The following is a 329381-nucleotide window of genomic DNA, read 5'->3' on the forward strand; positions in this document are numbered from 1 at the left end:
CTGATAATAAGCATTTAAGCACAAAGGTATTCGGGTTAAATAAGGGATGACGATATTTCTTTGGCTGATGGGACGCCGGTTCATAGGAGGTCGAGTCAGAATGCTTTTCTTCCTCTGTCAGCATAACCCATGGCGGGATATCTTCTTTTTTCTTGAAAGCCGTCTTCTTAGGAGGAGCAGCTGGCTGCATCGTTTTGCGGCGCTGCGCGATTTTCTTTCGGTACTCGTCCACTCTTTTCATGAGATCACCCTTTACATACAAACAGTTTGTACATTTTATGTGACAACCTCATCTGATATGCAACAAAAAGACCGATTCTAAATCGAATCGGTCTCAGCGTGTAGACAAACCCTAGCATTCGTTGTCAGGTCTGCGCTCCAGTGCTCGTCCTTACTAGGCTGCAAAGGTTTTCTATCACGATTATGCTCTTACACCAAAAAATGCTTTCAGCTTTGCAAACATTCCCTTGTTTTCTTCTTCAAAGGATTGAAGCGGAACAGATTCGCCTAGTACGCGGCGGGCAATATTGCGATATGCAATCGATACTTTGTTTTTAGCATCCATAACAATCGGTTCACCATTGTTTGAAGCCTTAATCACATCATCATCATCTGCTACGATGCCAAGTAGATCAATCGACAAGTGATGTACCACTTCATCTACATCCATTGAATCGCCATTTTTCGCCATGTGTGTACGAATACGGTTGACAATCAAACGAGGCGGTTCGATATCTTCTTGTTCTAACAAACCGATGATTCGGTCCGCATCTCTCACAGCTGAGATTTCAGGTGTCGTCACGACAATGGCCTTGTCTGCACCTGATACAGCATTTTTAAAGCCTTGCTCAATTCCAGCAGGGCAGTCAATGACAACATAATCAAAGTCTTGTTTCAATGATTGAATTAATTCTTTGATCTGTTCCGGCTCCACAGCCGTTTTATCACTTGTTTGAGCAGCAGGTAAAAGATACAAAAGATCCTCGAAACGCTTATCTTTTACAAGCGCTTGGTGAATTTTGCATCTTCCTTCTACTACATCAACTAGATCATAAATAATGCGGTTTTCAAGCCCCATCACGACATCCAGATTCCGAAGGCCGATGTCGGTATCAACTAGACACACTTTTTTCCCTTGAATTGCTAGTGCTGTGCCTAAGTTTGCAGATGTTGTTGTTTTGCCAACGCCGCCTTTTCCTGAGGTAATCACAATAGCCTCGCCCAATTTCACATTCCTCCCTCAAGCCTTGTCAGATTAGGTCTTATATGAGCCAATTGCTGCAGGCGTTCAATGATCATATTGCCATCTATATCTAAATAAGCACATTCCATTTCATTTCCATCTTCTTTTTGGTCTGGTGCACGGTTAAAAACTTGTGCGATGCGAAGCTGTGTTGGAATCATATGAGATGCCGCAATAACAGCCTGCTTGTTGCCATTACATCCAGCATGCGCCACACCCTTTAATGCGCCAAGCACAAAAATATTTCCTCCTGCGCGAATCGTTCCGCCAGGATTGACATCTCCTATTAATAAAAGATCTCCTTCGACATACAGCACCTGTCCAGAGCGTACAATTTTTGCTACAGAAGTAATTTCAGCCTCTGCTTTTAATCGTCTCGCCTCTTCAGTTGACATGACGTCACTTTCAATGGAGTGGATCACGAGATGTTCATTTTCAGACACCGCTTCAGTCAAACGCGTCTCCTGATCCTCCGTTAAATAACGAAAACCAAGCTTAATATGCACATTGACCTTATGTCCTTCTCTTCCATCTGTATATTGCTCAAGTAAAAGAACCTCTCGCAAGCCAGAAAGAAGATCATCAAACGAACAGTCATCATTTAACTGTAATGTTAATCCGTTTTTTGTACCTTTTATCGTCACATATTGCTGTTTTTGAGTTTTCAAGATGCTCACCTCAACAACATACTCATTTCGCCGTAATTGGACAAACTCCTGCTTTTATTCGTCGATCAGTCCTTGTTTCACATTGATGAAAAAGAGCCTAAGCGGCACAACAAGTATGAGAGACGCAGCAGTATTTAAAAGAATCGTTGGAATAAAGCGTTCGATGACATACGTATTAAACGGCATAATCCCTGGTTGAATTGTCGCTTGAACGCCGTATACATAAAACTCCATGACGGAAACAGCAATAATCGACAGAAAGACGACGACTAACATATTCGTTTGCAGAACTTTAAAGGCTTTTGCTAGCAAATAGCAAAGCGCCCCAAAGCCAAACATATGAACACCAAGTATGCCTGTATATGAAATATCATATAAAAGTCCAAAGATAAATCCGTAAATCACACCATATTTTTGATTCACAAAAGCAGTCATAAATACAAGTGCAAGTAAAATGAAATGAGGAGCTAAAATTTGATTCTCTGAAACAAATGGGAGCTTCACTAAATCGACAAAAATACTGTCAAATACGAAGATAAACAACATGACGAAAGCTAGAAGGACACGTTTCACGAGCCTTCCTCCTTCGTCAATTCAGATGCATCTGCTGTACTTGTGCTGCGATTCACCACAATCACACGGTCTAAATTGTTGAGTTCAGCCGCTGGTTCTACGTAAATGATCTTTGTCAGGCCGTAATGGTCTGGCTCGATTTCACTCACCTTACCAATCGTCAAGCCTTGCGGGAATACGCCCCCTGCTCCAGATGTTTCAACAAGATCTCCTTTTTTGACATCCCCATCTGCATCGGATTTTAGAATATTCATAGTCAGCATTTTTTTCTTGCTGTCATAACCGTTAATGATTCCATTGAGTTCTTCTTTGCCCTTTTTCGCAAAAATTTTCGTTGAAATTCTATTATTTTGGTCAGTAGAGCTTAGCAACCTTACAGTTGAAGTAAAATTGTTGAGCTTATCACTTTCAATCTTCCCAATTAATGCGCCACTCTCATTTGTGACCGCCATATCTTTGTCAACGCCTTGTTTTTTCCCTTTATCAATCATCACAAAGCTATCCCAAAGAGATGGGTTTCTTGCGATAACAGTTGATAGAATTGGCGTGTAATCACGAACAGAGTTCACATAGCCAAGCTGTTTGCGAAGCTTTTTGTTCTCATCTTCTAGTTCTTGAAGTTTCGCCTCATATTGGGTTTGTCCATCAAGTTTTTTTCGAAGACGCTCGTTTTCATCATATGTGTTCTTTAAATCTTGTACGTTCCCATAAATACCGGCAATAAATTGTGATGGTTTATGAAAGACACCTTGAAAAAAGCCTGTCGTATCCCCCACTAATTTTTCCGGCCATGAAGCACCTCTGCCGCTTTTCACTGAAAAACCAATCATGGCCACCAGTACGATGACACAGACAAGGAGCAACATTAATCTTTTATTCATAAAAAACTGCGGCATGTCTTACACCTCTTTAATTACGCCCGATTATCGATTATCTTTTGATTTTCCTTTGAACAAATGAATATGTTCTAGTGCTTTCCCTGTTCCGATCGCCACACAGTCAAGCGGATCTTCAGCAATAATGACTGGCATTTTCGTTTCATCGCTAATGACTTTGTCAAGATTACGCAGTAATGCACCGCCTCCTGTTAAAACAATTCCGCGGTCCATAATATCTGCTGCCAGCTCAGGCGGGGTTTTTTCAAGCGTCATTTTTACTGCATCGACAATTGTTTCCACCGTATCGCGAAGCGCTTTTGCAATCTCTTCTGCCGTAATAGAGATTGTTTTTGGCAGACCTGTTAAAAGGTCACGTCCGCGAATGTCCATCTCATCATGTACATCAGGCTGCGCAGAACCGATTTCCATTTTAATCGCTTCTGACGTACGATCACCAATCATCAGGTTATACGTTTTACGGATATAGCTGCTGATCGCATCATCCATTTCATCACCTGCAACACGGATTGATTGTGATGTCACAATGCCGCCAAGAGAAATAATCGCTACTTCTGTTGTACCGCCGCCAATATCCACAACCATACTTCCTGTTGGCTCCCATACAGGCAGGTTAGCACCGATTGCCGCAGCAAATGGTTCTTCAATCGGGTATGCGTCACGTGCACCAGCTTGTCTTGTTGCATCAATAACTGCACGCTCTTCTACAGCTGTAATGCCAGATGGCACACATACCATGACGTAAGGTTTACGAGCAAAAAGCCCTTTGCCTTTTAATGCTTGATTAATGTAATATTTCATCATTGTTGCTGTCGTCTCGTAATCTGCAATGACTCCGTCTTTCATTGGGCGTAGTGCCACAACATTACCAGGTGTACGCCCAATCATATTTCTAGCATCATTTCCGACCGCCACTATAGACTTCGTATCAGTTTCCAAAGCTACGACCGAAGGTTCTCTCACAACTATGCCTTTTCCTTTAATAAAAACAAGCGTATTCGCTGTTCCAAGATCTATTCCAAGGTCTTTTGTACCAATTCCAAACATATGTATGTATCTTCCTTTCTTAAACCAAAATTCCCTTAGGGAAAAACTCATAAACTCTATTATATCGTAAAACATTGAAAAAAAAAGTGTTACAAATACCCTTTTTCCTTCAAACTCACAAATTTTTGATCACCTATGACAAGATGATCAAGCAGCTGTATTCCAATCAGCTTTCCACATTCAAATAGTCTCTGTGTGACTTCAATATCTTCCCTGCTGGGCGTCGGATCTCCAGATGGATGGTTGTGCACACAAATAAATGAAGCAGCGGACCGTTTAAAGGCCTCTTTGAAAATTTCACGCGGGTGAACGATGGATGAGTTCAGACTTCCAATAAACACGGTATGTTTATGAAGAACTTGATTTTTTGTGTTGAGATAAAGACAAACGAAATTTTCCTGTTGTAAAAACCTCATATCTTCCATCACAAAGTTTGCCCCATCCTCTGGTGTGCGGATTACATAGCGGTTGTCCGTCGTTTGATGGTGTAATCTAGTGCCGAGTTCTAAAGCAGCTAAAAGAGAGACCGCCTTCGCCTTTCCAACTCCTCGAATCTTCGACATTTCTTCAATTGAGGCTTCTCTTATAGTGCGAAGACCGCCAAATGTTTGCAGAAGTCTTGCGGAAATTTGAAGAACTGATTCCTTTTTTGTGCCTGTCCTTAAAAGAATCGCAACAAGTTCATGGTTTGACAGACTGCCGGGACCATATTTGATCAATCGTTCTCTCGGCTTTTCATCTTGAGGAAAATGCTTTAGCAACATAGGGAAATCGTTCATGATGCCCACTCCTTTTAGATTCCTTCCTGTCATCAAAAAGGGGTGATTCCAAATGTTTCGAGCACTCTAACTGTTTTGGCAATAGGGAGACCTACAACGGAAAAATAATCACCATCTATTTTTTGAACAAACAGTGCGCCTTTTCCTTGAATGCCATAGCTTCCCGCTTTATCAAGCGGTTCTCCCGTTTCGATATAGCGGTCTATTTCATTTTGCGTAAGTGCCCAAAACGTCACTTCTGTCTGTTCATAAAATGTTTCTTTTCTATTCTCTGACTGAATCGTGACACCCGTCAAGACTTGATGTGTCTTTCCTGACAATAATTGAAGCATTGAGGCCGCTTCTTCCTTGTCTTTTGGTTTCCCAAGACATTTGCCGTCAATTGCAACAATCGTATCTGCACCAATAATCACAGCTTCGGGATATAATCTTTGAATATCACTTGCTTTTTGTTCTGCCAACCATTGGACGTTCTCTGCAGGAGAAAAGTTTCGATTTATTTCTTCTTTTAATTGACTTGCTTGAATGTCATAAGAAAACCCTGCTAGATCAAGCAATTCTTTTCTTCTAGGGGATTGAGATGCGAGAATCAATCGGTTCATGTTTGTTCATCCTTTCAGGGTTTAGCCTAAGAAGTAAGATACCCATTCATCCTATCAAATGTACATCTTACCGACAATTTACGAAAATTCATTTTTCATGTTCCTTCATCATTATGTTGGATGAAAAAGAAAAAAACTAGTCATTTTTTGACTAGTTTGGTTTCTTAAAATATGATTTTACGTATTTAATTGATCAAGCAGTGCCTGCTGAGATTTCCACCCGTTTTCAGCAGTAGGTTCATTTAACAGCTGCACCGCTTTCAGCAAACTGCTTTTAGCTGGTGCGTCCGTTGTTTTGGCACTTTCAAGCTCAGAGATCAGCTGCGTAACGTCCTTTTGATCCACATCGTCTCCTGCAATGACCTTAGAGGATAATACAGATGCCTTTTCTATTAAACTAGTCAGCTCATCCGGTACTTGAAATGAGAGCTCCTTGCCTCCCCATGCCTCAAAGTGCTGATCAATCAGCTTCTTCCCAACAGCACTTGTCATGCCCTGTTCTGTCGCAAGCCCAGCAATGACATAATAGCCATCATCCATTGAGATCTTTTTCCCCGCATACCCTGCTTCTTTTAAACTGCCAACTAATTCATCTGCTCCTTTTTCAGAGGAAAACTTTCCAGCCTGTACGACATAGGTTGAAAAATGGCCAGAGGCGCTTTTTTCATCTTTATTCTCTTTTGATTCATCAGCAGTATCTGCTGGCGGCGCATCACCGCCCGCTTTCATTGATGATTGATTTCCGGACGCTGAAACGCTGATATCTCCCCCTGATGGATTCTGAGTACCATCTTGACTTAAGCTAAGTGCAAACACACCAAGGCCTGTCCCAAGAACCACTGCAAACACAATCGTTGTCATCACTCTCTTAAACGGGCCGCGGTTTTTACCGAACTTCTGATCAAAGGAGCCTTTTTTCTTTTGATAAGGTGTGACGACCTTTGGATCAGAATGATAAATATGATCAGCTGCGTCATCCCACTGGAAGTCTTCTTCTTTCGGTTTAGCCGGTTCTTCCTCAGATGCAGCTGTCTCCTGTTCTGACTGCCTTTTTTCCTCCCAATTCGAAAACGTCACTTGATCATCCTCTTGCTGTTTTGGCGGCTGGTGGTCATCTTCATGAAGCATTTCTTCTTTGCCATTAATATTGACTTTTAACCCTTGTTTTTTTGCCTGCCTTTTTTTCACTGTCATTCCCCGCTTTCTGACATTGTTTGTAAGAAAGACCTTTTTGTCCAATGAATCAGCGCGAATGTACCCGTCCTTCTTTCTGTTTCACACTTTAACATAGCGGAAAAAAAAAAGAACAAGACTTTTGTCGGCAGGGAAAAAAAGTGTTCGCCAATTTTTTCAACCGGTCGACCCTGCGAATGGGAGCATGACATGAGCTCCATAGAGATACAGCCAAAAAGAAAAAGAGATCGCAGGAACAAAGGGAAATGGTTCATCTAATCGAAAAGAAAAAACCTTCGCATAGGCGATTCCAGAGATACACGAGAGGAAAAGAATGAGAAGGAATGGCTTGAAGCCAAAGCAAAACGCAAGAACACCGAACAGCTTCATATCAGCTCCGCCCATGCTATTTGGCTTGAAACGTTCTAAACTATAAAACATGAGAAAGCAAAAAAGAAGCGAAGACGCTCCTTCCCACCAAATTAGAAGAGGTTCAAGCGTGCGGTATATGACGAAAAGAGGGAAAAAGAAGAGAAACAGCTCGTTTGGCACCCTCATATAAAGGAGATCACTCACGACAGCAATCACAAATAAACTACAAAGAATCACAAGAAAAAGACCTTCAAACGAAATACCAGCGATTCTATACATGAGCAAAAAAAGACTGCCTGACAGCAGCTCAACCAGTGGATATAACAAAGACAGCCGAGTGCCGCAATGCTTACAAGTTCCCCTCAATAACGCATACGAAACGAGCGGGATCATCTCGTGCAGGGAAAGCGGCTGTTTACAGACTGTGCAGTGAGAACGAGGAAGAAGAATAGATCGCTTAAGCGGCAGCCTTTCACCAACTAGATGAAAGAACGACCCCATGGTGACGCCTGCAAGAAACACAAAAATGCCTATCATATATCGTGACCCCTTCCGAGAATAAGATAGACCGGATTTTATCACGATCGTATTCATTGAGCACATAGCGAAAATATGATTTTACTTTCCATCTGCATATCAAAAGAAAAAAACACAAATGGCGTTAAAGCCATTTGCGTTTTTGTGTTACCCGATCATACGATTTCGTATATCTGAAATAAAATAAAGAGAGCCTGTCACAATGATCACCGCTGACGGATCATCACTTTTTTTCTGAATGAACTCAAGCACTGTACGAGGGTCATCATCATACGACTTTACGTCTAACTGACTGCATACATAAAGCTTTTCAGCTGATTCGGCTCTTGGAAAATCAAATGAAACAAAATGGATAGAAGAACTGACAGCTTCAAGCTTTTGAATCATTTGCTTGTACGGCTTATCTTTTAAAGCACTAAAACATATATGCACCTGTTTACTAGAAAAATGAGCTTGTACACTTTCAATTAAACGGTCGATCCCTTCTTCATTATGAGCGCCGTCTAAATACACTGGAGGATGATCTTTGACTTTTTCAAATCTCCCAGCCCAAGCTGCCTGCCGAATGCCCTCATATATTTGCTCTTCTGTCACACTAATATAGCCTTCTTGCTCCAGCCATTCAATGAGTAAAACAGCAAGGGAAGCATTTTGCCTTTGATGCGTTCCGATTAATCCTGTTTCAAGCTGCGGATACTGCTTTTTTGATGTGCGTAACGTGAAACGTTCACCTGTTTCTGTCGGCTGCTGCTCATCAAAGCTACAAGTATCATGTAATGAAATACATTCAGCATTCTTTTCTTTTGCTGTGTTTTGAATGACAGCAAGAGCTTCAGGCTGGTGAACTGCCGTGATCATTGGAATACCCTCTTTGATAATACCCGCTTTTTCAGCTGCAATTTGTTCAAGTGTGTCACCTAAAATGGCCATATGATCATGACCAATCGACGTAATCGCTGTTAAAATAGGAACAGCAATATTTGTAGAATCAAGTCTTCCCCCAAGCCCTGTTTCCAAGAGGACAAAGTCTACTTGGTGCACATGAGCAAAATAAGCAAATGCACATGCTGTAATGATTTCAAATTCTGTAGTTGCGCCAAGCTCTGTTTGATCTAATTCGTCAACAAAAGGCTTGATTTCATTCACCAAACTCAACCATTCTTCATCTTCTATAGGCACTCCATTAACACTGATTCTTTCATTGAACGTTAGTATAAACGGAGAGGTGAAAGTTCCGACCGAATAGCCGGCTGCCTGCAACACAGAACGCGTAAACGCAATGGTTGATCCTTTACCATTTGTACCTGCAACATGTACTGTTTTTATACTTTGTTCCGGATTTCCTAGTCTGTTCATCAGCCATTTCATTCGTTCAAGACCCGGTTTTACGCCAAAGGCCAGTCTGCTGTGAATCCAATCAATGGCTTCATGATAGGTTGTAAACAATGTCATCTCTCATTTCATACGAAATTTTCAAAAAAGACGACTCCCTTTCATTAGGAGCCGTCTTTTCAACCTTATGCTTTCAGCTCTTCAATACGCTTTTGAACAGCTTCGCGTTTTGCGACATAATCACGTTCTTTCGCACGCTCTTCTTCTACGACACTTTCAGGCGCTTTTTTCATAAAGCCTTCGTTGCCAAGCTTTTTCTGTACTCGTTCCACTTCTTTTGTCAGCTTATCAAGCTCTTTTTGCAGACGAGCAATTTCTTCATCTAAGTTGATTAAGCCTTCAAGCGGCAGAATGAGTTCTGCTCCAGAAATAACAGCCGTCATCGCTTTATCACTAGCTGGGATATCTGTGCCAATTTCAAGAACACTTGGGTTCGTGAAGCGCTCAATATATGAACGGTTTTTCTCTAAGCGTTCCTGCACATCAGATGTAGAGGCTTTAATGTAAAGTTCAACTTGTTTGCTCATTGGCGTGTTCACTTCACTGCGAATGTTACGAACAGAGCGAATGAGTTCCACAAGCAGCTTCATATCAGCAGAAGCTTGTTCGTTGGAAAGCTCCGGCTTCACTTCAGGCCATGCCGCAACAGTAATGGACTCACCTTCATGCGGTAGATGCTGCCAGATTTCTTCTGTTAAGAACGGCATAAACGGATGTAAAAGTCTCATCGTTTGATCTAATACATACGCAAGGATCGAACGAGTCGTTTTCTTCGCTGCTTCGTCTTCTCCATAAAGCGGAAGTTTCGCCATTTCAATGTACCAATCACAGAAATCATCCCAAATGAAGTTGTATAAATGTCTGCCCACTTCACCGAATTCATACTTGTCAGCAAGCTGTGTGACACTTTCAATTGTTTCATTTAAGCGTGTTAAAATCCATTGGTCAGCAACTGATTTTTCTCCTGTTAAATCAAGCTCATCATACGTTAAACCATCCATATTCATTAAAGCAAAACGGGATGCGTTCCAAATTTTGTTCGCAAAGTTCCAAGTGGATTCAACCTTTTCAAAACTAAAACGAAGATCCTGACCTGGTGAGCTTCCAGTCGCTAAGAAATATCTTAATGAATCCGCACCGTACTTGTCGATGACCTCCATTGGATCAATTCCGTTGCCGAGCGACTTACTCATTTTACGCCCTTGTTCGTCGCGGATAAGCCCATGAATGAGGACATCTTTAAACGGTTTTTCTCCTGTGAATTCAAGACCTTGGAAGATCATGCGGGATACCCAGAAGAAAATAATGTCATAGCCAGTTACAAGCAGATTGGTTGGATAGTAGCGCTTGAAGTCTTCACTGTCTGCATCCGGCCAGCCCATTGTAGAAAACGGCCAAAGCGCTGAACTGAACCATGTATCAAGTACATCGTTATCCTGTTCCCAGTTCTCAATATCTTCTGGAGCTTCAAGTCCAACGTATACTTCTTTCGTTTCTTTATGATACCAAGCCGGAATACGGTGTCCCCACCATAGCTGACGAGAAATACACCAGTCACGGATATTTTCCATCCAATGTAAATATGTCTTTTCAAATCGGTCTGGAACAAATTGAACTTGGTCGTCACCTTTTTGCAGATGAATGGCTTCGTCTGCCAGCGGCTGCATTTTCACAAACCATTGTGTTGATAAATACGGTTCAACGACAGCTCCACTTCGCTCACTATGACCAACTGAATGCATGTGGTCCTCAATTTTGAACAAAATGCCTTCTTCTTGTAAATCCTTCACAAGCTGTTTGCGGCATTCAAAACGGTCCATTCCTTTATATTGCAGGGCATTCGCATTCATTGTGCCATCTTCATTCATGACAAGAATACGCTCTAGCCCGTGGCGGTTTCCAAGCTCAAAGTCATTCGGGTCATGAGCAGGTGTAATTTTCACAGCACCTGAACCAAACTCCATATCAACATAGTCATCACCGACGATTGGAATCTCACGGCCTGTAATTGGTAAAACCACTGTTTTTCCAATTAGATGCTGATAGCGCTCGTCATCAGGGTGTACGGCTACGGCTGTATCTCCCAGCATTGTTTCAGGTCTTGTTGTCGCAATTTCAATTGAACCCGTGCCATCTGAAAGCGGATATCTCAAGTGATAAAACGCACCTTGAACATCCTTATAAATCACTTCAATATCAGAAAGTGCCGTTTTCGTTGCTGGATCCCAGTTAATGATGTACTCTCCGCGATAAATAAGCCCTTTTTCGTACAATTGAACAAACACTTGGCGAACGGCTTTATTCAGACCTTCATCTAAAGTAAAACGTTCACGGGAGTAATCGAGACCAAGACCCATTTTCGCCCACTGGCTGCGAATAAAATCTGCATATTCTTCTTTCCACTTCCACGTTTCTTCCACAAATTTCTCTCGGCCAAGGTCATACCGGCTTACGCCTTCTTCGCGAAGCTTTGCCTCGACTTTTGCTTGAGTCGCAATACCGGCATGGTCCATACCTGGAAGCCAAAGAACGTCATAGCCCTGCATCCGTTTCATACGTGTCACGATGTCTTGGAGTGTAGAGTCCCATGCATGCCCAAGGTGCAGTTTTCCTGTCACGTTTGGTGGAGGAATGACGACTGTATATGGATCTTTCGTTTTGTCATTTTGTGCTTCGAAGAATTTCCCTTCAAGCCAGTACGTATAGCGGTCTTTTTCAATCGCATTAGGATCGTACTTTGTTGGCATTTCTTGATTATTTGTTCCCATTTGTGTAACCTCCACATTTTTTCTGCTGATGAAACATAAAAAAAGCCTTTCCATCCTTATAAAAGGACGAAAAAGCTTTTTCGCGGTACCACCTTTTTTCACGAGACACATACACGTGTCCCATACACTCTAAAGGATAACGGGGTTCTCCCGAATTTCTCTACTTGTTCATTCAAGAAATTAAGCTCACAGGCGACCTTCCAAACAAGTACATCCTAGGAAACCTCTCAGCTCTTGGCTTCCCTCTCTTTAGGGTCTTGCTCGTACTCTTCCTGATCTACGCTTACGATATATCACGTTCATCAGCACATACTCATCTTTTATTAATATTACTAAATGCCTTTTGTTTTCGTCAATCATCTTTTCCGCTTTTCTTCTTCTTTATACAAATTGGGCAGGCACCCTTCGCCCTTTTGCCCATATGATAATAACAAAATGAAGAAGGAGGGCGTTTGATTTGAAGAAGATCAATCCTTACACACTCCCCCCCTGGCTGAGACAAATTCGGGCAGTTGCCTCCCAAGTCGTTCTCCCGATTGCTATATTTCAAGGATTTCGTACGATCATTTTCCCTACAACATTTGACGTCCTCATTCTAGGTATTCTTATTTTTCTCGCCTGTGCCTTTCATCTTGATTGGTTTTAAAAAACTCATGCTTATGTACCTGTCCATATAAAGCCAACGCAGCATAACCTCGTCATTCCGCTGATGACGAGGCACTTTGTTCTTCTTCAAGCCGTCTAGCCTGCTCAATCTCATGAATCTTCATAACGGTCGGCTCAGAATTTTTCATCTGCCAATACGCTCTTAACAGCTGCTGACAGCTTTCCATTTCATCCTGTCCGCCTGCTTCATAAGCTTTTACTGTATCAAACAGCCCTTGCGGATAAGCAAGGTAGCTTAGGAACAAATGCAGTTCTTCCTCCCGAAGAGGGTTTCCTTTTTGATACGTATAAAACAAAGAAGTGCATTCAGGACAAGACGTGGGATAGGTTTTGAATGTCCGAAAGTAATAGGTCAGAAGATCATAGATGGGGGCGGCTTTTTTAGACCGCTCGAAATTGGTGAAATGTCCTGTTCCTACATCATTATACAAAAAATGATGGATCGATAGCTGTCCATGATTTAGCACAACACGCGTTGTCTCTTTGTCTTTCATTTCTTCATGCCAATCTTCTAAACGCTCAAGCGCAAATTCGCTGGCAGACATCGCCTCTGAAAAATACATAGCAGCGGCCAGCTCAAATGGCGACATATACCACGTTTGTTCTGCCCGCTCTATAAATCGTTCATACATGTCTTTCTCTGTTTCCCATCTGCTCTTGATTTGGGTGTAATGCGCTTCTATCTCTTGCTCTGTGATATCCATCATGACTTCAGTACGCTTATGAAGTCTTGCAATCTCTTGAAATAAATATTCGTGCTTATCGTCCTGCTCTTCTCTCTTTTCATTCGTCAGCCACGGCATCAGATAGTATGCATACTGGCTTTCCCGATGACTTGAGAAAAAGGAACCGCTCTTCGTCCGATAAATCGGCACAAAGGAGCGATATCCCTTTGATTCTAGTTCAAGCATTTGTTCAGTAAATTGCATATGCCGGTTGGCTTTTACTCGCTTCAAGGCAAATACACCCTGCTTTGTATATACCTTGATGACAACAGGACTGACAGGTTCAATATATTCAGCCTCAAGTCCGTATTCGTATAAGACAGATTGGATTTCATCCACGTTCACTCACCACATTTTCTCGGTCAGTCATCGCTTGCTATGCATTACTTTTTTGATATTCAGGAATATAAAGAATCTGCCCTTCCTCAAGCTCCGCATCAATCGATAATGAGTTTGTGCGAAGAAGCTGCTGCACATTCAATTGATATCTCTCACAAATACGATCGACCGTATCTTCTTGCTGAACTATACATATTTTCATGCGAGAAAAATCTTCCTCCTCCTGCTTAGCGAACAGCTTTGTTAAATAAAGAGAGTTCTCACTGCCAGACGTTTCTCTCACGTCTTCTTCAAGCTCCTCTTCTTCTTGAGCTGACTCATATATTTTAGGTGCTTCCCGTTCATATAACCGCCCGAGCTGATATTCGTCATCCTGCTCCTCTTGCTCAGGTTCCACTTGATAAGCAGGTGATTCAAATGCCGGATATGACTGTACCGTTTCTTCCTGCTCTTCGGCAGCTTCCGGATCTTTTCTCACTTCCACTTCAAAGAATGTTTCCTCCCGCTCCTCTTCTTCTAAAAGCTTAGGCGGTTCAAAAAATGGCGGTTCCTGCACGTGAGCTTCAGGGATAGATCGATAGCCAAGTGCCACAGCTTCTTCTTGGTTATTCGGCTGTTCCGCCTCTTCTTGTTCTTCTGATTCTTCCGGTTCTTCGGACACTTCCTCTACTTCCCTGTTCACCAGTTCTATCTCAATTTCTTCTTCCTCTTCTTCTTGATCTTCCTGTTCCTCTTGCTCGGCGCGCGTGTCATGTTGGAATACAGGCTGCTTCTCATCATCCTCACGTTCTTCGCCTTGCAGGTCTTCTTGCTCTTCTTGTTCCGGCTGCAACTGATAATCGTAAGCCATATCACCATAATCCTCTTCAGGACGATGGACAAATTCATACGGCTCCTCTACAGGCGCTTGAGGCGTTTCCTCGTCTAACAAGCCCTCGATGGCTAAATCAGCCTGAATGGTAAGCAAACGATTCTCTGTCAGCTGGTAATCAAACGCATCAATAAACACAAACACATCATTTAAATGACTAATTTTGTTCTTCGGAATGGTGATATCGACTGGAAATTGATGCAGAAGCTCCGCCGTTCCGTCTTCTCTTACCTTTACCTCATCTGCTTCCCTGTATGTTGGAAAGGAACTCAATTCACCCAATAGCTCCTCTTGATTTATGTTGTATTCTCCTGTTAGCTCGAGTGAACCTCTAATGGAAACATAATCATTCACTTCTTGAACGAGAATATCAGGGTCGAGAGAAATTGACAGCAGCTCACTGACTTCCTGTCCGCTTTTAAAATAAATGGATTCTTCTACCGAAAACTGTAATCGATTGTTTTGAGACAAGTCGGTGTCCTCCTTTCATCTAATCCTTAAAAAATAAAATTAGATGTCAATACAGTTGTATGTGGGAGGAAGTGAAAATATGATTCGTTTTCTCCAACGCAAAAAGCCGATATGTCTCCATATCGGCTCAGCGTGTAGACAAACCCTCGCATTCGTTGTCAGTCCTGCGCTCCGGTGCTCACGAATGTCAAATTCGCTCCGCTCCGCTGCTCGTCTTTCCTAGACTGCAAAGGTTTTCTATCACGCTGAAAAAAGACAAAGGGCTAAAATCAAGATCATTTTAGCCTTTGTCAACAATCTGAAGCCGATATGTCTCCATATCGGCTTTTGTTTTATCGACGTAGTTTTTGAAAAACCTTTTCCACTGTCTCAATCGTATATTCGATGTCTTCATCTGTATGAGCTGTTGACAGGAATAGTCCTTCAAATTGAGAAGGCGGGAGGAAAATGCCGTGATCGGCCATTTCCTTGTAAAATTCAGCAAATAAAGCGAGATCAGCTGTTTTCGCTTTGTCATAATTGATCACTTCTTCATTTGTAAAGAAGAATCCGATCATGGAACCTGCACGGTTAAACGTTAATGGAATTCCGTATGCTTTTGCTGCTTTCGAAATACCTTCTTCTAAACGGTCACCTTTTCGTTTAAACTCTTCATAAGACTCAGGTGTCAGCTGTTTTAGAGTTTCTAAGCCTGCTGTCATCGCAAGAGGGTTACCAGATAACGTTCCTGCTTGATAAATTGGACCACTTGGCGCAATTTGTCTCATAATATCCGCTCTTCCGCCATAAGCACCGACCGGAAGACCGCCTCCAATGACTTTACCAAGACACGTCAGATCAGGTGTGATGCCAAAATAACCTTGCGCGCAGTGATAATCCACACGGAAGCCTGTCATGACCTCATCAAAAATGAGTAATGATCCATATTGTTCCGTAATGTCTCTCAGCCCTTGCAAGAAACCTTCTTGCGGAGGGACAACCCCCATATTTCCTGCGACCGGCTCTACAATGACACCAGCGATATCGTCGCCAAATTCTTGAAAAGCAACTTGAATGCTTTCTAAATCATTGTACGGCACTGTGATCGTGTTGCTTGCAGTCCCTTCAGGAACACCAGGACTATCCGGGAGTCCAAGCGTTGCCACTCCAGAACCTGCTTTAATGAGCAAAGAATCACCGTGGCCATGATAGCAACCTTCAAATTTCACAATTTTATTTCTGCCTGTAAAACCGCGAGCTAGACGAAGTGCACTCATCGTCGCCTCTGTACCAGAGCTGACCATGCGAATAACTTCGATGGAAGGGACCCGCTCTGATACAAGTTTAGCTAATTCATTTTCAACTAACGTAGAAGCACCGAAGCTTGTCCCATTTTCCGCTACTCGCTGAATGCTTTCAACGACACGATCATTCGTATGTCCTAAAATCAGCGGTCCCCATGATAAGACATAATCGATATATTCATTTCCATCAATATCATAGATCTTGGCACCTTTGCCTCGTTCCATAAAAATCGGGTCTGTGTTGACTGATTTAAATGCACGCACAGGGCTGTTGACACCACCAGGCATTAAATGCTGTGCTTCTTCAAATGCTTGTTTTGATTTTTCATAGCTACGTCCCATTTCAATGTCCTCCTGTCTATCCGTTCTTTATTCTGAGAGCCATTTTGCTGCATCTTTTGCATGATACGTAATAATGAGTTCTGCTCCTGCACGTTTCATACTTGTCAGCATTTCCAGAACAAGCTCTTTTTCAGAAATCCAGCCATTTTGAGCAGCGGCTTTTACCATTGCATACTCTCCGCTCACATTGTAAGCAACAACAGGGAGTGTAAATTCATTTTTCACATCACGCATAATGTCTAAGTAAGAAAGAGATGGTTTGACAATCAAGAAGTCAGCTCCCTCTTCTACATCAGATTGCGCTTCTCTTAGAGCCTCTAAACGGTTTGCAGGGTCCATTTGATATGTTTTACGATCTCCAAACTGCGGTGTACTATGTGCTGCATCACGGAACGGACCGTAAAAAGCACTTGCATATTTCACGGCATAAGACATAACTGGTACATGAATAAAGCCTGCTTCATCAAGCGCCTCACGAATGGCGACAACAAAACCGTCCATCATATTTGAAGGCGCGATGATATCTGCACCTGCGCGCGCTTGGCTGACAGCCGTTTTCGCTAGTAGCTGAAGAGATTCATCATTTAAAATTTCTCCATCTTCAACAATTCCGCAATGTCCGTGATCTGTATATTGGCATAAGCAGGTGTCTGCAATGACCACGAGCTCTGGGAAATGCTTTTTGATCTCAAGCGTTGCTCTTTGAACAATGCCGTGATCGTGATACGCCTCACTGCCTACATGATCTTTATGATCTGGCACACCAAATACAATGATCGATTTGATGCCAAGATCAACAAGCTCTTGGACTTCTTCTTTCACAAGATCTACAGAAATATGATACACACCTGGCATTGAAGAGACTTCTTTTCGGACATTTTCTCCCTCTACAAAAAAGATCGGATAAATGAAATCAGATGGTCTTAAAAAAGTTTCTCTGACTAATTCTCTCATTCCTGCGCTTGTCCGCAATCTGCGGTGTCTGTTAAATTTCATCAATGGTTCAACTTCCTTTCAGATAAACGGCACATCAAATCAAGCATTCCGTCTATCGTATAAGTATCTGGGGTTTCAGAAGAAATCCCGTATTGAAGCAGTGCCTCTTTTGTCAGAGGACCGATCGTCACAAAACAGGTGTCAGATGCGGCCAGCTTCGCTGCATCTGCTTCCATCACATGCATAAAAGAATGAACAGTAGATGAGCTCGTAAATGTAATAAAATCAAATGATTGCTTCGTCATTGCCGTTTTAAGAGCAGCAATTCCTTCCTCATCCTTGACTGTTTCATATAAAATCCATTCTTTTACCTCTATGCCGAGCGGAACGAGGGTCTCTTTCACCACATCTCGTGATAGATGCCCTTTTGCTACAAACACACGATCTCCTGGGCGTACATGGTCAAGTAATGCATCTGCCAGTTCTTCCGCTATAAATCGTTCTGGCACAACATCCACCTTCAAGCCGTGCTGCTCAAGATAGGCAGAGGTTTTCTCTCCTACAGCAGCCACTTTTAAATGGGATAAGCTCTTTTGGAAATGATGGTCTTTTATGTAGTTCAGAAAAAAAGACGCACCATTCACACTCGTGAAAACAAGCCATTGGCTATTTTCTAAGTCCTTTAAAAAGTCCTGCGCTTTTTCTTTTGTGAGCGTAGGCTCAAACCGAATAAGAGAGGTTAAAACCGCATGGCCGTTCAGCGCTTCAATCTTTTGCTGAAACACGCCCGCTTGACGTTCATTTCGAGTGACAAGCACCGTCTGTCCGTGAAGCGATTTGCCTATGCTCATTGAGACAGATCCTTTTTCACCTTGTCGATCAAATCCTTTGCTCCCTTATCGGCCATCTGCTTCGCACACGCTGTCCCAATTGCTTCAGGGTCAGTGCCTGTGACGGTTTCTCGAATAATTGTGTGCCCATCAGCAGATGCAACAAGACCTGTTAGTTCAATTTCATTATGCTCATTCATCGTTGCATAGCCAGCGATCGGCACCTGACAGCTTCCATCCATTTGTTTGAGGAAGGCTCTTTCTGCGAGAACCGTTTTCTTCGTATATTCATTCGTAAATTGGGCGAGAAGCTGCAACAGCTCTTCATCATCCCCGCGGCACTCAATCGATAGCGCGCCTTGTCCAACGGCTGGAAGGCACGTCTCAGGAGATAAAAATTCCGACACAACCTCTTTGCTCCATCCCATTCTGGACAGACCGGCAGCCGCTAGAATAATGGCATCATACTCTTCATTTTTCAGCTTTTCCAATCTCGTATCAATGTTTCCTCGAATCCATTTAATCTCAAGATCTGGTCTTTCCTGAAGAAGCTGTGCGCTGCGCCGTAAGCTGCTCGTTCCCACAATTGCACCCTTAGGCAGTTCGCTGAGACTCAGATGATTCTTCGAAATAAGTGCATCCCGCACATCTTCACGCTCAGGAATACAGCCAATCACTAAACCTTCCGGAAGAGCTGCCGGCATATCCTTCATGCTGTGCACCGCCATATCGATGTCATGATTCAGCATCGCCTGCTCAATCTCTTTAACAAACAGTCCTTTTCCGCCAACCTTAGATAAAGTCACATCTAAAATTTGATCACCCTTTGTTACAATTTCTTTTATTTCAAAAGAATAAGAAGGGTTTAGTTCAGACAGCTTTTGAATGACCCATTTTGTTTGTGTAATTGCCAGCTTACTTCGTCTAGAACCTACTTTAATTGTACGCAATACGTCTTCCTCCCGACAATGCCTTTAAGACTCATCATTATTGAAACCAATGAAAGGTTGATAAGCTACCAAGCAGAAAATAATTGATCATCAGCACAAGGAATGAAGCGACATTCCAAAATGCCACGATTTTGCCCTGCATATTTCTCACCAATCTGATATATAAGTAAAAGCCATATAAAAACAGCATAATAAACGAACCAAGCACCTTTGCATCTGTCCAGTACAACGTATCATACGAGATATATGCCCAAATGATGCCAAGAATTAAACTAAGCAAAAGCATTGGCACACCAATAATGTTTAATACGTATGCCATATGATCCAGCTTTGATAAGTCTTCAATTCTCAAAAGCCATTTTCCCCATTTTTTCTTTTTCAGCAAACGATATTGAAAGAGATAAAGCAGTGAAAATGCAAAAGAAAGTGAAAAGGCACCGTAGGATAAAATCGCCATCGTAATATGAATCACGAGCAGTTCACTCGTCAGCTTCCCCGTTAGTTCTGCTGAATGGAGGTCAGATGGTGTAAAGGTATGAATCGCCATCATGGAAAAACCGATCACATTTGTAAAAAAGACAATAAATTCAACGCGCAATATTTTTGTGAGCACAAGAGAAAGTGTCACAAGCACCCACGTATAAAAATATAACCCCTCTGCTACATTCAACACAGGGAATCGGTCTGTTTCCATCATAATATAGAACATGTAGACTGTTTGCAGCAGCCAGACAATAGAAAGCAACCAGAAAGCCATTTTTCCAGCCTTCCGGTTGTGTTGAAGAAAATCTATGAAATAGAACAAGACACTTAGTGCATAGATTAAGATCGTTGCTTCATTGAGTCTCGCTACAATGGATTCCATCATCGCTTAATCACTCACTGGCAACTGTAGCAAAGCCTTGTGCCATATTTGGTTTGAACAGCTGAAATGCCCCTTGCTCCACCTGTACAGGTTCGACCTTTTTCTCTTCATCTTCAACCTGTAAATCAAAGATTTCTTTAAAGAGTAAAAGTTTCTCCTCTGCATTTGGCTCCGCGGCAATTTCTTTTGCCTTTAAGATAGGATCTTTCAGCATTTGGTTGATGATGCTTTTCGTATGTTTATTTAACAGCTTCATTTCACGGTTTGTGAGGTTTGGAAGCTTCCGCTCAATACTCTGCATCGTATCGGCTTGAATTGTGAGTGCCTTTTCTCTAAGTGCAGAAATGACTGGAACAACACCTAACGTATTCAGCCATTGCTTAAATTCTACAATTTCTGCTTCAATCAGGAGCTCAACCTGCTCAGCCACTGCACGGCGCTCTTTTAAGTTGGCAGCCACGATGCCTTCAAGGTCATCAATGTCATACAAAAAAGCACCTTCTACTTCAGAAATGGCTGGATCTAAATCACGGGGTACAGCAATATCTACCATAAATAGAGGTCTGCCCTTCCGCTTTTTATTCGCACTTTCGACCATTTCTTTTGTAATGACAAATTGTTTCGCACCCGTTGAGCTGATTAAAATGTCCGCTTCGGATAATGTTTTTTCTAATTGGTTTAAGCTCTTAGGCTCTCCTGAAAAACGACCGGCCAATTCCTTTGCCTTCTCAAATGTTCGGTTGATAACCGTTACTTGGCCAATTCCTTGCCCTTGAAGGTTTTGAGCCGCCAGTTCGCCCATTTTGCCCGCGCCAAGAATCAGGACATGCTTATCAGAAAGACGTCCAAAGATTTTTTTAGCAAGCTCAACCGCTGCATAGCTGACAGACACCGCATTAGACGCAATATCCGTTTCCGCATGAGAGCGTTTTGCAACAGTGACCGCCTGTTTAAATAAATAATTGAAAACGGTACCAATGGTCTTCTCCTCTTGAGCTACTTTAAAACTTGAGCGTACTTGACCGAGTATTTGCGTTTCACCAATGACCATGGAATCAAGTCCACAGGCCACACGGAATAAATGCTCAACCGCTCCATCGTTTTCATAGAACTTCAAATAAGGAGAGACATCTTCTTTTTCTAAACCGAACCAATCGGCTAAAAATCTTTTTATATAAAACCGTCCAGTATGAAGCTGATCTACTACTGCGTAGATCTCTGTTCGATTACATGTTGAGATGACGATATTCTCTAGAATGCTTTTTTCTTCTTTAAGCTTGGACATCGCTGTTCCGAGCTCACTCGGTTCAAAGCTCAGCTGTTCCCGTATCTCAACAGGGGCTGTTTTATAATCTAAACCCACAACAAGAATATGCATAACTTCAGCTTGCACCCCCAACGCCCTGTCTAATTTATAATAATTACAATATAGAATTTATTATTTATAATGATTATAACATATATTCATTTTTAACTGGATAAAAATTGTGAACAGATTTCAAAAATGTTGTGATATAGTAGAAAAATGTTCGACACCGTTTATGCCTTATCATCACTTCAAGCAATTTACCAGATTTGGCGCGTGCGGACAAATGATCTGCTTAAAAGAAGGTGACATCTTTGAAGAAGAAATCCATTTTGCTGCCGCTTACTTTACTGGCTGTAGCGCTATATGCCATTCTCTCAGGAGGTCAATTTGACATTTGGAAGGATCAAGAGAAATGGTATACACTTGTACTGCTTTTTGGACTCGCTTTTTTATATCAAGGAAAGAAGGAGCAAGAAAGCGCTCATGTGTTTATCGGTATGCTTATGACAGGCCTTTCGCTACACTTTATTCTTCAGCCTAAATTGGACCACTGGCCAGACACATTTACGATGATTGTATTCATCGTAGGACTTGCACTCTTTGTGAAATCATCTCAGAAAAAAGAATATCGTATTGAAAGTGTTGTGCTGATCGCACTCGGTCTGTTCCTTTATTTCTTTCAGCAAATTACAAAACAGCTAAGTTCCCTTTCGATTCCTACTTCTGGCTTTGAATTGTACTGGCCTTATGTACTGATTGCTGTCAGTCTCCTCTTATTATTTTTAAAAAGGAAATAACTTATACAATAAAAAAGCATCTGCTCATCGCAGATGCCTTCAGCGAGAAGACAAACCCTCGCATTCGGTGTCAGTCCTGCGTGCTGGTGCTCACGAATATCAAATTCGCTCCGCGCCAGTACTCGTCCTTTCTAGACTTCAAGGGTTTTCATCTCACGCTGAAAAGAAAACTAATGTAAAAAAGCATCTGCTCATCGCAGATGCTTTTTTTAGCCGTTTACTTTCGCAAGGATCGCATTCCAGGCTTCATCTTTCCCCTTTTTTGTTTCAGAAGAGAATAAGATGAGTTCATCTGATGGGTCAATGTCGAGCGTCTGTTTGACGACTTTCGCATGTTTTTCCCATTTGCCTTTTGGAATTTTATCCGCTTTTGTAGCGATGACGATCACGGGAACTCCGTAATATTTAAGGAATTCATACATGTTCACATCATCTACTGATGGCTTATGACGCAGGTCCACAATTTGGACAACTGCTTTTAATTCTTCACGCATTGTAATATACGTTTCGATCATTCTACCCCAGGCTTCGCGCTCTGTTTTTGATACTTTGGCAAAGCCGTAGCCCGGAACGTCCACAAAATGGAGCATATCATTAATAATGTAGAAATTAAGCGTCTGTGTCTTACCTGGTTTAGAAGACGTACGCGCTAAATTTTTACGATTAATCAATGAGTTGATGAACGAGGACTTTCCAACATTTGATCGTCCAGCAAGCGCGATTTCAGGCAGTCCGCCGCTCGGGTACTGCTCTGGTTTCACCGCACTAATGACGATATCTGATTTTGTTACTTTCATCTTCCCTCTCCTACCAACGCTTTCTCAAGCACCTCATCTAAATGTGAGACCGGAATAAAGGTTAGTCCTTCTCTCACACTTTCAGGAATATCATCAATATCCTTCTCATTGTCCTTTGGAAGAATAATGGTTTTCAATCCTGCACGATGTGCGCCTAATGCTTTTTCTTTTAGTCCGCCAATCGGAAGCACTCTTCCTCTTAACGTTATCTCTCCTGTCATACCAACCTCTTTTGACACAGGACGTCCTGTGAGTGCTGATACAAGAGCCGTCGCAATGGTGATACCAGCTGATGGCCCGTCCTTTGGAACCGCACCCTCTGGAACATGGATATGAATATCGTGCTTTTCATTAAAATTAGGATCAATGTTCAGTTCACCTGCTTTGGAACGAATATAACTGAATGCCGCCTGTGCAGATTCTCTCATGACATCACCAAGCTTACCTGTTAACAAGAGCTTGCCTTTACCAGGCGAGAGTGATACCTCAATTGATAGGGTGTCTCCGCCAACTGTCGTATACGCAAGTCCTGTAACAACCCCCACTTGGTCTGTTGTTTCAGCCTGACCATAACGGTAAAGTCTTTTTCCAAGGAATTCAGATAAGTTCTTTTCCGTCACTGTGATGCGTTTTCGGTCTTCAGCCACAATCGCTCTTGCCGCTTTTCGGCAAATGGCCGCAAGCTGACGCTCTAACCCGCGAACTCCTGCTTCTCTTGTGTAATAGCGGATCATATCATAAATCGCTGCTTCACGAAGCTGCAAGTTCCCTTTCTTTAATCCGTGCTCCTTTAGCTGCTTCGGCAGAAGGTGATCTTTCACAATCTCTGCTTTTTCAACCTCTGTATACCCTGCAATCGTGATAATCTCCATTCTATCACGAAGTGGGCCCGGAATGGTTGCTAAATTGTTGGCAGTGGCAATAAATAACACTTGTGATAAATCAAATGTCTCTTCAATATAGTGATCGCTAAAGTTGTGATTTTGCTCTGGATCCAGCACTTCAAGCATCGCAGAAGACGGATCACCTCTAAAATCAGAGGACATCTTATCAATTTCATCTAAAAGAAACACCGGATTCATTGTGCCTGCCTTGCTCATCCCGCGAATGATGCGGCCTGGCATCGCGCCTACATACGTTCTTCTATGTCCACGAATCTCAGATTCATCACGCACACCGCCAAGAGAGATACGGATAAACTTTCGGTCAAGTGATTTAGCAATCGATTTGGCAAGTGACGTTTTCCCTACCCCAGGAGGTCCTGCTAAGCAAAGAATCGGTCCTTTTAATGAATTGGTCAGCTTCTGTACAGCAAGATATTCAAGCACACGTTCTTTGACCTTTTCCAGCCCATGATGCTCATCATCTAAAATCTCACTTGCCAGCTTTAAATCTAGACGATCTTCTGTATAGATGCCCCATGGAAGATTGATCAGCCAATCAATATAATTTCGAATGACAGAGCTCTCCGCAGAGCTTGAAGGAATTTTTTCATAACGGTTCAATTCTTTTAGTGCCGTTTCACGAACAGAATCCGGCATGCTGGACTCTTCGATTTTAGACATTAATGAACTGACTTCGCCCGTTTTTCCTTCTTTGTCACCTAGCTCCTTTTGAATGGCTTTCATTTGTTCACGCAAATAATATTCTTTTTGCGTTCGTTCCATTGAACGTTTGACGCGCTGACCAATTTTCTTTTCAATCTCCAGCACTTCTTTTTCATTGTGGATTAAGCTGATGACACGGTTCAGACGTTTTTTAACATCCACTGTTTCCAGTACTTCTTGTTTGTCCTTTAATTTAAGCGGCAGGTGAGAAGCGACGATATCTGCCATTCTCCCCGGTTCCTCAATATCCGTCACCGTTGCATATGTTTCAGCTGAGATTTTTTTTGAAATTTTTATGTACTGATCAAAGTGATCTAACAAAGTGCGCATGAGTGCTTCTGCTTCTGCGTCCTTTAAATCTTCTTCTGCCAATTCTTTAATATCGACGGACGTATAGTCCTCAAGCTCCACATATGATTCGATCTGCGCTCGATTTAAGCCCTCTACGAGTACACGAATCGTTCCATTCGGCAGCTTCAGCATTTGTTTAATTTTTGTGTAGGTGCCGACTTTGAAAATTTCCTCTTCACCTGGTTCATCTATTGAAATTTCCCGCTGTGTTGCTAGAAAAATCATATGATCGTTCATCATCGCCTGTTCTAATGCTTGAACAGACTTCTCGCGTCCAACGTCCAAATGCAAGACCATTGTTGGATAAACAAGCAAGCCTCGCAATGGGAGGAGCGGAACATTCTTTTTGATTTCATCTGCCATGTTGATTGACACCTCCGTCACTAGTATGAATCATTATAATATACCTGTTTCAGTCTTGTACAATGTAAAAGACTTGAGAAATGATGATCTTACCGTAGTATACCCTTTCTTTTTATCTTGAAAAAGAAAAAAAGATCTATTTCACTAAAAAATCCCCATATGTGATGGGGATTAAACAGATTTTCTTTTCATTTCCTCTTCTAGTCCATCTTTCTTCTCGTCTGGCGGGTTGACCAAACACTGATCCAGCACCTCTTGGAAGTGCTTCACAGGCACAATGGTGACGCCTTCAATCTCTTTTAAGATCGACTGCTGGTTGTCATAAGGAATAATCACGGTTGTGGCACCAGCTTGTTTCGCCGCCTTAATCTTCGGTATCACACCGCCGATCGGCTTCACCTGACCCTGCAATCCGATTTCACCTGTCATTGCTGTCAGATGATCAATCGGGATTTGATGAATGGCAGAGAAAATCGCCGCCGCCATGGCAATCCCAGCAGACGGTCCATCAATCGGGGCACCGCCTGGGAAATTAATATGGATGTCATATTCATTTGTCCGTATGCCTAAGTTTCTCAGCACTGTTAATACATTTTCAACAGACCCTTTGGCCATACTTTTTCGTCTAATGGATTTAGACTGACTGCCAATGCTTTCTTCTTCTGCAATGCCTGTAATGTTGATACTGCCTTTTTCAAGCGCCTTACATATATTCACTTCAATCTCAAGCAGGGCACCGCTGTTTGGTCCGTAGACAGCCAGACCATTCACTACCCCGACTTTTGGCTTTTCCGGTACTTTTTGTTCATATCTTGGTGTCAGCTGACTTGAATGAATGACCCACTCGACATCTTCGATCGTGATGTCTTTTCGGTTTTCTGTGACGGCCATTCCAGCGGCGATCTGCACCATATTGACTGCTTCACGGCCATTTTTCACATAGGAGGTTAACAGGTTCAGCCCTTCATCACTTAATTCCTTTTGGATTTTTTGGACAGCCTTAGCAGCAACAATTTTCAGTTCATGCTGGTCAAGATCCTTAAAGAAAATTTCCAAACACCTTGAGCGAATGGCTGGTGGAATTTCTTCAGGTGTTCTTGTCGTAGCACCAATCAACCGGAAATCAGCCGGAAGCCCATTCTGAAAAATATCGTGGATGTGATTCGGAATTTGGGTGTTTTCCTCACTGTAGTAGGCACTGTCTAAAAATACTTTCCGATCTTCAAGGACTTTCAGCATTTTGTTCATTTGGATCGGATGCAGTTCGCCAATTTCATCAATAAACAGAACCCCGCCATGAGCATGCGTAACGGCTCCTTGTTTTGGCTGCGGAATGCCTGCCTGTCCCATCGCTCCCGCCCCTTGGTAAATCGGGTCATGCACGGAACCAATGAGTGGGTCTGCGATGCCCCGTTCATCGAATCTTGCGGTTGTGGCATCGAGCTCCACAAATACCGCATCTTTCTTAAACGGTGAATCAGCATGACGTTTCGCTTCATCCATGACAAGACGGGCAGCGGCTGTTTTTCCAACTCCCGGTGGGCCGTAGACAATGACATGCTGAGGATTTGGTCCGCAAAGCGCTGCTTTTAGAGCACGAATGCCGTCTTCCTGCCCTACAATATCTTGAAATCCCTTTGGCCGGACTCTCTCTGATAAAGGCTCACTCAGCTTGATTGAGCGCATCTTTCTGAGTGCTTCCATTTCTTTCTTTGATTCTTTGTCTATCGTCACCTTTTGTGTGCGCTGATTTCGCAGTAAGTTCCAAAAGTACAGCCCGATGACGATACCAAAGAACAGCTGTATAAATAATACGATTCCTGTCCAGCTCAATCGGTGCTCCCTCCTTCATCTATCGTATGTATTGGTTTCTGTCTGCTAGTATTTCCTAGAGCTGGACGGAATAAACACGTCTTCCACGATAAATAAAAAACTCCTGAATCAAAATGATTCAGGAGTGAGACTTCTCTTATGCAGATGTTTTTGTATCTTTGTTGACGACTGTGCCATCTTTTAACACAAGACGCGGCGGCTCACCATCAGCAACCGTTGCACCAGTGATGACACATTTTTCAATATCATCACGAGATGGAAGGTCAAACATCACATCAAGCATGATGCCTTCAATGATCGAGCGAAGACCACGAGCTCCTGTTTTACGCTCAATTGCTTTTTTCGCAATTTCGCTAAGAGCATCTTCTTCAAATTCAAGCTCTACATCGTCAAGCTCAAGCATTTTTGTATATTGCTTAACGAGCGCATTTTTAGGCTTCGTCAAGATTTCTACAAGTGCTTTTTCATCTAACGGCTCTAGGCTTGCAATAACCGGTAGACGACCGATGAATTCTGGAATTAAACCGAAGCGAAGCAAGTCTTCTGGCAGTACTTTTGATAGAAGGACTTCTTTTTCAAGATCTTCGACTTTATTTTCCGCACCGAATCCAATTACTTTTTGACCTAAGCGGCGTTTGATGATTTGCTCAATGCCGTCAAAGGCTCCACCACAAATAAAGAGGATATTTGTTGTATCGATTTGAATGAATTCTTGATGAGGATGCTTACGTCCACCTTGAGGCGGTACACTAGCAACTGTTCCTTCAAGAATTTTCAAAAGGGCTTGCTGGACACCTTCCCCAGATACATCTCGAGTGATAGAAGGGTTTTCTGATTTTCTTGCTACTTTATCGATCTCATCGATGTAGATAATGCCTTTTTCCGCTTTTTCTACATCATAATCCGCTGCCTGGATCAGCTTTAGTAAAATATTCTCTACGTCTTCACCAACATAACCTGCTTCTGTTAATGATGTTGCATCTGCGATCGCAAATGGAACATTTAAAATACGAGCAAGTGTTTGAGCAAGTAATGTTTTACCGCTTCCTGTTGGTCCAATCATAGAAATATTACTTTTCGAAAGCTCAACATCATCAATCTTGCTGTTGGAATTGATCCGTTTGTAATGGTTATAAACCGCTACAGCTAAGGATTTTTTCGCATTGTCTTGTCCGATGACATATTCATCAAGAATCTCCCGAATTTCATGAGGCTTCGGAACATCCTTGAATTCAACTTCTTCCTCTGTGCCGAGCTCTTCTTCAACTATTTCCGTGCAAAGCTCGATACATTCATCACATATATATACGCCAGGTCCTGCGACCAGTTTACGCACTTGATCTTGCGTTTTTCCGCAAAACGAGCATTTTAATTGACCTTTTTCCTCGTTGAATTTAAACATTCTTTCACCCCTTATTCTTCTTCACTTGCCTGTAGCTAACAGTCAGCTACCTTTCTGGGTCCAGTATGTATGCATTTTACCATACTTTCCTAAAAGACGGTAACGATGTGTTTCTAACACTGCACATTGAGATATGTATGACAGAAAGATGCGACTTACACTATCGTTTCCAAAAGAAGCGATGATAAGTCAAAAATTGTACAAAACAAGGCACGAGTCACTCGCGCCCTGTTTTATTATTATGCACCATATTAACGGTTTTCTACAAGAAAATCAATTGCTTTACGAACTTTTAGATCTTCTTTCATTGCTTCAGTAGATCCGATCGCTTGTTTGATATTTTCAATTGGCATGTTGTATGCTTCAGCCATTTTTGAAAGTTCTTCTTCCACTTCTTCGTCAGACACTTGTAAGTTTTCTGCAGCAGCAATTGCTTCAAGTGTTAGGTTAGATTTTACGCGTTTAGCAGCATCTTCTTTCATTTGCTCTTTAAGCGCATCTTCATCTTGTCCAGAGAATTGGAAGTAAAGCTCAAGGTTCATACCTTGCATTTGAAGACGTTGTTCGAATTCTTTCATCATGCGGTCTAGCTCTGTGTCAACCATCGCTTGTGGGATGTCAACTTCCGCATTTTCAGAAGCTTTCGCAACTAGCTCTTCACGAAATTTTCCTTCTGCTTCGTTTTCTTTTGCTTCTTCAAGACGTTTCTTCGTTTTTTCAGTTAACTCAGCAAGTGTTTCTACTTCTTCATCAACATCTTTAGCGAACTCATCGTCAAGTGCTGGAAGTTCTTTTGCTTTGATTTCATGAATTTTCACTTTGAATACAGCTGGTTTACCTGCAAGGTCTTCAGCATGGTATTCTTCTGGGAATGTAACTTCTACGTCTTTTTCAGCGCCAGCTTCAAGACCAACTAATTGCTCTTCGAACCCAGGGATGAATGAACCAGAACCTACTTCAAGAGAGTAGTTCTCAGCTTTTCCGCCTTCGAATGCTTCTCCATCAACGAATCCTTCGAAATCAAGAACAACTGTATCGCCGTTTTCGATTGCGCCTTCTTCTTTGACAACAAGCTCAGCTTGACGGTTTTGCATGCCTTTAAGCTCTTCTTGTACATCTTCATCAGTAACAGCTGTGTCGTCTTTTTCTACGTTAAGACCTTTGTAGTCACCAAGTTTTACTTCAGGTTTCACTGTTACTTTTGCAGTGAAGATTAAGCTTTCGCCTTTTTCGATTTTCTCAACATCGATTTCAGGGCGGTCAACTGGCTCGATACCAGCTTCGTCGATTGCTTTTGGATATTCAACTGGAAGAAGAATATCTAATGCATCTTGATAAAGAGATTCTACACCAAAACGCTGCTCGAAAAGACCACGTGGTACTTTCCCTTTACGGAATCCAGGGATTGATACTTGCTTAACCACTTTCTTAAATGCATCATCAAGTGCTTTGTTAAATGTTTCAGCGTCAACTTCTACAGTTAGAACGCCTTCGTTACCTTCTTGTTTTTCCCATTTTACTGACATGTGTGTTTCCCTCCAAAAATCTATTCAGATTGTGCGTTGCTCCATTCTAAAGCATCATAAAGACTTCGTCCAATCAAAAACCACGCACTCCGCTAAGAAGCTTGCATTATGTATACAACATTTGACTTGATTATACATATCGTCTTTCAACCGTTGGAATCTGACAACTGCACTATATATGCACAAATACAACCATTATATTATAACATAACAAGTCCGTCTTTCAACTAAATCGACAAATTACAAATAAGAAATTTCTTCAATATCTTTCAGCATTGTACAAGCTTCTCTCAGCTCTCGTTCGTTAAATTCATACAATAGATGCAATTCTTCGAGTTCAATCTCGATCCCATGCATTTCATAGCCGACTTTATGAAGTGCCGCTGCCCAAAGACTCGGATCTGTGTACTTAGGAAGAAATGGATACAGCACAAATAAGTGCCGGCGCCATAGCTCTTCCACGCCTTGGTAAAGGGTTGGGTTCTCATTGCCGAGCGTGTCATCGAGCATACGAAGGACTTGCTGAAGAAGCGGCATCTGCTCTGGCTTTACAGCCTCAGAAGGAATAAGTGTTAAAGAATCACCGAATTTTGTCACATGAACCGGCTTTGCCACATCATGATCTGCCAGAAGCTGCAGGATCATTGATTTGACCAAAGGGTTCCCATCAGGATTTTGTAAGATAGTATTTAATAGACCCATATGCGGTTTAATATTCCGGTCTTTCAATGAATGGATGAACTGAACCTGTTCTTCCGGCCGCTTCAGCATGTCATCTATGTTGACCTCACTTCCGGCGTCCTCATCTTCATCTAAAATCTCTTCAGGTGATTCAATCATTTTTCTACTAAATTCGAGCAGCTTGTAAAAATGCTCCGCGCTTTCTGCCGGAAGATGGTTTTCCTCGAGCACAGCCTCAATTGTCTGTTTAACTTCTTCATATTCTTTCAGCTGAATTAAGATCGTCATATACACTTGGAGCACAGTGAAATAGTGGCCATATCCTTCATGCAGCATTTTTTCACAAACACGCTTTGCATCCTGCAGCTCACCCAGCTCCAGAAAACAAATTGCCATTCCGAGGTGAATATCGGATTCTTCATCGTCATCATACGATTTTGCTTCTGAAAACAAGTGAAGCGCCTCTTGATACTGTTTATCTTTTAATGCTGCCATTCCTTTTTCAATCAGTCTTTCTTTCAGACCAGGAAACAAAATGACATTATCTTTCTTCTTGTCATGCTTCATGCTTACGTTCCTTTCGGGCGCATATTTTTTATCAGTTTACCAACGAAGATTAGTAAACACAAGTAACGAGAGGTTTTCATGCAAAAAAGAAGCCGTCACACCTCGGGCGGACAGCTTCTCGTTGCTTAGGCGCGCAGCCAGCTGCTGCGCTTTTCTTCAAATGCTTGAATGTCATCTTCTAGTAGTAATGTTAATGAAATCTCATCATAACCATTTATGAGCATTTCTCTCCAGTGAGGGTCGACTTGAAAAGGGGTGATATTCCCTTCGTGATCTTCTATTTGCTGTTTTTCAAGATCAACCGTCATCTCATACCCTTTGTTCTCATATGACGCTGCGAAGGTTTTCCACACATCATAATCAAGGCGAATCGGAAGCATCCCATTTTTAAAGCAGTTTTGATGAAATATATCTGCGAATGATGGTGCGATGACAATTTTAAAGCCATAATCATCAAGCGCCCAAGGAGCATGTTCCCTAGATGATCCGCAGCCAAAGTTTTCTCCTGCGATCAAAATCGATGCTCCTTCATAGATCGGCTGATTCAGTTCGAAATCTGGATTTGGGCTGCCATCGGCTAAATAACGCCAGTCGAAAAAGGCAAAGCGGCCATATCCTGTTCGTTCGATTCTTTTTAAAAATTGCTTCGGAATAATTTGGTCTGTATCTACATTGATCCGGTTAAGCACAGCGGCTTTCCCTTTATGAGTGACTAAAGGCTCCATCTATGACAACTCCTTACACGACTGTTTTCTCTTGATTAAACTTCCTGACATCGACAAAGCGGCCATGTATCGCAGCCATTGCAGCCATTGCCGGGCTGACAAGATGCGTTCTCGCACCCTTCCCTTGACGCCCTTCAAAGTTACGGTTTGATGTGGACGCGCAGCGTTCGCCCTCCGGTACCACATCGTTATTCATACTAAGGCACATACTGCAGCCTGATTCTCTCCATTCAAATCCTGCTTCAAGGAAGATTTCATGAAGACCTTCTTTTTCTGCTTGCAATTTGACACTTTGAGAGCCAGGCACCACAATCGCTCTGACATGATCTGCTACTTTTTGTCCTTCAATCATAGAAGCGGCTTGGCGTAAATCAGTCATTCTTGAGTTCGTACATGAGCCGATAAAGACATGCTCAATCGTAATATCTTCTATACGCTGATGCGGATGGACTCCCATGTATTCGTAAGCACGAATCGCTTCTTTTTGATCATCTTCTTGTGCAAAGTCCTCAGGTCCTGGAATTGATGCATCCACAGGCAGTACCATTCCTGGGTTAATTCCCCACGTAACCATTGGTGAAATCTTATTTCCATCTAACACAATGGTTTTATCGTAGGTTGCACCTGGATCTGTTCTAAGTTCTTCCCATTCTTTAATAGCTGCTTCGAAATCCTCGCCCTGCGGTGCATATTTCCGGCCGCGGCAATATTCGAAGGTGACTTCATCAGGTGCAATCAATCCTGCTCTCGCGCCTGCTTCAATCGACATATTACAAACAGTCATCCGCTCATCCATCGTCATGTTTCTGAATACTTCCCCAGTGTATTCAATGACATAACCTGAACCGAACTTCACGCCGTGTGCACCAATGACGGCTAAAATGACATCTTTGGCGGTTACCCCTTTTTGAAGCTTTCCGTCTACTCTAATTTCTAGCGTTTTCGGACGCTGCTGCCAAAGTGTTTGTGTAGAAAGTACATGTTCAACCTCACTTGTACCGATCCCAAAGGCAAGTGCGCCAAACGCGCCGTGAGTTGATGTATGACTATCTCCACAAACGATTGTTTTCCCCGGAAGTGTCAATCCAAGCTCCGGTCCAACGACATGGACGATTCCCTGGTCAACACTGTGGAGATCAGCAAGACGAACGCCAAATTCCGCACAGTTGCGCTCTAAGGCACTCACTTGCTTTTTAGCAATCTCATCTTTAATCACAAATCGATTCACAGTTGGGATGTTGTGATCCATCGTCGCAAACGTGTTTTGAGGTCTTCTCACCTTACGCCCTTTTTGTCTTAATCCTTCAAATGCTTGAGGTGATGTCACTTCATGCACCAAGTGCAGATCAATATATAAAAGGTCTGGTTTCCCCTCGCCGCTTTTGACTATATGCTGATCCCATATTTTTTCGATGATTGTTCGAGGCATAACCCTTTTCCTCCCTCTATCTAATTCCACAAGATTCTATTTATACAATCGTTTGCACGCGCTGCTTGAGTGCGTCTACAACCGCATTAGTGATTTCTTCAGTCGTTTGATATGTTCCCTCTTTTGCTGCTAAATCTTTTGTTCGTTTGCCAGAGGCAAGAACAGCTTCCACAGCGTCTTCTATTGCAGCCGCTTCTTCTTCTAATGCAAAGGATGTTCTAAGCAAGCTTGCTGCTGATAAAATGGTTGCCAGAGGGTTTGCAACGTTTTGCCCCGCAATATCGGGTGCTGAACCATGAATTGGCTCATACAAATGAAGGCCTGTGCTTGATAAACTAGCAGATGGCAGCATGCCGAGTGATCCAGTAATCATCGAAGCTTCATCACTTAAAATGTCACCGAACATATTCTCTGTCACAATGACATCAAATTGAGCGGGCTTGTAAATCAGCTGCATGGCGGCATTGTCAACGAGCATATGCTCAAATTCAACTTCTGGATATTGAGAAGCAACTTCTTCTACTGCATCCCGCCATAGTTTACTAGAAGCAAGAACATTCGCTTTATCCACAGACGTCACTTTTTTCCGTCTCGTTAAGGCCATATCGAACGCTTCTTTTAATACGCGGACAATTTCTTCCTTTGTATAAAGGAGCGTATCAACGGCAGCTTCTTTTCCTTCATCATCTGTATAGCGTTCGCTTGGTTCACCAAAATAGAGACCGCCTGTTAATTCACGAACGATGACGAAATCGACTCCGTTAATGTGATCCTGTTTTAACGGAGATGCCTCGCTTAAGCTATCAAACACCTTTACAGGGCGGATGTTAGCAAATAAGTCCAGCTGCTTACGAATGGCGAGCAAGCCTTTTTCTGGACGAAGCTCTGGCGGGTTTTGATCCCACTTTGGTCCGCCGACTGCTCCTAATAAAATCGCATCAGCGCTTTTGCATACATCTACTGTTTCCTTTGGAAGCGGGTTATTTTTTTCATCTATTGCGATACCGCCAATGAGCGCAGTTTCAAATTCGAATTCGTGCTGAAATTGAGCCGCTGTCTCTTGAAGGACAGCGACTGCAGATGTCACGACTTCCGGTCCGATTCCATCGCCGGGCAAAAGTGCAATTTTCTTTTTCATGAGAACCTTCCTCCTTTCCTAAGAGATCGCGTGATGTTTCTCAATTTCAATTAGATTTGATTTGAAGATTAAATGTCTGTTCACTGCATTGACGTAAGCTTTCGCCGATGCTTCAAGCACATCTTGCGCTACACCGCGTCCTGCTGTTTCTTTTCCTTCTATTGAAACAGTGACATATACTTCTGCTAGTGCATCTCTGCCTTTTCCATTTGATTGAATGCGGTAGTCCAGCAAATGAATTCTTTCTTCCATACAGCGCTCAAGCGTGTTGTACACAGCTTCTACACTGCCTGCACCTGTAGCTGCTTCTTGAATGACTGCCTGTGTTTCTTGGTTTTTCAGAGAAACTGTTGCTGTTGGCATTTGTTCTGTTCCATAATGCACTTGCAGACTTTCAAATTCGTAGCCAATTTTTCGATCTGCTACTTTTTCTTCTAATATAATAGAGATCAAATCATCATCTGTAATTTCTTTCTTCTTCTCTGTCAAGTTCTTGAAAGTCTCAAAGAATTTATTGATTTCGTCTTCCGTTAGTTTAAAGCCTAGTGTTTTCATGCGGTCTTTAAACGCGTGTCTTCCGGAGTGTTTTCCAAGGACAAGCACATCTGTTGTCACACCGACAAGCTCTGGAGAAATAATTTCATAGGTTGTTTTTTCTTTGAGGAAACCATCTTGGTGAATACCTGATTCATGTGCAAAAGCGTTGTTTCCAACGACTGCTTTATTACGCGGCACAATCATTCCTGAGTATTTGCTCACTACATCACTTGTACGCTTAATTTCATTCAATTGAATCGTTGATTCGACCTGGTAAAAGTCTTTTCGAATATGAAGAGCTACTGCAATTTCCTCTAACGCGGCATTTCCAGCGCGCTCGCCAATTCCGTTGACAGCCGTTTCGATTTGATCTGCTCCATTTTCAATGGCAGCAAGTGAGTTTGCCACAGCCATTCCTAGATCATCGTGACAGTGAGCGGACAAGTTAACGCGGTCGATATTCGGAACGTGTTCCTTCATATATTTAAAGATATTCCCGTACTCTTTTGGCGCTAGGTATCCAACTGTATCTGGCAAGTTAATGACACTCGCCCCAGCGTCAATGACCTTTTCTACAATTTCTGCCAAGAAAGCAAGATCTGTACGGCACGCATCTTCTGCTGACCATTGGACAACTGGAAAACGTTCTTTCGCATATTTCACCATTGCGACAGCCTGTTCTACGACTTCTTCACGTGTTTTCTTTAGTTTATGCTTCAGGTGAATGTCAGAAGTAGCAATAAAGACATGAAGCCTTGGCTCCACTCCATCTTTTAATGCTTCCCATGCAGCATCAATGTCACCTTTCACACATCGTGCAAGACCAGCAACAGAACAGTTTTTAATCGTTCTTGCTATTTCTTGTACGCCTAAGAAATCCCCTCGGGATGAAGCGGGAAAACCCGCTTCAATGATATTAACCCCAAGGCGCTCAAGCTGCTTTGCAATGATTAGCTTTTCTTGTGCATTTAAGTTCACTCCTGGTGATTGCTCTCCATCTCGAAGTGTTGTGTCAAAAAAATTAATTTTCCGCACCGACGCTCACCGCTTCCTTTTTCTTTCCTTGTTTAACGAAAGGCATCATTTCACGAAGCTTTCTACCAACGATTTCAATTTGGTGCTCATTTTCATTTGCATTGATTGCATTGAAACGTGGACGATTCACTTGGTTTTCAACGATCCATTCTTTTGCAAAAGTTCCGTTTTGGATATCAGTCAAAACAGCTTTCATCGATTCTTTTACTTTTGCATCTACAACGCGTGGTCCTGATACGAAGTCACCCCATTGTGCTGTATCAGAGATTGAATATCTCATGCCTTCTAATCCTTCTTCATACATAAGGTCAACGATTAATTTCAGTTCATGCAGACACTCGAAGTATGCAAGCTCTGGCTGATAACCAGCTTCTGTTAACGTTTCGAAACCTGCTTTCACTAGTGAAGTAAGACCTCCACAAAGAACTGCCTGCTCACCGAAAAGATCCGTTTCTGTTTCTTCTTTAAATGTTGTTTCAAGAACGCCAGCTCTTGCTCCGCCGATCGCTTTCGCATAAGCAAGTGCTTTGTCTTTCGCTTGGCCAGATACATCTTGATAGATAGCAAATAGGGCAGGTACACCAGCGCCTTGCTCATACGTTCTTCTCACAAGATGTCCTGGACCTTTTGGAGCTACTAGATACACGTCTACGTCACTTGGAGGAACAATTTGATGGAAGTGAACGTTGAATCCGTGTGCGAATACAAGTGAGTTTCCAGCTTCTAATTGATCTTTGATTTCTTCATCATATACTTTCTTTTGCTGCTCATCTGGAAGTAGTACCATGACGACGTCTGCTTGTGCTGCTGCTTCTTTTACTGTGAATACTTGATGACCGTCTTCTTGTGCTTTTGTATAAGATCCGCCTTTTCTCACGCCGACGATGACATCTACGCCGCTTTCTTTTAAGTTCAATGCATGTGCATGACCTTGTGATCCGTAACCAATGATCGCTACCTTTTGACCATTTAATACGTTTTCTTGAATATCACCGTTATAATATACTTTTACCATTTGACTCTCTCCTTTTGTTTAGACAATTGAAATTGTTTTATTTGTTTGCGGCTTTTGCTGATTATCTCTCGCAAAGGCCGTGGTGCCAGTTCTGGCGACTTCTTTAATGCCGTATGGCTTAAGTAATTCAATGAGCGCTTCAATTTTTGAAGACTCACCTGTCACCTGAATGACGACACTCTCTCTGCTCACATCTACAATAGAAGCTCTAAAAGGTTCAATGACCCCCGTGATCTCCATTCTAGATGCTGGTGCAGATACGACTTTTATCAAAGCCAGCTCTCGCTGAACGATTGATTGGTTTGTAATGTCTGTTACTTTCAGAACATCGATTTGTTTGTTCAGCTGTTTTGTCAGCTGTTCGATGTCTTTCTCTTGGTCTACATGGACGACGAACGTGATGCGTGATACATCTTGAATCTCAGAATGGCCGACCGTAATGCTTTCAATGTTGTAGTGTCTTTTGGTAAAGAGGCCTGTGATTCTGTTCAGTACGCCTGATCGATTTAATACAGTCAACACAATAATTCTTTTCAAGGTTTCACCCCCACCATCTCATGAAGTCCTTTCCCCGGTGCTACCATCGGGAATACTTTTTCATCTCTCGCTACATTGACATCGATGAAAACAGGCTCTCTAGAGGTTAAGGCTTCTTCGAGCTTTTCTTTCGCCTCTTCGTCTGATGAGATTCTGATTCCTTTAATGCCATAAGCTTCAGATAATTTCACGAAGTCTGGCTGCTCTGAAAATTTAGAATGTGAGTAGCGTTCTTCGTAGAAAATTTCTTGCCATTGTCTTACCATTCCAAGGCTGTGATTATTGAGTACAATCACTTTGACTGGAAGGTTCAGCTCACGGATAACGGCAAGTTCTTGCAGGGTCATTTGGAAACCTCCGTCTCCTAAAATCGCTACAACGGTTGCCTCTTGATCAGCAAGCTGGGCGCCGATGGCTGCTGGTAATCCGAAGCCCATTGTGCCAAGTCCTCCAGATGTGACCCACTTATCTGCATTTTCAAATGGATAGAACTGTGCCGCCCACATTTGATGCTGTCCGACATCAGTTGCGACAATGGCTTCACCTTTTGTGAATTGATGAATGTATTCAATCAGCTTTTGAGGTTTAAAACCTTCAGCTTCGTTTTCAACGTACCAGAGTGGATATTCTTCCTTCCACTGATCTAATTGATTTTTCCATTCGTCTGATTCCCCTTGCTTCCCGTCTTGTTTGATCAGCTCTTCAAGAACGAGCTTACTGTCTCCAACAACCGGGATATGGGTATGAATGTTCTTGCCAATTTCCGCTGGGTCGATGTCAATATGAGCGACCTTCGCATGTTTCGCAAAATGATTGAGGTTGCCTGTTACCCTGTCATCAAATCTTGCTCCGATTGAAATGAGCAGGTCACATTGATGAAGAGCCATGTTTGCTGCATATGTGCCATGCATACCAGCCATCCCTAGGAAAAGAGGATGCTTTGCCGGGAATCCGCCAAGTCCAAGCAATGTATGAGCGACTGGGATTTGCTGCTGCTCTACATACTGTCTTAATTCTTCAGATGCTTTGCCATGAAGAACGCCGGCTCCTGCTAGAATGACTGGTTTTTTCGCTCTGCTGACAGCTTCTACTAATTTGCGAATTTGCAAATAGTTCGGCTCTACTTTTGGCTGATAACCAGGTAAATCAATTGGCTGGTCATATTCAAACGTTCCTTCAATGCCTGCGACATCTTTTGGAATATCGATCAATACTGGACCAGGTCTGCCTGTTGTTGCAATATGGAATGCCTCTTTGATGACACCCGGTAATTCCTCTGGATTTCTCACCTGGTAGCTGTGCTTTGTAATTGGCATTGTGATGCCGAGTACATCTGCTTCTTGGAAAGCATCCGATCCAATGACTGACGTTGCCACCTGCCCTGTGAATACAACTAGGGGAAGTGAATCAATCATCGCATCTGCAATTCCTGTCACAAGGTTTGTCGCTCCAGGCCCTGATGTTGCAATGACAACACCTGGTTTACCAGATACTCTTGCGTATCCTTCTGCTGCGTGAATCGCTCCCTGCTCATGTCTTGGCAGAACATGAAATAAACCAGAATCGTAAATTTTATCGTAGATTGGTAAAACTGCTCCGCCTGGATAGCCGAAAATGACTTCTACTTTTTCTCTTTTGAGTGCTTCAATTAACATGAGTGCACCGTTCATCGTTTGTGGTGCTTTTGATTTTTCCGTCTCCATTTGTACATTTGTCCCCATTTGATTTCCTCCTCTTTGTCTTGCTTCAGTCAAGTCCTTTCACCCTTTTCCATTCAAGATAGAGATATGAGACCATATAAAAAAGCCTTCTCACCCCACAATGACACTACTTTTCACTAGGTCAAAGGGGCGAAAAAGCTTTGTTTTTCGCGGTACCACCCTTGTTCACGGCAAACCCTGTTGCCGTCTCATGGACATCTTTCGTCCATTTTGGTAACGAGTGAGCAATGTCACTCGGCCTGCCCTACTATCATTTCAAGCAGACACTCAGAGGTGAGTTCACTTTAGAAAGTAACACCGGTTTCCAGCTAGCACCGGCTCTCTGTAGATACTGACTCTAAAGCTACTAGTCCTCTTCAACGTTTATCGATATCTATTTAACTTGCATGAATGTTTTCATCTGTAAAAACAACTTTTTCTCCTTCTTCAACTACCCGCTTACGGAATTGTTCAAGAAGTTTGTTTGTGTGGAACCCAGGTTTCCCTTCACCGATTGTACGGCCGTCAACTTTTACAACGGCGATGACTTCGGCTGCGGTTCCTGTTAGAAATACTTCTTCTGCTGTATACACATCATGTCTTGTGAAAGGTTCTTCTTTCACTTCGTAGCCTAAGTCTTCTGCAATTTCCATGATGGCATTTCTTGTGATGCCTTCAAGTGCGCCGATATAACCTGGCGGTGTATAAAGCTTGCCTTTTTTATAAATAAACACGTTGTCTGCAGAACCTTCCGCCACGTACCCTTGATCGTTCAGCATCAGCGCTTCACTCACACCGGCCATATGGGCTTCGATTCGGACAAGAATGTTATTCAAATAGTTTAATGATTTCACTTTTGGGCTAAGAACATCTGGACGATTTCGTCTTGTTGGAACCGTCACAATGTCAATACCCGTTTCATATAGGTGCTTTGGAAAAATGGCCAGCGGCTCTACAATGATCACTGTGTTGGCTCTCCCGCAGTTGTTAGGATCTAATCCAAGATCACCCGCTCCTCTTGAGACAACAAGGCGGATATAGGCATCCTTTAGGCCGTTCCTTTCAACTGTATGAATCATTTTTTCCGTGAGTTCCTCAAGTGAATATGGAATGTTCAGCATAATGGATCTGGCGGAATCATACAGACGGTCTAAATGTTCTTTCATTCGAAAGATATTTCCGTTATACACGCGAATCCCTTCGAAAACACCGTCGCCATATAAAAAGCCATGATCGTAAACTGAAATTTTCGCATCCTCTTTTTTCACGAGTTCATCGTTTAAAAAGATCCACTGTTCCTTTTGGTCTTCCATTTTCAGTGAGCACCCTCTCTTTCAAACAAAAAGTAGTTGAATTTTCAGACACTTTATTTTGAAGTGTCAATCGCTTGCACTGCGTGTTTGTTTAGCTTTTGTTGAACCCATCTTACGCCGCTTTCCATACAGTGTCAACAGCATTTTTAAAATTATTAGACAATTTAGACTAATCAAAATTAAATGTATACGCTTACACCTTTGCTAGACAAGGAATGAAAAAACTTAAAATTTTTTGTATTTTTTCTTCAATTTATTTACTTTACATGAACGCTTTTCTTTTGAGAAAACTTTTGTGATATTTTTTCACATAATTTTTGATGAATATTGTGAGATTTCAATGACTTTGTTTTTTCTTTTGGCATGCCTTTCTAAAGCGTTTTCCTATGAATTTATGATAGAATGAGAGCATCTAATAGAAGGAGGGCAATACATGGCTAACATCAGAGGTTATATCGGTACGTATACAAAGGGAGACAGTAAAGGCGTTTATACGTTTACATTAAATACGGACAAGCAGCAGATTGAGCAAGTAGAAGTCGCTGCTGAGCTTGAAAATCCTACATATTTAACCGTGTCAGAGGATCAAAATTTTGTTTATGCTGTTGTGAAAAAAGGATCACAGGGCGGCCTTGCTGCGTATCAAATTGATTCAACAACAGGCAGACTTCACTTCATCAACCAAGAGCTTGCCGATGGAGCTTCTCCTTGTCACGTCAGCGTGGACAGTCAAACGAAAACAGCGTATACAGCAAACTATCATAAAGGGACAGCAGAGATGTATGAGATCGATGCTGAAAATGGCTCAGTGATCCGCACGCTCTCACAGGCGCAGCATGAAGGAACTGGCCCTAACGAAGATCGTCAGGAAAAGCCACACACCCACTTTATGGGTCTCACGCCAGATGAACAATTTGCTGTGGCTGTTGACCTTGGAACAGATGGAATTTATACGTATAAGAAAGAAGACGGCAAACTTCAGCTTGCTCATACATTTGAAACAAAGCCAGGCAGCGGACCTCGTCATATCACATTCCACCCAACGAAACCTGTGGCATATGTCATGACAGAGCTAAGCTCAGAGGTCATTGTGCTTCGTTACTTTGAAGATGGTCATTTTGAAGAGATTCAAACAATCGCGACCATTCCAAGCGATTTTACAGAGAACAATCAAGGAAGTGCCATTCATGTCTCTTCAGACGGCCAATTTGTTTATGCAGGAAATCGCGGTCATGACAGCATTGCGATTTTTAAAACAGACGCTGACGGCCGATTAAGCCTAGTCGAGATTGCTTCTTCTGAAGGAAACTGGCCTAGAGATTTTGTGCTTGATCCAACAGAAGAATTCCTCGTCGGTTCAAACCAAGAATCTAGCAATCTCGTGTTATACAAACGCGACAAAGAAACAGGACGACTCACTGTATTACAATCAGACATTACCGTCCCTCATCCAGTTTGCGTGAAATTTTTAGGATAAAAGAAAAAAGCCTCCAATAACGGAGGCTTCAGATTGTTGACAAAGGGCTAAAATGAAAATCATTTTAGCCCTTTGTCTTCTTTTCAGCGTGATAGAAAACCTTTGCAGTCTAGGAAGGACGAGCACCGGAGCGGAGCGAATTGAAACATTCGTGAGCACTGGAGCGCAGACCTGACAACGAATGCGAGGGTTTGTCTACACGCTAAAGCCTCCAATAACGGAGGCTTTTCTTTATGCAGACGGCATACCGCCATCCTCAAGCTTTTGATCAATCAAAGACGTATCGGTTTTTTCGCCGAACCATTTTGACAGCCTGTCTTTTGCTTTTCCTTTCACATCATCATCAATGTACATTGCTACTTGAAATAGAGCAAATGTAATGGCGCCTAAATCATCTGTATAGCCGACACCAATCAATGTATCAGGAATGAGGTCAAGCGGAAGGATAAAGTAGCCGAGTGCTCCAATAATCAAGGTCTTTGCTTTGACAGGCACTTCGGGTTTTTGCAATGTATAGTAAAGTAATAGCACAGCATAGACTAGAGAGACACCAGCTTTTTGTGCCGTCTTTTTTAGCTTTTCCCAAAAGGCATGATCATTAAAATGCTTCTTCGAACGCTTTAATAGTTCTTTTTTCTCAGAACGATTCATCATATCGCCTCCATCTACAGCATAGCCCTTTTCCCTCAGTTATACAAGATATCCGCTGATTCGACAAACAAAGAGCAGCAGAAAGCTGCTCTTTCTACTGCTCTTTGTAAAACTTTTCAATTGCTTTATCGATGTAAACCCATCCTTTATAAGACACATGAATCGTATCTTTAAAGAAATATGGATCGTACTCATGCTTAGTCAAATCTGCGACTTCATACCCATTATCTCGAATTTGACGATTGATTTTTTCATAATAACCTGTACGGCCTTCTTTCGGAAAACCAGTGTAATCATACCACTTTCCGTTGACAGGAATCGTTACAAACAAAGGCTTTGCCCCTGCTTGTTTTAAAATATCCAGCATGATTTGAAAATCTTTATATTCTGGTGATTCGGCATAAGAATGACCTTCACGGGAATCCTTCATTTTCTTCATGATCGGTTTCAGTTTGCGGTCAAACAGTTTTTGATTAATATAAAACGGGTTATCCCCTGCTCTTTTCGCACCAAAAATGCTCGCTTCTTTTTCAAGCTCTGCCCATGTTTTTCCTTTGACTGAAGGAGACGGTTGAAGCTTGCGCTCATGCCCCGATCCAATCGTATAGTACATGTCTTTCTTTTGAAGCATACCATAATACATTTTCGCAATAGGAGAAATCGCGCCATAAGCGAACTTGTTTCCAGATAGCTCTGCTTTAAAAAGCTCTGTAATCACCATGTCGTTTTTGACTGCTTTAAACTTCATGATTCTTTTGATCAGCTCTTTTTTCACAGTTGGATCAATTTCTTTATTATAGGCGAGATTCAGCGCTTGAAGCGCTGAATAGTTAGGTGCAAAGTGATTCTCGTCAGATCCCCATTTCACAAACCATTGTGGGGACACGATAAATACAAGCTTCTTCCCTTTTAATTCATCCATATGCGCTGCAAAGTTCATCGCATGAATTAATGATTGCGATCCACCTTTTCCAATAAGATAAGGTGTAAACCCTTGAGGATTCTCATGAAAGAAATTCGAAGGGTGATATGGATCAAAACGTGATAGTTCAGAAGATCCATAGATCGGCAAATAAGTTGGATCTTTTAGCATTTCATCTTGTAAATAAAGCCCTTGAAACATCCCTGGATCTAATTCTGTAGCTGACTTTTGTAATTTGTCTTTTGGGATCAGGTGTGAGAGCCATGCATTTGGTACAAGAAGAACACCAATGAATAGAACAGCCGCTAAAATAAGCGGCCCAAAAAAACGCTTTTTCATTACTTCATCTCTGCCAGCTGCTCAGCAATATGATTCGGCGTATCCCACACATCACGATCGAATTCTGTAATCGGAACAGTGATTCCGAGTTGACTTTCAATTGCCATAAGCAGTTCTACTGTACCAAATGAATCAAGAAGACCTTCTTCAAAAATCGCAATCTCTGGATTTTCTTTCACAACGTCATCCTGACAAACCTCTGCAATAATACCGTATACTTGATTTTTAAATTCCATAATTTTCTACTCCCTTAATCATTAATGATGAAATGGTTTTCCTGAAAAAATATAAAATCCGAAACAAATCACATGGAATGTAATAATGATAGACACAACCATTGTGACCTTATTATCCGGCCACCACTTGTGCTTTTTATTCCATTTCTCAAATAAATTGTAACCGGACATAACAACTGCATGATATAGTCCGTAAATAATATATTGAAGGGCAAGACCATGCCAAGCACCCATCAATAGAAAGAGGACAAAGTACCCGATATTTGATACAGCCATACGGTTCTTGATCCACTTCTTTTTGGTCATAAAGAACACAAATCTCATAAACACGTAGTCTCTGAACCAGAAGGACAGGGACATGTGCCAGCGATTCCAGAAGTCTTTAATATTGCGGCTGATAAACGGTTTATTAAAGTTCTCTGGCGATTTAATGCCCATAATATAACTCACACCTACAGCAAATGCTGTATATCCAGCAAAGTCAAAGAACAAATACATGCTGTAAGCATACATATACGTTAACTGCTGAACAAAGTGACTGCTGCTAATGTGATGAATATTCATCAGAATATACGTGTGAATCAGATAACCAATAATGAACTTATATAAGAAGCCAATGAAAATTTTATGAATACCGGAATACAGAAGATCACTGTATGCTTCCTTTTCAGGCGGTGTATCCATATCTTTTTCAAATCGGCGGTAACGGTCAATCGGACCTGATGAAATCGTCGGGAAAAAGACAATGAAATAGACCAAACGATGAATCGGAATTTTCTTCTTAATCAAGCCGTCTCTTGTCTCGATAATTAACTGAACACCTTTAAATGTTAAGTACGAGATCCCCAAAAAGCTCAGCCAGTTTATTGGCGGCGGCTGGTGCGGCTGATGAGTTAAAAAGAACGGTAATACCTTTGACAGCACAAGCGGCAAAATTGATGCCACCACTGCTGCATAGAAAACGGATGCCTGATTTGCCTTTAACCGGTATGCAAGGTACAGGCGAATGATTAAGACTTGCCACACCGTGAACAAGAAGAGCAGCAGTGCGCCATGTGCATCTTTTGAGAAAATAAGCGCGAGTGCCACAACCGTTGCAAACATGTTGTAGCCCTGCATTCTTTTGCCGCGAAGACCAAGAATGATTGTCGGCAAAAGAAGAATACCAATTAGAATGAAGAAAAAGAATGAACTAAACGGAATCATAGAAGAACCTCTTTCGCGATTCTCTTACGGTCAACCTTCCCGTTTGGCGTCATGTAAAGCTGCTCAAGATAGACAAACTTTCTTGGAATCATGTACGCTGGCAGTGAATCCGCCATTTCTTTCTTAATCGCACTTGTCAGCTGATACTCTTTTTCAAATGAATGAGCTGCTGGAACAATCGCTGCAATCAAGTACTCGACATGACCGTTTGGCTGGAATGGCACAATCACACAAGCATTGACATAGGTTGTCTCGCTTACATGATATTCAATTTCTTCAAGCTCCATCCGGTATCCATGAAGCTTAATTTGATAGTCGAGACGACCGTGGCACGTAATTAATCCATCCTGCGCCACACCTGCGTCACCTGTGCGGTAAGCAGGGCGTCCTTCGTATTCAAAGAACACTTTATCCGTTAAGGCTTGTTCACCTAAGTAGCCTCTCGTGACGCTTGGCCCCACGATGACAATTTCGCCTTTCTCACCATCAGAAAGTGTCTTGCCTTCTTCATCTAAAATGACGATATCTGTATCAGGTTTGGCATACCCGACTGGTAAAGAATCGTGCTGATCAAGAATCTCCTGCGTGACTTCAATCGATGTGATCGCAACAGTTGCTTCAGTTGGACCATACGTATTAAAGACCTGCGCCTTTGGAAAACGCTCCAGAAGTGCACTTGCTACAGCTACAGGAAGCGCCTCACCGCAGAACAAGAAAACGTTCAGCTCTGGTAAAAGCTCTCCTGTAAAGGAAGGGTCCATTAAGCACATTTGCACAAAGGATGGTGTGGATGTCCACACTTCAACGTCAGATTGACCAAGTGCTGCAAACATATCCTTTGGCTTATTGACGAGTTCTTTTACTAAACAGTATAGCGTGCCGCCTGATTGAAGCGCTGGATAGAGATCCATCACTGATAAGTCAAAAGAAAATGGTGCTTGATTTAAGAATGTGCGTCCCTCACCAATTGGGAAATCCCGGCACATCCACTCTGTAAAGCTTTCTAAATTATTGGCGGTTACCTGAACGCCCTTCGGTTTTCCGGTACTGCCAGACGTATAAATAATGTAGAAAACATCATCTTGTTGAACCCACTGCGTGGATGGCGGTGCTTCTTTTTCAAGTGCTAAAAGCGATGCCGCACTTTTCACTTCAATGTGCTCTTCTACATCTAATACATTCTGCTCATTTGCACATATCAATAGACTGGCTTTTGAGCTTTCAATGATTGAGACGATGCGCTCGACAGGTATCGAGATGTCGACCGGAATATAAGGTCTGCCTGATTTTACACTGCCTAAGAAAGAAATCAGCATCTCTGGCTCCATATGACCGTAGACAATGACAGGTTCACTGCCAGCTGCGACTGCATCGATCGCACCAGCCATTTGGTCTGATAAATGCCAAAGCTCATCATATGTGATCGACGCCTGTTGAGAAACAAATGCTGGCTGTGTTGGTTTCGTTTGCTGGTATTCATGAATCGTGTGTAATAGTTTCATAGTTTAATCTCCAATTAAAAATCGTTGTAAATGAATGATCCCGTATTTGCTGTGTGGAATCCGTAAATAAAGAACAATAATAGCAAAATAAGTAAGTAAAAGCTTGTATATCCTATCCATTTTACAGACTTATTTTCTGATAGCTTTTTGAATAGCATATTGATAACCTCTTTTCTTTTGACACTTATAGAGACGCATGGATCATCAAAAGAGTTTCATGTTAAAACATAAAATTTTTAAGAATTGCTAAAAAAATGTCGAACCTTGGAATGTCTCTTTTGAGCAAAGCTGTCTTATTGTAACAAAGATTTAATACATTTGAAATAAAATCCGAGCTTAAATTTGCCTTAAAATTGCTGAAAGCTGTCGAACTAACGCAAAAGCCACCTAGGCGACTAGATGGCTTTGATTTCAATTACTTCTTATATTTATTGACTTCGAACATGAGAATGTTTTTAAACACTACATAATCCTTTTTACTTTCAAATGGACCTTTGTTATTGTCATGCTCGTCAATTTCATAAAAACCTGGACCTTCTCCTGCATCACGCTTTTTGTACCATGATAGGAAAGCGTTGACTTCTTTCATGGAGAGGTCATACTCTTTTTGCAAGCCATTGACCATTGTGATGATGAGTAGTGCATCGCCGTCTTCATTTGTTGCATCGTCTTTAGGCGGTGTTGTTGGTTCTGGGTCTTTGTCTCCTGGATTAGTTTTTGGTGGTGTTGCTGGATCCGGGTCTTTCTCACCTGAAGGAGCTGTAGTATCACTGTTCTTAAGACTTTTTAGTGAAATAGATAAATTAGATTTGAAATTGTCCCTAGCGTGGGTAGGGGTATCATTACTTTGCGGAATACCTCCAATTACGTAAAGTGTATCATCAACAATGGCAGATACGTGCCCCATTCGATAAGGAGCTGAAGAATTAGGGATAGTTCTTGATGTCTTAGTTTTTTTATCATAGAGAGTGACTTTGGGAACTCCACCTGTTCTTATAATTAAATCTTCAAAGTTCAATGCATCATAATAACTCCCAATTCCCCCCAGTCCTAAACTTGTCCACTGATCTATTGATGGATCGTATTCAAACGTTGCTTGTCCAGATAAAACATAGAGTTTATTTTTTATAACTACAGAATCTCCAGCTGGAGCGTCATTTTCGAATTTTTTCTTCTTTGTCCATTCTTTTGTTTTTATATCGTAACTATACGTGTTACTGTCCACCAAATGCTTTAAGGTACTTCTATAACCCAAAATATAGATTTTATTATCTATAACACCTGCATATAAATCATATGGAGCTATCTTAAATTCAAATGGGAGATCTTCTACACCCTCCCATGTATCTGTTTTGATATTATAAACTTCTACACTATTTGTAAGTCCTTGTTCTGTTCTACCACCCATTACATATATATGATCACCTACAATAACACTGGCAGCACCCATACGGCCTGTTTTCATACTAGCTTTTTCTGACCACTTATCTTGCTTAGTATCGTATACATAAGTAGTATTAGTAAATTGCTTGCTCGGACCTGTTCCACCAATTACGTAAATTTTCCCCTCATACACTTCACTTACAGCACCTACTCTTGCATCCGGCAATTCTGCTCGTTTTTCCCATTCAAGCGTTTCTGCTTTTTCTGCTTTAATAGATTGTAATGGATAACTTAATGCAGAAAATAATAAAATGAAAATAAAAAGCCATTTTTTCAAGATAACCACACTCCTTCTATTTGTTTACATAACAAATATCGGATAGTTATTTATTTTTTTCATGTTTTTGTTACTTATATATATATTTATTACTTATTTACTTACTGTTTCCCCAATGCACCTATAAATTTTTAAAATCAAACTTTCACATTTGAATTATTTCATATTTATATTAATTAATTGCTGGCATTACTCATATTTTTCTATTTCCCCATTAAAAAATCCATGATGATTCATGGGTTTCTTCTCAGTCCATTATTAGAAAATCCGTCACAAGGCAAGCTGGTTCCCCGTTTTTATCTTGCCCCCAAAAGCTTGGGTACATCCCGTCACCGAAACCTGTCGTAAACATGGCAATGTCCACCTTGTCATGAAACGGGTGACGAGCCAGCCCCATGTGTGCTTGTAGTTTTGTTCAAGCGCTTCTGCAAATTCCTCATAAAGATAAAAATCATTGTCCTCTTTATATCGTTTATCCTCATAAGCTTGAAGATATAGTGCTGCCTCCGCATCAATGAAACAGCCCATTCCCGCATTTACACCGTAGCCGAAGAACTCGTCTTCTTTCAATTGTTTGATATCCTGTCCTGATCTTGTGGCAAGCTCCCATTCTATTGGTTGCTCGTTTGTAAACTTGATCATTGCATAGACGACGCGTTCGTCACCACTTTCTAATCGCTTTACTAAAAGTAGAATAGGATATTTTCCTAGAGTAACTTTCCTTGTAAACGATTGGTCCCTTCTGAAACAAAAGGATCACAGGCAGCGATATGACCGCTCGTGATCTCTATATGACCGATCTGTTTGGCGAATAATTGATTACCTTCTGAGTGGTTTGTTGTCTCTCCATTTTCATATAGTAGGTTTGTTGGATTGATATTTTACAAGTGATCATTCCTTTCAGCACTTTTCAAAGGCATGTTTGGAACATAGATCCCAATTGTGAAATTGATAATTTTAAAAACAGGTCTATTAAGATCAACTTCATTTTTTACTATTATATAAATAAAATTATTCTTTGGGAACAATAGTAATGTTTAAGTTAGAATCAAATCATGGAGCTTTTTAGTTATTTATGTTATGAAAGCTTACTAATTTTATGATTTTTCATAGATTCTTTAAGTTTTCATTAAGTGTGAATTTTTATTTTTAGAGGATAAATGTAACTATCTAGCGAAATATAGCCATAAGGAGGGGTAAAGTTGACTGCAGTTTTATCATATGTAAATAAAGAATTTTCAATTATTCTATCTGATAACAGAATAAACTTCGGGCGCTACCAAGAACATGGTTTTGAAGATGGTCATGTTAAACTTGTTAACTTGAGAAATATGGGATGGGCGAGTGGAGCAGGTCTGTCCGATTATCTATTTAAACTAAAAGAAACATTAGCATCACATGAAATTAAAGATACAAATAATATTGAAATTTTATTTAAAAGTGTACTAGATGCATGTAAATCTGAAAATCCAATATTTGAAGAAGATATAGATGCCAGCGTAGTAGTCGCTTCTTGGATAGGTGCTAATGAAACGAGTATTTTCCTTAGAGTTGGATTTCTCTCAAACAAACATTTTGGAACAAATCTCACAATTTTAGAAAATGGATCAATAAATATTGTATATCCAGGAGATTTCCTTGAATCTCCCAATAGGATTAAATTCACAGAAAAAAAATATGATTTAAATATTGGTGAGAAAGATTTTTGGGGTAGTTTAAGGATAATGCTTAATATTTTTAAAGATATTTCACTTAGCTCAAAACAAGTAAGTAGAACTTGTGATATAGGAGTGCACCTCATACAAGAAGATGGGATTTATAAGTTTAAAATTAGTGGAGAGATAGAAACATTATTGAGCGAACTCGATACAGGAAGCATTCAAGATCGAATTGAAATTATTAGTTCTATAAATAAAAATTAATTAAATACATCTTTTTACTGCTTTGTTTTATTAAATTTACTTGAACACATCACTTGATTTTAAAAGACTATTTCAAAGCCGGGAAATAAGCAATCAAAAAAACGTCCAAATATTAGGTTAGACGTTTTTTTTGTAATCATTCATTATTTAATTACGTCCCAGGAGAGATTCGAACTCCCGACCGACGGCTTAGAAGGCCGTTGCTCTATCCTGCTGAGCTACTGGGACATGTTGTTATGTAGTGTGCTGTGGTGTATTACCTCAGCGACAAGATTTATTATATTACTATTGTTCTTTAAAGTCAACGGTTTTTCGAAAGTTTTTTCATAAGGGGCAAATGCTGCACCCTTATGAAATACCTTCCAATGTGACAGTGTTTTCGAGGTCTTGTATGACCTGACCTTCGTCTGTGAAAAACTGTACGTTTGCTTCGCTTCCATCTAGTGTCAGTATAGCATAGCTGCGCTCTTTTCGCACTCTTGGCAGGTGCACGCTGCCTGGGTTAATGAGGAGTTTTCCTCTTAGCAGTTCACTGCCCGGGATGTGCGAGTGGCCAAAGCAGATAATGTCTGCGCCTAGCTCTTCTGCACGGTAGTAGACTTGAAGTAAGGATTGTTTGATGCCATGCAGATGTCCGTGAGTGAGAAATAGTTTTCCGCCTCCATCAAGTGGGAGCAGGAGCTCTTCTTCAAAATCGCCCATAAAGTCACAATTTCCTTTGACGACTTTGTATCCTTCGAGTGCTGGGTGGTTCGTTTCGAGTTCTGAATCTCCGCAGTGGATCATCATGTCGACTTCAGCCTCATGCCGTTTGGCAATGGTTTGAAGTTCGTCTGTGAGTCCATGACTGTCACTAATAATGAGTATCTTCATGGCTTCATTCCCCCTTATTCATTTGCGTCTAGCAGTGATGAAAGCTTTTGAAGCGCGACCGCTCGATGGCTGATCTTGTTTTTCTCCTCTGGTGATAATTCGGCCATCGTCTGGTCTTTGTCTTTGACGATGAAAATTGGGTCGTATCCGAAGCCATTTTCGCCGATTGGCTTTTCTGCGATGAAGCCTTCTACTGATCCTTCTACCGTCTTTGTTTCTTTTCCCGGTATGCTGACAGCAAGGGCACATCTGAATCTGGCTGTGCGGTCTTCTTTTTCAATACCTTGAAGTTCGCTCAGCACTTTTTCCACATTCTCCGCATCGTCTTTATGCTCACCTGCGTATCTCGCTGAATACACGCCAGGTTTCCCGCCTAGATAATCAATGGACAGACCGGAATCGTCTGCAATGACCATTTCACCTGCTTTGGCTTGAATGGCCTCCGCTTTGATGATGGCATTTTCTTCGAAGGTTTGTCCTGTTTCTTCAATCTCTTCAGTAAAGCCAATGTCTGCTAGTGTTTTGACCGTGAATCCTTTTGGCTCAAGAATGGCTTTGAATTCTTTCGCTTTGCCCGCATTGTGCGTTGCAATGATGGCTGTTTTCATCCTGATCAAACCCTTCTCTTTATTCGATGACTTCTCCTGTTACTGCTTTTTGCTTTTCGATTAATTCTTTGATGCCCTTTTCGGCTAAATCAAGCAGTCCGTTTAGCTGTTCTCTTGAGAATGTCGCTTCTTCACCTGTTCCTTGAAGTTCAACAAAGCGTCCAGCGCCTGTCATGATGACATTCATATCTACTTCAGCAGAAGAATCTTCTTCATAGTTTAAATCTAACAGAAGACCTTGCTGAGAATCAATTCCTACGGATATCGCCGCTAAATAATCAGTAATCGGGTTTTCTTTGATAACTCCTTCAGCTCGCAGCTTTTGAATCGCGAGTGTCATGGCAACAAAAGCACCTGTGATGGACGCTGTGCGTGTGCCGCCGTCTGCTTGAATGACATCACAATCAATCCAAATCGTGCGTTCGCCAAGCTTTTCTAAGTCAACGACTGCGCGGAGTGCTCGTCCAATTAAACGCTGGATCTCCATCGTACGTCCTGTGACTTTTCCTTTAGATGATTCTCTTATCGTTCTTTGTGCAGTTGCTCTTGGTAGCATGCTATATTCTGCTGTAATCCAGCCTTTTCCTTCTCCTCTTAAAAAAGGAGGTACGCGGTCTTCGATCGATGCGTTACAAATCACCTTCGTATTTCCCGCTGAGATTAAGACAGAGCCTTCTGGGTGCGTGATGTAGCCTGCCTCTATTTCAATTTTTCTCAATTCGTCATATTGTCTTTCATCTAATCTCATGTTTTACCTCCGTTACGATATACATTCCGCGCGTATGCCAGCGGGGTTCTCCTACTAACTTTGACAACCTCGGCTTGTTCTAACCGCTCGGAATAAAAAAGAGGCAGCGAATATGCATGCCTCTTTTTCTCCATTATATCAATGTGTGACGTTAAAAACTACCTGTATTCACTTGTTCTGGTCGTGAAACCGGCTTTGTGAGCTCTGCTCCTTTTTCGTTCACAAGCTCAGCCTTGCCGTTGACCTTAACAGATACGCTTTTGACGTCCGGCAGCTCGGTTAATGTGAGCACAATGCTATTAAGAACTTTTTGTGAAATCACCTTTTTCTTTTCATCTGCACTGCCAAAAATAGATTCGTTGAAATCAAGTGTCACATGTCCATCTTTTACTTTTGGTACATCATTCAGCTTCACATCTTGATCAAAGTCTGTAAGCAAATGGCTTTTTTTGCTTGGTCCAGAGACGAGCTCATCAATTGCTGCTGTAATCGGATCATCCTCGTCTTTTGGTGCTCTTGTGGTGACCGGAACGTAGTAGGTCTGTTCATCAGATTCAGCTAAATAGTAGACAGTAACAGGCTTTGTTGAAGTCATATCAGCGGTAGCCTCGTGCTGGATATTAATACCGTCTTCTCTGCTTAAATCATCTGAGATGGGTGTACCGTTCACAGGCATTTCTTTTAGTTCATGTCCATTCATCTTCAATTTAACTTTGGCTATGGAATCAAACTGTGTTAACGTCCAAGTAACAGATTGCAGGATTCGCTGTTCGTCTTCTTTTTTATAGTTTTTAAATTCATTTGAAAAATCCACAATCGCCGTTCCATCTTTAATATCGACAGATACGCTCGTGTCCGCAGGCAACACTGCTCTGAATCCATTCGGCATTAAGTTAGAAATAGGTCCCCCGTCCACGAGATATTCAAGGGTTTGTTTGGCACTTCCTTCATTTTTCGGCAGCGGAATGGATTGAGATACGACATACCCGTTTTTATCAATTAAATATAATTCTCTCATCACCGTATCTGCCTGCTTCTCTTCTTTTCCTTCTTTGGCTGTTTGTTTATCTTCTTTATTTTCTTTCACATATGTGACGTTTTGTGGTGGATCAATCTCTGTTTTCGCTTGGTCTGTTTGAAACAATCCGCATCCTGACAAAAGCATGGCTGACGCGATACACGTAACAGCTGCTGTAGATCCTTTTTTCAGCATACTTCACCCTCCTCTAGTAGTTTGTACTACTATGTATACGAGCTTCCCCCGAGGATTAGACCCTTTTCATAAAAAAATAACCCGCTTCAAGTAGAAGGGGTTATTGCTGATAGATGTGTTCAAGTGACACGGTTTCGACCTTTCCTGGCAGGTAGCCAAACCAGTCACGAGCGATGTTTTGGAAATTTTGCTGCTGTCCTGTTGTGTAAAATGTATGGACAGGTGCTTCTTTAGAGGTATTTAACAGCCCTTTATATGAGAGAATCGTACTCGCTTCTCTCGCTGTCTCATCCCCTGATGAAATGATGCTGACATCACTGCCCATAAAGCGCTGAATCGGCTCTTTTAAAATCGGATAGTGTGTGCAGCCCAGAATAAGTGTATCAATTCCTGTTTCTTTCATTGGTTCAAGGGAGTCTTTCACCACTGCCTCTGCTGTCTGATCTAAAAACGTACCGCTTTCCACAAATGGGACAAGGAGCGGACACGCCAGGCTTTGAACCGTTAGACCTGCTTTTAGTGACAGCAGCGCTTCTTTGTATGCCTCGCTTTTGATCGTATTGACTGTGCCAATAACGCCAATGTGCTGATTGTTTGTCACCTTGATCGCTGTACGGGCGCCGGGCTGAATGACACCAATGACCGGAATATCAAGCGTTGCTTTGATTTCGTCCAGTGCGATCGCTGTTGCTGTGTTGCACGCAATGACGAGCATTTTAATATGGTGGTGTTTTAATAAGTAGTGCGCCATTTCCCAAGTATATTGAAGAACTTCTTCTTCTTTACGAGGGCCATATGGACATCGTTTTGTATCGCCTACATAAATGATGTTTTCTTTTGGCAGTTGTCTCATGATTTCCTTTGCAACGGTTAAACCGCCGACGCCGGAATCAATGACGCCGATTGGTTGATCCAACAAAATCGCCTCATTTTCTTTTCATTTGCTGCTGTAGTTTCGTTAAGGATTGGTTGAAAACGATGGCTTCTTCTTCTGAGAAAGCCCCTAGAAGTTCACTGACGTATTCTTGGCGTTTAGCAATCACTTCTTGAATGATCCTCTCGCCTTCAGGCAATAAATGAATGCGAACCACGCGGCGGTCAGATGGATCTTTCACCCGTTCGACAAGTTCACTTTTTTCCATTCTATCAATTAAATCAGTGGTTGTGCTGCAAGCCAAATACATCTTTTGTGACAGCTCACCTATTGTCATATCTCCGAATTCATAGAGCCACTGAAGCCCGATGAATTGTGGAGGTGTAATTGTATATTGATTCAGGATTTCTCTGCCTTTTTGCTTAATAATTGCAGCAATGTGGCGCAATGATTTTTCAATCTCTGCAACATGGCCAGACTCATTCGTTTCCATTTTATTGATACCTCACTATAGCATCTCACTTTGATTAAAACGTACATGTCTATTTTCCTCGTTTTTCAAAGAAAATGCAAGAAGAGACTCATGGAAACCATATAGAAATAACCGGTTCCTTCCCGATATGGAAGGAAAACCGGCTGACTTTAGAGCTCTAGCTCACCCATACGCAGAAGCTCGACTACGGCCTGTGAACGGCCTTTGACTCCTAGCTTTTGCATGGCATTTGTTATGCATACCTTTTACAAATGAGTATAACTTACAGGATCATTTAAATCTATAATGAAAATTCATTTTCCCGTTTGGGTGGATCACAATATGATCAATGAGCTTATCAAACACATGCTTCAAATCGTTCTCTTTGTCTTCAAGCTCTCGAAGAACAGCTTGCATTTCCATCATTGAACTTTTCTCATCATGGACCTGCTGTAAGGAAAATAAACTCTGTTCAAGCTTAACAATTTTAGCTTGAATGTCATTTCGCTTCATTTGAAATTCTGTTTTGGTAATCATTTGATCTTCTAAATAAAGTTCAAGCAACCTTTTATTTTTCGCTTCTAGAGATTTTAACTCTGCTTTAATAGAATTTATTTGTTTTTCTTTTTGCTCAAATGCATTTTTTTTGTAATCGTGTGATATATCCCTAGAGAATTCGATGAGATTTTCAATCACTAAATCTCGGACCTCTTCATAAGTGATGGGAACATGGTTCACACAGCCTTCGGGACCAGATCTCCTGTAATTACTGCATTTAACATATTTCCAATAAGTTTTCTCTCCGTTTTTTTTGGCTCTGCTGGTTTGGATAATGACCATATTAGATCCGCATTTCCCGCAAATAAGCAGTTGTCTCAGCTCATTCCAAGGTGTGAATTTAGTTTTTTTATTAACTGTTGGTTTATTATTTGCTTTCTCCCACTCTTCCCTTGAGACAATCGGCGGGCAAAAGTCTTCATAAACGTTCCATTTTTCAGGTGGATTTCTTATAAATTTTTTTCTGCCATCAACTTTGATCGTGGTATGTCTATTAGCAATGTGCACACCACAATAAATTGGATTTTTTAATATGGTTTGAACTGTTGTAAGCTGCCAATTTCTTGTTGTTCTAGGAGGAGGTATTTCACCAATTTTGCATTTTTCTTGCAATGCATATGTAACTCTTTTCTGACCTAGCCCCTCGTTATTATAAAGGTGGAAAATCATCCTAATTACTTGAGCTTCACTTTCGTTAATTACAAGGTGTTTACCATCTTTCGTATAACCATATGGTACACGCCCAGAGTGCTCCCCACGGCGTGCTTTTGCTGCAAGTACACCACTTATATTGACTGACATAGACTTAGGTAACTGCTCCGCAAACAGAGCAGACATTTCAAATTTCATTGACGCTTTACTCTCGTAAAGGGAGTCGTAGTCTTCTTCGAGTGTAACGACACGAACCCCATTAGACACTAGAATCTCTCTGATGTATAACGCATCTTTTAAGTCACGGGCAAGACGTGTGATGGACTTAAAAATCACCATTTTTATTTCTTTCTTTTCTGCCAATGAAAAAATGTATTTCATTGCTGCCCTATCTTCAAGAACAGTACCACTAATACCATCATCTAACAAAACAGAACGGTCATCCCATTCGTAATTGTGTTGCTCAATCCAGTACCTGCAAACGTCGATCTGGTTTTCTTTAGAACTTATTTGCTCGTCGCGATCTGTCGAAACCCTTGTATAGACCTTATAAGGGTAATCGTCATATTTGATGATTTCGTCAACTGATTCTTTGCGGAAATGCATATAACACACCCCAATTATTAATTTCCCATATAAATTATAACATCCTGAACGATGAATTCGTTAAAAAGGCTTCATAAATTCCATCATTGTTATATAATGGTTATTGACTCAGAAGAGCGCCATTCTTAGGGGGGACAAAATGGGAATTTTCATTTCGATATTTGCCGGTATAATGGTTATAGGAATTTGTATAGGCCTTATTCTATTAATTTTCTCAAAGTCAAGGAAATTAGGTAAAGGCGTTTTTATTACTTGTCTTCTTATATTGTTATCAATATCATTTTTGAATTCATTTGTTTGGAAATACGAGAGTTACAAAATTTCATCTATAACTCCTCAAAAATATAAACAATTAAAAGAAGGAATGACCCCTGAAGAAGTAAAAAAAATTGTTGGTGGTTCCGCTATATCAGAAGAAAATGAGGGAGACAATGATTTCGTTTGGGAATACGAAGGAGAAAAAGGAATTGAGAATGACTCGACAGCTCGCTTATATTTTGAAGATGATAATTTGAGCTTTAAAACCGAAATTGGTTTACTCACAAAACTGAATGAAACAAATTCCGAAGAAACATACGAGTCAGATGCAGCAGATGAAGAAGATGAATTAGAATCTTTAAAAAGTGATGCTGAATATGAAATTGAATCTATTATAGAAGATAATTACACTACTGCTTCAATTGAAAAAATTGAAATAAATGAAGATATGGGATCGGGTGAGCCAAATAAATTAATTGCTCTTGTTCACTTATCATTTGATGCAAAAAATTCTGCTAAAACATCTTATAATATGACGGAAATGCTTAGTGAAGATATAGCCGCTAAGATTGGATCGGATAATGACTCGATTTCGCAGTTATCTGTATTTTGGAAAGTGCCATACATAAGTGATAAGAGCGCAGCCAAATTCTCCTACGAACGATCAGGAGATAACATGATCATTAAAAGTAAATCAACTATTTTGAAATAGCCCTTCGACTTGTAGGGCTATTTATTTACCTTTATAATCGAACGTATATTCTGTATTTATAGGAGGGTATGCCGTGACGGATCTTGAAAGGAAGCTTTACCGAATCATCTACAACATGAGCCGGTTCCGTAAGAATCCAACAATTGATGATCTGAAAAGAAAAACAGGTAAAGACGAAAAGACTGTTAGGCAAGCAGTCAAAAACCTTCTGGAAAAAGAAGAATTGAAATGGGATAAAGAGAAAAGAGAATGGCGGTTTTAATATCAGTTAACCAACCTTTCTGTATCCAAATGTCTGATACACAAAAAAAAAAGCAACTTCCAAGTCAGAAGTTGCTCTTATCTTAATCTTCAGGATCCTCAAAGATGCCGAGAATTTCATTCACATCGTATTGATAAAGTTCATACAGACTGTGATCTGTAATCTCTCCTCTTTTTATTCTTTGATTAAGAACAAACATCATATCGATTGGTTCTCTTTCATAAGATATCATGTCATCATCAGCATCATTAAAATATAATACTGGCTTATTTAAAAAGGGATGTGATTTAGGCTTAGTAAAGTATGTCCACTTCACTTGCGGATAGTTTTTCCTAACGGTTTCCCCATAATATATACCAATATCCATTGCTATCGCATAATCCACTTTTCCAATTTCAACTGGATTAGCTAGTAACCGTTCTTTTTCATCTTGATAAATAAAGTCAGGATATTGACTTAATCTTTCAAGTTTTATTCCTATTTCTTCTTCGGATAACTCATAAATTTCAATTTGAGATAAGTACCAACTATACACGTCAATTAAAGATTCCGGTGTATAATTAAAATCTACTTCACCATTCGTAAATTCTTCTAAAACAGATATCCTTTGAGGTATTTCATCAATAAACCAATCAAAAAGAATTTGCGCCTTTTTTTTAGAAAGTGATTCGTGTGATCCTACTTCAAATGGTGGTTCCATTAGAGGGTAATCCATTTAATAGCCTCCAAAACATTAGTCGTGGTATTGATAAGGAACTTTCTTTTTCTTTAAATATTCTCTTAAATTTTTAGTTGCTCCTATTTTACCAGTTTTAGCACTTTTAAAAAAGTGCCACTTCACACCATCCACTTGACCAGCCTTTCTTAAAGCTACATCTTTGTCAATCTGTTTTCTTACAAAATTTGATAGACTTGTGTAACCAACTTTTGATTCATGTGCCACTCTTGTACTTGGAACATAAGCGTCCACAATTCTTTTCTCTTTTACCCATTTACCTTTTTTATGATCATATACTCGAACATTTTTATATACCTTATGCCCAACTCCACCTACATAATCATTTAGGAATTTTTCACCTGCTGCACCAGATTTAAAACCTTTTGCAGGAAGCTTAGGTTTCGCTGTTGGTTTTGGTGTTGGTTTTGGCTTTGGTACAATGGAACCACCTCCACCGCCGCCTCCGATACGACCTCCGTTAAAACCACCTCTATCCCAAGATTGAGTAGTTATTTTAATACTTTTTAGTTCTTCTTCGCTTAGAGTACCTTCATCCGAGTTTTCTTCCACTCCTTGAATTTCTTCAAGTTCTTCTTCAGCATCAGCATCATTATCTTCTTCAATAATCACACTACTATCTTCTAAATAAACCTCATCTTCGTCTTGACCGACAGCTTTCACTTGTGGAATAAAACCCGTAACACCTACAAATAATGAAAATATTAATAGTAAACTTAAAACCTTGTTAGTGATTTTCACCTATTAATCCTCCTATTTATGTAATTTAAAGCTCCTTTAGTATAGTTTTACTTCAAATTTAAATAAAGACTTTAGAGGATATTTAAGGTAAATTTAAGATTTTATTGTAATATAATAGAATTATTTGTATTTAGAACTTTTTAATAGTAGTATTTTATCCATTGAGGAGACATCATGAAGTACTAAACGTAAAAAAGCCCCCTCCAATAAGGAAGGGCTTTTCATTTTACTTTTGTTTTACCTGAACATATTTAGATGCAGCCGTGATGTATAAACCTGATTTAAGTTTATACATTTTCGATCCGTTAACCGTCACAGTCTTATCAATCGTAAATGCTTCACCAGGTTTCACCTTTTTGTGCTTTGCTGACCAATTCGGCTTATCATAGACCCATAGCCACCCGTCCGCATTCGGCTTCACCACGGCCATTTTATTGCCTTTTGGCGCCGTTTCCTTTTTAGGCTTTGTTTTAGTTGAAGAGGATACCTTTTTTAAACCGACAGCCGCCGCGATCCCTTCCGCATGACCCTCGGCCAACAAATTCAGAAACGCATCTTGTTTCAGCAACGCAGCATCTTTTTCCCGATCAATGAAAAGGTTTTCTGTTAGGATTGCTGGCATTTTTGTCTCTCGCAATACTGCAAGATTTTTAGACTTTTTCCCGCGGTCTGATGTTTTAGCTTTGATCTTGTTATAAATAGAATCATGTACGATCTTTTGCTGCTTGCCAGTGCTGGATGCTGCTGATAATTTATCGAAACGATACGTCTCAAAGCCTGTGCCGCCAGCTGCATTGATATGGATAGAAGCAAAATAATCGGCGCCCCAATTATTTGCTAGTCTTGCCCTTTGAGACAGATCAACGTAAACGTCAGTAGATCGTGTGAGTTTGACCGTTGCCCCGTACACCTTTTCAAGAATCGCTTTTGTTTTCTTTGCGATAGTTAGTACAAGATCTTTTTCTTTTAATCCGTTTGCTGCTGCACCCGGATCGTGCCCGCCGTGTCCCGGATCAATCATAATTTTCTTTGTCATGTTCATCTACTCCTTAATTTGTTTTTATATAGAAAAAAGCCGCCGATTACTCAGCAGCTTTCTTTTCTGATTCTTCTTTTTGACTATCATTTTCAATCACGTGCAATCTGTCAGTGATTGCAGCCGGAATTTTAACGCCGATCTGTGCAAGGTTCTCTACTATAGAAAGACCTTCGTTTGCAATATAAAAAAGCACTGTCCCAAAGGTCAGCACTCCATTTAAACCCATAATCTGATCAATAATGTTGGCCACAATCACGACAACAAAACTAAGCATTTTTCGCACGTAACCGAACCATGCAGTTCGGCTGCGTAGCTTGCCGATCTTCCATGCTTTAATGATTCCTGTCAACACATCGATGACACTCAACAGCAAGAGCAAGTCCAAAAATTTCACTCCGCCAAATAAATAAGTCTTCGCTAAATCCAAAGTTTCAAAGTTAATAAACAATTTTATATCCCCCATTCGTTTGTCACCTCCTTTCGAAGGCAAAATAAAAAGCACCTGTTAAGATGCTGTAGAACCTAAATCTGCAGAAGCAGCTGGCTTGTCGAATGAAACGCCAGTGATCTGCTCAAATTCTTCTTTTGTGATTACCTTTAAAGAGACATACTCTCTCATTATTTCAAGAGTGTAAACGCCCCAATCCCAAAATACTTTAATGTCGGACGCCGTTGGATAAATCATGATACCCCGCCTCTCTGCAGCTGCGAAAGCTGCAATGTAAGTAGAGCGACTTGTTTTTTTAGCAGCGCTACATCATCTGGTGGCGGTGGATCAGGCTGCAAACTATCAATGTATTCTTGTGTTGCTGATTCAAACCACTCTTCTTTTTTGGGATCGTACTTTGCAATAAATAGCCCATCTGGCGGCTGTTTATCTGTATAGCCTTTGGGGATTTCCTCTCCGTTTTCTACATCTACTTCGATGTCTTTGTCTGCTTGCCAAATGTAGTTTTCATCATATTTATACACCCAGATCATATTCGCACCTCCCACATTTACTTTGCTTTAAAACGGACCCCAAACGTAATAAATTCATTTGGGTTTACCGTATTAGAACAAGATTGAACACAAACTCGACCGTCAGTACCTATATAGGTTCGGTGATATTGTGGTACACCCGGTGTCCCCAAACTGGATGCTACACCAATAAAGTGAAATGACTGCAAGGGAAAGAATCCTTCAAGTAATGTAAACGCCTCGACATCATTACCAATCACTCCACCAGTAATAGACCCGATGATCTCCACCACTCCCAAGGCATCTTTTGAGTAGCATAACGTGTGTGGAAATCCATCTGATGATACATATTGCTTCCATCCTTTGGACAATGAAGGTTTTTTCCAAGTGACTGCAGCGTCTCCGTCTGTTATGAGACGTTTCCACCCTCGAAAGCCCTGTGCATGGAACGTACCGATCCATGTTAAATTATCAAATGAGCGTGTGGCTATAATTCTTTTATAATATACATCCCCTTGAAGATATGCTGTTTCTAAAACTTCAATGTAATAGAAGCTGGAATCATTCTCTACAGGCAGATTTAACAGATTTGCTCCCATATAAAAACCCGTTGGCAGTAAAAAAATATCAGTACCGTTTGGCAACCTTGCAACTTTACCGTCGTTAGGTGTAAGCCTGTGCAGCTGGCCGTTATTCCAGTTACTTTTTTCTGATTCTGTTACGTGAATCTTTTTGTTTTCAAGGTGCGGATCGACGTATTCTTTTGCCGCTTCCAGTGCTGCCGATACTTTATCATTTGCACCTGCAGGTGTTTCTGCGTGAGCATCCGTGTATTTTTTAGCTGCCGCAAGTGCTGCATCTGCTTTAGACTGCGCGCCCTGTTTTGTTTCAATCTTTTCCAAGTCCTCAAATTTTGATCGTAACTCGTCAATTGTTTGAATTGTTTCCTCATACAGTTCGTTAATTTTCTCTCTTAATGCCTCAAACTCGTCTACATAATACTCGGTGATCGGTACAATATCTTGATCAATGAGTGACTTTGAAATGTTAAAAGAGAACTGATGCACAGACATAGATTGATCATTTGTATAGTACAAGTTTAATTCAGCTTGTACTAAGCCAAAGTGCTTAACTTCATTGTCTGACAAGATGTATTCAGCTTGACCTTCGACACGATCAATAATTGTTACGTCTCGAATGAATCGGCTGCCGTCAGCCATAACTAATACAAGTTTTCCTGTGACAGCTGCAAGAGGTAACGGCACACCATCTTTCGTGAGTTTAAATATCAACCGTGCTGTCTGACGGTCCTGCGTCCAAAAATTTATGCTGGTTGATACGCTTGAACTGGTATACGCGTTTACATCAAAATCAAGTGGACCATTTTTGCGAAACATGTTATCACCTCTCTCATGTTACATTTTCAAATGATTTAATAGGATCAACGCTGTTGTCTTTCAAAGAACCTTCTGCGCCGGCTCCTTTAAGTCGGTTGCCGAAATGCTGAATGCGTGAGCATTTACTGGTCAAATACATCGCGTATCTGCATTTCTTTCCTCTGACAGTCACAAATTTAACCGAAGAATCTTCTACACCATCCATAAAGATGACCCCATAATATGGATTTGAAGAGGAAGTGCGCTTTCCCGCATTGTTGATATTAGCTCCGTCAACATCAATGTTTTTTGAGTCTCCAGAAACTGATATTCCTGAATAACCTACTTCATCTAGTCGAGTTCGGTTGATGCTGACGTTTTCGCATCCAAACTCCACTCGTATACCGTTTCCTTCAATATTTTTACCAATGCTTAGATCAACTTGTCCATTCTTACAACGAGTCAATAAAACTCCATGATGTCCTACATTATTAAACTCATTGTCTGAAACAGTGAAGCCAACTACGTCAGATAGATGAATAGCATGCTTTACTTTAACTCCATCTATAAAGTTTCCATTAATTTTCACATCTTCGATTGTTTGATAACCTTTACGTCCATAAACTTGTACGGCGTGGCGGTCTTTTACGTTAATAAAAGTATTTTTTGAAACAATGTGCCTTCTCACTTTATTGATTCGATTTGTAGGATTCCCATTCTTATCTTGCGTATATTTTGATGTAACGGCCGGAAGTAGCAACCTTACACCAGATGCACAATTTAAAAATGTGTTCCCTTCAATCAAGACATCTTCCCACTTGTTTCCTGAAACAGCCCATTCAGTTGTATCTTCCACAACGTTGAATAAAAACTTGATATTTTTATACCAAAAACCATCTGTGCTAGTATGCGAGTCCATTGCTCGTGCATAGCCGCCTAGTTTATCTGATTTACTGAAATGGCACCTTTGAACAATTATATTTTCAGAAGGGGTATTGTCATAGCTACCAAACGCCCCAAAGTTTTCAGACGATCTCATAAGGTCCAATTGAATAGCTGCTGAAAACCACCTATCTCCCTTATAATCTGCATATCCTGAGAATTTGACATCATCAATTAACACATTTTTGTTACCAGCACAATCTAAACCGTGCCCTCCGCAAACATCACGTATGTGAATCCCTTTGATAACTATTCCATCTGCGTGAGCAAATCCTAAAACAGAAGACTGTTCCTTATATTCATCACCAGCGCTATCAAACATTCCCTGACCGTCAATCAGCAAATTCCCGTGTCCCTCATAGCCTTTGGTTTGATCGTCTTTGTCACCATTTACAAGCATTGATCCTACAAATCCGCGCCTAATAACGGCGCCAGCTTGTAAGGTCAAATGAGTATTTTTATATATGCGGGCTGTCTCCGTCAGCTTGTAATTACCGGGTGGCACAACAATATGCACAGGATATAATTTTGCAAGGCTTAGTGCAGCCTTAAAGCCTGCTGTGAAGCTCCCGTATTTCTTGATGAATTTTTTGAGATTGAGAGAAACTGCAGAATCTTCAATTTCTTGCTCAAGTATTTGGAAATCATAATCAAGACGATCTTTTGCGGTGGGATGAATGGATGCATCCCTAGCGACACGAATATCAACGACTTCTTTTACGTCTTTTCCATCGTGATTTAATACTAGATTGATTATTCTTGACCATATGTTGTCTATTCGATTCGCAACTGAATACAATCCGTGTTTGATTTGATTAGATGTATGAGCAATATCGCTTGTTTTATGTCGTTTCAAATCATCTTCATTCTGATTCAAATGATTTTCTATAGACTGCATATCTTCACTCAACTGATGAGCGTATCTTGAGTTTCGGGTTGTATCATATTGTTTTCTCAGCCTTACCATGTTCTCACTCCTTTTTTGGCAAAAATAAAAAGACCCTATCTAAGCGTCTTGAGCATGTCGTTTATATATCGTTGTAAATTTTTCATTTTCTTCACTTGATCTACATTGATACGCTGAATGTCCTTGCGGAAGTTCGCAAATGTTATCGTTGGGCTGCTATACGGATTGAGAGGGTTATGCTGAAATGATATGACCCTAAGATCATCCTCAAAGGTTATTCCATCTGCAGTATCCGCAATAACATGGATTGTGTCACCTAACCAAAAATCTTGTTCAATTTCAAGCAATTTCGGTTCATAGATTTTTTGGAATTCTACTTCTACAGTCATTTCTGGGTAAGGGTTAACATGCTTCTTTAACGCAGAAATAATGCTGCTAGATTTTTTGTACCTCTCGTCTTTAATTGGCTCCGCCCAACGTGGTTTACCTTCAATGAGAAATTTATCTTCATCGGGATGAATGTAAAGGACTGGCTCAAAAACATACTCAGGCTCTTTCTCTTCATCTTTTTTCACTTCTTTTTCATCTTCTGTTGTTTTGTCATCACCTTTTGATTCAGAATCGGAATCTGTTTCTTTTTGTGCGCCGTATCCCCACGCGCGAGTGGTACAATTTTGGGAATCTGTCGTTATAGTGATACCCGGCATGTTATAACGACTATCAAGCACAAAGTCTATTACTTGTCCCATCTTTTTGTAAACATGGATTTTGTAATTATCTACGTCTAACTCTATGTCATAATCTTCAATGATTTCATCCATAAGCTCTGTGGAATTTTTTTCACCGAAGTTTTCTTGTTCCGCAGAAGAAATTTCACCATCTTTTGCATGAATGACATATTTGAAATCAGTTCCTTTGAGGGCAATATCAAGGGCTTCTTTAATGCTTAACTTCTTAGAAACTGTATTTTCAATTCTGTTATTAATCAACAGGACAGAGAAGATATGCGCAGCTGTAACCGTTTTTGTCAGCATTCCATTCTCTTGATGAAGACTCACGTTGGTAATGTAGTATTTTTGATGATTATATTTCTTTTCATCGAGGTATAAAATGTTATCCACCACTAACAACTCAAACTCTGCAGCATTTTCCTGTGTACGAACTAACGAGAATGTAAACGACTTTTTCCCTGTTGTATCAACTGTGAAATCAACAGATGCACCTGTGATTTCTATGACTTCCTTTCCATCCTTGCTTGAAACATGCAGCTGCGGGAAATCCACATCAGACGGTAAATTTTGATTGAGTGGCATGTCTTTTCCATCGTATTCCTTGCTTGGGTAATCAGGACCCGTTGGTGTTTCTGGTTCACTCGGTTCTTCTAGTAGATCATCTAAATTATCATATTGTGTGAGCTTGTAAGTAAAAATGATGCTGTTTAATTTTGTAGCATAATTGATGTCAGTCGCATAACCACCCTTTGCAACAGCAGCTGTAGCTTTTTGGTAGTCTTTTTCACCGACCACCGCTTTATAGCGACTGAGCCTAGTGTAAAGACTCCCCAAATCCTCCAGACTCTCGGCAAAAGAAGGATACTTTCTAAAAGGGGCTTGTACTCTCGTTTCGTTTCCATGCTTATCCTGTTCTTTGGTCCACATTAGGACATACTTTCCTTTGTAGGTCCCCTTTACTCCAAAAAGATTATAAGCTTGTTTAGATAGATCACTTGCTCCAAAGCCACTTTCAAGGCAGCCTTGAGCGATGACAAGGCTCGCAAGCACATTATATTTCTTGTAAACCTTTTGCGCTCCCGGCGCCAGTTTCTTAATGAAATCAGCCGCAGCCATGCCATCCCTCCTTATGCATAATAGAATCTCGTGTCGAAAACAATTTCAATTTTGCTTGCGTTTTGTATTTCAAAGGCATTACGGCCAATATCAAGTGAAGGAAGCCTGCCAGATGTCTTAAGGCGCTTCTTGTTAGCGACGGTGTATTGTTTAATAAAAGAAACCTCTCTTGATTTGGATATTTCCTCTTCAATTTTCAAACGTTCACCTGTCGTATGATTGATGATTGTTACACCTTTTCCTTTTGCTCTCAACGTCACTTGATAATCATGCCTCAAAGGATTGATTCTGAAATCTCCGATGTTGTAGATGCTGAACGTTTTTTTGTTTTTAAATGAATACTCTAGATCGTCACGCATCTCGATATTCATTCCGGGACTCCATCGTTCACCCTCAAATGTTTGAGGATTAAGCGATGTACTTTTCGATTCAGCAGCACCCAAAACATCGGTGAATTCAACGCTAAAAACAACATGGTTCTTTTCTTTTTCCTTTGGAATTGTGAAATTCCCCTCACATGTTACTAAAAACCTTCTGTTTGGCAGTAGGTCACATGAAATGTAGTATGGGAACGGTTTAACTAATAAAGCATATAGTTCACTTCTATAGCTGTAGAAATTTTCAGCAATGATTGAATTCATATATATTTCAAGCTGAATCTGTCTTTCTTTGTACTTCACATCCCGTGGATGCTGTGGCAATACAATACCGTTAATTCGTGGTAATGACACCGTCTCAAATTCTACGATTGGTGAGGCAGGTGTCAGGCTTAACGGATGGAAATGAGGAAGCAAGTCATTTAGGCTTTGTTCACCCAATCCATTGTTAAAATCAATATATAATTCCATCTACCTCACCCCACTCATAAATGCTTCTTTTCTAAAACGTTCACCTGTCGTTTGATCTAGCTTTCGCCCATCCATGTAATTGTTGCTATCTTTTGAAATTAATTGTTCAAAGCCTTTTTGCATCATCATTAATCCTTGAGACAGCAGGTCTATTTGTTGAGCCATCAGACCAATTTGCTTGTTTTGGTTCTCGATCATCTGTCTCATATCGGATCCATCTTGCTGCCTGCTCTGAGGCTTGTCTCCTTTGTTACTAATACGATCAAGCATCTGTAAAGCTGTGGAGATCATACCATCCCCAAAACTAGGCACTCCAAGCTCTTTCCCAAGATTAGAATACAACTGCAAAGAACGCTTTCTGTATTTAGGTTCAGTCGTGATAGCATATTCTCGCCAGCCGTTTTCTCCCAGTTGTGCGATTTGGTGATTATCAATGACACCACCAGATGCATAACCAATGTAAGGGCCCCCGCGTGCCATAGATTTTAATCCCGGATGGTTATAGATGCCGCCATAACGCTTGTTTAGATAGTTAATCGCGGCAACGATTTGATGTACTGGATGTTTGATGTTTCCATATCCGGGCTTTTTGTATGCAGCAAATGTGCTTGGTATAAATTGCATAAGCCCTTGTGATGGATGTCCCGCCTTCCAGTTACTATCCCACCTGTTAACTAATGTCGGGTTTCCGCTTGATTCCTTCATGGCAATGGTTTCTAACGCTTTTGCATAGGATGGAGAAATTCCAGTGATGCTGATAGCTTGTGCAACCCACTTTTTGACTGCAGCACTACCCCCTACACCTTTGAATGATCCTCCGTCTCCTCCAAAATCACCTAACGATTTTGTTAAAAATCCTAAAGCACCTTTTTGAATTGTCTTTAAAATACCTGTTCCAAGACCATCTATTCCTTTACCAGTTTTAAAAGGAATTAGACCGCCAAATATATTGCTGATAATTTTCTTTGGGCCAGACATCACAAGGTCAAAGATATCTGATCCGAAATCTTTCACCTTGCCGACTACTTCACCAGCTTTTTTGGCGCCCTTTTTAAAGAAATCACCAACACCACCTGCATAACCCGGTAAGCCCTGTGAAGTGATTTTTTTGGTCTGATCATGAGGCAGTACCGATGTTCCGCGTGGTAAATCCCAAATTTGAGGACCACCAACGCCGACCATATATGTTCCAATACCAGGAGTATGTGCAAGCTCATATCCTTCCTCACCAACAAGTGCACGGCCTCCCGGATGGTAGTCAGTTCCTTTGGCGTAAGAATGCTTTGCTCCATCCTTTTTGTTCCCATATCCTTTAGGTTTCCAAGTTGGGATAGTTTTTAAGTTCATGAATTCAAGAACTTTATTTATACCACCAGTAATGGTATTTACTACACCTGCTAAATCCACAAGAAACGTATCCCAAGCGCCGAGAACTTCACCAGTCTCCCAATCAACTTGCTCGATATGTCCTGCAGCCTGTTTTTTCGCTTCTTTTACAACGCCCTTATGACTTTTTTCAGCTTCATTTATTGTTTTTTCTTTTTGTTTTTCCGCTGCTTTTACCGTAGCATCATGTTCTTTTTGGCTAATAGTGCCTTTGACGTAACGCTGGTCATCTGCAGCTTTTACAACAGCGTTGTATTGTTTTTCAGCATTACTAATAACTTTGTCTTTTGCTGATTTACTATTTTTAACTGTCGCGGCTGCTTGTTTGGCCGACAAAGTAGATGATTCTTCTTTTAACTTTTTAGAAATGAGTGTTTGCTCATCCTTGCTTTTTGTAAGAGCCGTTTCGACTTCTTTACTCATCTTTTGGGTGATACCCTTAACTTCATCCCATTCTTTTTGAGTGAGAGAGCGATGTTCTTTTGCTGCTTTGTCATATATTTTTTTGACTCGACTCTCGTACTTTTCTATTTGCTTCTGCTTCTTTTCATTCCCTGTTTTGATTTTATTGAGGATGTTTTCCTCATCTTTCTTCTTAAGTGAATTATTCTTTGAATAGAAATCTCCTAAAACGTCAAGAGACTTGTCAGCACTATCTTGATAGCCTTTTTTTATGGTGTCAGCCATTTTTGAAAATCGCTTATTCATGTTGTCAGCTAGTTTATCCGTTATCTTAGTTTGATTGAGATAAAGGCTATTTAATTTAGCATTGGCTTTTGTCTCCATATCCGAATAAGCATTTACAGCTTTAGAAGTGGATTCAGACACTTTATCGCCAAAATCTATTGTTGCTGGCAAGACACGTTTTTGCAGGTTGTCATAATATTTAAACCCTGCTTCGCCTAGAAGCGTGACTCCCGTTATTAAAAGACCTACTGGACCACCAAGCAACGATAAGCCGCCTCTAAGCAAACTTACAACACCTGCACCTTTTTTAAGGATGTTAAACAGGCCAAAACCACCCTTTGCAAGTTTTGCAAAACCTCCTGCGCCTTTTACTGCGTTTACCCCCGCCATGACTATACCTTTACCAAATTTGAGTATTTCAGGAAGAAAAGAGAGCGCAAGACCGCCAATCATACCCATTGGCCCACCAAACATCATTAAACCGCCGCCAGCAATTCGCGATGCGCCGCCAAGACCCCGCATTGTCCTTGATGTTCTTGTGGCCGTTTGATTTAGACGGCCCATGCGTGTAGTCGCTAAACCAGTGTTTTGTTGTAAACGTCCCATACGAGTGGACATAACGGCCGTTGATGCTGCAGCTGTGTTGATACCAGTTGCAGCAGTTCGCGAAGCAACACCAGCTGCAGTAACTTGTGTCGTGTATACTCCTAGACTTGCTGTTGATCCTCTGACAGTGCCTGTCAGATATGTGCCAGCAGTACGCAGTACTCTCCATCCTTCGGCCATTCTTGGGATGAGACTCAATAACAACAACGAAGCTCCACCTAAAAGACTGAAAGCTGTAACTGCTGCACCAGTAACGGCAATTGTTTGCATAACAGATGGAGGCAGGTGATCAAACCAGTTAACGATTTTTGTTAATCCATCAGTAGTGGCGCGGATCACTGGAATAAACTGATTACCCAATGAAATGACTGCGTTATTTGCCGCAGAACGCAGGTACTCCATCGACCCCGCAAGGTTGTCCATTTGACCTTTTGCAACTTTTTCAGCTACACCGCCACTGTTTTCAATTTGCTTAGTAAACTTGTCGATCTTATCACCGCCTGCATGAAGCAAAGTGATAAAACCAGATAAGGCATGTTGACCAGCCAATTGTTTTGCGATTCGGATTTTCTCGGTTTCTGTATAATTTTTCGTTTTATCATTGATCTGATCAATGATATTTGACAATGGTCGCATACGGCCACTGGCATCAGTAACACTAAGGCCAAGTTCATGTATCGCGTTACCTGCTGGCTTCGGAGGTGCCGCAAGCCTTGTTAATGTGGATCGTAATGCGGTACCTGCCATATCTGCCTTGATTCCACTGTTCGCCATGATACCCGTTGCGGCCGCTAATTCCTCCATGCTGACACCTGCAGTTTTTGCTGCTGGCCCCGCGTATTTCATTGTTTGTCCAATCTGTTGAAGCGTGGCATTTGAGTTGGTGAACGTGTAGGTCATGGCGTCCGCCACACGGTTTGTATCTTCTGCAGCAATATGGAATTCTGTGAGGATGTCAGATACAATATCCGCTGTTACACCTAAATCTGTTTGCCCTGCTGCCGCAGTAGCAAGCAAGCCCGGCATGGCACCGATAATGTTATTTGTCTTATAACCAGCCATTGCAAGGTATTGCATTCCTTCGGCAACCTGTCCGTCTGTAAATTGTGTCGTAGCCCCCAAATGACGCGCCGTTTCCGTGAGACGGCCCATCTCGTCATTCGATGCATTCGCCACAGCACCGACCCTACTCATAGCCTTTTCGAAGTCTGCGGCCACTTTGACAGCTCCACCTATTGCGACGGTGCCTGCTACACCGATACCTGTTAATGCCTTCCCTGCCATTCCCGCAGCAGAGTAGACAGATTGCAACTCTTCTGATACTTCCCCAGCGTTCTTCTTAAAAACAGAAAAAACACCAGCTGCTTTATTGCTGGTGCTTTGTAACTGCTCGAATTCTTTAGATACCTGCCGAAGCTCTTTTTCTAGCTTCTGGTGCACAGCGATGGAGTCATTCAGTTTCCGGGCATGTATTTGCGTTTCTCGTGCATCACGGCCCTTTTCCCTGACAAGCTGTTCATATCGTTTTCGATGTTCTTGAACAATTCGCCCTTGAAGACGATATTTGTTGTTAAGACCTTCTACTTGTGATTGTAATTGCTTTGATTTATCACCAGTATTTTTATAAATGGCTGCAGATGCCTTCATTTCAGAGTTGGTCAATCTCAATTGCCTTTGAAGCCCTGTTATACCTCTATTAAAACCCGAATCATCCAGATTGACCTTAGCGACCATATTGCCAATTGCTTGAGTCATTTATGTACCACCCCCCTTCCCTGACGTGGATTTCAAGACTTAGAATATTTGATCAATCGTTACTTCTTTTGTTTTGCTCGATTCAGCGTTCAATTCTAAGAAATGAAAAATATCCATTTGATCAATTTCATGCATCTTCCAACCTTGCTCAAGTAAAGTGGTATAGATTTTATTTAATTGATCTTTGCCGTTTTTTAATGGTTCATTTACGCCTTCATGTCGGGCAAAAAATCTTTTTCTTCCTGCGTTTCCGCTACTTTAAATCCCATAATTTCCATCATGATTTTTCTTACTGCATCCGCAATTTCAAAAGATTGAAAGCCTTCTAGAAACTGATCGTAAGTAAATTGATTCTGAAATACACGTACAATGAATTTGATTCGTTCATTCATGCTTTTAACAATCTCTTTTGCATTCTCCGCTGCTGCTGCTTTTTCATCTAACTCAAATGCTTCATAGAGTGTTTTTGCGTTTGTTCGTGGCGCAATAAACGTTTTGTGTTTTTTCTCTTCTTTGAACCAAATAGAGATAGAAATTTGTTTTTGAGTCATAGTGACTCCCCCTTATTTTTTATTTTCTAATTAAAAAAGAGAGCTTTTCAGCCCTCTTAAGCACCTTTTCCAATATCAACACTGCTGCTGTTTTCTGTTTTGTCATCTTTGTATGCATCACCAAAAACTGATTTGTAAAAAGCATCAAGATTAAAGTTTTCAGCATCTTCATCAGTAACCACCTTGAAAACGTCATCCTGCTCACGATCAACAAATTCAGCTGACAATTTAACCGTTTGGAAATCAGTCTTTTCTTCCTTCGTCTTCCACTCATCACCCGGTAAAGAAAAACGACCTTTTACTAAACCGACGTGACGAGATTTACCGTTTGCCTTTGGACCTTCAAACGTCATTGCGACCCACGGTGCAATGATATTCTTCTTATACAAGTACAAACCATTCTCATCCGGTTCAATACCCAGCAGTTTCGCAAGAATTTCCATAGGAAGATCACGCATTTCAATTTCTAGTTTTGTAGAACCTGTAGAAACAACCAAATCAACCAGTTTGTCATCTGCATACTGCTTTTCAGTTGATGTCTCAGTTTCCACTTTCATATTGATTGCATATTCGTATTTTAAAATCTCCGTAGGCACATATAATTTCCCTTGTTTCTTTAAGGGTGCAAACCGAGCGTTTTTTAAACCAGTTACTGAACTGTACTCCATAGTAATCCTCCTAGTATTATATTTTTTTCAAAACGATATCCTTTTCTGATTAATCTCTCTTTCTCTAAAAAATCAGAAATAGGTATGGTTGGGGCAAAATCTAAACGCTCCATCACATCACCAATTGCAGCCATGATGGGTTGCGGATCGGCATTGTGATAAACATCTATTTGATAGGTTGCACTATCTTGGATGGGCCTGTTATCAGCCCATTTGATCGGTTTGTAGTTGATTTCTTGCAGCACGACATACGGCGGATTGGACTTTGTACCCTCTGGCACTGCAAGCTCATAGATGTCACCTTTGTCTATTAAAGACAAAAGCGCTGGATCATTCTCCAACGCTTCAAAAATGGCATTCTTGCAAGTATCTGCACGCCTTATTAAGTTTTGATGAATCATAGTTTGCTCAGCGCCTGTCGGTATTCATCTGCTACTCTTCGAATAGCCTCGTCCCATTTCACATCGACAGTTCTCGTAAAGAATTTTTGCGCAGGCTGATGTAAGGTACCGAATTCAGGAAAGTGAATTCTCCATTGTGTATCCTTACGTGACTTCGATTTCGGCCAACCAACCGCGACGTACTTCATCCCGTCCCCATCAGTACGAAGCCGCGTAATATCAAGATCATCTTGCATGTGTTTCTGGGCTTTGTCGGACCTTGGTGTGTTTGGGTGAAGTTCATCTTTTATGACTGTTGCGCCAGCTGTAAGAGCTTCTTTATGCATCTTGTTGACCTTTCTTTGCATGTTGCCAATGGCGTTTTCTAATTCCTCTAAGCCATCGATTTGTAAATTAAACATCACTTCACCGCCTTTGCCCTAACTGTGAGAAAATGAAGCCTTGAATGATTCGGTAATATAGACTCAATTTCGTAGGTTTTCCCTTTGAATAAGATCCTCATATGTTCGTCAATGTCTTCCCGGTGGCGAATGGTGAACTTGATTGTATGTTCTTTTTGGATAGCAGCTGCCGCATAATATTCAGCACCTTTTAATCCCTCTGCTTTGGCCCAACACTCAACCACAGTTTCCCAGCCGTTGTCACCATCTACAGGCAAACGACTCTTTTCTTTTTTCTTTTGGAACTGAATGCGATGCCGCATATCATTCAACATCTTTTTCACCGTCCACAACCAAGTATTTAAGTTGATTGACCATTGTTGTGAGCACCCCGTCAAGATTTGATGTCGTGCCGGATATTTGCCTATTCTCATACCAGTGAGTTGTAAATGACATGACCGCCAACTCTGCTTGCGCTGAATTGTTAGGGAATTTTAAACCCGTTGCATTCGTGATGTACTCTTTTGCTGCAGCAATGAAATGTAAAATCAAATCATCCTCCGCATCACCATCAATGCGGAGGTATTTTTTCGCTTTTTCAAGCTCTTTTTGTTCTGCCTCAGTCATTTGGCATCACCTTTATTCAGATTTTGGGTTTTCTATTGCTTCGACTTTTTCTTGAAGGTCAGTGATCATTTTCTGTACTTCTGAATTGATATTGTCCCATTTGACACTACCTTTACCGATTGTCCGGGAATTTACTGAGCCATCACTTAGATGTTCATTTTTAACAGAGCCAGACTCTAATACTGCAGCGTCACCCTTATCACCTTTTGGCCCCTGCTCTCCCGGATCACCTTTTTCTCCTTTTGGACCTTGAGGGCCTTGTTCACCGGGATCACCTTTTAATCCCTTTACAATAAGAGGGTTTTCCTCGCTGTTGTCTCTGATAGAAACAGGCGTGATAGGTTTACCGTCAGGCCCAGCCTCTGCAGATGTGTACACTCCGTTACTTTCATTCAAAAAATCTTTAGCCATGATTAATCCATTCCTTTCAATTTTTATTTTCCAGCGTCTACAGCTTTGTCTTCATCAGTTTCAGGTGGCTTTTCATCAATAACTTCAATTCCAGTAAATTCAGCAAATACAACAGCTTCATCATCCCAAAGCACGACATCATCTCTTTGGATAACTCGTACATCTGTTGAGTTTCGATAGAACGCTTTGCCGCCCACATCGGTGGATCGGATGGAATACTGTTGACGATCAAATAGTTTTACAGCCTCAAACAAATCACCAATAATCAAAGGATATTTAGGTTTTGTTTTAGTACCACCATTTGGAAGGTATTTATTTGAAATTACATGTACTGTTTTTTCAAATAATTGTTTCTTTGTTTTGTTTGTTGGATCTGGCTGTAAAAGATATCTTCCTTGGTTGTCTTTTAACTTATCAAGATGATTAAATCCTGACTGGTTTGTGACAAATACTGAAGTTTCATTAATAGCTGGATCAAGCTGCACATTTGTGATGTCTTTAATGTCATCTGTGGTGGAAACAGCTTTTTTGTCTAATTTATTTAATACTTTCAAGATGTTCACGTTGCGTGTAACAGCCGATTTTTTTCCTAACCAATTGACTAAAAATTGCATGAGTGCTTCCCTTGTATCACTCAATAGATCATTTGAAAGAACTAAAATACCAGCTCGATTTTTAATGTCGTATTTAATTCTCTCAAACTTTGGATTTTCCAATTCTTCAATATCTTCTAATTCATCAATATCGATCAAAGGCTGCATATCAGCATTCTTTTCAAGCGTTCTTGCACCTTTATTTGTGCCAACTGGAATAACATCAACCAGATTAGCCAGCGTATCAAATTGACGTCGTCTTTCGTTGATCTTTGTGGTGATATCTTCTGGAACAATTAAGCCCCCATCTTCATCCACAGATTCTTTCATTGCTGCCAATGGTTTTGGTGCCCTACCTTTTATGATGGCATCAGCAAATAATTCTGTATGATTTAATACTTGTTTACCGCTGACATCGTTTGATACCACCTGTGATTTAACATCCTGATCATCCTGCTGATCATCATCACCGTAATCAACGTACATATTTCGCATTTCTTCATAGTTTTGAATTTGTTCTTTCAAAACCTGTGCCTCAGCAAGCATTGTTTTCGCTTCATCAACCTTGCCTTCATCATTTAGAGCCATGATCTTATCACGTTTTTCCGCTAAAGCTTGGCGGAGTTCTCTTTCTTTTACTGTCATACCTTCCTTAGCGAAAAATTGGATAGGCAGACGTAGCAATTTGTTGTGTGCTTTTGATTTCCCCAAAATGGTTTCCTCCTCAAATTTCCCATAAAAAAACACCCCTAAATTTCTAGGAGTGCTGCATGTATGGCATTCTGTTGTTGTTTCAAGCTTATGATTTTCTCTTGATTTTCAGGTTCTTTGGATAGTTTAGAAACGATCTTAGCAGGTACGTTTTTGAACTGAGAAACAATGGTCTCATCTATCTGAGCTGCAACATTCTTTTCCTCGGTAACTGCATCAGCTAAACCATATTGCAACGCCTCATCAGCTGTTAACCATGTTTCATTATCTAAAAGGTCACGCAAGGTCGATTCTTCTAGTTTCTCTCCTGCCTTTGCCAAATAGGTTGATACAATGCTATCAGTGATTTTGTCCAAGTCTTCTGCAGCTTTTCTAAATTCCGCAGCATTACCGATCATACCCATGTAAGGGTTATGGATCATCATCATTGAATTACTCGGCATCGTGATAGTGTCGCCAGCCATTGCTATGACAGAAGCTATGCTTCCTGCTAACGCATCGACATAAACGTTGATCTTCGCTTTATGCCGCTGCAGCATCGAGTGAATTGCTTGTCCCTCAAATACATCACCACCCGGTGAATTAATATAAAGGTCAATTTCGGCAACTTCGCCCAAATCTTTCAAATCTGCTTGAAATGCTTTAGAAGAGCTTTCACTAAACCAACCTTCTCCAGTAATGGAACCATACAAAGTTATTTCTGCAGAAACATCATTCAGTGGCTTCATGTTCCAATACTTCTTGTTTTTCTTCATCTCCGTCACCCCCTTTCAGATTCCTCTTACTCACCCTGCTTAACTGATATTCTTTCATGATTGAAAGGGGAACTAGATTCAAATTACCAAAATGCTCATCACCGATTTCACCAATACCTGTCATGTCCTCTTTTTCTAGAATTTTATTAATAGTGAATGCCCCGACACGCTGCATGACTTCGTAAAATTCAGCTCTTGTTTTACTGTCTCCACGTAGTTCTGTTTCTAAATTGAACTTAAAATAAAATCCTTCTTTTAATTGAGCAGGCGTAAGGATTTTATCATTCAATTCTTGTTCAATATTTGTCACGATAGGCTGCAGGGTTGTTTTCACGTAATCCAAAGACTGCTGCTCAATATTCGAAAAGGTCGCCCGGTCCAATTCTCCAATTTTATGAGGTGGCACTTTATAGATGGAGGCTATTTGCTGACGATTCCATTTCATAGATTCAATGAATTGAGCATCTTTCATAGGCATTGTTACTTGTGAATAATCAAGACCCGCATCAAGTACCGCAATGGATTGACCTGCGTTGACTTCTTCCCAATCATCTCTAAGAACCTTCTTACTCTCTCTATTCAACAAAGACGGTGTTTTGATTACACCAAACGGCGCCCCACCATTTTTGTAAAACTTAGCATTGAATTTTGTGGCAGCCCTATTTGATCCGATATTATCTCGAATAACAGATATAGGTGTTTGACCTACGATGCCATCTAAAGATAGGTTCTTGAAGTGCAGTACTTCATGATAGTGCAGTTCAACATATTTCCCATTGATAGTTGTTGAGTACCAAACTTTCCCTGTATCCGGATCAATATTTGTATTTGTTGATTCGGGATTTAGTGGGTAAATGGCTTCCACATCCCCATCACGATTATAGACAAGACGATTGTAACTGTTTCCCCACGTTGCCATTCTCAACATGACAAGAGCTTTCCACGTAAAACTGGTCATATACGGGTTTACCTTATGCAAAATCATCCTGCTAATGTCGTTTTGAATAGTCTTTACGCTTCCTTCTTTGCTCTGAAATAATTTTATAGGGAGTTTGGCTGCATCTTCAGCAAGCACTTTTACACAAGCGTACACATCTGGATGTAAGATCGCATTTTCAGAAGAGACATGCTCCCCTGATGACGTTTCAACACCTGCAAATATGTTCCGAAACCACTTAGCAGGACTCAATAGAGATCCGCTATCTTCTTCCGCTACACGATTTTCAATCTTTGGTCGTCCTCGTAATAACAAATTCATTCACCCCTGTCTATTTCATCTTCTTTATTTTGATTCAGGGTGATTCTGCTAATTAAAAAAGCAGTGGAAACGAAAAAAACACCTGAGACAAAAAGCCCGGTGTTTACTGAGATCCTAAAACATGCAATTGCAATCAAAACCATTCCAAATAAAAGGAAAACATCTTCTAAGTATTTTGACCATTCTTTCATTCAATAGCTCTCCTTCTAAAAACTAAATTGGCCAGACTGGATATATTCGTTCAAGTCAAATTGCTGATTTACTTGACTAGCCCTTACATGAGCGTTTATAAGTGCAGCTGCTGGGTCAATACGTTGTGTCGATTTTGATTTATCAAGCATGATGTTCTCCTGCGCATCAATCTTTGTCACAGCGTTCCCCATCGCCCATGTTAATAGATCATTGTTGTCATGAATTAATTTTCGAGCCTTAGCTTTCTCACGTAAATCCTTGGTTGGCTCGGATAATGTTTGAACCCCTTGCCTGATCTCTATCATGACATATCCATCAGCTTCCATCTGTTGCGCAAACTGCGTTGCGTTATATGGATCATATCCAATCTCTTTGATTTTCCAACCTTGATCCTTTTCCATTCGTTTAATGTACGCACGGATATAATCATAATCCACGACAGCTCCATCAGTAAGAGTTAGCCAACCTTTTTTGACCCATAGATCATATGGTACCTTGTCAGTTTTCATCCTCTCATGAAACGTATCTTCTGGCATGAAGCCGTGTGCTGTAACATAATACATCCCATTTTCGAGTGGAAATTCAAAACTGGCCGCTGTTAAATCAATTCGTTTTGATAGGTCAATCCCTGCATAACATTCCTTACCTTTTAAATCTGGTAGACCTTCATTCAACCCGCAATCAGACCATGCTTGCATATCCATATATCCGTTTGATCGCATGTTCACCCAAATATCCATATTTTTGGTGAGGAAATCACGCATTTTTTCTGGTACATTCAAAGCCATTTCCAAACGCCGTCTTAAATAATTTATGCCAAACTCGTGTTTTGCAAGTATCGGATTTGCTTTTTCCCATTTACTCTCGTCTTTAATATCATCATCTTCATCTAACTCATTAATCATTGCAAAGTAATGGTCATTTTTCTCTACCATATTTGGATCTAAAAGACGAGAAGCAAAATTGTACTCGACACGGTAAGCAGGATTATTCAATTCAGGTCCAGCAGTCGTGATAATTACCATTAAAGGTTGTGATCTTGCTCCCATACCCGATTCAATAACATCATATATTTCTGATGTTGGATGAGCATGATATTCATCAATAATTCCACATTGAGGGTTAAATCCATCTCCGGTTTTCCCGGCATCTTTTGCAAGTGGTGTGATAATTGATTTTGTTTTAATATGTTCAATTGTCCCATATGCTACCTTATATTTTTTTGATGGTTTATTGAGAAGGTCGCTACCCTCAATTTGAGCATTTATTTCTTTCCAGCAAATCTTAGCCTGCTCTTTTTTGGTTGCACCTATATAAACCTCCGACATACTTTCTCCAAGCGCCATTGCTTCATATGACCCAACAGTTGCTAAGCTTTGAGTCTTTGCATTTTTACGGCCAACTTGCCAATACACAGTTGTAAAACGGCGAATATCGGTATCTTTGTGGACCCATCCATAGACATTGCCAAAAATGAAAATCTGAATAGGATCAGGATCAATATTTTCACCTGCTAATGGTCCTTTGGTATGTTTAAATTGAGTCATCCAAAAAAGAAATCTGCGGGCCTTTTCTTCATCGAATACATATGGAAACTCTTCTTTTCCTTCTCGTTCAACATCATTCAAAAAACGCTGACAGGCCCAAATGTGTTTTTGACAAGCTACAATTTTCCCTTGTAGAACATCATTTGAGTAATCAATCATAAACTGCTTAATTGTCACACGTTATCAAACTCCTTTTCAGCAGCCGTCTTTTCCCGAATCTCCTGCGTTTTGGTGATCGCTAGTTTTGCACGTGCTGATGGAGTAAGACCAAAATCATTTGCAGCAGACTTCATTTGATCAAAGAAGTTCTTTTGTCTTTTCAATAATGGGTGTTCTTCTCCAATCAATTCAATTGGATTTCCGTCCTCATCAAATCCATCTTTATGAACCATGAGTCCGTCTTCCTCTATCACCTTGGTAATAGAAATATATTGAGAATAGGCATTACAATAGGCGGCCAACATGCTGATGTCTGCCTCCGTTATAATGTCCACTTCCTTTAATAGCTCGGCAATCCGTTTGAATTCCTTTTTAGCCACTTTATCCAACCAGGATGGAGGTTTAATGTTGCTTGATCGCATTTTCATTTTCTGTTCTTGTTCGGCACGCATCGCTAGTTCATCTGTGTTTTTCTTATTTGGATTGCCCTGTATTAATTGAAGGGTTGCGGATTTTGCAGGTCTCGGCATATTTTTCACCTCATTCCGTTTCGATTTTTTCAAATTTATGCTTGTTTTTGATCAAATTCGTGATATGATCGAATTAACAACAAAACCAGTCGTACCAAGCCCTCTCGGCATTTTCGCCGAGGGGGTTTTCTGTTTTTCGGAAACTTTGAAAAGCGGTGTTTGTTTGCAGACGACGGCTCACCGATCTTCACGAAGCCGTTTCCTAGGGATTTAATGCCGGGGGGTACTATGACCCTCGCTTGCCATGAACCTTGTTGTGACAGCTATTACACATGCTTTCGAGGTTATTTAAATCTAATCGTTTGTTCCAATCCTGCTTTAGCTCCACTATGTGATGAACCATCACAGCAGGAACGACACGATCTTGTTTTAAACAGCTTTGACAAAGGTAATTGTCTCGCAATAGAACAAGTTGTCTTGTCTGTTTCCATTCTCTTGATTTATAAAAACTTGTTGATTGTTTATCTCGAACATGTTTGTTGTAATACTTCGCTTCCTGCTGCTTACCATCAGCATGAGCAGGACAATAACCATCCCTTGTTAACTCCCTGCACCCTCGCAGCTTACACTCTCTCAATGGTTTAGGTGGCATCTGATTCACCAGCTTTTCTCTCATCTATCATTGCAAACAAAACAAAGGCATGAAGATGCCCCACTTTCTGTACAGCATAAAACTCCCTGTACTCCCTTTGATATGATGCTAGATAGGATCGTGCTGCTTCATATGGTAGCATCTGGCTGACATGCAGGAGGCTGTCTATAGCTTGCCTGTCCCTCACACCGTAAGAACCGAGCATGCCTAATCCCCTGATGATCTCCCCATCTGCCCATATGCATCCCCTTTTATTAAGGGCTTTAAGCCCGTTATACAATTGGTCTGTCCTTATTGCGTGTCCAATTGCTGTGTTAATGATTAATTCCCTGAGTGAGTTGTCCACGTTGTGTCCCTCCCCAAAATAAAAAGCACCCCGAAGGATGCTTAAAAAATCTTTATGTTACAATCTTATATTAGTCTTTATAATTCAACTGCTTAAATTCAATATAGTTTCGTGGACTCTAGCCTTTAATTGATCCATCTTAATATACATTTGCTGTTTTATAACGTCTTCTTTCACTAAATTCTCTTTGTATAAGAAACTCATAATTTTTTTTGCCGTGTAATCGTCAAACTCATTCTCAATAATTTCATAAATAGTACTGAATTTAATTTTTTTGAAAAATGATTTTGAAAACTTTTTATCAAACCAAAAGCAAAATGCAGCAAGAGTATCTTGATCTAAATAATCCGGTATAAATGGCTTTGAAAACCTTCTACCCATTCTCAGGTTTTCAGTTGATCTGTAATATTCGTCTAATTCCCTCACTTCAGAAACCGTATCGTCATTAATAACATCTCGATGTCTTTTCACGAAACCTAAAGAATTAAACATATGGAATTCCTTATTAGTTTCATTAGTAAATTCATTTAACAATTCCACTTTAGGACCTATTATTCTGCTTTTTAAATCGTACCACCAATCTTCTTTCTGTTCATCAGTCAGAAATATAACACTAGTGTTCTTATCTTTAGCATAACGCAATAATTGTTTCCAAAGTATTAAGTCACCATATTTATTTTGTATCATAACACCATTATGAAATTTATGACCTTTTTTCTTATTATAATCTTTATATCCTGGTGGTATCTCTTTTTTCAAACGGTCATCTGCTTCTTTTTCTAATGCTTCCATTTCATCTTTGGTATAGGGATCACCTACTTTGCCATTATAAAGTTTAGTGATTTCTAATTTAATTGAATCCTTATCTGTTAAATTATATTCAGTATTCTTTTCGTTTTTTGCATTTAATTCTTCTATGTGTTTATTGGTTGCAGCCTGGATAATTTCAATGAAATTCTCCACATCACCTTTGTGCCGTTTCTTATAATTACTCAAATCTTGATTCAGCATGTCCCTTATTTTTTCTGGAATTTCATTTAAAGCATTACATACTTTCTTATATGATCCACTCTGTTCTACTAATACTGATTTCCTATTATAATGATATTCCAATGCAACTTGATGAGGCATCCATAAGTTATCTCTATATTTATTTAATAACCCTATTATTTGATCCGATGTTTCTTTAGAATATCTATATAAGTTAAGTAAAACATTTGTATCTAAAACAATGATGGATTCTTCCCATATTTTTTTATCATCTCTGTCAAAATAAAACTCTCGAAACTTTTCTCTCATTGTAAATTCCCCCAATACACAAATTCATATTAGTATATCGGACTAAAACTGTTAATTTTAATCGAATGCAACTTTTGTCGAACGAAAAAGCGACCTCCACAATGGAAGCCGCTCTCAATTTATCACCTAATACCATAATAACCGCTCTGAGAGAGAATGCTTTGCCAAGATCGTGCCAAAAGTGTGCCATTTTTTTATTTTGACATTACAGTTGAACAAGATTCACACTTGCCTTTATATTTCGCAGCTTCGTTATCACTAATCATTTCATTACAAGAAGCACAATATTTCTGAGGGTCTTTGTCTACTACATCTCTATCTTCCAAGTATTGATTCTTAAAATATCCCATAATACCCCTCCTTTTTAAGACAATATCATTCTTGAAGTGTTCCATTTCGTTTTGTCACTGGATAAATTTAATATTTATTGAATCAGCTATAATTTCTCCATGTTGTTCAACAAGAACATCGAATACACCATGATAAGAATAGGCATCTACTTTTAAAATTTCAACTTCTCCTGAATCTTTAATTATTCTAACTTCATATTTAGTTAAAGCAGCATCCTTATCATTTATACTAATTCGCTTCTTTTTTAACATACTAATCTCCCCAAATTTATTTTCCTATTTCATCTTTGTCATTTGCTTCTCTAAGTTCCTCAATTAAAAAGTGTAAAACTAGGTTCAATCCATTGTTTTGCACTGAAAATTTACTCCAAGCTCTTCCTGAGTATGCAGTCGTCCAATTATTTATAGTTTCTTCTAAATAACTTGTTTGTTCCTCATCAATTTTATTCAAAACATAATAACTTGGATCGTTTTTAACTATTTTTTTCAACTCAACGAATAACTTGTTTTTAGAAGATAACTCCTCAACTCTTTCCACATCAATTTTCACGCCAGAATCGACTAAAGCTATTAGTTGAAGAGAAATTGATTTCAATAGAACTTTTTTTAACACTTCTGTCACCCACTTTTCCTAAAATTTCGTCACACTGGTTATTTCGGCATTTAAACTAGAATTTTATAGTGTTTATCCACATTATCCACCAATTCACCATATCTAATAGTCTGTCCAACTGGATAAATCGCTGTATCCTTTGCCCCTCTTGCTTTTCAGCAATTCCCTTAAAATGAGTTGGACATTTTCTCATTATGGTTAATTGAAGAAAAAGAACGCAAAAAAAGACCCACCTGCCATTTGAACAGATGAGTCTTATAAGCCGAAATCGTCCATTGCTTTGTCCATTGCGTCTTGTGTAATTCCAATGTATCTCAATGTAATGTCAGGACTAGAATGGTTAAATATTTCTTGTAATAAGGCAACGTCTTTATGTTTTTTATAATTCCAGTAGCCAAATGTTTTTCTGAGCGTATGAGTACCTATACTATCAAGCCCGACATAGTCCGCTGCCTCTCTCATAATGTTATATGCACTGCTGCGGCTGATTGGTTTGTTGAGCCCTTCTCTACTTTTAAAAAGGTATTCTTGATCATCTTTGTCTTTGATATATTGATCTATCGCTTTTCGAAGAGTTTTGTTTATTTTAATTCTTTTTTCTTTGCCTGTCTTTTGTTCTCTTAGCGATACATATTGCTTCCTTACATCCTTCACCCTCAATTCCAGCAGATCGGATATGCGCAAGCCTAAATTGATTCCAGCCACAAAAAGCAGCAAGTTCCTTTTGTTCCGCTCTCCAAGATATTTCTTTATATAATGGATCTGATCAAGATCCCTTATCGGCTGAACAAAATTCATGATTTATCCCCCTGCTTGTACACTTCTTCTCTCAAAGCAAAGGCCAGTCTATAATATGCTTTATTTTTAACACGATAATAATTCCTTTGGCTGAGACCCATTTCCGCGTAAATTTCGTAATCAAACATTTCTTCATCCTGCATATAGAGCATAACTAATATGCGCCGCTCTTTTTGCGTTAGACGATTAATGCCCCTCTCAATTCGCTTCATATATTTTTCCCGCTCAATCTCCCAATCCATTTTTTTAAGCGCTGCTTCTTCTGTGGAGGAGTGGAACTGATTTGAAAAACTCGGCGGCGTAATGGTGTATGTTGTTGTGATCTTTGGAAGAAAGTCTTCCGGCGTTTGCAACCTAAGCATTTTATATTTTCCCATCATCTTTTCCATTTTGAATCTTGTTTTTTCCTCGTCGATCTGCGGAATGTCTAAACTTGTTTGATTCATGATAATTCCCCCTTTATTTTCTACGCATTGCCCCGCCTTTGGCTCTTTTTAACCGCTGCATGTTTTGCCCCATCAACTCTCTTAAATCTCTGTCAGTGAGCTTCTGCGTGTTCTTTTTCGGCTTTTCCTTCTTCATGGCTGCTCCTTTCCGACAAAAAGAAAACGGACACCAACCAGCACCCTTAAAAGGTGTTGATCAGTGTCCGCAGGCTCTCCGTCTTGGACGTTCATTTAATTGAATTACTTTTTGAATGAAAATATCATTTTAGTGCAGTCAAAACATTAATTGTTTCAGCATTCTTAAGTATATCTCTATCATTACTCACCATTGATATTTCATATTTTTCACATAATAAAGTAAAAAACTGATCATTAAAATCAAACCCTTTATCAATTGTGAAAATATCATCTATATTTATATCATTGAATAAATCATCTAATCTATGAGAGTTTTTCAAGATTTTATTTTTAATTATCATTTGTATTTGTTCAGTCAATTCAATAAATTGTTCAGTATCTCTAAAATCTTTTTTATAATTATTATAACCTTTAGCCTCTTTAGTTATATTGTATTCCAACTTACAATAAGCATTAAAAAACTCTGATAATTGCAAAGCACATGTGTAGATTGAAGCTCCTGAGTCTAAAATTTTATAATATAACTCATTATACTTATCAACTATGTCCTCTTTGTAATTACCTATACTACAATACAAGTACATCCATACATTTGTATCTAAGAAGAATTTATCAGAATCTACCGGATTGTATTCATCAAGATTGAATTTACTCATCATCTATGACCTCGTTTATTGTTTCAGATAAATTACGATTGTTACTTATATCAATCTTCGCCCTTTCGATTACTTTGCTTAATAAGTATCTATCCATATCATCTATTTGACTTATTTTAAGATATTTATTTAACTCTTCAGACGTATAAAGTTTATATAAATTTCCTATTCCTCTATTTAAAAAGGCAGTGGTTAAATCTTCTATCCCTTCAAAACTTATTTCAATGAACTCTCTCTCTTTAAATTTTTTATTCAAAAAATTATATAAAGTCGTTCCTTTTTCGGGAGAAACAGCTATTTTAGATCCAATTACATCTTTCAATAGAATTTTACTCATATCTTTAAATTCCTCCTAGTAAATTAAAACAAAATTTCTTCTGTCATACTCAAGTTATTTTCTAAAGAAGTAATAATATTCACAACAGTCCCAGGAAAGAAATTACTCAGATACTGTTTATTGACTTGGCCTCCTACTCTCTCCCAAAAACCAAAGCCAGAGACAATTTGAAAATTTCCTGAGTTCATTTTCATAAATTCATCAATGATATGGAGGCCTATTCCACCAAGATCATCATAATTTTTAGTTGTATTTCCATATATAGTTGCCCATTCAATCGCATCATAGTCATGTATGTTTGAAAAATTATGTTTGTTTCGTACGTTATAAGCTATTGTATTACCCAAATCAGTAATTGTGAATGCTACCTTCTGATGAATATGATAGTATTGGCCACATGTATAAACCTTTTCACTTTTTGAATGAATTTTCGCATTTAAAAATACTTCATTCAAACTAGTCCTTAGGGTTTTAAGAACACTTTTAGTTATATTAATTCTAATCTTTGGTAGTACTTGTTCAGCAACATAAACTGAAAAATCGTCCTCTTGATTAGGATTAAAAACTTTATATTTAATTGTTGAATCATACACGTCGTCTCTTTCTTGTAAATTGTATTTTTTATAAAAACCATTTTTTTGGAATACATTCCTCAATGAATTGTTAACACTAACAAATTCTATATAACAATTCCTTTTAAGCATTTTTTCTATCCAAGCGCCTAAAACAGATACTAAATTTGCCTCAAACCAACGTGTTCTATTAAAAAACAATTTTATTCTTATATCATATAAAGTGTCAGTTGAATTGAACACATCGGCAAAGAAACAAAAACCCTCATAGTTATTTTCAACTTTATAAGGCACCATAATTTCTAAATTATTCATATTATCCTCACAAACAATTTATTTTTTAAGAGTTTTCATTTTCTTATTCTTATACGTTATTACATCTGCTTTTAAAAACAGACGTTCTCTATTTGTAATCTTAATTGGGGTTAGTGATTTATGATCAACTAACTGTTTTAGATTTTGTCGAGTGCAACCAAGTATTTTTATAGCTTCAGAACTATTCACAACTGCTTCGTCCATAAATGTTTTTAGTTCTGCAATATCTTTAAAGTGAAACTCATTCATCATAAATGTTCACCACCAGAATTAATTGATATAACTACTATATCACTTCTATTTACGCACGTAAATATTGGGCAACTCAAATGACAATGAACACTGACTTAAAATTTTATACCCACGCTTCGTCATGGTCCCATTTTCCCTCCTTTAAACTGTTTATAGGTGTTGCAACAGTTAAATTTGCACACCGTTATCAGTGAGCTTCCGCTTGTTCTTTTTGGGTTTCTCCTTCTTCATGTCTGCTCCTTTCTGATAAATAGAAAACGGACACCAACCAGCACCCATAAAAGGTGTTGATCAGTGTCCGCAGGCTCTCCGTCTTGGACTTGAATTATAAATTAATTTAACAAGGTTCTGCATCAATACCAAAATCCTCTTTATCTAAATAAAGATCTATACACTCCCCAGGGTTATTTATATCGATAACCTTTTTGCAACATCGATTATTTTTTAAATCAGTAATTACCATTTGATATTTCCCAGACAGCATCGGTCCAGTATTATAATAAGAGCCTTCCGCTCCAATAATAGCAAAGCCATAGATATTATAACCTTTTGACGAATTCTCTGGATGAGGTGTTTTCCCCCATAATTTAATATCCAATTCACGAGTTTCTGAAACTCTTTTTCCGTTTTCACAAATAAAACCATTAAGATATGGAGCGAAACCTTCGAGAGGAAGCGATACTAACCCAACTTCAGGAGAATAAAGTCCACCATGAGCTGCATGAGTAAACTCATCAGCTGAAAAATCAAATCTTACTCGACCAGCTCGTGGATTTGGTTTCCATTGTGAGTTTGAAACCTCTAATTTAGGATAAATTTCAACATCTATTCTAGTAGCAAGATTAGCCCAATTGTGTACACATCCCATATCCTGATTATTAATAAATAAACCGCGCTTATGTTCCATCGTTCCATCAGTATAGGCATAACAAGTCCTGTAATAACTACCTTTTGCATCGCAACAGGAATAACAAGGATCATTAGTATCTTTACAAGGCAATCTACCGTCAATATTAACATCGACACCGATCAATGCTGCACTTCCTCGTATTCCTTCTACTCTAACGTTTAAAAATTCTGTGTCTCTTAATGGCATCTAGATACCTCTCTTCAAGTTTAAAAACACATAATTATTATTACTGACTTTAAATATTCTATACTTTCCTTCCACTTATAATACATTTATATCCTCAGAAGAGCCGCTAATTCAAAGAATTCACAACCAACTCGTGCCAACACTAACGGTTAAATATGTTCACTCATACCGTTTCCTCCTAAGCCGCTATGCGTATAATCAAATAAGCTTAATTGTTTGATTTCATAGTTGAACAACAACATTTCTTCTGTGTATCTATCTTTTTCAGAACTGCCTACAACTTGTTTGTAAGCAGCAAATGTTTCTTGATGCCAATCACTATAAAGTTCTTCAATCAATGGATCCTGATAATACGAGAGAATCACTTTCCCCGATGAATTTTTCAGCAGATCAGCCAGGTCTCTGTGATCCTTCTCTGTAAAACCACCCGCATAAAATTTTTCACGGCCGACATACGGTGGATCAATATAAAATAACGTTTCTTTGCTATCGTATTTTTCGATGATTTCTCGGAAGTCTTTCTTTTCGATCATGACTCCCTGCATGCGTTTGGCGAAGTTGGCAATAGCTTCACATGCAGATAAATAGCCATTAGCAGGGTTTTGACCACTTTGTGTACTGTGCCGCCATCCGGTCTGAGGGACATTTTCTGCGTTGCCTTTGCTTATGCCAGAACGGTTCATATAAAACCACCGGACAGCACGTTCAAAGTCGTCCTTTGGATAATCTTCTGCTTTCCATTGTTCATATAGTTGTCGACTATATGGAATGGATTCACAAGCGCTTTGCATTGCCTTCGGATTCTTTCTCACTTGCATTAGAAAATTGACCACATTACCATCTATATCGTTGTATACCTCATGCCCGCCCTTTGGTTTATGGGCAATAACATGAGCAGCACCACCGAATGGCTCTACATACACTTTGTGACCTGGCATTTTGTTTATGATTAATTCAGCGTACTTTGCTTTGCCGCCGAACCATATTAAAGGTGATCTAGTCATTAACCAATCCTCCTTAATCTACTTAATTTGCTTTGCTATAATATTTGTTCATATGCTCAGGTACGCACATCTCAGGGAGGTTAGCCCTCACCAGCTGCTCTGCGAATTGCGGTGGAACACTATTCCCCACCCTGCGTATTTGGTCAGATTTATTACCGATGTTGAATGTGTATCCAGGTGGGAACCCCTGCCCTGCAAATAGTTCATTTGGTTGCAACATACGCAATCCGATGTCTGCGATCCTCTTACCATTTGTGCAAACTGTTGTTAATGCGAAACGGTCTTTGGTTGTAATGGTATGCAATGGCTCGTCTAGTCGCTGGCCTACTCCTTGACCGTAATACTTAGTCAAGAAGGCAACCGTAACTAATCCAAATCTATTGCCGCCAGCTGTGATTGTGTGTAATGGACGATCAAGCGAAAGACCTCTTACCTCTTTATCTGACTGTTCAGTGTAATAGCTGATTAAGAATGCCGCTTTGCTCTTATCCGGCACCAGTACAGGACATGAATTGTTCACAATGAATTTATCAATGCCTCGTTTGATTCGTTTCATCGTATTTTCAACTAGTGGCCGTTTCCTGTTGAATATACTAGGAACCCCTATGGACCAATCTATAATTTCGTAAGACGATCGCCACGGCTTGAGCTTTCCTGTTTGAACAAGAAGACTTTTGGGATCACCATGTGTTGGCTTCGGCCATACGATTTCTTTTCCGTCACATCTTGCAACCATGAAGAACCTTTTTCGTATTGTTGGCGCTCCATAGTCGCAGGCCGTTAACTCTCTGAACTGCACTTCATATCCAAGTGATTCAAGCGTTTTGACGAATGATTGAAATGTCTGTCCTTTTTGCTCTTTGATGGGTTTACCTTCTTTAGAGATAGGACCCCAGTCTTTAAATTCCTCAACGTTCTCAAGCATGATGACACGTGGCTTAACTGCTATCGCCCATCTGACAGCAATCCACGCAAGCCCTCTGATACTCTGTTTTACAGGCTTGCCGCCTTTTGCCTTTGAATGGTGGGTACAGTCAGGGGAAAACCATGCTAGACCAACTTTTCGCCCTTTAACTGCTTGTTTCGGATCAACATCCCACACAGATTCACAATAATGTTCCGTGTCAGGATGGTTCACCTCGTGCATTGCAATGGCAGCTGGATCGTGATTGATAGCTATATCTACTGATAAGCCTGTCGCAAGCTCGATGCCTGTGCTTGCTCCCCCGCCTCCTGCAAAGTTATCCACTATGATTTCTCTAAAAAGATCAATCTGTTTCATTGCATCAACCCAGCGACAGCAATAATCCCCATGAAAAACAGTAGAGTGAAAATGACAGGTCCGTTTGATTCCCTTTTCGCCATGACCACGTTCCCTTCGATGACTAGATCAGGACAAGATTCAGCAAGAGCTGCTACAAAAAACTTTGGTACACCTAGATGAGCAGCTGCATCATCAATCGTCATCGCTTTGTTTTTGCAGGCTTTGACCGCCTGTGAAAGCTCGATATGTTTAGGTAAATTCATGGTTTTTCCTCCCCCGCAGGGGATGAACCCCTGCTTATTTATTGAATTTGAATCCGTAGTCAAAACGTATTCGATCTAATTTGCCTTTAATGGTTTCGATTATCGTGTGTCCGTGCTCTGGTGCTTCTGTTATATGAGCCGTGTTGTTAATACCGTCTAGGACAATCACTTGAATTTTCCCCGGTTCAACATCAGCTGTAAAAAGGTCGTTTTTTTCTAATGTGATTCGTTGTGGTTCATTCACTTTGATCACTCCATGTGATATAATTAAGATTCATGGGCTTAATTACTCACATTTTGATGTGAATTCTACCGCTGAGACTCGACGGATTGATCTGTGCGCTGCCAACGCCAATCTTTACGTTTGAGTCTCTTTTTATATGGTTTTGGTGGGTGCTGCTGTCTATATGCTTCTAGTTCATCCTCTGACATAACCCACGCTTTCACTGGACCTGCTTTGTATGGATTCGCTACATTTTCCAATATGCTCACCTCCTTTTATTCGTCACGCTGAGGAACGTTGAGATTGTAGATTCTTTCGAGTTCTTCGTCTGATAAACTCTCGCAATATTCGTGACCAATGTTTTTCAGACTCAACCACTCGATCATTAAAGCTCTATCATCACTGGTCATCACTTGATGCCTCCTCTCTTTTTGAGGTGGCGCACGGCTGCTGTCTTAAACCGTTTCGGACAATCTTCATATCTCGCAATGACTTCCAGCTGGCGTGCTGTCGCTTTCTCAAATGGCAACAGGTTTTTTCTTTTCATGCTTGTACTCCTTTCCTAGTGCCCCGCCTTTACGTGGTTCGATCTTACCTAACTCTGCTTGATCTATAATTAACAGCATGACATCATCAACCTTGCGTGCTAAACGATTCGCAATATTTCTGATCGGCTCATGATCCTGCCACATCTTCCGAAAAGCTATGATGTCCCTTTCACACCATATAAAATCGTTTTGAGGGCAAGCATAGTAAACCGGTTGTTGTTCAAACAGCTTGCGTAAATCTCTTTTTTTGTAGCTCATTGTGCATTTTTTGATATACATAGGCTCGTTTGCGCCGACACCGTTCGGGCGCTCCTTGATCTTTCCACGCTTGCTAAAATCAATCATCAGTATTAACACTTCTTCTGATGGTCGGTTAAATAATTCCGCCATCTCTTCAATCGACCTGCCTTCGTACCAGTAATCCAAAAACCGTTTAAGACCTACGATCGTCCATTCAAAATTGACATGATCCAAAATGATTCTAGTGACACTCATTTCGCAATTTCCTTTCTGCGACCGACCTCTTTGTGTACAACATGCACAGATGTCGTCAGATTCTTTTCTACAAACCAATAAAGTGGATTCAATCCATTTACTAATAAAATCTTCCTTTCGGCTCTCGTGGGCTTTCTACCGCCTTTTTTCATGATGGTTCCTCCTTGTGTTTTTCAGTCACTCAGACTTACTGCCAGCTGATCTATTAAACTATCAACCTTCGCATTTACACTCCCTTAGAACGGCAATACTTCTTTACGCTTGTCCGATGTGTCTTTAAAAATGATGTACTGCTGCTTTTGGGTGATGCGTGATACTAGCTTGCTGTCATACATTTGATACAGCTTTTCGCTAGTAAGGTTTGTTGTATAAATCGTCACTTTATCCTGCCGAGCAGATGTTACTTTGTAGATGAGACGATGAATGAAATCACTGGCTTTACTATCCGAATGCTCTGACCCTGTTTCTGCGCCGATGTCATCTATCACGAGATAATCGGCCTCACCCATCAACTGAGTCACATACGCTTCTGTGTACTTGCTCTCTTTGTTGCTGAATGAATCTTTAATTGCCGTAGCAGCATCTTCCATATTGATAAACAAGCATGATCGACCTTTGTCTTTAGGGTTGTCGGGATCAGGAGGCACATTAAGTTCTCTAAGTGCTGCATATGCAAGGTGACTCTTCCCCACTCCCGGATGGCCCTGCAAAAATATGTTGAACACTTCACCTTGTTGCAAGTGTTTAACAAGATCCATCATTCGTTTTTTATTCTTGGTCTCTTCTGGCTCAGCAACATTGTAATTTTCAAATGTTGCTTGTGAGACAGTTCGATCCCTGAACATGCTGCGTTTTTCCAACGTGTTAAATTTTTTCTGTCGCTGGCTATATTCAATTTGACTTTCTAATTCTTTTTGCAATTTCTTTGACTCTTCTTCCAGTTCACATCGTGGGCAAATTACTTTCCCATTCATGACCATCATTCGGACAGGTTTTACAACATCTTCACTGCCACGAGTGTATGTGTGCTTATTACAGTAATCAGAATGGAAGGTCATTTTGTCGGTTACTTCGGCTGCCACCGCCTTTATGCTGTGCACGCTTTATCACCTCATCACTGTTGTTTAAGTAACCTTCGAATTTTGTTCCGAAAAGTGTTTCGGGACGAAGGAATTTACTCATGTCAGGGTTATCACGCCATTCATAGCATTTTGCTAAGATAACCTTTTTAAAATCATCGAATCTGAATCCCTCGTTCCATCTTGCTTTTATTAGTTGCTGTGTCTTTGGTGTGGTGTGACGGTAATTTTTCTCTGACATTTGATTGAGAAGATCCGTTATGAGTTTGAATGGGATTTCTGATTCATCCGCAGTCGGGTTTCCCGACAATATATCTTTTTTTTCTTTTTCTTTTTCTTTTTCTTTTTCTTTTTGTCCGCTTGTCGTCGACGTATCGTGCAACGTATCGTCGGCGTATCGTTCAAACACTTCTCTAATGCTGGTATTCTCGATTTTTGGATAAAGTACATTCATGAGAGATTTATCTTTAACCTCTCTCAATTCTTTAGTGACACAGTCTAATATTGGCTTTCCACCTTTATTCAAGTTGTATTTAGGCCAATTCTTTATTGCCATTTCCCTTGTGTCATTGTTGTAAAGTATCAGTTTGTGATGATTTACGAAGCGATCCATCAAGCTATTGACCGACTCAATCGAGTACCCTAAATCAAAAGCCATTTGTTTCTTGGTAATAGGGTATATTCCTATTTGAGTGGTGTTTGGGTTTGTAATAAGGTACAAATAAAAGTATCTATCTTCTGGTGTCAGTTCTTCTGTGACTTTTGGATCTTGCCAAAAAGTCGTGTGAACATGTCTATACTTAGCCATGTTTTAATCACCTCTTTTTGTGTTTAGCTTGTCCTTTAAAAAAAGGTGAAACAAAAGTTTCAAGCCTCTTTAATTTTTTTGTTCTTCTCTTTTTTTACTGGTGTGTAATAAGGTGCCACAGCCTCAGTAAAAAGCTTTTCTCTGTCTTCTGTTCCAAAGAAAATTTCCCCCACGAACAGGTTGCTTTTTTTCTTTTTCTTTCTTTGAGTCATAAGATCACCTCGAAACATAATATGCAATTTGGACAATGGGACTACCCTAAGAATTTTGATCACTATAGGAAGCACTCAGGTTAAAAAAAATAAGCCGGTGGCAAATTTAATTTTTCACTTAGTTGAACTAAAGAAGAGTGCGAAGGGTTTGCTTTTCCTTTTTCCAATTTACATATATAAGAGCTAGAAAACCCTGTAACTAAGCCAAATTGACGTTGAGTTTCGTTTCTATCTGACCTTAGTTTTTTAATCTTTTCTGCAAAAGAAGCAGTTTCTTGGCCCACCGTTTTCACCCCCTCATACGCTTCCTAAAGGAAGCACAAGTAAAATATACCATCCTTCTGCTTTCAGTGCAACCATAAATTTCATAAAAGTTTCTTATAGGAATCTTAAACATGGTATAATTAATATTGTTGTTACTAATCAGTGGCGTTAAATCGAGGTGACTTTATTTTATGGATAACAAGAAAAATGAGTTAATCGGAATAAACTTAAAAAGACTAAGACAAGAGCAAAAACCCAAACTATCTATTAGAAAGCTCGCTCAAGAAGTTGGTTTAAGTAACGGCTATTTATCAAAACTCGAAACGGGCAAAATCAAAAGTCCCTCTTTGGAGGCTTTGACCAAACTTGCAGATTTTTTCAATGTTGATCCCACTTACTTTGTGACTGATCCAAGTGACCTTGAAAAAATGGGTAAAGAAGCTGAGAAAGTAGTTTTCGCGAAAGAACTAACTCTTGAGAATATCAAAAATGCAAACATTATAGATGCAGATGGCAAACAAATAACAGATGATGAACGTAATTTCATGTTAGATGCCCTTAAAAATTACAGAGCTTCTAAGGCTAAATTTTTAGAAGACGATTCACCTGAAGAGGATTGATTTTGATCTTCTTTTTTTGTTGCTTCTAAGATTTCCATTAATTCTTCATATTTTATAGCCATTTCTCTTCCCTCCAAGGAACATTTGTTCTGTTTATATTTTAATCCATATTAGAAATATTTAAAAGAATTTCCTGTTTTCGTTTTTTTTGAAAACAGGAAACTTCCCCAGAAAACACGAAAGACGATACCTGATTATGGTAGCGTCTTTTTAACATCTTATATTTACATTCCCGGTCTTACATCTTTTGTTTCATATATTGTTTCTGGGTTAGTGATAAGTGAGTGAATTTCCGAAACAACTATTGTTGCTCCTAGTGTAACTGTTAAAACAATTACATTGAAACGTTTAGTCATGTATAGCACCCCCTAACTCTTAGAGTGTATACCTAAATCCAATTCTATTCAATTCATTTTTTGGGAAACTTGCCCTGAAATAATCTTTGCTTTTTGAAAAATAATGATGTGATAATAACAATTTTTCTGATGAAGATTCTTTTATTCCATCAAAAAGAAGCGCATATTTATGATATCTCTCATCTTTATAATATTTGCTTAAATCCCCATCTTGTTTTAATAACAAGGAGAATTCACTTACTGCGAATTCGTCATGAATACTTTTATTCCAGTACTTTTGAAGGAACGATATTTCTTCTTTATTTTCCAGAATTTCGGCCTGTCTATCAGGAAATTTCGAATAAAGTTCAATACATTTAAGATAATAAGAAATTGACTGTTCATAGGATTCTGGAAAATAGGAAAGACCTAAAATATGATAAGCAGTAATGTTGTGAGCTGTGCTGAAATTCCTATCCAAAATTCTGTTAGCGATTTTTCGTGATTGTATTAATTCTGTTTTTTGCTTCAAGTAAATATTGACTTGAATTTCATCTACCCTAGCACCGTATGCCATTTTTAGAAACGGATCATTAACCTGAAACAACAAGTCATTTATTTGATCAATCGTATAAATAGTTAAATCATAATGGCCGTTCAAATAATAGTAATAGACTTGTAAGACCTTCACCATAATTTCAGTTTCCAAAAAGGTGTTTTTAAAATTTCTCAGGTTATCTAAAAAAGTATTACTTTCGAATATAAATCTTGACTCTAACATTAACGAATATAAAGAACATAATTCCTGAGTTTTTAAATTTCTTTTATTTTTGTACTCCTGTGCAAGAACACTTGTATAATCGTACAATTGCTTGGAATAACAATATTCTAAAGCAGCAGGAATATTTTTAGAACTAATGCCTTCTTTAAAATAATTCAAAATAAGTTCGATTTCGTTCTCTTTGTCGATGTGATTAATGATCTTATGAACAATCCAGAACGAGACATCCTTGCCATTTAAAAATTTACTTAAATAACTACTGCTTATACCCAGCTTTGCTGCAACTTGTTTTTGACTTTCTTTAGACATTTCAATTGAGTTTCTTAAATGTGTCCGTAAGTCTTTCGCGATTGTACTTGTCATATATGATCACCTTACCATTGTTAAATTTATCATGAAGTACAAAAAAATGTTGTCGGAAATTGTCGCAGAAGTATGAATTTTTGCTCTAATACACAAGTAATTACTTCTTGTAATTCAATTATAATCCTTTTGTTCAACTTATTAACATATGACTTTCGGAGTTATTTTGTTTATTCGAGGAATTAATTTGTAAAAGGTATGCTTAGCATTCGAAATATGATTTCGAACAGTCTTTTCGCTAATAAAAAGCTCGCTTGCAATTTCTTTTGTTGTTTTATCTTGGACGAGCAATTCGAATACTTCTCTTTCTCTTTTGGTTAATAGCGGCTTGGATTGAAACTCTTTCTCCTTCAAGTATTGTAACCCTCCTTGCTAAGGTGAGAGCTCTAGTCTCTATAGAATGGGATTCTGTATAGTCGAGATATCATATGCCGGGTACCTGAGGTAGGTGACGTTAAAATCAAGAAATCCCGCATATCAGCGTCCAATTTACTGCGCTTTCAGCCACGCAAAAAAGGACGAGTCTCCTCACCGAGACATCGTCCTTTTTTACGTGGTATTTAAAAGATTGTAATGGCTCCTGTTAACAATGCAATAAGTGTTGTAAAAAGGGCAGTTAACACGGTCCATAGGAGTGCGTATTTTTGCAAATCACCAATATCTTTGTTCAGCATACCAACAAGCAGCAGCGTTGAAGCCACAAGTGGGCTCAGTAAGTGGACAGGCTGTCCTATGATAGAAGCACGTGCAATCTCCACCGGATCAATCCCGTAAGCTGCGCCGGCTTCAGCCAAGATCGGCAGCACCCCGAAATAGTAAGCATCATTTGAAAGAATAAATGTAAATGGCATACTCGTCAAAGCAACAATCAGCGGGAAAAATGAGCTGTAGGAATCTGGAATCATGTAAATGACCAAATGGGCAATGGCCTCAACCATCTTTGTTCCTGAGAAAATCCCTGTGAAAATTCCTGCTGCAAATACAAGTGTGATAACCGTTAATGCATTTCCTGCATGCGATAAAATTCGCTCGCGCTGATCTTCAACCTTTGGATAGTTAATCATGAGAGCGATGACAAATCCAATTAAGAAAAGTACAGGAATTGGGATAATATCCAGGACTAGTGTGACCATGACAGCAATTGTAAGGAAGAAGTTAATCCAAATCAGATTCGGCCTTTTGATATCGGCTACTCCATCCTCAATTGACGCAGCCAATTCAGGAGAAATGGACGGCTCTTCTTTGTACTGAATTTCTGCAATCCCAATTCGTTTTCTTTCTTTTTTTCCAAGTACGTAAGCAGTAAAAAGTATAAAAAGACCGCCTCCAACCATCGTTGGGAGTAATGGAATGAAAAATTCGCCTGCATCTAATCCAAGCGCCGCGATGGCACGAGTAGCTGGGCCGCCCCATGGCGTCATTCCGCTCATAATTCCTAATGATAATAATGAAATTGTTCCTAAAATTAATGGGTTCATCCCAATTCTTAAGAAAAGTGGCAGCATAGCTGATACGGTAATCATATACGTTGTTGTTCCGTCACCATCTAATGCAACAAGCATAGACAAAATCGCTACCCCAAAAGCAATTTTGACAGGATCACCTTTTACAATACGTAGAATGAGTTTAATCAGAGGATCAAACAATCCAGCATCCAGCATGACACCGAAGAATAAAATCGCAAATAACAATAAAGCAGCTGATGGTGCAACAGTTTTCAGTCCATCAAGCATCATGTCCCCTAATCCTTTGTTAAAGCCACCGATCAATGCAAATATGATAGGTACAACGGTTAGAGCCACCACCGGATGCATACGTTTAGTCATAATGAGAAATGTAAATGTCAAGACCATCAAGATCCCTAAAATAGCTAGCACTTTATATCCCTCCATCCTCTTCTTTACATGATCTGCAAGCGCCCCCTTGCACTTGCGATCTATATGTTAGCGCTTTCTATTTCAAGGATATAATAGCTTTTTTTATAATGAAAATATCGATTTTTTCGTATATTCAATAAATTCCTTTTATAATCAACCTTGCTGATTTCTTAAAAACTCAATGAACGCTTTCACAACAGACAAATGAAGTGAGTCTGGCTGGTACATGAGCCATGTATCTCTTAAAACAGGCTGTCCATCTTTATACGAAAGACCTTTTACAAATAACTCATCACTTGGTCTGAGGCAAATTTCTGGGACAATGGCATAGCCTAAACCATGCTTCACCATCTCTTTTGATGTATCCTGACGGTCTGTTTCCATCGTGACAAGCGGAGGCATTGTGAAAGTTTCCTGCCACCATCTGTTAATCAGCCGTTTCAATGAACTGTCTGTATGATAGTCAATGAGCGGCAGATTCGGGAGATCCTTTAGCTGAATTTCTGATTTTGAAATGATACAAAGACGCTCTTTATCGAGCAAAAAACGCTCACCATTCCAGTCATAATCGCCTCTTAAAATCCCTAAATGCACACTTGATGTTCCTAATAAATCCATTACCTTTGTGCTCCAGCCTGTGTTGACCATAAATTGAACATGTGGATACTGCTTAGAAAATTCTTTTAATATTTCTGGCAGTTTATACTGGGCAAAGTTACTTGAGACCCCTAACCGAATCGTTCCTTTGACCTTTTTTTGCATATTGAGCATGCCATCTTTTGTTTGCTGCAGCTGTTTGAGCATGTCATTTGCATATTTAGCCAAGTATTCGCCCTCTGATGTAAATTCAATTCCTCGTTTTCTTTTAAAGAAAAGCTTCATATCAAACTCCTCTTCAAGCTGTTTCAATCGATAGCTTAAGGCAGGCTGAGAGACAAATAATTTTTCTGCCGCTTTTGTGATGTTCTTTTCTTCATAAAGCACCTTTAAAAACCGCCAATCTTTTTCATCCATTGTTTGCCCTCCTTTTTTACTAATTATAAAATAATTTTATTGATTTCTCTTAAAATAATGTATTTAACTTATTTCTTATTATACTTTACCATTTTGGTTAGATAAACAGTTTATTAAAAATTGAGGGTGAGAGTAATGAGAAAAGTTCCAATCACAATCATGCGAGGCGGTACAAGCAAAGGGGTATTCATTCACGCTAACAATGCACCATATGAACACGATGAGCTCGAAGCATTTCTATTAGACATTATGGGCAGCCCTGACCGGCTGCAGGTCGATGGAATCGGCGGCGGTAATTCTTTAACAAGCAAAGTGGCGATTATCGATAAAGCCACACGCCCGGATGTGGATGTGAACTATACATTTGCACAAGTCAGCATTAATGAGAGATTTGTCGATTTTAAAGGAAACTGCGGGAACATCTCATCAGCCGTTGGGCCGTATGCGATCATTAAAGGACTTGTTCAAGCGGTTGAGCCCATTACGACTGTACGTATCCTCAATACCAATACAAATAAAGTCATTACGGCAGAGGTCGAGGTCGAAAATGGAGAAGTAAAATTTGAAGGACAGGCAGAAATTCCAGGCGTAAAAGGAACTGGTTCTCCCATTTATTTATCCTTTGAGAAACCTGAAGGCGCTGTCACAGGTAAAACCTTTCCGACTGGAAACAAAATTGATACGATTCAAACAAAGTTTGGGGAGATTCCAATCTCGATCGTTGACATTGCAAATCCAATTGCCTTTATTCGCGCGAAAGATATTCAATTAAAAGGAACTGAATTGCCTGAAGAGTTTACAGACGAATTACTGGATGATTTAGAAGAAATTCGTTCCCTTGCTGCTGAAATGTGTCATTTTGCACCAAAAGAAATGGCCACATTACAGTCTCCAGCTGTTCCAAAGCTTGCGCTCATTAGCGAGCCTACTGATTATGTAGATACAAATGGCATCTTGAGACGAGCAGAAGATATGGACATTATCGTTCGTATGCTATCGATGCAACGACCGCACCAAGCACTTGCCATTACCGGCTCTGTCTGCGTGACAGCCAGCTGTTTCTTAGATGAAACACTTCCTTCTCAGCTGTTTCAAGGAAAAGATGACACCCTTCGTATTGGGCATCCTGCTGGTATTATGCAAACTGAAATTGACATCTCTGAAAACAGAGTCAAAGTTATTCGAACCGCAAGAGAAATTCTAGACGGAGTTGTCTTCACAAAACAAGACTATGTGATTCAGCCTCAGATTAAAAGAGAAGCTTAAAGCAGACGAGAACATCGTCTGCTTAGATTGTTGACAAAGGGCTAAAATGATCTTGATTTTAGCCCTTTGTCTTCTTTTCAGCGTGATAGAAAACCTTTGAAGTCTAGGAAGGACGAGCACAGGAGCGGAGCGAATGTGACATTCGTGAGCACCGGAGCGCAGACCTGACAACGAATGCGAGGGTTTGTCTACACGCTGAGCAGGCGAGAATATCGTCTGCTTTTTTTAATGCTGTAGCGGTGCATCTATATCTCCGGCCGAATGAGCTTTTATCTGCCCTTTCTCATCTTTTAGCTGGAGATGACCGTTGTGGTTGACCCCGCAGCAAATACCCTCTTCCCATGTTTGTTTTTCACGGTCTAACGAAATCCGCAGCGGTTTATGAAGACGATATAACCGTTTGTTGTAGAGGGCAGTGAGTGCTTCAAACCCTTCATTCTTCCAGCGTGTATGATATTTTTCAAAAGCGGCTGCAAGTTCCTTCACAAGCTGATCGGCATTCACCTCTGTAAGCTCTGATAGGCAAATGGTTTTGTACGGAACATGCTCCGGCTTTGTCTTCACATTGATGCCAACACCAATATAAATGGCTGTACGGTCCGCTTCAATCAATGTGCCTGATACCTTTGCTTCATTGATGAGAATATCGTTTGGCCATTTGATCGCCAGGTGATCCTCAGCCCTTAGGAGAGGTTTGAGGACATCGTAGATCGCTAGTGCGGTCAGCGGAGCAATCGTTGACTGGGTGGAGAGTTCTTCTGGCGGCAAAACTGTCATGGTCACAGCGACATTTCCTGCAGGCGTTTCCCACGGCCTGCCTAGCCTGCCTCTTCCTGCTGTCTGCTGATGTGCATAGACAGCAAATGAAGGTTTTTCTCCTTGCTGAATGAGCCTTTTCGCTTCATTATTTGTACTATCGATGGTGTCATATTGAAAAATCTTCATGTGTTCTCCTTTTGTTTCTTCTTGATATGGTCTTTTTATTATAACAAAATGAAGCTTACACGTTGATGAGGCTGCATACTACCCATTTCGCTGAGCTTGAAATGTCTCTTTTTCTTCCTCTGTAAATGGAACAGGAGCACCTGTTTCTTTATTAATTTGGACCATGGTGACTGAGCCTGTAAAACATGGTTCCTGCTGCTCGTTTTCTCCTAAATAATGAAGAATAAGTGAGCTTGACCCAACTTTTTCCGGCTTTACATACACACGAAGCCGCTCCCCTATCTCCACCTGTTTGATGTAATCACATTGCAGGTTTGCCACGACTGTAATCGTCTCTTTCACACGTTTCATTCGTTTATCCACAATTCCTGTTTTTTGAAAAAAGGCAATCCGTGCTTCTTCAAAATACACAAACGGGGTGACATTGTTCATATGGCCAAACATATCCGTTTCTGAAAAACGGACAGTCGTTTCGACATAAAATCGAAAGGATGCCCTCCACTCTTCAAACGGTTCCTCAATATATGACGGAAGTCTCACTTTATCATCTCCTTATTCATCAATAAACGCCTCTCCCATATTGGAAGAGGCGTTTATTCTGTGTTCCACCCAGCCTCTTTGTAAACACTCATCATGATTGGCAAAGAGGACTGAATGTGATGTTATTCTGCGTGATCGCTTCCGAAGAAGTTACGGAAAGCTTGTAATGTTGTATCTCGGTTAAGTGCTGCAATTGACGTTGTCAGCGGGATTCCTTTCGGACAAGCCTGCACACAGTTTTGAGAGTTCCCGCAGTTCGCAAGACCGCCGTCACCCATAATTTCTTCTAGACGGTCAGACTTATTCATCGCACCTGTCGGGTGTGCGTTAAATAGACGTACTTGTGAAAGCGGTGCAGGGCCCATAAAGGAAGACTTATCATTCACGTTTGGACAAGCTTCAAGGCAGACACCACATGTCATACATTTAGAAAGCTCATACGCCCATTGACGTTTTTTCTCAGGCATTCTTGGTCCAGGTCCAAGATCATATGTGCCATCGATCGGCACCCATGCTTTTACTTTTTTCAAGGAGTTGAACATACGGCTTCTATCAACCTGCAAGTCTCTCACGACTGGGAATGTCTTCATCGGCTGAAGACGGATCGGCTGATCCAACTGATCAATTAGTGCTGTACATGACTGGCGCGGTTTTCCATTAATGACCATAGAGCAAGCTCCGCACACCTCTTCAAGACAGTTCATATCCCAGTTGATCGCCGTTGTTTTTTCACCTTGTTTATTAACCGGGTTACGTCTAATTTCCATGAGTGCAGAAATGACGTTCATATTCGGACGGTAAGGGATTTCGAATTCCTCATCATAAGACTTTCCATCTGCTGTATCTTGACGTGTGATTATGAAATGAATTGTGTTTTTTTCACTCATCTTATTTCTCCACCTTTTTCTTCGAGTAATCTCGTTTACGAGGTGCAATTAACGATACATCGACGTCCTCATAGTGGAATGCAGGCTTTTGATTTTTCCCTTTGAACGTAGCCATCGTTGTTTTAAGGAATTCTTCATCGTTTCTTTCTGGGAATTCCGGTTTATAGTGTGCGCCTCGGCTTTCATTCCGGTTATATGCCCCGATCGTAATGACTCTTGCCAGCTGAAGCATGTTGTCAAGCTGACGCGTGAAGGCAGCGCCTTGGTTGCTCCATGATGCGGTATCGTTGATGTTGATCTTCTTGTAGCGCTCCATTAGTTCTTCGATCTTCTGATCTGTTTTTAAGAGTTTGTCATTGTAACGAACCACTGTAACGTTATCCGTCATCCATTCTCCAAGCTCTTTATGAAGCACGTATGCATTTTCTGTTCCGTCCATGCTGAGGATGTTGTCCCATTTCTCCTGCTCTTTCTTCACAGCGCTGTCAAATGTTGCAGAAGATAGGTCTTCCGCAGATTTCTCAAGACCGCTAATATACTTCACTGCATTTGGTCCAGCGACCATTCCGCCGTAAATCGCAGAAAGAAGTGAGTTTGCACCAAGTCTGTTTCCGCCGTGCATCGAGTAATCACATTCTCCGGCAGCGAACAGACCTTTGATATTCGTCATTTGATCATAATCGACCCATAATCCGCCCATTGAGTAATGAACAGCAGGGAAGATTTTCATCGGAAGCTTACGCGGGTCATCACCCATGAATTTTTCATAAATTTCAATGATTCCACCAAGCTTAATATCAAGCTCTTTTGGATCTTTATGAGAAAGATCGAGATATACCATGTTCTCTCCGTTGATGCCAAGCTTTTGCTCGACACATACGTCAAAGATTTCACGCGTTGCGATGTCACGCGGTACAAGGTTCCCGTATGCTGGGTATTTTTCTTCAAGGAAGTACCAAGGCTTCCCGTCTTTATATGTCCAAACTCGTCCGCCCTCACCACGAGCTGATTCACTCATGAGACGAAGCTTGTCATCTCCTGGAATCGCTGTTGGGTGAATTTGAATGAATTCTCCATTTGCATAATGCGCACCTTGCTGATAAACGATAGATGCAGCAGATCCAGTGTTAATCATGGAGTTCGTTGATTTACCGAACACGATTCCAGGGCCGCCTGTTGCCATGATGACTGCATCTGAACGGAAGGATTCAATTTCCATTGTCGTCAAGTTCTGCGCGACAATCCCGCGGCACACTTCCTCGTCATCTAAAACAGCGCCAAGGAATTCCCAGCCTTCATATTTTGTGACAAGTCCTGCTACTTCATAGCGGCGAACCTGCTCATCCAGTGCGTATAATAGCTGCTGGCCTGTTGTAGCTCCAGCAAACGCTGTACGGTGGTGCTGTGTTCCCCCGAAGCGGCGGAAGTCCAATAATCCCTCTGGTGTTCTATTAAACATAACACCCATACGATCAAGTAAGTGGATAATGGACGGCGCTGCTTCACACATTGCCTTTACTGGCGGCTGGTTGGCTAAGAAATCTCCGCCGTATACCGTGTCATCAAAATGCTCATAAGGTGAATCCCCTTCACCTTTTGTATTGACCGCTCCGTTGATTCCGCCCTGTGCACATACAGAATGCGAACGTTTCACAGGTACGATTGAAAATAGTTGAACAGCTGTTCCCGCTTCTGCTGCTTTAATAGTTGCCATGAGACCAGCTAAGCCGCCTCCGACAACGATGATGCTAGAATTACTCATTGTAGCCCCTCTCCCTCTTCTACTAATCTATTTCCTCTTAAACAAAAGCGAAAATTGCTCTTAGCCCTACATATGAAAGCGCTATAAATATACCTAATGTCACAAATGTGGAGATTCTTTGTGAGCGTGGTGAAACCGTAATTCCCCAGCTGACAGCAAATGACCACAAGCCATTAGCAAAGTGGAAAATAGTAGATAAAACGCCGACAATATAGAAACCTAGCATAAATGGAGAGCTTAAAATATTCGCCATCATGTCGTAGTTGACTTCAGCTCCAAGCTGAGCTTGAATGCGTGTTTCCCATACGTGCCAAGTGATAAAAATCAATGTGATGATACCTGAAACCCTTTGCAGTCTGAACAACCAGTTTCTTAAGTAACTGAAGCGAGACGTGTTGTTTTGTGCCGTAAAGGCTATGTACACCCCATAAACAGCATGATAGATCAGTGGTAAGAAAATCACGAACAGCTCAAGTGCGTACCTGAATGGCAGCTGTTCCATAAAGTGTGCAGCTTTGTTAAACGCCTCTGGTCCATCCGTCGCAAAGTGGTTAATCACTAAGTGCTGTACTAAAAATAGACCGACCGGAATGACGCCAAGCAAAGAATGCAATCTCCGATAAAAAAATTCTTTGTTCCCCGACATTACTTTACCCCCTAGTAAAAAAAGTGCAATTGCTTGAAAATTGTCTTACCCCCGCTTCTTTCAATTGTAAGCACTTTATTCAAATTTATTGACAATTTCATTTTACTCCTATGTCAAAAAAGCGTCAAGAAACCGCGTACATAAATTAAAATTTTCCGAAATTTAAAAGTTTTAAATCAAAATTCGTTTTACTACAATAAGAATTTCTTAGACTTCAGGGAAAACTCTGTCATCATATGCCCACATAAGCTATAATAAATTGTTGAAAGAGGGGAGCCGTACAATGAATAAATTCGAATCTAACTTAGAACAGCTAAAAGAAATTGAAGTCAATGGATTTGCCTACGAGCTGATACGCGAAGTTCTGCTGCCTGATATTCTTGGTCAGGACCATTCATCTATGATGTATTTTGCGGGTAAACTGCTTGCTCGTAAATTTCCTCAAGAGTCATGGGAAAAGATCCCCGAATTTTTCCATGATGCCGGATGGGGGACTCTCACAATGGTCCATTCGAAAAAACAGGAAATTGAGTTTGAGCTCGAAGGTCCACTAGTATCCAATCGACTCACCTATCAAAAGGAGCCATGCTTTCAGATGGAAGCGGGTTTTATTGCTGAACAAATTCAGCTTCTAAATGAGCACGTGGCTGAATCCTATGAACAAGTGAAAAAGCGTGCTGAGAAAGTCATTTTAACCGTTAAATGGGATTTAAGAGACCCTAGTTAATCCTCTTGATAAAAGGCGCGGACTTCAGGTCACGCCTTTTTTATATGTCTACATCTATCATAGCATACTTAATGAATGGGTTTACGTCCGTTTCAGCCGATTCCATATAGAAAAAAGAGGCGATCCTCTTTCATGAGGTCACCTCTTTACCTTTTTAAGAGTGAGCAGCTGCGCTCACCTTTGATAAATCAAACGCATCATGCAGCGCTTCAACCGCTTTGACCATATCATCACGGCCGACCACTGTTGAGACTTTGATTTCAGACGTACTGACCATTTTCACTTGAATGTCTTTTTGCGCTAACACAGCGAACATTTCAGCAGCTACGCCTGGATTTGAGACCATTCCAGATCCCACAATGGATACTTTCGCTAATTTGCTTTCTGTCTCAATCTGCTCGTAGCCAAGCGCCCCTTTATATTCTTCTAATACTTCAACTGTTTTGGACAAATCATCCGTTTTCACAGAGAAAGAGATCGACGTCTGATTGGTGCTTGTGACAGACTGAATGATGATATCAACATTGATATTCTGTTTCGCAAGCGTTGTAAAAATGGTCGATAATGTTGTGAGACCGCTTGAAAGCCCGCATACTGTCACACGTGTAATCTGATCTTCAAACGCAATGCCTCTGACGACTAAATTTTGTTCCATGGATGATTCCTCCTCAATTAACGTACCCGATTCGTTTTCAATACTAGAACGGACTTCTAGCGGGACTTGATAATTTTTTGCAAATTCAACAGCTCTTGGATGAAGGACCCCAGCTCCTAAATTAGCCAGCTCAAGCATCTCATCGTATGAAATACCTGCAAGTTTCCGCGCGGAAGGTACATAACGCGGATCTGTCGTAAACACTCCTGGTACATCTGTGTAAATATCACATTTATCAGCTTTTAGTGCGGCAGCCAGTGCCACAGCAGTCGTATCTGATCCTCCGCGTCCAAGTGTTGTGATATGTAAGTCATCTGCAATTCCTTGGAAGCCTGCCACAACAACGACTTTCCCCGCACTTAATTCCTCTTTTATTCTTGCTTCATCAATGTCCACGATTCTTGCATTTCCGTGTACATGCTCTGTTTTCATACCAGCCTGCCAGCCTGTAAAGGAAATGGCATCATAGCCTCTTGCTTGGAGCGCCATCGTTAATAATGAAATAGTCACCTGTTCACCAGTTGCGAGCAGCATATCCATTTCTCTTTTGCTTGGATCGTCTGTAAGTTCTTTCGCTAGGTCTACTAGAACATCTGTTGATTTACCCATCGCTGATACAACCACAACCACATCATGTCCTGCCTCCCGTTCAGCGATCACTCTCTCTGCGGCATTGCGAATTTTTTCTGTTGACCCAACGGAAGTTCCGCCAAATTTTTGTACAATTAGTCCCATGTCTACCACCCTTTTTCAAAAGTTCACGTGTGAGAGAAGAGGCTGCTTTGGAGACTGTCCGCTCACTGCAAATAAAAAAGCAATGAGAGAACAAATCTCCCATTGCTTTAAAATCATCATTAAACGATGCAAACAATGAGATAGCCCTCCAAGAAATGAATTCTTGACAGCCCTACATTTCTTCAATGTACAGCCAGCGAATAAAATGAGTGGATTTTATTCACTTCGGCGACGCTCCCCTTTCAGCCCCCTTCTTAGATCCCATCGATCTCTGAAGGCCTACTCTTGAAGTTCGCACCTCTATCTTCAACAAACAACACGTTCATTTATTAAATTAGTCACATCTTAACAAACTTTTTAGAAAAGTACAATCTATTTTTTTAATGCCTCCATTAAAAGTTCGGCCGTTTGTTTCGGAATGCCCGCTTCCTGAAATTCTTGGATAGAGGCTTCTTTCATCTTTTTCACAGAGCCAAAATGTTTGAGGAGCTGCTTTTTACGCTTCTCTCCGATACCTGGTACATCGTCTAAAATAGACTGGAATGCATTTTTTCCGCGCAGCTGCCGGTGAAAGCTAATGGCGAACCGGTGCACTTCATCTTGAATGCGCTGCAACAAGTAAAAAGCCTGGCTATTTCGCTCCAGCGCAACAATTTCAAGTGTATCTCCCATCATGAGATTTGAAGTCCGGTGTTTTTCATCTTTTACAAGACCTGCGACTGGGACAGACAGATTCAATTCATTTTCAAGCACATCGATGGCTGCGTTGATCTGTCCTTTTCCTCCGTCAATTAAAATTAAATCTGGCAGCGGCAGTTCATCCTTTAACACGCGGGTATATCGTCTTCTAATGACTTCACGCATGGATGCATAATCATCTGGTCCTGAGACGGTTTTAATTTTGTATTTTCGGTATTCCTTTTTATATGGCTTCCCGTCCTGAAAGACAACCATGGCAGAAACCGGGTCTGCTCCTTGAATATTGGAGTTATCAAACGCCTCAATTCTGTACGGCATATAAATATTAAGCGCATCCCCAAGCTGCTTCACCGCACCAATTGTCCGCTCTTCATCACGCTCAATGAGCGAAAACTTTTCTTTTAAGGCGATTTTGGCATTTTGATGGGCAAGTAAAAGTAAATCCTTTTTCTTTCCTTTTTTCGGCTGGTGAACGTTTGTCTCAAGTAATTGCTCAATCATCTCTTGATCGACACTGTCCGGTACCAAAATTTCCTTCGGCAGAAAATGGTTGTTCTTTTCATAAAATTGCCCCATAAACGTAAGGAACTCTTCCTCAGGGTCCTGATACATAGGGAACAGGCTGACATCACGTTCAATCAATTTCCCCTGTCTGATAAAGAAAACTTGGACACACATCCAGCCTTTATCATAGGCATAGGCAAAGACATCTCGATCTGATAAATCACTCATCGTCATTTTCTGTTTTTCCATCGTTGAGTCGATATAAGCGATTTGGTCTCTCAGTTCTTTTGCCCGTTCAAACTCTAAATTTTCAGCAGCTTCCTGCATCTTTTCGGTCAGTTCTTTTTTGATTTGCTGATGTCCTCCGTTTAGAAACCTTGTGATTTCGTCCACGAGCTGCTTATTCGTTTCCTCGGAAATGTCATACACACATGGTGCAAGACATTGCCCAAGATGATAATAAAGGCAGACACGGTCAGGAAGAGTGGCGCATTTTCTCAGGGGATATAAGCGGTCGAGCAGCTTTTTCGTTTCTCGTGCTGCTTGTACGTTTGGGTATGGACCGAAATATTTCCCTTTGTCCTTTTTTACATTGCGGGTGACGATCAGCTTAGGGTGGCGTTCATTCGTAATTTTTATAAATGGATACGTCTTGTCATCCTTGAGCATGACATTGTATTTTGGGTCATATTTTTTGATTAAATTCAGCTCTAAAATGAGCGCCTCGATATTAGAAGAGGTGACAATGTATTCAAAGTCTTCAATTTCACTGACAAGCCGCTGCGTTTTGGCGTCATGTGATCCAGTGAAATAAGAGCGCACCCTGTTTTTTAAAACCTTTGCCTTTCCCACGTAAATGATCGTATTTTGTCTATCTTTCATTAAGTAACAGCCTGGTTGATCCGGCAGGACTGACAGTTTTTCTTTGATTAGTTTGTTCATATTTTCATCCGTCCTTGTTTTCCTCTTTCACTCCTTCTAGTGTATCACGAACATTTGTTTTATACCATGTTGAAAGAAAAGCGGCTCTCGTCTTTACGAGAACCGCTTCAATGATTATGCCGCTTGGACATAGATCGGTTTATAGATGTTTGTTGACAAGTTCAGCAAGTGCTTCTTTTGGTTTGAAACCAACAGAAGTTTCTACAACTTCACCGTCTTTTAAAACAAGAAGTGTTGGGATACTCATAACGCCGTATTTACCAGCAGTTTCTTGGTTATCGTCTACATCAATTTTTACAATTTTCATTTTGTCGCCCATTTCTTGATCAAGTTCTTCAAGAACTGGAGCAATCATTTTACAAGGTCCACACCATGGTGCCCAAAAGTCTGCAAGAACAACACCTTCTGCAGTTTCTTGTGAAAATGTTGCGTCAGTAGCTTTTACGATTGCCATTATTCATTCCTCCAATGTAAATTATGCTTTTTAGTATAGCATCTACCAATGTGACTTGCGAATGAAATGCTTACGAATCATTTTTTAGGAAATGAATTAAAAAACAAACCGTATAATCGCACCAATAACAACAATCGCACCGATGATCATTAGAATGGTTCTAAGCATATGACATGACACCCTTTCCGCTTCATTTACAATGTATGATGCCCCAACATTCTTCTCACCAAACATCGAAATATGCAATCAAGTGAGGTCGACAGTTATCATGACCACTGACATTGGCGGCAGCTCTACCGTTAATTCCCCGGGATTTACAGTCATTTGCTGAAAGTCTTTTGGCTGAACAGAATGAGGATCATCAAATGTATTATGCGCATTCATGCGATCAGCCGTCAGCACACGTCCAGTGACTTTCGTTTGTACATCAACCCCTTCAATGGCAAGGGATACCTCTTTTTGTTCATGCGGATTCAGGTGACAGTAGCTAATATGCATCTTACTTGATGAACGCGAGGCTGACACACTAACCTGAGGAATTTTTTCACCTCTCCGTTCATACGGCGGTGAAACGAACTCCACTTCAAGCGCTTCTTCCTCTTGATGCACTTGAAACATGTGAAACACATGATACGTAGGCGTCAGAAGCATCTTTTCGTCCTTTGTTAATACCATCGCTTGCAACACATTGACCGTCTGAGCAATATTTGCCATATGAATCCGCTCGCAATGGCGATGAAAAATATGAAAATGGAGGGCGGACACAAGGGCATCTCTTAGTGTGTTTTGCTGATATAAAAACCCAGGATTTGTCCCTGGCTCTGGGTCATACCATGTCCCCCATTCATCAATAATCATCCCAATTCGCTTGTCTGGGTCATAACGATCCATGATTTCTCCATGGTCCTCGACAAGCCGTTCCATCTCATAGGCTTTTTTCAGCGTGATAAACCATTCATCCTCATCAAATTCAGTCGCTGACCCTTTCTTCTCCCATGTACCAGGTACAGTGTAATAATGTAAACTGAGCCCATCCATCCACGGTGCAGCCCGCTCCATCAATACTTTCGTCCAATTCACGTCATTAGAGTTCGCGCCGCAGGCGATTTTATAAATACGCTGCCCGGCAAATTCTCTTACGTACGTTTGATAGCGTTTATATAAATCTGCATAGTATTCAGGCGTCATATTCCCGCCGCAGCCCCAGCTTTCATTGCCTACACCAACATAGGTCAGCTGCCAAGGTTCTTGTTTTCCATTTTGAATGCGCCAGTCGGACATAGGTGTCCCTTTTGGAAATGTCATGTATTCGACCCAATCGGCTAATTCTTGAACAGACCCGCTTCCCACATTGCCGCAAATGTATGGCTCACATTCAAGCAGCTCACACAATGCCATGAATTCATGCGTACCAAATGCATTGGATTCAACTGTACCACCCCAATGGGTATTGACCATCGGCTTTCGTTCACTGAGATCACCTACACCATTTGCCCAGTGATACTCGTCTGCGAAACAGCCCCCCGGCCACCTCAGCACCGGAATATGTAATGCTTGAAGCGCCTTCAGCACATCGGTACGAATCCCGTCAATATGGTCAATCTCTGAGTCTTTTCCTACCCAAATCCCGTCATAAATCCCTCTTCCTAAATGCTCTTGAAAGTGCCCATAAATGTGTTTAGAAATGCGTCCGATCACGTCATTGACTTTTACTGTCCCCTTCACTTGTCAACCGCTCCTTTTCTTCTTGATTACATACAAAAAAACCCAGAATACCTAAGCATTCTGAGTGTATGAGCGTTACGAGTGGATATTCATCTTTTTTAACTCTTCATTTAAAAGCGGTACCACTTCAAACAAGTCACCGACGATTCCGTAATCGGCGATTTTGAAGATTTCTGCTTCTGGGTCTTTGTTGATAGCTACAATGACTTTACTGTTAGACATTCCCGCTAAATGCTGAATCGCTCCTGATATCCCGCATGCAATATAAAGGTCGGGTGTGACGACTTTTCCCGTTTGACCAATTTGCAGGGCATAATCACAATAGTCAGCGTCACAAGCTCCGCGCGAGGCTCCGACTGCTGCCCCGAGCGTCTCAGCGAGTTCATTCAGCGGTTCAAAGCCTTCCTTGCTCTTAACCCCGCGCCCTCCGGCAACAATGACCTTTGCTTCCGATAAATCTACACCTTCTGACGTTTTTTTAATGACTTCCTTCACGATCGTCCGAAGGTTTTGAATATCGACTGAAACTGGTGTGACTTCTCCGCCTCGTGACGTATCCCGCTCAAATGGCGCCACGTTGTTTGGCCGGATGGTCGCTAGTAACAGGCGGTCTGTGGAAATGACTTTTTCGAAGGCTTTTCCAGAGTAAATCGGTCTAGTGAAAACAAGATGTTCGCCGGTAACGCTTACATCGATCGCATCTGAAATCAAGCCAGTCTGGAGACGTGCGGCTATTTTCGGTGACAAGTCTTTTCCAATAGACGTATGGCCAAAGAGCACAGCATCTGGATCGACCTGATCTAATATGGCTTGAAGCGCCTGCGCAAAACCATCTGACGTATAATATGAAAGGTGCGGATGCTCCACAATCATGACATGATCCGCTCCATAGTAAAGCAGTTCATCCGCTAGGCCTTTGACGTCATCCCCTATTAACACGCCAATGACCTCACCACCATCTGCCACTTTGTGAGCGGCAGCAATGGCTTCAAATGTCACATTTCTTAATTTACCGTCACGACTTTCTCCAAGTACAACAACTTTTTTACTCATCTTCAAGCTCCCCCTTGTTCTCGTGATATCGTAAAGTGGATGTTTAGATGACTTTTGCTTCATTTCTGAGTAGATCTGTCAGTTCTTTGACTTGATCCTGAAGCTCGCCGCTCAGCACCTTGCCACCCTCTTTTTTCTCCGGTAAGTAACGTTCAATTGTTTTGATTTTATATGGTACATCGTCTTCGTCCAGATCTAAATCATCAAGTTCCAATTCTTCTAAAGGCTTTTTCTTTGCCTTCATAATGCCTGGTAAGGATGGATAGCGAGGCTCATTGAGTCCTTGCTGAGCTGTGACGACTAGCGGGAGTTCGGTAGAAATGACTTCCACATCACCCTCTGCATCTCGTTCAATCGATGCAGAGCCGCCGTCAATTTGAATACTTGTTATCGTTGTCACATATGAAAAGCCGAGTAATTCAGCAAGACGCGGAGCTACCTGTCCAGAGCCGCCGTCAATTGCTACATTCCCTGCTAAGATCAAGGAAGCTTCTTTGTCTTTTAAATAGTGATAAAGAATGGTAGAAGCTGAATATTGGTCCCACTCTTCTAAATCATCTTCCACGTTTAATAAGACGGCCCTGTCACAGCCCATTGCAAGCGCTGTTCTAAGCTGTTTCTCCGCATCTTCACCGCCAACTGTCACAACGGTCACTTCTCCCCCGTGCTCATCACGAAGCTGAATGGCTTCTTCAATGGCATACTCGTCATAAGGATTAATAATGAACTCTGCTCCATCTTCTTGAATTGCACCAGACTGAATAGAAATTTTCTCTTCCGTGTCAAACGTACGCTTCATCAAAACAAATATATTCATTTATTTCTCCCCCTTGTGTCGTGCTTATCCCTTATTCCCCTTTAAAGTTCGGTTTGCGCTTTTCGATAAAGGCCTGGATGCCTTCTTTGGCGTCATTTGATTGGAAAACCTCACCAAACTTTTTGGCTTCCAGCTTCATTCCGCCGTCATACGAATACAGTTTTGTTGCGTTCAATAAATCAAGCACATATTCAAGTGATTTTGGGCTTTTCGCTGCAAATTTCCCCGCAAGTGTTTTGGCCGCTGTGAGCGCTTCTTCCTCTGTTTCTGCCAGCTTTGTAACAAGTCCGCAGGCAAATGCTTCTTCACCTGTAATCGGTTCAGCTGTTCCCATCATTTCAAGCGCTTTAGCAGAACCAACGTAGCGCGGGAGGCGCTGCGTGCCACCGAATCCTGGAATAATGCCGAGGTTTAGTTCTGGAAGTCCAAGCTTCGCATCTTTTGTTGCGATTCGGATATCACAAGACATGGCAAGCTCAAGGCCTCCGCCTAATGCTGCTCCGTGAATCGAGGCAATGACTGGTTTTGGACATTGTTCAATCCGTTCAAAAACTTGCTGTCCTCTATCTGCGAGGCTTGCATAATCAGACTCTTCCTGTAAAGTGGTAAATTCTTTAATATCAGCACCTGCTGAGAAGAATCTGCCTTCTCCGTGAATCACAATCGCTCTTACTTCTTCATTCTGTTCCAGCTCATCGAACATGTCATTAAGCTCAGTGAGCAGCTGAGAGGATAAGGCATTTGCAGGTGGGTTCTGAATCGTGATGAGCGCTGTCTGTCCTTCATGATGTAAGCTGAGTATCTTTTCCATGTCAATCATCCTTTTTCACATTGTCTTTAGGATTGATGTATTCCGCTTAACAGCAGATCATGTACATTTTCTGCGAGTGCAGGCAGATCATACTTTTGATCATTCATGACCCATGTTGTTGCGGTTTCATCAATCGTCCCAAATACCATTTGTCTCGCTAAGCGGACATCTAAATTTTGTCTGAATTCTCCTGTTTTCTTTCCTTCTGTTAAAATTGACTCGAGCATATTTAAATACCCTTTTAGCACTTCATTGATTTTTTGCCGCAGCTCAAGGTTTGACTGCCTGAGTTCAAGCTGTGTCACAAGAGCCAAATGATGATTTTGCGCCAGCATGCGAAAATGCTCCTCAATCAACAGTAGAAGCTTTTCTTTGGCAGACGGCTTCTTTTGAATATCTGTTTCCATCCGTTCGATGAATTGTCCCATTTTTTCTTTGAACAATGAGATGAGAATATCCTCTTTATTTTTGAAATAAAGATAAATGGTTCCGTCTGCGACCCCTGCTTGTTTCGCAATCTTTGAAACTTGTGATTGATGATAGCCATTCTCTGCAATCACCACAACTGCTGCATCAATAATTTGCATGTACTTCGGTCTTTTCTGCTTCAATGTGCTTCGTCCCTTTCTAAATTGAATGAGCATTCATTCATAACTTTATGTTAAAAAGAAACGGGTGATTTGTCAAGAGATCTTCTTCTTTCTTTTCAACCTTTATCATACCAGAGCAGGCTGTTATCATTCAAATCATCCGGCCGCTCGACCGGATGATAAAGGTCGTTATTTCTTTAACTGATCAACAGCTGTTTCAGATGATGAAGCGTGCTTTCTTTTTTCTTCTTCAATTAAAACTCTGCGCAAAATTTTTCCGACGGCCGTTTTAGGCAGTGACTCTTTAAATTCATACACGCGCGGTACTTTAAATGAAGCAATTCTCGTTCTCACAAAGCGATCGAGTTCATCCTCTGTTAAATAAGCATCCTTTTTCGGCACAACAAATGCTTTTACTGTTTCTCCTCTATAAGGGTCTGGTATACCTGCGACAACAACTTCTTGGACAAGCTCATGCTCATAAAGGGCTTCTTCGACCTCTCTTGGGTAAATATTATAACCGCTCGCAATAATGACATCCTTTTTCCGGTCAACGATATAGAAAAAACCGTCCTCATCCATATACCCAATATCTCCGGTGAAAAACCATCCATCCCTTAATACAGCTGCTGTCTCCTCTGGCTGATTCCAATATCCTTTCATAACCTGCGGTCCTTTGACGATAATTTCTCCGTGCTCATATGGCTCTTTGAGGCCACCCGTTTCCTCACAATAAATACCTGCGTCTGTACCAGGCCACGGACAGCCAATGCTGCCTGTTTTGTTCGCTCCCCATAAAAAGTTAGAATGGGTCACTGGTGAGGTTTCGGATAGACCATACCCCTCCACTAAACGCCCTCCTGTTAATTTCTCAAAGTTCTGTTTGACTTCAACAGGAAGAGCCGCCGAGCCGCTTAAACATGCAGTGATGGACGACAGGTCATACTTTTCAATGTTCGGATGATGCAGCAAGGCGATATACATGGTTGGTGCACCTGGAAAGAGTGTCGGTTTCTGTTTTTCAATCGTTTTGAGGGTATCAGCTGCGTCAAATCGAGGAAGGAGAATCATTGAATGCCCTTCTTTGACAGCAAGATTTAATACGGTCGTCATTCCGTATACATGAAAAAACGGAATAATGCCGAGGATTCGTTCTTTTCCTCTTGTCGTTTTATACATCCAAGAAGCGCACATTTCAGTATTCGCTAAAATGTTTTCATGCGTCAGCATGACCCCTTTTGGTAAACCGGTCGTTCCACCTGTATATTGCAAAACAGCGACATCCTCTTTCGGTTCAAAGGCAAGCTGCGGGATTTGTTCTCCTGATGATTCTTTTATGATTTGTGAGAAGTGATGAATGGTATCACTTTTCTCGACTTGGATGACTATTTTATTTTTTCTTTTTTGAACGATAGGAAACAGAATGTTTTTTGGAAATGGTAAATAATCCTGTAGTTTGGTGATGATCAAGTGTTCCATACTTGTCAGCGCTTTCATTTTATAGGCCTTTGGATACAATAAATCCAATGTAATCAGCACTTTGGAGCCGCTGTCCTCCATTTGATATGCCAATTCTTTCTCCGTATAAAGCGGGTTCGTTTGAACGACGATGCCGCCTGCAATTAAAACAGCATAATAAGAAATGACCGATTGAGGACAGTTTGGCAGCATAATCGCTACTCTGTCGCCTTTTTTCACGCCAATTTCCATCAGATGACCAGCTAGTTTCAATGCGTCTTCTTGGAGCTGCTCATAGGTGATGTTTTTTCCTAGAAAATGAATGGCTGTATGCTCAGGTGCAGCCTCTGCGGAGCTGAATAAGTAAGATTGTAACGTCTCATTTGGGATGGTGAGTTCGTGGGGAATTTGATTCGGGTAATGCAGAAGCCAACGTTTATCTGACTGCATAAAAACCCTCCTTCCTGAACTTTCGTACTATTTTATTATAGCAAACTTTTCCTTAAGGCAGTTTGCTTTTTTCAAATAGAGCTTGGTTCCATGACCTCTTTATTTCTTCGCTGGTGTTTCGATCGATGCTCTTTTTCCTTCATGATGCCACTGTTCATATAATCCACCGATTGCACGGAATGACTCATTTACTCTCTCCACGATCTGTTGATGGATACTCGGATCATTAGGTAAATGCGTCTGGATGTTGTCGACTTGATACTGCCTCATCATGTCGATGTAGACTGTGAGAAAAATCGTGTCTTCTAAAATCCAGTAAATGACTTCATCCGCCTCTTCTGTTCTTTTGTGCAGCATTTGGATTCCTCGTTCATATTGAATGAGAATATAGCCGCTCGGATCGATTTGAACATAAGGACTCAAATCATCAAAAAATCCAGTCGTTTGAAATGGGCGTGCAATATACGGTTCATATATGTCTCTTGGCAGGGATGTCATTTGGAGACATGTATCAATGCGCTTTATGATTTCGTCTTTTTGCAGAATTTGCTTCATGTGATTTCGCCGCCTTCGGGTGAGATAAAAGCTGCCAAGGGACCCCTGACAGCTTTCTCACTTTGTCTTCTTCATTTCACAGGAACATGTAAACGGCACCAATGACCGCAAAAGTGCAGGCAACTACGATTAATACTTTTGCTAGCTTTTCCATGTCGTCTCCTTAAATGCCGGCTGCTACTACGTAAGACAGCCCAACTGAAATAATGAGTGAAATAAACCCGACCGCTCTATTATCATTCTCAATCTCTTTGTCTACTTTAAATCGTGGTGTTAAAAATTCAAAAATGAAATAGCTGACAAGCAGCATCACAAAGCCGTATACGCCCCATCCAATCATTTGCAGAAGGGAATTGTGCTGTGCAATAGAATGCTGAAACACATTCGCAATCCCAAAGATCTTTCCACCTGTTGCCATGGCAACAGCTAAGTTCCCCCGCTGAATCTCTTCCCAGTTTTTATAGGAGGTGACGAGTTCAAAAATGGTTAGAAATAAGACAAGACATAGAACGGCCACGCTGTAATAGGCGGCAATTTCCACAAGTTCATTTTCCCAAAAGGCTTTCATGCGTTTTCTCCTTTTTACTTTAATTCGACGATGGTAACGCCTGATCCTCCCTCGCCTTGTTCCCCAAAACGAGCATTTTTCACATTTCGGTGCTGTTTCAGTAATTCCTGAACCCCTTTTCTAAGGGCGCCAGTTCCTTTTCCGTGAATGATCGACACACGCGGATAACCAGCTAAGACAGCATCATCTAAATATTTCTCGACTCTGCTTAAGGCATTTTCATAACGCTCTCCCCTTAAGTCGAGCTCAAGCGATACATGATAGTCTTTTCCTTTGACTGCCGTAATGGCTTTCTCCTGCTTAAATTCAGGTGCTGATTTGATAAATTCCATGTCTTTTTCTTTTACTTTCATTTTCAGAATGCCCATTTGGACACTCCATTCTTTGTCACCTGTTTGTTCAAGCAGCGTTCCTTTTTGCCCGAAGGTGAGCACTTTCACTTCGTCGCCTGATTTTAGCTGTCTTGCTGCTTTTTTCACCGGCTCTGGCTTTTTCTTCTGGTCAAACTCAGGCACTGCATCTTCAAGACGCTTTCTCGCATCGATGAGTTCATGCTCTTTGAATGAGCGATGCTCATTTTTTATCGAACGAAGCTCTTGAATGATGTCTTCTGCTTCTTTTGAGGCTTGTTCAATTTTTTCTGCCGCTTTTTGTTCAGCTTCTTCAAGCAGTTTGTCCTTTTGTTCATTCCATTCAAGAATTTGTCTCTGCAATTCTTTATGAAGCTTTTCTGCTTCTTTTCTATAGACTTCTGTCTCATGCAGCTCTTCTTCCGCTTGTTTCTTGCTGTCTTCTAATGAAGCAATCATTTGGTCTACTTCATTATGCTCAGCATGCATATCCGCTTTTGCCCGGTCAATGAGGTGATCTGGCAAACCAAGACGTTTAGAAATTTCAAATGCATTACTTCGTCCAGGTACACCGATGAGCAATCGGTACGTTGGTGATAAGGTTTCAATGTCAAACTCCACGCTCGCATTTGTGACACCTTCTCGGTTATATCCGTAAGCCTTCAGCTCAGGATAGTGAGTTGTTGCGATGACGCGTGCATTTGTTTGATGCACCTCGTCTAAGATACTCATGGCCAGCGCGGCACCTTCAGCAGGGTCTGTTCCTGCCCCTAATTCATCAAATAACACGAGTGAGTTAGATGTCAAATTCTTTAAGATATCCACAATATTGACCATATGAGATGAGAACGTACTCAAGCTTTGCTCAATGGACTGTTCATCTCCAATATCAGCAAAGACTTGGTCGAATACAGCTACTTCCGAGCCTTCTTCAACTGGAATATGAAGGCCTGCCTGCGTCATCAGCGTCAAAAGACCAAGCGTTTTTAAAGTAACGGTCTTACCCCCTGTATTTGGACCAGTAATGACGATGGTTGAAAAATCTTTACCGAGCTCAATGTCGTTTGCCACAACCTGATCACGAGGCAATAAAGGATGTCTTGCCCGTTTTAAATAAATCTCCCCTTGATCGTTCACAGCAGGCTTTGTGGCTTTTTCTGCCTTTGCATACTTGGCTTTAGCAAAAATAAAATCTAGCGTTTGAAGCTCCTTTACATTGTGAAGCAGTTCTTCAATGTGTTCTGACACGCTCGCTGTCAGCATTTGCAGGATCTTTTCGACCTCTTGTTTTTCTTTTAAACGGGTTTGCTGCAAAGTGTTATTTAAATCCACGACCACTTGCGGCTCGATAAAAAGGGTTGCCCCAGATGATGACTGATCGTGAACAATTCCGCCGTAATTCGAGCGGTACTCCTGCTTTACCGGAATCACAAACCGGTCATTACGAATGGTAACAATCGTGTCTGACAGCATTTTTGAAGCAGATTGTGAACGAATCATGGATTCTAATTTATCTCGAACTTTTGATTCTAATGAACGTAATTGCGTACGTATTGTTCGTAGCGCCGGAGTTGCATGATCAAGCACTTCTCCATTATCACCGATACAGCTTTCGATTTCTTTTCTGACTTCGGGCAGTAATATCAGCGTCTCTGCATATGTATGAAGGCGTGGTATATCTACACCATCTTCATACAGGGACGTGAGAAAGTGCTTCATATTTTTCGCAGTGTATAATAGCGCTGCAATTTCCATGAGCTCAGATGGGCTTAATGTACTGCCGATTTCTGCCCGTTTGACCCCGCGTCTAATATCCGTTAGCCCGCCAAATGGCGCAGATCCCTTTAAACGGATGACATCCTGTGCTTCTGCTACCTCTTCCAGCAAATGCTGAATGGTTTCGATATCCGTCAGCGGAGTTAAATCCTGCGCTCTTTCTTTTCCTAATGAGGATGCGGTATAGGACATGACTTTTTCTTTTACTTTATGAAATTCTAATGATGCTAACACTTTTTGTTGCAGCATGGTCCAGCCTCCTAACGACTACCTGTCACGCGTTAAAAACTTTTTGATCTCGTTTAGAGAAAAAGTATTCACGACATTTGCTTTTGGTGTCCAGCCTTTTCTTGCAGCTGTTACACCAACTTCCATATGATCCAGCATGGTGATATTGTGCGCATCTGTATTGATCATGATGTTCACACCTGCTTCGTTTGCTTTCATTAAATGCTCTGTTTTCAAATCAAGTCTTGACGGGTTGCTGTTGAGCTCTAGTGCAGTTCCCGTTTTCTTCGCAAGCTCTATGAGCTGATCTATATTTAAGGCATAGCCGTCTCGTCTGCCGATCAAACGGCCTGTTGGATGTGCAATTAAATCTACATGCTGATTCCGCAGGGCATTTTCAAGGCGCTCCATGATGACTTCCTCCGGCTGAGAAAAGCTAGAATGGATAGACGCAATCACAAAATCCATGTCTGCTAAAAAGTCATCATCATAATCTAATGATCCATCCGGGAGAATATCCATTTCGACCCCTTTGAAAATGTGAAAATGCTCGAATTCTTGATTGAGCTTGTCAATTTCTTTTGCTTGCAGACGTAAACGTTCTTTTGTTAAACCGTTTGCTACTTTTAAATATTGCGAGTGATCTGTAATCGCCATGTATTCATAGCCTTTTGCGATACATGCCTCTGCCATTTCACGAATAGAAAATGCGCCGTCACTCCAAGTTGAGTGCATATGAAGGTCGCCTTTAATATCTTTTAGCTCGACAAATTGCATACTTTCTTTATACGTATCAATCTCCGCTCCGGTTTCACGAATTTCTGGCGGAATGAGCGGAAGTTGAAAATGCGCATAAAAAGCGGCCTCGTCTTCGAACGTTTTTACTTCTCCAGTTTCAATTGTTTCCACACCATATTCACTAATACGCTCTCCGCGTTCCTTCGCCAGCTGACGCATTCGAATATTGTGGTCTTTTGAGCCAGTGAAATGATGCAGCGTTGTTGCAAATTGGTCTGTTGTCACAAGCCGGAAATCTACACTGATCTCAAAATCAAGGGCAAGAATGACAGATACCTTCGTATCACCGCTTGCGATGACGTCTTTGACATCTTGAAGTGCAACGAGCTGCTCTCTGACTTGTTCAGGATTGTCAGTCGCGATGATATAATCTAAATCTTTGACTGTTTCCCGTGCACGTCTTAAACTGCCAGCTCTTGAAAAACGAAGAATCCCCTTCATCTGTTCAAGCGCATGATCAATCCGCTCTGCCACATCTAATGCAAAGCCAATTGGCAGTCGTTCTGGCTGTTTTCCAGCCTCCTCAAGAGCGGCGAGTATCTTTTCTTCGGTTTTTTTACCGAAGCCTGCAAGCGCTTGTACTTTTTCCGCTTCGCATGCTTCTTTTAATGATTGTGCATCATGGACACCAAGCTCTTGGTAAAGCTTAGCAATCTTCTTCCCGCCAAGTCCTTGCAATTTTAAGAGCGGAACAAGTCCTTCAGGCACTTCCTTTTTTAATTGTTCGAGTGTTTCTGATTGTCCTTTTTCGATATACTCTGTGATCACAGCAAAGGTTCCTTTTCCAATGCCGGGTAATGCTAATAGATCATCTATTTGCGAAAGGCTGCGGTCGTCTTGTTCCAGTGCCGCCGCTGCTTTACGAAAGGCAGAAATTTTAAAAGGGTTATCTCCTTTTAGCTCCATATATACTGCAATTGTTTCAAGAAGTTTGATAATATCTTTTTTATTCATCTCTCATCCTCCAGCCGCTTTGGCATCTTCCTATATAAATATACAAACTTTCCCTTCATCCTACAACTTTCTGTCATGGAATGAGAAAAAACTTCTCCAGGAAAGGAGAAGTTTTTAAACTCCATACGTCGACCATAGGTCTTTGACAAGACCGGACAGGTAAGGGGTGTTGTTTACGATCACATCTGCTAACATTGATTTGCTCATCATTGTCTGCAGTGCATCTACTGGTAGTAATGCAGCGACAAACAATAGAATAAACACAAATAAATAGGTTTCAAGAAATCCTAAAACACCGCCAAGCAGTTTGTTCACCTGTTTAATCACAGGTATACTTGCAATGGTTGTGAGCAATCCGCCAATGATGGCGAGCAGGATTTTGGTCAAGATAAACAGAATGATAAACGCAATGGTATTATAATAAGCTGTTTCTAGATTTCCACTAAAGAAAGCAAGCTGCGGTTGACCGCCGCTAAAATTAGGTGCTGGAATCCACGTAAGCTGTGGTGCAAGTGACTGATAAAACATGGAAGCCACTAAGATAGAAACAACAAAGCTGATCAATTTAATAAATTGAAGAATAAACCCGCGTTTTAGACCGACAAGCGTTCCCATAAGAAGCAAAAACAAAATGATGATATCGATCACGGTAATTTCATTCCTTTTCTTTTAGCTGAATCTCTAATTTTTCGTATTGCTCTTTTAATTTCAAGTAGTCGTGGACGACATTGACTGCTGTCAGTACAGCTAATTTGTTTATATCAAGGTATGGATTTTTTTCGTTTATTTCTCTCATTTTATCATCAACAATTGACGCAACATGTCGCATATGCATCTTCGTTTCTTGTCCGATGATCGTATAGGACTGTCCGTAAATCTCAACTGTTGTTTTCGTTTTACCGCCGTCAGACAACGTTTCTCCTCCATTCCACGAGAATCCTAGTCTCTATCATAACATGTTTAGACATTGAATGGAAAGACGAGCCCTTCCCTGTTATGGTACACTTTAGAAATCAATGATATCAAGGTAAAAAGGAGTTATCCACTGTGCCCCAATCCGTTTTAAAAGCAACATCAGAAGACCTCAAAAAGATGAAGAGCGCGTATGCGCACCATTTAACAGACACTTTGCCGCCAGGTGCCCTCTTTCAAGCAAAAGTCCCTGGCTGTACGATTACAGCCTATCGATCTGGGAAAGTGCTCTTTCAAGGACAAAAGGCAGAAGCTGAAGCCAGTCAGTTCAGCCACTTGCAAGCAGCTGATACGAAAAGTCAAAAAGCACCTGCTGTTACAAAATACAGTCCGCCGCCCGGCATCGCTTCCATGTCGGTCATCGGTTCAGATGAAGTAGGTACAGGTGATTATTTTGGACCGATCACAGTCTGTGCGGCCTATGTTGATGCCAGCCAGCTTGCTTTAATGAAAGAGCTTGGCGTAAAAGACTCAAAAGGATTAAAGGACCCGCAAATTATCAACATTGCCAAGGATCTCATCAAAACCATTCCGTTCAGCCTTCTCGTCCTCCGAAATGAAAAGTACAATACGATGCAGGAAAAGGGCATGAGTCAAGGAAAAATGAAGGCACTGCTTCATAATCAAGTCATCACCTCTGTGCTAGAAAAACTGGGCGGACAGCAGCCTGAGGCTATTTTGATTGACCAGTTTGCAGAACCAGGCATTTATTTCAGGCATCTGGCTGGGAAAAAAATCATTCGGGAGCGGACGTATTTTAGTACAAAAGCAGAAGGCATCCATTTGTCAGTCGCTGCGGCTTCCATTATCGCAAGGTACGCCTTTTTAATTGAAATGGACAAATTATCAAAGGCTGCAGGCTTTGACATCCCAAAAGGAGCCGGCCCTCATGTAGACAAGGCCGCCGCCAAGCTCATCAAGCTGCATGGTGAAGATGCTTTACGTCAATTTACAAAGCTGCATTTTGCCAACACACAAAAAGCGAAAAAAATGCTATAAAAAAAGCTAGGGCCCATGAGGCCTTAGCTTTTTTTCTTTAACCGCGTAAGATGGCTTGATACGTATCTTCTAGTGCTTTCAATACTTTTGTATGAACAGCTGTGACTTCTTCCTCAGTCAACGTTTGTTCAGGGTTTAAATATTGAAGAGAGAATGCAACAGATTTTTTGCCTTCTTCCATATGTTCCCCTTCGTACACATCAAATACAGAGAGGTCTGTGAGTAGATGACCACCTGCTTCATAGATGACTCGCTCCAGCTGTCCGCTTGAGATATGCTGATCGACAACAAGTGCGATATCTCTTGTCACAGCAGGGAATCTCGGAATCGCTGTATATTTCATATCCTTCGTTTCAGATGTCATCACATCTGTTAAATCAAACTCGAACACATACGTTTCTTTTAAATCCAATTCTTTTTCAACAACTGGATGCAGTGCGGCAACAAAGCCAATGACTTTACCATTTAAGTGAACATCTGCTGTTCGACCTGGGTGAAGACCGTCACGCTCTGCTTGAACATATGTGATTTGGTCTGACACACCAAGCTTTTCGAACAATCCTTCAGCAATTCCTTTCGCTACATAAAAATCGACGGCTTTTTTCTCACCCTGCCAAAGATTTTTATGCCATAAGCCTGTCAGCGTACCAGCGACATGTTCTTTTTCCACTGGTTTTGCTCCTTCAGCTTCTGCTAAGAAAACAGATCCCGTTTCATAAAATCCAAATGAATCAGCTTGTCTTGCCAAGTTATATGCTACAGAATCAAGTAAGTTTGGCAAAAGACTTTGTCTCAGCACACTGCGTTCCTCACTCATTGGCAGAGAAAGCCTCGTTTCATAAGCTGGATGCAAGGCAAAAGCTGTGGACTTATGCTGATTCGTCAATGAATACGTAATCGCTTGAGAAAGTCCTGCGCCCTCTAAGAAACGTCTTACCTTTCTGCGCTTCACTTGGTATGGCGTGAGACCGCCAACCGTGCCAGCTGTCGCAGGCAGTGTAGATGGAATATTATCGTAGCCATATAATCTTGCGACTTCTTCAATGAGGTCTTCTTCAATCGTAATATCCATTCTGCGGGAAGGAACTGTTACGACAAGAACATCATTTGATTCGCCCACTGTGAAGCCTAGTTTGTTGAAAATCTGAATCATATCTTCTTTTGAAATGTTCATTCCAAGCACCTTGTTCACACGCTCAGTTGATACGTGGATGACATTCATACTTGCTTCAAGATGATTTTCCTCAACTGTACCGCTTAGCACTTCACCGCCTGCATACATGCTGATCAATTGAGCTGCTCTTTCTGCTGCCGGCTTCGTACGCTGCGGATCGAGTCCTTTTTCAAATCGTGTGCTTGATTCACTGCGAAGTCCTAAGTCTCTAGATGCTTGACGGACTGTTTGACCGTTGAAATATGCCGCTTCTAAAAGAATCGTCGTCGTCTCATCACGCACCTCTGATTCAAAGCCGCCCATGACGCCTGCTACCGCGTGCGCTTTCGTTCCATTCGTAATGACAAGATGCTTTGATGATAATGTACGCTCTTGTTCATCGAGTGTTTGAATGATTTCGCTATTAGTGGCTTTACGAACGACCACCTGTTTTGAACCAAAGCGGTCATAATCAAAGGCATGAAGCGGCTGGCCGTATTCAAGCAGTACAAAATTTGTAATATCCACGACGTTGTTAATTGGACGAATGCCTGCATTCATCAGTCTTGTTTGCATCCAAAGCGGTGCTGGTCCAACTTTTACATTTTTAATGATCTTTGCTGCATAAAGTGGATTCGCTTCTTGATCCTCAATTTTTACAGAAATATAGTCTGCTGCTTTTTCGGAAGAAGTGTCATGTGCTGTATCAGGAAGCTTGATGTCTCTTCCTAAAATGGCCGCAACCTCATAAGCGACACCTAGCATATTCAGGGCATCGGCACGGTTTGGTGTTAAGCCAAGCTCAAGTACTGCATCATCTAATTGAAGTGCTTGAAGGGCATCATCCCCTGGTTTCACGTCATTCGGGAAAACAAAGATGCCTTCTGCATATTCTTTTGGTACGAGCTTGCTCTCTACGCCTAATTCTTGCAGAGAACAAATCATGCCATGAGACTCTTCACCGCGCAGTTTTGCTTTTTTAATTTTGAAGTTGCCAGGAAGGACTGCCCCAACTGTTGCGACGGCCACATGCTGTCCTTTCTCCACATTCGGAGCCCCGCAAATAATTTGCACCGGTGCGTCTTCGCCGATATCAACAAGACATTTGTTTAATTTATCTGCATTCGGATGCTGTTCACGTTCAATGACGTGTCCAACGACAACCCCTTTGATGCCTTCACCTTTATATTCAACGGCTTCCACTTCAATTCCGCTTCTTGTGATTTTTTCTGCTAATTCATCTGGCTCGATGCCTTCTAAATCGACATAGTCTTCTAACCATTTATATGAAACAAACATGTTGATTTCCTCCTCTTAGTCCTGCTTGAATTGCTTTGTGAATCTAATGTCATTTGTGTAGAAATGGCGAATATCATCAATGCCGTATTTCAGCATCGCAATCCGTTCCACACCCATTCCAAAAGCAAAGCCTTGGTAAGTTTCTGGATCAAATCCACTCATTTTCAGGACATTCGGATGAACCATTCCTGCACCTAAAATCTCGATCCAGCCTGTTCCTTTACATACAGAGCAGCCCTTCCCGCCGCATTTAAAGCAAGACACATCAACTTCAACAGACGGTTCTGTGAATGGGAAAAAGCTTGGACGCAGTCTAATTTCACGATCTTCTCCAAACATTTTTCTTGCGACTGTCTCCAGCGTTCCTTTTAGATCACTCATGCTAATATTGTGATCGACGACAAGCCCTTCAATTTGCATAAATTGATGTGAATGAGTCGCGTCATCACTGTCACGTCTATATACTTTCCCAGGACAGATGATCTTCACAGGACCTTGTCCTTTATATTTCTCAAGTGTACGTGCTTGAACTGGTGATGTTTGTGTTCTCATCAGTGTATCTTCCGTAATATAGAAGCTGTCCTGCATATCACGTGCCGGATGCTCCTTTGGAAGATTCAATGCTTCAAAGTTATAGTAATCCGTTTCCACTTCAGGACCTTCCTCAACGGTATAGCCCATTCCGATAAATAAATCTTCAATGTCTTCGACAACTATCGTTAATGGATGTCTTGCCCCTATTTTGATTGGACTTGCCGGCAAAGTAACATCGATCGTTTGAGAAGCAAGTTTTTTCTTTACTTCTTCTGCTTCAAGCTGTTCATTTTTTTCAGCAATGGCACCAGCAATCTGCTCTCTTACTTCGTTTGCGAGTGCACCCATTTTTGGTCTTTCTTCCGCGGAGAGCTTGCCCATTCCGCGAAGTACTTCTGTAATCGGTCCTTTTTTCCCTAAATATTGAACCCGAATGTCATTGACCTCTTTGAGCGAGCTAGCTGCTTCAACCTTCGCTATCGCCTCTGTTTCAAGCTGTTTTAACGTTTCTTGCATGAGTGTAATCCTCCTTTTGATATACAAAACCGCTCGGATAAACGGCTGTTTGATCGTTTGAAGACAATAAAAAAACCCGTCCCTCCATAAAAGAAGGGACGAGTTGTGGTCGCGGTACCACCCTTGTTAAGCACAAATGCATGTGCGAATAAGCTTCATTGACATAACGGAATCAAACGAATCCGGTTCACCTTTACGCAAAGCAACGCCTGCGGTCCCGGTGACAACTCCAGAGGTGAATTCCTGTTTCAGCTTTCCTTAAATGCACTTTCAGTCTACGATGCATTCTCCCTATAAGGCCGCTTCTTGAAACAATCTTCCTCTATCATGGTTTTTAAAATATTAGTTTTATTATAGTGAAAATGAACGCATGTTGCAACATTATCCACGCAAATGATAGACAAGAACAGCTGCTGCAACAGCTACATTTAATGATTCTGCCTGCCCATACATTGGTACATATAAATTTTGGTCTGTCATTTGCAGAATCTCTGGATCAATACCAGCTCCTTCATTTCCAACAATTAAAGCAAATGGGCCTTCTGCCGTTACGCTTTTATACTCTTTCGCATCTTTTAAAGCACTGCCGTATACAGGTAAGCCTCGTTCTTTCAGTTCCATGATTGCCTGTTGAAGGGATTGCTTTAAGATAGGCAGGTGGAAATGAGACCCTTGTGCGGAACGGAGCGTTTTTCCGTTAAACGCATCAACGGTTCCTTCTCCTAAGATCACAGCATCAAGACCAGCGGCATCTGCTGTTCGAATGAGTGTGCCTAAATTCCCCGGATCCTGCACTGCGTCTAATAAAAGAAGCCGTTCAACCTTCTTTTCTTCAAAAACAGGAACTGTACAGACAGCGGCAATGTGCTGAGGCGTTTCTGTTTCTGTCATGGCAGAAAAGGCCTCTTCGCTCAGTTCATAAAGCTCAATGTCAGGCTGGATATGAGGAGGAAGCCTATCGGGCGAGGTGACCATTAATTCCTTCACGATCCCGCTCTTTAATGCTTCTTCGACTAAGTGTATTCCCTCAACGAGAAACAGCCCCGTTTTCGTTCTTTCTTTTTTCGTATGGAGCTTTTTCCACTGTTTAATGTTTGTGTTTTTAGCTGATTCTATATATTTCAAGCGACGTTAACTCCTTTAATTATCATGAATTTATTATATCTCATGCACACTACATAATAAACCTGTCTTTGAGACAGAATAGGGCTATTACCATCAAAAAAGGAGTGTGGGCAATGGATTTTAATTTAAGAGGCGCAGTCATTCAAAACATTACTGGCCATAATCAAGAGCAGCTTGAACATACGATTTTAGATGCTATTCAAAGCGGCGAGGAAAAAATGCTGCCAGGTCTTGGTGTGTTGTTTGAGGTGCTATGGCAAGAAGCATCAGAAAACGAAAAAAATGAGATCCTTGAAACATTAGAGCAAGGCTTAAAGCCTCAGCAGCAGCAATAAAAGAAGCCGGTTTGCTTATAAAAGCAAGCCGGCCTTTTTCATTTAGCCAGTGATAGGCGTTTCCATTCGAAGCGCTGGATCACGCCAGATTTCAACCCATTTTTTAATTGCAAACACAATAATCACAAACCCTAAGATCAGCATGATGATCGAAAGCACCGCATTCAGCACACTATAGCCGGATGCTTCAGGATTGAGATATACATTCGCTACCATCCAATAGCCTGCATAATTCACCGTCACATATAAGTAAGCAAGCGGAATTAAACAAGTCAGCATATAACGTCTTTTATCTGCAATTTTTAATACAACCGTTGCCCCGATGATCAATCCAACCGAAGCCATTAACTGGTTTGAAACCCCAAACAGCGCCCAAATAGACCCGATGTCACCTGAGTAAAGTAAGTATCCCCACATAAAACAAGCAAGCGCACTTGCAAACACCGAACCAGGTACCCAGTCAGTTCGTTTAAGCGGTTTATATGCTTCACCTAAGAAGTCTTGAATCAAATAGCGTGCCACACGTGTACCCGCATCAATAGCCGTTAAAATAAAAACAGCCTCAAACATAATGACGAACTGGAAGAAGTAAGAAGCCAAATGACTAAAGAACGGAATTCCCGTAAAAATATACGCCATCCCTACCGCTAATGTTACGGCACCACCCGTTCTTCCTTCTAAATCAAGGCCGATTTCCTTACTTAGCTGCGGAAGGTTTTCAACGCTCATACCAAGTGTCCGGAACACTTCTGGCGTACTGTTTATCGCAAAATAATCTCCTGGATGCAGGGCCGTAGCCGCAATTAAAGCCATAATCCCAACTAAGCATTCGACCAGCATTGCGCCAAACGCAACAGGCTTCATATCACTCCAGCGGTCCAGCATCTTAGGTGTTGTCCCTGAACCAACAAATGCGTGGAAACCAGAAATAGCACCGCAAGCAATGGTAATCGAAATAAATGGCCAGACAGGACCAGCTAATACAGGTCCTCCTCCGTTCACAAACTCTGTAAACGCCGGGAATTGAATGGACGGATTCACCACAAAGATGCCGGCAATCAGCGCAATGAATACACCAATTTTCATAAAACTACTTAAATAGTCCCTCGGTGCAAGCAGCAGCCAAACTGGCAGAGCCGCAGCAAAAAAGGCATAGATCGGCAGGGCAAGAGCAAGCGTTTTTGTATCAAGTGTTAAAAAATCACCTAGTGCCGTTCCTTGAATATTTGGACCAAGGAATACACCAAACATCAGCAAAATAAATCCCGCAGATGTCGCCAGCTTTAAATTGCCTGTTTTTTTATAATACAGACCAACCCCCATCGCAATCGGAATCGTAATTCCAACTGCAAATGTCCCCCAAGGGTTTCGTTCAAGAGCATGAAGCACAACCATAGACAAACCTGCCATTGTGATTGTAATAATAAACAGCATCGCAAGCCCTGTACAAAAACCAGCAACAGGTCCCAGCTCTTCCTTCGCTACCTCTGATAATGATTTCCCCTTTTTACGCATCGACGCAAATAAGACGACTAGATCATGTACAGCTCCACCTATGACGGCACCAATTAAAAGCCAAAGGAGACCAGGTAAATACCCAAATTGAGCGGCTAATATCGGACCCACTAACGGACCAGCAGCTGCAATCGCAGCAAAGTGATGCCCAAATGTGACCCATTTGTTTGTCGGCACATAATCTTTCCCGTCCTCTAGTAGGTGAGCCGGTGTAGGATGATCATCTGTCACCTTTAATACCTTGACCATCATAAATGTGCCATAAAGACGATAGGCAATCGCTAAAATACACATAGATCCTATTACAATTGTAACCGCATTCATTTAACCATCCCCTTTGTATAAACAATTTGTTACAAATATAACATAAATTGATTGATTTTTCTTTCTTTTAAAACCAAGTTGACAAATAAGAATAATGTGTTTATTCTTAAGGTAGCTTCACCTACTTCCATAAACTCTCTTTTGGCAGGGCATTCTATGGCTCTGTCCTTTTTATTGCTTTCATCTTACAAAAATAAACGCTTGATCACATGTGCCTTATTCACTAGGAAATGTTCTCTTCTTTTGCCAAAAACAGTTCTTTTGGTGCATCTTAAAAAAACACCGTTCATTTCCTGGGAAATTCAATAAAAAAAGCCTTTCCCCTGCTGAGGAAAGGCTTCCTTACTTATGAACCGTACGTAATTTGTTCGACGGTTTTTTGATCAAGTCTTTTGATCACTTCTGTTAAAAGCTTCACTGCATTTTCATAATCATCTCGGTGAATCATTGCAGCATGGGTATGAATATATCTGCTCGGAATCCCGATAGATAGTGATGGAACACCATGCCCCGTTAAATGAATACCGCCAGCATCTGTCCCGCCGCCAGGCATTGAGTCATATTGATAAGGAATGTTCAGCTCATCCGCTGTTTGGACAACAAAATCACGAAGTCCTTTATGAGAGACCATTGAAGCATCAAATACAACAATCGTTGGGCCTTTGCCAAGTTTGCTTGTTGCTTCTTTCTCAGTGATGCCTGGTGTATCTCCTGCCACACCTACATCAATGGCAAATCCAATATCAGGCTGAATCGTAGCCGCTGCTGTTTTAGCTCCGCGCAGGCCTACTTCCTCTTGGACAGTTGCGACGCTGTAAGCAATATTCTCATGCTCAGCATTGTGTAAGTTTTTCATAACATCAATGGCCACCGCACAGCCAATGCGGTTGTCCCATGCTTTTGCAAGGAGCATTTTTTCATCATTCATGACTGTAAACTCAAAGTAAGGAACGATTTGATCTCCAGGCAGTACGCCCCACTCCATTGCCTGTTCTTTGCTTGACGCCCCAATATCAATAAACATATCCGTAATCTCAATTGACTTTTTGCGAGCTTCAGGTGACAAGACGTGTGGTGGTTTAGAACCAATGACCCCTGTAATCTCTCCCTTTTTCGTTACAATGGTGACACGCTGAGCGAGCATGACCTGTGACCACCAGCCGCCGACTGTTTGAAAACGAATGTAGCCTTTGTCATCAATTTTTGTCACCATGAACCCTACTTCATCTAAGTGACCTGCGAGCATAATTTTAGGCCCGTTTGCGTTTCCTTCCTTTTTAGCAATCAAGCTGCCAAGGCGGTCTGTAGAGACTTCATCTGCATATGATTCTATGTATGTCTGCATGACTTTTTTGACATCACGTTCATTTCCTGGGATCCCTTTTGCATCCGTTAGGTCTTTCAGCATAGTTAATGTTTGATCTAGCTTTGTCATTCCATTTATCCTCCTTTATCTTCATGGTGCATTCTTATTATACAAAACCTCTTTCGTTCAATACGATCTTTTTATGAATATTTTTTCGTTTTACGAAATATTTTTTTAAAAAAAGTTGAAACCTTTTGGCGTTTTCATTCGTAGTACATCAGATAACGGTATTGGAGGTGCATCCTGTCATGTTTGTAATCCTCATGAGACTAGCTCTTGTTGCACTGCTTGTCTACATCTTCTACATGGCGGTAAAATTCTTCTCAAATCCGAGAAGAAAGCTGAAACAAGCACAATTAAAAGAAGGCTTTTATTTTATGGACGAACAGCAAAACGCGCGCAAAAACTTTAATTTCGTCTATAAAGGTGTCTTGTTTGAAGGGGAGAAGCATGTTCCTTCTAAGGATCATCCTCTGTTTGTCCACTCCATTTACGTTTGGACGGAGTCACCTGAGAAGCTGAGTGAATTTACATTAGAAGACTTTGAAAAACTAGAGGAAAACATTATCGAGCGTTATCCTCAAACCAAAATTGATTGGGATCAGCCCATTAAAAAAATCAAACAAAAAAAAGGAGCAGACACGCCGTCCTGATGGCGTCTGCTCCTTTTTCAAGTAACTTGGATATAGCCCAATAGAATCAACTGCAAAATCATTAATACAGGCATGCCGATTTGAAAGGCAGGATGCTTTGTTTTATGCCGGAAATACTGCATTCCCAGATACGATCCAGCGGCGCCAAAAAGCACCGCAGCACTCCATAAATGCGCCTCTGAAATTCTCCATTTATGTGCTTTGGCTCGGCGTTTGTCCTCACCCATGAGAAAAAAGCCGTAGCCATTCACTAAAATAAGCAGCAGGATCAAAGCCATATTCATTCATTTCACCTCACATGATGAGAAAAAAAGATCACCCCTCAAAGGAATGATCTTTTATAAAACTTACTTGTCTAGTTGTGCTTTTGCAGCATCAGCAAGCTGATTGAATGCATTTAGGTCATTCACAGCAAGGTCAGCAAGCATTTTGCGGTTTACTTCGATACCAGAAAGCTTTAAGCCATGCATTAAACGGCTGTAAGAAAGACCGTTCATACGAGCTGCAGCGTTGATACGAGTGATCCATAGTTTACGGAAGTCACGTTTTTTCTGACGACGGTCACGGAAAGCGTAGTTTCCAGATTTCATCACCTGTTGGTTTGCTACTTTGTATAATCTATGTTTTGAACCGAAATAACCTTTTGCTAATTTAAGAACCTTTTTACGACGCTGACGCGACACAGTTCCGCCTTTTACTCTTGGCATTGTAATTCCCTCCTATGATTCCTATTCCAAATTACTTGATGTTTGCAAGTTGTTGTTTGATACGTTTGAAATCTCCAGCACTTACGATTGCGCTCTTACGCAATTTACGTTTTTGCTTTGTAGATTTGTTAGCGAACAAGTGACTTGTGTACGCATGAGAACGTTTAAGTTTACCAGAACCTGTTTTTTTGAAACGTTTAGCAGATCCGCGGTGAGTTTTCATTTTTGGCATTGGATGTTTCCTCCCTCTGTTACTTTACTTTTCGACTTTTGGTGCAAGCATGAGGAACATGCTGCGTCCGTCCATCTTAGGTTTTGTTTCTACTGTTGCTACTTCAGCGCAAGCTTCAGAGAAACGGTCTAACACGCGCTGTCCGATTTCTTTATGCGTAATCGCACGGCCTTTAAAGCGGATAGAAGCTTTCACTTTATCTCCCTTTTCAAGGAATTTGATTGCATTACGGAGCTTCGTGTTAAAATCATGTTCATCGATTGTCGGGCTCAACCGAACTTCTTTTAAGCTAATGATTTTTTGATTCTTACGTGCCTCTTTTTCCTTCTTCTGCTGTTCGAATCGGAACTTACCATAGTCCATGATTCGGCAAACAGGTGGTTTTGCATTTGCAGCAACTAACACAAGGTCAAGATTAGCTTTAGCAGCAATTTCCAGAGCTTCCTGGCGGGTTTTAATCCCCAGCTGATCGCCATTTTGTCCGATCAAACGAACTTCACGCGCACGAATACCTTCATTAACTAATTGATCTTTGCTAATAGTGAGCCACCTCCATGAGATTTTGAATTGAGTTCACAATTCATTTTGACCATTTCGTTGTATGTTTTACAGGCAAACAAAAAGTGTGGGCATATAAAACACCCACACTGCGAACATTTGCATGAAAAAATAAATGTACGGTCAACCTGTCAACTACAAACATGTGTCAATCAGGTGAGAAGCGGGTGCTTCTGCTTGTGATATCTATTCAATTCGTTAACTATTCTACACAATTTTCATTTGTCCGTCAAGTAACCGAACTCTTGAAACAACTTTTTCAGTGTAACACGATGAAACGAATTGGGCAAGACTTTTTCACACAATGACGCTATCAAAGAATCAATTGCATAAAGATTGGGATGACGATAACGGTCACAACACCTACGACCACAACGGCGATACTTGCCATAGCTGCTTCTACTTCTCCCATCTCAATTCCAACAGAAACTCCAAGTGCATGTCCTGATGTACCAAGTGCAAGACCTTTTGCCACTGGGTTTTTAATGCGGAACAATTTTAAGAAGAAGGCACCTAGTGCATAGACAATGACGGCATTAAATATGACCGCAAAGGCTGTGATATCTGCAATTCCGCCAATATCTTTTGCAATCGGGAGAGCAATCGCTGTTGTCGCTGCTTGTGGAAGCATGCTTTTCATCACAGCCGCATCTAAATGAATTCCTTTTGCTACGAGATATACGATCGTAATGGAACAAAGTGAACCTACAAAAATAGCGGATAAAATTTGCCACCAATATTTTTTAAGCAAGGCTCTTTGCTTATAAAGCGGGATAGCGAAAGCAATCGTGGCAGGCTCTAAGAAAAATTTGATAATCTTGCCGCCCTCATTATAATCTGCGTAGGAAAAACCGCCAACTTTCAAAAATAAAATGCCCAGTACCATCGCCACAAACAGCGGGGTGAACAAGAAGAAACCTTTTGATTTTTTAAATAAGAATGTCCCTATTCCAAAAGCGACTAATGAGACGACAATGCCAAAATAAGGACTCATTGTACTTGTACCCATTTTGCATCTCTCCTTTAATGCGTACTTGAAGCTGGTTTATTTGAATGAGAAGGAGCAGATTTACTCTCCTTCGTCTCTTTACGTTTCTGTGGTCTTTCTGATAATTGCATGAGAAGCTGTGAAAACAGCCCTGTCGCTGCAAGTAACATAATGGTTGCAATGATAATGACGCCGACTACTTGCACACCTACTTCTTGCATGACACCTAGTGATTGAATAACTGATATCCCAGAGGGAACAAATAGAAAGCTAATGAGTCCTGTCAATGATGTACCTAATTGCTCCACCTGCTCCAGTTTGACGATTTTCGTTGTTAACAAAACAAATAATAGAACCAAACCAATCACGGATGCGGGCATCGGAATCGGTAAATACATTGAAATGAGATTAGAAACGAACATTACGGTTGCAAAAATAAATGCTTGAGATAAAAATCCATATACTTTCGTGGCACTCATGCCCCTTCACCTCTTTCTTCGACTGCCCTCAGTATAAGACATGAAATAAATGAATGAAGCGTTTACAATAAAACTCGCTGAATTCAATGACTGAAATGCAAAAAACGAGTATTGAAATACAAACAAAAAAAGCCCTCCTACTCTAGCAGGAGTGACTTCTTTAATTCTTTGGCATATGTGCGGCTGACAGGAATGATGGACCCGTCTGTCATATGCAGATTGTACGTCGAATTAAACCACGGCTGTACTTCTTTCATATGAGAGGTATTCACGATATAGCTGCGATGGACCCTCATAAAATAAGCCTCAGGGAGTTTCTTTTCAATGACCACCAGCGGTTCTGTGACCTCATACATGTGATCCTTTGTTTTCACAACCTTTTTCCCCTCGCTTAGTCCTACATACATGATCTCTTCAACTTGCAGGATCACAATAGAGTCATCAACTGATATCGCTAATTTTTGCTGATGGGGTATTTTCTCATCTAACAGCTGGTGCTCTTGCGTTTCAACAGATTTCCATTTTTTAAACTTTTGAATGGTCTGGAGCAAACGCTCTTCATCGAATGGTTTTGTTAAGTAATCAAGCGCACTTACCTCAAACGCCTTCAGCGCATATTGATCAAAGGCTGTCGCAAATACAACCGCTGGCGGATCAGACATCCGGTTGAGCCTTTTGGCAATATCAAATCCATTCTCACCAGATAAATCAATGTCTAAAAAGAGCAGATCCGGCTTCTGATCAACCATCCGATCAAAAGCAGATTCTATATTTTCTGCTTCCTCTATTTGAACTTCCTCTTTCGTTCTTCGTAATAAGTATTTTAATTCATCTCTTGCTAATACTTCATCATCTACAATTAATACCTTCATCAATGAGAATCATCCTTTTTTACATAATCCATTGGAATGCGAAATGAGATGTCAGTGCCTTGGTCACTATGAATCGATAAAGCAGCTTGTCTGCCAAAAATCCCTCTTAACCGCTGATCTAAATTAAAAAGGGCTGTCCCTGTTCCTTCTAGTGATTCGACAGGCGCTTTTAATAGTTGAGCCATCTTATCATCTTCAATTCCCTGCCCATTATCTGTTACTTTCATATAAACATGCCCATCTTTCATCAAAGCGGATACGATGACTTCACAATTTGTTTGATGTTTAGGAAAAGCATGTCTCACAGCGTTTTCAACAAGCACCTGAATCACAAAGGGCGGAATCATCACCTGCTCCAGCTCCTTTTCAATTTGAAAGGTCACATGGTACTTATTTGGAAATCTTGCTTGTTCAAGTGACAAATATGCCTCCACATGCTGAATCTCTTTATGCATCGGAATCAGCAGCTGGCGGGCACCTTGCATATTTGAGCGAAAATAAATACTTAGCTGCAACAGCAGCTTCCTTGCCATCTCCACATTGGTTCTGCACAAAACAGAGATGGTATTAATGGCGTTAAATAAAAAGTGCGGGTTCACTTGTGCTTGAAGGGCTTTGATCTCTGCATCTTTTAGCAGGCGGCTTTGAGTTTCCGCCTCTCCAAGCTCAAGCTGTGTGGAAAACAGCATCGCCAAACCTTCTGCAAGCTCCTCTTCCACCCTGCTTAATCCGACCGGAGAATTGAAATACATTTTTAACGTCCCGATCGTTTGACCGTTAGAAGTGAGCGGCAGCACGATTGCGGCTTCAAGAGGGCAATGAGCGACGGAACAATTGATTTCGCCCTTCGAATGTGCCTTCATAATCTTGCCGCTCATCAAGACTTGTTTCGACAGCCCCGTAATCAGGCTTTTAGATGGAATATGATGATCTGTTCCATCTCCGACATGCGCTAAAATCTTTTCTGTATCTGTTAAAGAGACCGCATCTGTTTCAGTCAACCGATGAATGATCTCCGCCACACTTTTACAAGACTGTTCATTTAACCCTTGGCGGAAAAAAGGCAGTGTTTGATCGGCGATCAAAAATACACGATGCGTCTGCATCGCCTTTGCCTGCTCTTCTTGCCGAATGACTGACTGTAAAATAGATAAAAAGATAAAGCTACCGATTCCATTCACAAAAATCATCGGCAGGGCAATGATACTGACTAGCCCCCATGCATCGGCGAATGGCCTTGCAAACAGAAGGATAATGATCATCTGTAATGATTCCATCGCCACACCAAAAAAAGCTGCTTGGCGAGGTGTCACCATTCGATTCCTCCGCTTAAACCTGCTGCCGACATAACCTGCAATGACACCGGCTAAAATGGAAGAAATCGCACAGCTGAGCGCGGTGCTTCCTCCAAGGGAATAGCGATGAATTCCAGCTAAAAGCCCTGCACCAATCCCTACAAACGGCCCCCCGATCAAACCGCCCATTTCGATCCCCATAATTCTCGTATTGGCGATAGAGCTTGACGAGCCGAGATGATAAGAAAACTCATGATTCATGACAATTTGCTGCTGGATTTCAATTCCTGTGTAATTGCTGATAATGCTAAAAGAAGCAAAAATGAAGACAAGGATTGCCTTTTTCCGAAATCCTTGATTATGTAGCAATAGATTGCGAAAGCCCTTCACATGAGCAAGCACAAATCCTAGAATAACGATGATCCCTACACGCTCGATCATCATGATAATTAAATGAAGCAAACCGGCCACCTCAATTGATGTATGTCTTCTCTACTGTCTTTCTATTCTATCATGTGCGGTCAATGATCAAAGATCTCTCAAATCTTTTCTTTATTGGCCTCTTCTTCTATTGTAAAATGAACATGAGCCTGTCACTTGCAATTGAAGGTAACACATACATAACAAGGGAGAAGATCATGAAAGCCGTATTTTTCGATTTAGATGATACTTTGCTTTGGGACGAAAAAAGCATTCACACAACTTTTCAGGAAACTTGCCGGGAAGCGGAAAAAAAATATGGACTCGATCCAGAATCGTTTGAACAGATTGTACGTGAAGAAGCAAGAAAGCTGTACTCTTCCTATGAAACATATGATTATACTGTCATGATCGGCATTAATCCTTTCGAAGGACTGTGGTCCAATTTTAGTGAACCGATTAGCGAAGGCTTTCAAAAGCTGAACGCCATTGCACCAGAATATCGCAAAAACGCTTGGACCAATGGCTTAAGGGCAGCGGGAATTGACGATGAGGCATTTGGACAATATTTGGCTGATTTCTTTGCAGCAGAGCGTAGGAAACGCCCATATGTCTATGAAGAAACATACCCTGTTTTAAACCGCCTGAAAGGCAGCTACGAATTGCTCCTTTTAACAAACGGAGATCCTAGCCTTCAAAAGGAAAAACTTGCGGGTGTTCCTGAGCTTGCTCCTTATTTTAACGAGATTGTGATTTCAGGGGATTATGGGAAAGGCAAGCCTGATCCAGGTATCTTTGAGCACTGCCTTCAGCTGTTAAACTTAACAAAAGACGAAGTGATTATGGTTGGGGATAATCCAAAAACAGATATTCTCGGCGCATCTCGCGTTGGCATCCAAACCGTTTGGATCAATCGCCATGGCAAGAAAAATGAAACAGATGTGACACCTGATTACGAAATCAAAGACTTACATGAATTGTTTGATATATTAAAATAAAACAAAAAAACACCCTTCTCCTGACGAGATTGGGTGTTTTTTATTCACAGAGCTAAATGATTGATGCTAGACTTTGCGCTTGCCGGTCTAAGCCGCGTGCTGCTTCTCCTACAATGATGAATTCTTCGCTTGCCAGCTTTACAAGATCCCGGTTTGTAAACACGGTTGTCTTTGCCCTGCTTGTTCCGCTGCTGACCTTCTCTACTTCTGCATGGATCGCCTTCACATATTGATCTACCTTGACGATCGCTTCTTTTGAATTTGTCGCAAGCTTTCGAATTTCTGCTGCCACTACACTAAAGCCATTTCCATAGGAACCCGCATGTGCCGCTTCTATTGCCGCATTTAAGGCGAGTAGCTGGGTTTGCGAGGATATGCTGTTAATGGTTGACGCAATGGAGCTGATGGACTCTACCTGCTCTGTTAATCCTTTTAGCAAGCTCATATTTTGATCGGTTTCGTTTGCTATATGATTAAAGGAGGCATTGACACTTTGACTATGCTGAATGCCAACTTCTGCTCGTTCCATTAATTTCGCAGACATCTCCTTTAAGTCTTCTACAACCTGTTTCATCGAGAGTTCTCTCTCCGTAATATCTGTCGCCACTTTCACAACACCCACTACAGTTCCTTCTTCATCTCGAACAGGTGAATATGTCGCTTCAAGCCATAAGCTGCTGCCGTCTTTTGTGACCCGCTGCACTTTTTCCTGAAAGACTTGACCTTCTCTCAAACGCTTCCAAAACATGTGATAGCTTGTGTGTTCTGTAATATGTGGAGGACAAAACTGTCTATGTTTAAGACCGATCATCTCTTCTTTAGAATATCCCATGGCTTTTGCAAAAATATCGTTCACCCATAGAACTTCACCTGCCACATTAAATTCAATCATTGCCAGCGAGTGCTCTAAAGCACGAAGAACAGCTGATTGCTCCAATACTTGTGACGATAAAGTGTTTGTTGTTTGCTTCATCGATTTCATTCCCCCAATTTGTCTCAAACCAATAGTACATACTTACCCTTACTTTTGTACTATCTAAACGTCTCTTTTTAGGAATTGGATCACTATTGGAGAAAGTTTTCCAAAAAGAAAAAAGCCAGTGATCTAAAAAGAATCACTGGCTGCTTCATTATTTTTTCGCTTCTGCTACTGCATGTTTCACAAAGGCTTCAAGATCCATTGTTTCTGAATCTTGTTCCCCATATTTTCTAACATTGACAGCGCCATTTTCTGCTTCTTGATCTCCGACAACAAGCATGTACGGAATCTTTTGCATTTGCGCTTCTCTAATTTTGTATCCGATCTTTTCATCACGGCTGTCAAGCTCTACACGAAGACCTTCAAGCTGTAAACGTTCTTGCACTTTTTTCGCATAGTCTAAATGAACAGACGGTGAAACCGGGATGACTTGGAATTGTACAGGTGCCAGCCATGTTGGCAGCGCTCCTTTGTATTCTTCAATTAAGAAGGCAACGAAGCGTTCCATTGTAGAAACAACGCCTCTATGAATGACGACTGGACGATGGTGCTTTCCATCTTCTCCGATATATGTGAGATCGAAGCGTTCTGGAAGTAAGAAATCAAGCTGTACAGTGGATAATGTCTCTTCTTTTCCAAGAGCTGTCTTCACTTGTACATCAAGCTTCGGACCATAAAATGCTGCTTCGCCTTCTGCTTCATAATAATCGTGGCCAAGCTCGTCCATTGCATCCTTCAGCATCGATTGTGCTTTATTCCACATCGCATCGTCATCGAAATACTTCTCAGTATCTTCTGGATCACGGTAAGATAAGCGGAATGTGTAGTCATTCAAGCCAAAGTCTTGATACACTTCTTCAATTAAGCGAACTGTACGGATGAACTCGTCTTTGATTTGATCTGGACGAACAAAGATGTGTGCATCGTTTAATGTCATACCGCGGACACGCTGAAGGCCGGATAAGGCACCTGACATTTCATAGCGGTGCATTGTACCAAGCTCTGCAATACGAATTGGCAATTCGCGATAGCTGTGCGGCTCGTTTTTGTAAATCATCATATGGTGCGGACAGTTCATCGGACGAAGAACAAGATCTTCGTTGTCCATTTCCATCACGGGGAACATGTCTTCTTGATAATGCGCCCAGTGTCCTGATGTTTTATACAACTCAACATTCGCAAGAACTGGTGTGTACACATGCTCATAGCCAAGACGCACTTCTTTATCGACAATGTAACGCTCGATGACGCGGCGGATCGTTGCGCCTTTTGGCAGCCAAAGCGGAAGTCCTTGACCAACTTTTTGGGAATTTGCAAACAGCTTCAGCTCTTTTCCAAGCTTACGGTGATCGCGTTCTTTCGCTTCTTCAAGCAGACGTAAATGCTCATTTAAATCTTCTTTGCTGAAGAAAGCTGTTCCGTAAATACGCTGAAGCATTTGGTTGTTACTGTCACCTCTCCAGTATGCACCTGCAAGGCTTAACAGTTTAAACTCTTTGATTTTCCCTGTAGACGGCAAGTGAATCCCGCGGCAGAGGTCAAAGAATTCACCCTGCTCATAAATCGTCACAGCTTCACCTTCTGGAATCGCCTCTAACAGCTCAAGCTTCAACTCATCACCAATCGCTTCAAAGCGCTTTTTCGCTTCTTCTCTTGATACTTCAATTCGCTCAATTGGCAGATTGCTGTTAATGATTTTCTTCATTTCTTTTTCAATCTTTGGTAAGTCTTCAGGTGTGATGGCTACATCGATGTCCACATCATAGTAGAAGCCATTTTCGATGACAGGACCTACGCCAAACTGAACGTGATGTTCTTTTCCATACAGGCGTTTGATCGCCTGCGCTAGCAAATGGGCTGTGCTGTGGCGCATAATGTCGAGTGCTTCTTCACTTTTATCTGTGATGATCTCGATTGTTCCACTTTCTAATAGCGGCGTACGCAGATCTATTTCTTTACCGTTCAATTTACCGGCAAGTGCTTTTTTCTTTAGGCCCGGGCTAATTGATGCCGCGATGTCTTCTGTTGTCGCTGTTTTGTCAAACTCCTTGACTGCTCCATCTGGAAATGTAAGTTGAATTTGTTCTGACATCTCTGGTCACTCCTTTTTTTGGCAATATAAAAACCCCGCCCCCTGGAAAGGGACGAGGTTGAATAAACGGAATCGTGGTTCCACCCTTTTTCCCGTACTTGCAGCTTGCTTTTCATAAGCAAATACGGCTTGCGGTTCGATAACGGGAATTCCCGTCAGCCATTACTAAAAAGTTCACAGCTGATGTTCAAAGGTGGTAAAGCAAATGGTCCTCTGCTAGGAAGCTTTCAGCCGCGGCTTCCCTCTCTTTAAGCGGGTGTTCATTTGTTCATGTCCTTATCAATACGGTCTCTGTATGAAGTTACACCGTATTATAAAACGTTTTTTCGTGAAAATCAAGAAAGCTTTTCACTTTTCTTGTCGAAATGGTCATGTACAAATTGAACATTGTGCTCTTGGAATGAATGAGATGGGAACACCTCGACCCTTTCTTGAAAAATATTTTGAATCGTTTGCACCATCGAGTGACCTGTATCATTTGTAAATAGGTCAATTTTTTGCGGTGCAATGGAGACAAGCGGTGCAATCAGCTGCGAATCAATATACATTGGATGCTCTCTTACAAACTGTCTGTCTATGTATTGTTTTTGATCACGCTCAGAAGCGTAGCGAAATTCCCAAATCACCAGGCGGTCCTGATGCACAACATGTACTTTTTCGAGCCTAGGCTCTCTTGCCATCACATAGTCTCGAAGCGATTGAATGAAGTTTTGATACTCTTGCTCCATTTTGTATTCTTCAATGGACACTTCAACATAGTTCTTCAGCCTTCGATCATACTCTGACAGCCTAAATGTCATAAATGAACCAATTGAAAAAACACCTTGCTGTAAAGAAATTGCCTCAAGCTCCTTTTTTAAAAGGGCTTCTCTTGACGGCTCTTGCTGAATGCCGGGAATATCATCTAAGTCCCCGTTCATGATACTGTGAGCGATGGAAAGAATTTGGTGCTGCTCTTCGGGATCTTTAAATAAATAGGTGTTTTCAAGGATGCTGCGCATGCGCTCATTTTCTTTGCATTCCAAAAAAAAGTGAACCAATAATGGCCGCACAATGTGCTCAAGTGCTTCTTCTGATTCCTTCGCCTCTATGAGAAGCCGGTCTTTCCCTTGTTGAATTGACATGTGATGCCGACTGTCCAAGTGTTCAGCAAGATGTAAAAAAGCGGCGGTATCATATTCATCTTCAAAGATTATTTCAAGCATGTTTGTCCCCCCTAACGACATCTGTTACATATATATGGGGGAAACATAAAAAATAGACGCCTAAAATAAATCAGGCATCTTTCTTTTTAAAATGAGTGGAACGGAGATAAAGATCAAATAAATCAAACAAACAACCACTAAGGCGGCATAATTGCCGCTGACAAAGCTTGAGCCGAGAACATTTAACGCAATTGTACCCGGTATTAAGCCTAAAAAGGTGGCTGCCACAAATGCACGATAATTTGCACGTGAAGCGGCTGCCGCATAGCTGACAAAATCAAAATGAATCGGTGCAATACGCAATAACAAAATATAAAGAAATCCATGCTCCTGAATGCGGGACGTCACCGCTTTCAGCTTCCGGCTGTTTGATTCCGTTTCCTTCTTTTTCGCACGAAAGGTTGACGCAATCATGAAGGAGCCTGTTGCCCCGGCTGTCGCCCCAATGAGGGCATAAATCGTCCCAAGGACACTGCCGAATGCCAAACCTGCTGCCAGCGAAAAGACTGTAATCGGGACGAGAACAAACGGGCGAAAAAGAGATAAGAAAAGAAAAACAAAGGGAGCCAGTATCCCAAATTGAAGCACCCAATTCTTCACATCTTTCGGCGCGAGCTGAAGATGCTGTTTATTCAGCCACCACAACGCAGCAGCAAGAATGCCAATCACAAGAAAAAGCAGCCATTTTCTTTTGTTCATTTCATTTGCTCCTCCTTCAGGTGACATACGTTTTTATAAATGACGGCGATTTTCTCCTTCGAGCAAGACCGGCTCTGCTAAATAGAGAATCCGTTCCATTAAACGAGCGGCTTTGACCTCTTCTTTTTCCCCGCGCTGTGAGTACGTAAAGTGATGCTTCAGCTCATTTGGTGAGAAATTAGAAGAGAAAAACGTCGGCAGCTGCTCTGCCATACGGTATTGTAAGATCGTACCGAGCAGCTCATCCCGCACCCAGCTTGTCATCGATTCTGCTCCAATATCATCAAGCATTAAAATCGGGGTGGATTTAACCATATTCAGCTTTTCTTCTAGCGTATGATCAGCTAACGAATTTTTTAACTCTCTCACAAATTCAGGCACGTAAACAAGGAGAGATGGGTATTCTTTCTCCGCTAGCTGCTGCGCAATGGCTGCCAGAATATACGTTTTTCCTACTCCAAATTTTCCGTGTAAATACAAGCCTTTTCCTTTTCCAGTCTCATCATAGCTTTGGAGGAATTGACCTACTTTTTGGATGACCTCTTGTCTTCCCACAACGTTCAGATCAGCGAACGTCGCTTGAAGGACATTTTGCGGAATATACATGCTTTTCATCAGCTCTTGCTGTTTTTTCTGTCTATCGAGCCGCAGCTTGACTGGACAAGGGGAATATTCAATATCAATACTCTGACCTTTGATTACAAGCTTCGGGTGATACCCATCTAAAATGGCATTGACGTTTTCGTCATCTAAGCAGTAAGAGCAACCCTTCGACTGCTGCACATATTCAAAGAGCCGGTTCAAGCTGCGATTGATCATGTCTTCATGTATTTCTTCTTGATGCTTCTGTAAAAAGGCCTTCACATCTTCATCAGATAACACACTTTCTTTAATCTGATTGTATCTCACGCGAAAATCTACTCGTCCTTTTAGCTGTTCAAATGAACGACCGATCGGTTTCATCCCATCTCACCTCACCTTAATGTGCATTGTACTTTTTCATATTTTTAAACTGATCTAACAGTTTTTCTTTTTCTCGTTCGAGGTCTTCTGTAGACAGATTGTCCGTTTGCTCTTTTGCCGGCTGTTCTTTCGTTTCGGTTTCTTTCATCCAGTCAGGCAGTTTCTCTTCCCTGACGACTTTTCCTGAACCATATGTGCTGCGCTGCTTTTTCTGCTGCGCCCACTCTGTCATTTGTCTGTTCTCTTCTTTGGCAATTTTCATCGCCGCAGCAACGGTTTTGATTTTCTTTCTTACCCAATGAGCGGCGATTTTTTGCATGTATGTTTTCGACAGCTTCATATCTGTTTTGAGTAAGGTATAGTAGATGAGAACATTCATGACACCTGGCTCTAGCTGCTGCTCGAGCATGATATCTTCGACAATTCTTAGGTCGGCATACGTCGGCTCAATGCCATCTGCCATGTCTTTTAGCAGCTCTCTAGGCGAAATATGATCCAGCTTTTCAATCAATTTTGCATCTGGAGTATCCGCTGCCGGCGTCTTTGAAGCATCTTGCCGCAAGTGTCTTGGCTGTTTTTGATCAATCAGCTTTGGCTGTTCGCCTCTGTATTCAATTTGGTACCAGTCTCTTGCTGCTTTTCTCAGCTCTTCTGTTGAGATCATTTGATCCGAACCGCATGCACCTGCTACAATATTTTGCATTTGAAGCGGGGTGATGCCGTATACAACAGCTAACTTCTTAATTGTTTCTTTTACCTGCTTAGTCAAAGCCTTTCTTGGAATCATCATGTCAGACATACCCGCTAACAATAGATCGAAATCGAAGGATTCGTCTGAGAGTGGTGCCGGCTGACTCGATCCAACGGTCACATATTCATAGCCTTGATCAAGCGATGTCGCCTGATGAATCTCTTCTGTCATCTTGCGTTCGCCTGGCTGCAACACGTGAAAGACTTCTTCAAACGACCGTGAAATGTTCTTTGCTTCTGCAGGAACACCTGGATAAGAGAAATAATCACGAAGCTGCATATATTTTGCTTTCTCTACACGATGGTACAGCAGGACATTCAGCATACCATCTTGGAAAAATTCATCCGGTCTTAGCGGCGGTACAAGCTCATATGTAAACAGTCTGCCTTCTTCCGTTTCCTGTTCATATGTGCGGAGTAAGCCGATTGCTTCAAGCTTTAAACGTTCCTCAAAAATATCATTTAAATTCGTCTGCAGCATGACCATGAGCTGCCGATGAGGTGCAGGTTTTCCCCACATACGATTTTGTTCCAGCTCTCCCCAAAGCGTCATGTATAAGCTGAAAGCGGACATGCCAATAAGCGGCTGATATAAAAGAGTGATGAGCTGTCTATCGATGTCACCGAGCAATGAAGCGCTTTTGACGACATACGGATCGACGGCTAGCACTTCCTTCCAATGCTCTGTCATTTGCTGATCCTCCCCATGAATTGCGATTGTTTCCATTGTACACTCTTTTTGCGTTTTACGCTTTACGCAGGAAAAAGAGCATGAAGAATCTCCAGCTCTTTTTAGCGTTCTTTCTTTAATAGATCTTTTAATTCATCAATAAAGACATTGATGTCTTTAAACTGCCGGTAAACCGAGGCAAACCTAACGTAAGACACTTCATCAATTTTCGCCAGCTCGTCCATCACCATTTCACCTACAAGCTCGCTTTTCACTTCTGACATGCCTTGATTGCGCAGTTCTTTTTCGATATTAAAGCAGACATCCTCCAGCTGCTTTAAAGCGACAGGACGCTTTTCACACGCTTTGATAAGTCCTCTCAGCATTTTTTCGCGGCTGAATTCTTCTCGAATTCCTTCTTTTTTCACCACAATCAGCGGTAATTCTTCTAATTTTTCAAACGTCGTAAAGCGATATTGGCAGCTTTCGCACTCTCTTCTACGACGGATGGATTTCCCTTCATCTACTGGTCTTGAATCAAGCACCCTTGTGCCAAGGTGCTGACATGTGGGACATTTCATATCATCAGCTCCGATCTATTCTTGGAAGTTGTTTGTCTAGTTCATCATAAAGGGACAGAACGGTCTTCTGACTATAGCCGAAATCTGTTGGCAGGGCCGTTTCTGTTGTCACATTAAAATCGACAGCTGTTTCAAAAGGACGAATTGAAATGACAGTCGCCACGAGAAAGGCTTTTTTCGGCAATCGTATGTTTGCGCTGATTTCACCTCGTTCTGCTGAAACAGATGTCACTTGATAGGAATCGTTTCGGGAAAGAATGGCTTCCACCGCTTGAAAAACTTGTGCATTCGTCGATTTGTAGTAATGGCTTTTCAGTTCTGACACTGGATGCTCGTCAGATGTTTCTGTATGGTTTGACATGAACCGTTTAAAATTTTGTCTTAAAATCATACACGTATCCCCTTTGCCATAATGCCTCTTTCTTTATTTTATAAAAAAAACCTTTGTTTTCCTAGAACAAAAGTATAGACAAGCTGGGGAATGTTGGATTTTTTCTCAAATAAATATAAAAAGGAGCATAACACAAAGGCATTTAATGCTTTTGGCCAGCTCCCATTGCAATCTTTTTTATGTTTACAGTGCTTTGGCTTGTGCCTGTTTTACTTGTACAGGTCCCATGCCTCGAGGAATTTCGATGTTTTCTCTTGTTTCAGCACCTAATTCATCTCCGATATGATCTGCTGCAATATTCGGATCTAGGTCGCCGCAAGTATAAACATCTATGCTCGCATAACCATGTTCAGGAAAGCTGTGAATTGTCAGATGAGATTCAGAAATAATGACAACTCCACTTACTCCTTGAGGTGCAAATTTGTGAAAAGCAACCTCTCTTACCTCAGCTCCTGATTTCAAAGCTGCATTTACAAACGTTTTTTCAATAAAATCCATGTCGTTCAGTTTATCACAGTCGCATCCCCATAGCTCGGAGATAACGTGACGTCCGATTGTTTCCATCATGGACCCCCCTTTAAACAAGAATGAAAGAGTGAAGTTCTAAGCAGCCGGACCGGACATATACCACGGGGGAAAGTTAGTCCTAAGAGGTCCTAACCCTTTAAGTATACCCGAATGAGTCTGCGAACAAGAAGTTCACGAAAAATAGTATACTTTGTTTAGACCCATTTTGCAAGCTGTGTTTTTAGTGGGATTTTCTCTCATTTCTTGAAAAGGGACGATCGTCTTCTTCATTTCAAACAGCAGAAAGCTCTTTCATCTGTGCGCCGACAAATTTCACAAGGTCAACCACTCGGCATGAATAACCCCATTCATTGTCATACCATGCAAGAACTTTTACTTTTCTCCCTTCCATTACCATCGTTGTCAATCCATCAACGACTGCTGAGTAAGGGTTCGTGTTAAAGTCCGTAGAGACAAGCGGCTCATCTGTGTAATCTAAAATACCAGCAAGAGATGTTTTAGATGCATTTGAGAAGGCTGCATTGACTTCTTCTGCTGTGACATCTTTTTTTAAGTCTACAACAAGGTCAACCATCGACACATTGGAAACTGGCACGCGGAGTGCAAGCCCATGCAATTTCCCTTTCATGTGCGGAAGCACTAAAGAAAGCGCTTTAGCGGCACCTGTCGTAGTTGGAATAATGGACTGAGCACATGCTCTTGCCCGGCGCAGATCCTTATGCGGGTTATCGATATTTTTTTGATCATTTGTATAAGCATGAACCGTTGTCATTAACCCGTTGTCGATGCCAAATTCATCATCTAACAGTTTCACAACTGGTGCTAAACAGTTTGTTGTACAAGATGCGTTTGAAATAATGACGTGCTTTTCAGGATCAAGATCATCCTCATTGACACCCATCACAATCGTAATGTCTTCATTTTTACCTGGAGCTGTTAGAACGACTTTTTTCGCTCCAGCATCTATATGGCCCATCGCTTGATCTTTTGAATTAAATTTACCTGTTGCTTCAATGACGATATCAATCCCAAGCTCTCCCCATGGAAGCTGCTTTGGATCTCTATTATTAAGCAAAAGCACTCTTTTGCCATTTACAATCAAGGCGTCATCTTCTGCTGTCACATCACATTCGTAACGTCCATGATTTGTGTCATATTTAATTAAATGTGCTAGCGTTTCGGCAGGATAGCTTGCGTTCACCGCTACAATTTGAATTTGATCATCAAGCATTGCTTTTCTGAAGACCATGCGTCCAATTCTGCCAAACCCATTGATCGCTGCTTTTACCTTCATGAACAGGTCACTCCTCTATTATGTGTTATACTCAATAAATTTATTTATGAAATTAGTATATCACATTAGAATGTAATTGCCAGTATATAAACGTATATTTTCTAAAAAGGGCTGTTCTTTTCAAAGGAAATCAGAATAAAGCATAAAAAAAGAAGAGTACGTGTATGTACTCTTACTTATCTGTATGTTCCCATTCATTTAATATGTTCTGCAATTGCTTTCTGATAAACGCGAGATCTTGTGTGTTCTCTATCACGCGGTCTGCTTTTTTACATTTCTCCTCAAGAGACTGCTGAGAGTGAATACGATTCAGCGCTTCTTCCTCACTGAGGTCATTTCGATTCATGAGCCGCGACAGCTGCAATTCAGGCGTTGTATACACCACAATGATGCGGTCGACAAGGCTTTCCAGCTGACTTTCAAATAAAAGCGGGATATCGAGGACAACGAAGGTTTCTTGCTGACTAACCCCTTCATCTCGCTGTTTGAGCATTTCCTTTCTCACTTCAGGATGAACAATCGCATTCAGCTGCTTTCTTTTCTCTTCATCAGAAAAAATGATGGCTCCAAGCTGCTGCCGGTTCAGCTCCCCATTTGGCAGGAGAACATCCTCGCCAAAGGTTTGAACGATTTGTTGAAGAGCTGGTGTACCTTTGGCAACCGCTTCTTTTGCAATGACATCTGCGTCCACGACCCGGATGCCCTGCTCTTTTATCATTTGCGAGACGGTGCTTTTTCCACTAGCAATCCCGCCTGTTAATCCAATGACAAGCGTCAATTGATTTCCTCCTTTACAGCTTCCACACCCCAATTAAAATGAGCAGAAGCCCTGGTAAGCATGCAAGTTTATCGATCCAGCGCCAATTTGCCAAGTAATGACCGGAACGAAGCCCGATACACACAAAGAGTGAGCTCATTACGGCCACAGTGATACTCATGACAATTGGTGAAAAGCCTAGAATCGCAGCGCCAATCCCTGCGCCAAATGCATCAATGGATAAAGCAATCCCAAGAAGCACTGCTTCTATTCCATTGATCGTCCCAGAACGGTCAATATCTGCACTTGTCGGCTTGCGCAAAATTTGAATGACAAGACCAAGTGACTGCACTTCCACATTAAGCAATGTCTTTTCATGAAGTAGCAAATCACGCTCTTTCGCTGGTTTGTAAAATTGATAAAGGACCCAAAGTCCAATGGCGATCAAAATGCCTCCACCAAGTTTATCTGTCACTGAGACAGGGAGGAATGTCGTCAGCAGGCTGCCAATCAGCATAGAAATGAGCAGCACAATCCCTGAACAGCATGCAATAATGACAATCGCTTTAAATGGAATCTTCATTTTACGAAGTCCATACGTAAAGCCTACAGAAAAGCTGTCAATGCTGACTGCAATAGCTAAAAACAGGAGCGAAATCGAAATCATACCTGAACTCTTCCTTTCTGTTCATGCAACGATGATCAAGAGTCTCTAGGCGTCCTTAGACTCTTCTTCACTATATGAAGAGCAGGTGGGCTGTGTGTCAGTCTACACCTTGCTGAAAAATGAATGTTTTTTATCGTATGCACAGCAAAAAGGAAGCATGCTGATGGCTGATTTTTATTGAGGACGTTTTTGGCAGGTTACACAAAAATGTGTGCCGCGCCCTCCGACTACTGTTTTCTCAATGATGCTTCCGCATGTTTGACAAGGCTCTCCCCGCCGGTCATACACAAGAAGCTGCAGCTGAAATGTTCCAATATCACCTTGTGAATTGATATATGAGCGAATCGTGCTTCCTCCTGCATCTACCGCTACTTGAAGTGTATCGATAATATGCCTGTGAAGCACTTTACACGATTCAAGGCTGAGCTGATTCGCTTTTGTTTCTGGATGAATGCCTGCTTTAAACAAAACCTCATCTACATAAATATTACCTAGTCCCACGACAATCTTTTGATCAAGCAGCGCTGTTTTGACCACACGGGATGTTTTTTTCAATTGCTCCCATAAATATTCCGGAGTGAATTGATCATCAAAAGGCTCATACCCCAGCTGTGAGAGCGGGAGTTCCTTTTCCTCTTCCCCCGGCTGAAATAAATGCATTGTGCCAAATTTACGCACATCATGATACCGAAGCTCAGTACCATCTGTAAAAGTAAAGACGACGTGTACATGTTTATCGTATGGCTCATGCGCTTCATGTACACGGTATTTCCCTTCCATCCTTAAATGGGAGACCATTACGTAGTGGTCTAAATGAAAGAGCAGGAACTTTCCTCTTCTTTCAATGGTTTGTATCGTTTCTCCTACCATCCTTCTTGCGAACTCTTCCGGCTCCCCAGGACGTTTGATGATATTTGGCCATTTGATATCGACCGTTTCAATCGTTTTTCCTTCGACTAACCGCTTGAGTGTGCGCCGGACGGTTTCAACTTCTGGTAATTCCGGCATGCTCCTCGCTCCTTTTTCTCTCTCTATTATTTTGCGTCGTACCAAGATGGGCCTGAAGCAAAATCAACTTTTAGCGGCACATCTAGCTGAAGTGCATTTTCCATGACTTCAGGGACAATTTTTTCGAGTATGGCAATTTCTTCTTTCGGCGCTTCGAAGATCAATTCATCGTGCACCTGTAATAAAAGATTTGCCTGCAAGTTTTCTTCTTTTAACTTACGCGCCATATCAATCATGGCTTTTTTAATAATATCAGCTGCACTGCCTTGGATCGGTGTGTTCATGGCTGTTCTTTCCGCAAAGCTTTTGATATTAAAATTGCGGCTGGTGATATCCGGGATATACCGTCTGCGTTTGAGAAGTGTCGTGACATATCCTTTTTGTTTCGCTTCCTGCACAATCTCTTCCATATAGGTTTTCACGCCTTTAAAGCTTGTTAAATAGCGTTCGATAAAGGCAGCTGCTTCTTTTCTAGTGATCCCAAGATTTTGAGATAATCCATAGTCACTGATTCCATATACAATTCCGAAGTTGACAGCCTTGGCTTGTCTTCTCATAGAGGAAGTCACTTCTTCTTCTGAGACATGGAACACGTCCATCGCTGTTTTCGTGTGAATATCCATATCTTGCGTAAACGCTTCGATCAAATTCTCATCCTGAGAAATATGAGCGAGAACACGCAGCTCAATTTGTGAATAGTCAGCAGCAAACATAAGCCAGCCTTCTTTTGATGGAACGAATGCTTGACGAATCTTCCGTCCTTCCTCTAAACGAATTGGGATGTTTTGCAGGTTTGGATCTGTTGAGCTTAGTCTTCCTGTTTGCGTGAGCGCTTGATTAAATCGTGTATGCACTTTATGTGTATCCTTGCGCGTTACCTTCATCAAGCCTTCCACATAGGTCGATTGGAGCTTTCCAATTTGGCGGTAATGCAGAATAGACCGAATGATTTCGTGCTTATCTTCAAGCTTTTCAAGAACATCCGCAGATGTCGAGTAGCCTGTTTTTGTCTTTTTAATAATCGGCAGACCTAATTTTTCAAAAAGAATCACGCCAAGCTGTTTAGGAGAATTGATGTTAAACGCTTCTCCTGCTAAGCGGTGAATGGTTTCCTCATATTCTTTCAGCTTTTTCGCTAACTCTTCACCCATCTTCTCTAGGCGCTCAATATCTACCTTTACGCCAAGTGATTCCATCTCACCTAAGATGAGGGCCAGCGGCAGCTCTAAGTCTTCATACAGTTCATGTTGATCATTTTTTTCTAGTGCTTCAAGTGTTAAGTCATGCAGAGCAGAGATCGCCGCTGCTTTTCGCCCAAGATGTTCCTTCAGTTCATCTTCAGGTGGGATCGCCTGCTTTGCTCCTTTTCCGTACACTTTTTCATCAGAAAATGCGATGTTCAGGCCGTATTCCTTCGCTACACTTGCGACGTCCTCATAGGATTTCTGAGGATTGACGACATAGGAAGCGAGCAGGACATCGTTATCGACACCTTTTAGATCGACATCGTGCCATCTGAGGGCGACAACTGCTCTTTTTGAATCGAAGACCCATTTCTTCTTCGTTTCATCCTGTACCCATTGTTTAAATGCATCTGATTGAAGTGCATCTTCTTTCGTGATAAAAAATGCACCGTTTTCATTATGGATCGCAAAACCGATCAAATCCGCTTCATGATAATTATCTCCAAGCTGTTCTACCACAAGGGCGGCGTGATCTGTCAGCATTTCATCCGTTACATCAGTCATTTTTTTCACTTCTAATGCTTCAACTTCGACCTGTTCACCTGTTTCTGGTGCTTCCCCTAGACGCTCTAGCAGCGTTTGAAAGCCTAGTTCTTTATAAAGAGAGATCACTTGATCCATATGAGGACCTTCATATGCGAGATCCTTGCTTGATACATTAATTGGCGCTTCTACAAGAATCGTTGCGAGTTGTTTACTCATCACCGCTTGCTCTTTATATTCTTCAAGCTTTTCTTTGAGTTTTTTACCACTGACTTCGTCAATATGTTCAAGCAGGTTTTCTACCGTTTCAAACTGCTTTAACAATTTTATCGCTGTTTTTTCCCCTACACCGGGCACCCCTGGGATATTATCTGAGGAATCTCCCATCAAGCCTTTCATATCGATGATTTGATCTGGGCGCAGACCATATTTTTCTTCAATATGAGCCGGTGTGTAATATTCTACTTCTGTAATGCCTTTTTTCGTAATTGCCACCGTCGTATGGTCTGTTGAGAGCTGCGTTAAGTCCTTGTCTCCTGAGAAAATTTTCACTTCAAAGCCGTCTTTTTCTGCCTCCACAGCCAATGTCCCGATAATATCGTCAGCCTCGTATTGAGGAAGCTCGTACCTTTTCACCTGATAGGCATCTAATAGTTCACGGATAAACGGCATTTGTTCTGATAGCTCTGGCGGCGTTTTTTGTCTTCCGCCTTTATATTCTTTAAATGTCTCGTGGCGGAACGTTGTTTTCCCCGCATCAAATGCGACGAGCATATGGGTTGGCTTCTCGTCCTCGAGCATCTTCATTAAAATCATTGCAAAGCCATAAATGGCATTTGTATGGACGCCTTTATCATTTGATAATAGCGGCAAAGCAAAAAAAGCTCGATAAGCGAGACTGTTTCCATCCACTAGTACTAATTTCTTTTTGTCTGTCATGTTTTAATCCTCCATCGGCTGAGCCATTTCAGCCGTCTCTTTCACACATTGTATCATCATTTTATCAAAGTTTATTTTGAAAAGAAAATAGTCGAACCTGCATAAAAAAAGGGACGAAAACAACAAGTGTTTTCGTCCTTACAAAATTGGCTCCTTGGATGAAGGGGTTCCTATTCATCCTACCAATGATTGTTTAACTTAACATGAATCCATTGTAAAGATCATGTAAATTTTAACGTGACTTTCCTTTTTTCCCTATTTTGATTTCAGGCTCACTGTAAAAGTCGTTCCTTTGCCTTGTTTGCTATGGACTGAAATCGTCCCTTCATGCGCCTCCACAAGGTGTTTGACAATCGCAAGACCAAGTCCTGTTCCGCCTGAATTTCTACTTCTATCTTTATCAATTCGATAAAATCTCTCAAATATTCTTGGAATCTCTCTTTTCTTCATGCCGATTCCTGTATCTGCTACATCAAATTCATAGGCGCCTTTCCGCGGTCTTGCCGAAATGGTGACACTCCCTCCCTCTGGTGTATAGGTAAGGGCATTGTTGACGAGATTGAGGAAGATTTGCTTTAATCTCAGCGGATCTGCCATCACATAGACAGGCTCTTTCGGGATGCGCACTTGTAATTGAATACCTTTTTCCGCAGCCTTTTGTTTTAAAAGGACTTCAATCTCTTGAATGATTTCTGACGCATTGGCGTCTTGAATATTTAGTTTGAAATGCTGCTGCTCGATTTTGGAAAGATCGAGTAAATCTTGAATGAGAGTTTCGAGTCGGACACTCTCTTTTAAAATGATGGAAAGGAATTGTGTCAGCGCTTCTTTGTCATCAATTGCTCCATCAAGAAGGGTTTCGGAGAATCCTTTAATCGACGTAATCGGTGTCTTTAATTCATGAGACACATTGGCGACAAAATCTTTTCGCATTTGCTCGAGCTGCTTTGTTTCTGTCACGTCATGAAACACAAGGACAATTCCTTTCCATTCATCGTCTGTACTTAAAATTGGGACACCATCCACTTGGAAGTAGCGCCGTTCAATGTCAACGGCTAGGCGCAAAAACTTCCGCACCTTCGTTTCTGTCATAAAAATTTCGTCAATCAGCTCAATAATTTCGTCATGTGTAAATGCTTCATGATACAGCTTGTGCATGTAAATGTGCTTTTGCACCTTAAACTGCTTGCGGAAGGTTCGATTGACTAGGTTGATATACCCCATCTTATCAATCAAAATAATTCCTGCACCGATGTTTTCAATGACTGTTTGCAGACGGTCCCGCTGCATTTCCCCAGTGCTTGTCATTTCTTGAAGGCTTTCTGCCAGACGTTTCATTGATGTATTAAGCTCACTAGTTTCAATGATGAGCTCTTCATAATGATTGGTATCATAGTTCCCACGTTCCAGCTGTTTGGCTACCTTTGTGGCATAATCTATCGGTTTTACATATTTCATCGACATGCGGTATCCAAAGAAAACGATGATAATAATCGCCGAGCCAAGACAAACGGCTAATGCGAGCCAAAGCTGGCCATCAATTTCATTTAAAGGCTGGAATGAAGCATGGAGAAATAAATAGCCTGCCGGTTCGTTTTGTTTCAGAATAGGGACTGCGTAATGAAACAGCGCATCCTTCTCATCCTCAATGACGACGCCTTTTGTTTGAAGCCGTTCATTGTTCAGTGTGTTTTGAATGATGCCCCTTTGCTCCGCTTGACCCGTTGTATGTATGATATTCCCCTTCAGATCCACAATTGACGCATTCATGTCGAGATGCTGCTTTGCCTGGTTGAGGATCTCCTTGTTTTGCTTCGCCTGCAGATCATCACCATCCATGGAAGAAAGAAGAAAGCTCGATTCATTTTCCATTCGTTCCGTTAATTTTGTTTCATAAAAAACATGGAACATGTGATCCAAGAAAAGGCCAAGTGCAACAAACACAATAAAAAGGAGAAAAATAAGTCCCGAAAACAGGCGGGTTCTTATTTTACTCATTTGGCTTTGGCTCCTCCAATTTGTAGCCTAAGCCGCGAATGGTTTTAATGTATGTTGGTTTTTTCGTATTCTTTTCAATTTTGTCCCGCAAGTGGCTGATGTGTACATCCACAATACGAGTGTCTCCTGCAAAGTCATAATTCCAAACGGCACTTAGCAGCAGATCACGTGTGAGGACACGTCCTTTATGCTTGGCCAAATAAAGCAGCAGTTCAAATTCCTTCGGCGTAAGCTCTAGACGTTCTTCTTGGAAGTAGACTTCGTAGTGTTCTGGTAAAATGCGCAGTTCACCAATTTTGATTTGGTCTGCAATGACCTCTTCCTTGTCCTCTTGCGTGGGGGCAGGCTGAGATTGCTGCGCTCTTCTTAAGATGGCTTTTACCCGAGCACCCACTTCTCTAGGACTGAATGGCTTTGTCATGTAATCATCGGCTCCAAGTTCAAGGCCGAGCACCTTATCAAATTCATCGTCCTTTGCTGTCAGCATTAAAATAGGGAACATCATTTTTTGAATTCTCAGTTGTTTGCACACTTCAATGCCGTCCATCTTCGGAAGCATTAAATCTAATACAATGAGATCAGGCTGTTCACTTGCTGCTTTTTCAAGCGCTTCTTCCCCATCTCTTGCTGTGACGACATCATAGCCCGCCCTTTCAAGGTTATAGCTTAGAAGTGTTACAATCGATTCTTCATCATCCACAACTAATATTTTTTTATTCATGTTGTGCCTCCAATTAGTGATTTCCCCTGCATCCTTTTTTTTGTATCTTATGTGAAAAGCGAGAAGTCATGCTTTCTCTTTCATTTTAACGAAAGCTTAACAAGAGGACAATTTAAAATTTCGACAAGATTTGTTTTGTAAACAAAAAGAAGGCCCCTCATAAGAGAAGCCTTCCTTTTTCATATTAAGACAATACTTTCATGACGTTCTTAACAGATTCAACAGAACGGTCAAGCTGACTTCTTTCTTCTTCTGTCAGCTCAAGCTCAATGATCTGCTCAAGGCCGTTTCCACCTACGATTGTTGGTACACCAAGGTAAATGCCTTCGTAGCCATATTCACCTTCAAGGTAAGCAATCGTTGGGATTACGCGGCGCTGATCTTTTAGAATCGCCTCAACCATTTCTACAAGTGAAGCAGCAGGTGCATAATAGGCACTACCGTTACCTAATAGGTTCACGATTTCGCCGCCGCCTTTTCTTGTTCTTTCAACAATCGCATCAATTCGATCTTTTGGAATCAATGTTTCAAGCGGGATACCGCCTGCATAAGAGTAACGAACAAGCGGAACCATGTCATCGCCATGTCCACCAAGGACAAAGCCCGTCACATCTTTGACAGATAGATTTAATTCTTGAGCAACAAACGTACGGAAACGTGCTGTATCAAGAATACCCGATTGTCCAATGACTTTTTCTTTTGGTAATCCTGATTCTTTATAAACTGCATATGTCATTGCATCAACAGGGTTTGTTAACACAACAATAATGGCTTCTGGAGAATATTTAACGATTTCGCGTGTCACGCTGCGCATGATTTTTTCATTTGTTGACACGAGATCGTCACGGCTCATTCCCGGCTTTCTTGCAATTCCTGCCGTAATGACCACGACATCAGAACCGGCTGTATCTTCGTAGTTAGAAGTGCCTGTAATGTTCGCATCGAAGCCTTGAACAGGGCTTGCTTCCAGCATATCAAGAGCTTTCCCTTTTGTTGGGTTCTCAAGCTGCGGGATATCAACTAAGACGACATCCGCTAATTCTTTTTGAGCTGTTAAAAATGCTGTAGTTGCTCCAGTAAAACCTGCTCCGATGACAGATACTTTTTTACGCTTGTTTGCCATTTCCTTTTTCCCCTTTAACTTTAAAGTTTAAGAATCAAGACAAGTTTTTGATGAGCTCGTCAGCAAACTCAGAACATTTTACTTCTGTTGCGCCATCCATTAATCTAGCAAAATCGTAAGTGACGACTTTAGATGCAATTGTTTTTTCAACAGATTGAATCACTAGATCAGCTGCTTCCTGCCAGCCAAGGTGCTCAAGTAACAGCACGCCTGATAGAAGAACAGAAGATGGATTCACTTTATCAAGACCAGCATATTTTGGTGCTGTTCCGTGAGTCGCTTCAAAAATAGCGTGTCCTGTTTCGTAGTTGATGTTCGCACCTGGTGCGATACCAATTCCACCAACTTGTGCTGCAAGTGCATCAGAGATGTAATCTCCATTTAAGTTCATTGTAGCCACAACATCGAACTCAGCTGGACGAGTTAGGATTTGTTGAAGGAAAATATCTGCAATGCTGTCTTTGACAATGATTTTGCCAGCAGCTTCTGCTTCACTTTGCGCTTTGTTTGCCGCATCTTTTCCATCTTGTTCTACAATACGATCATATTGTGCCCATGTAAAGACTTTGTCGCCAAACTCTTTTTCAGCCACTTCGTAACCCCAGTTTTTGAAGGCACCTTCTGTAAATTTCATGATGTTTCCTTTGTGAACAAGCGTCACAGATTTACGGCCTTGGTCAATTGCATATTGGATAGCCGCTCTGACAAGACGGGATGTTCCCTCTTCAGAAACTGGCTTGATTCCGATACCAGACGTTTCTGGGAAACGGATTTTGTTCACACCTAATTCGTTTTTCAAGAAGTCAATTAACTTCTTCACTTCGTCTGAACCTTTTGCATACTCGATACCAGCATAAATATCTTCTGTGTTCTCACGGAAGATCACCATGTCTGTGTCTTCTGGACGTTTAACAGGAGAAGGTACGCCTTTGAACCAGCGAACTGGACGTAAGCATGTGAATAAATCAAGCTCTTGTCTAAGTGCCACGTTTAATGAACGGATTCCTCCGCCAATTGGTGTTGTTAGTGGTCCTTTAATAGCAATTAAGTATTCACGAATGTCTTCAAGCGTTTGCTCAGGAAGCCACTCTCCAGTTTTATTGTAAGCTTTCTCACCTGCATATACTTCTTTCCAAGTGATTTGCTTTTCACCTTTATATGCTTTTTCTACAGCTGCTTCAAGTACTCTTGATGCTGCTTTCCAAATGTCAGGACCGATTCCGTCCCCTTCGATAAACGGGATGATTGGATTATTTGGTACATTCAATACGCCGCCAGTAACTGTAATTTTTTCGCCTTGTGACAATGATATTACCTCCCAGGTTATGTAGTGAATATTTGAAACTTCTTGGCTTGATGTCTGCAAGCAAAAAAGTTTTTCACGTGATTCGTTTTTTGTTGATGTTGATATGGAGGCTGATTGGCCTTTTGAAATCAGCCCCCGCTTATTCTATAAACATTAGTCTCTTTCACTGATCGGAACAAAGGTTTGAAGATCAGGTCCAATGTAATCAGCTCTTGGACGGATGAGTCGGTTGTTGTCATATTGCTCTAGAATATGAGCAATCCATCCAGAGAATCGGCTGATCACGAAAATTGGTGTAAACAAGTCATGATCAATACCAAGACTGTGATATACAGATGCAGAATAAAAATCAACATTTGGTGGAAGATTTTTCTCTGATGTCACGATTTCCTCTGCGCGAACAGACATTTCATACCATTTCGGCTCGCCAGTGAGGTTTGTTAAACGCTGGCTCATTTCTTTTAGATGCTTTGCACGCGGGTCACCTTGACGATATACGCGGTGGCCAAAGCCCATAATTTTTTCTTTCTTCTCTAGCTTACCATGAATATAGGAATCTACGTTTTCAACTTCGCCAATTTCTGAAAGCATCTTCATCACGCCTTCATTAGCGCCGCCATGAAGCGGTCCTTTCAGCGCACCGATAGCCGCTGTCACACCAGAGTAGATATCTGATAGTGTAGCAACACATACACGTGCTGTAAATGTCGATGCGTTTAATTCATGATCCGCATGTAGAATAAGCGCCTTATCAATGGCTTCAATTTCTACTGGTGACGGCTCTTCGCCATTTAGCATATACAAGAAGTTTGCAGCATAGCTGTATTCTTCTTTTGGCTGTACAGGCTCAAGTCCTTTGCGAATGCGAGAAAACGCAGCGACTAGTCCAGAAATTTTCGCCTGTAAGCGAATTGCCTTTCTGTAATTCGCTTCTTTGTCCATAATCTCTGATTCGTCATCTAGTAAACCTAGTAAGGATACTGCTGTACGAATCGCAGACATTGGATGAACCCCATCGAGCGAATAAGATTTAAAATGCTCAATGATTTCTTGCGGAATCTGAGCATTTTCATTGAGCTGTTGTTTTAATTCACTCAGCTCCTGCTCATTCGGCAGCTTTAAGTGCCATAACAGGTAGACAATTTCTTCGAATGTAGCTTTTTCAGTTAAATCATCGATATTGTACCCTACATAAGTAAGAGTATCATCAATAATTGAGCTTACGGATGAAGTTGTTGCCACGATACCTTCAAGACCTCTTGTTGCTGTCATGTTCAATCTCCCCTTTTTAAAAAGATTCCCCTTCGTTGCAGAATTCTCACTTTTTGAAAGCGCTATCCAATCCGAATAAGATGGCAGGTTCTGAAAAGAAAATGCTTACATTTACCTATACGGTTAGAGCGCTTTTAGCCTCATATCTCTTGTGTGATCAATGAGTTCAAAATTAAGCCTATTCCCATTATAAACAATAATCAGACATTTGTTAAATGTTTAACTATAATTTTTTTTGATATTTTTTTTTCCAGTCTCCCATATCAGGCATGGAATAAAGGGAATTTGCTTCTTTTAATATATTTAATTATGTTTTTTTGCAAAAGCTCACGCAAGAAAAAATTTAAAAAAGAAAGTGGCAGGAACCACTCTCTTTTCACCCGCTGAAAAATTTCACAGCCTGCATCGCCAAATAAGCAATTCCTGCCCCGATGAGCGGTCCAACAGCCACCCCTTTAAATAAGCTGACTGCCAAAATGGTACCGAACACAAGCGCTGCCGTAATATGCGGATCATTTTCGAGTAGCACAATCCCGTTTTTTGCAATTAATGCTACTAATATACCCGCTCCAAGAGCTATCCAAGCATAGGAAGATTTCATCGCTTCTCCAAGCTGCTTAAATCCAATGTCACCTGTTGCAATCGGGACCAGCACAGCAATGGTAATAACGGTCACTCCCCAATTAATGCCTTTAGATTGGAGAACCGGGAAAATTTTTTGATCCAGGCCAATCAGCTTAATTGCGATCAGTACAGAGACCGCTAAAATTAACGAATTGTTTTTTGCAATAAGTGCAATAACGAGTAAAAGTACCAAAAATAAATTTGCTTGAGTAAACATACGCCGCTCCTTTCTTTCTTTTTATTGCGACCTTTTCATATTACTAATCTTTTTGAATAAAATGAAGTATCGGACATGCTTGTTTTTTGGAGGGGATTGTGTGAATCACGCCTATGTGGCCATTTTTCTGCGAAGTTTGATGATAATCAGCATTGCTGTTTTTGCTGTTGTCTTTTTATATCAGTCTTTTCCGTTTTTATATCCTTTTTGGATCGCCCTTATTGTGTCTTGTTTGATTCACCCTGCCGTCTGCAAAATTGAAGAGCTTACCGGGATGCCAAGAGGACTTGTTGTGGTCATTGTACTGTTGCTCTTTTTAGTCACAGCCGCCGGCTTCATGACGCTTTTAGTGGCTGAAATCATTTCAGGAAGTGCTTATTTGGCAAAGGTGCTGCCTAGCCATCTTGATCAATTGATTGGTATTGTAGAGCAATTTTTCACAGATAAAATTCTGCCTTTATATCATGATGTCACAGCCCAATTTAATACGCTTCAAGCAGGTCAAAAGGAATCGATTTTGGGACAAATTCAAGCACTCGGTGATGAAGCTGCCGCAAAAATCGGGACTTTTCTTTCAAAAACACTTGAGCTTATTCCGGCTTTTTTAGGTCTTTTGCCTGATGCAGCAGCAACATTGTTATTTTCTGCTCTGGCAACTTTTTTTATCACGAAAGATTGGTTTACATTAAAAACATATGGCTCACGTATCTTTCCCGCAAAATGGATGCAGCATACACGCGCCATTTTATCTGAAATCAAAAAAGCCATTACCGGTTTTATGAAGGCTCAGCTTCTGCTTGTGGCCATGACGATTGGTATTGTATTGATTGGACTCATCGTTTTAAAAGTCGAGCATGCCCTTGTAATTGCTTTATGTATTGGATTTGTCGATTTACTTCCATATATCGGGAGCGGCACTGTTTTCCTACCGTGGATCATTTATTCTGCTATGACAGGAAATCTTTCACTCGCCATTGGACTGGGCATTTTGTATATTGTTGTCCTCATTCAAAGACAAATATCAGAGCCAAAAGTCTTAAGCAAATCCATCGGACTTAATCCTCTAGCAACGCTTGTGGCGCTATTTGTCGGGTTAAAATGGTTTGGCTTTCTTGGACTTGTGATTGGCCCTGCTTCCCTTGTCGTGTGGCAGGCATTCCGTAATGCAGGAGTTTTCAGAGATATTTTTGAGTACATTCGGTATGGCATGCAAAAATAAAAGAGACCTAGGCTGAAGGTCTCTTTAGCGAATGATTGTATAGCGGTTGCGATTAGACAAGTTTCTAAGCCAGCGTTCAAAGAGCGGCTTGATTCCCTTTCTCGTCACCGGAATGAGCAGCAAAGCCCCAATGAGATCTGATAAGAAGCCTGGAATGAGCAGCAACAGACCGCCAATCAGAATACAAAAACCATCGACAATCGCTCCCCCTGGCATCTTGCCATATTGTAAATCTCGCTGCACTTTTTGGAAGGCTTCTATTCCTTGTTTTCTTGCGAAATAAGCACCTAATGCACTTGTCAGCACGATGAGCAGCATCGTTGGCAAAATGCCAATGATTTTACTTGAGATTAAAAATAAACTAATTTCCACCGCAGGGAACAGAATTAATAATAGTAGAAAATATTTCTTCAACCATATCACCTCATGGGGTATCTTTCATCGAAAGCTGTTTACTTTTTTTAGTGTAACATAAAAAAAGAGAGGAGTCAGACAACTCCTCTCTTGGATGATTTAAAGGACGCTTGCACGGCCTTTGTAGATCGCTCCGCGTGCTGGATCTACTGTAATCTCTTCGCCTTCTTTTAATAGTGTTGTTGCGCCGTCAAGACCAACAATTACTGGAATGCCAAGGCTTAATCCAACAACAGCTGCATGGCTTGTTAAACCGCCTTCTTCTGTGATAAGGGCAGATGCTTTTTCTAAAGCTCCCATCATATCACGATCTGTGCAGTTTGCGACTAGGATCGCACCATCGTACATTTTTTCTTCTGCTTCTTTTCCGCTTTGTGCAATAACAACCGGTCCAAATGCAGATTTACGGCCAATACCTTGACCTTTCGCAATGATGTCACCGACAACATATACTTTCATTAAGTTCGTCGTACCTGTTTCACCAACTGGCACACCTGCTGTAATGACGATTAAATCGCCGTGTCTTACATAGCCTGTTTCAATTGACTTTTCTACTGCATTCTCAAGCATTTCATCAGTAGACGTCGTTTTTGATCCGCTCTTTGCAAATACACCGAATACGAGTGAAAGCTTTCTTGCCACTGATTCGTTTGCTGTAACTGCTACGATTGGTGCTTTTGGTCTATATTTTGAAATCATTCTTGCTGTATGTCCACTTTCCGTAGGCGTCACAATTGCTGCCACATCAAGCTTCATTGCTGTATGTGCAACAGATTGACCGATCGCATCTGTAATGCTGACTTCTACTTCTTCGCTTCTACGGGAAAGAATTGCTTTATAGTTTAGTGCTTCTTCTGAACGTGATGCAATGTTATGCATCGTTTGTACAGCTTCTACTGGATATGTTCCTGCTGCTGTTTCACCAGAAAGCATAATTGCATCTGTACCGTCAAAAATAGCATTGGCCACGTCACTTGCTTCCGCGCGGGTTGGACGAGGGTTACGCTGCATGCTGTCCAGCATTTGAGTCGCTGTGATGACAGGCTTGCCTAAACGATTGCATTTTTTGATCAGCATTTTTTGAACAAGCGGTACTTCTTCTGCCGGGATCTCTACACCAAGATCTCCACGCGCAACCATTAAACCGTCAGATACCTCAAGGATTTCGTCGATGTTATCAACACCCTCTTGGTTTTCAATCTTAGGAATGATTTGAATATCAGTCGCATTGTTCTTTTCAAGAAGCTCACGAATTTCAAGAACATCAGAAGCTCGTCTCACAAAAGAAGCTGCGATGAAATCGACGCCTTGTTCAATTCCAAACAGAATATCATTGGCATCCTTTTCTGTAATACCTGGCAGGTTCACACTGACGCCAGGTATGTTGACACCTTTTTTGTTTTTGAGTGTGCCTGTATTCATGACTTTAGTGACGATTTCTTTGCGGTCCATATTAATTTCTTTTACTTCTAAACCAATCAGACCATCATCTAATAGAATCGTTGAGCCCACTTCTACATCATGAATTAAATCTTCGTATGTCACACTAATTTTTTCCGTATTTCCAACAATGTCTTCCATACTCACGATAAGATCAGCACCAGCGACTAGCTCAATTGAGCCGTTTTCAACTGTACGTGTACGGATCTCTGGACCTTTTGTATCTAGAAGGATCGCAATGTCCTTGCCTAATGTTTTACCTGCTTTACGTATGTTTTCAATGCGTGCACCATGCTCTTCAAAATCTCCGTGGGAGAAGTTTAGTCTGGCTACATTCATTCCTGCTTCAATCAATTCAGTCAGCTTTTCAATGCTTTCACTTGCTGGACCGATTGTACAAACGATTTTTGTCTTTCTCATTACTGTTCCTCCTAAGGTCTTCTCGTTTTATATAGAGAGCTCTTGTGAAAGTCGGTACATATTTTTATCGACTGTATGTTTTTTATCTAAGATTTCTAAAATATCATGATGGACAAGTTCATTGCTTTGAATGCCTACACAGCGTCCGCCTTGTCCTTCAAGGAGAAGCTCGACTGCGTATGCTCCTAAACGGCTTGCCAGTACACGGTCAAATGCACTCGGAGAACCTCCGCGCTGAATATGTCCTAAGACAGATACACGTGTTTCAAGGCTTGTCTCCTCTTCAATCCGCTTACCAAATTCAACACCGCTGCCTACGCCTTCTGCAACGATAATAATACTATGCTTCTTGCCGCGCTCGTGACCTCTTCTTAACCTAGCAATAATTTCGTCCATGTCATAGTCTGCTTCAGGAATCAAAATAGATTCGGCTCCGCCCGCAAGACCTGACCAAAGGGCAATATCACCAGCATGTCTTCCCATTACTTCGACTACGTATGTACGTTCATGAGATGTGGCTGTATCACGAATTTTATCAATGGCATCAATGACAGTATTCAGTGCTGTATCAAAGCCAATAGTGAAATCAGTACCTGGAATATCGTTGTCAATCGTGCCAGGGACACCTACACATGGAAAACCGAGCTCTGTTAATTTCTTCGCTCCCATAAATGACCCGTCTCCACCAATGACTACAAGTCCTTCAATACCGAATTTTTTTAAGTTTTCAATTCCCTTTTCACGACCTTCAACTGTCTTGAATTCAGGACATCTTGCCGTGTAAAGTTTTGTTCCTCCACGATGAATGATATCGCCTACTGAACCTATTTCGAGTTTCTCAATTTTACCGTTAATTAGACCTGAGTATCCATTATAAATACCGTAAACTTCAACATTATGGTAAATTGCTTTCCTTACAACTGCGCGCACAGCTGCATTCATTCCTGGGGAATCCCCACCGCTTGTTAAAACTCCTATACGCTTCATCTTTTTCACCTCAGAGACCATATATGAATTAAACATACCATTTCCACTGCTTGAAAACAATCATGAGCAAATTTGGATGTTTTCAATACGAATTTCTAAAACCGTACTTATTATACAATTAAATAAACCGTTTTTAAACAAAAGTTAAGAACGTCATGAAAGCAAATCTCTCTGAAATCTGTAAAGGCAAGTGCTATAAACCTTGTCATATCAGGGTTTTCAGACGTTTCAAATTTTATGAAAACAAAAGAAAATTATTTTCAAATAGCGCTTACATGAGGTCGGTTTTCATGAAAAAAGATGAAAAAAATAAACGCCAGCCAAAAAGGCTGTACGTTTATTTAGTTTACCCCAATATATTGATTTTCAATCGATACTTTCCCGATTGCTTTGTATTTTTCATATCTTTGTTCGACTAGTTCTTCAGGTGTTAGTTTGAGCAAAGATGTAAGTGATTGTTTTAATACATTTTCCATGTAGGCTGCTTGTTGTTTCACGTCTCGATGTGCTCCACCTTGCACTTCTTTAATAACATCATCTATAATATCTAATTCTTTTAGGTCTGGAGCGGTAATTTTCATTGATTCTGCAGCTTTTTTCGCAAGTGATGAGTCCTTCCAGAGCAGTGCTGCTGCACCTTCAGGTGAAATCACTGAATACGTTGAGTTTTCTAGCATGAATAGGTGGTTTCCTACGCCTAGGCCTAGTGCGCCGCCGCTTCCGCCTTCTCCAATGACAATACAGACAACCGGTACACGAAGTCCTGCCATTTCGAATAGGTTTTTCGCAATTGCTTCACTTTGTCCGCGCTCTTCAGCTGCTTTACCAGGATAAGCTCCTTTTGTATCAATAAAGCAAATGATCGGGCGATTAAATTTATCTGCTTGTTTCATCAAACGCAGCGCTTTACGGTAGCCTTCTGGATGAGGCATTCCGAAATTACGGCGCAAGTTTTCTTTTGTATCTTTACCGCGCTGATGACCAATAACAGTGATAGGAAGCCCTTTAAACGTGGCAATTCCTCCAACGATCGCTTCATCATCACCATAAAAACGGTCACCGTGACATTCGAAAAAGTTGTCAAACAGCTCTTGAATGTAATCGAGAGTTGTTGGGCGCATCGCATGCCGAGCAATCTGCACTCTGTCCCACGGCTTTAAATTTGTATAAATGTCTGCTTCAAGCTTGCTCAGACGTGTTTCAAGGCGCTCAATTTCTGCACTTAAATCCATTTCTGAGTTTTGTGTGAACTTTTTCAGTTCATCAATTTTCGCTCGAAGTTCAATGACAGGTTTTTCAAATTCTAGTTCTCCAGCCACTCTCGTTCACCTCCTGTGCTGTGTAGCGCTAAGATTCGGCCTAGTGTTTCTTTCATTTCTGCACGATGGATGACAGCATCAAGCTGTCCATGCTTCATTAAAAATTCAGCCGTTTGGAAGTCCTCTGGCAGGTCTTCACGAATCGTTTGTTCAATGATTCTGCGGCCTGCAAAACCAATTAAAGCACCAGGTTCTGCAAAGTTGTAATCACCGAGAGACGCAAAACTAGCTGATACACCGCCAGTTGTTGGGTTCGTCATCACAGAGATAATCAACCCTTGATCTTCGCTGAACAGTTTTAATGCTGAACTTGTTTTTGCCATCTGCATCAGACTGAGAATTCCCTCTTGCATTCTCGCTCCACCAGATGCAGTAAAGATAATAAACGGAACCTTGTCCGCTTTTGCTTTCTCGATCGCCAGTGTGATCTTTTCACCAACAACCGATCCCATGCTGCCCATACGGAACGTGGCATCCATGACAGCAATGACAGCACTTTGGCCTTCAATCTCACCTTTACCTGTGACAATGGCTTCATTCAAAGATGTTTTTTCTCTGTCTTTCTCAAGCTTTTCTTCGTAGCCTGGGAAACCGAGCGGGTTTGCTGAAATGAGGTGCCCGTTAAATTCTTCAAATGTGCCTTCATCTACAAGGCTTTCGATACGCTGTTTTGCATTCATTTGCAAATGTCTGCCGCAATTCATGCAAACACGTAAATTTTTATCTAGTTCTTTGGTGAGCATTATTTTTTTACATTGCGGACATTTGGTCATGATGCCTTCAGGCACATCTTGGCTTGCCTGTTCAGAGGGTACAGATGCATATTTTTTCTTTTTACTGAAAATATTCTTGATTGACAAATGACTACCTCCCTTTTTGAAGGGTTTTTTCTTTACACGCACATCCACTATTATAGGACATGTCATAACTGTACCGAAACTATTGTACTTTTTTTGTCAAACGCTGTCATCCTTCATTCAATTTTTTCAGTGGGGAATTGATGAGAAATGAGTAGGTGTTTGGGGCGCTGAGCAGTTGATATGTTTGAATTGTGAACGTCTACAAAAAAATCTCATTCCGGATGAAAAATTTTTCGCGTAAGAGAGGAAATGTTGCACGTTTTTCCTCCAATTTCAGAAAAAACGTGCACACTTTTCCAGTTGATTATTCGCCGATAATCGTTAATTTTCTTGTTTTTTCAGCGACCGCTTCTGGGTCGACTTTGATTCTTGCAACGCCAGTTTCCATTGCTGCTTTTGCCACAGCTTTTGCTACCGCTGGTGCCACGCGTGCATCAAATGGTGCAGGGATGACATATTCAGCTGACAATTCCTCATCTGAAACAAGAGACGCTATCGCTTCAACAGCTGCGATTTTCATTTCTTCGTTAATGTGAGTTGCACGTACATCTAATGCTCCGCGGAAAATTCCTGGGAATGCCAGTACGTTGTTCACTTGGTTCGGGAAGTCAGAACGGCCAGTTCCTACAACACTTGCACCTGCTGCATGTGCATCTTCTGGCATAATCTCTGGATTTGGATTAGCCATAGCAAAGATGACAGGATCTTTTGCCATTTTTCCAACCATTTCTTTTGTTAAAGCGCCTGCTACAGAAACCCCGATAAAGACGTCTGCGCCTTCAATGACTTCTTCTAATGAACCTTCTTTGCGGTCTTGGTTCGTGAATTTAGCTACTTCGTTTTTCACTGCATTCATACCATTCGGGCGGCCTTCGTAAATGGCACCTTTCGTATCACACATAATGATATCACGTACACCGAAATGATAAAGAAGTTTGATAATCGCAATTCCTGCTGCCCCGGCGCCGTTTGCCACTACTTTGATTGAAGACATAGATTTTCCAGATAGCTTCAGTGCATTCACAAGTCCTGCTACTGTCACAATGGCTGTTCCGTGCTGATCATCGTGGAAAACTGGAATGTTTGTCTCTTTTTTCAAGCGCTCTTCGATGATAAAGCAGTTAGGAGCTGCAATATCTTCAAGGTTCACACCGCCAAAAGTCGGCTCAAGAAGCTTCACCGTTTCAACGATTTTGTCTACATCGTTCGTTGCAAGCGCGATTGGGAAGGCATCTACGCCTGCAAAGCTTTTGAATAATACGGCTTTCCCTTCCATTACTGGAAGAGATGCTTCTGCACCAATATTTCCAAGCCCTAAAACAGCGCTTCCGTCTGTGACAACAGCGACCATATTGCCTTTCATTGTATAATCATACACTTTGCTTGTGTCGTCATAAATATCTTTACATGGTTCTGCAACACCAGGTGAATAAGCCAAGCTCAAGTCTTTCGCATTTTTCACTTGTACTTTTGATTTTGATTCGAGTTTGCCTTGATTCTCTTTGTGCATATGTAATGCTTCTTCTCTTAATGACATGTGATGAACACTCCTTCAAGTGGAAAATGATTTAATGATTTGCTAAATTAATAAGCACATACTGGCAGTTTTAAATACACAGAATCTTTAAAATGATAACACAATAGGTGAATTTGTAAAACATATTCAGGCGATTTGTCATCATTTAATCACAACGTTTTGTTCACCGAGCAGCTCTTTTAACTGGAAAATCACAGCATGATCTGCATGAACTTTGTATGCATCTGGAAGTCTCATCGTCTTTTTTTGCTTCTCATAATACAAATAGACATCTGCTTCTCCGCTGTGCATCGAGAGGACTCGTTTTACTTGCTCTAGCAGCTCCTGCGTATGATTCTCTTCTTTCACCCGAATGTAGACAGACTCTTTTCTTTTTGCGTCCATCTCTTCCAGCAAAGCAGCTTCTTGCACGATGATTTGACTGCTGTCATTTCTGATCTCTACTCTGCCTTCCACATAAAGCATGGTGCCCTCCTCAAGTAAGGGGGACAGCTTCCTAAATTGCTCTGGAAAGACGACGCCTTCCATTTCTCCCGTTTCATCCCCAAATGTAACAAATGCCATCGATTGTCCATTTTTTGTCCGAATCGATTTCACTTTTGTCAAAAGACCACCCATTGAAATCTTCCGCTTAATATAGGAAGAAAGTCTGATGATTTCCACTGCACCATTCTCTCTTAAGCGGTCTCGGTATGCTTGTACTGGGTGATTTGATAAATATAACCCGAGTGCCTCTTTTTCAAATTGCAGGAGATCAACAAGCGGCATTTCTTCTATCTCCGCATATTTTGGCTTAATGGAGAAGGTTGTATCCCCAAGAAAGTCCAGCTGATCCTCTGGATTTAAAAATGACACGTGGTCTAACGCAATATCTATCGATGCTAATAACGAAGCACGATTGGGATAAAACTCATCCATCGCTCCTGAAAAAATGAGCGCTTCAATCGTTTTTCGGTTGACACTCTTTGGTGATACTCTTGCGCAAAAATCAAATAAATCTTCAAACGGCTTTTCCTGTCTTGCTCTGTATATATCCTTTACAGCTGACACTCCGACATTTTTAATCGCTCTTAAGCTGTAGCGGATCTCCCCTTTTTCAACCGTAAATGGAAACTCACTCTTATTAATAGAAGGCTTCAACACAGATATCCCTTTTTCCTTCGCCTCATAGAAATATTGAGCAATTTTGTCTTCATTTCCAATTACACTCGTTAAAAGACCGCACATAAAATATAACGGATAATGCGCTTTTAAATAAGCAAGCTGAAAGCCAATCATGCTATATGCAACAGCATGGCTTCTATTAAAACCATAGTTTGCAAATTTGACGATTAAGTCATAAACGTCATTTGCAATGTTAACAGGATACTCCTTTTTTAGGCATCCTTCAACAAAATGGCTTCGCTCTTCATCAAGGACCTTTTTATCCTTCTTCGAAACAGCTCTTCTTAATAGATCAGCCTCGCCCAGCTGAAAACCAGCCATCTTCGCTGCAATCAGCATGATTTGCTCCTGATAGACGATGACCCCATATGTATCCTTTAATATGTCATACAAATCAGGATGAGGGTAGGAGACCTTGACTCTGCCATGCTTTCGGTCGATAAAAAGCGGGATATTTTCCATTGGACCTGGACGATAGAGGGCATTGACCGCTACGATATCTTCTAAACTAGACGGCTTCAGGCGTCTCAGCACCTGACGCATTCCCTGTGATTCAAGCTGGAATATTCCAGTTGTATCGCCCGCAGATAACAATTCAAACGTTTTCTGATCCTCATATGATATGTCACTAAAGTTAATGTGGACGTTTTCCTGTCTTTCAATCTGGTTTTTAATGGATTCAATTAATGTTAAGTTTCTGAGCCCTAAGAAGTCCATCTTTAAAAGTCCGAGATCTTCTAAATAATTCATGGCATACTGCGTTAAATACACACCTTCATGGCCGTCTTGAATCGGAACGACCTCTGTCAGCGGCTCTTCGCTCAGCACAACGCCAGCTGCATGTGTCGAGGTGTGTCTCGGTAAGCCTTCTACCTTTAAAGCAGTTTGGAAGACCTTTCGAAGCTCTTCAGATTGCTGAAGCATCGTTTTTAATTCAGGAGATGCAGTCACCGCTTCTTTCAGCGTCGTTCCTGGCTTTGATGGGATCAGCTTGGCAAGACGATCCGCTGCCTTTGAATCAATTCCCATCACACGTCCAACATCCCTTAAAGCAGCCTTTGCTGCCAGTGTTCCAAACGTGACAATTTGCGCCACATGCATGTCTCCGTATTTGTCTTTTACATAAGAAATGATTTCGTCTCTTCTCGTGTCTGGGAAATCAATATCAATATCTGGCATGCTGATTCGCTCTGGATTTAAAAAGCGCTCAAATAAAAGACCATGACGGATCGGATCGACATCCGTAATAAACAGAACATATGCAACAAGTGAACCCGCTGCTGATCCCCGTCCAGGGCCTGTGACAATCCCTCTGTCATGCGCATACTTCATAAAATCCCACACAATGAGAAAATAATCACTGAAATTCATTTTTTGGATTATGCTCAGTTCATATTCAAGTCTTTTGACATACGTGTCATGTGAAGCAATCTTTCTTTGCTTCATCCCTTCTGCGCACACTCTGCGTAAAAACTGATCTGCTGTTGATTGATCAGGAGTTGGATAGGATGGAAGTTTTGTCTGTCCAAGATTTAAATCGACCTCGCAGCGGTCTGCAATCTCCACCGTTCTTGTCAGCAGCTCTCGATCATCTCTATACCATTCCAACATTTCTTCAAAGGATCTGAAATGCTTTTCTCCTCGGTCTTCCTCTATCTCTGAAAGCTGATCCCCTGCTTTAATAGCCTTTAAACACGTATAAGCCATTTTATCCTCTCGATTGATGTAGTGAACATCCCCCGTCGCAACAAGAGGTATGTCCACACTTTGTGAGACGTCCCGCAGTTTGCTGGTGAGCGATTCGTCCTGCTGAAATGGCTGAAGTGCGATGTACACGTGGCCCTCGCCGAATATATGCTTTAATTGTTTTGCGGCTTCACGCGCTTCTTCTATCTGATCATGCTGCAAAAGCGTTTCAATATACCCAGATGCACCTGGTGTGATCGCAATGAGCCCGCGATGATAGCTTTTTAGCCATTTTTCTTTCAGTCCGGCTTTTGATTTTGATTTCAGCACACTGCTGATTTTGATCAGGTTTTGATAGCCTTCGTTGTTTTTTGCAAGGAGTACCAAGGGATAAGCCTCTGTCTCTTGTTCATCTATGAAGACAGAAGCTGTTAAACCGATAACCGGCTTGATGCCATGTTTTTTACATTCCTTATAAAATTCAACCGTTCCATACATCACATGGTCATCGGTAAGAGCGAGCGCCTTGCAGCCAAGTTCTTTTGCTTTCAGTACAAGCTCCTTTACTTTAGCTGCACTGCTTAACAAGCTGTATCCACTGTGGACCTGAAGATGAACATAAGACATGCTAAATCCACTCCTTTCGTCTAAAGTCATTCTTTCATTATAAAACGCGATGCGATGAGAAACAAATGTTCTTTCTTTTCTGTCCGTTCATACTTGTCCAGCACACACCATATATTGAATAGAGTGAGGTGGACAAAATGGATGTGAAGGAAGCTTTTATTCCGAATTTTATCAGCTGTTATTTTATCGCCCTTGGGGTCATTTTGGGTGGTGCTATCATAGGCGGTGTTGGTGCGTATTTATCTGGTCAGCCGCCTTTATCCATTATTACTAGTCTTGCCAACCGTTTAAAGATTTGGGCGCTTGTCGCCGCTATCGGCGGAACATTTGATGCTGTTTATAGCTTTGAACGAGGCATTTTCGAAGGAAACACGCGTGATATTTTCAAGCAGATTTTATTAATTATCTCTGCCATGGGCGGCGCACAAACGGGGTATCTCATTATTACGTGGCTTACACAGGAGCATGTGTCATCATGAGGGTGCCGGAGCTGTATAAACGCCCAGGCTGGCAGCGTTTTTTTGCAGGAATGATGTTTGGTGCGATTGTAAGCTGGCTCATTTTTCTCTTTACATACGGAACCTTTCAGGAAAAGCAAGTTACACTGCTGAGAAGCCAGCAGCATCATATGGACAGTTTGAAGGAACAAATCACACTCTATCGGGAAGATTTGCATAAGTTAAATGAGGATAATAAGAAGCGGCTGCTGATCCAAAGCGTAGATGTTCATCTCGTGAATCGTGAGCAATATAAAATCCCAGAGCCAGATACGCTAAAGTTTGAAGATCAGGTCAAGGAGGATATCTCAGAAGTCATTACAAAGGATATTGAAAGTGTCTATAAAACAAAGGAATTACTAAAACGGACAGTGGAAAATAAAGAATATACGATTCGGGAAAAGGCATACCGAGCGAAAGTGACAGAGCTGACAATTTATACGAAGCTTTCACTTGAAGTACGTATTTCATTTGCTGAATAAACAGGTTGTGGAATTTTTATGAATTTCTGCCCTCAATGATCGCTTTTCACGCTTCATTTTTATACACTAAAAGTAGAACGAGATCTTAAATAGAAAGAGGTGAGGACAATGGAGGTTTACAGCTATCGTCAAATGGCACGAGACAAAGCAAGCCGGATCAAAGACGGCATGTGTGCTTATGCTGAGACAGAAATGATGGCTCATTTAATTAAAAAAGAATTAAAGCATCAAAATCTCCAAGCCTATGAAGATTCAACAGACATCGGCTGCTGGTTTATCCCTGTATGCAAGTAACCCTTTTCTCCATGACAAAAAAGAGAGAAGGGACTTCATATCCCTCCTCTCTTATGATGATGATTTACATACTTCTTCTAAATCACGCAAAATCTCATCTGCTACGGCCCAATCATAAATGGACGCACCGGCTGCAAGCGGGTGGCCGCCTCCATGATATTTTTTCGCAATGGTGTTAATGACGACACCTTTAGAGCGGAATCTGACACGAATCTGATCGTTTTCTTCCACAAAAAAGACCCATGCCTTAATGCCTGCAATATTTCCTAGTGTCCCAACAAGCTGTGAGGCCTGCTGCGCTGTTGTTTGGAACGATTCCAAAATTTCACGCTTAATGAACACAGATGCAACCCCGTTCTCTGACAAAGAAATATGTTGAAAAATATAACCATTTAATTTCACGACATTCAAATCTGTCTCATACAATTGATTGAAAAGATCTGAAGATGAAAACGGATATTCGATGAGTTCTCCTGCATATTTGAGTGTCTTTTTCGTTGTGTTTGGGAAAAGGAAGCGGCCTGTGTCTCCTACAATGCCGGCATAGATCAATTCAGCCGCCTTTGTATTCAGCTGATATCCTTCTTCTTTTCCCTCTAAGTACAATTCATAAATCATCTCGCTCACAGAGCTTGCCTCTGTATCTACCCAAAGCAAATCACCATAAGGATCTTCATTCGGGTGATGGTCGATTTTCATCAGCTTATCGCCCATTAAATAGCGCTGATCATCAATTCTTGCTTGATTGGCCGTATCACAGACAATGACAAGGGCCCCTTTATACACGTCGTCTGGTACCTCATCGAGTTCATATAAAAATGAAAGGGATGGCTCAGGGGTTCCTGTCGCATAAATATTTTTTTCTGGATAGGTGGCACGCAAGATTTCCGTAAGGCCGCACTGCGATCCATACGCATCAGGATCTGGTCTTACATGTCTATGAATGATGATGGTGTCATATAATGATATGGTTCTAATCAGTTCTTTTTTCATAAAAACTCCTTCTCATGCGATACTCTTTTTATTATTAAATCATAATCTATCGTGACGGAAAAGTGAGGAATAGACAATTTATTCTAGTAAGCAAGCCTATTTACGTTTAAAATAGGGTTGTAACCACTTACAATGGAGGCTTGGCACATGCTTGTTTTGATTGTGTTTATTATTTGTTCTGCCATGTTTTATTTATACTACAAAGCGAAAAATGTCCGTACGAACCGGCCAGTTGAGAAAAAATTCTGGTCGGCGAAATCCAGTATGGCCCTTGGCTGCTTTGTCCTGCTTTTCGGTGTGAATCAATTATTTTTAAACCGCTCGTCACTCGCATTTGTCATCGGATTTATTTTTGTTGCTGTCGGTATCGGCAGTACGTGGGCTGGGTATAAAGCCTACAAGCATTACCTTCCGCTCTTTTTAAAAGAAGGCGAAAAAGATCACGCGTAATAAGGAAAGGGGCGACATGGGTTCGCCCTTTTTATCATTATCCCCTCTCCATCAGCTGCACCATCAGCATCGCTTTACCTACGATATTCGATTGGTGATAAACCTCGACTTCCAGCTTTCCAAACTTGCGCCCTACTTCTAAAATATTCGGCTTGATCTGGATTGTGGATTCCATTTGGACTGGTTTTAAGAAGTAGACAGAAAGACTCTCAACGATCAGCTCGCCCTTTTTATGAGATTTTAAGAAGCGGTTGGCTGATTCGATTAAAATTTGTGTGAACACCCCATATGAAATGTTTCCAAGCTGGTTCGTCATTTGCGGGGTGACCTCATATTGATAAACCGCATCTGCTTTTGGTTTTTCTGTATCAGTTTCTTTAAACCCTCTTGAGACAACATCATCCAGCTTTTCTCCGACCTGCGGCTGCTTTTGAATCATTTGGAGCGCCTTGAGCACATCCTGACGGCTGATCATCCCGATCAGCTTCGCATGATCATCCACAACTGGCAGCACCTCAATGCCTTCCCACACCATCATTTGGGCAGCTGAGGCGACAGATGTTTTGCCAATGACCGTCAGCGGATTTTTCGTCATCACCTTTTCAATCGGTGTGGAGCGGTCATGCCCCGCAATATCCTTTGAGGTGAGGATGCCGTGAATCTTCATTTGATCATCTGCGACCGGGAAACGGCCGTGGCCAGTTTCATAATTCTTTTCATACCATTTTTCAAGCTTATCCTCTGGTGATAAATACACAGTGCGTTCAATCGGCGTTAAAATATCTTCTACAAGCACAATCTCTTTTTTAATTAATTGGTCATAAATGGCTCTGTTAATGAGAGCCGCTACGGTAAATGTATCGTAGCTTGTTGATAAAATTGGCAGCTCTAGCTCATCTGCGAGCTGAATGATTTCATCATCTGTTGAGAATCCGCCGGTGACCAGCACAGCCGCCCCTGCCTCTAATGCCTGCTTATGGGCATTGATCCGGTTTCCGACGATGAGAAGGTTGCCAGCTGCCGTATAGCGCATCATCGCATCCAGCTCCATCGCTCCGATGACAAATTTATTTAACGTTTTATGTAAGCCTGCTCGTCCTCCAAGCACCTGTCCATCAATGACATTAACCACTTCTGCATATGTCAGTTTTTCAATATTTTCTTTTTTCTTCTGTTCAATTCGAATGGTGCCGACTCGTTCAATGGTACTGACGAATCCTTTATTTTCAGCATCTTTGATGGCCCGGTAAGCGGTGCCTTCACTCACTTTCATTTCTTTCGCTATGCGCCGGACAGAGATTTTCTCCCCGACATCTAATGAATCAATATACGATAAAATTTGCTCATGCTTTGTCGCCAATCCCGTTCACCCTTTTTGTTTTCAGCGTTTTCATCTATGTTTCATTATAAGGGCAGGAGGCTTTTAATAGCAATTTGTCTTTTCTTTCAGCAGATGAAGGTAAACAAAAAAGCCGGCATTTGTGTGCCAGCTTTTTTCGTATGGGGATTAAATCTCGATTGATTCCCCGCTATTTAACACATGACCGACGCCCCCATGCAGGCTGTCTGCAAATGCATGCGGATCCTGTTCAATTGGCGGGAATGTGCTGTAGTGAATCGGAACGACCTGTTTTGCCCGCAGCCATTCTGCTGCAATTCTTGCATCCTCCGGCCCCATCGTGAAGTTATCACCAATTGGAAGGAATGCGAGCTCAATATGATTCAGCTCACCAATCAGTTTCATATCTGAAAAGAGTGCAGTGTCTCCAGCATGATAAATTGTTTTGCCCTCTGCGGTAAATAAAATACCTGATGGCATCCCTGTATACGTAATTGTCTGTGCCTCTTCATCAATGACAGCAGAACCATGGAACGCTTGCGTGAGCTTCACTTTACCAAATTCAAACTCACGGCTGCCTCCAATAGAAAGCGGGTGCGTTTTCACCCCTTGCCAGCTTAAATATGTGGCAAGCTCGAAAGGCGCGACAACAAGTGCATCATTGTTTTTAGCGATTTCAATGGTGTCACCGATGTGATCTCCATGTCCATGTGTCAGTAAAATGACATCTGCTTTCACATCTTGCGGATTGATATCCGTGTGCTTATTTCCATTTAAAAATGGATCAATCCAAATATGGTATCCGTTTGTTTCAATGTGTACGACTGAATGTCCATGATATGTAGCTTTCATGTAGTATATCCACCTTTCAATTTTGATCTCATATCATTTATTCCCTCTATAAAAAGCTGAAAAACTTAATGCCTGTGAATGACGTTAAGACCACCTGTTGCTTCAATAACGGTGCCTGTAATGAGGTCTGAACGGTCATCACATAGAAATGAGATGATACGTCCTATATCCTCTCCAGTACCAGACCTGCCTATTGGCGTTTCTTCGTCTTTGATTTGGCGGGCTTCCTCTATTGTCGATTCTTTCATGTCTCCAACGATTTTGCCTGGACAAACCATATTGGCGGTGATGCCGTTTTCGGCTTCTTCAATCGCAATGGTTTTCGTCAATGACGCAAGGCCCACTTTTGCCGCTCCAAAGGCTGATCTGTGCATCCAGCCTGGCGCATGGTCTGCACCTTGGAAGCCATAAGTGATAATGCGGCCAAAGCTTTGTTTTCTCATCATTGGGATGACCATGCGGAACAAATGGAATACTGCTGATAAGTTGCCTTCTATCATTTGATACCATTCATCTTCAGAGTAATCCGCCAGTTTTTTTCGTTCAAAAATATAAGGACCAGCATTGTTAATCAAGGCATCAATCCGCCCAAATCGCTCTATTGCCAGCTCTACCATGTTTTTTAGATCTTCTTTTTTTGTCACATCACCTTGGACAAATTGAAGCTTATCTTCGTACTGCTGTAATTCTTCTCTCATCTGCCGGACAGCTTCATCATCACTTCGATAATTCACTGTCACAGAATACCCCATATTCAGTAAAGACTCGGTGACTTTCCGGCCAAGTCCTTTAGAACCCGCTGTTATTAATGCGTGTCGCACACAATCTCCTCCTAAAGCAAAGGTTGCAAGTTCACGTGTTTCTTATCTTATCTTTTACTTTACTATAAACCGGCAGCTGGCGCACTTATGAACCCTTTATCAATAGGAGTAAAACAGTATAGGGTGATTCATCCACTTTTTCAGATCCCATGAGCCATGGATATCGAGAAGCAGCGAAACAAAACGATAGCATTCTCTCACCTCTTGAAGCTCGCGAGGAAGCGGACAAATCTCTTCATACCCCAATTGGACATCGCGGGCAGCTTCTTTCGTCAAAAGGTATTCCAATGCAATAAAATCAAACGCAGCTGGTCCATATACGACATATTCTGTATCAACTAAACTCGTTACTTGATCATCTTTTTCAATATATTGAGACGGATCTAAATCAATTAAAATAAGACTGGCTGAATCAGGAGGCTTCAGCTTTCCAATCTTTTGCAACACAATTTCTGTATAACAATGAAATTCAGGCTGATCTGCGTAATAACGCTCTATGAGTTTGGGTACAGCCTTTTTTAACACCGCATGAAATTCTCTCAAATGTTTCTTTTCAGCTCCGTATACTGCCCCAAAAAAGTCAGTTCGATATGAATGAAGATGTGCTAGTTTCCTCCCATAATCCTTATAAAAGTTTGATGAACGTCCATCGAAAGATGTGAAAGGTGTTCCTTCTACTTTCTCCATTACATAAAAATGTCTTCCTGCCTTCTTCACTTTACGAACAACTTCTGGAATCTGAAACGAATTCGTATGAGACAGTTTTTGATTAATTTGATCGATATACTTTTGTATAGTATGAGCATCTACTCCATAGATCATATTGATCCCAGTCACAAATTCACTTTCTTCTCTTGCAGTTTTAGGAGATTTGATCACATATTCCGTTTTATCTTGTAAGGAGATCAGCCACACATCATTGGCCCGTCCGTCATATTGTTCTCCTAACGTTTTCACTGATACGATCGGTTGATGAAACAAAGCCTCAAGCGTTTTCTTCATGATCTGCTGTCACTCCCTCTTCTGCTTGACGCTGGTATGCTTTCATTTTCTCCAATGGTCATCAATCTCCTTTTTTCCATGACAAAAAAACCATCCGTATAAACGAATGGTTTTGATCAGTTATGCCAGACAGGCTTTTGCTTTTTCTAAAGCGAGCTGGATTTGTTTGAATCCAGTTCCGCCTGCACTTGTTCTTTTTTCAACCGCCACATACGGATCAAGAACAGTGTAAATGTCTTGTTCAAAAAGCTCGCTTGCTTCTGTAAAAGTTTCAAAAGGAAGATCACTTAAGTAGATGCCTTTTTGAATACATGTATACACAAGCTTGCCAACGATTTCGTGTGCTTCACGGAATGGCATGCCTTTTTTCGCAAGGTAGTCTGCCACTTCTGTCGCATTTGAGAAATCTTCTTTTGTTGCCTTTTTCATGACATCTTCGTTGACTGTCATCGTTTGAATCATACCTGTGAAGATTTGCAGGCTGCCAGCGATGGTTTTCACTGTATCAAACATGCCTTCTTTATCTTCTTGCAGATCTTTGTTATACGTAAGTGGCAAGCCTTTCATAATCGTGAGAAGCCCCATCAGGTTGCCATACACACGGCCTGTTTTTCCGCGGATTAATTCAGCCATATCGGGGTTTTTCTTCTGCGGCATCATGCTGCTGCCTGTTGCATACGTATCATCGAGTTCAATGAATTTGAATTCTTGCGAGCACCATAAAATGATTTCCTCACAAAAACGTGAGAGGTGCATCATCACAAGACTGCTATTAGACAAAAACTCTAAAATGAAGTCCCGATCACTCACACCATCAAGGCTGTTTTCGTAAATGTGATCAAAGCCAAGCTGCTCTGCAGTATATTCACGATCAATCGGGAATGTCGTTCCTGCTAACGCTCCGCATCCAAGCGGAGATACGTTAATTCGCTTCAATGAATCTTGAAAGCGCGCTTTGTCACGCTCAAGCATCCAAAAATAGGCGAGCATATGATGGGCAAACGAAATAGGCTGTGCACGCTGCAGGTGCGTATATCCTGGGAAAATCGTTTCAACGTGCTGTTCTGCCTTCTCTACAAGCACCGTTTGAAAGGAAGAGATCAGTTCAATGATATGCTCGACTTGGTTATTCAAATATAGGTGCATATCGGTTGCGACCTGATCATTCCGGCTTCTCGCTGTGTGCAATTTGCCGCCAAGCGGACCAATCTCATCAATGAGCATTTTTTCAAGGTTTAAATGAATGTCCTCATAATCTACTGAGAATTCCAGTTCATCCTCCTCTGCCTTTTTCATGAGCGTATTTAGTCCGTCTTTGATGGCAGCGGCCTCCTCATCACCGAGGATACCGCATTTATTCAGCATACTTGCATGAGCAAGGGAGCCGGTCAGATCTTCTTTCACTAATTGTTTGTCGAAATGAATGGACGCGCCAAACTCATCGACCCATTTTTCTGGTGTTTTTTGAAATCGGCCTCCCCAAAGCTTTTTCATGCTTTAACCTGCTCCTTTTTATTCACGATGCTGTTTACTTTTGTCGGTAAGCCCCAAAGGTTAATAAATCCTACAGCTGCATCATGATCAAATTCATCTGCTTTTGTATAAGTTGCGAGATTTTCATCATAAAGTGAATATGGTGATTTACGTCCTTCTACAATGGCATGGCCTTTAAATAGTTTCACACGTACAACACCTGTTACGTTTTGCTGTGTTTCTTGTAAGAATGCATCTAGTGCTTCTTTAAGCGGTGAGAACCATAAGCCGTTGTATATTAATTCAGCCATTTTTTGTTCCACGATTGGTTTAAAGTGTGCGACTTCTTTAACAAGCGTTAAGTCTTCAAGCTCTTTATGTGCTTTAAGAAGTGTGACTGCACCTGGGCACTCGTACACTTCACGAGATTTGATCCCAACAAGACGGTTTTCAACGTGATCGATTCTGCCAACACCATGCTGACCAGCGACTTCATTTAAATGAAGGATAAGATCAGATAATGAATACTGGATACCGTCAATCGCTGTCGGTTTTCCTTTTTCAAACGTGATTTCAATGATTTCTGGTGTGTCAGGTGTTTTTTCAAGTGGATTTGTCAGATCATATGCACCTTCTGGCGGCGCAGCCCAAGGATCTTCTAAAATGCCACATTCGTTACTTCTGCCCCAAAGGTTTTGGTCGATTGAATATGGGCTGTCTAAGTTAATCGGAATTGGAATACCATGTTTTTGTGCATAATCGATTTCCTCATCACGAGACCATTTCCATTCACGCACTGGCGCAAGAACTTCTAGATCTGGATTCAATGCTTTAATGGATACTTCAAAACGAACTTGGTCGTTCCCTTTTCCAGTACATCCATGAGCAACAGCTACTGCATTTTCTTTTTCTGCTACTTCCACTAATTTTTTTGCAATAAGCGGACGGGATAGTGCAGATACTAGTGGGTATTTTCCTTCATACATTGTGTGTGCTTGTAATGCAGTGAGTGCAAACTCTTCAGCAAATTCTTCTTTTGCGTCAATCATGTATGATTGAACCGCTCCGACTTGAAGCGCTTTTTGTTGAACGAATGCCAAGTCTTTTCCTTCACCTACGTCAAGGCAGCAAGCAACAACTTCGTATCCTTGCTCTTGTAACCATTTAACTGCAACAGAGGTATCAAGACCTCCGGAATATGCTAATACAACTTTTTTATTTTGTGACATGATTGAAAAGCTCCTCTCGCTTGTTTTGATTCTGTGAATGTTTTTTGCATAAAAATAAGTTTTAATTTATAAACATGCATTTAGTATGTATACACTGTAACAAGGAAAAATTGTTTTTTCAACCCCTTTATGAAAAAAACTCTGCCAAATTTTCTTGGCAGAGTCATTTTGGGCTATTTTTGATCTTTTTCAAGCTCTCGTAAGACGTGAGGAAGCTCTGGAATCACGAGTTTTGTCATGGCTAAACGAACGGCTCCGGTAGATCCCGGCGTGGCAAAGACAGCCTTTTGATTGACGACCCCTGCCGCTGCCCGGGACAAGATAGCAGCTGAACCTATGTCTTCTGTATAGCTGAGCATGCGGAAGATTTCACCAAAGCCAGGCAGCTCCTTGGAAAAAAGAGGGGTAATCGCTTCAATGGTCACATCCCTTGCAGCAATTCCTGTTCCGCCATTTAACAAGACGGCATCTATTTTCGGTTCGCTTGTTCCTTCCAGCACAGCGTCTTGAATCGATCCAATATCATCTTTTACAATATCGTATGCAAGAACAAGATGTCCCTGTTCTTTGAGCAAATCAATCATCAGGCGCCCGCTTTTATCTGTTTCCTTCGTTCTTGTATCACTGACCGTAATGACCTTCACATAAAGCCTTTCTTTCGCCTCTCGTTTATGTTCTGTCACGCTCATTTTCCGCAACGCTCCCTTTTACTTCATTTTGGACAACATTATAGCATGCAGCTTTTAACAGAAAAAAGCTCTTTTCCTTATTGGAAAAGAGCTTTTCAAAGATGATTACGCTAAACGCATAACGTCTCTTGCAATCATTACTTCTTCGTTTGTTGGGATGACGATCACTTTTACAGGAGAGTGCGGGTAGCTGATGAATGCTTCTTCGCCTCTCATGTTGTTTAGGGAAGGATCCCAGTAAACGCCCATGAATTCTAGACCACGAAGTACACGTGCTCTTACTTCTGAACTGTTTTCACCGATTCCAGCTGTGAAGATGATCGCATCTACACCGTTCATTCTTGCTGCATAAGAACCGATGTATTTATGAATACGGCTCGCAAAAATATCAAGAGCAACTTCTGCACGGTCGTTTCCTTCTTCTGTTGCTTCTTCAATATCACGAAGGTCACTTGACAGACCAGACACACCTAAAAGACCACTCTTCTTATTTAAAGTAGAAAGCACTTCTTCAGCAGTATGTCCTGTTTTTTCCATAATGAATGGAATAAGAGCAGGGTCAATGTTACCTGAACGTGTCCCCATTGCAACACCAGCAAGTGGTGTAAAGCCCATAGATGTATCGATTGATTTTCCGCCTTCAACTGCTGCGATACTCGCACCATTTCCAAGGTGGCAAGAAATCAAACGAAGCTCTTCTAGTGGACGGCCTAATAGCTCTGCTGCACGCTCTGTAACGAACTTGTGGCTTGTCCCGTGGAATCCGTATTTACGAATACCAAAGTTTTTGTAGTAGTCGTACGGAAGGCTGTATAGGTAAGACTGCTCTGGCATAGTTTGGTGGAACGCTGTATCGAACACAGCAATCGCTGGTACGTCAGGCAGAATTTGTTTGAATGCTTTGATTCCTACAACGTTTGCAGGGTTGTGAAGTGGTGCAAGCTCTGAAAGCTGATCAATGTCGTTAATCACTTCATCAGTTAAAAGTACAGAATCGCTGAATTTCTCTCCGCCGTGAACAACACGGTGTCCTACGCCATCAATTTCATTAAAGTCTTTGATGATGTGAAATTCAGTTAGTTTTTCAAGCAGCATTTTGACCGCTACTGCGTGATCTGGAATATCTGTCACTTCTGTTTTCTTTTCTCCATCTACAGAAATCGTGAAGATACTGTTGTCCATTCCGATTCTTTCAACAAGCCCTTTTGTTAAAACGGTTTCTTCTGGCATGTCGAACAATTGGAATTTAAGAGATGAGCTTCCTGCGTTGATTGCAATAATTTTGGACATTACTGTCGCTCCTTTTACTCAGTTGTTATATAAGGTTTCACGTTTTTTCCGGTGCTATATTCAACCTGTTTGACGGGTCTTTTATAGTTTAACGATAAGTCCGAAAAATATCTGACTTTTTCATTTAAACATTGAAAACTTTGCATTTCAAGTGCACCTTCAAACTGTTATCGCTTACATCAATAAGTCATTATTTTCTGAATAGTAAAATAGCCAGAAATAACTCTGGCTATTCTTTCGTTTCTTTTTCTTCTATAAACCACTGGTCTAGTTTTCGCATCACACCGACCATTGCTTCCTTTTGTGAGAAAGATGGAAGATTGGCAAACAGCATTCGTTTTGGTGCTTCCAGCCCTTCTTTTTTCTTTTGCATCACAAATAAGCTTTTGGCGTGTTTTTTATCCTTAAACATGGACACTGGCAGCTGAATTAACGCATTCATATACGCATGGTCTTTAATGAAATCCTTTAATTGTACGCTCTCTTTTCCTTCAAACAAGTCGTTTGGAATGATGAAGAATAAGAAGCCGCCTTCTTTTGTATAGCGGAGGCTTTGTTCAATGAATAGATAATGGGCAAAGGCATGTCCTTCTTTTGCCTTTAATGTAAAGTCTGCTGCACGCTCATCATTTGGATAATAGCCGACTGGCAGGCTGCATACAGTGACATCTGCCGGTGAGATCAGAAGCGGTTCAAGACTATCCTGGTGGAAAAGCTCGACTTCTTTCTCCTCTAAATTCGCCTGGGCCCAAGCAATTTTAATGAGCACATCATCAATTTCAGACGCAAAGCCGCGCTTAGTTTCTGCCGTAAGATTGTTTAAGACCGCAAGCAGTAAGTTTCCTGTTCCCGCTGCTGGATCAAAGACAACAAGCTCTTTTTGACCTTCTAAAAATTTATTCACCAAATAGCTGACAAACAGTCCAATCGTATCTGGCGTCATCTGGCGATTTGGATGAGAAATATCCTTTTGACCTTTCAATACGGCGAGCTGAAACGCTTTACGAATCTGCTCATGATCATAAGAAGCAAAATCTGCTTTCTCTATTAAATCCTTTAATAAACCGTTTCGATCATTTGCTTGGAAAAAGGCTTCTCCTGCTTCTGCCAATGCCTCAATATAGGAAATGCTCTGTTCCTTTTTCAATCGAATAGAAGCTGTATCGAGCAGTTCAAAAATAGTACTTACTTGATCTTTCTGCAATGCTTTTCTCTCCTCGCTTTGTTAAAAGCTATATGTTCTCATTGAAAAGAGCCCCAGGTTGAAGCCGGAGCTCTTGTTGATGCTGCTTTTATAACAGTGATTTTGCAGCTTCAATGGCTTTTTCATAATTTGGGTGATTCGTTGCTTCACTTACGTATTCAGTGTAAACCACTTTTCCGTTAGGGTCTAATACGAAGACTGCGCGCGCCAATAAACGCAATTCTTTCATATACACTCCGAATGCTTCACCAAATGACATATCTCTGTGATCAGATAATGTTTCGACATTTTCAATTCCGTTTGCTCCGCACCAGCGTGCTTGTGCAAATGGAAGGTCTGCACTAATCGTATAAATATTGACAGGACCTAAACCCGCTGCCTCTTCATTGAAACGTCTTGTTTGTGCGTCACACACACCTGTATCAATAGAAGGAATCACTGAGATGATCGTCACTTTTCCTGCTAAATCAGAAAGTGAAACTTCTCCAAGTGAGTTCGTTAAAACCGTAAAATCAGGAGCCTGCTCGCCTACTTTTACTTCATTTCCTACAAGCGTGACAGGACTTCCTTTAAATGTGATCGATGCCAAAACAATTCCTCCCTTTTCAAATGTATGGTTCTATCATAGTAGAGAAAGCAAAAAACTGCAAAGCCTAATCGTCCATTTTGAAAAAAAAGTTAACTGCAGCGCAGCTAACTTTTTAAAGGTCTATGTCATCTAGTTTTCGTTCTTTATGACGGTGCTCCCGCTCATCCTTCTTAAACATGTGCTGAAGACGTTCAATTGCTTGAGGAGCAGAATCCAATATTTTATCGAGCAGATGTGTGTGTTCATCCAAATGAAGCATTCGAACTCCGTTTGTTCCGACAATTAAGAAGGCGATTGGTGTAATCGATACCCCGCCGCCGCTTCCGCCGCCAAATGGGAGTCTCGGTTCTTTTCGTTCTTGATCATCAGAACGCTTTTCCTTCTTTTGGTTCCCGTTAAATTCACTGCCGCCGGCTGCAAATCCAAAACCAACCTTTGACACAGTGAGAATGACACTGCCGTCAGGGGTTTCGACTGGATCGCCGATGATTGTATTCACATCTATCATTTCTTTTAAGTTTTCCATCGCTGTCTTCATGAGACCTTGGATTGGATGATCTGCCATTTTCGGGTTCCTCCTTAAACAGATGATTCATTCTTCGTTGCTTGAAGAGAGGCACTTTTTCTCGCCTTTCTCCCTTTTAACCAATGGACAAGTAAACGAATGGCTGCAAGCATAGCATGTCCAATACGAAAATAAGCTATACATGTAAACTGAGTCTGTGATACGTTGTGCTGAAAGGCCGGAATGACTTCATATACTGGTTTATGCTTAAAGGTGAGATGCTCCTGCATAAAGGCAAGCAGCGCTCCTTTAACTGACCACACACCGCCGGCTGCTACACCTGTTAAAGCGGCGTCATGAAAGCCGATCCATGTCGACCAGTGAAATGAGACAACCCTTATGTGAATGAAGAACTTGCGCATGATCCGGTTTAAATCGACAATCTCTTTTGTGATGCGTTCCATTTGATGAAGGATTTGCTTCATATCACGTTTTCCTACTTTTTTATGCATCGATTCTTTTTCGTGATCAGGGATTTTGGCGCTCTCCATTTTCTTTTCACGAATATCAATCGTTTGGTCTTCTGGATTGACTCTCACCATCGGAATCTCTTTTTTGAGTCTGACCAATCCATATAAGGTGATGACCTTCAGTGCAATATGGTCATTGTCGTTTGTATGCGAATAGTCCAGCGAAATGGTTACTTTCATGAAAATCAATAAGATCACAAGAAACAACAACGCGGCGATCCAAACGTAAAGCACTGTGCTCACTTCCTCCATAACAAATGATGCTTCCCCTACGATTATGGCTCTCATTCTGGATTTTATACCCAATCAACAAAAAAAGAGTTTGACCGGTACGCGGCCAAACTCCTCTGATTATACGTTTGATTCTGTTTTTTCATATAAATGTTCATGGACAACCACCGTATCAGCAAAGTAATCATGAACCCCTTGCTTTTTCGGTGAGAACCCAACGATAGCATAGAGAACAAAGATCGTATTAATGTAACGTCCCACAATCTCTCTAAAGAAAATAACATCCCATGCCAGCTTCTTCTCAGGCTGAAGTGAGACCACTTTAATTCCAAACACCATCTTGCCGAGTGTTTGTTGAAAGATTTTCGTCATGATGGCGAAATAAAGGAGGAATACAATCGTCGTTGTGACGGAAAATGGAGAAAACCATCCCCCTCCTTTGGACCAACCAAACAGACTAAAGATTGGAGAAACCGTCAAATGGTTGACACCCCAGACGACGAGCCAATCAAGAATAAACGCCCAAAATCTAATCCAAAAACCTGCAAACGCCTGTGCTTCAATTGAAGCGCGCTTCACAAAGGCCGGCTTCGATTCTTCCTCTTGGCTGCGGCTTTCGCTTACTTCATCGAATGTAGAATCCATCTATGATCCCTCCTTTATTTTGAATAGAGATACATCGGTTTAGACCCATTTGAGCCAGCCAGTGTTTCTTTTAAATTCAGAAAATCAATTTCGCTTTTAAAGAGCTTGCTTGCACTCATGTTGAAGAGAGAGTTCCAGCCAAAGCTTTGAGAATAGCTGACCACTGTTGCTCCTTTTAAGCCTTTTTCATTTTTCTTCATCGCTTTTAATGCATCTTCATAATACCCAAGCTCATCGACTAATCCGTTCGATTTTGCCTGTGTCCCGTCATATACTCGGCCGTCAGCAATTTTCTTGACTTCCTTTTTTGACATGCCTCGTCCTTCAGAGATCACTTTGACAAATCCTTCGTAAGAGTTATCGACCATGCTTTGCATGATATTACGCTCATCTTTTGTCATATCACGGTTAGGAGACATGATGTCTTTGAACTTCCCGCTCTTAATCGTTTCATATTTAATGCCCAAATTATCTGCCAGCTTTGAATAATTCAAGCTTTGCATAATAACACCAAGTGATCCTGTTAATGTTTCAGGTGAAGCAAAGATTTTCTTCGCTGGAGTTGACACGTAGTAGCCGCCAGAAGCTGCCATTGAGCCCATAGATACGTAAATCGGCTTCTTCGCTTTTTTCACTTCTTCTAATTTTTTATGTATTTCAGCACTTTCATAGACACCGCCACCAGGAGAGTTAACGCGCAGCAGTACGCCTTTTACCGAAGCATCCTCTTTCGCTTTATCTAGTTCCTTGAGGAATGCACGATGATCATACCCTTCTCCGCCTAGTAGGCTCGATGCGCCGCCATTATCTTGAATGGTTCCATTAATCTCAAGAACAGCAATCTTGCCTGCACCGCTGCCATTCTCTAGTACCTTCTCTTCTATTTCATCCCCGAATTGATAGCTCATTTTATTGTCATTGAAGCTATCGAACAAGGCCATCGTGACACTAATCACAATTGAAAATCCGAAAACACCAAGTGCAATAATTAGCGCTACCCATCTTTTCGCATTCATCTTTTTCTCCTCCTTTTTGTCTCACTTCATTCATACGAATGCCCACATGAAATGTTTCACAGGAATTGTGGTTTTTTTACATTTCATGTAGGCATATGATAGCACCTCTCTTAAATAACGATCAACTTTACGTCGTCTACGTAGACAAGCGCATGACGAAAAATTGGCTTTTTTATCCTCTCCCTGCACCTAATTGGCTAGATCTTCACCGCAACGAAACACCTAAACCATTCTTTCATGAGAAAACGGCTATTCAATTATGCTCAGGATTCAGCCATTTTGAATCACTCACATCGACTCATTTCTCATCATGCAAATCTGATCATTAGATGTTCTCTCTAATGTTTTTACTTTCATATGAAAAAAGTGTAAAATGTGAGCAAGGGTTTTCATGTAAGCCCTTTATCATTGGAAATTATTTTTGACAGCAAAGGGGAGAACGTCAATGACAGACAATCGACGCAATGTATTTTTCTTTTACAAAAAAGATCATGAATTGGATGGACACATTTCTTCTCTCGAGAAGCTCGCTACCGATCAAGGCTTTCACGTCGTCAAGCGTGCAGAGGATGCCCATATTATTGCTTCAATTGGTGGGGATGGCACATTTCTTCAAGCAGTCCGTAAAACGAACTTCCGGGATGACTGCTTGTATGTAGGGGTATCAAAATCAGAGAATACGCACCTATACTGCGATTTCTCGTTAGAGCATTTTGATAAAATGATTGATGCCATGAACACTGAACAGCTTGAAGTGAGAAAATATCCGATCATCGATGTAAGCGTTGACAGTACAAATCAGTTCCATTGCTTAAATGAACTGTCGATCCGCTCCAGCATTATTAAAACATTTGTGATCGATGTGTATATAGATGATTTCCACTTTGAAACTTTTAGAGGCGACGGCATGATTATTTCCACTCCGACTGGTTCAACGGCTTACAATAAATCGGTGAGCGGCGCCGTGGTTGATCCGATGCTTCCATGTATGCAAGTCACAGAGCTTGCATCTCTGAATAACAACTCGTACCGTACATTAGGCGCTCCTTTCATTTTAAGCAGTGACCGTAAGCTGACGCTGAAGGTGGTGCAGGATGGAAACGATCATCCAATTATCGGGCTTGATAACGAAGCGCTCGGCACAAAGCACGTCAAACAAATTGACATTGGCCTTTCAGGAAAAGTGATTAAAACGGTGAAATTAAAAGACAACTCTTACTGGGAAAAAGTAAAACGCAGATTCCTTTAATCTTTCAGATTATTGAGGGTTTAAAGCTCCTTTATGGGGCTTTTTTTTATGTCTTTTCATTCACGGTCATGGTTATGGTATGATGTCACAAGTATGAATGTACGAAAAGGAGAACACGATGACATTACAACATTTTGATCAATATCCATTAAGTGATGAATTGAAACAAGCGCTAGAAGCGCTTCACTTCCATACACCTACACCCGTTCAGCACGAGACATTATCTGTTGCTTTTTCAAAGCAGGATTTAATCGTCAAATCTCAGACTGGCAGCGGCAAGACTGCAGCATATGGTCTGCCGATTTGTGAAATGGTTGATTGGGCTGAAAATAAACCTCAAGCTCTTATTCTCGTTCCGACACGAGAACTCGCCATGCAGGTCAAACAAGACCTCACAAGCCTTGGTCGATTCAAACGAATCAAAGCAGCTGCCATTTTTGGAAAAGCCTCTTTTCAAGCGCAGAAAGTAGAGCTTTCACAGAAAAACCATATTGTGTGCGGGACACCAGGCCGCATTTTGGATCACCTTGAGAAAGGCACCCTTTCTTTAGAAAATCTCAAATTTTTCGTGTTAGATGAAGCGGATGAAATGCTGAACATGGGATTTATCGATCAGGTTTCTTCTATTATTCAGTATCTGCCGCCAAAGCGCATGTCGATGCTATTTTCAGCGACAATGTCTGAAGATATGAAGAAATTGAGCGAACAATTTTTACAATCACCGAAAATCATTGAGATCGCACGTGAAGAAACGTCTGTACAGCAAATCACCCATACCGTAATTGAAACAGAAGAGGAATCGAAATTCTCCCTTCTTCAGCGGACGATCGTCATTGAAAATCCAGATAGCTGCATTATTTTCTGTAATACACAGGACCGGGTGAATGAACTCACGATGAAGCTGGATGAATGGGATGTGCCTTGTGACAAAATTCATGGCGGCATGAGACAGGAAGACCGCTTTGATGTGATGGATGAATTTAAAAAAGGTGAATTCCGTTATCTGATCGCAACAGATATAGCAGCCCGGGGAATTGATGTCAGTGATATGACACATGTCATTCATTATGATCTTCCTTATGAAAAAGAGCGCTATATTCACCGAACTGGTAGAACAGGCAGAGCGGGAAAAAGCGGAAAAACGATTGCGTTTATGACAAAGAATGCTAAGCCGCTTATTGATGAATTAAAGCAGGATGCCGGCATAGATTTTCAAACTCAGCCTTATCCAACGAAGGAAGAAGCAGAAAAGCATGTAGAAAGCTTTGAAGAAAAGATTGAAACGCCTGTTCAAAAGGAAAATAAACAGGCAGGCGTTGAGAAGGATATTATGAAGCTTTATTTTAACGGCGGAAAGAAAAAGAAGCTGCGAGCTGTTGATTTCGTTGGGACTATTGCCAAAATAGAAGGCGTTGCATTCGATGACATTGGGATTATTACGATTCAAGACACGAAAACATATGTAGATATTTTAAACGGCAAAGGTCCTCTTGTGCTGAATGCCATGCGCCACACAACCATTAAAGGCAAGCAGTTAAAAGTACATGAAGCACGTTCATAAAAAGTAAAGGCCCAGCGCCTTTACTTTTTTATTGATGACGTAATAATCGCACAAACGTTGATCCCATCAGCCTTTTTGATGACAAACATGACAAATGTCATATTGAATACATGATGGGTGCTACTATGAGCATGACACCTTTCCTTCTATACTTTGAAGTAGAAAGAAACGGAAAGGACTTGAACGTTCATGACGACTTCAACAAACACACAGCAGCAAGCTACTTTAAGAAAACAAGTGGGTCAATTCTCTGGTGCTGATTCGAAAAAAAGTATCATTCAACTCTTTAATACATTCATTCCATTTTTAGGGCTTTGGTTTCTTGCCTATTATAGCCTGAATATCTCCTACCTTTTAACCCTCTTCTTTGCGGTTATTGCAGCTGGGTTTTTAGTACGTGTCTTTATTATTTTTCACGACTGCTGCCACCAATCCTTTTTTAAACAGAAGCCGCTAAATCACCTGTTCGGTTTTTTAACGGGCGTACTCACCCTTTTCCCTTATCTTCAATGGCAACGAGATCATTCAATTCACCATGCCACAAGCAGTAATTTAGACAAACGAGGTACTGGCGACATTTGGCTCCTAACAGTCAAAGAATATCAAGAAGCATCAGCATGGACGAAATTTCGCTACAGATTTTATCGTAACCCGTTTGTGATGTTTATTTTAGGACCGATCTTTGTCTTTCTCTTAAAAAACCGTTTCAACGTCAAAAATGCTCGTAAAAAAGAGCGTTGGAACACGTATTTCACAAACGTGAGCATCATTGCGTTAGCAGCCGTAACATGTCTTCTTTTTGGCTGGCAGGAATTCCTGCTTGTTCAAGGTCCGATCTTCCTAATCTCAGGATCTATCGGTGTATGGTTGTTTTATGTACAGCATACGTTTGAGGACTCTTACTTTGAAGCAGATGAACATTGGAACTATGTGCAGGCAGCTGTAGAAGGCAGTTCTTTTTACAAATTGCCAAAGCTTCTTCAATGGTTAACAGGTAATATCGGTTACCATCATGTTCATCATTTAAGCCCAAGAGTACCGAATTATCATTTAGAGCATGCTCATGAGCAAAGTGAACCGTTGCAAAATGTCCCAACTATTACATTGAAAACAAGTATTGAATCCATGAAATTTAGATTGTGGGATGAAGAAACGAAAGCATTTGTTACCTTCAAAGAGGCAAGGCAATCTAAGAAGATGAACGTCCCTGTTATCAAAGGAGACATTCTGAAGAAAAATGCATAATTGGTTCAAGCTCTTTCTTACACTAGAAGGAGCTTGTTATCATTTACAGGATGCAGCCGCATGTTGAATTTGATAAAGTAAGGAAAAAGAATGAAAAAGGTGGCACACGGATGAAAAAACAGTTTAAGATTCAAAAATTGCATGGGATTTCCCCTTATATATGGGCCATTTTTTTCATCCTGCCCTTCTATTTTATCTTTAAGACACCTTCGACTTTAGGCATTGTGATCGGCATTATTTTGAACGTCGTCTTTTTCGCTGTGTATCGTTTTGCCTTTGTCGCAAAAGGCTGGTCTTTATATGTCTTCGGTCTTTTATTGATCGGTATTTCAACTGGTTATGTGATGCTCTACAGCTATATTTATTTCGCTTTTTGCATCGCCTATTTTAACGGACATATCAAACGAAAAGTCCCCTTTTATATCTTGTACTATATCCATCTGGCGAGCGCCGCCGTGGCAGTGAACTTTAGTTTGATCTTAAAAAAGGGCTGGTTTCTCACACAAATTCCTTTTGTCGTCATTACCCTGATTAGTGCCATCCTTCTTCCCCTAAGCATTCGAAGCAGGAAGGAACGTGAACGGCTTGAGGAGAAATTAGAATATGCCAATGAACGGATTGCTGATCTTGTGAAACTTGAAGAAAGGCAGCGCATTGCTCGCGACCTGCATGACACCCTTGGACAAAAGCTTTCTTTGATCGGTTTAAAAAGTGATCTTGCCCGTAAACTCGTGTATAAAGACCCTGAACAGGCTCGTGCCGAACTCAAAAGCGTCCAGCAGACTGCCAGAACGTCTCTCAATGAGGTGCGAAAGATTGTTTCCTCTATGAAAGGCATTCGAATTAAAGATGAAATGTCGAACATCGAGCAAATTCTCGAAGCAGCCGGAATTGAATTGGTCTATGATGAAAAGGAAGCACCGAAACATATCTCACTTCTGAACGAAAACATTGTGAGCATGTGCATCAAAGAGGCGGTGACGAATGTCGTCAAACATAGTGACGCGACGGTTTGTAAAATCACCATTCACCAAAAATCAAAGGAAGCGATCATCACCGTTGAGGACGATGGAACATTTAAAGGCGACTATCCGCCCACTCAATCGAAGGGTCACGGCCTTTTAGGAATAAGAGAAAGATTGGAATTTGCAAATGGCCGCCTGCGTATTGAGACAAAGGATGGGACAAAGCTCATTATGATCATTCCAAATGATTCAGCTGCAAAAGAAAAGGAGGGGATGAAATGATCAACATCTTTATCGCAGAAGATCAGCAAATGCTGCTTGGTGCACTCGGTTCACTTCTCGATTTAGAAGACGATATGACGGTGGTTGGGAAAGGGACGAATGGTCAAGATGCCATCGATTTTGCCAAAAAACACCCTGTTGATATTTGCTTAATGGATATTGAAATGCCGGGAAAATCTGGACTTGATGCAGCGGAAGAGCTCAAAGGATCAGATGTGAAAATCATCATTTTGACGACCTTTGCCCGCTCTGGTTATTTCCAAAGAGCGTTAAAAGCTGGCGTCAGCGGCTATATGCTGAAAGACAGTCCAAGCGAGGAGCTGGCAAGTGCGATTCGCAGTGTGATGAAAGGGAAAAAGGTGTATGCCCCTGAATTGATGGAAGACTTATATAGTGATGAAAATCCTTTAACGGAGCGAGAGAAATCGGTCCTTGAACTCGTCGCAGACGGTAAAAACACAAAAGAAATTGCAAAAGAACTCAGCATTAAAAGTGGCACTGTCCGGAACTACATTTCCATTATTTTAGATAAGTTAGAAGTGAAGAACCGCATCGAGGCCATTACCCGCTCAAAAGAAAAAGGCTGGTTTAAATAAGAAAAAAGATCAGGACACACGCTGCCTTGATCTTTTTTTTGATAAAAAATCTCTTCTTTATTTTTTATCACCAGCTATCAAAATGTCATTGACAACAGCCCACAGTCCTATGATATGATATCCAAGTGATAATAATTATCATTATCACTAATTCAACCAAATATACGGCTATGTGCCGATTTCAAAGGAGTCTACATTCATGAAGAAAATATTGTTCCCTCTGATGCTCATCTTTGTACTTGCATTGAGCGCATGTGGCAATAGCAGCAGCTCTTCCTCAAATAAAGGAAATCAATCAACATCATCAGACAAAATTACATATCAATCTGAAAATGGCCCTGTGAAGCTACCAGCGCATCCAAAACGTGTTGTTGTTCTAGGTTCTTACGCAGGTAGTGTCATGTCACTTGGTGTGAACATCGTTGGCGTTGACTCTTGGTCAAAAAAGAATCCGCGCTTCCAAAAAGAATTAAAAAATGTGGAAGAAGTATCGGATGCTAATGTAGAGAAAATTATGAAGCTAAAGCCTGATGTCATCATTGGTTTAAGCAATACTAAAAATGTAGAAAAACTCAAAAAAATCGCACCAACCGTTTTGTTTACGTATAACAAAGTCGATTACCTTCAGCAGCACATTGAAATTGGAAAAGTGTTAAACAAAGAAAAAGAAGCCAAAGCTTGGGTAAAAGATTTCAAAAAACGTGCAGATGAAGCCGGAAAAGAAATCAAAGCAAAAATCGGTAAAGATGCAACAGTTTCTGTCTTTGAAAGTGGCACAAAAGAGCTATACGTCTTTGGAGATGCATGGGGCCGCGGAACAGAAATCCTCTACCAAGAAATGAAACTGAAAATGCCTGAGAAAGTGAAAGAAAAAGCATTAAAAGCCGGCTACTATGCAGTTTCACAGGAGGTCATTCCTGAATTTGCTGGAGATTATATGATCATTAGTAAAAACAGCGAAATGGACAATTCCTATCAAAATAGTAAAATTTACAAGTCCATCCCAGCTGTCAAAAAACATCGTGTGTATGAGGCCAATGCAGAAGAATTCTATTTTAATGACCCGATCACACTTGAATACCAACTCTCATTCTTTAAAAAGCACTTTTTAGGTAAATAAGCTGAAGCAAGGGATCTCTTCCCTTGCTTTTTTCTTGTCTACTTCTAGCGGCATGGTCCTTTTTCCGCTACAATGACAACAAGTGAATACAAAAAGTGTGGTGCTGATTTTGTTTAAGATTTTACTAATTGAAGATGATACAACCCTCTTCCAAGAAATCAAAGAACGTCTAGTCAACTGGTCCTATGATGTTTATGGGATTCAAGATTTTCATCAGGTGCTGCAGGAATTCACATCTGTCCAGCCTGATCTCGTCATTATTGATATACAGCTGCCAAAATACGATGGCTTTCACTGGTGCCGGATGATTCGGCATCATTCAAATGTTCCAATCATCTTCCTCTCCTCAAGAGACCACCCTGCTGATATGGTCATGTCGATGCAGCTCGGAGCCGATGATTTTGTGCAAAAGCCCTTCCACTTTGACGTGCTCATTGCCAAAATTAATGCTGTTCTTCGCCGCGTGCATGATTATAATGCAGAGCCGGCCAGCCTAAAGGTGTGGTGCGGCGCTGCCATTGACCTAGAAAAAAACACCGTTACAAATGATCACGGTGAGGTTGAATTAACAAAAAATGAGTTATTTATTCTCAAGGAATTGATTCAGCATAAAAATCATATCGTCAGCCGGGAATCACTCATTCAAGCATTGTGGGAGGATGAACGGTTTGTCAGTGACAATACACTGACTGTAAACGTCAACCGGCTCAGAAAAAAACTAGACGAGATCTCCCTTGGCGCCTTCATTGAGACAAAAGTGGGTCAAGGCTATCTTGCAAAAGAAAAGGATGATCAATGATGCTGCAGGCATTTCTAAAAGAACGAAGAAGCTGGATTCTTTTCTTTCTTAGTTTGCAGCTCCTCATTCTATTTGTTGCTTATTTGGATACGACCATTCCCATCGCTTCTCTTTTCTATATTGTGCTATTATCTACGTTTCTCATGATTGTCTTTCTCTTTTTTCGATACCGAAAAGAAACGGCTTATTATGAGAGGTTGAAAGAATGGGATGATGACATTGGACATCAAATGCGGCTAACCCCCTCTTCCCCATTTGAACAGCTCATCCATGATGCGACGTCAGAGCAAATTGCACGCTACCGGCGAATGGCAGCAGAGCAGAAAATCGCTCTTGAAGAAGAAAAAGATGAATTGCTCTCTTGGATACATGAGGTCAAAACCCCCCTTACAGCGATGCGCTTAATGATTGACCGCTTAACAGATCAGCAGCTGAAATCCAATATGACATACGAGTGGCTCAGAATACATTTATTACTTGATGCCCAGCTGCACCAAAGCAGAGTACGTCATATCGAAAATGATTTATTCATTGAAAAGCTGGACCTGCAAAGCATCATCGCAAAGGAAATCAAAGCGCTCCAATCATGGTGCATGCAAAAAGGAATCGGCTTTGAGCTGGCGCTGGGGGAACGGACCGTATTAAGTGATATAAAATGGTTATCCTTTATGATCAGACAGGTACTCACAAATGCAGTCAAATACAGCCATTCATCCGATATTGTCATTGAAAGCAAGCAAATTAATGACCAAGTCATGCTGACGATCACAGATCAAGGCAGAGGAATTGATTCAAGAGACATCTCTCGTATTTTTGAAAAAGGCTTTACCTCGACAAGACATCACAATGACACCGCCTCAACAGGAATGGGGCTCTATTTAACGAAAAAAGGAGCAGACGCTCTTCATATCACGATCGAGGTCAGCTCCACGATAGATCAAGGTACAACCTTCACCTTCACCTTTCCGAAAAAGAATGATTTTGTTCATATTGCGAGCATGTAAAAAGCAATCGCAATCTCTTCGCGGCTGTCAAAACTTGCGCGAAGAGATTGAGGTGGCTTACTTAGGAAATACTTCCCGCTTCTTTGCGAAAAACATCTCCTATCTGTCTCCGTCTATAAATACTTAAGATCAGCCCAACAGCCATCATTTCTAGAAGAATATGTGAACCTCCATAGCTCATGAAAGGTATAGACACTCCAGGTAATGGCAGCAAGCCAAAGTTTGTGAAAATGCTTAACAGATATTTTGCTGCAAACACAGCCGCTAAACCTGTCATGACCATTTTGCCATAAGCCATTTTCACTCGTTTTGCTGTACGAAATACTCTGTGAATAAAGATGACAAACAACAGGAGCGCAATGAGCCCTGCCAACCAGCCAAATGAATAAATGATATATGTAAACATCCAATCCGTGTGAACCTCAGACATGGCATAAGGTGTGATCTGAAGCCCGTTTGAGCTGAATTCATGAACTTTGAAAAAGGAACGGTGTCTATCTGCTTGAAAAAGAGAAAACACTTCAAACATTAGATATAACACGCCTGTTGCCGTCAGCAGAATGATTTGCTTATAATTTGCGCTAGACACATACATCACGGTTAAGCACATGACCAGACAGATAACGGTCGCAGGAAGAAAACCAATCGTACTGATTAAAATAATCGGTAAAGCCATCATCCCTACTCCAAGCCAAGCTCTGTACGCATTCTCCCAATTCCAATTGTGAAAGATACCTGCTAAAGAAATAGCTAGAAGAAAAGGCACAATCTCAGTCAAATTTATTGATACATCACGTATTCTTAAAAAAAGAATACCGTTCACTCTTGACCCGAACATCATCGAAAAAATCAGCATTCCGAGTGTCCCAATGTATAAATGCCAAGAGTATTTCAATAAGCGCCGATAATCGAAGGAAAACAAACCAAACATAAGCACTAAACCTACCAGATAAAAGGCAAGGCTTTTATAAAAAATGTTCATGTTTTGAAGATTTGTAAAATCTGAATGAAACTGTAAAAAGTACATCACAAGCAGCCCGCAAGAACAAGTGGCTAGCACTAGAAGAATCATCTTAAAATCGATTTGGACTTTATGTGTTTCGTGAAGCTGCGTTCCGAGAATTTCCGCATCACCAATTTGGTCCAACGCTTGCTCTACCGCCTCTTCTTCAGACATCCCAGCATTCATTGCTTCCTCTTTTAGCGTGTATAGATGATCCATCAGCTCAAGCTTTATATTCGAATGAACATCTTTATTTTTAATTCGTTTACATACACTTTTGACATACTTCTCGAACTTTTTATCTAATCCCATGCGATTTTCTCTCCGTTCAAAACGCCATCAACTGCTTGTTTGAATACGTTCCATTCTTCTTTCTTTTCCTGTACCAATGCTTTCCCTTGTTCATTTATTTTGTAATACTTTCTTTTCCGGTTGCCATTCCCTTCGCCCCAATAAGAGACAATGAATTCTTTCCCCTCCAAATTGTGCAAAATAGGATAGATTGTTCCTTCTTTAAAGCTGAAAATCCCTTCCGATTTCGTCTCTAATTCTTTAATCATTTCATATCCATACATCGGTCTTTCATTTAATAAGCTTAAAATAAGGGTAGCTGTACTTCCCTTTAGAAGCTCTTTACTCACTTTCATTCTTAGTTACCTCCAATACATAGATTTACTATGCATTTATTTAATATGCATATCATACATGAATAAAATGGCCATGTAAAGCTTCAAAACACCACCCTGACATGAAAAATCAGAGAAGATTGATCCATAAGAGTGAAAAACAGATAAAATAAATGGGGAAAGAAAACTCACCCTAATAAGAAACTTGTTTACATACAATTTGTTTAAAAAACAAGCATGTGACAACAATGTCACATGCTCGTCTGTTTTGTTCGCCAAATCGAAGGACGTCTGGCAGGCTTCTTTTTATACTAGAGTTATCAATTAAAAGAAAAAGGGGTTCAGCAAATGAACATTTTAGAAGCTCGTAAAATTTATAAAAGCTACGGAAATAAATTCAATAAACAAGAGGTGCTGAGTGGTATTGATTTAACCATTGAAGCCGGGGAATTTGTCAGTATCATGGGGCCATCAGGCTCGGGGAAAACAACCCTTCTGAACGTATTGTCGTCTATCGATCATGTGTCCAGCGGATCCATTCGTATTGCAGATGCTGAGATGACGCAAATGAAGGATCAGCAGCTTGCGGAATTTAGAAAAAAGCAGCTTGGCTTTGTTTTTCAGGATTATAATTTACTTGATACACTCACAGTCAAAGAAAACATCCTTTTGCCTTTATCCATCTCCAAAACGCCAAAAAAAGAAGCTTTTGAACGTTTTCAACAGCTCGCAGAAGACATGGGGATTTTTGAACTAAGAGACAAATACCCGAATGAACTCTCTGGCGGACAAAAGCAACGGACATCGGCGGTTCGTGCCTTCATTCATGAACCAAGTCTTATTTTCGCTGATGAACCTACCGGAGCACTTGATTCCAAATCTGCATCTGACTTGCTTAACAAGCTGCAAGATTTCAATCGTAAACGAAAAGCGACCATTGTGATGGTGACACATGATCCTGTCGCAGCCAGCTATTCAAGCCGCGTCATTTTTATCAAGGATGGACAGATTTATACACAGTTGAATAAAGGCGCTTTAGAAAGAAAAATGTTTTTCGAGGATATTATGAAAACGCAAGGTGTCTTAGGCGGTGTGAAGCATGAACATTAATCAGCTCATCTTCCGTAACTTGAAGAAAAATTTGAAGAATTACTATTTATATGTGTTTGCTCTCGTGTTTAGTGTCGCGCTCTATTTTTCCTTTGTCACCTTGCAGTACTCACCAGCACTTGATGATGTAAAAGGCTCCATTAAAGGCGGTGCTTCTATTAAAGCCGCTTCGGTTCTGCTTATAGCCATCGTCGGTATTTTCCTGCTATATGCGAATAGCATTTTTATTAAGCGCAGAGGAAAAGAAATAGGTCTCCTGCAGCTCATTGGTATGACGAAACAAAAAATTTCCAGACTGCTCAATGCGGAGAACTTTATTCTATACATGACAGCCATGACTATCGGCATCATTGCAGGCTTTATCGGTTCAAAGCTGATGCTGATGGTGTTATTTAAAGTGACTGGTGTTAATGCCATCGCCAATCTGCATTTTTCGGGCATGGCCCTTCTGCAAACACTCATTGTCTTTTTTATTATCTATGGATTGATTATGCTGAGAAATAGACGTTTTATTAATAAACAAACGATTTTATCTTTGTTTAGAACAACGTCTTCGACAGAACAGCGTGTGAAAAAGATCTCTGTGTTTGAAATCATCATTGGAGTGTTCGGTATTGTCTTGATCAGCTCAGGCTATTATATTTCTTCTAAGCTTTTTACCGGCTCATATACGTCCATGTTTGAGTTACTTTTAGCCATGATTTATATTCTAGCCTCTGTTATCATCGGTACCTTTCTTTTTTACAAAGGCTCTGTTTCTTTCATTGCCAATATTGTACGTAAAAGAAAAAATGGCTATCTCGCCATTCATGAAGTATTATCTCTGTCATCCATTATGTTCCGGCTAAAATCAAATGCACTGCTTTTAACGATTATTACAACCGTATCTGCACTTGCCATCGGTTTGCTGGCTCTTAGCTACATTTCCTATTACTCAGCAGAAAAAACCGCTGAGCAGATGATTCCAGCTCATTTCGCCATGGGCTCAGAAAAAGAAGCAGCAACCTTCACTCGTGCACTTTCTGACAAACATATTGCTTATGATCAAAGGCAGTTCAAAGTGATTCAAGCGAAATTTGATGCGAAAAAAATAGTGGATTCAGAGGTGAAAAATATGAAGAATGATCCAGGCGTATTGACACTGCCTGTGATCAGTGAGAAAAATGCACCAAATTTTCATGTGGAGAACAACGAAGTTATTTTAAGCGGCTACAGTGATCTATTAAAGAAAGTCATGCCGATTCAAAGCTCAGGCGATGTGAAGCTTCTCATTAAGAAACCGCTTGATTTGAAAGTCATAGATATGAAGAAAGATTATCTCATTTCTTACAACTTCACTTTTGGCGGTCTACCTGTTGCCGTCGTGAGTCAAGATGTTTTTGAGCAGCTCGATCAACAAAAAGATCCAAAGCTACAGCTTGAAAATAGCCAATATATCTCAGTCAATATAAAAGATGATAAAAATCTTGAACAAGCAAATAGCGTGTTTACATCTTTAAAACTAAGTGACAACAGCATGTCTCAATTAGCTTCAGCTCAGCAGCAAAAACAAACAATAGGACTGATGATGTTTGTGGTCGGGTTTTTAGGCCTTAGCTTCCTTGTCACATCTGGCTGTATTTTATACTTTAAACAAATGAATGAAAGTGAAGAGGAACAAAGCTCCTATACGATCTTGCGTAAGCTTGGTTTTACTGAGAAGGACCTATTAAAAGGCATCCGGCTTAAACAGCTGTTTAACTTTGGGATTCCGCTCATCGTCGGATTGCTGCACAGCTACTTTGCTGTACAATCAGGCTGGTTTTTATTCGGCGGAGAATTGTGGACTCCAATGCTCATCGTTATGTCGATTTACACTGTCCTCTATTCTATCTTCGGATTCCTATCTGTCCAATATTATAAAAAGGTCATTAAGGATTCCTTGTAATCAATTCCCCATAGGCAACGCCTATGGGGTTATTTTATTTATGAAGGTGTTGATTCAAACTTGTGTGATAAAATATGGTCTCTTGCCGCATAAGCTTTTCGTTTGACCTCTTCTAGGTTCACACCGACTAGCTTTCCGTTTTGTTTCACTGCTTTTCCAGCAACATAAACAGAATCAACATTTGAAGGATGTGCCGTTTGGACAACCGCTCCAGCCGGATCTGTCATCGGAAGAAGATTCATGCTTGTCCGATCGATCAAAATAAAATCCGCTTCTTTCCCAGGTGTAAGCGACCCAATTTTATGATCAAGCTGTAATGCACGAGCGCCATTGATCGTCGTAGCCTCAAGCATTTGATGAGCTGACAGCCCAAGTTCAGGTCCCGGCATGATCCCATCCATTAACAACGATTGATTTTGGATCGCGCGCTCTGCCTGAAGCCCGAATTTCATTTGAGCAAACAAATCTCCTCCTGTCGCTGTCACTACGTCTACACCGAGCGTTGGAAGAACGCCTTGTTCAATCGCAAGTCCTGTAACAGGATAACCGTGACCCATCATCATTTCAATTTCAGGGGTAATGGAGATGGAGCTTCCGCTGTCTGCCAGCATCTTCATTTGATCCGCATCGATTGCGTTAATATGCACCATGTTCAAATCCGGTCCAAGCAGCCCTGCTTTGTGAAGCCGCTCAATCGATCGATCCTCCGCTCCCCAATTTCCAAATCCGATGTGCATACTGCATAGAGCATCTAGAGACCGGGCTGTTTCAATTTCAAATACCGACGTCTCCCATGAAGAAAACTCTGGACCACGAATCGCAAGTCCCATTGTTAAAAGCTGATCTGATGATTGAAAATGCGCTTTTTTCACACGTGCTGCGTCCTCCATATTGGTGAGCGTACTCTCTCTATCCCAATATTCAGCATCTCCAGAGGAACCAAAAGCAAAAACAGCTCGTATACCCGCATCTTTTAATCCTCCAATGAGCTCTTCTGTATGCTCCATTGAATTGATCATCGTCCAATCTAAAAACGTGGTCACACCTGCATCTAAAGCCTCTAATGCCCCTAAATAATTGGCGATTCGATCGTCGGATGGGCGTCTCATTGCTCCATAGTTGCCATAATAGATTTTGCTTAAATATGTCTGCAAAGACCAATCTGTCCCTATGCCCCGGATGACAGACTGCCACACATGCCGATGTGTATCTACAAGACCAGGCATAATGACCATATTAGATGCATCAACAATGTCTGCATCACTTACTTCAATTGAAGGTCCAACTTCTAAAATGTGTTTCCCTTCAATTAATAAATCTCCCTTTTCAAGAAAACCTAAAGATGGATCAAGTGTTAAGAGTGCTGCATCTTTAAACAATGTTTTCTTCATCCATATCCCCCTTTTCAAATGACGAGAATAAGTGACCCCGCCTCAATGTCATTTTAAAACAGAACAGGATCAAATTAGAAGAAAAGTGACTTATCAAACTATATTAAGAGCTGATGTTTCTGAAATAGTTGTATGTGCGTTTTAATTTGATGTCATGCTTCCCTTTTGGACTTTCCATCATCCCAAACTCAAAGAACTTCACAGGTTTGATTCCGACATATTGCAGGAGAGCTCGTTTCATTAACATCTTGTGCGCATTTTGTAAAAAGAACAAAGGGTAGTTGGTTGGTCCTTGCATTGTCGATACACTAACGGCACTTTTCCCTTTTAATAATCCTTCTGGCAACAGACCGCTTGTTTGACGATAAGCGAAATTCGCAGCAAACATGCGGTCAATAAAGCCAAGCAGCATAGCTGGCGGCCGCCCCCACCAAATGGGATAAACGAACACGATTTTATCCGCCCACTTGATCTTATCCTGATACTCGCGAATGTCAGGATCTTTATGCATATCACGTCTCTTTTTCTCTTCATTAAAAACAAGTACAGGATCAAATTTTTCTTGATATAAATCGATGATTTTCACTTCTTGAACGATTGGATTTTCTTCGCTGCCTCTAACAATTTCTTTAAAAAAAGCACCATTTAAACTATTGTGATGAGGGTGAGTATAAATAATGAGTACATTCATCTTTTTCTCCTTTAGTTATCATTTGATAATAAAATGATATACCCCAATCGATTAGTTGTCAAATGATAATTGTTTTTTGATAATAAATTTGATATGTTACATAGGAGGTGATCATCATGCAACATCCACATTTCTTCAAGGAATTCGTCGCATTTGCTTCTACTTTTTCAGAGCTAAAACATGATCTGATGAGCAAAGTCAAACCACCAGAATTAACAGCCTTACAATATTTAATTTTAGAGCAGCTAGCGGTCAGCGAACCGCTTACCCCTAGTGACATCGCAGACTGTCAGCATATGTCTCTTCCAAATGTCAGCAGAGAACTGAAAAAACTGCACGAAAAACAATTCATTGATAGAGAAGAAGACCGTGTTGACAAACGAAAGCATATCATTATGCTTTCTGACAAAGGCCGTACCTGTATGAACGAGGCCTTTCAGCATATCGAAAGGATGCTAATAGACAGCCTATCTTCCTCAGATATAGAACAAATGGATGATATCGTACAAGCTCTCCGTCTATTAAATCAAACGATTTTTAAAAAATGACCCAATGAAAAAAGCATGAGCGCTACGCTCATGCTAAGGATTTTGTATCTTATTAATGAAGGGATGCTAAAAGATACGTTATGAAACCAACAATCGGAATGATCGGGATCATTAATTTCAATGTTGTATTCGTATTCTTATATAAATTCCATAGCAATACTGGTATACCAAATGTTAACGTATCTAAAACAGCAAGAACTACTCCTTTACGCTGTTCTTTATGAGCCATTTTAAAAACCCCCCTATTCACCAAACTTTTTTCACACAATAACCGGCCAATCCCGCTGATATACCTCCATTAATCACTGCGCATGCAATACAGCTAGCAGGTCCAGTAAAACAAATATAATAACACGCTCCTAGAACCATTGAACGTAACGGAAGAGATTCATTAGGGCCGCTTTTCTTTTTTAAGCAGTCCCAAAACTTGTTCCAATTAAAACTCGTTTGAATTTCCGAATCATCTATTTGAACAATTTTTCTATTTAATTCCATCATATCTTGCTTTACACCATTTTCACCATAGGTAAAAGATCCTTTTAAAAACTCCCCTTTTTGGTTGATATGAAACTTATTTTTCAATTTTCCATTTTGAAAAAAATATGAGTGCAAATTCCCTTTCCCATCGTATTCTGCAAGTTGAATATAGTGAGCTTTTATTTGACTCAGTGAAACTGAAATGAAGGAAACATTGTTAAGCAGCTGATTATCTGACTTCTTCTTTTTCAGATAAAAATAAACAACATCTGTTTTAGCAGCGTGTATATGAACCGCCGCACTTTCTCCATTTAATAGATAACCTTTCTTTTGGGCTAATTCTTTTGCCTGTAAAAATTGAGAGCTTTTTTTTGCTTTTTTTATGAGTTTTTCTGCTGTTTTATCATTTTGTATCTTTTCAAAAGGCTCGTCCTCTTTTATGGTAACAGCGTTACCTACAGGATATTGTCCGAATAAAAGTGATATGAACAAAAACATACAAAACATTTTTCTTATCTTCATCATACAGACTCCTTTAGTAAAGTTAGTAAAAATCATAACCTTTTAAAGGAAAAAATGTAATAGACTGTTTTTCCAATAAAATCCACTATTGATAATGTAGCATATAACCTATTCTTTATCATTTCCTCTAGGCAATTGAATCTGATCTTCCTCCCTGAATCATGATGACACTGGCTGAAAAGTCTTACCGATACACAAAAAAAGCGCTGGATCATTACGTCCAAACGCTTCTTTGTTTTATTCTCTATGTACCCTTATACAATCAATTGATATGCAATATATAACGCAACCAGCCAGATCATGACCGCGGAAGCTTTATTGATACGGTTCATCCATTTGCCGTTTGTATCTAACTTCCCTAACATCTTCCCTAAAAGGGCGAGACCAATAAACCATAACCAGGACACGATGATACAGGCAAGTGTGAATGCCAGCTTTTCTGCGCCGCTATATTGCAGCGAATTTGTCCCAATGACACCAATCGTATCGAGAATCGCGTGGGGATTTAAAAGAGAAACGGAACAAGCAAATACAATTTGTTTTCTTGCAGGCATTAATTTCTGCTTCTCTTGATCACCTGATGATGAGCTTGTGTTCCATACGGACCATCCCATATAAACTAAAAAACAAAAACCAATGATATAAAGACCAATTTGCAGTACTGGAATGGTAAACACCACAACAGAAACACCTATGACAGCTAAAGCAATTAAAAGTGTGTCACAAAGAGCAGCCGTGATGACGACAGGCATTGCTCGATATAATCGAGGCTGCAGCGCTCCTTGTTGAAATACAAATACATTTTGTGCGCCCAAAGGTAAAATGAGACCAAAGGCAAGTACAATTCCATGAATGATCGCAATCGACATCTACTAACATTCTCCTTTTTCAGAAATTCCTACATATTTTAACATAAAGCACCTTGCCTGCTTTCAACAAATTTCATTTTCCGTACAAAAAAAGCGCTGGATGCTTCCATCCAAACGCTTCTCATTTTTTCATTATTTACTTTTTCGTGCAAGCTCTCTTTCTCTCAGCTCTACACGGCGAATTTTCGCTGACGGTGTTTTTGGCAGTTCGTCAATGAATTCGATTTCTCTTGGGTATTTGTATGGTGCTGTTGTGTTTTTCACATGTGTTTGCAACTCTTTGATCAGTTCATCACTTTGCGCCACTCCATCACGAAGGACGACGTATGCTTTCACGATTGATCCTCTGATTTCATCTGGGCTCGCCACAACTGCACATTCCTTCACTGCTGAATGCTTGATCAGCGCATCTTCTACTTCAAACGGTCCAATCGTATAGCCTGAGCTGACAATGATGTCATCTCTGCGGCTTTCAAACCAGAAGTACCCATCTTCGTCTTTTTTCGCGCGGTCACCCGTAATGAAGTAATTTCCTCGGCGCTGCGCCTTTGTACGCTCTTCATCTTTGTAATATTCCTTAAATAGAGCCGGTGTTTCGAGATGGACCGCAATGTCACCAATTTCTCCAGGTGCGCAGACGTTTCCATCCTCATCAATGATATCTACTTCGTTGCCAGGGGTTGGTTTTCCCATACTTCCTGGCTTGATATCCATTCCTTTTAGCACCCCTACAAGCAGTGTGCTTTCAGTTTGGCCATAGCCGTCTCGTACTTCTATATCGAAATGCTTTTTGAATGTATCAATGACTTCACGGTTCAATGGCTCTCCCGCAGAAACAGCACTATGCAGCTTCGGCAGCGCGTACTGACTCAAATCATCTACTTTTGCCATAAAGCGATATTCTGTCGGTGTACAGCATAAGACATTGATTTCATTTTTTTGAAGCAGCTCTAAGTATGTATTTGGATTGAATTTCCCTCCATACACAAAGCCTTCTGCTCCACTTCCTAACACAGATAAGAGGGGGCTCCACACCCATTTTTGCCAGCCTGGTCCTGCTGTCGCCCATACTTTATCTCCTTCATTAATGGAGAGCCATGCTTTGGCAGCTGTGCGTAAATGTGCATACGCCCATCCGTGTGTATGAACAACCCCTTTTGGGTTCCCTGTTGTACCTGATGTATAGGATAAAAACGCCATGTCTGTGCGTTTTGTATCTGCCAATTCAAGTTCGTTTGATTGCTCTTCCTTTTGCGCTAGAATGTTTGTCCAGCCATGATCGTTTTCACCGATTGAGAATGTTTTAAAATCGTTCGGCTTTTTAGTTCCGTCGAACGATTGAATGAATGAAGAGTAAACGATCGCTCCCTTTGCTTCTGCGTGTTCAATTCGGTAATCTAAATCTTTCGCACGCAGCATTTCAGAACAAGGAATCACGACCATTCCTGTTTTCAAAATCGCTAAATAAATGCTGTATGCCTCGAGCATGCGCGGCACCATCACAATGATTTTATCGCCTTTTTTGAAGCCTGCATTTAATAAAACATGTCCAATTTTATTTGCCTCTTCTACTAATGCTGCATATGTTACATGCGCTTCGTGCCCATTACCGTCCTGCCAGTGCAGGGCCATTTTCTCCTTGTCATGACTGAACGCTTCAATCTCACTTACTAAGTTATATTGTTCTGGTGCAATTAAGTCTTCTCTTTTCATGGTACAGCTCCTTTTAGCCTCTTTCTTATGAAACGAAACATGTTTCAATTTACCTATTCTAACACTCATAACTGAAAAATGCTTGAATTAGGACCTACTCCTAGTATTATGCCATAATTTTTTAAATCCGTCTTCTTTTTTAAAAATATTCTAACTATTTATATGTACAAAAAGAAAAGAGCGGGAATCATCCCGCTCATAAGCCATAGCTTTTAAATTGTGTGTCTTAGAAAGATCCGCCACCCATATGTTGTTGAGCGTAAGATACAAGACGCTTAGTGATTTCTCCACCAACTGATCCGTTAGCGCGAGATGTAGTTTCTGCACCAAGGTTTACACCAAATTCAGAAGCGATTTCGTACTTCATTTGGTCGATAGCTTGTGCAGCGCCTGGTACTAGTAATTGGTTAGAACTGCTTTGTCTGTTTTGTTGAGCCATGTGTTCTCACCTCCTTGTGAATATAGAATGTGTAGAAACACATGACTTCATGCGATTGATTTTATGGTAATTATTATGAAATTTTCGTTTTAGAATAAATCAGCGAATTCATCTGCCGTTTTCTTTTCATTTGTCACAATAATCGTTTCAATTTGCTCTACTGCCTCGTCCAGCATCGGCTCGAAATCAGCAAAGCTTTCGTAGCGTTCTACCTTCTCAAGCTTTGGTTTTGTTTTAGGGGACGGCGGCGTAAAGATCGTACAGCAATCCTCGAAAGGCTGAATGCTTGTATCGTATGTGCCAATTCTTCTTGCTTCATCAATAATGTCATTTTTATCGACAGCTATGAGCGGGCGGATGATTGGTGTATTAGTCACATGATTAATGGCATACATGCTTTCAAGTGTCTGACTTGCCACTTGCCCAAGGCTTTCACCAGTAATAATCGCAAGGGCATCACGCTTTTCTCTTATTTTGTCAGCTATTTTCAGCATCATTCTTCTTGTTGATGTCATCGTATAGTTTTCAGGTACTTGTTTGTGGATCAGCTCTTGAATTTTTGTAAAAGGTACGATATGAAGCTTCACTTCGCCTCCATATGCTGCTAGGCATTCTGCAAGATCAATCACCTTTTGTTTCGCACGTTCACTTGTATACGGAGGGCTAAAGAAATGCACAGCTTCAATTTGAATTCCGCGTTTCATTGCTTGATAGCCGGCAACTGGGCTGTCAAAGCCGCCTGAAAGCATGAGCATCGCTCTTCCGCTAGAACCAACCGGCAGGCCGCCTGCACCTTTGACATCTTTAAATGTAATGTACGTGGCTTGCTCTCTGATTTCGATGCGTAAATGCACATCTGGCTGTTTCACATTGACTGTTAAGTTTTCCGTATTTCTTAGAACATGTCCGCCAATTTCGCGATTCATTTCATTTGAATCAAGTTCAAATTGTTTATAAGAACGTTTCGTTGACACTTTAAATGTATTCCCTTGTTCATACACTTCCTGTACCGCTGTTAGTGCCGCATCTTTAATCGCATCTAGATTTGTCTCACATTTAACCGCAAGACTAAAGCTCTGAATGCCAAATACACTTTTGAGCTGTTCTGAAATCGGTTCAGGGTCTTCTCCGTTCAGCATAATCGTGATACGGTCTCTATCAGAAGCATACTTCAATGCTTCAAAATCCTTTAAGACGAACCGAATGTGCTGTCTTAGTTTTTCAATGAATTTCTTTCTATTCTTCCCTTTTGTTGAGATCTCACCAAAACGGACTAAAATATGATCATATTTCATGCTGTTATCTCATTCCTTTTAATTTTTTCACACTTTGTGTGATCGATGTGATGATTTGCGATGCAAGCTCTGGTCCTTGTCCATACGTCAAGCTGATTCTCATACTGCTTTTGGCCACTTCCTCTGATTTTCCCATCGCCAGCAGTACACGGCTTGGCTCTTTTTTCTTGGCTGAGCAGGCAGAGGTTGTAGAAACATATATGCCTTCTTTTTCAAGCATATGGAGGAGGACTTCAATTTGAATACCCGGCACTGAAAAATTCACAATGTGCGGCGCACTTTGCGCCCTCGGTGTGTTCATCACAATACCTTCTATGTCTCCAAGCTGTTTTTGCAGCTGCGTTTTTAAGTTCAGCATCTCATCGTGATGCTTGTCAAGCTGTTCATATGATTGTTTCATGGCTTTTGCCAAGCTGACAGCTCCAGCAGGGTTTTCAGTACCTGAACGAAGCCCTAATTCCTGCTCTCCGCCTGTAATGAAAGGGGCGAGAATGACATCTTTCTTTAAAAAGAGTGCGCCTGTGCCTTTTAAGCCATGAATTTTATGACCTGACATCGTCAAAAGATCTACATCCAGCTGTTTATTAAGTGCTACTTTGCACATTCCCTGCACCCCGTCGACATGAAAAAGCGCGTTTTCGGCATGCTCACGAATGATGCCAGCAGCTTCTTCAATCGGCTGGATGGCACCCGTTTCGTTATTGACGTGCATCATGCTGACAAGCACTGTATCAGGGCGAAGCACTTCTTTTAAATGCGTCATATCTGCATGGCCTTGCTCATTTACTTGAATATAGGAGATGTCAAAGCCAAATAACGCCTTTAGCTGTTCAAACGATTCAATGACAGAAGGATGCTCAATTGCTGTCGTCACAATGTGCTTGCCCCGATTCATTTTGGCAAGTGCTGCACCTTTAATGGCGATGTTATTCGCTTCTGTAGCACCAGAAGTAAAAATAATCTCATATTGTTTTAAGCCCGTGTAGTGAAGCATTTGTTTTCTCGTTTCATTTAACAGCCGGCTTGCATCTATTCCGAGCTGATGAAGCGAAGATGGATTTCCAAAATAACGCTCACTCACTTGCTGATATACTTGTATAACTTCAGGGTACGGTTTTGTGGTTGCACTATTATCAAGATACATCATTGCGAAACTCCTTATCCTCTTGCGTTTAACTAATATGATCCGAATTCCTTTTATTTCAATATAAAGCGGTATATTGACAACCTCATCAATTCACTATATCATGCATAGTGCCATTGTCATATTTTTTCCTAAATTAACAGAATATTTAAACATGGCGGAAAAATAAAATAATAGGGGGATAACCTTATGAAAAATAAGTTAAGTCAAACAGACACATTAGCCATCGGCTTAATGTTGTTTGCACTCTTTTTTGGCGCAGGCAATATGATATTCCCTCCTGTACTTGGACAGTACGCAGGTGAAAACGTATGGCTTGCGATCGGTGGATTTTTACTGACAGGCGTGGGACTACCCCTGCTAGGCATCATTGCCGTTGCCTTGACAGGAACAGGTGCAAAAGGGCTTGCTGATAAAGCTCATCCTACATTCGGTACCATTTTCACCGTCATATTATATTTATCCATTGGACCTTTCTTTGCAATCCCTCGTACTGGGACGGTTTCTTATGAGATTGGGCTGGCGCCGTTTCTGTCTGAAGCGCAGTCTGAATCATGGATTCCATTATTCTTGTTTTCAATTGCTTTTTTCGGCATTACCTATGCTCTTGCTTTAAATCCATCGAAGCTTGTTGACCGAATCGGTAAAATTTTAACACCAATTTTACTCGCTGTCATTGCTTTAATTGTGATCAAAGCAATCGCAACACCAATGGGTGGAATTGGCAGTCCACATCCAACCTATGAAGGAAGCCCGCTGTTTACCGGCTTTTTAGAAGGCTACAAAACGATGGATGCTCTTGCTTCAATCGTTTTCGGAATTGTCGTTGTCACGGCTGTGAAAGAGCGTGGTATTACAGAACGTAAATCGATTGCAGCAGCCTGTATTAAAGCGGGGCTTGTCGCAGCTGCTGGACTAGCTCTTGTGTACATATCACTCGCTTATGTCGGAGCATCAAGTCCTGAGGCTACAGGTATGGTCGGAGCAAATGATGGGGGAAAACTCCTTTCGCTTGCGGCAAACTTTTTATTTGGTTCTGCTGGAAATATTGTGTTAGGGGCTGCGATTTTATTTGCTTGTTTGACCACAAGTATTGGACTTGTTTCATCCTGCGGAGAATATTTTTCTACGCTATTTCCACGCTTTTCTTATCGTACAGTTGTTTTAGTTGTATCTTTATTCAGTACATTTGTAGCAAACCTGGGACTGGCACAAATTATTTCGCTCTCTGTTCCAGTGCTTGTTGCGATTTATCCGTTAGCCATCGTGATCATTCTCTTATCTTTTATTGATCGATGGATCAATGGAAGACGAATCATTTATATCGCTTCACTCCTTTTCACAGGTGTCTTTGCTGTGATTGATGGGCTCGTGGCAGCGAAAATCCCTCTTGGCGGATTACCTGAATTTTTAGAAGCTGTTGTTCCTTTATATAAACTTGGGATCGGCTGGGCAATCCCTGCCGTTCTTGGAGCTATTATTGGACTTCTTATTTCTTTATTCACGAGTCCACCTAAACAGCTTGCTTAATCAAGCATCAAAACAAAAAACATCCCTTTCCATAGGAGAAGGGGATGTTTTTTTATGTTCTTCATATACTAAAATAGAAAAATTCATGACTTTTGTATGAAAACACATGTTGACATCAGGCGTACATCCTTTATAATTAGTGAATGTTAATGAAGAACGGTTTTAACAACTAATTAACAGAATATTTCAACATAATATTGGAGGCTTTATATTCAATGAAGGCAACATTGTCGACGAAAGATACGGTTATTATAGGTTTTATGTTATTTGCTTTATTCTTCGGCGCCGGAAATATGATTTATCCACCAGAGCTTGGGCAATATGCTGGAACAAATGTATGGAGAGCAATGGGCGGATTTTTATTAACAGGTGTCGGTTTACCTCTACTAGGTATTATTGCGATCGCTTTAACAGGACGTGATGCAAAAGGACTTGCGGATAAGGCTCATCCAGTGTTTGGAACAGCATTCACCGTCATTTTATATTTATCCATTGGGCCGCTTTTCGCTATTCCGCGTACAGGAACAGTTTCGTATGAGATTGGCGCATTACCATTTTTATCAAGTGTACCAGCTTGGCTGTCCCTTCTTTTATTTACACTCGTCTTTTTCGGTATTACGTATTACCTTGCTTTAAATCCAACGAAAATCGTGGATCGTGTAGGGAAAATATTAACACCGATTAAATTTACGATCATTTTTATTATCATTGTCAAAGCCATTTTGACGCCAATGGGCGTGATTGGTACACCAGATGTATCTTATAGCAACGGATCGTTTTTCAAAGGGTTTTTAGAGGGCTATAAAACGATGGATGCTCTTGCTTCTATTGTATTTGGAATTGTTGTCATCAACGCGATTAAAGGACGCGGTGTGACAAGTAAAAAGGCCCTGGCTTCTGCTTGTATCAAAGCAGGTTTGATTGCAGCTGCTGGATTAACCTTCGTTTACCTGTCACTTGCGTATCTAGGTGCTTCTAGTACACATGCCATTGGATTCGTTGGAGATGGAAGCAAAATCTTAGCTCAGTCTTCTCAGTTCCTTTTCGGAAGTCTAGGAAATATTGTGTTAGGAGCTGCCATTACAGTCGCTTGTTTAACAACAAGTATCGGTCTTGTCACATCATGCGGAGAGTATTTCTCAAAGTTACTTCCTAAACTTTCTTATAAAATGGTCGTGACACTTGTTACATTATTTAGTTTCATCATTTCTAACTTTGGACTTGCTCATATCGTTGCTTTCTCTGTTCCAGTCTTAACAGCGATTTATCCTCTGGCAATTGTGATCATCGTTCTATCACTTGCTGATAAATGGCTTGGACATAGAAGACCAGTATATGTCCTCTCGTTAATTTTAACAGGGTGCGTCAGCTTATTTGACGGATTAGCAGCAGCAAAGCTTCCAATCGGTCCAGTAAAAGACCTCTTCCAAACAGTATTGCCTTTTTATGACCTTGGCATTGGCTGGCTTGTCCCTGCGTTACTTGGAGTCGCCATTGGATTCCTGATCTCACTTTTCACTTCTTCTACTTCAGAAGAACGCCAAAAACAGGCGTCATAATACAAAAAAGCTGAAGTCCTATCAATGGACTTCAGCTTTTTTTATTGATGCTGATATTCTTTTTCCTGCTGAGCTAATAGCTTCTGAACGGCTCCAGGTGATGCTTTTTCAACAGCAGCTGCTGCTACATCAAATGAACCGTTATAATCGTATGCATAAAATCTTCGCTCTGCCTCTTTTAATTGTTCAGAAAGAATATGATTTTGGCTTCTAAAACGATTACCGTATTGAATGATTCGTTCAATTTGATCCACTTTAGTGAGCATTTCTTCCGTCTCATCCACAACATGTCTCACTGTGTCAGAGGCTTCTTTTAATTGCTCATTCACGGCTGGCATGTTGAGCGGCAGGTTCTCAAGCTGCTCGTGCACTTGCTGAATCATCTCCTGCGCTTTTTCAGCCTGCTCTTTCATGTCAGCAGGTACACCTGGAATATTGCTTTTTTGCAGCTGACGCACTGTATCTGTCAGCATCGTTTTGAGCTCAGCCAGTGTTTCTCTCGCTTGCAGCTCTTCTTTTCTTAATGATTGAAGGTGATCTTTAAACGTATCATGCAATGCTTTTGCATCATCGATAAAGGTTTCGAGCTGATTGATTTCATCCATTAATAATGAATATGCGACATGATCACGATCAAGCTTCTCTCGAATTTGTTTCATGAGCTTTTCAATTTCTTCTAAGCGTTTTTCGAACGCCTTCTGTTGATCAAGCTCTCCGGCTGTCAGTTTGTAGCTTTCTTTTACAAGAGCTGTTTCTGCCTTTGTTTGCGTGTGATCCTGCTCGAGTTTTTCAAATGCTTCCGTCAGCTCAGGCATTTTGCTTTTGATTTCCTGCCCTGCTTCTACTTCCGCTTCAAGCTGATCATACAGCGTCTGAATTGCATCATCAATCATTTGGAGAATGCTTGATGCTTCATCCAGATTGAGTTCATCAATCAGCAGTTTTTCCGCACGGGTCAGCTGTTTGTTTAAGTTCTCAAGCTCTTTAGTGATCTGGATGTGCTCGAGCTTGTAGCCTTTGTCTGTCATTTCTTTATATCCGTCTTTCAGCTTCGTCAGCTGGCCTGGTACGGTTTGTTTGCAGTCTGCAATGAGCTTCGGTACATCATTGATATACAGCTGAAGCTGATCGAGTCTGCGGTCTTGCTCAAGCAAAATCTTTCTTGCTTTCATATAGTTTCCGTTTTCTGTCTCTTCCTCATACTGCTTGATCCCTTCCCAGGCCTCATCTAAGTCCTGCTCCATTTTGTCATAAAGGGTGCCGTATAAATGGCTGTACGCAAGCAGATTTTTTCGAACTGTTTGATATTGTTCTTTGACCTTTTCAATGTCCTTGCGATTTTGCTCCTCGCTTGTGACAAGGTCTGCAATCTCTTTTAAAATGTCTTCAATGTTCGAATCAGCAGCACTCAGCAAGTCCTCAATGTGCGTAAGAACCTGCTTGGCTTTGGAGAATCGATATTTATCAGAATACTCTTCTGCATCATATAATAGCTCCTCTACCTTTGGAAGATGGGCTGTGACGATATCGTCCCACTCTGCACGCCATCTTTCAAAAAATTGCTCTGTTTCTCCGGTCATTTTTAAATGTTTGATTTTTGAAATTTCTTCTACAATTGATCTGTTTAAAATTTCAATTTTCCATGCTTCCAATCGGTCAATCTCTTTATATATATTTTTTCGCAGGAAATAACCGACTGAAAACAAAGCAAGCAAAATGACAATTAAACCGATGATTAACTCCATAATGAGCCCCCTTGTTGTGATCTAAGTGATGTCAGGGTAAAAGTGTCCCGAGTAGACCTGAGAACCCTTTCGTGTCCGCTTTGCATTTGTTTTTTATAAGCAGGATCGTATGTTTTCCAATACCATCCATTCACGGTTTTATGTATGTTTTTTCAAGAAAGTATTTGTGCGCTTTCTATCAATTGATCACACGTATCAATGTGACCTGCTTTTATGTATGCGGAAGCTGTCGTTTTCATTGTTATTATGATACCATGTAACCAGCATTTTTGGTCATGATTTTTCATTATTTTCGCTGATAAACATCACGTTTTTCAAAATATCGACAAGAGGTGACGACATGCTGAAACAAGATGCACATCTACATACACCGTTTTGCCCGCACGGTTCGCTTGATTCTTTTCATTCTTATATTGAAAAAGCCATCAAAAAGGGATTTGATTCCATAACCTTTACCGAGCATGCCCCGCTGCCTCCATCGTTTCAAGATCCAACACCTGAGCAGGATAGTGCCATGAAGCTCCAAGACCTTGAAGCGTATATCACGAAACTGGCTCAGCTGAAACAAGAATACAAAGGACAATTAATAGTAAAAACTGGGCTTGAGGTTGACTTTATCAAAGAGTATGAAGAGGAAACTAGAACCTTTTTAGACTGCTACGGTCCAGAGCTAGACGACGCCATTTTATCTGTACACTTTCTTCCTGCTGGCGATGATTATATTTGCCTTGATTTTGACGAGCATGCCTTCCAGCAGCTAATAAGCATCTATGGCAGCATCGAACAGGTCTACCAAAGCTACTATGACCAAATTCATTCTTCTATTCTATCATCTTTAGGCCAATATAAGCCAAAGAGAATCGGTCATATCACCCTTGTCCAGAAATTTAAACAGCTTTTTCCATATGAAATGTCATCTGAACTTTGTCAAAAGGTCACCCTTTGCCTTGAAGAAACGGCAAAAAAAGGCATGTCCTTAGATTTTAATACATCAGGTCTTCGTAAAACATATGCCAGAAGTATCTATTTAGATCCATGGATGATTGACCTTGCCAAAAAGAAAAAAATTCCGCTCATATTCGGCTCTGATGCCCATCAAGCGGAAGATCTCGGATATGCGTATGATCAATTCGAGGACATCATGAGGTTCAGATGAGAATCTAATGCCGGCTCTTTTGGTTCTAACAGATGATGAAGCGAGCGGCTCAGCTCTTTAAAGTACATTTGATAGAAATACGGCTCACTTGGGTTCAAATAAAGCACCTCTGTTAAATATTGCGGCTGTAAATATGGCATCATGAGAAGTGATTTCAGCTGAATCATAAAGGATGCGAGTGAAAGCTGCTCACAAATAACATGGGTGCTTTTTCCTTTTTCAATGATAAGCTGAAACAAATACTTTTCTTTTGTTAAATATGTCGACATGATTTCTCTGATGAGTGTCGAATCAATCGTCACCTCCCGATAAACGAAACGGGTTAATTGACGGTGCTTGTGCTGATAAGATAAAATATCAAAAACCACATGTAGTAAGCATTCTTTTGCGTGACGGGTTTCCATGTGATGAAGATGTGATTCAATCATATGAATGTAACCTTCATAAAAATCGGATACGAGCTGCTCAAGAAGCCCTCCTTTTCCTTGAAAGTAATAAGAAATGTGGGCAACGTTGACATTCGCTTCCTTCGCAATCTCACGGACAGAGGTTCCAGAAAATCCTTTTTGGTTAAAAAGTCTGATGGCAGCATCCATAATACGGTCTTTTGTTTGCACGGTTGTTGATGTTTTCATCCGCTCACCCCTCTTCATGTGTACATACTTCAAGATGAAGGCGGAAGTTCCTTTTACAATTGCTCGACAAATCCCACATGCGAAACGCAAGTTATGTATTTTTAAGATAGAAAGTAGGAGATTTTCATGTTTCATGTCGAAAAACAGTCTGGCGATCCTTCAAAAGACTATCAATTGCTTGTCAAACAGGTAGAAGCCATTACAGATGGTGAACCTGATCTGATTGCCAACTTGGCAAATGCAGCTGCGCTACTCTATCACTCACTTCCTGAAGTTAATTGGGCAGGGTTTTATTTAGCAAAGGACGGCGAGCTTGTGCTTGGTCCATTTAACGGACTGCCTGCATGTGTGCGCATCCCTTCTGGAAAAGGCGTTTGCGGTACAGCGTTTGCGACAGGTGAAGTGCAGCGTATCGCTGATGTCCATGCTTTCCCTGGACATATTGCGTGTGATGCCGCATCGCAATCTGAAATAGTCATTCCGCTCAAGGTCAATGGACAGATCATTGGGGTACTCGACATTGACAGTCCTGTGAAAGACCGCTTCAGTGAAGTAGATGAGACCTACCTTATTCAATTTACAGAGATTCTTCAACAGGCGTTATCCGTCTCTACGGATGCGTAATCATGCAGAAAAAGCAGGCACATTGTCTGCTTTTTTATGTTTCTTTATATAATGGGGAACGTCACCTTTGCCTCTAAATAGGTTGACTTCTCCTATCCAGCGTCATATAATAGAGTTTGTGTGAAATATGGCAGCCTTTTTGTTCGGCTTTTTTGTATCATTTTGTTCCTTCTATATGAAGGTGCATCTTGTAACTCCCTGCTGCTGGAGCGAGGATGCATGAAAACATAATGACGAAGAAGAGGAAGAACAGACGGTTTTTATTTTTCACAAATAAAAACAATAAGGAGGAGTCACATTATGGCTCGCTATACAGGTCCAAGTTGGAAGATTTCCCGCCGTTTAGGCATTTCATTAAGCGGAACAGGTAAGGAACTTGAAAAACGCCCTTACGCTCCAGGCCCACATGGTCCAGGACAACGCAAAAAACTATCTGAATACGGTTTACAATTACAAGAGAAGCAAAAGCTTCGTCACATGTACGGTGTCAACGAACGTCAATTCCGTACACTATATGACAGAGCTGCTAAACTTCCTGGTAAACAAGGTGAAAACTTCATGATCCTTCTTGAAACTCGCCTTGACAACCTAGTATACCGTCTTGGCCTTGCTCGTACTCGCCGCCAAGCTCGTCAGCTAGTAAACCATGGTCACATCCTTGTTGATGGAAGCCGTGTAGACATCCCATCTTTCTCTGTGAAACCAGGTCAAACGATTGCTCTTCGTGAGAAATCTCAAAACCTTGCAGTAGTGAAAGAATCAGTTGAAGTAAACAACTTCGTTCCTGAATACCTTTCTTTCGATGCTGAAAAGCTTGAAGGAACTTTCACTCGTCTTCCAGAGCGTTCTGAATTAGCGCCTGAAATCAGCGAACAACTAATCGTTGAGTTCTACTCTCGTTAATTTCATTACTTCTCTAAGAGAGAGCAAAAAAACCCTAGATCCCTTGATTGTTCAAGGATTTCTAGGGTTTTTTGTATGTTCTCAATTATACATGAAATCATTTGAAGTCATCTTCCATATTCAACACTTATTTTCCCCGGCTGCCTGCCCCATTCTTACTTCAATCATATATACAAATATAGGAAACATTTCATTGAAGTGCCTTTTTTCTATTGGTACAATAATGATAGATGACGTATCAGTCGTATTGTTCTCTATAGTACTTAGATGGAGGAGATCCATGTTTAGTATCATAATCATTCTATTCTTACTCTTAATCTTATCAGTGATTGCCTATTCTCTTTTAAGAAAAAAACAGATTATCGATGAACCGCCAAATAGATTTGCTGCAAGTCTGTTTATCTTCCTGCTCTTTTTTTCTATCTGCTTCGTGATCGCGATTCCTAGTGTATTGCTATACATCACCATTTTAGGTGTGAATTTTCTTTTTGGAGAAACCATCACGTATGATTCATTTTTTTCTTTAATCTCTTTCTCTTTGTTCGTGAGTGTTATCGTTGTTTTTTGGTCACCTCTCCTTCTATTCATAGGAAAAGGACTGGCTTATCTCCTTAAACTTCCTGTATGGCTCACTTATACTTTGGAATGGGTGAGTTCTTGGATCGTTTTACATCTCTCTATCAAGTATGTCCTTTACTTAAATTTAATGAATGTATCGATAGGGGATTCCGGCGTATTAATTTTATCATTCTTTGTCAGTTTTTTATTTATTGAGATTGATCTCTTTTACTCACGTAAGAAACAACGAAAACAATCACTGGACACATATCATTAGCATGATAAAAGCTCCTAGATCTCTTTCTAGGAGCTTTCAAACGTTCATTCTGGACTTGTCCATTTTGCGATGAGCTGCTCTGTTGTCATGACAGTCGCAAATTCATCATGCAGGGTTGCAAGTGAGAGCCGGTGGATCGTTTCTGGGTCAAAATATGTACCATTTTGATCCGTTAATCCAAAGGCAGCTGTTGCATCTGAGATCAGGTACGTATCAAAACCAAGATTTCCGCTCATTCTTGTCGTTGTTGATACGCAATGAGGAGTTGTTAATCCTGCGATGACGACCGTGTCAATCTGGTTTGATCTTAGTTGTTCTTCTAGGCTTGTACCTATAAAGCTGCTGTTGACTTTCTTTTGTATCACCGTTTCTTCCTCTAGCGGTTTAGCAATATCTTTAAAAAGGTGCCCTTCATTTGCTGGATGAAAGACAGATTCCGGATTGTCGGATGTATGCTGAATATGAATCACTTTCCAGCCTTTCTCTCTCCAAAACGTCAATAGCCGGCTAATATTTTCCTCTGCCTCTAGGTTATTGCGTTCTCCCCATTTTTCATGCTCGAACGCTTTTTGTACATCTACAATGATGAAAGCCTTTTGATTCGTTTTCACAAACGCCCACCTCCGAAGATTCTTATTCACTACATGTAGTGTACGGAATGGCGAACGTTTTGTACATGCTTTTATTCGGTTATGTACGATGCTTTATCTGTTTTGTGTCATCGTTATGCTTCCCTTTTCAATATCTCTTTCATCTAACAGCTGCCATATGCCAATTGACATTAAAAAAGACAGCATATACCGCTGTCTTTTTTCGTTTTTTAATTCGTATTCTGTCCTCCGCCGTTCAGTCCTTCTTTAATATAGCCTTTCACTTGGCTTGAGGTTAATAGACCGATATGGCCAACGCCGTGAATCAGGACGTTTCTTGCGCCAATTAAACGAGAGAGGCTGTTGACGACGATGAGATCGGCTGAACTATAAACGGATGTGTAAAGAATTTTCTGATTTGGATCTGTGCCAGGTAATGCTCTGTTTGAAACGAGTCCATTTGCTCCACCAATCGTGACAACGTTTTCAATTTTATCTCCGCCATCAAGATTCTTAATATAGTATAATGTGTTCGCCCCGCCCATACTATGAGCCACAATATCTACTTTTTTGGCACCCGTTTTGTCTAACACATCTTGGACGAATCTGGATAGACGCGGACCATTGTTGCGGTTATTTCCTGTTTTGTCTATGAAATCGATAGCATATAATTGATTTCGATCCCAGCCTTGTCCAACCAAGTAACTTTTAATAGAATAAAAGTTATAAGAGGCACCACCAATACCATGTACCATCACAACCGGATTATGCTCAGCCGCCTTCACCTCTTTCGGCTGGATAAAAGCCATTGAACCAATCACCAATGCAAGTGCAACGAGAATTTGCAAACTCCTTTTCTTAACAAAAATCACTTTCATTCCCCCTTATTCATCTTATACGACTCTATTTTATAAAAGAAAAATATGTCAGAAAAGTGAACAAGGTAATGTTTATGAGATGATTTTACAGAAATATAAATAATCAAAAAGCACCTTGGACTTTTTTAAATTCAAACAAAAAGACTACGAGACCTTCTTTCTTTCATATATAATATCAATAGAAAAAGGAGGTTCTACTAGATGCTATTTACGCAAACCCCTGCTCCACCCTACTATGCCGTGATTTTCACATCAAAACGAACAAATGTTGAGCAGAAAGAATACGCTGCTGCTGCTCAAAAAATGGAAGAATTAGCGAAAGATCTAGATGGGTTTCTTGGAATAGAAAGTGTACGAGATGAACATGGTGTTGGGATCACTGTTTCTTACTGGGATTCATTAACAGCCATCAAAGAATGGAAAGCACATACAGCACATCAGCGTGTTCAAAAAAAGGGGAAAAAGGATTGGTATGAATCCTATACTACCCGAATTTGTAAGGTAGAACATGCTTATACAAACAAAGATTCACTCCTTGAACAAGAAGCAGACGAATGAGCAACTTCTACATAAAAAAGAAAAGCACCTCAATGTACACGAACATTTGAGGTGCTTTTTCATGATGTTTACTGTTTCATAAAGATTTATTTATACGTCACAAGGAAGTATTTCTTTTTCCCTCTTCTTAAAACGGTAAATTGGTTTTCAATTCGGTCGTCAGCTGAGAGCACATAGTCTTTATCTGTTTGTCTCTCTCCGTTGATGGAGACAGCACCATTTGTGATATCTTCACGTGCTTGACGCTTTGATGGAGACAGCTTTGATTCCACAAGAATATCAACTAGTGTTAATTCTTCTGTGCTGCTTTTCTCCATTGATGGAACATCCTTAAAGCCTACTTTCACTTCTTCAGCTGTAAGAGAATTGATCTCGCCTTTAAATAGTGCATTTGAGATGTTGACTGCCTGTTCTAGTGATTCACGGCCATGTACAAGTGTTGTCACTTCCTCTGCTAGACGGCGCTGCGCTTCACGCTTTTCAGGTGCTGTTTGCACTTTTTCTTCATACGATGCGATCTCTTCTTTTGATAAGAACGTAAAGTATTTTAAGTATTTCACGACATCACGGTCATCTGTGTTGATCCAGAATTGGTAGAACTCATATGGAGACGTTTTTTCTTTATCTAACCAGATAGCGCCGCCTTCTGTTTTACCAAACTTTGTGCCGTCTGCTTTTGTGACAAGCGGCATCGTCAGACCGAATGCTTTTGCTCCTTCTGCTTCAGACTTACGGATCAACTCAAGTCCAGATGTGATATTTCCCCACTGGTCACTTCCGCCGATTTGCAGCTTACAATTTTCATTTCTGTAAAGGTTTAAGAAGTCTAAAGACTGCAGGATGACGTAGCTGAATTCTGTGTAAGAAATCCCTGTTTCGATACGTGAGCTCACGATATCTTTTGCCAGCATAAAGTTTACACCGAAGTTCTTTCCAATATCACGAAGGAACGTGATGACATTCATTTGGCTGATCCAGTCGTAGTTATTCACGATGACGGCTGGGTTCTCGCCTGCTTCAAAATCAAGAAATTGAGACAGCTGTCCTTTGATTTTATCTGACCACTGTTCGACGATTTCTGCTGGGTTGAGTGAACGTTCTGCTTTTTTGAAACTAGGATCGCCAATGAGTCCAGTCGCACCGCCAACAAGAGCAATCGGGTGATGACCTGCTTCTTGGAATCTGCGTAATGTTAAAATTGGCAATAGATGACCAATGTGTAAGCTGTCAGCTGTCGGATCAAAGCCGGAGTATAGCTTGATTTTCTCTTCTGCTAATAATTTTGTTAAACCTTCTTCATCTGTTTGCTGCTGAATTAATCCTCTAAACGATAGCTCTTCCATCAATTGACTCATATCCAAATCTCCTTTGTTTAAAATGAAACATAAAAAACGCCCCTTCGAATGAACGAAGGGACGATATATATCGCGGTACCACCCTGCTTAAAAGACAAAAAATCTTGTCTTTTCACTTACACTGATAACGGACAGATCCGTTCTTTCACTAATCAGGGCATGCTCCTTTTCGTAAAAGCGGTTCGTGAGGGTAATTCGAATATCTCTTTGTACTGACTTGCACCAGCCGTCAGCTCTCTTAAACAGGGAAAGATCATTCTACTGAATCTCAGTCAAAACCTTTTCATATTCAACTAATGTCATTTTTAACACACTTTTGATATCAAGTCAACTGATGAAAAAATTAATCTTCCATTGTCGAAAGGTCGCCAGCAGGTAAATTCAGCTCCCACGCCTTTAGCACACGTCTCATAATTTTTCCGCTTCTCGTTTTTGGCAGTTTGTCTTTAAACTCAATTTCTCGCGGTGCCGCATGTGCTGCGAGCCCTTTTTTCACAAACGTACGAATCTCTTCTTTCAGCTCATCTGTCGGCTCATATCCGCTTCTGAGCGCAATAAATGCTTTAATAATCTCACCGCGGACCGGATCTGGCTTTCCAATGACACCAGCCTCTGCAATGGCTGGATGTTCGACCAGTTTACTTTCTACCTCAAATGGACCGACCCGCTCTCCTGACGTCATGATGACGTCATCGACACGTCCCTGGAACCAAAAGTATCCGTCTTCGTCCATATAAGCTGAATCTCCTGAAACATACCAATCTCCCGGCATAAAGTAAGATTCATATTTTTCAGGATTGTTCCAGATCGTATGCATCATAGAAGGCCAGCCTTTTTTAATCGCAAGGTTGCCCATCCGGTATGGCGGAAGTTCATTTCCTGCATTATCAACAATCGCCGCTTCTACGCCTGGAATTGGTTTTCCCATCGAGCCCGGCTTGATGTCCATGCATGGATAATTACAAATCAGCTGTGCACCCGTTTCTGTCATCCACCAAGTGTCGTGAATTCGCTTGCCAAAAACAGCATCTCCCCAGCGGATGACTTCTGGATTAAGAGGCTCTCCCACACTTAGCACATGACGGAGCGAGCTGAGGTCATATTTTTGAATGAGGTCATCCCCTGCCCCCATGAGCATTCTAAAGGCTGTCGGGGCACTGTACCAAACGGTTACACCGAGTGATTCAATGGTTTCATACCACGTATCAGGATTAAACCGGCCGCCTAAAATCACATTCGTCGCCCCATTAAACCACGGTGAAAAAATACCGTACACTGTGCCTGTAACCCAGCCTGGATCAGCTGTACACCAGTAAACGTCATCTTCTTTCAAGTCAAGCACCCATTTACCAGTCTGGCCTTGCTGCACCATTGCACCATGGACATGAAGCACACCCTTTGGCGTACCGGTAGATCCTGATGTGTAATGAAGCAGGAAGCCGTCTTTTTCATCCATCCATTCAATTTCAAGCTCCTTTGCTGCCTCCTCAAACGCCTCTTCATAGTGAATTGTCCGAACGCCATCGACGTCTTCATTTTCACCGCCGACAATGATGACAGATTCAAGCTTTGGAAGCTCTGCAAATGGAATTCGTTCAAGTAGATCGGGTGTTGTCACGATCACCTTTGCTTCACTATTTTCTAAACGGTCTTTGACGGCACCTTCCATAAATGCCTCAAATAACGGGCCAACGATCGCCCCAATTTTCACTGCGCCTAGCAGAAGAAAATAGAGCTCAGGTGATCTTGGCATAAAGATAAACACGCGATCCCCTTTTTCCACATGTGCCTTTTCTTTGAATAGATTTCCCGCTTTGTTTGTGTTGATTTTCATATCCCTGAACGTATACTTTTCATCCCGCTCTGAATCTTTGTAGTGAAGCGCCACCTTGTTCTGACGAAACGAGTCCGCATGTCTGTCAATCGCTTCATAGGCTGCATTTATTTTTCCTGTTTCATACCAGGAGAAGTTTTTTCTAGCTTCCTCCCATGAAAAATCTTTGTATGCCTGCTCATAATCATTTAAATGATAATCCCCTTTTACTGATGGTAGCGTTTCCAATTTCATCAAACAGTCCCCCTTTGCATACGTTTACAATGACCATTATAGTATAGATGACTTTTTTTCTCAATTTTTAAAAAACTTCTGATGAAACCGTTTTAATTCTTACAAGATTTAAGATAGAATAGAGACGACTCACTAGAATTAGGGGCGGTGGATACGTGGAGCATCCTAAAACTTATTATTCAAAAACCATTGAGCGAGAAACAGGTTCCATCCTGATTGAAGGACCGGTACCTGCATCAGCGCTTGCGAACTATACGTTTCATGAAGGACTAACGGCATTTCGCACGCCTGAGGAACAGAAACAAGCACTTGTTGAAATAGCAGATCTTCCAGAAGGACGTATTATCATTGCAAGAGTGAATGAGCTTGTCGTAGGCTATGTCACGTATTTGTATCCTGATCCACTTGAGCGCTGGTCAGAGGGCAAAATGGACAATTTAATTGAGCTTGGCGCAATTGAGGTCGCTCCTCCATTTAGAGGATGCTCACTTGGCAAGCATTTGCTTGATGTGAGCATGATGGATGAGCAAATGGAGAATTACATCATCATTACAACTGAATATTACTGGCATTGGGATTTAAAGGGGACAAAGAAAAACGTTTGGGAGTACCGCAAAATGATGGAGAAAATGATGAACGCAGGCGGTCTTGTCTGGTTTGCAACAGACGAGCCAGAGATTAGCTCACATCCAGCCAATTGTTTAATGGCCAGAATTGGGAAACATGTGAGTCCTGATTCGATCGAGCGTTTCGATCGTCTTCGCTTCCATCAGCGCTTTATGTATTAACGTTCAATTCGTTTTTTTGGCAAAGGGGATTGGTAAACAATGATGATTGAACAAATTATGGAGCGTGATGTGATCACGCTGCGAAAAACCGATACGATTGAAGAAGCCATTCAAAAAATGAGTGCACACCACATCCGGCATATTCCGATCGTATCTGATCAAGGATCTGTCATTGGGATGGTGACAGATCGGGATATTAAAAATGCCAGTCCAAGTATTTTTGAGACAGAGAAAAGAAAGCTCTTTATTCAGCGGCCAGTCGAAGAGATCATGGTATTAGAGACGATCACTGCTCACCCGCTTGATTTCGTTGAGGAGATATCAAGTGTCTTTTTTGAGCACGGAATTGGCTGTCTTCCGGTGGTGAGACGTGGCAAACTTGTAGGCATTATCACAAAAACAGATCTGCTTCGTACGTTTGTAAGACTGACAGGTGCAGATCAGCCTGGATCGCACTTAGAGGTTGAAGTGGAGCAGATGACTGAAGGCCTCGCAGACATTACAGCCATTTTAAAGGAGCAGCATATTCAATTGCTGAGTGTGCTTGTGTATCCTCATGCCAATGAGGCTTCTAAAGTGCTCGTATTCCGCCTTCAAACCATTCATGCAGATCATGTGATGAAGCTGATTCGCGCAAAAGGCTATAAGGTGCTCTGGCCTATGGAGCAGACGATCAAATGAAGGAAGCGACCTTTGTTTTTTCACCATCTTTTCAAACGTACCAATTTAACCAAGATCATCCCTTCAATCAGCTTCGTGTCTACTTAACTTATGATCTTCTTCAAAAAATGAAGGCGTTAACAGAGGATGAAATTGTCGCACCGCGTATGGCTACTCTGGAGGAATTAAAGCTCGTCCATACAGCAGATTATATCCAGGCCGTGCAGCGGGCAAGTGAAGGAAAGCTGTCTACAGCAGAGGGGGAACGCTACGGTCTTGGCACAGAGGATACACCGATGTTCGCAGGCATGCATGAGGCGGCATCTCTCCTTGTTGGCGGAACGTTAACAGCAGTTGATCAAGTGATGCTCGGTCATTCCCAGCATGCACTCAATCTTGGCGGCGGGCTTCACCACGGGTTCAAAGGGCGTGCATCTGGCTTTTGTATTTATAATGACAGCTCTGTGGCGATTCAATATATTCAAAAGACATATGGCGCTAGAATTTTATATATTGATACGGATGCTCATCACGGCGATGGTGTCCAGTTCAGCTTCTATGACGACCCAGAGGTATGTACAGTCTCCATTCATGAAACAGGACGCTACTTGTTCCCTGGAACGGGACAAGTACAGGAAAGAGGCCACGATAAAGGCTATGGCTACGCCTATAATATTCCGCTAGATGCATTTACGGAAGATGAGTCGTTCCTCGAAGCATACCGAACAGCAGTGACTGAGATTGCTGCTTTTTTTAAACCAGATGTGATTTTGACGCAAAACGGAGCTGATGCACACTACTATGATCCGTTAACTCATTTATCTGCCACTATGAAAATATATGAGGAAATTCCTAGACTTGCCCATGAACTTGCGCATCAATATTGTGACGGCAAATGGATCGCTGTTGGCGGAGGGGGATATGATATTTGGCGCGTCGTCCCAAGAGCGTGGAGCCGTATTTGGCTTGAGATGAAAGGCATTACACCGCCAGATGAACTCCCTCGGGATTGGATTCAAGCCTGGAATAAGCAATCGCCTGTTACCCTTCCACCTACGTGGAGAGACCCTGACGATTTATATCCACCGATCCCAAGAAAAGCTGAAATCACAGAAAAGAATGCTCAAACAGTAGAAAAAGCACTCATGCCTGTTAGAAGAGAAAAGAAAAAGGCATAAGAAAAGCAGGCTTTCCCTCATAAGGTAAGCCTGCTTTTTTTGTTTTATTTCGTTGATTGTCTTTCTTCAATTCTGTGCGGAAGCTCAACAATTTGATCGTCCACTTGTTCTTTGTTCATCAGCTTTGTGAGCAGTCTCATGGCAACAGCACCAATATCATATGTCGGCTGAACGACTGTTGTCAGCTGAGGACGCACCATGAGAGAAAGTCTTGTGTTATCGAAGCCAATCACTTCTAAATCTTCAGGAATGGATACCCCTCTGTCTTGTGCTCCGTGAATGACACCTAGCGCCATTTCATCTGTAGCTGCGATAACAGCTGTCGGCTTGTCAGACTGCTCGAGCAGATGAGCGAGTGCTTCAATTCCAGAATCATAAGAGTAATCGCCTTCAGCGACGAGTGCATCGTCAAACGCGATGCCCGCTTCTTCAAGCGCACGCTTATAACCTGCAAGTTTTCTCACGGAATTAATTGGTTCTGACATTGGACCAGAAACAAACGCAATTCGTTTATGTCCTTTTTCAACTAACAGCTGAACGGAATCATAAATGGCCTGCTCATAGTTGATATTGACAGATGGTGTTTGAGCTTGCTCTTCAACAGATGCTGCAAGAACAATCGGTACAGGAGAGCGCTTAAATTCTTCCACATGCACGTCTGTGATGTTTCCGCCCATAAAGACAATTCCGTCTACTTGTTTACCGAGCATCGTATTTAACAAATGAAGCTCTTTATCAGTATTTTGATCTGAGTTGCTCAAAATGATGTTGTATTTATACATCGTGGCGATATCTTCAATACCGCGTGCTAATTCCGAATAGAAGATACTAGAAATATCAGGGATGATGACCCCAACTGTCGTTGTTTTTTTACTTGCTAGGCCTCGTGCCACTGCATTCGGACGATAGCCAAGGCGATCAATCGCTTCAAGCACCTTTTTTCTTGTTGTTGGTTTTACGTTTGGATTACCATTTACTACGCGTGATACCGTTGCCATACTTACATTTGCTTCTCTTGCTACATCATATATTGTAACATTATTCACATAAATCACTCCTTCAAATACACTTCATATCTATAGCATTCACCAATTGGATAGAGACATGTCAGATACGAGGAAAATAATATCCTATTTGTCATTAAAACGATGAAAAGAGACACATAATTTTTCAATCTACATCAAAATGACATTCTTTTATGAAATTATACACGTTTTTTTGTCATATGAAAACGTTCCCTTTCTTTTTATAACTAAATTAAACAAACTTTAAACAGCTTGTTACCTGTAATTTGAATCATATTTCATAAAAAACCATCGAGAACGCCAGCTATGACAATGATCTTAACAGATTCTATCGATTTTTAAAAATGAAAACATTGTGAACAGGCTCTTTTTGAACTTGCAATGTGCTTTCTTCCTTTCATTCCCAAACTTCATCGTATTTATTCCATAAAAAAACCGCCGGGCAGTTTCCGGCGGCTATTTCTATCTATGATTATGCGTGAATGTTGACAAGTGGTCTTAACGCATCTAACCATTTTTCGAATTGTGGAATGTCCATTTGCTGCGCTGAATCAGATAGAGCAACAGATGGATCTGGATGTACTTCTGCCATAACACCGTCTGCTCCAATCGCAAGAGCTGCTTTTGCTGTTGGAAGGAGAAGATCTCTACGTCCAGTTGAATGCGTCACATCAACGAAGACTGGTAAATGTGTCTCTTGTTTCAAGATTGGCACTGCTGAGATATCTAGCGTATTTCTTGTTGCTGTTTCGTATGTGCGGATACCGCGCTCGCAAAGGATGATTTGATCATTTCCTTGGGCGATGATGTATTCAGCTGCATTGATGAATTCTGAAATAGTCGCTGCAAGACCGCGTTTTAAAAGAACTGGTTTCTTCACGGAACCGGCTTCTTTTAACAGTTCGAAGTTTTGCATGTTACGTGCCCCAATTTGGATGACATCAATATGCTCAATCGCTTCTTCAATATGAGCAGGATTAACAATTTCACTAATGACAGCAAGACCGTATTCATCCGCTACACGCTTTAGAATCTTAAGACCATCTACACCAAGTCCTTGGAAATCGTATGGACTTGTACGAGGTTTAAATGCGCCTCCGCGTAGTAGTTTTAACCCTTGTTGTTTCGCTGCTGCAGCTACTTCTGCAACTTGCTCGTAGCTTTCAACAGCACATGGTCCAACGATGAAGCGCTGCTTTCCATCACCGATCGCTTCCCCATTGATGTTCACGATTGTGTTTTCTGGTTTTTTCTTACGAGAAACAAGAAGTGCTTTGCTATGGTCATCTTCTTGAAGCTCTAGACCTGCTTTGAAAATCTCTTTGAAAATATGCTGAATGGTTGAGTTTTCAAATGGTCCATCATTTTCTTCAAGAATTTGGTTCAGCATTGTGCGCTCTCTGACAGGATCATAACGGTTGACACCTTGCGCTTCTTTCGCTTTTCCAATTTCTTTTACAATGTTTCCTCTTTCATTGATCAGTTTTAAGATTTGAAGATTTAGTTCATCTGCTTGCTGCCTCAATTTTTCTAGTTCATTGTTGCTCATTTTTGTCATCCTTTCCTCTGCCTGTTCTCGCTTTTTATTTTTTCATTCTTGCATGATAGGGTTTATTATAAACAAAGATTTCGGAATTGTCACGAAAATTTTCTTTATTACCCAAACGCTTTTAAGCGGTAAAGTATTGTATGTAAGATTATAGCATACTTTTCGTTCAAGTAAACCTTTTTTTATAAAAAAAACGTCAGCCGCTGCTGACGTTTCTTTCTTTTACAGATTATGTTCAAGCGCTTCTTTTGTAATGCTTGAGTGGGATGCATGCCACTTCACTTTTCCACCACTAAAGACGAGTGCTTGAGGACTTTCGTGCTTTACACCCGATTTTTCAGCCACGTAGGATGAAAGCTCTCTCGTATTTTGAATTTGCAAGAAATACGTTGGCACGTCTTCGTGTGCAGACGCAAATGCTTCAAACTCATGAAAAGCCGCTTGGCTGATCGGACATGTCAAACTGTGTTTAAAAAAGACAAACGTCCCATCTTGATTCGTTAGTTGATCAAACTGTTCTTCTGTTTCAATGAGTTGTTTTGACATGATGTTCTCCTTCTTCACTTCGAGCTGTGAGGGTTAGCCTTTAGTAGATTGTTCTACTTTTTCTTTGATATCTTTGATGCCGTCTTCAATTTCTGATTTTGCTTCTTGTGCTCGTACTTTTGCTTCATCAGCTACATCTGATGCTTCGCTTGCTAAATCAGCTGCCGCATCTTCTGCTTCACTTTTCACATGATTAGCTTTACCAGCTGCACGGTCTTTTATGTCTTTCACTTTGTCTAAAATCTGATTTGACTGCTCTGCTACAAGCTGAGACAATTCAGACGTTTTATCTTTCGCAATCGTCACATATTCAGTGCCTCTTTCTTTTGCATCTGTTGCGAGTCGATCTGTTTTTTCTTTTAAAACATTCGCTTGGGTGTTCAAATCATCGCGAAGCTCTTTCCCTGACTTCGGTGCTAAAAATAATGCTGTTGTTGCACCAACAATTCCACCAATAAGTGTTCCGATCAAAAAGTCTTTGCTATTGATTCCGTCTTTGCTCATGATTATTCCTCCTATGCGAATATGGTTTATTTTTGGTGTTTACGCTGTTTCCATTTTTTATAAATTTCAAGTGCTGCGTTACTCCAGCTAACCACATCCGTCACTTTTTCTTGATTTCTTTCAACGGATGAAGAAACCGCACCAGCTGCCTGCTTTATGCTTGTATTAAATTGGTTGATCGAGCCACCAATTCCCTGCACCGCATCCACAACTGTGTTAAGTTTTGCCGATTTGTCTTGAATATCTTCAGCAAGCTTGTTTGTCTTATGTAGCAACTGTGCTGTCTCTGTGGTGATACCTTGCATCTGACCTTCAAGACCTTCTAAAGTTGATGCAACATTCTTTAATGTCAGCTGTAAGGATTTTAATGTTTTGGACAAATAGATGACAAGAATGAGGAAAGCAATTGCGATCAGTGCAACGCTTAGATATAGAATAATAATCATCTGATACCTCCTTTGCTGCGGGCATATTCAATTCATTACCCTCTCGTTGTATCATTCAAACATCGCCTAGAATGACCGATTGAATAATAATTCTACACTTATTCGCTAATTCCTGTCCACAGCGAACGAAAAAAAGCGGCACATGTTGACACATTTAGCTCTTTTGTCACATTTTATTCAAAATAAAAAAAGTGCCGCGTGAAACGGCACTTTTTTAAGCATTTATACAGCGACTTTTTCATAAGCGCGCAAATATTTTTGAATGTCTCCTGCTCCCATAAAGATCAGAATCGCATCTTCGTGCGCTTTCAGCACAGATGTATCTTCTTCCTCAATCAATTGGGCCTGCGGGATTTTTTCTCTTAAATCTTCAATGCTCAGCTTCCCAATGTTTTCGCGGGCTGAACCGAAAATATCACAAAGGTAGACATAGTCGGCTTTCTTTAGACTATCAGCAAATTCACTTAAGAATTGCTGTGTACGTGTGAAGGTATGCGGCTGAAAGACAGCCACAATATCACGGTCCGGATATTTTTGGCGAGCTGCTTCAATTGTGACTTCAATTTCAGTTGGATGATGTGCATAATCATCAATTAAGACCTGCTCACCGACCACTTTTTCATTAAAGCGTCGTTTCACACCGCCAAATGTCTTTAATGCGCCTTTGATAAGCTCTACATCAATGGACTCATAGTGACATAATGCGATAACAGCTAACGAGTTGAGGACATTATGATTTCCGTAGGCAGGAATGTAGAAGGTATCATAAAACGTATTGCGTACAAATACATCAAATGTAGTGCCTTCCGTATTTTTCACAACATTACGAGCTTGGAAATCATTTTCTTCGTTGAAACCGTAATACACAACGGGTACCTTCGCTTGAATCTTTGGCAAGTGCTCATCATCACCGCAAGCAATAATCGCTTTTTTCACTTGAAGCGCCATGTTTTGAAACGCGTCAAACACGTCATCAATATCTGAGAAATAATCAGGGTGATCAAAATCAATATTGGTCATGATCGCATAATCTGGATGATAGCTGAGGAAGTGTCTGCGGTATTCGCATGCTTCAAAGACAAAATACTCGCTGTTTTCTTTCCCCATTCCAGATCCATCACCGATTAAGTACGAAGTAGGTTTTGCTGCCTGCATGACGTGAGCAAGCAGTCCTGTTGTCGATGTTTTGCCATGAGCACCAGTAATCGCAACGTTTGTGAATGAATCCATGTATTCTCCAAGAAATTTATGGTAACGAATGACAGGAATCCCTTCAGAAAGGGCACGTTCAATCTCAGGGTGTGTATCGGGGAATGCATTTCCTGCGATGACCGTCATCCCTGGCTGAATATTATCTGGGTCAAATGGTAGAATTTTAATATTTCGTTCTTCTAATGCTTTTTGTGTAAAGATATGTTTTTCGATATCCGATCCTTGGACAGTATACCCAGTATCATGAAGAATTTGGGCCAGTGGACTCATACCTGTCCCTTTTATTCCAACAAAATGATAAACAGTCATAATTGTACCTCCAACAAACGTCTATCTGACTTACAGTATATGACGCTCATTTCAATTTGCAACTTGTGATTTTTGCCTCTAGCTGATCACAGATCGCAGCTCCAAATAAAGATTTTTTTCCGATCTTCCTATTCTAATCAATATTAACTATGATTAGTATCCGACAACTTTCCCATTTCTAACACCTGTTTCCGCTTATTTTACATAAAAAAGCGTTTTGGCAGACATGCGAAAAGCGTCCAATTTCAAAATTGCACCTATGTGCTATCATACCATGTTTATAAAAAAAATGAAGTGGTTTGTTTAGATCAACTGTTCTAAGTCACTCAGCGTCATGAGTACTTCTCTTGGCTTACTGCCTTTCGCACCAGAAATCATGCCCTCGCGCTCCATCATGTCAATCAGTCTAGCTGCACGATTGTAGCCAATTCTAAATCTTCGCTGCAAACTTGATGTACTAGCGCTATTCTGCTCGATGGCAAAACGGCAGGCATCCATAAACAATTCATCTTCGTCTGTAATCGCAGAGCCTTGAAGCATTAGTTCCTCCTGTTCAAAAAGGAACACTGGCTTGCGCTGCTTTCTCACATGTGCCACCACTTGATCAATCTCACGGTCTGATACAAAGTTCCCTTGCAGCCTTGTCGGCTTGCCGGAGCCATTTTCTAAGAAGAGCATGTCTCCTTTTCCAAGAAGCTTTTCAGCACCGGCCATGTCAATGATCGTTCTTGAATCAACCTGACTTGAAACAGAAAACGCAATTCTTGTTGGGATATTGGCTTTAATGAGACCTGTGATGACATCAACAGAAGGTCTTTGTGTCGCAATCAATAAGTGAATGCCACATGCTCTTGCTTTTTGAGCAATTCGGCAGATGCTTTCTTCGACTTCATTTGGTGCGACCATCATTAAATCAGCCAGCTCATCGATCACCACGACGAGATAAGGTAGTTTTTCACCCATTTGTTTTTCTTTTACAAGCTCATTGAATCGTTTAATTTCTCTCACGCCAGAGTGTGCAAATAGTTCATAGCGTCTTTCCATTTCATCCACTACCCATTTCAGAGCAGCTGTTGCTGTCTTGGCATCGGTAATGACAGGACTCACAAGATGCGGAATGTGATTATACGGCGCTAATTCAACCATTTTAGGGTCAATTAAGAGCATTTTCACTTCATCTGGTGATGCTTTAAACATTAAGCTCACTAAAATCGTATTGATGCAGACACTTTTTCCTGAACCAGTTGCTCCAGCAATTAAGCCGTGCGGCATTTTTTGCAGATCAACCACGACAGGCTGGCCTGAGATATCTAATCCAAGTGCTGCTGTTAAAGGAGATGGATTGTCTCTAAATGCACTGCTTCTGATCATTTCTCTTAAGAACACCATTTTACTGTGCAGGTTTGGCACTTCGATCCCGATCGTGTTCTTTCCTGGAATCGGTGCTTCAATTCGAATATCCTTTGCGGACAAACTAAGTTTAATATCATCTGACAGGTTCGTAATTTTGTTCACTTTGACACCTGGTTCTGGATGTACTTCAAACCTTGTCACAGAAGGGCCCTGTGTGACATGGACAACACTTGCTCTTACATTGAAATTTTTAAGCGTCGCATTAAGCAGCTCTGCCCGCTCTTTCACCCATGTCCCGTCCTCTTCTTTTTGAGCTGGCGGTACATCTAATAGGGCGAGACTTGGAAAAACATACCCTTGTGTGTCGGCTGCTTTCTTTTGCCCTTGCACGCGCTGATCGCTTTTTAACATCATGACATTAAACGGAACCGTAGAGGTTTGACCGCTTGTGCGTGGTGGCTGCGGAGATGTCTGTTTTGGTTCTTCTTTCTTTTCTTCGTGCGTTTGTTCTTGCTGCTCTGTCTGTTCTATGACCGTTTCTACCGGTTCAGATGCAGTTTGTTCTTCTGTTACTTGTTCTACTGGCATCACTTGTTCTTCTTCAATTTCAGCTTCTTGAACCAGCTGATCTTCCTGCAGGTCATGTTGGACTGGCTCAGCTTCTTCATATATTGCCGCGGGCGCTTCTTCTTGTTTGTCTTTTATTGGATCAGCTTCTACTTCTTCCACTGGTTCTGCTGACATATTTTCTGTTAACGCCGCTTCTTCTTCTGCTAGAATGTCTGCTTCCATTTCAATCGCTGGCTGCGAAGGTTCCGGTGTTTCGAAGGTCAACATGTCTATTTCCTCAGTATGATCTTCAAACTGCTCGTCTTTTATTTCTTCTTCATCGCTGGTGGCAGCCTGTTCCGGCTCGGACTGTACCGGTTGCTCCTGATAGACTTCGGCTTGCTGCTTATGTAAATCAGCTTCATGATGATCTTCTGGCTCGTTTTCTTCTAGCTGGAAAGGCTCGTCAGTTAAACGTTCCATCGTCGATTGAACATGATCTTGATAAGCGAGTTCCTCTTCCAATGTATGCGGGGTTACTTCTGGCTCCTTATCCGCTCTCTCTTTTGCTGATGCTGAAACCATTTCCTCGATACGTTTTTCTTTCTGAATAGATGGGATGTTCATTTGCTGCCTGACATTCCGTTCACGCTCTGCCTCTTCTGATAACAGTGTGACACGCTGCGCCGTTTCTTCTGCTGCTTTCCTTTGAACTGATCCTGCTTCTTCTTTTGCTTCTGCCTTTTTTGGACGCATATCCTGATGATAGCCATAGATCGGTGATGGAATTTGCTCTGGCTTGAATGGCTTTTTATTCATATCAGGCTGAAGCGTTTGTTTAGGCTGATAGGTTGTCTGTCTAGTCTTTGACTGTCTTGGTTTGGCGTGTTTTCTCTCCGGCTTCACTCCGTCACGCAGAGGTTCATCTGGAACGAGCGGAAACCGAAAGTTGCCTTTTGGATATTCATAATACACTTTCGTATCTTCGATTTTTTTATATTCTTTATGCTGTTCAAAAGCTGGCTGCTTTGGTGCAGCTAGATCTTCTTCAGGTCTTACAGCTTTTTCTTCTTTCTTTTCTTCTCCTAAAAATACACTAAAAAATTTATCTAACCAACTCATCATTTATCACTCACTTTAACTCCCCTTACGTTTTCTTGGGCGATTTTTAGTATACCATTGCTTTTTCATGCAGAAAAGCGAGAAAAGTGCCGGTTTATGCTGTTCATGCTGTCTGTAGATGAAAAAAAGTCACTAAGTACGTACTTAGTGACTTTTGGTATAACACATTCTTCGCTCCTATGTGCCCGTTTATGGGAGGTTATGCTTTAAAGGGTTCGCCAGCTTGATGGCTTCCATCTAAAACAAGAATCCCTTTTTCAGCAGGTGCGTCTGGAAGATCTAACTCTTTTGCTGAACAAATCATGCCGCTTGATGGAACCCCTCTTAGCTCAGCATCTTTGATGACCATACCGCTTGGCATCACTGCGCCGACTTTCGCCACCACGACATATTGGCCTTGGTCAACGTTTGGTGCACCGCACACGATTTGTAAGGTTTCATCGCCCACATCAACTTGGCAAATGTTTAATTTATCTGCATTCGGATGCTTTTCTTTTTCCTTTACATAGCCGACAACAAATTTTGGTGATAGATCCACAGTCAACGTTTCACTGACACCGTTGCGGTTTAAAATTTCATTGATATCTTGAACAATGGTTTCAGAAAGCGGGACAGATCCGTTTTCTTCAATTTTCATGTAAGTAGATGCATTGAAGATATTAAAGCCTGTTGTTTCTTTTGTTTCTTGATTGAAGATTCGTACAACATCTCCAAACGTCTCATGTCCTACTTCTTCTCTCGTCACATCTTTCAATGAAATAAGGAGTGTGTCGCCTACACCTTCTGCATTATAAAAAACATTCATTCTTCAAAATTCCCTTCTACTGCTGTTTTGGTCTGCTTTTTGCAAGTATAAAGATCGGTTCAAGCTTACCCTCATCATACAAAAATGACAATGCGGTAATCGGAACCGTGCCGCTGGCGAAGAAGCTCATCGACATCTGTCCTAAAATATCATAGCCTGAATCATTGCGAACATCTGCAATGATGAATACATCTTGATGAGGAACAGAAATCGCCATTTGTCCTTCTATTTTTTGCGCGTATTCTTGTAATAACGACTCATTTAAAAGTCTGCTGGCGTCATATCCGTCATTTGCGCGGAAGAAATAAAAAAGGTTGCCTGCCACTTCATCCATTTTCACTACAGTTTCTAGTGAACGGACGTTGAAGCTTGCAGTTTCTCTGATTCGCTCTTTTGTCCAGTTTTCCTTTTGAAGCATCTTTTCATCAATTAATCGGTAGGTGCTTCCAAGGTCAAGTGCATAGTAGATTCTCGTTTCAGCTGTATGCTCATCAAATACGAGCGGAATTCCATCACTTGATGCCTCAGGAAAGGAAGTGGAACGAATGACCGGATAGATCTGCTTTTCTTTTCCTGAAATGTGCTGCGCTTCGCCTTTCATGGCACTCAGCGCTTCTTTCACATAATAAACAATCTCATCAATTGTTTCATCAGGCTTTACTTCCCACTTTGCAATAATTGGCGGGAGCTCTAGTGTGATGCCTTTGCCTGTTTGTTTATCTTCAATACGAAGCGTATCTTTTTCCCGATCAAACTGGTGTGACCAGCTGTCGTTCGTTAGACGGCTTTTGAGTTCATTCGCAAGCTGTCTTGATGTCATTTTTGCCATCGTTTTAGACTCTCCTTTCGTTATTTAGAAAGAGAATCTGTTAAAAATGCTTCAATCTCTTCCTTTGTCTTACGATCTTTGCTGACAAAGCGGTTAATCTCTTGTCCGTTTTTAAAGACTAAAAAGCTTGGAATGCCGTAAATTTCCCACTCTGCACAAGTGTCAATGAACTTGTCTCTATCGACATAGAAGTACTCAAATTCTGGGTAGTTTGCTTCAAGCTCTGGCAAGAATGGCTCAATAAATGTGCAGTCTGGGCACCAGTCAGCTGAAAATAGCAATACCGTTAAGTCTTCTTGAATCACTTTTTGTAATTCTTCGTTAGATTCAATTTTTTTCATGTTTCATTCCTCCAGTTTGTATGGTTAAATCTCCGAATTGTATATAGCCTTTCTTTCTCATCCATTCTGATACTACCAAACTAATCACTGCCGGGCCAACGATATGCAAAAGAGCTATCGCCAGAAATACAGATGGATGAAACCCCATGACGGTGAGGGTCATGAGCTGTCCAACAAGCCCGCTCGTTCCCATTCCCGCTCCTGCCGCATTATTGACCATCCCAAAGCCAATAATACCAATTGGCGCGAGAATCAGGCCAGCAATCGTCGGCGGAATCAGGATGAGGGGGTTTTTCACAATGTTCGAAAGCTGCAACTTTGACGTCCCAATGCCGACAGCCGCAAGCCCGCCAAAGCGATTTTCTCTAAAACCTGCAGCAGCAAAGCCAACCATTTGGGCACAGCAGCCAATCGTTGCAGCACCAGCAGCTGTTCCGCTTAAGTCAAGCATGAGCGCAAGTGCAGCACTTGAAATCGGCGAACTGAGAGCAAGTCCAACAATGGTCGCTACTAGCATGCCCATGATGAGCGGACTTTGGTCTGTCCCCCACATGATAAGTCTGCCAAGCCCTGTCATCATCGCCTGAATGCCAGGACCGATGAAAGCAGCAGTGAAAAAGCCAGTAATAATGGTGACAAGCGGCGTTAAAATAATATCAATTCTTGTCTCACCACTAACCAGTTTGCCTATTTCCACCCCAATTAGAGCAGCCACGAAGCTTCCGGCTGGTCCCCCAAGCTCTGCTCCAGCGGCACCTGAGACAACACTTGCAAAAATGATTAATGGAGAAGCATTTAAGCGATAAGCAACTGCTACGCCAATTGCCGGTCCCATCAGACCCATAGCAAGCGTACCCATTTTCACAATGAGAGAAAGTGATAACAGACCGCCTGCTGTTTTTAAAATCAGACCTACCACTAATGTAGCAAATAGACCTAAAGCCATATAAGAAAGTGCATCAATGAAATACACCTTTGGCGAAAGGGAGATCCCCTTTCTTTTCAAATAAGTCATCAACGTCGTCTTCCTGCTTTCTCATAGGAAAGACGAAGAGGCCTGTCCTTCCCATTATATGTAGTATTCTTACGATGAAAAATTGTCTCTACCATGAATATCATAATCATATTTTTTTTGCTTTATCAAGCACTTCTTGTGTAACATGAAAAGAAACAGGACAAACCTTTACTAAGTTTGTACAAAAGGAGGAGTTCGTTATGCAATTAACTGTTTATTTAGCTGGAGAAATTCATAGCCAGTGGCGCGATGAAATCAAGGAAAAAAGCCAATCTTTGAAGCTTCCGGTGACATTTGTCGGTCCGATGGAGAATCATGACCGCTCAGATAACATCGGTGAGGATATTTTAGGTGAGCAGCCGAATGCCATTTTCAAAGATGATGCAGCTTCTGATTTGAACAATTTTCGTACTGAAATTTTATTAAACAAAGCAGATGTCGTCATTGCGCGCTTTGGTGAGAAATATAAACAGTGGAACACAGCCATGGATGCGTCTGCTGCAATTGCAAAAGGGAAACCTCTTATTTTAATCCGTCCAAAAGAGCTGCACCATCCATTAAAGGAACTTTCAAACAAAGCGAATATCACTGTGGAAACCGTGAATCAAGCGATCAAGGCATTATCTTACGTGTTTGAACAGCAATAGCTAAAAGCGTGTTAGACAACCTTTGCAGCACCGTCTCGCAATGAATGCGAGGGTTTGTCTACATACTAAAGGCTGCTCTCATTGAAGAGGCAGCCTTTTTCTATGACATTTATACCTGTTGATAAATAGAATCCACTGTGCTTCGATCACAATTTTTGACAAGGCGGACAATTAATTCTTTTGCCGCTGCGTAATCATCCACATGCAAAACAGAATGACTTGTATGAATGTAGCGTGCGCAAACACCAATGACAGCAGAAGGCACACCTTGGTTTGAAATATGAACACGTCCAGCGTCCGTACCACCCGGTGATACGAAATATTGATATGGGATGTTGTTTGTCTCAGCAGTATCGAGTACAAAGTCTCTCATTCCACGGTGCGTAATCATTGTCCGGTCAAAAATACGCAGAAGTGTACCTTTTCCAAGCTGGCCGAACTGTGTTTTGTCACCTGTCACATCGTTTGCAGGACTTGCATCTAAAGCGAAGAAAAGATCCGGCTGAATCATATTTGCAGCTACCTCAGCTCCTCTAAGCCCTACTTCCTCTTGAACAGTTGCTCCTGAATACAGCTGACATGAAAGTGATTCGTCTTTTAATTCTTTTAATAATTCAATCGCAAGGCCGCAGCCATAGCGGTTATCCCAAGCCTTCGCTAAAATCTTTTTTGGATTCGCCATTGGGGTAAATACCGTTGCAGGAACGATTTGCTGTCCTGGGCGAACGCCAAGCTCTTTTGCCTCTTCTTCACTGTCTGCACCAATATCAATAAGCATATCTGACGGTTTCACAGGTTTGCTTTTTTGTTCTGGTGTGAGAAGGTGAGGAGGTGTACTCGAGACGACACCAGGAATTGGACCCTGATCGGTATGTACGTCTACACGCTGCGCCAGCATGACTTGACTCCACCAGCCGCCAAGTGTTTGAAAACGAATCATTCCGTTTTTCGTGATCGATGAGACCATGAATCCGACTTCATCCATATGACCAGCTACCATAATTTTCGGTGCGTTTTCCGGCCCTTTGCGTACGCCAAACACTCCGCCAAGGCGGTCTTGAATGAGTTCATCAGAATATTTCTCAAGTTCTTTTTTCATAAAAGCACGCACATGGTGCTCATTTCCTGGAGTTCCCTGTAATTCTGTTAAATTTCGGAAAAGCGACAATGTTTCTTCGTTCATTCTACAGTTTACCTCGTTTCTATGTAATGACCATATATATTCCTATAAAAATAACACTCACTTTATACTATAAGAATTCTTTCGGTTTTCCAAGTATCTCTCTAAAAATTTTGAATATGCTTTCAAGTATTCGGATTCCTTAACATCAATGGACAAGTTTTGTATAATGGAAAAAACAGCAATACGGAGGTGCAGCACGTTGAAGTTAAAACATGTTTTGATTGGTGCGAGTATTGGAGTAGCCGCTGCAATTGTTGCAAAGAAAGTATTTTTCCCTACGTATATCTCATCTGAAAAAGCATTAAAAATTGTGAAATCTGCTTTTAAACAGCGCGGCCCGATTGATGGCTCTTGGATTTATACTGTACCAGAACCGTATACCGTAAATGGTGAAACGATTGATGTGTACAAATCTGGCATTACCCGCTCTGCCTTTGGCGAGCTTGAACAGTATGAAGTGATGATTGATGCCAAAACAGGCATGATCGTTGATGTAATTGATTCTGTTGCTTGATCAAGAAAGCTTCGCAAAGACATGTCCTTGCGAAGCTTTTTTTATATGGCTTTGATTTTTTTGTACACAGGATGCCACATCGCGTCCTGCACAGCCTGAATAAGATCATCAGGCGTTTCTTCTGCTATTCCTTCATCAATTGCTGCCTGCGCCACGCGGACGGCCACTGTTGCTGAAACGGTTCGAAGCTGATCGACACTTGGCAGCATCGCTGCACCCGGCTTCCCCACATTGACCATGCTTGCAATGGCTTCAGCACTCGCAACAAACATACTGTCTGTCATCAACCTGGCTTTTGACACAATCGTGCCTAGACCAAGACCTGGGAAGACAAGGGCATTATTCGCTTGTCCAATTTCATATGTGACACCGCCATATTCGACAGGATCAAATGGGCTTCCCGTTGTCACAAGTGCGCGTCCTTCAGTCCACTCGATCAGATCTTGCGGCTTTGCTTCTGAAAGAGGTGTCGGATTCGACATCGGTAAAATCGCAGGGCGCTCCACGTGAGACGCCATTTCTTTTACAATTTCCTCTGTAAATGCTCCTCCGACCGTCGAGGTGCCAATTAAGATTGTAGGTTTCGCCTGTTTGACGACCTCTAATAGATCAATCGAATGCTTTGGACCATTACGGGCATAATCCTTTACTTCGTCAGAACGTCTTGCATACGGCTTTTGAAATGGCTGAATGTCAGGTGAATCATCTGTGAGCAGCCCCGTTTTATCAATACACCAGAAATGATCATAGGACTCCTCTTCTTTGACTCCGTCTCTGACGATCGCATCACGGATTTGCTCGGCTATGCCAATACCTGCCGTACCCGCTCCAAAAATGACGATACGGTGATCTTTCAGCGGGACCTTCGAAGCTTTTGCACATGCCATAACTGCAGCAAGTGAAACGGCGCCAGTTCCTTGAATGTCATCGTTAAATGTACAAATGCGGTCCTTATATTTTTCCAATATCGCACGGGCATTCTTTGTACCAAAATCTTCCCAGTGAAGAAGTGCATTTGGGAAAGTAGCACGGGCAAGCTCGACATATTGATCAATGAACTGATCATAGCGCTCTCCTCGAACGCGGGAGTGCTGATTGCCAACATAAAGCGGATCATTTAAGAGACTTTCCTGGTTCGTCCCGGCATCAAGCACTACCGCCAGCACGCGGCTAGGATCAATGCCTGCTGCAGCTGTATAAACAGCAAGTTTCCCGACTGAAATGGCAATCCCGCCAACGCCCCAGTCTCCGATGCCTAAAATACCTTCTGCATCAGTTGCAACGATTAAATCAATTGATTCATCGACACCATAAGAAGCAAAAATCTCTTCCATGCCTTCCAGATCATCAATCGATAAATAAAGCCCTCTCGGCTTCCGATACTCATGGCTATAACGCTGAATAGCCGTTCCTACAGTCGGCGTGTAGACAATCGGAAGCATTTCCGCCAAGTGCTCATTAAGTAATTTGTAAAAAAGCACTTCGTTTCTATCATGAAGTGATGTTAAATACACATTTTTCCCTAGCTCATCCGGCTGTGCCTTGAACTGCTCATATGCACGCTTTGCTTGATCCTCTAAAGTTAAAACCTTAGGCGGAAGAAATCCCTTTAACCCGAGCTCCTTCCGCTCTTCCTTTGTAAATGCAACCCCTTTGTTTAAATAAGGGACTGACATGACTTCCATCCCTCTTAATGGTGTTTCGATCACATCACCATGTACACGATAAAATTGGTTCACCTGCACTCTTCCTTTCACAAGTTCATTTTGTCGTTATTTTGTGTGAAAGGCGAAAAAAACATACAGATGATCTTTTATCTTCCTGTTTCTCTTTTGATTTCGTGTGTAATCTGCCCGTCTTCGTCCCATTTTACAGCACGATAAATGGCATCATGATAAAACAAATACCACGCATTTTTTTCTTCTGCAAATGCCTGCCACTTTTGCTTGGCTGGAATCGACGTCATTGGGTAATCATCATATGCCAAAACCCAGAGTGGATTTTTATGAGCGTGTGTAGGCATGATATCAGCTAAATGAATCGCTGTTTCGCCCTCACTTGTGAGCGTTAAAATACTATGACCATTGCTATGGCCGCCTGTATGATGCAGCTCAATTCCTTCTGTCACTTCGATGCTTTCTTCAAATGTGACCACTTGATCTGCCACAGGCTCCCAGTTTTCTTTCCAATATGTATTTCTTGAGCGAATGTTCGGCGCTCTCATTTCATCCCATTCGATTTTCGATGTGATGATTTTTGCCTGCTGAAAAACAGACACAAGCTTATCGCCTTCACGTTTTGTTAATCCGCTGGCATGATCAAAGTGCAGGTGTGTCATTAATACGTAATCTATATCTGATGGGCGCAGGCCAAGGGCCGCTAGAGATTCTTCCAATTTGGTTTCCTCTGTCACGCCGTAATTGCGTTTTTGTTTATCTGTCAGCTTCCCTGATCCGATGCCGGAATCCACTAACAGATGCAGTCCCTTCCACCGAATGAGAATTGGATCACATCGTAATTCAATTTGATTGCGTTCATTAACCGGGTATTTTTTTGACCATAAAGGCTTTGGCACGACACCGAACATCGCACCGCCGTCCATGTGCGTATCTCCCCCGTTTAACCAAAACAGTTCCATTTCACCTATTTTCATTGTCTCCATTGCTGTCATCCCTCCTTTTTCTATCGTAGCAAATACAGCCAAAAATCGCATGCACCAATCTTTTCATAAAAAAAGCTGACTGCAATTTTTTTGCAGCCAGCTTGATGTCACTTGTTATTCTGGGAATTTGACTTCTGATCGATAGATGGGTTGTCCCATAGATGAGAATTTCTCTTCATATTCAGTCATCACATTTCCTTCTAAGCCGTCCTCATGTAAATCTAGGCTGACATACGTTAAAAGAAGGCCATAGGCAGAAAAACTTTTTAAGGAATATTCAAATAACCCGCGGTTATCAGTTTTGAAATGTAATTCACCGCCTGGACGAAGGATATGTTCATATCGCTCTAAAAAGGTTTTAAACGTCAATCTGCGCTTTTCGTGTCTTGCTTTTGGCCATGGATCAGAGAAATTCAAATACACCCGGTCAATCTCATTTTCCGCAAACACATCTGTCAGCGTCTCAGCATTGATGTTCAAAAGCTTTACATTTTCAACATCTGTCTCTTTGATTTTATCTACTGCCGTCACAATGACACTTTTAAATAATTCAATGCCAATATAGTTGATATCAGGATGAAGCTTGCCCATTCCAGCAATAAAGCTCCCTTTTCCTGTCCCAACTTCGATATGGATTGGATGATCATTTCCAAACAGCTCATGCCATTTCCCTTTATATTGCTCGGGACTTGCTAAAGCAATATGAGCATTCTCAGCTAAGTAATCATCAGCCCATGGTTTATGTCGCATTCTCAATTTGATACACCTCTATTTTCTTTACATTTTATCAAGATACCATGAAACATAAAGACCCGCAAGACAGCATCTTCTATGTCCATATAAAAAGACCAGCCCTTCGCTTGAGCTGGTCTGCCGCATGTATAAATTGGGCGCTGATTGCACAGTTTAACCTCATAAATGACACGCAGGAAAGGAGCATTTATATGGGTTTAAACCGTCAACATCAGCTTCAATTAATCAAAGATATTTTAACCGATCACCAGCTGGATTGCTGCGGGACTGTTGCAGAATATGAACAGGTGGGACGCGTAATTCAATTAATGCTGGCAAAAGAAGATCTGGATCCCGACATTCGTCAGCTGTTAACAGATATTTATGATTACAGCCTAAAGGGCACCTCTGTCAGTTCAATTGATGCACATATCGAGGAGCATCAATCACATCTGTCTGAGTGGGTCGAAAACATTCCACTGTCTTAATGGATGTTTAACCTTTTTAAGAGTGCATTTAGCTCCGCTTGCACTTCTTTTTGCGCCTTTTCATTCCCTTTTCTTTTATGCCAAACGACAAACGATACGGTTTCAGCGAGCACGTACCACGCCATGCGCTTTCGCAAGTTGTCCGTCAGCGGGGCGCCGTACATAGAGAGCCAGCTTTCCCAGTTCTCTTCCTCAACATAATGGTATAAAAGCGGTCCAAGATCAATCGCTGGGTCTGCAATCATCGCCCCATCCCAATCAATCAAATAGAGCTGGTTTTCATCTGTCAGCAGCCAATTATTATGATTGAGATCACAATGACAGACGACCTTGTCCTCAAAATGGACAGCCTCCACATGCTTCTCTAAATACTGGATGGCACGCGTGATGTCTTGTGAAACAATTTGCTCGTTTAATATGGACTGTTTTAGATGCATCAGAATGGATTCTGGATCTAGAGAGTGCTTCTCTAATCGTTTCAACATATCGAGCAATTCTTTTGATGTATGAATTTTTCTTAGCTGCTCTGCTACAGGACGATCATTCATGTCCTTTGGCTTCAGCTCTCTGCCGCTCAGCCAGTGCTGTGCAGTAATTACATCTCCATTTTCCATCCGTTTTGTCCAGACAAGCTTCGGCACAATGCCTTCAGCTGACAAAACCGCAAGAAACGGTGACGTATTGCGTTTTAAAAATAGCTTTTGGTCATTGTGTGTTGCAAAGTACGCATCTCCCGTAGCGCCTCCAGCCGGAGAGATGTGCCATTCGCTACCTAATATTTGTCCCAACCAGTTCATATCAATTTTCAACCCATCATTTCTTAAAATATTTTAAATCTTGCTTTTTTAGTCGACAAAATTCAGCCGATTGAGGATCAATTGGCTGTTTCTTTTTTTATTTATATGATCATAAAAACAAAAAGGACAGCTATTGAGAATGAGATGCTAAACAATAGCCGTCCTTTAGATTTTATCGTTACCTTCTTATACTCGTCAAGCAAAACTAAAAAATCAGGACAAGAACCTTACGAAAAAGAAGCCTTTTTTCATGGTTCTTTGACTGCGGACATACCGCAAGTTATTTAAGCACGTAATTTTAAGGATCGTTCACTTGCCTTCACAAAGACAGGCGTTGCACCGATCACTTCTCCATCTGCGTGAAATAAGATTTTTTCATCTGCTTCTAAGTACGCTTCCTCATGCTGAAACAGGGTAACCCCCTTCATCCCAAGGTGCTTTCGAAACACCATTGCACTTAGAAACAAGAGGACTTTGAATGGATTCAAATCTGTGACAACCATCGTTTGAAAACCTGGCTGCCTTGCACTCACTTCTGGTGCTGCTTCCAGCCCTCCTCCGTAATAAGGGTGATTGCATACGATCACAAACCACACTTGTCGAAAGACTTTCTTCTCATTTTCAATAAATAACGCAAGATCAAATGGGTTAAACGACCATAGAGAATGGAGAAATGACAGCGGGTAGATGATAAAGCCAAGCCCCAGCCGTTTCAGCCACTTTTTCCCTCTAAAATGCACCGTTTTCCTCAGCACATGTGCGTCAAAACCCACACCGATATGATTGAGAAAAAGAACAGATTGCGGACTTTCGGCATGATCTTGAAAGGAGCCGAGAGAAAATGTTTTGGTGAGCATTCTCTTTTGCTTTTTCACTTCTTTTAGGACATCATGACGATGGATACCGAGACCCTTCGCAGCATCATTCCAATGACCAGCAGGGACAAAACTAAGCTGCACATGATCGATTTCCTTTAAGCCATTCAGCACTTCATGAATCGTTCCGTCACCGCCAATAACAATCAATCGCTTCAGCCTGTCATCCTGCATGGCACTGATTTGTCTTGCCAAAACTTCTGCATGGCCTTCATGCTGGGTGAGAAACGATCGATAAGAGACCTCCACCTTTTGTAATTCTTTCTCTATGCTCCTCCATGTGCGGAGTCCTTTTCCATGTCCTGCTTCTGGATTAACGATAAAGTACCATTCATTCATATATTAGCTCCACTCGAGTCTCATTTTTCGTGACCTTCCATCATGCCTTTAATCGAGCCATTCTTGCCTTCTTTTGCTGTCTGTTTCACCATAAGCAAGCAGCGCCTTTGTCGCCTTAAATTGCTGATGTTTTGTCGGCGCCGTATTTTTCCGCTGCTTTTCAAACCACTCTTCTGCCTTCTTCTTATCGATAACCTCCATCCCATATGGAACTTCAGGTAAATCAATATAAGAGGTTCGGCTGATGAGGATTTTTTTCACAGGAAGGTCTACACCACTTTGCTGTAAGATCTTTGACACAACGGTGCCAGAACGCAGAAGGCTTGCACAAGGATTTAAGACGGACTGAACAGCTTTCCCAGTCGCCCGTTTTTCCCAAAAACGTTCCTTCGTTCCGATATAGACGCTGTCTGGCTCGGCCTCTAAGAAGAATAAACAGATTACTTCGAGCGGCGTTATGAGTATCGGACATAATTCCATCTCAGCTTTTTGAATGAGCAGAACCGGCTTGTACATCACAAAATAAGAATCTGGAAGCTGCCTCGCAAGCATTCGCAGCTTTTCATCATATCGAATATGATGGGAGACAGTTGAAATATGTGAAATCGTTGAGCTCGCCCATTTTAATTGCACTTCAAAGAGATGATCCTTAAAAAAGTGAATCAGCTTCGTTTCATCGGTAGGGACGTTTCTGAAAACCCCTTGCTCTATATCTGTCGGCTCGTTAAAAAGACTCAGGTCCCGTTCCTTTTTCATATCGGCTTCTTTTTGCTTTCTCTTTAAGGAGAATTTCTTTCTCTTTTCTTCCTCCTGTTCAGGCGCTTGTTGAGGAATTTGGTCAAATGGTTGCTGCGCCTCCTCTTTTGAAGCCTTTTTCAACTCGTCCCATCTTTGTTTTTTCAACCGATTGAATTGATTGATGTAGTGATGCGGGTCTTGTTCATATCGTGATATATAATCTTGAATTTTGATAATTTGCGCCATCTGCTGCTCACTCCAACTTCTAGAATCATTTATGTAATGTAAATTGTTTGATTGCGTGATAACGAGGGGTTTCCTTCGGACGTATTTCAAATAGAGTGATACGCGAAACCTCCATCACATATGGCTCTTTGCGTAAAGGCGCTTGTTCTTCATAAAGGTCATCCGCATTCCATTTGCGTGCAATCGTCATATGCGGATGAAACGGTCTCTTTTCAACAGGGTGTCCTGCTGACAAGACGGCCTCCTTTACCTTTTCTCTTAAATACATGAGCGGCTCACTTTCATGAGGCTTTGCAAAAAAGACTCTCGGGCGTTCCTTCGCACCAAACTGCCCTACCTCATTCAGCTCTAGTGGAAATGCAGATGCTTCATTTGAAAGGAGGTCAAGCAGCCGGATGATCTTTTTTAAACGCTCTTCTGGAATGGCGCCTAAAAAGACAAGGGTTACATGATAATCATGTGGTGCTGTCCATTTTTGAAAGAACAGTCCGCTCCTTTGATCAATGTCTTGTTTGATTTGATGCGCAAGTTGTTCAGGGATGTGAATCCCTATAAAATAATGACGGTTTTCTGACACAATATCACCTGTCCTTTTTTAACAAACTTTACGAATCCCCATTGATGATAGTATAACTAAAGAAATGCGGAATGAGAAGAAAGGGTGTCATCTGATGAAAGTTGCACAAAATATAGCTGAGCTGATTGGCGATACACCGCTTGTCAAATTACAGCGGCTCCAGCCAGAAAATGCGGCGGCTGTTTACTTAAAGCTGGAATCATTTAATCCTAGCGGAAGTGTCAAAGACCGCGCCGCTTACAATATGATCGTTGAGGCAGAAAAACAAGGGAAACTCACAAAAGGAGCAACCATTATTGAACCTACGAGCGGGAATACAGGGATTGGTTTAGCCATGAATGCTGCCGCAAGAGGCTACAAAGCTATCCTTGTCATGCCTGATACGATGACAAAGGAAAGAATCAATATTTTGAAGGCATACGGGGCGCAGGTCGTCTTAACCCCAGGAGAAGAAAAAATGCCAGGCTGCATCCGCAAGGCGGAAGAACTGGCTGCTCAAATTCCTCACAGCTTTATTCCGATGCAATTTGACAATAGAGCAAACCCAGATGCACATAGAGGAACAACAGCGGTCGAAATCATGGAAGCTGTGAAACAACTTGGACAGCCCCTTGGCGCCTTTATCGCAACAGCTGGAACTGGCGGTACTATTACAGGAACTGGAGAGGAATTAAAAAAGGCATTCCCTCATTTAACCATCCGTGTAGCAGAACCTGAGGGATCTCCAGTCTTATCTGGCGGGGAACCTGGCAAACATAAGCTCGTTGGCACAAGCCCAGGATTTATCCCCCACATCTTAAACGAGGATGTCTATGATGAGATCGTCCAAGTAAGCGACGAAGATGCGTACCACATCACACGGGAGCTCGCTATGCTTGAAGGCATTTTAGTAGGCCCATCCTCTGGGGCGGCTTGCTATGCAGCCATTGAAACAGCGAAGCAATTGCCGGCAGATCAAATCGTGATCTGTATGACAGCAGATACGGGTGAACGATACTTATCAAGTGATGTTTTTCAAGATTAAAAAAGGAACAGGGCGATGAATCCCTGTTCCTTTTTCTCTTTCACGGTTAAGATGCTTAGACAGATTTCACCTCAGCCTGCTCCCCTGTGACGAGTAAAGCCTGTTCATCAGTAAGCGGACATAAATCAAGTGTCTCCTGATACTTCTCTATGATTTGCTCCGCAGCCTCGCCTAAATAGGCATTGTGCATATGCGGTACTGGATAGCGGCTTATTTCATTGAAACCTTGAAATGATGAAAGCTCCGGCGCCTTCTCCTGCTCATCCATCATGGAGATATATTCAATGCTCGGCGCCATAATGATACTCCCCGCAGACTCTCCGATGTACAGCTTGCCTTTGTTGATTTCTTCTTTTAACACGTCATCGAGACGCTGCTTTCTTAACTCCTGCAATAAATAAAAAGTGTTGCCTCCTGAAACATAGATCACATCATTTTGTTTGATCATCTGTGTGATCTCTTCTACGGATTGTTCATCTACCTGCACAGTCTCAAGCTGCATGCCTAATTTCTGAAAGGCTTCCTTCGCTGCCTCCACATAGTGCGTGACTTCTTCTACAGCACTTGCCGTTGGAAAGAAAGTCACACGCTTACCTTTTAATGATTCACCTGCAAAGTCAGACAAGAGAGAATAACTGTCTTTGAATGAAGAGCATAAGAACATTTTTTTCACTATGAATCCCCTCTTCTCTTTTCCAATTTCTATTTTGCTAATTCATACATAGCTTGTGCATAAAGAGCTGCTGCTCTTAGTAAGTCATCAATTTCAATATATTCATCCTTTTGATGGGCGCAGTCTGGTCTGCCAGGAAATAGAGGTCCAAACGCAACGCCAGCTTCTAAAGATCTCGCATACGTTCCTCCCCCAATGGCAATAAGGGTTGCAGGATCTCCCGTTTGCTCCTCATATACCCGCTGCAAGGTTTTCACAAGCGGATGATCTTTTGAGACGTGATGCGGAGGGCTGTCTTCGAATTTTAGAAGGGACGCCCCTTTGATGCTTTCAATTCCTTTTTTGACGTCCTTGCCGTCTACAGTTACTGGATAGCGTACATTTAACCCTAGCTTTGCTTCCTCATTCTGTTTATAGCGGATTGTCCCAACATTCAATGTCAAATCTCCACTAATATCATCTTTGCAAGCAATTCCCAGATTTTTCCCTCTTGTATCCTGATCAAATAAAGCATTGATTTGGGAAGTAAAGGCAAGTCCCTGCTCATCTAATTCATGTCCGCATAAGAAATTCGCCATATGAATGCCCGCATTTGTCCCATGCGCCGGCTCCATGGCATGAACGGATACCCCTTTTAATGTAAAATGCAGTCCATCCGCTGTGCTTTTTACCTCACCAGTTAATTGATGATCAGCAAGATAGGCTTCGAAGGCCGTTTTTAATGATTCAGCATCGTGTGCCTGTGCAGCAGTCACAGCAGCAGCTGCCTCATCTGGCACCATATTGAGCCTCATACCCGATGTAAATTGCTTCAGCGTATAGCGCTGTTGATTCGATGGTTGTTGATATGTAAATGACAGGATGGCATCAATAATCCCTTTTTCCGCATGAATAATCGGAAAATCGGCGTCTGGTGCAAATCCAATTTGCGGCATTGCCTCATGCTTGAAATAATGGTCCACACAGCGCCAATCACTTTCTTCATCTGTCCCAATGATCATTCTGATTTTTTTCGACAGCTGCAGACCAGAATCTTTTAAGATCTTCAGCGCATAGAACGCTGCCATGGTTGGGCCTTTGTCATCAATAGCTCCGCGTGCAAAGATTTTATTTTCTCTGATATCCGCTGAAAATGGCGGGGTTGTCCAGCCGTCGCCAGCAGGCACAACGTCCACATGGCACAGCACACCCACGATGTCTTCGCCTTCCCCGTATTCAATATGACCTGCATAGCCGTCGACATTCTTGACTTTGAAGCCTTCGTCTTCCCCTTTTTTCAGCATATACTTGAGGGCATCATCAACTTTTTCACCAAATGGCTTTCCTTCTTTGCCGCCTTCTTCATCAAGGACACTTTCAATTTGTAAGAAAGATTGTGTGTCCTTGATCAAGTCATCTTTTTTTCGTATTACTTCAGCTTCCCAATTCATTTTTTCCATTCCTCCTTGAAAAAAGGTTGCAATCCACCCTTAAAACGAATATTATATAAATTGTTTTGTAATAATGTTCGTAAATGGAGGATTTTATGTTTCAGTTAAAAGAAAATCAAACCAACATAAAGAAAGAAATCATCGCTGGTATGACGACATTCTTTACCATGGTCTATATTGTTGCCGTCAACCCAGGAATTCTTTCAAAAGCAGGTATTCCTTTTGACCAAGTCTTTACTGCAACAATCATCGCTGCTGTCGTCGGTACCCTCTGGATGGCACTCTTTGCAAATTATCCGATTGCCATTGCACCAGGCATGGGGCTGAATGTCTATTTCACCTTTACCGTTGTCGGCGGTGGCGGCATCAGCTATCAAACAGCGTTTAGTGCGGTATTTGTTGCTGGTATACTCTTTATTATTTTATCGTTAACATCCCTTAGAAAACAACTCATTCAAGCCATTCCAGATAATTTAAAGTACGGCATTACAGCAGGAATCGGGCTTTTCATTGCGTTCATCGGCCTCCGTCAGTCTGGAATCATTGCTGCTGATCCAGAAAACCTTGTGAAGCTTGGCAATTTAAGCTCGCCTGTTGTCGTTTTAACGCTTGTCGGCTTAATGATTTCGGTTATATTAATGGTTCTGCAAATAAATGGTGCACTGTTTATCGGCATGTTAGCGACTACATTGATTGCGCTCGCAACAGGCCAGCTTCATTTCCCTAAAATGCTGATGGACGTCCCTGCACTGCCTGAAGGCATGCTGATTACCAATCCAATCGCTGCTTTTGGTGATGTGTTCTCTCATCATTTATATGCTGTCGTCTTCTCCTTCTTACTGGTGACGATTTTTGATACAACAGGCACTATGATCGGCGTTGCCGAACAAGCCGGATTAATGAAAAACGGCCAGCTTCCAAAAGTGCGCAGAGCCCTGCTCGCTGACTCTGCTGCAACAACGGTTGGTTCTATGTTTGGTACAAGTCCAACCACTGCTTATATTGAGTCATCATCAGGAGTTGCTGCTGGCGGAAGAACTGGGCTGACTTCTTTAACAGTCGCTGCACTGTTTATTGTGGCATTATTTTTTGGCCCGCTCGTTCAAGCGATTTCGTCTTTACCATCCATCACATCACCTGTTTTAATCATTGTTGGCTGCTTGATGATGAATTCGGTGTCACGCATTCACTGGAACGAACTAGACGAAGCATTCCCTGCTTTTCTTGTCATTCTTTCGATGCCGCTGACTTCTAGTATCTCTACAGGAATTTCACTTGGATTTATTTCATATCCGCTTGTGAAATTGGCGAAAGGGAAATGGAGAGAAGTACATGTGCTTGTTCTCATCTTTGCGGTCTTATTTTTCATTCAGCTCTTTTTCTTAGAAGGATAACAGAAACAAAAAAGGCACATCCTTACATGGAATGTGCCTTTTTTGGCCTTCACTGAATTTTTTATTTTGTAAATTTTCTGAGTTTATTTTTCGAACGTTTGAACGTGGCAGCTTCTATCATATCCCTTATCATTATTGGGTTGTAACCGGATTCAAATCATGATATATACCATATTTCATTTCATGAAGACAAGTTTAAAAACACGTAAAGTTGACTTTTTGGTGGAACTAGATGCATAATAACGTGTATAATAGAATAAAACATTAAGAAACACGAACATTTACCATTGTTGCATGTCCTTATTTCGCAGTTTTAGTGTAGTAAGTTGTGGTTAGTCAAGTCCATCCGATCTTATTGATAGGGAGTGGTTTTTTGAAACCTTCAACAAACCGTATGATGACTCGAATTAAATCAGTTTATATGTTCATTCAAGAGAAAGGTCTTGTGACGACACAAGAGCTGGTTGATGAATTCGGGATCACACCTAGAACCATTCAAAGAGACTTAAACGTGCTTGCCTATAACGATCTTGTTCATAGTCCAAGCAGAGGCAAATGGGAAACAACGAGAAAAAAAGTAAAAATATCATCTTAAGCGTATAATGAATTGTCCATATAACAAAAAGAACCGGCGATATGCCGGTTCTTTTCTTTTGCAGATTGTTGACAAAGGGCTAAAATGATTTTTATTTTAGCCCTTTGTCTTCTTTTCAGCGTGATAGAAAACCTTTGAAGTCTAGGAAGAACGAGCACTGGCGCGGAGCGAATTTAACATTCGTGAGCACCAGCGCGCAGGACTGACAAAGAATGCGAGGGTTTGTCTACACGCTGAAGAACCGGCGATATGCCGGTTCTTTTCTTTTGTTCTTATGTTATTCACGATTCATTAAGCTGTCTAATTCTTCATCCGTCAATTCACGGTACTCTCCAGGTGCTAGATCTTCATCTAATGAGACAGCCCCCATTGTGAGCCTTTTTAAAAAGATCACTTCATTTCCCACCGCTTGGGCCATCAGCTTCACTTGATGGTACTTCCCTTCAGTAATCGTCAATCGGATGCGTGTATCTTCCTCTTCATTCGCATCTACTTCGACCTTCGCCGGCTTCGTGTGATAATCATCTAAGATAACAACACCCTCTTCAAGACGCTTAATGTCTTGATCACCTAAAGGATATTTCAAATGAACTTCGTACGTTTTTGGCACATGCTTTTTTGGAGAAAGTAATTGATGAGCAAGCTGGCCATCATTTGTGAGGAGAAGGAGACCGACCGTATCCTTATCCAGTCTCCCCACAGGAAATGGCTCCCTTGCGATATCCTCCGGCTCGAGTAAATCCACAACCGTTTCATCCCGCAGATCTTCAGTGGCTGAAATCACCCCGTCCGGTTTGTTCATCATTAAGTAAATGAATTCTTTATATTCTACACGCTCTCCGTGTACGAGCACTTCATCATTTGATGGATCAACATGATCTTTCACCTGCTTCGCCACTTCCCCATTCACTGTGACCGCCCGGGCCTTGACAAGCTTTTTCACATCTTTTCTTGAACCAAAGCCGCTGTTAGCAAGTAATTTATCAAGCCTCATGAATATCTACCTCTTCTTAACTCTTTTTTCTTAAAAATTTCGGCATACGGCTGCCAAGTACACGCTCTAGTAATCCCACCTTATAAGATAAGAACATATACACACCGCCGCCAGTGATCATGGAAATCAAAATGACGATACCCGCTTGTACTATTCCGCCTTCATAAGAAATCACTTGGCTCACAAGCTGACATGTCACATAAGCCACCACAGCCATGATCGCCGTTAAAATACCAATCAGAATAAAACGTTTGAAAATTCTGCGGAACGAATAGCCAGCATGGCGTTTAATCATGATAAACATATACAAGATAGATGCACTGTAGCCTAATGCCGTTGCCAGTACAGAACCATTTCCTTGCAGCCAGCTGATCAGCGGGATGTTCAGAACCGTTTTAATAATGATCCCTAACAAAAGACTAACGATAGCAAATTTTTGTTTGTTAATCCCTTGCAGAATCGCTGCATTAATGGTGAATAAAGAAAACAATAATGCAACAGGTGCATACCAGAACAAAATGGAGATCCCAATCTCAGGGTGAACTGATGGATAGAAAAACCAATAAACCGGTCCAGCCAATGCTGAGATACCAAATGATGCAGGCAGTACGAAAAATAAAATGATCTGCATCGTCTGGTCAATTTGTCTATTGAGCAGCTTATAATTACGTGCTGTAAATGATTCTGTAATCGTCGGAATCAAGGTTAAGCCAAACGCTGTTGCAAGTGACACAGGAATCATTACAAGCTTCGGTAAATATAACGTCACAATGGACAATACCGCTGTACTTATATCCTGATGCCCTGATGCAATCATGGCTCTGTTAATTGTGTTTGTATCAATATAAGAGTAAATTGGAATCGCAAGTCCAACAAATACATAAGGCGCCGCATAGCTAAACAGCTCTGTAAACATTTGCTTATAAGATAAATCAGAGTGAGCGCCTGTATTCGGCTGCATAGATAAGAGCCGGTCCTTCCGCTTCAGCCAATATAAATAAAGCGTAAATAAACCGCCAAATGCACCGATCAGTGCGGCAAATGTTGCATACCCGACAGCAATGACAAGCCCGCCGTCAAGCACCTTTAAAATAATAAACGTCGCCGTTAATAGGAAGATGATTCTGACAAGTTGTTCAATCACTTGGGAAACAGCTGTTGGTCCCATCATGGAGTGCCCTTGGAAGAAACCCCGTACAAGACTCATGATCGGCACAACCAAAAGGCCTAAGCTGACCATCCGAATCACATATACCACTTGATCGACAGTCAAACCGCCTGTTTCATTTGATCCGCCAAGCTGAATCTTGGCAAAAATCGGTGCGGACAAATATAAAATAGAAAAGGCGATAATCCCGGTGACAAGCATGACCGACATACCCGCCCTGAACATTTTTCTTGTTGTCTCATAATCGCCGATCGCATTATATTTGGAAACAAATTTTGATACCGCTGTTGGAAAACCAAGCGTAGCAATACTTAAAAAGATCGTATACTGATTGTATCCATATTGAAATAGCGCACCACCAGTAGCTCCAACCATTGCGCTAAATGGAATTAAATAAATCATACCAAGAATACGAGAGAGATACGTCCCTATCGTTAAAACCAACGTACCACGAAGCAGTTTATTAGACATGCGCTTAACCACCATTTTTCTAATGAATATTCAACTTAACTATTTTACCACATCAACTCAACACACAGGTAACAAATCCAATACTGAAGTCACAAAACCAATCAATTCATATTTCAGCCTTCCCTAATCTTCGTTATAATAGAAAAATGACTGAAAGTAGAAAGAGGAATGTAACATGAAACATTATGATGTCATTGTCATTGGCGGCGGACCTTCTGGACTGATGGCCGCGATTGCATCAGCAGAGCATGGCGCTACTGTTCTGTTAATTGACAAAGGAAACAAACTTGGCAGAAAGCTGGCCATTTCTGGCGGCGGACGGTGTAACGTCACTAATCGCCTTCCAGTAGAAGAAATCATCAAGCATATTCCCGGAAACGGCCGTTTTCTATATAGTGCATTTTCTGAGTTCAACAACGAGGATATTATTTCATTTTTTGAAAACCTTGGCATTGAACTAAAAGAAGAAGACCATGGACGTATGTTCCCTGTATCAAACAAAGCACAATCTGTTGTGGATGCCCTTCTAGACAGGCTCCGCGCCCTCAATGTCACCATTCGAACGAACGAAAAGATTAAAACGGTTCTGTATCAAGACGGACAAGCAGCTGGAATTGTTACAAATAATGATGAAAAAATTTCAAGTAAGGCTGTCGTCATTGCTGTCGGCGGAAAAAGTGTACCGCATACCGGCTCTACTGGTGACGGCTATGCATGGGCAGAAGCAGCAGGTCATACCATTACAGAGCTTTTCCCAACAGAGGTACCGGTCACATCAGATGAACGATTTATTAAAGAAAAAGTGCTTCAAGGTCTTTCTTTAAGAAGTGTGGCTGTCAGTGTTCTAAATAAAAAAGGGAAACCCGTCGTCACACATGTCATGGATATGATCTTTACTCACTTTGGTTTATCGGGTCCAGCTGTTCTTAGATGCAGCGGATTTGTTGTGAAAGAATTGAAAAAGCAGCCGGCAGTCCGCCTGCAAATTGACTTATATCCGAAGCTGAATGACGAGGAGCTGTTCCAAAAGCTTCATCGTGACCTAAAAGATGAACCGAAGAAAGCCATTAAAAATGTCCTTAAATCTTGGATGCAAGAACGCTATTTATTGTTTCTATTAGAACGGAACGGTATTGATCCACAAGACACATTCTCTGGTCTAGCCAAGGATAAACTGCGTGCATTTGCCCATGATTGCAAACATTTTATTGTGCATGCAAATGGTACCCTATCCTTGGACAAAGCGTTTGTGACAGGAGGCGGCGTTTCTGTGAAGGAAATTGAACCGAAGAAAATGGCGTCTAAAAAAATGCCCGGTCTTTATTTCTGCGGAGAAATTCTAGATATCCATGGCTATACAGGCGGTTACAATATCACGTCAGCACTTGTGACAGGCAGGCTTGCCGGCATGAATGCTGCACTAGAAGCAAAGGAGAGAGTTCAATGATCAGACGTGCACTACCGATTGTTCTTGCGGTCGTTATTAGTTTGACAGCTGCTGTTTTCTTGAAGCTGTCGATTACCCCGTTAAAAGTCGCCATTGTTTTGGCGTTTACCATTTTCGCTGTATGTTTAAAAGAATACGTCTACCGTCTTCGCAAACGAATTGAGGAAAAATCGTCTTCCCATATCGATAGTTGATAAATGGAAGCAAAACATGTTACGGTAAAGTAGAGGTCGAGTGAGAAGCTCGCCTCTTTTTGTTTGAAATAAGTTGAGTTAGGGGATATTAAGCTAAGTCCTCTGCTTAAACGTGTAGAACAACAGGAGAGTGAGATGGTGTGAAAAACGTATCAAGTGTATTTTGGATTGTGATTGCGATCACATTTGTTGCCGTGATGTGGGGAGCGTTTTCTCCAGACACATTGCAAAATGTCACAGATCAAATTCAAACATACATTACAAATGACTTTGGCTGGTATTACTTGTTAGTGGTATCACTGCTTGTCGGCTTTTGTCTATTCTTTATCTTTAGCCCAATCGGTAAGATTACGCTAGGAAAACCGGGGGAAGAGCCTGAATTTGGTCTATTTTCTTGGTTTGCTATGCTATTTAGTGCCGGTATGGGAATTGGTCTTGTTTTTTACGGAGCAGCTGAACCGATCAGCCACTATGCTATTCAGTCACCAACAGGGGAGACTGAAACTGCACAGGCCTTCCGCGATTCCCTTCGCTATACATTTTTCCACTGGGGGCTTCATGCATGGGCGATTTATGCCATTGTTGCACTTTGCATTGCTTACTTTAAATTTAGAAAAGATGCACCTGGCTTAATCAGTGCAACGCTGCAGCCTGTTTTAGGAAATAAAACGAATGGATGGATCGGAAAAACCATCGATTGTATTGCGGTATTTGCAACTGTAGTTGGTGTTGCGACAAGCCTAGGATTAGGTGCAGCACAAATAAACGGTGGGTTGAATTATCTTTTTCATATTCCAATTGCCTTTAGCACACAATTGATCATTATTATCATTGTGACGGTGCTTTTCCTTGCATCTGCTTTGAGCGGAATTGGAAAAGGCATTAAATACTTAAGTAATATCAACATGGTATTAGCAGCTGTTCTGATGTTTTTCTTACTTTTGGTAGGTCCAACTGTTTTTATCTTAAATTCATTTACTGACTCGATTGGACAATACTTATCCAATATCGTTCAAATGAGCTTCCGTCTATCTCCAAATGATCCTGAAAAGAGAGAATGGATTAATGGATGGACAATCTTTTATTGGGCATGGTGGATTTCTTGGGCACCATTTGTCGGGATCTTTATCGCTAGAGTGTCACGCGGGCGAACGATTCGCGAATTTTTAGTGGGTGTCTTAGTCGCTCCTTCTATCCTAGTATTCCTATGGTTCTCGATTTTCGGTGTATCTGCAATGGACTTACAGCAAAAGAATATTGTCGATGTTGCAGGTCTATCAACTGAAACGATGCTCTTCGGTGTGCTTAATGAATATCCGCTGGCGATGATTACATCGATACTAGCACTCATATTAATCGCCGTATTCTTTATTACATCGGCTGATTCAGCTACATTTGTGCTTGGAATGCAGACAACCTACGGATCATTGAATCCTTCTGGCAGTGTCAAAGTCAGCTGGGGTATTATCCAATCTGCTGTTGCTGCTGTGCTTTTATTTTCAGGGGGACTCGAAGCCTTGCAAAATACAGCCAAGCTCGCAGCCTTGCCGTTCTCCGTTGTCATCATATTGATGATTGTCTCGCTGTATAAATCACTAAATGATGAACGAAGAATCATCAAACAAGCCAATCAAGTCAATAAACCAAGAAGTCCAAGAGTAAAAAAAGCATAATCGCAAGCAAGAAAAAGCCGTTCCTCATCCGAACGGCTTTTTTCTATATACACAATTTAAGATTGTCTGGAGCTTGAGGATTCCTTTAAAATAGTATTGAATTATCACTTTCTACATAATGGAGGTTTATATGACGTTACCTACGTTCAAGTACAACCCAGACCCAGTTTTGTTAAACGTGATTAAAAAAGAGCATACGACATGTCCTGTTTGTGAGAAAGAAAGAGATTATGTGTACCATGGCCCTTTTTATGCTGTTGAAGATGTGGAGGGAATTTGTCCTTGGTGCATTAAAGATGGATCAGCGGCTAAAAAATACAATGGAACCTTTCAAGACGATGCGAGCTGTGATGACGTCGATCAAGAGGAATATATCGATGAGCTGATCTTCAGAACGCCAGGCTATCGCGGATGGCAGCAGGAATATTGGTTAAGTCATTGCGGAGATTTTTGCGCAATCGTCCAGTATGTCGGCTGGAAAGAGATTGAACATCTAGAGGAAGAACTCGCCGAGGATATCGAAGACATTTGCAGCGGCGAAGGATTAACGAAAGAGAACCTAAAGCAATGGCTCGTCAACGGAGGAGACTTACAGGGCTACCTCTTCCAATGTGTTCACTGCAACAAGCACCGTTTATATATTGACGCCAGCTAACCAAAGAAAAAGGACCCTTCAAGCAGGTCCTTTTTTTGAAACCGTCTATTTTTTATATAAAATGAGTGCAGAAAAACAGTAGAGCTGTTCCCCTCCCTGCTCACAGATCACCGCTACATTGTACTTGATGTCAATGATTTGGTCGTCATCCATTCCTTTTAAAAAATGATTGATTTCACTCTGCAAATCTTTCTCATGCTCTTCATCAAATACAGCTACCTTTAGCACCTATGCCACTCTCCCTTCTCTCGCTACTCTATCTTTATGCACATAGAGAGAGGCATATGAACAAAAAAACCTTTCATCCTATCGATGAAAGGTCTTCAATTTATAACTTCGGTTTTGTTTCTCCTGTCCAAGCAAGCATCCCACCAACAACATTGGTCGCTTGGTAGCCTTGATCTTCTAGGTAATAGCAGACATTTTCACTACGTTTACCAGAGCGGCAAATAATATAATATTCCTGCGTTTGATCGAATGCATCCAGCTTCTCAGGGATATCGCCCATTCGAATGTGGATTGCTTCCGGGATCATCCCTTCTGCTACCTCTTCATCCTCACGTACATCGACAAGCTGAATGGCGTCTTCCTGCTCAAGCTTTTGTTTTAATTCTTCTATTGAAATTTCTTTCACTGACACGAGTCTCATCTCTCCTTTTCATCACGGTGACACCATTATAGCAGATGGTTCACTTCACTGCGTATTCACCCGCTTCGATTGAAGGAAAGACGGCAGCAGCTTCTTCACTTCGGCTGTCTCGTGCTCACTTTCAAACTCTACCTTTTTAAAGACTTGATAGGCCAGCCACATATGACCGTAGGCAAGTATGCTCACACTAAAAAATGGCACGATTCCCGGTAAATAAGCAAACAGAACAAACAGCACAGCCGAGAAAACAAGCATAGAGAGTGTATATTGCAAATATGACACACCAAGCAGCAGAGAGAATTTCAGATAGAGACGTTTTTTCCAATCGTAATGAGCAAGCAGCGGAAAAATATAAAATAAGCTCACAATAAACAGAAAACCAAAAATATATATAGCAAAGCGAAGTACATGTAAGGGCCAGCTCGTCGGATAGATATAAGCAAGGTCGACATAAATAATCGTTCCAATGATGAACAGCACCACTCCAATCATGTTAGAGCGGACAAACTCCTCCCGGTATACCTTCCAAAAGGTGCGGAATACATTGACCTGCTCATGCCCTTGTATCCACTTTCTCATCACGGAAAATAACGCAGTAGTCGCAGGCATCAAGCCAAAGATCCCAAGCCCTAGGATAGTGAACAAAAGCCATAACAAATTCGTATAGGCGAGTCTCATCACCCACTCACACATCCTCAGCATTCTGCTCATTGAACCATCATGATCCATCTCTTTCCCCTCCTCTCTTTCTCTTTACACCTTCTCTTTATGAAACAATTCATCAATTTCAATTGGGCGTTTTTCTGCGGCAGATCGCCACATGCCTTCTCCAAGAGCAATCGAATAAGCACCAGCCTCTGCACCTGCTAAAATGTCGTAGTGAATCAATGGATCTTTTCCTATAAATAAATCAGCCAAAAGCAGAGGATCTCCTCCGCCATGTCCGCCTGGCTGCTTGACGACTTCAATTGTCTCCTTTGATCCAAACATCGGGTAATAAGAAATTGTTTGTTCTGGGAATTGAAAAGGAATTCTTGATGGCACATGAAACTCATTTGTTTCAATACGCCCCTTCGTCCCATTAATAGCCAGACGATAGCCTTCATATGGGGCGGAGAATTGAATCGAATAGCTGAGCAGAGCCCCTTGATCATAAGCGACTGACGCCACATATGTATCCTCAATATCAATTTCCTGATCAAAAATGCACGCATCCGGGCGATAATTTGAGTACTGCTGCGTTTGCTCCTGACCGGATTCAATATGGTCGTCCTCCACCTTCGAGCGCTCAACCCGCGGATTCCACCTTGCTTCATAATGACAGATATCCTTCACATGACATGTTCCGCAAAATCTATTTTCCTCCCCGTGCAAGGGATTCCAAGGGCTTTCGCTGCCGTAATAGTTCAGCGCCCCGTAGGCAAATACTTGCTTCGGCTTTTGATCAATCCACCAGTTGACCAGATCAAAATGATGCGTCGACTTATGAATAGACAGTCCGCCAGAGAATTGACGTGTACGGTTCCACCTTTTGAAATAACTAGCACCATGATACGTATCAATCAGCCAGCTCAGTTCAACGGATGTGACCCTTCCAATTTTCCCGTCTAGAATCAGTTCTTTTATCTTTCGATGGAAGGGATTGTAGCGATAATTAAAGGTGACCGTGACCTTTCCTTTACTTTCCGCCTCTTTTTCCATCACTTTTTTGGCGTCTTTTGCTGTTGTCACCATCGGCTTTTCGGTGATGACATCTAGATCATGGTCAAGTGCCTGCATGATATACGTGACATGTGTATCATCCCTGCCTGCCACAATGACGATATCTGGTTTTGCTTTCTTGACCATCTGATCAAATGCATCTTCATGAAAAAACGAAACGCCCCGGAGTGATGGAAAACGCTCCTGACAAAGTGTATACCGCTGATGATCTATATCTAGGAGCCCTGTAATCTTATACTGCTCATTGAAATCCTCTGTAAGAGGTCGAATAAACATATTGAACGCACGATGACTCAGCCCGCAAATCACGACCCGTTTCACATTCCTCACCCCATTTTCTATTGGTTTTCACGAAGCTGTTTCATAAGAGATAGCGCCTCTTTCGTCTTGTCAGCATACACGGGAATAAAAGCGACCATATCTCGATGTAATTGAAAGGTATAACCGTTGAGTTTTTTCTTTCCTTTATTGATTTGTACCGCATAATCGACCGTTTTCCCTGTCTTTTTGTCCTCGACCGTATATGGTCCTGCTGCTTGATCGCCTATTTCCATCTCTTCCAGCAGCTGAAAGCTTTCAGGATCATCATACGTTCTAAACATTTCTTCTGGGACAAGCATCACGTCCCCCTCTTTTGAGGTAATTTCAACAAGAAGCTTTTCAGGAACCGCCGGAAAGATGTGGACGCTATAAGTCTCTTGTTCCGGCTGAAAAGCCTTCTCCACTAATTGATCCTTCATTCCCTTTGACATATCAGAAAAAATCAGGACATTGATACCGTTTGTTTTCCCCTGACAGGCAGATAAACAAAAGGCAGCGATGAAACTGATAAGCCATACGACGGCACTTTTTTGCCTTCTCATGCCTTTTGAAAAACAGACAGCTTTTCTAGCTCAGTTAACGCCATAATAAAAGCGCCTGCCCCGTGCAAGTCATTTGTGCTCCGCTCTCTTCCAACGTAATAATCATAAAATCCCGCAGATGTTCCAATACAAATATCGTTGATGGTAAAATCACCATTTTCTTTCTCAGCCGTCTTATGCTGAATCAAGCCTTGATATGCTTTGACCACATGATCAACATAACGGAGGCCCACATACCCTTCATTCATGGCCTTTGCCATGGCGTACATGAATAAACACGATCCCGAGCTTTCAAGCCAATTGTCACTGTGATTTCCTTTATCAATGATTTGATGCCAGAGACCTGTCGTTTGATCCTGGTACTTTGCCACACTTTCCAGCATGTCTGTCAGTGTTTCCTTCCACACTTTCCGCATTTCATGCTGCTCGGGCAGGTCCTCGATCATATCCGCTAATGCAAGGACATACCAGCCAAACGATCTCGCCCAAAACTCTGGGGAACAGCCGGTCTTTTGATCAGCCCATGGCATCGTTTTTCGTTCATCCCACGCGTGATAATATAGACCTGTTTGTTCATCTTTCGTATGCTTTCTCATGAGATGCTCTTGATGGATGACCATATCCACAAGTGACTCTTCACCTTTAAGCTGAGCATACTTTAAGGCAAAAGGACCGCCCATGTAGAGTCCATCGAGCCACATTTGATAAGCATAATTATCTTTATGCCAAAATCCGCCCTCAGACGTGCGGTTTAGCGTACGATAAAGTCCGCGCAGCTTCTCCGCTGCGAGCACATACCGCTCCTCTCTCGTTCGTTCGTAAAGAGGGAATAAAATGAGCCCTGCTTGTATGGCATCAAGCTCATCCCTGCGAAATAATAGATTTCCGTACTCATCAATAAGTGAGTCCGCATAGTTTTTCACATAATCGAAATAAGCCTCGTTCCCTGTTGCCTCATATAGCTTCATAACGCCGCAAAGGAAAACCCCTTGATGATAATGCCACCTTCCAGCTGGCGGCAGCTCAATCGGTGTATACGCTCTCATAATGGTTTGTGCTAATTTCTCTGCATGCTCAAGCGGTGATCCCTTTTCAATCGATAATGTCATTCTTCCTCATCTCCCTTTTTAATAAATACCTTCTTCCCCGAATTTCTTCGCTAAACGGTTTGCCAGCATGACCAAAATAAGTCCAACGGCTGCTTTAAATAAACCAACAGCGGTACTATAGCTGAATTGTCCTTGCTTAAGACCTGCTGTATAAACGTACGTATCAAAAATCTCCGCTACTTCCCGGTTCGTTGCGTTCAGTAATAGATAGACATGCTCAAAGCCAAGCTCAAGCGTATCACCAATTTTCAAAATAAGCAGAACGACAATGACACTTTTGATGGCAGGAAGTGTGATGTGCCACATTTGTCTCAATCTCCCCGCACCATCCATTTTTGCTGCTTCATATAGCTGCGGATCTACCGCTGTAATCGCCGCAAGGTAAATGATCGTCGACCAGCCTGCTTCCCGCCAAATCACCTGTAAAATGTACATTGGTCTAAACCATTCCTGACTAAGAAGGAAGTTAATCTTTTCCCCTCCAAAGAAAGCAATCAATTCATTAATTAACCCGCCATCTACTGTTAACAAAACAAAAGATAAGGACACGACAATGACCCATGACATGAAGTGAGGGATATAAATCATCGTCTGTACAAACTTCTTAAACAATGCCAATCTCACTTCGTTTAAAAGAAGGGCTAATAAAATCGGAATTGGAAAGAAAATCACAACATTCATGGCAAATAAAATCAGCGTATTTTTTAATAAGATGAAAAATGTTGGTTCTGTAAACAAGCGAATAAAGTGTTTGAAGCCAACCCACTCACTGCCAAGAATGCCGAGAAACGGCTGGTAATCTTGAAAGGCAATGATGAGCCCCCACATTGGCACATATTTAAAGACAAGAAAATAAATGAGCCCCGGCAAAATCATTAAATACAAAAACTTTTGACTAAGCAGTTGATTAAGTAAGCGCTTTCTTTTTTCGTTTTTCAAAGCTGCCGCAGGCACACCCTTGGCAGTGACATCCTCTGTTTTCATTGATAAAGCCTCCCCTCAAGCTGATGCATGTGTTAACTGTATCTTAAGGATGAAAAATCCGTCTACAATCATATCAACAGATCATATTTTCATAGGTGATGCTACTCAAAACGTTACATAAAACATAAGAAAATGATCCTAATCTCAGAAAATGATTATTGACAAACCTACCAGATTTTTGGATTAATAAATTAAGGGGAAAAGATTGTTTCGTTTGAAATGGGGGGTTTTATGAAAAGAAGGCAGTATAAATTTTATTACAAGCTTGTGACGTTTTTTTTCATACTTAGTACGATTCCTGTTATCATTGTCGGTATTTTTTCTTATCAGCATTCGCAAAAAACAGCACTTGAAAATATCTCAAATGAAAAGCTCGACAGCGTCAAACAAACGCAATCCAATATTGAGCATATTTTAAAAACGGTTGATCATTCTCTCACTCACTATGTCAGTTCGACACCTCTCCTTCAAACACTGGCAGAACCTTTAAATCCAGACCAATTCCAGCTTTATAATCAAGTACAGCAGGAACTGAACTACCTGCAAACCTTTGACACCGACCTTTCCAATATTACACTCGTCAGTAAAATGGAAGACTGGTACATGAACAATTCGGGGCTTTATCATGTCACAAGCGAAGACCAAGAAAAAGCGCTGACCTCTTACCTCAATATACCAAGTCACTCCAGCTGGGCACTTGAAGAGAATAATCCACTTGTTGCGACTAAAGAAGGTAAAGCATCCTTTTGCAAGTACAATGTGAATTTAATCAAACAACTGCCTATGAACAGCGTTCAAAAAAAGGGAATCGCTGTCGCCAGCATTCCAAGCTGCGTGATTGCTGATAACATGCCTGACTTCTCTCAATCAGATAGCATGTTTGTCATCGATACAAACGGAAAAGTGCTGCTACATAATCGCAAAGAACAAATTGGTGAATCGCTGAAATATCAAGATTTCGTCAAGCATGTGCTCTCACTTGAAAAACGATCAGGACAATTTGATATGAAGATCGACGAACTCAACTATCAAATCACATTTCAAAAATCAGATTATAATGAATGGACATACCTATCCTTTGTTTCTATTCCAGAACTTAAGCAGCAAACGAAATCAATCGGGTGGATTACCTTTATTATCTGCACTATTTTGTTAGCGCTTTCATTACTATTTTCATGGTTTGGTTCCAGACACTTTTATAAACCAATCCGCTTATTATACGAGTCATTTGCACGCAATGAATCATTTTTGCAAAAACAGCCTTTTCAAAATGAATTTGAGTTGATTGAATCAAGTATTAAACAAATGAAAGATCAAAACAATGATTTAGAGGAACGGATTGAGCAGCAAGTGACACACTTACAGCAATACTTTATGGTACGGCTGCTGCTTGGAAAGCTGACAGATGAAGAAGTAAACAACCGGTTCCAAAGCTTAGGCTTTCCCCAGGGCTGGTCTCATTTGTCCATGCTTGTGACTCAAATCGATACGTTAAAAGGAACACCTTATGAAAAAAAAGATGCTGATTTGCTTTTATTTGCGATCAATGGACTGATCGAGCAGATTATTCCGCAAGAGGAACACCTTCAGCCAACCGTTGTCAATGAACATCAAACAACGATTATCCTTAACCACTCAAAGTCAGACGAAGAGTTTACTGAATATTTAAACCAATTAGCAGAAACCATTCAGCAGCGTATCGAAGAAGAGCTTGGTTTATCGATCAGCATTGGGATCAGCCGCCAGTTTAAGGAGCTTACGATGGCAAAACACGCTTACATTGAAGGAAAAGAAGCCTTAAAATACAGACTCAAAGCAGAGAAAAAATCCATTATCTTATATGAGCATATCCAGCAAGGAAAGACGTTCAAAACCCATTTTCCAAAGCAGCTGCAGCATGATTTATTTGATGCGGTGAAAGCTGGCGATCAAGGCAAAGCGGATCACTATTTACATGTGCTCCTGCAATCCATTTTCTCTAAAAATGCAGGACCGCACGAATACCAGATCGCCCTCGCTCGTTTTTTAAACAATTTAATTGAGCTGATGCATTTGCTGGGTATTGAATTATTTGAGGTAGAAGACAACAAAATGCTCTATGATACGATTTTTGAATTTAAAACCTTTGAAGATACAGAAGCATGGCTGAAACATGAGATCATCCGGCCAATTATTGACCAGCTTGCTGCACGTGAAGACTCACAATACAAAAACATCTCAGAAAAAATCATTCATATTATTCATCAAGAATTCGACTCAGATCTCACCTTGGATGAAATCGCCACACGCCTGCACTACAATCCCAATTATTTAAGCAGTATTTTCAGAAAGGAAATGGATATCTCCTTTAGTGAATATCTCTCTTCCTACAGACACCATGTCGCTAAAAACTGGCTTGTAGAAACCGATATGTCCGTCAAAGAAATTTCGGAAAAACTGAAATATAAAAACCCGCAAAATTTCATCCGATCCTTTAAAAAGCTGGAAGGCACAACTCCTGGTAAATACCGCGACCAGAAAAAAGGCACGTAACACAAAGAGTCCCGCTCTCACACGAAAGCGGGGCTCTTTTATTTAAACTGTTCATTTAAGATGCTGTCTTCCAGCACTGAAAGCGGCTCTCCATACACACGTTCAATATGAGCTGCTCCCCAATCGCATAGCGCATTGAGAATTCTTTCGAGTGACTGTCCGTATTCACTTAATTCATATTCCACTTTAGGCGGCACCTGTTCATAGACAATCCGGTTAATGACGCCATCACTTTCAAGCTCTCTCAGCTGCTGCGTCAGCATTTTTTGTGTGATGTTTGGCATAAGCCGCTTCAATTCGCTCGTACGTTTTTTCCCGTGTGTCAAATGACATAAAATCACACACTTCCACTTCCCGCCTATGACATCAAGCGTTGCTTCCACAGAGATATTATATTTTTTCTTTTCCATCGAATATTCACTCCTCTTTGTACGAATAGGCACTTTTTAGTACCTATATTACAAAAAAGTACGTACTTTTTTTTTCGTCATCTATGTTAGATAATAACTCTTGCCGATCGGCTTCGTCTATCAAAATGTCATCACAGAAGGATGTGAACTTACTGATGAAGAACAAGCAAAACCATTTTGCTCTGCTCGCACTAGCGATTAGTGCTTTTGCTATAGGAACAACTGAGTTCATTAGTGTCGGTCTTTTGCCAATGATCTCAGAGGACTTTGGAGTGAGCGTCAGTCAGGCGGGCTGGACTGTCTCTTTATATGCACTTGGTGTGACATTTGGTGCGCCTATATTGACTTCCCTTACTTCCACGATGAAAAGAAAGACATTGCTTTTGCTCATTATGCTCGTCTTTTTGGTTGGTAATACACTTGCCACCATTGCCCCGACTTTTTCAGTGCTGTTAATCGGCCGGGTGATTTCAGCCTTGTCCCATGGAATCTTCATGTCCATTGGCTCTACGATTGCTGCAAGCCTTGTCGTGAAAGAAAAACGGGCAAGCGCCATTGCCTTTATGTTCACTGGTTTAACAGTAGCGACTGTGACAGGTGTGCCATTCGGGACATTTCTTGGTCACGAGTTCGGCTGGCGGACATCATTTGGTGTAATTGTGATCATTGGTCTGATCGCACTGATATCCAACTATTTTCTTGTTCCGTCTCAACTAAAGCAGGGTGTGAAAACATCCTTTAAAGATCAAGCTGTCCTATTAAAAACAAAAAGAATCTTACTTTTATTTGTCATTACAGCCACAGGGTATGGAGGAACCTTTGTCGTCTTCACATATTTATCTCCTCTCTTACAGCATGTCACAGGTCTTGCGCCTGGGGCTGTGGCGTTGATCCTGCTTTTATACGGAATCACGATCGCAGCCGGAAATGTCATTGGCGGAAAAGCTGCTAATGCACAGCCAATGAAAGCACTGATCTATATGTTTATTATCCAAAGCATCATCTTGTTTATCCTTAGCTTCACTGCAGGATTCACAGTGTTAGGCATTGGAACCGTCATGCTGATGGGTCTGTTTGCTTTCATGAATGTACCTGGACTGCAAGTAGCCGTCGTTGATTTTGCCGAAAGATACACCCCTGGAGCAGTCGACGTCGCATCTGCTATGAATATCGCTGCCTTTAATGCCGGTATTGCCATTGGCTCATTTTTAGGCGGCATCGTGACAGATTCACTTGGTCTTGTGCATACAGGCTGGGTCGGCGGCATCATGGTCCTCATCGCAGCCATTCTTACGATGATCAGTTATCAAATGGAACAAAAAGAACAAATACAAACCAACTAAAGGAGTTTTTATTATGGAACATTTACAAAGTACAAAAACATTAAACAATGGAGTCCGCATGCCAGGCTTTGGCCTTGGTGTATTCAAGGTGGAAGATGGAGCAGAATTAGTTGATGCTGTCAAAACAGCCATTCAATTAGGCTATCGCAGTATTGATACAGCAGCTATTTATGGAAATGAAGAAGGTGTTGGACGAGGCATACAGCTTGGTTTAGCAGAAACAGGACTGCGCCGCGAGGACATTTTTGTCACATCAAAAGTGTGGAATGCCGATTTAGGATATGAATCTACCCTTCATGCATACGAAGAAAGCTTGAAAAAACTTCAGCTTGACTACCTTGATCTGTATTTAATCCATTGGCCAGTTGAAGGAAAATACAAAGAAGCTTGGCGTGCACTGGAAACCTTGTATCGTGAAGGAAAGGTCAGAGCCATCGGAGTGAGCAACTTCCAGCCGCATCACTTAGACGAGCTATTAAAAGATGCAGAGATCAAACCAGCTATCAATCAAGTAGAATTTCATCCAAAGCTAACGCAGGAAACACTCTATACGTATTTGAACTCTCATGGCATTCAAATGGAAGCTTGGTCACCGCTGATGCAGGGTGAACTGCTGCATCACCCGCTGATCACAGAGCTGGCAGACACGTACAGTAAAACACCTGCTCAAATTATTTTGCGCTGGGATGTACAAAAAGGTGTCATCACCATCCCAAAATCAACGAAAGCACATCGTTTAAAAGAAAACGCTGATATATTTGATTTTGTCTTAACTGATGAGGATATGAAACGTCTTTCTGACTTAAATGAAAACAAACGTATCGGTCCAGATCCAGACAACTTCGACTTTTAATCAAAACACCCCCGCTTTTTTGCTTTGCGGGGGTGTTCCTATTGATCATTTTGATTTTTTAAAGGAAGCCTCATATTCTTCTATGATTTTATTCCCACCATTTGATTTCCATTTCTCTACATCTTTCTGAAATTGATCTTCACTGATGTCTCCAAGAATGAACTTATACGTCGCATCATCGATGATTTTCTTCAATTCGTTTCCACGCTCTGATGCTGTTTCTGAATACAGGCTTTCAGCAGGATTGGCAACGATGATGTTTTTATTGTCTTCTTCTAGCTCTTCATATTTAGAACGAACTGCATCCCCTTTATTTTTCAAGTAACGTTTATCAATTCCTACAAGACTGACAAGTGGCTGGACATCTGTCTGCCAGCCTTTCACTTGGCTTTCTTCCCTGACAAATGTATTTCCTTCTTCTTTCTTATAATGCTGGCCATCGATACCGTACGTCATGAGACCATACACATCTTCTTCAGCAATGCGGTCAAAGAAGGCCAAAATCCGCTTTAATTCTGCCTCTGATTTCACGCTTGTTTTAGGGAATGCGAAGATGCCATTATGACCACCTGATGCCCACACACGTTCTTTGCCATCTGGGCCTTTGATTCGGTTGATAATATCTACTTTCATGTTTTTATCTGTCGCATCATCTCGCAGGTTCACGGCATCTACCATATTTCCAACATAGATGCCTGCTTTTCCTTGTGAGAATAATTCCTGCTGCTGTGTTTTGCTTGTCACTGGGAAGTCTTTGTTGATATAGCCATTATCACGCAGCTTTTTCATGTATTTCATTGTATTCATATATTCATCTGTCATAAAGTCTGGCGTGAATTTCCCGTTTTCTTCTTTCCAGTCTGTAGGCATACCTTCATATGAACCAAGTGTTTTAAATGCTCCATAAATTAAATCGTTCCGATCCGTAAAGCCAATTGTATCCGCTTTTCCGTTTTGATTCGGGTCTTTTTCAGTAAAGGCTTTGGCTACTTCATATAGATCATCCAATGTTTTTGGTGTATCCAAATTTAAATTTTCAAGCCAATCCTTTCGAATGACAATCCCTTGTCTTGAAAGTGGTCTTTCTCTATAGATGCCATAAAGCTTGCCGTCTATAGAGGCGTTTTTATTAATCAGTTCGTTCATCTTACTTAAATTTGGATAATCCTTTAAATACGGACCGACTTCCCAGAACATGCCTGATCTGAACGCATTAATCGCAGACGAATTTTTAATGTCTTGAATCGTCACAATTTGCGGCAAATTCCCTGCTGCAAGTGCGGAATTTAACCGATCTTCCTTCACAGCATCAGGCACCCATGTAATATCAAGCTCTGTATTTGTGAGCTTCTCAATCTCTTTTAAAACGGAATCCTTCGGCGGCTGCTGATGATATAAAATTGCCATCCATGTCAGCTTTACCTTTTTGTCTAAATCAACCTTCTCATCTGATGAGTTTGCCCCTTTACTTGAACATGCTGACAAAATACCACTTGCTGCAAATAACAGGACAAACGCAATCAGCCATAATTTCTTTCTCCCCATAAGATCCCTCCGTTGTTCCATCATTTTAACCCTTTACAGAACCTAGTAATGCCCCTTTGTTGAAATGCTTTTGAATAAATGGATAGACAAGCAGAACCGGAATGGTCGCCACAACAATGACAGCCATTTTAATCGTTTGGTCTGGCGGTGGTGTGGATGAGCCCATATCCGACATATCTCCCTGCATTCCGCTTGAGACAATGACAATCTGTCTCAGCAGCACCTGAATCGGCCATTTCACTGAATCATTTAAATACAGAATGGCGGTCATATACGTATTCCAATACGTCACGGCATAAAAAAGTGAAATGGTTGCAATGGCTGGCAAAGAAAGTGGCAGCACAATTTTAAAGAAAATCCCTAAATCGTTACAGCCGTCCATCTTCGCTGATTCCTCAAGACTTGCCGGTATGTTTTGAAAAAAGTTTTTCAAAATGATTAAATTGAACGCATTGATTGCAACCGGTAGAATAAGTGACCAATACGTATCAAGCAGACCAAGTGTTTTCACCACAATAAACGTCGGAATCATACCTCCGCTAAACAGCATCGTGAAGACAACGAGAAACATCAGTGTTCTCCGGCCTTTTAGCTCCTGGCGAGACAGCCCGTATGCCATAAGCGAGGACAAAAACATGCTGACAGCTGTTCCAACGAGCGTCACAAGAATGGACACAATGAGGCTGCGATACACAATATCTGTAGAAAAAATGTATCGATATGCCTCTAAAGAAAACGTCGTTGGGAACAGGATAAACTTCTTCGTGATGACCTCTTCTACTGTTGCAAAAGAGGCGGCAATGACATGGATGAACGGAAGCACACATATTAATGCGAACATGAGTAGAAAAGAGTAATTAAATAAATTGAACAATCGGCCTTTAATAGAACGATCTATGTTCATCACGCCCTTTCTTTGAAAGCGTTATCATTTCAACTGAAAGTAAGCTGCAGCCTGTGACGATATCGTGATTAAAATGTAACAAACGAGGGAAGAAAGCGTCTATAATCATCTTGACAGTCCAACTGGAAAGATCATGTCAGCCGTGCTTTTATGCTCATGAAACAAAAGAATAGGATCATTAGCTCATGACATGATTATGCCCTATGTCTGATCATTTTCTCCAAGGAGTTCCGCCGTATTGACATCTGGTTTGTAGCCTAACTCCTGCTTCGTTTTCTCAGTAGACCACGGCTTTTCTTCATTCTCTGAGACAGCATAATAAGTTCCAAAGGGAATATCCGATTCAATCGCTGCCTTTGTCATACCTGCAAGATCCTCATGTGACAGCAGTGTTCTTTTTGTTCTTTGTTTTTTGTGTAATGCCTTCATTTCATCTGTTACAACTGTTCCAATCCGTAAATTGATGACAGACATTCCCGTTTGATCGTGGAACAAACGGCCCAGCTGTTCGGATGCAAATTTTAAAATGCCATATACATTTTTAGTCGCAGGCACATCGTCAGTTGTAATCTGCCATCCAAGTAAGGAGCGTCCATCCTCTTCATAACGATCCGTCACATGGTTGCTGCTTGCAAAAATGACTTTTCGTATGCCAAGCCGCGCGGCTGAACGAAACATATAATAGGTACTCCTCCAAAAAATATCAGTCATTTTTGCAAATTCTTCATGATCCATCACATCATGCGTCATGTCAATGTTTAGAAGATGCAAGATGACATCTGTATCCCGCGGAATTGCCTCATATACATTCTGTTCATTCGCTGCATCGGCTAAAATGACTCCTTCTACACAGCTCGTCAGATCAATAATCGTGACACTGTATTCAGTAGAGAGCGCTTTTGTTAAAAGGCGTCCAATTACACCGCACCCGCCAATGATGGTGATTTTTTTCATCTGTCTCCTCCTTTCTTTTGACGTAGTATGTCCAAGCGTTTTCTTGATTACAGCCACTTTTTCAAAAATCGTGTCGCCTCGTGACGCATAGCGGCTGTTTCAAAATGACCTGCATGAAGATGGGCAAGCTGATATCGTTCTTTCAATGAAGCAGCTTGATAGGTTTGACTCAATACCTTTTGAATCCTTCCAACGCCTTCAGCAGGCGTGAGCTGATCAAGTTTTCCAACTAAGCTTAAATGCGGTCTTGGAAAAATCATTTCTTGAATGTCCGCTGCTGTAAAATACTTTGCTAATCTCGGTACATAGTAATAAAAGCCATGCCTATCCAAATTGTTCGTTTCAATTAATGTATGATGATCCACCTGTGCGCAAAGATCAATACACACACTTACCCTCTCATCAAGTGCAGCCGTCCACCAGGAAAGGAGACCGCCCATTGACATCCCAAAGACAGCTAACCGGTCCGCCAGTACATCAGATCGAGATAGCAAATAATCAATCGCACACATGCTTTCATACAGCATCATGCCCCACATCACTTTTCCTGTTAAAAGCATTTCCTTAAAAATTTCACTTTCTGTTCTTCCCCTTCTCTCACCAAACCCTGCATGATCAATGGCCAGTACACTATATCCTTTTGACGTAAACTCTTTTGCATATGAAGGCGTTTGCAAATAATGAGCACCCTCTAACAGCTCTTCCTTCCCGTTCACGTAATTACCGCCATGAGAGTGTTGGAATAGTACTACGGGTCTTTTTTTCACCGTATCCTTCGGTTTCACGAAATAAGCAGGGACTTCCTCTACGCCATTTATGGAGAGAATGAGTGTTTCCACTACATATGATTCACGTTCCTCCATTTTTAACGTATAAGCCTCCACGCGATGACGCTCTGGCATTTCTCCTAACAGACTGAGCAGTTGTTCACGTTTGCTTTCCTTTTCCATTGACGTCACTCCTCATTTTCTTGATCACCTGTTAAAATACGAGACCGATGCAGGAATCACCTTGTTTTCGACAAAATTATGTCCCGGGAAATAAAGAACACCCACCGGTTCATACCGATGGGTGTCATCATTAGTTCGCAACAATATTGACAAGCTTCCCAGGAACCGCAATTACTTTGCGAATGGTTTTTCCTTCAAGCTGTTCTTTTACACGTGCATCATTTTTCGCAAGCTCTTCTAACTGCTCCCTTGTTGCATCAGCAGGAACGGTTAATTTTGCTTTCACTTTACCGTTAAGCTGTACGACAATTTCTACTTCATCGTCGACAAGCTTTGACTCATCATATTGAGGCCATGCTTCATAAGAAATAGACCCTTCATGACCAAGTTTATTCCAAAGCTCTTCTGCTAAATGCGGTGCAATTGGAGAAAGAAGCTTTACAAAGCCTTCTGCATATTCTTTCGGCAGTGTATCAGCCTTATAGGCATCGTTGATAAACACCATTAATTGTGAAATTCCTGTATTGAAACGCAAGCCTTCATAATGGTCTGTTACCTTCATGACGGTTTCATGATAGCTGCGTTCTAATGCGCCGCCAGATTGCTCTGTCACTTTATCACTGAGTGAGCCATCTTCATTTGTAAATAGACGCCATACACGATCAAGGAAACGACGAGCACCATCAAGTCCTGTTTCAGACCAAGCAATTGACGCATCTAAAGGTCCCATGAACATTTCATAAAGTCGTAATGTATCTGCACCATGAGATTCTACGATATCATCCGGGTTGACCACATTTCCTTTTGATTTACTCATTTTTTCATTGTTTTCCCCAAGAATCATGCCTTGGTTGAACAATTTCATGAAAGGTTCTTTTGTTGGAACAACACCGATATCATACAAGAATTTATGCCAGAAGCGTGCATATAGAAGATGTAGTACAGCGTGTTCTGCTCCGCCGATATACACATCAACTGGAAGCCATTTCTTCAGCTTCTCAGGAGATGCAAGCTCTTCTGAGTTATGAGGATCAATATAACGTAAGAAATACCAGCAGCTGCCTGCCCATTGCGGCATTGTATTCGTTTCACGGCGGCCTTTCTTACCTGTTACAGGATCTACAACCTCAACCCAGTCTTTAATATTGGCCAATGGTGATTCACCTGTACCACTTGGCTTAATCTCAGTCGTCTTAGGCAAGATCAGTGGAAGCTCTTCCTCTGAAACAGCTGAAGATGTTCCGTCTTCCCAATGAATGATTGGAATCGGTTCACCCCAGTAGCGTTGACGGCTGAATAGCCAGTCTCTTAAACGATATGTGACTTTCTTTTCACCCTTTTGATGTTCTTCAAGCCATGCAATCGCTTTTTCAATCGCCTCTTCTTTTCCTAAGCCATTTAGGAAATCAGAGTTAATGTGCTTTCCATCACCTGTGTAGGCTTCTTTTTCAACGTCTCCGCCTTCTACCACTTCTTTGATTGGAAGATCAAAGGTTTTGGCGAATTCATAATCACGTTCATCATGAGCAGGTACGGCCATAATCGCCCCTGTTCCATAAGTGGCTAACACGTAATCTGCAATCCAGATCGGCATTTTTTCACCATTTAACGGATTGATGGCATATGCCCCTGTGAAAATACCCGTTTTCGTTTTGGCAAGATCTGTCCGCTCTAAATCACTCTTCGATTGAATCTCTTTGATATATGCTTCGACTGCTTCTTTTTGAGCAGCTGATGTAATTTTTTCAACTAGTGCATGTTCTGGAGCAAGCACCGCATAAGTTGCACCAAATAGTGTATCAGGACGCGTTGTAAAAACCGTAAACTGTTCGTTATGCCCTTCTACTTCAAAATGAACGTGCGCACCTTCAGAGCGTCCGATCCAGTTACGCTGCATATCTTTGATGCTTTCAGGCCAATCAATGTCCTCTAAATCTTCTAACAGCCTGTCCGCATATGCTGTAATCTTTAGCATCCACTGCTTCATAGGACGTCTTTCAACAGGATGGCCTCCGCGTTCACTTTTTCCATCAATGACTTCTTCGTTTGCAAGCACTGTGCCAAGCGCTGGGCACCAGTTCACTGGTACTTCATCGATATAGGCCAATCCTTTTTCGTACAATTTTAAGAAAATCCATTGTGTCCATTTGTAGTAATTCGGATCTGTCGTGTTGATTTCTCGATCCCAATCATACGAGAACCCTAGTGATTGAATTTGGCGGCGGAAGTTATTGATGTTCTCTTCTGTAAAGGCCGCCGGGTCATTCCCTGTATCAAGTGCATACTGTTCTGCCGGGAGACCAAATGCGTCCCATCCCATCGGATGAAGAACATCATATCCCTGCATACGTTTCATGCGTGATAAAATATCCGTTGCTGTATAGCCCTCAGGGTGCCCGACATGAAGCCCTGCTCCTGATGGATATGGAAACATATCAAGCGCATAAAACTTCGGTTTATCTTCCGAGTCAGATGTGGCGAATGTTTTATGTGTCAGCCAATAATCCTGCCACTTCTTTTCAATTTCCCGATGCTGAAAACTCAATGTGAAAACCTCCTTTAATATGTACGGCTTTATCTGCTTAGATGACCACTGCAAGAATTCAGATTTTTCTAAAATCAACAAAAAACCCTCATCCCTGGAAAGGGACGAGAGATTTTTTGGTTCCCGCGGTACCACCCTTGTTAGCGTAACATGCTGTTCGTACGCTCACTTAATATCTTTAACGCAGACATGCGACAGAAGCTTTAACGCAACTGCAACTCTGAGGCGAGTTCAGAAGCAGATTTGATTGACTTTCACCAGCCGTCAATTCTCTAAAGACAAATACTGCTTTCCTACTACTCCTCTTCACTGTTCTTATCGTAACCGTCATCTAAGTAGTATTTTATAGAATTATGATCATAAGTGCAAGCAGGTTTGTATACAATGGGAATGTACCCTAGACTAGGGTAAAGTAGAGGATATTATTCGTGTGGAGATCGGTTATGACGGCTGGAGTCTGCATCCTGTGAACGCTGTTCTCTTACAAAATCAAAGCTTCGCAGAACTGCTTCTCCTCCGTAACCTGAAATAATTGATAAGATGATCAAGTGCAGACTAGAATCGGGATTTGAGGATAAGACAAGCAGTGTAGCAGCAATCATCCCAACGAGCCAATCTTCAATAAACCCTAAGTAAATAAACTTTTTTGTCATTCTGGGCTTCTCTAGCCTGCCTTTTTTCTTTACGTGACCGAGAATGCCCATGACCCCTCCAATGGCGCAAGCAATAATGACTTGTTGCAGCATTTTCATCACCTTCCTAAAGCCCTTAGAATAGTAAAGCGACTTCAGGCTGTCCAGCCCCCTGTAATGCCATTCTGCTGTTCCGTCATAATCCATGTAAAAGGTCTATTCTCTCTAACGAAGAAAAAAAGCTTGTTTCTTCCATTATATGTGAATGACCTAAAAACAATCTTGATGCATTGGAATCATTTTTACCTAATCCATATTAACTATTTTTGTCATTTTATGAATGTTGAGTAATTGATTCCTTCTTTTTCTAATGAAAAGTCTCCTTACTTACTCTATTCTAATGGAGGACAAACTATGATGACAAATTTAACAAAGCGTTTGCAATCGTTGAAACAGAACATATGTTATGTTACGTTTATAAGGATTCATTTGGTTGAAAAGACAACCATTTGATATGTCTTATAGCAGCAAAGGAGGGTAATATGGTCAGCTCGAACATTTTCGGCTTGCAAAAACAGCTTGAACTCATCAAAAAAGCGCTGGATCATGCGCGCATCGGTGTTGTCATTACAGACCCTTCCTTAGAGGATAACCCTATCGTTTATGTGAATCATGGCTTTACACAAATGACTGGATACAAACCAGATGAGATTCTTGGGCGTAATTGTCGATTCCTTCAAGGGAAAGACACGGATCAAAAGCAGCTTGCTTTAATTCGTCATGGAATTCAAAACAAAACACCTATTACCACACAGCTAAAAAATTATAAAAAAGACGGCACTTTTTTTTGGAATGAACTCAATATAGATCCTCTATACATTGAACAAGATGACAAAACATTTTTCATTGGTTTTCAAAAGGATATTACGAAACAGAAAGAATATGAACAGCTCCTAGAAGATTCCTTACAGGAAGTTACCTCTCTTTCGACGCCAATCGTCCCAATCAAAAATGGTGTATCTGCCCTTCCGCTTATCGGGAAATTATCTGAAGAGCGCTTTGATGCCATTGTCACTAAATTAACCTGTATATTAGATGATTCAAAGGATGATTATTTAATTGTCGACCTTTCTGGTTTAATAGAAGTCGATGATTCCGTTGCAGCACGCATTTTCAAACTGCATCATCTTCTCAATCTAACGGGAACCGAACTAATCATCACTGGAATCAAACCGCAGCTTGCGATGAAAATGAAAGACCTCGATACAGATTTCCAGAATACGATCACTTATTTGACAGTAAAAGAAGCCATAAAAGGATTACCATTAGCTGAAAACCCTGTGTAAACAGGGTTTTTTTAATTGAACCGCTCCCCAAAATGGAAAAATGAGGTATGATAGGTGTAAATAGCAATTTAGGGGGGCTGTTAGATATGTTGTTACTCATCATAGGTCTTTTATGTGTCTGTTTTGCCATCGGATATGCCGTCAATTTCTTCTTACTCAAACACCAGAACGAGCTGATTTTTTCAAAGAAACTTTTTTATCCTTTTTTGATCATTGGTCTCTTCTTTTCCATTATGTCATTACCGCTTGCTGCTGCAAATTCACCAAAAGCACAAGCCGATCCATCTTCCGAACAGCTTTTAAAGGAGCAAAAGGAGCTCTCAGCTGACATTTCGAGCTTAAAAGCTGATAAAGAGTCGCTTACCTCCTCTTTAGAAGACGCGGAGAAGGAAAAAGAAAAGCTGGAAAAAAAGCTAGAAACGATCACCTCAGAAAAAGAAACGGTCAAACAGCAAGAAAAGACCATTCAATCGCTTGAAGAGAAAATAGACAAGCTTACCTCCAGCAATGAAACACTTAAACAAGAAAACAAGAATAGTAGCAGCGATACGAAGTCTTCCACCGTCCAGCGATCTGCTCCTAAAGATGAAGGAAAAAGCACAGGCGGTCATGAATCACAAAAGGAAACAAAAAAAGAATCAGCTGCCTGTAACATTAAAGGGAGTGTCAACGGTATTTATCACACACCAAGCAGCAGATACTACTCTAGAACAAAGAATGTAACCAAAATGTTCTGCTCCGTAGAAGAGGCTGAGCGTGCCGGATACAGGGCACCTAAGCAATAGCGATGTTTAATTAAGATTAAAAAGAACCTCCTGAGCGCCCAATCGGGTTTTCAGGAGGTTCTTTTTTAAATTTCTCTTCTTAAAGCTGATAATACATTCGTTTTTGTTGCCTTACGTGCCGGGTTCAGCCCTGAGATGATCGCTACCCCTGCGCTGATCACTGTTGCTGTAAACACAAGGCTAAGCGGAATATAGGAAAAAGTAATCGAGAATTGATCGCTTGATCCTCCCTCAGACATGGACGACAAAATGGCTGGGATGATTAAATTAACGGCGAAACTAATCAAATATGAGATGATAATACCGATGATTGATCCGATGACTCCAATATAAGCACTTTCCATTAAGAACATTCGCTTGATAATGGATGGATTCGCGCCAATGGCTTTCATAATCCCAATCTCTTGTGTTCGCTCTGTTACCGCCATGGTCATCGTATTGAAAATACCGATGGCAGAAATAATGACTGCAATACATCCGACAAAAATAAGTCCAATTTTGAAGACTGTAAAGAACATAGCCATTCCTTCTAGCTGATTCGTCACAGAGATGACTTGGTAGCCTTCATCTGTTAGTTTATCCGTGAGTGCACCGACATTGTCGAATTTATCTGCATAAACAGAGGTCATTTTCTCGACATTTCCTGCTTCAGGAGACAGGTCGAGTATTTGGCCAAATTCTTTTTCATAAGCATTCGGAATCAGAATTTTATGATCCTCCTGCCACTCCAAATTCGGCTTTTTCAAAACACCTACTACACGGAAATCAAATGTTTTTTCTTTGACGACTTCATTTTCTTCATTTAGTTTTGGCACTTTGATTTGAATCACTTTATTTAAAATATCCTTCGTGTAGCCTTTAGGCTCCTTCGGTGTTTCTTCACCATTTGACGTCTGATTTAATTCTTTTTCATAGGCTTCGCGTTCTTTTTTTGTCCACAGTTGCTGCGCCATATGATACCCAACCACAATTTCGTTCGCTGACGTTGGGACTTTTCCTCGATCTAGTTCAAGCCCTGCTTCTTTTTCTTCTTTCATATCGGTCAAAGCAGCCTGCGTTTCACTTGAACGGTTATCGAGCTCGACGTTAACCGATGGAATGATCGATGTTCTTGAGACAACAGATTTTACATGATCATATTTCTTTAAATCATCAATCTTGACGTCTCCTTTTTCTTTTCCTAACACTTTAATTTCTGTGATGATTTGCTGCTTCATAATTTCATCTTGAGCTGATTTTTGCAAACCAAAACCGACAGACGCTAAAACGATTAAGAAAGAGCATGCCATTGTCGTCGCAAGAATGGTCATAAACACACGCAATCTATTTTTCTTCATGTTTCTTCTTATGAATTTGACCTGATCTCTAAATTTCAATGGATTGTTCCCCTTTCTTTAATACACCATCGTGAAGCTGGAACGTTGTGTCTGCGATTGAAGCGACTTCATCGTCATGTGTAATGATGACGAATGTAATTCCTTTTTCACGATTGAGCTGCTGGATAAAGGCTAGAATTTCTCCTTCAGTTTCTGAATCGAGACTCCCTGTTGGTTCATCCGCTAAAATAATAGATGGATTTAAAATCAAGGCTCTTGCAATACTCACACGCTGCTGCTGTCCGCCTGACAGCTCATTTGGGTAATGTCCTGCGTGATGTTCAAGACCTACTCGTTTCAGCATTTCTTTTACTTTCTCTTTTCGTTCAGACGGCTTCACACCTTTTAAAGTGAGCGGAAGTTCAACATTCTCATACGTTGTTAAGCTCCCAATCAACTGAAAGCTTTGAAAGATAAAGCCAAAGTGGTCTAAGCGAAAGTCTGCCCATTCTTTTTCATTAAAGCCAGTCACATTGGTGCCATCAATGGTAATTTGTCCACTCGTTGGCGTAATATAACCTGATATTAAGTTCAACAAAGTCGATTTCCCTGAACCACTTCGTCCAACAATACAAGCAATATCGCCTCTTTTAATGGACAGGTCAATCCCTTTTAGTACAGGAATTTCATTTTCCCTGCCTTTTTTACCAATTTTAAATACATGATCTAATGCTTGAATCTGAATCATCTCTACTCCCCTGCTCTCTGTTTATCTTTTTCGATAGATTAAGAAATAACTCGTTAGTGCGCCCACAGCTCCACCGATGAGCATGCCAGCAATATAACCAAATATGGAATTATCTGAAGCAAATCCAAACCACCCAAACCCTAGAACACCGAAGACAATGACCATAATCTGAATCGGTCTATCCATATTTGAGTAAAGGAAGAAGCGGCCATTTCTTTCAATTGGATGTTTTATAAAGCTAATTAAGCCAATTAGATAGAACAGAACCATCATGACAATAGGTATAATGAATTCTTCACCCGTGAACCAATAAGGATAATCGGGTTGGAAAGGGTGCGTTGTAATATAAGTAATTGGAGACATAGGCACTAACAAATACGTGAAGCTCTTATCTACCCAACTACCACTTGTCTTGATGATAATATCTAAATGAAGAAGCGGTAATCCGATCACTAAAAAGGGTAAAGTAGCTGTGCTGAACCCAACAATTGCTTGTGAAATGGAACTTCCAGTTAAAGTACCCGCTGCAAAAAATAAACTATAAAACATCAAGGAGGTGACAAGCGAAATGACATAACCGTTATGAAAACCAGATGTTTCCAACGGATTAAGTCCTAAAATAAGTAAATAGGTAAGAATAAAAGAAACGGCATGAACGACTGCAATGATTCCAACACCTAAGAAAAACTTTGTGTGATAAATTGCACTTCTGCTAAACGGTAAAGATAAGGTAAAGTCCATGTGCCCTTTATTTCTCTCAAATCCCAGCTGAATGACAGCAAAGAAGAGCCCCATTAACCAAGAAAGGGAGAGGAAAGCATCTGTATTAAAGAAATATGAAAAACGCGGTGAATCGACAATACACTCTGTATCGTTTAGACACGTTTGAAAAGAAGAATATTCCATTAAGAATGCGAAGGGTGTCGCAAGCGTAGCAACGAGCATCACTAAAATGAATGTCAGCTCAGACTGCTTCCACTCCTTATATAATAATTGCCGCTTTACCATCTGCGTTTCCCTCCAAACTTCGCAATGAATACTTCTTCTAAATTCACAGGCAGTTCATGCCATACTTTTGGCTTTAGTGACTTCAAGTACTCTTTAGCCTCCACGTCGGTTTTAAGAACAAGCGCTGTATAGAAAACGCCCGCTTGATCCAAAATCGCAACGCCATTTTTACGAATACTTAAGTTCATATCTTCTTCAAAGGCCATTTGGATTTTGACATAGTCATCCTTTAATTCATCTAAATCCATGACACTTGTGAGTTCATTTCCTTCTAAAAATCCGATTCGATTACACATACGCTCAATGTCTTCTAAACGGTGAGATGTAATGAGAATCGATGTTTCACGTTCTGCCACTTCGTCGATCATGAGCTGAAGCACATCATTTCTTGTCACAGCGTCGATTCCATCAGTCGGCTCATCCAATAAAATGACCGCTGGTTTGATCGCAAAGCTTAAAATGAGCGACAGCTGTTTCTTTAATCCTGTCGACAATTCACGATATTTCACTTTTTCCGGGATCTCATACCGGTTCACAAGCTCATTGGCATATGTCACGTCAAACTTTGGATACAGTTGTTTTAAAAGCTTTACAAGCTGTCCATAATTGTACCTGTCAAAGTAAGGATTTACGACCGGCATATATACAATATTTTGCTTGACTAGCGGGTGGTCTTTCACCAGCACGTCTTTGAAATAAATCTCTCCTTCATCCGGAAGAAGAATTTGCTGTATCAATCGGAGAAGCGTTGTTTTTCCAGAGCCATTCCGCCCTAACAGACCGAAGATCTCACCTTTTCCTATTTTGAAGGAAACGTCACTGAGGACTTGGCGTCCATTTAAAGTTTTTGATACATTTCTGACCTCAATCAACTTGTTTTCCTCCTTTAAGACTTGAGCCGATCTCTTCTAGCCATTCCTTCAGTTGATGAATATCAATACCGGCATAATGAGCTTCTATGATGAGTTGTCTTAACTGTTCTTTCATCTCGAGCACCTTCCCTTCATTCAGCTTTAACTGAGCACCTTCTGTTACATACGTACCACGGCCTCTTAGCGTTTCAATAATCCCTTCCCGTTCAAGTTCTTTATACGCTTTGCTGACGGTGTTTGGGTTGGCAATAATAATGGTGGCGAGCTCTCTGACAGAGGGCAGTTTGTCACCTGGCTTCATCACGCCTTTTAAACATAAAATTTTGAGCTGCTCAATGATTTGTTCATATATTGGCGCAGCGCTTCTTGGATCTATTTGGATCATGATGGCTCCCTCTTTCCTCATTCATGCTTTTGCAGTCCTATCGCTTGTTCATGTCCTTGCATTAAAGGGACCGAATTGGGTATCAAATCTTTTTGAACTTCAAAACCAATGAAAACGAGAACGAAAAAAAATGTACATGCTAACGCAACAGCCAGCACCATCCACTTCAAATTGATTGGCTTTTTTTCTTTTTTCATGGTTGAACACCTTTCTTCACTTTTTAAGTGTCTGTAGTGTATTAGTTGATGTAGTACACTTAATACAATATAGACACTTAATTGAAAAGTCAAGAGACTCTAGAAAAAAATAGGCTGTTTTCGTAAAGATTGTTGCTCTCTTGATTATACTGTTAAAAGGTTGTTACAGTGGGCATTCGGGAGGCGTTTAAGTATGTGGGAAAATGTTTATGAAGAGTTCAGCAATTTAACCAAATCAGAGCAATTAGCCTTGTTTAACGTAATGAAACAAGACTTGTTTCCAGACGAACCAGATAAAATGACAAAACTACTTAAAAGCATTCGTGAAGCCAGATTTGCTTCTGGTTTATGGTTGTACCCAAAATTGCTGAACGCCTTAAAATACACATTTCCGCCGCATTTTATTGGAGACATAAAATCTTGAACGCATCAGGCAGTTTCGGATTTAATCAACTTTAAGGTATCGTTGAAAGTGATGAAACTTTCTTTCGTGAGTCTATGAAGGGGCGAGAAATCACCCATAGAAAAGCCAAAAAGCGTGGAGAAAAGGACGAAAAGAGAGGTATTTCTAACCTTAAAATGCTGTTGTCGTAGCACAAGACCGTAATGGAAGTGTAATTGCTCGTAAGGCAGGAACAGATCGTGTTAAAGCAGAAGGGTGAGTATATTCACCCTTCTGCTTTGCTATGCACTGAAACAGCAACAAATTATAAAAAGTTCGCAAAGATAACAGGATTACAACATGAACAGTCAATGAGCGTCAAAAACAGCGTGTAAAGAAGTGGATTTACCACATTTAACACGTTAATAATTTTTCATAATCGCCTGTAAAAGTGGATGGAGCGTTCTCAAGGAGTTGCAACAAAATATTTGGACAACTACCTCTACTGGTTCCGATGGCTTGATAAGGAAAAGAATTTAGCATTTGAAAAACGAGTAGAGCAAAGGCTTGTTTTAGCGTGTCAAAAATCTAATTATAGTACAGTTGAGATGTTGAGAAGTGCAATAATAAAAGACCCCAATATTAAGGTCTCTACAAGGTTTTAATTAGATACTATTACTTGGTTTTTGGACTTGCTTTTGAACAGGATTAGCACCCACCATACTAATAAAAATATATAGCCTATAACTGTATAGATAGACCAAACTGCCCCCTGTTGCAATTGACTAAATAAGTGTTCAAATTCATTCATTCCTTCTACTCTACCAATGCTATTTATCAGGCTAATAATCGGAATTGTAACAGTAAATACAATGGTTAGAATGGACAATCCCCTATGTTTATTTTTCACAACACTGAATATTGCAGTTCCAAATGTTGCTAAGAAAAACAAGTAATATAATGCCCAAAACCAATTAGGAAGGGTCTCCAACATTTTTTCTACCCCCTTGATTAAAGATATTTGCAATTTCTTTATATAACATATTTTAACAGAATAAAAACCAATTACAAATATATATCCAAAAACAACAATCTTTGCGAAAACATCCAAAAAATAAAACAGACCCTTTAAGAAGGATCTGTTCATCAAACATTATCGTAAGAAATTCCTAATATCATTTGGTTTTGCAAGCTCTGAATTTGAACACGCGCCCTGTCTAACCGTTCTCTTTGCTGGTCATTGGCGACATCTTTTAATTTTTCTAATTCGTTGACCGTATTCTCAAGCATGAGCTGTGCTTTAGAAAATTCTTCCTCATTATAATGTTCCTGTCGTGAGCTCAAATCAAATTGCTCACTTGCAAACTCAAGGGTTTCAGTACTTTTTTGGATAAATTCATCGATCGACTGCCTTGTTGCCATCTTACATTCCCTCCATTTCATCATCGCTCCCGCCTATTTTGCCCATGTAAAGCTTTTTCACTAAAGAAAATGTTGGACAGATTCAATTGTCCTCCTTCGTGATTTTTGTTAAACTTTAAGGATGCCTATTATTACGCAAGGAGGTTACTGACTTGGATCAGCATAACCCTTTTTTATATTCAAACAGCGAAAAACGTTATCACACATGGAACTACCATTTGCGTGAACACTTTGGTCATAAAGTATTTAAAGTAGCCTTAGACGGCGGCTTTGACTGCCCAAACCGTGATGGTACCGTAGCCCACGGCGGCTGTACATTTTGCAGTGCCGCTGGTTCTGGTGATTTTGCAGGAAACCGGGCTGATGATCTCATCACTCAATTTAATGAGATCAAAGACCGGATGCATACAAAATGGAAAGACGGAAAATACATGGCGTATTTTCAGGCGTATACAAACACACACGCGCCGCTTCCTGTCCTAAAAGAAAAATATGAAACCGTCATGAACCTGGATGGTGTCGTAGGTCTATCCATTGCAACAAGACCTGACTGTCTGCCGGATGACGTAGTGGAGTATTTAGCCGAATTAAACGAACGCACTTACCTATGGGTAGAGCTCGGTCTTCAAACGGTACACGAACGGACAGCGATGCTCATTAACCGTGCTCATGATTATGAATGCTACGTTGAAGGTGTAGAAAAGCTGAGAAAACACGGAATTCGTGTCTGCTCGCATATTATCAACGGATTGCCTCTTGAAAACCGGGACATGATGATGGAAACAGCAAAAGCTGTTGCGGATTTAGATGTGCAAGGAATTAAAATTCATTTGCTTCACCTTTTAAAAGGGACCCCAATGGTCAAGCAATATGAAAAAGGAAAGCTTGAGTTTTTAAGCCAGGAGGAATATGTTCAGCTTGTTTGTGATCAGCTGGAGATTCTTCCGCCAGAAATGATTATTCATCGTATTACAGGAGACGGCCCAATTGAATTAATGGTTGGTCCAATGTGGAGTGTAAATAAGTGGGAAGTACTAAATGCCATTAATGCTGAGCTTGAAAGACGTAACAGCTACCAAGGGAAACGTTTCGTCAGATTGGAAGAAGCAGCAAAATGATTTTGAAACGCATGCTTCCTTTTAGTAAAGAGCTGTTAGAACGCGCGTGTCAAAAAGGCGACATCGTCATAGATGCAACAATGGGAAACGGCCACGATACACTCTATTTAGCTGACCTTGTAGGAACTGATGGTCAAGTGTTTGCATTCGACGTGCAAGAGGAAGCCTTGCAGCTGACAAGCAAAAGGCTTGGCGATCAATATCCTTACGTTCACCTGATCCATGATGGACATGAAAAACTGGCGGATCATCTGCCGAAGGATGTTTATGGACATATATCTGGTGCAGTGTTTAACCTTGGGTATCTGCCCGGAGGCGATAAAGCCGTTACCACTCAGGCGCATACAACCATTGAAGCGATTAAACAACTCCTCGAATGGCTCAAACCCGGAGGACTGATCGTCCTTGTGATCTACCATGGACATCCCGAAGGTAAAAGAGAAAAAGAAGTGCTTCTCGACTATTGCAGATCACTGTCTCATGAAGAAGTACAAGTTTTATCATATCAATACATGAATATTCAAAACGACCCGCCTTTTGTGGTCGCCATTGAAAAAAGCTAAAATGATGTGCATTTTAGCTTTTTTCTTTTCAACATGATAGAAAACCTTTGCAGACCTGACACCGAACGCGATGGTTTGTCTACACGCTGAAGCTCAAATCTAATGGATTTGAGCTTTTTTATGATGATTTCATCCAAGGCATTTTTTGATAGGTCCGATAGGCTCTTCCGTTAATATAGAAAAAGAACGATGTTTTCCCGCTTGATTTGATCAGCCGCTTTGCCAGCTTGTTCATCTCTTTTTGGGCTGTCACTTTTTCATCGGACAAATAGACCGCGAGTAACCCTCTGTTAATCAATTTGTGAAAGTTCTCATGCGGAATGCCTTTCAGCTGCTCATCCGCTTTTTCGATAAAATGCTGTAGTCTATCCATCATCTCATGATGAGAATCGTAGTATGAGCAAAAGTTCAGATCTCCCCCAAGCCGGTCCTCTTCTTGGTCAATTAAATAATCGAGTAAAATGTGCAGACCTTGAATATAAGGGAAATAGCTTTCGTAAATTTGCTTCGCCTGCTTTTCTGTAAAATCAGGCTGCAGCGCATACGCCACAAGACAGAATATCCCTAACGTCGATCCCGCACAAGCTGAAAACTCATACCATTCCATCTTCGGCAAATCCTTTTCATATTGGCGGAACCACGACTCTAGCCTTGGCACACGCTCATGAGGAACAACGTGCTTATGTACTTGCAGATCACTATAGTAATCACACAGCGTATGTAAATATGGCTGAATGATTGGATAATGCTCAACGCGCGCAAGCACGTCTTGACATGTGCGGACAAGCGCATGTAAGTATCCATGATCCTCTTGATCCTCACGGAATTGATAGTATGGCTTGAGCTCAGCATGAATATCAAGCGCATCTCTCATCGCTTGATGCAGCATATGAAAATCCTTTGGATCAAGCGACGTGCTGCGGTCACATAGGTTATCTAAGTAATCACTGATGGTTTGATATGCCACGATGAATTCAATACACGTTTCTTTTTCTTCACCTGCTAGAAGAGATAAAATACCTCCGCCTTCACAGTGAAACGTTTTACTAGATATGCTCGCTAGTGCCTGCGTTCTCAGTTCTTCATTTTCAATCATTTCTGCATGAGCCCGCCACTTTTTCAGCTCCTGATGAACAAGCGGAAAAATATCTTTATACACCTTTGTCATCAGTGCAAAAGGACGCTCTGGTACTGACAAATCACTCCACCCCCAACTTAAAGCTCGCAATCAAATATATTGATCTGTAAAGGCTCTTGCCGCCTTGAACACATCTTCTCTTTCCGGTTCATTAAAAATTTCGTGATACAGCTCTTCCCATTCACGGTATGATTTATTGGTTGATTCTATGCCATTGAACCATTTGATCACCCTTGTTTTATCGACGATCTTATCATCACCCGCCTGCATTAAAAGGAGCGGGATCGATTTAAAGACATTCGTCGGCTGCATCGCCGCATCGATATTTTTGATCAGCTCTCGATACCAGCGAACCGACACCTTTGTCACGTAAAGAGAATCATTTGAGTCTGCCTCAATGACCGCTTGATTTCGTGTCGCTAGTTCAATCGACAGCCCTGACTCCACTTTAAAAGACGGTGCCAGCACATTTAGACCTTTTGACGCAAAATCCATCAGCTTCTTCGGTTTAAATTGCAGACCTAAACAAGGTGATGATAAAATAAGGCCATTCAACTTCGTATGGGTATACTGCTTCATCCACTCAATTGAAATGAGTCCACCCATACTGTGTCCAAGTAAAAATGTAGGAAGCCTGAATGATTTCGCATGTTCGATCCATTCATCGACTGTATCAATGTATTCTTGAAATGAACGAATGTGGCCTCGCGCACGTGTCGATGTGCCTTGCCCAGGCAAGTCACCCATGACGACGTGATAGCCTGCATTCCGCCACATTTCAATCAGCCATTTATATCGGCCGTGATATTCACTCGCACCATGTACAATCACAATTGTACCAACTGGTCTTTCAGCATGCCAAGTCCACAAAGTAAACACCTCACAAATGTTGTATTAAGAAAGGAAGTCGAAAAAGTGATTTATCCATATCATCAGTTTACACCTGAGATTCATGAATCGGTCTTTGTCGCAGATAACGCCACCATTACCGGTGATGTCACAATTGGAGAATATTCGAGCGTGTGGTTCCAAACTGTCATCAGAGGCGATGTCGCACCTGTGAGAATTGGAAAGAACGTCAACATTCAAGATTTATCGTGCCTGCATCAAAGTCCTGGAAAAACACTTCTTATTGAAGATGGTGCTACCATTGGACACCAGGTCACATTACATAGCTCAATCATTCGAAAAAATGCCCTCATTGGCATGGGGTCCATCATTCTCGATGGTGCGGAGATTGGCGAAGGCGCCTTTATCGGTGCAGGAAGTCTTGTCCCTCAAGGCAAGGTCATCCCAAAAGGATCACTCGCTTTTGGCCGTCCAGCCAAAGTCGTTCGGCTGTTAACAGATGAAGATATTCAAGACATGGACCGAATCCGCAGAGAATATGTAGAAAAAGGACAATACTATCGTTCCCTTTTATCTCGTTAACATCATACGTGTATCTTCACTTTATCATGTTTTTTTCAGGATATTAAGCAATAACTATGAACCGCTTGTTATTTTACCCTTTTCCGCCACTTTCTATCATGACAAAAAAGGTTTTCAGCACAAAGCTGAAAACCTTTTTTCATTAACTGAAGATGACTTCTTTTGGTTGATGATTCAATTGCTCTGGATCAATACTGCGCTCCACATAAATGCTGTGCCAAATCATAAAGATCAGAACGGTCCAAATCTTACGGCTATGATCTGCCTTACCAGCACAATGTTCATTTAATAAATCAAGCACATACGCTTTGTTAATATATTCGTCCGTTTGACTGTTTTTAATGATGTCTTTCGCCCAAGCGTTCATCTCATTTTTCAGCCAATGACGAATTGGAACAGGGAAGCCCAGCTTCTTGCGGTTTAACACGTGATCAGGCACAATGCCTTCTGCTGCTTTACGCAATAAATATTTCGTTGTGCCATCTTTTGTTTTCAGCTCTTCTGGAATTTTAGAAGCCGCTTCAAATACGACCTTATCAAGGAATGGAACGCGAAGCTCAAGGGAATTCGCCATTGTCATCTTATCTGCTTTCAGTAAGATGTCACCGCGCATCCACGTATGAATATCAACATATTGCATTTTGTTAATATCACTATAGCCTGCACTTTCCTCGAAGTATGTCTTCGTCACATCACGATATGTAATGTTCGGATCATACTGCTTTAAGAGGTTTTTCTTTACTGGCTCTTCAAAGATTTTCGCATTACCGATATAACGCTCCTCTAATGGTGTACAGCCGCGGACGATAAAGCTTTTTCCTTTCATTCCTTCTGGCATTAAGCGCGCCAGACGAAGAAGAAGCTTTTTCAGCATAGATGGAACAGATTCAAATGGTTTAAGAGAAAGCGGCTCACGGTAAATATTATATCCACCAAACAGCTCGTCTGCTCCCTCACCAGAAAGAACAACCGTCACTTGTTTCTTCGCTTCCTTTGCCACGAAGTACAATGGAATCGCCGCCGGATCAGCTAAAGGATCATCTAAATGCCAAACAATTTTCGGAAGCTCATTCATATATTCCTCAGGAGAAATCACAGCGCTGAAGTTTTGTAAGCCCAGCTTATCAGCCGTTTCCTTCGCCACATCAACTTCACTAAAGCCATCCTGCTGGAAACCAACAGAAAACGTCTTCAGCTCAGGATGAAATTCCTTTGCGACAGATACGATGAAAGAAGAATCGATACCACCTGATAGGAATGAACCAACAGGAACATCACTTCTCATGTGAATTTTCACAGAATCATAGATTGCATCGCGGACTTCTTCAATCAGCTTTTGTTCTTGTGTTTGTTCAGGCTTGAATTGAACTTTCCAGTAAGTCTTAAATTCAATCTCCTGTCCTGGGCGTAAAGTAAACTGATGACCAGGCTCTACTTTGTGCACCTTTTGATCAAGTGTATTTGGCTCAGGTACGAACTGGAATGACATGTATTGCTGTAAGGATGTCTCATCAAATAAAATGTTCTCGTTCACTGCCATCAAGCTTTTGCGTTCAGACGCAAAGTACACTTGCTCATCCATTTGTGTAAAATAAAGCGGTTTGATGCCAAAAGGATCTCTTGCGCCATATAATAATTGCGCTTCTTTATCCCAAATTAAAAATGCAAACATGCCGCGAAGCTTTGAAGCCGCTTCTTCTTTATAATGACGGTATGTGGCAAGAAGTACTTCCGTATCTGAATCTGTGCTGAATGTATAGCCTTTTTTCACAAGCTCTTCCTTCAGCTCAACATAGTTATAAATTTCTCCGTTGAAAATAATCCAGTACTTTTCATCTTCATAAGAAAGCGGCTGCTTTCCGTGCTCAACATCTATAATACTTAAACGTCTAAATCCAAATCCTACATGCTCATCATGAAAGTAACCCTCATCATCCGGACCGCGATGAACGATGAGACGATTCATTTGTTTAATTAGCTCTTCCTGTTCAGTAGTTTCGGACAATGGACGGTGATTAAATACACCAACAAACCCACACATATTATTGCCTCCACGTTATGTTATTTCTTAAAAGTAGACCTATAATTAGACAGTATTTTGTCCGATTTTGTTTCACATTTTTTCGCTTTTTGTAGATTTTTTTTTAATCAAAAGGAAAACCGCTTAAAATAAGCGGTTTTCTATGTTGTTATTGTCCCAATGCTTCTTTACGAAGTGTTTCGGCTTTATCCGTTTTTTCCCACGGAAGATCTAAGTCGTGACGGCCGAAATGTCCGTATGCAGCTGTTTGTTTGTAGATCGGACGGCGCAGGTCAAGCATTTTAATAATGCCAGCTGGACGAAGATCAAAGTTTGCACGAACCACTTCAATTAATTTCTCTTCAGAAGCTTTTCCTGTTCCGAATGTATCAATTGAAATCGATACAGGCTGTGCAACACCAATTGCATAAGCAAGCTGTACTTCACAAGAATCTGCAAGGCCAGCAGCTACGATATTTTTCGCTACGTAACGAGCAGCATATGCCGCAGAACGGTCAACCTTCGTTGCGTCCTTACCTGAGAAAGCACCACCGCCATGACGAGCGTATCCGCCATACGTATCAACGATGATTTTACGTCCAGTTAAACCAGCATCCCCTTGAGGTCCACCGATCACGAAACGGCCAGTTGGGTTAATAAAGTATTTTGTCTGTTCATCAATCAGTTCACTTGGAACGACAGGGCTGATGACATGCTCTTTTAAGTCACTTTGGATTTGTTCAAGCGTCACTTCTGGTGCATGCTGCGTAGAAATAACCACTGTGTCAATACGAACTGGTTTGTTTTGCTCATCATATTCAACTGTGACTTGTGTTTTTCCGTCTGGACGAAGGTATGCAAGTGTCTCATTCTTACGTACTTCTGTTAAACGGCGAGATAATTTATGCGCTAGGGAAATCGGCAGCGGCATGAGCTCTTCGGTTTCGTTGTTGGCAAAACCAAACATCAATCCTTGGTCACCTGCACCAATCGCATCAATTTCTTCTTCAGTCATTGTTCCTTCACGTGCTTCAAGCGCTTTGTCTACACCTTGCGCAATATCAGCAGACTGTTCATCAATTGATGTAAGGACCGCACATGTTTCCGCATCAAAACCATATTTCGCACGTGTGTAGCCAATTTCCTTAATTGTGTCACGCACCGTCTTTGGAATATCGACATAAGTAGACGTTGTAATTTCACCGCTTACTAATACGAGACCGGTTGTAACAGAAGTTTCACAGGCAACACGTGCATTTGGATCTTTCTTTAAAATTTCATCCAAAATGCTGTCTGAAATTTGATCACAGATTTTATCCGGATGTCCTTCTGTCACTGATTCTGAAGTAAATAAACGACGATTTTGACTCATAATGGCTATTTCCTCCTGTACAAGACCACATCATCCCAAGATGAGGCCTCCAATATGATACGGAACTCGTTCCCTCTTATATTTAATAACGTTTATATTAGAGATGTTATTGGCAATTTGTTCATATGATATCCCAAAAATAAAAAAACCATTTCCTTCATTGCGAGGAAAGGGTCTGAGATCGCATGCCTTTCACTCTTATCGCTCAAGGTGTTCTTGTACCTTGCATCAGGTTAGCACCTTGGTTTCTCAGCATGTTCATGCCTTTTTCATAAGAAACCGGTTGCTGGGCTTCATCGGGCCTGTCCCTCCACCAACTCGGGATAAGAGTATCCGTTCAATAAGATATCTTATCTTAAACCCTTGCGTCATGTCAATGCTTCATAAGAATTATCTCCCTCTTTTTTCTCCTCACTATTAGCATCACCAAAAAGCATATTTTCATAGCAGAAATGAAAAAACACACACAAAAATTTTTAAATAGTATAGACTATTATTATTAATGTGTTATACTAATCGAAACAAACAAATTCAACGGTAAAGGAAGGGTTTTTTTATGAACTCAGTGGATTTAAAAGAAGATTTGCAGTCATTGCTCTCATTAGAAAATACGCACCAAAATTTATCTGTTCCGAAACTTGTTGAAAAGATTTTGGCACGTAATGAAGGCGTTTTAACATCAACAGGAGCTGTCCGCGCGACAACTGGAGCCTACACAGGACGTTCGCCTAAAGATAAATTTATCGTCAAAGAAGAAAGCTCTGAACATAAAATCGATTGGGGTCAAGTCAACCAGCCGATCTCCAAAGAAGCATTTGACCGTTTATATACAAAGGTTGTGTCATACTTAAAAGAACGTGATGAACTATTCGTCTTTGAAGGGTTTGCAGGCGCTGATGAAAGATATCGTATGCCGATTACAGTTGTAAACGAATTCGCATGGCACAATCTTTTTGCCAAGCAGCTATTTATCAGACCTGACGGGTCAACACCTTCTTCAAATGAAAAACCTTTCACCATCTTATCTGCACCGCACTTCAAAGCAGATCCTGCAACAGATGGCACAAACTCTGAAACGTTTATCATCGTTTCTTTTGAAAAACGCACGATTCTTATCGGTGGAACAGAATATGCAGGAGAAATGAAAAAGTCCATTTTCTCTGTGATGAACTACCTGCTTCCTGAGCAAGATATTTTATCCATGCACTGCTCAGCAAACGTAGGTCAAGAAGGCGATGTAGCCTTATTCTTTGGACTTTCAGGTACTGGGAAAACGACGCTTTCTGCAAGCGCAAGCCGCAAGCTGATCGGAGACGATGAACACGGCTGGTCTGGCACAGGGGTCTTCAATATCGAGGGCGGATGCTATGCGAAATGTGTGAACTTAAGTGAAGAAAAAGAACCACAGATCTACAAAGCGATCAGCTTCGGATCAGTTCTTGAGAACGTTGTGCTTGATGAAGAAACACGTGAAGCGGATTATGATGATACATTCTTTACTGAAAATACACGCGCTGCTTACCCAATCGAAATGATTGATAACATCGTGAAACCAAGTATCGCAGGACATCCATCTGCCATTGTTTTCTTAACAGCTGATGCGTTTGGCGTCTTACCTCCAATCAGCCGTTTAACAAAAGAACAGGCAATGTACCATTTCTTGAGTGGGTACACAAGTAAATTAGCGGGAACTGAGCGCGGTGTCACATCACCAGAAACGACTTTCTCTACGTGCTTCGGTTCACCATTCCTCCCGCTTCCAGCTCACGTCTATGCTGAAATGCTCGGCAAAAAGATTGATGAGCACGGTGCTAAAGTATTCCTTGTGAATACAGGCTGGACTGGCGGAGGCTATGGCACAGGCAAACGAATGAATCTCGCTCATACAAGAGCAATGGTTCAGGCAGCAATCGAAGGTGACCTTGATAATGCTGAAATGATTACTGATGACATCTTCGGATTACACATCCCGCTTCATATTCCTGGTGTACCAGACGAAGTGCTTCAACCTGCTAAAACATGGGATGACCAAAAGGCTTATCAAGAAAAAGCACACTTCCTTGCCAATGAATTTAAAAAGAACTTCCAAAAATTCAGTCACGCGGCAAGTGACATTGAAGCCAAAGGCGGACCACTCGTATAACCAAATGAAAAAAGCTGAGGAGATTCAATCCCTCAGCTTTTTTAGTTTGTTGAATGCAATGACACAAGACGGTACGTCACCTTCGTGACATTGTCTGTCAGCTCCAGCTTTTCAACATGTGCTGTCCCAGTTTTTTCTCCGTCTTTCGTTTTGCGCACCTCAAGTGGAATATTTAACGGATAAATGCGGTATCCATCCTTCATGAGTTCAAATACATTTTCTTCAATTCTTGTCTCTTTTCCCTTTGTGACAATCATTGTATTAAATTCAACAGGCATTCCCATAATGAAAATCCCCCTACTTTCTATATTTCGTTATACTGCTTATTTTAACACATTTCCGCTTTTTCGGCTGTGCATCCATGTGGTCAGCCTTCTCACAATTTCTCGATTATGCTGCGGCGGGAAATAGTGGTTGTATCCATGGAAATACCACGTCTCCACAGACTTCCCGTGCTGGCGCAGTGCATCTTCTAACAAATATGCATGCTCAATCGATACATTTTGGTCCTCTTCTCCGTGGATGATCAGGACAGGTGCTTCAATTTTATCCACATCATTTAAAGGGGTTCTGTTCTCATATGCCTCTGGCACCTTATGCGGCGGACCACCAATCACACGCTTCATCATCCGTCTCATATCCACACGCTCTTCATAAGTAAGTTTCATGTCACTGACGCCTCCCCATGTGACAAAGGAAGCCGCCTCCTGTTTCATTTCTACAGCGGTCCAGATGCCCATAATACCGCCTCGCGAAAAACCAAAGATATGAATGCGATCCTTCTTCACTTTTTTGTGCTGCTTTAACAGCTGAAAGGCAGCAAAAGCATCTTTTCGATCTTCTCCGGCAAAATCTTCGTTCCCTTCGCCTCCTTGGTTTCCCCGGTAAAAGGGAGCAAAGACGACAAAACCCTGCGCAGCAAATTGCACAATCCGGCCAGGTCTGACCATCCCCACATTTTTAATGCCGCCTCGTAAGTACAAAAAGCCGTCGTAGAGACCTTCTCCGGCCGGCTCAGCGAGCAGTCCTTTCATCCGAAGTCCATCTGCCTCATAGGTCACTGTATATAAGTGAATATGCGGATGGGGCGACGGAAACCTTCTTTTTTCCACAATCACTCGATTTCTCTCCTTTTCATCTCTGTTTACGTCCATTGCTTCAGCATCGCTTCTGCGACAAGCTGGCCTGATTTTGTCACCATTGGCGTGCCGCCGCCTGGATGACTTGTTCCTCCAACAAACCAAAGTCCTTCAATGTCCTTTGACTGATTATTGATGCGAAAGAACGCCTGTTTGAACGAGTTTGAAGACATGCCATAAATGGCCCCACGATATGCCCCCGTTTTCTGCTGCAGATCGAGCGGAGTTTGAACCCCTTCATATTCGATCAGCTCATCCAAATCAAAAAGGCCTTTTTCCATTAATTTGTTTTTTACATGCTGACGATATGTCTCCTTTAGCATGTCCCAATCTTGCTCTTTTGTCACATAAGGTGCATTGGCCAGTACAAACAGGTTGCTTCTTCCCAGTCCTCCGCTTAAAGCTGGTTCTGAATGACCTGAATAGCATATGTAGAGCGTCGGGTCTTGAGGCAGTTGTTTTTTCTGAAAAATATCTTTGAATTCTTGCTCATAATCCTCAGGGAAAAACACAGTGTGATGAGCGAGCTGTTCATAGACTTTAGGTACACCTAATAAGAGAACAAAGCCCGACAACGACGGTTCAATACCAGCCAGTTTTTGATTTAAAAAACGAGGACGGTCTTTTTCATCTATAAGATGACGGTATACAGTCAGCGCATCTGCTCCTGCAATGACTTGATCTGCCTCATACATCTGCTGATCCGTCTCCACTCCTTTGATCCGCCGATCCTTCACATGAATCTTGTTCACTTGTTCATTGAGGTGAATCTGAACGCCTAATTCTTTTGCCAGTGTCTCAAATGCCTCAACTAAACGATACGTACCGCCTTGTATTCCATAAATCCCTTTCTCTCCTTCTAAATATGCCATCATGTTAAAAATAGCCGGCGCTTCGTAGGGAGAAGAGCCGATATAAGTGGCATACCGTCCAAACATCGCCAATGTATGGGGATGACGGAAATATTGACGCAGCAGGCGCTGAACGGATGTGAATGGTTTGACAGCAAGAAGTGCTTTCATCAGCTTTAAATCCGCCTTATCCTTCCAGCTCAATAACAAACGATTTAAAAACTGCTCCTCTGCCTTTTGAAAAAGCGTCTTTGATTCCTGCAAAAATGCGCGGTATTGCTTCGCATCTTCAGGACTGAATGCAGCAATTTGTGATTCCATTTGCTCAATATTCGGCGTAAACTCGACCGTATGGCCATCTGAAAAAATATTTTTGGTCAGCGGAGAAATCGGATAAAAGGTCACATAATCCTCCATCCGTCTATGACAGGCTGTAAACACTTCTTCAAAATATGCCTTCATTGTAATGGTACTCGGTCCTAAATCAAAAGAGTAGCCTGCCTCGTGATGGCGCTGCAATTTCCCGCCTAAAACCGCTTCTTTTTCTAAAATGGTGACCTGAACCCCGCGTGACTGTAGACGGATCGCGGCTGATAATCCGCCAAGTCCGCCGCCGATGATGATCACTTTTTTCATTCGTACCTTCTCCCTTTCCATTCATACCCTTCTTTTTTCAGACCGATTTTCATAGAAGCAAAGCCAATGGCGAACAAGCTTAAAATACTGACCGGCAATAAAAAAGCCATCGCAGATGTCCGCCCATTTTCAGTATCTATTGCCGCTTTAATCGACACACCCAGCCCATAACAAAGGATCGCTAAGCATATGCTCAAAACATCCAGCTGAAACAATGCAATCATGAAACAAATGACAGGAACCAAATAAAGGAGGGTGTATAAACAAAAGACACTGCTTAACAAAGCAATGCTTCGATTCACACCTGGGAATAAATTTTTCTGGTAACCTTCCCAAACCTCTTGTCCACTCTCATACATTCTCATATACACAAATGGATGAATGCTTGCAAGTGTGAACGGAAAGCCTTTTTCCTTCACCCGTCTAGCCAAGGCCATATCATCAACTAGTGAATTCTTGATCGCTTCATGCCCACCAATGTCGTGATAACAATTCTTTTCAATGGCAATAAAACCGCCATGTGCTGCGGCAAAAGCGGGGTTCTTAGATTTTCTTACCCATTTCACTGGCAGATGACAGCCAATGGTAAACATCATCATAGGAACCACAAGATGCTCAAAAAATGTACCTGTTTTCTGTTCTGGAAAACCTGACAGCATGCCCGTTTTTTGCATGCATAACTGCTTGTACACTGATTCAACTGCCCCTTTTTTTAAACGGACATCCGCATCTAAAAATAGCAGCCAGTCAGAAGCAGCAGCTTCCGCGAGCTGAGAACAGGCATATGATTTACCAAGCCAGCCACGCTTTAATGGTTGACCTGACTGGACACGGATCCACGGATATGTTTCTGCAAAGCGTTCCACAATCGCTCTTGTCTGATCTGTCGAATGGTCATCAAGGACGATGAGCTCTTTCGGGTAAAGACGTTGATCAACGATCGACTGAAGACAGGCTTCGATCCGATTTTCCTCATTTCGCGCTGGAATCAGAATTGATAATGAAATCGGTTCACCCGGCGGAAAGGATGCTGGCTTTAAAACAGGAAGCTGCCTCATATTCCATATGGTGAAAATAAACTGACAGAGCAAGAGTACACTGATCACAGTTAGGAAGACCGCCATGTTTTCACCCACTTTTTAAAGGAATCAAACGCATCACTTGTTGACTGACTTGTCCTTGTCATCTGTCTAAATTCTTGATTGTTTGAAAAAGCAGGATCTGCGATGACCTGTGCTTGATGTGCGTTTAACTGCGTTTCAAGCAGATCTCTGAGCAGATGCGTCACGTCCTTGCTTCGAAGTGCCCCGCCAGATACTAAGGTATCTTCACCAAACAAAGCAGATACTGTCGGCTTTTGAAATTGATTAAATGTATAATGCAAGGTCACAGGCTTCACCACGACTTGCTCAAATTGTCTCACTAAAAATGAAGCCCCGCCCTCTAATTCAAGCGGCCGTATGTCCTGATGCATGATTTTCCCCTGTGGAAAAAGCCATACAGCCCCGCCAGCCTGCATGTTTTCTCTAGCCGTCATTAATGCTTGCTTCACACTTTTCAGATTCTCTTTCTGAACCGGAAAGGCACCTAGCTTACGAAAAAAGGCATATTGCTTCAGCTGCTTCTCTTCCATCATCATATAGTGATCGAGTTCGGACGCTTTTTCTGTTAAAAGAAAAAGGATGAGTCCATCCCACCATGAGCTATGATTGGCGAGATAAAGAACAGGCAGCTTCTCGTTTGGGTCCACAGCGCCTTTCATCATCACGCAGCGAAAATGTTTATGAAGTAAATACCGCTCAAGATAAAGAGAAAATATACGTCTAAACGATCGGCTTTTGTCGCTTTCTTTCAAATTGAACCCTTCCTTCACACAAAATAACAATGATCAGTGCTAAATAAAAAATAACCTCGAGCCCGCCCTTTAATGCCAGCACACCAAAAAAGAACACCATTGCCTGATAAATACGGCTCGTCCAGCTCAGAGCCTTTTGATCAATCTGAACAAGCGGGAAGAGAAAGGAAAGTCCTGCTCCAATCATACCCCAGCTCACAAAATTCTCAAAAGGAATACCATAAAAACCACCGCCGTCATACCACACCCAAAATTTCCGTTCAGCTGCTACTGGGTCTAATATGAGGTCAAGCAAGACAATCCATAACCCCGTTTCGATCGCTCGTTTCCACTTCGACTGCTGACTAGATAAAAAAAGACTGTTTAAAAATACTCCAACCCATGCAAAAGCAATGGTTAAAGGCACCCCTGCCACTAGAAAACCTAACGTTGGATAATAGTCATAAGCCCCGAAAGGAAACCCGGTTGTGATCCCAATCCATTCAACCGTAAATGTCAGCACGCCGACAATGGCTGCCCGTTTGATCACCATTCCCCATGATCCATAAATATTTCGCCCAATCTCTATCACACAGCAGGCATACAGCACAAGGAAAATGCCATTTGCAAATTGAAGCCATGCTGGCACCTCAAAAAAGACCATTAATATGAGCCCTATTAAATACCACCCAAGAAATACCCAACTCACTCTATACACGAAACCGCCCCTTTATTTCTTCCAAATTCAAGAAAGCATTCATGCTTCTAGTATAGAAAAAAAGACACGTTCTATAAATAAACAATGCGCTTCTTATTTTCATCTAGGCACTCACCAAAAATCCCTTTTGACATACTTTAATTAGTGATCTAGAACAAAGGAGGCGAATTACTCTTGAATCGTTCCATCAAAGTCAGACTGGCATTCATCGTCGTTGTCCTGCTCTTTATTCCATTTGTCGCCTGTAAAAAAGAACAAGAGCAGACCGTACAAGTAGCCGAGGTGACCCATTCGGTTTTTTATGCTCCGCTATATGTTGCCTTATCTGAGGACTTCTTCAAAGAAGAAGGGCTAGAGGTTGAATTAAAAACGACTTGGGGCGGCGATAAAACGATGACAGCTCTCTTATCCGGTGGTGCAGATATTGCCCTGACCGGTTCTGAATCCTCTATCTATGTAGAGGCTCAAGACTCAAAAGACTCTGTCATCAACTTTGCACAGCTGACACAAACAGACGGTACATTTCTTGTTTCAAGGGAGAAAGTGAGCGAATTCTCTTGGGATCAATTAAAAGGAAAAGACTTTCTTGGACAGCGGAAAGGCGGCATGCCGCAAATGGTCGGTGAATATGTCCTGAAAAAGGAAGGCATTGATGTAAAAAAGGATCTCCGTATGATTCAAAATATTGATTTTGCCAACATTTCAGGTGCTTTCTCCTCTGGAACTGGCGATTTTGTGCAGTTATTCGAACCGACAGCATCCTTAATTGAAAAAGAAGGCAAAGGGTACATCACCGCCTCCTTTGGAGAGGCTTCCGGAAAGGTGCCTTATACCACCTTCATGGCAAAGAAAAGTTACTTAGAGGAAAACAAAGAGACAGCTGAAGCCTTCACTCGTGCCATTTACAAAGCGCAGAAATGGGTGGAAGCCAAGCAGCCGGAGGAGATTGCCAAAACCATTCAATCTCATTTTCCTGACACAGAACTTGATGTCTTATCAACAGCCATTAAACGCTACAAACAGCAGGAATCCTATGCAACAGACCCCCTTCTGAATGAAGAGGAATGGAACAAATTGCAGGAAATTATGAAGGAGAGCGATGAATTGCCGAAATTTATCCCGTACAAACAACTTGTCGATTCATCCATTGCAAAGAAGGTCACAGAACATAAATAGAATAGGAGGTAGCACATGTCTTTCCTTCAAATTGACCATGTGACCCACACGTACTTCTCTTTAAAAGAAAAAACAACGGCCATACAGCACATCAATATGGAGATAGACCAAGGAGAATTTATCTCATTTATTGGTCCCAGCGGGTGCGGAAAAACCACCCTGCTGTCTATCATTGCAGGAATAACGCCGCCCTCTGAAGGCCGAATTTTAATCGAAGGAAAAGAACCGAATCAAAAGGAGCATCAAATCGGCTACATGCTCCAGCAGGATTATTTGTTCCCTTGGAAAACCATCAAGGAAAATATCATTCTCGGGTTGAAAATTACCAAACAAGATTCACATGAAGCCACCTCCGCCGCTCTTGGCTTACTGCCAAAGCTTGGCCTTCATGATGTAGAGGAAAAATACCCGAAGGAGCTGTCAGGCGGTATGAGGCAGCGTGCGGCTCTCGCCCGAACGCTTGCAGTGAATCCCGGTCTGCTTTTACTAGATGAACCCTTTTCAGCTCTAGACTACCAAACCAAACTAACATTAGAGGATCTCGTCTTTCATACACTCAAAGACTATCAAAAAACTGCGGTTCTTGTGACACATGACATCGGCGAAGCCATTGCGATGAGTGACCGCATTTTCTTATTCTCTAAGCATCCTGGCTCGATTCAGCGGATTTTTACCGTTCCAGATGATCTGAGGACTCTTTCTCCTTTCGAAGCAAGACAGACCCAGAGTTTCCAAGAGCTCTTTCAAACGATTTGGAAGGAGCTGAAAACCGTTGAAACACAGTGATCTTTTACATGAAGCCTATCGCAAGAAATACCGAATGGAAAAACGCATGACCAGAATCTATCAGTTCATTATTTTCGCCAGCTTCTTTTCGCTTTGGGAGCTTGCCAGTCATTTTCGTCTCATCGATCCACTGATATTTAGTTCACCATCTGCTGTCTGCCAATTGTTTGTACAAAAAATATCCGATGGGTCTTTAGTGAATCATATGAGTATTACATTATTTGAAACGGTACTCGGATTTCTACTTGGTACCTTTTGCGGCATTTTGCTTGCTGCCGCCTTATGGTGGTCCACCCGCCTGGCAAACGTTCTTGATCCTTATTTAGTCATTTTAAATGCCATGCCAAAAGTTGCCCTCGCCCCGATTTTAATTGTTGCCCTTGGGCCTGGCATGATCAGTATCGTTGCCATGGGCGCAATCATTAGTGTGATCATTACGACGATCGTCATTTATACAGCTTTTCAAGAGGTCGATGAGAATTATTTAAAGGTGATGAAAACCTTTGGTGCGAAAAAAAGCGTCGTCTTTCGCGAGGTCATTTTGCCAGCTAGTATTCCAACGATGATTTCTGCGATCAAAGTCAATGTCGGCCTTTCTTGGGTTGGAGTTATTGTAGGGGAATTTCTTGTTTCCTCAAAAGGGCTCGGCTACATGATCATTTACGGCTTTCAAGTCTTCAACTTTACACTCGTGTTCTTAAGTCTTTTCATTATTGCTGTGTTTGCGACTATCATGTACCAGCTTGTGGAATGGCTCGAACGCCGTTTTCTTCAAAAATAAAAAAGCACAGGGAATGTCTCCCTGCGCTTTTTTTAACGAATCAAACCGTTTTTTTCTAAATAAGCAAGACTTTGTCTTAACACATCATCTTTCATAATAAAACTGAAATTCTTATTTTTTGCGATGGATCTTGGCAAGTCTGCGAAAAGAACGGGTCCTTTCGTTTCAAAATACGTGTCTTGCTTCACTAGCTTTTCAATATCAGCGAAATAAATATTCTTGACAATGACCTTTTCTCTGCCCAGCACCTGATATTGACCAATATACGTTAATTCACGAACAACAGCACCCGTCTCTTCTTGAATCTCCCGTATAGCGGCTTGGTCTGCTTCTTCATCGGGCTCAACTTTCCCTCCTGGAAACTCATAGCCCCGATCCTCATGTTCAGTGAGCAGCCATTTCCCTTGGTAGCGGCAGATGGCCCAAACATGCTTAGGATGACTTGAAAAAGGCTTCTCCTCAAAAGAGAGCTTGACCGTATTATGATAATAGTCTTTAAATACATGCATGTGAAATCCCTCATATCCTGTCCTTGCTTCTTGTAAAACATCATACCACAGATCACATTTATCTGAAGAATTTTTATCAAAAGTGAAACAAACGAGTGGTTCCAACTCGTCTGTATCTAAAATGAGGTATTGTTGCTAAAACCTTTTTATCATCTCCAACTTCACCCAATTTTAATCATGAAACCTTTTATCCCTATATGACGTAAATGAATCAGTGTTTGTCCTATGACAACGAGGAGGAAATCAGCATGAGTATAAAAAATGGGTCAAAACAAGACGCTCCCCATGAGGTGATCAAGAAACACCTTCTGAAAGGGCAAAAGTTAGATTTAACAAAAGACAATCCAGCGGTCGACCAAATTCATATCGGGCTTGGCTGGGACCTGGCCGGTCAGCCAATTGATTTAGATACGCAAGTGTTTCTTTTAAATAAAGAGGACAAACTGTTGTCTCCTAAGCATCTGATCTATTATCACCAGCAGCAAAGCTTAGACGGAGCTGTTCGTCATCTTGGCGATCATCAAGTTGGCGGAGGGTATCGAGACAATGAAATGATTATTATGCAATTAAGCAGAGTCTCACCTGATATTCATAAAATTGTCGTCACAGCCACAATACATGATGCACACGAACGCCAGCATCATTTTGGACAAGTCACTAATGCCTATGTGTGCCTTACTGATCAAATCTCGCAGCAAGAGATTTGTACCTTTCAGTTAACAGAAGATTATTCGTATTGTACATCCATTATATGCGCAGAACTCACGAGAGATCAGGAGGAATGGAAGATCACTGCAACCGGGCAAGGAACTACTCTAGATTTACATGATTTATGCCGCATCTATGGATTCACATCTTGACGCAGGAAAGGAGCCAGCACCCATGGGATTTCATTTCATTACAATAGAAGAACTTACCTTACAAGCAGAAGGCAGCGGAATCTTTTTTGCCAAAAAGGGCGCAATGATTGCCGATCAAGGAAGTTTCCAATACCGCAAGCGATTACTTGGAACGAATAAAGGAAATATGGTCAGCCAAGTATTTAACCATATCAGCAGGAAATTCACAGGTGAAAACCTTGAGATGATGGAAGTGAGTGGACAAGGTACTTGCTATCTGGCTGATTCAAGCGAGCATGTAACAGTGATTAATCTTGAGCCAAGCGGTCCTTGGCAGCATGTAAGTGTAGAAAGTGAAGATTTACTTGCCTTTACTGAGGAATGCCATTACGGTGTCACACCAGTAGGCGTTGGTATTTTATCGCAGAAAGGACTGTTTACATCAAAACTCTCTTATCAAGGGCACGGAGCGCAGGTCGCCATCAAAACGAATGGAAATCCGCTCATTTTAAAAGCCCCCTGCCGCGTAGACCCTGACGCAATTGTCGCTTGGACGGGCAAAGCACCAAAGGTCAAATTAGATGTGAACTGGAAAACTTTCATCGGACAAACATCTGGTGAATCCTATTTATTTGAGTTCCAAGAACAAGACCAAATCGTCATTATCCAGCCATCTGAGCGCACATCTGGGTTAAGGGTTGGCTTAGATGATAATCGCTATAAGCCTCAGAGCCAGAGCTCTTCTCAGGAATTCACCAATTCACAGCAAGAAAATAGAGGCGGCGGGATCAGTGATTTGATAGGAGGCATTTTACAACCGCGAAAATAAAGCATGTAGAGATTCTCTACATGCTTTTTCAATTCATCAAACCATTTGTCTCAATAAAGCTCCTTGTCTCTTCATTGCCGAGCTCATAAATCATTGTGTAAATCTCTTTTCTTTTTCTATCCATTTCATCATTTGGACTATCATAATGATATTCAAGAAAAGGAACATGTGCCCGAAAGAAGCCTTTCCAATCTGTCATATACTGTTCATCGAAATAGTCTCTCAGCTGCAAAATTTGATCATCATCTGCTTCTATTTGAAATTGCCAAGCCGCTGCGTCTCTATGCTGCGATATCGATCCATCTTGTACGGATACATAGTATGTGTGTCTCGCCATCTGAATCATCCTTTTTCCTTTAGTATGACCAGATATGAGGAAATTACGGCTTTTTACGCAATTTATTTTTCAACATGTCCAATACATCAATAAACAACTGTGGAATGGGAACTCCAAGGGCTCTGGCTGTCGAGACGATTTGGTAAGATTCATAAATAATATAAAAGATGATCGCTAAATCCTTAATCGTCCCATTTGTCTTCAGCATGACATCAAAGAAATGCGCCATCGATATTAAGGAAACTGTCACGATCTTTCGGACAAACCTTGTAAAAAACCGCTTCATTGTGAGCTGTCCAGTCAAAGATTCTCTTAGGCTTGAACAAATTAATTCAATAGCCATCAACGTTACTAAAATCATCAATAAATATCCTGCTCCACCAAACAGAAAGCCCATCGCCGACAAACTCACTGTAACCAACGAAAAGATGCCTAAATCCTTGCTCACTTGGCATCAACATCCTTTCAAAGTGGAACTCCTTACCTCAATAGTATATGCAGGATTTTCGCAATAGCTTGGACGACAAAGAATAAAGGCGCTGTCTTTTGACAAGAAAAAGCCGCCTTGCGCGGCGGCTACTTCCTAGACCCTAACATCAATAAAGCTTGCATCTGAATCCTTTGGCTGAACAGCTTGAGGCTGCTGCTGCACTTGATCCAGCATCACCATAGCTTGTGCTGTATTCGTAGCAAGCTGTGAATTCAACAAACTAATATTGAGTGTCTTTTGAATGCTCGCTACTTGCTGACTCATCATTCCTGCAATAGAAGACATCTTCTCCCCTCCCTTCTCTTTTCTCTTCGGCTGAAAGCCCTATGATTTCAATGGGCTGTCTGTCCCGATTCCAATAAAAAAAGAATGTCGATCGAATTATGACCGACATTCTTTTCCTATACGTGTATTATCCTAAATATGCTTTAAGCATCCAGTTGTGTTTTTCAATGGATTGATGAATCGCAAGCAGCATATCACCTGTTGTTTCATCGCCAACCTCTGCAGCCAGCTCCATTCCTTTCTTTAATTCCTCAGCGATATTGGAGAAATCATCATATAGATTTTTCACCATTTGCTCCGCTGATTCTTTGCCTTCTGCTTCTTGAATGCTGGAAATTTCTAAGCACTCTTTCATTGTCGCAACAGGCTGTCCATTTAAAGCAAGCATACGCTCAGCCAAATCATCAATATATGTAGCTGTTTCTGTATATAGTTCCTCAAATTTCTCATGGAGTGTAAAGAAATCTTTCCCCTTTACATACCAATGATAGTTATGTAATTTCACGTAAAGCACAGTCCAATCAGCTACTTGTTTATTGACAACGTTTAATAAATTTTCAGACATGTTTATTCCTCCTTATGTAATTGCGTTTAGTATGAGAATACCCTTTTCTTATTATACTGAAACCTGCCGTCAATTTCTTCTATTTTGACTGCATGAAATATATGTTAATATGGAAATAAGGAGGGAGTTAGATGCTGTTACTTGGGATTATCAGCTTTATCATTATCTCAATCGTTGTCTTTTTATCATTATGGACGACATCGAAGGCTTATGAATATAAGCATAAAGTCGATTCACCACAAGATACTGAACCAAACCAACGTCCTAATCCAAAATGAAACCGCTTTTAATGATGTGAGGTTTCTTCATCTTCAGAAGATGAACTCTCTTTTTTCACCTCACCTACGTGGATGTTCGTTTTCGGCATATTATGCTGCTGTTTAGCTGTCACATGGACTTGTATGATATAAAGGCCATCTTTTTTGAAGGCTGTGTGCAATTCGTATACACCTTTGTTTTCTTTCTTTGGCTGAATCATCTTGCTGTTATCCTTGTCGCCATCTTTCCACACTTCAAATTGAACATCATCTGCATCATCAACAGGCGTATCACCGTATGTGACAGCTGCTTTTACTATAACGCTTTCATTTTTCTCCACTTGCTCAGGTCCTGTAAGCTTTACTTCTAATAACTCAGGCACTTCCCCTTTTCCGCTGTTTGCTGCAGAGTTTCCACATGCACTTAATAACGTGAGCATCAGAATTATTCCCAACATTTTTCGCATCGTGCGTTTCCCCCTTCTTTTACTGACATGTCCATTTTAACAAATATCCCCTATTTTGACATCACTGTTGGAATTCAAATAAAAAACCGGACATCTAAATGTCCGGTTCATCATTAACCAAATACTTTTAAAAGCTCTTCTTGATCCTGAGAAAGCCAGAAACGCATTAAACGTTTTGCTCCTTCAAGATCATGCAGCTTCGCTTGGCCGCATTGCTCTTCGTTTGCAGCAGGAATTTCTGTTACTTCAACTGCATCCTTGAATGTTGCATCAAGAAGTTCAACGATTTCTTTTGGAGTTGGTGCACCACTGACAACTAAATAGTAGCCTGTCTGGCAGCCCATTGGAGAAATATCGATGATATCAAAATGATCATATTTCTCTGAGTGTGTTCTAATATTAAACGCAAGCAAATGCTCTAATGTATGAATCGTATCAGGTTTCATCGCCTGCTTGTTGGGCTGACAAAAACGAATATCAAATTTATTTACTTCCCCATCTGATCCCACTTTATGAACGCCGCAATGACGAACGTATGGCGCTTTTACAGCATTATGATCAAGTTCAAAGCTTTCAACTGAAGGCATAATCACCACTCCTATAATTGCAATTTCCTATATTATAACATATTTCTCCGACCAGTTTAGTTTATAAAACTTTCCTTCCTTGTCCTTTTTTCTTATACTGTGGAAGACAGACAAGGAGGAACCTCTATGAAACAAATTTTTATCGGCATGATACGCTTTTATCAAAAATGTATTTCCCCTCTGACACCGCCAAGCTGCCGGTTTTATCCAACATGCTCAAACTATGGACTAGAGGCGATCAAAACGCATGGCGCGATCAAGGGCGGCTGGCTGACCATAAAGCGGATTTTGAAATGTCATCCGCTTCACCCTGGCGGCATCGATCCTGTTCCGCCTAAAAAGGAAAAGTAACTTACTTTTCTTCATATCCGTTGACAACTAAGTCAAGCTTCCCTGTTCCAGGGTCAATGACAAGCCCATGTACAGGTACATCTGATGGAAGAAGCGGGTGATTTTTTACTACGGACACACTGTCCTTCACGCTCTCTTCAACTGAACTAAAGCTTTTGAGCCACTGTTTAAAATCAATTCCTGAGTATTCCAGTACTTCAATACGCTTTTCTGGAATACCACGCTCAACAGCTTTATTTAAAAGTGTCTGGCTGTCAATTTTGCTCATCCCGCAATCATGATGCCCAATGACATATACCTCGTCAGCATTTAATTCATACACAGCAACTAAAATGCTTCGCATAATACTTCCAAATGGATGAGAAACAAGCGCTCCAGCACTTTTGACAATCTTAATATCGCCATTTTTCATGTTCATTGCACGCGGAAGCAGTTCAACAAGTCTTGTATCCATACACGATAGAATGACAGCTTTTTTCTGTGGAAACTTTGTTGTTGTAAATTCTTCGTATTTCTTTTCTTCAATAAATTGTTGATTATATTCGATGATTTCATCTAAAAGTTTCATACGTTTGTCCATTCCTTTATCTTTTTTTAAAAATAAATATAGCACAATGTAAGAAATTTCGTCACGTTTTGCAGCTTATTTTTTTAGAGGAAACATCTGCTGACGAAAATTTTTTATTTTCCTCTTTTCAAATCGTAATTATTACGATACAATAACTCAGGACATTAAATCGTAATCATTTCTATCTATTAGATTGAGAGGAGACATTTTCTACATGAAAAAAATCTTTTTTATTTTAACAGCTGCTTTATTCGCAATCGGCCTTGCCGCGTGCTCAAGCAGTGCGGGCACTAATGCTTCAAAAGGAAAGGCAGACGGGAAACTAATCATTTACACCACGATCTTTCCAATCCAAGATTTCACTGAAAAAATTGGCGGCTCTCACGTTCATACTCAGAGCGTGTATCCTGCCAATGCAGATGCACACAGCTTTGAACCAAGTTCGAAAACGATGGTTGAAATGGCTGAAGGTGATGCCTTTATCTACAGCGGCACAGGGGCTGAAGCATTCGCAGACAAAACTGCTGCCACATTAAAAGACCAAGGTGTGAAAACAGTCAAAGCAGCCGAAGGCATCAAATTGTTATCGACAAATGAAGAACATGCACATGAAGAACATGCACATGAAGAAGGCGAAGATCACGATCATGAAGGTGAAGACCATGACCATGATCATGACGGGCACGATCACGGAGATAAAGATCCCCATGCATGGTTAGACCCAGTTTATGCGCAGCAAATGGCGAAAAACATTAAAGACACACTCGTCTCATTAGATCCAGATCATAAAGAAGAATACACAAAAAACTATGAAAATCTAAAAAAAGATTTACAATCCCTAGATCAAGAATTCAAAACAACGTTATCTAAAGCCAAACATAAAGAAATTCTTGTTTCTCACGCAGCTTATGGCTATTGGGAAAAGCGCTATGGCATTGAACAAATCAGCGTTTTAGGATTATCTGCTTCCGAAGAGCCATCACAAAAACAGCTCGAAAACATTGTACAAAAAGCGGAAAAGCATCACATTCAATACGTTATTTTTGAAAACAACGTCAGCAGCAAAGTATCAGATACAATCCGCAGTGAAATCGGGGCAAAAAGCTTAACCCTTAAAAATCTAGAATCCATTACTGAAGATGATGCTAAAAATGGCGAAAGCTACGTCAGCTTAATGAAACAAAACTTAAAGACATTAAACACCGCTTTAAATGATTAATGTTTTGAACCCCGGGCTTTATCAGCCGGGGTTTTTTGTTGTAAAAAAGCACACCGTTATCAGGCGTGCTTTTTTGATTACATTTGATATTTTTTCTTAAACAGCTCGGCTCTTCCGCCTTTTTCTCCGAATTTTTGGCGTCCTGTATAAAAAGGATGCGTATCAGAGCTTGTTTCTACTTTAATGACAGGATACGTTTTCCCATCTTCCCACTCTACTGTCTCATTTGATGTCTTTGTTGATTTACTCAAGAAGCGGTAACCGCTGTTTACGTCCATAAATACAACTTCATGTGAGGTTGGATGAATATCTCTTTTCAATGTCAAAACTCCTTTCGTTATCAAAACGTAATGATTACGTTTTATAATTATATTCTACTCCCTCTTATACAACTTGTCAAAAAACAAGCTTTCTTAGTCAGGAAGAATAATCTAAAAATGGTGGAGAATAATAAGCATCATGAAAAAGAGAAGCGATAAGAAAGGCGGAGAAAAAATTGACTGATCTCGTTTTAGCTAGAAGCCTGTTCGGCACAACCATGGGCTTTCATATTATTTATGCCTCGCTTGGCGTTGGCATCCCGCTAATGATTTTGTTAGCTGAACTCATCTTTCAAAAAACGAAGGACCCGCATTATGCCATCATGGCCAAGCGATGGACAAAAGCACAGGCTGTTCTGTTAGGGGTCGCCATTCCAACAGGCACGATTGCTGGTACTCAGCTTGCCCTTTTGTGGCCAGGTTTTATGGAGGTCATTGGAAAGGTCATGTCACTGCCATTCCAGATTGAAATCTATGCATTCTTTATTGAAGCATTATTTATGTCTATTTATGTGTATGCAGCGGATCGCCTATCAAATGCAATGCGCATCATTACGGTTATTTTTATCGTCATTGGTGCAGCTGCATCAGCGATTCTGATTACAAACGTACATGCTTTTGAAGGGACACCTGCTGGCTTTCAGATGGTGAATGGAGAAATCACAAACATCGAGCCTTGGAAGGCCTTTTTCAATCCAAGCTTTGCTGTGACTGCTACACATGTTGTGCTGTCTGCTTTTACAACAGGTGCTTTTGTCATTGCTTCCGTTGCAGCTTTTAAAATGCTCAAAACTAAAAAAAATGAGAAGCTCTATACATTTCATCGAAAAGCCCTTTTTCTTGGACTCATTGTAGGAGGACTTTTCTCTTTTCTCACAGCCTTAAATGGCCACGAATCTGCTCAGCTTCTGTATGAATATCAGCCTGAAAAGCTGGCTGGAGCTGAAGGTTTATTTGAAACTCAATCACATGCGCCTCTTGCAATAGGTGGTTTTACGGATGCTGATGCGCAGGAAATTAAAGGTGCGATCGAAATTCCTTGGGCGCTTAGTTTTCTTGCAGGAAATAGCTTCGATACGGTGGTCAAAGGGTTAAATGATTTTCCCCGTGACGAGTGGCCACCTTTATTTATACACACATTATTTAACGGCATGGTCATTATTGGATCGGTGCTCATTCTATTTGCGGTATTGGCACTGCTTTACCGTAAAATTTTAAAACGTGAAAAATTTCCGAAGTGGCTTCTTTTTCTTTACTTATTCGGCGGGCCTCTTAGTCTTTTGGCTATTGAATTTGGCTGGATCTTTGCTTGTACAGGCCGTCAGCCATGGGTCATTTATCGAATGCTCAAAACCTCCGAGGTTGTCACATCATCTGGCTCGATCGGGACACTTTTTATCCTTTTTGCCATTGTCTATCTCATCTTAGGCATAGCAACCGTTATTGTGCTGACGTACTACTTTAGAAAACATACGATTGAAGAAGACCTACGGTTAACAGAATCTTAAAAAGGGAGCGATCTTGATGCAAATGGATGTTACAACTGATGCGCTCATTGCAATCACCATCTTATGGGGATTCGTTTTTATCTATGCAGTGATGGCATCAATGGATTTCGGTGCAGGATTTTGGTCGATGATTTATATGAATAGAGAACAAACAAAGGCAGCTAATATCGCGAATAAGTATCTTTCTCCAACATGGGAAGTGACAAACGTTTTTATTGTGGCCATCGTTGTCGCATTGTTCAGCCTGTTTCCAGGTGCGACTTTTGTACTTGGTACCGTTTTATTAATACCCGGCAGCATCATCTTATTGCTTCTTGCACTGCGAAGCGGGTTTCTCGTGTTTTCTCATTCACTGCCTAAGAAGTACCGAAAAGCAGTGACTTATATTTCAGGGATCAGCGGCTTTATCATTCCGTCCATCCTGATCATGGTTCTCCCAATTACCCATGGTGGATTTATTTTTCAGGAGAACAACGTCTACTCATTAGATCTTGGACTGGTCTTTACAAGTGCAAATGTTTATTCTTTTGTCGGCTTTGCCATCTTCAGCACCCTTTTTCTTTCGTCCTTGCTTTTAGCTGATTTCTCTAATGTAGCTAATGAAGATGAAGCTTACAGCATTTATAGAAGAGGGGCGCTCATTACAGGTCCACTTTCACTCATGATGGCCTTTTTTATCATGCTGACATTACGAAGCGAGGCGAATTGGCTGTTCACAAAAATGATGCAGAACATCCCTATTCTTCTTGTATCTCTCCTAATGTTCCTGCTAGCAGGACTAGCTCTATTTTTACCAAACAGCCGTTTTAAGCATCGGAAAGGGAGACCACGCCTTGCCGTCATTGCGATTACCATTCAATATTTCTTAGCAAGCTACGTGTACGGGCGTGCTCACTTGCCTTATATGGCCTATCCAGATATTACAATCATGTCTGGATTTACAGACCCTGTCACATTTAGGGCGTTATTTATCACCTATATTGTAGGTTTTATCATCTTATTTCCTGGGTTCTATTTCTTCTGGAAATTATTTATGAAGGATAAGCGCTATATTCGTCAGGAAGATTAACATGAATGGACGAGCTTCATTTCGGTTACATTATAGATGAAAGACATACTCAAAAGGAGGTCATCTGTATGAGTCAAAAAATCCTTTGTGAAGTCAATAACTGTTCCTATTGGAATACTGGAAACCGCTGTGGTGCAGATGCAATCTATGTCGTCAGCCACACAGGAAATACGGCTGAGAAAAGTGAAGAAACGGATTGTAAAACGTTTAAACCACAAGATCTTTAAGTCTCATTAAAGGAGGCGCTTCAATTTGAAACACGATCGGCTGCTTCAAACGTTTTTTGACGAAATTCATGACGCGGATGAAGCCGCATTCCATCAAGCCGCTCACTCCTTTTTAAACCTTTGGGATTATGAATATGGACATGCAGCAAACATGCCCAATGAAATGCATCAGTATATCGGACAGCTTGCTTATGACAGCGAGCTGGTAGAAGAGTAAGAAAGAGCGGTTCACCGCTCTTTCTTTTTGTTCAGACAGGAAGGAAAAACTTTCCCTCACTATACATCCATTCTATTGGATAAGCAAAAGGTGATTTCTTCGTTTTTATCTCACAAAATCATGTTTTGTAAACACGTCGATTTTATCTGAAAACGAACGGAGCGCTTGGTAATCAACTTCCACGCCCATTCCTGGCGAGCGAGGCACCTCAATAAATCCATTTTCAACCTTAATTTCAGGAAAAATGATATCCTGCTCCCAAAATTTTGACGAAGCTGAAATATCACCGGGAATTGTAAATTGAGGAAGTGAAGCAAGTGCCACGTTCTGCGCGCGGGAAATACCTGTTTCAATCATCCCCCCGCACCATAACGGAATTTGATGCTCCTTACTGAACGTATGAATTTTAAGCGCCTCTGTCAGTCCGCCAACTCGTGAAGGCTTCACATTAATAATTTGACAGCTGCCAAGCTCTACAGCTTTTCTGGCATCATCTAAAGAACAAATACTTTCATCTAAACAAATCGGCGTTTTTAAATGCTTTTGCAAATGGCGATGGTCCACAATATCATCTGCAGCTAAAGGCTGTTCAATCATTAATAAACGAATATCGTCGAGCTGCTTGAGCTTGCTAATATCTTTTAATTCATAAGCAGAGTTTGCATCTGCCATTAATGGCAGCTCAGGAAAAGACTCTCTGATCTTTTGAAGAAGTTCAATATCTTGTCCTGGTTTAATTTTCACCTTCACCCGCTGATAGCCTTGATCAACAAATTGCTGAATTTGCTCAAGCATATCGTCAATAGGGCCTAACCCCGCCACAACACCAGATGGTATTCTATCTTTTGTGCCGCCTAATACATCGCGTAAAGACTTATTCTCACGCTTCGCATAAATATCCCAAACAGCCGCTTCAATGCCTGCTTTGGCCATCCTATTGCCTTTAAATTGATACAGACTGTCAGGTATTTCTGAAGGATGTGTAAAGGTGCGCGTCAGCACGTTCGGGATAAAGAAAGCCCTCAGCATATGATAGCAAGTCTCAATTGTTTCTTCTGTATACCACGGAGAAGAAAAAGCAGATACCTCTCCCCATCCAGTTAATCCTGTTTGGTCTTTTACTTCAACAATAATAAACTCACGCTCTGAAATGGTTCCAAGACTTGTTGTAAATGGTTGTTTAAGCTTCATCGTGACATGATATAAAATTACTCGTTCAATTTGAATCATTTGAAAACCCCTTTGATCTGAGTCTGTGCCTTTGCAATTTATTCGATGCATTTCTTGGCAGCTCGTTCACAAAGTGAAAAGCGGCGGGCCATTTATATTTGGCTAAATGCGACTCACATAAAGCATAGAGCTCATTCTCCGGTATCTTATCATCTGTTACAAGGAAAGCAGCCGGTACCTCTCCCCATCTATCATCATACATACCCGTTACTCCGGCTTCCTTTACATGCGGATGTGTTAGCAGCACCGCTTCAATTTCCGCAGGATAAATATTTTCTCCGCCAGAAATAATCAAATCTGAACGGCGGTCAAGCACAAATAAGAACCCTTCCTCATCCACATAGCCAATATCACCCGTCTTCAGCCAGCCCTCATGAAAGGCAGCCGCGGTCGCTTCTTCACGGTAAAGGTATCCTTTCATCACATTTGCACCTTTCACCATAATTTCGCCATGCTCAAAAGGACGGCAAATGCGATCATCATCTTGAATTTTCAGCTCACACCCAAAAAGAGGTTTTCCCGCTGACCCAAGCTTCTCTACACTAAATTCAGGTGCAAGCGTCACAATTTGTGAACAGGTTTCCGTCATACCGTACGATTGAAAGACAGGAAAGCCCTTCTCTTTGCTTTCTTGGAGCATCGCATATGGCGCAGGTCCTCCGCCTAATAAAAGACAACGCAAAGAAGACGGACATTCTTCTAGTCTGCTTAATAACCGAGATAACATCGTCTGCACAACAGAAATCATCGTCACACGATGCCGTTCAATAGAATCCTTTACTTCATCAACGTCAAACTTCTGATGAAGCACGACTGTCATTCCATAGATTACAGACTTAAATAAGGCAGATAAACCGCTAATATGAAAAAGAGGCAGGGCAATGAGCCAGCGGTCATCCTCTCTGAGACCCAAATTCAATGCAGAGGAAACAGCACTATGAAAATGATTGCCAAACGTTTGCTCTACACCTTTTGGACGTCCTGTTGTCCCAGATGTATACATGATGGTTGCTGTTTCATTCAAATCAAATTCGCTCTCGATCTTTTTTTCATGGCCTTTCCCTGGTTGAGGTAAAGTTTCCATTGTATAAACGGGTAAATCACCCTTATGATCGCTTGCATAAATAGATTCCGTTAATAACGCCGCTGCTTTTGCATCTTCTAGCTGATAGCGCCTTTCAGCTTTTGTCAGCTTATTATTCAATAGCACAATTTTTAATCCTAATAAAAAACACGCATGTACAAGCATCACCATGTGAGGATGATTGTTCATCAAAAGCGCAACTGTTTCCCCTCTTTTCAATGATGCCTGTGCAAGTCTATTTGAAAGCTCGTCCGCTTCTTGAGCTAATTCGTGAAATGTCCACTCTTTCTCTTGATAAATAAGTGCGACTCGATCTGGTGTTAAATAGGCACGGTGCAGCAGCCAATTAGGTTGCTTCATCATGAGACACCTCCTTTTCGTAAAAGAAAACAGCTTAGTCTGATGCACTAAGCTGTTGTTCATTAATATCATTGAATCAAGGGAAACGCGGGAACTGACCGAAGTCCGGCTTGCGTTTTTCCTTAAAGGAATCGCGTCCTTCTTTTGCTTCATCTGTTGTGTAATAAAGAAGTGTCGCATCTCCTGCAAATTGCTGAATTCCAGCTAATCCATCCGTATCTGCGTTAAATGCAGCCTTCAAGAATCGTAAAGCAGTCGGGCTCTTTTCTAGCATTTCCTCACACCACTTTACTGTTTCCTCTTCAAGCTGATCTAATGGGACAACTGTGTTAACAAGTCCCATATCAAGCGCTTCTTGTGCATTGTATTGACGGCATAAGTACCAGATTTCTCTTGCTTTCTTATGACCTACAATACGTGCAAGGTAGCCTGAACCGTAACCGGCATCAAAGCTGCCTACTTTTGGACCTGTTTGTCCAAAAATCGCATTATCTGCTGCAATTGTCAGATCACATACTATGTGGAGAACGTGTCCGCCTCCGATTGCATAACCTGCAACCATCGCAACAACCGGTTTTGGAATCACACGAATCAAACGCTGTAAGTCTAATACATTTAGACGTGGAATTTGATCGTCTCCTACATAACCGCCATGGCCGCGGACTTTTTGGTCTCCACCAGAACAGAATGCTTTTCCGCCAGCACCTGCAAGTACGATCACACCAACTTCTGAATTATCACGAGCTCGTGAAAATGCATCAATTAATTCACTAACAGTCTTTGGGGTAAACGCGTTATGTACGTGTGGACGATTAATCGTAATCTTTGCGATCCCATTATACGTTTCATATAAAATTTCGTCATACTGACGCTCAGTTTGCCATTCAATAGCCATCAACATTTCCTCCTCTAATCTTGCGCTAAAATAAACTCACTTACTATTTTACCAAAAAAATGTGGTTGTTCCACATGAACTGTATGCCCAGCATGCTCAGCCAATATGAATTGACTTCCCTTCAGCTCCTGCTGCATACATTTGCCGATATGGCAGAACTTTTCATCAAGCGTTCCGCAAATGAGCAAAACAGGTAAATGAATATGCTTTAATGCCTTCCAAATAGACGGCTGTGAACCTGTTCCGATGCCTTCTAAGCTGCGAGCCAGCCCAAGTGGATTGGCTTTCAGTCTTCCTTCTCTCAGTTGAGCCTGCTTTTCCGCCGATAAAGCTTTCTGCGAAGCAAACAAAGGAATGCTCTCCCAAAAATCCACAAACTTCACTAAGCCTTCATGCCTGATTTTTTGGGCAAGCTGATGATCCTGCTTCAGTCTTGCCATCCGCTCTTTAAAAGTGCGAAGCCCTGGAGACGTACTCTCAAGGATCAGTTTGTTGACACGATCTGGATAACGAGCAGCAAATGATAAAGCAATACGCCCTCCCATAGAATATCCGAGAATATTCACTTTGTGAAGCTTTAATTGGTTTAAAATCTCTGCAAGATCTGCCAGCTGCTGAGACATCGCATATCTTCTCACACTTTCTGGTGAGTCCGTACGCCCATGTCCGAGCAAGCTGACCTGAATCAGTCTTGTGTTCTCCAAATAAGCATTCAAGAACGTCCAAGTCGCAGCACTTCCAGTGAAGCCGTGTAAGCATAATGTGGCATTTGCTGCCGAAGGGTTCTGATCCACCACTTCGTACGCTACCCCATCACGCATTCTTATGATGAGAGAAGGCATTCTTTTTTCACTTCTTCCAATATGTCATCCATCATTTGACGATGCTTGTCTACACGGGAATGACGATCTGTTTCAATTTCAATTAAATGAAGCCCAGGTTCATCGATATGCGCCATATACACATCATGCAACTCTTGTTTCGTTGCGGGTTTCGAATAGGTTCCCCCATATAACCTCGATGCATACTCAAAATTCAGTCCTGTCGGCGTTCCAAAGAGCTTTTCATAATACGGTTCATCAGACGCCTGTGGAAGGAAAGAAAAGATACCTCCCCCATCATTGTTTATTAAAACAACTGTCAGCGGAATGTCCATCAGCTTAGCTGCGAGCAGACCGTTCATATCATGATAAAATGATAAATCTCCAATGACTAAAGTGACAGGCTGCTTCAAAGCTGCATACGTGCCAAGTGCTGTAGACACAACGCCGTCAATGCCATTTGCTCCGCGATTCGCCATCATTCGAAAAGGCTTGGACTGAGTTTCAAAAAATGTATCTACATCACGAATCGGCATACTATTTCCGATAAAAAGGACACTCTCTTTTGGCAAGAGGTGCTGAAGCTGACGGTACACATTCCCTTCAAAGGACAAATCCTCATCTGAATAGTGGGCAGCATGCGTTCTGAATGAAGAATTAGCATTCTGCCATCGGTTTAAGAAACTTGTCTCTTTACGTTGGACTTCTTGATTTAATGCTGCATCTACAAAAGCAGCCACATGACTTTCTATAACGTACGAAGCACTTAACCCAGGATCACGGAAACCTCCGGCAGCATCTACAACAATCTGCTTCACTTCCGCATGTTTTTCCAGCCACTTGAATAAAGGCTTAGATACAGGCATCGGTCCAAAACGAATGACCATATCCGGTAAGAGATGCTGCTGTAATGCCTCATCTTTTAATAAAGAATCATACGCATCGATAATGAGATCTTCATTTTCATGCCCGTTGCGCAAAAGAGAAAGTGGGTCAGCTAAAATAGGTAAATGCAGGGCTTTCGAAAGACGTAAAACCGCCTCTTTTTCTTCCTGTGTATGAAGTTCACCAGCCACAATCAGTCCCTTTTTGGATTCGTTCATGACGGTCGCGATTTCAGACATCACCCGATCGTTAGGGAAAGCCTGACCTGATGCTAATACCTTTTTCGTATCCTCTTTTTCTCGCGCGAAAGGATCAATAGACAGATCAGGAAGCAATGGCTCTCTCAGAGGTACATTGACCTGAACAGGCCCCTTTGGCTCCTGCATCGACATGTGATTTGCTCTCGCAGCTGCCGCCTGAACATAACGCAACATCGTTTGACTGTCCTCCGGCAATGCTAAGTCTGTGAACCATTTAACAAACTTACCGAATAAGAATTGCTGATCAATCGCTTGAGGTGCCCCAACTTCCCTCAATTCGTGCGGCCGATCAGCAGTTAAAACAATAAGAGGTACACGAGAATAATGCGCCTCTACAACGGCTGGATAAAAGTTAGCAGCTGCCGTACCTGATGTACAAATAAGCAGCACTGGTGATTGACTTGCTTTTGCAAGACCAAGCGCATAAAAAGCAGCAGACCGTTCGTCCACTAAAACATGAACATGGATGTCTTGATGAGCAAGGGCCAGCATCGCAAGCGGAGTTGAACGAGAACCAGGACAGACAACTGCCTCTTTCACACCACCTTGGACGAATTCATCCATCAATCTGCCTATATATGTTGTCATGATGTGATTATTCAATAGGATGACCTCCAAGAGCAGACAGCATTGGTCTTAATTTCACTTGTGTTTCTTCATACTCCTGCTTTGCAAGGGAATCCTCTACAATTCCGCAGCCAGCGAACAAACGAACACGGTCTTCCTCAATAAGACCTGACCGAATGGCTACAGCAAATTCTCCATTATCCTGAGAATCAATCCAGCCTACGGGCGCTGCATACCAGCCGCGCTTGAGCGGTTCGATTTCACGAATCACCTCAACCGCCTTTTCCTTTGGATATCCGCCTAGTGCCGGCGTCGGATGGAGCTGCTCAATTAATGAAAAGAGGGAACAGCTGCTTTTAATTTCTCCCACAATCGGTGTAAACAAATGCTGAATGTTTTTTGTTTTATAAAGACTTGGTTGATTTGGTTTATGCACGTGAAGGCAATTCGCTTCAAATGCTTGCTCAATCATATTGACAACAATTTGATGTTCAATCAAATTCTTCTCATCATGCAGCAGTTCCTCGCCTAATGCGTGATCCTCCGCTTCATCTTTTCCGCGAACAATGGAACCTGCTAAACAGGAGGAAAAGACCTCTCCGCCGCTTTTTTTCACTAAGCGTTCCGGCGTGGCTCCGACAAATGCTTGTCTTCCCTGTTCAACCGCAAATACATAACTCGTTGTTTGATGCTTTAATAATTCCGCTAATAGTGGAGCGAGTTCAATTTGATTTTTATAGTGAAGCAAGACTTCTCTTGCTAAAACAACCTTTTCATATTCGTTTGCACGAATGTGGTCTGTCGCTTCTTCGATCGCCTTCATCCATTCCTTCACATCCAGCTCTTCCACATGAACAAGTTCAGCTTGTCCACCAGTCCGAACTGGCAATATCTCGAAACGAGAGGCTTTTTGTTCTAATTCCTGAATAAGCTGATGAACATTCCCATCCACCTGCTTCCACTCATTGATCGTAAGAAAACTGCCTTCTTTTGAGACAGTCAGCATGATCGATGGCACAAAAAAATGAGCCTCGCCAAATGCTTCCCAATGACGCGCCTTCTCTTCATACGGATCAAACGAGAATCCTCCAAATAAAAGCGGACCAACAGCCGCTTGCTTTAACTCCTTTTCATCATGAAAATGGAACATGTGCTGCTTGAGCTGTTCCCATTCTTGATGGACTATATCGAATCGTTCCTTGCCTTGCTCAGATGATTTAATGACGGCCGCTCTGCCAAGTCCAGAAAATATCATTTGGCTTTCTGGATCAGACCAAAAAAACCGCTCGCCTAAAAAATCCGCTTCGCCGCTTTGGAAAAAGGCAAGAGGATCCAGATCGTCAACTCTTCTGGAGTAGCTTATCAAAACAGCATGGTTGACGTTATTCGCTTCTTCTAATGTCGCAAGCGCTTCCTGCCGGAAAGTACTTTGCACTGTTGTCACCATGATACATTCCTCCAAAATCCATGAATTACATAAAAAATAAAAACATAATGAAAAAATACATGAACATTCGAATATGTCGAATGACCTGCTTTTCTATTATAAACCTTAATAGATGAACTTAGTAAAGAAAACAGCTTCTAAATCCTCGAATCCTTATTATATCACGCTTTCAAGATTTTTTCGCTCTTGCTTATTGAAACGAGAGCATCTAAAGCAAAATGGCAGGACCGTTCTAAAATCAAGCTTTCCTTCGATATGGCAACGATTAGCAAACATCTTTTTCCCGATTCATCGCATCAATATATTGACACCTTTTTGAACTTTGCTAAACTGGAATTTGGACGTGTACGTATTTTTTTATTTAAAGGAGTATATTTTATGCAGCATCAATCGATATCAGATCAGCTTTCACCAATAAAGCCTGATAAAAACTGGCGAATTTGGTGGAATTTACTACGACCGCATACACTAACAGCGGCATTTATTCCCGTTACTTTAGGAACTGTTTTAGCACTTCCAAGTGGTCAAATACATGTTGGGCTATTTTTAGCCATGCTGTTTGCATCTATGTTTATCCAAATCGCAACAAACATGTTTAATGAGTACTTTGATTATGTTCGCGGGCTGGACAACGAGAAATCTGTCGGCATCGGCGGAGCCATTGTAAGAAACGGTGTGAAGCCAAAGACAGTCCTCAGCCTCGCTTATGCACTATTTGCACTTTCTTTATTACTTGGGGTCTATATTTGCATGATGTCTAGCTGGTGGATTGCATTAATAGGACTTATTTGTATGGCAGCAGGCTATTTCTATACTGGCGGCCCTGTACCAATTGCATATACACCGTTTGGAGAACTTGTTTCAGGTGCTTTTATGGGATTAGGAATCATCCTGATTAGTTTCTATATCCAAACAGGCACACTGACGTCTAAAGCGGTTCTCATTTCACTACCAATTTCTATTTTAGTTGGTGCCATCTTACTGTCGAACAATATCCGTGATTTAGACGGGGATAAGGAAAATGGACGAAAAACACTTGCCATCCTTGCTGGACGTAAAGCTGCAGTGAACATTTTACTTTCCATGTTTTTGGTATCATATGTACTCATTTTTGTTTATATCTTCACAGATATCGTCGGTCTTTGGAGTCTTCTTGTTTTACTCAGTGTGCCAAAAGCCTATACAGCCATTAAAGAGTTTAAGCAAAAAGAAAAACCGATTGAATTAATGAATGCCATGAAATCTACAGCTCAAACCAATACATTTTTTGGTTTTCTGCTGACGATCGCTTTGATCTTACAATACTATATCGCGTAACAAAGAACGCCTGCAGCCGCAGGCGTTTTTTTAATTAGGAATTGCTTCAAATTGGAACTAGTCTTATATACAAAATTGCTCATACTAACAATATGTTTGATATGAAAGGATGATCGCTTTGTTGTCAAAAGACGAATTACATCATTTGAAGCAGCGCCTTCTCGATGAAAAGAAAGAACTTGAAGCCAAAAGCCATGACGATGAACAGAAAGTATCCTTTCCTTACGATTCAGTCGGAGAACTGTCTGCCTATGATAACCACCCGGGCGATCAAGGGACAGAGCTGTTCGAACGTGGGAAAGATATTGCTTTAAACAGCTTGGAACATGAACATATGTTAGATATCGATGAAGCACTTCAAGCCATTGCAGACGGCTCTTATGGACTATGCAAGGTCTGTAAGGCCCCTATTCCAAAGGAACGCTTAGAAGCCTTGCCTACTGCCGTCACATGCACAGAGCACTCAAAAGAACAGACCGTTTCACAAAACCGTCCGATTGAAGAGGATTTATTAAGTCCGCCAGCTGGACAATTTGAAAATGAAGAAAGTGCTGCGTACGACGGAGAGGATGCCTACCAAGACGTAGAACGCTACGGAAACTCTGATACCCCGTCTGATATGGAATTCCCACCTTTGACATACGATGATGTGTATACACAATCAGAAGATGAAGATTATGTGGAGGACTACGAAGGATTCGCAGCTGCTGATATTGAAGGAAAAGCAAGCAAGGTGTATCCGAACAAAGCACACGAGGCCTATGAAGAAGCATTAGACGAAGAAGGTGTCATGACGGTATTTGGTGACTTGAAACCGTACGAGGAAGAACCTTATACAGAAGAAAATCATTAGTCCCCTCATATTGGGGGCTTTATGTTTATATCATGTAATGATTGGGAAATCACTTTAAGAGTGAATTTGATTGGAGGAGATTCTTGATGTCTAGAAAAAGTATCATTTGGGCAATTGTCGTCTTCTTTATTACATACGCACTATTCTCTATTGCCGGATTTTTGTTCCCCATCGACAGAGAATGGTATGACGCATTAAATAAACCAGAATGGACGCCTGGTGGCGGTGTGATTGGTGCTGTGTGGGCTGTTTTATTTGCACTCATCTCATTGTCCGCAGCGATCATTTATGGAAAATATGGTTTCCAAAAAATCACTTTACCATTTTGGATTCTTTTCCTTTTAAATTATGTTTTCAATCAAGCCTTTAGCTTTTTTCAATTTACACAAAAGGATTTGTTTGTAGCTACAATCGACTGCCTGCTCGTCGCACTGACAGCACTTGCACTTGTCATCGTCTCACGTAAACTAAGCAAAATCGTTCCAATTTTACTGATTCCTTATGTCTTATGGGGCTTCTTTGCCACATACTTGTCTTATACGATCTATTCCATGAATATGTAAAAAAAGACCGCCATGATGCGGTCTTTCGTTTTGGAGAAAATAAAAAAGAGATCTTTGACAAGATCTCTTTTAAAAATGACCCGTACGGGATTCGAACCCGTGTTACCGCCGTGAAAGGGCGGTGTCTTAACCGCTTGACCAACGGGCCAGATCAATGGCGGAGAAGGAGGGATTTGAACCCTCGCGCCGCTTACGCGACCTACACCCTTAGCAGGGGCGCCTCTTCAGCCACTTGAGTACTTCTCCATTTGGCTCCGCAGGTAGGATTCGAACCTACGACCGATCGGTTAACAGCCGATAGCTCTACCACTGAGCTACTGCGGAAGATCATGGTGGGCCTGAGTGGACTCGAACCACCGACCTCACGCTTATCAGGCGTGCGCTCTAACCAGCTGAGCTACAGGCCCATGAACAGATATACAAATGGAGCGGGTGATGGGAATCGAACCCACGACATCAGCTTGGAAGGCTGAGGTTTTACCACTAAACTACACCCGCAAAAATATGTATGGGGCGATTGATGGGAATCGAACCCACGAGTGCCAGAGCCACAATCTGGTGCGTTAACCACTTCGCCACAACCGCCATACTATGAATATTTTTTTATAAAA

General features: G+C 41.3%; 339 protein-coding genes, 7 tRNA genes, 3 pseudogenes, 2 riboswitches and 6 other annotated features (1 of these 357 running past the window's edge). Of the genes and pseudogenes, 74 read left to right on the forward strand and 275 right to left on the reverse strand.

The window, feature by feature from the left end; translation table 11 throughout:
* The 12 genes from OIT90_RS08360 to OIT90_RS08415 all read right to left on the reverse strand — a co-directional run.
* Nucleotides 1-241, reverse strand: the beginning of a protein-coding gene (locus OIT90_RS08360; RefSeq protein ID WP_474892440.1) for a peptidoglycan DD-metalloendopeptidase family protein. The gene continues 551 nt to the left of window position 1, outside the view; 241 of the gene's 792 nt are visible here — the first part of the coding sequence; its start codon is at nucleotides 239-241; its stop codon lies off the left edge, out of view.
* 180 nt (nucleotides 242-421) lie between these two features.
* The gene (gene minD / locus OIT90_RS08365; protein WP_017358134.1) at nucleotides 422-1225 is read right to left on the reverse strand and encodes a septum site-determining protein MinD; all 804 of its coding nucleotides are present in this window, start codon (nucleotides 1223-1225) and stop codon (nucleotides 422-424) included.
* A gap of 2 nt (nucleotides 1226-1227) precedes the next feature.
* A complete protein-coding gene (gene minC, locus OIT90_RS08370) occupies nucleotides 1228-1911 on the reverse strand; it encodes a septum site-determining protein MinC (protein ID WP_039180377.1) in 684 nt (227 codons plus the stop codon).
* A gap of 54 nt (nucleotides 1912-1965) precedes the next feature.
* Complete coding sequence (mreD, locus tag OIT90_RS08375; protein ID WP_039180381.1) at nucleotides 1966-2484, reverse strand: rod shape-determining protein MreD; 519 nt, start codon at nucleotides 2482-2484, stop codon at nucleotides 1966-1968.
* Nucleotides 2481-3380, reverse strand: coding sequence for a rod shape-determining protein MreC (mreC, locus tag OIT90_RS08380; RefSeq protein WP_039180383.1), 900 nt, complete (start codon nucleotides 3378-3380; stop codon nucleotides 2481-2483). Before mreC ends, mreD begins: the two co-directional genes overlap by 4 nt.
* Before the next feature lie 27 nt (nucleotides 3381-3407).
* Entirely contained in the window at nucleotides 3408-4427 is a 1020-nt protein-coding gene (locus tag OIT90_RS08385; protein ID WP_007501538.1) for a rod shape-determining protein, read from the reverse strand.
* Between the two features lie 89 nt (nucleotides 4428-4516).
* Nucleotides 4517-5191 carry a RadC family protein gene (radC, locus tag OIT90_RS08390; protein ID WP_029706175.1) on the reverse strand — a complete coding sequence of 225 codons (675 nt, stop codon included), beginning with the start codon at nucleotides 5189-5191 and terminating at the stop codon, nucleotides 4517-4519.
* Between the two features lie 47 nt (nucleotides 5192-5238).
* A complete protein-coding gene (locus OIT90_RS08395; RefSeq protein WP_039180386.1) occupies nucleotides 5239-5808 on the reverse strand; it encodes a Maf family protein in 570 nt (189 codons plus the stop codon).
* A 177-nt stretch (nucleotides 5809-5985) separates the two neighbouring features.
* Entirely contained in the window at nucleotides 5986-7002 is a 1017-nt protein-coding gene (locus OIT90_RS08400; protein WP_039183241.1) for an SPOR domain-containing protein, read from the reverse strand.
* Nucleotides 7003-7158: 156 nt separating this feature from the next.
* A complete protein-coding gene (locus OIT90_RS08405; protein ID WP_268464271.1) occupies nucleotides 7159-7890 on the reverse strand; it encodes a prepilin peptidase in 732 nt (243 codons plus the stop codon).
* A 147-nt stretch (nucleotides 7891-8037) separates the two neighbouring features.
* Nucleotides 8038-9342 carry a bifunctional folylpolyglutamate synthase/dihydrofolate synthase gene (locus tag OIT90_RS08410; RefSeq protein ID WP_281733699.1) on the reverse strand — a complete coding sequence of 435 codons (1305 nt, stop codon included), beginning with the start codon at nucleotides 9340-9342 and terminating at the stop codon, nucleotides 8038-8040.
* 65 nt (nucleotides 9343-9407) lie between these two features.
* Entirely contained in the window at nucleotides 9408-12050 is a 2643-nt protein-coding gene (locus OIT90_RS08415; protein WP_041086475.1) for a valine--tRNA ligase, read from the reverse strand.
* 59 nt (nucleotides 12051-12109) lie between these two features.
* Nucleotides 12110-12339, reverse strand: a binding site (T-box leader).
* Nucleotides 12340-12507: 168 nt separating this feature from the next.
* On the opposite strand from OIT90_RS08415, the gene OIT90_RS08420 reads away from it, so the two are divergent.
* On the forward strand, nucleotides 12508-12696 hold the full coding sequence (locus tag OIT90_RS08420; RefSeq protein ID WP_003216497.1) for a hypothetical protein: 189 nt from the start codon (nucleotides 12508-12510) through the stop codon (nucleotides 12694-12696).
* A 52-nt stretch (nucleotides 12697-12748) separates the two neighbouring features.
* On the opposite strand, the gene ysxE is transcribed toward OIT90_RS08420, so the two are convergent.
* The 8 genes from ysxE to hemA form a co-directional block, all read right to left on the reverse strand.
* Nucleotides 12749-13780 carry a spore coat protein YsxE gene (gene ysxE, locus OIT90_RS08425; RefSeq protein WP_251180551.1) on the reverse strand — a complete coding sequence of 344 codons (1032 nt, stop codon included), beginning with the start codon at nucleotides 13778-13780 and terminating at the stop codon, nucleotides 12749-12751.
* A 37-nt stretch (nucleotides 13781-13817) separates the two neighbouring features.
* Nucleotides 13818-15122 (reverse strand): LysM peptidoglycan-binding domain-containing protein, encoded by a 1305-nt coding sequence (locus OIT90_RS08430; protein ID WP_247544457.1) that lies wholly within the window; start codon nucleotides 15120-15122, stop codon nucleotides 13818-13820.
* A 332-nt stretch (nucleotides 15123-15454) separates the two neighbouring features.
* The gene (hemL, locus tag OIT90_RS08435; protein WP_039180405.1) at nucleotides 15455-16747 is read right to left on the reverse strand and encodes a glutamate-1-semialdehyde 2,1-aminomutase; all 1293 of its coding nucleotides are present in this window, start codon (nucleotides 16745-16747) and stop codon (nucleotides 15455-15457) included.
* 27 nt (nucleotides 16748-16774) lie between these two features.
* Nucleotides 16775-17743 carry a porphobilinogen synthase gene (gene hemB / locus OIT90_RS08440; RefSeq protein WP_029706177.1) on the reverse strand — a complete coding sequence of 323 codons (969 nt, stop codon included), beginning with the start codon at nucleotides 17741-17743 and terminating at the stop codon, nucleotides 16775-16777.
* Nucleotides 17743-18534 (reverse strand): uroporphyrinogen-III synthase, encoded by a 792-nt coding sequence (locus OIT90_RS08445; protein WP_260774559.1) that lies wholly within the window; start codon nucleotides 18532-18534, stop codon nucleotides 17743-17745. The genes hemB and OIT90_RS08445 overlap by 1 nt, the downstream gene beginning before the upstream one ends.
* Entirely contained in the window at nucleotides 18531-19463 is a 933-nt protein-coding gene (gene hemC / locus OIT90_RS08450) for a hydroxymethylbilane synthase (RefSeq protein ID WP_151284496.1), read from the reverse strand. Before hemC ends, OIT90_RS08445 begins: the two co-directional genes overlap by 4 nt.
* 37 nt (nucleotides 19464-19500) lie before the next feature.
* Nucleotides 19501-20331, reverse strand: a complete 831-nt coding sequence (locus OIT90_RS08455; RefSeq protein WP_039180413.1) for a cytochrome c biogenesis protein — start codon at nucleotides 20329-20331, stop codon at nucleotides 19501-19503.
* A gap of 7 nt (nucleotides 20332-20338) precedes the next feature.
* Nucleotides 20339-21706 (reverse strand): glutamyl-tRNA reductase, encoded by a 1368-nt coding sequence (gene hemA, locus OIT90_RS08460; RefSeq protein ID WP_151284531.1) that lies wholly within the window; start codon nucleotides 21704-21706, stop codon nucleotides 20339-20341.
* Between the two features lie 242 nt (nucleotides 21707-21948).
* Between hemA and OIT90_RS08465 the strand changes: the two genes are divergently transcribed.
* A complete protein-coding gene (locus OIT90_RS08465; protein WP_034279808.1) occupies nucleotides 21949-22434 on the forward strand; it encodes a hypothetical protein in 486 nt (161 codons plus the stop codon).
* 209 nt (nucleotides 22435-22643) lie between these two features.
* Here OIT90_RS08465 and yihA read toward each other — a convergent pair whose 3' ends face one another.
* The 14 genes from yihA to ilvE all read right to left on the reverse strand — a co-directional run bounded on the left by yihA (nucleotide 22644) and on the right by ilvE (nucleotide 40990).
* Entirely contained in the window at nucleotides 22644-23231 is a 588-nt protein-coding gene (gene yihA, locus OIT90_RS08470) for a ribosome biogenesis GTP-binding protein YihA/YsxC (RefSeq protein ID WP_024423177.1), read from the reverse strand.
* Nucleotides 23228-25552 carry an endopeptidase La gene (gene lon, locus OIT90_RS08475; RefSeq protein WP_474892441.1) on the reverse strand — a complete coding sequence of 775 codons (2325 nt, stop codon included), beginning with the start codon at nucleotides 25550-25552 and terminating at the stop codon, nucleotides 23228-23230. Before lon ends, yihA begins: the two co-directional genes overlap by 4 nt.
* 171 nt (nucleotides 25553-25723) lie before the next feature.
* Nucleotides 25724-27385: an ATP-dependent protease LonB gene (gene lonB / locus OIT90_RS08480; RefSeq protein ID WP_474892442.1), complete on the reverse strand. Its 1662-nt coding sequence runs from the start codon at nucleotides 27383-27385 to the stop codon at nucleotides 25724-25726.
* A gap of 136 nt (nucleotides 27386-27521) precedes the next feature.
* Entirely contained in the window at nucleotides 27522-28787 is a 1266-nt protein-coding gene (clpX, locus tag OIT90_RS08485; RefSeq protein ID WP_024423180.1) for an ATP-dependent protease ATP-binding subunit ClpX, read from the reverse strand.
* Between the two features lie 251 nt (nucleotides 28788-29038).
* Nucleotides 29039-30313: a trigger factor gene (gene tig, locus OIT90_RS08490; protein ID WP_474892443.1), complete on the reverse strand. Its 1275-nt coding sequence runs from the start codon at nucleotides 30311-30313 to the stop codon at nucleotides 29039-29041.
* 240 nt (nucleotides 30314-30553) lie between these two features.
* Nucleotides 30554-31561 carry a DNA damage checkpoint antagonist DdcA gene (gene ddcA / locus OIT90_RS08495; protein ID WP_039180427.1) on the reverse strand — a complete coding sequence of 336 codons (1008 nt, stop codon included), beginning with the start codon at nucleotides 31559-31561 and terminating at the stop codon, nucleotides 30554-30556.
* 125 nt (nucleotides 31562-31686) lie between these two features.
* Nucleotides 31687-32286 (reverse strand): 3-isopropylmalate dehydratase small subunit, encoded by a 600-nt coding sequence (leuD, locus tag OIT90_RS08500; RefSeq protein ID WP_212044069.1) that lies wholly within the window; start codon nucleotides 32284-32286, stop codon nucleotides 31687-31689.
* Between the two features lie 13 nt (nucleotides 32287-32299).
* Nucleotides 32300-33715 carry a 3-isopropylmalate dehydratase large subunit gene (gene leuC, locus OIT90_RS08505; RefSeq protein WP_039180431.1) on the reverse strand — a complete coding sequence of 472 codons (1416 nt, stop codon included), beginning with the start codon at nucleotides 33713-33715 and terminating at the stop codon, nucleotides 32300-32302.
* A gap of 40 nt (nucleotides 33716-33755) precedes the next feature.
* Nucleotides 33756-34853 carry a 3-isopropylmalate dehydrogenase gene (gene leuB, locus OIT90_RS08510; protein ID WP_041086488.1) on the reverse strand — a complete coding sequence of 366 codons (1098 nt, stop codon included), beginning with the start codon at nucleotides 34851-34853 and terminating at the stop codon, nucleotides 33756-33758.
* 18 nt (nucleotides 34854-34871) lie between these two features.
* Nucleotides 34872-36425 carry a 2-isopropylmalate synthase gene (locus OIT90_RS08515; protein ID WP_039180437.1) on the reverse strand — a complete coding sequence of 518 codons (1554 nt, stop codon included), beginning with the start codon at nucleotides 36423-36425 and terminating at the stop codon, nucleotides 34872-34874.
* On the reverse strand, nucleotides 36412-37440 hold the full coding sequence (ilvC, locus tag OIT90_RS08520) for a ketol-acid reductoisomerase (RefSeq protein WP_024423187.1): 1029 nt from the start codon (nucleotides 37438-37440) through the stop codon (nucleotides 36412-36414). The genes OIT90_RS08515 and ilvC overlap by 14 nt, the downstream gene beginning before the upstream one ends.
* Before the next feature lie 18 nt (nucleotides 37441-37458).
* Nucleotides 37459-37977, reverse strand: coding sequence for an acetolactate synthase small subunit (ilvN, locus tag OIT90_RS08525; protein ID WP_007501584.1), 519 nt, complete (start codon nucleotides 37975-37977; stop codon nucleotides 37459-37461).
* On the reverse strand, nucleotides 37974-39698 hold the full coding sequence (gene ilvB / locus OIT90_RS08530) for an acetolactate synthase large subunit (protein WP_025092480.1): 1725 nt from the start codon (nucleotides 39696-39698) through the stop codon (nucleotides 37974-37976). The genes ilvN and ilvB overlap by 4 nt, the downstream gene beginning before the upstream one ends.
* A gap of 122 nt (nucleotides 39699-39820) precedes the next feature.
* Nucleotides 39821-40067 (reverse strand) — a binding site (T-box leader).
* Between the two features lie 8 nt (nucleotides 40068-40075).
* Entirely contained in the window at nucleotides 40076-40990 is a 915-nt protein-coding gene (gene ilvE, locus OIT90_RS08535; protein WP_039180440.1) for a branched-chain-amino-acid transaminase, read from the reverse strand.
* 433 nt (nucleotides 40991-41423) lie between these two features.
* On the opposite strand from ilvE, the gene OIT90_RS08540 reads away from it, so the two are divergent.
* The gene (locus OIT90_RS08540) at nucleotides 41424-42467 is read left to right on the forward strand and encodes a lactonase family protein (protein WP_058838321.1); all 1044 of its coding nucleotides are present in this window, start codon (nucleotides 41424-41426) and stop codon (nucleotides 42465-42467) included.
* 231 nt (nucleotides 42468-42698) lie between these two features.
* Here OIT90_RS08540 and OIT90_RS08545 read toward each other — a convergent pair whose 3' ends face one another.
* From OIT90_RS08545 to OIT90_RS08585, 9 genes and pseudogenes are all read right to left on the reverse strand, one after another.
* Complete coding sequence (locus tag OIT90_RS08545; protein WP_058838320.1) at nucleotides 42699-43118, reverse strand: YkvA family protein; 420 nt, start codon at nucleotides 43116-43118, stop codon at nucleotides 42699-42701.
* A gap of 94 nt (nucleotides 43119-43212) precedes the next feature.
* Nucleotides 43213-44379 (reverse strand): D-alanyl-lipoteichoic acid biosynthesis protein DltD, encoded by a 1167-nt coding sequence (dltD, locus tag OIT90_RS08550; RefSeq protein WP_106025794.1) that lies wholly within the window; start codon nucleotides 44377-44379, stop codon nucleotides 43213-43215.
* Nucleotides 44379-44615: a D-alanine--poly(phosphoribitol) ligase subunit 2 gene (gene dltC / locus OIT90_RS08555; protein WP_024423191.1), complete on the reverse strand. Its 237-nt coding sequence runs from the start codon at nucleotides 44613-44615 to the stop codon at nucleotides 44379-44381. The genes dltD and dltC overlap by 1 nt, the downstream gene beginning before the upstream one ends.
* A gap of 21 nt (nucleotides 44616-44636) precedes the next feature.
* The gene (gene dltB, locus OIT90_RS08560) at nucleotides 44637-45821 is read right to left on the reverse strand and encodes a D-alanyl-lipoteichoic acid biosynthesis protein DltB (protein ID WP_058838319.1); all 1185 of its coding nucleotides are present in this window, start codon (nucleotides 45819-45821) and stop codon (nucleotides 44637-44639) included.
* A complete protein-coding gene (dltA, locus tag OIT90_RS08565) occupies nucleotides 45818-47323 on the reverse strand; it encodes a D-alanine--poly(phosphoribitol) ligase subunit DltA (RefSeq protein ID WP_268464406.1) in 1506 nt (501 codons plus the stop codon). The genes dltB and dltA overlap by 4 nt, the downstream gene beginning before the upstream one ends.
* Before the next feature lie 14 nt (nucleotides 47324-47337).
* A complete protein-coding gene (locus OIT90_RS08570; RefSeq protein WP_024427820.1) occupies nucleotides 47338-47487 on the reverse strand; it encodes a teichoic acid D-Ala incorporation-associated protein DltX in 150 nt (49 codons plus the stop codon).
* Between the two features lie 251 nt (nucleotides 47488-47738).
* Nucleotides 47739-49043, reverse strand: coding sequence for a Kelch repeat-containing protein (locus tag OIT90_RS08575; protein ID WP_059375729.1), 1305 nt, complete (start codon nucleotides 49041-49043; stop codon nucleotides 47739-47741).
* Between the two features lie 247 nt (nucleotides 49044-49290).
* Nucleotides 49291-49440, reverse strand: coding sequence for a DUF4241 domain-containing protein (locus OIT90_RS08580; protein WP_394722197.1), 150 nt, complete (start codon nucleotides 49438-49440; stop codon nucleotides 49291-49293).
* Nucleotides 49441-49457: 17 nt separating this feature from the next.
* A pseudogene (locus OIT90_RS08585) lies at nucleotides 49458-49766 on the reverse strand (DUF4241 domain-containing protein); the annotation flags it as partial.
* Nucleotides 49767-50245: 479 nt separating this feature from the next.
* Here OIT90_RS08585 and OIT90_RS08590 point away from each other — a divergent pair.
* Nucleotides 50246-50965 (forward strand): hypothetical protein, encoded by a 720-nt coding sequence (locus tag OIT90_RS08590; protein ID WP_059375735.1) that lies wholly within the window; start codon nucleotides 50246-50248, stop codon nucleotides 50963-50965.
* 154 nt (nucleotides 50966-51119) lie between these two features.
* On the opposite strand, the gene OIT90_RS08595 is transcribed toward OIT90_RS08590, so the two are convergent.
* The 9 genes and pseudogenes from OIT90_RS08595 to OIT90_RS08635 all read right to left on the reverse strand — a co-directional run bounded on the left by OIT90_RS08595 (nucleotide 51120) and on the right by OIT90_RS08635 (nucleotide 57568).
* Nucleotides 51120-51193: transfer RNA gene (locus tag OIT90_RS08595), tRNA-Arg, on the reverse strand.
* Between the two features lie 120 nt (nucleotides 51194-51313).
* Nucleotides 51314-51838: a YfcE family phosphodiesterase gene (locus OIT90_RS08600; protein WP_039180464.1), complete on the reverse strand. Its 525-nt coding sequence runs from the start codon at nucleotides 51836-51838 to the stop codon at nucleotides 51314-51316.
* 14 nt (nucleotides 51839-51852) lie between these two features.
* The gene (locus tag OIT90_RS08605) at nucleotides 51853-52455 is read right to left on the reverse strand and encodes an XTP/dITP diphosphatase (protein ID WP_162860205.1); all 603 of its coding nucleotides are present in this window, start codon (nucleotides 52453-52455) and stop codon (nucleotides 51853-51855) included.
* A gap of 10 nt (nucleotides 52456-52465) precedes the next feature.
* Nucleotides 52466-53194 carry a ribonuclease PH gene (gene rph, locus OIT90_RS08610; protein WP_024427165.1) on the reverse strand — a complete coding sequence of 243 codons (729 nt, stop codon included), beginning with the start codon at nucleotides 53192-53194 and terminating at the stop codon, nucleotides 52466-52468.
* A 151-nt stretch (nucleotides 53195-53345) separates the two neighbouring features.
* Entirely contained in the window at nucleotides 53346-54407 is a 1062-nt protein-coding gene (locus tag OIT90_RS08615) for a GerMN domain-containing protein (protein ID WP_212051516.1), read from the reverse strand.
* Nucleotides 54408-54507: 100 nt separating this feature from the next.
* The gene (gene racE / locus OIT90_RS08620) at nucleotides 54508-55326 is read right to left on the reverse strand and encodes a glutamate racemase (protein WP_126681500.1); all 819 of its coding nucleotides are present in this window, start codon (nucleotides 55324-55326) and stop codon (nucleotides 54508-54510) included.
* Nucleotides 55327-55333: 7 nt separating this feature from the next.
* The gene (locus tag OIT90_RS08625) at nucleotides 55334-55774 is read right to left on the reverse strand and encodes a MarR family winged helix-turn-helix transcriptional regulator (RefSeq protein ID WP_024423206.1); all 441 of its coding nucleotides are present in this window, start codon (nucleotides 55772-55774) and stop codon (nucleotides 55334-55336) included.
* Between the two features lie 149 nt (nucleotides 55775-55923).
* Nucleotides 55924-56010 (reverse strand): annotated as a pseudogene (gene gerE / locus OIT90_RS08630) (spore germination transcription factor GerE); the annotation flags it as partial.
* A 34-nt stretch (nucleotides 56011-56044) separates the two neighbouring features.
* Nucleotides 56045-57568 (reverse strand): recombinase family protein, encoded by a 1524-nt coding sequence (locus OIT90_RS08635; protein WP_172881680.1) that lies wholly within the window; start codon nucleotides 57566-57568, stop codon nucleotides 56045-56047.
* Between the two features lie 139 nt (nucleotides 57569-57707).
* Between OIT90_RS08635 and OIT90_RS08640 the strand changes: the two genes are divergently transcribed.
* Nucleotides 57708-58538: a hypothetical protein gene (locus OIT90_RS08640; protein WP_111292887.1), complete on the forward strand. Its 831-nt coding sequence runs from the start codon at nucleotides 57708-57710 to the stop codon at nucleotides 58536-58538.
* A 73-nt stretch (nucleotides 58539-58611) separates the two neighbouring features.
* A complete protein-coding gene (locus OIT90_RS08645) occupies nucleotides 58612-58800 on the forward strand; it encodes a BlaI/MecI/CopY family transcriptional regulator (protein WP_474892444.1) in 189 nt (62 codons plus the stop codon).
* Between the two features lie 82 nt (nucleotides 58801-58882).
* Here the strand turns inward: OIT90_RS08645 and OIT90_RS08650 are convergent, their stop codons facing one another.
* From OIT90_RS08650 to OIT90_RS08895, 50 genes are all read right to left on the reverse strand, one after another.
* Nucleotides 58883-59515, reverse strand: coding sequence for a hypothetical protein (locus OIT90_RS08650; protein WP_172880045.1), 633 nt, complete (start codon nucleotides 59513-59515; stop codon nucleotides 58883-58885).
* Nucleotides 59516-59533: 18 nt separating this feature from the next.
* On the reverse strand, nucleotides 59534-60277 hold the full coding sequence (locus OIT90_RS08655) for a hypothetical protein (protein WP_172880043.1): 744 nt from the start codon (nucleotides 60275-60277) through the stop codon (nucleotides 59534-59536).
* 226 nt (nucleotides 60278-60503) lie between these two features.
* Entirely contained in the window at nucleotides 60504-61313 is an 810-nt protein-coding gene (locus tag OIT90_RS08660; RefSeq protein WP_474892445.1) for an N-acetylmuramoyl-L-alanine amidase, read from the reverse strand.
* A 46-nt stretch (nucleotides 61314-61359) separates the two neighbouring features.
* Complete coding sequence (locus OIT90_RS08665) at nucleotides 61360-61779, reverse strand: phage holin family protein (protein WP_172880038.1); 420 nt, start codon at nucleotides 61777-61779, stop codon at nucleotides 61360-61362.
* 42 nt (nucleotides 61780-61821) lie between these two features.
* The gene (locus tag OIT90_RS08670) at nucleotides 61822-62001 is read right to left on the reverse strand and encodes an XkdX family protein (protein WP_172880036.1); all 180 of its coding nucleotides are present in this window, start codon (nucleotides 61999-62001) and stop codon (nucleotides 61822-61824) included.
* Complete coding sequence (locus OIT90_RS08675; protein WP_087975764.1) at nucleotides 61998-62297, reverse strand: hypothetical protein; 300 nt, start codon at nucleotides 62295-62297, stop codon at nucleotides 61998-62000. The genes OIT90_RS08670 and OIT90_RS08675 overlap by 4 nt, the downstream gene beginning before the upstream one ends.
* A 17-nt stretch (nucleotides 62298-62314) precedes the next feature.
* Complete coding sequence (locus tag OIT90_RS08680) at nucleotides 62315-63673, reverse strand: phage baseplate upper protein (protein WP_474892446.1); 1359 nt, start codon at nucleotides 63671-63673, stop codon at nucleotides 62315-62317.
* 13 nt (nucleotides 63674-63686) lie between these two features.
* Complete coding sequence (locus OIT90_RS08685) at nucleotides 63687-65561, reverse strand: right-handed parallel beta-helix repeat-containing protein (protein WP_474892447.1); 1875 nt, start codon at nucleotides 65559-65561, stop codon at nucleotides 63687-63689.
* A 35-nt stretch (nucleotides 65562-65596) separates the two neighbouring features.
* Nucleotides 65597-67348, reverse strand: a complete 1752-nt coding sequence (locus OIT90_RS08690; RefSeq protein ID WP_474892448.1) for a phage tail protein — start codon at nucleotides 67346-67348, stop codon at nucleotides 65597-65599.
* A gap of 11 nt (nucleotides 67349-67359) precedes the next feature.
* A complete protein-coding gene (locus OIT90_RS08695; RefSeq protein ID WP_172880029.1) occupies nucleotides 67360-68196 on the reverse strand; it encodes a phage tail domain-containing protein in 837 nt (278 codons plus the stop codon).
* On the reverse strand, nucleotides 68197-72630 hold the full coding sequence (locus tag OIT90_RS08700; protein WP_474892449.1) for a phage tail tape measure protein: 4434 nt from the start codon (nucleotides 72628-72630) through the stop codon (nucleotides 68197-68199). It lies immediately after the preceding gene.
* A 206-nt stretch (nucleotides 72631-72836) separates the two neighbouring features.
* Nucleotides 72837-73181, reverse strand: coding sequence for a phage tail assembly chaperone G (gpG, locus tag OIT90_RS08705; protein WP_165379001.1), 345 nt, complete (start codon nucleotides 73179-73181; stop codon nucleotides 72837-72839).
* A gap of 56 nt (nucleotides 73182-73237) precedes the next feature.
* The gene (locus OIT90_RS08710; protein ID WP_017358184.1) at nucleotides 73238-73849 is read right to left on the reverse strand and encodes a major tail protein; all 612 of its coding nucleotides are present in this window, start codon (nucleotides 73847-73849) and stop codon (nucleotides 73238-73240) included.
* On the reverse strand, nucleotides 73831-74250 hold the full coding sequence (gp17, locus tag OIT90_RS08715) for a tail completion protein gp17 (RefSeq protein WP_073206765.1): 420 nt from the start codon (nucleotides 74248-74250) through the stop codon (nucleotides 73831-73833). The genes OIT90_RS08710 and gp17 overlap by 19 nt, the downstream gene beginning before the upstream one ends.
* Nucleotides 74247-74651: an HK97-gp10 family putative phage morphogenesis protein gene (locus OIT90_RS08720; RefSeq protein WP_474892503.1), complete on the reverse strand. Its 405-nt coding sequence runs from the start codon at nucleotides 74649-74651 to the stop codon at nucleotides 74247-74249. The genes gp17 and OIT90_RS08720 overlap by 4 nt, the downstream gene beginning before the upstream one ends.
* The gene (locus OIT90_RS08725) at nucleotides 74651-74965 is read right to left on the reverse strand and encodes a phage head closure protein (RefSeq protein WP_474892450.1); all 315 of its coding nucleotides are present in this window, start codon (nucleotides 74963-74965) and stop codon (nucleotides 74651-74653) included. The genes OIT90_RS08720 and OIT90_RS08725 overlap by 1 nt, the downstream gene beginning before the upstream one ends.
* Nucleotides 74955-75257 (reverse strand): head-tail connector protein, encoded by a 303-nt coding sequence (locus OIT90_RS08730; protein ID WP_474892451.1) that lies wholly within the window; start codon nucleotides 75255-75257, stop codon nucleotides 74955-74957. Before OIT90_RS08730 ends, OIT90_RS08725 begins: the two co-directional genes overlap by 11 nt.
* A gap of 12 nt (nucleotides 75258-75269) precedes the next feature.
* A complete protein-coding gene (locus OIT90_RS08735) occupies nucleotides 75270-75668 on the reverse strand; it encodes a collagen-like protein (RefSeq protein ID WP_017358189.1) in 399 nt (132 codons plus the stop codon).
* Nucleotides 75669-75691: 23 nt separating this feature from the next.
* Nucleotides 75692-76906, reverse strand: coding sequence for a phage major capsid protein (locus OIT90_RS08740; protein WP_474892504.1), 1215 nt, complete (start codon nucleotides 76904-76906; stop codon nucleotides 75692-75694).
* Between the two features lie 104 nt (nucleotides 76907-77010).
* Nucleotides 77011-77727 (reverse strand): head maturation protease, ClpP-related, encoded by a 717-nt coding sequence (locus tag OIT90_RS08745; RefSeq protein WP_254241407.1) that lies wholly within the window; start codon nucleotides 77725-77727, stop codon nucleotides 77011-77013.
* Entirely contained in the window at nucleotides 77684-78979 is a 1296-nt protein-coding gene (locus OIT90_RS08750) for a phage portal protein (RefSeq protein ID WP_226570005.1), read from the reverse strand. The genes OIT90_RS08745 and OIT90_RS08750 overlap by 44 nt, the downstream gene beginning before the upstream one ends.
* Before the next feature lie 2 nt (nucleotides 78980-78981).
* Entirely contained in the window at nucleotides 78982-79176 is a 195-nt protein-coding gene (locus OIT90_RS08755) for a hypothetical protein (RefSeq protein ID WP_474892452.1), read from the reverse strand.
* A 15-nt stretch (nucleotides 79177-79191) separates the two neighbouring features.
* On the reverse strand, nucleotides 79192-80883 hold the full coding sequence (locus OIT90_RS08760) for a terminase large subunit (protein WP_349926148.1): 1692 nt from the start codon (nucleotides 80881-80883) through the stop codon (nucleotides 79192-79194).
* A 14-nt stretch (nucleotides 80884-80897) separates the two neighbouring features.
* Nucleotides 80898-81413, reverse strand: a complete 516-nt coding sequence (locus tag OIT90_RS08765) for a phage terminase small subunit P27 family (protein WP_224558540.1) — start codon at nucleotides 81411-81413, stop codon at nucleotides 80898-80900.
* Between the two features lie 226 nt (nucleotides 81414-81639).
* Complete coding sequence (locus OIT90_RS08770) at nucleotides 81640-82005, reverse strand: HNH endonuclease (RefSeq protein ID WP_106035268.1); 366 nt, start codon at nucleotides 82003-82005, stop codon at nucleotides 81640-81642.
* Nucleotides 81995-82351: a hypothetical protein gene (locus OIT90_RS08775; RefSeq protein ID WP_474892453.1), complete on the reverse strand. Its 357-nt coding sequence runs from the start codon at nucleotides 82349-82351 to the stop codon at nucleotides 81995-81997. Before OIT90_RS08775 ends, OIT90_RS08770 begins: the two co-directional genes overlap by 11 nt.
* Nucleotides 82352-82435: 84 nt before the next feature.
* Nucleotides 82436-83650, reverse strand: coding sequence for a PIN-like domain-containing protein (locus OIT90_RS08780; RefSeq protein WP_423358217.1), 1215 nt, complete (start codon nucleotides 83648-83650; stop codon nucleotides 82436-82438).
* A gap of 194 nt (nucleotides 83651-83844) precedes the next feature.
* Complete coding sequence (locus OIT90_RS08785) at nucleotides 83845-84000, reverse strand: hypothetical protein (protein WP_423358215.1); 156 nt, start codon at nucleotides 83998-84000, stop codon at nucleotides 83845-83847.
* 54 nt (nucleotides 84001-84054) lie between these two features.
* Nucleotides 84055-84252, reverse strand: coding sequence for a hypothetical protein (locus OIT90_RS08790; RefSeq protein ID WP_423358213.1), 198 nt, complete (start codon nucleotides 84250-84252; stop codon nucleotides 84055-84057).
* Nucleotides 84253-84268: 16 nt separating this feature from the next.
* Nucleotides 84269-84622, reverse strand: coding sequence for a hypothetical protein (locus tag OIT90_RS08795; protein ID WP_423358211.1), 354 nt, complete (start codon nucleotides 84620-84622; stop codon nucleotides 84269-84271).
* Between the two features lie 246 nt (nucleotides 84623-84868).
* Complete coding sequence (locus OIT90_RS08800; RefSeq protein ID WP_111292423.1) at nucleotides 84869-85411, reverse strand: site-specific integrase; 543 nt, start codon at nucleotides 85409-85411, stop codon at nucleotides 84869-84871.
* Nucleotides 85408-85857, reverse strand: a complete 450-nt coding sequence (locus tag OIT90_RS08805) for an ArpU family phage packaging/lysis transcriptional regulator (protein ID WP_156060352.1) — start codon at nucleotides 85855-85857, stop codon at nucleotides 85408-85410. The genes OIT90_RS08800 and OIT90_RS08805 overlap by 4 nt, the downstream gene beginning before the upstream one ends.
* 13 nt (nucleotides 85858-85870) lie before the next feature.
* A complete protein-coding gene (locus OIT90_RS08810) occupies nucleotides 85871-85993 on the reverse strand; it encodes a hypothetical protein (RefSeq protein WP_260857579.1) in 123 nt (40 codons plus the stop codon).
* A 124-nt stretch (nucleotides 85994-86117) separates the two neighbouring features.
* A complete protein-coding gene (locus tag OIT90_RS08815; protein WP_265785218.1) occupies nucleotides 86118-86651 on the reverse strand; it encodes a type II toxin-antitoxin system VapC family toxin in 534 nt (177 codons plus the stop codon).
* Nucleotides 86644-86988 carry an STAS-like domain-containing protein gene (locus OIT90_RS08820; protein ID WP_087975740.1) on the reverse strand — a complete coding sequence of 115 codons (345 nt, stop codon included), beginning with the start codon at nucleotides 86986-86988 and terminating at the stop codon, nucleotides 86644-86646. The genes OIT90_RS08815 and OIT90_RS08820 overlap by 8 nt, the downstream gene beginning before the upstream one ends.
* A gap of 23 nt (nucleotides 86989-87011) precedes the next feature.
* Entirely contained in the window at nucleotides 87012-87875 is an 864-nt protein-coding gene (locus OIT90_RS08825) for a hypothetical protein (protein ID WP_087975739.1), read from the reverse strand.
* A gap of 18 nt (nucleotides 87876-87893) precedes the next feature.
* Nucleotides 87894-88127 carry a DNA-binding protein gene (locus OIT90_RS08830; protein ID WP_229137039.1) on the reverse strand — a complete coding sequence of 78 codons (234 nt, stop codon included), beginning with the start codon at nucleotides 88125-88127 and terminating at the stop codon, nucleotides 87894-87896.
* A gap of 337 nt (nucleotides 88128-88464) precedes the next feature.
* On the reverse strand, nucleotides 88465-89223 hold the full coding sequence (locus OIT90_RS08835; RefSeq protein WP_265785215.1) for a hypothetical protein: 759 nt from the start codon (nucleotides 89221-89223) through the stop codon (nucleotides 88465-88467).
* Between the two features lie 149 nt (nucleotides 89224-89372).
* A complete protein-coding gene (locus OIT90_RS08840; protein WP_474892454.1) occupies nucleotides 89373-90227 on the reverse strand; it encodes a DNA adenine methylase in 855 nt (284 codons plus the stop codon).
* Between the two features lie 22 nt (nucleotides 90228-90249).
* Nucleotides 90250-91509 (reverse strand): DNA cytosine methyltransferase, encoded by a 1260-nt coding sequence (locus OIT90_RS08845; protein ID WP_474892455.1) that lies wholly within the window; start codon nucleotides 91507-91509, stop codon nucleotides 90250-90252.
* A complete protein-coding gene (locus OIT90_RS08850; protein ID WP_269794407.1) occupies nucleotides 91506-91754 on the reverse strand; it encodes a hypothetical protein in 249 nt (82 codons plus the stop codon). The genes OIT90_RS08845 and OIT90_RS08850 overlap by 4 nt, the downstream gene beginning before the upstream one ends.
* Nucleotides 91755-91788: 34 nt before the next feature.
* Entirely contained in the window at nucleotides 91789-91998 is a 210-nt protein-coding gene (locus OIT90_RS08855) for an XtrA/YqaO family protein (RefSeq protein WP_017358222.1), read from the reverse strand.
* 65 nt (nucleotides 91999-92063) lie between these two features.
* On the reverse strand, nucleotides 92064-92237 hold the full coding sequence (locus tag OIT90_RS08860) for a hypothetical protein (RefSeq protein ID WP_474892456.1): 174 nt from the start codon (nucleotides 92235-92237) through the stop codon (nucleotides 92064-92066).
* Between the two features lie 15 nt (nucleotides 92238-92252).
* Nucleotides 92253-92387: a BH0509 family protein gene (locus OIT90_RS08865; protein WP_474892457.1), complete on the reverse strand. Its 135-nt coding sequence runs from the start codon at nucleotides 92385-92387 to the stop codon at nucleotides 92253-92255.
* On the reverse strand, nucleotides 92387-92524 hold the full coding sequence (locus OIT90_RS08870; protein ID WP_474892458.1) for a hypothetical protein: 138 nt from the start codon (nucleotides 92522-92524) through the stop codon (nucleotides 92387-92389). Before OIT90_RS08870 ends, OIT90_RS08865 begins: the two co-directional genes overlap by 1 nt.
* Complete coding sequence (locus OIT90_RS08875; RefSeq protein WP_474892459.1) at nucleotides 92496-93020, reverse strand: hypothetical protein; 525 nt, start codon at nucleotides 93018-93020, stop codon at nucleotides 92496-92498. The genes OIT90_RS08870 and OIT90_RS08875 overlap by 29 nt, the downstream gene beginning before the upstream one ends.
* Nucleotides 93017-93172, reverse strand: a complete 156-nt coding sequence (locus OIT90_RS08880) for a DUF6906 family protein (RefSeq protein WP_474892460.1) — start codon at nucleotides 93170-93172, stop codon at nucleotides 93017-93019. Before OIT90_RS08880 ends, OIT90_RS08875 begins: the two co-directional genes overlap by 4 nt.
* A gap of 84 nt (nucleotides 93173-93256) precedes the next feature.
* Nucleotides 93257-94120: an AAA family ATPase gene (locus OIT90_RS08885; RefSeq protein ID WP_342488963.1), complete on the reverse strand. Its 864-nt coding sequence runs from the start codon at nucleotides 94118-94120 to the stop codon at nucleotides 93257-93259.
* The gene (locus OIT90_RS08890) at nucleotides 94062-94907 is read right to left on the reverse strand and encodes a conserved phage C-terminal domain-containing protein (protein ID WP_073206855.1); all 846 of its coding nucleotides are present in this window, start codon (nucleotides 94905-94907) and stop codon (nucleotides 94062-94064) included. Before OIT90_RS08890 ends, OIT90_RS08885 begins: the two co-directional genes overlap by 59 nt.
* Before the next feature lie 292 nt (nucleotides 94908-95199).
* Nucleotides 95200-95403, reverse strand: a complete 204-nt coding sequence (locus tag OIT90_RS08895) for a helix-turn-helix domain-containing protein (protein ID WP_073206856.1) — start codon at nucleotides 95401-95403, stop codon at nucleotides 95200-95202.
* A gap of 171 nt (nucleotides 95404-95574) precedes the next feature.
* On the opposite strand from OIT90_RS08895, the gene OIT90_RS08900 reads away from it, so the two are divergent.
* Nucleotides 95575-96003: a helix-turn-helix domain-containing protein gene (locus tag OIT90_RS08900; protein ID WP_017358232.1), complete on the forward strand. Its 429-nt coding sequence runs from the start codon at nucleotides 95575-95577 to the stop codon at nucleotides 96001-96003.
* Between the two features lie 224 nt (nucleotides 96004-96227).
* Here the strand turns inward: OIT90_RS08900 and OIT90_RS08905 are convergent, their stop codons facing one another.
* From OIT90_RS08905 to OIT90_RS08925, 5 genes are all read right to left on the reverse strand, one after another.
* Nucleotides 96228-96359: a hypothetical protein gene (locus tag OIT90_RS08905; RefSeq protein ID WP_276205482.1), complete on the reverse strand. Its 132-nt coding sequence runs from the start codon at nucleotides 96357-96359 to the stop codon at nucleotides 96228-96230.
* A gap of 19 nt (nucleotides 96360-96378) precedes the next feature.
* Nucleotides 96379-97482, reverse strand: coding sequence for an AimR family lysis-lysogeny pheromone receptor (locus tag OIT90_RS08910; RefSeq protein ID WP_474892461.1), 1104 nt, complete (start codon nucleotides 97480-97482; stop codon nucleotides 96379-96381).
* A gap of 141 nt (nucleotides 97483-97623) precedes the next feature.
* A complete protein-coding gene (locus OIT90_RS08915; RefSeq protein WP_073206862.1) occupies nucleotides 97624-97836 on the reverse strand; it encodes a helix-turn-helix domain-containing protein in 213 nt (70 codons plus the stop codon).
* Between the two features lie 206 nt (nucleotides 97837-98042).
* Nucleotides 98043-99359, reverse strand: coding sequence for a CitMHS family transporter (locus tag OIT90_RS08920; protein ID WP_224929095.1), 1317 nt, complete (start codon nucleotides 99357-99359; stop codon nucleotides 98043-98045).
* Nucleotides 99360-99512: 153 nt separating this feature from the next.
* Nucleotides 99513-100373: a LysR family transcriptional regulator gene (locus tag OIT90_RS08925; RefSeq protein WP_024423208.1), complete on the reverse strand. Its 861-nt coding sequence runs from the start codon at nucleotides 100371-100373 to the stop codon at nucleotides 99513-99515.
* A gap of 135 nt (nucleotides 100374-100508) precedes the next feature.
* On the opposite strand from OIT90_RS08925, the gene OIT90_RS08930 reads away from it, so the two are divergent.
* Nucleotides 100509-101639, forward strand: coding sequence for a PrpF domain-containing protein (locus tag OIT90_RS08930; RefSeq protein WP_474892462.1), 1131 nt, complete (start codon nucleotides 100509-100511; stop codon nucleotides 101637-101639).
* A gap of 225 nt (nucleotides 101640-101864) precedes the next feature.
* On the opposite strand, the gene OIT90_RS08935 is transcribed toward OIT90_RS08930, so the two are convergent.
* From OIT90_RS08935 to OIT90_RS08955, 5 genes are all read right to left on the reverse strand, one after another.
* The gene (locus OIT90_RS08935; protein ID WP_474892463.1) at nucleotides 101865-102584 is read right to left on the reverse strand and encodes a biotin--[acetyl-CoA-carboxylase] ligase; all 720 of its coding nucleotides are present in this window, start codon (nucleotides 102582-102584) and stop codon (nucleotides 101865-101867) included.
* 78 nt (nucleotides 102585-102662) lie between these two features.
* Nucleotides 102663-103124 carry an acyl-CoA thioesterase gene (locus OIT90_RS08940; RefSeq protein WP_039180479.1) on the reverse strand — a complete coding sequence of 154 codons (462 nt, stop codon included), beginning with the start codon at nucleotides 103122-103124 and terminating at the stop codon, nucleotides 102663-102665.
* A 122-nt stretch (nucleotides 103125-103246) separates the two neighbouring features.
* Nucleotides 103247-104011, reverse strand: a complete 765-nt coding sequence (gene sdhB, locus OIT90_RS08945) for a succinate dehydrogenase iron-sulfur subunit (protein WP_024427169.1) — start codon at nucleotides 104009-104011, stop codon at nucleotides 103247-103249.
* 1 nt (nucleotide 104012) lies between these two features.
* Nucleotides 104013-105773 (reverse strand): succinate dehydrogenase flavoprotein subunit, encoded by a 1761-nt coding sequence (gene sdhA, locus OIT90_RS08950; RefSeq protein ID WP_048239041.1) that lies wholly within the window; start codon nucleotides 105771-105773, stop codon nucleotides 104013-104015.
* A 37-nt stretch (nucleotides 105774-105810) separates the two neighbouring features.
* Complete coding sequence (locus OIT90_RS08955) at nucleotides 105811-106419, reverse strand: succinate dehydrogenase cytochrome b558 subunit (protein ID WP_039180486.1); 609 nt, start codon at nucleotides 106417-106419, stop codon at nucleotides 105811-105813.
* A gap of 283 nt (nucleotides 106420-106702) precedes the next feature.
* On the opposite strand from OIT90_RS08955, the gene OIT90_RS08960 reads away from it, so the two are divergent.
* The gene (locus OIT90_RS08960; RefSeq protein WP_024423214.1) at nucleotides 106703-107146 is read left to right on the forward strand and encodes a YslB family protein; all 444 of its coding nucleotides are present in this window, start codon (nucleotides 106703-106705) and stop codon (nucleotides 107144-107146) included.
* 154 nt (nucleotides 107147-107300) lie between these two features.
* Here the strand turns inward: OIT90_RS08960 and OIT90_RS08965 are convergent, their stop codons facing one another.
* The 15 genes from OIT90_RS08965 to zapA form a co-directional block, all read right to left on the reverse strand.
* Nucleotides 107301-108536, reverse strand: coding sequence for an aspartate kinase (locus OIT90_RS08965; RefSeq protein WP_228280363.1), 1236 nt, complete (start codon nucleotides 108534-108536; stop codon nucleotides 107301-107303).
* Between the two features lie 133 nt (nucleotides 108537-108669).
* Nucleotides 108670-108847, reverse strand: a riboswitch (Lysine riboswitch).
* Nucleotides 108848-108908: 61 nt separating this feature from the next.
* On the reverse strand, nucleotides 108909-110681 hold the full coding sequence (gene uvrC, locus OIT90_RS08970; RefSeq protein ID WP_474253376.1) for an excinuclease ABC subunit UvrC: 1773 nt from the start codon (nucleotides 110679-110681) through the stop codon (nucleotides 108909-108911).
* 139 nt (nucleotides 110682-110820) lie between these two features.
* Nucleotides 110821-111135 carry a thioredoxin gene (gene trxA, locus OIT90_RS08975; protein WP_007501629.1) on the reverse strand — a complete coding sequence of 105 codons (315 nt, stop codon included), beginning with the start codon at nucleotides 111133-111135 and terminating at the stop codon, nucleotides 110821-110823.
* Nucleotides 111136-111381: 246 nt separating this feature from the next.
* Complete coding sequence (locus OIT90_RS08980; protein ID WP_268464408.1) at nucleotides 111382-112860, reverse strand: alpha-N-arabinofuranosidase; 1479 nt, start codon at nucleotides 112858-112860, stop codon at nucleotides 111382-111384.
* Nucleotides 112861-112935: 75 nt separating this feature from the next.
* Nucleotides 112936-113913: an electron transfer flavoprotein subunit alpha/FixB family protein gene (locus OIT90_RS08985; protein ID WP_144491333.1), complete on the reverse strand. Its 978-nt coding sequence runs from the start codon at nucleotides 113911-113913 to the stop codon at nucleotides 112936-112938.
* A 43-nt stretch (nucleotides 113914-113956) separates the two neighbouring features.
* The gene (locus tag OIT90_RS08990; RefSeq protein WP_064497843.1) at nucleotides 113957-114730 is read right to left on the reverse strand and encodes an electron transfer flavoprotein subunit beta/FixA family protein; all 774 of its coding nucleotides are present in this window, start codon (nucleotides 114728-114730) and stop codon (nucleotides 113957-113959) included.
* Between the two features lie 31 nt (nucleotides 114731-114761).
* Nucleotides 114762-115541, reverse strand: coding sequence for an enoyl-CoA hydratase (locus tag OIT90_RS08995; RefSeq protein ID WP_024423220.1), 780 nt, complete (start codon nucleotides 115539-115541; stop codon nucleotides 114762-114764).
* 26 nt (nucleotides 115542-115567) lie between these two features.
* Nucleotides 115568-116152, reverse strand: coding sequence for a TetR/AcrR family transcriptional regulator (locus OIT90_RS09000; protein ID WP_039180499.1), 585 nt, complete (start codon nucleotides 116150-116152; stop codon nucleotides 115568-115570).
* Between the two features lie 168 nt (nucleotides 116153-116320).
* Nucleotides 116321-118039, reverse strand: coding sequence for an AMP-binding protein (locus OIT90_RS09005; RefSeq protein ID WP_144491332.1), 1719 nt, complete (start codon nucleotides 118037-118039; stop codon nucleotides 116321-116323).
* A gap of 99 nt (nucleotides 118040-118138) precedes the next feature.
* The gene (locus OIT90_RS09010) at nucleotides 118139-118594 is read right to left on the reverse strand and encodes an Imm63 family immunity protein (RefSeq protein WP_144490390.1); all 456 of its coding nucleotides are present in this window, start codon (nucleotides 118592-118594) and stop codon (nucleotides 118139-118141) included.
* 163 nt (nucleotides 118595-118757) lie between these two features.
* A complete protein-coding gene (locus tag OIT90_RS09015) occupies nucleotides 118758-119162 on the reverse strand; it encodes a DUF350 domain-containing protein (RefSeq protein WP_008345990.1) in 405 nt (134 codons plus the stop codon).
* A gap of 14 nt (nucleotides 119163-119176) precedes the next feature.
* On the reverse strand, nucleotides 119177-121534 hold the full coding sequence (locus OIT90_RS09020) for an endonuclease MutS2 (RefSeq protein ID WP_474892505.1): 2358 nt from the start codon (nucleotides 121532-121534) through the stop codon (nucleotides 119177-119179).
* A 21-nt stretch (nucleotides 121535-121555) separates the two neighbouring features.
* The gene (gene polX / locus OIT90_RS09025) at nucleotides 121556-123268 is read right to left on the reverse strand and encodes a DNA polymerase/3'-5' exonuclease PolX (RefSeq protein ID WP_039180509.1); all 1713 of its coding nucleotides are present in this window, start codon (nucleotides 123266-123268) and stop codon (nucleotides 121556-121558) included.
* A gap of 114 nt (nucleotides 123269-123382) precedes the next feature.
* Nucleotides 123383-123916, reverse strand: a complete 534-nt coding sequence (locus OIT90_RS09030) for a CvpA family protein (protein ID WP_024423226.1) — start codon at nucleotides 123914-123916, stop codon at nucleotides 123383-123385.
* Nucleotides 123917-123923: 7 nt separating this feature from the next.
* Nucleotides 123924-124181, reverse strand: coding sequence for a cell division protein ZapA (gene zapA, locus OIT90_RS09035; RefSeq protein WP_012010831.1), 258 nt, complete (start codon nucleotides 124179-124181; stop codon nucleotides 123924-123926).
* Nucleotides 124182-124315: 134 nt separating this feature from the next.
* Here zapA and rnhC point away from each other — a divergent pair, with 134 nt between their 5' ends.
* On the forward strand, nucleotides 124316-125239 hold the full coding sequence (rnhC, locus tag OIT90_RS09040) for a ribonuclease HIII (protein ID WP_080967160.1): 924 nt from the start codon (nucleotides 124316-124318) through the stop codon (nucleotides 125237-125239).
* 37 nt (nucleotides 125240-125276) lie between these two features.
* On the opposite strand, the gene pheT is transcribed toward rnhC, so the two are convergent.
* The 3 genes from pheT to OIT90_RS09055 all read right to left on the reverse strand — a co-directional run bounded on the left by pheT (nucleotide 125277) and on the right by OIT90_RS09055 (nucleotide 129866).
* On the reverse strand, nucleotides 125277-127691 hold the full coding sequence (gene pheT / locus OIT90_RS09045; protein ID WP_474892464.1) for a phenylalanine--tRNA ligase subunit beta: 2415 nt from the start codon (nucleotides 127689-127691) through the stop codon (nucleotides 125277-125279).
* A gap of 15 nt (nucleotides 127692-127706) precedes the next feature.
* Nucleotides 127707-128741, reverse strand: a complete 1035-nt coding sequence (pheS, locus tag OIT90_RS09050; RefSeq protein ID WP_047202641.1) for a phenylalanine--tRNA ligase subunit alpha — start codon at nucleotides 128739-128741, stop codon at nucleotides 127707-127709.
* Between the two features lie 381 nt (nucleotides 128742-129122).
* Nucleotides 129123-129866, reverse strand: a complete 744-nt coding sequence (locus OIT90_RS09055; RefSeq protein WP_126681491.1) for a TrmH family RNA methyltransferase — start codon at nucleotides 129864-129866, stop codon at nucleotides 129123-129125.
* 113 nt (nucleotides 129867-129979) lie between these two features.
* Here OIT90_RS09055 and sspI point away from each other — a divergent pair, with 113 nt between their 5' ends.
* On the forward strand, nucleotides 129980-130201 hold the full coding sequence (gene sspI, locus OIT90_RS09060) for a small acid-soluble spore protein SspI (RefSeq protein WP_024425725.1): 222 nt from the start codon (nucleotides 129980-129982) through the stop codon (nucleotides 130199-130201).
* 42 nt (nucleotides 130202-130243) lie between these two features.
* Here the strand turns inward: sspI and cstA are convergent, their stop codons facing one another.
* On the reverse strand, nucleotides 130244-132040 hold the full coding sequence (gene cstA, locus OIT90_RS09065) for a carbon starvation protein CstA (protein ID WP_039180524.1): 1797 nt from the start codon (nucleotides 132038-132040) through the stop codon (nucleotides 130244-130246).
* Nucleotides 132041-132386: 346 nt separating this feature from the next.
* The gene (locus tag OIT90_RS09070) at nucleotides 132387-133475 is read right to left on the reverse strand and encodes a M42 family metallopeptidase (RefSeq protein ID WP_064497840.1); all 1089 of its coding nucleotides are present in this window, start codon (nucleotides 133473-133475) and stop codon (nucleotides 132387-132389) included.
* Between the two features lie 179 nt (nucleotides 133476-133654).
* On the opposite strand from OIT90_RS09070, the gene OIT90_RS09075 reads away from it, so the two are divergent.
* Entirely contained in the window at nucleotides 133655-134059 is a 405-nt protein-coding gene (locus OIT90_RS09075; protein ID WP_024426127.1) for a hypothetical protein, read from the forward strand.
* A gap of 17 nt (nucleotides 134060-134076) precedes the next feature.
* Here the strand turns inward: OIT90_RS09075 and OIT90_RS09080 are convergent, their stop codons facing one another.
* The 8 genes from OIT90_RS09080 to OIT90_RS09115 all read right to left on the reverse strand — a co-directional run bounded on the left by OIT90_RS09080 (nucleotide 134077) and on the right by OIT90_RS09115 (nucleotide 139652).
* Nucleotides 134077-134343 carry a DUF1294 domain-containing protein gene (locus tag OIT90_RS09080; RefSeq protein WP_039180532.1) on the reverse strand — a complete coding sequence of 89 codons (267 nt, stop codon included), beginning with the start codon at nucleotides 134341-134343 and terminating at the stop codon, nucleotides 134077-134079.
* Nucleotides 134344-134406: 63 nt separating this feature from the next.
* Nucleotides 134407-134766: a 50S ribosomal protein L20 gene (rplT, locus tag OIT90_RS09085; RefSeq protein WP_007501659.1), complete on the reverse strand. Its 360-nt coding sequence runs from the start codon at nucleotides 134764-134766 to the stop codon at nucleotides 134407-134409.
* Between the two features lie 31 nt (nucleotides 134767-134797).
* Entirely contained in the window at nucleotides 134798-134998 is a 201-nt protein-coding gene (gene rpmI / locus OIT90_RS09090; protein WP_003216324.1) for a 50S ribosomal protein L35, read from the reverse strand.
* Between the two features lie 24 nt (nucleotides 134999-135022).
* Nucleotides 135023-135538, reverse strand: coding sequence for a translation initiation factor IF-3 (gene infC, locus OIT90_RS09095; RefSeq protein ID WP_024425720.1), 516 nt, complete (start codon nucleotides 135536-135538; stop codon nucleotides 135023-135025).
* A 71-nt stretch (nucleotides 135539-135609) separates the two neighbouring features.
* Nucleotides 135610-135741: a sequence feature (ribosomal protein L20 leader region), on the reverse strand.
* Nucleotides 135742-135869: 128 nt separating this feature from the next.
* A complete protein-coding gene (gene lrgB, locus OIT90_RS09100; RefSeq protein WP_024425719.1) occupies nucleotides 135870-136565 on the reverse strand; it encodes an antiholin-like protein LrgB in 696 nt (231 codons plus the stop codon).
* A gap of 14 nt (nucleotides 136566-136579) precedes the next feature.
* Entirely contained in the window at nucleotides 136580-137023 is a 444-nt protein-coding gene (gene lrgA / locus OIT90_RS09105; RefSeq protein ID WP_024425718.1) for an antiholin-like murein hydrolase modulator LrgA, read from the reverse strand.
* Nucleotides 137024-137160: 137 nt separating this feature from the next.
* Entirely contained in the window at nucleotides 137161-137898 is a 738-nt protein-coding gene (locus OIT90_RS09110; RefSeq protein ID WP_039180535.1) for a LytR/AlgR family response regulator transcription factor, read from the reverse strand.
* The gene (locus OIT90_RS09115; protein ID WP_064497837.1) at nucleotides 137895-139652 is read right to left on the reverse strand and encodes a sensor histidine kinase; all 1758 of its coding nucleotides are present in this window, start codon (nucleotides 139650-139652) and stop codon (nucleotides 137895-137897) included. The genes OIT90_RS09110 and OIT90_RS09115 overlap by 4 nt, the downstream gene beginning before the upstream one ends.
* A 176-nt stretch (nucleotides 139653-139828) precedes the next feature.
* On the opposite strand from OIT90_RS09115, the gene OIT90_RS09120 reads away from it, so the two are divergent.
* Nucleotides 139829-140608, forward strand: a complete 780-nt coding sequence (locus OIT90_RS09120) for an HAD family hydrolase (RefSeq protein WP_041086561.1) — start codon at nucleotides 139829-139831, stop codon at nucleotides 140606-140608.
* 52 nt (nucleotides 140609-140660) lie between these two features.
* Here the strand turns inward: OIT90_RS09120 and OIT90_RS09125 are convergent, their stop codons facing one another.
* The 20 genes from OIT90_RS09125 to OIT90_RS09220 form a co-directional block, all read right to left on the reverse strand.
* A complete protein-coding gene (locus tag OIT90_RS09125) occupies nucleotides 140661-141581 on the reverse strand; it encodes a methyl-accepting chemotaxis protein (protein WP_247544436.1) in 921 nt (306 codons plus the stop codon).
* Nucleotides 141582-141738: 157 nt separating this feature from the next.
* Nucleotides 141739-143679 (reverse strand): threonine--tRNA ligase, encoded by a 1941-nt coding sequence (gene thrS / locus OIT90_RS09130; protein WP_024425713.1) that lies wholly within the window; start codon nucleotides 143677-143679, stop codon nucleotides 141739-141741.
* Between the two features lie 45 nt (nucleotides 143680-143724).
* Nucleotides 143725-143971 (reverse strand) — a binding site (T-box leader).
* Between the two features lie 43 nt (nucleotides 143972-144014).
* Nucleotides 144015-144884, reverse strand: a complete 870-nt coding sequence (ytxC, locus tag OIT90_RS09135) for a putative sporulation protein YtxC (RefSeq protein WP_039180544.1) — start codon at nucleotides 144882-144884, stop codon at nucleotides 144015-144017.
* Between the two features lie 60 nt (nucleotides 144885-144944).
* Nucleotides 144945-145583: a TVP38/TMEM64 family protein gene (locus OIT90_RS09140; RefSeq protein WP_039183253.1), complete on the reverse strand. Its 639-nt coding sequence runs from the start codon at nucleotides 145581-145583 to the stop codon at nucleotides 144945-144947.
* A 33-nt stretch (nucleotides 145584-145616) separates the two neighbouring features.
* Nucleotides 145617-146546, reverse strand: a complete 930-nt coding sequence (dnaI, locus tag OIT90_RS09145; RefSeq protein ID WP_024425710.1) for a primosomal protein DnaI — start codon at nucleotides 146544-146546, stop codon at nucleotides 145617-145619.
* A 16-nt stretch (nucleotides 146547-146562) separates the two neighbouring features.
* Nucleotides 146563-147987 (reverse strand): replicative helicase loading/DNA remodeling protein DnaB, encoded by a 1425-nt coding sequence (gene dnaB, locus OIT90_RS09150; RefSeq protein WP_058838328.1) that lies wholly within the window; start codon nucleotides 147985-147987, stop codon nucleotides 146563-146565.
* A gap of 101 nt (nucleotides 147988-148088) precedes the next feature.
* Nucleotides 148089-148547, reverse strand: coding sequence for a transcriptional regulator NrdR (gene nrdR / locus OIT90_RS09155; RefSeq protein ID WP_003216720.1), 459 nt, complete (start codon nucleotides 148545-148547; stop codon nucleotides 148089-148091).
* Between the two features lie 4 nt (nucleotides 148548-148551).
* Entirely contained in the window at nucleotides 148552-148938 is a 387-nt protein-coding gene (locus OIT90_RS09160) for a hypothetical protein (protein ID WP_047202651.1), read from the reverse strand.
* Nucleotides 148939-149121: 183 nt separating this feature from the next.
* The gene (gene speD / locus OIT90_RS09165) at nucleotides 149122-149502 is read right to left on the reverse strand and encodes an adenosylmethionine decarboxylase (protein ID WP_003216492.1); all 381 of its coding nucleotides are present in this window, start codon (nucleotides 149500-149502) and stop codon (nucleotides 149122-149124) included.
* Between the two features lie 235 nt (nucleotides 149503-149737).
* Nucleotides 149738-150760 (reverse strand): glyceraldehyde-3-phosphate dehydrogenase, encoded by a 1023-nt coding sequence (locus tag OIT90_RS09170; RefSeq protein ID WP_024425707.1) that lies wholly within the window; start codon nucleotides 150758-150760, stop codon nucleotides 149738-149740.
* Nucleotides 150761-150932: 172 nt separating this feature from the next.
* Complete coding sequence (gene coaE / locus OIT90_RS09175) at nucleotides 150933-151538, reverse strand: dephospho-CoA kinase (RefSeq protein ID WP_047202652.1); 606 nt, start codon at nucleotides 151536-151538, stop codon at nucleotides 150933-150935.
* A 13-nt stretch (nucleotides 151539-151551) separates the two neighbouring features.
* Nucleotides 151552-152184: a sporulation membrane protein YtaF gene (gene ytaF / locus OIT90_RS09180; RefSeq protein WP_034279660.1), complete on the reverse strand. Its 633-nt coding sequence runs from the start codon at nucleotides 152182-152184 to the stop codon at nucleotides 151552-151554.
* Between the two features lie 174 nt (nucleotides 152185-152358).
* A complete protein-coding gene (gene mutM / locus OIT90_RS09185) occupies nucleotides 152359-153192 on the reverse strand; it encodes a DNA-formamidopyrimidine glycosylase (protein ID WP_024426140.1) in 834 nt (277 codons plus the stop codon).
* 26 nt (nucleotides 153193-153218) lie between these two features.
* On the reverse strand, nucleotides 153219-155858 hold the full coding sequence (gene polA / locus OIT90_RS09190) for a DNA polymerase I (RefSeq protein WP_474892465.1): 2640 nt from the start codon (nucleotides 155856-155858) through the stop codon (nucleotides 153219-153221).
* A 255-nt stretch (nucleotides 155859-156113) separates the two neighbouring features.
* Nucleotides 156114-157856 (reverse strand): two-component system histidine kinase PnpS, encoded by a 1743-nt coding sequence (pnpS, locus tag OIT90_RS09195; protein ID WP_058838291.1) that lies wholly within the window; start codon nucleotides 157854-157856, stop codon nucleotides 156114-156116.
* The gene (locus OIT90_RS09200; RefSeq protein ID WP_039180559.1) at nucleotides 157849-158577 is read right to left on the reverse strand and encodes a response regulator transcription factor; all 729 of its coding nucleotides are present in this window, start codon (nucleotides 158575-158577) and stop codon (nucleotides 157849-157851) included. Before OIT90_RS09200 ends, pnpS begins: the two co-directional genes overlap by 8 nt.
* Nucleotides 158578-158761: 184 nt before the next feature.
* The gene (mdh, locus tag OIT90_RS09205; protein WP_008356047.1) at nucleotides 158762-159700 is read right to left on the reverse strand and encodes a malate dehydrogenase; all 939 of its coding nucleotides are present in this window, start codon (nucleotides 159698-159700) and stop codon (nucleotides 158762-158764) included.
* A 34-nt stretch (nucleotides 159701-159734) separates the two neighbouring features.
* Nucleotides 159735-161006, reverse strand: coding sequence for an NADP-dependent isocitrate dehydrogenase (gene icd, locus OIT90_RS09210; protein WP_024424789.1), 1272 nt, complete (start codon nucleotides 161004-161006; stop codon nucleotides 159735-159737).
* A gap of 153 nt (nucleotides 161007-161159) precedes the next feature.
* Nucleotides 161160-162278 carry a citrate synthase gene (gene citZ / locus OIT90_RS09215; RefSeq protein WP_024424790.1) on the reverse strand — a complete coding sequence of 373 codons (1119 nt, stop codon included), beginning with the start codon at nucleotides 162276-162278 and terminating at the stop codon, nucleotides 161160-161162.
* A gap of 376 nt (nucleotides 162279-162654) precedes the next feature.
* Nucleotides 162655-163119, reverse strand: coding sequence for a DUF441 domain-containing protein (locus OIT90_RS09220; RefSeq protein WP_007501699.1), 465 nt, complete (start codon nucleotides 163117-163119; stop codon nucleotides 162655-162657).
* Nucleotides 163120-163219: 100 nt separating this feature from the next.
* On the opposite strand from OIT90_RS09220, the gene ytvI reads away from it, so the two are divergent.
* A complete protein-coding gene (ytvI, locus tag OIT90_RS09225) occupies nucleotides 163220-164338 on the forward strand; it encodes a sporulation integral membrane protein YtvI (RefSeq protein WP_474892466.1) in 1119 nt (372 codons plus the stop codon).
* Nucleotides 164339-164362: 24 nt separating this feature from the next.
* Here ytvI and OIT90_RS09230 read toward each other — a convergent pair whose 3' ends face one another.
* The 7 genes from OIT90_RS09230 to dnaE all read right to left on the reverse strand — a co-directional run bounded on the left by OIT90_RS09230 (nucleotide 164363) and on the right by dnaE (nucleotide 174792).
* Nucleotides 164363-164752 (reverse strand): FxsA family protein, encoded by a 390-nt coding sequence (locus OIT90_RS09230; protein ID WP_039180564.1) that lies wholly within the window; start codon nucleotides 164750-164752, stop codon nucleotides 164363-164365.
* A gap of 99 nt (nucleotides 164753-164851) precedes the next feature.
* Nucleotides 164852-166612, reverse strand: a complete 1761-nt coding sequence (gene pyk, locus OIT90_RS09235) for a pyruvate kinase (RefSeq protein ID WP_047202657.1) — start codon at nucleotides 166610-166612, stop codon at nucleotides 164852-164854.
* 27 nt (nucleotides 166613-166639) lie between these two features.
* Nucleotides 166640-167599 (reverse strand): 6-phosphofructokinase, encoded by a 960-nt coding sequence (pfkA, locus tag OIT90_RS09240; protein ID WP_024424794.1) that lies wholly within the window; start codon nucleotides 167597-167599, stop codon nucleotides 166640-166642.
* A 341-nt stretch (nucleotides 167600-167940) separates the two neighbouring features.
* Nucleotides 167941-168918 carry an acetyl-CoA carboxylase carboxyl transferase subunit alpha gene (accA, locus tag OIT90_RS09245; RefSeq protein WP_107163241.1) on the reverse strand — a complete coding sequence of 326 codons (978 nt, stop codon included), beginning with the start codon at nucleotides 168916-168918 and terminating at the stop codon, nucleotides 167941-167943.
* Complete coding sequence (accD, locus tag OIT90_RS09250) at nucleotides 168903-169778, reverse strand: acetyl-CoA carboxylase, carboxyltransferase subunit beta (RefSeq protein ID WP_034279640.1); 876 nt, start codon at nucleotides 169776-169778, stop codon at nucleotides 168903-168905. The genes accA and accD overlap by 16 nt, the downstream gene beginning before the upstream one ends.
* Nucleotides 169779-170082: 304 nt before the next feature.
* Nucleotides 170083-171315, reverse strand: a complete 1233-nt coding sequence (gene ystJ / locus OIT90_RS09255; protein WP_025092260.1) for an NADP-dependent malic enzyme — start codon at nucleotides 171313-171315, stop codon at nucleotides 170083-170085.
* Nucleotides 171316-171456: 141 nt separating this feature from the next.
* A complete protein-coding gene (gene dnaE / locus OIT90_RS09260) occupies nucleotides 171457-174792 on the reverse strand; it encodes a DNA polymerase III subunit alpha (protein WP_474892467.1) in 3336 nt (1111 codons plus the stop codon).
* Nucleotides 174793-174929: 137 nt separating this feature from the next.
* On the opposite strand from dnaE, the gene ytrH reads away from it, so the two are divergent.
* The 3 genes from ytrH to OIT90_RS09275 all read left to right on the forward strand — a co-directional run bounded on the left by ytrH (nucleotide 174930) and on the right by OIT90_RS09275 (nucleotide 176065).
* Nucleotides 174930-175271 (forward strand): sporulation membrane protein YtrH, encoded by a 342-nt coding sequence (gene ytrH / locus OIT90_RS09265; RefSeq protein ID WP_024424798.1) that lies wholly within the window; start codon nucleotides 174930-174932, stop codon nucleotides 175269-175271.
* Nucleotides 175268-175771 (forward strand): sporulation membrane protein YtrI, encoded by a 504-nt coding sequence (gene ytrI / locus OIT90_RS09270; protein ID WP_003216226.1) that lies wholly within the window; start codon nucleotides 175268-175270, stop codon nucleotides 175769-175771. Before ytrH ends, ytrI begins: the two co-directional genes overlap by 4 nt.
* Nucleotides 175772-175879: 108 nt before the next feature.
* A complete protein-coding gene (locus OIT90_RS09275) occupies nucleotides 175880-176065 on the forward strand; it encodes a YtzJ family protein (RefSeq protein WP_003216400.1) in 186 nt (61 codons plus the stop codon).
* 51 nt (nucleotides 176066-176116) lie between these two features.
* On the opposite strand, the gene OIT90_RS09280 is transcribed toward OIT90_RS09275, so the two are convergent.
* Nucleotides 176117-177058 (reverse strand): DHH family phosphoesterase, encoded by a 942-nt coding sequence (locus tag OIT90_RS09280; RefSeq protein WP_024424800.1) that lies wholly within the window; start codon nucleotides 177056-177058, stop codon nucleotides 176117-176119.
* 147 nt (nucleotides 177059-177205) lie between these two features.
* On the opposite strand from OIT90_RS09280, the gene OIT90_RS09285 reads away from it, so the two are divergent.
* A complete protein-coding gene (locus tag OIT90_RS09285; RefSeq protein ID WP_003216665.1) occupies nucleotides 177206-177508 on the forward strand; it encodes a YtpI family protein in 303 nt (100 codons plus the stop codon).
* A gap of 37 nt (nucleotides 177509-177545) precedes the next feature.
* Here the strand turns inward: OIT90_RS09285 and OIT90_RS09290 are convergent, their stop codons facing one another.
* From OIT90_RS09290 to sppA, 14 genes are all read right to left on the reverse strand, one after another.
* Nucleotides 177546-178868, reverse strand: a complete 1323-nt coding sequence (locus OIT90_RS09290; protein WP_039180580.1) for a CBS domain-containing protein — start codon at nucleotides 178866-178868, stop codon at nucleotides 177546-177548.
* Nucleotides 178869-179015: 147 nt separating this feature from the next.
* Nucleotides 179016-179699 carry a metal-dependent hydrolase gene (locus OIT90_RS09295; protein ID WP_039180583.1) on the reverse strand — a complete coding sequence of 228 codons (684 nt, stop codon included), beginning with the start codon at nucleotides 179697-179699 and terminating at the stop codon, nucleotides 179016-179018.
* 65 nt (nucleotides 179700-179764) lie between these two features.
* The gene (locus OIT90_RS09300) at nucleotides 179765-180520 is read right to left on the reverse strand and encodes an SDR family oxidoreductase (RefSeq protein ID WP_039180586.1); all 756 of its coding nucleotides are present in this window, start codon (nucleotides 180518-180520) and stop codon (nucleotides 179765-179767) included.
* Between the two features lie 99 nt (nucleotides 180521-180619).
* Nucleotides 180620-181522 carry an aminoglycoside phosphotransferase family protein gene (locus tag OIT90_RS09305; protein ID WP_039180588.1) on the reverse strand — a complete coding sequence of 301 codons (903 nt, stop codon included), beginning with the start codon at nucleotides 181520-181522 and terminating at the stop codon, nucleotides 180620-180622.
* 120 nt (nucleotides 181523-181642) lie between these two features.
* Nucleotides 181643-183016 carry an argininosuccinate lyase gene (gene argH / locus OIT90_RS09310; RefSeq protein ID WP_151284575.1) on the reverse strand — a complete coding sequence of 458 codons (1374 nt, stop codon included), beginning with the start codon at nucleotides 183014-183016 and terminating at the stop codon, nucleotides 181643-181645.
* Nucleotides 183013-184224, reverse strand: coding sequence for an argininosuccinate synthase (locus tag OIT90_RS09315; RefSeq protein ID WP_024424806.1), 1212 nt, complete (start codon nucleotides 184222-184224; stop codon nucleotides 183013-183015). Before OIT90_RS09315 ends, argH begins: the two co-directional genes overlap by 4 nt.
* Before the next feature lie 173 nt (nucleotides 184225-184397).
* Nucleotides 184398-184913, reverse strand: coding sequence for a MogA/MoaB family molybdenum cofactor biosynthesis protein (locus OIT90_RS09320; protein ID WP_039180591.1), 516 nt, complete (start codon nucleotides 184911-184913; stop codon nucleotides 184398-184400).
* Between the two features lie 105 nt (nucleotides 184914-185018).
* Entirely contained in the window at nucleotides 185019-186203 is a 1185-nt protein-coding gene (locus OIT90_RS09325) for an acetate kinase (RefSeq protein ID WP_039180594.1), read from the reverse strand.
* Between the two features lie 229 nt (nucleotides 186204-186432).
* A complete protein-coding gene (locus tag OIT90_RS09330) occupies nucleotides 186433-187407 on the reverse strand; it encodes a class I SAM-dependent methyltransferase (protein WP_107163235.1) in 975 nt (324 codons plus the stop codon).
* 88 nt (nucleotides 187408-187495) lie between these two features.
* The gene (gene tpx / locus OIT90_RS09335) at nucleotides 187496-187996 is read right to left on the reverse strand and encodes a thiol peroxidase (RefSeq protein ID WP_024424810.1); all 501 of its coding nucleotides are present in this window, start codon (nucleotides 187994-187996) and stop codon (nucleotides 187496-187498) included.
* Between the two features lie 112 nt (nucleotides 187997-188108).
* A complete protein-coding gene (ytfJ, locus tag OIT90_RS09340; protein ID WP_024424811.1) occupies nucleotides 188109-188561 on the reverse strand; it encodes a GerW family sporulation protein in 453 nt (150 codons plus the stop codon).
* Nucleotides 188562-188575: 14 nt separating this feature from the next.
* A complete protein-coding gene (locus tag OIT90_RS09345; RefSeq protein WP_474892468.1) occupies nucleotides 188576-189283 on the reverse strand; it encodes a DUF2953 domain-containing protein in 708 nt (235 codons plus the stop codon).
* Nucleotides 189284-189382: 99 nt separating this feature from the next.
* Nucleotides 189383-189907: an RDD family protein gene (locus tag OIT90_RS09350; protein ID WP_041086612.1), complete on the reverse strand. Its 525-nt coding sequence runs from the start codon at nucleotides 189905-189907 to the stop codon at nucleotides 189383-189385.
* A 14-nt stretch (nucleotides 189908-189921) separates the two neighbouring features.
* The gene (gene sppA, locus OIT90_RS09355) at nucleotides 189922-190923 is read right to left on the reverse strand and encodes a signal peptide peptidase SppA (RefSeq protein WP_059374781.1); all 1002 of its coding nucleotides are present in this window, start codon (nucleotides 190921-190923) and stop codon (nucleotides 189922-189924) included.
* Nucleotides 190924-191368: 445 nt separating this feature from the next.
* On the opposite strand from sppA, the gene OIT90_RS09360 reads away from it, so the two are divergent.
* From OIT90_RS09360 to OIT90_RS09395, 8 genes are all read left to right on the forward strand, one after another.
* Complete coding sequence (locus OIT90_RS09360) at nucleotides 191369-192172, forward strand: NAD kinase (protein WP_024424814.1); 804 nt, start codon at nucleotides 191369-191371, stop codon at nucleotides 192170-192172.
* A 118-nt stretch (nucleotides 192173-192290) separates the two neighbouring features.
* Entirely contained in the window at nucleotides 192291-193733 is a 1443-nt protein-coding gene (locus OIT90_RS09365; RefSeq protein WP_330545393.1) for a DEAD/DEAH box helicase, read from the forward strand.
* A gap of 189 nt (nucleotides 193734-193922) precedes the next feature.
* A complete protein-coding gene (desA, locus tag OIT90_RS09370; protein WP_039180608.1) occupies nucleotides 193923-194978 on the forward strand; it encodes a Delta(5) desaturase DesA in 1056 nt (351 codons plus the stop codon).
* 110 nt (nucleotides 194979-195088) lie between these two features.
* Entirely contained in the window at nucleotides 195089-196225 is a 1137-nt protein-coding gene (locus OIT90_RS09375; RefSeq protein ID WP_144464232.1) for a sensor histidine kinase, read from the forward strand.
* Nucleotides 196222-196821, forward strand: a complete 600-nt coding sequence (locus OIT90_RS09380) for a response regulator transcription factor (RefSeq protein ID WP_144491320.1) — start codon at nucleotides 196222-196224, stop codon at nucleotides 196819-196821. The genes OIT90_RS09375 and OIT90_RS09380 overlap by 4 nt, the downstream gene beginning before the upstream one ends.
* 199 nt (nucleotides 196822-197020) lie before the next feature.
* Entirely contained in the window at nucleotides 197021-197941 is a 921-nt protein-coding gene (locus OIT90_RS09385) for an iron-hydroxamate ABC transporter substrate-binding protein (protein ID WP_039180614.1), read from the forward strand.
* A gap of 109 nt (nucleotides 197942-198050) precedes the next feature.
* A complete protein-coding gene (locus OIT90_RS09390; RefSeq protein ID WP_047203767.1) occupies nucleotides 198051-198740 on the forward strand; it encodes a response regulator transcription factor in 690 nt (229 codons plus the stop codon).
* Nucleotides 198740-199744: a sensor histidine kinase gene (locus OIT90_RS09395; RefSeq protein ID WP_185847107.1), complete on the forward strand. Its 1005-nt coding sequence runs from the start codon at nucleotides 198740-198742 to the stop codon at nucleotides 199742-199744. The genes OIT90_RS09390 and OIT90_RS09395 overlap by 1 nt, the downstream gene beginning before the upstream one ends.
* Nucleotides 199745-199805: 61 nt before the next feature.
* Here OIT90_RS09395 and OIT90_RS09400 read toward each other — a convergent pair whose 3' ends face one another.
* The gene (locus tag OIT90_RS09400) at nucleotides 199806-201059 is read right to left on the reverse strand and encodes an FtsW/RodA/SpoVE family cell cycle protein (protein ID WP_474892469.1); all 1254 of its coding nucleotides are present in this window, start codon (nucleotides 201057-201059) and stop codon (nucleotides 199806-199808) included.
* Complete coding sequence (locus OIT90_RS09405; protein ID WP_474892470.1) at nucleotides 201050-201394, reverse strand: PadR family transcriptional regulator; 345 nt, start codon at nucleotides 201392-201394, stop codon at nucleotides 201050-201052. Before OIT90_RS09405 ends, OIT90_RS09400 begins: the two co-directional genes overlap by 10 nt.
* Nucleotides 201395-201721: 327 nt before the next feature.
* Between OIT90_RS09405 and OIT90_RS09410 the strand changes: the two genes are divergently transcribed.
* Both OIT90_RS09410 and OIT90_RS09415 read left to right on the forward strand, forming a co-directional pair.
* On the forward strand, nucleotides 201722-202483 hold the full coding sequence (locus OIT90_RS09410; RefSeq protein ID WP_474892471.1) for an ABC transporter ATP-binding protein: 762 nt from the start codon (nucleotides 201722-201724) through the stop codon (nucleotides 202481-202483).
* Nucleotides 202473-204410, forward strand: a complete 1938-nt coding sequence (locus tag OIT90_RS09415; protein WP_327842252.1) for an ABC transporter permease — start codon at nucleotides 202473-202475, stop codon at nucleotides 204408-204410. The genes OIT90_RS09410 and OIT90_RS09415 overlap by 11 nt, the downstream gene beginning before the upstream one ends.
* Nucleotides 204411-204448: 38 nt before the next feature.
* Here OIT90_RS09415 and OIT90_RS09420 read toward each other — a convergent pair whose 3' ends face one another.
* Nucleotides 204449-205801 (reverse strand): amidohydrolase family protein, encoded by a 1353-nt coding sequence (locus OIT90_RS09420; protein ID WP_268502740.1) that lies wholly within the window; start codon nucleotides 205799-205801, stop codon nucleotides 204449-204451.
* A 103-nt stretch (nucleotides 205802-205904) separates the two neighbouring features.
* Nucleotides 205905-206492, reverse strand: a complete 588-nt coding sequence (locus OIT90_RS09425) for an NAD(P)H-dependent oxidoreductase (RefSeq protein ID WP_474892472.1) — start codon at nucleotides 206490-206492, stop codon at nucleotides 205905-205907.
* A gap of 116 nt (nucleotides 206493-206608) precedes the next feature.
* Here OIT90_RS09425 and OIT90_RS09430 point away from each other — a divergent pair, with 116 nt between their 5' ends.
* Nucleotides 206609-207040 carry a MarR family winged helix-turn-helix transcriptional regulator gene (locus OIT90_RS09430; RefSeq protein WP_059374791.1) on the forward strand — a complete coding sequence of 144 codons (432 nt, stop codon included), beginning with the start codon at nucleotides 206609-206611 and terminating at the stop codon, nucleotides 207038-207040.
* 52 nt (nucleotides 207041-207092) lie between these two features.
* Here the strand turns inward: OIT90_RS09430 and OIT90_RS09435 are convergent, their stop codons facing one another.
* From OIT90_RS09435 to OIT90_RS09465, 7 genes are all read right to left on the reverse strand, one after another.
* Nucleotides 207093-207269, reverse strand: a complete 177-nt coding sequence (locus OIT90_RS09435) for a hypothetical protein (RefSeq protein WP_180272423.1) — start codon at nucleotides 207267-207269, stop codon at nucleotides 207093-207095.
* Between the two features lie 17 nt (nucleotides 207270-207286).
* A complete protein-coding gene (locus OIT90_RS09440; RefSeq protein ID WP_039180634.1) occupies nucleotides 207287-208039 on the reverse strand; it encodes a hypothetical protein in 753 nt (250 codons plus the stop codon).
* A gap of 254 nt (nucleotides 208040-208293) precedes the next feature.
* Nucleotides 208294-208908 carry a LysE/ArgO family amino acid transporter gene (locus tag OIT90_RS09445; RefSeq protein ID WP_039180635.1) on the reverse strand — a complete coding sequence of 205 codons (615 nt, stop codon included), beginning with the start codon at nucleotides 208906-208908 and terminating at the stop codon, nucleotides 208294-208296.
* Between the two features lie 132 nt (nucleotides 208909-209040).
* Nucleotides 209041-210621: an acyl-CoA synthetase MbcS gene (mbcS, locus tag OIT90_RS09450; protein WP_059374794.1), complete on the reverse strand. Its 1581-nt coding sequence runs from the start codon at nucleotides 210619-210621 to the stop codon at nucleotides 209041-209043.
* 226 nt (nucleotides 210622-210847) lie between these two features.
* Nucleotides 210848-211060, reverse strand: a complete 213-nt coding sequence (locus OIT90_RS09455) for an alpha/beta-type small acid-soluble spore protein (protein WP_024424829.1) — start codon at nucleotides 211058-211060, stop codon at nucleotides 210848-210850.
* An 89-nt stretch (nucleotides 211061-211149) separates the two neighbouring features.
* Nucleotides 211150-212355: a tRNA uracil 4-sulfurtransferase ThiI gene (gene thiI / locus OIT90_RS09460; RefSeq protein WP_039180639.1), complete on the reverse strand. Its 1206-nt coding sequence runs from the start codon at nucleotides 212353-212355 to the stop codon at nucleotides 211150-211152.
* Between the two features lie 4 nt (nucleotides 212356-212359).
* The gene (locus OIT90_RS09465; protein WP_474892473.1) at nucleotides 212360-213502 is read right to left on the reverse strand and encodes a cysteine desulfurase family protein; all 1143 of its coding nucleotides are present in this window, start codon (nucleotides 213500-213502) and stop codon (nucleotides 212360-212362) included.
* Between the two features lie 186 nt (nucleotides 213503-213688).
* On the opposite strand from OIT90_RS09465, the gene brnQ (OIT90_RS09470) reads away from it, so the two are divergent.
* Together brnQ (OIT90_RS09470) and brnQ (OIT90_RS09475) are read left to right on the forward strand one after the other, a co-directional pair.
* The gene (gene brnQ / locus OIT90_RS09470; RefSeq protein ID WP_039180644.1) at nucleotides 213689-215029 is read left to right on the forward strand and encodes a branched-chain amino acid transport system II carrier protein; all 1341 of its coding nucleotides are present in this window, start codon (nucleotides 213689-213691) and stop codon (nucleotides 215027-215029) included.
* Nucleotides 215030-215244: 215 nt separating this feature from the next.
* Nucleotides 215245-216588, forward strand: a complete 1344-nt coding sequence (brnQ, locus tag OIT90_RS09475; protein WP_474892474.1) for a branched-chain amino acid transport system II carrier protein — start codon at nucleotides 215245-215247, stop codon at nucleotides 216586-216588.
* Nucleotides 216589-216629: 41 nt separating this feature from the next.
* Here brnQ (OIT90_RS09475) and ezrA read toward each other — a convergent pair whose 3' ends face one another.
* Complete coding sequence (gene ezrA, locus OIT90_RS09480; protein WP_064497820.1) at nucleotides 216630-218333, reverse strand: septation ring formation regulator EzrA; 1704 nt, start codon at nucleotides 218331-218333, stop codon at nucleotides 216630-216632.
* Nucleotides 218334-218673: 340 nt separating this feature from the next.
* Here ezrA and hisJ point away from each other — a divergent pair, with 340 nt between their 5' ends.
* A complete protein-coding gene (gene hisJ / locus OIT90_RS09485) occupies nucleotides 218674-219489 on the forward strand; it encodes a histidinol-phosphatase HisJ (RefSeq protein ID WP_064497819.1) in 816 nt (271 codons plus the stop codon).
* Here hisJ and refZ read toward each other — a convergent pair.
* Nucleotides 219459-220124, reverse strand: coding sequence for a forespore capture DNA-binding protein RefZ (gene refZ, locus OIT90_RS09490; RefSeq protein WP_034624245.1), 666 nt, complete (start codon nucleotides 220122-220124; stop codon nucleotides 219459-219461). The genes hisJ and refZ overlap by 31 nt on opposite strands.
* A 126-nt stretch (nucleotides 220125-220250) precedes the next feature.
* On the opposite strand from refZ, the gene OIT90_RS09495 reads away from it, so the two are divergent.
* From OIT90_RS09495 to OIT90_RS09505, 3 genes are all read left to right on the forward strand, one after another.
* Entirely contained in the window at nucleotides 220251-220748 is a 498-nt protein-coding gene (locus tag OIT90_RS09495) for a GAF domain-containing protein (protein ID WP_025092283.1), read from the forward strand.
* A gap of 300 nt (nucleotides 220749-221048) precedes the next feature.
* A complete protein-coding gene (gene rpsD, locus OIT90_RS09500) occupies nucleotides 221049-221651 on the forward strand; it encodes a 30S ribosomal protein S4 (protein ID WP_039180654.1) in 603 nt (200 codons plus the stop codon).
* Between the two features lie 280 nt (nucleotides 221652-221931).
* Nucleotides 221932-222486 (forward strand): hypothetical protein, encoded by a 555-nt coding sequence (locus OIT90_RS09505; RefSeq protein WP_474892475.1) that lies wholly within the window; start codon nucleotides 221932-221934, stop codon nucleotides 222484-222486.
* Between the two features lie 44 nt (nucleotides 222487-222530).
* On the opposite strand, the gene OIT90_RS09510 is transcribed toward OIT90_RS09505, so the two are convergent.
* Nucleotides 222531-223097 carry a cysteine hydrolase family protein gene (locus OIT90_RS09510; protein ID WP_474892476.1) on the reverse strand — a complete coding sequence of 189 codons (567 nt, stop codon included), beginning with the start codon at nucleotides 223095-223097 and terminating at the stop codon, nucleotides 222531-222533.
* A gap of 209 nt (nucleotides 223098-223306) precedes the next feature.
* A complete protein-coding gene (locus OIT90_RS09515; protein ID WP_474892477.1) occupies nucleotides 223307-223948 on the reverse strand; it encodes an esterase/lipase family protein in 642 nt (213 codons plus the stop codon).
* A gap of 207 nt (nucleotides 223949-224155) precedes the next feature.
* Here OIT90_RS09515 and OIT90_RS09520 point away from each other — a divergent pair, with 207 nt between their 5' ends.
* A complete protein-coding gene (locus OIT90_RS09520) occupies nucleotides 224156-224512 on the forward strand; it encodes an antibiotic biosynthesis monooxygenase family protein (RefSeq protein ID WP_106025782.1) in 357 nt (118 codons plus the stop codon).
* An 86-nt stretch (nucleotides 224513-224598) separates the two neighbouring features.
* Here OIT90_RS09520 and tyrS read toward each other — a convergent pair whose 3' ends face one another.
* Both tyrS and acsA read right to left on the reverse strand, forming a co-directional pair.
* Entirely contained in the window at nucleotides 224599-225867 is a 1269-nt protein-coding gene (tyrS, locus tag OIT90_RS09525; RefSeq protein WP_106025781.1) for a tyrosine--tRNA ligase, read from the reverse strand.
* A gap of 53 nt (nucleotides 225868-225920) precedes the next feature.
* Nucleotides 225921-226152 (reverse strand) — a binding site (T-box leader).
* Nucleotides 226153-226210: 58 nt separating this feature from the next.
* Entirely contained in the window at nucleotides 226211-227935 is a 1725-nt protein-coding gene (gene acsA / locus OIT90_RS09530; protein ID WP_058838264.1) for an acetate--CoA ligase, read from the reverse strand.
* Nucleotides 227936-228090: 155 nt separating this feature from the next.
* Between acsA and OIT90_RS09535 the strand changes: the two genes are divergently transcribed.
* From OIT90_RS09535 to OIT90_RS09545, 3 genes are read left to right on the forward strand one after another with little or no spacing between them, the layout of a single operon-like run.
* Nucleotides 228091-228723, forward strand: a complete 633-nt coding sequence (locus OIT90_RS09535) for a GNAT family N-acetyltransferase (RefSeq protein WP_039180674.1) — start codon at nucleotides 228091-228093, stop codon at nucleotides 228721-228723.
* A gap of 39 nt (nucleotides 228724-228762) precedes the next feature.
* Entirely contained in the window at nucleotides 228763-229404 is a 642-nt protein-coding gene (locus OIT90_RS09540) for a CBS and ACT domain-containing protein (protein WP_039180676.1), read from the forward strand.
* A complete protein-coding gene (locus OIT90_RS09545) occupies nucleotides 229401-230561 on the forward strand; it encodes an acetoin utilization protein AcuC (protein WP_039180680.1) in 1161 nt (386 codons plus the stop codon). Before OIT90_RS09540 ends, OIT90_RS09545 begins: the two co-directional genes overlap by 4 nt.
* A gap of 44 nt (nucleotides 230562-230605) precedes the next feature.
* Here OIT90_RS09545 and ccpA read toward each other — a convergent pair whose 3' ends face one another.
* The 11 genes from ccpA to OIT90_RS09600 all read right to left on the reverse strand — a co-directional run bounded on the left by ccpA (nucleotide 230606) and on the right by OIT90_RS09600 (nucleotide 242166).
* A complete protein-coding gene (ccpA, locus tag OIT90_RS09550; protein WP_024424851.1) occupies nucleotides 230606-231607 on the reverse strand; it encodes a catabolite control protein A in 1002 nt (333 codons plus the stop codon).
* Nucleotides 231608-232058: 451 nt separating this feature from the next.
* On the reverse strand, nucleotides 232059-233135 hold the full coding sequence (locus tag OIT90_RS09555) for a bifunctional 3-deoxy-7-phosphoheptulonate synthase/chorismate mutase (RefSeq protein WP_034279528.1): 1077 nt from the start codon (nucleotides 233133-233135) through the stop codon (nucleotides 232059-232061).
* Nucleotides 233136-233357: 222 nt separating this feature from the next.
* A complete protein-coding gene (gene ytxJ / locus OIT90_RS09560; protein WP_039180682.1) occupies nucleotides 233358-233681 on the reverse strand; it encodes a bacillithiol system redox-active protein YtxJ in 324 nt (107 codons plus the stop codon).
* 33 nt (nucleotides 233682-233714) lie between these two features.
* Nucleotides 233715-234185 carry a YtxH domain-containing protein gene (locus OIT90_RS09565; protein ID WP_039180684.1) on the reverse strand — a complete coding sequence of 157 codons (471 nt, stop codon included), beginning with the start codon at nucleotides 234183-234185 and terminating at the stop codon, nucleotides 233715-233717.
* A gap of 26 nt (nucleotides 234186-234211) precedes the next feature.
* Entirely contained in the window at nucleotides 234212-234631 is a 420-nt protein-coding gene (locus OIT90_RS09570) for a DUF948 domain-containing protein (RefSeq protein WP_039180688.1), read from the reverse strand.
* Nucleotides 234632-234853: 222 nt separating this feature from the next.
* Nucleotides 234854-236152, reverse strand: a complete 1299-nt coding sequence (murC, locus tag OIT90_RS09575; RefSeq protein ID WP_039180691.1) for a UDP-N-acetylmuramate--L-alanine ligase — start codon at nucleotides 236150-236152, stop codon at nucleotides 234854-234856.
* 303 nt (nucleotides 236153-236455) lie between these two features.
* Nucleotides 236456-239179, reverse strand: coding sequence for a DNA translocase FtsK (locus OIT90_RS09580; protein ID WP_474892478.1), 2724 nt, complete (start codon nucleotides 239177-239179; stop codon nucleotides 236456-236458).
* Nucleotides 239180-239375: 196 nt separating this feature from the next.
* A complete protein-coding gene (gene ytpR, locus OIT90_RS09585; protein WP_024424858.1) occupies nucleotides 239376-239981 on the reverse strand; it encodes a YtpR family tRNA-binding protein in 606 nt (201 codons plus the stop codon).
* A 16-nt stretch (nucleotides 239982-239997) separates the two neighbouring features.
* Entirely contained in the window at nucleotides 239998-240810 is an 813-nt protein-coding gene (locus OIT90_RS09590) for a DUF1444 domain-containing protein (RefSeq protein ID WP_048239116.1), read from the reverse strand.
* A gap of 20 nt (nucleotides 240811-240830) precedes the next feature.
* The gene (locus OIT90_RS09595; RefSeq protein WP_024424860.1) at nucleotides 240831-241151 is read right to left on the reverse strand and encodes a thioredoxin family protein; all 321 of its coding nucleotides are present in this window, start codon (nucleotides 241149-241151) and stop codon (nucleotides 240831-240833) included.
* Nucleotides 241138-242166, reverse strand: coding sequence for a PTS sugar transporter subunit IIC (locus OIT90_RS09600; protein WP_039180697.1), 1029 nt, complete (start codon nucleotides 242164-242166; stop codon nucleotides 241138-241140). The genes OIT90_RS09595 and OIT90_RS09600 overlap by 14 nt, the downstream gene beginning before the upstream one ends.
* Before the next feature lie 200 nt (nucleotides 242167-242366).
* Between OIT90_RS09600 and OIT90_RS09605 the strand changes: the two genes are divergently transcribed.
* Nucleotides 242367-242813 (forward strand): YtoQ family protein, encoded by a 447-nt coding sequence (locus OIT90_RS09605; protein ID WP_024426182.1) that lies wholly within the window; start codon nucleotides 242367-242369, stop codon nucleotides 242811-242813.
* A gap of 109 nt (nucleotides 242814-242922) precedes the next feature.
* Here the strand turns inward: OIT90_RS09605 and OIT90_RS09610 are convergent, their stop codons facing one another.
* Nucleotides 242923-243996, reverse strand: coding sequence for a M42 family metallopeptidase (locus OIT90_RS09610; RefSeq protein WP_474892479.1), 1074 nt, complete (start codon nucleotides 243994-243996; stop codon nucleotides 242923-242925).
* Between the two features lie 199 nt (nucleotides 243997-244195).
* Between OIT90_RS09610 and OIT90_RS09615 the strand changes: the two genes are divergently transcribed.
* Nucleotides 244196-244510: a PepSY domain-containing protein gene (locus tag OIT90_RS09615; protein WP_003217759.1), complete on the forward strand. Its 315-nt coding sequence runs from the start codon at nucleotides 244196-244198 to the stop codon at nucleotides 244508-244510.
* A 41-nt stretch (nucleotides 244511-244551) separates the two neighbouring features.
* Here the strand turns inward: OIT90_RS09615 and OIT90_RS09620 are convergent, their stop codons facing one another.
* The 3 genes from OIT90_RS09620 to trmB form a co-directional block, all read right to left on the reverse strand.
* Nucleotides 244552-246249: an NAD-dependent malic enzyme gene (locus OIT90_RS09620; protein ID WP_081258405.1), complete on the reverse strand. Its 1698-nt coding sequence runs from the start codon at nucleotides 246247-246249 to the stop codon at nucleotides 244552-244554.
* Between the two features lie 74 nt (nucleotides 246250-246323).
* On the reverse strand, nucleotides 246324-247172 hold the full coding sequence (locus OIT90_RS09625) for a YtnP family quorum-quenching lactonase (RefSeq protein ID WP_058838257.1): 849 nt from the start codon (nucleotides 247170-247172) through the stop codon (nucleotides 246324-246326).
* A 114-nt stretch (nucleotides 247173-247286) separates the two neighbouring features.
* Nucleotides 247287-247928, reverse strand: coding sequence for a tRNA (guanosine(46)-N7)-methyltransferase TrmB (gene trmB, locus OIT90_RS09630; RefSeq protein WP_024424866.1), 642 nt, complete (start codon nucleotides 247926-247928; stop codon nucleotides 247287-247289).
* A gap of 188 nt (nucleotides 247929-248116) precedes the next feature.
* Here trmB and OIT90_RS09635 point away from each other — a divergent pair, with 188 nt between their 5' ends.
* Nucleotides 248117-248392 carry a YtzH-like family protein gene (locus tag OIT90_RS09635; RefSeq protein ID WP_474892480.1) on the forward strand — a complete coding sequence of 92 codons (276 nt, stop codon included), beginning with the start codon at nucleotides 248117-248119 and terminating at the stop codon, nucleotides 248390-248392.
* On the opposite strand, the gene OIT90_RS09640 is transcribed toward OIT90_RS09635, so the two are convergent.
* From OIT90_RS09640 to thpR, 4 genes are all read right to left on the reverse strand, one after another.
* Nucleotides 248389-249189, reverse strand: a complete 801-nt coding sequence (locus OIT90_RS09640; protein ID WP_186366062.1) for a phosphotransferase family protein — start codon at nucleotides 249187-249189, stop codon at nucleotides 248389-248391. The genes OIT90_RS09635 and OIT90_RS09640 overlap by 4 nt on opposite strands.
* Before the next feature lie 284 nt (nucleotides 249190-249473).
* Nucleotides 249474-250403, reverse strand: a complete 930-nt coding sequence (locus OIT90_RS09645; RefSeq protein ID WP_474892481.1) for a YegS/Rv2252/BmrU family lipid kinase — start codon at nucleotides 250401-250403, stop codon at nucleotides 249474-249476.
* 48 nt (nucleotides 250404-250451) lie between these two features.
* Nucleotides 250452-251387 (reverse strand): hypothetical protein, encoded by a 936-nt coding sequence (locus OIT90_RS09650; RefSeq protein ID WP_144494624.1) that lies wholly within the window; start codon nucleotides 251385-251387, stop codon nucleotides 250452-250454.
* A 25-nt stretch (nucleotides 251388-251412) separates the two neighbouring features.
* The gene (gene thpR, locus OIT90_RS09655) at nucleotides 251413-251964 is read right to left on the reverse strand and encodes an RNA 2',3'-cyclic phosphodiesterase (RefSeq protein ID WP_474892482.1); all 552 of its coding nucleotides are present in this window, start codon (nucleotides 251962-251964) and stop codon (nucleotides 251413-251415) included.
* A 94-nt stretch (nucleotides 251965-252058) separates the two neighbouring features.
* Between thpR and cysK the strand changes: the two genes are divergently transcribed.
* Nucleotides 252059-252988: a cysteine synthase A gene (gene cysK, locus OIT90_RS09660; protein ID WP_474892483.1), complete on the forward strand. Its 930-nt coding sequence runs from the start codon at nucleotides 252059-252061 to the stop codon at nucleotides 252986-252988.
* Between the two features lie 55 nt (nucleotides 252989-253043).
* Here cysK and OIT90_RS09665 read toward each other — a convergent pair whose 3' ends face one another.
* The gene (locus tag OIT90_RS09665; RefSeq protein ID WP_474892484.1) at nucleotides 253044-253661 is read right to left on the reverse strand and encodes a Type 1 glutamine amidotransferase-like domain-containing protein; all 618 of its coding nucleotides are present in this window, start codon (nucleotides 253659-253661) and stop codon (nucleotides 253044-253046) included.
* 29 nt (nucleotides 253662-253690) lie between these two features.
* Nucleotides 253691-255091, reverse strand: coding sequence for a dipeptidase PepV (pepV, locus tag OIT90_RS09670; protein ID WP_474892485.1), 1401 nt, complete (start codon nucleotides 255089-255091; stop codon nucleotides 253691-253693).
* A 95-nt stretch (nucleotides 255092-255186) separates the two neighbouring features.
* Here pepV and OIT90_RS09675 point away from each other — a divergent pair, with 95 nt between their 5' ends.
* Together OIT90_RS09675 and OIT90_RS09680 are read left to right on the forward strand one after the other, a co-directional pair.
* Complete coding sequence (locus OIT90_RS09675) at nucleotides 255187-256485, forward strand: NCS2 family permease (RefSeq protein ID WP_268464435.1); 1299 nt, start codon at nucleotides 255187-255189, stop codon at nucleotides 256483-256485.
* A 373-nt stretch (nucleotides 256486-256858) separates the two neighbouring features.
* Nucleotides 256859-257080: a DeoR family transcriptional regulator gene (locus OIT90_RS09680; protein ID WP_008356419.1), complete on the forward strand. Its 222-nt coding sequence runs from the start codon at nucleotides 256859-256861 to the stop codon at nucleotides 257078-257080.
* A gap of 277 nt (nucleotides 257081-257357) precedes the next feature.
* Here OIT90_RS09680 and OIT90_RS09685 read toward each other — a convergent pair whose 3' ends face one another.
* Both OIT90_RS09685 and OIT90_RS09690 read right to left on the reverse strand, forming a co-directional pair.
* Nucleotides 257358-258074 (reverse strand): pseudouridine synthase, encoded by a 717-nt coding sequence (locus OIT90_RS09685; RefSeq protein ID WP_047203498.1) that lies wholly within the window; start codon nucleotides 258072-258074, stop codon nucleotides 257358-257360.
* A 16-nt stretch (nucleotides 258075-258090) separates the two neighbouring features.
* On the reverse strand, nucleotides 258091-259713 hold the full coding sequence (locus tag OIT90_RS09690) for a putative polysaccharide biosynthesis protein (RefSeq protein ID WP_047203499.1): 1623 nt from the start codon (nucleotides 259711-259713) through the stop codon (nucleotides 258091-258093).
* A gap of 175 nt (nucleotides 259714-259888) precedes the next feature.
* Between OIT90_RS09690 and OIT90_RS09695 the strand changes: the two genes are divergently transcribed.
* From OIT90_RS09695 to OIT90_RS09710, 4 genes are all read left to right on the forward strand, one after another.
* Entirely contained in the window at nucleotides 259889-261160 is a 1272-nt protein-coding gene (locus OIT90_RS09695; RefSeq protein ID WP_058838208.1) for a BaiN/RdsA family NAD(P)/FAD-dependent oxidoreductase, read from the forward strand.
* The gene (locus tag OIT90_RS09700; RefSeq protein ID WP_024424878.1) at nucleotides 261157-261354 is read left to right on the forward strand and encodes a hypothetical protein; all 198 of its coding nucleotides are present in this window, start codon (nucleotides 261157-261159) and stop codon (nucleotides 261352-261354) included. The genes OIT90_RS09695 and OIT90_RS09700 overlap by 4 nt, the downstream gene beginning before the upstream one ends.
* 140 nt (nucleotides 261355-261494) lie before the next feature.
* Nucleotides 261495-263027 (forward strand): glycine betaine transporter OpuD, encoded by a 1533-nt coding sequence (gene opuD, locus OIT90_RS09705; protein ID WP_039180749.1) that lies wholly within the window; start codon nucleotides 261495-261497, stop codon nucleotides 263025-263027.
* A 130-nt stretch (nucleotides 263028-263157) separates the two neighbouring features.
* On the forward strand, nucleotides 263158-263682 hold the full coding sequence (locus tag OIT90_RS09710; RefSeq protein ID WP_039180751.1) for a CbrC family protein: 525 nt from the start codon (nucleotides 263158-263160) through the stop codon (nucleotides 263680-263682).
* Between the two features lie 45 nt (nucleotides 263683-263727).
* Here OIT90_RS09710 and OIT90_RS09715 read toward each other — a convergent pair whose 3' ends face one another.
* From OIT90_RS09715 to OIT90_RS09745, 7 genes are all read right to left on the reverse strand, one after another.
* A complete protein-coding gene (locus tag OIT90_RS09715; protein WP_024424881.1) occupies nucleotides 263728-263910 on the reverse strand; it encodes a sporulation protein Cse60 in 183 nt (60 codons plus the stop codon).
* 100 nt (nucleotides 263911-264010) lie between these two features.
* Entirely contained in the window at nucleotides 264011-264322 is a 312-nt protein-coding gene (locus tag OIT90_RS09720) for a rhodanese-like domain-containing protein (RefSeq protein WP_024424882.1), read from the reverse strand.
* Between the two features lie 54 nt (nucleotides 264323-264376).
* Nucleotides 264377-265060 carry a YesL family protein gene (locus tag OIT90_RS09725; RefSeq protein WP_064497800.1) on the reverse strand — a complete coding sequence of 228 codons (684 nt, stop codon included), beginning with the start codon at nucleotides 265058-265060 and terminating at the stop codon, nucleotides 264377-264379.
* Nucleotides 265061-265084: 24 nt separating this feature from the next.
* Entirely contained in the window at nucleotides 265085-266374 is a 1290-nt protein-coding gene (locus OIT90_RS09730) for a Gfo/Idh/MocA family protein (protein WP_039180762.1), read from the reverse strand.
* Nucleotides 266375-266391: 17 nt separating this feature from the next.
* Nucleotides 266392-266916 (reverse strand): hypothetical protein, encoded by a 525-nt coding sequence (locus OIT90_RS09735; protein ID WP_064497799.1) that lies wholly within the window; start codon nucleotides 266914-266916, stop codon nucleotides 266392-266394.
* Nucleotides 266913-268025 (reverse strand): glycoside hydrolase family 88/105 protein, encoded by a 1113-nt coding sequence (locus OIT90_RS09740; RefSeq protein WP_474892486.1) that lies wholly within the window; start codon nucleotides 268023-268025, stop codon nucleotides 266913-266915. Before OIT90_RS09740 ends, OIT90_RS09735 begins: the two co-directional genes overlap by 4 nt.
* A gap of 18 nt (nucleotides 268026-268043) precedes the next feature.
* Nucleotides 268044-269009, reverse strand: a complete 966-nt coding sequence (locus OIT90_RS09745) for an ABC transporter permease (RefSeq protein ID WP_047203508.1) — start codon at nucleotides 269007-269009, stop codon at nucleotides 268044-268046.
* Nucleotides 269010-269240: 231 nt separating this feature from the next.
* Here OIT90_RS09745 and OIT90_RS09750 point away from each other — a divergent pair, with 231 nt between their 5' ends.
* Nucleotides 269241-271541: a helix-turn-helix domain-containing protein gene (locus OIT90_RS09750; RefSeq protein ID WP_260774639.1), complete on the forward strand. Its 2301-nt coding sequence runs from the start codon at nucleotides 269241-269243 to the stop codon at nucleotides 271539-271541.
* Nucleotides 271542-271579: 38 nt separating this feature from the next.
* Here the strand turns inward: OIT90_RS09750 and OIT90_RS09755 are convergent, their stop codons facing one another.
* A complete protein-coding gene (locus OIT90_RS09755) occupies nucleotides 271580-271951 on the reverse strand; it encodes a winged helix-turn-helix transcriptional regulator (protein ID WP_034322520.1) in 372 nt (123 codons plus the stop codon).
* A gap of 155 nt (nucleotides 271952-272106) precedes the next feature.
* On the opposite strand from OIT90_RS09755, the gene OIT90_RS09760 reads away from it, so the two are divergent.
* Together OIT90_RS09760 and OIT90_RS09765 are read left to right on the forward strand one after the other, a co-directional pair.
* The gene (locus OIT90_RS09760; RefSeq protein WP_327842270.1) at nucleotides 272107-273294 is read left to right on the forward strand and encodes an MFS transporter; all 1188 of its coding nucleotides are present in this window, start codon (nucleotides 272107-272109) and stop codon (nucleotides 273292-273294) included.
* A gap of 10 nt (nucleotides 273295-273304) precedes the next feature.
* Nucleotides 273305-274147 carry an aldo/keto reductase gene (locus tag OIT90_RS09765; RefSeq protein WP_180272432.1) on the forward strand — a complete coding sequence of 281 codons (843 nt, stop codon included), beginning with the start codon at nucleotides 273305-273307 and terminating at the stop codon, nucleotides 274145-274147.
* 45 nt (nucleotides 274148-274192) lie between these two features.
* Here OIT90_RS09765 and OIT90_RS09770 read toward each other — a convergent pair whose 3' ends face one another.
* The 6 genes from OIT90_RS09770 to OIT90_RS09795 all read right to left on the reverse strand — a co-directional run bounded on the left by OIT90_RS09770 (nucleotide 274193) and on the right by OIT90_RS09795 (nucleotide 281797).
* The gene (locus OIT90_RS09770; RefSeq protein ID WP_039180784.1) at nucleotides 274193-275692 is read right to left on the reverse strand and encodes an extracellular solute-binding protein; all 1500 of its coding nucleotides are present in this window, start codon (nucleotides 275690-275692) and stop codon (nucleotides 274193-274195) included.
* Nucleotides 275693-275717: 25 nt separating this feature from the next.
* Complete coding sequence (locus OIT90_RS09775; protein WP_087976618.1) at nucleotides 275718-276578, reverse strand: carbohydrate ABC transporter permease; 861 nt, start codon at nucleotides 276576-276578, stop codon at nucleotides 275718-275720.
* Between the two features lie 219 nt (nucleotides 276579-276797).
* Nucleotides 276798-277550: an NAD-dependent epimerase/dehydratase family protein gene (locus tag OIT90_RS09780; RefSeq protein ID WP_099663555.1), complete on the reverse strand. Its 753-nt coding sequence runs from the start codon at nucleotides 277548-277550 to the stop codon at nucleotides 276798-276800.
* A 47-nt stretch (nucleotides 277551-277597) separates the two neighbouring features.
* A complete protein-coding gene (locus OIT90_RS09785) occupies nucleotides 277598-278500 on the reverse strand; it encodes a dienelactone hydrolase family protein (RefSeq protein WP_474892487.1) in 903 nt (300 codons plus the stop codon).
* A 130-nt stretch (nucleotides 278501-278630) separates the two neighbouring features.
* The gene (gene leuS / locus OIT90_RS09790) at nucleotides 278631-281045 is read right to left on the reverse strand and encodes a leucine--tRNA ligase (RefSeq protein ID WP_327842272.1); all 2415 of its coding nucleotides are present in this window, start codon (nucleotides 281043-281045) and stop codon (nucleotides 278631-278633) included.
* Nucleotides 281046-281142: 97 nt separating this feature from the next.
* Nucleotides 281143-281364 (reverse strand) — a binding site (T-box leader).
* A gap of 103 nt (nucleotides 281365-281467) precedes the next feature.
* Complete coding sequence (locus OIT90_RS09795; protein ID WP_224929310.1) at nucleotides 281468-281797, reverse strand: DUF4257 domain-containing protein; 330 nt, start codon at nucleotides 281795-281797, stop codon at nucleotides 281468-281470.
* A gap of 422 nt (nucleotides 281798-282219) precedes the next feature.
* Here OIT90_RS09795 and ytvA point away from each other — a divergent pair, with 422 nt between their 5' ends.
* Nucleotides 282220-283023 carry a YtvA family blue-light photoreceptor gene (gene ytvA, locus OIT90_RS09800; RefSeq protein WP_327842273.1) on the forward strand — a complete coding sequence of 268 codons (804 nt, stop codon included), beginning with the start codon at nucleotides 282220-282222 and terminating at the stop codon, nucleotides 283021-283023.
* A gap of 86 nt (nucleotides 283024-283109) precedes the next feature.
* Entirely contained in the window at nucleotides 283110-283808 is a 699-nt protein-coding gene (locus tag OIT90_RS09805) for a sunset domain-containing protein (RefSeq protein ID WP_474892488.1), read from the forward strand.
* 65 nt (nucleotides 283809-283873) lie between these two features.
* Here OIT90_RS09805 and OIT90_RS09810 read toward each other — a convergent pair whose 3' ends face one another.
* The 6 genes from OIT90_RS09810 to OIT90_RS09835 are packed head-to-tail and all read right to left on the reverse strand — an operon-like array spanning nucleotide 283874 to nucleotide 288334.
* Complete coding sequence (locus tag OIT90_RS09810) at nucleotides 283874-285184, reverse strand: ABC transporter permease (RefSeq protein ID WP_474892489.1); 1311 nt, start codon at nucleotides 285182-285184, stop codon at nucleotides 283874-283876.
* Entirely contained in the window at nucleotides 285174-285872 is a 699-nt protein-coding gene (locus OIT90_RS09815) for an ABC transporter ATP-binding protein (RefSeq protein ID WP_039180816.1), read from the reverse strand. The genes OIT90_RS09810 and OIT90_RS09815 overlap by 11 nt, the downstream gene beginning before the upstream one ends.
* Before the next feature lie 21 nt (nucleotides 285873-285893).
* Nucleotides 285894-286880 carry an ABC-2 transporter permease gene (locus tag OIT90_RS09820; protein ID WP_474253391.1) on the reverse strand — a complete coding sequence of 329 codons (987 nt, stop codon included), beginning with the start codon at nucleotides 286878-286880 and terminating at the stop codon, nucleotides 285894-285896.
* The gene (locus OIT90_RS09825; protein WP_039180822.1) at nucleotides 286874-287752 is read right to left on the reverse strand and encodes an ATP-binding cassette domain-containing protein; all 879 of its coding nucleotides are present in this window, start codon (nucleotides 287750-287752) and stop codon (nucleotides 286874-286876) included. The genes OIT90_RS09820 and OIT90_RS09825 overlap by 7 nt, the downstream gene beginning before the upstream one ends.
* Nucleotides 287745-288137, reverse strand: a complete 393-nt coding sequence (locus tag OIT90_RS09830; protein ID WP_019743690.1) for a GntR family transcriptional regulator — start codon at nucleotides 288135-288137, stop codon at nucleotides 287745-287747. Before OIT90_RS09830 ends, OIT90_RS09825 begins: the two co-directional genes overlap by 8 nt.
* Nucleotides 288138-288154: 17 nt before the next feature.
* A complete protein-coding gene (locus OIT90_RS09835; protein WP_039180825.1) occupies nucleotides 288155-288334 on the reverse strand; it encodes a hypothetical protein in 180 nt (59 codons plus the stop codon).
* A 193-nt stretch (nucleotides 288335-288527) separates the two neighbouring features.
* Here OIT90_RS09835 and OIT90_RS09840 point away from each other — a divergent pair.
* Nucleotides 288528-289381: pseudogene (locus tag OIT90_RS09840) on the forward strand (IS1595 family transposase).
* Here OIT90_RS09840 and OIT90_RS09845 read toward each other — a convergent pair.
* On the reverse strand, nucleotides 289378-289710 hold the full coding sequence (locus OIT90_RS09845) for a hypothetical protein (protein WP_039183270.1): 333 nt from the start codon (nucleotides 289708-289710) through the stop codon (nucleotides 289378-289380). The pseudogene OIT90_RS09840 and the gene OIT90_RS09845 sit on opposite strands and share 4 nt — an antisense overlap.
* Nucleotides 289711-289862: 152 nt before the next feature.
* The gene (locus OIT90_RS09850) at nucleotides 289863-290138 is read right to left on the reverse strand and encodes a YtzC family protein (RefSeq protein WP_039180834.1); all 276 of its coding nucleotides are present in this window, start codon (nucleotides 290136-290138) and stop codon (nucleotides 289863-289865) included.
* 152 nt (nucleotides 290139-290290) lie between these two features.
* Between OIT90_RS09850 and mnmL the strand changes: the two genes are divergently transcribed.
* Both mnmL and mnmM read left to right on the forward strand, forming a co-directional pair.
* The gene (gene mnmL, locus OIT90_RS09855) at nucleotides 290291-291256 is read left to right on the forward strand and encodes a tRNA modification radical SAM protein MnmL/YtqA (RefSeq protein WP_017358356.1); all 966 of its coding nucleotides are present in this window, start codon (nucleotides 290291-290293) and stop codon (nucleotides 291254-291256) included.
* Entirely contained in the window at nucleotides 291253-291819 is a 567-nt protein-coding gene (gene mnmM, locus OIT90_RS09860; protein ID WP_474892490.1) for a tRNA 5-(aminomethyl)-2-thiouridylate-methyltransferase MnmM, read from the forward strand. The genes mnmL and mnmM overlap by 4 nt, the downstream gene beginning before the upstream one ends.
* A 118-nt stretch (nucleotides 291820-291937) precedes the next feature.
* Here mnmM and OIT90_RS09865 read toward each other — a convergent pair whose 3' ends face one another.
* Nucleotides 291938-293017, reverse strand: coding sequence for a tetraprenyl-beta-curcumene synthase family protein (locus tag OIT90_RS09865; RefSeq protein WP_058838193.1), 1080 nt, complete (start codon nucleotides 293015-293017; stop codon nucleotides 291938-291940).
* Between the two features lie 30 nt (nucleotides 293018-293047).
* A complete protein-coding gene (locus tag OIT90_RS09870; RefSeq protein ID WP_024424906.1) occupies nucleotides 293048-293827 on the reverse strand; it encodes an alpha/beta hydrolase in 780 nt (259 codons plus the stop codon).
* Nucleotides 293828-293872: 45 nt separating this feature from the next.
* On the opposite strand from OIT90_RS09870, the gene OIT90_RS09875 reads away from it, so the two are divergent.
* The gene (locus OIT90_RS09875; protein WP_024426216.1) at nucleotides 293873-294388 is read left to right on the forward strand and encodes a gamma carbonic anhydrase; all 516 of its coding nucleotides are present in this window, start codon (nucleotides 293873-293875) and stop codon (nucleotides 294386-294388) included.
* Between the two features lie 142 nt (nucleotides 294389-294530).
* Here OIT90_RS09875 and asnB read toward each other — a convergent pair whose 3' ends face one another.
* Both asnB and metK read right to left on the reverse strand, forming a co-directional pair.
* Nucleotides 294531-296429 carry an asparagine synthase (glutamine-hydrolyzing) gene (asnB, locus tag OIT90_RS09880; protein ID WP_024426217.1) on the reverse strand — a complete coding sequence of 633 codons (1899 nt, stop codon included), beginning with the start codon at nucleotides 296427-296429 and terminating at the stop codon, nucleotides 294531-294533.
* 148 nt (nucleotides 296430-296577) lie between these two features.
* Nucleotides 296578-297780 (reverse strand): methionine adenosyltransferase, encoded by a 1203-nt coding sequence (metK, locus tag OIT90_RS09885; protein WP_039180847.1) that lies wholly within the window; start codon nucleotides 297778-297780, stop codon nucleotides 296578-296580.
* A gap of 195 nt (nucleotides 297781-297975) precedes the next feature.
* Nucleotides 297976-298110, reverse strand: a riboswitch (SAM riboswitch).
* Nucleotides 298111-298336: 226 nt separating this feature from the next.
* Here metK and pckA point away from each other — a divergent pair.
* Nucleotides 298337-299923, forward strand: a complete 1587-nt coding sequence (gene pckA / locus OIT90_RS09890) for a phosphoenolpyruvate carboxykinase (ATP) (protein ID WP_039180849.1) — start codon at nucleotides 298337-298339, stop codon at nucleotides 299921-299923.
* Between the two features lie 41 nt (nucleotides 299924-299964).
* On the opposite strand, the gene OIT90_RS09895 is transcribed toward pckA, so the two are convergent.
* Genes OIT90_RS09895 through OIT90_RS09920 form a run of 6 tightly spaced genes read right to left on the reverse strand, consistent with a single transcriptional unit; the run spans nucleotide 299965 to nucleotide 305101 of the window.
* Nucleotides 299965-300207 carry a DUF2584 domain-containing protein gene (locus OIT90_RS09895; protein WP_025092385.1) on the reverse strand — a complete coding sequence of 81 codons (243 nt, stop codon included), beginning with the start codon at nucleotides 300205-300207 and terminating at the stop codon, nucleotides 299965-299967.
* A 39-nt stretch (nucleotides 300208-300246) separates the two neighbouring features.
* The gene (locus OIT90_RS09900) at nucleotides 300247-301041 is read right to left on the reverse strand and encodes an alpha/beta hydrolase family protein (protein ID WP_064497790.1); all 795 of its coding nucleotides are present in this window, start codon (nucleotides 301039-301041) and stop codon (nucleotides 300247-300249) included.
* 26 nt (nucleotides 301042-301067) lie between these two features.
* A complete protein-coding gene (locus OIT90_RS09905) occupies nucleotides 301068-302549 on the reverse strand; it encodes a phytoene desaturase family protein (protein ID WP_474892491.1) in 1482 nt (493 codons plus the stop codon).
* Entirely contained in the window at nucleotides 302546-303673 is a 1128-nt protein-coding gene (locus tag OIT90_RS09910) for a glycosyltransferase family 2 protein (RefSeq protein ID WP_474892492.1), read from the reverse strand. The genes OIT90_RS09905 and OIT90_RS09910 overlap by 4 nt, the downstream gene beginning before the upstream one ends.
* Complete coding sequence (locus OIT90_RS09915; RefSeq protein WP_474892493.1) at nucleotides 303658-304404, reverse strand: lysophospholipid acyltransferase family protein; 747 nt, start codon at nucleotides 304402-304404, stop codon at nucleotides 303658-303660. Before OIT90_RS09915 ends, OIT90_RS09910 begins: the two co-directional genes overlap by 16 nt.
* Nucleotides 304373-305101 carry a carotenoid biosynthesis protein gene (locus tag OIT90_RS09920; protein WP_039180864.1) on the reverse strand — a complete coding sequence of 243 codons (729 nt, stop codon included), beginning with the start codon at nucleotides 305099-305101 and terminating at the stop codon, nucleotides 304373-304375. Before OIT90_RS09920 ends, OIT90_RS09915 begins: the two co-directional genes overlap by 32 nt.
* Nucleotides 305102-305275: 174 nt before the next feature.
* Between OIT90_RS09920 and OIT90_RS09925 the strand changes: the two genes are divergently transcribed.
* Genes OIT90_RS09925 through OIT90_RS09935 form a run of 3 tightly spaced genes read left to right on the forward strand, consistent with a single transcriptional unit; the run spans nucleotide 305276 to nucleotide 307844 of the window.
* Nucleotides 305276-306277, forward strand: coding sequence for an ABC transporter substrate-binding protein (locus tag OIT90_RS09925; RefSeq protein WP_212043861.1), 1002 nt, complete (start codon nucleotides 305276-305278; stop codon nucleotides 306275-306277).
* Nucleotides 306278-306292: 15 nt separating this feature from the next.
* A complete protein-coding gene (locus tag OIT90_RS09930; RefSeq protein WP_144490433.1) occupies nucleotides 306293-307063 on the forward strand; it encodes an ABC transporter ATP-binding protein in 771 nt (256 codons plus the stop codon).
* Between the two features lie 34 nt (nucleotides 307064-307097).
* Nucleotides 307098-307844, forward strand: a complete 747-nt coding sequence (locus OIT90_RS09935) for an ABC transporter permease (RefSeq protein WP_369810477.1) — start codon at nucleotides 307098-307100, stop codon at nucleotides 307842-307844.
* A gap of 32 nt (nucleotides 307845-307876) precedes the next feature.
* Here OIT90_RS09935 and ytkD read toward each other — a convergent pair whose 3' ends face one another.
* Complete coding sequence (ytkD, locus tag OIT90_RS09940) at nucleotides 307877-308353, reverse strand: RNA deprotection pyrophosphohydrolase (RefSeq protein ID WP_025093666.1); 477 nt, start codon at nucleotides 308351-308353, stop codon at nucleotides 307877-307879.
* 248 nt (nucleotides 308354-308601) lie between these two features.
* Here ytkD and OIT90_RS09945 point away from each other — a divergent pair, with 248 nt between their 5' ends.
* On the forward strand, nucleotides 308602-309213 hold the full coding sequence (locus OIT90_RS09945; protein WP_059375230.1) for a TerD family protein: 612 nt from the start codon (nucleotides 308602-308604) through the stop codon (nucleotides 309211-309213).
* Nucleotides 309214-309235: 22 nt separating this feature from the next.
* A complete protein-coding gene (locus OIT90_RS09950; protein WP_073207122.1) occupies nucleotides 309236-310021 on the forward strand; it encodes an AIM24 family protein in 786 nt (261 codons plus the stop codon).
* A gap of 28 nt (nucleotides 310022-310049) precedes the next feature.
* Here the strand turns inward: OIT90_RS09950 and OIT90_RS09955 are convergent, their stop codons facing one another.
* The 4 genes from OIT90_RS09955 to OIT90_RS09970 all read right to left on the reverse strand — a co-directional run bounded on the left by OIT90_RS09955 (nucleotide 310050) and on the right by OIT90_RS09970 (nucleotide 311698).
* Complete coding sequence (locus OIT90_RS09955) at nucleotides 310050-310358, reverse strand: hypothetical protein (protein ID WP_024425787.1); 309 nt, start codon at nucleotides 310356-310358, stop codon at nucleotides 310050-310052.
* A 43-nt stretch (nucleotides 310359-310401) separates the two neighbouring features.
* Nucleotides 310402-310806, reverse strand: a complete 405-nt coding sequence (locus tag OIT90_RS09960) for a phage holin family protein (RefSeq protein WP_366203953.1) — start codon at nucleotides 310804-310806, stop codon at nucleotides 310402-310404.
* A gap of 135 nt (nucleotides 310807-310941) precedes the next feature.
* Nucleotides 310942-311133 carry a hypothetical protein gene (locus OIT90_RS09965; protein WP_024424925.1) on the reverse strand — a complete coding sequence of 64 codons (192 nt, stop codon included), beginning with the start codon at nucleotides 311131-311133 and terminating at the stop codon, nucleotides 310942-310944.
* A gap of 127 nt (nucleotides 311134-311260) precedes the next feature.
* Nucleotides 311261-311698: a Dps family protein gene (locus tag OIT90_RS09970; RefSeq protein WP_039180885.1), complete on the reverse strand. Its 438-nt coding sequence runs from the start codon at nucleotides 311696-311698 to the stop codon at nucleotides 311261-311263.
* 131 nt (nucleotides 311699-311829) lie between these two features.
* Between OIT90_RS09970 and ytzI the strand changes: the two genes are divergently transcribed.
* Nucleotides 311830-311976, forward strand: coding sequence for a YtzI protein (gene ytzI / locus OIT90_RS09975; RefSeq protein ID WP_059375225.1), 147 nt, complete (start codon nucleotides 311830-311832; stop codon nucleotides 311974-311976).
* Between the two features lie 8 nt (nucleotides 311977-311984).
* Here ytzI and OIT90_RS09980 read toward each other — a convergent pair whose 3' ends face one another.
* Entirely contained in the window at nucleotides 311985-312422 is a 438-nt protein-coding gene (locus OIT90_RS09980; RefSeq protein WP_126681436.1) for a FixH family protein, read from the reverse strand.
* Nucleotides 312423-312535: 113 nt separating this feature from the next.
* The gene (locus tag OIT90_RS09985; RefSeq protein WP_003217624.1) at nucleotides 312536-313009 is read right to left on the reverse strand and encodes an S-ribosylhomocysteine lyase; all 474 of its coding nucleotides are present in this window, start codon (nucleotides 313007-313009) and stop codon (nucleotides 312536-312538) included.
* 126 nt (nucleotides 313010-313135) lie between these two features.
* Between OIT90_RS09985 and yidD the strand changes: the two genes are divergently transcribed.
* Entirely contained in the window at nucleotides 313136-313360 is a 225-nt protein-coding gene (yidD, locus tag OIT90_RS09990; protein ID WP_041107381.1) for a membrane protein insertion efficiency factor YidD, read from the forward strand.
* 1 nt (nucleotide 313361) lies between these two features.
* Here yidD and OIT90_RS09995 read toward each other — a convergent pair whose 3' ends face one another.
* Nucleotides 313362-313928, reverse strand: coding sequence for a beta-class carbonic anhydrase (locus tag OIT90_RS09995; protein WP_024424929.1), 567 nt, complete (start codon nucleotides 313926-313928; stop codon nucleotides 313362-313364).
* Nucleotides 313929-314142: 214 nt separating this feature from the next.
* Here OIT90_RS09995 and OIT90_RS10000 point away from each other — a divergent pair, with 214 nt between their 5' ends.
* On the forward strand, nucleotides 314143-315147 hold the full coding sequence (locus tag OIT90_RS10000) for a metal ABC transporter solute-binding protein, Zn/Mn family (RefSeq protein WP_474892494.1): 1005 nt from the start codon (nucleotides 314143-314145) through the stop codon (nucleotides 315145-315147).
* A gap of 77 nt (nucleotides 315148-315224) precedes the next feature.
* On the opposite strand, the gene OIT90_RS10005 is transcribed toward OIT90_RS10000, so the two are convergent.
* Nucleotides 315225-315467: a type B 50S ribosomal protein L31 gene (locus OIT90_RS10005; protein WP_034665302.1), complete on the reverse strand. Its 243-nt coding sequence runs from the start codon at nucleotides 315465-315467 to the stop codon at nucleotides 315225-315227.
* Between the two features lie 176 nt (nucleotides 315468-315643).
* On the opposite strand from OIT90_RS10005, the gene OIT90_RS10010 reads away from it, so the two are divergent.
* The 4 genes from OIT90_RS10010 (at nucleotide 315644) to OIT90_RS10025 (ending at nucleotide 318488) form a co-directional block, all read left to right on the forward strand.
* Nucleotides 315644-316975, forward strand: coding sequence for a cytochrome ubiquinol oxidase subunit I (locus OIT90_RS10010; RefSeq protein WP_039180899.1), 1332 nt, complete (start codon nucleotides 315644-315646; stop codon nucleotides 316973-316975).
* Between the two features lie 22 nt (nucleotides 316976-316997).
* On the forward strand, nucleotides 316998-318044 hold the full coding sequence (locus OIT90_RS10015) for a cytochrome d ubiquinol oxidase subunit II (protein ID WP_169510868.1): 1047 nt from the start codon (nucleotides 316998-317000) through the stop codon (nucleotides 318042-318044).
* 68 nt (nucleotides 318045-318112) lie between these two features.
* Complete coding sequence (locus tag OIT90_RS10020; RefSeq protein ID WP_008342921.1) at nucleotides 318113-318271, forward strand: DUF1540 domain-containing protein; 159 nt, start codon at nucleotides 318113-318115, stop codon at nucleotides 318269-318271.
* 25 nt (nucleotides 318272-318296) lie between these two features.
* Nucleotides 318297-318488, forward strand: a complete 192-nt coding sequence (locus OIT90_RS10025; RefSeq protein WP_041086813.1) for a hypothetical protein — start codon at nucleotides 318297-318299, stop codon at nucleotides 318486-318488.
* Nucleotides 318489-318593: 105 nt separating this feature from the next.
* Here OIT90_RS10025 and menC read toward each other — a convergent pair whose 3' ends face one another.
* The 6 genes from menC to OIT90_RS10055 form a co-directional block, all read right to left on the reverse strand.
* A complete protein-coding gene (menC, locus tag OIT90_RS10030; protein WP_474892495.1) occupies nucleotides 318594-319718 on the reverse strand; it encodes an o-succinylbenzoate synthase in 1125 nt (374 codons plus the stop codon).
* Nucleotides 319705-321165 carry an o-succinylbenzoate--CoA ligase gene (locus OIT90_RS10035; protein ID WP_144464268.1) on the reverse strand — a complete coding sequence of 487 codons (1461 nt, stop codon included), beginning with the start codon at nucleotides 321163-321165 and terminating at the stop codon, nucleotides 319705-319707. The genes menC and OIT90_RS10035 overlap by 14 nt, the downstream gene beginning before the upstream one ends.
* 73 nt (nucleotides 321166-321238) lie before the next feature.
* On the reverse strand, nucleotides 321239-322057 hold the full coding sequence (gene menB / locus OIT90_RS10040) for a 1,4-dihydroxy-2-naphthoyl-CoA synthase (protein ID WP_039180914.1): 819 nt from the start codon (nucleotides 322055-322057) through the stop codon (nucleotides 321239-321241).
* A gap of 14 nt (nucleotides 322058-322071) precedes the next feature.
* Complete coding sequence (gene menH, locus OIT90_RS10045) at nucleotides 322072-322899, reverse strand: 2-succinyl-6-hydroxy-2,4-cyclohexadiene-1-carboxylate synthase (RefSeq protein ID WP_106025770.1); 828 nt, start codon at nucleotides 322897-322899, stop codon at nucleotides 322072-322074.
* The gene (gene menD / locus OIT90_RS10050; RefSeq protein ID WP_474892496.1) at nucleotides 322881-324626 is read right to left on the reverse strand and encodes a 2-succinyl-5-enolpyruvyl-6-hydroxy-3-cyclohexene-1-carboxylic-acid synthase; all 1746 of its coding nucleotides are present in this window, start codon (nucleotides 324624-324626) and stop codon (nucleotides 322881-322883) included. The genes menH and menD overlap by 19 nt, the downstream gene beginning before the upstream one ends.
* On the reverse strand, nucleotides 324619-326037 hold the full coding sequence (locus OIT90_RS10055) for an isochorismate synthase (RefSeq protein ID WP_474892497.1): 1419 nt from the start codon (nucleotides 326035-326037) through the stop codon (nucleotides 324619-324621). The genes menD and OIT90_RS10055 overlap by 8 nt, the downstream gene beginning before the upstream one ends.
* A gap of 378 nt (nucleotides 326038-326415) precedes the next feature.
* Here OIT90_RS10055 and OIT90_RS10060 point away from each other — a divergent pair, with 378 nt between their 5' ends.
* The 3 genes from OIT90_RS10060 to OIT90_RS10070 all read left to right on the forward strand — a co-directional run bounded on the left by OIT90_RS10060 (nucleotide 326416) and on the right by OIT90_RS10070 (nucleotide 328770).
* Nucleotides 326416-327354, forward strand: coding sequence for a 1,4-dihydroxy-2-naphthoate polyprenyltransferase (locus OIT90_RS10060; protein ID WP_039183276.1), 939 nt, complete (start codon nucleotides 326416-326418; stop codon nucleotides 327352-327354).
* A 118-nt stretch (nucleotides 327355-327472) separates the two neighbouring features.
* The gene (locus tag OIT90_RS10065) at nucleotides 327473-328207 is read left to right on the forward strand and encodes a TraR/DksA C4-type zinc finger protein (RefSeq protein WP_058838175.1); all 735 of its coding nucleotides are present in this window, start codon (nucleotides 327473-327475) and stop codon (nucleotides 328205-328207) included.
* 86 nt (nucleotides 328208-328293) lie between these two features.
* Nucleotides 328294-328770 (forward strand): TspO/MBR family protein, encoded by a 477-nt coding sequence (locus OIT90_RS10070; protein WP_268464458.1) that lies wholly within the window; start codon nucleotides 328294-328296, stop codon nucleotides 328768-328770.
* Nucleotides 328771-328846: 76 nt separating this feature from the next.
* Here OIT90_RS10070 and OIT90_RS10075 read toward each other — a convergent pair.
* The 6 genes from OIT90_RS10075 to OIT90_RS10100 form a co-directional block, all read right to left on the reverse strand.
* A tRNA-Glu gene (locus OIT90_RS10075) sits at nucleotides 328847-328918 on the reverse strand.
* A 7-nt stretch (nucleotides 328919-328925) separates the two neighbouring features.
* Nucleotides 328926-329016, reverse strand: a tRNA-Ser gene (locus OIT90_RS10080).
* A gap of 3 nt (nucleotides 329017-329019) precedes the next feature.
* A tRNA-Asn gene (locus tag OIT90_RS10085) sits at nucleotides 329020-329094 on the reverse strand.
* A 6-nt stretch (nucleotides 329095-329100) separates the two neighbouring features.
* A tRNA-Ile gene (locus OIT90_RS10090) sits at nucleotides 329101-329177 on the reverse strand.
* Nucleotides 329178-329194: 17 nt separating this feature from the next.
* Nucleotides 329195-329268, reverse strand: a tRNA-Gly gene (locus OIT90_RS10095).
* Between the two features lie 11 nt (nucleotides 329269-329279).
* Nucleotides 329280-329355 (reverse strand) — tRNA-His (locus OIT90_RS10100).
* Nucleotides 329356-329381 lie beyond the last annotated feature (26 nt).

It is taken from the genome of Bacillus sp. ABR, from assembly GCF_056172715.1.

Bases quoted from the DNA above. Each gene is read 5' to 3' on its own strand.
- mreC (WP_039180383.1), bottom strand. From the start codon at position 3,380: ATGCCGCAGTTTTTTATGAATAAAAGATTAATGTTGCTCCTTGTCTGT.
- OIT90_RS08385 (WP_007501538.1), bottom strand. From the start codon at position 4,427: ATGTTTGGAATTGGTACAAAAGACCTTGGAATAGATCTTGGAACAGCG.
- radC (WP_029706175.1), bottom strand. From the start codon at position 5,191: ATGTTGCTAAAGCATTTTCCTCAAGATGAAAAGCCGAGAGAACGATTG.
- OIT90_RS08395 (WP_039180386.1), bottom strand. From the start codon at position 5,808: ATGAACCGATTGATTCTCGCATCTCAATCCCCTAGAAGAAAAGAATTG.
- OIT90_RS08400 (WP_039183241.1), bottom strand. From the start codon at position 7,002: ATGACAGTGAAAAAAAGGCAGGCAAAAAAACAAGGGTTAAAAGTCAAT.
- OIT90_RS08405 (WP_268464271.1), bottom strand. From the start codon at position 7,890: ATGATAGGCATTTTTGTGTTTCTTGCAGGCGTCACCATGGGGTCGTTC.
- OIT90_RS08410 (WP_281733699.1), bottom strand. From the start codon at position 9,342: ATGACATTGTTTACAACCTATCATGAAGCCATTGATTGGATTCACAGC.
- OIT90_RS08415 (WP_041086475.1), bottom strand. From the start codon at position 12,050: ATGGGAACAAATAATCAAGAAATGCCAACAAAGTACGATCCTAATGCG.
- hemL (WP_039180405.1), bottom strand. From the start codon at position 16,747: ATGGGACGTAGCTATGAAAAATCAAAACAAGCATTTGAAGAAGCACAG.
- hemB (WP_029706177.1), bottom strand. From the start codon at position 17,743: ATGAAATTTAACAGACACCGCAGATTGCGGACAAGCGCAGGAATGAGA.
- OIT90_RS08445 (WP_260774559.1), bottom strand. From the start codon at position 18,534: ATGAGCATAGGCAAATCGCTTCACGGACAGACGGTGCTTGTCACTCGA.
- OIT90_RS08455 (WP_039180413.1), bottom strand. From the start codon at position 20,331: ATGATGGAATCCATTGTAGCGAGACTCAATGAAGCAACGATCTTAATC.
- hemA (WP_151284531.1), bottom strand. From the start codon at position 21,706: ATGCATATTCTTGTTGTGGGTTTAGATTATAAAACAGCCCCTGTTGAG.
- yihA (WP_024423177.1), bottom strand. From the start codon at position 23,231: ATGAAAGTAACAAAATCAGATATCGTCATTAGTGCGGTGAAACCAGAG.
- lon (WP_474892441.1), bottom strand. From the start codon at position 25,552: ATGGCAGATGAAATCAAAAAGAATGTTCCGCTCCTCCCATTGCGAGGC.
- clpX (WP_024423180.1), bottom strand. From the start codon at position 28,787: ATGTTTAAATTCAACGAGGAAAAAGGTCAATTAAAATGCTCGTTTTGC.
- tig (WP_474892443.1), bottom strand. From the start codon at position 30,313: ATGTCAGTAAAATGGGAAAAACAAGAAGGTAACGAAGGCGTTCTAACT.
- ddcA (WP_039180427.1), bottom strand. From the start codon at position 31,561: ATGAAGCATGACAAGAAGAAAGATAATGTCATTTTGTTTCCTGGTCTG.
- leuD (WP_212044069.1), bottom strand. From the start codon at position 32,286: ATGGAGCCTTTAGTCACTCATAAAGGGAAAGCCGCTGTGCTTAACCGG.
- leuC (WP_039180431.1), bottom strand. From the start codon at position 33,715: ATGCCTCGAACAATCATCGAAAAAATATGGGATCAGCATATAGTCAAA.
- leuB (WP_041086488.1), bottom strand. From the start codon at position 34,853: ATGAAAAAGAAAATTGCACTTTTGCCCGGCGATGGAATCGGACCGGAA.
- ilvC (WP_024423187.1), bottom strand. From the start codon at position 37,440: ATGGTAAAAGTATATTATAACGGTGATATTCAAGAAAACGTATTAAAT.
- ilvB (WP_025092480.1), bottom strand. From the start codon at position 39,698: ATGGGGACAAATGTACAAATGGAGACGGAAAAATCAAAAGCACCACAA.
- ilvE (WP_039180440.1), bottom strand. From the start codon at position 40,990: ATGGAAGACCAAAAGGAACAGTGGATCTTTTTAAACGATGAACTCGTG.
- OIT90_RS08540 (WP_058838321.1), top strand. From the start codon at position 41,424: ATGGCTAACATCAGAGGTTATATCGGTACGTATACAAAGGGAGACAGT.
- OIT90_RS08545 (WP_058838320.1), bottom strand. From the start codon at position 43,118: ATGAATCGTTCTGAGAAAAAAGAACTATTAAAGCGTTCGAAGAAGCAT.
- dltD (WP_106025794.1), bottom strand. From the start codon at position 44,379: ATGAAAAAGCGTTTTTTTGGGCCGCTTATTTTAGCGGCTGTTCTATTC.
- dltC (WP_024423191.1), bottom strand. From the start codon at position 44,615: ATGGAATTTAAAAATCAAGTATACGGTATTATTGCAGAGGTTTGTCAG.
- dltB (WP_058838319.1), bottom strand. From the start codon at position 45,821: ATGATTCCGTTTAGTTCATTCTTTTTCTTCATTCTAATTGGTATTCTT.
- dltA (WP_268464406.1), bottom strand. From the start codon at position 47,323: ATGAAACTATTACACACGATTCATGAATACCAGCAAACGAAACCAACA.
- OIT90_RS08580 (WP_394722197.1), bottom strand. From the start codon at position 49,440: ATGGGGCTGGCTCGTCACCCGTTTCATGACAAGGTGGACATTGCCATG.
- OIT90_RS08600 (WP_039180464.1), bottom strand. From the start codon at position 51,838: ATGAAGATACTCATTATTAGTGACAGTCATGGACTCACAGACGAACTT.
- rph (WP_024427165.1), bottom strand. From the start codon at position 53,194: ATGAGATTAGATGAAAGACAATATGACGAATTGAGAAAAATTGAAATA.
- OIT90_RS08615 (WP_212051516.1), bottom strand. From the start codon at position 54,407: ATGCTGAAAAAAGGATCTACAGCAGCTGTTACGTGTATCGCGTCAGCC.
- OIT90_RS08625 (WP_024423206.1), bottom strand. From the start codon at position 55,774: ATGGAAACGAATGAGTCTGGCCATGTTGCAGAGATTGAAAAATCATTG.
- OIT90_RS08635 (WP_172881680.1), bottom strand. From the start codon at position 57,568: ATGCATTTCCGCAAAGAATCAGTTGACGAAATCATCAAATATGACGAT.
- OIT90_RS08640 (WP_111292887.1), top strand. From the start codon at position 57,708: ATGGGAATTTTCATTTCGATATTTGCCGGTATAATGGTTATAGGAATT.
- OIT90_RS08650 (WP_172880045.1), bottom strand. From the start codon at position 59,515: ATGGATTACCCTCTAATGGAACCACCATTTGAAGTAGGATCACACGAA.
- OIT90_RS08660 (WP_474892445.1), bottom strand. From the start codon at position 61,313: ATGACAAAGAAAATTATGATTGATCCGGGACACGGCGGGCACGATCCG.
- OIT90_RS08665 (WP_172880038.1), bottom strand. From the start codon at position 61,779: ATGGGGGATATAAAATTGTTTATTAACTTTGAAACTTTGGATTTAGCG.
- OIT90_RS08670 (WP_172880036.1), bottom strand. From the start codon at position 62,001: ATGATTTATCCAACGGCGTCCGACATTAAAGTATTTTGGGATTGGGGC.
- OIT90_RS08675 (WP_087975764.1), bottom strand. From the start codon at position 62,297: ATGATCTGGGTGTATAAATATGATGAAAACTACATTTGGCAAGCAGAC.
- OIT90_RS08680 (WP_474892446.1), bottom strand. From the start codon at position 63,673: ATGTTTCGCAAAAATGGTCCACTTGATTTTGATGTAAACGCGTATACC.
- OIT90_RS08685 (WP_474892447.1), bottom strand. From the start codon at position 65,561: ATGGTAAGGCTGAGAAAACAATATGATACAACCCGAAACTCAAGATAC.
- OIT90_RS08690 (WP_474892448.1), bottom strand. From the start codon at position 67,348: ATGGCTGCGGCTGATTTCATTAAGAAACTGGCGCCGGGAGCGCAAAAG.
- OIT90_RS08695 (WP_172880029.1), bottom strand. From the start codon at position 68,196: ATGGAATTATATATTGATTTTAACAATGGATTGGGTGAACAAAGCCTA.
- OIT90_RS08700 (WP_474892449.1), bottom strand. From the start codon at position 72,630: ATGACTCAAGCAATTGGCAATATGGTCGCTAAGGTCAATCTGGATGAT.
- gpG (WP_165379001.1), bottom strand. From the start codon at position 73,181: ATGACTCAAAAACAAATTTCTATCTCTATTTGGTTCAAAGAAGAGAAA.
- OIT90_RS08710 (WP_017358184.1), bottom strand. From the start codon at position 73,849: ATGGAGTACAGTTCAGTAACTGGTTTAAAAAACGCTCGGTTTGCACCC.
- gp17 (WP_073206765.1), bottom strand. From the start codon at position 74,250: ATGATTCATCAAAACTTAATAAGGCGTGCAGATACTTGCAAGAATGCC.
- OIT90_RS08720 (WP_474892503.1), bottom strand. From the start codon at position 74,651: ATGTTTAATTTACAAATCGATGGCTTAGAGGAATTAGAAAACGCCATT.
- OIT90_RS08725 (WP_474892450.1), bottom strand. From the start codon at position 74,965: ATGTTGAATGATATGCGGCATCGCATTCAGTTCCAAAAGAAAAAAGAA.
- OIT90_RS08730 (WP_474892451.1), bottom strand. From the start codon at position 75,257: ATGACTGAGGCAGAACAAAAAGAGCTTGAAAAAGCGAAAAAATACCTC.
- OIT90_RS08735 (WP_017358189.1), bottom strand. From the start codon at position 75,668: ATGGCTAAAGATTTTTTGAATGAAAGTAACGGAGTGTACACATCTGCA.
- OIT90_RS08740 (WP_474892504.1), bottom strand. From the start codon at position 76,906: ATGACAGTAAAAGAAAGAGAACTCCGCCAAGCTTTAGCGGAAAAACGT.
- OIT90_RS08745 (WP_254241407.1), bottom strand. From the start codon at position 77,727: ATGAAGAAAAACAAGAAGTATTGGAACATGAAGCCACTGAATGATGTT.
- OIT90_RS08755 (WP_474892452.1), bottom strand. From the start codon at position 79,176: ATGAAAGAATGGTCAAAATACTTAGAAGATGTTTTCCTTTTATTTGGA.
- OIT90_RS08760 (WP_349926148.1), bottom strand. From the start codon at position 80,883: ATGATTGATTACTCAAATGATGTTCTACAAGGGAAAATTGTAGCTTGT.
- OIT90_RS08765 (WP_224558540.1), bottom strand. From the start codon at position 81,413: ATGCCGAGACCTGCAAAATCCGCAACCCTTCAATTAATACAGGGCAAT.
- OIT90_RS08770 (WP_106035268.1), bottom strand. From the start codon at position 82,005: ATGCCACCTAAACCATTGAGAGAGTGTAAGCTGCGAGGGTGCAGGGAG.
- OIT90_RS08780 (WP_423358217.1), bottom strand. From the start codon at position 83,650: ATGAGAGAAAAGTTTCGAGAGTTTTATTTTGACAGAGATGATAAAAAA.
- OIT90_RS08785 (WP_423358215.1), bottom strand. From the start codon at position 84,000: ATGGGATATTTTAAGAATCAATACTTGGAAGATAGAGATGTAGTAGAC.
- OIT90_RS08790 (WP_423358213.1), bottom strand. From the start codon at position 84,252: ATGTTAAAAAAGAAGCGAATTAGTATAAATGATAAGGATGCTGCTTTA.
- OIT90_RS08800 (WP_111292423.1), bottom strand. From the start codon at position 85,411: ATGAATTTTGTTCAGCCGATAAGGGATCTTGATCAGATCCATTATATA.
- OIT90_RS08805 (WP_156060352.1), bottom strand. From the start codon at position 85,857: ATGAATCAAACAAGTTTAGACATTCCGCAGATCGACGAGGAAAAAACA.
- OIT90_RS08810 (WP_260857579.1), bottom strand. From the start codon at position 85,993: ATGAAGAAGGAAAAGCCGAAAAAGAACACGCAGAAGCTCACTGACAGA.
- OIT90_RS08815 (WP_265785218.1), bottom strand. From the start codon at position 86,651: ATGAGTAAATTCAATCTTGATGAATACAATCCGGTAGATTCTGATAAA.
- OIT90_RS08820 (WP_087975740.1), bottom strand. From the start codon at position 86,988: ATGAGTAAAATTCTATTGAAAGATGTAATTGGATCTAAAATAGCTGTT.
- OIT90_RS08825 (WP_087975739.1), bottom strand. From the start codon at position 87,875: ATGAATAATTTAGAAATTATGGTGCCTTATAAAGTTGAAAATAACTAT.
- OIT90_RS08830 (WP_229137039.1), bottom strand. From the start codon at position 88,127: ATGATGAATGAGTTTCACTTTAAAGATATTGCAGAACTAAAAACATTT.
- OIT90_RS08835 (WP_265785215.1), bottom strand. From the start codon at position 89,223: ATGCCATTAAGAGACACAGAATTTTTAAACGTTAGAGTAGAAGGAATA.
- OIT90_RS08840 (WP_474892454.1), bottom strand. From the start codon at position 90,227: ATGACTAGATCACCTTTAATATGGTTCGGCGGCAAAGCAAAGTACGCT.
- OIT90_RS08845 (WP_474892455.1), bottom strand. From the start codon at position 91,509: ATGAAACAGATTGATCTTTTTAGAGAAATCATAGTGGATAACTTTGCA.
- OIT90_RS08850 (WP_269794407.1), bottom strand. From the start codon at position 91,754: ATGAATTTACCTAAACATATCGAGCTTTCACAGGCGGTCAAAGCCTGC.
- OIT90_RS08865 (WP_474892457.1), bottom strand. From the start codon at position 92,387: ATGACCAGTGATGATAGAGCTTTAATGATCGAGTGGTTGAGTCTGAAA.
- OIT90_RS08870 (WP_474892458.1), bottom strand. From the start codon at position 92,524: ATGAAAAGAAAAAACCTGTTGCCATTTGAGAAAGCGACAGCACGCCAG.
- OIT90_RS08875 (WP_474892459.1), bottom strand. From the start codon at position 93,020: ATGAGTGTCACTAGAATCATTTTGGATCATGTCAATTTTGAATGGACG.
- OIT90_RS08880 (WP_474892460.1), bottom strand. From the start codon at position 93,172: ATGAAAAAAGGCGGTAGAAAGCCCACGAGAGCCGAAAGGAAGATTTTA.
- OIT90_RS08890 (WP_073206855.1), bottom strand. From the start codon at position 94,907: ATGGCTAAGTATAGACATGTTCACACGACTTTTTGGCAAGATCCAAAA.
- OIT90_RS08900 (WP_017358232.1), top strand. From the start codon at position 95,575: ATGGATAACAAGAAAAATGAGTTAATCGGAATAAACTTAAAAAGACTA.
- OIT90_RS08905 (WP_276205482.1), bottom strand. From the start codon at position 96,359: ATGACTAAACGTTTCAATGTAATTGTTTTAACAGTTACACTAGGAGCA.
- OIT90_RS08910 (WP_474892461.1), bottom strand. From the start codon at position 97,482: ATGACAAGTACAATCGCGAAAGACTTACGGACACATTTAAGAAACTCA.
- OIT90_RS08925 (WP_024423208.1), bottom strand. From the start codon at position 100,373: ATGGATGAAAAAGATTGGCGGTTTTTAAAGGTGCTTTATGAAGAAAAG.
- OIT90_RS08930 (WP_474892462.1), top strand. From the start codon at position 100,509: ATGAGAAAAGTTCCAATCACAATCATGCGAGGCGGTACAAGCAAAGGG.
- OIT90_RS08935 (WP_474892463.1), bottom strand. From the start codon at position 102,584: ATGAAGATTTTTCAATATGACACCATCGATAGTACAAATAATGAAGCG.
- sdhB (WP_024427169.1), bottom strand. From the start codon at position 104,011: ATGAGTGAAAAAAACACAATTCATTTCATAATCACACGTCAAGATACA.
- sdhA (WP_048239041.1), bottom strand. From the start codon at position 105,773: ATGAGTAATTCTAGCATCATCGTTGTCGGAGGCGGCTTAGCTGGTCTC.
- OIT90_RS08955 (WP_039180486.1), bottom strand. From the start codon at position 106,419: ATGTCGGGGAACAAAGAATTTTTTTATCGGAGATTGCATTCTTTGCTT.
- OIT90_RS08960 (WP_024423214.1), top strand. From the start codon at position 106,703: ATGAATAAATTCGAATCTAACTTAGAACAGCTAAAAGAAATTGAAGTC.
- OIT90_RS08965 (WP_228280363.1), bottom strand. From the start codon at position 108,536: ATGGGACTAATTGTACAAAAATTTGGCGGAACTTCCGTTGGGTCAACA.
- uvrC (WP_474253376.1), bottom strand. From the start codon at position 110,681: ATGAACAAACTAATCAAAGAAAAACTGTCAGTCCTGCCGGATCAACCA.
- trxA (WP_007501629.1), bottom strand. From the start codon at position 111,135: ATGGCAATCGTAAAAGCTACTGACGCAACATTTTCACAAGAAACTGCA.
- OIT90_RS08985 (WP_144491333.1), bottom strand. From the start codon at position 113,913: ATGAGTAAAAAAGTTGTTGTACTTGGAGAAAGTCGTGACGGTAAATTA.
- OIT90_RS08990 (WP_064497843.1), bottom strand. From the start codon at position 114,730: ATGAATATATTTGTTTTGATGAAGCGTACGTTTGACACGGAAGAGAAA.
- OIT90_RS08995 (WP_024423220.1), bottom strand. From the start codon at position 115,541: ATGGAAAAGATACTCAGCTTACATCATGAAGGACAGACAGCGCTCATC.
- OIT90_RS09005 (WP_144491332.1), bottom strand. From the start codon at position 118,039: ATGCAGTCAGATAAACGTTGGCTTCTGCATTACCCGAATCAAATTCCC.
- OIT90_RS09010 (WP_144490390.1), bottom strand. From the start codon at position 118,594: ATGAAGCAAATTCTGCAAAAAGACGAAATCATAAAGCGCATTGATACA.
- OIT90_RS09015 (WP_008345990.1), bottom strand. From the start codon at position 119,162: ATGAAAGCCTTTTGGGAAAATGAACTTGTGGAAATTGCCGCCTATTAC.
- polX (WP_039180509.1), bottom strand. From the start codon at position 123,268: ATGAATAAAAAAGATATTATCAAACTTCTTGAAACAATTGCAGTATAT.
- pheT (WP_474892464.1), bottom strand. From the start codon at position 127,691: ATGTTTGTTTCATATAAATGGTTAGAAGACTATGTCGATTTAGAAGGC.
- pheS (WP_047202641.1), bottom strand. From the start codon at position 128,741: ATGCAAGAAACGTTAAAACAGCTTGAAACAGAGGCGATAGCGAAGGTT.
- sspI (WP_024425725.1), top strand. From the start codon at position 129,980: ATGGATTTTAATTTAAGAGGCGCAGTCATTCAAAACATTACTGGCCAT.
- cstA (WP_039180524.1), bottom strand. From the start codon at position 132,040: ATGAATGCGGTTACAATTGTAATAGGATCTATGTGTATTTTAGCGATT.
- OIT90_RS09070 (WP_064497840.1), bottom strand. From the start codon at position 133,475: ATGACAAAGCTAGATCAAACATTAACTATGCTGAAAGACCTAACGGAT.
- OIT90_RS09075 (WP_024426127.1), top strand. From the start codon at position 133,655: ATGTTTGTAATCCTCATGAGACTAGCTCTTGTTGCACTGCTTGTCTAC.
- OIT90_RS09080 (WP_039180532.1), bottom strand. From the start codon at position 134,343: ATGAATATGGCTTTGATCCTGCTGCTTATTTTAGTGAATGGCTACGGC.
- rplT (WP_007501659.1), bottom strand. From the start codon at position 134,766: ATGCCAAGAGTAAAAGGCGGAACTGTGTCGCGTCAGCGTCGTAAAAAG.
- rpmI (WP_003216324.1), bottom strand. From the start codon at position 134,998: ATGCCAAAAATGAAAACTCACCGCGGATCTGCTAAACGTTTCAAAAAA.
- lrgB (WP_024425719.1), bottom strand. From the start codon at position 136,565: ATGGGTACAAGTACAATGAGTCCTTATTTTGGCATTGTCGTCTCATTA.
- lrgA (WP_024425718.1), bottom strand. From the start codon at position 137,023: ATGAGTGCCACGAAAGTATATGGATTTTTATCTCAAGCATTTATTTTT.
- OIT90_RS09120 (WP_041086561.1), top strand. From the start codon at position 139,829: ATGAAAGCCGTATTTTTCGATTTAGATGATACTTTGCTTTGGGACGAA.
- OIT90_RS09125 (WP_247544436.1), bottom strand. From the start codon at position 141,581: ATGAAGCAAACAACAAACACTTTATCGTCACAAGTATTGGAGCAATCA.
- thrS (WP_024425713.1), bottom strand. From the start codon at position 143,679: ATGTCAGAACAAATTCAACTTACATTTCCAGATGGAGCAGTCAAGGAG.
- ytxC (WP_039180544.1), bottom strand. From the start codon at position 144,884: ATGCTTGAAATAATCTTTGAAGATGAATATGATACCGCCGCTTTTTTA.
- OIT90_RS09140 (WP_039183253.1), bottom strand. From the start codon at position 145,583: ATGAACAAAAGAAAATGGCTGCTTTTTCTTGTGATTGGCATTCTTGCT.
- dnaI (WP_024425710.1), bottom strand. From the start codon at position 146,546: ATGAAACCGATCGGTCGTTCATTTGAACAGCTAAAAGGACGAGTAGAT.
- dnaB (WP_058838328.1), bottom strand. From the start codon at position 147,987: ATGACAGAGCATTGGAAGGAAGTGCTAGCCGTCGATCCGTATGTCGTC.
- nrdR (WP_003216720.1), bottom strand. From the start codon at position 148,547: ATGAAATGTCCCACATGTCAGCACCTTGGCACAAGGGTGCTTGATTCA.
- OIT90_RS09160 (WP_047202651.1), bottom strand. From the start codon at position 148,938: ATGATTTTAAGACAAAATTTTAAACGGTTCATGTCAAACCATACAGAA.
- speD (WP_003216492.1), bottom strand. From the start codon at position 149,502: ATGGAAACAATCGGACGTCACGTTATCTCCGAGCTATGGGGATGCGAC.
- OIT90_RS09170 (WP_024425707.1), bottom strand. From the start codon at position 150,760: ATGAAGGTAAAAGCAGCGATCAATGGGTTTGGCAGAATTGGACGCATG.
- ytaF (WP_034279660.1), bottom strand. From the start codon at position 152,184: ATGATTTCGATTTCGCTCCTGTTTTTAGCTATTGCAGTCAGCATTGAC.
- mutM (WP_024426140.1), bottom strand. From the start codon at position 153,192: ATGCCGGAATTACCAGAAGTTGAAACCGTCCGGCGCACACTCAAGCGG.
- polA (WP_474892465.1), bottom strand. From the start codon at position 155,858: ATGACAGACAAAAAGAAATTAGTACTAGTGGATGGAAACAGTCTCGCT.
- pnpS (WP_058838291.1), bottom strand. From the start codon at position 157,856: ATGAGTAAAATAAGAACCCGCCTGTTTTCGGGACTTATTTTTCTCCTT.
- OIT90_RS09200 (WP_039180559.1), bottom strand. From the start codon at position 158,577: ATGAATAAAAAAATATTAGTTGTGGATGATGAAGAATCGATTGTAACA.
- mdh (WP_008356047.1), bottom strand. From the start codon at position 159,700: ATGGCAAACAAGCGTAAAAAAGTATCTGTCATCGGAGCAGGTTTTACT.
- citZ (WP_024424790.1), bottom strand. From the start codon at position 162,278: ATGACAGCAACAAGAGGTCTTGAAGGTATCGTGGCAACAACTTCATCC.
- OIT90_RS09220 (WP_007501699.1), bottom strand. From the start codon at position 163,119: ATGTTTACTCAAGCAAATTTATTTTTGGTACTTTTACTCGTTATTGCA.
- pyk (WP_047202657.1), bottom strand. From the start codon at position 166,612: ATGAGAAAGACAAAAATCGTTTGTACAATCGGTCCAGCAAGTGAAAGC.
- pfkA (WP_024424794.1), bottom strand. From the start codon at position 167,599: ATGAAGCGTATAGGAGTTTTAACAAGCGGTGGGGATTCCCCAGGAATG.
- ystJ (WP_025092260.1), bottom strand. From the start codon at position 171,315: ATGTCATTAAGAGAAGAAGCATTACATATGCACAAAGAGAATCAAGGC.
- dnaE (WP_474892467.1), bottom strand. From the start codon at position 174,792: ATGTCTTATGTTCATCTTCAGGTCCACAGTGGATACAGCTTGTTAAGC.
- ytrH (WP_024424798.1), top strand. From the start codon at position 174,930: ATGGATGTGAAGGAAGCTTTTATTCCGAATTTTATCAGCTGTTATTTT.
- ytrI (WP_003216226.1), top strand. From the start codon at position 175,268: ATGAGGGTGCCGGAGCTGTATAAACGCCCAGGCTGGCAGCGTTTTTTT.
- OIT90_RS09275 (WP_003216400.1), top strand. From the start codon at position 175,880: ATGGAGGTTTACAGCTATCGTCAAATGGCACGAGACAAAGCAAGCCGG.
- OIT90_RS09280 (WP_024424800.1), bottom strand. From the start codon at position 177,058: ATGAAAAAAGAACTGATTAGAACCATATCATTATATGACACCATCATC.
- OIT90_RS09285 (WP_003216665.1), top strand. From the start codon at position 177,206: ATGCTTGTTTTGATTGTGTTTATTATTTGTTCTGCCATGTTTTATTTA.
- OIT90_RS09295 (WP_039180583.1), bottom strand. From the start codon at position 179,699: ATGAAAGCTACATATCATGGACATTCAGTCGTACACATTGAAACAAAC.
- OIT90_RS09305 (WP_039180588.1), bottom strand. From the start codon at position 181,522: ATGAAGAAAACGCTTGAGGCTTTGTTTCATCAACCGATCGTATCAGTG.
- argH (WP_151284575.1), bottom strand. From the start codon at position 183,016: ATGAAAAAGCTTTGGGGAGGCCGATTTCAAAAAACACCAGAAAAATGG.
- OIT90_RS09315 (WP_024424806.1), bottom strand. From the start codon at position 184,224: ATGTCACAAAATAAAAAAGTTGTATTAGCATATTCCGGAGGTCTTGAT.
- OIT90_RS09320 (WP_039180591.1), bottom strand. From the start codon at position 184,913: ATGAGCGTGACAGAACATAAACGAGAGGCGAAAGAAAGGCTTTATGTG.
- OIT90_RS09325 (WP_039180594.1), bottom strand. From the start codon at position 186,203: ATGTCCAAAATTATTGCAATCAACGCAGGAAGCTCATCTCTTAAATTC.
- ytfJ (WP_024424811.1), bottom strand. From the start codon at position 188,561: ATGGCAGATCATCCAATCCAAGGTCTCATGAAGACAGCGATGGAAAAC.
- OIT90_RS09345 (WP_474892468.1), bottom strand. From the start codon at position 189,283: ATGGAGGAAGTGAGCACAGTGCTTTACGTTTGGATCGCCGCGTTGTTG.
- OIT90_RS09350 (WP_041086612.1), bottom strand. From the start codon at position 189,907: ATGGATTCTACATTCGATGAAGTAAGCGAAAGCCGCAGCCAAGAGGAA.
- sppA (WP_059374781.1), bottom strand. From the start codon at position 190,923: ATGAATGCGAAAAGATGGGTAGCGCTAATTATTGCACTTGGTGTTTTC.
- OIT90_RS09360 (WP_024424814.1), top strand. From the start codon at position 191,369: ATGACAGACAATCGACGCAATGTATTTTTCTTTTACAAAAAAGATCAT.
- OIT90_RS09365 (WP_330545393.1), top strand. From the start codon at position 192,291: ATGACATTACAACATTTTGATCAATATCCATTAAGTGATGAATTGAAA.
- desA (WP_039180608.1), top strand. From the start codon at position 193,923: ATGACGACTTCAACAAACACACAGCAGCAAGCTACTTTAAGAAAACAA.
- OIT90_RS09375 (WP_144464232.1), top strand. From the start codon at position 195,089: ATGAAAAAACAGTTTAAGATTCAAAAATTGCATGGGATTTCCCCTTAT.
- OIT90_RS09380 (WP_144491320.1), top strand. From the start codon at position 196,222: ATGATCAACATCTTTATCGCAGAAGATCAGCAAATGCTGCTTGGTGCA.
- OIT90_RS09385 (WP_039180614.1), top strand. From the start codon at position 197,021: ATGAAGAAAATATTGTTCCCTCTGATGCTCATCTTTGTACTTGCATTG.
- OIT90_RS09395 (WP_185847107.1), top strand. From the start codon at position 198,740: ATGCTGCAGGCATTTCTAAAAGAACGAAGAAGCTGGATTCTTTTCTTT.
- OIT90_RS09400 (WP_474892469.1), bottom strand. From the start codon at position 201,059: ATGGGATTAGATAAAAAGTTCGAGAAGTATGTCAAAAGTGTATGTAAA.
- OIT90_RS09405 (WP_474892470.1), bottom strand. From the start codon at position 201,394: ATGAAAGTGAGTAAAGAGCTTCTAAAGGGAAGTACAGCTACCCTTATT.
- OIT90_RS09410 (WP_474892471.1), top strand. From the start codon at position 201,722: ATGAACATTTTAGAAGCTCGTAAAATTTATAAAAGCTACGGAAATAAA.
- OIT90_RS09415 (WP_327842252.1), top strand. From the start codon at position 202,473: ATGAACATTAATCAGCTCATCTTCCGTAACTTGAAGAAAAATTTGAAG.
- OIT90_RS09420 (WP_268502740.1), bottom strand. From the start codon at position 205,801: ATGAAGAAAACATTGTTTAAAGATGCAGCACTCTTAACACTTGATCCA.
- OIT90_RS09425 (WP_474892472.1), bottom strand. From the start codon at position 206,492: ATGAATGTACTCATTATTTATACTCACCCTCATCACAATAGTTTAAAT.
- OIT90_RS09430 (WP_059374791.1), top strand. From the start codon at position 206,609: ATGCAACATCCACATTTCTTCAAGGAATTCGTCGCATTTGCTTCTACT.
- OIT90_RS09435 (WP_180272423.1), bottom strand. From the start codon at position 207,269: ATGGCTCATAAAGAACAGCGTAAAGGAGTAGTTCTTGCTGTTTTAGAT.
- OIT90_RS09440 (WP_039180634.1), bottom strand. From the start codon at position 208,039: ATGAAGATAAGAAAAATGTTTTGTATGTTTTTGTTCATATCACTTTTA.
- OIT90_RS09445 (WP_039180635.1), bottom strand. From the start codon at position 208,908: ATGTCGATTGCGATCATTCATGGAATTGTACTTGCCTTTGGTCTCATT.
- mbcS (WP_059374794.1), bottom strand. From the start codon at position 210,621: ATGAAAAGAGAAGACTTAATTGCACCAGAACAATATAACTTAGTAAGT.
- OIT90_RS09455 (WP_024424829.1), bottom strand. From the start codon at position 211,060: ATGGCTCAACAAAACAGACAAAGCAGTTCTAACCAATTACTAGTACCA.
- thiI (WP_039180639.1), bottom strand. From the start codon at position 212,355: ATGAAATATGATCATATTTTAGTCCGTTTTGGTGAGATCTCAACAAAA.
- OIT90_RS09465 (WP_474892473.1), bottom strand. From the start codon at position 213,502: ATGATGTATCTTGATAATAGTGCAACCACAAAACCGTACCCTGAAGTT.
- brnQ (WP_039180644.1), top strand. From the start codon at position 213,689: ATGAAAAATAAGTTAAGTCAAACAGACACATTAGCCATCGGCTTAATG.
- brnQ (WP_474892474.1), top strand. From the start codon at position 215,245: ATGAAGGCAACATTGTCGACGAAAGATACGGTTATTATAGGTTTTATG.
- ezrA (WP_064497820.1), bottom strand. From the start codon at position 218,333: ATGGAGTTAATCATCGGTTTAATTGTCATTTTGCTTGCTTTGTTTTCA.
- hisJ (WP_064497819.1), top strand. From the start codon at position 218,674: ATGCTGAAACAAGATGCACATCTACATACACCGTTTTGCCCGCACGGT.
- refZ (WP_034624245.1), bottom strand. From the start codon at position 220,124: ATGAAAACATCAACAACCGTGCAAACAAAAGACCGTATTATGGATGCT.
- OIT90_RS09495 (WP_025092283.1), top strand. From the start codon at position 220,251: ATGTTTCATGTCGAAAAACAGTCTGGCGATCCTTCAAAAGACTATCAA.
- rpsD (WP_039180654.1), top strand. From the start codon at position 221,049: ATGGCTCGCTATACAGGTCCAAGTTGGAAGATTTCCCGCCGTTTAGGC.
- OIT90_RS09505 (WP_474892475.1), top strand. From the start codon at position 221,932: ATGTTTAGTATCATAATCATTCTATTCTTACTCTTAATCTTATCAGTG.
- OIT90_RS09520 (WP_106025782.1), top strand. From the start codon at position 224,156: ATGCTATTTACGCAAACCCCTGCTCCACCCTACTATGCCGTGATTTTC.
- tyrS (WP_106025781.1), bottom strand. From the start codon at position 225,867: ATGAGTCAATTGATGGAAGAGCTATCGTTTAGAGGATTAATTCAGCAG.
- acsA (WP_058838264.1), bottom strand. From the start codon at position 227,935: ATGAAATTGGAAACGCTACCATCAGTAAAAGGGGATTATCATTTAAAT.
- OIT90_RS09540 (WP_039180676.1), top strand. From the start codon at position 228,763: ATGATGATTGAACAAATTATGGAGCGTGATGTGATCACGCTGCGAAAA.
- OIT90_RS09545 (WP_039180680.1), top strand. From the start codon at position 229,401: ATGAAGGAAGCGACCTTTGTTTTTTCACCATCTTTTCAAACGTACCAA.
- OIT90_RS09555 (WP_034279528.1), bottom strand. From the start codon at position 233,135: ATGAGCAACAATGAACTAGAAAAATTGAGGCAGCAAGCAGATGAACTA.
- ytxJ (WP_039180682.1), bottom strand. From the start codon at position 233,681: ATGTCAAAACAACTCATTGAAACAGAAGAACAGTTTGATCAACTAACG.
- OIT90_RS09565 (WP_039180684.1), bottom strand. From the start codon at position 234,185: ATGAGCAAAGACGGAATCAATAGCAAAGACTTTTTGATCGGAACACTT.
- OIT90_RS09570 (WP_039180688.1), bottom strand. From the start codon at position 234,631: ATGATTATTATTCTATATCTAAGCGTTGCACTGATCGCAATTGCTTTC.
- murC (WP_039180691.1), bottom strand. From the start codon at position 236,152: ATGACTGTTTATCATTTTGTTGGAATAAAAGGGACAGGTATGAGTCCA.
- OIT90_RS09580 (WP_474892478.1), bottom strand. From the start codon at position 239,179: ATGATGAGTTGGTTAGATAAATTTTTTAGTGTATTTTTAGGAGAAGAA.
- ytpR (WP_024424858.1), bottom strand. From the start codon at position 239,981: ATGAATGTTTTTTATAATGCAGAAGGTGTAGGCGACACACTCCTTATT.
- OIT90_RS09590 (WP_048239116.1), bottom strand. From the start codon at position 240,810: ATGGCAAAAATGACATCAAGACAGCTTGCGAATGAACTCAAAAGCCGT.
- OIT90_RS09595 (WP_024424860.1), bottom strand. From the start codon at position 241,151: ATGAAAAAAATTGAATCTAACGAAGAATTACAAAAAGTGATTCAAGAA.
- OIT90_RS09600 (WP_039180697.1), bottom strand. From the start codon at position 242,166: ATGACTTATTTGAAAAGAAAGGGGATCTCCCTTTCGCCAAAGGTGTAT.
- OIT90_RS09605 (WP_024426182.1), top strand. From the start codon at position 242,367: ATGCAATTAACTGTTTATTTAGCTGGAGAAATTCATAGCCAGTGGCGC.
- OIT90_RS09610 (WP_474892479.1), bottom strand. From the start codon at position 243,996: ATGAACGAAGAAACATTGTCGCTTTTCCGAAATTTAACAGAATTACAG.
- OIT90_RS09625 (WP_058838257.1), bottom strand. From the start codon at position 247,172: ATGGAGACAATGAAAATAGGTGAAATGGAACTGTTTTGGTTAAACGGG.
- OIT90_RS09635 (WP_474892480.1), top strand. From the start codon at position 248,117: ATGGGTTTAAACCGTCAACATCAGCTTCAATTAATCAAAGATATTTTA.
- OIT90_RS09640 (WP_186366062.1), bottom strand. From the start codon at position 249,189: ATGAACTGGTTGGGACAAATATTAGGTAGCGAATGGCACATCTCTCCG.
- OIT90_RS09645 (WP_474892481.1), bottom strand. From the start codon at position 250,403: ATGAATGAATGGTACTTTATCGTTAATCCAGAAGCAGGACATGGAAAA.
- OIT90_RS09650 (WP_144494624.1), bottom strand. From the start codon at position 251,387: ATGGCGCAAATTATCAAAATTCAAGATTATATATCACGATATGAACAA.
- cysK (WP_474892483.1), top strand. From the start codon at position 252,059: ATGAAAGTTGCACAAAATATAGCTGAGCTGATTGGCGATACACCGCTT.
- pepV (WP_474892485.1), bottom strand. From the start codon at position 255,091: ATGAATTGGGAAGCTGAAGTAATACGAAAAAAAGATGACTTGATCAAG.
- OIT90_RS09675 (WP_268464435.1), top strand. From the start codon at position 255,187: ATGTTTCAGTTAAAAGAAAATCAAACCAACATAAAGAAAGAAATCATC.
- OIT90_RS09685 (WP_047203498.1), bottom strand. From the start codon at position 258,074: ATGAGGCTTGATAAATTACTTGCTAACAGCGGCTTTGGTTCAAGAAAA.
- OIT90_RS09690 (WP_047203499.1), bottom strand. From the start codon at position 259,713: ATGTCTAATAAACTGCTTCGTGGTACGTTGGTTTTAACGATAGGGACG.
- OIT90_RS09695 (WP_058838208.1), top strand. From the start codon at position 259,889: ATGAAACATTATGATGTCATTGTCATTGGCGGCGGACCTTCTGGACTG.
- OIT90_RS09700 (WP_024424878.1), top strand. From the start codon at position 261,157: ATGATCAGACGTGCACTACCGATTGTTCTTGCGGTCGTTATTAGTTTG.
- OIT90_RS09710 (WP_039180751.1), top strand. From the start codon at position 263,158: ATGACGTTACCTACGTTCAAGTACAACCCAGACCCAGTTTTGTTAAAC.
- OIT90_RS09725 (WP_064497800.1), bottom strand. From the start codon at position 265,060: ATGGATCATGATGGTTCAATGAGCAGAATGCTGAGGATGTGTGAGTGG.
- OIT90_RS09735 (WP_064497799.1), bottom strand. From the start codon at position 266,916: ATGAGAAGGCAAAAAAGTGCCGTCGTATGGCTTATCAGTTTCATCGCT.
- OIT90_RS09740 (WP_474892486.1), bottom strand. From the start codon at position 268,025: ATGACATTATCGATTGAAAAGGGATCACCGCTTGAGCATGCAGAGAAA.
- OIT90_RS09745 (WP_047203508.1), bottom strand. From the start codon at position 269,009: ATGAAAACAGAGGATGTCACTGCCAAGGGTGTGCCTGCGGCAGCTTTG.
- OIT90_RS09750 (WP_260774639.1), top strand. From the start codon at position 269,241: ATGAAAAGAAGGCAGTATAAATTTTATTACAAGCTTGTGACGTTTTTT.
- OIT90_RS09755 (WP_034322520.1), bottom strand. From the start codon at position 271,951: ATGGAAAAGAAAAAATATAATATCTCTGTGGAAGCAACGCTTGATGTC.
- OIT90_RS09760 (WP_327842270.1), top strand. From the start codon at position 272,107: ATGAAGAACAAGCAAAACCATTTTGCTCTGCTCGCACTAGCGATTAGT.
- OIT90_RS09770 (WP_039180784.1), bottom strand. From the start codon at position 275,692: ATGGGGAGAAAGAAATTATGGCTGATTGCGTTTGTCCTGTTATTTGCA.
- OIT90_RS09780 (WP_099663555.1), bottom strand. From the start codon at position 277,550: ATGAAAAAAATCACCATCATTGGCGGGTGCGGTGTAATTGGACGCCTT.
- OIT90_RS09785 (WP_474892487.1), bottom strand. From the start codon at position 278,500: ATGGAAAAGGAAAGCAAACGTGAACAACTGCTCAGTCTGTTAGGAGAA.
- OIT90_RS09795 (WP_224929310.1), bottom strand. From the start codon at position 281,797: ATGAAAATGCTGCAACAAGTCATTATTGCTTGCGCCATTGGAGGGGTC.
- ytvA (WP_327842273.1), top strand. From the start codon at position 282,220: ATGGTCAGCTCGAACATTTTCGGCTTGCAAAAACAGCTTGAACTCATC.
- OIT90_RS09805 (WP_474892488.1), top strand. From the start codon at position 283,110: ATGTTGTTACTCATCATAGGTCTTTTATGTGTCTGTTTTGCCATCGGA.
- OIT90_RS09815 (WP_039180816.1), bottom strand. From the start codon at position 285,872: ATGATTCAGATTCAAGCATTAGATCATGTATTTAAAATTGGTAAAAAA.
- OIT90_RS09820 (WP_474253391.1), bottom strand. From the start codon at position 286,880: ATGGTAAAGCGGCAATTATTATATAAGGAGTGGAAGCAGTCTGAGCTG.
- OIT90_RS09830 (WP_019743690.1), bottom strand. From the start codon at position 288,137: ATGATCCAAATAGATCCAAGAAGCGCTGCGCCAATATATGAACAAATC.
- OIT90_RS09835 (WP_039180825.1), bottom strand. From the start codon at position 288,334: ATGAAAAAAGAAAAAAAGCCAATCAATTTGAAGTGGATGGTGCTGGCT.
- OIT90_RS09845 (WP_039183270.1), bottom strand. From the start codon at position 289,710: ATGTTGGAGACCCTTCCTAATTGGTTTTGGGCATTATATTACTTGTTT.
- OIT90_RS09850 (WP_039180834.1), bottom strand. From the start codon at position 290,138: ATGGCAACAAGGCAGTCGATCGATGAATTTATCCAAAAAAGTACTGAA.
- mnmM (WP_474892490.1), top strand. From the start codon at position 291,253: ATGATTTTGAAACGCATGCTTCCTTTTAGTAAAGAGCTGTTAGAACGC.
- asnB (WP_024426217.1), bottom strand. From the start codon at position 296,429: ATGTGTGGGTTTGTTGGTGTATTTAATCACCGTCCATTGTCCGAAACT.
- metK (WP_039180847.1), bottom strand. From the start codon at position 297,780: ATGAGTCAAAATCGTCGTTTATTTACTTCAGAATCAGTGACAGAAGGA.
- pckA (WP_039180849.1), top strand. From the start codon at position 298,337: ATGAACTCAGTGGATTTAAAAGAAGATTTGCAGTCATTGCTCTCATTA.
- OIT90_RS09895 (WP_025092385.1), bottom strand. From the start codon at position 300,207: ATGGGAATGCCTGTTGAATTTAATACAATGATTGTCACAAAGGGAAAA.
- OIT90_RS09905 (WP_474892491.1), bottom strand. From the start codon at position 302,549: ATGAAAAAAGTGATCATCATCGGCGGCGGACTTGGCGGATTATCAGCC.
- OIT90_RS09910 (WP_474892492.1), bottom strand. From the start codon at position 303,673: ATGGCGGTCTTCCTAACTGTGATCAGTGTACTCTTGCTCTGTCAGTTT.
- OIT90_RS09930 (WP_144490433.1), top strand. From the start codon at position 306,293: ATGTCTTTCCTTCAAATTGACCATGTGACCCACACGTACTTCTCTTTA.
- OIT90_RS09935 (WP_369810477.1), top strand. From the start codon at position 307,098: ATGGAAAAACGCATGACCAGAATCTATCAGTTCATTATTTTCGCCAGC.
- ytkD (WP_025093666.1), bottom strand. From the start codon at position 308,353: ATGCATGTATTTAAAGACTATTATCATAATACGGTCAAGCTCTCTTTT.
- OIT90_RS09945 (WP_059375230.1), top strand. From the start codon at position 308,602: ATGAGTATAAAAAATGGGTCAAAACAAGACGCTCCCCATGAGGTGATC.
- OIT90_RS09950 (WP_073207122.1), top strand. From the start codon at position 309,236: ATGGGATTTCATTTCATTACAATAGAAGAACTTACCTTACAAGCAGAA.
- OIT90_RS09955 (WP_024425787.1), bottom strand. From the start codon at position 310,358: ATGGCGAGACACACATACTATGTATCCGTACAAGATGGATCGATATCG.
- OIT90_RS09965 (WP_024424925.1), bottom strand. From the start codon at position 311,133: ATGTCTTCTATTGCAGGAATGATGAGTCAGCAAGTAGCGAGCATTCAA.
- OIT90_RS09970 (WP_039180885.1), bottom strand. From the start codon at position 311,698: ATGTCTGAAAATTTATTAAACGTTGTCAATAAACAAGTAGCTGATTGG.
- ytzI (WP_059375225.1), top strand. From the start codon at position 311,830: ATGCTGTTACTTGGGATTATCAGCTTTATCATTATCTCAATCGTTGTC.
- OIT90_RS09980 (WP_126681436.1), bottom strand. From the start codon at position 312,422: ATGCGAAAAATGTTGGGAATAATTCTGATGCTCACGTTATTAAGTGCA.
- OIT90_RS09985 (WP_003217624.1), bottom strand. From the start codon at position 313,009: ATGCCTTCAGTTGAAAGCTTTGAACTTGATCATAATGCTGTAAAAGCG.
- yidD (WP_041107381.1), top strand. From the start codon at position 313,136: ATGAAACAAATTTTTATCGGCATGATACGCTTTTATCAAAAATGTATT.
- OIT90_RS09995 (WP_024424929.1), bottom strand. From the start codon at position 313,928: ATGAAACTTTTAGATGAAATCATCGAATATAATCAACAATTTATTGAA.
- OIT90_RS10000 (WP_474892494.1), top strand. From the start codon at position 314,143: ATGAAAAAAATCTTTTTTATTTTAACAGCTGCTTTATTCGCAATCGGC.
- OIT90_RS10015 (WP_169510868.1), top strand. From the start codon at position 316,998: ATGGATGTTACAACTGATGCGCTCATTGCAATCACCATCTTATGGGGA.
- OIT90_RS10020 (WP_008342921.1), top strand. From the start codon at position 318,113: ATGAGTCAAAAAATCCTTTGTGAAGTCAATAACTGTTCCTATTGGAAT.
- menC (WP_474892495.1), bottom strand. From the start codon at position 319,718: ATGATTCAAATTGAACGAGTAATTTTATATCATGTCACGATGAAGCTT.
- OIT90_RS10035 (WP_144464268.1), bottom strand. From the start codon at position 321,165: ATGATGAAGCAACCTAATTGGCTGCTGCACCGTGCCTATTTAACACCA.
- menB (WP_039180914.1), bottom strand. From the start codon at position 322,057: ATGGCTATTGAATGGCAAACTGAGCGTCAGTATGACGAAATTTTATAT.
- menH (WP_106025770.1), bottom strand. From the start codon at position 322,899: ATGCCTTCTCTCATCATAAGAATGCGTGATGGGGTAGCGTACGAAGTG.
- OIT90_RS10055 (WP_474892497.1), bottom strand. From the start codon at position 326,037: ATGGTGACAACAGTGCAAAGTACTTTCCGGCAGGAAGCGCTTGCGACA.
- OIT90_RS10060 (WP_039183276.1), top strand. From the start codon at position 326,416: ATGCAGCATCAATCGATATCAGATCAGCTTTCACCAATAAAGCCTGAT.
- OIT90_RS10070 (WP_268464458.1), top strand. From the start codon at position 328,294: ATGTCTAGAAAAAGTATCATTTGGGCAATTGTCGTCTTCTTTATTACA.